The organism is Vibrio chanodichtyis, from assembly GCF_028863985.1.
GTDB lineage: Bacteria > Pseudomonadota > Gammaproteobacteria > Enterobacterales > Vibrionaceae > Vibrio > Vibrio chanodichtyis.
This window is the reverse complement of the sequence record NZ_JARBFT010000001.1, coordinates 57,672-501,443: the sequence shown is the minus strand read 5'-3', so window position 1 is coordinate 501,443 and position 443,772 is coordinate 57,672. Positions and strand designations below refer to the sequence as shown.

The following is a 443,772-nucleotide window of genomic DNA, read 5'->3' as shown; positions in this document are numbered from 1 at the left end:
GCCTGCTAGGGCGCTGCTGGTGAGAAAGCCTTATAGGCGCATATGAAAAACCTCCGGCTATGCCGGAGGATGTTTTTTACGGTTCTTTCCGCACATCAACGAAATAGTGCCACGCACCCGCTCCCTTACACTCCTCACTTATCACTTATCACTTAACGATTAATCAGTTATCTCAGTTTTTAATGGAGCTTAGTATCACATTTCATTATCATGCGCCGATTATCATACGTTAAGTCTACCGACTGTAGCGTTTAGCCTCTTTTGGCTTTTCCCCTTTGGAGAACTCTGTGCATCGCTACCAACAAGAAGCCTCAAATTTAATTAAACTTGCCACACCGGTGCTGATTGCATCAGTTGCTCAAACTGGAATGGGCTTTGTCGATACTGTCATGGCAGGCGGTGTCAGTGCGCTGGATATGGCAGCGGTTTCAATTGCTGCGAGTATTTGGCTCCCCTCAATTCTGTTTGGCGTTGGACTCCTGCTGGCATTAGTCCCGGTGGTAGCACAACTGAATGGTGCTGGGCGTCAACACAAGATCCCATTTGAAGTACAGCAAGGTTTAGCCCTCGCACTACTGATTTCGATCCCGATCATCGGTGTATTATTTCAAACGCAAGTGATCATTCAATTTATGAATGTGGAACCAGCGATGGCAAGCAAAACCGTGGGTTATATGCATGCGGTCATGTTTGCGGTGCCAGCCTATTTACTATTTCAAGCGCTGCGCAGTTTTACCGATGGTATGTCACTGACCAAGCCCGCCATGGTGATTGGATTTATTGGCTTGCTGCTCAATATTCCGCTGAACTGGATTTTTGTGTACGGCAAATTTGGTGCGCCATCATTAGGTGGGGTTGGCTGTGGGGTTGCTACTGCGATTGTGTACTGGATCATGCTGTTTTTGCTGCTGTTTTATATCATGACTTCTCAACGGCTGGCGCAGGTAAAAGTCTTTGCCAGTTGGCATAAGCCACAACCCAAAGAGCTGATCCGACTATTTCGCTTAGGCTTTCCGGTCGCGGCGGCACTGTTTTTTGAGGTGACCTTATTTGCGGTGGTGGCACTGATGGTGGCTCCGTTAGGTTCAACTGTCGTGGCGGCGCACCAAGTGGCACTCAACTTCTCTTCTTTGGTCTTTATGTTCCCGATGAGTATTGGCGCAGCGGTTTCAATCCGTGTTGGGCACAAATTGGGTGAGCAAGATAGCCAAGGTGCGGCGATTGCCGCCAATGTAGGTCTGCTGACTGGCTTAGCCACTGCATGTATCACCGCGTTACTCACGGTGCTATTTCGAGAGCAGATTGCTTTGCTGTATACCGAAAACCAAGTGGTGATCACTTTAGCCATGCAACTATTATTACTCGCTGCGATTTATCAATGTATGGATGCGGTACAAGTGGTTGCGGCTGGAGCACTACGCGGTTACAAAGATATGACGGCCATTTTCTATCGCACTTTTATCGCTTACTGGGTACTGGGCTTACCTATGGGTTATATTTTGGGCATGACCGATTGGCTAACTGAACAACCATTAGGGGCTAAAGGGTTTTGGCTCGGCTTTATCATTGGCCTTTCTGCCTCAGCCTTGATGTTAGGCCAACGGCTGCGTTGGATCCAAAAACAAACGATCAATACCCCACTCGCAGTCGGCCACTAGTTCAGCAAACTTTCATCAGGCCAGCACTCACCAGTTGGCCTGATAGAGTTCAAATTCTGTCATCTCTTGCCTAACTGGGCTAGGCCGCGAAAGCAGATTTAATGGTTTTCTCTGATCCGGACAAAGCGCGCAAATCTTGGCTTGCCCTCACTCGTTACCCCGTTATAACGATAAGTCACTAAACTACCCATTTCCGGTGGCGCAGCACGCTCCTGATCACTAAATCCGCTGCCGATATAAAACTCGATTCCATCGACGCCCCGCACCAAAATCGAGCCCATTTGACCATGATATTTACCCGTGCCTAAGCGATAACCGATCACGGTAGCTTCCGCATCTTGGTATTTTTTCAGTTTGAGCAAAGTATGACTACGTCCAACGTGATAGCGAGTATCAATTTTACGCAGCATCACGCCCTCCCCCGACTGCTCAAGAATCTCATCCAGATAAGCGGTGAGATCATGCTCTGATTGGATGGGCGTCTGCGTCACATATTGAATGTAGGGCTGATTAACATCGCGGACTAATGCCACCAAATGATCGTAGCGCTGCCGATAATCGCCGGCGGTTTGTGGCAAATCAAACAGCATAAACTGAATGCGTCGCCAAGCAGCTTCCGCTGGTTGCTTATCTAAAACGGTTTGTTGTACCAATGAAAAATTGCCACGGCCCGCCCACAATTCACCTTCCAATGCATAAGGGGGGAGTGATTGGGTAAACCATTGAGGAGCCGAGATCGGTTTGCCGCTACGGGTTATCAACTGCTGGCCGGTCCAAATCGCACGAATACCATCGAGTTTTTCACTCTTCCAGTAATCTTCAAGATTGATGCCGGGTTGATAATGTTTAGCAAAGGTGAGCGGGATAGCGGAGTGCGGCTCATCGTTAGCTGCAGTGTGCTGCGCCAGCAAGATTGCCGCAGCAATGAGTGTCAGTCGAATTAGCATGGTCATCTCCTTGATGAGTAAGCTAATTCATTCTGATCAGCCGAGGAGATGGGTAACAGTTCGATCCGCTCATGCTGCGAAGCAGTTCATTAAATCCCGCTATTGAGTCGCTGGCATGTTACATATCAGCTTGCTCAAACCAGCAATTCTATACACCACCTGCCATCAATTAAAAGGTTGCAACTATCGTTTTAAACATTTGATCTAGATTGCGCTTGCCGCAAGTGAGAGAGATATTTAATCCATTGTTTCGCACTGTCGGAAGCTTGCAGAGTGTCGGCGCGCTTAGCTTGCAGTAATGCAGCCTCTAACTGATTCAACTTATACAAAGCGCGGGTTTTTGCCAACGCCACTTGTGCTTGTTGATCAGGCTCCTTGACCAGCTCAAGCTCTGTTAATGCTTGCTGATAATGCCCTTCTTGCAATAACAACTGAGCGACTTGCCAATGATATTTCGCCTCTTGTTTGGCCGCTAAGCGCCAAGTGGCGATCGCTTTATCCCACTCTTTCGCTCTCTGCCAATAGATGGCGCGTTCAGTGATTAGTTGCTGATTACTGGCGGCATCCTCTAAGCTGTCTAACACTTGCGCGGCACGTTCCGGCACTCCATGCTGAGCGTAGAGTTGGGCCAGTAAACGCAAATCTTGCTGGGTCAGTTCTACTTGCTGTAGTTTCGCCAACGCGAGTGTGCTCAATGCATGTTTAGGCTGGCCGACACGTAATTCCAAACTGACTAATTGACGCCACCACTCGCTTTTTTGCGGTTCGAGCACCAATAATCGCTTTAAACTGCGGATTGCAGGCTGCCAGCGTTCTAAATTGAGTTCGGCACCCAATTGCAGCGAAAGCGGCAACACGGCATCTTGCGGTGCATACTGGGCAGAGTGTCCTACGGCTTTGAGCACCGCGGGCCACTCTTGCAACTGGAAATGTAACTGCGCAACTCGCAGCCAAAGATCTGCGCCATTTTGCTCACTTGGAATCGCTGCGGCCAGTTGATAATAATGTTGAAGCGCTGGACGATATTGCTGCTGGCTAGTTAACAAATCCGCCAGCATTTTACGCGTGGTCCACGCTTGCTGATCTTGCAACTCATCACTTTCAACCGCCAACTTGAGTGAGCTGATCGCGGCTGGGATCTGATCATTTTGCCAATAAAACACTCCCAACATCCGCGCTACATAGGCCCGATCATAACTACGGCTGATTTCAGTTTGCTTAAGAACTTGGATCGCATCATTGATCTTATTCTGCTGTGCCAACTGATTGGCTTGCATGACTCGATTGGCCGTGTAGGGACTTAATTCAGCGGCATAACTGGCGACTGAGAAGCAAGACAGCAATAAATAACTTAAAATTCGTCGTTTCATTGGTTTAGTTTAAACTCCAGTCGAACCGTCTGGCCTAATTGGCTAACCGCTTTACCATCAACCATTTTCGGTTGATATTTCCAGTTACGCAGTGCCATCATCGCTTCGCGCTCAAAATAGCGTTGTGGGTTAGCTTCCACCACTTCGATATCTCGCGTTTTACCCAGTTCATCAATACTAAAACGCAAAATCACATAACCTTCCACTCGACGTTGTAATGCTCTGGCTGGATAGTTTGGCTCGACCCGATGCAGCGGCATCACTTGCTGATTAACCGAAAACTCACCAAATTGTGGTGCGTTGACCGCCACGCCTTGGATAGCGGTACTAAGGTTTAAATTAACCTGTGGATTGAGCGATGAGATCGCTAACGCGGCTGTTTGTTGCGCTTTCGCGGGTGCTTGAGTGGGAATTTCAGGCACTGGCGGCGGTGGTGGGACACTGCGCTGTCTGCGTTGTGCATCTTGCTCTTGCTCAACCATCACCATCGCAAAGCTCAGTGCCGCCGTCGGCTTAGCAATACTTTTTCCGCCGTGATCAACCATCCAAGCCATCAAACTAAACAGAGCCAGCGTGACAGCAAGGGCGACCGGGCTCGCCAGCAGTAAGCGTCCCATTAAGATGGCTCCGCCGCTAACGCAATACTTTTCACCCCTGCACCTTTGGCGGCATCCATCACTTTAACCACCGTGCCATTAAACGCATGCTCATCCGCTTGGATCACTAAAGAGGCTTCTGGTTGATCAAGCAGTAAATGCTCTAACGTAGCTTGCACTCGTTCAACATCCACTTGACGTTTATCAATGTAGATATCGTTGGCAGCAGTAATCGCCACAAAAATCCCCGCTTGTTTTTGGCTAACCGCGTGGGCGGCGGTTGGGCGATTGACTTCCACTCCAGATTCACGCACAAAGGAGCTGGTAACAATAAAGAAAATTAACATGATAAAGACGATGTCGAGCATCGAAGTCAGATCGATCTGTGCTTCATCTTGCTTTGACGTTCTACGCCCGAGTCTCATGATTGGCTCCTTAACGCTTGTTCTAATTTCATTTCTAATCGACGACAGGTTTTACTTAAACGAGCGTGTACAAACAGTCCGGCTAATGCCGCGACCATACCGGCCATAGTCGGTAGAGTCGCTAGCGAAATTCCCGAAGCCATTAATTTCGGATCGCTACTGCCCTGAGTGGCCATCACATCAAACACCGAGATCATTCCCGTTACCGTACCTAGCAACCCCAACATCGGGCAGATGGCCACCAACACCTTAACCAAATTAAGGTTTTGATTTAAAGCGTTATGAGCCTCACCCAACCACTGTTGACGAATCGAATGGGCAAACCAACTGTGTTGATCCGCGCGCTGTTGCCATAACCCAACCCAGTGTTGACGCTGTTTTGGAAAGGTCAGGCTCAAAAACAGCAGCCGCTCAATCACCAACAACCAACACAGCAACACCACCGCCGCTAACCACCAAAGTACGGCCCCGCCTTGTGCCATAAATTCGGCCAACGGCTGCCAGTAATCCAACAGCCAAGAGAATGCTGAATTCATCACGCCCCCTTATGCGGCCGATCCAACTTGAACTGGCGATGAAGTCACACAATCGCGTTCAGCTTGTTGTGCAACTAGACCAATACCTTGTTTTTCCAAAATATTACGAATCGCCTCAGCTTGAGCACTGAGAATATTGTGGGCCAGCAACAGCGGAATAGCCGCAATCAGACCTTCAACCGTGGTGACCAGAGCCATCGAAATCCCGCCCGCCATCACTTTCGGATCGCCATTACCAAATTGAGTGATCACTTGGAAGGTTTCAATCATGCCTGTTACTGTACCAAGCAGACCCAACATTGGCGCTAAAGCCGCCAACAGTTTGAGCATTGATAAACCGGTTTCCAGGTGATTTTGTTCATCGACAACCGCTTCTAATAGGCGTAGTTCAAGCGCTTCGACACTGCGTTGCTGCTCTTTGTTGTAAACCGCTAAGATGCGACCGAGCGGGTTATTACCAGGCTCAGCAGGATTTTTTAGCTGTGCGGTGATTTTGTGGCGCAAAGTAAGCAGTACCATGCCACGATACAGGGCAATTATCAGTCCCACGCCGAGCAAGACTAAGATTACATTACCAATGACCCCGCCAGCTTGCAGACGCTGACTTAGTGTCGGCGTAAGAGCTAATTGTTCTAACAGTAAACCGCGTGTGGGGTCAACATTCATGGTGACAACGTCACCATCAACCAATGCTTGAATACGCTGTAAAGTTGGAAAATGGCTTGGCAGTTGTTGATAGCTCACTGCTTGTTGGCGTGCATTATCCCACTTGACATAACCTTGATCGGTGATCAGTCCAAATGAGCCTAAACGCAGTGCCGCGACAGATTGTGCTTGCCCTTGCCCAGTGAGCCAATTCAACTGAGTTGGCTGAACTTGACCACTGGCTTGGATTTCCGTGCTGAGCGCTTGCCATAAACTGCGCAGTTGGGTCATTGAAGGCAAGGTTTTCGCCGCCACCACTTCCTCGATGGTTTGCTGTTCGGCACGAGTGTGAACCCCAGTCACCGATTGAGCTAACTCGCTTTGTAGCTGCTTGGCATTTTGGCGCACGACACCAAACATTTCCCCTAAGCTGCCTGTTTCAAGACGCAACGTTTCTTCCAGTCGCGCCAAGCTATTTTCGTTAGTACTAAACTGAGCCGCTAATGCATCGGCCTCTTTTTGTAAGCGACTGCGCTGTGCATTCAATTCTGCTTTAGCAGCTTGTAACTGCTGCTCGGTTTGGGTAAAGCCCGCTTCGCGCTGCTGATTATGTTGCTGCTGCTGAGTTTTGCTCTGTGTGGCTTTCTGCACTAGGTTATCATTGGCGATAGCCGAGCTGATCCCCAGCATCAATGGCAAACTCAGGGCCAGCGCCAGTCTCGTGTGTTTCAACATCATTATTTTGTCTCCGCCACAGTCAAAGAGACCGGTAAATTCAATAAGGTAGGTGCAATTTGCTGTTGTGCCAGTTGGTAGGCGGCGGTCAAATCGCGCTTGTGCGCCTCTGACAATGACTGCCACTGCTGCGCTTTGGCATTCCAGTTCCAAAACTGTTCACCATCTAAACTGCGTGCCAACAGCACTAAACGGCCTAAATACAGCACATCAACTTGTACTTGTTGCCCTGACGGTAAGGTAATGGGTGCAGAATAGGTACCGAGCTTGTTACCGTAATCCAGCTCGATTTGGTACGCCTCTAGAATGCGGCGGTATTTTTCCGCATCACTCACATCGGCACGCGGCATCAGCGCTCGTAACGTTTCAATCCGTTGTTGACGAGCGGCGAGACGGATCGGTTTATCTTGTGCAACCCAATCTTCAAGTCCCTCAATCATGTCATACATCAAAGGAACTATGCCTTGGCGGGTACGCTTAATCTCTTCGGTCTGCAGTGCCAGGCTGGTCATCTCTTGTTGCTGATTAGCCACCAGAGATTGCAAATGATCGCGATACACCTGCAAATTTTTTACTTCTTCGTTTAACTGCTCAATTTCTGCGCGCAGCACTAGGCTCTTTTCCGCACTGCGGTCAATTTTTTGCTGACTGTGCGCCGCAGCTTGATGGGTACTAGTTTGGATCGCTTGCGCCTGATCGAGCGAAGCCGCGTGCACAGGCAAGCATGCCGAGGTACAAGCGATTAAGAGACATCTTTTCATGAGTTGAGCTTAGCCGTTTAAGGAATAGTCGTAATTCTATTGAGAAGCGCTCTCATTATCAACCAAACTTGATGCATTGTTGCGGTTTATTGACAAATTAACGCTACCATCCACTCCAGTGAACTGTGCGGGTTAGTTGCAGACAAAAGCCAATTAGAGCGCTATGCTCCGGTGGTCAGTGGTGAACTGCCGGAAATGGTTCGGCTGTTTATTGATCAAATAACGCCTATTTTTCAGCAGTTGGCAGTGTTGCACCACGTCGAACTTATTGAATCGTGATTTGAGCGTGATCCTCACTAAGGAAGCATAATGCCTTCTATCATCGTCGGCCACCGTGGAGTGGCCGGTAGCTATCCAGAAAATACCCGCGTCAGTGTACAAGCTGCAATCAACCTTGGCTTATCTTGGGTTGAAGTGGATGTGCAACCGACCAAAGATAATATACTTGTGGTGTGCCACGACCATACGCTTGACCGTTGTAGCAATGGCAAAGGTCGCGTTGATGAGTACACACTTGCTGAGTTACAGCAGTTTGATTTCGGTGCTTGGTTTGATCCCGGTTTTTCAGCAGAACCTATTATGACGCTGGAAGAGCTGCTTGAGCTGGCGGCTGAGCATGATTTAGGGCTAAATATTGAAGTCAAAGTCGATAGGCATGATGTGGCCAGCGTGGTGCAAAACCTGAAAGCCCAACTTGACCAAAGCCCACTGGTTGCCGACAAAATCTTACTGTCGAGCTTTAGTCACGAGATTATTTTGCAGCTACATCAGCACTGTCCGGGCTATAGATTAGGGATATTGAGCGAGCGGTTAACGCAGCGCGATCGGCAGGTACTCAAGCAGGTAAATGCGTTTAGCTGTAACCTTAACTACCGATGGATCACCGAAAAGCATATTCGGGATCTGAAAAATGGCGGTTACCAGATCTGGTGTTACACCCTCAATCAAGTGGATAAATTTCGTTATTTGGACAAAGTGGATGCGATTTTTTCTGACTTTCCAGAGCGCTTTATCAACTAGTTTTCCCGCTGAATGAATTTCAGCAAAACGCCCATACAAATGGGCGTTTTTCATGGTTTCACTTCGGTAACTCAACCTTTTTACTCAAAAAAAGCCTTATCCACCTTAATCACCACTTTACGTACCGGCTCACCCTCGCCTTCTACCGCTATCAATGGGCGATGCGGTTGACCGGGATAAAACACAATGAAATCCCCGGCCATCAAATCGACAAATCGCTCTTCGGCCAACTGTTCACTGAATGCCAGATCGCGGCTAGCTAATTGATCATCATCCAACCCATTAAATGGAGCCAGACTGTAACCAAAACGTTCGCGACCTTGCAGCACAATTTGTACATCCAAATAACGGGCATGGCATTCACTGCGACGCTGTGCCAATGGCTGAGTGTGATCTTCCATCACCAGAAAAAAGGCGGTATCACCTTGTAGCTCATACTTACCTGTCGCGAGCGGAGTCGCTACGCGCTGTATCACTTCGCTGATCAACGTTTGCAATTTGGGTGATAGTGCAGCGCAAAATTGGCGCTGAGAGATCTGACCAATAAACATCATGTTTTCCTTATACTGAATACGATTCGAAGTTATTGATACTGCGCGCCAGCGGCAGCAACAAAGGCCATCTCAACCCTATAGGCCGGATCCGCCAATTCTGCTTTAACACAGGCACGGCTTGGCGCGCAGCCGACCGGGAACCAAGCATCCCATATTTGGTTAAGCCGTGGCAATTCAGCAAAATCGGTGACATAAATCGTGACCGAGAGAATGCGTGTGCGATCACTGTCAATTTTGGCCAATTGGCGCTCTGCCTGCGCCAAAATCTGCTCGACTTGGCCTTGCATGTCTGCCGAACTGTCACTGTCCGCCACTTCGACAAAGTGAGCAATACCATTAAAGACAGTAATATCAGACCAACGTGGGCCAGGATTAATGCGGTGTATGGTCATCAGTAATAATATTCCGTTGTTTTGGTTGATATTTTATCTAAACTTAACCCGTTTACACACTGAGTGCTAATGTCGATTCACGGGAGATCAATTGCCCCTGATAGAGTCGATGCTGCGCGGGTTGTTGCTTCTTATTGGCAATTTCAATCGCCAGAGCCATCGCCTGTTCGGTTAAATCAACGATGGGCAAACTGACACTCGATAAACTTGGGATCGCGAAAGCGGCGGCAGGTTCGTTATCAATCCCGATGATACTCATCTGAGTGGGAACCGCGATATTGTGCTCATACATAGCACGTAGCGCACCAAGCGCCATATCATCGTTACAGGCAAACACCGCGCTGATCGTCAGCTTACGCTGTAACAATTGCTGCATCGCCTGATAACCCCCAAGCAAAGTGTTATCCCCTTCTACACTCCATGCTGAATTGAGGGTTATCTGATGTTCCGCCAATGTTTGTTGATAGATTTGATGGCGAATTTTGCCCGTTTCACTGTTCAATGGCGAACTAATACAGGCAATATGACGATGGCCTAAGCGTAATAAATGCTGCATCGCTAATTGAGCAATTTGTGCTTGATCAAGCGCAAAACTGTGCAGTTGAGGATGCGTTAAATGACGATTAAGAATAACTAATGCCGGAGAGTGCTGTTGCAATTCTAGCAACTGCGCCTCACTTAAGTGACGACTGTAGAGCAAAATCGCATCGCAGCGCTGGGCAGCTAATGTTGCCACCGCTTCTGCCTCACCTTGCGCACTGTTTTTGCTGTTTACCACCAGTAATTTTTTGGCTGCTTGCTGCGCACCATGCTCTGCTGCATATAAAATCGAACCAAAATAACTGCTTTCAAACTGTGGTAACACTAAACCAATCGAGTGGCTGATATTGGTGGCAAGCGCTTGAGCTAAACTATTTGGTTGATAATCAAGCTGCTGAATGGCACTTAATACCGCTTGACGTGTTTGTGCTTTCACTTGCCCGGTATCATTAAGTACTCGCGATACCGTCGCTTTAGATACCCCCGCCAATTTACACACATCATTTATGGTTGCCATCACAATCCTTAATCATTAACGGCGACCCTAAGGTCGCCGACACTGTTTAGTTAAAGCTTTTCACCGTTACTAGCAATCACTTGTTGATACCAATAAAAGCTCTTTTTCTTAGCGCGAGCCATCGTGCCACTGCCATCGTCATGTTTATCCACATAGATAAAGCCGTAACGTTTTTTATATTCACCGGTGGTGAAAGAGACACAATCGATACAGCCCCAAGGAGTGTACCCCATCACCTCAACCCCATCATAATCTATCGCTTGTTTGAGCGCAGTAATGTGTGCAGATAAGTAGTCAATCCGGTAATCATCGTTGATCGAACCATCCGCTTCCAGCTCATCTACTGCACCAAGGCCATTTTCTACCACAAAAATCGGCTTTTGATAACGCTCGTATAACTCGGAAAGCGCATAACGCAGGCCTTGAGGGTCAATCTGCCAGCCCCAATCCGAAGCAGGAAGGTACGGATTTAAGCGGCTAGCACCAAACATTGAGGTATTTTCACTCTGTTGCACTGGCTCGGCAGACACAATGTTGCTCATGTAATAGCTGATCGCTAAATAGTCGGCACAACCTTGGCGCAGGATCTGTTCATCGCCCGCTTGCATCGCAACCTCAATCCCTTTGCGTTGCCACTCTTTGCGTAGATAGCTGGGGTAAGCACCACGCACTTGCACATCACTAAACAGGTATTTCTCACGCATCAATTCTTGAGTTAACAGTACATCTTCAGGGTGTGACGTCGCCGGATAAAGCGGCATCATATGGATCATACTGCCAATCTTAAACTCCGGATTAATCTCATGCCCCAATTTTACCACTAACGCACTAGCAACAAATTGATGATGCAGTACTTGATACAACGCCTGCTCTGGATGAGCTTGCTCGGCATACAGCATCCCTGAATTGCAATAGCCAAAGATTGGCAATGCCCAGTTCCGCTGGTTATTGATTTCATTGAAGGTGATCCAGTATTTCACTTTGTGCTGATAACGCTGCATCACTACTTGGGCAAATTTTACAAACTGATCAACCAACTCACGATTGAGCCAACTGCCATACTGCTTGACCAGATGTAATGGCATCTCAAAATGTGACAGCGTAATGACAGGTTCAATCTGGTACTTCAGCAGTTCATCAAACAAATCATCGTAAAATTGTAGGCCGGCTTCATTCGGCTCAGCCTCATCGCCATTCGGGAAAATTCGCGTCCACGCAATTGAGGTACGGAAACATTTGAAACCCATTTCTGCAAACAGGGCAATATCTTGTTTATAGTGATGATAAAAATCGACGGCTTGATGATTAGGATATAACTCATCATTCATAATTCCATCGGTGATACGACGTGGAACTTGATGTGCGCCACACGTCAAGACATCGACAATACTGACGCCTTTGCCACCTTGATCCCATCCGCCTTCAACCTGATGCGCCGCCACCGCACCACCCCACAAAAAATCCTTATTAAATATAGATTTAATCATGAAAACCTCTTTCTTATAGCATCAGACATCGATCGTTAATCGGTTCAAATTATCAGCACTATATCGCAAAAAAACACAAAATGTAACCGGTTTCTGTAACCGGTTTCTGTAATAAATGATAGAAATATGAACAAGATCAATATCGCCTATCACAACTATCGACAATTCTAATTAGTGTTACCGTAAAATAACGTCTAGACTCAAAACGTTAACCAAAGGTTGGTATTTATTCGAATACCCTTCCATTTTACTTTTCGAATCAAACATTCAATAACGCTAAGCAAGGAGCAATAGAATGGATAACCATAAAACGGGTTCAAGCGGTCAATGTCCGGTGATGCATGGCGGCTTAACTTCGGCCAATCAGTCTAATATGGATTGGTGGCCACAAGCGCTCAACTTAGACATTCTTCACCAACACGATAGTAAAACCAATCCACTCGGAGCAGAGTTTAATTACCGTGAAGCACTGAAAACACTGGATGTCACCGCTCTAAAAAACGATCTCAAAGCTTTAATGACCAATAGCCAAGATTGGTGGCCAGCCGACTGGGGACATTATGGTGGCTTAATGATCCGTATGGCTTGGCACTCTGCTGGTACTTACCGTATTGCTGATGGTCGCGGTGGTGCAGGTACTGGTAACCAGCGTTTTGCACCACTCAATTCATGGCCTGATAACGCCAACTTAGATAAAGCACGTCGCTTGCTGTGGCCGATTAAACAGAAATATGGCAATAAAATCAGTTGGGCTGACCTGATGATCCTAGCCGGTAATATGGCTTATGAATCAATGGGGCTAAAAACCTTTGGTTTTGCTTTTGGCCGTGAAGATATTTGGCATCCAGAAAAAGATATTTACTGGGGTTCGGAAACCGAGTGGTTAGCCAAATCTGGTGGTGAAAATAGCCGTTACTCAGGCCAACGTGACTTAGAAAATCCGCTCGCGGCAGTGATGATGGGCTTAATCTACGTTAACCCAGAAGGGGTTGACGGTAATCCAGATCCACTCAAAACTGCGCAAGATATGCGCGTCACTTTTGCTCGTATGGCGATGAATGATGAAGAAACGGTTGCTTTGACTGCCGGTGGCCATACAGTGGGTAAAGCACATGGTAATGGTAAAGCGTCGAACCTAGGGCCCGATCCAGAAGCGGCCGATCTGCATGAGCAAGGTCTAGGTTGGAACAACCATACTAGCCGTGGTGTCGGTCGGAATACGGTCACCAGTGGTATTGAAGGCGCATGGACCACTCACCCAACCCAATGGGATAATGGCTTTTTCCATTTACTGTTGAGCTACGAATGGCAATTAACTAAGAGCCCAGCTGGTGCATGGCAGTGGGAGCCGATCAACATCAAAGAGCAAGATAAACCAGTTGATGTGGAAGATCCGAGCATTCGCCATAATCCAATGATGACCGATGCGGATATGGCTCTGAAAATGGATCCTGAATATCGCAAGATTAGCGAGCGCTTCCATAAGGATCCCGCTTACTTCTCTGACGTATTTGCCCGCGCGTGGTTTAAGCTGACTCACCGTGATATGGGGCCGAAAGCGCGTTACTTTGGTCCGGATGTGCCAGCTGAAGAGCTGATTTGGCAAGATCCCGTCCCTGCAGGTCGTAAAGATTATGATGTGCATGCCGTGAAAGCCCAAATTGCGGCTAGTGGTCTTAGCATCAGTGAAATGGTCAGTACCGCATGGGATAGCGCACGAACTTTCCGCGGTTCAGATAAACGCGGTGGCGCTAACGGTGCACGTATTCGCCTTTCACCACAAAAAGATTGGCAAGGTAATGAGCCTGTACGTCTAAACAAGGTGCTGAATGTACTGGAAAAAATTGCGGCACAATTTTCTATCAGTGTTGCCGATACGATTGTGTTGGCGGGTAACGTTGGGGTAGAACAAGCGGCTAAAGCGGCAGGTGTTAACATCAGCGTACCGTTTGCGCCAGGACGTGGTGATGCTACCCTCGCCCAAACCGATGTCGCCTCATTTGAAGTACTTGAGCCATTGGCAGATGGTTTCCGTAACTGGCAAAAACAACATTATGTGGTCAAACCGGAAGAGATGTTGCTCGATAGAGCACAATTGATGCGTCTCACCGCGCCAGAAATGACCGTGTTGATTGGTGGGATGCGCGTGCTTGGCACCAACTACGCGGGCAGCCTGCATGGCGTATTTACCGATCGCATCGGTACCTTGAGCAACGATTTCTTCGTTAACCTCACCGACATGCAATACACTTGGAAACCAACCGGTCGTAACTCTTACGATATTGTGGAACGAAAAAGTGGTAAAACTAAGTGGACCGCAACACGGGTTGACTTAGTGTTTGGTTCTAACTCGATCCTGCGAGCTTATGCAGAAATGTACGCTCAGGATGATCATCAAGAAAAATTTGTTAAAGACTTTGTCGCCGCTTGGAGCAAAGTAATGAATGCAGATCGCTTCGATCTCGTCTAACGATTTATCTTGATTGACTTAGCCTTGCGCAATACTGCGCAAGGCTATTCTTTAGCTAACTACCCTAACCTTACTTAATTGCTCTCTTATCCCACTACGCAAACTTACTGCGAAAGGCAAAATAAACCGCGCCTACTAGACAGAGTCCTGCCCATAAATAATCGAGTTTTAATGGCTCACGTAAATAGAACACTGAAAATGGGACAAACACCATCAAGGTGATCACTTCTTGCAAAATTTTTAGCTGGCCAACATTCAAAGCCGTATAACCAATTCGATTAGCTGGAACTTGCAGCAGGTATTCAAACAATGCGATGCCCCAACTCACCAGCGCCGCAATAATCCAAGGTTTGTTATTTAACTCTTTAAGATGCGCGTACCACGCAAAAGTCATAAAGACATTGCTGCACACCAGCAACCCAACACTGATCACTAAAGGATTCATGGCTTATTCTGTCCTATTTGGATAATTGATGAAAATCACTGCGTGGTCATCGACCAACCACAAGGTTATGGCGCTTTAGCTGGACGTTGGTCGGAGGCGGATAATTCGATACATGTAGCACACAACCAGCAGATTGATCAGTAGTGTGGTAAAACTCAACCACCCCGGTTCAGCCAACAGCGCATAGATTTCAAACGGTAGATAGATTGCCCCACTGAGCAAAGCAAACCACTCTGTCCACAATAGGCTATGCCACAGGCCATAAGCTTCAATCAAACGGATCATGCCATAAGCTAAAGCGCCAACGACCACCCAATTCAAATTTAAATGTGCAATAAGCCCAGCATCATGCATGACTTTTTCCGGCCAATAACTGGCTGGATTTAAATGTAAATGGATTAACAGCTTTGGCAGCAGTTGCTGCAGACTCTCCACTGCAAAATGATGCAATCCTAACCCTACACCAATAGAAATTAACCCTTTGCTAAATTCTAAAATGGCAACGCCTTTTAAACCTCGGTGTTTTGTCTGCATAGCCCTTTTACCATCGTCGTTTTCACCATACTCGTTGCACGAGTCTATTTCACTAACTGGTAGGTGATCATATAAAGCTGGTTGATATTGGGATAAATCTGTTCAATTAACGATTTCAGTTTAGGTAATTCAATCGCTTCCTGTTCGGCATGAAATTGATTGATATCATCAAATTTCAATGGCTCAACCGCAATGATCTCGATATCGCATACTTTACGATCGGTTTCTAGGGTAAACACTTCAACCCGGCTACCCGGTACGTAATGACTTTCCGCATAATCACGGATGGTAATGGTCTTTTGACCAGAAGCCACTAGCGGGGTCAAAAATTCAAAAAAGGTGATTTTGGTTGGAATTGAGCTTTGATACGCCATTACATTCTCTCAATACTATAAGAAAGTTAGAATTGGCGTTTATGACTGAACATCAGCTATACGTCAAGATAGAATGATCATGACTAAGAGAAAAATTGGGTTATCTCCTTAGTGAGAGAGACAACCAAACATAAAATTCAGAACTGTATCAGGCAAACATGACTGATTGAATCATGCTGCATACTAAGACTTAGCATACTATATTCGTACTATTTTTCACCACCTAATAGCTTTAACGTTTTGGATTGACCATACAATTCTGCAAATTCTTGGAGCGAAAGTCCCGCTTTATTACGTATATCTTCCGAGCATTCTGAGTTATACAACATTCGAGCAATTTGGATCTCACCTTTCAGCAAGGCCCCCATCAATGCCGTATTGCCCCTTTTATCTTGTAAACAAACATTTGCACCAGAATCTAGCAATAACTCGACGGTTGGCATTTGGCCTTGGTATACAGCAACCATTAATGCTGTATAGCTCTCGGAGTTCCTTTGATTAACGGGAAATCCCGCATCAAGAAACTCTTCCACCACCTCATTATTGCCTGTTCTTGCCGCGGCAAAAAATAACTGAATCAAAGTTTGATACTGCTCTTCAATAATAATGGATGTATCATCGGCAAAGCTAAAACATGAAATAAATAATCCTATCAAAATAAATTTTTGCCGCCATTGCATTTATTTTCTCCATAACTGATGAAAATGCCCCACAAGAGCCCTGTTTTTCGGGCAGAAAAGAGCAGACTTATCTCTTGTGGAGCAAAATTTATAGTTGTGATATAACTTTGCTACATTAAGCTTGCTGCTTTTTTCATTACTTGCTGTAAATCGCTATCCGTCGCTCTGGCTAAACGAGAACCGTAGTCTTTGTCTGCATTATAGAAATGACTCACCATAATAATTTTAATGTCATTATCATTAACTTTATTTAAATCTCCAGCCAGATTAGCGATCAAATCTTGCTTGTCTGTTTCACTCAAGCTACGATATAAAACTCCTGCTTGGTAAAAATCACGTGGATTACTAATCCCTTTCTGTTGCACAGTTCCGATTAATTTAGTTTGTACCGCTCGGCTATCATTTGCTTGAGCTAGCGGTAGTTTACGACTTGGTTCATAGTTAATATCTGAGTTGGTTTGAGAATTATTACTTGCTCCATCTTGATTGTGATTATTAACATTTACTAGTGGTCGATTAATCGGCAATTGAGATAAATTAGCCCCCAAGCGATATAATTGTGTATCTGCATAAGCAAATAAACGACCTTGTAATAAACGATCTTCCGAAGGTTCAATACCAGGAATTAAGTTTGATGGCGCTAATGCTGATTGCTCTGTTTCCAGGAAAAAATTATCTGGCACTCTATTTAAAATCATCGTCCCAACTTTTTTCTCTGGCACTCCTAACCAATCTTTAGTTGCATCTAACCCATTGTAATCCAATTTACTCAATTGCTCTGGAGTCAATACTTTCACGTAGAGATCCCATTTAGGATAATTACCTGCATTAATCTGAGTATAAAGATCGTTTGTTAAATGATTGAAATCTTGTCCTTGCACTCTAACTACATCATCTGGACGTAAGTTTTCAATCCCCTGCTGACTCTTCCATTGGAATTTTACATAATTAACATCACCTTTTTTATTGATCCATTTGTAAGCATGTACGCCAAAACCATCCATCGTTCGATAACTTGTCGGTGTACCTGAATTGCTGTAAACCCAAGTAAGCATATGGGTTGATCCAGGTTCATGGCTGAAGAAATCAAAAAATCGATTTGGATCTTGAACATTAGTGACCGGTGATGGTTTTAATGAATGGACCATGTCTGGGAACTTAATTGAATCACGAATAAAAAATACAGGTAAGTTGTTGCCAACTAAATCCCAGTTCCCCTGCTCTGTATAAAATTTAGTAGCAAAACCACGTGGATCACGCAAAGTTTCCGGAGAGCCTGTTGCATGAATAACGGTAGAAAAACGGACAAATACAGGAGTAACTTTACCTTTGCTAGTAAAAGGCGCAGAAATAGTTAGATCGCTAAAGTCATTTTCAGCAATAAATTCACCATGAGCACCAGTTCCCCTAGCATGCACTACACGCTCAGGTATACGTTCTCTTGCAAAGCGTTGTAATTTTTGAATCAAGTGTACATCTTGCAATAAAACACTACCATTTTCACCTGCGGTAATGGAGTTTTGATTATCACCAACTGGTGCACCATTATCTTGAGTCAGGATAGTCTGTGCCTGTACTGACATGGTGACTAATCCAATTGATATAATTAAAAAGCTTTTTGATATTTGCATGGTTGATCTCCAATGCTACCTAGCATTCTGACCGATAAAGCGGAGAATGTATAAATCAAAAGCTCTTTTCTGCCCAGAAAAAATATACCGTGAAACCTTAAAATAATTTAATGGAAAATAACGATAACACTAATAGAAAAAAACGATTAGAAACAGTCCAATCTAACGCAGGCTGTTTGAATTTACCGAACAATGAACATCTAAACTTACTAAAACTAAACTATGCTTTTATTTTTGATAGGATTCACCCATTTATACTATTAAAACCTAAACCACTAGACCGGCAATCAACTCAAACAACTAGAAGGTGTAAAACCATTTCATTAAACATATAGTGTTAATAAAATTGTCATAACAAACCACTATCTTTTGACACATCTAATACTTAAGTACCAATCAGCAACTATGCAAGTCGAACTCGATGATATCTTGCACCACCAACGTATTACACCGCTATTTCAGCCAATAGTCGATGTAGTACACCATCAGATTTTCGGTTATGAATCTTTGAGTCGAGGGCCACAACACAGTTCACTGTATGGTGCTGGACCACTGTTTGCAGCCGCTACCCAACATCAGCGTTTAGCAGAGCTTGAGCAACTCTGTGTGCAAAAAGCGCTGGCGGCATGGTCAACCTTTGAGCTTGAGGCGCAGTTATTCATCAATCTCAGTCCCAATATGTTGTTGGATACACAGCAAGAGCAATGGCAACTGTCGCAGTTAATGCAACGCCATCATTTATCGCCTCATCAGATCGTGTTTGAAATTTCCGAACGAACTCCGGTAGTGCAATTCAGCGCGCTGAAACAATCAATTCAGCATCTGCAAGCACAGGGATTTTCCATTGCACTCGATGATATGGGTTCTGGTTATTCAGGACTTAAACTTTGGTCTGAGTTGCAACCTGATTTTATCAAAATCGATCGCTACTTTATCCATAACATAGACACGAACCCAATCAAATTAAAGTTTGTACATAGCTTGGTTACGCTGGCACAACAGCTAGAGTGTCAACTAGTTGCTGAAGGTGTGGAAACTTATTCAGAGTTACAAGCCTGTATGGATGTGGGAGTTGAATTAATACAAGGTTTTTTCTTTGCACAACCACAAGCGATTCCACTCTCAATATCTCAGCAGCAACTTGCTTGCAAAATCGCGCCGAATGTTAACCATCATGCACCAAGCGTTGAACAGCCTCCTTTGCGTCAGCTTGCTCAAGGGTTTCGTTAAGCTTATGGAAACCGTTAACCGTTGGAAAATAGCGCTGCGCTCGATAAAGGGAGAATTGATCATCATCGGTATGATCATGGTCAGCATCGTGTTGATTAATACGCCCAAACTATTGTTTGAAGATAAGATCCGCACCTATGAAAAAGAGCAATTACTGCTGACTGTGGCTTTGCAACAAGCTCGGATTGATTACGCAAGCCTGATGTTAGAACATCTACAACTCAACGCCCCCACCGCCAGCCAGCAAGAGTTTATCGAACAATATCATGGCAATTTGTGTGTGATCGGCGCGACTGTCGCAGCAAAATGTCCACCCAGTATTATTAATGCCGTGCACAATGCTGCCTCAAATATGGAATTACCACCCGAGTCCAAGGTCAAAGTCGCTTTTGCAGAAGGCTCAACCCTATTTTTTAAACCCTATCACCAACAGATCCAAGTCTTGTGGTTTAACCATGCTTCATTTTGGCCGGCACCACAAAACAATATCAGCTTAGTCTTGGTTAGGGGCAATCGAGTCCAATTTCTTGATAACCCGATTACTCACTATAAACCTCTGCTCAACTACACCATTTTGAGTCATCGTAATAATTACGGTACGATTCAATTTGAAAATACCGAGATGAGCTTCTTACGTTGGAATATTAATAATCACCAACTGATCAGCGTATTTAGCGATAATGTTAGCCTATTCCATCTAATTTATTGGGTAATGTCTTTCTGCTTAACCATATTATTAGTATTAGCTTGGGTATTAACACGAATTAATTTGCAAAAATTAACGGCTCAGCGACGCGTTTATCTGGATAACTTAACTCGGCTACATAACCGCCATTATCTGAGTAAAATTAGTCACAAGTTTATTGAAGACCCACGCTCAGTGGCCGCGATGATTGATATTGATCACTTCAAAAAAATTAACGATAAATACGGCCATATCACTGGCGATCGGATCTTACAATCCGTCGCGGTCTGCCTACGTAAAAATGTCCGCGACACAGATGTGATCATTCGCTTTGGTGGCGAAGAGTTTTTAGTACTGTTTCAAGCCTCTTCCGTTAATGAAGCTTGGCACACCTTAGATAGGTTACGCCAACGAGTGAAAGACGATCACCAACTGTACGACACCAGTATTTCCATCGGCTTTAGCGCCATCAACGGTAGCTTATCCGCCGCCATTGCGCGCGCCGATAGCGCGCTTTATCAAGCCAAACAAGCTGGGCGTAACCAAGTCATTCATGCTCAGGAGCATGTCGCCGATTCAGCGAATGACTATTCGGTATCCTGCTAAACCCAAAGCTCGACCTCATCCAACATGAGAATTAAGAATTAAACGCATAATCATCAAGCTGAATCGTCGGCGCGCGCAACGCATTTAACGCGCCCAAGAAAGCCAAAATAGCAGCTACCGCAAAACCAATCTGAAAAGCCTGCAAAACTTCCTGTGCTGGCAAAGCCGCAATGGCTTGTAAATCACTGTGTGGCGACAACGCTGGCAGCAATGAATAAATCAATGTGCCGAAAAATGCGGTCCCAACCGATGCACCCAACGAACGGCTGAGTGATGCCATCGCGGTAATGCGTCCCAAATTAGCTTTACCCGCCAAGGTTTGGATCAATACTTGCGTTGAGGGCATCACCGTGCCTAATCCTAAGCCGCATAAGGCGGCGATCACACTCACAACGGGAGCCGACAAGGTAAACAATGCCAGTATCGCAAACGCAGCACTGCTTAAACTCATCCCAAACACGGGCAGAAATTTCGGGATCCCTGTTTTGGCAATCACTTTACCGGTAATGTAAGCCCCGACAATAATGCCACATGACAGTGGAATGAGCAGTAACCCCGATTGCGCCGCGTTCACACCTAAACCTAATTGCAAAAAAATCGGTAAAAAGAAGATCAACGCAAACAAGCAGGCTGCGAAAATAAAGGTTGAAAGCAGAGGAATATGAATTTCGCGGCGCGCTAACAAATGAAGTGGCAGAAATGATGCAGGAACGCGTTGTTGCTGCCACACCAACAGCAAGGCGGTGCCAGCAAATAGCCCAATTAATGTCAGACTGGTGCTCGATAGCCACGCAAAATAGTGTCCACCGGCCGAAAGCCAGTAGATGATCAACGTCATCATGCTAGGAAACAGGATCAACCCAAAGATATCAATGGACGCGGCAGATTTCGGTGAGCTTTGCTGCAATGGAAACCGCGCTAAGCGATACAAAGCGAAAGCGACTAACGGTAGATTAAACCAAAACAGCCATTGCCAAGAAAGATAAGTGACGATCCCACCACCTAGCACCGGCCCACCAATACTGGCAATCGCAAACAAAGAAGAAAAATAGCCTTGAAAACGAGCCCGCTCACGGGGAGGTACTAATTCACCAATCAGTGCTTGCGACAAGCTCATCAAACCACCACTGCCGAGCCCCTGTACAATGCGTCCCGCCACCAACCATTGCATACTGGCGGCAAAGGCACAGATCACCGAACCTAAAGCGAAAATAACCAGCGCAATCATCAACATCGGCTTACGGCCATACTGATCACCTAACCAGCCATAAATCGGTACACTTGCAGCACTAGCCAGCATGTAGCCAATCACAATCCAAGACGAGAGCTGTAGATTGCCAAGCTCGCCGACGATAGTCGGTGTCGCAGTCGCCAGTAGAGTTTGATCCACTGCAGCCAAAAACATTGGCAAAAACACCGTAAAAAAAATACCTAGAAAGGTTTTTCTATCCACTGGCTGTGACATACATTCTCCATTTAAGTCCTAATTCTGGCTCGTGATCGCATCTCAAAATAAGCAACAAATCATCACCCTATCCATTTCGCGTCACAGCTTACTCTTTAACTTTGCGCAACTAAACTAAAAAACACAACCAACCTAACGCTTTTCTGGCCTAGCACTAATTTGAGGTTAGAGCGATAATCCCGGCTTTCACGAGTGTAAGCCTCGAAGATAATCAACAGAAGTAGAATCACAGCAATGGCAAGTACATCGTCAGCGGTCATTATTGGACTGCATAACCCAAAAAGCCCAACCAATGTTGGCGCAGTCATGCGTGCGGCGGGCTGTTATAACGCGACTCAGGTGCGTTATAACGGTACTCGTTATAACCGCGCGGCAAAGTTTCAAACCGATACCCAGAATATCCATCAGCGAATTGAATTAGTCGAGATGGACTCGCTCACCGCAGGGCTTGATCACAAGGTAGAAATCGTATGTGTGGAATTGGTGGTTGGGGCGACTGCGCTACCGGATTTTGTTCACCCAGCGCAAGCGCTCTATCTTTTTGGCCCAGAGGATGGTTCATTACCGCAAGAGCTGGTCGATCAAGCCCAGCATGTGGTTTACGTGCCGACACACGGTTGTATGAACCTCGCCGCCACCGTTAATGTCGTGCTGTATGACCGTTTAGCGAAAACCTTAGGCCCGATAGATGATCAGCAGCAAGTGCTCGCCAATCGCGATAACAAAAATCGCTTAAAAGTAAAATCTGGCATATAAACCTTGCCGATAAAAAGTAGAGGGATAAATAGCAAAAGGGCCGTTAGGCCCTTTTAGTATGGAGATAGCATGCCTCTCGTCACTCAATTTTGGCTTGAGAGGTGAAGTACTGCTCATCGGTCACTTTTTCTTTCCAGATAACATTGTTACCCGCAGCTGAAGCGGTCACCACGAGGTGGGTCATCGCCGCATCTGGAGTGGCACCATGCCAATGATCAATCTCTGGTGGACACCAAACGCTCTCGCCGCGGTGAAAGTGAATGATTTTGCCATCGCGAGTTCCGGTTAATGCTTCACCTTGGGTAACAATCATATGCTGACCCGCCGGATGGCTGTGCCAAGCGGTTCTTGCCCCCGCTTGAAAGGTGACATAGGCAGCACTGTACTTAGCGACATCATTTTCTGGAAACAACATCTGTACGTTAACACGACCGGTAAAGAGATTTTCCGCTCCGTCAAATGAGGGTAAATCTGCGGCGCGATAAACCTGCTGACCACTGGCCGCGTCATCTGCGGCTTCAACCGAATGCAGCGCAACACTTCCGGCGACACTGGCGGCGAGTAACATCAGTGATGTGTTATTTTTCATAAGCTTAACTCCTAATAAAATGGCATAATGCCAATCCACCCACCTTGGATTACGGTTGGCTATGCAGAACTTGATCCAGTACTTGCTGAGCATTGGCAGCAATCGATGCGCCGCACTCATGGTGTAAAATTTGAATAAATTGCTTAAGTTCAGCCACCGAGATCTGATTATGCAGACTGATGTTGTAATGCGCGGCTAATTGGCTGTTTACACCACTGATGTTGGCTAACATGGCAATCGTCGCCAATTCACGCTGACGCCAGCTCAGCACATCGCGCGCAAAAATGTCACCAAATAAATGAGCTTTGAGGTATTGATCAATTTGCGGGGCAAAATCAAACAGTGCTCCAGTCACTGGCATGCCGACTAATTGCGTTTGATTGGCGGTTCCCAGTTGCAAAGCGGTTTTGTCGCTGGGTAACGGAGAGGACGATGCGCCCTGCACATCGTCAATCCCTTGCTGTTTACGCTCTTCTAGCACACCCATCAACGCAGCCAAACCATTCAAACTGCGCGGAAAGCCTGCATAAGCATACAATTGAACGAGTATCTCTTTTAGCTGATTGACGGTTAATCCAGCATCCAAGCCACGGTTAAGACTCACTTTTAAGCGCTCAATATCACCACTGGCAGCAAAAGCCGCGACCGGAATAATCGCGCGATCGGGCTGGCTTAATATTTCAGAGGCCAAACTGATCTTGGCACTGCCAAGTGCCGCCATGACCAATATCCCTATTGAAAACGGTTTTAAATAAGCCTTTAAGTTCAACATTCGAATTACCTTCGCTCAGTGAATAATATTTAAATTGGATCCATTGATTTACTTTACTCTGAACGTTGGCTATTTCGTTTGCCTATAATTTTCTATTTATTGCCTATTACTCCACGATAAGCGTTGATTCACACTGACTACGACTCTATGCATGGGATTGTGTTTTATAGGGTGAAAAATTACACTGGTTCATCCTTTACGTCACATATGGAGTGGTGATGACCGGTTCCGTTTCCATGGATCAAGCTCTTGCAACGTTTGCTCAACACATCAAAAAATGGACTCATAACACTCATCAATTTGAGAGTGCCATTCCAGGGGTACATTTGACCCACTGGAGAACACCCACCTCGCCAACCAGTTACACACATAAATCGAGTATTTGTTTGATTGCACAAGGCAAAAAGCGGGTATTACTCGGCGAAGAGAGTTTTGTATATGATGCAAACCACTTTTTGATCTCTTCCGTCGATTTGCCAATTATTGCCAATATTATCGAAGCCAGTGCCGAGCAACCTTACCTTGGTCTGATAATGGAGCTCGACTTGACTGAGCTTGCTCAATTGATCACCGATAGCCAGTTGGCATGGAATCCCCACCAAGCGGCGCAGAAAGGGATCGCGGTGGGGGAACTTTCCGAGCCATTATTAAACGCTTTTATTCGTTTGCTGGAATTACAAGAGGATCCGGCGAGTATTACGATCCTCGCCCCCGTGATTAAGCGTGAGATTTTCTACCGTTTGCTGGCCTCTGAACAAGGCGCGCGTTTACAGCAAATTGTGACGGCGGGTAGCCACAGCCATCAAATTGCTAAAGCGATCGATTGGTTAAAAAATAATTTTGTACAACCACTGAGTGTCAGCGAGTTAGCTTCCTCTACAGGAATGAGTAAATCGGCGTTTTATACCCATTTTCGTAACATGACCTCAATGACACCGCTGCAATTTCAAAAAAAGCTGCGCTTGAGTGAGGCGCGTCGCTTAATGCTGACGGAAAATCTGGATGCGTTGGCGACCACCTTTCGGGTCGGTTATGAAAGCCCATCGCAATTTAGCCGCGAATACAGCCGCCTGTTTGGTGCACCACCATTGAAAGATATTAAAGCGCTACGCGAAACGGATCTGGCTTAGTGATCTCGGCGTAATGACAGTCAAATCATGCCAGTTGACGCCAAGTGATGAAGATGCCATCGAACAAGGGAACAGAATAAGGAAATAGAAGAAGGGAATGGCCAAAATAGCGACGGCGAACAGACGCTATTTTGGCCTTTTCAATCACATGATTAATGAATGCTAATTCGATCTATTTTTAGCGGATCAGTTTCTGGCTTCGGATACTTCAATGCTTGCACTCGTTTTATCCCCGCATCGCTCACTCCACCTTCATAGTAGGGATTAGGATCGCCTGGGTATACAAACGCTCGGCTACCCGGATTCCAAGCTTGGAAAAACTCGCTTAAATCGGTTTGCGTTGCGTAAGAGGCGCACAACATCAACTGATCACTTTTACCTAACCCAGTTGGCTGACATAAATTTTCACCTTTTAGGTTGATTGCGTCATCTTGCTTATTCCGAGTCAAGCGATGCATCAGCTTAAATAAGTTCCAACCTTTCACCCCATCTCGCGCCGAGTAATAACTCGGTAGCTCATCGGCATACCAGTCGGTGATCTGAAAGTGCTCTTCTGCCCACTCCTTCAGTTGAGCAAACATCACTAAGCGCTCCCCTGCACCACCGGCAGCCCACGCATGGCCTTGTTCTCGTTGCACAAATTCTGGCGCAATTTGAATATCCTGCTCAACACGCGCCATTTTACCTAAATGGCGATCTTGCATATACAGCGCTAATAAGTTGTTAACCACCTCGGTCGCCCCTTCAACATTAAACGGGGCTTCTGCGGCGTTGTGCCCCACTTCATGCCACAGTAACCAACTGCTGAGTGGGTTGGTATTCAGTTTATTACTCGCAGCATTAAAGCTGGCATTCATCACCGGATAACCCGAGTGCGCCGCACCAATGCTAATCGCAATATCATTGACAAAATGGTGACGGTTATTCGGATTGCTGACACTGGTCGCTTGGCGATTCAGCTTCCCATCAATCCCTTCATCACGGGCGTAAAAATCGTTAAGATCTAAGGCAAACTGATCCAGATCTTGCGCAAATTGCGCAATGCCGCCTTCATAGCCATTGGCCTGCAAATTGGCTTTCGGTGCGGTAAAGATAAAGCTGTCTGACACCACTTCACCGATCGGGGCCGGCGCATTAAGTCCATTAATCCACTGCCCAGCTTGATATAACGGCGCATCAATCGTATCCGTGAAAGTCAGTGAAACTTGCTCGCTGTCACCACCTTGGGCATAAATCAAACCACCATAAGGAACCGTAAAACTCTGGCTACTGTTTTGCCCACCACCAATCACGAAAGATTTGGTCATGCGTGGTGGACGTTGCAGGCCCAGCTCATGTTTTTCACGCCCAGTCAGATCATCGGCTAGCGCAATCGTGATAGTCACGGGCTTGCTTTCGCCAGTTACGCTGACCTGAAAGGGTTGCTGAGCCACCGCCCATTGCCCCGTCGGCTGACGATTACCGGCAAACCAAGCGGTAGTTTGGTTGCGCATATCAAGCTGCACCGTTTTGCCATTCGACCCTTTGGCTTCACCGGGAAATTGACGTACATCGACTTTCACATCCAGATCCCAGAACGAGCGGCCGAGCATTAAACGCGTCAGAGGCTTTTCCATGTAGTTGAGCGGATAGCTCGGGTTCATTTGCCCAGCATACTCACCCTCGTCACTGCCATACACCATCTGCAGCTCCGTTAACTGCAATTGCAGATCCTCAGGGCAGACCGTATTACCGCCAGCAGCATTGCGGGTATAGCAGTTAAGAAACTCGGTAAAACGTTTAAAACCCAACTCATCGTCATAAGTAGATTCATAGCGATAATCGAGATCATTCCACAGCCATACCGTCATATTTTGATAGATGCGGTTGAGATCGACACTGCTTAAGCGCTCCCCCTGCTTACCTTTGGTACGGAAATAACGTTCATGCTGATACAGCGCTTCAATATTGGTGCCTAAGTTGGCCGCTTTAATCATCGCTTGGGCTTCATCGTTACCCAATTTGAGTTCGGTATAACGCGGGCGATACATTGACCCAGTCACGGGAATGCCGTTACCGGGACGATATTCCAAACAGTTAACTTCGTAATTGAACTGATCATCGCGACACTCTTGATACGCCAAACCCGTGGAGGTAGGAAACGCATTCAGAATGCGCTGCTTAGCCGCCGCTAAACTGGCCTGATTGACCACTTGTGAGCCATTTTCATCGATATGCCAATGATCAGCTTCATCAATAAAAGCGACCTGTCGACTTGCATTGCCGTCAGCATCCCTTTCCGTCCAAGTCGCCATTTCAAGGGTCGGTTTATCGTCCGGTTTGTTATTGGTGATGAAATGCCATTCAACACTACCGTCCTCGTTAATCGTGTAAGGTAGCATCGGTCCATTATCCCCATCCACCGCCGCATAACGCTCCAATACCCAGATGCCATGTTCACGTTGGTTGCGCACTCGATCAGGATAGCCGGCACTTGGGCCATTGCCATCGGCAACCACACTTGACCCCATACCAAAAGCAATCCCTGCACTATCAAGCAAACGATCAATCTCGCCCACGCTAGTACGATTCACCACGGTTTCCATCATTAAGACATTTCCGCCCCGAGTCACGTAGTCAATCAAGTCGCTAACGTCTTGTTGGCTCAGTTTAGGACGGCTGAGATCAGCGCTCAATGGTAGATCATAGGCACCCATCGCAGTATGGCCACGATATTCGTATGCGTTGATGATTACCACTGGCATGGTTACTGGATCTAAATAAGTAAAATCAGTGAGCTGGACAGTCTCCGCCGCAAAGCGCGAGTCGACGATAAATGGAGCAGAGCTACCCATGACTTGACCAGCACGCTTAAAATAAACCGACGGTATATTAGTGCCGATGGTAATTGATGAACCCATGCGAGTTTCACTTGATGCTGCATTTTCCGTTAAATAACGCAGCACATTAGTGAAGAAATTGGCCATATCATCGCTGTCACTACTCGCGGTACACTGGCCTTGCTGATCAACACTCCCACCCCAACTAAAACCATTCGGGCAAACTAAGATACTGTTATACCGCGCATTACCGAGCACCATCACTTTACCGAGGCCAAGCTCACCAAGACTGATAAACGGCAAGTTAAAGGTAGCCGTTTCGGCGGAAACCTTTTCCGGCTCGACTTGGGAAGGCGCTTCGGTAATAAAGGCTAGACCTTGAGCATCCCACGCTTTGGGTTTACCAAAATCAATCCAATAGTTGTTGTCATTGCGAGCCATCAGCACTGGAAAGGCCGAGTTGGCAATATTGACTGCCGCTTGTGCGCGCGCAGAGCCCGTACTGCCGTAAAAATTGGTGCTGTCATGGAACACATGGAACCGTTCAACTTTTTTCCAGCCCTCGAGCAAAACGGCACTGGTGCTACCCCAAAGTTTTTGAATATCGGCTTGAATACGGCTGGCTTCTTGATCAACCGCCGATCTGGGCATCGCTAATGATCTCGTTTGGTCATAGCTGGCCGGCTTTAAGGCTTGATCAATCTCTGCGGCAATCCCGTGTGAAAATTGCTGAGCAAATTCACCCGGCACAATTTGGGTTTGCTCTGCACCGATCTTTAATTCCACGTCCTCATTGCTCAGCGAGAGCGAAATAGCCTCATTCACCACATTCGGGTACTGGGCAAAAACTTGAATAACTCTATCACTAATCAACACGGTATCTTGGGTTTGCTCAGCATAACGCAGCACCAGCGCCTGTGCATTCTTACCCGCATTCTCACTGCCCAGTTCCGTCAATTGAAATGTGGTTTTGTTACCACGCAAATTACCAAGCTCAAAAGTATCGATGGCAAAGCTGATCGTATCTCCCCACGAGAACTCAAAACCGCCATCTTCCATCGCACGACCAGATTGAGAGACGCCAGTGACACCACGGCTATTATTACTAAAGTACGCAATTCCATTCACCGCACGACCAGCACTATCGAGTAGCCGACCTTGGCTCAAAATCACTTCCGTCGGTTGATACTGTAAACTCTCTTCTGCATTGGCGGAGACAAAACTGCTGTTTAAATCATTCGAGGTTCCAGTGGTTACCGAAGGGGTAATATCAGGCACATGGGTTGATGGCTGCTTATCAACTTGGTTATCGTTGCTGACTTTTTCAACAATCAGTTGCTGAAAATCAGCACTTGGCATATCTAAATGCTGAAGATAATTTTTAAAAGTTAATGCATCTCTGGATGAAGCAAAATTAAGCTCAATAGTTTTGCCCTGCACATTACCCATATTATTGATCAAGGTTTGGAGATTACTCTGGCGCAGTGCGGAATCTTTATATTCATCGGCATTGGTCAATTTCAACAATTCAAAGGAAGTCGCACGCTGATTAACATGCGTAGATGCACTCTGCTCACCCATAAAAGGCGTAGTAAAGGTAGCAAGAGTGTCTCCCTCAACAGTACAAATAACGCTGCTTTTTTGTTCCACCACAAATTGATTGGCCGGCAAATCATTACACAATACCGATCCACCAAACATTAGATTGCCATCTAAAGAGAGCTGAGCGGCGATAATCGGATCATCAACCCCAATATCCGGTAATTCGCCACCACCCACACTAGGATTTTCATTACCATCAATTTGCGGAATCTCCGGCTCGACGAATTCATGATTACAGCCCGCCAGAGCAAACAAGACCATAATCGAAATCAATTTCTTTTTTGTATTTATCATTTTAATTTATTATTTCTTAGCGAAAACACTAAGTGAAATAGTCATTTTTTAAATATTTCATGTCAACGTAAAAGCACGTAAGAATTACCCTACAGACGACGTATGTTTAGTAACTAAAGTGGCAGCATGAAATCAAATCATTAATGCTAATAATGGGAATGTGGTGATTTTTAATAACAAAATAAAATATCACTCCTCACACAATAATAAAAACAAATCACATATCACTCATAAGCAGTACAAGTAATTGGTTATTGGAGCGTACTGTAGCCCATTGCCAATTGGGATTGTTGTGTTGAGTTGATGTAGTGCAGGAGTAAGCAAGGAGAGAAAAACGAAGATGAGCGTAAGCGCTAGAAACAACAAAGCCCGCTAAAAATAGCGGGCTTTGTTTAAAATTTGGTGGGTCCGGGCGAACTCGAATCGCCGACCCCTACCATGTCAAGGTAGTACTCTAACCAACTGAGCTACGGACCCAAATTTTTGTTCTCGCATAACCATTCGATAAGGAATGGTGCGTCCGAGTGGACTCGAACCACCGACCCCCACCATGTCAAGGTGGTGCTCTAACCAACTGAGCCACGGACGCATCGCTTGAGAACGAGGTGGATATTAACGGCAGATTTTGTGGTGTGCAAGCTCAATTTCTTTGTTTTTGAATCAGTTGGCTTTTCTCTCATCAATTTGGTGTTTTTTTACCCTCACCACGGTGATTTACCATGGCTACCTTTAAGATCATTGGTTTTGCAGAAGTCGATCAAACTCTAATTTTGTGATACGCGTTCAAGAATGATATTGACCCCGCAAAGTAACACTGTAATATACACATCAATGCTTATATTTAGCCCCAGAGAGGGTCGTCGCATGGACGCTAGGTTATTCGATAATACACAAACGTTACGAGCTTCGGTGTTATGCGGCTTAAGTTTTTTTTGGGCATTAATTGCTCTATCCATGGCCTTATTAAATTTATGGCAATTTAAACAAATTGAACTTGCCTTACTCGAAATGATCTGCGCTTTGTCTTCTTTTTATATCTATCTACAGACCAAACGACGGATCCATACTTCAAGTCAAGTAAACCTTTATCTCCTGCTCCTTACTGGCACAACGCTATTTGCTACCTACATCAAACCATTAGCGATGGGAGTGTATGTTTGGAGCTGTTTTGTTCCGATCTTATTTTATATTTTTACCTCAACCCACTTTGCCTTTTTGACCTGTAGCGTGTTTTTTGTATTTCAAGGTGCGATTGTTTATTGGCAATCGAGGTTGGAACCATTGATTTATGGATCGGTTCTGCTGCATTTAACTTTTGCTTATATTGGTCTTTGGGTGGTCGCCCATGTCTATGAGCAAAACCGGCGCAAAATTGAAGATTCCCTACTCTATCTTGCCTCACGGGATCCTCTGACTGGCGCACATAATCGCCTGTCTCTGAACACCTCTTTCCAACATTTTGAGCAATTTAATCAGCAAACCTCGCTCTGTTTGCTGGTCATTGACTTAGATTTTTTTAAAGCGATCAATGATCAATATGGGCATGATACTGGCGATAAAGTCTTGGTCGAAACCTCGGATTTACTCGCCCAAATGGTGGGGGACAATAATCTGTATCGGATCGGCGGCGAAGAATTTTGTGTCACGCTATTTGATCAATCACTTGAGCAAGCTGAGCGAGTCAGTGAACGGCTGCGAGCTATGGTTAGCCTGCACTCGTTCGCTGCCGAGAGCCAACCGATACAAGTGACGATTAGTATTGGGGTGTGTGAATATCAGCTCGGCGATCAACTCAATGATCTGCTCAAATTAGCCGATATTGAGCTTTATCGAGCTAAACAGGCTGGTAGAAATCAGGTTCGGCTCTGTAAACCGATCACCGCTCATGCAGAGACAAACCATCCGCAAACTGAGGTCGCCCACCAACCGCTGCTGTGATTAGCGATTATCTGCTTGGCTTTCCTCTTCAAATTCATACACCACATTGTAGTTTTCTGTATAAGGGCAATGGGGTTGACGACTGCAGGTAAAAAACCGTCGCCCACGGTATTCACCTTGTGTGGCGACTTTAATCACCATTGGGCTGCCACAACGCTTACAAAATCGAACTTCTTGATCGGCTTGAATCAAGTCGATATGGGCGGCTAATAGACGGCGTAATTTGCTCACTTGATAGCTCATCCGAATATTAGTACCAATTAGTGGAATATTGGCGGATTTACAGACGTGCAGTAGCAATTTCTCCCGTTCAACTTTGCCCTTTTGTAGCTGTTTGCCATCATCCAGTTCAATCGCCACTCTTGGCTCTAACGTTCGAGCATCACACACTAAAAAATCAAAATAGTTTTTTGAGATTTTATGATAAGCAATGAACCAATGCTTCTTACTGGCAATATTATGTGGGGTGATAACATTGGCCATATTGACTTTTGCCAGCACCACGCCATGTTCCCCCACGGCGCTCACCAGCGCATTGTACAAAGCCCCCTCTTGCATATTGAGCAATGGCCCTTTCTTTTTATAAGCATACTCTTGGTGAGTATCTGCACGGATCACATACTTCTGGATAACCAAAAAAAACACGACGAGCAGTATGACAACGAGGAATATTTCAAACATAGGTCAGTTAAACCAGAATCAATATCGCGGGGATTGAGGTGGCAAAAGTAAAACAGAAAGGCGGAGCAACCCCGCCTTAACTGATTTACACACTAAAAATGTATTTATCCATCATTGATACCATACGGCCAATTTCCGGCTTAGTGATGGTGTCATTAGCGCCAAGAGATAATGCTTTGGCTCGGTTATCATCACTCATCAGCGATGAGAACATAATAATCGGCATCGAAAGATAGGTTTCGTCATCACGCAGCAGTTTCACTAAGTGCATGCCATCCATCCGTGGCATTTCAACGTCAGTAACCAGCGCATCGACCAGTTCCGTGATGGCGACATTTTCCGCTTTTGCTACCTGTTTGAGCTCCATCATCTTTTCAAATGCTTCACCACCATCTTTGCACGCAATAATGTTATAGCCCGCCGAGCTCAAAGTATCTTGGATTAGGCTGCGGATAAAAGCCGAGTCATCCACCACCATCACCGTTTTGGCATTACGTTTTGTCACCATACGCTGATTTAAGTCGACTTTTTTATCCAGCGTAACATCGTATTTTTCCATACTTAATTCTGGGTTAATGTCGGCAATGATTTTTTCGAAATCAAGGATCATGATCAATTTATGATCTTGACGTACGACGGCGACCACGCAGTCTTGCTCACCTGCTTCAAGGAACTGACTTGGTGATTCCACATCATTCCAAGAAATACGATGGATACGGCTAATACTGTCAATTAGGAAGCCATTGGTCATCCGGTTGAAGTCGGTGACGATAACGTATTTTTTACTGATATCGTCCGAGGTTGGTACGCCGAGCCATCCTGCTAAATCGACCAGCGGGGTTAAAATTTCGCGCGAAGAGAATACCCCGACCATATGCGGCTGAGCATTAGGATAATCGGTGGTGTCCGGCACTCGGATCACCTCGCGCACTTTGGCGACGTTGATCCCGTAGTAACAGGTTTTGGTGCGCCCGTCAGGAAATACTTTTTCTAAATGAAATTCAATGATTTCTAATTCGTTGGTACCGCTTTCGGTTAAAATTGTACTACTTGGGTTACTCATAATTTTCACATCTTCTCAGGATGGTTATTCATACTTGTCCAGTATGGCTTGATATCGATTTATGCCATTTTCATCAACACTGTTTTTGATCAGTTCAATGCCTTTTTGTAAATCATCCAATACTGACTGCTCGATATTTTTGTTAAATGCGTAATACAGTGAACCTTGCATTAAAATGTACACCGTTTCAAACTCTTCCAACGGATAGTTCTTTTGGCTCATCCACCAAAATGCGGTTCGCTCATCATAGGCCAGCAAATCAATGCGCTTTTTCAGTAATTGCTCGGCCAACGCGCTGACGGAAGTCCCTTCCACCATCGACTCTCTTGGCACTCCCAACTGAAGCAGTTGCTGCTCACCAATATCATCACGTAAAACACCAATCCGGTATTGACCTAGTTCCATCGGATCGTTGACTTTAATTTGACTCGATTTGCGTGCCAACACCGCTACTTTAATATCGGCAATCGGGCCGACCCAGTTGAATAAATTTTCACGATGAGCTGTGCGAGTGGTCGAAAAAAGTACACCGTCGGATTTTAACAACGATGTCCGATAAGATCGTGGCCAAGGTTGCACTAAAATTTGCTCAGCGCTGATCTGAGTATGCATGGCGACTGCCGCTTGTTGCAGCAATTCAACTGCAATCCCAGCGGGTTTATCACCCTGCACAAAATTCATCGGTGGATAATTTTCGGTGTAGTAGGTTAATGATTCTAAGCCTTGGGCTTGCGCGTTAACACCAAAATTGATCCCTAAAACCATACCGAACACAGCGACTAAACCAATATTCCACAGCATCTGTCGATCCTCATTCGCTAGCTATAATCGACTTAAACTTTAGATTGCATTATGCAATACGTCTAATAGATACTGAGATCACTGTTGATGGGTTTGGATTTTATTACACAACACCCAAATTAGGTCTGTAGATTTTGACGCTCACCGTACCATAACTCGGATCGGCATCCAATTATTTAGCATTAAGAATATGCGCCAGATAACCAAACGTATGAGTGAGAGCGATGGCTTTTTTAATTCATAGTTTTGCACGTTAGTACATCATACAATTGGCCGCGCTTGATTTTTCCACCTTACAAGATGGCCAGCAACCAACTGATAATAAACAACAAAATATGCAATAAACCATAAAAAAAACGTTTTATGGTGCCTGTCACAACAAATCTCCGCTTAGCGGCCACATTGGCACCATTTAGTGAGTATAATTAATCTACAATTCATAAAGTGTTACTTGGATACCATCATACCCAATCCCGAATGCCCCTTTGGTAGCCAATTTACCAACAACATGTGACAAGGAGTCGTAAGATGAAAAGAGATACTTTGGGAATTTGTCTATCTAAAGACATGTTAAGTGATCATCTACTCTCGACATTCACTCGGGTAAGAGCTTATGAAATGGAATCGAAAGCTCATGATGAAATGCGCGTGTTATTTGCTTTCCCTCAGATGCTAGGCAAAGACCTACTCACCACGATGCAGGGAAGCCGCAAATTAGTTTGGCGTGCTGATTACCATTGCCCTAACTACCCGTATTGTTAACGTTATTTCTCACCAAGCCACCATAAATTTAAAGGCTATTGCACAGAACTGTAGAGACTCTTTAAGTAGCAACTACAGTTAGAACCTAAGCGATGGTTAAGTCGGTTTTTCTAAGGTCGTGGTTAACTCTTTGTTTGACTTCGGCGACCAAAAAATAGAGCATTGGCTCTAAATTTATTCTGTCGAGCTCACCATGAAAGTGAAATTTCTTTCTCTAATGGTCTACTCCTTGCTGTGTATACCAACGGCCCAGGCGGCATCGCTCTCATTTCAAGAAGCTTGGGGAGTGCTGCAACAACAAAATAATTCACTCGCCGCGCAAAGAGCCAATGTTGAACGTTACACCCATTTAAAACAGGCGACCGACAATCTCAACTTACCGTCGCTCACGCTGGGAGCGAATCTGATACGCCTGGATCAAAATGTCACGCTTTCCGGCCAACAGTTGTTTGAGAGTACTGGGCATGCATTGCCACCCTCGCTGGCTAGCTTAGGCTCAATTAAGTCAACCATCACTGAGCGCGATATTTTTACTTCCTCAATTCGTGCCATTTGGCCGATTTTTACCGGTGGCCGGATCAGCGCAGCGCAAGATGCCGCAGCAGGTCGCGAGCATGAAGCACAAAGTCAATTAGCCATGGAAGTACAAGCGCGATATGAAGATTTAGCCAAATATTACTTCAGTGTGGTACTTGCTAAAGAAGTGTTAGCCACCCATAAAGCAGTAGAACAAGGGCTGGCCCAACATCGTGACAACGCATTAAAGCTTGAGCAGCAAGGACAAATTGCCCGTGTAGAACGGTTGCAAGCCGAGGCATCACTGGATAAAGCCAGTGTTGAGCGCAAAAAAGCTCAGAAAACATTAGCCATTGCACAAAGCGCCCTCACCCAAATTTTAGGGGCAGACCAAACCGTAGAGCCTAATCAGCAACTGTTTATTAACCCCCATCTACCACCGCTGCACGCGTTTATTGACCAGACACTCAATACCTACCCAGGTTTAGATTTGCTCGATGCCAAAGAGCAGCAAGCCAGTAGTCTAATTAAGGCCGAACAAGGCAAATACTATCCTGAAGTCTACCTATATGGCGATTACAGTTTGCATGAGAGCGATTCGCTCGCCAGCCAACTGAAACCCGATTGGCTAGTTGGCGTTGGAGTCAGCATTCCGCTGATTGAAAATACTGGCCGTAGTCAACAAGTTAAAGCCGCCAATAGTGCGCTCAATCAAGTACGCTATTTAAAAGCACAGGCGAGACAAGATCTTAGCGTGTTGGTGGAGAAAACCTATCTGCAAGCAGAACAAGCGCTTGAAGAAGTCGCTGGTCTCAACTCTAGTCTTAATTTGGCGCAAGAAAATCTGCGTTTACGCCAAACGGCATTCAAGCAAGGTTTATCCACTTCGCTAGAAGTGGTGGATGCTGAGCTTTATCTAGCCAGCATACGCACCCAGCAATCATGGGCCAGTTTTAACTACCTTATTTCACTCAACAAACTGTTAGCGCTCTCAAGCGAGATGGGCAGTTTTTCAACCTATCATCAATCGGCAGTTCCTATTACATCACTGCCACAACACGTCACTGCTAAGTAAAAGGAACCACCATGAAAACGGTCAAAACTACCTTAATCACCCTTAGTGCTGTCGTTGTTGTCGGTTGGGTTGGCTATCGCTTTTATCAGGCCTATCAACCACAACCGCTGATATTACAAGGTCAGATTGAATCTCAGCAGTACAGCATCTCCTCCAAAGTACCAGGACGAATTGATCAAGTGATGGTACGTAAAGGCGATCAAATCGAAAAAGGCCAATTGATTTTTACTCTGCTAAGCCCAGAAATTGATGCCAAATTAGAACAAGCGATCGCTGGGCAAAAAGCCGCTGGCGCACTGGCGCAAGAAGCGGAGAAAGGGTCACGCGGGCAGCAAATTCAAGCCGCGCACGATCAATGGCTAACCGCTAAAGCAGCCGCCGATTTAGCCGAAAAAACCTATTTACGGATCAATCGTCTTTACCAAGATGGCGTAGTAGCTGAGCAAAAACGGGATGAAGCACAGACCCAATCACAAGCAGCCAAATATACCGCCAGTGCTGCGTTACAGCTCTATCAACTGGCTCAAGAAGGGGCGCGAGAAGAAACCAAGCAAGCGGCGTTAGAAAAAGCGCGCATGGCTGCTGGAGCGGTCGCTGAAGTGCAAGCTTATGCAGCCGATACCACCATTCACAGTTGGTTTAGCGGTGAGGTAGCGCAAGTATTGATGCACAGCGGTGAGCTGGCTCCCCAAGGATTTCCTGTGGTTACCGTCATCGATACTCAGGACTCTTGGGCGGTGTTTAATGTACGTGAAGATCGGCTTAAACACTTCACGAAAGGGACTCAGTTTGATGCTTATCTACCTGCATTAGACATCAGCCTCCCTTTTAAAGTGACACATGTGGCGGTGATGGGTGATTTTGCAACTTGGCGCTCGACCGATGCCAGCCAAGGCTTTGATCTGCGCACTTTTGAAGTCGAAGCGCGCCCGCTGACCCCAAATAAAGATTTGCGCATGGGCATGAGCTTGGTGGTTAAGCTGTAGCATGAAAGCAATGATCCCCGCACAGTGGACGTTACTGCGTCACGATAAATGGCTACTCTCCTGCTTAACTTGGGTACCGCTGCTATTGGCAGCCTTGATTTGGTGGATTTTTTCACAAGGCATCGCCCGTGATTTACCCTTTGGGGTGGTGGATTTATCACACAGTCAACTGTCGCGCCAATTAATCCGAGAAGTGGATGCCACTGCAACACTGCAGGTATTTGACCATTATCCAAGCATCACTGAGGCCAGCCATGCGCTACGCAGTAGCCAAATCTATGGTTATATGGTGATCCCAGCACAATTCGACAAGTCGATTTATCGTCAGCAGCAGCCTGCCGTGACCACCTTTTACAATAGCCAAATGATCTTGGTCGGCAAGCTGGTCAATAGCGCCGTAGTACAAGCACAAAGCACTTTTAATGCGCAGGTGGAGGTGATGAAAAATCTCACCAGTCACAGCCAAACCACTCTCGCCGCAATGGGGCGCGCAGTGCCAATACGCACCCAAATCACGCCCCTATTTAACCAAAACAATCACTATGCACAATTCTTAGTCAGTGCGATTGTGCCCGCATTGTGGCAAATCTCAATCGTGGTCAGCACCATTTTGATTCTGGCGGCCAACTATCGCCATTACGGTTTGCAAAAATGGCTGGCAGATGCGCCGTTACGTCAGTTAAGTCGCACCCTATTACCCTACTTGCCCATTTTCCTGTTGCAGGGGGTGGGATTTTTGATCTGGTTTTATGATGTGCTCGACTGGCCAATGTTTGGCCATTTTGGCGTGTTATTGATTGCTCAAGCGATCACCGTTATGGCTTGTGTGATCATGGCAGCATTTTTTTACTTCCTAACTTTAGATCCCGCTCGCGCGATGAGCTTTGCCGGTGCATTCACCGCCCCCAGTTTCGCGTTTATGGGGATTACTTTTCCGGCTAGTGACATGAGTCCGTTTGCTCACCTGTGGCGCAATTTGTTGCCCATCAGTCATTACATTGAAGTACAGGTCAATCAAGTCAGTTATGGACTTGATGCGCTCACTTCGCTACAGCCGTTGAGCAATATGTGGGGATACCTTTTTCCTCTCGGGATAACCCTACTGCTGATCCGTAAACATTTAGCCCGTGAAACTGGAGCCGCATTATGACGCTATTTGAGCTGCTAAGAGCGGAGCTGAAAGCGCTATTAACCAACCCTGTGGTAGTGATCACCGTGTTTGGTGGTGTGGTGTTTTATTCATTCCTCTATCCGCTGCCTTACGCACAACAAGTCCCACGCGAGCAGAGTATCTCGGTGGTCAATCTTGATAAGAGTCAAACAAGTTACCAGTTTGAACGTATGGTTGATGCCACGCCACAGGTCAAGATTGTTCGCCGCGATCACACCATCACGCAAGCTAAACAAGCTTTTTTAGCCAAACAAGTGGCTGGCATACTGGTCATCCCTGAGCACTTTTACCGCGATCTATTACTCGGCAAAAGCCCAACTCTTGCCTATGCGGGAGATGCTTCCTACTTTTTGGTGTATGGCACGATTGTCGAAGGCTTAGCGCAGGCAGGTGGCACCTTAGCCGCGCACACCAAAGTCAGCCGTTTGCTGGTTGAAGGTGAACCCATGGCGTTTGTCAGCCAACATTTTTCACCCACCAGCACTAACCTAAAACCAACCTTTAACCCGCGGTTAGGTTATGTTGATTACGTGGTACCTGCCGTTTTTGTCTTGATCCTACAACAAACCTTGGTGATGGCCGCCGGTTTGATGGTCGGGAGTCAAAAACAAGGTCACGGTTACTGGAGCCGAGTCTCGACGGCAAAATTACTGTTGGTGCGTAGCTTAGTATTGGTCGCCATCTACTATTTACTGAGCCTGTACTACTTCGGAGCCAGTTTTGAACAACATGGCATCCATCGCTTCGCTGCGATCCCTGATCTCTTGAGTTTATTGTTGCCCTTTTTGCTCACCAGCAGTTTTGTCGGGATCGCATTAGGCGCGCTCACACCAAGACGTGAACTCGTCACCTTGGTGGTATTAATCAGCTCAATGCCGCTGATCTTTACCGCTGGTTTTATCTGGCCAGTAGAAATGATCCCCTCACCACTATTGTGGTTAGCTAACGGCTTTCCCAGCACTCCAGCGATCCAAGGCTTTCTCGGCTTAAACCAAATGGCGGCGAATTGGTCAACCATTGCACCGCAATGGACTCTATTATGGCTGCAAGCGGCATTATGGGGCGCTATCGCTTATTACCTACTGCAGCGCGATCGTCAGCCTAACACTCCTGTTGCACATTAATACAAGTTGCTAACGACAATACGGGAGCCTAACGACGGTCGGCTTATCCAACCGTCGTTACGGTAGTGTCTCACCGCTTTAAAACTTTCCATTCCGTTTCACTGATTTGGCTCACTGGATTAATTTCCTATCGACAATCATTTTTGACTGAGTTATAAGTCTAGATGTTTAGACGTCTAAAGCCACGCTTAGGGAGAAAGCCGTGCCGATTAAAATCCCCGACCAATTACCAGCCAGTGATGTATTACGTGCCGAAAACATTTTCGTGATGTCGGAATCACGGGCTGCGACACAAGAGATCCGTCCACTCAAAGTCTTACTGTTAAACTTGATGCCGAAAAAAATTGAGACGGAAACTCAGTTTTTACGCCTGTTGTCTAACTCGCCATTACAGATTGATATCGAGCTGCTGCGCATTGATGATCGGCCGAGTAAAAATACCCCAGAGCAACATCTCAATACTTTTTATCGCCAATTTGAACTGGTCAAAACACGCAATTTCGATGGATTGATCATTACGGGGGCGCCACTCGGTTTAGTGCAATTTGAAGATGTTGCTTATTGGGATCATCTGCAGCACATCATGAGTTGGGCAAAAAACCATGTCACCTCGACACTGTATATCTGCTGGGCAGCACAAGCAGGATTAAAGCTGCTGTATAACTTGCCAAAACGCACTCGTGAAGAGAAATTATCTGGCGTCTACTACCACACCACTCATCAACCCTTTCATTCACTACTACGTGGGTTTGATGATTGCTTTTTAGCACCCCACTCACGCTATGCCGACTTTGCCGCTGATTATTTAGCACAACATACTGACCTTGATATTCTTGCCTCCTCTGACGTGGCGGGCGTCTATCTGGCCGCTACCAAAGATAAGCGTAATGTGTTTGTGACTGGGCATCCGGAATATGATGCTTTGACGCTACACCATGAGTATGTGCGCGATTTAGGCGCGGGGCTCAGCCCAGCACTGCCAATCAACTACTACCCCAATGACAATCCAGATAATAAACCTTGTGCCAGTTGGCGTAGCCACGGCCATTTATTGTTTGCCAATTGGCTCAACTATTGCGTTTATCAGCAAACGCCATACGATCTCGAGCAATTTAGCGAAGCCAACTTCACCAAGGGTGAATAATCATGCTGGCCGCGCCATGCGGCCTTTTGCAGCGCGAAGCGCGTCTTCGGCTGCAAACAAATATGCCCCCGTACTTACCAGCTAGGCATCGCCTTTATTTGCCAACTGACTCGCAGACTTCATCCACATTGCTCGGCCTTGCAAGCGAATTGCCTATTATTGTGGCGTCCAAAGGAGGGGTGTATGAACAAAAGGTTACTATTTGGCGTGCTATTTGCGCTCAATGGCTGTGTGACAGTCACCGAAACCGCGCAGCCTACTCTACAAAGCGATCCTAGCGAAATGGCCGAAGCGCGCATCGCGCTCGGTCTAGGTTATTTAGACAATGGTAACATGCTCAAAGCGCGGGAAAACTTAGAAAAAGCACTACAACATGCGCCAAGCTACTACCGCGCGCAACTTTCGATGGCGCACTATTTTGAAGCGGTAGGAGAAAATGATGCGGCGCGAAAAATGTATCGTACGGCATTGAGCCAACACCCTAAAAATGGCAACGTGCTCAATAATTTTGGTACCTTTTCCTGCAAACAAGCCGAGTATGATGCGGCCGATGAATACTTTCGCCGCGCGGTCGAACAACCTTATTATTATCTGATCTCCGCCAGTTATGAAAATGCCGGATTGTGCGCCTTAAAAGCAGGCAAGCCTGAACAAGCGCGCGACTATTTTAAGCGGGCGATTGACCACGAACCCAGTCGACTGCGCTCTATCTTACAGCTGTCTAAAATGGAAATTGAAGCAGGTGATTATGCCCCTGCTCGCTTACGTTTAATGACCTTAAATCAACGTTATGGCTACCAAAAAGCCTCTCTTCGATTATTGATTGAACTGGAAAAGCGCGCCGGTAATCCTGCGTTAGAGCAGAAATACCAAGCACTACTGGCCTCGCTCTCTTAATCTTTACTTAATATTCATTACTTATTTAATATTGGTTGGCCGACCGCTACCTTTACGATCTCGATAAGGAGTACGGCGCAGGCGGCGAACCTTGCTTGCGCGCTGAATTTTTTGATATTCGCGGTAAATAATTCGAATAAAAAAACCGAGTCCAATCAACAGTAGCAGCGTAAACACGCTCATAAAAGGTACGCATAACCAATGTGGTTGGCAGGGCGCATAGAGTGGAACATCTTCGATTCTCATCTTGCCTCTCCTTCTGTTGAATCTTGGAACAGATTGAGTCTATGGCGGGCGGGCCCGATTTGGGTTACCAACAGTTTAGCACGTTGTTTGCCACCACAGCTTGCGTTGCTCAGCATTTTGAAAGCTCCACGCGATAAAGCGGCTGATTTTCTGGCCTTGTGCCATCTCGATGATCTGTATCGCCTGAGCGCCTAGTTTTTCAAGCTGTTTTTGCATACCGCGTACATTATCGCCTTTCGAGATCAAACAGCTAAACCACAGCACCTGCGAAGCAAAATCACGACTTTCCATGGCCATCTTGCCAATAAATGCCGCTTCGCCACCCGGACACCATAATTCTGCTTTTTGACCACCAAAGTTTAAGGTCGCGCTTGCTGTTCCATGTCCTTTTGCAATAGCAGCGCTGCCGATTGGCTGGCCTTTTTTGCGGCGATTGTTCTGTAAATTATGCTGTTTACGCCGCGTACCTTGCTCTGCTTGCGCCAATGAAGCATGAAATGGCGGATTACAAGTAGTCAGCGTATAGCGCTCACCGGTGCGGATCACACCCTCAAAAATACGTTGCGGATCCGTTTGTAGCCGACACTCAATGTTGCCGTGTAGTGATGGATTACTGCGGGCAATCACATTCGCCTGTTTAATCGAGACAGGATCAATATCGCTGCCAACCCAGCGCCAACCATATTCAGCCACACCGATAATTGGATAAATACAATTGGCACCCACCCCAATATCCAACGCGGTGACTTGGGCTGGCTTTAACTGCGGGTTGTCACGCTGTAATAAATCGGCAATGCGATGAATATAATCCGCTCGACCAGGGATCGGTGGGCACAAAAAGCCGGCTGGAATATCCCAATAAGTGACGCTGTAATGCAAAGCAAGTAACGCTTTATTCAGCCGTTTTACCGCCAGCGGATCAGCAAAATCAATAGTCCACTGACCATGGGGATTTTTGATCATGTGCGTCGTGAGCTCGGGTACCACTTTGCTCAAAGCTTGGAAATCATATTGACCACGGTGGCGATTACGTGGATGTAAGCCCGACTTCACTGGAGCGGCTGGTTGCTGGCTGGGTGGCGAAGGATGTTTAATTCGCTGTACCGTCGGCTGAGCCAATGAGCGTTTGGGGTGAGCGGATTTTTTCATAGTCATAGGGCTGCTTAACTTACTGTTATCGGTAGAGAGTAGATTTTTCGGCGCGCAAGAATACTCAGACTTTGCCAGCTTTCAGCTCGGTCACTATCATAAATAATCGAGCATCCAGTTCTAACTGGTGATAATTCGGCTCCATATGGCAACAAAGTTGATAAAACGCTTTATTGTGTTCTTTTTCTTTTAAGTGAGCCAATTCATGCACCACTAACATACGCAGTAATGGTTCAGGGGCTTGTTTAAACACACTGGCAATTCGGATCTCATTTTTCGCTTTAAGCTTACTGCCATGCAGCCGCGACACATAACTGTGTAGACCGAGCGCATTGTTGATCAGGTGTATTTTTCCGTCATACACCACTTTACTGAGCGGTGCTGTTTTCTTCATATACTGATTTTTGAGCGCCATAGTGAAATCAAACAGCGCTTTTTCACTCTGAATCACATGCCGCTCTGGGTAGCGCTGCTCGAACCAGGCCACCAATTTGCCACTTTCGATCAGTTGGGCAACTTGCTCTACCAGATGTGGTGGATAGCCTTGAATGTATTTTAATGCAGGATGAATACTCATTTCACGCGCTCAGTTTGACGATGGATCAAAAAGGTCGGCAAGTTTACTCAATTTCTGGCTAACAATCATCTTTAGCGGTGAACAGCGTATCTGCAAATCAGCTGAGATTTGCATCCGTAAGTAACTCTCGCTACACTTTGCGCCCTTTTGCTTGATGAGAGAGTTCAATGAAACGCGTGGTTTTGTACATTAAAGATAAATGCCCACACTGCAAAGATGCTCAGCGTTATTTAGACTCAAAAGGCATTGCATATCGCTTATGTAACGCCAAAATGGAGCGTGGCCGCAAAGAACTCGATGCGCTAGGCGCACGCAGTCTTCCGGTGCTGAAAATTGGTGATCGCTTGATGATCGGCTGGAATGCGACCAACTTTGATCGTATCTATCGCAGCAAAGATTAACCTTGCCAGAGTCACTAAACTCACTGTTGAGCAAAAACAACAACGGTTACCCTATCTGTTTCACCAATATCGTTAGCGGTGATGATCTGCAATGCGCAGAGAACGGTAACGATCAATCACCTTCTGCCCTGCATCATCCCCTCTGAGAGAGTCGTTCGCCGCGACACTCTCAATGACAGCACCATTCGCTGGCCCACAATATTCTCGTTCATCCTCTCCATCAAGTGCGTAATCAATCAACACACCCTCACCCAAAACACACCAAACATCACAATTACCATCAAACTTAATGCAACAATATTTACAAATTGGATCTTATAGCACTTTGGAATTACACTTTTACAACCAATTGATATTGTTTTGTTTACACCATAACAGCTATGCACATTTCACCAGAGACATCAGCCAACATCACGACTGGCGCGTTTTATTACCTGATGATGACTCTGAATTGAACGAAAAGCCGCTCAAAGTAGCGGCTAACATTGGGAGAGCGTTCTTTTGAAAGGATTACCATTAACAGTGATTGCACTGGCGATAGCCTTAAGCAGTTCGGTTGCTGCGCAAACATTAGAACAAGCCGTCGCCATCACCCTTGCCTCCAATCCGGAGTTAAAGGGATCATTTAATCAGTTTAAAAGTCGGTTATATGATGCCAAAGCCTCATCAGGTGCCTATCTTCCCAAACTGGATCTTGATGCGGGTATTGGCTACGAAGGCATTAATCCGGCGCAATCGAGTGGCAATAAAAGTACCGATTTAACGCGTAAAGACGCCTCCTTAACGCTGACTCAACTGATTTGGGATGGCGCAGCCACCCTCAATGATATGGATAGAACCGCTGCCGAAGCGGAAGCAGATCGATTCCAATTATTGGCCGATGCCTCAGACATGGCACTGGAAGTGACCAAAATTTATCTCGATGCCACTCAAGCCTATGAAATTTTGACGCTCTCGGAAAAAAATCTTGCGATTCATAAAGACATCTATCGGGATATTAAAAAACGCGCCGATGCTGGTATTGGTTCAACTGCCGATGTGACGCAAGTGGAAGCTCGTTTAGCCAAAGCGCACGGTAACTTACTGGCTGCACAAAATAACCTGTTTGATACTCATACCCAATTTCGCCGTATCGTCGGCCAAGAGCCTCTGGGGCTCGAATATCCACGGGCAGATGAAGATGCGCTCCCACTAACCTTAGAAAAAGGGTTACAGCATGCACAAGACAATCATCCCGTGATCAAAGTAGCACAGGCCGATACCGACGCGGCACGCTTCCAATACAAGCAATCGAGAGGCCCCTACTACCCAACCCTTTCCTTGGAAGCCGCTCAACGTTGGCGTAATGATGCCGATGGCATCACCGGCAGCAGCGATGAATTAACCGCCATGCTGCGCCTACGCTATAACCTCTATAACGGTGGTAGTGACAGCGATCGCAGCAAAAGCGCCGCTTATCAAATGAACCGCTCCAAAGACTTACGCGAAAAAACCTTTCGCATGGTGGAAGAAGGCTTCCGTTTAGCATGGAGTGCATTGGATCTCACTCTACAACAGAAAGAGTTTCTCGCCGACCATGTTGACTCTACCTCCAAAACGGTAGTGGCTTATCGTAAACAGTACCAAATCAGCCAGCGTACCTTGCTCGATCTACTTAACACCGAAAATGAACTGTTTGAAGCGCGCAAAGGTTATCTGGATGCCAAATACGCCGAGCAATACGCCAAATATCGTTTAATGAACGCAACCGGTAACTTACTGGATGCTTTGCGCGTTGATATTCCTCAGGAATGGACCGTTAAGGTGGAGTACTAATATGTCAATTACATCATCGCCCGTAACACAATTTGTCAGCACAGTTGCCCTAGTGCTGTCTTGTAGTGTGACAACGGCTGCATTTGCCAATCCAGATCTGCAAAATCAACAGGATGAGTTCGCTTATCTGCCCATTCCGCTCGCCAATCAAGTTGCCGATCTGCAAGATGATGACGATGATGGTGTCATTAATGCGCGCGATCGCTGTCCTGATACTCCAGAGGGCTCTGAGATCGATAATCATGGTTGTGGCAGCATGGTCAATACATCACACACCAAACAACTATATATTCTGTTTGCCAATAACTCTCCAGGCATCGAGGCGGTATTTTTAAGTCAGATACGCGAAATGGCGGATTTTTTGCAAGCCTACCCGACCACATCGATTGAACTGCAAGGCTATGCCAGTCAACTGGGTAGCCAAGCCCATAATTTAGCCTTATCTAAACAGCGAGCAGAAGCGGTGCGTGATCAGTTGATCAGTGATGGGGTTAGCACCAAGCGAATTAAAATCGTTGGCTACGGCAATAGTGTGTTAGCTGCTGAAGGTGACGATGAGGTGAGCCAAGCGCGTAACCGTCGCGTGGTTGCGACCGTGGTCGGTAATCAGGATGAACCACTGCTTGAGTGGACTATCTTCACCACGCTGGCTAAATAGTCGTAAGGGTATAGCACGATAAAATAGCCGTGATTCATCACGGCTATTGGCGAGTAAGCTGACCGATAATCACAGCAAGCCAGCCATAGCTCACTTGCCGATCTCTTTTCATCATCGACTAAGCGATTTAAATTAACCTATTTAATCGACCACAAAGATAAGGTGCGTTTGAAATCCTCATAACCAAACTGGTTAATTGGCTCAATCTCACCATTTTGGCGCTCACAATAAACCGCAGGCATTTTAAGCCCGTTGAACCAGTTGAGTTTAACCATGGTATAACCGGCACTATCCAGAATGTGCAGTTTCTGGCCAACGGTTAATGGTTGATCAAACTTAGCCACACAGAACTGATCACCGGCTAAACAAGAGCAAGAGCCGATCACATATTCATATTGACCTTGTTCACTGGCTTCCAGTACGGAGGCTGGCTCTTTATAAATCAGGGTATCTAAGCGGTGTGCTTCGGTCGCTGAATCCACGATCGCAGTTTGCATACCATTTTCAACAATATCCACCACGGTCACTACCAGATCGGTGGTCTTGGTGATCACTGCTTCACCCGGCTCCAAATACAGCTGTACCGCATGACGCTCTGCAAACGCTTTGAGTGCCGCGCCTAATTTATCCACATCGTAACCCGGCCAAGTAAAGAATACTCCGCCACCCAGGCTGACCCAATCTAACTTATCCAGGTAGTGACCAAAACGTTGTGAAATCGCATCCAGTAGCCCAATAAAGGCATCCACATCTTTGTTTTCACAATTCATGTGGAACATTACGCCATCAATGCTGGCAAATACATTTTCATCAATATGATCCGCTTGCACACCAAGGCGGGAAAACTGACGCGCTGGGTTGGCTAAATCTTGGCCTGCATAGCTCACTCCCGGATTGATACGTAAACCCAGTGATGCTTTACCTTCCACTAAATGGCGGTAAGCCGCCAGTTGAGATTGTGAGTTGAAGATCATCTTATCGCAGATATCAACCACTTCTTTAACATCATCTTCACTGTAACCCACTGAATAAGCATGGGTTTCACCACCAAATGTTTCATAGCCCAATTTCACTTCAAACGGGCCTGAGCTGGTGGTGCCATCAAGATAAGGTTTGATGATGTCAAACACCCCCCAAGTTGAAAAACACTTCAGCGCCAACACCATCTTCACACCAGAGATCTGCTTCAGATGCTTGGCGATTTCAAGGTTAGCGATCAGTTTGGCTTCATCAATCATGAAGTATGGGGTTTTTAATTGATTTTTTTGCATATCAGTTCCTATTTGCTACGCGATTTCCATCGCGGCTCAACGGTAGCCAAAATGGAAAAACAGCCATAACCATTATGGATATAGCTGTTGGAAGTTATAACTGTTTGGATATCGCTTATGGCAAAATTTGAATATCCGGCTGACCTGGTTCAAGTTCCATCACATTCCAGTTGAGACCAAGCGTAGGCATGGTTTCTAGGAAAGGATCCGGATTCAACTGCTCCATGTTAAAGACCCCAGGCTGTGCCCATTCGCCACGGAAAAACTGTAGCGCAGCGGTGATGGCAGGCACACCGGTGGTGTAAGCAATCGCTTGATGCTCGACATCCTGATAGGCCACTTGATGATCAGCATGGTTGTAGATAAATACGCTGCGTGCTTGACCATCTTTTTTGCCTTGCACCCAAGTACCAATACAAGTCAGGCCAGTATAGCCCGGAGCCAACGAAGTGGGATCGGGCAACATGGCTTTTAACACCTGTAACGGCTTAACCACCGTACCATCTTGCAAGGTCAGCGGCGCTGGATTTAACAAACCGATATCACGCATCACATTAAAATAATTGAGGTAGCGATCACCAAAACCCATCCAAAACTCAATACGCTTAGCCGGAATAAACTCTTTTAACGAGCGCAATTCGTCGTGCGACATTGAGTAAACTTTGAATTTGCCACATTTGGGAAAATCAAACTCCAGCATACGGGTGTGGCAAGCGGCACGCTGCCACTCACCTTGATCCCAATAGATGGAGTCACCCTGAATTTCCAACAAGTTGGTTTCAGGGTCAAAGTTGGTGGCGAATTTCTTGCCATGATCGCCCGCATTAATGTCTAACACATCAATGGTGTCGATTTCGTCAAACAAATATTTGGCCGCGTAGGCAGCAAATACGCTGACCACACCGGGATCAAATCCCGCACTTAAAATCGCGGTGATCCCTGCTTGCTTAAATTTGTCACGAAACGCCCATTGTGCGTCATACGCTTCAGGAACTTGCTGGCCTTCGGAGCATAAGTCGACCGAAACTGAAGTATCTAAATAGGATACTTTGGCTTGGTAGCACGCTTGCATAATCGCAACATTGACCCAAGGTGGCCCTGCATTGATGACTAAATCCGGCTTAACTTGATTAATCAGTTGCACCAATGATTCGATATCATCAACGTTAATCTGACGCGCTTCTAGTTTCTTGGTCGAGTCTTTAAGGTTATTTTTGCCTTTAATTGACTCAATGATTTTTTCACACTTCGCAATCGAGCGAGATGCAATCGTAATATCACCCAGCACGTCGTTGTTTTGTGCGGCTTTATGTGCCACTACCCAACCAACACCGCCTGCACCAATCTGTAGAATAGACATAATTGCTTTACCTTTATTACCTTTAGTTCGCTAGTTCAGCGGTTAGCGTTTCAATTTTCGCCAGTAGAGATTCGAAATCCGACATCTGCAAGCATGGGTTCAAGATGGTGAATTTTAAAGCGGTTTTGCCATCCACAATCGTTTCACCCAGCACGGCTACACCGCGTACTAATGCCTGTAGACGCACCACTTTATTAAGCTCATCCAGATCAGACGCCTTCTCACTGACCGCGCGGAACAATACCGTCGACAGTGAAGGTTCGGCTAACAGTTCAAAGCTTGGATGCTGACGCACCAATTCCGCCACCTCTAGCGTTTGAGCCAACAAATGATCATACATCGCGCCCAGTTGTTGCGGGCCGACGTTTTGCATGGTCATAAACACTTTTAGTGCATCAAAACGTTTGGTGGTTGAAATCGACTTATCCACCAAGTTTGGCAACGTATCATGCTCACGGTTTAAGTAGTCTGCATGGTGCAGCAGGTACTTAAAGTTATGCTTGTCTTTGAGTAACAACGCGCCACAGCTAATGGTTTGGAAAAACAGCTTATGGAAATCGACACTGATCGATTGCGCACGCTCAATCCCAGTTAGACGATCTTTATGGCTGCTAAGGATTAACGCACCACCATAAGCACTGTCAACATGCATCCATAGTGTGTGTTTTTCTGCAACATCCGCAATCGTCACTAAATCATCAATTGCACCGTGATCGGTCGTACCTGCGGTTCCCACAATTGCAAACGGAATGAGACCTTCCGCTTTTGCTTGTGTAACAACCGCTTCCAACTGAGCCACGTCCATCGTGCCGTTTGGCAATGCATCAACCGCCAGAATGGCTTTCTCGCCCAGCCCCATCCAAGATGCGGATTTTTGCACGGTGAAATGCGATTTCTTCGAGCACACAATACGCAGTTTATCCGCATAGTCAGGCAGACCCAATTTCTGAATTGAGTGGCCACTGAGGCGATCAGCAATCCAATCACGCGCCAGCATCAGACCCATTTGGTTACTCTGGGTGCCGCCACTGGTGAAGATACCATCCGCTTGTGCACCCTGCTGATATTTTTCACACATCCAATCAATCACTTTCTGCTCAACGAAGGTCGCAGCAGAAGATTGATCCCATGAGTCCATAGATTGGTTAAGTGAGGCAATCATCGCCTCCGCGACCACCGATGGCATCAGAGGTGGCGTGTGCAGATGGGCAATACAGTCAGGATGCTGCACCATGATCGAGTTTTTCGCCACCAGCTCCGCGGTTTCAGAAATCACGGCTTTTAAGGAAGCATTTTTATTATCCAGATCCACCGCGTAAATCGCTTCTTCCAGCGCTTTCGGGTCAATACCTGAATAAGGGGCTTTCACCTCTTCAAACACGGCTTTCATCGCTGCCGTGGTATGGTTCATCACTTGTGCGAACTCTTGACTACCCATATGGCCGGTATGAATGAAGTGTTTTTTCCACTCTTGGTTAGCCTGCTCAGGATCTTTTTTGCCACCACCAGCGGCCAACATTGCTTCTTCTAATACGCGTAGTGCAAAATCCAACTGCTCAAACGAGATAATGACCGGCGGAAGGAAACGGATCACCGAGCCATCACGCCCGCCTTTTTCAACCATCAAACCACGCTCAAGCGCTGCACGTTGAATAGCAAGGGTCAGTTGTGGCGCTGATTTTGGCTCGCCAAATTGGTTCAGTTCACCACTTGGATCTTTAATTTCCAGCCCCAGCATCAAGCCTTTACCACGCACTTCGGCGATACAGTTGACTCGGCTTTGGATTTTTTCCAGACCGGCACGCAGATATTGACCCGCAACGCGTGCATGCTCAACTAGGTTATCACGTTGAATAATTTCCAACGCTTTAGCACCCGAAACCATGGCTAATTGGTTGCCACGGAAAGTACCGGTGTGCTCGCCTGGACGCCATGTGTCATGCTTTTTGTTGATCACTAAGATCGACATTGGCAAACCGCCACCGATGGCTTTAGATAAACACAGGACATCTGGAATAATACCCGATTCTTCAAACGCGAAGTTGTGACCGGTTTTGCCAACACCACATTGAATTTCATCGAAAATCAGTAAAATGCCGTGATCATCACAGATACGACGTAGTTCACGCAACCAGAAAGCTGGCGCAGGGATCACCCCGCCTTCACCTTGTACTGGTTCAACAATGATCGCGGCCGGTTTCATGATCCCCGCTTCATCATCGTTTAGCAGACGCTCAATGTAGCGAATGCTGGCTTTTGCGCCTTCATCGTCACCTAAACCAAACGGGCAGCGTAAGCTGTATGGGAATGGCATAAAGTGCACATCCGACATCAACCCAGTACGACGTGCTTTGGTATTTAGGTTGCCCATCATACCCATAGTGCCGTTGGTCATCCCGTGGTATGCGCCGCGGAAAGCAAACATGGTGTTACGACCAGTGGTTTGCTTGGCCAGTTTAATCGCCGCTTCAACCGCATCGGCACCGGATGGACCACAGAACTGGATCACACAATCATCCGCTAAGGCTGATGGCAAAAAGCTTTTCACCGTTTTGATGAAATGGGTTTTGGCCTGTGTAGCAATATCCAGAGTCTGATATGGCAATCCCGAATCGAGCTGTGATTTCAGCGCCTGATTGATTTCTGGATGATTATAGCCAAGCACTAGTGTGCCCGCACCGGCTAAACAGTCCAAGAAAATCTGTCCACGAGTATCCTCAACTAAACAGCCGTAAGCTTGTTTAATCGCGATAGGAATGCGACGTGGGTATGAACGCACTTCCGATTCATGCGCAGCTTGATCCAGCAGCACTTGGTCAGGAGTGAGATCGTAAAGACCGTCTAATAACGGCACTTGAGTTGAAAACAGAGTTGCGATGTGGTTATCGACTTCAAAGGCTGTACTCATCTTGTTTCCCCTTGAGATGATTTATTTTCGCTTTTCTTGAGAAGGTGGTGGAAAAACGAATAGCAAAATTACCCGTGTTTGCTAAAGCAAACCGGAGTCTGGGTCATGATTGATATGACGAAGTTGTGCTAAATCAGGTGATCAAGGTTCTGTAATACTGCGATCCTGTTGAACAGGACAAAGAGGAAGTACAAAGCTGATTAGTATGCATAAGTTAAGTGAGTTCAATGTTGGGTTTCCCATGCACATGCTGCTTCGCAGCAAGAGTATCCCGTCTATCGACAAAAGGACTTGTCGATACCTACCCTACGTGATGTCACAATCAGCCTGAATGGTCATCACGCGTGTCCCCCAGAAGCTCAGTCTGAGATTGGCGCGAACATTAGCATAAAAGGAAAGTCAAGCGCAATCGTTTTTAATACTTATTCGCATCAGTTACAGGGTCTAATTGATACAAAAAGTTATAAGCCCGCACATGACTTATTTTGCTTAACTGGACTCAAGTTATCCACGTTCCGGTTGGCTATCATCAAAGACAATAAATTGTAGGATATTCAAAAAATCAGCCATAAAAATGCCCCCGCTTGGCGGAGGCTAGAGTTGTTAAATCGCGATAAGAATTACTGCGCAGCTTTCAGCGGTAATGAGAGACGCAATAGAGCGTAGCCCAATAATGCCGCAGTGGTAGAACCCATTAAGATCCCTAAGCGAGCGTAAGTATCATACGCTTGATTCGCTTCACCAAACGCCAACGATGAAATGAAAATCGACATCGTAAAGCCAATTCCACACAATACTGATACGGCAAAGATATGCTTAAAGTTGATCCCTTCTGGTAGCTTCGCCACACCCAGCTTGACCGCAGCCCAGCTAAAGCTAAAGATCCCAATCGGTTTACCTAAGAATAGTCCGCACGCGACTCCAAGCGGTAACATTGAAGTCAAGCCTGCGATAGAAACACCTTGTAGTGAGATTCCCGCATTGGCAAAGGCAAACACCGGCAGAATCGCGAACGCAACATACGGATGCAGCGCATGCTCAAGGTGTTTTAGCGGAGAATGACCGTCTTTAGCGCCTTTGAGTGGGATAGCAAAACCAATCACCACACCAGCCAATGTAGCATGCACACCGGATTTCAATACTGCGAACCACAAAATCAAACCCGCGATAATGTAAAAACTCAGTTTGGTCACGCCCTTAGCGTTGAAAATAAACAACAGACCGGTCATCAGCAAACCCACAGCCAGAGCAATGATGGATAAATCACTGCTGTAGAATAGGGCAATAATCACCACCACACCGAGATCATCAATAATCGCCAGCGCAAGCAGAAACACTTTTAAGCTAATCGGAACCCGTTTACCGAGTAGCGCCATAATACCGAGCGCAAAGGCAATATCGGTTGCCGCGGGGATCGCCCAACCTTGAATTGCTTCTGGATCATTAAAGTTGAACAGCACATAGATTAATGCGGGGGCGAGCATACCGCCGACCGCAGCAATCGCTGGGAAAATCGCCGTTTCACGGGATTTGAGCGCACCTTCTAACAACTCACGCTTTACTTCTAAACCAATCAACAAGAAAAATACGGCCATTAAACCATCGTTGATCCAATGCGATATTGACATACCCAGCACATAGGTATGTAGCAAGGCTTGGTATCCATCACCCATCGCTGAATTGGCAATCATCATGGCTATAGCAGCCGCAATCACAAGTAAAATGCCACCCGCAGATTCCATTTTGAAGAAATCTCGAATCATGTCAGGCATAAGTTTGTCCTTAAATTATGTTAATAATTGATTAACAACAGAAGCCCAAGAGTTTAGCTAGGCTTAGCTCGATGGAAAAATCGATTGTAATGAGGCATTAATTCGGTTTTTCCGAACAAACATTGATTTTAGCGTGAAATTTGACCGATATTATCGCAACACAATCCCTTGCCGTATTCACCACAAAAAATCGTTCACACGCTTTCAGCGCGAAATCCCATCACCGTGATGTATCCCAATCAGTAGCCGGATAACTGTATAAAACCGGTTTGCGTATGCGAGCCTAAAATTTTAATCCGCCCCTCCCAGTAAGGGATCAGAAACGAGTGCCAAGCCTCTTTATCCAGTGGTTCAATCGTCACATTGATTTGCAACTTAGGGATCACCAGCCGCCAACGCAGTGGCAGACGTTTACCATTACTGAGTACCGATACAGAAAGCGCTTCGAGTTGAATATCTTGATCAGTTAACACCACGCTGGGAGCATGGCGCGAATGAAACATACCATAAACATAATCCGCAACGCCTTGATGGCGGACACGGTTAACGGTTAACCACTGCTCATCACTGAGTGGGATCACCAAGCGATCACTACCGATCTGCGCGTTGGCAACCAAATCACTGCCCCACTCTTTACTCAACCATGCTCGGCCAGTGACACGCCGTGTCGGTTGCGTACCACTGAGGGCTAACTCTCCTTGCAGCACAATATTCGGTTGTTCAAATTGATAGCTGGCCAGCGCCAGTAAATCTTGCCGGACTTGATACCCCTGTTCACCCGCTAAGCGATAGGCCCCTTGAGCTAATAATTGTAGATTAAGGCTAAATTCATCCGTTACCAGTTGCAAATGTCCCGGAAACGGCCCAATACCGAGTGAGCGCCACGACCAATTATCAATCCACATCCGAAAAGGCTGCTTACCAATTCCAGCTTGGCCAATTCCACCACGAGCCATTTTTTGATCGCGCAACGCGATCTTTTGACCATTAATCACAATCGAAGAGAAATAAAGCTGCGGAGTCTGCCAGCCAACACTATTGCGATCATCTTGCGCTAAACGCAGAAAATTCCACTGTACACTCAGTGATTTACCTTGTTCATCTTCCAGCAAAGCATATAGCGTCCACCACTCTTGGGCAAATTCAGGGCGCGAAAAAAAATCTGCAGGTAAACGTACCGGATAATGAGGCAGTACAGGTTCAAATACCGCTTGAGAAGTAGCACGTTGAGCATGCGCAGTATTGTCTCCTTGGTTAAGATTTTCATCTTGCTCATAACCCACCCAGCAACTCACGGCCAAAAGTATCGCGAGCGCAATCCCGAGCCATTGATAACCACGTTTATGCAGACCAAGCATTTATAGCGCCTCTCGCAATGATTTCATCGGTGATTTGCGCGCCAAGCGAATGACCGGCAAGGCTCCTGCTAGCATCAAAGCCACCATCGCCCAGCCGATAGTATGCAGATACTCTCCGAGTACAATTTGCAATGGCATCGTCCAACCAAATGAGGGTTTAATTACCAAATCAATCACCAAGTGAGCCAGAGTCAGCCCCAGTGGCAATGCGATCAAAAATGAAATCGCGCCAAACACCAATAACTGCATGCCACCGATCAACACTAACTCTTTGCCAGAAACACCAAGACAACGCAGTAATGAGATATGCCGTAAACGAGACGTTTCACCGGCTAAAGTCGAGAAGAAGATCCCGCACACCGCAATCAACAAGGTAATGTTGCCGAGCGTACTTGCAATCGAAAAAGTACGATCAAACACGCGCATTGCATGACTATGTAGATGAATGTTATCGACCACCCGATCGGCGCTGAGCCTAAAAATAGCATTCAAACGTTGCTTAATTCTTTCACCGGCCGCCCCTTCACCCGCTGCCCCTTCGTTCAGCACCACGGCTAATACCACATTACCAGAGCCAGCAAACGCGTTGATCCAATTCTGATGCGAGACCATCACTTGATGGTAGGGATTTCCGTAATCGTAATAAACGCCGAGTACGGTCCAATTTGCCCCCATTGGCTCAGGCAGATCGATTGAATCGCCGGGACGAATACCGAGTTTAAGCGCCATTGATTCACTGACCATCACGCCACGGGAGTGATGTAAATGATACCAGTAGTTCATCACACCAAGTTTTACCGTCAATGAGTCTAATTCACCTTCTGAAGGGCCAGTACTGACAATTTGCACCGAGCTATGTTGCGAAGTGAAATCTTTTTGCCAGCGCTGCCATACCGAGTTCACCTCAGGTTGTATTTCCAACCAATCACTCATCAGCGCTGAAACACTATTACTAGGATAGAGATAGAGATCTGCCGCCAGCCGCTGGCTTAGCCAGCGATCAGTGGTATCTCGAAAACTACCGACCATGGTTTCCACGCCGATATTGGCCGCCAACGCCACCATAAAGGCCATCGTAGCGACGCCGCGATAACTCATACTCGCTGCCGCATCGGCAAAGAACCAACGAATTTTAACCCAGCGTAAAGTGTAAGAAAAACTGGTGAACAGCGTCCAAATTAGATATGGCGTAATCAGTGCCACGCTCAACAAAATTAAACCGATGATGATGAAACCGGATTGCTGAGTTTGCGAGACTTGATAAAGTGCTATCGCCACCATCACCAACACACAAGCCAACAACGCTTGTAACTTGAATTCCTTACCAGCAAAACGCACCAGTGAAAGGCGGGCGGATAAACGAATCGGTTGTGAGCGCAATAAACGCACTAAAGGCCAAGCGCAAGAAGCCACTGAGGCAAATAGCGCCATCAATAAACTGTAGCTACTCCACGACCAGTTCCAAGCAATCGCCAAATCTATATTCGCGTTATACAAATAGCCCAAACTGCTTGCCACTGCAGGGATTAACTGATTAGCCAACAGTAAACCGAATACGTTACCACATAGCCAGCACAGCAGAACTAGAAGCAATAATTCAACCAGCATTGCCTGCATGAGCTGCCAACCACTGACCCCTAGCTGTCTGAGCATTCCCACCAACGGCTGTCGTTGTACCATCGACAGTGACATCGCCTGATAAAAAATAAAGATGCCAACCAAAAAAGCCAACATTCCCATAGCGGTTAAATTGAGATGAAAAGCTTGGGTTAACGACTCTAATTCTGAACGGGTACTACGGGTTAAGGTTAAGCCATTGGGCAAATTTTGTTTCAGCCTATCCAGCTTGGCGGGCGGCATATCAGCACAGGCGATCACCGTCAGTCCTGAGCCTTTTTTCAATCTGCGCACCAAAGACAGATCAGCAATCACTCGCATCCCGGAGACTTGATTGCCGGCATCAATGGTGATCGGCCCAAGAGTTGAACCATCCTCCAAAGCAATGTGATCACCCTCTTTCCAGCCCTGTAATTTAGCCAGCTCTTGGCTGACCATCACCGGATAAGGCGGCTGCATCAGACGCAATCCTGTTTGCTGGTTTAAGGTCTTACCACTGTCAAGTGAGAGTAAAGCAACAGGATCGACCCCTTGGAGCATGATATCCAGTCCAGCGCGGGTACTGAGCCGATAATCATCAAAAGGCACACACTGCTCAAAGCCATCACGGCGCAATTGAATATAAAAACCTTGTGGAATTTTATTGGCGCTCAGTTTAGAGCGGATTCGATAAGGCAGAGGGTTCGCAAACAGTCTTTCGCCATGCTCATAGCTTTGTCTCGCATGGTGATTGATCGCGGTCACCCCAACCAATAACGAAACACCGAGTGTCAAGCCGAGCCAGACGAGAAAAATCTGTAATGGATAGCGTCGATAATGCCCCAGTAGTGCCTTAACTACGGGCCATAACATGCAGTTGTCCTCCTTGCAGGCGAATGCAGCCATCCATATGCTGCGCCACTGTCTCACTGTGCGTGACAAGCAGCAGCGCACAATTTAATTCACGGGTTAAGCTGGTTAATAAGCGCATCACCGCTTCGGCATTGCGCTCATCAAGACTACCGGTCGGCTCATCAGCGAGCAGGATCTTCGGCTCCATATACAAAGCCCGAGCAATCGCGGCGCGTTGTTGCTGACCACCAGACACTTCTTCTGGATAACGGCCAAGCAACGGCATTAAATCGAGTGCGGAAAGAATTTGTCGCCACAGTTCAGCATCTTCAGGCAACCCTTTAAGCTGGCGACAGAAACGAATGTTATCGGCAATATTCAAAGTCGGCAGCAAATTATATTGTTGGAAAATCTGCCCGATATTACCACGCCGAAAGGCGGTACGCTGGTGCTCAGAGGTGCTATGCATTGGAAATCCGGGAAACCAAATTTCCCCAGAATCGGCACTATCAAGACCAGCAATCAAATTGAGCAGTGTACTTTTACCTGAGCCGCTTTCGCCCATCAGTGCTAACTGCTCCCCGAGGTTCAGTCTCAACTCAGCGCCCTGCAAAACCGGATGAAATTCATCGCCGTCTACATAGCCTTTGCATAGGTCGATTAGTTGTAGCATCAAACCACTCATTGCCGATAATGGAACTGGAACCCGAATCTACACCAAAACCCTAAGTGGAGAAAGTATTTTGGCTAGCCGATCACACCTTATGCATTAATTTGCAAATATCCAACAATTAATCTTTAGTTTTCAATCAGATTTTTCATCCATCTCTTACTTTTCATGCGGTGCAATGAGCTACCCCATTTCACCAACTCTTCGGTAAGAAACAGCCAATAAATCCATTCTGGATCAACTTTCAGCACCAACGCGGCAAACGCCGCCAGTGGGATACCAATACACCACTGCGCCACCATATCTTGAGCGAGACAGTATTTCACATCCCCCCCAGCACGCAGTACACCGACAATCACCATCATCGGCAGTGAGCGCAGCACGATCCCGATACACATGATCACGATAAATTTCTCTGACAGCGCACGCGTCTCTGAACTCAACGCACTAAAGGCATCCAGTACTGGGGTTTGCACTGTATAAAGCGTGATCGCGACCAGAACTCCGACAATCACACTGCAGATTGTCACACCAATGGCTTGATAATAAACGGCTTGATAATTTTTTGCTCCCAGTTGATTGCCGACCAAAACCGAGGCAGCACTCGACATCCCAATCAATAAACTCAGTGAAATCGATTCAACCGGCGTCATCACCGATAATGCCGCGAGTCCCTGCACCCCAGTTTGTCCCATGATCGCATGGTAGGTAAATAAACCCGCAGCCCAAGCTAAAAAGTTAAAGGTGGTCGGCAGTGACAAGCGCAAAAAACGGCTAATTTTCGGCCAACCCAACACCGCTTTTATATCCAGCCAACCAAACGCCATTAAATGCTGTTTGCCATACAGATAACTGTACAAACAAGCAACTTCGATAGCACAGCTCAACAAAGTAGCAATTGCCGCGCCTTCAATCCCCATCGCAGGAAAGCCGCAATGACCAAAAATCAACATCCAGTTCAGCACTACGTTGGCCACAATACCAATACCGCTGAAAAAGGTGCTCACACCGGGTTTATGCATCGCCCGTAGCCCTACCGCCATACTGCTGACACATGCCACTGCAAACATGGTCAAAGCGGTGATGATCAGATACTGGCTACCCAGTGCATTCACCTGCTCAGACTCGGTGGTAAGTGACATAATTTGCTGCGGGAAAAATAAGAACAGCAATACGGTAAACAACGCGAAGAAATTGGCGACTAACCAAGTCAGCGCGGTACTTTCACGTACCCCTTTGCGATCGCCAGCCCCCCAATATTGCGCCGTTAATAATGCCCCACCAGTGGTGACCCCAACCAGCATAATGGTGGTCACGAAAGTGGCACGTGCGGCTACACCGACCGCAGCAATTTCTGCTTCACCCAACTGACCGAGCATCAAAACATCAACTAAACCACGGCTGGAGAACATGATATTTTGCAAGGTGATCGGCAGTGCTATCGCGATCAAACGGCGAAAAAAATCCCCTCGCATGTGGGATAAAACGTGAGAGACAACAGACACAAGATCACTCCAAAGCGTGATGCTCGTCCTTTTTTTAGGTTAGTGAAGGACATAGCAAGCAGAAAAAAACTGCGGCTATTATACTCATGTGAGCATAGTCACAACAAACGATTAAACAGGCGGGTAGATGAAAAAAGTCTTAGTACTGGGAGCATCCGGTTATGTGGGAGCACAACTGCTGCCACGACTGCTAGAAGCAGACTATCAAATCACTGCCGCTTCGCGCAGCATAGAAGATCTCAATGCCCGCTTACCCACTCATCCTAACCTGACACTTCTGCGTTTAGATCTCGCCGATCGCCAGCAAACACTCGCCACTCTTCCCCACTACGATTTAGTATTTTTCTTAGTGCACGGTATGGCGCACGGCGGTGATTTTGTCGATTACGAATTGTCATTGGCCCACAACGTCAAACAGGCTCTCGATGCTAGCCATAGTCGGGTACAACATGTCATTTACTTAAGTTCACTGCAGCCACAATCTCATCGTTCTCCCCATCTGCAAGCTCGTTATGAAACAGGACAAATTTTGCGTCAGTCTCATGTTCCAATCACTGAGCTTAGAGCCGGTGTGATTATTGGTGCCGGCTCCGCTGCCTTCGAAATCATGCGTGATTTTGTGTATAACCTGCCCATATTAATCACCCCCCAATCGATCGATGCGCAAGCCAATCCGATTGCACTGAGCAACCTGAATACCTATCTACTTAAGTTTGCACAAGAGCAACCTTCTACCGATCAAATCTTTGAGCTGGGTGGGCCGGAGATATTGAGTTATCGCGAACAATTTCGCCTACTATGCCAACTGACTGGCAAACCGTTTCGCCTGTGGTCAACCCGCTGGCTTACTCCTTATATCGCTTCACACTGGTTAGGGATAGTAACCTCAGTACCCAGCGCCATTGGTCGCTCTCTACTGGCCGGATTGACGCACGATTTCATCGCAGATAACCGCGCGATTATCGCACGCTATCCACAAACCTTGCTGTCTTATCGTGACGCCGTCACTCAAGCCATCAATAGTGAAGGGACTTTCGTACGCAGCCAAATTTGGGGATTTGATCCTAACGCCATTCAACGCTGGCAACCGGGCTTTGGTTATTACCCTAAGCGAGCGGGAGCTAGTATCAAAACCGAGTTAAGCAGTTACGCCTTGTGGCAAGTGATCCAAACGATTGGCCAGCGCGATCAAGGCTATTTCTTTGCCAATAGTCTGTGGCGAGTTCGTGAATGGTTAGATGTGCTGTTTGGTGGTGAGCCACCGATTCGGCATCACCCTGCTGGTGCACAATTAGTGGTGGGTGATTTTATTGATTCGTGGAAAGTGATCCGCTGCCAACCGCAGCAATTTTTGTCATTGTTATTTGGTATGAAAGGCCCAGGTTTAGGCCGTTTAGAATTTATGATTGAAGATCTCGGTACTCAACGACGCCTTAGCATCACTGCGTGGTGGCATCCACAAGGTTGGCTAGGCTTGCTGTATTGGTATGCCATGATGCCAGCGCACCTATTTATCTTTCGCGGTATGGTACGCGCCATCATCAAAAAATCCCGCCACCATCAGTAACGGGATCTAGGATACCAGAGGCACGAAAGCGTTATTCAACTCGAAAAGAGAGTGGAATTTCTGCCAGTTGGGTTCCATGGTTGGCCGGAAAAATCAGGTACTCGCCGTGATATTTAACATTCGATTTATAATCGGTCTGCTTATGTACCATAAATCCAGCCGCAAACGCTTTTTCGATAAAAGCCGCATGGTGACCACGTACAAACCAATTCATCGGTTTAGCCAACACTTCTCCATCAAAACACGCTTCACACTGCACAGAGCAGAGCGCCAGTGAATTTTGGCCATCAGTAAAAATCTGCACTTTCCCCGCATTGACCAACGGCTCAGAAGTCGAAACTTCCCAACCTGCTTGCTCCATCTCATCCAGAAAAGCTTCAATCTGCTGATCGGTGATCGGTTGATTGTCTTGTTCAGCAAAAAAATGCGCGTAATACGCCGAAATCCGTTGAAAGGTTGGCAACAGTTGCGACTGGTTGCCTTTCGAACGCCCCGCTTTTTGCCACTGAGTCAAATCATCGCCCACACAGCGGTCAAAACGCTGAGCTTTGAGCGCTTTGGTTACCCAATGCACTAAAAAATGGTTATTCGCCACCGGTGCGTTGGCCAGTTTGCCCGCTTTATGCTCCGCCGCGAGTTCCGCCAGTGCAGAATTGACCACATGTTGAATTTCTAAATAGTAATTTGCCATTATGCATTTTTTCCTAACATCCAATAGAAGGCACCCGATAACACCGAGCAGGCCGCCATCACTAAGATCATCGGCCAAGTTTGCGTACCGGGTAGCGCTGAGACCACCACCCCAATCACCGATCCGGTACCAAAACGCAGCGTGCCGGCTAACGATGAAGCGGTGCCCGCCATGCGTGGATATCGGCTCAGCAATAGCCCCATTGAATTACTGCCAATGGTCGAGATGGTGCCCACAAACAGCACCACAAACGGTACAATTCCCCACAAGCCCCAATCCAGTAACCAGCCAATAAACAGACCAATCCCAGCCAGCAGTTGGATCAACAGTGCAAAGCGCAGCATGTTGTGCGAGCCGACTTTTTTCACAAAGCGACCATTGAGGCTAGTCATCGCGATCATTGCGACAATATTGAGCCCAAACAGATATCCGAATTGATCAGGGCTAACACCATAAATATCAATATAAACAAACGCACCAGCGGTTAAGAAAGCGAACATGCCAGCAAACGAAAAAGCACCGGAGAAAATCAGCCCCATCGCGACCGGATTTTTGCACAGGTCAAAGTAGTTGCGCATGGTATTACGAAAACGTAGCGGTTGACGGTTCTCTGCGCTCAGCGTTTCAGGGATCTTCCACAGCACCATCGCAATCACTAGCACGGCAAACAGCGCTAACACCCAGAAAATCGAGCGCCAACCGAACCAGACCGCTAAATGACCGCCGATCATCGGCGCGGCTAACGGGGCCAGCGTGATCACTAAGGTGACAAACGACATCGCGCGGATAAAATCTTCGCGATCAAACATATCGCGTACCACGGCTTGGATCACCACCGCGGCAGCGGCACCGGCAAAACCTTGTGCGGCACGAATATAGGTTAATGCTTCGATACCATTAGTGGTGGCGCTGGCCACAGCACCAATCCCAAACAGAAAAATCCCGCATAGCATCACCGGACGACGACCAAAACTGTCGGCCAGTGGGCCATGCAGCAGTTGCCCGATGGCAAAACCGGCGGTATACGCGGTCAGGGTAATTTGTACTGCGCCAGCATTAACGCCAAAATCACGGGCAATGGTCGGCATCGCAGGTAAATACATATCGATCGCTAGTGGCGTCAAAGCACCAAGCGCACCGAGCACAATATAAAGTAACAAGCTCATTTGAGGTGCTTGTTGAGCGTTGAGAGTTGGGGCTGACATAATTCTCCGTCAAGCTAACTGGTGGTATTAAAAATCATGTTTTAACATGTGAATTATGGTCAAAAATATCGCCATTTACCCGTTTTAATTGAGCAATCATCGATTTCAAAAAGCAGTTTTTGTTGCCAAACTAGAGCGATTTTTCCTAACCAAAACTATTTCCAAACCGAAGCGATTTCAGATTCCGTTAAATAACGATACTCACCCGGCTCAAGCTGCTCATCCAAAAGAATGTGACCGATCCGCTCACGGTGCAGGCCGATCACTTTATTACCTAATGCTGCAAACATCCGTTTCACTTGGTGGTATTTGCCTTCGTGAATGGTGAGCAGAACCTCGGTGGCACTGATTATCTCTAACTGAGCGGGCAAGGTCAGTTCGCGTTCATTACGCAGTTCAATGCCTTGTGCAAATTGCTCGGCATAATCGGCTTGGATCGGATCAGCCAGCCACACACGATAAGTTTTTTCACATTTGTGTTTGGGCGATGTCACCCTGTGCGACCATTGACCATCATCAGTGATCAGCAGCAAACCTGTGGTATCAACATCCAAACGTCCAGCGAAGTGCAGATCGTGAATATTCACTTCATCGAGCAAGATAAAGGCGGTTTGATTAAACCCATCCTCGTGCGAGCACACCACCCCCTCAGGCTTGTGCATCATAATATAGCGCGGGCCCTGAACGCTGATTTCACGCGCTTGCCACTCAACCCGAAAGTTCGGTTTAAGCTTAAACGCACCACTTTTTTGCACCACTGCATCAACGGTTACTTCACCACTTTTGAGAAGCATCGTCGCTTCTTTACGCGTAGTACCGAGCGCATCACACAGGAATTTATCTAAACGCATGCTTACCTCATTGGCTGGAAGTCGGTTATTATACAGACCTGACAGCATAATTACCCAGCGCAATTGCTTGCGATGCACATCAAACGGTGCAAAACCCGCCAATTGCCAACCTAACCTCGGTACCCCCCTGCGGATGTATACGTTACGACCTTATCAAACAGACTCGGTTAAAGCCGTAGTGCACTATTTTCGCCAGCATTCGACGCCAGCAGTGATCGTACTACCGACCGGAGCCGGTAAAAGCTTAGTGATTGCGGAGTTAGCACGCCTTGCTCGGGGACGAGTCTTAGTGCTGGCGCATGTGAAAGAGTTAGTTGAGCAAAACCATGCCAAATATGAAGGCTATGGCTTAACTGGCGCGATTTTTTCCGCCGGTCTTGGCCGCAAAGAAACCGATCAATCGGTAGTGTTTGCTTCAGTGCAATCGGTGGTGCGTAACTTAGCGGAATTTACCGATCCGTTCTCTTTATTGGTGATTGATGAGTGTCATCGAGTGCCGGATGATAAAAACAGCAGCTACCAAAAAGTCATCCAGCATCTGCTTGAGCTCAATCCTAACATGAAAGTGCTAGGGCTGACTGCCACCCCTTATCGGCTCGGCATGGGCTGGATTTATCAATACCATACCCGAGGTTTAGTGCGCAGTACCGAAGCGCGTTTTTTTCGTGATTGCATTTTCGAACTACCGATTCATTATCTGCTCGATGAGGGCTTTCTCACTCCCGCCAAACTGATTGATACTCCGGTGATGAGTTACGATTTCTCGCAGTTGAAACCCGCCAACACCGGCCGCTATCGTGAATCTGAACTCGATCTAGTGATTGAACAATCACAGCGCGCAACCCCACAAATCATCGCACAGATCATTGAACTTGCTCACCATCGCCAAGGAGTAATGATTTTTGCTGCCACGGTGCGTCATGCTGAAGAAATTTATCGGTTACTCCCCGATCAGCAAGCCGCATTAGTGATTGGCGATACACCAACCCCAGAGCGCGATCGCATCATTCAAGCTTTTAAGCAGTGCCAAATAAAGTTTTTAGTCAATGTTTCGGTGCTTACCACCGGCTTTGATGCGCCACACGTGGATTTAATTGCAATTTTACGCCCGACCGAATCAGTCAGCTTGTATCAACAAATAGTCGGGCGAGGCTTACGGCTCGCCGAAGGAAAAACCGACTGTTTAGTGCTCGATTACGCCGGTAATCAATATGATTTGTATCAACCTGAAGTGGGCGATCCTAAGCCGGATTCAGACAGTGAGATTATCACTATCCCCTGTCCGGCTTGCGGTTTTAATAATAACTTTTGGGGCAAACTGGATGCTAACGGCTTTTTGCTTGAGCATTATGGTCGTCGCTGCCAAGGCTATTTCACTGATCCAGAGAGCGGTGAGCGCGAACATTGCGGCTATCGTTTCCGTGCCAAATACTGCAATCAGTGCGGAGCGGATAATGACATTGCCGCGCGCATCTGCCACGAATGCGATGCCACGCTAGTCGATCCGGATAAGAAACTCAAAGAAGCGCTGAATCTTAAAGATGCCTTGGTGTTTGAATGCCTTGAAATGAGCTTACACGTGCATAAAGACGCGCAGGGCAAGAGTCAGTTACAAGTCACTTATCACGGCGACAATGCGCTGCAAGTTCACCACTTTTGGCCATTAACCACAGCACGCCAAAAACAGCGATTTCGCGATCAATTTGTGCGTCCCCATTTGGCAGATAAGCATCGCCCTTTTGATGCGGCAACGCCAAGTAAAGTGGTGGATCATCAGCACCGCTTTCGTCCACCGTTATTTGTGATTGCCCGTAAATCCGGTCGGTTTTGGGCAATACGCGATCACGTGTTTGCCGATGAGTTTACTTCCGACATTGATCGCCCATTACGCTCAAATCTAACCGCTTAACCAAACAAGATTAGCATTGGCGTAGAACAGAGCGTAAAACAGGTTTTTTAGTTGCTCAATGGTTGGATGAATGCTAGTATCCGCGCTCGTTTCTAGCCCGTTCAAATGGGTTAGAAATTTGACGACATAGACAAGGTCGCATTGTCTTGTCACTCTGTTTTTTACTAATTTGAGAGTAAATACTATGAAATTCGAAGCAGTATTACGTACTGACCTAGGTAAAGGTGCGAGCCGCCGCCTACGTCACACTGGTTACTTCCCAGCGATCGTTTACGGTGGTGAAGCAGCTCCAGTGTCTATTTCACTGAACCACGATGACGTGATGAACCAAATGGACAAGCCTGAGTTTTACCAAGCTATCGTTCTGGTTATCGACGGCCAAGAAGTGAAAGTGAAACCACAAGATGTTCAACGTCACGCTTATAAGCCAAAAGTTGAGCACATGGACTTTATCCGTATCTAATTCCCTACCTAGGAATTAATCGGATCAAATCCAACCTTTTGCATAAATAAGATCATCGGTCTTACCAACCGAAAAGTCTAAAAATTCGAAACCCCGATAGCTACCAACTATCGGGGTTTCACCGTTTTTAGCTCTAACCTATAGGTATACTGCCAATATCTTACCTCAGCTTAGTTTAAATAATATTTGATAGCAGACTGAACTTTTTTAGCAAAAAAAGGACAAGGATAAACCTTGCCCCATATTGAAATTATTAGAGCACGTTAAAGCAAAAATTAATTCAATTACATTGTCTTAACTGTATTTATTTCACTTAACCATGCAATGATTTTTTCGCCAACCAGCTTTTCTTGCCCAGAAAACCAATGGTTAGTACCAGGTGCACATAATGCAAACTCACCTGTATCCATCGGCGATTTATCGACTGGTCCACTTATTGTTATCAGCGGTGCGTATATTTCCTTTTCTTTGGCATCAGCATAAAGTGTTGATGGACAGGCATCATTAACATGATGAACAAGCAAAGTGGGCTTATTTAATTTATCGAAATTAATCTCAGATAGGCCCTTACCTCCAGGTGCTTCCTGAGGTGCATCGACAGGTCTTGCTGACTCTTTATAGCGGGCCGCAAGCAAAACTGTTGCATCTACTTGACTATCCAAAGCTCGAGATACATGTCCAGCAGAAACAGACCCTCGACTATGTCCCATCAATATAACTTTACTGCTTGGAAAACGTTTTTTTAACTCCGACAACACTATTTTCATATCAACAAAATGCTCTTCAGATTGTCGAAATGATTCTCCAAGCCCATTACGATCCGAGGGAGTATCAATAATTGCTACTGCAAATTTAGATGGTTCAAATTCTTCACGTAAGTTTTGCAAAAGATAAAATCTTTCAGCGCCAACAACTCCGTCACGACTAGTTAATCCAATATTACCATTTGATGAAGGAAAAAAAACCACCAGAAACTCTGGCTCTTGATTTTTAGTTTCCCACAATAATACCGGCTGTGTGATACCAGCTCTAGTCTCTAATATGAGAAGCTCATCTGATTTAACCTGATAAGATAATATTAACATTAGTAATGGAATAAATTTCACTATATTTTTCATGGTTATATCCTTCTAATTATGCTGACTAAAAACTCATCGCGTTTAATTAAACGGAAGAGTCATTTAGCATCCTACTGAAAGCAATCAAATAAGACAACCACCTAAAAGTGAAGAAAAAATACATGTTTTTATATTTACTATCAAAGATAAATAGCTAACCCAACATTAATCAGCACTATATAAAACCAGCAATGTAATCCATTGTTCCTATATTTTACAAATAATTACAAACAAAGAGATTAATTTATTATACGAACCAGTTCATGGCCATTAGTTCAACAATATTTATATAATATAATTCCATATGTTATATTCTAAAGTTTATACAAATAATCCCATAGTTTATATCATTCGATTTTAGAGTCGCGATATGCTGTCCGAAAATTAATGGCCTTTCTGTATAGTTCACCATACTTGGCATTCTCCAACTCTTCTTCCGTCATTAACTGCTGAATCGTACGGTGGCAATTTTGCAATAATTCATCGGTTTCCACACTCGTCAGCTTAGTTGGCCAATAGCGGGATAAGATGGTAACTACTTTCATACAAACCGTGCGTAAGGTAGGGCAACGATTTAAAATTTCAATATAGATATCCAAAAGCGAATCAATCGTCTGTTGTTTACTGCATAACGCTTGATAACGCTGCTCCAGCCATTGCAATTTGTCTTGATTGGCTTGTTTCAATGCTTTACCTAATGCAATTTTGCTCTCAAGTAAAATACCACCCTCTTGATTAAGCAATGCTTCATTACACCAACCAATGCATTTGGCAAATTCAGAATCAAATCCCATCACATTCAGTAGCCAAGTAAAATGGTAACGATCTTCAAATAACTCAAACGGTTTGGCACGATAAATCTTATTTAAAATATCCACCGAAATCCCCAGTTCCCCCTCTTCCATCGCGAGATGAGCGGCAACCAATTCTAACTGAGGCATCAATTGTTCCTGTTGGCCTTTATCATACAGCCCTTTCAGTATCAATTTTGCTTGTGACAACCATTGAGCACGCAGGATAGGCTCTGCCTGACGCACGGCATACAATAAAATACGAATTAAATTAAGCTGCATGTGGTGGGTGTTGCGATAGGTTTCTTTATTGATCTCAGTATACAAGCGATAACGCTCCAATGCAGAGACCGTATCGCCCACTGAAAGACAAAGATTAGCCAACACCCATTCACGATCGGAGTGGCCTGGAACAATTTGGTTGGCAATCTGTAAATGATGAATCGCATCTGGAATGGAGTTATTACTTAAGCTGATACTGGCCGCCTCCACCCGAGCGCGCACATTATTGGGGGCACTGGCCAGTAGCTCTTGGATCACTTGCGTCGCTTCGACATGCCGCCCGGTTTGCTTGAGCGCATTCGCCAGCCCGATTTTCGCCCAATCAAAATCTTTATGCTCTAACGTTTCAAGATACACTTCACGTGCGCAATCAAAACGGCGCAACTGGGTTAAAAAATCGCCACGAAATTTTTGAATCACAAAATAGTAATCGCTGTTAAATGGCTCTAATTCATCACACAGACTCAATCCCAGCTCTGCCTCTCCGTCGGCCTCCGCTTTATATAACGCTTGCAGTGCGGTTTTACGTAAAATCGCGTTGGTCAGTCGATCCTGCAAGGTCAGAATATTAAACGGCTTAAGTATGTATTCATCGGGCTTAAGTTCTAAAATCGAGTGCACCACATAAGATGAGCTCTCGCCAGTCACGAGTATAAATACGGCTTCCTGTTTGAGCAGCTTATAGTGTTTCAGCTCTTCAAAAATTTGCTTGCCATTGAGTCCCTTACCGAAATTGTAATCACAAATAAAAATATCAAACTTTTGACGCCCGGCCATAAATACTGCCGCTCGTGGGCTTTTACTACATACAACATTCGGCTCTAAAAAACCCAACTTGAGCAACATACTGCGCAAACTGGTAAGTACGATGGGCGCATCGTCAATAACCAAAACTTTGAGTTCAGAAAAAGAAGGAATTGCCATATTTTTAAAAATCTATTTTATTGTTATAAATCGAACCAGCTCAACGGCTGATTTAATACCTAATTTAGTCATAACCCGAGTTTTATAGGTGCTGACGGTTTTTTGGTTAATATCCAGTTGCAGAGCAATTTGTTTGTTGGACTGCCCTTCGACGAGCATCTTAGCCACCGTTAGCTCTCGTTCTGAAAGCTGCTCGAGTCCATTTGGGGTACTGAGTAAGTGTGAATTACTGCGCTCGGCTTGCTGCAAAATACGATTGGCCGTTTCCGCTAAGGTGCTCGCTTTCACAATCGTTGCGATCCCCTCACAGGATAGATCCTCGATGACTAAGCTATCTTGTAACACCATAGACGCCCCTTGATAATCAAGGGCAAGGTAGTCACGAAATTCACTCGCTTCAAGCGCTGATAACAACTTACTTTCCACCACCAGCAGATTGATCGGTAAATCACGCAATATATGCTGAGCTTGTTCAACATCCTGCGCAATAAACACTTGGCTAACATTGACCGCTTTGCGCAAAATTTTTTGTAAGGCCTGTGCACTGGTCATTTGGCTGTCGACCAACAAAATTTGCCAACCATTATCCATGCTCTGACCATCAAGGTGCTGATGACGATTTTTGCTATACAGCTCACTCAGTTGTGCAATCGGCATCGGCTTAGCTGCGTAATAACCTTGGCAAGTATCCACCCCAAGATGGCGTAAGTATTGCCACGTTTCTTCAGTTTCAACCCCTTCTACCACACAATGTAAACCCAAAGATTGCGCCAACAAAAGACACATATTAGTCAATTGCTGATGTTTGTAATTGGTGGCTAGATCGTGCACAAAACTACGGTCAATTTTCAGCTCAGTAAACGGTAATTGCGCCAGTTGCGCTAATGAAGCGTAGCCAGTGCCAAAATCATCAATCGACAAACCGACACCATACATGCGCAGTCGAGCTAGATTGGCGAGCGAGGTCATAGTGCCGTTGTAAACTTCATGTTCGGTCAGCTCTAAAGTCAATTGGCTAGGCGCAAAATGGTGTTGTTCACAAATCGCAAGGATCGGATCGCAAATCGCTTGCTGCAAATTAGATTGGCTAATGTTGATCGAAAGCTGCAAATCGGCGCCAATACTTGCCAGTGCAGAAATCGACTTTTCAAGTACGGTTAAAAATAGCTGATCATGCAAACCACATTGCTCAATCAGCGGTAAAAACACCGCAGGGCTGAGCGTACCGTGCACTGGATGCTGATAACGCACCAACGCTTCGACCCCAACCATTGCCCCAGTGCGAAAATCAAACTGCGGTTGATAATAATTAAAAATATAATCATGCTCAAAAGCGTGTTTAATTTCATCCTTAGTTAAACTCAGCGTTGAGTAACGTTCACGCTCATCCTCCGCTTGAACTTGCTTATTGAAGCTGTCGATCACTCGCTGTAGCGAATCTAGGGCATAAGGTTTGGCTAAACAATCCACATAAGGAAAACCGGCCAAACTGCACATATTACGGGTCAACTCAAGAATGGCATCCTCAACCGCACTCACCACCACTACCCCTAAATTGGGCACTTGTTGACTCAGTTGTGATAACAAACTGATGCCATCCATTTGTGGCATGCGAATATCACAAAACATCAAATCAACGCTCACAGTGTTACATAAGGCTAGCGCGGCCATTCCATTTTCAGCCCAAATCACCTCATGCAACCCAAGTTGCCTTAATTTAAGTTTCAGACTAGTTGCCTGAATCCGATCATCTTCCACTATCAGTATTTTCATCACGTTATTCGCTCTGATGCTGATTAAGCCACTGCTGTGCCTGCTCGACGACTTCATACATGGCATTGATCAATTGCTGTTTATCTACCACCAGTTGTTGTGGTGAGTTTTGTTTTTCCACGGTTTTTGCGAGTTCTGCCAGTTGTGATAGTTGCAAAGCTCCCGCCGCGCCTTTAATCCGGTGCGCAAGCGCTTTAACATCACAGTCAGCTTGATTCAATAATGCTATGTCCTGAGTAAAAGAATCTACCACCACCGATGCCATCTCTTGCTGTTCATCCGGCTCATAGGCCTCTAACCACGCGCTAGCTACAACACCCACCACTTGAGTTGTCAAATAAAGGCTCAAGGTTTCTCTCAGAGTCATCAAGCTGTACGGCTTATAAATCACTTTATCCATACCCGACTGCTCAGCCTGCTCGGCCGCCAAACGCGAATCTTCCGCGGTACAACCAATCACAACCCCTTGGAATTGAGGGATCTCTTGTTTGACTTTGCGGGTCAAGCTAAAACCATCCAACTCTGGCATGTGGCAGTCAGTAATCAATAAATCATACTGCTCGGGGTGTGCGGCGAGCTTGTCGAATGCTTGGCGACCATCGCTGACTAAGGTTGCGCTAATGCCTAGTTGGCTTAACTGCTTTCTCATCAATAAACGGTTAATGGGATCATCATCGGCAACTAAAATGTGACCTTGTAGCTGAGTGGATTCAGATTGTTCACCGATCGAATTCATCGTGGCTCGAACCTTGTTAAGCAAGAGGTCTGGGTAAATATTATGGCTACTTTTTTCAACCCAATACTGACTACCTGCAACTCGAATACCTAATACTTGAGCCCACAACAGATAAGGTGAGCGGTGCGAGATTGCCAGAACTTGATGTTGGAATTCGTCACAGGGTGCAACGGGCACTGGCAAAGTGACTCGGATTTGAGTCCCTTGGCCTAATTGGCTATGAATCTCAATATTGCCCTGCATCAGTTCAATCAAGTTCGAGACTATCGACATCCCTAACCCTGTGCCGCCAAATCGGCGAGTAATTGTACTATCAGCCTGTACAAAGGGCACAAAAATTGACTCAATTTGAGCTTGGGTCATGCCACAACCAGTATCTTCTACCACTATACTAAGGTGTTGATCGGCCACCTCAACTTTGACCACTACCCGCCCTTGCTCGGTAAACTTGAGTGCATTAGAAAGTAGATTGGTTACAATTTGGTTAAAACGTAATGCATCGAAATTGACCAATAATAATGCACTAGGAGCCCAAATTACTTCAAACTCAACTTGTTTGATTTTAGCACTGGCTTCAAAGCCACGTAATAAAGGCCCAAGCTCATCAGCTAAATTGTATTGGGCAATATCGAGTTGTAATTGCTGTGCCTCAATTTTAGAAAAATCCAGAATATCATTGACGTGCGAATTTAATCGCTCAGCCGAGCTGATCGCATTAGTCAATAGTAATTGACTCTCACTATTTTTTAAGCGATCAGCAAGTAATTCCATCAAGCCAAGCATCGCCGCAATCGGGGTACGCAATTCATGGCTAATTACCGCCATAAAATGGTTACGTGCTTCTACTGCCTGCAACGCTTGTTGACTAGAATCACGCAGTGCCTGCTCAGTTTGTTTGAGTTCAGAAATATCGTTAAATAGGGTCAAATACACTTGCTGCTGACTGATCGGATGATAAATCGCCCGCCGCATGACATGAAAATGGCATCCACCGATGGAGCAGTTTGTCTCTGGTACTTGAATAACCATCGAATATTCAGCATCTACCTCTGGAGGTAAACCTATAAAAGCGCATTCTGGTCGTTGCTGTATACACGCATTATTACAGCAGGTTTGGTAACTGTTTCGGTAAGCTGCATTAGCTAATATCACTTCCCCTTTTTGATCGGAAATAAAAATCATATTCGGGATCGCATCAAGTAACACCATCAACCAGCGTAATTGACCGAATGATAATTGGGCTACTTGCTCTGAGCTACGTAATTTTATACGCATATGATAAAGAGAAATAGTTAGTATAAGACCGAAACTCAGCACAATACATAAAATCACCAAACCGGAAATTAGCACTTGCTGTTTGTCGTAACCCAAATGTACCGTCACACGATCGTAATTGGCTTTAAGTGCATTAATTTCTGCTTGACTAAAGGTCGCCAATAGCTTTTGCAGCATACTTTGTAAACCGTATGCATCCTTACCAACCAACATCGTAATATCGGCACTCAGATTTTGGCTAGAGGTCGGCGATACCAGTGTGAATGAATCTTGATTTCCATCAATCAACATCTGATTAATCAATACATTATTCAGTAAACCATGCGTCACTTGACCACTATTTAATGCCTGCTCTAATTCATTCAGTGTGCGGTAAATTTTAATATTCGCCAAATCCATTTGATTAGCGAGCTGGAGATTAAACTTTCCGGAGCGATCAAGAATACCCGTAATTTGTGTAGTATAAGGCTTGGTAGTTTTAATATAGCCAAATTCAATTTGGGTATATTTCCCCGTGTGAATAAAATCACGCGCATCGATATAGTCCATATTATAAAATGGCACTAAATCCACTTGACCAAGCCGCAACAGCTCATCGACATCTCGACCATAAGCAGGAACAAATTCAAATTTTAAGATACTTTTAGATTCCATCCTTTCTATTATATCGTGTATATAACCTTTGTATTTTTTCTCTTTTTCATCCCAATAGGATATCGGAAAAAAATCATCCTGAACGGTATAACGAACAATAGAATCCACTGTCTTATTACGTAAGATTTTTAAATTTTCTTGATCATTAAGAAAATAAATATCAGCCGAATTTAATTTATTCTGTGTCAATCCATTTTTATCTGCTTCTATCACTTTATTTATCGCAGAAAGCAATAATGGCTCATCAATATTAACTAACACACGATTAATTTGCGAACCTAATTCCGGTTCAAAAATAACCTTGCCTAAAGCAAAACTATTTTGGCTTAAAAAATGATTTAATGAAACGTAATTAGTAATCGTCGCATCGGCTACACCTTGGCGGATCATTTGTACTGAACTGGTGTAATTAGGCGCGATAATCGTATTCGGATAGCCGCGTTTTTTTAGCATTTCACAATACGACGTACCTTTAATACAAACCCATCTTAAACTTTCAAATGGTCTTTCTGCCATACTGTTTTCGCGTAACCAGATTACCAGTAAATTTTCATATAATGGTTCAGAAAATAAAAATTCACCTTCCCGCTCTGGTGTTTGTGCAAAACCTATCACCATGTCGGCATGGCCCATCTTCACCGCATTGAGTACGGCTTCTACGGAATTAAATTCTTTATAATCAATTGCAACCCCGAGCTTTTGGGCAAGAGCCGAGGCAAAATCATGTTCAATCCCTATCGGAGCTTGCACAGAACCACCCCAATAAGGCATCCATACGTCCGTCAGCGCCGCGATAGTAATTGTAGATTTATTTTTGAGATACTCGCGCTCACTAGGGTCTAGGTAGTCTGCAGCAACTGCAGTTGTCACAAAAAGACTTAACAACAATGTAAAGAAATATCGTTTCAACTATTACCAACCTATGGCAGGGATCACATTTATATCCAACATCATAATGTAATAGTCATAAAATGAGCAAATGGTATTATTTGAAAAGCTTGAAAGTAAATTGAATTAATTTAAGAATATAGAATGCCTTGCAAGAATTTTCCTACAAATAATAAAAACCAATAAATCGCAAAAAATGCATTAGCCAGCAATGCTAATTGTAATTAACAAGCTCATCTTGAATTTAAGCTATCTGGCGCTGCTTTTCTGTTATCGCTCTAACTCATCAGAACAATAATCACTAACGTAATCTTAATAAACCCAACCGGTAGAACAGTAAAGAGACTAATAAGAATCCACAGCCAAGCAACTTATTAAACGGCATGCTTTCATGATAAATCACCACACTCAGTACTAAAGTCCATACTGGCTCAAGCAGCATTAGTAGTGCGGCATTGGTTGGGTTCGCGCTTTTCTGGCCGATGGTTTGCAGTAAATAGCGCAAACTGGTCGCCAATAGCACACTCAGTGCAAACCATTGCCAAGTGATCATACTCACGGTTGTCGGCCAGCTCTCGGTGAACCAGGATAAAGTGATGCCTAAACATCCTGTAGTGAACAATTGTAGCGTGGTCAATAGCATTGGCGGCAGTTGGCTAGAGAAGCGGCTATTAAAATTAAAGTGCAGTGCCAAGCAACAAGAAGCGGCTAAAAACCATAGCTGATTCGCCGCAAATTGCCATGTACCATTCCAAGCTAATAGAAATAGCCCTATCACGGCAACGGGCAACGAAAGCCAAAACGCGCGGATCGGGCGCTGACCAAAAATAGGCCAAGCTAGCAATGGTACAAACAGCATCGACAGGCTCATAATAAATGCGCCTTCACCTAAGGTAGCGCTGAGCGAAATGGCATGGATCCAACAAAACAGTGAAATTGCCAGTAACAAGCCAACCCCGATCGATTGTAGACACGCCTGACGTGAAGCTTGTTTTAATGCTGAAAAACAAAATGGTAGCAAGCAAAGTGAGGCGGCAACAAAGCGCAAGCCAATAAAACCAAAAGGGGGAAGCTCTTGAATGGCTTGCTTGGAGAAAACCCAACCACCAGCGGCCAACAAGGTGGTAACAACTAGCAGTAGCTCAGCGGGAAAACGTGTACGCATTAATCGCTTATTCAATCGGTGAGTCGTGGGGCTGATTGTGCGCTAAATCGATGCTGCATACCAGTATCGATACCCTGTTTAGTCTCCTTACCCTAGTGTTTGTACAAAAACCAAGCAAACAATCAAACTTACTAAAAAATATGATTTTTTAGCATTAAAAACCAGAATCAAACCAAGAATAAAGAACAATTATCCAACTTTTGAAAATTTTCACAATTTGAAAACTAACAGCAAGACAAAATGGCAGTGCTTATCACCAGTATCACAAAATGATCATAACAACTAATAGGAGTAGGATCCGCCACATTATTATTTTTAGATAAGTGATTTTTTAGTGAAAGACTCTCAGGAAGTAACCCATTTTAGTGCTGAACAGACCGCACAATGGACCCAACACGACACCTATTGGCTGCTGAGCCTATTCGGTACCGCAGTCGGAGCCGGCATTTTATTCTTACCGATCAATATTGGTTTAGGCGGTTTTTGGCCTTTGGTTCTGATGGCGCTATTAGCGTTCCCAATGACCTATTTATCACACCGTGGGCTGGCGCGCTTTGTGCTTTCATCGCGACGTCCTAATGCCGATTTTACCGATGTGGTGGAAGAGCATTTTGGTCAAAATGCCGGACGTTTAATCTCGCTGCTCTATTTTCTATCGATTTTTCCGATTTTGCTGATCTATGGCGTTGGCTTGACCAACACTGTGGATAGCTTTTTAGTCAATCAAGCAGAAATGGTATCACCGCCACGCGCCCTACTGTCTGGGGTACTGGTATTTGCTTTAATCGCGATTATGCTCAGTGGTGAAAAAATTATGCTGCGCACTTTTGCGGTGATGGTCTACCCGCTCGCGGCGATTCTCGCGCTACTTTCGCTGTATTTAATTCCTTATTGGTCAATGCCAAGCTGGGATTTTCCGCCAACCAGTACATTTTTGCACACCGTGTGGCTGGCGATCCCGGTGGTAGTGTTCTCTTTCAGCCATGCCGCGGCCATTTCAAGCTTTGCCAATATTCAGCGCCGTCATTATGGTTCACAGGCTGAATACAAATCCGAACAAATTTTGCGTAACACCAGCGTGATATTGATTCTGTTTGTGCTGCTGTTTGTCATCTCTTGTGTGCTGGCATTGTCGCCACAAGCGCTGCAACAAGCCAAAGCACAAAATGTTTCAGTGCTGACTTATCTGGCCAACGTCACCGATAACCCATTTATCGCCACACTAGGCCCATTGGTCGCTTTTATTGCGATTACCTCATCTTTCTTAGGCCATTTCCTTGGTGCTCGTGAAAGCTTATCGGGGCTACTCACTAAAAACTGCCGCGTGTCACTGCGCTTGGCTGAGAGGATCACCATCGCCTTTCTGTTTATCACTATTTGGATTGCCGCCATCATCAACCCGAGCATTCTAGGGATGATGGAAGCGCTGTCTGGCCCGGTCATCGCGATGATTCTGTTTATCATGCCGATGATCGCGGTATTTAAAGTCCCAGCATTGCGCCAGTACCAAAAACATATCAGTACCTTGTTTGTCTTGTTGATTGGTCTACTGGCCGTATCTGCTCTGCTGTACAGCTTATTGGGTTAAAGTGTTTATTTCGCTCACTCATCGATTGAGCTAAACCCTCGCTTCGGCTCACTCAACGGCTCCCATCAGGGAGCCGAATTTTATCGCACCAGATTTTGATGGCATAAATCGAGCTCAATCGTTCACAAAGATCGATCACAAAGTTGCGCAAAATCCGAGCATAGTGCTTTTCACACCACCTACACTCAAGTTAATGATTAAAGAGTAGATGGTGAAACAATGAATCGATTTCTGACCATTACCACATTATGCCCGCTACTACTGCTAACAGCTTGCTCACCGGATACCCCACCCCAAGCGTTAGGCACCTTGGAACGTGATCGCATCACTTTTCGCGCCACCAGTAGTGAGTGGATCCGAGCGCAACCCTTAGCACAAGGTGCCCCTGTCAAAACCGGTGATATTTTGCTTAAGCTTGATAACCGTAGACAATCGATTTTGCTCAACCAAGCACTTGCTGAGCAAACAAAAGCCCAAGCTGCGCTCAATAAACTCATCCATGGTGAACGGCTAGAAGATATTGCCGCCGCCAAGGCTCGCGTCGCCAAGGCCCAAGCTTTCTATCAAGAGGCAGAAATTACCTTAACCCGCAAAACTGAATTACTCACTAAGCGCTCGATCAGTCAGTCTGAACTTGATAGTGCGCGCGCTGCCCGTGATTCAGCTCATGCCGAACGAGCTTCTGCCCACGAAGAGTTGAGCAAATTGACCGCAGGGGCTCGCATGGAAGATATTGAGCAAGCCACAGCCGAGCTAGCGGCGGCGCAAGCGAATGTCGCGCTGCAACAACACCTGCTGGAGGAATTAACCATCATCGCAACTCGTGATGGGATCCTTGATAGTTTGCCCTACCAGGTTGGTGAGCGGGTCAACAGTGATGCAGTAGTGGCAATAGTACAAGCAGATCGTACGCCTTATGCACGAGTCTATGTGCCACAAACTGCACTGGCACGATTTGCGGTCGGTCAGAGCGTAACGGTACATGTCGATGGGATCCACGAGGCGTTACAAGGCCAAGTGCGCTGGATTGCTAATGAGCCAAGCTTTACGCCCTATTACGCCCTAACCGAGCAAGAGCGCTCACGCTTAATGTTTCTCGCTGAAGTCGATTTACCAATCTCCGCCCACCAACTACCTTCCGGTCTAGCGGCACAAGTCGATTTACCCTAAGGAGCAATTTACGCTAAGGAGCCTTGATGAGCGATTACGCAATCTGCGCTGAACAGGTGGTTAAACGATTTGGCGCATTCACGGCGATAGATAACATTAATCTCAACGTTGAACGTGGTAGCATTTACGGTTTTTTAGGTCCCAATGGCTGTGGTAAATCAACCATGATCCGCGTGTTAACTGGTTTGCTGCAACCTACTTCGGGGCAAGTGAATGTGCTTGGATTATCGATTCCCAAACAATCTGAGCGGTTACGTCTAAAAATTGGCTACATGACCCAAAAGTTTTCACTGTATGACGATCTGACCATCGAAGAGAATTTGCAATTTATCGGCCAAATTTTCGGTATGAACCGCCTACAGCTTAAGCAGCGTACCCAAATCCAGCTCAAAACCTATGGATTAGATCAGCGCAGTAAACAGCGCGTATCGGGCATGAGTGGTGGACAAAAGCAGCGTTTGGCTCTGGCGGCGGCCACCATGCATCATCCTGAATTGTTGTTTCTGGATGAACCGACTTCAGCGGTTGATCCAGAAAACCGCCGAGAGTTTTGGGAACAGCTGTTTGATCTCTCAGCACTGGGTACCACCATTTTAGTGACGACGCACTATATGGATGAAGCGGAACGCTGCCATCGTTTAGCCATAATGGAAGCTGGTGAAATTCGCGCAGATGGTGAGCCAGAAAAATTGATGCAACAGATGGGCGTCAACGTGATCGAAATTAAAGCACCGGAACTTCGTCACTTAAAACAACACTTGCTGAGCTTAGCGCCGGTTCGTTCAGCCGCTCAATTGGGCATTCGCTTACGCGTCTTGATCGATCACCAAATCAGTGAGCCTATTGGATGGCTACGCAGCACTATCCCCTACTTAACCAACGCCGAGTTAACCCTAGCACGCCCGAGTCTAGAGGACGTGTTTGTCACCGTCACCGGTAAGGGGCGTCAATGAACAGCCTATTTCGGATTAAAGCTGTACTCCTCAAAGAATTTCGTCAACTCGCCCGCGATCGCCTGACTTTCGGCATGGTAGTGATGATCCCATTAATTCAGCTACTGCTGTTTGGATTTGCCATCAACACCGATGTGCGCAATATTCCGATTGGTATCGTCGATCAAAGCCATTCAACCTTTGGCCGTTGGTTGGTCGAATCGGTTAAAGTCACTCAAGTGGTGACCGTGAAACAGGCCTACCTCACGGTAACAGCAGCAGAACAAGCGATCGAAAGCGGTGAAATTCGCGCGGCTCTGATCTTGCCTAAAGATTTATCAACCCGTAGCCAACAGCAACGAGAACTCGGCCAATGGTTAGTTGATGGCTCAGATACCATGATCGCCAGTGCGTTATCTGGGTTAAAAAATATGCCGGTTAGCGACTCTGCGCGCATGTTAACATCACCAAGCACCCCCACTTTTCAAATGACCTTACTCTATAATCCTAGCCGCCGTTCCGCGGTTAATATTGTGCCTGGTCTGCTCGGGGTTATTTTAACCATGACCATGATTTTATTTACTAGCGCAGCGATTGTGCGCGAACGGGAGCGCGGTAATCTAGAGCTACTGATCACAACACCAGTACATTCTATTGAACTGATGATCGGTAAAATCGTACCTTACATTTTTATTGGGCTGATCCAAGTAGCGATAATTCTCGGCTTAGGACACATGATCTTTGCTGTGCCGATCAATGGTTCGTTAAGCCAGATTTTATTGGGCACTCTGCTGTTTATCTGTGCCAGCCTAACTCTAGGTTTAGTGATTTCAACCATCGCCATAACCCAATTGCAAGCCATGCAGATGACAGTGTTTATTTTACTGCCTTCGATTCTGCTTTCCGGATTTGTTTTTCCCTATGAAGGAATGCCTATTGCGGCGCAATGGATCGCCGAAATCTTACCAGCCACCCACTTTATGCGTTTGATCCGTGGAATTGTATTACGCGGCGCGGACTTAATCGATTTATGGCGCGATACCCTCTGGTTAGCGCTATTCACTTTGTTTGGATTAGTGATTGCATCATTACGCTTTAAAAAATCGCTCGATTAAGCCCCAAATTGGGCAAACTGCGTTATTGAACTGAATATTATGAAAGGGATAGCCTAATCACACGCTTAAATTCCATTAGAAAATGTACGGCAAATCATCATTGACGATAGAGCGAGTGAGTTCTAGGTTTTTAATTCGTCGATCAAAAAACGGAGGTTTGCCAATGAAACGCAGCAGTAAAAACTATCGTCTGAACATGATTAAACAAGTCGCCCTGCGTAAACAGCAAGTGGACAATTGCAGTGATCCGATGGCCCGTTATATCTATGAAGTGATGCATCAAGTTAAAAAGCCGAGTGCCAAGCAACCGCACAAATTTGCTGGCAATCACTACGATGATCACGTAGGTGGCTGGGTGAGTGATTCGTGGTCAGCGTAATCCAGTGAACACCGTTCAATAAAGCGACTAGGTTCAAATTTTCATAGACAACATCACCGGATACTGACAAGAACAGTGTTTTATTGATTATACTGTGCCAATTTCCAGCCTCGGAGTGAATATTATGAATTTTAGTTCCAAATCATTACTCGCCGCAATCACCCTGCCTGTGCTAATCAGTGCTTGTGCGAGCAACAATAATCATCAACAGATTACCGTTCAAGATCTTCAACATCACAATTGGCAACTGGTGCAAATTGATGGTAAAGATGTGACGAAAGATGAACAGCATCAAGCACCACGTTTAGAAATTGGCGAACAAATGATGGCCAGTGGTAATGCGGGCTGTAACAACTTCTTTGGCAAAGCCGAGCTCAAGGATAATCAATTTCGAATTGAGAAAATGGGCATGACCATGAAAATGTGTCTGCCTGAGATGATGGATACTGAGCAAATGGTATCAAAAACCTTAAGCGATTGGAGCACCATCACCTTAACCAACCAGACTTTGACGCTGAAAAATGATGTCCATACCCTGACATTTACCCTGCGTGATTGGGTGAACTGATTTTCGGTTGATGGCCATTTCTGGTATTGTGTATTCATATATTGATAGCTTTATGTTTAACGGCAGCCAATGGCTGCCGTTATTGTTTCTCCCGAGCCAAACCTCATACAAGCAAACTAAGGGTTGGATTTTATCGGGCAGATTTCAGCCTTAACGCGCGAGGAACCTAGTTTTAGCTCCGGCCAAGCTAAGTCCCATGGCGTTAACCATCCATCGAGTGTTTGACTCACTTCTGGCTGCTGCCATTTATCACCAAGATGTGCAAACTGACGCGGATCGCACAGCCATTGGTAAGCCTCACCTTGATAAGTAAAACGCAGTGCAAAGGCGTGTAGATAACCGCGATCAGCAGTCTGCCCAGCGTTATAAATCGGATCACCGACAATTGCGGAGCCAATCGATTTTAATGCTACCCGTATTTGGTGCGTTTTACCGGTATGAGGTTTACACAAAAATAGTCGCTCTCCCTGAGTGGCAGAGGCAGAAAAAAATTGGGTGACCGCCGGATTATGCTGAGAGTTGAGAAGCATCCAAGCTGAACGACGCGAACGCTGCATATCACCGCTAATCAAACCCTGTTTTTTCTTCGGCTTTTTACTGCCAATGGCGAGATAAAATTTTGCAACCTTACGCTGGGCGAAACCTTGTGCAAGCTCGCTTGCCGCGGCGGCATTACGTGCCAGCAATAAAATGCCGGAGGTCATTTTGTCTAACCGATGCACTAAGTACAGCTGGCGATCCCCGCTGCGCTCAGCCACCTCTTGCAGCAACATAGTATCGCCATCATCTTTATGCACTGACACATTAGGGTGTTTGTTGATCAACAAAAAATCGGGATGGGTAAACAGAATATCAAACATAAATACGCCTCACTTTACGGCGCGATTATACTGCAAAGCCTCGCTCCACCAACCAATAATCACACGCATCGACGTGGGTTTAACGATGGCAGTAAAAAGCCGCACAAAGGCGGCTTTATCTAACGTTGGTAGGGTGACTGATTAGGCAAAGAACACCATCAGCATCAAGATTGGGCATACTAAGCGCACATACCAAGGCCAAATCTTCCAAAACCAGCTGTTGGCTATCTCTGGGTAACCTTGCTGCAACTCAGAGAGGATCTGGTGACGATTCCAAATCCAGCCTGCGATTAAAGTGATCAGCAACGCAATGATTGGTTGTGAATAAACCGTCGTCAGCTCAATCACAAAGCCAAACATGCTCGAGAAATTCAGCACAATCCCCCCTGAAATGAGCATGACTAAGCTGCCAATCCACAGCACTGCGGTAGTACGTTTTTGCTGTAACTCTTCCACTGCGCAAGCGACTGGAACTTCCAACATCGAAATCGATGAAGTGAGCGCGGCGATAATCATCAATAAGAAGAAGATCATCCCGATCACACCACCGATAGCCCCCATGCTGTCAAACATAGCAGGCAGCACAGTAAAGACTAAAGTGTCAGAGTTAAGCAGCTCACCCGAGGCAGAAAAAATCTCAACGCCATTATTTTTGGCCACAAACATCGCCGGTAACACCATTAAACCGGCGATAAACGCCACACTGGTATCAATTAAGGCTACTTGCGCCGCAGTTTTCGGTATGTTGGTATTTTTATTCAGGTATGAGCCATAGGTGGTCATCACACAAACACCGAGTGACAAAGAGAAAAAGGCTTGCCCCATCGCATTGACCACTACGCCTGGCGTGAAGTGGCTAATATCCGGTACTAAGTACATTTTCAGTCCGTCAATAGCTCCGAGCTGAGTAAAAATGTACACCGTAAGTAAACCAAACAAAATAAACAACAGTGGCATTAAACGGGTCGACCATTTTTCAATACCATTGGCAACACCATTGCGCACCACAAACATGGTTAACGCCATAAATGCCACCATCAAAATCAGGTTTCGTTCAGTGCTAAAAGTGGTTAGCCATTGGCTGGCACTCTCTGCGCCAAGCAGAGTTAAACCACCGCCAAACAGTGAACCGACCAGCCAGCCAGCCACAATGGCATAAAAACTCAAAATCAGCGACACCACTATCATGCCCGCGATACCGAGTAAAATGGCACAAAATTTGCCCTTTGGCCATACGGCACGAAATGCTCGGATCGGGTTAGATTGCCCATAGCGACCAATGGTTAACTCCGCCACCAGCATTGGGTAAGCCAGTAAAAACACCATACATAGATAGACCAACAGAAATACGGCACCACCATTACTCGCGGCTTGGGTTGGAAATCCCCATACGTTACCTAGCCCCACCGCAGAACCTGCTGCGGCCATAATAAAACCGAATCGAGAGGTAAACTGACCTCTAGAACTACTTGCCATATTTGCTACCAATTAATTGTGTTTGTCTGAACAGTCACTAACAAGTGTAAAAATAAAATTACACCCAATCGCATATTCACTAAGCCTCGTGGGATGGCAAGTAAATCAGTTTAAGAATAAGATTGGAAGCCCAAACGGTCTATTTTGCTACTAGAAGTGTGCTTTTCTAGTGCATTTGTTTATTTCTTCACCAAAAGCCGTCATCTTACACTCTTCTCTTTCTTCTCCTATGCTTTGGCTTTACTATCAATGACTAAATTTTGCTTGATGATCGGATCCGCATGGACAAGGTTTATCACTTCCTGACACTGCTCAGCATTGCTGTCTACTGGTTACTCGTGGCAGGTGTCACAATACGTGTGGTTCTCAAACGACGCGCCGTCAGCGTATCACTGGCTTGGCTGATGGTGATCTATATCCTTCCCATCGTGGGCGTGTTTTGCTATTTCCTGTTTGGTGAACTCAATCTTGGCCGCAAAAGAGCAGAACGCGCCAAAGAGATGTTTGCCCCGTTTGGCGACTGGTTTCGCTCGCTAAATGATTGCCAAGCCCATGTTCACGAAGGTATGGGGGCGCATATCGCGCGAATTGATGATCTGTGCAATAACCGCATGGGTATTCCTGCATTAAGCGGCAATACCTTATCACTCCTCAATTCGCCGCATGAAATCCTCCATGCCGTGATTGATGATATTCAACGCGCCCAATTTCAAATTCGCATGGTGTTTTATATCTGGCACCCCGGTGGCTTAGCCGACGCAGTAGCGGAAGCATTAATTCAAGCGGCCAAACGTGGGGTGGATGTCAAGCTGTTACTCGACTCTGCGGGTAGCCCGCGTTTTTTCCGTAGTCCTTGGCTCGCCATCATGCGTGACGCTGGCATTGAAGTGGTACAAGCGTTAGAAGTCAGTCCTTGGCGGATTTTCCTGCGCCGCTTAGATTTGCGCCAACACCGTAAGATCATTGTGATTGATGATAAAATTGCCTACACCGGCTCAATGAATATGGTTGATCCGGCTTACTTCAAACAAAATTCCGGTGTCGGCCAATGGGTTGACATTATGGTGCGCATCACCGGTCCCACCGTCAATGTTCTCTCCGCGATTCATTGTTGGGATTGGGAAGTCGAAACCGGTTCACGTAAACTCCCCAACAGCCCAGAGTGTCCTATCGAGCCCCGCCAACCGGATCACCCAATCCAAGTGGTACCCTCAGGCCCCGGCATGCCAGAAAATTTAATTTCTCAGGTGCTCACCTTAGCTATCAACCAAGCGAATCAGTCGGTCTGTATTACTACTCCATATTTTGTGCCGAGTGCCGATTTGTTGGCGACCTTAAAAATGACTGCTCAACGCGGGATCAAGGTCGAGATTATCATTCCGAAAAAAAATGATTCACTGATGGTACAGTGGGCATCGCGAGCATTTTATAGTGAGTTACTCGAAGCTGGTGTGCTGATCTATGAATTTGATGGCGGCTTATTGCATACCAAATCGGTCGTGATTGATCAGCAATTTTGCTTAGTCGGTACCGTGAATTTAGATATGCGCAGCTTATGGCTGAATTTCGAACTGACTTTGGCGGTGGATGATATTGAATTTACACAACAAATGGATTGGCTACAGCAGCAATACATTAGCCAATCCGATTGTGTGATCAGCCCCGAGTGGCAACAACGCCCTTGGCACAACCGATTTTTCGAGCGTGTGTTTTATCTGTTTAATCCACTCCTATAATTTTGCAGCGCCTAGGCTTGCGATTCGATGGAACGAGCCTAATTTAAATTATCTTTGATAAAATCAGACAAGGACAGCCGATGTCACAAGGAAACAAAACCCGTCTCGTCAATGCGGGACGTAACAAAAAATGGACGCTTGGCGTGGTCAATCCTCCCGTACAACGCGCATCCACCGTGATCTTTGATAGTGTGGCGCACAAACATCAAGCCACTTTAGATCGTGCCAATCACAGCTTATTTTACGGCCGTCGGGGCACCACTACCCATTTTGCTTTTCAAGAAGCCATGGTTGAAATCGAAGGCGGTGTCGGTTGTGCACTCTACCCTTGTGGAGCCGCCGCGATCAGCAATGCGATTTTGTCGTTCGTTGCTCAAGGTGATCATATTTTGATGGTCGATACCTGTTACGAACCAACTCGCGACTTTTGCGAAAAAGTCCTCAAAAAACTAGGGGTCAGCACCACCTACTACCACCCGATGATTGGCGAAGCGATCCGTGAACTGATCCAACCCAATACCAAAGTGCTGTTTACTGAATCGCCGGGTTCATTGACCATGGAAGTACAAGATATTCCTACACTAGCGCGCATTGCTCACCAGCACGATATCGTGGTGATGCTAGATAACACTTGGGCAGCAGGTCTATTATTTTCGCCGTTTGAACATGGGGTGGATATTTCGATTCAAGCGGCGACCAAATACATTGTTGGCCACTCCGATGTGATGCTCGGCACGGCGGTCGCCAATCAGAAATGCTGGGCGCAATTGCGAGAACACAGTTATCTGATGGGACAATACGCCTCGCCAGATGATGTGTATATGGCGATGCGCGGCTTACGCACACTGGATGTGCGCATGCGTCAACATCAACAGAACAGCCTACAAATTGCCAAATGGTTACAAGCACAGCCAGCAGTGGATCATGTACGCCATCCGGCATTGACTACCTGTCCGGGACATGCGTTTTTTGAGCGAGATTTCCAAGGCAGTAACGGATTGTTCTCGTTTGTTTTAAAAACCACTCATCCGCAAGCGACCACGGCACTGCTCGATGGTATGCACCATTTTAGGATGGGCTTTTCGTGGGGCGGCTTCGAAAGCTTGATTTTAGCGCACGAACCCAGCGCTTTTGCCTCATTGCGCTCAGTGGCGGATCCACAACTGCCCGGCACCTTGATCCGTGTGCATATCGGACTCGAAGATCCCGAAGATTTGATCGCCGATTTGCAAGCAGGTTTGACTCGCTACCAGCAGATCCTGAATCAATAAACGAGCAATAATGCGGCTTAAATATCACTTAAGCCGCATCAGTGCTGATATTTTCACTCATAACACTTTCCACTAATAATACTTTCACTGACTGCCGCGGGATTGACGGTGGCTTACCCGCGTATGTTGCGGACAACTGACCAAATGGTCATTAACCAAGCCGCAAGCCTGCATAAAGGCATAGCAAATGGTTTCTCCGACAAACTTAAAACCACGTTGTTTGAGAAATTGACTCATGGCTTTGGATTGTGGGGTTGAAGTTGGCACTTCACGCATACTCTGCCAATGGTTGATGATTGGCTGGCCATCAACAAACTGCCATAACGCCGCATCGAGTGAGCCAAACTCTTGCTGCAAAGCTAATGCGGCTTGCGCATTGGAAAATACCGAGGCAATTTTGCCGCGATGTTTGATGACATCAAAATTGGCGATGATCGGGGCAACATCGCTCTCATCACACTGAGCCAAACACGATAAATCATAACCCGCAAAGGCTTGGCGATAACTGTCGCGCTTTTTCAAAACCGTCAGCCAACTGAGCCCTGCCTGTGCGCCTTCCAAGGTGAGAAACTCAAATAATTGCGTATCATCATGGACCGCAATCCCCCACTCGTGATCGTGATAAGCACGCTCTAACGGGTGGTGAATTGCCCATGCACAAATCGGTTCCGCACTACTCATCATCGCTCTCCATGATTAATCCTATTATTCGATGGATTTCACTGCTGACTTATCCGTCTAGAATCCACCACTCTTTGTGTTATCACTCAACAATACAACTTTACCGCTTAACCGCAGCGCGATATTGATTCATGCACTCTGCTCAGCTGAATTTAACCAAAGTCAGGCCGCACAATGGCCAGCTCTAAGCTATCATCAATGTCGAGGCGTGATCAGAAAACACTGGCTGAACAGCCGTGAAAATAACTGCCATACAATTGAGCAATCGGCAGCAAATGCGCCTTTTCAATTGGTTTCGCCCTAAAAACAATGGTAGATTAACCGGATTTTGAGGCTGACAGCGCTCGCCTCGCGACTGACTCCAATCACTATGAATGCATTTATACGATTTACCCTAGCACTGTGCAGCACCAGTTTGCTGGCTGGCTGTGGAGAAAACATCGATCACCGTGACATTCACAGTAGCGGTTTTGTCTATTGTGGTGAAAGTGCACCAAGCACCTTTAACCCACAATTGGTAGAAAACGATATTACCTCACACGCGCTCAGTCCGCAGTTGTATGATACCTTACTCACTATTGACCCCGATACGCATTTGCCAAAAGCCAGCTTGGCCAAGCAATGGACTGTAAATCCCAGCCATACTGAGTATATCTTTACGCTACGCCCAGATGTGACATTTCAAACCACAGCTTGGTTTACACCAACACGTCCCCTCAATGCCGATGATGTGGTGTTCAGTTTTAAGCGAATTATCGACCCTAGCCATCCTTACCACACGCTAGATCAAGTTCAGTATCCTTGGTTTCAACGCATTGATTTTCAAGATCTACTACTGGATGTTATTGCACTCGATGACCTAACGGTAAAGTTTGTTCTACGCCATGCTGATAATAGTTTTTTATCCAATATTGCCACCACCCATGCGGTGATCCTCTCCCAAGAATACGCTAACCAACTGCTCATTAATGATGAAAAAAACCAATTGGATACGCAACCCGTTGGTAGTGGTCCATTTTATCTAGCCGAATACCACGCCCGTGATTTGGTTCGTTTAAAACGCCATACAGGCTATTGGAATGGGGTTGCCAAACTTGAGCAAGTGGTGTTTGATATTTCACAGCGTGGCACTGGCATGCTGGCCAAACTGCTGCGCAATGAATGCGATGTGCTGCAAGCGCCGATTTCAAGCCATCTGCCTGCGATTGAAAAAAATCAAACCATCACCCTCACCACCACTCCGGCCATGAATGTGGCTTTTATTGCGGTCAAGACCCAACATCCAGCGCTACGTGATAGCCGAGTGCGTAAAGCACTGAATTTTGCCATCAATCGACAAAATATTTTAGATTCCGTCTACTACGGTACTGGCAGTATCGCTTTTACCATCTTGCCTCCCACCTCGTGGGCTTACCAGCAAGATGCAGTACAAATTCGTTACGATCGTAATTATGCGCTGGCGTTACTGCGCGAAGCCGGATTTGCGACTGGATTGGAGTTAACGCTACTCGTCCCACCGACGCCAAAAGCCTACAATCCGAGCCCGAGTAAAACGGCAGAGCTTATCCAAGCCAATTTGGCGGATATTGGTATCAAGCTGCGCTTAATCAATGAAGAGCGTTCGGAATATCAGGCATTAAGTGAACGGCCTAATATCGACCTGTTCTTAACCGGTTGGACAGCAGACAATGGCGATCCCGATAATTTTTTACGCCCTTTGCTCTCATGCGATTCCAATCAAGCTGGACTCAATGTGGCAATGTGGTGTAATGACGACTTCGATGAGCTACTAGACTTAGCTCGCGAAGCCAATAACCCGCGTTATCGCTTAAACCTTTATCATCAGGCGCAACATCTGCTCAACCAAGAGTTTCCGGTCATTCCGCTCACTCATGGCATACCGTTTATCGCCTATCATCAATCGCTCACAGGAGTACATTTGAGTCCCTTCAATGTACTGCCATTTAATACCGTTGAGAGGGTAACCGAATAATGTTCGTCTATACAGTACGAAAATTTAATCTGTTTATCATTACCTTGCTGATATTAACTCTAATCGGTTACCAGCTCGCCAGATTGGACCCTCAGTCACCTTGGAATTTGTTCCATTTTTGGCAAGGCTGGTCAATCTACTTGGTGCAGTTGATGGATCTCAATTTTGGGCTCAACAAATCCGGCGTGCCAATCATCAATGAACTCACCACAGTGTTCCCTGCAACCCTGGAACTGTGTAGCATCGCTTTTATTATGTCGCTGCTGATCGGTATTCCCGTCGGTACACTGGCAGGAGTGCGGCAAGGCAAATGGTTAGATACCATCATTTCATTCATTTCGATGGCCGGTTATTCAGCGCCGCTTGTCTGGCTAGCGCTGATGATGATCATGGTGTTTTCCCTTAATTTCCAAGTGTTGCCCGTGGCCGGACGCTATGACTTACTGTATCAAATCGAGCCGATCACTGGTTTTGCACTGATTGATGCCTTTTTGTCAAAATCGGCCTATCGCGGCCAAGCGCTACAAAGCGTGATTGAGCATTTGATCCTGCCCTGTTTAGTGTTGGCTCTGGCTCCGACCACCCAAGTCATCGGGCAAATGCGCGCCTCGGTGGCTGATGTGATCAGCCAAAACTACATCCGTGTAGCGAAAATTCGTGGCTTATCCAATTATAAAATCATCACCCAGCATGTATTACGTAATGCGATTCCTCCAATGATCCCTAAATTTGGTGTACAGCTTTCAAGTATGCTCACCTTAGCGATCATTACCGAATCAATTTTCAATTGGCCAGGGATTGGACGTTGGTTACTCGATGCGTTAGCCAATCGTGATTTTATGTCGATTCAAGCTGGTGTGATCGTCGTCGGTGTGTTGGTATTAACGGCAAATATTGTATCCGATTTGATTGGCGCCGTTGCTAACCCTTTGGTAAGGAAAGAGTGGTATGTCAAACGGTAATATCTATCAAGAAGAGCTCATTCCAACCCAGTTCGAGCGCTTTTGGCGCAGCTTTCGCGCTAACAATCTGGCGATGTTTGGCTTATGGTCACTGCTGTTAATCACCCTAGTCACAGTTTTGTCACCTTGGATTACCCCCTATGATCCGCAAATGCACTCCAACGTGTTGCTACTTCCCCCCTCATGGGAACCAAGTGGGACGGTGGATTATTTCCTCGGTACTGATGATCTCGGGCGTGATATTCTCTCGCGTTTGATCGACGGCTCACTACTCAGTATCGGTGCTGCGGTGCTGATCACTTTGCTTGCCACTCTGATTGGCGGCGGTATAGGCGCATTAGCGGGCATGACCAACGGTTTGCTGTCTAGCACACTCAATCATCTACTTGATACCGTCATGTCGATCCCTTCACTGTTATTGGCGATCATTTTTGTGGCTTTTCTCGGCGCTGGTGAATTCAATATCCTACTTGCGATTGGGCTTGCGCTGATCCCGCGTTTTATCCGTTCCGTGTATATTGCGGTGCACAATGAAATAGAGAAAGATTATGTGATGGCAGCACGCCTCGATGGTGCCAATGAATTTTATCTGCTCTGGCATTCGATTTTACCCAATGTGCTGCCTGTGATTGTCGCTGAAATTACCATGGCACTTTCGATTGCAATTCTGGATATTACCGCACTTGGCTTCCTCGGACTCGGTGCACAATCACCCAGTACCGAATGGGGAGCGATGCTCGGCGATTCGGCTGAACTGATCTATATCGCGCCGTGGACGGTCATGCTGCCAGGTTTAGCGATTATGTTTACGGTCATGATGATTAACCTAGTGGGTGATGGCATACGTCAAGCACTCAATGCCGGAGTCGAATAATGCCTATTCTTGATATTCGTCACCTGACGATTGAAATTGAGACGCCGCAAGGGCTGGTTAAAGCGGTGGATCGCATGAGCCTCACCATGAATGAAGGTGAGATTCGCGGTTTGGTCGGCGAGTCCGGATCAGGTAAAAGCTTAGTCGCCAAAGCCATTGTCGGTATTTGCAAAGAAAACTGGCGTATTACCGCCGACCGGATGCGACTGGGTAATATTGATTTGCTGCAACTGACGCCGCGTGAACGCCGCCGCGTGATTGCGCGAGACGTGGCGATGATTTTTCAAGAGCCGTCAGCCTGTCTCGATCCTTCCGAAGAAGTCGGTCACCAGTTAATTGAATCCATCCCCTTTCGCACTTTTGAAGGTCGTTGGTGGCAACGTTTTACTTGGCGCAAAAAACAGGCCATCGCCCTATTGCACAAAGTGGGGATTAAAGATCACAAAGACATTATGTCCAGTTACCCTTACGAGCTGACTGATGGTGAATGTCAAAAAGTGATGATTGCGATGGCAATTGCGGCTAAACCTAAATTGTTGATTGCCGATGAGCCAACCAACGACGTTGACCCCATCACCCAATCGCAAATTTTACGTTTATTGAGCCGCATGAATCAGGTTAACAGCACCTCGATTTTATTGATCGGCCATGACTTGACCACCATTACTCAATGGGCGGATCGCATTACAGTGATGTATTGCGGTCAATCAGTTGAATCAGCGGATACGCCCAAACTCGTCAGCGAACCCAAGCATCCTTATACTGCGGCGCTACTCAAAGCAATGCCCGATTTTAGTGATTGGATCCCTCATAAGCAGAAATTTCAGTCACTGCCCGGATCGATTCCACCACTGCAACACTTACCTATTGGTTGCCGTTTAGGGCCTCGTTGTCCTTACGCACAGCGTCAATGCGTCGAAGTTCCCCATTCGCGCTGGATAAAAAACCATAAGTTTTCTTGTCATTTCCCGCTCAATATGGAGTCACCACAATGAGTGCGCTGTTAGAAGTCATCGATCTGCATAAAGACTTTGTCACTCGCTTTGGCTTTTTACGCAAACAAATCCAGCACGCGGTGAAACCGGTCAGCTTTACGCTAGAAGCAGGACAAACCATTGGTTTTATTGGACAAAATGGTTCAGGAAAATCCACATTAGCCCGAATGTTAGCCGGCATGGTCGCGCCAAGCGGTGGCGAAATCCGCGTGAATGGCGAGCGATTAGAGCATAAAGATTACGCGACGCGCTGTAAGTTAATTCGGATGATTTTCCAAGATCCCAACACTTCACTCAATCCACGGCTACAAATTGGCGCAATTTTAGAAGGGCCGCTGAAACGTAACACCAATATGCCTCCTGAAGCACGTCAGCGTCGGGTAAAAGAGACCCTGCAACGAGTTGGTTTACTGCCTGAGCATGCCTATTTTTACCCGCAGATGCTCGCTACAGGGCAAAAACAGCGGATTTGTCTTGCCCGTGCGCTGATTTTGCAGCCATCGATTATTATTGCCGATGAGGCGTTAAACGGTTTGGATATGGCGATGCGTTCACAAATTCTCAATCTGTTTTTGGAACTACAAGAAGAGATGGGGGTGTCGTTTGTCTATGTGTCACAGCATATTGGCGTGATCAAACACATTACCGACAAAATTATCGTCATGCATGAAGGTGAAGTGGTTGAATCGGGCAATACCCACGAAGTGTTGGCTGATCCACAGCATCCGATCACCCAGCGCATGATTGAAAGCCACTTTACCAAAGCGCCAACGTTTAAGTATTAAGCAGAGAAGATTAAGCGGTGAATGATTAAATCGTTAACTGCTCAAAGTTAATCGTGAATTATGAGCGATGCGGCACGGCTGCCCACATCGCTCAAGTCTGCTAATCATTAGCGGCGATGAGCGCGTTTTTTTAGCTCAACATCAAACTCATCCGGGAATAAAATCACCCCTTCCTGATCATCATTAGGAAAGACGACCACTGACAAATCATCTTGCTCTAAACCTTGAGTCCAGCGGCTGAACCATTTATTGAGCCCTATCGCTTCTGGGCTACATTCCGCCCATTCACCGGTTGCCCAAGCTTGAGCAAACTCGCGCTGTGGCCATACCGGAACACAATCTTCTTCATCAGTATTGAGCATCACACAACCATGCTCATCTTTTAAAATCCACACTTGCTGATGAGCAACAATCTCTGTTAAGCAGTAATTAAAGCGCTGCTCTTGATCATATTGATTAATCAGCGCGATCTGCTCTGCGGTTAATGGATTAGACATTTGGTTTCCCCATGTAAATAAACCACTCTGGTGAGTGATAAAATGGCAGGCCAACACCTACCCCCAGCAATAAAAAACGCCCACATCAAACTGACGTGAGCGTGACTTTAGTAAAATGTTAACCGTGAAGCGAAGATCACGCCAGCTCTGTTTGCAGCCAAGGCCAACCTTGTTTTTTACGGCTGAGGGTGTTTTCCATCATCAGCACGCCATCTTGTTGGTGTTTAGTCAGCTTTTCAGCCCACTCACCTTTAAACAGCAAACGAGTTTGTGCGGTGGTGATATCGGTCAGCATCAATGCAGCTAACGCCAGTGACTCTTGCTCACAACGGCGTTGCAGATCCGCTTCTAGCGCATCAATCATATCCGCGACTTGCTCTAAGGTTGCCAGCTCAATTTGGCCCACCACCAGATCGCGGCCATTGAATGGGTAAGCTTTGAGATCTTTTTCAATCAGTTGTGCCGCGCTTAAACCATCTATATCGGTTTTGGCGATCAGCAGCGCTTTGATAAAGCCATCCAGATCCGTCACACCTGCCAAGACTGCCAATTCAGCAACTGCATCTTGGTCTTTTTGCGTACAAGTTGGAGAGGCAAAACCTACAGTATCAGACAAAATCGCTGACATCATCAGCAGTGCCAATGGACGGGTGATCGGCGTGTTTTCCATCTTGAATAAGTTGAACAAGATAGTGCTGGTACAACCTACCGGCCAAATCCACGCTTCCAGCGGATTGACAGTCATCACATCACCCAAACGATGGTGATCAACAATACCCAAGATCTCAGCTTGGTTAAGATCGTCAGGAGCTTGAGCCAAATCGCTGTAATCCACCAGCCATACCTGCTGACCAGCCACGCTAGTGCACAGCTCAGGCTGTTCAACGCCAGCCACATTTAAAATGTGCTGAGTTTCACGGTTAATCTCTCCTTGGCGTACCGCTTTAGCCGCCAAACCACGGGCTTTCAACAGCTCTGCGGCGACTAATGCGCTGCAAATGCTGTCACTATCTGGATTCTTATGACCTACAACTAAAATCATGTTATTACCTACTTTTTCTTTTTGTCGTTGCGCATAGCCTTACCGGTTGATGCCACAACAGAGTTAACCACCGCCAGATCTCGTTAGATTTATCAGGCGTCAATCGAGGGAGTTCGTGGGAGGATTTTATCACAAGCTTGACGAGCTAGCGCCCTAGCAACATGCATCTGCACAACTAATGTGCAAGATTTTTAAGATAATTTTGTTGATTCAGGTTACTCACGGCGTTTACCCCAAGTTATCCACAGAAAATGTGGATAACGCGAAACCATTCCGCTAGCACGATTCGCAAAATCGGCTTAAAAAAATCCCCAAGCCAAGCTCAGGGATTTGGGTGACAAAAGTCAGTTTATACCATCGATCAATCTTTCAGATAAATCAGCCAGTACCACAAACCAACAAACACGCCACCACCAACAATGTTGCCAAGTGTCACAGGCACCAAGTTGTTAATAATGAAATCAACAAAATTCAAATCTGCATAACTAGCAATATTGGCACCCGTCATCGCCCAAAAGCTTTCAGGCGCTAAGTATTTAATGCCAATCGCCATCGGCACCTGAAACATGTTAGCGATACAGTGTTCAAAACCTGACGATACAAACATCGCCACCGGCAGGATCATCACCATAACTTTATCGGTCAGTGAACGCGCACCAAACGTCATCCATACCGCTAAACAGACCAAAATGTTACACATCAGGCCCAATGCAAAAGCTTGTAAAAATGTGTGATGCAATTTGTGCTGAGCAATCGCCATGGTATTTAAACCAACTTGACCACCCGCTTCCATAAACTGACGAGTAGCGAGCATGATCATGACTAAGATCACCGCACCACACAGATTACCTAAATAGACGACTGTCCAGTTACGGGCCAGTTGCTTCCACGAGATTTTACCACTCGCTTTGGCCACTAAAATCAGCACTGAACTGGTGAACAGTTCACCGCCGGTCACCACCACCAAAATTAGCCCTAGGCTAAAAGCAAGCCCACCGAGTAATTTGGTGACACCGTAAGGCATATCGTATCCACCGGTTGTGACTAAGGTGTAAAACACGAATGCAATACCGATATGGATACCAGCAGCAATGGCTAGTAGAAAAGATTTATACGCAGGTTTTTTGGCTTTCTCGACACCGATATTGGCAGCACGCTCGGCCATTTGCGGAGGCAGAAAAGAATCGAATTGGCTATGGTTCATGGGACGATGATAATTTAACACAAACAAAAGAGGGTCGGGATAATCGCTCTATTTCCTTTTTAATTCAAGGGCTATTTACGATGTTCAATCAAAATCTTGCTTGGTTTAATTTTCTGCAATTCAAGCACAGTTGGTGACCAGCCATTCGGCTTATCTTAATGGCATGATGTAGCAAAGAAATGGCATCAGGTGCTGAAAAAAACGCCAGATCGGGTACAGCTAACAGTTCTGCTTACTCAATGTTGCAGCTTGCTGCTCGGCAACCTATTGTTGCGGCAATAATCGCTTAAAAAGGTAACGCTTATGAAATTTACTCCGCTGCATATCGATGAGCTTAATTTACTGCTGCAATTTGATTTAAGTAGTGCAGCAACAGGGATAAAAGTCCGCAACGATGCTTCTGAAGCGATGCAAACCGCAGTCGTACGTTTGTATAACAAAGGGTTATGCACTCAAATCGATGGTGGCTATCTAACTGACGAAGGGATCGAAATGGCCCAATACGCTGAACGAGTCCTACGCGTATTAAACGCTTAGTCTCTCGCTAATCCGTTTGTTAATGAGCGCTGAATGCGCTCATTGTGTTTGTTGCATCTGGTTGACGAGATAATCGACTATCCACTATCGTCGATTAGCACTTATTGCCCAGCTTGGAGGATAGAAGCCGTCATGCGTAAACCACTGTATCAGCAGATTGAAATCCTATGGCACTATTTGCAGCTGCATCAATCGATTGAGCCTGCCGATGTGATCGTTGTGCTGGGCAGTAATGATCTGCGCGTTGCCGAACATGCCGCCAAACTCTATCACCAAGGCCTAGCGCCATGTCTGCTGTTTTCCGGTGGCTATGGCCGCTTTACTCAAGGGGTATTCTCCGAACCAGAAGCGCAACTCTTTGCCGCGATAGCCAAAGATGCTGGCGTACCAGCGCATGCTATATTGCTGGAAACCCAATCTACGAACAGTGGTGAAAATATCCGTTTTAGCCATCAATTATTAGTCGAGCGATCACAGCCCGCCAAACGAATTTTATTGCTCCACAAGCCGTATATGGAAAGACGTGCTTATGCCACTTTTATGCAGCAATGGCCAGACCCGGTTGATAGTGTGCAGGTCAGCTCAAGCGCGACAAGCTTTTTTGACTATTTAACCCACGAACTGACCAGTGATGTGGTGCTAAGTGCCATGCTGGAGGATTTTGAGCGGATCCGTGACTATCCGGTCTTAGGTTTTCAAATCGAGCAGCCGATTTCGCCCCAAGTCATGCAAGCCTACCAAGCCCTGTTGCCATTTAAAATCAACGCTGAATAATCAAACTTGACCCTACCGCTTGAATGGCTGACATCTCAAGTAACCAATAGCCGTCAACAATGTTGACCAACACGTCGCATCACACGCCTATTTTGCTGAGGCTAAACTTTGGTTAGACTGTAGTTTCTCACCTAACTGGACGCTAGCTTCATGAAACAACTGCTTGATTTTATCCCGCTGATCATCTTCTTTGCCTTGTATAAGCTGTACGATATATATGCAGCCACGGCGGCTTTGATCATCGCCAGCGCACTGCAACTGCTGATCACCTATGCCATTTATAAGAAAGTTGAAAAAATCCAGTTGATCACCGGTGTCATGGTCGCGCTATTTGGTGGCATGACCTTAGCGCTGCACGATGACAACTTTATCAAATGGAAAGTCACCATTGTTTATGTGGTATTTGCCCTCGGTTTAACCATCAGCCATCTGATCGGCAAATCCGCAATCAAAACCATGCTTGGCCAAGAGCTTCGCTTACCAGACCGTGCATGGGCTACCATTAACTGGGCATGGGTAAGCTTTTTCAGTCTGTGCGCCGCCCTTAATTTATACATCGCTTACCAACTCCCGTTGGATGTATGGGTCAATTTTAAAGTGTTTGGCTTACTGATCGCCACTCTGCTGTTTACCCTGCTCACCGGGGGTTATATCTATAAACAGCTAGCCCAGCAGCCTGAGCAATAAACGCACGGCATAGAGAAGGTAAATGGTTTATTACAAATGGTGCTAAGGGGTACTTCCGCCTACAAATTATGGTTATAATCCCCTCTCACCCACAGCGACCTAATTCGGTCGTTGTTTGATTTGCAATGGATAACCAAATGGATCAAAGTGTGAACACCCCCAAAGGCCAGCTTTTGCTGCGCACTCTCGCCATGCCAGCCGACACCAACGCCAACGGTGACATTTTCGGTGGTTGGATCATGTCTCAGCTCGATTTGGCTGGAGGCATTTTGGCCAAAGAGATCTCCTGTGGCCGGATTGTGACGGTTTCGGTCTCCAGTATCACATTTAAAAAACCGGTCACCGTGGGTGATGTGGTATGTTGCTACGGTGACTGCATCAAAATTGGCCGCACCTCGATGACCATTAATCTTGAAGTTTGGGTAAAACCAGTTAAAGAAGATGGTATTGGCGAACGTTTCCAAGTTTGTGAAGCAACCTTCAACTACGTGGCGATCGATGCGAATGGCCGTCCCAGAGAAATAAGCCTTCATGGCGGATCACAGAAATCGTGTTAACCGGCTGTGTTTAGCAAAGCAGTTGCGTAAAATTGTGGTTTTGCGTTTGGCTTATCGATAAGGAATAACGAATTATGTGGTATGTGATTTTTGCACAGGATGTCGAGCATTCATTAGCAAAACGCCTTAGTGTGCGCCCACAACATCTGGCGCGTTTACAACAGTTGCAAGACGAAGGTCGCCTACTCACCGCAGGTCCGATGCCCGCGATTGATGCCCAAGACCCTGGTCAAGCAGGTTTTACTGGCTCGACCGTGATTGCAGAATTTGCGTCATTAGCCGCAGCGCAAGCTTGGGCGGATGCCGACCCTTATGTTACTGCAGGCGTTTACGCCCACGTGACGGTGAAACCTTTCAAAAAAGTATTCTGATATGAAAAAAATTGTTCTGTGCAGCGTGCTAGCATCGACGCTGATCCTCGCAGGTTGCAGCTCTGGTGCAGCCGATAAGCAACGTAACCTTGAACTACTGGCGGGCAATCGCGCGAGTTTACTCGCAACTAAGCTGCCGCTGGAAGCTGGCCCGCTGAATATTCTGCGCGCAACCGCTAAAGGCACCAGTATTGAATTGGTCATGGTCTACAATGATGACGCGATCGATGCTAAGCCGACCGAGCAAGTGTTAAACCACGCACTCAATCGCTTCTGTACCAATAACGACACCCGTTCCAACCTCGATGTCGGTCTTAGTTATCGTATTCAAATGCGCAACTCTCGTGGCCAGTTGATGGCCGATCAGTGGGTGACGAAAGAATTCTGTGCTAAGCGCTAACCGCCAGCATTAAGTCATCACGGGTTCGTCGACCGCAACAACTCGATTACCCTTTGCATCAAGGCCTCTGTACGAGGCCTTATTGATTGGTATAGGTGCTAGCGTTAAGCGACCCATTGCTCACGCAGCGCTTGTGCGGCGTTAACCATATTGCTCAGTGCCGCCTCAACTTCTGGCCAACTGCGCGTTTTCAAGCCGCAATCAGGGTTAACCCACAACCGCTCGACGGGAATTTTTTGCGCAGCCTTACCAAGTAACTGCTCAATCCACGCTTGGGTTGGAATATTCGGCGAGTGAATGTCATACACCCCAGGTCCAATCGCATTTGGGTAGTTAAACGCTTCAAACGCTTTAAGCAGTTCCATATTCGAACGCGAGGTTTCAATGGTGATCACGTCCGCATCCAACGCTGCTACCGATTCGATGATGTGATTGAACTCGCTATAGCACATATGGGTGTGGATTTGTGTTTCTGGACGCGCACTGCCTGCGGCAATCTTAAACGCTTGCACCGCCCAGTCTAAATACTGCTGATGATCGCGTTTTTTCAACGGTAGCCCTTCTCGGATCGCAGGTTCATCAATTTGGATAATATTGATCTGCGCATTTTGCAGATCACTCACTTCATCACGCAGCGCTAGCGCCAATTGCTGGGCAATGGTTTGGCGAGCAATATCTTCGCGTGGGAAAGTCCAGCACAGGATAGTGACCGGCCCAGTTAACATGCCTTTCATCTGTTTTGCCGTCAGTGATTGTGCATAACACGACCACTGCACCGTGATCGGTTGTTCACGCTCAATATCCGCCACCACAATCGCGGGTTTAACACAGCGTGAGCCGTAACTCTGCACCCAACCAAATTGTGTGGTTTGAAAGCCGGCCAGATGCTCAGCAAAATATTCCACCATATCATTGCGCTCCGCTTCGCCGTGTACCAGCACATCTAACCCAAGCGCTTCTTGACGTTGCACCGCATCAGCAATATGCCCCTGCAAGGCTTGCACATACTGCTCCTCACTCAATTTGCCTTGCCGATAGGCACTACGCTCAGTGCGGATCTGCGTGGTTTGTGGAAATGATCCGATGGTGGTGGTTGGTAACAGAGGCAAACCTAACACTTGAGCCTGATGATGCGCTCGTTGAGCATACGGTGCACTGCGCTCAGCCAAAGCGGCAGTGATGGTATTCAACCGAGCTTGTACCGAGGCTTTATGCACGGTTGGTGAAGATCGCCGCGCCACAATCGGCTGACTATAAGTCTCACACGCCAAAATGGCATCGGCATCACCTTGCAGCGCACGCCCAAGCAGCGCAACTTCGCTGACTTTTTGTTTGGCAAAGGCAAACCAGCTATGGGCTTCTGCGCTCAATTGCGTTTCTAACTGCAGATCAACCGGACTGTGTAACAGTGAGCAAGAACTGGCGATCCATAACCGCTCACCCAGTTGCGCTTGTACTGGCTGCAACCGCGCAAGGAGTGCGCTGAGATCGGCTCGCCATACATTACGCCCATTGATCACCCCAGCGGAAAGTACCCAATGCGCAGGCAAACACTGAACAATCTGATCGAGTTGATCTGGCGCAGCAGAAATATCAACATGTAAACCATCCACCGGCAAGGTCACAATCTTATCGAGCGTATCCAATACCGAATCAAAATAGGTGGTTAACAGCAGTTTGACTTCGCCACGCAGCACTTGATAAGCCAATTTAAACGCCTCTTGCCAGTGAGGCTTCAGCTCTAGTGCTAAAATCGGTTCATCAATCTGTACCCACGGCACTCCCTGTTTGGCCAATTTAGCCAAAATGGCTTGATAAGCACTCAAAAGGCGCGGTAGCAGTGTTAAGCGATCAAATCCCTCTTCGACTTCTTTACCCAAATACAGATAACTGATCGGGCCAAGCAGCACGGGCTTTACCTGATGCCCCGCTTGCTGAGCTTGATTGATCTCTTCAAACAGCTGTGGCCAACTGAGGTTAAAGCTGTCGTCGGCGCTGAATTCCGGCACAATATAGTGATAGTTAGTATTAAACCATTTGGTCATATCCGCCGCGGCACTGTTCGCGCTACAGCCACAAGCATGATGTGACTGGCCACGCCCGATCCGAAACAGAGTATCTAAATCGGGGAAACCGTGGCGGTGGCGCTTAGGCACATGGCCAAGCAATAAGCTGGTGGTTAGCACATGGTCATACCAAGCAAAATCACCGACGCTCACAAAATCCAGTCCGGCCTCTTTTTGCACTGCCCAGTTTTGTTGACGAATGTGGCTACCCACTTGCTGTAATGCGGCCTGATCAATCTCGCCACGCCAGTACTGCTCCAGCGCAAATTTCAGTTCACGGTGTGTGCCAATTCGCGGATAGCCAAGAATATGTGTCGTGGTCATAAAAAATCCTTCTCAATAATCAAGATCGTTCAAGTTCTATGGTTGATGGTTGATTCAGTACACCAAAAGATGTCTGGATGGCTAAAATATCAAATATTCAGCGCGACAGAACAAGGTCCATTTCTTCAAGTTCTTGATTAGAAATTTTCATGTTAAGCAGATTAATGATTAGTTTATCTTAAAATATTTAGCCATCTGGATGTTTACACCTCTATTTGATCAGCGTAACTTATACCTAAACAACTTGGAGTTGCAGGTAGGCGATAAGTGAGTCCCGATGAGCATAGGCAAACTATGTGATTGGGGTGAGCGAACGCAGCCAACACCGCTGCAACTTCAAGTAGCAAGGGTATTGCCAACATGCCCAATGAGCTTAGGGAACGATGAGAACGACTCATGATAGAGCTGAAACATTTAAAAACGCTGCTGACGTTACGTGAAACCGGATCGCTGACCGCGACAGCAACCGCGCTGCATCTCACCCAGTCTGCCCTCTCCCATCAAATTAAAGATTTGGAAGCGCGCATCGGTGGCCAACTGTTTTTACGTAAAACCCGCCCTGTACGCTTTACCGCGGAAGGGGAAATACTGCTGCGCTTAGCCGCTGATGTGCTACCCAAGATGACGCGTGCCGAGCATGATCTCGCCAGCCTGAAAGAGGATGTGCATGGTCGCCTACACATGGCGATTGAATGCCATTCGTGCTTTCAGTGGTTGATGCCAGCGCTGCGTGAATATCAGTCTCACTGGCCGAGTGTCGCGTTGGATTTTTCTTCCGGCTTCGGCTTTGAGCCACTGCCAGCATTGTTAAGCGGTGAGTTGGATTTGTTGATCACTTCCGATATTTTGCCGCGTTCTGAAATTCACTATGAGCCGTTGTTTGATTTTGAAATGCGCCTGATCACCGGCACTGCTCACCCGTTGGCTGATAAAGCGGTAATTGAGCCACAAGATTTGGCCAACCAAACCATGCTCACCTACCCAGTCCAAAAACAGCGCTTAGATGTGGTCAAACACTTTTTACAGCCAGCCGGAATTGAACCTGCACGTTGGAAGCAAGCGGACAACACCTTGATGCTAGTACAAATGGTTTCTGCCGGTTTAGGCGTCGCCGCCCTGCCTAATTGGGCGATCAGTGAGTTTTCACGCCAAGGTTTGATCACTAGTAAGCCGCTGGGTCGCGGCTTGTGGCGACGGTTATTTGCAGCAATTCGCCACAGTGAAAAAGACAAGCATTATCTACAAGCTTTTTTTGCCACTGCACGCCAGCAATGCAAAAGCCATCTTGAGGGGATCAAGATGGCTTGATAACAAATCTTGTGTATAGCAAGCCTCGTGTATAACCAGCCTAGTGCGGGTAGGATTTGAATTGATTAGACGATGGATCGTATTGGTAGCCAAGCCCGTCGAACTTGCCCACCAAATGTTGCATATCCATTTCATAAGTACTGATCAATTCATCCAAACTGGCACACTCTAAGCGCAGCTTTTCGTTGACGATGCCCAATAAAATCACACTATTAATATTGCGTAGGTTACTCAGATCCATCACATCACTCCTGATTGAATATTTTCACTCAGCGTTTCCGCCCCCCATTAAGCATAGTCGCTATTGGGACAACGGAAAGTGATCACACAAACCTACGCACGGCAGACGCTTAAACCAGAAAATAGAGCGCGTGCAAACCACTCGTCGCCTTCAACAGCAAACACAGTGCAGCAGCTAATTGCCATTTATTGGCGCTAGCCGCAGACAGTAAATGCCAGCACCACACTACACAACCGATGATCAATGCCGCTAAATTTAGCAAGATTGGCTGCACTAATCTGCCGATCTGGTTTTCATCTAACCCATGTATATACGGCAAAATACACAGTGCGATCAGCATGGCCGCGAGCACTCCAACCACAGGTAAAATACGCTGGAATGCTTGTAAGCGTGAACGAGCCAGGCTTAATAACAGATGGGCAAATAACGCTCCGAGCAAAGCAACCGATACTAATACCATCAGCGATGCAGACCAGACTGGCGCTTGACTCGCCAACATCAACACATAGACCAGCGCGAAACCATTGGTGAAATAAAGAACCCACAACGGGCCTTGTTCACGAGTTTTTTGCGTTTGTACTTGTGAATAAAAATAAAATAGCGTCAACGCCACCAATAAAGCGACAAGGTTGAGTGATGCCATCGCCAACCATAATGCGAGCAGCGCAGGCAACAATTTATGCAGCCGACCACGTTGACCGGGGCAAATTTCGCCCTTCACCAACACTAAAGTCATTATGATTTGAGCCCCCAACAGCATTGGGGCGAGTACGGAGAGTAAAGAATCAAGCATAGTAGGCCAATCAGACAGCGAAACAGGTCGCCGATAATAGCAAACCTATGCCAAGAACCCCAAGCATCGTTACCTATAGATACCCAAACAACTTGGAGTTGCAGGTAGACTGCAAGCGAGTTCATCCCCATGAGCATAGACAAATTATGTGCTTGAGGTGAACCAACGTAGTCAACACCGCTGCAGTCAACTGAGATAAAAACCTGGCTATTTGTATGGAGAATGTTGCGCTAGATAGTCAGCGGGCAAGCCGCTATAATGCCGCCCTCTTAATCTTGAGGCGGCCATATGCACAGCGAAATCACCCCTATCCACCACTACAAAAAATACTGGGCCGAATGCTTCGGCACCGCGCCATTCTTACCGACCAGTCGTGAGGAAATGGATCAGTTGGGCTGGGATAGCTGTGACATTATCATTGTAACCGGCGATGCTTATGTCGATCATCCTAGCTTTGGCATGGCGATTATCGGCCGTTTATTAGAAGCGCAAGGTTTTCGGGTTGGAATTATTGCTCAGCCACACTGGCAAACCAAAGACGCTTTTATGGCGCTCGGTAAACCGAATCTATTTTTCGGCGTTACGGCGGGCAATATGGACTCGATGATTAACCGCTATACCGCGGATAAAAAAATTCGCCATGACGATGCCTACACACCAAATAATAAAGGCGGTGTGCGCCCAGATCGTTGCTCGCTGGTGTATTCACAACGCTGCCGTGAAGCTTATAAAGATGTACCAATTGTTCTGGGTGGTATTGAAGCCAGTTTGCGCCGTGTCGCCCATTACGACTACTGGTCGGATAAAGTGCGCCGCTCGGTGCTGTTTGATGCTAAAGCCGATATTCTGCTGTTTGGTAACGCAGAACGTGCCTTGATCGAAGTGGCTCACCGGCTAGCCAATGGTGAAACTATTCAACAGATGACCAATGTCCGCGGTACCGCAGTCAATCTGGCTCAAGTGCCAGCCCATTTTAAAATTATCGACTCCACGCGTATTGATCAGCCAAACAAGCCGTTTGTCCCAACCAATCCGTACGAAGTGGAAACCCAATGTGCGACCAAAAATGATGATCAAGCCGCCCAACCGATCACAGTGCGCCCATCTCGCCACGATTGCAAAACCACCGCGGTGCGTCTGCCTTCGTTTGAAAAATTGGTCAATGATCGCATTTTGTACGCCCACGCTAGCCGAGTGCTACATTTAGAAACCAACCCGTATTCGGGACGCGCGCTGGTGCAGCGTCATGGTGACCGTGAACTGTGGGTCAACTCAGCACCGATCCCGCTCACCACCGAAGAGATGGATTACGTGTTTGGTCTGTACTACGCCCGTGTGCCACACCCGAAATATGGTGATGCCAAGATCCCGGCTTACGACATGATCAAAACCTCAGTCAACATTATGCGTGGCTGTTTTGGTGGCTGTTCATTCTGCTCGATCACTGAGCATGAAGGGCGGATTATTCAAAACCGCTCGCAAGAGTCGATCATCAATGAACTCAAAGAGATCCGCGATAAAGTGCCGGGCTTTACTGGGGTGATTTCCGATTTAGGTGGCCCTACGGCTAACATGTATCGCCTTGGCTGTTCGGATCCGAAAGCGGAAGCCAACTGTCGTCGTCCAAGCTGTGTATTCCCAGGCATCTGTCATAAGCTCAATACCGACCATCGACACACCATCGATCTGTATCGTGAAGCTCGTAACGTACAAGGGATTAAGAAAGTGGTGATCGCCTCTGGCGTGCGCTATGACTTAGCGATTGAATCACCGGAGTATGTGCGTGAATTGGTGACCCATCACGTGGGCGGCTATTTGAAGATTGCTCCAGAGCATACCGAGCAAGGCCCACTGAGCATGATGATGAAGCCGGGCATGGGTACCTATGATCGCTTTAAAGAACTGTTTGAAAAATACAGTGCCGAAGCGGGCAAAAAACAGTACCTGATCCCTTACTTCATCGCCGCTCACCCAGGTACCGAAGATGAAGACATGCTCAATTTGGCGCTGTGGCTAAAAGCCAACAACTATCGCTGCGATCAGGTACAAAACTTCTATCCATCGCCAATGTGTAATGCAACCGCAATGTACCATTCGGAAGTCAACCCGCTGAAACGGGTAAAATACAAGAAACCGGAAAAGGTGCCCGTTGCGAAAGGCGAAGCGCAGCGCCGCTTGCATAAAGCACTACTGCGCTACCATGATCCGGCTAACTGGCCACTGCTACGTGAAGCGTTGATTGCCATGGGTAAACGCCATCTGATTGGCGATCGTGCTGAGTGCCTGATCCCAGAAAAAGATAGCGAGCCGCTCACTCCAGCACAAAGCCGCAAATCGGGTCGTCATGGAACCAACCGTTTTGCGACCAAACATACTCAGAGCCAGCCGGGGTTTGATGCGCTACGCGGTAACAAATCCGCAGGCCAAGGTCGTCCAAACAGTGGTAATAAATCCCATCAGGGCAAACCGTCGGGCAATCAAGCCACTGGTAGCAGACCGACAGCGAATAAGCCTGCGGCAAGCAAACCGGCTCGTGGTGAACAAAACCGCGGCCAATCGGGTCAACGGGGTAACGCTACCGGTGGTAAGTCATCGGGTTCTGGTCGCCCTGCGAGTCGTGGCAATACGCAGCGCCAAGCTCCACGTGCTCGTTAGTGCTATTTCATTGCACCTTACCTATTTTACCCTCCCCCATCATGGGGGAGGTCTGTTCAGAACATCGGTACCACTGACAGCAGTAACAAACCCGCCATCGCACCATTAAACCAACGCACATAACGCGGATGATTCATCCAGTAGCTCAACTGCTTACCGGCCGCGGTCCAGAGGCTGACCGAAGGAATATTCACCAAAATAAACACCAGAGCGATCAATCCTAGCTGCAACCAACTCGCGCTTGGGTTAAACACACTGACCGCGGTCAGCGCCATTGACCAACCTTTAGGATTGACCCACTGAAACAACACCGCCGCCACAAATGACATCGGTTGATACTGCTGATCATGCTGACTCGGGCGACTGAGCGCAATTTTGATCGCCAAATAAACCAAATATACCGTACAAGCTACCTGCAACCCTTGTTGCATCAATGGGTAACGCTGAAACAGTTCGGTTAAGCCAACCCCAACCAGTATCACCATAAAACTAAAGCCGAATGTCACTCCGAGCATATGCGGCATGGTGCGCCAAAAGCCCACATTGGCACCAGAGGTCATTAGCATAATATTGTTCGGCCCTGGTGAAATGGTCGAAACCAAAGCAAACGCCACGAGCGGCGCAAATAAAGCGTGATCCATGGTTATCCGGTTAATCAAATTAATATCGAGAAATAATAATCGTATTTTGATGCAATATTGTGCTTATATAAGCAAATAAAATCTTCAACGCACAATAAAACATCATTATGGATCGATTTGACCAAAGAATATTGCACGAGCTACAACAAGATGGCCGTATCTCGAATGTCGAGTTAGCCGAACGGGTCGGGTTATCTCCATCAGCAACGCTAAGACGCGTACAAGATTTGGAACGCAAACAGGTTATTAAAGGTTATCGGGCGATATTGGATAAAACTCAGCTTGAGATCGGTTTTATCGCGTATGTTGCGATTGGTTTAAATAGCCATACCAAGCAATCACAGCTCAGCTTTGAGCAACATATCCGCTTTGCGCAAGAAGTGGTCGAATGCCACAATATCACGGGCAATAACGAATATTTACTGCGCGTCGAAAGCCAAGATTTGCCAGCTTATAAACGCTTTCACGCCGATGTGCTGGGCGAGTGTGCCGTGGTGAAATCGATCACCACTATGGTCGTGATGGATTCACCGAAAGATGAGCGACAATAGACCCTCATCCCTTAACCGCGTTAACTTGAAACAATCACCACCGCCCAAGACAATGGTTTAGAGCTGATAACTAAAACGCCTTCCATTGGGAAGGCGTTTTACTTTCAGTTACCGATCAGTATCGGCTATTCCATCAACTCGCCTGCCAATTGTGCGGCGAATGTCTGCTCAGCTGTTTTGGGCTTTTCAGTTGGTGCAAAACCGCGCAGCCCTACCACATGTACGTGTTCATGATCTTTAAACACTTTACGCACCAGTTTGTAGGTCGTCCCTCGCTCTGGGCTGATGTTCTCTGGCGCCGCAATCAGTAGCTGCATATCCAGCCGCTCACACAGCTCAAACAAGGTAGCGATTGATTTGCCATCCAGACGTGCGGCTTCATCGAGGAATAACAGACGACATGGCACAATATCTTTACTGCGCAAACGCCGTGACTCTTCTTCCCAACTCTGTACCACCATCAACAGAATCGATTGTCCCGTACCAATCGCCTCACCAGTCGACAAGGCGCCAGATTCGGCTTGCAGCCAACCATCCGCACCACGGTTCACTTCCACACTCAATTCGAGGTAATTGCGATAATCGAGCAGCTCTTCACCCAGTACTTGCGGTGAACGTTGCCCCATATCGATGTGTGGATTGACCCGTTGGAACAGTTTCGCCATCGCTTCAGAGAAGGTATAGCGGGCGCTTTCAAACAGATCTTTGTGCTGCGCTTGCTGTTCCGCCAAACCTGTCAGCAGAATTTGGTGACTCTCACGCACTTTCACGTTGAGACGCACCCCATTCACCTGGCCAAAGGCGATATTCGACAGGCCTTGGTTGAGCATGCGGATCCGATTTTGCTCACGCTGAATGGTTTTACGAATAATGCTAGCCACCGAATCAGAGCTGATCGCCAAGCGCTGCTCGCGCTGGGTCAGCTCTTCGGTTAAGCGAGCCAATTCCACTTCCATCTCTTCAATCGCTTCGACCGGATCGTCAGTACGAATGATGTCTTGGCGGATACGCTCACGCAGATGCTGATACACCGCAATGTAGAACAGCACTTTACGTTCAGGACGGCTATTATCTTCCGATAGACGCAGCGCATCACGCAGATCTTGGTTGTTGGCTACCGCCAGACGCAGCGCACCGAGTGATTTATCGGACATCGAGCGCAGCTCATCGGCGGATAAGTAAGCCAGCTCACGCTTATGCAAGCGACGCTCGACATCGTTATCGCGCGCCAAGCGCAAGACCGAGCACCAGCCTGCTTTAGCATTGACCACTAAAGTACGCAGCTCTTGATACTCTTTCTCGCCTTTTTTCATGCGCTTGACCAGCGCTTTCATCTCTAGCTCAGTGGCGGTCATCGTGCGTTCATATTCACTCTTACGGCCGCGCGCGGTGTGTAGCTGCTGTTGCAACTCATCACGGCGCAACTGGGCACGCTCAAGTGCGCGATCATCCGCAAGCACGCCAAACTCTTGCAGCTCTTGTTTGAACTCTTGCACCGTTTCTAATTTGGCTTGATGTGAACTTTTCAGTGATGCCAACAGTTGATGGTATTGACTGAGCTGAGCTTGGCGCTGTTTTAGCTCTTCACGGCTGCGAGTGCGCTGACTTTGTGCCTGAACCAACTTGGCTTTAAGCTGCTCACTCAGCTCACTGCTTTGGTTAAGCAGGGCGACCGAATCGGAATACGCAAAATGGTGGCGACGCTCCAGCAGATCCGCCAGCGCAAAAATTTGCGCTTTAAGCTGCTGCAACGCTTGATCCGCTTGCTGGTATTGTTGCTCCAGCGCATCAAACTGCTCAGGGTCAGCCTCGAGTACTGCCGCCACTTTTTCCAACTCACTGATGGTACGACCATGGGCCGCAATAAAGGCTTTCGCTTCACTCAGTTGTTGCAGTTTTTCTTCCAGCTCTTGATAACGCGCTTCCAGCGTCTGTTCATCAAGCAGACTCATTTGCGGCGCGAGTTGATCCAGCGCCGCTAACGCTTGTTTGCTCGCTTGCAATTGGCTACGTAGTTGTTGCTCTTGCGCATCAAACTCACTGATCGAACGCAGCCGCTGGTTACGCTGCTCACGCGCACTGAGCAAGGCTTGCTCAGGATCCGCATCAAACGCGACAGGCAAATGGGTAGCCACAAATTGGTTAAAGCTGGCGTACAGACGTTGCAGTTTTTGCGAATCAAACGCCGCTTTAGCATGCTCTTCCACCACTTGATCGCGCTCTTCACGCAGCAACTCTAAGCGTTGCTCGCGAGCGGCACGCCCAAACAGTGGGATAGCTGGTAGGCGGGAATAGCGAATTTGGCGCTGATTAAGCTGCACGCACACCGCGCCTTCCAGCTCTTGTGCGTTAAATGAACTGTCATCAAACGCATCCACATCACCTTCAATCAGGTACAGATCTTCTGGACAATCATCCAGCTCGATCAATTTTTCTTTGATGCCAGCCAGATCGGAGACCACAATCGCGTGCCGTGCAGGGCCGTACATGGCGCTGAAATACGGCGCATCATCAATCGCAATGTCATCGTAGATTTCTGACAGCAACACACCGCCTAGCGTATCCGCCAGCCCTTTCAGACGGGGATCGTTAGAGCCACCGGGAGAAGCTAAACGCTCAATTTCGTTATCCAGTTTAGTGCGCTGCTCGGCCAGCTTATCTTTGGCCTGTGATTGAACTTTTTCTCGCTCTAGCACTTGCTGCATATGCGCCATCACCGAGTGGCTATCGGCCAGTTCAGCGCCGGTTTGCTCACGCAATGTTTGTAGCGCATCACTGGCTTTGATCCACGCTGGGGCGATCGACTCACAACGGGCAATTTGTGTTTGCAATTCTTGCGCTTGATGGCGTAACTGGCCACGCTGTTCACGGCAGTTTTCCTGCGCACTTTCCAGCTCTTCCAACTGTGCCGTGTGGCGCTCACGCTCTAACTCAACGCTCGCGGCATCATCCAACGCCACGTGATGTTGCTGATGATATTGGCTAGCCAGAGTCAGCACGTTACGCTGCTGCTCAAGCTGACGCGCCACATCACGTTGCTGCGCTTGCCACTGGCTCTCGTTATGCAGCGTATGCTCGGCATCCCGTGCTTGACGTAGCAATTGTTGAGCTTGATTGGCAGCGTCACTGCGCGCCACCTCACCTTGCACACGCGTCACCAGTTCAAATGCATGGTTGAACTGCTGCGCCGCCGCCGCGGACATATCCAGCTTGTGTTTGAGTGCCAAGAGCTCGCTGGTGCGCGTTTCCTGCTCCGCTTTCAACTGAGCGGCTAACGCCTGTGCACTTTGCGCAGTCAGCTCTGGCTTGCCGAGTAAAGCGCGCGCTTTATCGAGCGCTTGCACGGCTTGTTGATATTGCAAAGCGCGCGTTTGCTGCACATCAAGCGCTTGCTGATAATCGGCCAGTTGTGATTTAAGGCTATCAACTTCCTCTTCGGTGATCGTGGCCTGCTCTTCTGCCATCATCACCTGTTGATCCGCCTCTTCGACCACCATCAATTGCTCTTCAAGGCGGAAGCTCAGCTCTTCAAGATCATCTTGATAACGCTCAATTTTTTCTTGCTGACGCAGGGCATTTTGCACCAACTGCAAGTGATCAGATGCGCCTTGGTGATCTTGCTCTAACGCGGTTTCTTGCTCCAGCAACAGAGCTAATTCTTGATGAACACGGTTCAGCAACTGGTTTTGTTCAATCAAGGTGCTCCGTGAAGCAAACAGTTCACTACGCAGTGCCAAAGTTTGCCCCACTTTATGGTGTCGATCATTGGCGTGGCGCATGTAGTCAGCGGCCACATAGTGGGTCGATTCAGTGATCAGGTGTTTGAACAGATCGCGATCCGCTTGCGTGGTTTTGATCGCTTCCAGCGTCATGCGGTTTTCACGTAGCGCCGATTCCATATCTTGGAAGGCTTTTTTCACGCCACCATTTTGCGGCAGCAGGTAATCTCGTAGTGAGCGAGTGATCGCACTGGAAATACCGCCATAAAGCGACGCTTCAATCAAACGGTAGAATTTTGAACGATCTGAGCTATTGCGCAGTTTTTTCGGGATCACGCCAAATTCAAACATCTGTGCGTGGTAGTCAACAATCGACGGGAAAGATTTGCAGTGCGCGCCTTCAATCTGGCTGACCGCCTCTTTCACTTCATTGATTTGACGAACCCGCGCGTGCTTATCCGACACGGTTTCAATCAAGATATCGGTCGGCTTGATATGGCTTGGCAAGCCTTGGATCAAGAACGGCTTGATATCGACTTTCTTATCACGTCCAGCCACTTGTTGTAGCTTGACCGCAAACAGTAGCCGTTGGTTACGTGAGTTGACCACATCCAGCGCAGCGTAACACGCGCCGGCTTGCAGTTTGCCGTACAAGCCTTTATCACGTGAGGCGTGTGAGCTACCCGCTTCGGTAGTGTTACGGAAATGGAGCAGGCTTTGGTCTGGGATCAAAGCGGTAATAAACGCCGCCATGGTGGTCGACTTACCGGCACCGTTACCACCCGATAAGGTGGTCACTAAATTATCAATGTCAAAAGTACGTGCAAAGAAGCCGTTCCAGTTGATCATGGTTAGCGATTGATATTTACCTCGTTCAATCATGCTTCATCTTCCCACTCGGTTTGCTCTTCATCGTACTCGCTGGCTGCATGGTACTCACTGGCTGAGTTGTACTCATTGACTGAATGATGCAGCAGGCTTTGTTGGCTCGGCTCTGGAGTATGCACCACCGCTTCACCATCACGGATCAGGCGCAGCTGCGCCTCACGCACATCACCACCCAAACGCACGTCTGCACCAAAACGAAATACTGCTTCAGTAATGCGAAATTTGGCCGTATCACCAATGGTGATCACCATGCCAAGGCGACGTAAACGACGCAGCGAAGTGCGCACTTTTTCAAATAATTTTTCACGGTCCAGATCTGAGCCGCTGGCACGGTTGGTGACCAGCTTCATTAATTTCTTCTCTTCCACCAGCGTCAACAGCTCATCGTACAACTCTTGGTTGGTGAAAATGCCTTCATGGGCCAAACGCTCGGGGCTCAAATACAGAAAACACAGCACTTTACCGACCAGCATATCCAGCTCAGACAGTACACTGCGGTTAATCAGCGAGCTTGAACGAGGACGCAGGTAGAAAAAGCCTTCTGGCGCGCGCACCAGTTCAGTGTGATAACGTTGGTAAAACAGCGCTAAATCCAGCTCAAAATCAGACAAAAATGCGTGATTATCCAGATCATCACTGGCCACATGCCGCCCCGCACGCAACAAACTATCGAGTGCTGGAAACAGCGGATTGGCGATCGCTTTGGCCAGATTCTCTGGCATGTATTGATTAATATCGGTCGATGACATTCGCTTGTACCTTTGCGCCAAAATCGTTAATCGCTGTCCAGTTCGGCTGGATAGCGCGGTAATCAGACTCGGAGTAACCGAGCCTCACCGCTTGGTCGACAACCATTCGGGCTAAATCAAAATGATGAGTGCGTGGATGACTGGCTAAGTAGTCGCGAAGTACCTGGGCTAAATCCAGCGCGCTGCCCTGCTCTTTATGCACTTTCAGCATATGGCTAATTCGCTCAGCCAATTCGTCATTCACTTGTTGCAGTGGTTGGTATTCCACCTCGGTAGGCACTTGGCCGGTGACTTCATCATCACGTAGCGCCAGAGTCTCATCACGCAGATCCGATAAACGTTCGGCCTCAGCGTAAGTGAGGTACCAAGGCTGTTCAAAATAGTCGCTCAACGATTGACGCAGGCGCTGGCTAAACGCCCGATTCTGATCCATGTCAATCGCGGTACGAATAAACTTATGCACGTGGCGGTCGTAGCCGATCCAAAGATCGATCGCCTGCTGTCCCCAACTGGTAATCCGATCGAGCTTCATCTGCAACGCAAACAGCGTCTCTTCGATAAAGTCCAATTCCAAATTGCCATACACGCACTCTTGGAGATCAAGAATTTGGGTTTGCAACTCATCGCCCGCCGCTTGCAGAGTATCTTGCAGCTCTCGCAACGTCGCCGAGGTTTCCGACAGCAAGGCTTCACAGTTGTTGATCGCATCGCGCCAATCTTTATTTAACAGCTCGGCGATCTGCTGTTTGACCGACTGTTGCTGCTCATCCATCACTCGCTGGTTGAGATCGATGCGGTCAAAAATTTCACTGACCGAATATTTGAGCACCCCAAACACGTTTTTGCGCCAGTGTGCCGCATTGCCGCCCTGCTGCGCCGATTGCAACGCTTTGGCCATTTCATCGGCCACCATCGAGAGCTGGATCGATAACTTGAGTTTGGAAAATTGACGATGCCGCACGTAGTAATCGGAGATACCGATCGCTAAAGGCGTTAACCGATACAGGCTCGCGCCTTCGGTCATTTCGCTGGTAAAGCGGCTCAGTAGTCGCTGCTTAACCAGATCATTAATCGCATTATTGGCTCGAAAAGCAGAAGCTTCGCCCGACTCTGCAAACATGCGTGTGACTATCGCAAATGCATCGTGCAGTTCCCCTTCGCCGAGCTCTTCATCAAATCTTTCGTTACCGAGCACCGCTATCGCCAGCAAAAATGCCAAGCGCTCAGTCGGTAGATTCAATGAGAAGTCATACTGTTTGACCCAACTGACCAATTCGTCGATCGGTTTTTGCACAGTATCCTGAGTAAACTCACTCATTGTATTTCCTGTTCTTGTTTTTTCTGAGCCCATACATGAATGTATCGGCCCAATGAGAGGTAAGGCTCCTGACGGCAGAATTTGCGCTCCAGTGCGAGCAAATCCTCATACTGATATTCGCCCATGTTTTTCATGTTGCCGATGTAATCACTGAAACAGCGAATACCGGATTTTCCGCAGATCTCAAACCCCGCCTGTTCGATCCATTGGTAGACCTCTTCAGGGCGTAAGCCTTGCTGCGGTTGTAATTTGAATCGTTTACGGTGTGGCATATCTTCTAGCACGTGTGGAATGTTGCCACACACCGCATTCTTGTAAACTAAACCGTGATAGTTGTAAAACATCACCGATGCCATACCACCGGGTTTAACTTGTGCCAACACGTTTTGTAACGCAGGCTTAGGATCGGCCAGCCACTCCATCACCGCATGAAATAACAACACATCAACCGGTTCGCTAAGATGCTGTTGAATGGTCTGCACCGATGAGTGAACCAACCGATACTGCTCACGCAGGCCTTGGTTGGCAATCTCTTGCTCAGCCAATTGCAACATTTGTGAAGAAAGATCACATAAAGTGACGTGATGACCAAGCCGAGCGATTTTTTGCGAAAGTTGCGCCAAGCCTCCCCCTGCATCCAATATGTGCAAAGGTGCATTTGATGCATTGAATTGAGCGAGTAATTGCTGCAAATCTTCCCAAACAATGACTTGGCGGATCTCGCCTTTGTCAGAGCCGTAAATATTTTTTGCAAATTTGTGGGCAATATTGTCGAAATTACGGTCTTCAGTCACAGTAGCTTGAGTTATGATAATCCATCGTGCCCGCTATTCTGTCACAGGAATAGCAGGAATAAAGAGGCTTCGACTCTTTTTATATTCAAGTGCTGTTTTTTCGGACTGTTTTCACTATGTTTGAGCTGAAAAAAATTTTTTCTTCGCTGTTGATGCCATTGCCAGCGCTGCTGATCCTTGGTTTTCTCGGCTTGATGCTGATCATGTTCACTGCCAAACGCAAAACTGGCTGTCTGGTGGTTTTATTCTCACTCTCTGGATTGTTTCTGGTCTCCTTTCAACCGGTTGCCACTCGTTTATTAATGCCACTTGAGCGCGCTTACACCGCCTTTTTACCGGTCGAAGGCTCGCTCGATTACATAATGGTGCTCGGCAATGGTCATGTTGTGGATGATGATATACCACCGACCTCGGAACTCACTCGCGCGGCATTAATGCGCTTAAGTGAAGGTATTCGTATTTACCGCATGTACCCAGGTTCCAAATTAATTCTCTCCGGCTATGCCGGCGGCAGTGAAGTCAGCCACGCGCGGATGATGGCGCGAGTCGCCCTCGCGCTTGGCGTACCCAAATCCGATATTATTTTGCTGGAAACCGCCAAAGATACCTGGGAAGAAGCGCGCCAAGCAGCGGCATTTGTGCAGCAAAAGCGTATGGTATTAGTAACATCGGCCAGCCACATGAAACGCGCCATGCGCGAATTTCAATCAGCAGGTCTAACCCCGATTGCGGCACCGACCAATTACTTAGGTCATCTGAATATTATTCAGCCTTGGGACAAGTACATTCCAAAATCACGCTATCTTGAACAAACTGAGCTATTTTGGTACGAAAGCTTAGGGCTACTGTGGCAAACGCTACGCGATAGCGTGGTGGGTGATGCCAGTCCTGCACCTGAAACGAAACCGGTCAATGTCACGCTGGCCGATTAACCACCGGTTATGCCTTAGTCTGTTCGACTCGCAACAGCGATAGTGCACATTCGCTATCCTGTTGCGATTGCGGATTGATTTAAGGTACAAGGTCAATAAGCTATCACTGCTAGACCTATCAATTCAGAAATAAGTTACCGTTTGATGAATGAATTTGATTGCAGTTGCTGGCGGCGCAGTCTAAAATTCACCCGCAAATGATAAAACCAATATGATTGTAAACCGCTGTTTTTCGGCGGTTTTTGTATTTTATTACTTTAGGCATCATGATTGTTACGCCCAAGATACGTTATGTGTGGTGACTCGCACTCCAAGTATCATAGCTTGCTCAATCTCGCCTTACCTGCTGATTTAATTCACCAATAACATTCGCTGACATCAGCAGTCATCGATAGGAACACTCTATGGCTACGATAAAAGATGTGGCGCGCCTTGCTGGTGTGTCAACCACCACCGTTTCCCACGTGATCAACAAAACTCGCTTTGTGGCAGAAACCACCCAAGAAAAAGTGATGGAAGCGGTGCAACAACTTAACTACGCACCAAGTGCTGTGGCACGCAGTTTAAAGTGTAATACCACACGCACGATCGGCATGTTAGTGACTCAATCGACCAATCTCTTCTTCTCTGAAGTGATCGATGGGGTGGAAAGCTACTGTTACCGCCAAGGTTATACCTTGATCCTATGTAACACTGGCGGCATTTATGAAAAACAGCGAGATTACATTCGGATGCTCGCCGAAAAGCGGGTCGATGGTATTTTGGTGATGTGCTCTGATCTCACCCAAGAACTACAAGCCATGCTGGATGTGCATAAAGACATTCCGAAAGTGATCATGGACTGGGGGCCTGAAACTTCCAATGCGGATAAGATCATTGATAACTCAGAAGAAGGTGGCTATCTGGCGACCAAGTATCTGATTGAGCACGGACACCGCGACATTGCTTGCTTAAGTGGTCATTTCATCAAGGCGGCCTGCCAAGAGCGTATTCAAGGTTTTCGCCGCGCAATGGCAGAGGCCAATTTACCCATCAATCAAGATTGGATTTTAGAAGGCAACTTTGAGTGTGATACTGCGGTGCTAGCGGCCGATAAGATCATCGCGATGGATAAACGCCCCAGTGCTGTATTTTGCTTTAATGACACGATGGCGTTAGGTCTCATCAGTCGCTTACAGCAAAAAGGGATCCGCGTGCCAGAAGATATGTCGGTGATTGGCTACGACAATATTGAATTGGCCGAGTATTTCTCGCCGCCATTAACCACGGTGCACCAACCGAAACGCCGCGTAGGTAAAAATGCGTTCGAAATCTTACTGGAACGGATTAAAGATAAAGAGCATGAACGGCGAATTTTTGAAATGCATCCTGAAATTGTCGAACGGGATACCGTAAAAGACTTGACAAAATCCTAACTTACTTGAAAATTCACACCATCTATATTTGAAAGCTTGTCACATAAATCTGACAAACCTCATATAGAAAGAGCAGGATTAGTTCCGCGCATTCTCATAATTGAAACATTAAACTGTGAGAATGCGCTAAGAATGACTGATTTTTATCAGGAAGAATGTCACGCACAGGGCAAACCATTTGAAAGAGTGGGACGCAAAGCCTCCGGCCTAAACCAACAACTTGGTAGGTAGCGGGGTTGCCGATGGCAAAAATGCATACAGGCTGTTGACTGATTATTGACACCTTGGCTGCATGTTTTTGCTAATTTTCTCGGGCCTGATTTGGTGGCGTAGGTAACAATACTCCGAGACTAACAGCATGGATAAACCAGTATTAAAAGATTCAATGCGGCTCTTTGAGCAGCTAGGACGTGTGAAATCTCGTTCAATGTTTGGTGGCTTTGGTATTTTTGTCGACGATACAATGTTTGCACTTGTGGTCAACGATACGCTGCACATCCGTGCCGATGAAGCCTCGATTGAAAAATTCAAACAACAAGGTTATGCCCCATACGTTTACAAAAAACGTGGCTTCCCTGTCGTGACCAAGTATTACGCTCTGCCTGACAATTGCTGGAGTGATCCGGCCTCAATTTTAACCGAAGCTCATACCGCGCTTGGCGTTGCCAAAGCAGAGCGTAAAATGCAAGCCCAAACCAAACCTGACCGTTTAAAAGATCTGCCTAACCTGCGTTTAGCGACCGAAAGAATGCTCAAGAAAGCCGGCATTGAAACGGTCGCCTCTCTCCAATCCAACGGCTCTGTCGCTGCCTATAAAGCCATTCAGCGTACTCATACTGCCGAGGTGAGCTTAGAGTTGCTGTGGGCCTTAGAAGGCGCAATTGAAGGTAAACACTGGTCGGTGATCCCACAGCAGCGCCGTGATGAGCTGTTAAGCCATCTCTAGATTAGTGTGATGATAACACTCACCGCGTCAAGCACAGAGTTCGCGACATAAATACCCAACCCGCGCCAATCATGGCGCGGGTTTTTTATTGCTCAATCACTCATCGGTATACCGGCCGCCGTTATCGTGATCAGCTAGGGCTAAATGCCGCGCTTAACGGATCTGACGCTGAATAAACTCGATTGAATGCTGATTGAACAGCTCCGGCTGCTCAACATTACACACATGCCCACAATTGGGGATCTCGTACAGCTCACTTTGTGTGTGCAGCGCCACCATCTCTTTAACCGGATGAATGAACATGTAATCTTTCTCACCCATCAGATATAAGGTGGGGATTGGCAATTCACGGTCACGGAAATAACGCATCAAAGGATTAACTTCAGCGGTTAAAGTGAACCAACGTTTAAACTCTTTTTGACACAGTTTTTGCGCTTCACGAATAAATAGATGACGTGACTCTTTTTGGCTACGCTGTGGCATCACAACGTAAGCAAACAGTCGATATAACCACATGTAAGGGATGATATGTTTGCTCCAATGCCCAAGCTTAACCAGCACTTGTGAACGAGTATTGAGCCGCGTGACTGCCCCACCCAGCACCATTGAGTTAACACGATGAGTGGCCAGCTCAGCCAGATTGCGCACTATGATGGTTCCGAGCGACATACCAACAAAATGCGCCGACTGAATTTTCAGGTGATCAAGCACGCGCAATACATCCAGTGTCACACTTTTGAAAGTGTAACGATTGGCAATCCAGCCTTTCAGTAAGGGATTCGATTTTCCGTGCCCACGCAAGTCAATCAACAATAAATTGAAATGCTGACGATAAGCTTTAATTTGCTTAAACCAGATCGCAGAGCTGCCCCCTGCGCCATGCACAAAAACCACCCACTCATGACTGGTAGGATGGTGATACGTTTTATGAAATAGCACTTTTTCGGCAATCGTCGTCATTGGCACCTCTTTATAATGCAGGCCAAGACTAGCATAATCTGCGAGCTGGGCATCAGGCGAGTTGTAAGAAACTGTTGTCTCAGCATAAAAAACTAAAGCATTAAAAAATCAAGGCACTAAACAGTGCCTTGGAAGGTAGTACCTTGCGAGTTTTCCAATTTCAGTTAACCAAATCGCGCTAACTGATACATCTTGATATAGTCTTGAGCTGATACTTGCCAACTGAAGTTTTGCAGCATCGCACGTTGTTGCACTTTGCTCATCTCTGCTGGTTGCTGCAAATAAAACAGCAATGCCCGCTGCATAGTAATTAGCAAAGCTTCCGCTGTCGGCTCTTGATAACTAAAACCAGTCGCCTGCTCTGGGAATTTATCGTAATCGTTGACCGTATCTTTTAACCCACCGACTTCTCGTACAATCGGCAGCGTGCCATAAGCCATACTGTAGATCTGATTCAGTCCACAAGCCTCAAACTCTGAAGGCATTAAGAAAAAATCAGAGCCAGCTTCAACCCAGTGCGCTAAACGTTCACTATAAGTTTCAACAAAAGCCAATTGATCTCGATGTTGATGCGCCAACTTACTCAGCCGAGCGGCAACCTCTGGCTCGCCAGTCCCAACGATGACCACTTGGACACGGTTACGCAAAAAAGGCTCTAAAATGGGTAACAGGTAGTGAAAGCCCTTTTGGTGGGTAAGTCGACACACCATACCAAATAGAGGCACATCGCTCACCGGTAAATGCAGCTCAGCTTGTAAGGCTTGTTTACACAAAGCCTTACCTTGGCGCATTGAATCAGGATCTTCACTATAAGTTACCGGTAGATAGTGATCGTTACGAGGGTTCCATTCACGATAATCGCAACCATTGACTATGCCATGTAAATCGCGCGCTCGGCGTACAAAATCATCCACTAATCCATGCGCTCCCAGCGAAGTTAACAACTCAGAGGCATAATTGGGGCTAACCGCATTAATCTTATCCGCAAAGGCAATTCCGGCACGCAGCATGCTGACGTGGTCATAGCCATATTGTAAAAACTCCATTCCCGATAAATTTAACTCAGGAATAATTTCCAACTGATGATAAGAAAAAATCCCTTTGAACATGGCATTGTGTATTGTCAGCACACTTTTGACCCGCTCAAAAAAGGGGTCATAGCGATAACGGGTTTTCAGCAAGAACGGAACTAAGCCGGTATGCCAATCATTAGCGTGAATAATATCCGGCTGGATGCCTAACTTAGGCAATACATCCAAACACGCGGCACAGAAAAAACCAAACCGTTCACCGTTATCGGCGTACGCCTGATTACTCTCCGCATACAACGCTGGGCGGTCAAAATAAGCGGGACAATCGAATAAATAGACCGGGATACCTTCCACATCACATTTCAGCACTCGATATTGAGTATGCGGCCAATGGGTGAGCTCAGTGTCCAGCACCAGCTCTGCATCTTCCCGGCCCGGCACTGCGCGATAAGCAGGCAGCGCAATGGCCACCTGCTGATGTAACGCTTTCAACGCCTGTGGTAATGCTTTCGCGACATCGGCCAAGCCACCACTTTTTACCAGCCCCTGTACTTCTGAAACGGTAAACCAAACGTTGAGCTGTTCCATTCTAAAATCCTACCTTACTGCCTTTTTCAATCACCACTATCCCCTCATCGGAAACGTGGAAGCGTTTTCTATCCAATTCCAAATCTTCACCAATAATGGTTCCGGGGGCAATTTCGACATTCTTATCGATAATCGCGCGCTTAATCATACATCCCGCGCCAATTTTTACATCACCCAAGATCACCGATTCACTAATCAAAGAGCCAGCGGCTATATTACAGCGAAAGCCGAGTACCGATTTGTAAATCGTCGCACCTTGGATATAGCAACCTCCCGAAAGCAAGCTGTCGGTTACTTTATTTTTCTTCTCGTTGACATCCACCAAGGTGACAGGCGGTAGTGGTGGATAATAAGTATGCAATGGCCAATGACGGTTATACAAAGAGAAAGAGGGATCTTTGTCGAGCAGATCCATATGCGCTGACCAATAAGACTCAATGGTACCCACATCACGCCAATAGGCCGACCCTTTCTCCCCTTTAATTTTGTTGGTGGTAAAATCGTACACGTACACTTGTCCACACGGGAACATTTTAGGGATGATATCTTTACCAAAATCATGACTCGAATGGGGATCCTCGGCATCATCACGCAATTCTTTACTTAAGGTATCCGCTTCAAAGATGTAGTTGCCCATTGAAACCAATGCCCACTCAGGCTCGCCTGGGATCGATTTCGGCTGGCTAGGTTTTTCCTCAAAGCCGATCATTTTGCCATTTTGATCAACTTCAATCACGCCAAACTGAGATGCTTGGCTGATTGGCATGCGCAGTGCGGAGACCGTCAGCTCAGCCCCCATCCGACGATGAAAATCGAGCATTTGGCGAATATCCATTTTGTAGATATGGTCTGAGCCAAAAATACAAACTTGATCCGGTGACACAATTTCCACAAAACGTAAGTTCTGATAAATCGCATCCGCCGTTCCTTCGTACCAACGTTTACCATCACGCATCTGCGCAGGAATAATATCGATAAAACGATCGGTGATCCCAGAGAGGTTCCAGCCTTTTTTCATATGAATGTAAAGAGATTGCGATTTAAACTGAGTTAATACATAAATCCGCATTAAATCCGCATTTACAAAATTGTTTAATGCAAAGTCAATTAAGCGATAGCTACCACCAAAAGGAACTGCCGGTTTGGTACGGGTTTCTGTCAACGGTTTCAACCGTGACCCTTCACCGCCCGCCAAAATCATGCCTAATACTCCAGCCATATGCCATTCTCCATTTTTATATTATTTACCGCACCACAAAATAATCTTTACTTTGGGGGGATGGTGCGGAGCTCCATGCTAACCAACTGTCAGTTAATCAGTACAACTATCAAGATATTGAACAACAATGCAATCGGTTGATTATAAGTTATCGAATTTATCGCCGAATACCAATCAATTTTTAATCATTTGCGTACTAAAAATGAGCAATAGCAACGATAAAAATCAAATTGAAAAATCTTTCACATTTGGGAGACCAAGCGTTGCGCAAAGTAACGCGATAACAGGTTAAATAACCTCAAATTGAGTCGTGTCTTTTATAGTAAGGAGCCGTTGCGTGTAAGACTAAATCTTAAGTCACACTCCCGTAAGTTAATTGCAAAAAGGTTAACGAAATGTGAACAACAACGAAGTAAATTAGCGGTGAGAATCAAAAACGAAGCAAGGCAGCTAAGCTGCCTTGTAATTAGAAAGAAAATATCTGTTAAATTTTTACAATTTAAAACTATTTGGAATTTTTACGCTTATCGGTAACCAACCATTTACCATCTTGGTAGACAGCCAACCAACCGGAGGGTTTACCATCCGTTTCAGTACGCACATAGTGCTCTTTCTCTTTACGGGAGAAACGCACGACCGCAGCTAAACCATCAGGATCATGAGTTGGAGCCGTGGTTAGATACTGATACTTTTCGGGTAAACGTTCAGCAAAACGTTTGAGCTCTTCGACTAATGGAGCGCGTGTTTCACGCGATTTCGGGAAATTGCTCGCGGCCAAAAATAGACCAGATGCGCCATCACGTAGCACAAAATAGGCATCCGAGTTAGCACATGGCAATTCAGGGAAATGCACCGGATCTTCTTTTGGTGGTGCCACTTCACCATTTTTCAGAATCTTGCGCGTATTTTTACACGTTTCGTTAGTACAACCCATGTACTTACCAAAACGACCATTTTTCAACACCATGTCTGAGCTGCACTTATCGCACTCAACCATTGGCCCTTCATAGCCTTTAACTTTGAACTCACCTTGCTCAACGATAAAACCTTCACAGTTGGGGTTGTTACCACAAACGTGCAGCTTACGCTTATCGTCAATCAGATAGCCATCCATCGCGGTTTCACAAATTGGGCAACGTTTTTTGGCACGCAGTGCCGCCGTTTCAACATCTTCTTCTAAGACATTGATAATACCCTCTTCATCACCCAAGTTGATGGTGGTTTTACAACGTTCTTTGGGCGGTAATGCATAACCTGAGCAACCTAAAAACACCCCTGTCGATGCAGTTCGGATCCCCATTGGCCGCGCACAGGTCGGGCACAAGATATTGGTCATCACAATATGATTCGGTTTCATACCACCGACATTTTCATCTTGCTCGGCCGTGGTTAAATCGCGACTGAAATCAGCAAAAAACTCATCCAATACCGCGGTCCAATTGACATCACCTTCGGCAATCTGGTCGAGTTTTTCTTCCATCCGCGCAGTAAAATCGTAGTTCATCAAATCATCAAAGCTTTCGTCTAAGCGATCGGTCACGATTTCGCCCATTTTCTCGGCGAAGAAACGACGCTGCTCAACTTTGACATAGCCACGATCTTGAATGGTGGAGATGATCGAAGCATAGGTTGATGGACGGCCAATGCCGCGCTTTTCAAGCTCTTTGACCAATGCCGCTTCAGTAAAACGTGCCGGTGGCTTAGTAAAGTGCTGTTTAGGATCGAGGCTGACTAATTGCAGGTGCTCACCCACTTTCACCGCCGGTAAAATCTGATCTTCGTTCTTGCCAAGTGGACGCTGCACACGCGTCCAACCATCAAATTTTAGAATTCGCCCTTTGGCTTTAAGCGTATATTCTGCCGCTTTCACACTCACAGTGGTTGAATCGTATTGTGCAGGGGTCATTTGACAAGCCACAAATTGATTCCAAATCAGAGCGTATAGCTTATGGGCATCGGCTTCCATCCCTTGCAGATGCTCGGCAGTCACCGTGACATCCGAAGGACGGATCGCTTCGTGTGCCTCTTGCGCATTTTGCTTGCTGCCATACACATTCGGCTGACTTGGTAAATAAGCTTCGCCATACTGTTGGGTGATGTAATCACGCAGGTTGGCGACCGCTTCTGCACTCAAATTGGTAGAGTCAGTACGCATATAAGTGATGTAGCCTGCTTCATACAAGCGCTGAGCGAGCATCATGGTTTTTTTCACCCCATAGCCCAAGCGCGTACTCGCGGCTTGCTGCAAGGTTGAGGTAATAAAAGGTGCGCTCGGTTTGCTTGAGGTTGGCTTGTCTTCACGCTTGCACACTTCAAACTGTGCTTGGCTAAGCGTGGCCACCGCAGCCAATGCTTCGCTTTGGTTAATCGGTTTAAACGCGAGATTATCTTTTTGTGCCACCAGCAGTCGGAAATCTTGCTGCTCACCGGTTAAAGTATCAGCGTTGATATCCCAAAACTCTTCTGGCACAAACGCTTTAATTTCACGTTCTCGCTCAACCAATAACTTTACCGCGACGGATTGAACCCGACCGGCAGAAAGACCTCTCGCCACTTTTTTCCACAGCAACGGCGAGACCATAAAGCCCACCACGCGGTCCATAAAGCGACGCGCTTGCTGAGCGTTAACTCCATCCATATTCAATTCGCCCGGCTGTTTAAACGCCTGTTGAATCGCATTTTGGGTGATTTCGTTAAACACGACCCGTTTGTATCGCTTCTCATCGCCACCGATGATCTCACGCAGGTGCCAAGCGATGGCTTCTCCTTCGCGGTCCAAGTCGGTTGCGAGGTAAACGCTGTCTGCGTCTTTGGCGAGTTTTTGCAGCTCAGCGACCACTTTCTCTTTGCCGGGCAGAATTTGATAGTTGGCATCCCATCCGTGATAGGGATCAATCCCCATCTTTTTGATCAGCGCTGAGCGTTCTTTGTCACGCTTTTGCTGCTCTTTATCCTCAGCGGTTGAGAGTTTTTTAGTCGAGCTAGCCGCTTTCGCGGTCGTAGTAGTTTGTCCAGCAGTAGGCAGATCACGTACGTGCCCCACACTGGATTTTACGATAAAGTCTTTACCAAGATACTTATTAATAGTTTTAGCCTTGGCTGGTGACTCGACGATAACGAGTGATTTACCCATATTGACTCAATTGTCCTTCATCATTGGGCGATATATAAATCGCATGACGTTCTAAAATGTAATTCTTTTTTTACTATCGAGCCAGATAACCAGAAGATCAACTGGTTTTTTCTAAAAGCTTTTTATTTGCTCGACAAATCGACGAAATGTTGTTCCGCGCGCAAAAACGCGTCCATACTAAAGTGAAGCTCACTGTGCCGCGACCCCTGTGCGGTTAACACCGCGAAAAAAACCGCGAACTATGCCATAACTCACACTTTGGTCGTCCAAGCTCAGTCTTTTTCGACTGACGATACCCCATCAGCCCTTTACTTTTATCCCTTAGCTTTTAATTCTTAGCCTTTAATACTTTACTTTTAACCCTTGCCCTTATGCCAGTATACTGGCGCTTTTTAAGCGTAAGGAACTATCACCATGAGCAATAAACAACCGATCACCGAATTTGACCTATTACTGATCGCCAATCACATAATTCAAAATCATGAACATTACCTTGACGGAATGCGTGCAACGCAAGTAGAGGAAAAAGAAGGCGTGTTAGTGTTTAAAGGCGAATATTTCCTCACTGACCAAGGTCTGCCCAGCGTGAAAACCACCGCGGTATTTAATATGTTCAAATACCTCGCCCATCAACTGTCGCCACAATTTACCTTGCAAAAATTGACCCAGCAAAAATGATCAAAGCCTCGTTATGAGGCTTTGATCATCATCGATGATATCGAGATCAGTGCAACGCTAGCTCTTGTGACTTAATTGCGCCAATTTTTCAAAATAATCTGGGAAGGTTTTAGAGGTGCATTTAGGATCATTAATCGTAACCGGTGTATCACTCAAGGCGAGCAGTGAGAAGCACATCGCCATTCGATGATCATCGTAAGTATCGATCGCCGCATGGGTTAACTTAGCCGGCGGCGTGATCACAATAAAATCGTCCCCCTCTTCAACCTGTGCGCCGACTTTACGCAGCTCAGTCGCCATCGCTGCTAGACGATCGGTCTCTTTGACTCGCCAGTTATACACATTGCGGATCGCCGTGGTACCTTTAGCAAACAGTGCGGTGGTCGCAATGGTCATCGCGGCATCCGGGATATGATTGAAATCAAGATCCACCGCATTAAGCTGCCCACGCCGTGCCATCACGTAATCTTCGCCCCACTCAATCTGCGCGCCCATTTGCTCTAACGCATCGGCAAATTGAATGTCACCCTGAATGCTGTTTTTACCAATCCCCGTTACCTTGACTTCACCACCTTTGATGGCTGCCGCAGCCAGGAAATAAGAGGCGGAAGAGGCATCCCCCTCCACTAAAAAGTCACCGGGCGCAACATAAGATTGCCCAGCGGGGATCACAAATTGTTGGTAATCATGGTTAATCACCTGCACCCCAAATTGCTCCATAATGTGCAGTGTAATGTCGATGTAAGGCTTAGACACCAACTCACCCATAATGTCGATAGTGACTTTGCCTTGCGCAAGCGGAGCGGCCATTAAAAATGCGGTCAAAAACTGGCTAGAGATGGAACCATCGATCGACACCGTACCGGCTTGCAAACCGGTACCCTGAATGCGCAGTGGCGGGAAATTTTCCTGCTCCAAATACTCAATTTGTGCTCCAGCCTGACGCAGCGCATCCACCAAATGGCCAATCGGGCGCTCCTTCATGCGAGGTTCACCAGTCAATACAAATTGACCTTGTCCCAAACAGAGCGCCGCAGCCAAAGGACGCATCGCAGTACCTGCATTGCCTAGAAACAGTTCTAATGGCTGAGCGCAAGTAAAGGCTTGACCCAAACCTTGAACTTCACAAGTGGTTTTATCAGCGGAAAGACGATAATTCACCCCTAGTTGAGTCAATGCATTAAGCATATGGCGAATATCATCGCTATCGAGCAAATTGGTCAAACGGGTGGTGCCAGAAGCTAATGCGGCCAGTAATAGCGCGCGATTTGACACGCTTTTCGAGCCGGGAAGATTCACTTCCCCAGAGATGAGAGGTATTGGTTGTAGAGTCAAGCTTTCCATTAGATGTTGTGTTTCCTTGCGTCGCTGAAAGTCCTGTAGCTGACCATCCTGTAATGGAAAGTCCTGTAGCTATGGGTTGCCGCGAAAATTTTTCGTCTCCGCAGACTAACCAAATTCCCGCGCCCGCGCTAGCCTTAATCTGATCCGGTGTGAATATTTATTTCCCTTTATGCATAAGATACTGTTACGTGGTGATGACCAAGCCAGCTGATTGGCAAATACCTTAAAAATCATTAAGATCGGCTGGTTATAAGCTCACATGTTCACATTACGGATTGGCTCCAGAGCACTGGTGCAGCCAATTTATTGCCAGCACTGATAAGGTAAACCCACACAATGGCTATTTATCTCGCTGAATTAAGCGCGGACGATTGGAGGTTTCCGTCTCCATTTGATGCTTTAGAAGATCCTAACGGACTGCTGGCGTTTGGCGGAGATCTCAATCCGCAGCGAATTTTAGCTGCCTATCATAATGGTATTTTTCCTTGGTACGGCCCTGAAGATCCTATTTTATGGTGGAGCCCTGCACCACGAGCGGTATTTAACCCTAGCCAGTTTCGTCCAGCCAAAAGCGTGCAGAAGTATCAACGCCAATTGCAATATCGAGTTAGCCTCAACCAAGCTACGCCGCAAGTGATCGAGCAGTGCGCGTTAACTCGTCCGGCCGATCAGCGCTGGCTGAATGCGCAGATGCGTGCCGCCTATACTGAGCTGGCACAGCAAGGTCACTGCCACTCGGTTGAAGTGTGGCAAGGTGAGCAACTAGTCGGCGGATTGTATGGAATTGCCGTTGGGCAACTGTTTTGTGGCGAATCGATGTTTAGCCTCGCGAGCAATGCTTCCAAAATTGCACTGTGGTATTTTTGCGACCATTTTTCACGCCACCAAGGACAACTGATTGATTGCCAAGTGATGAATCCACATTTGCAATCGCTAGGAGCGACGACCCTCACCCGTGACCAGTTTATTCAGACCTTACTTGAGGTTAGAGATCAGCCGCTTTGCTCAGGTTGCTTTACCCCACAGTGGCTCGCCTCTCCCATCTTACCGAGTACGGTTAAGGATTAATCGATGAGCTTAGATCTGCAATCCATTCGGATTGGCTTAACCAATAACCATCCTTGTAGCTATTTGAAAGATCAAATGGAACGCGTCGCGGTGGCCATCGATCTCCCCATACAATCAGCCGAGAATTATCAAATTTTACTGGCCAATGGCTTTCGGCGCAGTGGCGAGACCATTTATAAACCACATTGCGATCAGTGCCACGCTTGTCAAGCACTGCGGGTGGCGGTGGCCGATTTTGTGCCAAGTACAAGTCAACGCCGCTTGCTTAAACAGCTTAAGCAAACCTTGCACTGGCAACTGAAACCGGAATTGGATCCCAATTGGTATGATCTTTACCAGCGCTACATTTGCGCTCGTCATCGCCACGGTTCAATGTATCCACCCAATAAAGACGAATTTGCCCAGTTTGCGGGGGCAACTTGGCTTAATACGCAATATTTGCATCTCTACGCCGCCCAAAAGTTGGTGGCGATTGCGGTAACCGATCTGCTGCCCAACAGCGCCAGTGCCTTTTACACTTTCTATGACCCAGAAGTACCGCTTTCTTTGGGCACCTTAGCTGTGCTTTGTCAGTTGAGTTATTGCCAACAGACCGAAAAACAGTGGCTTTATTTGGGATATCAAATCGATGAATGTCCGGCTATGAACTACAAAGTCCGTTTCAATCCGCATCAAAGGCTAGTAAATCAACGTTGGCAAGGGTAGAATACGCCGCAACTTCCCATATTGAACGTTTAATGGCAGAATCCTGCGCCGTTAAAGATCGCCAAATTTCTAAAGAGGATTAAATGGCTAAAGAAGACGTAATTGAGATGCAAGGCACTGTCCTTGATACTCTTCCTAACACAATGTTCCGTGTAGAGCTTGAAAATGGTCACATTGTGATCGCTCACATCTCTGGCAAAATGCGCAAAAACTATATCCGCATTTTGACCGGTGACAAAGTCACTGTAGAGATGACTCCTTACGATTTGTCTAAAGGTCGCATCGTCTTCCGTGCTCGTTAATCACTGATTTCCGAACGCAACAAAAAGCGGAGCTTAAGCTCCGCTTTTTGTTGTGGCGAGAAACTACCGACGGATTATTAATTGAGCCTATTGAACGACTCTGACTGAACAGATTCACCCCGCTTCAACAATCCGCTTGATTACGAAAAAAGGCGCAAAACGCGCCTTTTTGACTATCAATAAACATAGTTTGCAGTAAATACAGTTTGTAATAAACAGCGTTTGATCAGAGATCAATGACCGCGAATTCAACCTCTGGATTAACATCTGCATCGTAATCGATGCCTTCAATGCCAAAACCAAATAGCTTGATGAACTCTTCTTTGTACATGTCGTAATCGGTCAACTGACGCAGGTTTTCAGTGGTAATTTGTGGCCACAACTCACGACAATGCTGCTGAATATCATCACGCAATTCCCAATCATCCAAACGCAGACGATTGTCTTCATCCACTTCAGCGGCCGAGCCATCTGGTTTGTATAAACGTTGGCTAAACATACGATAGATCTGCTCTATGCAGCCTTCGTGTACGCCCTGCTCACGCATTTTCTTGAACACCATAGCAATATACAGTGGCATCACAGGAATGGCTGAGCTGGCTTGTGTCACCACCGATTTCAGCACGGCCACATTGGCGCTACCGCCTTTGCTTGCCAACTGTTGGTTGAGGGCACTCGCGGCGCGGTCTAAATCCATCTTGGCACGGCCAAGCGCACCATCCCAATAGATTGGCCAAGTCAACTCGGTACCGATGTAGCTGTAAGCTACAGTTTTACAGCCTTCAGCCAGCACACCAGCTTGATCTAACGCTTGGATCCACAGTTCCCAATCTTGACCACCCATCACTGTCACGGTATCGGCAATCTCCTGCTCAGTCGCAGGCTCCACACTCGCTTCGATGATAACATCTTTATTAGTATCAACCGCAGTCGAGGTATAAGTTTCACCAATCGGTTTCAGTGCAGAGCGGATTAATTCACCACTTTCTGGCATTTTACGTACTGGTGAAGCCAGTGAGTAAACCACCAAATCAATTTGACCGAGATCTTGTTTAATCAGCTCAATCGCTTTTTGTTTGGCTTGGTTTGAGAAAGCATCACCGTTGAGGCTTTTCGCGTACAGACCGGCTTCATGGGCTAATTTGTCAAATGCCGCAGCATTGTAGAAACCCGCGGTACCTGGCTTTTTGTCGGTACCTGGCTTTTCAAAGAACACCCCTATGGTCGCTGCACCACCAGCAAATGCTGCAGTAATACGTGATGAGAGACCATAGCCGCTTGATGAACCCACCACTAACACACGCTTCGGCGCATTAGTGATCGGGCCTTGTGCTTGAGTGTAGGCAATTTGTTGTTTTACGTTCGCTTCACAACCGACCGGATGGGTTGTTGTACAGATGAATCCACGAATTTTAGGTTTGATGATCATATTCAACTTCCTTAAAAAATCGTCGTTAGAATAAAAGGTTCAGACACAAATCGCATCTAATTTCTCTTCATTTCGCCGAAAATGGTCAGTGGTTGGATCACTCAATAGCGCAAATTTTCGATTAATCTCACTCTATTCACTGTTAAAAATAATGAGGGCTTCTGTGCAGAAGCCCTAAATACTTTATGATTTGCAAAATTCACACGTTTGAACTTAACCTTGGCGGGTATGCACTTGCGAAAAATCATGGCTGAAATGGTCAACCTGAATCGCACGACTGCGTAATTTTTCGGCAGCGACAATCGACGCCACTTCATCAGCCGTTAAGATTGCCGCTTGTTGCGCTTGCGCTAAGCGATCGACCAATTGCCCCTTACGATCGACTTTGCCCTGTTTCACCGCGTGTTGTAGCTTACGCTCTAAGCCTTTAATGCTATACATGGCTAAAAACGCGTTTTCAATCAATCCGATACTATCATTGTCACTCTGACCGATATAACAAAGTTGGGTGAGGCGATCACGATGCGCTCCCGGCGTCATTAAGCTGTCGGCAATCTTCAACGCTAATTCATCACTCGGTGGCGCAAAGTGATTGCCAAGTGGGAACAATAGCCCTTTGAGCAATAAGCCAATACCTGAAATAGGATAATTGCGATACGCTTGATTGAGCGCTTTGGCTGCGTGGTACAAACAGTATTGCATCGCATAATGCACATAATCGAGATCTGTCTGGTGACGACCTTCATCTTCGTATTTTTTCAATACCGCTGAGCCCATATACAGATAACTTAACGCATCGCCAAAACGGGCAGAAATGAGTTCTTTACGCTTTAGCTCACCGCCTAGTGTTAACATCGCCATATCAGCACTCACCGCGAGTGCGCGGCTTAAACGAGTCATCTGTCGATAGTAATCCTGCGTAGCACCACTCAACTGAACGTGAATAAACCGCGATCCTGTCAACGCAGCAAACAGTGCCCCAAAACTATTTTTGGTCGCATGAGCAATATGTTTAAACAACAGTTGATCAAATTCCTGTGCCCCTTGTGGCTGATCTGGGTTGGCTTCTGCCGCCATCTCCTTAAGCACATAAGGGTGACAACGGGTTGCACCTTGCCCAAAAATCATCAGATTACGGGTTAAAATATTTGCCCCTTCTACGGTAATGGCTACCGGCACGCCTAAATAATGGGTGGCAAGATAGTTCATCGGCCCAGTTTGAATCGCACGCCCTGAATGGATATCCATCGCATCATTTAAAATCGTACGCGCGATTTCAGTCATGTGGTATTTGGCAATCGCCGTGATCACCCCAGGTTTTTCTTTCAGATCCAGTGCCGTGGTAGTTAACGTACGAGTGGCTTCCAGCAAATAGGTTAAGCCACCAATACGCCCCATCGCTTCGGCCACGCCTTCAAACTTACCGATCGACATGCCAAACTGCTTACGAACATAGCCATAAGCACCGGTAGTGCGCGCCGTCAAATGACCAATCGCCGCACCTAATGCCGGCAATGAAATCCCTCGTCCAGCCGAAAGGCATTCCACCAGCATCCGCCAGCCTTTGCCCGCGTATTCTGCACCACCAATTAGCCAATCGATCGGGATAAACACGTCATGGCCACGGGTGGGACCATTCATAAAAGCTAAGCCCAATGGATCATGACGCTCGCCCATTTCAACGCCGGGATGAGTCGCAGGGATCAGCGCGCAACTGATGCCAATCTCGGATTGCGTGCCGAGTAAATGGTCAGGATCATACAGTTTAAAGGCGAGTCCGAGCACCGTGGCGACCGGCGCTAGCGTAATGTAGCGTTTATTCCAGTTCAGCCGGATCCCAAGCACTTGTTGACCTTCATACTCGCCATAACAGACCACTCCTTGATCGGGAATGCTGCCCGCGTCCGATCCCGCCTCTGGCCCAGTCAGGGCGAAGCAAGGAATATCACGGCCATCGGCTAAACGCGGCAACCAGTAATCCTTTTGAGCTTGAGTACCATAGTGAGACAACAGTTCGGCAGGACCCAATGAATTAGGCACCATAACCGTCACAGCGGCACTGACACTGCGAGTCGCAATCCGTGCGACGATGGTCGAGTTAGCCAGTGCCGAGAACTGGCGTCCACCATACTGTTTGGATATATTCAAAGAAAAAAATCGCTGTTGGCGTAGGTAATCCCATACCTCTTGGGGTAAATCACGATCTTGTTTGACGATTTGATAATCATCCAGCATCCCAAGCAAAGTTTCCAACTCTCGGTTAATGAAAGCTTGTTCTGCGCTAGACAAGGTGGGCTTAGGATAATGATGTAGCTTAGTAAAATCGGGTTTACCAGAAAATAACTCACCATCCCACCATACACTGCCCGCTTCCATCGCTTCTTTCTCTGTGGGAGACAGCGGAGGCAACACTTGTTTAAAGAGTTTAAAAACGGGGTCACTAATCCATTTTCTGCGTAGAGAACTCATCTTCAGATCCTTTTGTTCACCAGTGATATTGTTATGGTGGGTGATTAATCGCACCTGGTTATACTTGATTATTGTTGACGACTTAGCGTACGGCAACTCTGACAACCAAGAATGGGATCCATAGTTCAATCACTAGCTTACCGTTGGTAAGCGTAGAGGTGAATGCGCATTGAATTGTGCCGCAAAAAAATTTCTATTTTTTTGCAAACACTCGGAACTCTTTAGCAAACCCCCAGTCTGAATAAAGGTGATTGACAGAGCTTTGAGAGTTTTACTGGCCGTCAAACTTGTATCTCGACTGACTGTCACCCATTACGCTGCTTTTTCCTTTTTATTAACTCCTATACTTGTGTACGCCCAAAACCAGTTTGTTTTGGGCGTTTTTTTTATGTGATGGATAATTATTAGCTTGATCAAGTCAATAAACTCTATCGCTTTCAAATGAAATACTGCCAGTGATGATCAATCTGTGGCTTGCTTTATCAGTCTCAAGGCGGTTTACTGGTGGCTCAACTCTATCGCCGAGCCAAGCACAAGCACAAGCACAAGCAAGAGATAATCGTCATAGGAGGCCAAATGCGTAGCACTATCGGAGCCCTGATTACACTATGTTACAGTGTCGCGTTAGCCGCCGCTCCGCAACCGATTCGACTACCACCTACTCAACCGGCCACGCCACTCCCGATTGTGATCGGCACCAATACCGTTCAGCGCCTCTGCTATTACCAAGATCAGGCCTATTCACTAGGTGCGGTAATTTTAATTGGTGAGATATATCTTTCTTGTCAGCCAGCTCATGAGTTTGAAACCCATGGAGCACTACAGTGGTTGCCGTTCAACCAACCACTAAATCCAATACCAAAATCTAAACTTATCCATCCCTAATGTGCGAAAGCCTTACTCATGCTTGAACGGTAAGCTTATCGATTTACTTTGCAGCGCATCTCAGAGTATCATCCGCCTCCGATGGCCTTCACGGATCAGAAACTATGGTTGTCAGCCTACTGATTAGGCATGTTTCTTCGTTTATTCCACGCGTTTTTGCTGGAAGTCCCCGACAACTTGGTTACCGATAGCGCGGGATAACACCGCTGAGCCCACTGCATGAAATTACCTAACTTACTAATATTCGCCCTGCTGACCCTCTCCTATACCGCTCATGCAGAAACATTTTCGTTACCGATTTGGAAAGATCAAGCACAAGCGTTGGGCTATGAATTACCCAAACCCATCGGTTTTAGCCTAAGCTATATGACCATGGAGCAAGGGATCAATGTAGATTCAATTGCTATCCAAGGGCTCGCAGGTTTACCACTGACATTAAACGCAGAACCTGGCCACCAATATACCGAAGTACTGACCTTACGTGCCGATGTGTGGCTGTTTCCCTTTCTCAATTTGTATGGCTTAGTCGGTAAGTTAGATGGCTACTCGACCACCGATGTTACTCTTAATTTGGGTAATAAATTTCCTGTCCCGATCAAAGACTTTCGTTTGGAGCTTGATGGTTACACCACCGGATTTGGTGTGGTGCTGGTGGGTGGCTATCAGAACTGGTTTGCGTTGGTCGACGCTAGCTTGACCCAAAGCCGCTTGACCGTGATTGATGGCAGTATTGATGCGCTAGTGATATCACCGCGCATTGGCTACGATTTTAATCAGCATGGGCAACCGCTCCGGATTTGGGCTGGCGCTATGTATCAAGATGTAGAGCAAACACTCCATGGCTCACTGGCCGATCTCGGCTTGCCTAGCCAACTGACCGGATTACTCCCCAAAGATGCCGGCTTTGAAGTCAAACAGCGTCTAAAAACCCCGTGGAATCCCCTTATCGGTATGCAGTATCAAATCAATGACAGTTGGTATCTACTCGGAGAGTTTGGCTTTGGTGATCGCCAAAGCCTGTTTTTCTCTCTCGATCGACGTTTTTAATCCTAAAGTGATGTGCACATTAACCACATCATTATACGGTCAGTAAACCTAGCCGTTATTGGCGGCTAGGTCTATTGCAGGTTAAACCATTGGCCGGTTCTCTAGCACCACAGAGGGCTGATCAACCAGATGTAAATGCACATCTTGTTGTGGAAACGGAATCGAAATACCTTCTTGATCAAAGCGCAATTTGACTTGCTTAGTCACATCCCAGTAAACATCCCAATAGTCTTCGGTTTTTACCCAAGGGCGCACAATAAAATCAATTGAAGATGTGTTGAGCGTATGCACCTTGATATTCGGTTCAGGAGAACGTAAAACCGCAGGGTGTGATTTAACAATATCGGTGAGTACAGCTTCCGCTTTGAGCAAATCGTCGCTATAGCCGATCCCAAACACCATATCTACCCGGCGAATTTTTTCATGAGTGACATTTTTAATTACATTACCCCAAATTTTGCTGTTCGGCACTATGATGATCTGGTTATCAAAAGTTCGGATCGTGGTATTGACTAAACTCATGTGACTTACTTTACCGTCAACTCCACCCGCATTAACAAAATCCCCCACATCAAACGGACGGTAGATCAATAACATCATGCCCGCAGCAAAGTTGGATAAGGTATCTTGCAAAGCAAAACCCATAATGACCCCAGCAATCCCAAAACCAGTTAATACTGGTGTAAGGTTTAAACCCAACTGCGATAGCCCAACCAGGATGCCAATCACCCAAACCGCTTTGCCAGACATCGAAACAAAAAAGTCCTGCATAAGATGGGAGAAATGGATATTTTTCGAACTAACCACAAAACGTACAATGCTACGTGTGATTTGCGCCGCCCCTTTGGCGACCAAAACAATTAATAAGAAGATCACTAACTGAAACAGATGCTGTACCGCATCACTGGTTAGCCAATTTAGCCCGGCATTCCACCAATGACGAACGATAGACACCATTACCTGAGTATTCAATACATCTTGAGTAATACTGCCTGTCACTTGAAAAATTTGCCGCTTATAATCGGCGGTTTCCATTGCTAGGCTATCGGCAATCTCGACGACTGAGCGCAAGCTTTTAGTGACAATATCTAACCGTTGCTGAGTAAAGAGCAACGTCAATTGTAAGTTGGCTTTTTCCGATTCGGGACTGGATTTGATCTGGCTATCAATCACGCTAATTTGCTGGTTTAGGTACTCCAACGAGGCGGATAGCAAGCGCAAACGCTGATTAACTCGCTCTGTTAACGTCTCTGTAATCTCGCGAGTATTGATACCCAATTGACTTAGCCAATGCATATTTTCCAAACTGGAATGGTAGGTCGCATCAAGGTATTGGTGTAAATCACGATAGGTCGCAATGTAAGATAGTTTTTCTTCATGTGACGCCTTGTCAAAATTACTGGTTAGCGAATTAAGCCGTTTTGAAATATAGCGTGTCGCCTCTTCAGTATAGCTCTGCTGGGTATTGACCAACTCAATCAGCTTCGGTTTGGCTACCTTTTGTTCGGCCACGGCTTTAGCCAAACTCTTTCTTAGCTCAGCATTTTTCTGAAACATTTGCAGTTGTAATGCATCACGCACATCACCGGTCGCTTGGTTGAGCGTTACCGAAAGTTCATTGATATAGCGCTTAGTCTGATCAATGTCGTGCTCGAGTTCAGAAATAGGCGTTTCCACAACCACATTATTTGCCTCAGCAAAAGATCCCACTTCAGGTGGGTTATTGGCCCAGACTTGGGTTGCTAGAAGCAACAAACAAGCAGCCCATCCCAAATGCGGCAACACCTTAGCGCCGATTTTTTCTATCATTATTACTTTCCTCTTAAAATCTTGGTCACGCTAGACATCACCGGATCATCACTCTTTCATTTGATAGTGATCATTCATCACCCAACGCAGAATCAAAATACGTAGTAGCTAAACTCGCTATCTTCAGCTATCACTTTATTATCAAGCATGTAGAATTGTTTCACGGCATATTAGCGACCAATGGCACCTATGACTACGGACAAAAACCAGCATAACTTGATTAGTTGTGATGAATGTGGACTCGTTACGCGTCTACCAAGCTTAGCTCAAGGACAAATCGCTCGCTGCCCACGTTGCCATCACCCACTGACTCAAAGCCATAAGCATCCCTATCAAACGGTCATTGCGTTGGCGTTAAGTTGTCTCTCATTGCTAGCACTCAGTCTGATGTTTCCTTTCCTGTCGTTTAGCATTCAGGGGCTAACCCAAGAAATTACCCTGTTGAATGCCGCAAAAATGCTCGGTGAATATCAGAATATCCTCTTGGCACTGCTACTTTTTACCACCGTCATCTTACTGCCAGCCCTATATCTACTACTTATCCTCACCGTGTATTACCAAGCGGCACAAACTCAGCGCCGCTCACTCTCTAAGCGCGAAGTGAAAATCGCAACGTATGGGTGCAGGTTGCTATTTAAAGTTCAGCCTTGGTTAATGGTCGATGTGTTTTTGATTGGGGTACTGGTGAGTCTGATCAAAATCGCTTCACTGGCAGAGGTGGCAATGGGCAACTCTTTTTGGGCATTTTGTCTATTTTCCGTTTTGCTGGTCAAAACCGTCTCTCTGATTGACCGTTACTGGCTATGGCAACATTTTATTGCGGCGCAACCAACTCATAATGTTCAGGCAGGAGAGACCCATTGCAGCGATAACCACACTAATTGCCATTGTTGTCAGCAAATTAATCCGCTGACCAGCGCAAAAAAACCACGCTGTGTACGCTGTGGCAGTCGGCTACACGCTTATCATCCACAGCTCAATCTACAATATGCTTGGGCATTGCTATTGGCTGCGGTGATTTTTTACATTCCGGCCAATCTTTATCCAATGATGTACACGGTTAGCCTAGGTAAATCAGAAGGTTCAACCATTATGCAAGGCGTGATTTTACTATGGCAGCTCGGCTCTTATCCGATTGCAATGGTGATTTTCATCGCCAGTATTTTTATTCCCATCGCCAAGATGTTCGCTTTGGGATGGCTATATTGGCAAGCGGGTCAGCTTAATATTTTTCCTGAACACCAGAATTTAAAACGCTTGAAGGTGTACCGTGTCACTGAGCTGATCGGCCGCTGGTCAATGATCGATATCTTCGTGGTGGCGATTTTAGTGGCTTTAGTACAACTGAATAATTTAATGGCGATCTATCCCGGTCCTGCTGCGCTCTCTTTTGCAGCCGTCGTGATCTTAACTATGCTGTCCGCGATGATTTTTGATTCAAAAATATTATGGCAGCAGCCTGCCCCTCATCAACCCAAATGCACTAAGAAGGCTTTCTATGAGTGACCAACGCCAAACTCACGCTGAAATTACGTCACAAAAGCAGTTATCTGCGATTTGGATTATCCCAATTCTGGCTCTAGCAATGGGCATGTGGATGCTGTTTCAGTACGTCAACAGTACTGGCCCCAAAGTCACCTTAATCCTCCCCACGGCCGATGGGCTTGAAGTGGGCAAAACTCAAATTAAGGCGCTCAATGTCAATGTCGGGGTGATCAGTGAAATTAAACTGAGCAAGCGTTACGATCACATTATCGCCACCGCACAAATGACCAAAGATGCCCAGCGTATGCTGCGCGAGGATTCGCTGTTTTGGGTGGTGAAGCCACGGATTGGCAGAGATGGAGTTTCTGGCCTCGATACCTTACTTTCCGGTGCTTATATTCAACTGCAACCCGGCCAATCGACTGCCGCGCAAGATCAATTCACCGTAATGGATTTACCCCCCATCGCTCCTCCCGATGCCAAAGGATTACGTTTAGTGCTGACCCATAAAGAAGCAGGAAAATTGAACGTTGGCGATCCGGTGATGTATGAAGGTTTTACGGTGGGACGTGTGGAAACCACTCAATTTGATGTCACCAGTAAAAGCGCACAATACCAACTATTTATCTTTGCCCCTTACGATAAGTTAGTCAGTAGCGGCTCTTTTTTCTGGCTCAATTCAGGGGTTAATCTACAACTTAATGCCGAAGGGCTGCAGTTCAGCTTAGGTTCGATTGAAAGCCTGCTCAAAGGTGGCGTGACATTTGGCCTACTGCAAGAAGACGATTTCGGTCAGCCAGTGACCGAACAGTTGACTGAGTTTCGGCTGTTTGATGATCTCAAACAGATCCACGAAGACATGTACGATGATTATATTGAATTTGTGATGATGTTTGATGAATCAGTACGTGGACTCAAAGCCTCCGCCCCAGTCGAATATCGTGGTTTACGTATCGGTACCGTCAGTAAAGTCCCTCTGCGTACCCGCCAATCGGATCTGGATATTAATAGCAATCGGATCCCTGTGTTAGTACGCATCGAATTAGGCCGTGTATACGATAATTTCAATAAAGTCGATCTGCCAACGCTTAAATCGCATATGCAGCAGGAGTTTAGTAAAGGACTCAAAGCCTCCTTAAAAACCGGCAACTTAGTCACTGGCGCTCTATATATTGATACCGACTATTTTCCTGAAGAGCCACTGGAGACATTGAAAGAGTTCGATGGCTACTCACTGTTTCCAACCAAACCCGGCGGCTTTGCTGAAGTACAAAAACAGGTCACCGATTTACTTCGCAAACTCAATGGATTACCGATGGATAAGACGCTTGAGTCACTCAATAGCACCTTGAAAACCTCGGAAAAATTGTTGGCTTCTGCGGAACGCTTGATCAATCAATCCACCACGCAAAATTTACCCGCCGATATCCGCACCAGTCTCAAACAGCTTGAGACAACCTTAGCTGGATTTGGCCCGCAATCGACCGTTTATCGGGAACTCGAAACCACATTAGATCAGCTCAACCAAGTCATGGCCGAATTTAAACCGGTAATACGCACCATTAATGAAAAACCCAATGCGCTGATTTTTGGTGACAATAACGCCGCAGACCCTATCCCAGCACAAGGAAAATAACCATGAAACAATGGCTATTGATGATGTTAATCAGCATCACATTGCTAGGCTGCAGTAGTGAGCCACAGCCTAAAGTAGATTTTTATCTGCTGCCGCAGCACCTCACGTCCAGTCCGGTCACGCCGACGACATCATTCACGGCATTAGCATCGACTTTACTCATCGTACAGCCTGTCGAATTGGCGCCGTATTTAGATACCGCAGGGATTATTTATCGCCAATCTGCAACGCAAGTGACTCAAGCCAAATACCATCAATGGGCACAACGTTTAAGCCCACAGTTGACCGAACGCATTATCGAACAATTGCGTCGAGATCAGCCGGTCAGCTATTGGCCGGAAGCGTTTAATGCTCACTATGCTCAACAAAAACATCACACACTACAAGTCAAATTCCAGCGATTTAACGGCGCTTATACTGGCAATGCCGAGCTAGCCGGCAGTTGGGAGTTGTTGAGTCCACAAGGAGTGCGCTTGCTTAGACAAGATTTCTCGTTTGATGTACCACTAACCGATGAAGGTTATCCCGCCTTAGTCGAGGCACTGTCATTAGGCTTAGAGCAACTCACCACTCAGATTAAGCAAACATTGTTACAACAATCCTTGCCTAATAATTGAGTCGGTCAAGGTATTCTATCGCAGAAAATGTGCACTGACTGGCAGAGTAGGCTAACAGGTTTAGCTTTTATTTTTACTCAACCTATGATGCGCAAACGGTTACTGGGTTTCATTACAACATAATCAGCAAACAACCCTAAGGTAAATGTTACTCCATTAAGCTAGGCCTTGATTGACCACGCAGATTGTATGCCCAAACCATTTACTAATAATAAAATTGAGGAGCACAACCCCATGAATCCGCCGGTTATCCGCCGTATGGTCGCCAAACGTACCGTTCTTAGTCTACTCATTTGTTCCACAGTACTGATAACGGCTTGTGGCGAAGCGCCACCGGTCAACACGCCAGCCCCTGTGGTTAAACCTGCCTTAGTCGAAATTGTCGCTAGCCAGCGCGCCTCCGACCTAACCTTTAACGGAGTCGTCAGAGCAGCTAAGCGTGCTGATCTCGCCTTTCGGATCAGTGGTCGTTTAAACAGCATAGAGGTAAAAGAAGGCGATCAAGTCAAACAGGGGCAATTGTTGGCCACGCTTGATGCGCGAGATGCGAAAACCACACTGGCGACGGCTCAATTAGAGCTAAAAAATACCGAGCAAGAATACCGCCGCGCTAAAGCGATTTATGAAAAAACCCAAGCTATTTCTAAAGCCGAGTTGGATAATGTCACCAATCGTTATGATCTGGCCAGAAACCGAGTGGAAGAAGCCAAGCGCAAACTAGAATACACGCAAATCACTGCACCGTTTGCTGGCATCATCAGTGAAAAGTTGCTTGAAAATTTTGCCCAAGTACAAGCGAATCAACTGATCATGACCCTACAAGATCTGAGTGATTTAGAAGTTGCGATTGAGATCCCGCATCGCGTCATGCTGTCCGGCGTTCGCAACACACGAGCCATCGCCGAGCTAAGCGCCATCCCCGGTCAGCAGTTCCCTCTTCAATTGCGTACCTACTCCACTCAAGCCAATACCGATTCACAAACCTATTCGGTGGTGCTTGGTTTTGAAGATTTACACGGGCTACGAGTCATGCCCGGCATGTCAGCCAAAGTGTTTCCCGTCGCCACAGATGCCGAGGATGAAAACCGCTTGATCACCTTACCCATCACCGCCTTAGTACCAGATAATCAAAGCCAACAATTTGTCTGGGTCGTCAATGCTCAAAACCAGGCCGAACAGCGCTATGTGGACATTGGCACCATTTATAAAGATCGCGTCGTGATCAAGCAGCACTTACAACCCGGCGAACAAGTGATTATCGCAGGCGTTTCTAGCGTGCGCGACCGTATGCCAGTTCGACCATACACGGATCATAACGGAGCTCAATAATGGATATTGCACGTTATACCATGGCTAAACGCACCAGCGTTTGGGTTTTGATCGCGCTGACCTTAATCGGCGGCTATATCAGCTACCTTAAGCTAGGCCGCTTTGAAGATCCTGAGTTTGTGATCCGCCAAGCGGTGATCGTCACCACTTATCCCGGAGCAACCGCACAAGAAGTGGCCGATGAAGTCACAGATGTGATTGAAGGTGCGGTACAGGCCCTACAAGAGCTCAAAGAGGTCAAATCGGTGTCAATGCAAGGCCGCTCCGAAGTGACGGTCGAGATCAAACTGGAATTTGCTAAATCGGCGGCACAATTACAGCAAGTGTGGGATAAATTACGCCGCAAAGTCACCGATGCCGAGCGTCAACTACCGCCCGGAGCCGGCACGCCAATAGTGAATGATGACTTTGCCGATGTCTACGCGCTGTTTTATGCCGTGACGGGTGAAGGCTTCAGCGACAAACAACTGCAAGATTATGTTGATGGTTTACGCCGAGAATTGGTGTTAGTACCAGGGGTTGCTAAAGCCGCTACCTTAGCCGAACAACAAGAGGCGATTTTCATTGAAATCTCGCGCGAACGAATGGCCGAATTTGGATTATCGGTTGAGCGCGTTTTGCAAGTGCTACAAAAACAGAATTTAGTCACTGTAGCGGGCAGTGTCGATGCCGAGCAGATGCGTATTCCGGTGATCCCAACGGCCAATATTAGCTCATTAGCCGATCTGCGTAATTTACAAGTCGCTGTGGGCAATAACAATGCAGTGGTACGTTTGGCCGATGTGGCTAACCTTACCCGTGGCTACACCGAACCTGCCTCAATGTTAATGCGCTACAATGGCCAGCGCGCCGTTGGTTTAGGGATCTCAAATGTCACAGGTGGCAATGTGGTCGAAATGGGCGATGCGGTTAAAACACGGCTAGCGGAATTAGACAGCCAACGCCCACTTGGCATGGAGTTACACACCATTTCCATGCAGTCTGACTCCGTGCGCGCGTCGGTGGCTAATTTTATTGATAATTTGATCGCGGCGGTGGCAATTGTCTTTGTGGTGTTACTGCTGTTTATGGGCGTTCGCTCTGGGATCATCATCGGTTTTGTCCTTCTACTGACGGTCGCCGGTACTCTGTGCATCATGCTGATCGATGACATCGCCATGCAGCGTATTTCTCTTGGCGCATTGATCATTGCACTCGGCATGTTAGTCGATAATGCGATCGTGGTTACCGATGGCATCTTAGTACGCCTGCAAAAAGAGCCGAATGCCGACAAATCACAAGTCGTCTCTGATGTGGTCAATGCCACTAAATGGCCACTGCTTGGCGGCACTGTGGTGGGCATTTGTGCCTTCAGCGCGATTGGCCTTTCGCCCTCCGATATGGGGGAATACGCCGGCTCACTATTTTGGGTGATCCTCTATTCGATGTTATTAAGCTGGGTATTGGCGATCACAATCACCCCAATGCTGTGTCATGATTTTTTAAAAGTTAAAGCACAACATCAGCACGCTAAACCTTCCGCACTGGTTGGCGGCTATAAACACGTATTGCAATGGGTACTTGGCCACCGCACACTAAGCTGCTTACTGTTATTCGGCACCCTAATCGCTGCCGTATGGGGCGCACAATTTATTCCTCCCGGCTTTATGCCTGAGTCACAACGTCCTCAGTTTGTGGTCGATATTTCTCTACCCCAAGGCTCGGACATTCGTCGTACTGAACAAATCGTCGCCAGTATTGAGCAACACGTTCGACCCAAAGCCGGCGTGACTAACATCACTAGTTTTATTGGTGGTGGTGGTTTACGTTTTATGCTGACTTATGTGCCTGAGCCGGGCAACCCAAGCTACGGTCAACTGCTGATTGATATTGATGACTACACCAAAATTGCCCCTCTGGTTGCCGAGTTGCAAGCTGAGCTGGACACCACATACCCTGATGCCTCGATCAAGGTGTGGAAATTCATGCTTGGCCGTGGTGGCGGTAAAAAAATCGAAGCTGGTTTCAAAGGCCCTGATAGCCGTGTACTGCGCCAATTAGCGGAACAAGCCAAAACCATCATGCACGATGACCCGAACCTTATCGCCGTACAAGATGATTGGCGTCAGCAAGTACCAGTATTGCAGCCAATCTATTCCACACAAGAAGCTCAGCGCCTTGGCTTAACCACCCAAGAGATCAGCAGTGCCATTGCACAAACGCTGAATGGACGCAGTGTTGGAGTCTATCGTGAAGGCAATGATTTGATCCCACTGATTGTTCGAGCACCGGAAAACGAACGTAACCATGAGCGATCGATTGAAAATAGCGCTGTGTTTAGCACCCAAACTGGCCGCTACATTCCGGTCAGTCAGTTGATCGACTCGGTCGATATCGTTTATCAAGATGCCCTATTACGCCGCATCAACCGTATGCCGACTATCTTGGTACAAGCCGATCCTGCGCCCGGCGTCATGACCAGCGATGCTTTTAACCAAGTCCGTGACAAAATCGAGCAAATTGAATTGCCTGCGGGTTACCAATTACTTTGGTATGGCGAACACAAATCCGCAAAAGATGCTAACCAAGGCTTGGTCATTTCGGCTCCGTATGGCTTTGCGGCGATGATTCTGGCGGTGGTCTTTATGTTTAACGCGCTGCGCCAACCTCTCGTAATTTGGATGACGGCACCCTTTGCGGTGGTCGGTGTCACGATTGGGCTTATCACCTTCCAAACGCCCTTTGAGTTTATGGCGATTTTAGGCTTTTTAAGCCTGATCGGTATGATGGTAAAAAATGCCATTGTGTTGGTTGACCAAGCCGATGTAGAAATTCGCGCCGGCAAAACCGCCTACCTCGCGATTATTGATGCTGCGATCAGCCGCGCGCGCCCAGTGTTACTCGGAGCCTTCACCACTATTTTAGGTGTGGCTCCGCTGCTGGTAGACCCATTCTTTAAGAGTATGGCTGTCACGATTATGTTTGGTTTGCTGTTTGCCACCATTCTAACCTTAGTCGTGATCCCGCTTTTCTATGCGGTACTGTTTAGAGTGAAAGTCACCACAGCCTAATCTGGCGGCCAATCTCAACCTTCCCAAACCCAACCCCCCAAAGCAATAAGGCTCCGAACGGAGCCTTATTATTATAGAAATCCCAACGCAATTGTTATGATTTTACCCACTCTAGTTACTTTGTAAGCAAACAGACTCAATGCGCGAGTTTTTTTCGACTTTGTGCTTGACCATCCACAATAGAATCATTAAATTAGCGCCTCGTTAGCCAAGCGGTTAACGATTCGGTGAGTTGTCCGAGTGGCTGAAGGAGCACGCCTGGAAAGTGTGTGTACGGCAACGTACCGAGAGTTCGAATCTCTCACTCACCGCCACATTCTAGAAAAAAGACGCCTTAGGGCGTCTTTTTTCTTATCTGAAATTCATAATAATCAAATGGTTACGATTCAGTGATATTCCACAGTGTGGCTGGTACTGGATATTTGCACTTAATGAAAACCTAAATAAGCGGCATATTGAAGAGGCAGCCAAAGGCTGCCTCCTGTTGCAGGAACTAAACAGTTGAAAATCATTTAGTCCATAAATTAGAGAGTGTTTCAGCCTGCTTCAAAATAAGCTCGACAGCTTCAGCGGCTTTGTCAGGTGGATATTTCCAGCGTTGTAAAGTGCGACGAACAAGAATTTTCAACTTAGCACGAACACTGTCACGAACTTGCCAATCAACCGTGGTCGATTTCCTGAGTTTGTCAGTAATCTCGACGGCAATCTTTTTAAGGATCTCATCACCAAGTTCACGCACTGCGCTTTCGTTGTTGGCTAGGGCATCATAAAACGCGATTTCATCTGGATTTAAGCCCAGTTCAGCCTCGCGCATCATTTCTTCCTGAAACTCTTTGGCCATTTGAATAAGTTCTTCAATAACCTGAGCCGTTTCAATCGCACGGTTATTGTACTTTCTAAGCGTTTCTTGCAAGCGTTCAGCGAATTTTTTCTCTTGCACCACGTTATTGCGTGTTTTGGCTTTAATATCATCCTTGAGTAGTTTTTCAAGTAACTCAACGGCTAAGTTGCGCTCTGGCATCTGTCGCACGTCTTCTAAAAACTCATCCGATAGCAAGCCAATATTGGGCTTGTCCAAGCCACAAAGTGCGAACACGTCAGCAACGCCTTCAGCGATCACAGCGTTATCTAGAATCTGTTTCAGTGCCGAGTTCTTTTCTTCCTGAGTACGCTTTTTATCTACGCTGGTAAACTTGCTGATAGCGGCCTTAATGGCTGAGTAAAACGCAATTTCTTTCCTTAACTCTTTAGCCTCATCCAAAGTACTGCATAGGGAATAAGATTTTGTCGCCGCTAACACTAAGTCTAGGAAACGCTTTTTACCATCCTCTAAGCCGAGTACGTAGTTAGCGGCTGGCACCAGTAGCTTGTGCGCTTGTGTTTCGTAGCCCGATATGTCCAAACCATCGGATTTTGGTGTTTTCCCAAACATGCCACGTATTGCATCTATTTTTTCTAAAAGAATTGAAAAAGCTTCTTCTGCATTGAGTGTTGGTTCGCCTTTACCTTTAGAGTCGGTATAGGTTTTCAGGGCTTGTTTGAGTTCATTAGCAATACCGATGTAATCAACCACTAAGCCGCCGGGCTTGTTTTTAAACACGCGGTTAACCCGAGCAATCGCCTGCATCAGGTTGTGGCCTTTCATTGGTTTATCAACATACATGGTGTGACAACAAGGCGCATCAAACCCCGTTAACCACATATCTCTGACAATGACCAACTTCAGTGGATCATTAATATCCTTAAAGCGCTTTTCTAAGCGTTTTTTGGTTTTTTTGTTATAGATATGGGGTTGCAGAAGTGGCTTATCCGAAGCAGACCCAGTCATAACAATCTTAATCGCCCCTTTTTCAGGGTCATCCGAATGCCATTCTGGGCGCAGTGCAATAATTTCATTGTAGAGGTGAGCACAGATATCACGGCTCATGGCAACAATCATGGCTTTACCATCCATGGTGGCATTGCGTGTCTCAAAGTGCTCTATCAAGTCAGCCGCAACTTGGCTTAACCTAGGAGTCGCGCCAACCAGCTTTTCAAGACGGCTCCATTCCCCTTTGGTTTTCTCACGGTTGCTTACATCCTCTTCGTCCTCGACCACTTCATCCACTTGATCGGACAACTCAGCGATTTCAGCGTGGTTCAAATCAAGCTTTGCCAAGCGCGATTCATAATAAATAGGCACGGTTGCACCATCATCTACTGCATCTTGAATGTCATAGATGGACACATAGCCACCGAATACAGCGCGGGTATCTTTGTCATCGATTGAAATGGGTGTACCAGTAAAGCCAATAAAAGAAGCAAACGGAATGGCATCGCGCATATGCTTGGCGTAACCAAACTTATATTGACCATCGGCACTTAAGGTGGCTTTAAGGCCATATTGGCTGCGGTGTGCTTCATCTGAGATAACAACTATGTTGTGACGATCATTGAGTATTGGATGATGTTTCTCGTCTTCAAGCAGAGCAAACTTTTGTACTGTGGTAAAAATGATACCGCCGGACTCTCTTTCAGCTAATAACTGTCTTAACGCATCTCGGTCAGATGCTTGAACAGGTGTTTGCTTCAAGAGCTCTACCGCGTTGCAGAAGGTGGCATAGAGCTGTCCATCGAGGTCATTGCGGTCAGTGACGACAATCAGCGTTGGGTTATTCATGGCCTTTTGCTGAAGCAGCATACCGGCATAACAACACATAGAAATACTTTTACCGCTGCCTTGAGTATGCCAAACCACACCGGCTTTTTTACTACCAGGTACAACCTCATCAGCATAAGTTGCCCGTTTCTCAGTTACGCCATCTACTTGCTGCGCCGCAATCACCGTGGCCTTTACCGCTTCACGCACGGCATGAAACTGGTGATAACCCGCAATCTTTTTAATGATCGTCTCACCGTCTGTTTCAAATAACACAAAAAATCGGATGTAATCCAGCAGCAATTCACGGTCAAAAAAGCCGCGCACCATGGTTTCTAGTTGCCACTCCAATAGTGGTTTATCATCTTCATTTTTAATGGTGCGCCAAGGCATAAAACGCTCTTGGTTGGCCGTGAGAGAGCCGACCCGAGCGGTATAACCATCACTGACGATTAACGCTTCATTGAAAACAAACAGGTCAGAAATTTCATCTTTATAGGTTTGCAGCTGATTAAAGGCATCCCAAATATCGGCGTTTTCATCGCTTGGGCTTTTCAGCTCAAGTACAGCCATCGGTAAGCCATTAATAAAGCAAATCACATCAGGCCGACGTGGCTGTTTAGTGCCAGTAATCGTGAACTGATTAACGACTGAAAAGGTGTTGTTGTTTAGGTTATCGAAATCAATGATAAAAGCATGGTCTGCAATTGGCTCGCCATGGTCATTTTTGTATTCAACCGGCACACCATCCAATAACAACCGATGAAATACGCGATTATTGGTGATTAAATCCAAGCTTTCAGGCTTTAAGACAATCGTTTTAAACTGCTCGAAACAATGATCTATCTGCGGTTCAGGTAAGTGCTTATTGATCGTTTCAAATGCTGCTCGCAACTGCCCATCCAATACCACTTGTGCGTGGTCATTACGCAGTGGGTTGTCGCTATCTGGGGCAATATCAGGGCCATGCAAAATTTCCCAGCCACCTTCTTGGAACCAATCTAAGCAGAGGTTTTCTAGTTGTTCTTCGTTCATTGATTTACTCCCTCTGTAAGTTTTTCCAGCAAGGCTTCTATCGATTCATCATGATCATCGGTATACCAAATAGGGTAAATGTTGGCTTGAGCTAATTGTTCAGCCTTTGAAATCCTCTCGCTTTCGTTACTAAGCTTTAAAAATGCATAATGTTTAGGTAAAGATCCCTGTTTTTCTTCTCTTACAATTTCAATCAGTGTCTGAATCGTTCTATCAATCCCTAAGCTACAACCGATAAACAACAGCGTTTTGGTAGAAATGGCCCTTATACACTTCTTAAGCTGGTCATTCTCTTTATAGTGTTCGTTGTACTCACTTCGAGTAAGAATTCTATTTCTACTGGAGTTTGATTTCCCATGAAGCTTTAAAAGTATATTTTTTTCTTCACCTAAAAGCTTAGGAAGTTCAACCGCTTCACTTCCAATAAGAGTATCGGAGAATGGCCTACCTACAGTTTCGTAGCACCTTTTTAACAGGTTATCGTAATTTGTTGTAATAACAGATCCTTTAAACACATATGGCAACAACCTTACTGAACCATTAATCGAATTATCATGACCAAACTCATTTTCAAGCTCTTCGTTGAATCTTGCCTCACTCATATTATCAAAAATATATTGAGCAGCCTCTTCGTATTGCCAAGACGAAATAAGTTGGTGAAACTGTGATTTATCGGCGGATGTTTCATCAATGAGTCTGTTTAAAAAATCTGTCCAGCCAGTATAGCCGCTTGGCATTGACATACCTGCGCCAATAAATGGAATAATAGCTCCGCTCACGAATCGCTCTTTCAGGACACGGAACCGTCTCTCATTTCCATACTTGGATAAGATATCGTTAGCTTTGTCTAACCGTTCTAACTTTTTGTTCTCACACCATTCGGTAAAAACTTCGTTGAATGTGGTTTCACTGATGTCCTGTAAAATTTGCTGCGGAGTAAACTCTGCAGCTTCAATTATTACTTTACCTGTTTGTTCATCAATTTCGGCTCTAAGCTGATCTAAAAACTCTTCCTTTAATAAATCCATTCTCTATTCGCCATCCTTAAAAACATCAGAAAGCTCATCTGATAATAATTTTGGCAGAAGCAAATCTCTTGAAATTGAAAGTGTTTCTGACTGAAGTGCATTGCTATGCACAAAGTTATAGATATCGGAAACTTGAACAGTAAAAGTATCGATAATGCTTTTGACTGGAACAATTACAGGTATTGGTTTGAAATTGGCTTTACTTATTTCAGCAAAGGTAGTTCCACTTGCTCTTTGCTTAATTTCTTCCATATTTTGTTCACACCAAAGCAATACATACTCAGGAGATAACCTCCCCTCACATTTCATGGCAATATAGCCTTGATTTATTGCCACAGGTATTTTTGCCAATGCTAAATAACCTACTGGGGCTCTTGATGACATTAATACTGTGTTTTCAGAAAGAAGACCTGAGCTGATTTTTTTTAATCCTGCTTCAGTAATCTTTCTATCCGTATTAGTTAGTACCTTGCAATTCAGACCGGACATATCTTTAGGCGTAGTCCAGTGTATAGTGCCGTCCTCCCAAAATTCAATATTTTTAGTTGATGGAGTTCCACCCCCAACCACAATGACTTCATTACCGATTTCTGAAACCTCCCACCCCTCCGGTATCTCACCAAGCTCAGAGTCTTGCATGGCCGCAGGAAACAGCGCGGCGGTTTGGGCGAGTTTTTTAAATGCCTCGGGATTGCTGGCTTTTAAACTGTTCAGTTCATCAACAGTTTTGGCAGAAATTACACTCATGGCAGCCAGTTCTGCATCATCAGCGCTACCACCCGCCGCCAAGGTTTCAATCTTGGCTTTGACCGGATCAAAATCGACAAACCAGCTTTTGAAGATAGCTTGCGCGATTTGTTCTAGGGTTTGGTTGGTTTGAGTGTTAAGTTCGATTTTTTTATCAAATTTTGCAACCCAATAACCAAGTAATTTTCTATCATTAGAGCTTTCTGGAATTCTAATAGTAAGTGCATGTGCATTATCTCGGTTAAGGCCTGGAACAGCACTATCAGAATTCATGTGCTCTAAGCCCAATGACTTCAATAAGTAATATGTAAAATACAATTCATCTATTGAATCTTTCTCGATATAAAATGAAGTATCGATTGGCCAAAACTCACTTTTAGAAAGATGTATCGCTCCAACGCTGCCTTTTCTTCCAATAATTATCCCACAACCTTTTACATGTGGAGTTTTGTGATAATCAACGATGCCATTTGATCCATAAACTGGCACATTGCCATTTTCTCTGTTCCTTTGTGGCAATGATTTTCCGTAAACAAATGGGCAATATTCACCGACTGTTGTATCAATCCATTTCATAACCAATCCCCGCTAGATTTTCCTTAATCGCCTTTTCTAACCGGTCTGACTCGGCAAACTGAGCTTTTAATTGCGCGGTTAATCGCTGCATTTTATCGGTGAAAGGCTCGCTGTCTTCCTCCACTTCTGCTGCGCCGACGTAGCGCCCTGGCGTTAATACATAATCGTGCTTTTGCATGTCTGCTAGTTTGGCGCTAAAGCAAAAGCCTTTTTCGTCTTCGTATCCTGTACCAGATTGCCAAGCGTGGAATGTATCCGCGATTCTTTTAATATCTTTTGGATCAAAATCACGTAATACACGATCTTTCATAAAACCGAGGTTGCGCGCATCAATAAACAAGGTTTCGCCACGGCGATCACGCTTGCCTTTCTGTGTTGGCGACGTACCGCCTTTTTTATTTTTGGTTAAAAACCAAATACAAGCAGGGATTTGCGTATTGGTGAATAGCTGCCCGGGTAAAGCAACCATGCATTCGATTAAGTCCCCCGGTACGCCATTTTCAGGATTGCCATTGATTAAGGCCTTACGAATTTCACCTTCGTTGTTGGTATTGGAGCTCATGGAACCATTAGCGAGTAATAAGCCCATTGAGCCGTTATCGTTAAGGTGGTGCAACATGTGTTGTATCCAGCCGTAGTTGGCATTGCCTTGCGGCGGTGTGCCATATTTCCAGCGAATATCGCCCTCTAATTTAGCATGCCACCAGTCTTTGATATTAAACGGTGGGTTGGCCATCACAAAATCAGCACGCAGGTCGGGGTGTTGGTCATCTAAGAAGGTATCAGCATTCTTTTTACCAAAGTTAAAGTCGATTCCACGAATAGCCATATTCATGGCAGCCAACTTCCAGGTAGTTGGGTTACTCTCTTGGCCATAAACGGAAATATGTTTGCGCTGCTCTGCTGCGTTGTAATGTTTATCAGCGGCATGAGCTTCGATGAACTTATCATTGCTCACAAAGAAGCCACCAGCCCCCATCGCAGGGTCATAGACTCGGCCTTGATAAGGCTGAAGCATTTCAACGATCAGCGTAACGATGCTTTTTGGCGTGTAATACTGGCCGCCTTGTTTACCTTCTGCTAAGGCAAATTGCCCTAAGAAGTACTCGTAGACATGGCCCAAAATATCTTTGCTGTGTAAATCTAACTTTTCGCCATTGTACTCGGGGTTACGGAAGCTGGTATCGGAGAACTTATTGATAAGCTCAGTTAAATTGTGGTTGTCTACTTCATAACGCCCAACACGAGGCAATACGCCTTTAAGCTTAGGGTTTGCCAGCTTGTCGTCGATTTTATACGTTTCGATGGCTTCTAAAGCATTGTCGATTAACTTGGATATAGAGGTAAGCTTGAAGGTTTCGCCATTCTCTAACTCAATGTCATCACCGATGGATCTTGCTGCGGTGCTTTTAAGAAACTCCCAGCGTGACTGTTTTGGCACCCAGAAAACGTTTTTCTCTTGGTAGTATTCGTGCAGTTCTAACTCTGCATTGACTGCATCGTTGTATTCTTCGTCAGAGTCGTAATCTTCACGAGGCATGAAGTAAATGTTGTCGTCACTATCGTCCTGAGTAAACAAGCGGCGTAACTCTTGTTGACGCTCTTCAAAGGCGTCTGACACATACTTTAAGAAGATGATGCCTAGCACCACATGCTTATAGTTGGCGGCATCGAGGTTGTTACGTAAGCGATCGGCTGCCGACCACAACTTCACATCGAGTTCATTTAGGAACTGCTGTTCTGAATTATTCATGTTGTTTCCTATGCTATACCGTCATCGAAACCAAACTCAAGGATGCCGACACCGTATAAATTTTTATAATTATCAACCAAAATTGCGTTTCAAAATCGTGGTTATCAATTTTACTGGATGAAAAACAAGCTAAATTTCCAATATGTTAGCTCTACACTATAACGTCGAAAAATGTCTTGATGAGAGAATATGAAAAAACAGATCCGTGGGCAATGTTCTAGGTATGGTTATGAGATTGTGCGCTTAATCTCTGGTCAAAAGCGCTGAATTTGTCGGAGGGTGATGCACTTTTCCACTCTCAATTACCAGCCCTGCGCAACCAGTGATGATGCGTAAACGCAGGTCTAAATAAAATTGATTGGCTACGGCGACAGCGTTTACATAAACTTGATTGAGTTCACATTGAAAACCCCGTATCCTGCGCGGCACCAAGGGGATCGGTCGTGCAACACCAATCGCCCTTTATACTATCGATACCCAACCGACTTAGCGTAGCAGTTGGCAACGCCAAATCGCCAAGCAATAACACCTAACCATCCTATTTCGAGCACCAGCCGATGAACCGCAAAAAGAAAATTAATCAAACTTTACAAAAACGCCTTAAAAAGCAACATGCAAAATTGCACCCGAGCAACAAGCCTCGTTATATTTCTAAAGCCGAGCGCGCTAAACTCGCCGCGGAACAAGAAGCGAATATCGATCTCGCTATCAGCGATTCAAACACTGATCAACCCTTGCAGAGCGATGGCGCATTACAGTAACAGGCTGTGCTCAATCGGGTAAAATTGACTGGCAGCATCGATTAAATGTTGTGCAGTCAGTTTCGGTACCCCATACACTTCCACCTTAACCTGAAAGCGTTGCTGAATTCGGGTCACCAAAGGCTCAAAGTCCCCATCCCCAGAAACGAGCACGACGGTATCCACCTGTTGGGCTAACTCATAACCATCCAGAGCAATACCGACATCCCAATCCCCTTTCGCGCTACCATCACTACGCTGGATAAACGGTTTCAGCATCACGGCAAAGCCAATCCCTCGTAAAATATGATGAAATTGCCGCTGCTGCGGATCTTTGCTGGCAATCGCATAGGCATTGGCTTGGACCACCGAACGATCTTGCGTCGCTTGTGACCAAAACTGATTGTAATCAAAGTGGCGACCATAGCGCTCACGGCAGGTGTAATACACGTTTTGTACATCCACCAAAATGGCAATTTTTTCCATTGTTTCCTACTTAGTAACGCTTGACTAAAGACCCGATGCCGAACCTATTCTACATCGTTATATCCAAACTGCTTGGCAAGAGTAAAATCGAGCGATCATGAATAAATTTGCCTGCATTTTGGTGGAAGTATTATTTACATCTTCTTCTGCCTGACTGCGAATGATAAAAATCATAGTCAACACTTAATTGATCATAGGACTTCTATAGTGACACTGCGTTATTTACAGTTTCAATCGATTGATTAGGCTATCTGTAAATATTTATGAGTTTGTACCGACAGACGCCAGTTATTTTTAATACAAGCCTCAATACACATTTCAGTCGCTCTTTGCTTTTGGCTGATTGGTTGCAGGGCAATAACTACCTCTTTACGCAATTCGAAATCAGCTATCAGACCATGTAAATTATCAATATCTTTTTGAGTACCAACAGGATGTTTTATTTCATTGGCACGATATAGCGCTTGTGGTCGCATCACTAAACCACCGCGCATATTCAATTTGGGAGAGACGGTTACCCAAGTAGATTCACTACACTGCACATCAAAAGTGCCGCTGGTTTCAATCTGTGTTGTAAAACCGGAGGCTGTAAGCAACTGGGTTAACGATTGCAAATCATACATACAAGGTTCTCCCCCGGTGATCACCACATGTCTGGCACTAAATGATTGTACACAATAAGCTATAATTTCTTGCGGCGATAGCGAACACCAAGCATCACTCTCTTGTTCTTTATTAACCACACGATCCAAAGAGGTTTCTTTTTCTAGGTCGATGAGCCAAGTCTGTTTGGTATCACACCAAGAACATTCCACTGGACAACCTTGTAGTCGAATAAATATCGCAGGCACTCCAGTAAAAAAACCTTCTCCCTGTATCGTTTCAAATACTTCATTAATTTTAAGCAATTAAAATACCCCTTGCTAAGCGGTCAAAAATTAAACCGAACACTTTATCGCTGAGAATTAAAAAATACTCATACTTATTTTTTAATTTTAAGTAGATTTATTATTAACATCACTACAGAGTACAAAAATCCAAGCTGTGCAGAAAACAACCATACTGCACAGCCTAAGCTTATTCGATTCTATAGTTAACTCTCGGTGTATATACACCCAGCGGTACAGGTCTCTTTGATTTCGACTTTAGATAACAAAGGCAAAATAGGTTTCATTTTGTGCCAGATCCATTGAGCTAATACCTCACTGGTTGGGTTTTCAAGCCCGGCAATATCATTGAGATAATGATGATCTAATTGCTCATAGGTCGGCTTGAATGCTTGCTTTACATCACCAAAATCGATGATCCAGCCAGTTTTAGGATCAACCTCTCCAGACAGGTATAACCTAACCAAGAAGGAGTGACCATGTAACCTGCCACATTTGTGACCCTCTGGAACATTTGGCAACTTATGGGCCGCCTCAAACATAAATTCTTTGTAAATTTCGGTCTTCATCATTTTTCACTTATTGACGTTCCGACTTAATGCCGAACTAGAACTCAAACCAACGACCGAGCATCATATAACAACTCAAACCATCGCAAAAGGCTAACTCAAGGATAGCGCTTCAACTTGATCATGAAGTAGATAACACTAAGTGAGCATCCCGTAATCTCAGTCTTCTAATCGCTTCAAAAACAATCACCTTGCTCATCACAACAGCGGTTTACTATTCAAGCTTCATCAAATCGGATTGCGAGCTAAATTGTATAAAATCGTTACGTATCCCATGCTAGGCAACAAATACCACAATAATCTCATGGCAGATCCAAGCAACACCATCCAAAACATTGATCTATGAACTATGGTTATTGAGATATGGTGAATAGACAAAAAGAACTGATCAAGCAAAGGAAAGATTGATGACAAAACAGCAAAAAATAGTGGGATTTTTGGTGTGGGTGGCGCTTTGTTTTGGCGCATCAGCGCTTGGCGCCGTGGCGTCAATACACGCCAAACCTTTTTATGCACAGTTAATTCGGCCTGATTGGGCGCCTCCCGGTTGGGTCTTTGGCCCTGTCTGGACACTATTGTTTGCCATGATAGCAATAGCAATATGGCGAGTTTGGAGTTTACTGCCTCCCAAACAATCACGTCTCGCTGTGGTGCTATTTATCTGTCAACTGGCCTTGAATGCACTGTGGAGCTGGCTATTTTTTGCTTGGCAAAGCGGTGGCTGGGCCTTGGTGGACATTATCCTATTATGGGGGCTGATCTTAAGTTGCGTGGTGGTATTTTGGCGCACCAGTAAACTGGCCGCATTGTTACTGGTTCCTTATCTGTTGTGGGTCAGCTTTGCTGGCGTGCTCAATTACACCCTGTGGCAGATGAACCCCAATATTTTAGCGCTGGGATGGTAATGATCTCTCATCAGGCAAGGCCGTTATGCCTCATTAAGCATGGATAACCAGTCGGTTCTAAGGCTGGTTGAAGGTGAGGTGTGCTAGATCTGAGTAAAATGATATGGAGTGTCTATGGCTATGTCTCGAGGTTTATTCCACCACCTTGGCTGGCTACTCTTATGGGGCTGGCTGGGTGTTTTCTCTTCACCACTGTTGGCCAATAATTATGCCGATCTCTCTGGGCGTCGCATCGCTGCTATCAATGTAGAATTTGATAATGATCAGCCCAATGAAACCTATCGTAGCGCGGTATTAAGAGCATTTGGTGCGTATCCCGGATCTCAGTTTGAACCGGTACGCAGCGATATCATGCTCAATCAGGTCAAACGGTTACAATTTGTCGAAAACGCAGAATATTTACCACAGTTGGACGGCTATGGTCAGGTGATCCTCACCTTGACGATTCGCTTAACCAGCAAAGCCAAACCGTTAGATGAAGCTCCAATCGGTGTTTTTACCGAGCGTGGAGTGCAGGATTTCCCCACCTTATTTGCTGATGATCAGCAGATTCTGCAAGCCAAGTTAGCCAACAAAAGTATGATCTATACCAACGATCGCGCTTTTTTCGGCCGACCAGACATTCTGACTGCGGGCAATCCACTCGCCACCTCTCCTTCTGGGGGCAAAGCCGGCCCCGATACGTGGCTGGAAAGTAGTGTAGAAGCGGGATTGTATGGTTTAAGCCGTTTATCTCCACGCCTATCTGGTTTCGCAGGCGTCAGTGCTATTGCGTCTGGATCTTGGGGGCCAGAATTATTCACTGACGAAACTCGTTTTCATCTCGCGGTGGAAGATGCCTATTTCGGTTTGATTGGCAGTAACACCACCGAATCCAGCGGGATCCGCCAAGTGAGTTTGCTGGCTGGACGCAAAGCATTTCAAGTCGATAATGGCATGATCCTTAGACTCGGATCTGCCAACGGTGGCGAGCGTGCAGCACTACAATCCAATCCTCGTTACGCGGCAGATCAGCTCTTATTGGCACAATTTGTTTACGATGCTCATAAGCTAGAGTTGTTTCGTTTCAATCCCGATGAACTGGAAGAATTGGACTCCTCAACCGTGATCCACGGCATCAATTATGAAGGGCGTTTTTGGTCTGGTTTGCGCTGGGGTGGTATGTACCTTGAAGTGCCAAAATCCAATTTTTCTTATTTCACTACCGAGTCAGTGCTACCCCGCGAAGGGCTGAGAGTCGTGGATGTACGCTTTGCCTATGAACCGACCACCAATCAATCGTCACCCTATCTGCAAGCAGAATTAGCACGCCAGACTCATCAAGATTTTGCCATGGATGCACGGGCTGGCTATTTAGAGCTGGGCTATCGCTTTTTTGATTGGCGCTGGCGTCCAACCTTAAGTTATCGGTTGTCCAAATTTAGCGGCGATGATCCCACCACTAAAACTTTTGAACGTTGGGACCCTCTGTTTGCTGGGGGCGGTGGTGATGAGTGGGTACAAGGATTAAATCAATATAAGGTGGTACAAACTTCCAACGTGGTCGCGCATCGACTGATGGCACGGTTAAATATTTCACCACAAATCGAGTTAACACCGCAATTTTGGGTATTCCAAGCCGATGAACGAAATAACCTAGGCGGTGCTCAAGCGTTGTCACAATTGGCCTCTAAAGATTTAGGGCAAGAAATTAATCTCACCGCACGCTATGTGGCTAATGCCAAACTTATTTTTGTTTTCTCAGCCGCCTATACCCGACCGGGCGAGGCAATTCGAGCCGCGCTCAATCAGGACTATGAGAATTGGGTCAGCGCTAGCGCGTTAATGATTGTGCGTTTTTAACTGTTATATCGGAGATAGATTATGCATACATTCAAAAAATTCCTGTTGACGAGTTGTTTATTAGCCAGCTTACAACCTGGGGTGGGATTGGCAGAAGCTTATAAAACGGTCGACATCAAACCACTTGATCCTGCTTACTTTACCCCTGCCCGTCATGAAGGTCGGACCTATTTCATCACTGGTGGTGCGCGCGGAATCGGAGCGGCGGTGGCCATTCGTCTCGCTAGAGAGGGCGCTAGCCTAATGATCTTTGATGTGTTGGACAAAGAAGGTGCAGCAACCGTGGCACAAATCCGCCAAGAAGGGGGCAAAGCGGAGTTTTTTAAAGGGGATGTGCGCAACAATCAAGATCTTCAGCAAGCGATCGCGCTAGCGGTTGAAAAATTTGGCCAGATTAATGGCGCAGTCAATTCAGCAGGCATTATGGCCGCCATGGCTCCCAATGCCGAACTGGATTATCCCAAACAAAAAGCGTTATTGCCCACTCCGGTGGCGGATGCTGGTGATGAATATTTTGATACCTTAATGGCCGTTAATGCCGCAGGGGTATTTAAATCGATGCGCGCTGAGCTGCAACCTATTCTCGCACAAGGTAAAGGCGGTGCAATTGTCAATATTTGTTCGATTGCCGGATTAACTGGCTTAGCAGGCAATTCCGCCTATGTAGCAAGTAAACATGCCTGCAGCGGTCTAACGCGCAGCGCGGCCATTGACTATGCGCCTTACGGCATTCGGGTCAATTCGGTCAATATGGCGGCCACCGAAACGGCGATGACTGATATGGCGATCAAGTTCGTTAAAGCCGCCAGCCAAGAAAATGCGGGCTCAAGCGTGCCCAATATGGGCCGGACCAAAACCTTAAGTTTACTTGCCTACGCGGACAGTAAGCAGCGTCAATCAACCGTGTGGGAACAAGCGGCGGTAATTTGCTTTCTACTTTCCGATGAAGCTTCAAACCTTACCGGTGGGTTGTTTGCCACTGACGGTGGCTGGACAGCTTACTAACCTGGCCAACTGACGCCACCGCATTCACACCAGCGAGTGACTGGCGCGATGATAATGGGGAGCAATTAGACGACTAAGGCTCCCCATACTACTTGGAGTGACAGCTTCAAGTAGCAAGAAAATATTTTACCCATTTGCATGTGACGCCTCGCCCGATTAAGGGCGGGGACAATTCAGTTGCTTCACTATCACAAACGTTTGTATATTCATTGCACCGAACATTTGCCTAATCATCAAGCATAATCCTCTCAATTTTAATTTATCTGAATGCAAGTCAATCAAATTGGCTAATATTCCCCCTTATGTTAGCGTGTCTATTTTCTAGCACAAATTTATCCGTGTATAAAAATCAACCTCATTAAGCCTGTAACTGATAATTTAAACAATTACATGATTGACATGCAGCCTAATCAAAGCGGTTCTACACTAGCATTGCAGGGCAATTATGCATATGCCATTATCTTATGCTACACTTGAGTTACTATTATAATTAAGATTCAATTATCAACGTCTATACAATGAAGATTATAAACAAGATTTTATTTACTACCTTGCATCGCCGAAATAATGTTACTCATGCATTAAGCAATAGTTTACGGTCTTATCTTACCGATCTCACTGCTTTAGCATTACTGCTACTGCCTTTAACATTACTCAACGGGTTAATTCTATTAGCTGGTCACATTTTAAACTTGTTCGGGCATACTTTAACCCAATCTCTGTTTGATGTTTCAAATATTATCATTAACTTATACCCAACCGCTTTTTGCTTAATTATCGGTTACTACTTATCACTGAAAGTAAATGTTTCTAGTGCTACATTTATTCTTCTTTGCTTGATCATGTTTTATTTTCTTTCTATCGAAACTGGCAGTTTATCAAATACCTTCCAGCTGCCCAATAGCCCAATCCTAGCGTTATTGAGTGCGTTAATGACCTTGATTTACTACGCCATATTTCCCATTCGGCTCTTAGTGCCACAAACTTTGGATTTTCCGCTCCAGCTTTTGAAACATGTCTTGCACGTTGCGTTGTTTATGCTTTTGGCTTTAGTCATCGCACACCTAATCACTATCAGTAGCTTTTCACTCGATGAACTATCACTCAATCCGATGACGCTCACTGGCGGATTGATTTATCAAACGATTCTTGGCTTATTAGGTGCAATTGGTATCAATGGCCATAACATGCTATTTTCAATTAAACAAAATATTTTTTCCATAACTCAAGCGAACCTGAGCAACTGGCAAGCTGGTACTGAACCGCTTAATGTGATCAGTCAAGGTTTTTATGATGCCTTCCTGTCTATGGGTGGCGCGGGAAATAGTATTAGTCTATTAATTTGCATTTTGCTTTTTTCCCAATCGCGTCATCATTTTTTACTTGCCCTAGCCGCAACACCACTGGTTATCTTCAACATAAATGAAGTGTTGCTATTTGGATTGCCGATTATTTTCAATCCATTATTAATTATTCCATTCATTACTGTGCCGTTAGTGAGCTTTTTCATCGCCTACCTTGCGATTGCCAGCAGCCTAGTCACACCGATTGAACAAATTGTAAACTGGATGACCCCACCACTGATTAGTGGCTATATTGCAACCGGCAATCAATTTAGCGGTGTGCTATTACAGTTAGTGATTATTGTAGTGGGCGTATTGATTTATCGACCTTTCTATTTAGCCTACTCTGGTCGATCTAACATGCAAAAAGAAAATCATCAGAATTTAACTGAACTGGTGACATCAACCTTTAAAATGCAGCTGAGCAAAGCCCAAGATTCAACCAGTACCCAACAAAAATTATCCACTGCTCAAAGCCGGGTGATGACGCTATTAAATGAGGGTGAACTGGTGATGCACTATCAAAAATTGCATTCTTGTCATGAGCAAAGTGATTTGTCTTGTGAAGCATTACTACGTTATATCGATAGGCGGGGCCAGGTGCATGGACCGACCTTTATTAGTGATTTCCAATTAATCGGTGCGATGCCTTACCTTGATAAAATCGTCATCGATAAAGTATTAAGCGACATGCAGCGACTGGCTTTATCACCCACTGACCGAATTGCAATCAATATCGCGGTCGCCTCTATTGAGCAAAAGAATTTTGCTGCTTATTTACTTGAGCGTTTAGAACATTATGCCATTTCACCGCATAATTTGATGCTTGAAATCACCGAAGAAGCCATTTTAAGTAATACCGACGTACTGCTCAAGACCATGCAAACACTTCAAGCACACGGCATTCATTTTGCGATGGATGACTTTGGCACCGGTTATGCTTCTTTCCCACATTTACTCAAGTTTCCATTTAATAAAATTAAGCTTGATCGCACTTTACTCTTAGATACGACTCAGCACAAAGGTAAGGAATTATATGCTTTGATCGCGAAACTTGGTCGCATTGCCAATTGCCAAGTGGTAGCCGAAGGCGTTGAAACACAGGACGAGTTGCATTTCGTGCAAACCTGTCAGGTCGATTGGGTGCAAGGTTATTGGTTTGCAAGGCCCGAGCCGCTAGAGAAGATCATCGCCCACCAGGTACAATAAGCCGCTTCTTTCACGTTTGAAATCCGCGCTAAAACCACGCTTAGCAGTGAAGTGAGTCTGTTACTTCACTGTGAGCGTAGCTTTTATTGGCGGAAAGCAGGCTATCACCAAACGAGCCCTCCGCGACTGCGTTAACTAAGAAGGGGGAAACCGTGCGAAGAGACTACGAATAACATCGTCTTTTCTATAAACTTGTTTTAGATCAAATTTATACTGCAAAATTTTAATTGTCTTAAAAGCATCACCTTTCCTTCATAAATCAGTTTTAGTTTTTACTTTAGTTAATTACTTAAGATTTATAGGGATATTTATGCAACCACTTAAAATTTCATGTCTTGCTTTATCGATGTTGGCAAGCAGTCTTGCTCATGCTCAAGCTGCACCCAAATACGTGTTTTATCTGATTGGCGATGGCATGGCGGCAACGCAAAGACAGGTCACCGAATATTATTTGCAGCAAAAAACCGGTGATCAAAACTTTCGCTTAACCATGAATAATATGCCGATTGCCGGAATCAATACTACTCACTCATTAGATTCACTGGTCACCGATTCCGCGGCATCGGGTACAGCATTAGCCACTGGGGTCAAGACGGATAACGGGATTGTCGGCATGACCAAAGATGGCAAAAAAACCATCTCTATTCTTGAGTCAGCACGTGATAAGGGGATGGCAACCGGCCTGATCACTACCACTCGCTTAACTCACGCGACACCATCCGCCTTTATTGCCAAAAACATGAGCCGCAATAATGAAAACGAGATCGCGGAAGATTATTTAGCCTCCAATATTGATTATCTCGCCGGCGGCGGTTATCGACATTTTGTGGCCAATGCTGAAACCCGCAGAACTGACAAACAAGATCTGAGTGCTAATTTTGCGCAAAAAGGTTACCAAACCTTTGTCGGGGTCGATACTAGCGTGTCATTTCGTGGCTATACCCCCAAAAAGGGCGACAAAGTTTTCGCAGCCTTTACCTCGTCACATTTGCCATACGAAATCGACCGCATGAAAACCGATGATACTCCGTCACTCAAAGAGATCACCGACAAAGCAATCCAATTACTGTCTACTCACGAGAAAGGATTTTTCTTGATGGTGGAAGGCGGTCGTATTGACCATGCGGCACATGCCAATGATATTGCCAGCGTAGTTTACGATACCTTAGCCTTCGATCAAGCGGTGCAATCTGCCGTCGATTTTTATCATAAGCATCCTAAAGAAACCTTAATCGTGGTAACAGGTGACCATGAAACCGGTGGCATGGGCTTAGGTTTTGGCACTAACTACTTCATGAATATAGACAAAATTATCGCAACGGGTAATTCCATCGAAGATAAACTGCAAAAAGTTTACCAAGGCGATCGTCAAGCGATGTTCGATCACATTGCCAAAGTGTATCAACTTAACGATTTAAACGCTGAAGAAACCGCCCTGATCAATCAAGCCATGGATGCATTCGATAAAGATGCCGCAGCCGCACAAAAAAATGCGGGGGGCTATGATCCGGTTGCGATTGCGGTAGCCCATGTGACATCAAAGCGTGCTGGTGTTTACTGGACATCTTTTGCTCATACGGCAACCCAACTTCCTCTTACCGCTATAGGTAATGGCGCAGAGCAATTCGGTGGGTTTAAAGATAACACTGAAGTTGCAAACGCATTTGCAGATGTTATGGGCCTCAAAATTGGCGTCGTTCAATAAGTAAAATCCATTTTATTAGTACAAACATAAGAGGGGCCAGCCCCTCTTTCTTCATTAAGGAATTATCCATGCGTGGAGTAATGCTCGCCCTAGCCGTAATGATCAGCTTTCTTGGATTCGGGTTACTCGACCGACCTGATCGACAAGATTCAATGGAAGCCAAAGGTACGGTTATCTCTGTTGATAACAGTCGAATGACCGTGATAGGTTCAAACCGTATTGGCGAACAGCGCGTGATGATCACCACTTCTGGTTTTGAACAACCGATCGAAGCAACTAACCACCTTTCTGGTTCACTAGAATATGACGAATATTATCAGCCAGGTGATAACGTTCTTTTTGTTTATCAAAGCAATTCTCAGGGCAAACCGATTCTGGCCAGAACGCTGGCACATTATCGTTTAGAAGTATTAATCGGCTTACTCTGCGTTTTTGCGCTGGGGTTAATGATTTATGCTCGGCGCGTCGGGGTTCGGGCACTGCTCTCGTTTGCCGGCTCACTCGCCATTATTTGGTATTGGTTAATCCCTACGCTATTAAGCGGTACTAATCCATTAATCGCCACGACATCCAGCGTTTGCCTACTCAGCGGCGTGATCATTTTCTCCGTGGCAGGTTTTACCACTAAAGGCATTTCAGCCTTTCTAGGCACTTTAACCGGTTTAGTGATCACCACTGGGCTGTGTATTGTGGTTTCCCGCTGGTTAAAACTCGATGGTATGACCCAACCCTTGGCACAAGTCGTACTGTTTGAAACCGGTATGCATTTAAATATGCTCAATATCTATTTCGCCGCCGTGATAATTGGTGCGAGTGGCGCGGCAATGGATGTCGCGATGGAGATGGCAGCAACCCTCGAAGAGCTAAAAGCCAATCGCCCAACACTACAGCAGGGTCAATTAATGGCTTCTGGGTTTAGAGTTGGTAGTGCAGTGATTGGCACCATGACCACGACGTTATTATTGGCGTATTCCGGCGGTTTTCTGACGATGCTGATGCTATTTATGAGCCGCGACGTCAGTATGTTACAAATCTTCAATATGAAGCTGGTGGCGGCAGAAATATCGAGAACGCTAGTAGGCAGTATTTCAATGTTATTGGTTGCCCCACTGACCGCTTGGATCGCCGCTTACCTACTCTGTCGTCGTTTTAATCAAGGCCACTTTGAGGTAACCAATAAATTGGAAATTTAGTCATGGGCTATCACACATCAAATCGATGCATTGAGTAGTAGTACTCTCGATCGCGGTCGTTGATTGGTCGCAAGACTCGGCATGGATTGCCTACTGCCACAACGTTACTGGGGATGCTGTGCTTCACTACACTGCCAGCGCCAATCACAGTATTTTCACCAATGGTAACACCGGGTAACACCACACAATTGGCCCCAAGCCACACATTGCGACCGATATGGATAGGAACATTAAATTGTGCCACCTTTTCTCGGTATTCAGGCGCAATAGGATGCCCAGCAGTGGCTAAGGTTACGTTCGGGCCGATCATGACACTATCGCCTATATAGATATGCGTATCATCGACTAGGGTCAAATTAAAATTGGCATACACATTGTGCCCCAAATGGGTATGCCGCCCCCAGTTGGCTCTCAGTGGCGGCTCGATGTAACAATTTTCACCCATCTCCGCCAAAAACCGGCCTAACAGTTGTTGCCTTTGTGCCAATTCGCTTGGACGTGTTTGGTTAAAGTCATAGAGTAACTCCAAACATTGTGTTTGCTCTTGAGCTAGAGCTTCATCGTTACAAAAGTACACCTGCTGATTATGCATTCTGTGCTTCACATCCATGTTACTTACTCCCTCTCTAAGGCTTACCCCAGCATGACGCTACGGCTCATTGACCAACTAGCCGCTTTGCATAACAACCAACGAATAACACAACCACCGGCAATCTTACCAGCATCGCACCCTCATTAACAAAAAATACTTCACTAACACAACAATTTAGATCATATTATGCAACGGCCAACTCCAGACTTGCATACACAAATCTCACAGAGCACCTATACGGTTGAATTTTTATCATCACATTACACAAAAGGCGTCAATTTATGTCCGATCTGATCAGCAAACTCAAATGGCGATACGCGACCAAAAAAATGAATCCAAACCAAGCTGTAGCACAAGAAAAGGTTGAGCGAATTTTGGAAGCAATCCGCCTTACCGCAACCTCCAGTGGCCTGCAGCCGTATGAAGTGATTGTGGTTACTAATCCCGATCTGCGCGCGCAAATCGTGCCCCATGCTTGGAATCAGGCGCAGATCACCGATGCATCCCATCTATTGGTGTTTGCCGCTTGGGACAATTACACCACCGAGCGCATCAATATGATGTTCGACTTAGTCAATGAAGTGCGAGGATTTCGCAATGAAGGCTGGGAAAATTACCGCCAGCAAATATTGGCAAATTACGTACCGCGTGACCCTGAAATCAATTACCAGCATGCCGCCCGCCAAGCTTATATTGGCCTAGGCACGGCGCTCATCGCCGCAGCGGAAGAAGGCGTAGACAGTACCCCAATGGAAGGCTTCGATCCGGCTAAGGTCGATGAAATTCTCCAACTGCGCGAACGCGGTTTACGCTCGGTCGTGTTACTGCCTCTTGGCTATCGCGCCGATGAAGGTGACTGGCTAGTTAATTTAGCTAAGGTGCGTCGCTCACGGGATAACTTCATTATTGACATGCCCTGATCTTAGAACCTCTAGCACCCAAGCCTTGTGCTTAAATCACCAAGGCTTGGGTACGGTATGGGGGATACCCGCATTATGATTTAGCCACCTTGCCACTGCCCACAGTGCTGCGCAGGGTTTTAACCAGCAGATTAACGCCGACCATCACCAGTACACTGGCGACTAAGGAACCTAGGCCAAATTCGCGGATTGCCCCCATCGCCTCAGCCCCTTGTACCAAGCCGTGACAGGCACTAAATGCCGCAATACTGATGATGGAAAGCCATTTGATGACACCGGTTTTTCGGTACGCATACAAAGCAAGCGGTAACGCCATTAAAGAGCCGGCGACCAAAAATTCAACTTGCTCGGCATTCGACCACTCAACGCCAATCAAAAAACCGCAGATTAACGCCGCTGAAAAACAGCCAATAATTTGCGCCGATTTTTTATAATCATAACCGGCGGCAAAAAAGCCGATCAGCAGCAAAGCGGCTAAATGATCCCATCCGGTCAGCGGGTGCCAAAACCCTGCCGAAAAACTGGCCTGCATGGCATGATCGACGTGTGCCAAGCTCGGAGTACTGATCACTAATGTGCTCATCGCTAGCACGATGTTGCGAAAAGAGTATTGCATATAAATTTCCTTATTTGATTAATGCGAGTGACTGATCACAGATTAACGGGGCGATCAGCCAACATACCTTGTTGAACAATAAAATCGATCACGGTTTTTAAACTATCACCGCGAATCAAATTGGTAAAGACAAAGGGTTTTTCACCGCGCATTTTTTTTGCATCGCGGTCCATCACCTCTAACGAGGCATTTACCATCGGTGCCAAATCGGTTTTGTTAATGATGAGCAAATCGGACTTGGTGATCCCTGGCCCGCCTTTGCGCGGAATTTTATCTCCCGCACAAACATCAATCACATACAAGGTCAAGTCGGAAAGCTCCGGACTAAACGTTGCACTTAAGTTGTCACCACCACTTTCCACCAGCACTAATTCCAACCCCTGATGTCGCTGATGCAACTCATCAATCGCGGCAAGATTCATCGACGCATCTTCTCGGATCGCCGTATGTGGGCAACCGCCCGTTTCCACCCCGATAATGCGGTCTTGATCCAGAGCCTGATGGCGCATCAAAAACTCGGCATCTTCTTTGGTGTAAATATCATTGGTCACTACCGCCAGATTGTAATTCTCACGCATGGCGCAACATAACTGACGCAGCAATGCCGTTTTACCCGACCCCACAGGGCCACCGACTCCTACTCGTAAACATTGTGTGCTCATATTAACTCCGAAATAATCTTGAATATTGCGTCTCATGCCATGCACTCACCATGGCAAAATTAGGTAGCGTCAGGCCAATCTTGTCATCACTGACCGTCAGCCCGACGGCGATCGCTTGTTCAATCAACGGCATCATCGCCAGCAGTACTTGCTGCGCCGCAGTCTGGCCAAGCGGTATGGTTTTACACGCCACCGTGACCTGATTTTCGAGCCAAGACCACAGCCAGCCCGTCGCCGCCATAGACAGCGGAACGTTAAAATGAACACACGCTTTGGCATATAGCGGCAGATAGCTTAAGTTTTGTGCCTGGCTACCCAGTTCAACCTTTAAACTCACCAATAAACGATGCAGGGTTTGCCCCAGTTTTTGCTCTTCCAGCACTAACTCTGCCGTTTCACGATTAGCCAGTAACACTTGTTGCCAATAAGCAATCTGCTCAACATCTTGCTGCTGCCAAGCCTGATAAAAACGCTTGAGCAACGGTAATTCTAAATGGGCTTGAGCGCTGTACAGCAAAGGGGCAAGCCACGCTTTTAAACTCTCGTGATCCACCACCCAGCCAAGCTCAACGGCGGCTTCCAAACCCTGGCTATACGCAAATGCGCCAATCGGCAAACTGGGACTACTAAGATGCAGCAAAGATAACAGCGCGCCAATTTGCATTAGTGATGATGTCCCCGCTCCTGCTGAGCATGTGATGAATGATGGGCATGATCCTGCTCATGGGAATGCGAGTGAGCATGCTCATGCACGGGGTGAAAATGGGGCTTGCTGCTGGTATGGTATGCACCATGTTCGGGGTTAAATTCAGCCATCTGCGCCTCACAAACCAGTCCCATCATGCAAACCATTTGCTGTAAAACATGATCGGGCTGAAAGCGCAACCACAGGTCGCCAATCGCCATCGGCACATGGCGATTACCCATGTGGTAACACACTTTGGCAAAGGTTTGCCAATCGTCACTTTTGGCAATAATGACCGGCTCTTGTTGTGCGACGACTTGCAAAACCTGACCACACTCGGTGTGCAAATAGTCACCTTGTTTTAGTACCGCACCACGCGCTAAAAACACCCCAACTTCCAGTCCTGATTGACTCACGGTTCGAAACCGGCCTTTTTGGCGCACAGCATAAGGTAGTACCAGCTTATCCAATACCGCGCCTTGGAAATGTTCGGAACGTCCTATCACTTTCAACATACAACTCTCCTTGGTTGAGTTAACTCAAATTTTGCTTGAGCAAACATCGGGATTTAAAACAGCCAATAACGTTGCGCTAAAGGCAGTTCAGTTGCCGGATCGCAGGTTAACGCTTGACCATCAGCCTTCACCTCGTAAGTCTGCGGATCGACACTGATCTGCGGCATGTAGTGGTTATGAATCATGTCGTGTTTGGTCACCTTGCGACAATTGCGACAAGCCACCAGTGGCCGTTTAAGTCCAAGCTTATGTGCCAAACCTGCGGCTAAGGCGGCTTGGCTGGTAAATGTGACTGAAGTTTGTGCCGCCGCGCTGCCATAAGCGGCGAACATGGCACGATAATGCACCGGTTGAGGCGTTGGGATGGAGGCATTGGCATCGCCCATCGGAGCGGCGGCAATAAAACCACCTTTGATGATCAACGCAGGTTTAACCCCAAAAAAAGCCGGTTTCCACAGTACAATATCCGCCAACTTTCCGACTTCCAATGAGCCCACCAGGTGGGATATGCCGTGGGCAAGCGCCGGATTAATCGTGTATTTGGCGATGTAGCGTTTGGCGCGAAAGTTATCGGCCTGGCGTGCTTCATCTTCGGGTAGCAAGCCGCGTTGTACTTTCATTTTGTGCGCGGTTTGCCAAGTGCGACAGATCACTTCACCGACGCGTCCCATCGCTTGTGAATCGGAAGAGATCATCGAAAATGCCCCCAAATCATGCAAAATATCTTCGGCAGCAATCGTCTCTTTGCGGATCCGCGAGTCAGCAAATGCCACATCTTCTGGGATATTGGGATCGAGATGGTGACACACCATTAACATGTCGAGATGCTCATCGACAGTATTCACCGTATAAGGGCGAGTTGGGTTAGTGGATGATGGCAACACGTTCGCTTGCCCACAAGCGATGATAATATCTGGCGCGTGTCCACCCCCGGCTCCTTCAGTGTGATAGGTATGGATGGTGCGTCCTTTAAAGGCGGCTAAGGTGTCTTCGACAAAACCTGATTCATTTAACGTATCGGTATGAATCGCCACTTGTACATCGTACTGTTCAGCGACCGCCAAACAGTTGTCTATTGATGCCGGCGTAGTGCCCCAATCTTCATGCAGTTTTAAGCCACAAGCACCCGCTTGTAACTGCTCCTCCAGTGCGGCGGGCAAGCTCGCGTTGCCCTTGCCCAAAAAACCAAAGTTCATTGGCATCAAATCGGTACTGCGCAGCATCTGTGCTAAGTACCATGCACCAGGAGTACAAGTGGTGGCATTGGTTCCGGTTGCAGGACCAGTACCACCACCTAACATGGTGGTAGTGCCCGCCATCAAGGCTTCTTCAATTTGTTGTGGGCAGATAAAATGAATATGTGCATCAATCGCCCCTGCGGTGACAATGTGCCCTTCCCCAGCAATGACCTCCGTACTAGCTCCAATATGGATGTTTATATGAGGCTGGATATCGGAGTTGCCCGCTTTGCCTATCGCGTGAATTTTGCCATCTTTGATTCCAATATCGGCTTTGACTATCCCCCAGTGATCCAAAATCAGCGCATTGGTGATCACACAATCAACCACCTCTGCACGACATTTTTGGCCTTGCCCCATGCCGTCACGGATCACCTTGCCGCCGCCAAATTTCACTTCATCCCCATAGGTGGTGTAATCGTCTTCGACCTGAATCCACAGTTCAGTATCGGCTAGGCGAACTTTGTCGCCCGTGGTTGGGCCATACATATCGGCGTAGGCCGCCCGCGAGATTTGTGCCATGTTATGCTCCTTACACCTTACCCATTACGGCGGCGCGAAACCCATACACCACTTGATCGCCAGCCAGTGCCACCAATTCGACATCACGGGTTTGCCCCGGCTCAAAACGAACCGCGGTCCCCGCCGCAATATTCAAACGCATACCTCGGGTTGCCGCGCGCTCAAAATCGAGGGCGGGATTGGTTTCAAAAAAATGGTAATGGCTACCAACTTGGATCGGCCGATCACCATGATTCACCACCGAAATGCGCAAGGTGTTACGCCCGACATTCAGTTCAATCGGTTCGGATTGCAATTGATACTCTCCCGGTTTCATCGCGCCTCCTACTGAATCGGATTGTGAACGGTGACCAGCTTGGTACCATCCGGAAAGGTGGCTTCAACTTGCACCTGATCCAACAGCTCAGCAATGCCGTCCATCACTAAGCTTTTGTTTAACCATGTGCGCCCTTCACTCATCAATTGCGCAACACTTTTGCCCTCGCGTGCCCCTTCCATAATCGCAGCGGCGATATAGGCACTCGCTTCTGGATAGTTGAGCTTGATGCCTTTGGCTAAGCGGCGTTCGGCCACTAAGGCTGCAGTAAACAGCAGCAGTTTATCCTTGTCTCTTGGTGATAATTCCATCGTATCCCTCTACAATCGCAGTAAATTAAGTATTCCAAATTCTCGGTGGGCAAGCCGGCTTTCCCATCAGTTGAGGCCGTAACTGCTGCCAGCACGCTCTTAATTGTTGCTGTGCCTGCTGACTACAATCACCCAAATAGCGCACCACAATCACCCCCAAACGATGTGTGACACTTAAGGTCATTGACTCAAATAGCGAGCTGAGCCTTAAACTGGCGACTGCGGCATCGGCGTTAACTATCCCAAACACCAGCAAGGTGCCTGACACCAGATGCTGATTAAAGCCACTCATGGCACGCAATAGCGGATCGTCGGCCGATAGATATTGCCGCTCGAGCAAGATCGGCTGGTCATGCAGATAAATGGCTAAACGTTGCTCAACACTGCCGCTCACAAAAGGCTGTAAACTTTTCGGGCGGCCAAGGCAAAACACATCAAGCCCGACGAATTTCGCCTCGCCATACAAATTGATCCGCGTGGAAAGCCGGCCATGTGCGCCATCAAACACAATGGTTTCCATGGGCAACCATTCACAATCTGCACTATCCACATTTATCTGCACATGCTGGCGCTGCGCTCCTCCTTGGCTATCAGCACGATAAATCTTACCCGCCGATGGCGTAGTCAACAGCACGTGGCTACCAGGCGCACAGGCGATGTCAATGCGCAGATCATCACCCGAAACCAGCCCGCCAGGTGGATGCAATAAATAAACGTGGCACACCTCCTGTTCAGGGTAAAAAGGGCGCTGGACACGTAGCGGCCCTTGGAAAGCCATCTGCGCCATGCGGGTTTGCTCACCATCGTGATCAAATCCCAAGCCGATCTTAGCCGGCCAATGGCGCTCGGGTTGTGTGCTGAGATCAAAGCGAGATCGTCTCATATCGCGCTAAACCGTGAGATATTGTTTGACCAGCTCTGGGCTGAGTGCGGCCATTTCACCGCTTGCCACTTGGCGGCCTCGGTCGAGCAGCGAGAAGCGATCCGCCACTTTTCGAGCAAAGGGTAACTTTTGCTCGACCAGCAATACCGTTAAGCCAATGTCTTGATTTAAGCGACGGATAATGTCACCAATTTCAGCCACCACATTGGGCTGAATGCCCTCGGTCGGCTCATCTAAAATCAACAGTTTGGGGTTAATCACCAAGGCGCGCCCGATCGCTAATTGTTGCTGCTGCCCACCGGATAAATCCCCGCCGCGGCGGTGCAGCATTTGCTGCAACACGGGAAACAGCTCATAGATAAAATCGGGAATGTTTTTGCACTTATCGCCGCGCACGGGTAGCCCAATCCGCAAATTTTCTTCAACGCTCAGTAAAGGAAAAATTTGCCGGCCTTGTGGCACATAGCCAATGCCCAACGGTGCTCGTTGCTCGGCGCTCAAGCGGGTAATGTCTTGGCCTTGGTATTCAATTTGCCCGCTTTGGGTTGCCAATAGCCCCATCACACATTGCAACAAGGTGGTTTTGCCCACCCCATTGCGCCCCATCAGGCAGGTGCATTGCCCCTCTGGCACTTCTAAATCCAAATCCCATAAGGTATGACTTTGCCCGTAGAACTGATTTAATCCTTTAATGCTTAACATGCGGCGTCTCCCAAATAGACTTCAACCACTTTGGGGTTGCTCTGTACTTGATCCATGCTGCCTTCAGCCAATACTGAACCTTGATGGAGCACCGTCACCTGCGAGGCAATGGAACGCACAAAATCCATATCATGCTCGACCAGAATAATCGTTCGCTCACCAGCCAGACTGGTCAGCAGCTCTGCTGTGCGATCCATCTCTTGATGGGTCATTCCCGCCACAGGTTCATCGACCAAGAGCAGCTTCGGGTTTTGCATCAGCAACATGCCGATTTCTAACCACTGCTTTTGTCCATGGGACAATGCCCCAGCCAACAAGCCGCGCTGAGCCACTAAGCCAATTTGTTTAAGCACATAATCGATATAATCGATGTCTGAAGCCGAGAGCTTGGCAAACAAACTGGCTCGTACGGTTTTGGCTCCCGCCATTGCCAGCTCAAGGTTATGAAATACCGTTTGCTGTTCAAATACGGTCGGTTTTTGAAATTTACGGCCAATCCCAGCTTGGGCGATTTGTGGCTCGCTCAATTCGAGTAAATCAATATTCTGCCCAAACCATGCGCTACCGCTATCTGGGCGCGTTTTGCCGGTAATGATGTCCATCATGGTGGTTTTACCGGCACCATTGGGGCCGATAATGCAGCGCAATTCACCCTCGTTGATGTACAAATTCAAATTATTGATCGCTTTAAAGCCATCAAAACTGACGGTTAATCCTTCCAGATACAGCAAGCAACCATGCCCAACCGTCAACATCGGATTGACTTTAGGCACCAAGAAATCATAAACCCGCTCTCTATCGGTGATGGATCGGCTCAATGCTCTTAAGCTCATGCGCGTACCTCCTTGGCTTTGAATAGCCCAACCACCCCTTGTGGTAAAAACAGCGTAACCAGCACAAATAGGCTTCCCAAGCTAAACAACCACACTTCGGGCAATACTGCGGTCAAATAGGTTTTGGCATAATTGACCGCCAAGGCACCGACCACCGCACCGTATAAGGTGGCTCGTCCACCTAACGCAACCCACACCACCAATTCAATTGAGTTGAGTGGTGAGAATTCTGAGGGGTTGATAATGCCCACTTGGGGTACATACAAGGCACCAGCAATACCGGCCAATACGGCTGAAAAGCCGAAAATCGCCAGTTTGAAATTTTCCACTTTATAACCCGTAAACCGCGTGCGCGATTCCGCATCTCGGATCGCCAGTGCCACTCGCCCTAAGCGGCTGACTACGATAAAACGGCACGCAATATAGCCAAGCCCCAGCGCAAGACCAGACAGCACAAATAAGCTGATCCGAGTGGCGTTGGCTTGTAAATCAAAGCCGAGCAGATCTTTAAAATCGGTTAAGCCGTTATTGCCACCCAGCCCCATCTCATTGCGAAAAAAGGCCAGCATTAGTGCATAAGTCAAAGCCTGAGTGATGATCGACAAATACACCCCTGTCACTCGTGAGCGAAAAGCTAACCAGCCAAACACTAAGGCCAGCACTCCTGGCACAGTGACAATCATCAGCGCCGCAAACCAGAACTGGTCAAATCCGTGCCAAAACCAAGGCAACTGTTGCCAGTTTAAAAACACCATAAAATCCGGCAGTTCTGGGTGGCCGTAAATGCCACGCTCACCAATTTGGCGCATTAAATACATGCCCATGGCGTAACCACCCAAAGCAAAAAATGCCGCGTGACCTAAGCTCAAAATGCCGAGATAGCCCCACACCAGATCCACCGCCACCGCCAGTAAGGCATAGGTCAAATATTTACCAATTAAGGTGATGGTGTAAGTAGAGATGTGTAGGACACTGTTTGAATCGACCAGCATATTCAATGCGGGAACCACACATAACGCGCTCGCCAAAACCAAGAGAAAGGTCATGGTCGAGCGATCCAATAACTTAGGTTGATAGACCATGCTTATCCCTCCGCGGAGCGCCCTTTTTGAGGAAACAGTCCTCGGGGCTTTTTCTGAATAAATAGAATGATGAACACCAGAACCAAGATCTTGGCCAATACCGCGCCCGCCCAAGGTTCTAAAATTTTGTTGGCAACCCCAAGCGACATTCCCGCCACCAGCGTGCCCCACAAATTGCCAACCCCGCCAAACACCACCACCATAAATGAGTCAATGATGTAAGCTTGACCTAAGTTGGGGCCAACGTTGGTTAACTGGCTTAACGCCACCCCAGCAATGCCGGCAATCCCCGAGCCTAAACCAAAGGTCATCGCATCGACCCACTCGGAACGCACGCCCATGGCACGAGCCATACTGCGATTTTGTGAGACTGCCCGCACCTCAATCCCTAAGCGGGTGTAGTTCAAAATCAGGTACAACAGGGCAAACACCATTAAACAAAATACAATGATGTATAATCGGTTTAACGTCAGACTAAGCAGCGGAGTGATTTCCAACACGCCTTGCATAAATTCGGGAGTGGCAACCGAGCGATTTAGTGGAGAAAACACACTGCGCACCGCTTGTTGCAAGATCAAACTGATCCCAAACGTGGCCAGTAGCGTTTCTAAAGGGCGACCATATAAAAACCGCATCACTCCTCGCTCAATCAGTACTCCGACTGCGGCGGAAACCACAAATGCCAATGGAATAGCAATCATGATGGATAATCCAATCTGCTCCGGCATTAGCGTTTGCACCACATAAGTGGTGTAGGCACCGAGCATGATCAGTTCACCATGCGCCATATTGATCACCCCCATTACCCCAAAGGTGATCGCCAGACCAATCGCGGCCAATACCAAAACTGATCCGAGGCTTAAACCAAAAAACAGCGTCTGCGCCAAATCCGCCACTTTTTCTCGTTGCTCAATCCGACTTAGCGCACCGCGTGCCGCATCATTCAAAGCGCTATCAGGATGTGCTTCAATAAACTGCTGCAAAGCATTGCGTGCCGCAGGCTGATAACTGGATTTCAGCGTATCCATCGCTTGCGCCAATCGTGTCGGATCACTGCTGTGCTGCAAATCGTAGATGGCTAACGCACTCAAGCCTAACGCTTTGACTTTGGGGTTGGTTTCTTGTGGCAAGTGACTTTGCACTAACGAGTAGCTGGCGTGATCCAGCGCGCCAATTAACTGGTTGAGCGCCTTAATTCGCCGCGCCGGATCAGGATGAGTAATACTCAACTGCGCAATCGCCGCTTTTAACTGACCGCGCAGACGGTTGTTGATCGCGACTTTTTTAATCGCGCTGCTCATCACCTGCCGCTCATCCGCGTCGCTGCCAAACAGTGGCTGAATGGTATAATCACTGCCTTGTTTAAGTTTAATCACGACCAAATCGGCGTTGGATTGCTCAACATACAATTCACCATTGAGCAGTTGGCTTAACACATCCACCGCACGTGGATCGCCACTGTGGAGCAGGCGATTGACCCCCGTTTCGATGTGATTAAATTTAAGCATCGCGATCGCTTGTAGCCCTTGCTCAAATTCAGAGCGGTTTTCAGCCTGAGCCAAACTGCTCATCAATAAAACAGTGATGCCGAGAACGCCCAAGCGAACCCCATCCCTGATGATGCGCGCGATAGCATAGATTCGCAAAATGAACACCATGAATAACCCTTTCTCACTCGGCTTATCTCTAAGCCTTATCGGTTCAATGTTGGCGGATGGTCACGGCGGAGAAGTGGGGCTTGCACCCCACTTATTGCCTTAACCACGCAACGAGGATTAATGACTCGATACCATTAATAACCCGCTAGTAGTTCTGCCCTGAGCATTTACCGGTTTTGACGTTGTAGTTACCGCAGCTCAGTGGCGCACGCCAATCTGAGATCAGGTCTTTGGAGCCGGGAAGATAGTCAGACCACTCATCGCCGACCACTAACCCTGTGGTTTCCCAAACGGTTTGCAACTGACCATCGGCTTGAATTTCACCGATCAGAACCGGTTTGGTGATGTGATGGTTTGGCATCATGGTTGAGTAACCACCAGAAAGGTTGGCCACCGATGTGCCGATCAGCGCATTTTGCACCGCGCTCGCCTCAGTAGTGCCTGCGGCTTCCACCGCTTTTACCCACATGTTGAAACCGATATAGGTGGCTTCCATCGGATCGTTGGTGACTCGTTTGTCATCCTTGATGAATTTACGCCAAGTTTGAATAAAGGTTTGGTTCGCTGGTGCCTCAACACTTTCAAAGTAGTTCCATGCCGCTAAGTGACCCACCAGAGGAGTGGTATCAATGCCTGACAGCTCTTCTTCACCCACCGAAAAAGCAATCACCGGAATGTGCTCGGCGCTAATCCCTTGGTTACCCAATTCTTTATAGAATGGGACGTTAGCATCACCATTAATGGTGGAAACCACTGCGGTCTTTTTACCGGCTGAGCCAAATTTCTTAATATCGGCGACGATTGACTGCCAATCCGAATGACCAAATGGCGTGTAGTTGATCATGATGTCGGAAGGCGCGACGCCTTGCTCCAGTAAATAGGCTTCTAAAATTTTATTGGTGGTACGCGGGTAAACATAGTCGGTACCAGCCAGCACCCAGCGTTGCACACCTTGATCAATTAAGTAATTGACTGCCGGAATCGCTTGTTGGTTTGGTGCAGCTCCGGTGTAAAACACGTTTTTCGATGACTCTTCGCCTTCGTATTGCACCGGGTAAAACAAAATACTGTTCAGCTCTTCAAATACCGGCAGAACCGATTTGCGCGAAACGGAAGTCCAACAACCAAAGACTGCGGCGACTTGCTCTTTGGCAATCAGCTCACGCGCTTTTTCCGCAAACAGCGGCCAGTTGGAGGCAGGATCCACCACCACTGGCTGTAATTTTTTACCCAGTAAACCGCCTTTTTTGTTTTGCTCATCGATCAGCATCAGCATGGTATCTTTAAGCGTGGTTTCACTGATCGCCATGGTGCCGGACAATGAGTGCAACACTCCGACTTTAATGGTATCAGCGGCGAGTGCCGACGTACTGAACAGTGCACTACTGAGTAATGAGGTACTGATTAGTGGCGCGGTCAATACCGCACTAGCGAGGAATTTCCGTATCATTTTTCACCTTCCCTTGACGAATAAATGGTCCGAACTTACACCTCCAATCGCCGCGAGCCTCGCGGGTATCAAAAGCAAGTTCGCCCCAAGTATCAGAGAAATAGCCCGGCAACGGTATGCGCACATTGCGCATCCGTCCTACGTCAAACAACGCATATTCGATGCAAAAAATTCGCGCTATACTCGCGCGGGCGTGTTAAACCGCATGCGATCGCCCCGGCCATCATTGCTCGCGGCGTCCAATGCTTGTGGTAACATAGCGAGCTCTGCAAGGAATGCAGAGCGCTGCATAAAGGATGAAGAGAAAGGCTATGCCGAAAGTTCCTATAACGCGCCGGCGTTATAACACCCTGGTGGGTAATGAGTTACTGGAAGATTTTGCCCTGCGTTTTACCGCCAAGCGCGCAAGAAAATGGTCGCTTGGCTGGGTCGCTAACACCGCCTTAGGCATTGTCTCGTTTCTGGTATTAGAAGCGCTCGGCGCAACCATCACCCTTAATTACGGTGTCACTAACTCACTATGGGCAATTGCTGGGGTCTCGCTGGTAGTGATCTTCAGCGGCGCTCCGATCTGTTATTACGCGGCCAAATATGGGGTGGATATTGATCTGCTCAGCCGCGGGGCGGGTTTTGGTTATATTGGTTCGACTATCGTCTCACTGATTTATGCCTCTTTTACGTTCATTTTTTTCGCACTCGAAGCGGCAATTATGGCTATGGCTCTCGAACTGCTGTTGGCGATCCCACTGTGGTGCGGCTACCTGATCAGCGCCGTGATCGTAATCCCGCTAGTAACTTTAGGCATTGCCAATATCGGCCGCTTGCAAATGTGGTCACAACCGCTGTGGCTGTTACTGCAACTGGCGCCACTATGGTTTGTCTTCAGCCACCCCAATACTCAGATTGACCAGTGGCTCGCTTACGGCGGCTTAGATCAACATGCTGCTCAATTTGACTGGTTACTGTTTGGGGCTGCCTCAGCGGTGTTACTGGCCGTGGTGGCACAAATTGGCGAACAGGTTGATTTTCTGAGGTTTTTACCAGAAAAAACCGCAGCAACATCCTCTCGCTGGTGGGCTGCAATGCTGATCGGGGGGCCCGGCTGGATGCTATTCGGTGCATTAAAAATAGCCCTCGGCAGTTTGTTAGCTTGGCTGGCGATCCAACAAGGTATCGCGCCCGATCTCGCCAAAGATCCCGCGCATATGTACGTGAATGTGTTTGGCTATATGACCGACAACACTCAATTAGCCCTGATTGGCGCAGGAGTGTTCGTGATCATTTCCCAACTAAAAATTAACCTTGCGAATGCCTACGCTGGTTCACTGGCTTGGTCGAATTTCTTCTCACGCCTGACTCACCACCACCCCGGACGCGTAGTGTGGATGCTGTTTAATGTTCTGATTGCGCTACTGCTGATGCAACTTGGGGTGTATCGCTTGATTGAACAAACCCTGCAAATCTATTCGGTGCTGGTATTGTCTTGGGTAGGCTGCCTAGTCGCTGATTTAGTGATTAACAAACCGTTGGGACTTAGCCCAGCGCATATTGAATTTAAACGATCCAAACTGTATGACCTCAACCCTGTCGGCCTCGGCTCAATGTTAATTGCCTCTCTATTTGGTTTATCAGCACATTTTGGGCTTTATAACGAAATGCTCAAAGCATTGGCTTCATACCTTGCTTTTGCGATCCCGCTACTCACAGCGCCACTGATTGCCCTCGCCACGCGTAGCCAATATTACTTAGTCGCCGACCACACGCCCGCCAAACCAAACGCCGAACAGCGCTGCGTGGTCTGTGAGCACGCCTTTGAAACGGAAGATATGGCACACTGTCCCGCCTATCAAGGCGATATCTGTTCACTTTGCTGCTCGCTTGATGTCCGTTGTCATGATCAATGCCGCCCGCAAGCCACACTCGGCACGCAGGTTAAACAGGCGTTAAAACCTTACTTGCCGATAACTTGGGTCAATCAGATCTCTTCCTCGCTAAGCCAATTTATCATCGTGATGACCATCATGAGCCTAGCGATTGGAATTATTTTAGCGCTAGCCTACAGTCAAGTACCGAGCTTAGATCCAACCAAAATGAATTCGCTCTCGCTCAGTTTATATAAAGCGTTCGCTTTACTGCTGATCCCGACCGGCATCATCAGCTGGCTGTTGGTGCTAGCCAAAAGCAACCGCCACCTTGCGATGCAAGAGCTGCAAACCCATAGCGAATTGCTATCGGATGAGATCAGCGCGCATCAGCAAACCTCACAACAGTTGGTACGCGCCAAGAAAAAGGCCGAACATGCCAATGATGCGAAAAGTCGCTATCTCGCCGGACTCAGCCATGAATTAAGAACACCATTGAACGTACTATTGGGCTATGCCCAGTTACTCAGCCACGATCCAGAACTCAGCCCACAAAAGCGTCAATATGCTGCAACACTGGAGAGAAATGGCAAGCATCTTGGCGATTTACTGGAAAGCTTGCTGGAGATTTCTAAAATTGAAGCCGGCCGCTTAGAGTTGCAGCGGGAGACCTTTAATCTCCACGTCTTGTTACAACAGTTGGTCGACATGTTTCGTTTGCAAGCCGAGCACAAAAAACTCCGTTTTCAATTCTATGCTGCCAGCCATCTGCCGGTGTTTATCAGTGGCGATCAACAGCGGCTAAGACAAATTTTGATCAATATGCTGACCAATGCAGTGAAATACACCGCTGAAGGATCAATCGATTTTTCCGTCACCTACCGCAATCAGGTGGCACGTTTTAGCGTCAAAGATACCGGTATTGGCATTAGCGCCCAAGATCAGTTGCTGATTTTCCGTCCTTTTGAGCGCATTCAATCCGAGCAAACCAAGCATGTGAGCGGTACCGGATTAGGGCTGACCATCTCTAATGCCTTAGCTGAGTTAATGGGCGGTGAAATTGAGTGCGTGAGTGAAATCGGCCAAGGCAGCAACTTCACCCTGAAAATGATGCTGTCTGAAGTGTATGACCACATCGAACCCGCCGAGTTAATCCATAGTGATGTCATCGGTTATCAGGGCGCGCGAAAAACACTGTTGGTGGTCGATGACCTCGCGGATCAGCGTACCTTAATCAGCCATATTTTAAGCCCACTTGGGTTTACTATTCTGCAAGCCGACTCAGCCGAAGCGGCATTAGCCGTTGCGGCCAAGCAGGCCATCGACCTATTTATGTTAGATATTTTTATGCCCAGAATGAATGGCTGGCAGTTAGCAATAAAGTTAAGACAGCAGCATTATCAGCAGCCGATCTTAATGCTCTCGGCCAATATTCAAGAGTTGGAAACTAATCATCAGCTCTGCCGCTATCACAATGGTTATCTGACCAAACCAGTAGCGTTACCGTTACTGCTTGGCAAACTGAGCCAGTTGCTGCAGATTAATTGGATTTATCAACCGCCAAGCGCAAGCTCTGCAGCGCAGCCCGATGTCCGCTATCCCGATCAAGCGGAGCTTCATCAACTGAAAAGCTACGCAGAGATTGGCTTTATGTCGGCGTTCAGTGAGCGACTTGACCACTTAGAGCGTAATGGTCATCAAGGCAGCCAATTTATCACCACAATGCGAGAGCAAGCACGCCAGTGCCGTTTTGCTCACATCGTCGAACAGATTAATGGATTAATCGATTCATGAACGGTTTCTTAGCAAAAAACATCATCGCCTTAGTGGTCGATGACTCACCAGAATCATTAGGCATGCTCAATGCTAGCCTGAATCAAGCTGGTCTTAGCGTACTGGTCGCACTCGATGGCTATCAAGCGCTGTCGATTATCGAAAAAATTCAGCCCGATATTATTTTGTTAGATGCGGTGATGCCAAAATTAGATGGTTTTGAGACTTGCTTGCGATTAAAGGAAAAACTGCCCGCCACACCGATCATTTTTATGACTGGCCTCAATGACTCCCAACATGTGATTAAAGGCTTTGAGGCTGGTGGGGTCGACTACATCACCAAACCTGTGGTGCCAGCGGAGGTACTCGCGCGCATTCGGGTACATAGCCACAACGCGCAAGTGGCAAAATCGGCACAAGCGGCGCTCGATTATGCCGGCCAATTTCTGTGCTGCGTCTCTTCGCATGGCGACTTAGCGTGGGCCACCCCACAGGCGCAAAAACTGTTGTGTGAGAATAATCACTGCGCTGACAGTGCCTACCATCTCACCGAAACTTGGGCATGCCTACAAACCGACATTGCGCAGTGGCTTAACCAGAGTGACAGCACAACACCACTGATACTGACTCAATTTGACTCGCCACTTGCTGCAAGCTTGGCCGGAAATTATGACCACAGCCATCAATTGATCCGGATCCAGTTGCCGAAACAAGCCGGGACGGCAGAAGATTTACGCGTGGAGTTTAATCTGACCAAACGTGAATCCGAAGTGCTGTATTGGATCTGTTTTGGCAAAACCAACTGGGAAATTGCCCAAATACTTGCGATGAGTCCACGCACCGTTAATAAGCATCTCGAACAGATCTATAAAAAGCTCGCGGTCGATAACCGCACCTCGGCCGCCAGCATGTCAGTACGCGTGTTAGAGAAAGCGTAACAATGAGTTAATAAATTAACTTCTACTTACGATTAGCTGCACAACACTCTCAAGTATCCGCTGTGACACATGCTCCCGTTTTTTGTCCCGATCACAGCGTTATGTGTCCTTTAAGCCACTTTTAGCGGCTGGTCAATCACTTAAAATAAGCACCACTGAACTCATCCTGTGCCTATTAGGAGCAATACTATGAAATTAACCACCTTACTCAGTTGTGTCGTTTTAACTTGTGCCACTTTCAGCATGTCAACATTTGCTGCTGACAGCTACCAACATCTACGTAGTGCCACAGGTAAGCTGCGCATTGCCAATAAAACTTTTTTAATTGACCCTATGCTAGCCAATAAAGGGGCATATCCTGGGTTTGAAGGCACACACAATAGTCAATTACGCAATCCATTAACAGAACTGCCTCTGACTGTTGAGAAAATTTATCATGATGTCGATGGTGTGATTGTAACCCATACCCACCTTGATCACTGGGATACCGCCGCCCAAGATAAGTTACCAAAAACAATGCTGATCATTACGCAGCATGAGCAAGATGCCCAGTTGATCCGCGCTCAAGGGTTTAACAACGTACAAATACTGAAAGATACTCTGCAAGTAGATAATGTGACATTGGTGAAAACGCACGGTGCACATGGCACTGCGGAAATGTACGCCACACCACTAGGAGAAATGTTAGGGGAAGCCATGGGCGTGGTTTTTAAAGCCGAAGGCCATCCGACAACTTATTTGGTAGGAGATACAGTATGGACCGCCGATGTTAATAAAGCGATCCTCAAACATCAGCCTCAGGTGCTAATTGTCAATACTGGTGATGCGCGCACGCTCGCGTTCCCAGATGATGGCATCATTATGAGCAAGCAAGATGTCCGCCGAGCTTACTCTATGCTGCCAGAGGCAAAAATTATCACAGTGCATATGGATGCTGTAAATCACATGACAGTGACCAGTGATGATATGCGTGCTTATGTCACTGAAAACAAACTAAGTGATCGCGTTCTTGTTCCTCAGCAAGGTGATATTATTAAGTTCTAACCCCACAAATTAACTACAGGGCTATATTCATTATTGCCCTGTTTTTTTGGATTTCATTATTATGTCTTTTATCACCGAGCACGCGCCCCCGCAGGTCAGCGTGGTGGTATTTAATCACTTTAGTCCCTTTCATATTTCGGTTCCAAGCTTAGTCTTTGGCCCAGAAACATTGAACCAAACCCTATTTAATCTGCAGTTGGTTGCTGGTGAAGAAGGGCCACTTCAATGCAATCTTGGTATTGAGATCCATACTCAAGCCACATTAGCCGCTCTTGAGCACAGCGACATCATCATTATTCCATATTGGCGAGCCGTTGATGAGCAGCCCAATCCAGCACTGCTAACTGCCTTACGCCGTGCACATGCTCGCGGAGCATTAGTGGCGGGCTTGTGCCTTGGCGGATATGTACTGGCTTATGCTGGACTATTAGCGGGTAAGCGTGCGGCGACGCATTGGGAATTGGAACAAGATTTTACCCAACGTTTTGCGGATACCAGACTTGATACCAATGCACTGTATGTAGAAGATGAAGGCGTAATCACTTCAGCAGGAACTGCGGCAAGTATTGATTGCTGCTTATACATTTTCCGTAAATATTACAGCAGCACCATCGCCAACCGCCTCGCCAGACGAATGGTAGTGGCTCCGTATCGAGCAGGGGGGCAAGCGCAGTTTATTGATCAGCCGATTCCGGTAACCACTTCAGATTCACGAATCAACCAATTAATGGAGACTATCCACTCTCAGCTTGATCAAAAATACAACTTAGATGAATTAGCTAATTCGATCGCGATGACTCGCCGTACCTTCACGCGCAAATTTCATAAGGCTACCGGCATGGCGTTTGGCGAGTGGCTGGCAAGCGAGCGGCTCAATTTAGCACAAGATCTGCTGGAATCGACCGACTTATCATTAGAACAAATTGTCGCCAAAACCGGCTTCAGCTCAGCCATGCTACTGCGCGAAAAATTTAAACAGCGCTATGACGTAACTCCCAATCAGTGGCGAAAATCATTTAATCAATCGAGTGAAGAGCTAAAGACAAGTAGCAAGCTCCACCGTTTACCTACCTCTTACTAACTCCTCGAGTGAAAGAAATTCTCCCACTCGAAGTGCAGCAGTGTTAGCGATCGTTAGCGACCTACAATTCCAGCAGTGACTAAGGGATATATCGCCAGACTCGCTCAGCCAACAGCATAAAGAAGCTTAAGTTCTAAAGCATTGCAAATACTGACTCAGTTCGGCGGACATATCGGTTAATTGACCGCAGGCTTGATAAGCCATTTTTTCATTTTGGCTCATATTGGCGACGATCTGATTCAGCTCGGTCATGGTGTCATTGACGGAACTGATCACTTGCGTTTGTTGAGTGACCAGATCTGAAACGCTCAAATTGTGGTTAAGGATATGGTCGATGGCTAAGGTCATCTCATCGAGCAGTGCGACCACGGTCGCCGAACTCGCTTCTGAGCTATGACAGTTGTGCTGGGTCGATGCCATTTTTTGATGGATCGTGCGAGTAGTCTGGGTAAATTGGGTTAACAGATCATCGATTTGAGTAGTACAAGAGCCGGTGCGGGCAGCAAGGGTTCTGACCTCTTCCGCTACGACCGCAAAACCGCGGCCGCTTTCCCCGGCCCGCGCCGCTTCAATCGCGGCATTTAACGCCAATAAGTTAGTTTGATCGGCAATTTGTTTAATGGTGTGCAAAATATCACTAATCGCTTGCGAATCTCGAGTAATTTGCTGCACTTGATCGGCCATGGCTTGTACATCTTGAGCAAGAGTATCCATACTACCGGATGCGGTGCGCCCAGCCTGCGCGGATTGATTCATCTGCTGTTTAACGCTCTGCACAAACTCCGCCGCTTGCACACTGCTGTGCTGCGCCTGATTAGACAGTAAAGTAACACTGTGCATGGCTTTAACAATATCCTGCGTTTGATCACTGTGTTGCTCAGCAGACAACATATTATTTTTTGCTTGATCATTTAATTGCACTATAAACGGTGCGATCTGCAAGTTAGTGCGTTTAATTTGGACAAATATCTCTTGAATTTGTCCCATAAAATGATTGATCGCTTGCGATATTTGCCCTAATTCATCTCGGCTATGCACCGTTAAACGTTGCGTTAAATCCGCTTCTCCAGCCGTTAAGCCTTGGACTAAATTTCTCAACCGTTCAACTGGACGCAATAATAATTGCAGTACGAGACTACTTAATAGCAACATAACTAGAGCACAACTCATTAAATAAATATTTATTTTTGTATTAATCCGTGTCGTTTGCTCAGCAATAAATTGTTGATCAATATAACTGATGAGTTGCCAACCCCGATTGCCGATGCTTAGGTTACGATGGGATTGCTGCAAATTTGCCACGGCGGGTTTATTACTATAAATCATCACGCCATTTTCTGCGATCAATTCAAAATAGGTTCCCTCGCGGGAAAATTTTTCAATTAAAGATCCGAGCGCATGCAGATCCAATACAAAAAAATCGACGATATTCTTTTTCTTACGCGACAAGGTTAAGCTCAATTGCTCGGCCTGCTGTACCACCTCTCCGACCTGCAACCCTTCTGGATGTGCATGAGCGAATTGAATGTATTGCTGCGCCTGTTCATCGGCCATACTGCCTTCATCACTCAGCGCCATTCTATTCATAACTTTAACCACACGAGCAAAATCCAGTTTATCTTTGGTCGATTTGATGTGCATAATTCCAAATTCAATACTATCCACCAAATTCAATTTGCCCTGTAGATATTCATTAATGTTATCTTCAATTAATGACACATCTTTCGCGATATCTTGCATTGATGATTGATAAATATAATCATTAATCACACTTTTAACGCTAATAAAAGACACCGCGATAGTGGCTACGATGGTTGTCATCATCAATATTAATATTTTATTTTTGAATGCAAATAGATTCATATATAACCTGTGGGCAGTTGAATTGTGGCAATGATGAAAAAAAATGTAAGCTAACTGAATAATGACATTAAATAGATGACAGGGTGATAATTATAAATAACGATCATTTAATTACGTGAAATTTTAAAAGGGCAGCAAATATGCTGCCCTAAAACATTGATTAGAACCAGGCTTCTATTTGTACGCCAAATTTAATATCGTCTTGATCACGACCATCATTAAATGACTTTTCTTCATTATCTTTTAGATAACTGGCATACAGACGCATCTCTGGGCGTACAAATAGGTACTCACCGGCACTCAACACTTGTGCCACAGTGAATTTTTGCCCACCCGATTTTTCTTCGACACCAGATTTCGATGTTCTGGTTTGTGTATAGTAGCCAAGCTCAAGCACGGTTTTATGATGCTTAGACCAGGCATACTGTGGACGAATCACCGCCGAGAACAGATCTTCATCTTTATAAATACGATGCTCCCAAATATCATTGCCTGCATCTACCCATACATCACCATGATTTTTTGCATAACCATAAGTCAGAACATGGTTAAAGGAGATTTTTTCACTAAGTGTAAAATCACCGGTATTGATGATGCGATAACCTTTGGCACTGTTGACATCACCAGTCCAAGCGTCGAACCAGCCGCCTCCTTGCGAGATCATATTCTGCGCCAGACCACTGTCAGCGTATTGCAATACGGTTTTGTTGTAACCACGGCTAAAGCTTTGGCTTAGCTCCGCAGTTAACATCAAGCCATTATCAAAATCTTTTCCGCTCTCTTTTTCACTATCGGTCGGGTTGGGTAACGCGTAATCAATACCAAACTCGGTCCAAGCGCCTTGCCATGGAGAAAAACCGGCATAACGAATATCCAAGTAATTAATATTCACATCTTGATCTCCGCGGATAATCGCGGCAGATAATGCACCTGAGCCAAGATTTAGCCCTTCGACACCAAAGCCATAGCCGGAAATATTCCAATATTTGGTATCAATAATGTGTAGATCGTGGCGTTGATAAAACCGCTTACCCGCCCAAATCGTGGCTTCTGGCGCGGCAGCAATAAAGCCTTTGGCCTGCAAATTGAGCTGCTTGATGGCAAAGTTAGCCGTATCTTTCGTTGTCTCTTCTGACTCTAAATTGCCATCAGCCGACATGGCAAACATGCTTTCAAAGTAAAAGCTTTTGCCCTCTTCTTGATACAGCTCTTGCCCTAAGCCGATTTCCGAATAGGTATCAAATTCATTACCTAAACGACCTAATTTGCTCTTAGCCAGCTCATCCCCACCTTTGACACCACCACCATTATTGGAGATGCCAAGACCGGAACGTACATAGCCAGTAAAGTCCACCGCCTGGACAGGTAGAGTCGATAAAGCAGCGAGAATAGCAGGAACCAGAGGTTTTAAGTTCATCTTCATCAATATGTCCTTAATTTTTCAGTTTTTATTGTTGTCGCCCAATACAGGCGCTTCCTTATGTTTCGCCGTTACTATAGCGAAGATCATTGTTCAGAAATTATAAATAGCTCACACTTGTGTAAACGTTACCACCAATAATTGAGAAGATGATGGTTCTGCTAAATTGATCACAAAATCATCACGGCATAAGCCCATGCTCAGCCAATAAAAAAGCCGACTCATTGCTGAGTCGGCCAGATGTTAATAAAAGCGATATGTCTAGCGCTGCAATACACAAACACCATACGCAGCTAGCGATAATACGTCATCCACTTTGCTACCTGATGCCATATTTATCAATACCTCACCATGTAAATTCACCTCAACCGGATACGGATTGAAATTCATCACAAACAGATATCGACCTTGCTGATTATGCCGCTCAGTGACCGAGACTCCGGATGGCAAATCCACATTCAAGCAAGGAGTGATTTGGTGACGCTGAGCAATAGCTCGGTAGAAATCCTGGTGGAAACGTAGATCATTTCTGGAGGCAATATAGTACGCAGAACCCGAACCATACTGATGCTGAGTCACCGCCGGCGTAGCAGCAAAAAAGTCACTGCCGTAACTGGCTAGTGCCTGAGCCGTTTCCAAGTGGATCCGCTCACATAGGTGATGAGCTTGATAAGTGCCGTGCAGACCAAACGCTGTCGAGTCATCCGCCACCACAGCGACTCGCTCTTCATCGTATAAAGAATCGATCTCTTCTGCCCAGATCCCAAGCGTTCGCCGCAGCGGGCTATTTTCACCACCTGGGAAACCGCCCAAGAAGCACAGATCGTGCTGATCAACAATCCCGCTCCAATAAGTAGCCACTAACACTCCACCTTGTTGCACAAACTGCTCCAAGCGCTCCGCGACACCGGGTTTAATCAAATACAGCATGGGAGCGACAATCACTTTATAAGGTGAAAAATCGCTCAACTGTTCGATAATGTCACAGTTAATACCCTGCTCCCAAAAACCACGATAATGTTGGTTCACGGTGTGCTCATAATTGAGCCCTTGGTTACGAGGGCCTTGCGCATCATCCATCGCCCAGCGACTTTCCCAATCAAAGATAATCGCCACTTGTGCTGCAGTGCGACTGCCGGCTAATGACGAGTGCTGTGCAAGCCATGCGCCAACTTGGGCCACCTCTTTGCCAACGCGCGTATCCACATGACCAACATGGTCAACCACAGCGCCGTGGAATTTTTCCGATGAGCCACGGCTTTTACGCCACTGAAAATATTGTACCGAATCCGAACCGTGCGCCACCGCCTGAATTGAGGAGAGCAGATGCATACCCGGCTTTTTCAACTTGGTGATCGGCTGCCAGTTCGTTTGGCTTGGGGTGGATTCCATCAATAAGAACGGTTGCTGTTTCAAGGTTCTCATCAAGTCGTGATACATTGCGGTATAACATGCCAAAGCTAAATCATCGGCTCCTTTGTGCCATAGCGGATAGCTATCCCAGGATGCAATATCAATCACTTTACTCAACTTCCAATAGTCGTAGTCGTAAAAGTATTCCATCAGATTTGCCGTGACCGGTAAGTGTGGATTCACCGCCTTAAGGGGCTTAATTTCTTGTAAGCAGAAATCGGTCACTTGCTCGGTGACAAAACGTTTCCAGTCTAAATTTTGCCCGTGAACCGCACTTTCCCCAATCGGTGATGGCGACTCTAACTGATCCCAATTTTGATAGGTGTGGCTCCAAAATTTACTCCACCATTTCTGATTCAGCTCATCTAAGCTGGTGTAGCGCTGTTGCAACCATTCACGAAAAGCGTGCTGGCAATCGGCACAGTGGCAATCGCCACCATATTCATTGGAGATATGCCAACCAATCACCGCTGGGTGGTTGGAATAACGCTCGGCTAATTGGGTATTGATAATTCGTACTTTTTCGCGATATTGCGGCGAGGTATAGCAGTGATTATGACGCCCGCCATGCAATTGTTTGACTCGCGCAGCATTAACTCGCAGCACGCTAGGATAGCGCTGTGATAACCAAGCAGGACGTGCGCCACTTGGGGTTGCCAGCAGCACATGAATGTGATTACGCGCTAGACGATCGAGTACATCATCAAGCCAAGCAAAATCAAACACGCCTTCTTGTGGCTCTAAGCTCGCCCAGCTAAAGATCCCAACCGACATCACATTACACTGGGTCTGGCGCATCAATTCGATATCTTTTTCCAGAATATCAGGACGATCCAACCACTGCTCAGGGTTATAATCCGCCCCATGCAGTAGTTGGCCAACTTTAGGCAAAATAGGTGCAAAATTTCCCATAACGACAACTCCTAACGTCATGCTTTACTGTTTTTTGAACACATTCATTGAAGGAAGCACATTGCCTTCAAAGTCAAACAGAGCTTGGTTATCCCAAGAGTTCCCTTCTTGCCAAATGTCATTGGTGTATTCCATACCGGCTTGAGTAGCCCAAGTAGCATGCTCTACCGGTAACCACGCTGGTTCCCAATAGAAAATGCCAATGCCTTTACCCTCTGGTGCGGCATTAACTAATTCCATCATATCTTTCAAAAACTGAGCTTGGCCAACCACACTCACCGGATAGCCTTCTGCTGGCTCAGCACCGGTATAAGCATTTTCTAAACTATCGCCATTGGCAGTGGTATAAGCGTAAGAGGTTTCAGCAATCACCACCGGTTTGCCATAACGGGCAATCACATCAGCAATGTTCTCTTTTACCTGCTGCATTGGACCGTGCCAGAATGGGTAATAAGACATACCAATAATGTCGAACTCGACGTTACGCTGAGTGATTTCATCAAACCACCAACGGAATGCACCATTGTCTCCAGCTTTGGCGAGATGCAGCATGATTTCCACCTGTTCATCTTCTTTATATGCCGCTTTCACCGCTTTAATGCCAGCTTTTAGAAGCTCAGCTAAGCGATCAAACTCACGGCCATCGCCACCCCAACTTTTACCTTCCGGCCACAGCATGCCACTATTGAGTTCATTGCCCACTTGCACCATCTCAGGCATCACTCCCGCATCACGGTGCGCTTGCATCACCTCGGCGGTGTAGCTACCTACTTCAGCAACCAACTGATCAAAGTTGAGTGTTTCCCACCCTTTCGGTTTGACCTGTTTACCGGGATCGGTCCAGAAATCACTGTAATGAATATCGAGCAAATATTTCATGCCGTGCTCATGGGCACGCTTACCCATGGCAATGGCTCGTTGCAATGTAGAATTACCACCACCGTAGGCAACGCCTGATTCACTTTCTGGATTCACCCACACACGCATTCTCAAATAGTTAATGCCATGTGCTTGCATGATCGCAATCGGATCTTGCTGCTGATGATCTTGATAATATTTTCCACCTAATGCTTCGACTTCAGGGATCATCGACACATCCATGCCTTTAATAAAATTATTGGCAACCTGAGCCGGAATAATCACCGAGGATGAACTATTGGTGTCTGATTCTACTTTACCAGACTGGCATCCAGCGATTAATAGTGAACTACTCAGGACGGCAGCTAATGTCATTTTGTAGGTTACATTCATTTTTTTATCCTTTTGTACTACCTGCGGTTAAACCAGAAACAAAATACTTTTGTAGTGATAGATAAAGTATTGCTACTGGAATAGAGATTAATACTGCACCAGCCGCGTAGGTGGTGTAACTCGCGCCCATTTTTTCGACAACCAAGTTATATAAACCAATCGGCAGTGTGTAATTTTCTGGCGTACGTAAAATCGTGGTAGCCAGAATAAAGTCGCCCAATGGGCCGGTGAATGAAAACAGAGCAACTACTGCGATGATCGGTTTTGAAATAGGCATGATGATTTCAATAAAAATTCGGAAATTACCGGCACCATCCATGCGGGCTGATTCATCGAGATCTTTAGGGATCGCATCTAAATAACCTTTCATTAAATAGGTATTCATCGGGATCATTCCTCCGACATATACCAAGACCAGTGCAATATGGCTATTAATCAAGCCGAGCATTTGCGCTAATACAAAAATCGCGATCAAAGCTGAGAACTGCGGCACCATCTGTAATAATAGAAATAGGATCAAGCTATTATTACGTCCCTTAAAACGAAAACGAGAGAAAGCATAACCAGTACAACAGACACTAATCAGTGTTAACACCATGGTCATCACACTAATTTTCAAACTATTCCAATACCAAGTTAAGTAAGAGACTTTATTGTTTTCAAACAAAGTTAAATAATGACTCCAAGTTGGATTATCCGGAAAAATCGAATCACCCATAATACTATTACCAGGATAGAATGAGGCACCAACCGTCCATAACAATGGATAGATAATAATGATACTAACAATAGCAATTAGTATATAACTAAGCGTTAGCCTGATAGCATTACTTCTTTTAATACTCATTTTCAGCGCCTCTAATTGGTATCTTTAAATGAATTGGTCATGCGGAATTGCCATAGTGCAATACCTACCACAAAGATTGAGAGTAACAAGGTTATGGCGGCCGCAATAGAATATTGTGATGAAGACATCGTTAACTTGTAAATCCAAGACACTAAGATATCAGTACCGCCAGCATTACTGCCGATCACCGCTGGCCCACCATTATTAAACAAATAGATAATATTAAAATTATTAAAGTTAAAGGTGTATTGAGTGATCAAAATCGGCGCAATCGAGAACAGCACCAATGGAATGGTAATGGTCTTCATTTGCTGAAATTTACTTGCGCCATCAATAGTCGCCGCTTCATACAGATCATTCGGGATCGCTTGTAACACCCCAGTGGTCATAGCAAATACAAATGGAAAACCTAACCAAGTTTGGATCAGGATTAATGCCGTCTTGGTCCAAAATGGGTCAGTGAGCCAAGGTTTAGGGTCAATACCAAAGAAATCTAATATGACGTTATTGATCACGCCAAACGTTTCATTAAACATTCCGGTAAAAATAAGGATCGTCACAAAGCCAGGAACGGCCCAAGGTAAAATAAAGATGGTTCTAATTAATGGTTTAAATTTTAAATCTTTCTGATTGACTAAAATCGCTAGCAGCACCCCGACTGTACACTGTAATGTGGTCGCCAGTAAGGTCCAGATCACCGTCCACTGTAATACATCAAAAAATGTATTACGCCATAAATTAATTTGAAAAATATTAATAAAGTTCTTCAAACCGACCCAATCGACCAGTTTGGCTGGGGGTGAGTTATATAAATTATAGTTAGTAAAACCAATCGCAAAACCAAATACGATCGGGAAAACCACCACAAACACCAACAAAATAAATGCCGGAGTCACCATTAAATAAGGAAAACCCGATTCGATGATGGTCCGATATTGACGACGAATAGAGTGTAACTCTCGACCTTGATCACGCAGTTTACCGTTAGTATAAGAATCGTATAACGATAAACTATAAACGCCAATACCAAACACCGATACAATAAGTGAGATGATACCTTCCGCTAGCAAGAACACGGAATTATCTTCAGGTAATGATTCACCCAAAGTAAATAAACCCCAGTAGCCCTCTTTTAAAAAGTCATAAAATACGCCATAAAAACTCAATAAAAAAACAAAAAACATGGCGGATTTAGCAAACTGTCGATTATAAAGCTGCCCTAACCCTGGAATGATCGATAACCATAACGCTATAACTCGGTGCTGAGTTTTATATTGGATATCACTTGGTGATATATCTGAAGATAAAATAGACATAATTCACATCCTGAACACAACGACAAATGCCAGCCCGAATACGGGCTGGCTAAAAAACTTACAATCCCATCATTGCGTGGTTAGCTTCGATTTGCATCTTAATTGCTTCCACTGCACTATCTAATGCTTGTTTTGGCGCTTGTTTGCCCGTTGCGATCAGCTGTAATGCACTATTAGCAGGCCCCCAGACTTCATTCATTTCTGGAATAGATGGCATCGGGGTAGCAAATTCTGCTTGCATAGCAACTGCGCGTGCACCTTCATTATTTTTAATGATTGGATCATCGATTAATGCTTTCACCGCAGGTACTTCACCGGTTAACTCAAAGCGCTGCTTGGAATTCTCATAATTATTGATGAATTCAATATACTTTTGCGCCAAATCTTTATTTTTTGAGTACGTTGAAATGCTGTAGCTTTTTACGCCCATAAATGATCCCATATGCTCTCCATTCGGTAATAGAGGCAAAGGCGCGACACCATAATTAATGCCGGCATCTTTATAAGGCTGGAATGACCATGGGCCGGTTTGTACAATCGCGGCTTTTTTGCTGGTAAATAGCGAGTCAATCGCATTCAAACCAGAATCACCCACAATCCCACTTGGGAACACCCCTTCTTTAAAGAATTTTTGTACGTATTCACCACCTTTGACCGCACCGTCAGTATTCAGCAAAATGGTTTTTGCGTCGTAGCTACCATCCGGATTTTTGGCAAATACATCACCGCCCATCGCTTTTAAGATGCCATAGGTGTAATAAATTTCATCCCATTTGGCGAGCAAACCGTAATTGCCTTGTGCGCGAGCTTGTAGAGAGGCTTGGTAGATCTCCTCCATGGTTTTAGGCAGCTCTGGCATTAAGTCTTTGTTATAGATCATCACCAAAGTTTCGACGGCTTTCGGTAAACCATACAGTTGGCCTTGATAAGTCAGTGCATCAACGGCTGATTCTGTAAACGTATCCAATACTGCTTTATCCACGCTCAGTGGCGTCAATAAGCCTTGTACCACCGCACTGCCAATTTGGTCATGCGGTAGGTTAATCACGTCGGGACCGGTTCCAGCAGGACCATCCATTCGTAGTGATTCGACTTGCCCGCCATAAGGCAATTCTTGCACAGTAATTTTCACATCATATTGTCGTTCAAACGCTTTGGTAGCCTGAGCATTACCCGCTGATTTTTGAATATCTTCCCAAATCAGCAACTTGCCTGCAGCAAGAGCATTGAGTGAAGAAAAAGTACAGCTAGCGATAAGAGCAGCATGGATTGCTTTGGTTAATGTACGTCTTTTCATAACGTCTCCTAGTTAATGTGTAGGTACAGCTTTGATGTTGTTCTCTGTTGCGTAGGTAAAACGATTACCCGGTTTAAAATAGGCGCTTCCCTTTGCCTTGACTATGATTTTTGCTCACAATCGTGACAGTTAACACAAAAAAAGCCCAAAAAATGGAATACGTTTACACTACGTTTTATAATCGCTAAAACAACGGCAGACCGCCTAGGCAATAAGCCGACAATTAGAAAATAAATCAATAACTTAAATCAAAGAATCATGAAGGATAAGCCCTATGGCCTCTATAAAACTATCGAATGTAATCAAGCGATTTGGTGATGTGCAAACCATTAGCAATGTAAACCTTTCCATAGATAATGGTGAGTTTGTTGTTTTTGTGGGTCCATCAGGCTGTGGTAAATCCACCCTGCTGCGCATGATCGCGGGGCTAGAAGAGATCTCGGAAGGAACCATTGCCATCAAAGATCGCATCGTCAATGATGTGCAACCTTCGCAACGTGGTGTTGCCATGGTTTTCCAATCCTATGCGTTATATCCACATATGACGGTGGGACAAAACATGGGTTATGCACTGAAAGTGAATAAAACTCCACCAGCGACCATTGAGCATAAAGTGTTAAAAGTGGCCAAAGCGTTACAATTAGACAGCTTGCTGGATCGCAAGCCGGCGCAATTATCCGGTGGTCAACGGCAACGGGTCGCGATTGGCCGGGCGATTGTGCGCAATCCAGATGTGTTTTTATTCGACGAACCATTGTCCAACTTAGATGCCGAATTACGGGTTGAAATGCGTCTACACATCGCAAAGCTGCATCAAGATTTACAGTCAACCATGGTTTACGTGACTCATGATCAAGTTGAAGCGATGACATTGGCCGATAAAATTGTGGTTCTGCGTCAAGGCTGTGTGGAACAAGTCGGTAGCCCGATGGATCTCTACTATCACCCAGCCAATAAGTTTGTAGCCGGTTTTATTGGTTCACCCAAAATGAACTTTATTAACGCAACCGTCGACCATTGGTCAGCTGACAGTTTAAGCGTTATTTTGGGCAATCAAACCAACGTAACAACTTTGCCGATTGTGACGCAACCGATGAAGAAAGGAGAGCAAATCACGGTTGGGATAAGACCAGAACACCTCAATAAAGATGCCGGTGATTTGAGCTTAACCTTCCACTCAGAAGTGGTTGAGCGTTTAGGCAGCAGCACTTATATCTTCGGTCAAAGCCTCGGCGTTGATGATTTTAAATTCTTAAATCCGGGTGATTTTTTCATCAAACCGTATACCAAAATGGCGCTGTATACTGATTTTGATGCGCTGCATTTATTTAATGCGGCAGGCGAAAATATCCGCATCCAGCCCGCCGCAGTCACCTTGGCACGTAGTGCCTGATCCGTTTTGCCTCTGCTCACTCAGCAGAGGCGACATTCCAGTGCTGATTTTATTGGCTGATTAATGTGAGATATTTATGGCTACGATTAAGGATGTGGCAAGAGAAGCGGGTGTCTCTGTGGCCACCGTTTCCCGAGTAATGAACAACTCTTCCCACGCCAGCGCGGCAACCAAATCCGTGGTACAACAAGCCATGCTGAAACTGGGTTATCGCCCCAATGCCAATGCTCGGGCATTAGTAAGCCAAACCACCAATACCATTGGCGTACTGATCGGCGATGTTTCCGATCCTTTTTACGGCAGCATGGTCAAAGCGATTGATTCCATTGCGATTCAAAATGGCAAACATCTGCTGATCGGGAATGGTTACCATAACGCGGATTTTGAACGAGAAGTGATTGAGCTGCTGATCAATAGTCGCTGTGAGTCACTGGTTATCCATAGTAAAGCGCTCAGTAACCAAGAGTTGATCCGCTTTGCGGAGGAAAAACCGACCATGGTTTTGATCAACCGTTATATTCCTGAAATTGCCGAGCGCTGTATTGCGCTGGATAACTTTCGTGGTTCGTATTTAGCGACCGAGCATTTGATCAAAATGGGCCATACTCAGATTGGTTATGTCTGTTCTAATCACGAGATAGAAGATACCGAACAGCGTAAAAATGGCTATTTATCGGCCCTGCAAGCTTACAATATTAAGGTCAATCCGGCTTATATTGAGTATGGTGCCCCCACCGAATTAGGCGGTGAAGAAGCCATGACTCACCTGCTGTCCAAAGATCTGCAATTAACTGCGATTGCTACCTACAACGATTATATGGCCGCTGGAGCGTTATCCATCCTCGATGAAAACGGTATTCAAGTTCCGCGCGATATCTCTTTGATCGGATTTGATGATGGGATTATCGCTAAATATCTGAGTCCAAAACTGACCACCATGCGTTATCCCATTCAAATGATGGCCGAAAAAGCGGTGCATTTAGCTTTTTTACTCGCCACAGGTCAACCGATCACTGATCCGATCCGTATTTTTGTACCGACCATGATCCGTCGTGCATCGGTGATTGCGCACTCCTGCTCCACCCGCTAGCTGGAAACGTTATCATCCCCCGAACACAACCAAGGATAATCTCACACACGGTTTAGCCTCGCTCACCAATCCGACCTGTCGCTCTGCCGTGAGGCAAAGATTGCTATGGGTAGTTGAAAAGTGTTTAATTCACCTTATGCATTGATAAAGGTTGAATTTGTATGGCTACTATTAAGGATGTCGCTAAGGCGGCGGGCGTTTCTGTTGCAACGGTATCACGCGTGATTAATCAATCACCGAAAGCCAGTAAAAGCGCCATTGAGTCGGTCAATAAAGCCATGCACGAATTAGGCTATCGACCCAATGCTGCTGCGCGCGCATTAGTCAGTCAAAGTACTCATACCATGGGCGTGTTAGTGGCGGATGTCTCCGATCCTTTTTTTGGCACACTGGTTAAAGCGGTGGATACGATTGCTCATCAACATGGTAAACATTTACTGGTCGGCAATGGTTATCATAGCGCCGAAGATGAGCGCCGAGCGATTGAGCTACTGATCAACAACCGCTGCGATGCCTTGGTGATTCACTCCAAAGCGTTATCTGATCAAGAGTTAATTGATTTTTCTAAAGAGACTAAAGGCATGGTGATCATCAACCGCCATATCCCGCAGTTAGCTGAACGCTGTATCTCACTCGATAACCATAAGGGCGCTTATTTGGCGACGGAATTTCTGATCCGCCAAGGGCATCAGCATATTGCCTGTATTGCCTCTAGCCACCCGATTGCCGATGCCGATGAGCGGATCGCTGGTTATCGTGCCGCATTAACGGCACACAATATTCAACTACCCGACTCTTATATTGAATATGGTGAGCCCAATAGTGAGGGCGGCGAATCAGCGATGACCAACTTGCTCACCAAAGCGATTGAGATGAGCGCAGTGGTCTCTTATAACGATTATATGGCGGCTGGTGCGTTGTCAGTGCTGGCCGAAAATGGCATTGCCACGCCAGAGCAGATATCGATAATTGGATTTGATGATGGCTTAATCGCGCGTTATGTTAAGCCTCGCTTAACCACTATCCGCTACCCGATCCAGATGATGGCAGAAAAAGCCGCCTTGCTGGCTTTGCAGTTATCTAAAGATGAAACGCTGATCGATGAGAGCCCAAAACGCTACTCACCGACTATGGTCAAGCGAGATTCTGTGACCACGGTTAATGCTCCGCGTTAAAAGATCAAAGCGTATGGCGAGTATTGTTAGCGTCAAGCCAACCTAAAAATCATGTTGGCGCATCGCTGATAATCGAGCTGGTGAGCGAACGGGTGAGTGACAACATTCGCCATAAAAAAACCTCATAGGCATTAGATGACAATTTATACAATCACTCCCCCAAGTCACTGTATAACCCAGCACGGAGCCTGCTCGTAGCAAGATCCGCTTACTGCACACCTAAGCCTAGAGGAAAAACCACTGACTCAACAGATACCCGCCCTACTTGAAGTTGTTTGGGTATAATCCGTGTCAAGCGAGTTATGGACAAATTGATTAAAATACAAACTGATAACAGGTTTGATGCTGGTAGCGCTCACCCGCTTTGAGTATTGCGGCCTGCCCATTCCACAGGCGCTGATTCGGCCCGTCAGGAAAATACTGGGTTTCTAACGCCACGCCATCATAAGCGGCATAGGTTTTCGAACGCCCAGGCGTACCGGCTAAAAAATTGCCTGAATAAAACTGCATCGCAGGTTTGGTAGTTTTCACCGTCATCTGCACATCCCCAGCCGGAGCAGTCAAGACCGCGGCCGCTTGTATGCCATCGGTCACCGGATCGCTAAACACCAAACAGTGATCATAGCCTTGGGCGATCTGCTGATCTTGATCGCTAAGTAGCTCCTCACCAATCAATTTGGCATGGTTAAAATCAAAGCTGGTACCCATCACCGACTTTAACTCTCCGGTTGGGATCAATCCGTTATCGGTAGGCAAATAGTGGGAAGCATGGATTTGTAACTTATGGGTAAGCGCATTGGCCACTGCGCCTTCTCCCGCTAAGTTAAAGTAAGCGTGATTGGTTAAATTCAGCGGTGATGCTTTATCGGTCTGAGCTTGATAAGCGATCAGCAATTGATTGTCATCACTCAGTGTATAGGTCACTTGCACGTCGAGATTACCCGGATAACCTTGGTCGCCATCGGCAGAGTGCAAGGTAAACCTCACCTGTTGTGCGCTTTGCTCAACGATCTGCCAGCGCCGTTTATCAAACCCTTGCCAACCACCGTGCAGAGCATTTTCCCCATTATTGATTGCCAGTTGATAACGCTCGCCATCAATTTCGAACTGCCCTTTAGCAATCCGGTTGGCAAAGCGACCAACAATCGCACCAAAATAAGCACCTTGCTTGAGGTGCTCTTCCATATTGGGAGAACGCAGCAACACTTCGCGCTCAGAACCATTGACTGGCAATGTGCAGCTTAACCACGTCGCCCCAATATCCATCAACACTACGCTCATACCTTGAGCATTCGTTAAATGAACAAATTTAGCTGGCTGCCCATCAAACGATGGGCTTTGGCCCATCGCTAAGGTCACTTGTTCAAAGTTTGACATTATTGCCCATCCTCAGCATCAATTAATTCACAACCAAGCCAGCACCTTGGGTAGATTGGCAAACATAAATTGCTGCGCTCAACCCTGTTGCCTGTTGATAATTAGCCTCAACCGTCGCGGTAACTTTATCAACAAGCATTCTAGGCACTAAAGCCACCACACAACCACCAAAACCACCACCGGTCATACGCACACCACCTTGTTCACCGATGACTTGCTTGACCATCTCAACCAAAATATCAATTTCTGGCACGGTGATTTCAAAATCATCGCGCATCGATGCGTGAGATTCAGCCATCAGCTCACCCATTCGGCGCAGATCATTCTCGCCGAGCGCGCTCGCCGCTTCTAAGGTTCGAAGATTCTCAGTAATCACATGACGAGCACGTTTCGCGACTGTGGCTTCTAATTGAGCTTCTTGAGCCACAAATTGCTCAAGGCTGACATCTCTGAGTGCTTTAACACCAAAAATACGCGCGGCGGCTTCACACTGCTGGCGACGAGTGTTGTATTCACTATCCACCAACCCACGCTTTTTATTGGAGTTGATGATCACTACCGCCATCTCTTCTGGCATTGGCACCGCTTGCGTTTCTAGGCTACGGCAGTCTAATAACATGGCATGATTAGCACGCGCTTGTGCTGAAATCATCTGATCCATAATTCCGCAGTTGCAGCCGACAAACTCGTTCTCGGCTTGCTGGCCATTTAACGCAATATCCGCTTGGCTGATCGCTAAGTTAAACAGCTCTTTAAAGGTTTGTCCGATCACCACTTCAAGCGCTGCCGACGAGCTTAATCCTGCTCCTTGCGGAACATTGCCACTCACCGCAAGATCAACCCCTGACAATGACTGACCACGAGCCAGCAAACATTTCACTACTCCACGAATATAGTTCGCCCACATTTTATCGGCTTGAAAAGTGATCTCTTGGCTAAGGTCAAATTCATCTAACGCATTGCCATAATCGATGGAGATCACTCGTACCAGATGATCGTCACGCTTAGCGGCTGCCACCACCGTTTGATAATTAATCGCACAAGGTAAAACAAAGCCATCATTATAATCGGTGTGTTCACCAATTAAATTAACACGCCCCGGAGCCTGAACAATGTGGCTTGGCGCATAGCCGAACTCTTGCTCAAAAGATGTTTGCACATTTTGGATTAAATCAGACATGTTCAATTCCTAATCTTATCAATTCATTTTAATAATTGGTTTGTTCTTTGTAATGCACGTCACTGAGTTCACGTAGGCGCTGCGCCGCTTGTTCCGCGGTCAAATCACGTTGGCTCTCGGCCAGCATTTCATAGCCGACCATAAACTTGCGCACGCTAGCACTGCGTAATAGCGGTGGATAAAACAACGCATGTAATTGCCAATGGTCAATATTGGTGCCTTGTTCAAAAAAGGGCGCATAGTGCCAACCCATCGAATAAGGGAAAGAGCACTGGAATAAGTTGTCGTAGCGGCTGGTCAATTTTTTGATGGCGAGCGCTAAATCATCCCGCTGGTGATCAGACAGTTCATTCATACGCCGAATGTGCTTCTTGGGTAACAACATGGTTTCAAAAGGCCAAGCCGCCCAGTACGGTACCAGCGCTACCCAATGTTCCGTTTCCACCACAATACGTGCCCCATCGGCGAGCTCAGCTTGCACATAGTCGACCAGCAAATTGCGACCATATTGTTGAAAATAAGCGGTTAAATGCTGATCTTTACGCTCAATCTCATTGGGTAAGAAACTGTTTGCCCAAATTTGTCCATGGGGATGTGGTTGTGAACACCCCATGGTTTCGCCTTTGTTCTCAAACGCTTGAACCCAAACATACTCTTTACCGAGCTGTTCAATTTGTTCATTCCAGGTATCAATCACCCCACGAATTTTTTCAACCGGCAGCTCAGGCAACGTTTGGCTGTGATCTGGCGAAAAACAGATCACTCGACTTAACCCACGTACCCCTTGCATTTGGAACAACGGATTATCGCTTGCCGGAGCATCCGGTGAATCGACCATTAACGCGGCAAAATCGTTATTGAAAACATAGGTGCCGGAATAATTCGGGTTAACATCCCCCGAGATCCGCGTATTGGTTGGGCATAAAAAACACTGTTGATCATAGCTTGGTAACTCAGCCAGCGCTGGCTTTTCATCGGCCCCACTCCATGGCCGTTTGGCACGGTGCGGAGAAACTAAAATCCACTGGCCTGTTAATGGGTTATAGCGACGGTGAGGGTGATCGACCGGATTAAATTTACTATTCGACATCTTTAATTACTCAACCTGCAAAGCGAAAATTAATAACCATTGGGGTTTTGAACCTGCCAATGCCAGGTATCTGCCGCCATTTGTGCAACGCTATATTGGGCTTTCCATCCCAGCTCACGCTCGGCTTTTTCAGTACTGGCCCAACACTGGGCAATATCGCCCGCTCGGCGTGGGCAAACTTGATACGGAATTGGCTTACCACATGCCGCGCTGAACGCCGCCACTATTTCGAGCACGCTAGAGCCGTTACCCGTACCTAGGTTATAAATGTGTAATCCTGCGCTTTGCCCTACTGCTTTGAGCGCAGCAAGGTGGCCATCCGCCAAGTCCATCACATGAATATAATCACGCACCCCAGTACCATCGGTGGTGGCATAGTCATCACCAAAAACCGATAGCTTTTCTCGTCGTCCGACTGCAACTTGCGCAATAAACGGCATTAAATTATTGGGAATACCCTGCGGATCTTCACCCATGGTGCCCGATGGATGGGCGCCGACCGGATTAAAATAGCGTAATAAGGTGATACTCCAGTCCGGTTCCGCCACCAACAAATCGCGCAAGCATTGTTCAACCATGTGTTTACTGGTGCCATACGGATTGGTGGTTGCGCCAGTCGGCGATGATTCGGTGATAGGAACCGTTTGTGGGTCGCCATATACCGTAGCGGATGAGCTAAACACCATCGACTTCACGCCTGCCTTACGCATACTACGCAGCAACACTAATGAACCATTAACATTATTGTCATAGTATTCCAGTGGCTTAATCACCGATTCACCCACCGCTTTTAGCCCGGCAAAATGAATCACCGCTTGGATGCGATGGGCAGCAAAAATCGAATCAAGCAGCGCTTCATCTCGCACATCACCTTGATAAAAAGTCGGTTTTTTACCCGTTAGTGCTTCAATACGATTTAACACTTCCGCTTTGGCATTACATAAATTATCCACGATGATCGGCTCAAGACCGGCCTCTATCATCTGTACACAAGTATGGCTACCTATGTACCCAATACCTCCAGTAATCAATACGCTCATAACTCACCCCTTGGCTCAGTTCAACACGATTGATTCTAGCAGCACCATTGCGCGTATTTCTGTGATAAAAACCCCAAAGTGGAAACGTTTACATGACAATTACCCAAGGTGAATACCTATATCATTCGCAATCATTGATAAGCAAACGCCAACCACCACACAAGTAATGAGTAACGTTTACATCAATAAGTGCGCAATCAATATAAAAAAATCGCGGCTCACAAGTCACTGCAAGCCGCGATTAAAGAGGTGATATTGATTAAACAGGCTGTGTAAGCAATAAAGGCCAATCCCTTACCTCTATTGCTGTACACTTCAACAAGCTTGTTTGCCCAAACGTTACCGAGCAAATATATGACTGATCATTCGGCTCAGTTGAGCGCGCCCCAGCCACACTCGTGTCAATGTGAGTAACAGGATAATACTCGCAACAGCTAGCATTCCCCACTCAGCATGCTGCAGATGGGTGGCGAGTGCCCCGATCATCAGCAAAGCTAAACCGATACTGCTCAAGCCAGCCAAGCGTTGTAGGAGCAAGCCTATTCCTCCCATCACTTCGAGCAGGCCAATCACATACATAAACCACAGTGCATAGCCCCAACGTGCAAATGCTGCCATTTCAAACTCTAAGCTCGCAAGCTTAGCGATTCCGGAAGCGAGAAAAATCAAGGATAATACTGCACTCAATGTATGGATTTTCATTGATAATTCCTTATAAAAAACCATTATCTATCGGTTAAAATTAAGCTGAAACAACGGATTATATGCCAATCGTCGCACTCAATTGTCTCATGCAGAAAGCTGGCTCACTGTGCCTAAATGGACGTCACCCAATCAGGTAACCAATCCAGCGCCCAAATCTCTAACTGTTTATCAAAACCAGTGAAAATCATGCTGCTGAGTAACAGCAATGCAATAGCTAATAAATATTTGCCATATTTTGCACTGTTACCAATTTTTTTAAGCTGTAAGCCTGAAGCATAGCCAATACTAACCAGCGGCAACGCGCAGCCTAATCCAAAAGCAAGCATAACAAAAAATGCCAGCAGCATATTTTGCCCGGTAGAGGCCAAGGCAATCGCCGTACCCAATGTCGGTCCAACACAAGGTAGCCATACCAGACCTAACGACATCCCCACTACCAGTTGAAAAACAGCACCAGAGCCTTGCACATTGGCACCGGGCATACGACTGACTAATAAAGAAAGCCCATAAGATATGCGATCATTCAGTGCTGGGATCAACAAAACCATCCCCATCAACAACATCAGCCCCGCTGAAAAATATCTCAATATGTCTGGAGAAATACCTAAGCTAAGCAGAATGAAAGTGATTAAGCTACCTGCAATCGCGAAAGTCACACTGATCCCGATCGCTAGCCAAACGAGACCAATACGGGAAGCCTGCATCGCCGAACTCGCCACCGCCGGTATCATAGGTAGTACACAGGGTGATAACAGGCTAAGTATGCCCGCCAAAAAGGCTAGAGGGATCGATGAGATATCCATTACAGACCGCTCTCAGCCGAGCTCAGAGCTTGAAAAATTTTATTACGGCGGGTTTCCGCTACACTAAACCACTGTTGTTGATCACCTTTATAAAGCAATAATGTCGATTGACGCGGTGCTTTAAAATAGGTCACCCACTCTTTTTGAGCATCAAAATCAATGATTAGCTGCTTAATTTTACTATGTGGGTTATCTTGAAAATAAGCATTAATAACTTTGTTTTGTGCTCGACAAGTTGGGCACCAATCCGCATGAACCACAATCAAAGTGATTTGATCCGCTTGCATTTGTGCCTCTTTCCAAGCTTGCTCAGTAAAGGGCATCTTGTAAGTATTCTCCATCGTGTTATTCATCGCATTGGTAGTACTCAACCACAGCGTTGCAACCAAGCTTATCATTGCCGTATATAGCGCTTTTTTCATTTTTCTATCCTTATTGAACATTATTTACCCACTGATCGATCTACCTTGCTGGTTACATAAATAGTATGCAGTGAGAAATTAAACCGACTCATGGCCATAAATTGGTGCTATGTTATTGATTAGCCAACTGCTCTCGAGACAGATTGCAGTAATGCCATACCACACCAAGGAAGACTAAGTCCTTAACCAGAAAGAAATTAGTGATCGGAACACCATCGGCCCATTTCCAAATTCCAGGAACGGTAAACAGGAAACTTAATGTGGCGATAAAAGTGATGATCGCCCCCCAGCTACTCCAATAAGCAAGGCGCGGCTGCCAAAGTCCTGCAATTAACCCTGCGGCGATGACAATCTCAACCAAACCGATCAGATTCGATACCCCCTGCTCAGAAAGAAAGGAGTACAGCCAGTTCATTAATGGATGACTCGCAACCCAAGGCCGAATCGCCGCCGCTTCAGTTGGCGTAAATTTGAAAATACCAATCCAAAGTAGGGTGAGTACGACACCAGCCAAAGCAACAAGGAAGCCAATCTCATAACGCTGCAAAAGGCTAAAGTGGCATTTCGCCGATTGAGAGGTGATGGAATTACAGCTCATAGTCATATCCTATATGTTAGTCAGAGTGAGATAGCAGTCTGGCGCACATCGTGATATGTTTTATAACTCATAGTCGCCAAATACTCACAATTCGTCTCAAATATGGATCCGCTTTCTATTTTACTGGCACATACTAACCCACGCGCTCAACTCTTTTTTGCGGGTAACCTCTGCTTAAATTCCGATAGCCAAGACTATCCCGCAGGGGGACATCTGCATCTACTGCGTAGTGGTGAACTGACTCTGCACTATGAGGGGGCGGAATCACGTTTACTGGCCGAGCAAACTTTGATTTTTTTTCCAAGCGGTCTGGCCCATCGCATGCAGCCACGCCAACTCGGTGGATGCGATCTTGTCTGCGCTTCTGTTTCATTCAGTCAAACCGCAACTTCACCACTGAAATTGGCGCTACCAGATGCTGTGATACTGCCATTACGTGAACTGCCCGCTCTAGAGCCATTGCTGACTCTGCTGTTTGATGAAGCATTTACTAGCCGCTATGGCCAACAACCCGTTCTCACTCGCTTACTGGAAACCTTACTGATTTTGCTATTGCGACATATGGTGGAAAATGGTCTGTGCCAGCAAGGTACTCTCGCTGGTTTATCCGATCCTCGCCTCGCAAAAGCGATAGCTGCCATACATTTACGTGCGGAAGAAAAATGGACCGTGGCCACATTAGCCAAACAAGCAGGGATGTCACGTGCACGGTTTGCGGCACATTTTCAAATGCACATCGGCATGCCGCCGTTAGCCTACCTAACCCAATGGCGAATGCTACTCGCTGGTCAACAATTGCTGATTGGTGAATCAATTATGCAAGTCGCTTTAAGCGCAGGCTACAGTGGTAGCATCGCGTTCAGTCGAGCCTTTGAACGTGAGTTTGGATTAAGCCCGGGTCGCTGGCTCAAAATGCAGCAAAGTGAAGTCAAAGACCCATCACTCAGTTAACTTCTCAAATCACTAAGCTGACTCTAAGCAAAACCAAACCGCATAGTCGCAACATCTCCTGCGTGTGAGCAAAGCCACCAACCTGTAATTTTATAACGATTGTTGAACTCATTAACCGATTTACAAGCACTTAAAGTCAAAAATTAGCCTTAGGCGCTATTTTTATTACATTTTTAGGTTATTGATTTACCATCCGTATAAAAAATAAAATTTAAAACCACTAACACTATGATTTAATAGTCTTATTAACTGGAAGTTGATCGTTATTACAGCTTCATATTTGGCTATCAAGCCAAATCTATAGTGATATATTTTACGGGTGGATATTAATGAAAGCGCGTGGACCGTTTTGCATTCGTCATGCAGCGGCAGATACTTTTGCCATGGTTGTATTTTGTTTTGTGACTGGAATGATGATTGAAGTGCTGATTTCTGGCATGACTTTACAACAATCGCTTGCCTCGCGTACCCTATCGATTCCGGTCAATATAGCGATCGCTTGGCCGTATGGCGTATTTCGCGACTATGTGTTGCGACAAGGTTATAAGCTTTCCAGCCACAGTGGGATGAAAAATCTGAGCGACTTGGTCGCTTACGTTCTCTTTCAATCCCCGGTCTATGCTGCCATTTTGTTCACGGTTGGTGCTTCTAGCGATCAAATCATCACCGCAGTGGGCACCAATGCATTAGTGTCATGTGCGATGGGCGTGTTATACGGTTATTTCCTCGACATGTGCCGTCGTTGGTTTAAAGTGCCCGGCTATACGGTTTCGGAAAGCTAAACCGAGTGAACGATAGTCAGCCGATTTTTAGCTGCACTTTTCATCGATGAGTAATGGCGTAACATCCACAACCGTTAACGTGACTGGTTGATTGAATGGCTCATGAGCCTATCAAAACAAGATTCGGCCAACAAGCGAGTGCTCTGCGCCCACTTTACCGCTAAACTAGCGCCCTGACTGACGATATCGAGCCCAAATACTCATGCAAAGCTTACAACAAATCCTGCAACAGCCAGAATTAGAACATAAACTGCTCAACCAAGCGAAAACGGTTGGTTTTGTCACCTCAATGGCCTGTTGCCCCAATGTTCTGCCGCCTGAAGAGTGGCTACCATTTCTATGGGGAGGCGAAGAAAACGCCCCATTTACCGATGCCACTCAATTAGAAACCTATCTTCAGCATATTATTCAACTTTGGAACACCTCCCGCCAGCAACTGCTCAGCGCTGAATGGCAGTGGCCAGCAGAGTATGCGCTAGATGAGCAAGAGATTGTCAATCAAGCTGTGCGTGATTTTTGTGAAGGGATGCTGCAAGGCTGGCAGTTGGCGCGTGATGATTGGGAAGTTCTGATGCCAGAACAAAGCTCCGATAATACATTGCTTGGCGGCGTGCTACTCTCGCTGAGCATGTTGTACGATCCGGAAACCTCCATCGCCACACTTTATGATCAAGGTGTTACCGGTTTAGAACAATTTGCCGAAATTTATGCGGCGATTCCCGCCATGCTAAGCGGCATCACCCAACGTGGTGTGGCACTAGCCGAAGCACAATAAGCCCCAATTAGCCGCCAAAAGCTGTTCAGAGCAAAATGCATGCAAAGCTGTGCGCAAAAAAATGCCCATCCACTAGGGGTTGGGCATTTTTAGTCTCAGCATCGATATCGGCTAGCCTATGCGTTACCTTTTACTCTCAGGTTCAGTTGCTGTGCAAACTCCAGCATTCGATTTAAGGGGATCAGCGATTTTTGTCTCAGCGCTTCATCAACAAAAATTTCGTGCTCTTCACCACCATCACGCAACGCTTTAGCAATCGCAGTTAAACCGTTCATCGCCATCCACGGACAATGGGCACAGCTACGACAAGTAGCACCCGCACCCGCCGTCGGAGCTTCAAACAGCTCTTTGTCTGGTACCATTTGTTGCATTTTAAAGAAGATGCCTTTATCGGTCGCCACAATCATTTTTTGTTGTGGTAAGGTTTGAGCCGCTTTGATCAATTGACTGGTTGAACCCACCGCGTCAGCTAATTCAACCACACTAGACGGCGATTCCGGATGTACCAAAACTGCCGCATCCGGATGCAGTGCTTTCATTTTGCGTAATGCACCAGCAGAAAACTCATCGTGAACCACACACTCACCTTGCCAAAGCAACATATCGGCACCGGTTTTATGGGCGATATAAGAGCCTAGATGGCGATCCGGAGCCCAAATAATCGACTTGCCTTGAGCATCTAGGTGTTCGACAATTTCTAACGCAATACTGGAGGTGACGACCCAATCAGCACGCGCTTTAACCGCAGCAGAAGTGTTGGCATACACTACAACGGTATGATCTGGATGCGCATCGCAAAACTCGGTGAACTTATCCGCTGGGCAACCTAAATCGAGTGAGCATTCGGCTTGTAAGGTTGGCATTAAAATCCGTTTTTCAGGGGTAAGGATCTTCGCCGATTCCCCCATAAAGCGCACACCAGCAATGATCAGCGTAGTTGCCGCATGATGATTGCCAAACTTGGCCATTTCTAGTGAATCACCCACAAAGCCACCGGTTGCTTCAGCCAGTGCCTGAATTTCCGGATCGGTATAATAATGGGCAATTAACACCGCATTTTTTTCAATCAATAGCTGTTTGATTTGGGCGATATAAGCTTGCTTCTCCTCACGAGTGAGCGGGATCGGCTTAGGAGGAAAAGGATAAACGGTATTGATAGTATCGAGTATGTGGCTCATGACTCTTGCTCTGCACAACTTTCATAGACCGCGCATTGTACACCTGAAATAAAGCTGTAAGCAAAAGTGAATCACACCAATTAGGAATATGCTTAAAAGGGCTGAATACTCAGCCCTTTTAATTTATTTTAAATTCTGTTTGGCAATTTCCGCCGAGGCACTGTCAGGGTATTCATCCATCGTTTGCTGATAAAACTTACGCGCTTGCTCAGCATTATTATTACGCTTAGCAATATCGCCCAATTTCACCAACGCATCGGCACGTTTATTTGAATCACGCTGAGAGACCACCGCCGCAAAACTCTTAGCTGCCGCTTGATCATCTTTGTTGGCAAAATAGAGTTGGCCTAACCAATAGTGGGCATTAGCCGATAAAGTCGAGTTGGGATAATCACTCTGAAACTGCTGAAACGCAGCAATCGCACCGGCGTAATCACGCTTTTTGAGGATCAGATCCACTGCATTTTGATAAGCCGCTTGCTCATTGGTATCACTACTGAATGTGCCTTGTGCAGCATCATTGCTGTTAGCGACTGAAGCAGCACTTGCTGCCGCGGGTGATTTAAGCTCACCACGCACTCGATCAAGTTCTACAAACAACTCACGTTGACGTTGCAACATTTGCTGCATGTCGTAGTTATTTTTTTCAATTTGGCCCCGTAGTTCATTGACCTCAAGTACCATGTCATCGAGCTGCTTTTGCATTTGCAACTGCACAAGATTACGGCTCTCAACTAAACGCTCAAGGCGTTCAAGGTCAGAATTCCGCGAACCACTCGCAGAACCAGCGGATACGTTGCGACTTAGGTCAGATACTGGAGCCGGTGCAGCGAGTACTTGACCCGCTGCACTAGCCAGTAACATCAGCATCACAACGTGCTTTAAGTTACTGAACATGAGGCATCACCTCAATTAGTAAACCAGAACTGCACGACGGTTTTTCGCGTACACATCTTCTGATTGACCAAGCATTAGCGGTTTCTCTTCGCCGTAGCTTACGATAGCGATTTGCTCAGTTTGCACGCCTAAAGCTTCTAGGTACTTAGCCACCGCTTGAGCACGACGCTCGCCCAGTGCAATGTTGTACTCTGGTGTACCACGCTCATCCGCATGACCTTCAACAGTCACTTTCAGGCTTGGGTTTTTAACCAAGTAAGTAGCATGTGCTGCTAACATGGTTTCGTAATCGCTGGCAATCGTTGCATTGTCGAATGCGAAGTAGATTGTTTGGTTTTGACGCAGTGCTTGTTGTTGCAGTTCTTGCTCAGTCAGTTGACCTTGCGCAGACAAAGCATTGCCATCAACATTAGAAACTTCAGATTGATTATTAGTTTGCGAACCTGAATTTGCTGCATCGTCACTTGAACTACAAGCAGTAACCGCTAAAACCGGTAGCGCAATCAATAGCCCTTTAAGAACTTTGTTAAGTTTCATTTTTTATTCCTTTCTATAAAACAGTTACTTGTTATAAAAACGGTGACCATGCTGGAGCGCGAACACGTCCATTGGTTGCCGGTAATCTTGCTTTAAAACGTCCATCAATGGAAACCATCGACAACACGTTGGCCTTATTGTAGATGGAGCTGTAAATCACCATACCACCATTGGGCGCAATACTTGGGGACTCATCTAACAGTGTTTTGGTTAGGATCTGCATTGCCCCGGTTTCTAAATCCTGCTTAGCGAGATTAAAGCCCGCATCACTACGATTGACCATCACCAAAAATTTACCATCTGGCGTGATTTGACCACCGAGGTTCTGGCTACCTTGCCAAGTTAAACGCTTAGTTTCACCGCTGGCTAAATTTACTTGATAAATCTGTGGTTTACCACCACGATCTGAGGTGAAAATTAACGATTTACCATCTGGATGCCAGAACGGCTCGGTGTTATTCGCACGACCAGTTGTGACCTCTTTTAAGCGTCGAGTGGCCAAGTCCATCGTGTAGACCTGTAAATTACCCGTTTTTGATAATACCAGCGCTAGAGTTTTACCATCTGGTGAGAATCTAGGCGCACCATTATGGCGTGGGAATGAGGTCAACTTTTCACGCTGGCCAGTATAGATGTTCATCATGTAAATTTCAGCTTGCCCGTTTTGAAAACTTACATAAGCAAGCATTTGACCATCTGGTGACCAAGCGGGTGACATCAAAGGTTGTTTAGATCGCAGCACTAGCCGTTCATTATAACCATCATAGTCCGCAATTCTCAGTTGATAAGGATAAGGGTCCTTATCATTGACCACCACATAAGCAATCCGAGTTAAAAATGCACCGCGTTCACCGGTGAGTTCTTCATATACTAAATCGGCAATCCGGTGAGCATACTCACGCAGCCGTGAAGCTGGTACTGTCGCTACTTTATTGAACAGCACATGATCTTTTGAAAGTACCAGTTGGCCATCCTGAGACAGTGATTTACTCTGCCCTTGCGTCAATTGACCACGAACAATGTCGATCAATTGATAATTGATCACATAATTACCCTCAGCATTCTGCGTGATGTTTCCGGTCAATAACGCATCGACCCCCATGGAGGTCCATTGGGTAAAATTCACTTGCTCATCGCTGTAGGGCGTTTGCGGCATATTATTGGTCGGTATAGGGCTAAACTTGCCACTGCGTTGTAAATCCGAAGCAATGACCGCCGAAACATCTTCCGGTAATTTGATCCCACCATCCCACTTGAAAGGGACAATCGCAATCGGACGTGCCGAATCAATACCGTCGGTGATCACCAGTTCTAATGCCGCATTAGCGACATGAACAGAGCTAGTACCGATGAGCATCAACATAAAAACTAATCGCTTAAACACAAGCCTTCCCTTCCTTATTCAGGTGCTACGGTTAAATTAATATTTCTTAGTTTTTCCACTACGTCAGGTTGATCCTTAGGTAGTGGAAAACTGTCCACTTGTGCCACGGCTCGTTGGGTTGCTGCGCACAAACGGCTATCACCATCAATCACGCTAAGGCTGCCCAGTAAAGCTCCTGTTCCGGTAGGGATCAGCCTTAAATTCACCCGGCACTGCTTACCTCTAAAACTCTCTTCCACTAATAAATTCTGGCGAATCAATTGGGTATAAATTGCACCGTAACGGCCAACTTCTGAAGTCACAAACTGTTGCCGCGCAGCATTATTTTGCTGATTTTCACTACTCAAACTGCCAAAAATGTCATTCAGTGCCGCTTCTTGTGCTTTACGCTCAGCCGCAGCTTTAGCGGCACGTTCTTTCTCTTGGCGCGCTTTCTCTGCCGCTTCTTTTGCCGCTTTTTCTTTGGCTAAACGTTCTTGCTCAGCTTTCGCGGCCAGCTCTTGCTCGCGTTTAGCTTTCTCTTGAGCTTGTTTGGCTTCCTGTTCCCGTTGGATGCGCTGCTGCTCAGCTTTGGCTGCCGCCGCTTCTTTGGCGACTCGCTCTTGTTCGGCTTTTCTCGCCGCATCTTCTTGAACTTTACGTTCAGCGGCGGCTTTAGCGGCACGCTGCTGTTCTTCACGCGCTTGTTGCTCGGCGGCAACACGCTGTTGCTCTTGCTGCTGGCGTAATTTTTCCGCTTCGCGGGCGGCCTTTGCGTCTTTGGCTTGCTGCTCTTTGAGCTGACGGATCCGCTCTTCTTCCGCTTGACGGTTTTTCTCAAGCAGCTCACTTTCTCGACGCAATTTATCTAATCGTTGCTGCTCTTTTTTAGCCGCTTCTTCGCGTTGATTACGAATTTGCTGGGCTTGTTGGCGCACCAATTGCGGATCAATCACCACCGCTTCAATCATTTGTCCTGTCGGTTCAGGCTCCGACATGCTGAAATCTGCGCCCCAGAATAAAATCACCACTAAAGCACCATGCATAGCCAGTGAAAGCGCGATTGATTTAGCATTACTACTGGTTCTGGACTTATTCTCTTTCATGCTCAATGTGAAACCTACTACTTAAGGTCGGTGAGTAACCCTACTTTGGGAATGCCGGCTCGACTCAACTCATCCAATACCAAAACAATCTCTGCATAAGGCGTAGCAGCATCCCCACCCACGGCAACTGGCGAATTAGGTTTAAGGCTCAATTCGGCTTTAACACGTACGATCACATCTTGCAGTGATAACCCGCGCTGTACATCCTCATCATTGACACTCAAGCCAACATTACCCTCTTTATCGACCTCAACAATAATAAAACTTGAATCGCTCTCTCCGGCCATATCGGCAGCTGATTTTGCCGAATGTGTTTTGGGTAATTCAACATCAACGCCTTGAGTGACAAATGGCGAAGTCACCATAAAGATAATCAACAGAACCAGCATAACGTCGATATAAGGCACCACGTTAATTTCTGCTTTCATCTCACGCTTTTTCGGTTGATAACCAGCCATAGCTACTCTCGACCCGCCATCGCTTGACGGTGCAAAATAGTATGGAACTCTTCAGAGAAAGTCGCATAGGTGTGCTCAAGCTTACTGACCTTATGGCTCAAACGGTTATACGCCATGACTGCAGGAATAGCGGCAAACAGGCCAATTGCAGTCGCAATCAGGGCTTCAGCAATCCCTGGCGCCACCATTGCCAGCGTGGCTTGCTTAACTTCACCAAGAGCAATAAAAGCATGCATAATGCCCCACACCGTGCCGAATAGACCGATATAAGGGCTGATAGAGCCAACCGTCGCCAAAAAAGGCAAACTGGTTTCTAAAGAATCCACTTCACGTGCTACCGCGACGCGCATCGCCCGTCCGGTGCCTTCCATCACAAAATCTGGGGCACTAGGATTGGTTTTACGTAAACGAGCAAACTCGGTAAAGCCAGCATAAAAGATCTCCTGAATACCATAGATCTCGTCTTTGCGTTTTTTTACATCTTGATAAAGAGCACCAAGATCAAGCCCAGACCAAAAACGGTCTTCAAATGCATCCGCTTCACGCTCCGCAGCGGCAATCACTCTACTGCGTTTGATAATGGCCGCCCAAGAAGCCACCGACATGCCTAGCAAGGTCAACATGACCATTTTTACCAAAAAACTGGCTTGTAAAAAAAGATCCAGAAATGAAATATCAGCGCTCACTACCGTTAAACTCCAAACTGATTAATTGAGGCAATGCCTTCGGCCTCATATTTTCATGATCAATACATGCTACCTTAACCTTCGCTTTAGACAATACAGCGCCGTCAGGATTAACCAGTTCCTGACAGAAGGTTAAAGAAGCTTTTCTTAATTCAGACACGTAAGTGATCACTTCAAGGTGGTCATCTAATTTTGCCCCTTTAAGAAAATCTATCTCCATGTGTCTGACCACAAAACCTGTATTTTGTTGCAGCAAACTTTGCTGATTAACGCCAAATGCTCGTAGCATTTCCGTACGAGCTCTTTCAAAGAATTTGAGATAATTGGCGTGATAAACGACACCACCAGCGTCAGTATCTTCGTAATACACTGTCACAGGCCAACGAAAAGTTTTCATGGTTTTGATAAAAATCTCATATACCTAGGATCGGCCGCTACTATAACGCAACTCTTCGATGATAGTACAAATGCGGATAAAGTTTTCTTAAGCGAATAATAAAAAATTGGCGCTATCTCAAAGAGACAGCGCCAATCTGCTTAAAAGCTCGTCAATTATTAACCCATCAGCTATACCCAAACAACTTGGAGTTGCAGGTAGGCGGCAAGTGAGTGAATCCCCATGAGCATAGGCAAACTATGTGATTGGGGTGAGCAAACGTAGCCAATACCGCTGCAACTTCAAGTAGGAAGAGGATAACCGATAAATGGCACCAAGGTCAGATAACTCAAGATCGTCAGTGAGATATAGGGACTAAACACCACCTGCCATAGCCAGTAACGCGGTTTAAACCCGATACCAAATATCATACTGGCACAGATAGCCCAGATCATCAGCGGAGCAAGCAGTGCGTTAAAGCCACCAATCCGAGCGGCATAACTGCTGGGATCCCACATCACCATTGCCGTATGGTAAAAACCTAACCCTAAAGATAAGGCCTGTAACCAGGCCTTATCTGTGATGCGGTGGAAAACGGCGATCTGTTCAGACCACGATTTCAACCGATTATTCACTATCTTTATCCATCATCTCAGAATGCTCTAGCCAAAGAGCATTGATGATACCGAATGAACAGGCCAGCAATACGCCCAAAATCCATGCGAAATACCACATAATAATTGCTCCTTAGTACAATGAATTTTTATTATTTTCGATGAATTGATCATCGAGACGGCCAAACATCTTGTAGTAACTCCAGATGGTATAACCCAAGATAATCGGTACCATCACCACGGCGACCATAGTCATTAATTCCAGGGTCAGCATGCTTGAGGTTGAATCCCACATGGTCAAGCTATGTGATGGATTGAGGCTAGAAGGCATCACAAATGGGAACATCGCAAAGCCAGCGGTCAAGATCACACCTGCGTTACCTAAGCTAGAAGCCAAGAACGCAAAACCACCTTTATTCAAGCGTGATGCAAGTACAGCCAGCAGCGGCATCAACACACCTAGAGCTGGGGCTAACCACAGTAGCGGCACTTGTTCAAAGTTACGCAGCCAAGCTCCCGCCTCACGAATCACTTCTTTATTCAACGGGTTCGAAGCGGCATTACCATCAACGACACCCACCCATAGATAACCTTCAATTTGCTGGATCCAGAAACCTGCGGCAACAAAACAAATTACGGTCAAAATACCCATCAGCTGGGCGACATTACGTGCACGTTGATGCACATGAGCCGTTGTTTTCATCTGTAGCCATGTCGAACCTTGCAGCAAGATCATAAACAAGCTAACCAAACCACACAGCAGTGCAAATGGATTAAGCAGACCAAAGAATGAGCCATGGTAGGTTGGCATCAAAAAGTCGCTCAATTGGAATGGTACGCCTTGCAGCAAATTGCCAAACGCAACCCCGAAAATCACCGGAGGAATGAAACCGGATGCTGAGATGGCTAAATCCCAATTATTGCGCCACTTGGTACTCTCAATTTTTGAGCGGTAATCAAGCCCGAGAGGACGCAGCCACAATGCGGCTAACGTCACCAGCATCGCGAGATAAAATCCAGAGAATGATGTCGCATACACTAATGGCCAAGCGGCAAACAGTGCGCCACCAGCGGTGATTAACCAAACTTGGTTACCATCCCAGTGTGGAGCGATCGAGTTGATCATCACGCGACGTTCATTATCGGTTTCACCAATCACAGGTACCAAGGCACCCACGCCCATATCAAAGCCATCGGTAATGGCGAAGCCGATCAGCAGCACACCAATCAGTACCCACCAGATAAGCCGTAAGATTTCGTAATCAAACATGGTTATTTCTCCTCGCCTTATGCTTCAACTTGACGATTAACTTGATCTTGAACAGACGCCGAGCCTTGTTCAAAGTGGTAACGCCCGGTTTTCAGGCTGCTTGGCCCAATCCGTGCGAACTTCACCATCAAATACACTTCAGCAATAAGGAAAATGGTATACAGCGCTAAAATAGCCAGCATGGAGATAATGATGTCTCCAGCATTAAGCGCAGAAGCGGCCACATTAACCGGTAAAATCTCACCGACCGCCCACGGCTGACGGCCAAATTCAGCCACAAACCAACCGGTTTCGACCGCGATCCAAGGTAGCGGAATACTGAATAATGCCGCTTTAAGTACCCATTTTTTCTGCTCAATTTTCTGACGACAGGTCTGGATAAAGGCAGCACCAAACACGATCAGCATAATAAAGCCACAAGCTACCATGATGCGGAATGACCAGAAAAGTGGCCATACGGTTGGAATTGAATCATCGGCAGCCGCTTGGATTTGCTCCTCGCTCGCATCGGTCACCTTGTCGGTGTAACGCTTAAGCAGAAGCCCGTAGCCCAGATCCTGTTTTACTTCATCAAAGGTTGCCATATTTTCTGGCGTTTTTTCACCAGCACGTAAACGCTCAAGTAGCTCATAGGCATACATACCATTACGGATCCGCTCTACGTGTTCAGCGCGCAGGTCACGCAAACCAATCACTTGTTCATCCAGTGAACGGGTTGCAATAATCCCCATCACGTAAGGAATTTTTATCGCATAGTCAGTATGCATGGTTTCTTGGTTTGGAATACCAAACAGAGTGAAAGCCGCAGGAGCAGGTTCGGTGTGCCATTCAGACTCAATCGCCGCCAATTTGACTCGCTGCACTTCACCCAGCTCATAGCCAGATTCATCGCCTAGTACGATAACCGACAGCACTGAAGCCATACCAAAAGAGGCCGCAATCGCAAAAGAACGGCGGGCAAACGCAACATCACGACCTTTCAATAAGTAGTAGGCGCTGATACCGAGAATAAACATCGCACCCGTGGTGTAACCTGCCGCGACAGTGTGGACAAATTTCACCTGTGCCACTGGGTTAAGCACTACTTCGGCAAAGCTCACCATCTCCATCCGCATGGTTTCAAAGTTAAACTCAGAACCGACTGGATTTTGCATCCAACCGTTAGCCACTAAGATCCACAATGCCGAGAAGTTAGAACCTAACGCCACCAACCAAGTTACGGTCAAGTGTTGGCGCTTAGATAGGCGATCCCAGCCAAAGAAGAATAAGCCGACAAAAGTAGATTCAAGGAAGAAAGCCACCAAGGCTTCAATCGCGAGAGGCGCGCCAAAAATATCGCCGACGTAGTGTGAATAGTAGGACCAGTTAGTACCAAACTGGAACTCCATGGTGAGGCCGGTGGCGACACCAAGCGCAAAGTTAATCCCAAATAACTTACCCCAGAACTTGGTCATGTCCTTGTAGATCTGTTTATCGGTCATAACATAGAGAGACTCCATAATGGCAAGTAAAAACGCCATACCTAGAGTCAGAGGAACAAACAGGAAGTGATACATCGCAGTCAGCGCAAACTGCAACCGCGATAAATCGACGACATCGATCATGATAACTCCTTTGTGTCGGCTGAATGACACGTTCGACATAGCACAACAATCACAAAACCAAACGTCAGTAAAATGCTGCGGTTGCGTTGCGATTTAGCACCAATATAATTAGTTAATTGTTAAGTCACAGCTGATATAAGCTAGCGCTAATACTAATGCCAAACAGAGCTTGTTTCAAAAGGTTTCTAGAAGAATTACGCTTTGATCTACATCAGTTTTACCCACAGAAAAGTGCGTAATAAATCATCATAATGATCTAAATCAAAATGGAAAAAGCCATGGAGTTATCAAGCGGTAAATGAAGTGATGCCACTCAAACAAAAAGCAACATAGCGCCAACAATTGATTAGTGATACCAACAATTGATTAGATGAAGTAAATGGTAGAAATGCGATCGTTATCAAACCAGTTGAACTCGCCCAATATACTGGGCGAGCAATACCACTATTATTTTTCAAGCCCAAAATGTAAGTAAGCGCGATCGGTGGCAATCCGACCACGCGGTGTACGTTGTAAATAACCTTGCTGGATCAAAAAAGGCTCTAACACATCTTCAATGGTATCTTTCTCTTCCCCAATTGCCGCAGCTAAGTTATCTAATCCCACTGGACCACCGGAAAATTTTTCCATAATCGCCAGCAACAATTTTCGGTCCATATAATCGAACCCTTGATGATCAACATCAAGCATATCGAGGGCTTTATCTGCCGTTTGCGCGCAAATATGCCCATCACCTTTGACTTCCGCATAATCTCGCACTCGGCGCAGCAAGCGGTTGGCAATCCGCGGGGTGCCGCGTGCCCGTCGTGCGACTTCTAATGCCCCATCACTGTCCATTGAAAGCCCTAAACAGTGGGCACTCCGCTGAACAATATTTTGTAAATCAGCCACTTGGTAATACTCCAAACGCTGGACTATCCCAAACCGATCACGCAGTGGTGAGGTTAAAGAGCCGGCACGAGTGGTCGCGCCGATTAAAGTAAAAGGAGGCAAATCAATTTTGATCGAGCGTGCCGCAGGCCCTTCACCAATCATAATATCCAGTTGGTAATCTTCCATCGCTGGATACAGCACTTCTTCGACCATCGGGCTTAAGCGATGAATCTCGTCGATAAACAGCACATCATTATGCTCAAGGTTGGTCAGCAGCGCCGCTAAATCACCGGCTTTTTCCAATACCGGGCCAGAAGTGGTACGAATATTCACCCCCATTTCATTGGCGACAATGTTGGCTAAGGTTGTTTTGCCCAGACCCGGCGGGCCAAAAATCAGCAGATGATCTAACGCCTCTTGGCGTTGTTGCGCGGCTTTAATGAAGATTTCCATTTGATCACGCACGTGATCTTGGCCTTGGTAATCGGCAAGCTGCTTAGGACGAATCGCGCGATCAATCACTTCTTCATCTTTAAAAGTGTGATTAACCGGAGCGATTAAACGATCGGCTTCTATCATATGTTCTCTATTGACTTAACGCTGAGTGGCAAATGGTGCATCAATCTCTGTGGCTACACCATAGATCGCAGAGCTTCGCGGATCAACGCTTCGCTGCTCATGCCCGGTTTGGCGACTTGGGTCACTGCTTTGGAAGCTTGAGGAGGCTTGTAGCCTAACGCCAACAACGCACTTATCGCTTCTTCTTGGGCGTTCTGCGCCATGGCAGGCATCGAATCCATCGGTGCGGCATCGGTCGCAGGAGTAAACAGATCACCCTCCCCCCAACCTTTTAAGCGATCTTTCATTTCGACCACCAGTCTTTCTGCTGTTTTTTTGCCCACACCAGGCAGTTTGATCAGGGTCGAAATATCTTCTTTTTCGACACAACGGACAAACTGAGTAGCGGTCATTCCCGATAAAATAGCCAGCCCCATTTTTGGCCCAACACCATTAGCTTTGATTACCTCACGAAATAGAGCTCGCTCATTAACGGTATTAAAGCCATACAGTAATTGCGCATCTTCACGCACCACAAAATGAGTATAAATGATCGCCTCTTCACCAAGGTTGGGCAGTTCATAAATACAGCTCATTGGCATCTGTACTTCATAGCCAATTCCGCCCACTTCAAGCAAAATTTGAGGTGGCAATTTTTCAATCAGCGTGCCGCGAAGACGTCCAATCACAGGAAATTCCTTATGGATGAGGGAAAAGTAAGATGGGCAAGATGATAATCAATAACTGGATGGATAGCCAGTAAAAACCAGCCTAAGTTTAATCCCCTCAACGATAGCGACCACGACGCGCACTGGTCGCCTGCCCCGCCAATGCCAATAACGTGTTATTGGTATTCGCATGACAAATCGCCACCCCTAATGCATCTGCGGCATCGGCTTGTGGTTTACCGGGCAGTTTTAACATTTGTTGTACCATATGTTGCACTTGGCTTTTGTCGGCAGCGCCAGTGCCGACGACAGCCTGCTTAATCAATCTGGCCGCATACTCATAAACCGGTAAATTAGCGTTTACCGCAGCGACAATCGCACTGCCTCTGGCTTGACCAAGCTTGAGGGCTGAATCGGCATTTTTGGCCATAAACACTTGTTCAATAGCAAAATCATCGGGCTGAAATTGAGTGATGATTTCACTCACTCCCGCATAAATTTGTTTTAGCCGCAGTGGTAATGCTTGCTCTGAAGTACGAATACAACCACTGCCAAGATAGATAAGTTGCCGCCCTTGCTGACGGATCACCCCATACCCCGTTACTCGTGATCCCGGGTCTATTCCTAAGATGATCGACATAACTCGCTTGCCTTGTTGATTGGAAACCGGCGCATAACACGCAAAAATACAAAACGCTTAAAAAATACAGAACCGTTAGCAAATATAAAACCGTTAGAAAAAGAGTGGGCCTAAGCCCACTCTTTGATTGGATGGTGGTTATTTACGACGCCAAGTCGTGCCGTTCGGGCCATCTTCCAGCACGATGCCCAACGCATTAAGCTGATCACGCGCCAGATCGGCATTCGCCCAATCTTTACTGGCACGCGAATCGTTACGCAGTTTGATTAACGCTTCAATTTGTTCTGCTTGTTCATCTTCAGCGCCACCTTGGAAAAACGCTTCTGGCTCTTGGTACAAAATACCAATCACATCCGCTAGCTCACGCATCAGGCTCGCCAATGCGCTGGCGTTGGTCACATCTTCACTTTTCAGGCGATTAATTTCACGCGCCATATCAAACAGCACCGAATACGCTTCTGGGGTATTGAAATCATCGTTCATCGCGGCAGTAAAACGAGAAACATACTCCTCACCACCAGCGGCAGGCACCGAGCGATCCAAACCACGTAGCGCGTTATACAATCTTTCTAACGAAGCGCGCGCTTGATTGAGGTTCTCTTCACTGTAATTTAACTGACTGCGGTAGTGGCCGGACATCAAGAAATAACGAATGGTTTCTGCATCGTAGTGACCAAGTACATCGCGGATAGTAAAAAAGTTGCCTAATGATTTAGACATCTTCTCTTTATCGACCATCACCATGCCACTGTGCATCCAAGTATTAACGTACTGGGTATCATGAGCGCAGCAAGATTGCGCAATTTCATTTTCATGGTGAGGAAATTGCAGATCCGAACCCCCACCGTGAATATCGAAATGATGACCTAAAATCGATGAGTTCATCGCAGAACATTCGATGTGCCAACCAGGGCGACCCGCTCCCCACGGTGATTGCCAAGTTGGCTCTCCCGGCTTTGACATTTTCCATAGCACAAAATCCAGCGGGCTACGTTTAGCGGCTTCAATGTCTACCCGAGCGCCAGCCTGCAATTGATCCAAATCTTGTTTAGATAACTTACCGTACTCACGGTATTGGCCCACTTCAAACATCACATCGCCGTTAGCCGCCACATAGGCGAAACCACGTTCAATCAAACGCTCAACCAGCGCAATAATCTCTTCAATGTAGGCCGTAGCGCGAGGTTCTACATCCGGACGCTTAATGTTTAATGCATCAAAATCGGCATACATTTCTTGAATCAAACGTTCGGTTAATGATTCGCAGCTTTCTTGGTTTTCTGTCGCACGTTTGATGATTTTGTCATCAATATCGGTAATGTTACGCACAAAGGTCAAATCATAGCCTAAGTAACGTAAGTAACGGGCGACCACATCGAAAGAGACGAAGGTCCGTCCGTGTCCAATATGACAGAGATCATAAATAGTGACACCACACACATACATGCCCACTTTACCAGCGGTGATGGGTTTAAATTCCTCTTTCTGTCGTGTAAGTGAGTTATAAATCTTCAACATGATCGCTATCTGATTACCAGCAAAATTATAAATGGCGGACAGTATAACAACTCAAAGATTGCCAGGTCATCCATTTGATGTTTTGAATGCACAAAAAGTTAAGCTAAACTCTGGCTCTCAATCGATAAATGCGAAGGTAAAACTCATGATCACCCTGCATACCAATTTTGGTGACATTAAAATTCAGCTCAACTTTGAACAAGCGCCAATCACTAGCGCGAACTTTGAGCAATATTGCCGTGAAGGTTTTTACGACAACACTTTGTTCCACCGCGTGATTGATGGTTTTATGATCCAAGGCGGCGGCATGACTTCTGGCCTGCGTGAAAAAGAGACACGCGACGCGATTCGCAATGAAGCCAACAATGGCCTGAGCAATAAAGTGGGTACTCTAGCGATGGCTCGTACCATGGATCCACATTCAGCCAGCTCGCAATTCTTTATTAACGTCAACAATAATACCTTCCTAGATTTTCGTGCCGAAAGCCGGGATGGATGGGGTTACTGCGTATTTGGCGAAGTGGTTGAAGGAATGGACATCGTCAATAAAATCAAGGCGGTTAGCACTGGATCTTATGGCATGCATCAAGATGTACCACTAGAAGAAGTGCTGATCACCAGCACCACTATTGAAGCTTAATTGGATGAGGAGCGCTTAGGCGCTCCTTTTGTTATAAAGATGCACACACTATTTATCTCTGATCTCCATCTCTCGGCTCACCAGCCTGAGATTACTGCCGCCTTTATCCAGTTTATGCGTGAACAGGCCACTCAAGCCGATGCACTCTATGTGCTTGGTGATCTGTTCGATTTTTGGGTGGGAGATGATGACCCAAGCGCCTTTGCTCAGCAGATCAAAGCCGAATTTCGCCAACTGACGCAACAAGGTGTCCCCTGCTATTTGATCAAAGGCAACCGTGATTTTCTACTCGGACCACAGTTTGCCAAACAGACCGGTGTACAATTGCTGGCGGATGAAGCGGTAGTTGATTTATATGGACAAACAGCCGTCTTGCTGCACGGTGATACCCTCTGCACCCAAGATACTCGCTATCTCGCTTTTCGTAACAAAGTTCACCAACCTTGGCTGCAGCGCTTGTTTGCATTATTGCCCTTTGCACTACGCCAGCGCATAGTAAGCAAGATTCAGTCTGATATTCGAGATCATAAACAGCACAAATCGATGCAGATCATGGATGTTACACCCAGTGAAGTGCTAAAGGTCATGCAACATCATCAGGTTGACTTAATGATCCACGGCCACACTCATCGCCCGGCGATTCACCAGATTGTGGCCGATCAAAATAAGCCAAAAACACGCATTGTATTAGGTGATTGGTATGAGCAAAGTTCAGTATTGGCCTATTCTAAACATATAGACTACCAATTATTGTCTAAACCACTTAGACATAACGGTTGATTGTATGCTAATAAAGGGACGTTTACGGGATAAAAGTCTTCGTATAATCAATAATGAATAATAAATGTAACAAGACTGAAGGATAGATGAACCTGTGAAATATTCATACGTAGCCAGACAACCGATTTTAGATCGCGATAAATGCACTATCGGCTATGAATTGCTGTTTCGGGATGGCCCCAAAAATACCTTTCCAGATATCGATCCTGAAGAAGCAACTAGCCGATTACTGTCCGACCACTTTTTGAGCGCGCATTACAAGACGCTTGGCGATCACCTTGGCTTTGTTAACTTTCCCTACCAAAGCCTGATCAATATGATCCCGACCCTATTTCCAGTTAAAAGTTTAGTGGTTGAGATCCTCGAAGACTGCCCTCCGAGTGATGAATTACTTAATGCAGTCAAAAAGATGGCTCAGTATGGTTACAAAATCGCGCTTGATGACTTTATTCCCAGCAATGAATGGAAAGCTTTTCTGCCTTATATTTCAATCATCAAGTTTGATATCCGTTTAGTCCCAATCCCGAAAGCGCGCCTGTTCATCAATAAACTGCGTGCGACCAAAATCCTGTTCTTGGCTGAAAAAGTAGAAAATTATCAAGAATTTGAAGAAGCTAAAGCCGCGGGATTTCACTACTTTCAAGGCTACTTTTTTAGTAAACCGGAAATTATTCAACGCAAAGCCCTGCAACCCTCTTTTCTTGCAGTGGTTAACTTACTGAGAGAAGTTTCCAAACCCGATGTCGATTTTAGAAAAATCGAAGCGATCGTCGCTCAAGATGTCTCGCTGTCGTATAAATTACTCAGTTTTGTTAACTCATCAACCACAGTGAGCACCAAAATTCAATCATTTCGCCAAGCCTTAGTCTATTTAGGGCTACAGAAATTACGTAAATTTATCGCATTAATGGCTGTTGCTTCGACCCAAGACTCAAAGCCAGAGTACTTATATGATCTGGCGATTTTACGCGCGCGTTTTTGTGAACGATTGTGTGAACAAGTCACGCCAGCCATCAATACGGAGGCTGGCTTTCTCACCGGAATGTTCTCATTACTGGATAGCTTACTCGACCAGCCTTTAGATTCGATTGTGCATGAAATACCCATCGAAGAAGAGATTAAAGTCGCATTAACCCAAGGTAGCGGTACGCTTGGACAGATCCTGAATTTAAACAAAGCGTATGAAATGGCCGACTGGGAACAAGTGCTAGCACTAACTAAAGCCCTCAATCTACCCAGTGATGCGCTCAACGAATGTTATATCGAAGCGATCAAATGGAGCGAAGATCTACTCGGCGCACAAGCTGGTAATTAAGCCCATCGATAGTTAAACTTGGCGGCTCGATCATCGGCTGAATATTGTTATGTCCTGTTATTGCGGAAATACCCCATCCTATGCCTTGTGCTGCCAACCGATCCATCATGATCCGTTGCAAGCCAAAACCCCAGAGCAACTGATGCGGGCACGCTTTAGTGCCCACATGCTGCAAGATGTTGATTTTGTAATCAAAACTTACCATCCATCTTGTCATGCCGAGGATGAACGCCAAGCGATCAGCGAATCGGTACACAGCCACTGGCAACGCCTCGAAGTGCTGACTGCCGAGCCTGGCACGACCAGCGAGGAAGGATTTGTAGAGTTTCGTGCCTATTTTGAGCAGCAAGGCAAAGAGCTGTGCCTTGCTGAGCGCTCGCGTTTTGTGCGTGAAAATGGGGCTTGGTACTATATTGATGGTGAATTTATTGATGGCGAATTTGCCGCCACACCGAAACAGGGGCGCAACGACCCTTGCGCCTGTGGTAGTGGCAAAAAATTTAAAAAGTGTTGTGGGTAAAAAATAAATAAAAAAGCCGATCAAATCGGCTTTTTTACATAGATAAGATCGATAACTAACTAGAAGTACCAGTAAGCTGCAGCAAATACCCAAGTCTCTTCTTGGTTAATACCTGCATCACCATTTTTGATGTCCTGTTTTACATCAAATTGGATGTCTACACCATTAAGATTGTAGAATCCTGATACGTTGATGTATGAAGCATCAACATCGGCGGAGCCTTTCTTTTCATCCGTTGTAGCAGAATAACCAAGCGCTAGAGTGAAATCATCTGTTAACTGATAAGCAGCACTGGTATAGAATCCTGTTGATTTCTTTTCATCTAAATTTTTACCAGTCAGATCACCCTTATCTCCATCATTAATCCACGCATTAAGACCGATTTGCAAAAGCCCGAATGTTGCGTTCCCTGATAGAGACATAACATCATATTTAGCCTCATCACGTGTTTCGTAACCAGCATAGATATTAAATAGATCAGATTCATAACCGATAAAACCATTTAGACCACTATCAGCTTCATCACGGTCATCACTGGTATCAAAGTAAGAGATACCATAAGCGATACTTGCAGTCTTACCACGGAATTGGAAAACATTGAACGCATCAGATGCATCGCCTGCACTATTACCAAACTCAGCTGTAAAATCACCAGCACCATCAACGACGTCAAGCGCTGTATCATTTTCCCAGCCCCAAGACAGAATGCCGTACCCTGTGTCAATACCAATCCAAGCTTTATCAATGTCAGTAGCAGGGCCATTTTGAATTGCACCTTCATATGGACTTACTTTACTTTCATTAGTATCAAAGTTCATCTCTAGATCAGCTTCTAGATAACCAACAATGTATCCATTTTTGTAGTGCACTTTCACTGTTGCTGCTGTAGCCCAATCATCGTATACAGAATTAGTATATGAGTCATAATAGCCACCAAGTCCAAGTTGGCCGCTCACTTTAAATTGATCAGCAGAAATAGCTTTCGGTGCTTCTGCAAATGCTTGCGTTGATAAAGTGGCTACTGCCACTGCTAATAATGTTTTTTTCATATTAATCCACTGCCTTTTCTTAAGTTGGGAATTCCCTATCCGGTTCCCTGTTTTGTGATGATGGTTTGCTAACTCTTTGTTTAGTCATAACCACCACTGTGCGTGACTAAGATTGCAAAAGAATATTCTGCATGTCAAATATCATAAAAAAAACCAACAAAAAAAATATAAAATGAAAAATATCATAGCGTTACACTTATTGCAGTGATTTTTTCGAGCGACTTCTGAACTAGAAGTCAGACAGGGTCGAAATGCTAATTGCAAGGCTAGATAGCACAAAACTCCAAGAAACAACCACAAAATATGAAAATATAGTTTTTAATAAAAACTTCATTACCTAGATCAAGGGATATATTTTTCACGCAACCAAGCAAACCCAGCACCTCAAAAGTTCATTTTTATTTCGTGATCCAGATCAAACTTTGAATCAAAACCATGGAATTTCGTGACCTAGGTATCACGGATTGAACTGTGCTACCATCACGGCAACGTACTTTGGGCCCCCTTATGCTGACAAAAAACATCCAAGACTCGATCCGCAACAGTTACCACAATCTACAACATCAACTGGATAACTTTATTCCACGACGCGCGCAAAATTTTCTGGTAGCTGAAATCGCGAAGACTCTGAGTGGCAACTATCACCCATCGAACCGAATCTTGGTGGCCGAAGCCGGAACCGGCATTGGTAAATCCCTCTCTTATTTAATGGCGGCGATCCCGGTTGCACTGGTCAATCGACGTAAAGTTGTGGTATCCACCGCGACGGTAGCACTGCAAGAGCAGCTGCTGAATAAAGATCTGCCGCTTTACCGGCGCATCAGTGATCAAAGCTTTTCCTTTATTCTGGCCAAGGGACGTCAACGTTATTGCTGTAGCGAGCGTTTAGCCGCCACTTGCACCGCCGATGATGCACAAATAGCCCTGTTCGAAAGCAAACCGAAACCGCAAGATACCGCATTGTTGAATGAGCTTTATAACGCGCTCAACCAAGGCAAATGGGATGGTGATCGCGACGCTTGGCCAACCCCGATTGCCGACCATTTATGGGCGATGATTGTCAGTGATAAACACAGTTGTAATGGCAGTTTTAGCGCTCATCGCCACTGTCCATTTCAAAAAGCACGTTCCGAGCTAGATAAAGCGGATGTGATTATTGCCAATCATAGTTTGGTGATGGCGGATGCTGATTTAGGTGGTGGGGTGATCCTGCCTGCGCCGGAAGAGACAATCTACGTATTTGATGAAGCGCATCATTTACCAACTGTCGCGCGCGAGCATGCCTCAGCGGCCGCCACATTAAAAGGCGCAGCCAGTTGGCTAGAAAAACTCAATCAATCATTAGCCAAATTTACCGCTTTGGGTGATGAGAAGCGTGCCGAGCGCTTTGCACAAGAAGCTCGCGAGGCAATGCAGTTTTTAATTCCCACGTTAGGTCAACTGCCTAAACAATTTGTCGCCCAGCAATTTGTCGAGGGTATCTACCGCTTTGAACATGGTGAGTTACCGGCGTGGCTGGCCGAAGAGTCGCAAGCACTAAGTAAGGCGGCGCAGAAAACCACACAAGCTATAGGCAAAATTACCGATTTAATTGCGGAAAAGGTCAAAGAGGGCGAATTGGCGGCCAGAATTGCCGAACCGGCATTAGGCGAACTCGGGTTTTATATTCAACGTTTAGAAAATCTCAGCCACGTTTGGCAACTGATGGCCAAACCCAATCAAGATAAAGGTGCGCCGCTGGCTCGTTGGTTAGAGATCAGTACCGAACGTGAAGGCGACTATTTAGTCAGCGTATCACCGCTAGAAATTGGTTGGCAGCTTGATAAGCAAATCTGGAGCCGCTGTATCGGCGCAGTGCTGGCCTCCGCCACGTTGAGAGCCTTAAATTCGTTTAGCTTTTTCTGCCGCCAAGCAGGGATCAGTGAAAAAGCCGAGGATGGGGTACAATTTTTGGCCCTCGCCTCACCATTTGATTATGCCACGCAAGGAGAATTGCTCATTCCTAACATGGCGCTTGAGCCACAATCGGCAGGTTATACCGCGTATTTAGCCGATAAAGTACTCTGCTACTTACAAGCAGATAAAGCCAATTTGGTGCTGTTTGCTTCCTATTGGCAAATGCGTGAAGTGGCAGAAATTTTACAAAAAGAGCTGACTAAGCGAGGTTGGGCATTGCAAATCCAAGGCGAAAAATCACGCCAAGAAATTCTAAATCAACATAAAAAACTAATAAAAAAGCAAAAAACCAGTATTTTATTTGGCACTGGCAGCTTTTCGGAAGGACTGGATCTGCCGGGCGATTTATTGGAGAACGTGATCATCACCAAAATCCCATTTGCGGTGCCAACTTCGCCCGTCGAGCAAGCTCATGCCGAGTATATTGAGCAATTCGGTGGCAATCCATTTATGCAGATCACCGTTCCACAAGCCAGTAAAAAACTCATCCAGTCGGTTGGCCGTTTACTGCGTAAAGAACGTGATTCTGGTAGAGTAGTCATCCTTGATCGGCGAGTCGTCTCTAAGCGTTACGGAAAAGCATTATTGGATGCCTTACCGCCGTTTAAACGTACCATCGAATACTAATTATAACGAATCATCGACTTAGGATGCGCTTTTGATGGAATGGATAGAACCCACCACTCTAGTGGTGCTGGCTCTGGTGGCTTTTATCGCCGGATTTATTGATGCGGTCGCCGGTGGCGGTGGCATGCTGACGGTGCCGGCTCTGCTGTCACTCGGTTTGCCTCCTCACCTTGCATTAGGCACCAACAAACTCGCAGCGACATTTGCCTCTTCAACCGCAGCGTGGGCTTACTATCGACAAAAATTGTTTGCTCCGGCTTGTTGGAAACGCGCTTTTATTGCCACTTTACTTGGCGCGATCATTGGCACTCTAACCGTTGATGCGATCAGCACCGAATGGCTCGCCAAAGTGCTACCATTACTGATCTTAGCCGCCGCTCTCTATACGGTATGGCATCGTCCGCAGTCCAATCGGCAAAGCACTACCCCACAACCTTGCCCCAAATTGCAGCGTAAACAAATTTTACAAGGTCTCGGGTTAGGTTTTTATGACGGTTTAGCGGGGCCAGGCACTGGCGCATTTTGGACGGTCAGTTCAATGGCGCTATACCGCTTTAATATTTTGTTCGCTTCAGGACTTGCTAAGGCGATGAACTTTACCAGTAACTTCTCCTCACTGGTGATATTTGCCCTGCTCGGCCATATTAACTGGTTACTCGGCCTGACCATGGGCATCTGCTTAATGGCGGGAGCATGGGTCGGAGCGCATTCCGCCATTCGTTTTGGCGCGCGTTTTATTCGGCCACTGTTTATTGTGCTGGTGACTTTGCTCGCCACAAAACTGGCTTACGATGCATGGTGGATAACATGATCGATAAATACACCAAACTGGATGAGGCGCTCAACGAGCTCAAATCTTCTGCGGCACATGTGGATCGCCAACGCGGTGAACACACCCAACCATTATTTGATGCGGTGCTGTTTCATTGTCATGGTAAGCTGTTGACACCTTGTGTTGCCGAAGCCTATGCCACTTTGCAAGCCTTGATCCGCGAAAAAGAGAGTGGCCGTTTGACCGCACTACGCGCTGAATATTTATCCGAACGTTTATTAGCACAAATCGCGGCGCTTAAGCGTGAGATTTCAACCCAAAATGTGCGCCGTAAAGAGCCGAAGCCCACCGGTTATTTTAAAAAGCCCATTAATGCGCTTTACCAAGAATTGGCGCAGCATCAGGATTGGGAACGTCGGCTGATGGAACTGGTGCGTGATAAAGAGCTATTGCTGGCGCAAGCGCCCCCAATCCAAAAAATGAACGCGCAACAAGCATTGCTGCTCGCCGAGCAGCGGCTAAACCGCTGCCAAGCGGCAAAAATCAAGCTTGAGCAACGCATCACCATGCAGGAGAGAAAAGCCTAAATGTCGCCGCAATCTACCCCTTTACAATCTATTCCATTAAATGAAGCCGCCGATGAGATCAAACTAGCGGTTGATCTGATCTATTTATTGGAATCTCATGCCATTGCACCACATATCGCACTGGCCGCGATTGAGATCGTCAAGCATGACTTAGAATCTAAATTAGCACCAAAACCACATTCGATTTAGCTAATATCACGCTTACGCAAGCGCTGGTGAGCTCTCAAATAGAGGTGATACCATCACCCTCCAGTCAATCAAAAGGAATCTCCATGAAAATCGTTAGCTTCAACATCAATGGTCTGCGAGCCAGATTGCATCAACTGCAAGCGTTGATCGATAAGCACCAGCCGGATGTGATTGGTTTGCAAGAAATTAAAGTTCATGATGAGGCGTTTCCTCGTCAAGCGGTGGAAGAGATGGGCTATCAAGTCTATTTCCATGGTCAAAAAGCCCATTATGGGGTAGCGATTTTATGCAAACAAACCCCGCTGGAAGTGATTAAAGGTTTCCCAACCGACAGCGAAGATCACCAAAAACGGATGATTATGGCGACATTTGCCGACCAAGCGGGTAATAAAACCACCATTCTTAACGGTTATTTCCCGCAAGGTGACAATATTGAGCATGAGACTAAGTTCCCTTATAAACGTCAGTTCTATCGTGATTTGATGGGCTACTTGCGCGAACAACGCAGCAATAGCGAACGTTTAGTGGTGATGGGCGATATCAACATCAGCCCTCTCGATCTGGATATCGGCATCGGTGAAGCTAACCGCAAGCGCTGGTTACAAACTGGTAAGTGTTCCTTCCAGCCACAAGAGCGTGAGTGGTTACAAACCTTATTAGATTGGGGTTTAGTCGATACCTTCCGTCAACTGCATCCAACGGTGGATGATCAATTCTCATGGTTTGACTACCGTTCACGTGGTTTTGAAGATAACCGCGGTCTACGTATTGATGTGATCCTTGCTACACCAGCGCTGGCAGAGACATGCCAAGAGGCTGGCATCGACTATGAGCTGCGCGCCATTGAGAAGCCATCAGATCACGCCCCGATTTGGGCCACTTTTAGTTAATAGCAACCCTTAGTCACTGCTTAACTCCCTTAATCACCGCTTAACCAACTGGCGATTCCCCTCCCCCTATTGAGCCATAATCAGGGGGAGATTCACCGCCTCGCATCGCGGTAGGCATATTGACCGATTGCAACCGAGCGAAGCAGAAATTATTCACCATACACATCGTAGGTGAAATATTTGGCTTGGATTTTCTGATAAATCCCCTTATCACGCAGCGCCTTGATCGCCGCGTTCAATTGCTGAGCTAAATCTTTATCTTGTTTACGTACGGCAATCCCAAACCCCTCACCAAACCATCTAGCATCGGTGAGAGCAGGGCCAACAAACTCATATCCATCGCCACCCACTTTATTGAGCACCGCCTCTAATACTGAAGCGTCGCCCAACAGCGTCACAATCCGTCCGCTAGCCAAATCTCGGTAAGCTTGCTCCGAAGATCCGTAGCGCACAATCTCTGCTACATCGCCATAATTATCGGTAAGATACTTATCGTGAGTGGTGGCTCGTTGCACCCCAATCTTCACCCCTTTTAAACCTTGTCGGCTAAACGATAGATTAGTGCCTTTTTTAGCAATAAACTTGTTCGGGATCAGCGCATATTTATCAGTAAAATCGACTTTCAATTTACGATCTTCGGTTATCGACATCGCGGCAATAATCGCGTCGTATTTGCGTGCGAGCAGCGCTGGAATGATCCCATCCCAATCTTGAGCAACGATTTTACACTCCACCTGCATTTCAGCGCACAGCGCATTCGCCATATCAACATCAAAGCCTTGTAGTGAACCATCAGCGGCAGTCCAACTAAAGGGAGGATACGCCCCTTCAATACCAAAGCGTAGCGTGGCCCATGGTTTTGCTTGGCTGACTCCACTCAGAGTCACCACCATTAATACGCTGGCAACTAACCATTTTTTCATATCGAGATTCCTGTGTTGGTGGTGATACTGTGTTACAGTGCGCGACTAGATAAAATACACTACTTTAAGTACACAAATAAAATCAAACTATCCTATTGATATTAATAATGATAATCAGGAATCATTCATTTACATAAGTAAAGTGATCAAGATCAATCGATACACAGAGTAAGCACGCTAAACTCGCCGCCAATCACAGACTTGCCTATAATGCTCAATCCTATAACCCTCGTAGTTAGGACACGAGCAATGAGTACGTATCTGGGGTGCAAAGTAGTACACCAACTGAGATGCGCAGGATGGATTTGATTGCTATGCTTGCTGTTAACTCGTGCTACAAGTCGACACTTGCAATCATCACCATTGATTATTGATGCCGATAGATAAACCGATCTTAGTGATACCAAATAAACTTTATTTTAATTTTTTAACTTTTATTGATTTAGTTTAAGGATTGCGATTTTTTTTTAGTGTAGAATAGCTGCGTTGCTGGAACTAATAGCAATATCCATATTCAAACTATGAAAGAGTGAATTTGGATATCGTTATTGAAGAGTGTACTGCGCCCTACGGGGATAGCTGACTCAACAGCGAAAACAGTACGTGTTTTTTCTACTAATAAAGGTAGGTATGTCATGGCAGAGCAATTTGCTAACGCTTGGGAAGGTTTTGCAGCAGGTGACTGGCAAAACGAAGTTAACGTTCGTGATTTTATTCAAAAGAACTACACACCGTATGAAGGCGACGAATCTTTCCTAGTTTCTGAAGGTACTGAAGCGACTAACAAGCTTTGGGAAAAAGTGATGGTTGGCATCAAACAGGAAAACTCAACTCACGCTCCTGTTGACTTCGACACTTCACTTATCTCTACCATCACCGCTCACGATGCTGGTTACATCAATAAAGACCTAGAAAAAATCGTTGGTCTACAAACTGATGCTCCTCTAAAACGCGCGATCATCCCTAACGGCGGCGTGCGTATGGTAGAAGGTTCATGCAAAGCCTACGGCCGTGAACTGGATCCACAAATTTCAAAAATCTACTCAGAATACCGTAAAACCCACAACGCGGGTGTTTTCGACATCTACACACCAGAAATTCTGGCTTGTCGTAAATCTGGCGTGCTGACTGGTCTGCCTGATGCATACGGTCGTGGTCGTATCATCGGTGACTACCGTCGTGTTGCACTGTACGGTATCGACTTCCTGATGAAAGACAAACTGGCTCAGTTCAAGTCTCTACAGGAAAGATTCGAAACTGGCGAAGATCTGCACATGACCATGCAACTGCGTGAAGAAATTGCAGAGCAACACCGTGCGCTAGGCCAAATGAAAGTCATGGCTCAGAAATATGGTTACGATATTTCTCGCCCTGCGGAAACTGCGCAAGAAGCGATCCAGTGGACTTACTTCGGCTACCTAGCTGCTGTTAAGTCTCAAAACGGTGCAGCGATGTCGCTTGGCCGTACTTCTACGTTCTTGGACGTGTACATTGAGCGCGACATCAAAGCCGGTAAGATCACCGAAGTTGATGCACAAGAAATGATCGACCACTTCGTAATGAAGCTGCGTATGGTTCGTTTCCTACGTACTCCTGAGTACGATGAGCTGTTCTCTGGCGACCCAATTTGGGCAACCGAATCTATGGGTGGTATGGGTCTGGATGGTCGTACGCTGGTAACACGTTCTAACTTCCGCTTCCTGAACTCACTGTACACTATGGGTCCATCTCCAGAGCCAAACATCACGGTTCTGTGGTCTGAAAAACTGCCTGAAGGCTTCAAGAAGTTCTGTGCGAAGGTATCGATCGATACATCTTCAATCCAGTACGAAAACGATGACTTGATGCGTCCAGACTTCGATAATGATGACTACGCGATCGCATGTTGTGTATCACCAATGGTGATTGGTAAACACATGCAATTCTTCGGTGCTCGTGCCAACTTGGCAAAAACTCTACTGTATGTAATCAACGGTGGTGTGGATGAGAAACTGAAAATCCAAGTCGGTCCAAAAATGCCTAAGATCATGGACGAAGTTCTTGACTTCAACGATGTATGGGACAAATTGGATCACTTCATGGATTGGCTGGCCACTCAATATGTCACTTCATTGAATGCTATCCATTTCATGCATGACAAGTACAGCTACGAAGCCGCTCTAATGGCGCTGCATGACCGTGATGTACGTCGTACTATGGCATGTGGTATCGCAGGTCTGTCTGTTGCAGCTGACTCGCTGTCTGCTATCAAGTACGCAAAAGTGAAACCAATTCGTGACGAAGATGGTGTAGCTATCGATTTCGCAATCGAAGGCGATTACCCTAAATTTGGTAACAACGATGCTCGCGTAGATGACATTGCTTGTGAATTGGTTGAGCGTTTCATGACCAAGATCCGTTCACTGAAAACTTACCGCAATGCGATTCCTACTCAGTCAATTCTGACTATCACATCAAACGTGGTATACGGTAAGAAAACAGGTAACACACCAGACGGTCGCCGTGCTGGCGCACCATTCGCACCAGGCGCAAACCCAATGCACGGCCGTGATGAAAAAGGTGCAGTAGCATCTTTGACTTCTGTTGGTAAACTGCCATTTGCTCATGCAAAAGACGGTATCTCTTATACTTTCTCTATCGTGCCAAATGCACTGGGTAAAGATGAGGGCGCACAACGTGCTAACCTAGCAGGTCTGATGGATGGTTACTTCCATCATGAAACTGGCATCGAAGGTGGTCAACACCTGAACGTTAACGTTCTAAACCGTGACACTCTGCTTGATGCTGTTAAGCACCCAGAAAAGTACCCACAACTGACTATCCGTGTATCAGGTTATGCAGTTCGCTTTAACTCTCTGACTGCAGAACAGCAGCAAGATGTTATCGCGCGTACTTTCACTGAGTCTCTGTAAGATTTAGCGAATTAAACTAAAGCCCCGTTGCAACGGGGCTTTTTGTTTTTCATCGTACGTAAAAAATTGTGTATCTGAGCGCACATTTGTGCTCTTCTCTACTAGGTTTATTACCCGCAATAGCTCATGATCCATCAGCTTTTGTTTTATTTTTCCAACACATAGTCCACTACATCATGAAATCGATTTGCTATTTGCCTTTGCTGCTGGTCAGCACTTATGCCGCCGCTGCACCTACGCCGACTTTTTCCCTCAGCATCGATAATGATGGTGTTTTTGGGATTGACCAAAACTATACCAATGGTTTTTTTCTCAGTTACACCTCAGGATCTATTAGCCCATATTGGTGGGCTCGCCCACTTAGCTTAAGCGTGTGGGGAGCGAGCAGCTTAGATAAATGGGAGTTCTCTCTCGGTCATAAAATGTGGACCCCCTCTGATATTGAGCTTATCGAACCACAACCGAATGAAAGACCTTATGCCGGTTATCTGCATACTGAATTTAATTATCTTAGCCTACATCCACAGCAAGCTCAGCGCTTCAACCTAACCTTAGGCTTAACTGGCGATGGCTCCTTATCCGAACAAGCCCAGAAAATCGTGCACAGTATTACCAACTCGGATAAACCGAATGGCTGGGAATACCAAGTCGAAGACAAATTTGTAGGCAGCTTAGGCTACCGATCGCATTTCAACTGGGGACGTTACCCAGCATTGGCAGGCACAACATTCGAGTTGGCTAACATCTCAGAAGTCAATGTGGGCAATTTTCGCAGTGATCTCTCTTCCGGCTTGATGCTGCGCTGGGGTAGCGATTTAGAAAACAACTTTGGTGCGGCACAAATCTCCTCTGAAAACCCATTTACCCCCGGTATGATTGGCGCATCCGACCAAGGTTGGTTTGTGTTTAGCGGCATCAAAGCACGTTACCGTTTTAACGATGTAACCATCGAGGGAAATCGACCACTGGATAATTTGGATCAGCCAGCTGAATACTATCAAGTGCATGTGAAACCATGGCAAACCACCGCTGTCGCAGGCTTTGCCATGTACGCTCGCAGTTTTGGCGCCAGCTTAACTCTCACCGCAAGTAGCCCTGAATATAAAGAGGATCAAAATTCGATCAGCGGTACTGGCAGCGTGACGCTGTATGCGTTTTTCTAATCTGAATGATCCACACCTGCCCGTGACTTAACCGGGCAGGCACTTTGCATCATATGTTGCGGTTCATATGCCGTGAACAGATTTGGCTTATCGAGCGAGAGCCCTTGCTACGGCTAGTAAAGCGAGCAACTCTCCGCGAGATAAGCCTATTTAATCCCTGCTATTTGTAATAAAATGCCGCTCAAATAACATAACTGAGAAGCGCTCATGTCTACCATTGGTCGAATCCACTCTTTCGAATCTTGTGGCACTGTTGATGGCCCAGGAATCCGCTTTATTGTATTCCTACAAGGGTGCTTATTTCGCTGTAAGTATTGCCATAACCGAGACACATGGGACACGCATAGTGGCAAAGAAGTCACGGTTGAGGAAATCATCCAAGAAGCCAAATCTTATCGCCATTTTATGAATGCCTCTGGTGGGGGTATTACTTGTTCCGGCGGCGAAGCGATGCTGCAACCGGAGTTTGTGCGTGATTTATTCCGCGCCGCCAAAGCCGAAGGTATTCACACTTGTTTAGATACCAATGGTCATATTCGTAAATTCACTCCGGTCATTGATGAAGTGCTGGAAGTCAGCGATTTGGTGATGCTCGATATCAAACAGATGAATGATGACATCCACCAAGATCTGATTGGCGTATCCAATAAACGCACTCTAGATTTTGCCCGCTATTTGCATCAGATTGGCCAAAAAACCTGGCTACGTTATGTCGTAGTTCCGGGTTATACCGATGATGCGGCATCAGCTCACCAGCTTGGCGAATTTATTAAAGATATGGAAAATATCGAGAAGATAGAGCTATTGCCTTACCACAAGCTGGGCGCTCATAAATGGGAAGCGATGGGTGAAGAATACCCGCTGGAAGGGGTCAATCCACCCAGCAAAGAAACAATGGATAGTATAGTCGCCATCCTTGAGCAGTATCACTCTAACGTCAAATACTGATCTCACATCACCTAAACTGTTCCAGCCATACCAACCGATCTGGTTGGTATTTTTTTGCCCGTCAGTAGTGAACAATTGGCTTTTTTTTACCCTTTCGCCCTCAAAAGTGTAGCCAGATCATATTTCACAATACACCAATCCTGTTAACCTTAATTCAGCAAAATAATAACTCTGATTTAAAGTGAGGCCTTATATGGAAATGACTAACGCTCAACGTTTGATCCTATCGAATCAATATTTCCTGATGTCACAGCTCGACCCAAGTAACGCCAATCAATACCAGCGATTACAAACTATTGTCGAACGTGGCTATGAACTGCAAATGCGCGAACTCAATCGTGAGTTCGGTTGCCTAGCAGAAAGCGAATGTCGTCAAATTATCGATATAATGGAAATGTATCATGCGATGCAGGAATCAAACCGCATGCTCGATGAAGCAGCACGCAAAGAAGTAGACCAGCGCCGCTTAACTTTCCTCGGTTTTGATTTGGCGAGCGAAGCGCAGCTCACCCACTACGTACGCTTTTTAGTCGACTCGGAAGGTTTATATCCTCAATTTGATAAAGGCGATCATCATTTCAACAGCCAAGTACCGATGCTGGCTAAATACCAACGTATGCTGACCACGTGGCGTGACTGCCCGCGTCAGTACCATCTCTCGGCCAATGAACTGCGGCAAATTATCAACGCTTAAGGCTAGCACTAAGCAATGGCTCATCGTTAACACCAAGCTCGTGAAATCCACTTTAAAGCTGGCCATAGTATGCCAGCTTTTTATTAGTCCAATTTTCAATCCCCTACTTTGCCTTTACTCACCCGTTTCATCCTGATCTCAATTGAAATTAATCAATGATTGATTAAGCAAAACCGTCAATCACTAACTAGGCTTAATACGTTAAGCATTGGTTTATGGCTGTGCTGTGTCGGGACGACATTTTCAAAGGGGAAACACAATGAGTATTTTTTCACACTTTCAGGCTCGCTATGAAGCCGCCAAAGATGAAGATCTGTCGATTCAAGATTTTCTGACCCTGTGTAAAGAAAACAAAAGTGCTTATGCCAATGCCGCCGAGCGCTTACTGATGGCCATTGGTGAGCCAATCATGGTCGATACCTCTAAACACCCGACCCTGAGCCGTATTTTCTCTAATCGAGTGATTGCACGTTATAAAACCTTCGAAAATTTCTATGGTATGGAAGAAGCGATCGAACAGATTGTGGCTTACCTGAAACATGCGGCACAAGGTTTAGAAGAGCGTAAACAAATCCTCTATTTGTTAGGCCCAGTCGGTGGCGGTAAATCTTCATTAGCCGAAAAGCTGAAAGCCTTGATGCAGCAAATGCCGATTTATGTGTTATCGGCCAATGGGCAGCGTAGCCCAGTCAACGATCACCCATTTAGTCTGTTTGATGTCAACGAAGATGGCGATCTACTCAAGCAAGAATACGGGATTGAACGCCGCTATTTGCACTCAATTATGTCGCCCTGGGCGGCAAAACGGCTGCACGAATTTGGTGGTGATATTACCCAGTTCAGAGTGGTGAAAGTACGCCCATCGATTTTGGATCAAATCGCGATTGCCAAAACCGAGCCGGGCGATGAAAACAACCAAGATATTTCGTCACTGGTTGGCAAAGTGGATATTCGCAAGCTGGAACATTTCTCACAAGATGATCCGGATGCTTATAGCTACTCCGGCGCACTGTGCCGCGCCAATCAAGGGTTAATGGAATTTGTGGAGATGTTCAAAGCGCCGATTAAAGTGCTGCATCCGCTCCTCACCGCAACTCAAGAAGGGAATTATAACGGCACTGAAGGGCTTTCCGCATTACCCTTTGATGGTATGATCCTCGCCCACTCCAACGAATCGGAATGGCAAACTTTCCGCCACAATAAAAACAACGAAGCATTCCTCGATCGGGTTTATATTGTCAAAGTGCCCTACTGCCTGCGTGTATCAGAAGAGGTGAAGATCTACCAAAAATTGCTCGATCACAGTGAGCTAGCTCAAGCACCTTGCGCGCCTAGCACGCTCGAACTACTGGCGCAATTTAGTGTACTGTCACGTCTGAAAGTCCCAGAAAACTCATCATTATTTTCCAAAATGCGGGTGTACGATGGTGAAACGCTAAAAGACACCGATCCCAAAGCCAAAAGCTATCAGGAATACCGTGATTATGCAGGGGTGGATGAAGGGATGGCCGGCCTTTCGACCCGCTTTGCGTTCAAAATTCTATCGCGCGTGTTTAACTTTGACCATTCCGAAGTCGCGGCCAACCCAGTGCATCTGTTCTATGTTATTGAGCAGCAAGTAGAGCGTGAACAGTTCGCGCCGGAAACGGCTGATCGCTATCATGAATTTCTCAAAGGGTATTTGATCCCGCGCTATGTCGAGTTTATCGGCAAAGAAATTCAAACTGCCTATTTGGAGTCCTACTCTGAATATGGGCAAAATATTTTTGATCGCTATGTCACCTATGCCGATTTCTGGATCCAAGATCAAGAGTATCGCGATCCGGAAACCGGTCAGCTATTTGAACGTTCAGCGCTGAACAGTGAATTAGAAAAAATTGAAAAAACCGCCGGGATCAGTAACCCGAAAGATTTTCGTAACGAAATCGTCAACTTCGTATTGCGCGCGCGCGCCAACCATAATGGTCAAAATCCACTGTGGACCAGCTACGAAAAATTGCGCACGGTGATCGAGAAAAAAATGTTCTCCAATACCGAAGATCTGCTGCCAGTGATTTCGTTTAATGCCAAAACCTCTTCTGATGATCAGAAAAAACACGATGATTTCGTGGCACGCATGATGGAAAAAGGCTACACCGAAAAACAAGTTCGCTTATTGTCTGAATGGTATTTACGAGTACGTAAATCATCATAAGTGCGATTGGCAGCTATGCTTGGCGTTCACCAAGCCAGCATAGTGGTTGCAAAAAATAGCAGATCGGAAATTGGCAACCACCAGATCGGCTCAATCTCTGTATTGAGCGGCGGTGATTAGGGAGCAGTGCATGGCGCAATTTATCGACAGAAGGCTAAACGGTAAGCACAAAAGTACCGTCAATCGGCAACGCTTTTTACGTCGCTATAAGCAGCAGATCAAAGAGTCAGTCGCGGATGCGGTTAACCGCCGCTCAATCACCAATACCGAAAGCGGTGAAGGCGTTGCCATACCAACTCGCGACATTAAAGAGCCGATGTTTCAGCAAGGCAAAGGTGGTGTGCGTGAGCAGGTGCATCCGGGTAATGACCAATTTATCCGCGGTGATAAAATCGAGCGTCCTAAAACCGGCCAAGGTAATAACGGTGCAGCGGAAGGCGATGCCAGTGCTGATGGCCAAGGCAGCGATGATTTCATTTTCCAGCTCTCCAGAGATGAATATCTTGATATTTTGTTTGAAGATTTAGCGCTACCCAACCTCAAAAAAAATCACGCTAATAAAATCGCCGAGTGGAAAACCCATCGCGCCGGTTTCAAAACCGCCGGTGTACCGTCTAACATTGCGGTGGTTCGTTCACTGCAACAATCATTAGCCCGTCGCACAGCGATGACTGCCAGCAAACGCCGTTTGCTTGATGAGTTACAACAACAATTAACCGAAATCCAGCGCCTTGAACCACCACAAATCATCGAACAGAGGCACATCAAACAACAGATTGAAGATCTGCGTAAAAAAATCGAGAGCGTGCCTTTTATCGATACCTTTGATTTGCGTTTTAAAAACTATGAGAAGCGGCCGATCCCATCCAGTCAAGCGGTCATGTTCTCGCTGATGGATGTCTCAGGCTCCATGGATCAAGCGACTAAAGAGATTGCTAAGCGCTTTTATGTACTGCTCTACTTATTTCTAACTCGCACTTATGACAATGTCGAGGTGGTGTTTATTCGTCACCATACCCAAGCCAAAGAGGTCAATGAACACGATTTTTTCTACTCACAAGAAACTGGCGGAACCATTGTTTCCAGTGCCTTGAAATTAATGAATGAGATCATTAAAGCGCGCTACCCACTTAACCAGTGGAATATTTATGGGGCACAAGCTTCGGATGGCGATAACTGGGCGGATGATTCGCCGCGCTGTAAAGAGCTACTGGCCAACCAATTGCTGCCTGATTGCCAATATTATGCCTATATCGAAATCACGCGCCGTTCACACCAAACGCTGTGGCACGAATATGAAAAATTGCAGCCCTCTTTCAGTCACTTTGCGATGAAACATATTCGTAGTGTCGATGATATTTTTCCGGTGTTTAGGGAGCTGTTTCAAAAGGAACACGAGTAGGGAGGGCGCAATATGACCATCCAAGCGACACTGCACCACCAACCACTGCCAGATGGCCCGGATTGGACATTTGAACTGCTGGAGCGCTATCACCAACAGATCAGCCGTGTAGCAGAGCTTTACCGTTTAGAGACTTACCCAAACCAGATTGAGATCATCACCTCAGAGCAGATGATGGATGCTTACTCCAGCATCGGTATGCCGATTAATTATCATCACTGGTCATTTGGTAAAAAATTCATCCAAACCGAGCAAAATTACCAACACGGTCAAATGGGCTTAGCCTACGAAATCGTGATCAACTCGGATCCGTGTATCGCCTATCTGATGGAAGAAAACACCATCACCATGCAAGCCTTGGTCATGGCACATGCCTGCTACGGGCATAACTCTTTTTTCAAAGGTAACTACCTGTTCCAAACTTGGACGGATGCCAGTTCGATTATCGATTATCTGCTGTTTGCCAAACATTACCTCGCCGAATGTGAACAAAAATTCGGGGTGGAGGAAGTTGAAACGCTACTCGATTCTTGTCATGCATTAATGAACTATGGGGTTGATCGCTATAAGCGGCCAGAAAAAATTTCCATCGCTGAAGAAAAAATACGCCAAGAAGAGCGCGAAAACTATCTGCAATCACAGGTTAATACACTGTGGCGTACCGTACCGAAAAAAAACGTGACCGCAGAACAACAGCACCGCTTCCCGGCTGAACCACAAGAAAACATTCTGTACTTTATTGAAAAACATGCCCCATTACTCGAACCTTGGCAGCGTGAAATTGTGCGTATCGTGCGTAAAATTAGCCAATATTTCTATCCGCAAAAACAAACCCAAGTCATGAATGAAGGTTGGGCGACCTTTTGGCACTATACCCTGCTCAATCATCTGTATGATGAAGGCTTACTCAGTGACCGCTTCATGCTCGAGTTTCTACATAGCCATACCAGTGTCGTCGCACAGCCACCTTATAACAGCCGTTATTTCAATGGGATTAACCCTTATGCACTTGGCTTTGCGATGTTTCGTGACATTAAACGCATCTGTGAAGAGCCAACCGAGGAGGATCAACGCTGGTTTCCCAAATTAGCCGGCAGCGATTGGTTAGAAGCGGTGCATTTTGCGATGCGTAACTTTAAAGATGAGAGCTTTATCAGCCAATACTTATCGCCCAAGCTGATCCGCGATTTTAAGCTGTTCGCGGTTTGTGATGACGATAGAAAGAATCAAATTGAAATCAGTGCCATTCATGATGAACTCGGCTATCAAGCGATCCGTGAAAAGCTCGCGGCACAATACAATCTGAGTAACTTAGAGCCGAATATTCAAGTGTATAGCGTCGATATTCGCGGTGATCGCTCCTTAACCTTACAATATGTGCCTCATAATCGCATCCCGTTAGAAGCCAACTATGAAGAGGTACTAAAACACTTGCACCGGCTGTGGGGCTTTGAGGTTAAGCTCGAAGAAGTTAAAGAGAGCGGGCGTCGAGATCTGCTGGCGACATGCCCGAAAAAGAGCCATTTTGAATGCCCGATTTAACCGCTTGGTGATTGGATGATCTGATGGTTTTGTAGTTGGTAGTTTTGTAGTCGATAGTTTGGTGATAATCAGTCAATCATTACTGACTATCACCAACGTATTATCGCGGATCAGGCGCTCAGTGAACTTGCTGAGCGACAATCTGCCGAACTAAAGCCAAATCTTCTGGGGTGTCAACGCCAGCCGGAGGCGCTTGTAAGGCCACTGCAACATGAATTTTCTCACCATGCCAAAGTACGCGCAGCTGCTCTAAGCTCTCAATTTTTTCCAATTGGCTAGGTTGCCACTGAAGGTAGGTGTGGATGAAACCCGCACGATAAGCATAAATGCCAATGTGGCGCAGCACTGGCTGTGCAATTGTTGGCTCTGGCGTGGCAAAATGATCGCGATCCCAAGGAATGGTCGCGCGACTAAAATACAGCGCATAACCGTGTTTATCAGTCACCACCTTAACCGCATTGGGATTAAACACTTCCGCTTGCTGCTCAATTTGCACAGCCAGAGTCGCCATGGGCGCATGGCAAGCAGCTAGGTTGTCCGCGACTTGACGGATAATCACTGGTGGGATCAAAGGCTCATCACCTTGCACATTAACCACAATGTGCTCAGCAGGGATCGCCATTTTTTCAACCACTTCCGCCAATCGCTCGGTACCTGATTGATGATCAGGCGAGGTCATACACACTACACCACCAAACGCTTGCACGACATCAGCCACCCGCTGATCGTCAGTGGCAATAATCACTCGCTCAGCTCCCGCTTGCATCGCTTGCTGGTACACCCATTGAATCATTGGCTTGCCACCAATATCGGCCAGCGGCTTACCCGGCAAACGGGTTGATTGATAGCGGGCTGGGATCACAACCGTAAATGACATTAGCGTCCCTCATCCATACTCATGCTACGAGCTTCTGACTCTAACAGCACCGGAATACCTTGTTTGATTTGATAAGCCAGACGATCCAGTTTACAAATCAATTCTTGGCGAGTTTTATCGTAACTCAGCTTACCCTTACACACTGGACAAGCGACTATTTCAAGCAGACGGTGATCCATATGAATCCATTACCTCTTTAATTTTGTCGACAATACGCAGCTCCATGTCTGGAGCGAATTGAGCCGAAACGGGCAAATACCACCAATTGGCTTGTGCAAATCCAGCACATTTAACCGCATCTTTTTCCGTCATGATCAGATGGTCACCCTGTTGTGCCAGTTGCTTTAACTGCGTGGCATCAAACGCGTGGTGATCCGCAAACCCTTGGCAAACCAACAAATCCGCATTCAGTGCCCGTAAAGTATTAAAAAATCGCGTTGGGTGACCAATTCCAGCCATAGCGCACACACGAGTCAATTGGTTGACTGGGCAACGCTCACCGGTGCGCAGGTTAACCGCCAAATCTGGCTGCAGGTGCATAGCGATTTCATTGGGCTGCGCACGACCGCCGTTGGTAATAATAAAATCCACTTGCTGTAACCGGCTAATCGGTTCACGCAGCGGCCCAAGCGGGATCAACTGCTGATTACCAAAACGGCGCACGCCATCAACCACGGCAATTTCAATATCGCGCTGCAAAGCATAATGCTGTAAACCATCATCACTGATGATGATATTCACTCCACATGCCACGAGTGCTTGTACCGCTTGGCTACGTACCGGATCCACCGCCACTGGTGCGCCGCTGCGTTGAAAGATCAGCTTTGGCTCATCACCACAATGCTCTGGCGGTGTGTGCTGATTAACCAGCAGTGGGTAACTCGGCGCTTTCGCCCCATAACCACGTGATACGACGCCCGGCCGATAACCCAGTTTTTGCAACGTTTCCACTAACCAAATCACCACTGGCGTTTTACCATTACCGCCAGCGGTAATATTACCCACCACCACCACAGGGATCGGAGCTCGGAAAGTGGCTTTACGGCCAGTTTGATAAGCGTTACGCCGTGCGCGGCTGATCGCAGCGAATATCAAGCTTAACGGCCACAACAGTGGCCATAATAAGTAACTCAGCAGATGGCGTTGAAACCAAATTTTTTCAATCACCGTTATTCACCAAACTGAATGCGGTGCAGTTGAGTATAGGCGCCGTCTTGAGCTAGCAACTCAGCATGACGACCACGCTCAATGATTTGCCCTTCATCAACCACCAAGATTTCATCCGCTTGTTCAATGGTCGATAAACGGTGGGCAATCACTAACACTGTTTTGTTTTTCTGTAGCTCATCGAGTGCCGCTTGAATGGCTCGCTCTGATTCCGTATCCAGCGCCGAAGTTGCTTCATCAAGGATCAGCACTGGTGCATCACGCAACAACGCCCGAGCAATAGCCACTCGCTGCCGCTGACCACCAGACAAACTGGTGCCATTTTCACCGATCACGGTATCCAAGCCTTGCGGCAGATTTTCGATAAACTCCATCGCATGGGCTTGACGTGCCGCTTGCTCAATCTGCTCTCGGGTGTATTCGCCTTCCGCAGCATAGGCAATATTGTTGGCGATGCTGTCATTAAATAGGTGTACGTTCTGTGATACCAATGCGAAATGGCGACGAAGATTGGTCAGCTTATAATCGCGCACATCGTGCTGATCTAAACGGATCGCGCCACTATCCACATCGTAAAAACGAGTAAAGAGGTTCGCGATGGTCGATTTGCCAGAGCCTGAGCGCCCCACCAATGCGACGGTTTTACCTTGCTCAATGGTGAACGACACATTGGATAACGCCGGCTTGTCTTTGCCTTGGTAAGTGAAAGTGACATCTTGCACCACCACCTCACCTTTCACACGATCCACCGCATATTTGCCATTATCACGCTCGGTTTCCAGATCCATCAAACCAAATAAGGTTTGACATGCGGCCATCCCGCGTTGGAAATCCGAAGTGACATTGGTTAACGCTTTCAGCGGACGCATTAAGCCAAACATGGCGGAAAACACCACAGTAAAGGTACCCGGGGTCAATTCGGCCCGAATAGAATCGACGCTCGCCAAAAACAACACCGCAAACAGTGCCAGGGAAGCAATCATCTGGATCACGGGATCCGCCGTCGCCTGTGCCGACACCAATTTCATGGTTTGCTGACGCATTCGGTTACTGACTTGGTCGAAACGCTTACGCTCCACCGCTTGCCCACCGTAACTGAGCACCACTTTATGCCCTTTGAGCATCTGCTCGGCAGACGAAGTGACGTGTCCCATCGTCGTCTGCATATTGCGGGAAATCTTGCGAAAACGCTTCGAGACAAAGCTAATTGCAAACGCCACCACTGGTGCAACCACAATCAAGACTAAAGAGAGCTGCCAACTGTTCCAAAACATCAGTACCAGCAAGCCAACAATACTGGCCCCTTCCCGCACAATGCTCACCAAAGCTCGGCTGGTGGCTCCAGCGACTTGCTCCGAATCATAAGTGATCCGCGACAAAAGTCCGCCCGTGGATTGTTGATCGAAAAAGCTCACTGGCATATGCATAAAATGGTTAAACAAACCACGGCGCATTTGCATCACCACGTTGCCAGATACCCAGCTCAAGCAGTAGGCAGAAGCAAAACTACTTAGTCCACGCACAAACATCAGACCTAAAATCATAAACGGTAGAATGCGCAAAAAAGTCGATTCAGCATCACCAAACCCTTCATCTAATAAGGGTTTAAGCAGTGAAATCATGTAGGTATCGGCAACCGCATTAATGATCAACGCGATGGTTGCCACCACCAGCCCCGCTTTATAGGTGCTGATATAAGTCCACAGACGTTTAAAGGTCTGCCAGTTAGATTCGTCAGAGTGAAGTGACATAGAAAGGCTTTTCTGATTACAAAATTGGCCTCATTCTACCCCTTTACGTAGCATCTGCCTATACCAAGGCTCCCAGTAGCGCCGCCGCTGAGCCAACCAATCAAGCTGATCCGGATAGAAAAATAGCGAAATCTGCCCCATTTGTCCGGTATCTAGCCACTGCACTTGTTGCTGCTGATAACGTGCAACCACCTGTGGATGAGGCAAGTTCCAGCGGTTATCTTTGGCCAGAGAAGCGATCGCCAACTGGGGTTGCACTTGGGCTATAAACTCGGCGGTCGATGAGGTTTTACTGCCATGATGCGGCACTAGCATCACATCACTTTGTAATACAACGCCATCTCGGGCGAGTAACCACTCACCCAGCGCGGTGACATCACCGGATAACAACACCGAATGCTGGGATTGTGTATCGCTGACGCGGATCACGCAGGAGTGCGGGTTATAAGCTCGGCTCACCCGTTGCGGCGGCCATAACACATTAAATTCAAGTGACTGCCACTGCCAACTCACACCTCGGACACAAGGCTCAAATTGCACACCGTGTTGACTACTACGGATCCAACGCGGCTGCCAGCGGCTAGCCAATCCTTGCCAATCTCCCGCATGATCATTATCCAGATGACTTAAAATCAGCCCATCTAATTGCTGAATCCCACGCTGCTGTAACAGCGGCTCAATCACGCTGTGAGCGTAGCTTCCAGTCGGCCAACTGCTGCCAGTATCGTAGATAATCGCCCGCTGATTCTGCTCAATCATGATCGCCAAGCCATGCCCAACATCCAGCACATCGATTCGCCAAAGCGGCTTGATGCCGGGAAACCACCACCATAACCCAATCATGATCAATATCAACGCGCACGCTTGGCGGCTAATGATTCGATACAACAAACTCACCGCCACAATTCCGATCACGATACCTTGTACCTGCTTGGGTACCACCAACCAACCGACTTCAGCAAATTGCAGCGCCCACTCCAGTGGCATAAAAGTCCAATCCACCCATGGCCAGTAGCCAGGTGCCCAACTCGGAAGCGCCACCATCAGTAGCAGACCGAAGAATAGCACCGGTACAATCACCAATGAAAACCACGGGATAAACAACAAATTGTACAGCACAGCCGTAATGCTCAATCCACCAAAAAAATACGCCGTGACCGGCGCCATTAAACAGACCAGAGAGATTTGCGCCCACAATAATCTCTGCCACTTGGCTTGACGTTGATTTTGGCTGGCGAGCTGATAAAGCACCACTGCAACCGCGAGAAATGACATCCAAAAGCTATTGGAGAGCGAAGCGAACGGCGACCAAAACAGCACCACCGCGAGGGTGAGTAAAATGCGCTGATACGCCGACAATGGCAAAGCCAATACCACCAACGCCACGTTGAGCAGACACATGATCAGCGCACGCTGAGTGGGTAGCGTGAATCCGGCCAACCAAGCATACAGCAGTGCTAATAAGCCACCGAGGATAAAAGGCGACCAGATCAGCTTGACATGCCAACGCATCAAACCCGCCCCCAGCACATAGCCTAAGCTGAATGCGATACCAATATGTAAGCCAGAAATAGCCACTAAATGAATCAAACCGCTGTTGCGCAGTGCTTGCCACTCGGATTCCTCGATCGCTTTACGCTCACCAAAGGTCAGCGCTAAGATCAAGCCTTGGAAGCGGCTAGCATCAGTCAATGCGGTCAATTGGGTTAGCCAAGCAGACCGGACATCTCCCCGCTGGATAATTTGGTAGCTGGTATTGGGTTTAACACTGGCGCGAGCTAAGACCGATTGCGCCATCGAATGCGCTTCTAAATCAAAACCGACTTGATTAAGTCGCCCAATCACCGGTTTCAAGGTTACGGAAAATTCGAATTGATCATTGGGCTGTAACGGTAATGGCGCGGTTAAACGCACGCGCGGTTGATGCCATCGGTGCAATCTTTGACCATTGACCTGATGAATTAAGATCAACCCCTCATAGGCGTAACGAGTTTGTGTAAAAAAGCTGTCAACTCGGCCTTTTATGCTAATATCCGGGCCTGCTTGATAGAGCAGGTTGGATTGATCTCGTATAAGATTGCCATGTAGCACTATGGTCAGGATGGCCAATCCTAAACCAAGCCATTGACGGCAAATTCGGTAATAGATGCACAGGCCACATATCATGAGGCAAAACCACGCCCAGCCCCACGTTGGCATCCATGGCCAATATGGTGCAGAGAGCATGGTGAGTGAAAATGCCATTAGCGACCAGTAATTCGACAAGAGAGTCATAATCCCGTATGCCAAAAAAATTTATTAAACGGTTTATGCCTGACCACGATGTGATCAAACGCCAAAAAGCCCTGCGCGTATTTGGAAATGTGTTATACAACCCAAACCTTTGGTGTCTTAATCGCCGCTCAGCGGCAGGGGCTTTTGCGGTTGGTCTATTTATGGCTTTTATCCCTCTACCCAGTCAGATGATCATGGCCGCAGGTGCAGCAATTGCTCTGGGGGTTAACTTACCGCTATCCGTTGCGTTAGTGTGGATCACCAACCCCATCACCATGCCAGTGATCTTCTATTGCACTTATAAAGTGGGCGCTTGGCTCATGGGCATCCCTCCCCAATCATTCCACTTAGAGTTGAGTTGGGAATTTCTGCTCAATCAAATGAACACCATCGGCCTGCCGTTTTTACTCGGCTCGGTAGTTTGCGCTGTGATAGCAGCATTAATCGGCTATTTTAGTATTCATGCCTTATGGCGTTATTCGGTGGTGCGCAGTTGGCAAAAACGCCGTCTTAATAGTCGAATTAATAAAAGCCGCGTCAATAACATGCCGGAGAATCGACCGTAATGCACCGCGGCCTCCCCCTGGGCCAAGTAAATTGTGAGTGATAAGCGAACTACCGATGCAAAGCGTGTCAAATTAAGATGAAAAAAGGACCATTCGGTCCTTTTTTGTTGATGTTGCCTGCAGTGGCCTCAGTTATCCCACATGGAGATTATTTACTACTGAGCACTTGGGCTGGATTTAATCGACTGGCGCGCCGCGCTGGGTACCAGGTCGCCAACAGGCTCAACACGATCGCAGTACCGGACACCAATAGCACATCCAAGGCTTCAACTTGTGAAGGCAAAAAATCGACAAAATAGATATCGCCAGATAAAAACTGATGGCCAATCAACTGCTCTAACCCGTTGACCAATCGGGTTAAATTGAATGCAATTAATACTCCCGCGATGCTGCCAGCCACACTGCCTAGCACACCAGAAAAGACCCCTTGCCAGACAAAGATACGCTTAATCAGGCCATCACTGGCCCCCATGGTACGTAAAATAGCAATCTCCGCCGCCCGATCTTTGACCGCCATCATCAAGGTAGAGACAATGTTAAAGCTCGCGACCCCGATCACCAATACCATTACTAAATACATAATGGTGCGCACCAGCTGAATATCACGGTATAAAAAGCCATATTTTTGCTGCCAGCTATTGAGATAAACATATTCGCTAAGCTGGTTGCCCACCTCACGTACGATCTGGGTCGCTTGCAGGACCTGATCAACTTTCACCGCCACCCCGGTGACACCATCACCTAAATTGGCGTAACGCTGGGCATCCTCAAGCGGTATTAGCGCCAAGCTGTGATCAATTTGCCCATTGAGCGCCAACAAGCCACTCACGGTGACTCGCACTCGCTTCGGAGCTTGTAATTTGTCACCACTGGCGGTACTGGGCAGTAGCAAAGTGATCATATCACCGATTTGCACACCCAGTTTTTCTGCCACCCCTTGGCCCAAAATCACCTGCTGCTGATCGGGGACAAAATTTTGCCACGCCTGCGCACTGATAAATTGTGCCAGACGCGATACCGTTTGCTCACGCTGTGGATCGACTCCACGTACTTCAAGCGCTTTTAGCTGAGTGCCGTTTTCTGCCAACGCCGTCATTTTTACATAAGGCGCCGCCGCAACAATTTGCCGATGTTCGGTCGCTTGTGCGATCAGCTCCGGCCAACGCTGCACCGGGCCACGCACCCCTTCAAACTCACCATGAGGGATCACCGACAACACCCGCGATTGCAACTCACGCTCAAAACCATTCATCGCCGACAGACCAATAATGATCACCGCCACTCCAACGGCAATCCCCAGCGTTGATGAGAGTGAAATAAACGACACCATCTTATTGCGTTGTTTGGCACGACTAAAACGCCCACCAATAAACAGAGCGAGAGAAATCAAGCGTTACGCCCCCGTAATCTCGGTTAATAATCCATCTTTCATCTGCATCTGCCGATCCATTTTCGCCGCCAGTTCACTATCATGGGTCACCACTAAAAACGCGGTGCCCGATTCGCGATTCAACTCACGCATCAAATCGTAAATCGACAGCGCCGTTTGATGATCAAGATTACCTGTCGGCTCATCGGCCAGTACCAAATCCGGTTTATTGACTAAGGCACGTGCAATCGCGACTCGTTGACGCTCCCCGCCAGATAACTCAGCGGGACGATGAGTTAAGCGGTGGGCTAAACCCACCCGCTCAAGCAAACGTTGTGCGGCTGCTTTGGCGGCCGCAACCGGATGACCACCGATCAACAGCGGCATGGCCACATTTTCTAACGCCGAAAAATCAGCTAACAAATGATGAAATTGATAGATAAACCCCAGATGCTGGTTGCGGATTTTCGCTTGCTGATTAGAACTGAGTTGCGACAAGGGTTGATCAAGAAACGCCACTTGGCCAGAGCTCGCGTCATCCAATGCGCCAAGAATATGCAGCAAGGTACTTTTGCCGGAGCCAGAGGAGCCAATAATCGACACCAACTCGCCATGTTTCAGTTCAAAACTTATCCCTTGCAGCACTTGGGTGTGTAGTTCGCCTTCTTGATAGGTTTTACACACCTGCGAACAACATAACAACTTATTCATAACGTAATGCCTCAGTGGGTTGAACAGAAGATGCGCGATAGGCAGGAAACAGTGTCGCCAATAGACTTAAAACCACCGCAAGAGCAATCACCAGCCCAATTTGCCATAGATTAATCACCACCGGTAACCCGCCACCCGCCGAAAATAGGGCTACGCCGAAGGTTTCCAACAAACGATTCAAGTTCGCCGCCAACAGCCCGCCAAGCAAACCACCACTAAGTGCGCCAAGCACGCCACTGCTCGCGCCTTGCACCATGAAAATGGCCAGCACTTGCTGCGCTTGCATACCTTGGGTTTTGAGTATCGCTACTTCCGCTTGCTTTTCCATTACCACCATGATCAACGCAGCAATAATATTAAACGCCGCCACGCCAACAATTAAACCCAGCATTAGGCCCATCATGTTCTTTTCCATACGTACCGCTTGAAACAGCTCGCCACGCTGCTCGCGCCAGTCGCTCCAACGCCAACCCTCTGGTAAAGAGCGTTGGGCATAATCACTCACCACAAAGGGATCATCAAAAAATAGCCGCCAGCCTGAAATGGTCTGCGCATCGTAACGCAGTAAGCGAGCGGCATCTTGGCGATGGGTGACCATGAGTTGGCCGTCAACATCCGAGCCGGTGTTAAATATCCCAGCCACGGTAAAATTACGCTGACTGGGTAAGCGACCTAGCGGGGTAAATTGGCTGGCTTCAGTGACCATAAGGCGCACCTTATCACCAAGCGTGACATTTAAATTGCGTGCCAATAGATGACCAAGCAGCAATTGATATTCGCCCACCTGTAAGGTCGAAACACTGCCAGCCATTAAATAGCCACTCAACGGATCGTTATGCTGCGGCTCAATGCCGATCAGCAGACCCGCCGCCAATTGCGCTGGGCTTTGTATTACCGCCTCACTGCGCACCAAAGGCTCAGCTGGGCGCGAAGGCGATAACGCTGCGATAAAACTTGGCGGAGTGGCCGTCAGAGTCGTTTTTCCCATCGCCTCACTGACCACCGCTTGTGGCAGTACCCCAAGAATGCGTGATTTAAGCTGCGCTTCAAAGCCATTCATCACCGATAACACGGTCACCAACGACATCACACCAATCGTGATCCCTGCTGTCGACATATACGAGACAAAACGGCTAAAACGATCGCCAGAACGACCGCGCAAATAACGCCAACCAATAAAAGCCGATACCGGATGAAACATAAATCCAACCTTAGAAATACCATGGCGCTACTGTAACGAGAATCCCTGTTCGGTTGTAGTTTTTCTTTCGCAAATCAATGCAACAAAGCATTTATTTCACACCGAGAACAAGGACATACCTTGATTAGTTACCGCTTATGACGATAATCAACATTGATGTGAGAAGGAACCCCCTATGACCAACCAAGAATTTTTTACTGTTCACCATGCACTGACTCTCAATGTCCAGCCGCTGGCTAGCGATTTTACCCTGCCTTCTCACCCCGTTTTTGAAGCCGAGATCCCCGCTCCATTTGTAGTGGCGAGCGAGTTTAGCCAGTTAGAGCAGCTTAGCGATAATGCGCGCAGCGAGCTCAAAAACAGCGATTTTCCAAGTGTATTGCAACTGCTCGAAGCACAGAACGCCAAACTCAATCTGCTGCTGACCTTTATGCTCGCCCAGCAAGATGATCCCGACTTACGCACCAGCACCACGAGCTTTGGTGCCAGCCAACTCACCTATTTGGCACCAGCCCCACTCCCTTTAGGCCAAAAAGTGCGGATCAAACTGTTTTTGGAATACCCCGCAGCGGCGATTTATGGCTACGCGAGCGTGACTGAATGCCTATTGCAACCTGAACATTGCTTAATCACGCTCAAATATGAACTGCTGCGTGATATGGATCAGGATCTGTTGATCAAAGCCGCCTTATACCAGCAGCAGCGCCTGCTGCGTCAACGCTCACTAGATCGAGAAAAAACAGCGTGACTATGACTAGAAACTCCCTACTCTCTCTGTTTGCGGCGCAAGGTGCCGGAGACAAAAAAGCCATCGGTAATTTACCGGGCGCCAGCTTAGCGCTGGCGATTGCCGAACTGGCGAATGCCCACCACAGCCATACCTTACTGGCAGTGCCGGATCCACAAACCGCGCTTAAACTGCTGCAGGAAATCGAGCAATTTAGCCAGTATGAGGTTGCGCTATTCCCAGATTGGGAAACGCTACCCTATGATAATTTTTCACCGCATCAAGACATTATTTCTGATCGGATTGCGCGGCTCTACCAGCTTCCGAGCCAAACTCACGGCATCACGATTGTGCCGATCAGCACCTTGCTGCAGCGCCAATCCCCACGTGAGTTTTTGCTGCAACACACTTTAATCGTTAAACGTGGTGATCATTGCTCGCTCGATAAACTGCGTTTGCAACTGACCAACAACGGCTATCGCCATGTGGATCAAGTATTTGGTCCCGGTGAGTATGCCAGTCGCGGCTCAATTCTCGATCTGTTCCCAATGGGTAGCAGTGACCCATTCCGGATCGATTTTTTCGATGATGAAATCGATACCATCCGCACATTCGATCCGGACAACCAACGCTCAATCGCAGAAATGGATGAAATTCGCCTACTACCGGCCCATGAATTTCCCACCAGTGCTGCGGCGATTGAAGAGTTCCGTAATCGATGGCGGCAGCGCTTTGAAGCGCGTCGTGAACCCGAATCTGTCTATAGTCAAGTCTCTAAAGGTACTTGGCCTGCGGGCATTGAATATTGGCAACCGCTATTTTTTGAACATTGCGAAACCTTATTTGATTACCTGCCCACCGACAGTCAACTGTTGGTGGTGGGTGAAATCGAACAATCCATCGACCAATTTTTAGCCGATGTGGCACATCGCTACGACCAACGCAATATTGATCCGCTGCGCCCACTGCTCGCACCCAATGAATTGTGGCTACGCAAAGATGAGCTATTCAGCCACTTTAAAGCTCTACCCCAGATCTTACTCTCGAACGAGCCGATTGAGCTGCGCGCCGGTCGCATCAATCCACCTTTGCAGGCGCTGCCGCCATTAGCGGTTGAGCATCAAAATAAAGATCCACTGGCGGCACTGCGGCAATTCAGTGAACAGTTCACCGGCAAGATCATTTTCTCGGTCGAATCGGAAGGTCGCCGTGAAGCGCTGCTGGAACTGCTGCAACGGATTAAGTTACGCCCAGTGAATCACCCTACGTTCAGCGCGGCGTGTCAGCAACCCGAGAAATTTTCGCTGATCTTAGGCGCAGCCGAACACGGATTTATCTTCACCGGTCATGATAATCCATCACCGATCGCACTAATTTGTGAGAGTGATTTACTTGGCGATCGCGTGCTGCAACGTCGTCGTAAAAAAGATCGCAAGACCACGACCAATAGCGATGCGGTGATCCGCAATCTGGCGGAGCTAAAACCAGGGCAACCGGTGGTGCATATCGATCACGGGATTGGTCGTTACTTAGGCTTACAAACGCTGAGTGCCGGCGGCATGATCAGCGAATACGTGATGCTTGAGTACCAAAATGAAGCCAAGCTGTATGTGCCCGTCTCTTCACTCAATTTGATCAGCCGTTATTCTGGCGGCGCAGAAGAGTCGGCCCAATTGCACAAGCTCGGTGGTGAAGCTTGGATTAAGGCCCGTCGCAAAGCGGCAGAAAAAGTGCGCGATGTGGCTGCCGAACTGCTCGATGTTTATGCCAAACGTGAAATCAAACCCGGCTTTAAATTCCAGCTTGATCGCGAACAATACGCGACCTTTAAAGCCACATTCCCGTTTGAAGAAACCGACGACCAAGCCATGGCGATCAACGCGGTACTGTCTGATATGTGCCAAGCCAAAGCAATGGATCGATTAGTGTGCGGCGATGTCGGTTTTGGTAAAACCGAGGTGGCGATGCGCGCTGCTTTCGTCGCCACCGATAACAATAAACAAGTCGCGGTATTAGTGCCAACCACTCTACTGGCTCAACAACATTTTGAGAATTTGCGCGACCGTTTTGCCAATTTGCCGATCCGCGTGGAAGTGTTATCGCGCTTTAAATCGGCCAAGGAGCAAAAACAGATCTTACAAGAGGTCGCCGAGGGTAAGGTTGATATTCTGGTCGGCACCCATAAATTATTATCGAGCGAGCTGCAATTCGCCGATCTTGGTTTATTGATTGTCGATGAAGAACACCGCTTTGGGGTGCGGCAAAAAGAGAAAGTCAAAGCGATGCGGGCCGATGTGGATATTTTGACCCTGACCGCCACGCCAATCCCACGGACTCTGAATATGGCGATGAGTGGTATGCGCGATCTCTCGATCATCGCTACGCCGCCAGCACGCCGGCTCGCCATCAAAACCTTTGTACGCCAAACCGAAGAGAGCGTGATCCGCGAAGCGGTGCTGCGTGAAATCATGCGCGGTGGCCAAGTTTATTTCTTGCACAATCAAGTCGAAAGTATCGATAAAGTTGCAGCAGATTTAGAAAAGCTGATCCCTGAAGCCCGAATCACCATTGCCCATGGCCAAATGCGTGAACGTGAGTTAGAAAAGGTGATGAACGATTTCTACCACCAGCGCTTTAACTTACTGGTGTGTACCACGATTATCGAAACCGGGATCGACGTCCCAACCGCGAATACGATTATTATTAATCGTGCGGACAACTTAGGCTTAGCTCAATTACATCAATTGCGTGGCCGAGTCGGTCGTTCGCATCATCAAGCGTATGCGTATTTACTCACGCCCCCACCTAAAGCCATCACCAAAGATGCGGTGAAACGTTTAGAAGCAATCGCCTCTTTAGAAGATTTGGGGGCGGGTTTCACCCTCGCGACTCACGATTTAGAGATCCGCGGCGCTGGTGAACTGCTAGGCGAAGAGCAAAGTGGCCAGATCCAATCGGTCGGCTTTACCTTATATATGGAGATGCTCGAACAAGCCGTTGAAGCGCTTAAATCAGGTAAAGAGCCAGCGCTGGATGATCTGCTGCGCGAGCAAACCGAAGTCGAAATGCGCCTGCCGGCCTTACTGCCTGAGGAGTATATCCCAGATATCAATACTCGCTTATCGATGTACAAACAGATCGCCAGCGTAGCAAATGAAGATGAGTTAGCCGAGCTTAAAGTCGAGTTGATTGATCGCTTTGGTAAATTGCCAGATGCCGCGTTAAACTTGCTGACCATTGCTGAGCTAAAACTGAATGCGATGCGGCTGAAAGTACGCAAAATTGAAGCCCATGAGCGGGGTGGCTATATTGAGTTCTATCCCAATGCTGACATTAATCCACTGTTTTTGGTTAAACTGCTGCAATCGCAGCCTAAGCAGTTTGCCATGGATGGACCTACTAAGTTCAAATTTACGTTACCTTTGCTTGAACGCAGTGCGCGGATCCAATTTGTCGCTGACATGTTGCATAATTTCCAGCAAAATGTGCTGCCTGCGCGTTAAGTTATCGGCAAGTGAGTGAGTCCCCATGAGCATAAGCAAACTGAGTGATTGGGGTGACCGAACCTAGCCAACACCGCTGTAGTTTCAAGTAGCAAGGCTATAGCAACGTCGGTGATTAACCAGCAATAATTGAACACCGATAGGCAATGCCTTGAGGTAATAACCCAGTGTTGAGCACTGAACGATGGAGTGACAATGAACCGATTGATCCCACTGCTGCTATTGCTGTTGGCTATGCCTAGCATGGCGGCTCGCCAGTTTGATATTGAAGTGATCATGTTTAAACGAGCGGTCGATGCAGAAAAAGTGAGTGAATCTTGGCCCAATAGCCTACCACCACTGAATTTTGCCCGCGCAGGCAGTTTTGCCGATGTCAGCTTTCGCCAAAGCAAAGGTGTCATTTTACTGCCCTCATCGGCCTATCAACTCAATGAGCAAGCTCAGAAATTAAGTAACCATGCCGGTTTCACGGTACTACTGCATACCGCTTGGCGACAAAATGATCAGGGACGCCAAGCGGCACCAGTATTTCATATCCAAGCTGGACAAGATTTCGCGGATCAATTTCAGGCGGACGGCAACCCAATCGGCAGCCGTACTAGCGATGCTCCGATTGATGGTGTCACCGAAATGAGCATTGCTAAACCACTTTATGAGCTAGATGGCACTTTGCAAATCTATGTACAACATTTTTTATTTGCCGAAGCACTATTGGATTTGAAAAAACCAGCCGTGCGTGAAGTGACACTGCAAGATGCCCCATTGCAACTGAGTCTAATGCCAGAGGAGCAAGATGCGACTGTACAAGCTGGGTTGCTTGAAGCGGTATCACCGCAAGTTCAAGAGCAACGCTTCCTCAAAAGCTATCGGCTTGATCAAAAGCGTCGGATGCGCAGTGGTGAAACCCACTATCTGGATCACCCATTGATGGGTGTGATCATTCAAGTCCGTCGAGTCGCCGAATAATCTCTCTTAGGGGTTTGAGCCGTGATAGCCATTGTGGCGGCAAACCCCTTTACCAACCCAGTTCCTGTCTACGGCCGCTGGCCAATTATAGTTAGCCCCACGACCATTCCCCCGAGGCATTTGTCTCATAAACCTTACGCTATCTCATTTATAACAATGAGATCTGTCTGTAACACAAGAACTCTCCTAAGTTGCAGTGTTGTTGGGTTGAATCATCCATGATCCAACACCGATAATCCTGTCACTATCAGTATATTTTCTTCATGTTTGCTTAGTGATCAGCCTCCATCCCTAACACCATCTAATGCTGCTTATAACACGAAGATACGATCTGGATATAAACGATAAGGACAGCCCATGAAACTTAACCTCCCCCTATGCACCCTTGGGGCCGTAGTACTCAGTAGCTGGGGGATTCAAGATCCTGCCCATGCTGCAGATGAGATCCTAACCCAACTGAAATGGTCTTGGTCAACCAGTGCTTTTCATCCTGAGTCTAACCAAGTGATGACGACCCCGATTGTGGTACAGCTCAATGACGATAATGGCGATGGAAAAATTGATCAGCATGATGTGGCTGACATTGTGATTGTGACTTTTGCCGGTAATCAATATTCCCAAGGTGGCTACCTTCGAGCACTAAGTGGCATTGATGGTTCAGAGCTTTGGGACTACAGCAATGGTGGAGTGATTGCCGATGCACGCTATGCTCCCGCTGCCGCAGATCTTGATGGCGATGGAATCGTCGAAATTGTCTCCACCAGCGGGCTAAGCCCCTATATCAATATTGTCGATCACCAAGGCAACCTCAAACAGCAATTGCTGAAATCAGCCTCTGGCTGGCGTTCTGTCGGCGATATTAGCCTTGCCGATCTTGATAACGATGGCCAGATTGATATTTTAGCGGCCGATGGCGTGTACAACTACCATTCGGGTCTACTGTTTAGCCATGACTGGGCTCCCAGTTCGCTGGCCTTTGATAGCGATGATGATGGCCAACGTGAAGTGTTTGCCAATGGCACCTTGTACCAAAATAGTGGTGCGTATTTATGGCAATATTCCGCCAACGATACTGTGTGGTTCTCTTCTGTCGCTAACCTCGATTCGGATCCACAACCTGAACTGATTGTTTCTGTTCCGGCGTCACTTAGCACCGCGCAAAACAGTACCATCGCGGTGCTTGAACACGATGGCAGTGTGAAATGGCAGGTCAATAACCCATCTAATCCTGGCGGTAGCGTACAAGCCGTTTCCAGTTTCTTGGCCAAACCGAGTCGGATCGCAACCACAGTCGATGCCGAATCTTTGGTGTACGGTTACTCCGAGTGGGGTGATCGCCAAAAGATCGTAGTCGAACCAGGCCAACCACTACTGATTCGCTCTGGTGCGGTAGTTGATGCAATAGGTGTAAATAGCCAAACCATGTTTGGGGGTAACGGTGGCTCAGTAAGCAGCATCGATACCAGTAAAGTCCGCGCCATTGAAGTGACTTATGGTAAGAATAAATATTGGTGGACTTACGGAATACTTGAAATGATCTTTACACTCGATAATGGCGAACAAGTCACTGTTGGGACTAAGGATTCAGCTTTTACTTATCCGAGTTTTGAATGGAAAACCAAAACCATCACTTACTTAGACTTTGAATGGCAAAGCAAAACGGTGTCTTATTGGTTATTTGGCTGGCACACCAAGCAAGTCTCCTACTTAGCACCGGTATGGAAAGAAAAAACCATTCCTTACCCAGTTCCAGTAATGCTGTCAAAATCGACGACAGTTCGTTATGAGGTCCCACAAGACTCACAACTGTTAGGGGTCAATGTGTGGAGTAAACCACCACATCAGATCAAGCAATTACAGCAGGTTAACGCGGTGCAATTTTTGACCGGTAAACTCAGTACCGACGCCTCACATATGGGCATCGTATATGCCGGATATTATGCGGTTGATATGTACGATGCGGCAGGTAACCAAGTCTGGTCTGTAGCAAATGATGATTTAAACAGCGGTAAGATTGGAGTGTCGGCCTACGATTTCACTGGTGATGGCATCGATGAAGTGCTCGTGCAAGATCGTTTAAGAATGCGCATTCTTGATGGTAAAACCGGTCAGGTATTAAGCACTATTGCCAACTCATCAGGCACACTGTGGGAATACCCTATCGTCGTCGATTTGGCCGGCGACAATAATGCAGCACTGATCATGGTGGCCAATGATTACGATCGCGACAGCAAAATCAACCATGGTGTATATGTGTATGAATCGGCAGACCCAAGTAAACCTTGGCAAAATGCCACTCGGACATGGGAGCAATATGCTTTCCATTTCTCAGCGGTGAATAATGACGACCCTAATCCGCCACTGCCAAGTTGGTTAAGCCATAACAGCTTCCGCTCGGCGACAGTTCGGGTTCCATTACAGTAGCTTTAAGTTCCACACCAAACAAACCAAGCGGCCATTGGCCGCTTGGTTTGTTTCGTTGGGAAGTCTTAGTGTAATTTAAGGTTGGGTCTAAGCACTCGGTTAATTCTACCGACTAACATCATCAGTCCGGTTTTAAACACACCATGCAAAGCCATTTGGTGCATACGATACAGCGAAATATAAACGACGCGCGCAATACGTCCTTCAACCATCATCGAACCACGAGTGAGGTTACCCATCAAACTACCGACGGTTGAGAAACGGCTGAGTGATACCAATGAACCATGATCTTTATACACGTAGTGTTTCAATTCGCGACCATACATTTTGGCCACGATATTACGAAATGCCAATGAAGCCATTTGATGGGCAGCTTGAGCGCGTGGTGGGACAAATTTACCATCGGCTTGCGTGCATTGTGCCAAATCACCAATCACAAAAATGTCATCGTCACGGGTCGTTTGTAGGGTATTTTTCACCACCAGTTGATTGATGCGGTTGGTTTCTAGACCGGCAATATCTTTGATAAAGTTAGGTGCTTTGATGCCAGCCGCCCATACCATAATCTGTGCCGCAATTTTTTCACCATCTTTGGTGGTTAAACCGTCTTGCTCCGCTTTAGTCACCATCGTCATGGTACGCACATTCACCCCAAGTTTGGTCAACTCTTGATGTGCAGCAGCAGAAATACGTGGGGGTAACGCAGGTAAAATACGCTCACCCGCTTCAATCAGATTAACATTCAATTTACTTGAATCAAGATCGCCAAAGCCATAAGTGTGCAGTTCTTTGACGGCATTGTGCAGTTCAGCAGACAGTTCAACCCCAGTCGCACCTGCACCCACAATCGCAATATCAACCGTACCCTGACCGTTTTTCGCGTGCAGCTTGAGGAACTCATTGTTCATCTCAGTACGGAAGCGATTAGCCTGCTCAGGACTATCTAGGAAAATACAGTGCTCTTTCACCCCTGGGGTATTGAAATCGTTCGAGGTTGAGCCAATCGCTAATACCAACATATCGTATGCTAAATCACGTTTAGGCATCAGCAGCTCACCGTGCTCATCTTTGAGCTCACTTAACGTGATGGTTTTATTGTCGCGGTCAATCGACTCCAAACTACCAAGCTGGAAATCAAAACGGTGATTCTTCGCATGTGCACGGTAACTGAGCGCATCTACCCCCTCATCCAATGAACCAGTGGCCACTTCATGCAGCAGTGGTTTCCACAAATGGCTTGAATTACGATCCACTAGCGTAATATTGGCTCGTCCCTTACGACCAAGAGTGCGACCCAGTTTGGTGACTAGCTCTAAACCGCCAGCGCCACCACCTACAACGATAATTCGTGTCACAGCAACAATCCTCAACTAAAGATTAATAATTATTATCCAGCTCGATCACTCGCGCTGAGAAAATGGGTTACCAGCAGCAACTTATTGGCTGACTGGCAGATTTGGGTGCGGGTGGATTACTCTCAGCAACACGTTATAAGGTAGCAAAAGCTTGCGTTAGCACAAGTTATTGGCAAGTTTATCACTCGCTCTCAATTTTTTTTGATATTTATCAATAAATTTTAGTGTGAGCCATTATATCGGCCTGATTGGATCCTGCAACTATAGATTGATGTGCTTTGATGAGGTTTCTGGTGGGTAACGATAAAATAAAACAGCCTCACGAAGAGACTGTTGCTGCATATCATCAGTTTGGACAATTAGGCGCTTTTAAAAGCCTTAATCGTTTGTAAATGGTGAGAAATCTTTTTGAATTTATGTGTCTGAGTTTCATCCCATCGGATTGGATAATAATCCTGCAACTCTTGCGCGCTGCACTGATTATCATGGATTTCATCCTGACGCGATAAGATCACTAAACAGCGGCCTTGGTTCTTGGCGCGAAATTTTGCTACGCATTTGGTCGCAATATCGTCATATTCTTCTGGGCGATCAATTCGACCAAGCATCGTACGTTCGGGATGCAAATTAGGATTAAACAGCACCTGTTTTATTCCACACAAGAAGCCAATCCGTTCTGACCAGTAACCACCAAGCCCAACACCACAAATTAACGGCTGCGGATCATCCGATTGATGGATCGCTTTATCCACTTCTTTCAACAAGTGTTGCATATCGTGTTTTGGATGTAAGGTGCTGTAATTAATAAAACGTACATCACTATCAATAAACTGCAATTGCAGCACTTTTTCATGGTTGCCCGGGCTGGTTGAATCAAATCCATGTAAATAAATAATCATAATATTTCCCCCGTTGCTTGAAACTTCACTCTATCACGAAGAATTTTAATCCACTACGAGCTGTAGGGTTAAATTACGGTGCTAACTCTAACTCGCCGCCAACAGAATTTTCTCTAAGCGCTGTGCCTGCAGCCGATAAAGCTCATCGCCCCACAACTGATAAGCAAGCAGATACCAAAGCATCGCTAACATTGTGGTACGCGGCTGCCACGCGAGTACCCCTTCCACCCAATCATCAATCGCGGATAATTGACGCAATTGGCAATAACGAAATACCGCCTCTTGCACAGGGTGATCGGCGACATCAATACTCAGTGCTAAATCAATCCTCGGATCCGCTAACGCGGCATATTCCCAATCAATCACTCGCGGCCCCTGTGCACTGCCAACCATGTTATAACCAGCCAGATCAAAGTGGCATAACGCTTGGCCAACATCCACCAAATTGGGGATGTTACGCCACTTGGCATACAGCGCTTTAATTGAGTCCGATTTCAACCCATCACCGATTTGCAACCAGTAATGATCGATTCGACCAAGATAATTAAATGGAGCAACTGGGATGCGATGAATCGCCAATTGATGGATGCGGGTTTGAGTTTTGAGTAACGAATCAAAGGTAAGATTATCGGTCAGAGATTCTCCGGCGATCCACTCAACCAACAAACCTTGTGGATTAATCAGTTCCGCTTTAGGACCAATCGCAGCATGCTCAATCGCTTTAAGTATTTGATATTCTTGAACGCGAGAAATTGAAAATGCTTTGGTGATCGCCGTCACCGGACGCCATACAAAAGCACGCTCACCAGCCACAATTTTCCAGCAACGATTGGTCAGACCTCCGGTTAAGGTCTGCGCATAATCCGGAGGCTGCGAGAAAAAGTGGTTCAATGACAACAAAGTAGGGTCGAGCGAACAAGCTTCTCGCCACGCAATCTTTGCCATCATGTCACTCCTTTCCTATCCATGCTTTAAAAAGCCATGCGTGAAAAACCTAGGTGTTAAAAACCCTATACGTTAAAAAACTACGCACTAAAAACCGAGCAGACTCTTCGATTGTTGTTTACGAATTTCTGTTTCGTCAGCCCACTCAATTAAGCCGGTTTGTAAATCCATCAAACGCATGGTCATCTTGTAATAGACATCTTTATCCTTACCAGCACTTTTGTTAATGCTCGAAAGGTTACCGTACAACATATATTGCGCGCCGACCATTTTACCAAACTGAATCGCCGTGCTTTGATTGACTAGCTCATCGTTATTTTGGAAGTTAAGCTGATTGCGTACCGCTTCCACCCGATCCATATCAACAAAACGGAACTTACCGGAATTGAGCATTTTGGTACTGATGGTATCGGTGATCGACTCAGTATCAATATGCTCACTGGTTTTGTTCTTAATCCGCTCAACAAAAACAATCGGACGGCTATCACGCGTTATCGCCGCCACCGAGCCTGACATCATCATACTATCAACCATTTCGGCCGCAATTTTCTGCAAATCGGTAGAGCCAAAATCGACCGTGACGGTTTCCACAGCTTGAGCATCACCGTAACTGACTTTATTTGAACATCCGCCTAAAATGACCGCTAAACCTAGCAGGGCAAAAATACTTTTTTTCATCATAATTCCTCTTAACACACTGATTCTTTATTGGTGACTTGCTTGTTGGTTGACTGTTTTTGTGTTTATTGATTGTTTTTTCGTTTATTGACTGTTTTCGCGGATCTGGACGCGAAACTGCTTGCCATTAGGATTCACGGAAATCTCACTCAGTGACACCGTCTCCATACCGCGCAAAATCACAATTTTCCAAGGACTTAACTTGGTGTTCACCTCAAGCCCATCATTGTCATACCAGTAAAACCGATACTGAATATTCAAGTCACTTTTCTTTTGATTGAGGATCTGCACTACCCCTCGGGTATGGCCATCAACCAGTGTGGTTGTGATGCCCTCAATCTTGAGATGGTTGCTCAAACTGCTGTCATTAAATAACACCTGTCGCGATGCACCATCAACGCGCAAGCCCGCAGTATTCGCACTGCATCCCACCAACAGTAACCCAGTTAGTACAGCGAATAGCCATGTTTTCATTAGCGTATCCCCAGTTGTTTATGCCAAATGGTCGCACTATTAGCTTGCTGTGATAGCCAAACTAATGCAGTGCCATTTTCTGGAACATGGAAGGTATAGCGAGTCCCTGCAATATCCAGCACTTGATCGCCTGCACTGACCACTTGAGTGGCAGTATTAACAGTCGCAGGCAAAGTTAACCAGCTGCGCGTATCGGGCTGCTCGGTTAAGGTATTCCAAATATTAAACACTAAATTCGCCACATCCTCATCTTTGGCAGCCTCTTTGCGCAGTTGGTCTTTCGCAATCACCCGCAGAGCTTGACGCAATACTAATGTCGGCATTTGCTCACTTAATGCGTTGGAGGCCATTAAGTTCACATCCATCACTGGCATTGATGTCAGTTGACGGCCATTGAGTAATAATGGCGAATTATTGGCTAACACTGATGACGGGTAATACGGCAGTGCAAGAGAATACAACGCGGTGTTACCACGACTGTCAAATAACGGTAAAGCAATGCGCCACCCTTGTTTGGCTTGCACAATGCCCTGCTCAGCCAGCACGATCACTCGGGCTTGCCCAGCCGCCAAACGTTGCGGTTCGCCGTATTGCTGCTTAAGTAATGCAAGATCTTGCGTCATCCCTAAGCGCGACGCGACCCTCAACGTACCGTCGATCACCGCGCGATTATTGGGTGCCACCGCCAGTGCTCGGCGATAGTCGACATAAGCTGAGTTCAAATCGTTATCGGCTTCATAAAGTAGCGCAGACAGGTAAAGCAGATAGCCATTTTGTACCGCTTGTAAACTTTTACCCGCATCTGGGTATTGAGCCAGCACACTCCCTAAATTTGGTGATAAGCCTTGGGCACGCATCTCTTGCTCAGCTTTCCCCAACTGCTGTTCTCGCTGCTGTTTAGCTTGCTCCTGCACTTGATTAGCCCGCCGAATTTCGACCAATGCGCTATTTAAATCATTGCTGCGTACATAGTTCAACGCTAAGTACAAATGTAAAAAGCCTAGCTCATAATCGCTAGGCTCATATTCATTTAAATTATCATTAACTGCCAGTGAACCAACGCTGGTTGCACTACTACTCAGTGAGATGATCGCGCGATCTTGCTGCTGCTGCACTGCTTGATCAGCGGCCGCTAAACTTTGTCGACTTTCGGCGTATTGTTGATTAAGAAAATAAACGCGACCTCTTTCAAGGTTATCGAGCACCTCGCCTGCCACATATTCCGGCAATAATTGTGTCGCTTGCTGATATTGCCCTGCGGCAACCGATTGGTGTAATCCACTGTTTTGTGCGCTGTAATGACTAAAAAGATTGCCCGCGGTGAGATTGCTACACCCCGCGAGCAGTAATGGTGTCAAAATCAGTGTAATGCGCGAGAAAAAACGTTGCATATATTGAATCACTTTAATTGGTCACCTTGGCACAACCTACTCTGGTTTAACCCATTAAGAGAGGACCTAAAGGACGGCCGCCGACTAAATGCATATGAATATGATAGACCTCTTGGCCGCCGTGTGAATTACAATTCATGATCAAACGGTAACCATCTTCGGCAATCCCTTCTTGTTGGGCGATTTTTTTGGCCACAGTGAACATCCGGCCTAGCGCTAATTCATCGGCCATTTCTACATCATTCACCGTTGGGATCAACTTATTCGGAATGATCAAAATATGGCTTGGCGCACGCGGATGAAGGTCGCGAAATGCAGTGACCAGATCATCTTGATAAAGAATATCGGCCGCAATTTCTCTGCGAACAATTTTACTGAAAATGGTTTCTTGCGCCATGAGTGACTCCATACAAAGCTTGGGATTGAAAAATTTCTGATTTGAGTATGCGTTAAGCAGTGCCAAAGCTCAATAAAAAACACTGTACAGTTAACAGAACCCGAGCCAGTTCACTGCTGAAAGAGTTTTTTTGCTGTCTCGGTCATAAAATGCGTTTCTCAACCTCAATACAATGCGGATCGTTTTGTTATTTTTTTAAGACACCTTTGTCTTTCATTTATTTTCATCAGAATGCGTCATTTTCGAGGGAGAGAACATATGCGGGGTTCCGTAATTAGACGTATGTATGCAGGTTTTGCACTCATTATTATTATGTTTATTGTTACCGTCACAATCGTATTGCGTGGCATGAGTCAGATCCACAGTAATTTTGAAAGCGTCTCTAACATCGCGCTACCTTTGGTTTCGTTGTCAAACCAAACCAGTGTTCAATTGTTATCGGCCGATAAATCGTTTAAAGATTTTTTGACCACGCAAAACACGGCACGCATGCAAGACATGCGTCAAGAATTTGTCGAATCAAAACGGCAATTTCAAACCGTTCTTGCGGCATTGAGTCAAGCAAGCCTAAATCATCCCAAACTTGAACAGCCACTTGCTGAACTAAAACAGCTCGAAGCACGTTATTTTAACGAAGCAGATTTAGCCATGAATAATTATCAGGCGATGTTTGCTGCGCAAGAGTCGGTGCAAAAATCAACCCGTGAGTTTCAACGCCTGCACTCAGAGTTAAGTATCGGTATGAAAGAGTTTGTCGACAATAACGACAGCATTTCAGTCAAGGTGATGGCGAAAAGTTATTTCATCAAATTGAAAGATGCCGAAGTGATCACCTCCGATGCATTAGCCAGTTCCGATGTGGTTTTTGTCGACAAAGCGGTTAATCAGAATCGGAAGGCGGTCACGCATCTGAATTATGCCTACCGTGGGCTGGCAACCCAAATGCCACAATTAAAAGATCGTTTTGATGAATTAGTCGAAAAATTTAGTCGAGATATTGGCCAAAAAGGTGGGGTACTCGATCAACATGATGAGTATTTACGAGCCAGAACCGCGCTGTATGACAACATCACCAATCTCGCTAATCAAGTCGATAATGCGATGATCATTTTAGACGCGTTTAACCACACCGCGACTGATGATCTCAATCAATCTCTTGCCGAAGCGGGTACGGTTTACCAGCAAGGCGTCATCAAAGCGTTGGTGATTAGCGTTGCGGTTATTTTGCTCGCCACGGCGATCGGCTATCACTTAGCACACAGTGTGCGCGAACCTGTCACCCGCATTCTAAAAGCATTAGAAAGCCTAACCCAAGGTAATATGACCCAACGGATTGAAATTAGCTCCAATAATGAATTTAGTCGCTTAAGTCGCCATATCAACACTCTCGCAGATAGCTTGCACGAGATTTTAGTCAAACTAAACAGCGCATCCGATGATTTAACCGCTACCGCAGCCAATAACCAAAACACCTCACTGAGTGCGCAAAGCCAGCTCAATAGCCAACGAGAGCAAACCTCAAATGTGGCGACTGCGATGACTGAAATGGCTCATTCGGTGCAAGAAGTTGCCAATAGTGCGCAAAATTCTCTGGCGATGGTCCAGCAAGTAGAAGCAGCTTCTGAATCTGGTCGCCATATTATGAGCACCAATATCAGCACCATTGGTCAGCTAGAAGCGCGTTTAATTGAGTCGGTCAAAGCCGTGGCGGATTTACGTAAGATGAGTAGCCAGATCGGCTCAATCCTTGATGTAATCCGCAACATTGCCGAACAAACCAACCTGTTGGCACTCAATGCCGCCATTGAAGCAGCACGTGCGGGTGAACAAGGGCGCGGTTTTGCGGTGGTCGCAGATGAAGTCCGTGTGCTGGCCCAGCGTACCACTCAATCAACTTCAGAAATCGAGTCAATGATCAGCAATCTGCAAGCTAGCTCTTCACTGGCCAATAATGTGATTGAAAGTTGTATGCAAGATATGGAACTGTCGGTTGAACAAGCTTCCCATGCCAACAGTGCGATGGAGGAAATTCAAGCTTTAATCATCGAAATTAGTCATATGAGTACCCATATTTCTCAAGCCGCGGGTGAACAAAATGAGACCACCAGCTCGATTGCACGCAGCATTGAAGATATCAACCATATCTCTGATGCAAGCTATCAAGCGATGTCGCAAATCGCGCAAACTAGCACCAACTTAACCACACTGGCCGAACAACAGAGTTCATTAGTACATCGATTTAAACTCTAACCCAACGGTTCACTACAACAGCTTAGTGTCAATTTTTCCTCAAAGAGCGACTTTTCACCGGAGTCGCTCTTGTTTTTTGGGCTCTTGACCGTTATATGACGGATAACACTTACCCAAGGTTTGCTTGATTTCGGCAAGCCACTGATGAGGATGGTTTATGGCAATTCACGTCGGGATTATTGACCAAGATCCGGTACGCTTAATCACACCGCTACTCGATAACCGAATGCTCAGCCGCCACATTATTTTCATTGGCGACCAAAGCCAGCAATTGATGTTCCAGCGCCTGAGTGCGGTATTACAACAACGCGCTATTGGCTCGGATTTTTTTGAGATCCCAGCAGGAGCCAATACTTCTGCCATCAAAAATGCGATTGGTCAGTTGGCTGCCACATTGCAAGCTCGGGGAGATGAGGTCAAATTTAATGCCAGTTGTGGCCTACGTCATCGCTTACTCTCTGCCTATGAAATTTTTCGTAGCTATCAGTGGCCGATCTTTGTGGTCGAGCCAAACAGTGATTGCCTGTGCTGGCTTTACCCTGATGGAAATCAGGACACTCAAGTGCAAGATCACATCACCATCGCCGATTATCTGACCATTTTTGGTGCGCGAGCTGAATTCAATCCATACCAAATTCCCCCACCATTAGACCAACGGCAGCACCAATTAGGCGAACGCTGGGCTGGAAAAGCGTTGGAATTCGGTCCCGGTCTAGCCACGTTGAATTATTTGGCCACTACTTGCCGCAAGGAACAACGACTCGATGTTGAGCTATCCGATAAACAACAAGGTTATCGTGAACTCAATTTATTAATAGCTGACTTGGTCGATGCCAATCTCGCCCATTATGCTAATGGCACCCTAACTTTCAGTAGTGAAGAAGCACGTCGATTTGCCAATGGTGAATGGCTAGAAGCGCTGGTGCATAACACCGTGAAGCAAATACAAGATGATCTGCCCACCATTCAAGATAGCTCGCTCAATGTTCAAGTTTATCGTCAAATCGGCGAACGTGAGGTACGTAACGAGTTGGATGTCGCCACGGTAGTCAATAACAAATTGCACATCATTGAATGCAAAACCAAAGGTATGCGCGATGATGGTGACGATACCTTGTACAAACTGGAATCGCTGCGTGATCTGCTTGGCGGTTTACAAGCCCGAGCGATGTTGGTTAGCTTCCGGCCATTACGCCACAATGATATTACTCGTGCCGCCGATCTGGGGCTAGCGCTGATCGGCCCTGACGAGTTAAGAGATCTAAAAACCCATTTGACGCAATGGTTCAAAGAGGCCGGAGGACATTAATCCTTATCCCGTTGGCTTGATGTGATAACCGCACTGCTTTGACTGCAAGCTGTGCGGTTTTGGAGTTTGGAGCCAAGACTCACTCAACTATCCTAACAATCATCTTCAGTAAAGTTCGATGGCAAGGTCATTTTCATCTCATTCCAGATGTGAGCACTGGCAATACCGTATTGACGGATCACATGAGGCAATTGCTCTCGTTCACCGCTTTGGCAAACCGCCAATAATTGGCGATAAAAATCCATCGCTAATTCACGCGCTTGCGGATTAGAGAAGTAGTAACAGCCGACCCGATCGTATAGCTTCTTTACCCCATTAAAAATCAAGCCATAAATCTGATTCCCAGAGTGGAACGCCAAGCGCTGAAACAGCATATAGTCATAGAAATTGAAGGTCTTCGCGATCAAGATCTCCTGCCGCTTCAACTCATCTTTTTCGCTATCCTCTTTGACCTGCTGCAAAATTTTTTCAGCATAAGGTGAAGTGGTAATAAACTCCGTCCAAGATGGGGCTTGAATTAGCGCCTCACACGATTCAATCACATTGAGTATGATGCGCTCAGCACTCTCTTTATTGAGTTTGAAAGTATTGCGCATAAAAATAGGGCTAATATTGGTTCTCGCCGACAGCAGATCTTCCACAATACTGGTGGCATTGTCGGCATCGAGTGTCATCAAGGTGTCCAAGATATGTAACCCGGAAGTTTCCATAAACTGATTCACTTTGGTTGGTTTACCGTGCTGGATTGTCAGCCAGCCATCACGCGCCAAACGCTGTAATACTTCTCGCAAAGTGGTACGCGTCACGCCGATCAATTCAGAAAGCTCACGCTCTGCAGGTAAAATCGAGCCAGGGGGAAAGCGACCATTCCAAATACTTTCAATAATGTACTTCTCAGCGAAACCTGCTGGGCTTTTTGCCTTAATGACCATTAATCAGTTATCCAATGCTTATTTTATTTGGGTCGAATGGCACTCATCATACCACTAGTTGCTCTTCGCCGAAAACCAAGCAGCACTATTCTTGTCACAAAGCTGAAATAGTGTAATTACTCTAATTTAACCTAACAGAACCAACTGGAGCCATTTGCTGCAAAAATAAGCTGAAATAAATTTGCATACACCGAACCACATAAATTACTTGGAATTAAATAGAGTTAGCTCACACTTTGATGAATCTTTTTAGCAAAATAAACTTACTCCAAAGAGGTATTTATTCCGAGTTAATATGTATTAAATTCCATTTTGCCTGACTGACCGCGACTAGGTGATTTTTTAGATGGTTTAATCCATGGCATACGCCACCTTGATCGCGTTTTTAACTAAAGCTAGCCAATTTTTTATCATCATCCTGTTGATTGTTGACTATTATTTAACGGTGCAATTTCGTTGTAAGTTCAATATCCACACGATTTGGAATGATGCGTTGGCGGCAGGCCAGCCAATCATTAACCGCAGATGCAAACTAAAGTCATCACCTATACCCAAACGACTTGGAGTTGCAGGTAGGCGGCAAGTAAGTGAGTCCCGATGAGCATAGGCAAACTATGTGATTGAGGTGAACGAACGTAGCCAACACCGCTGCAGCTTCAAGTAGGAAGGGGATAACAACTTAAGAGTAATCACCATGCCAATATCCCTCGGAAATGTGTTTATCAAAAATTTCCTTGGTAAAGCGCCTGATTGGTACAAAGTAGCCATCATCGCTTTTCTTATTATTAATCCTATCGTGTTCTTTTTTATCAATCCGTTCTTGGCCGGTTGGTTACTGGTGATTGAGTTTATTTTTACTCTCGCGATGGCTCTGAAGTGCTATCCGCTACAGCCTGGCGGATTACTGGCACTAGAAGCGATTGCGATTGGCATGACCAGCCCAGAACAAGTCAAACATGAACTGGTCGCCAATATTGAAGTGCTGCTGCTGCTGGTATTTATGGTCGCAGGCATCTACTTTATGAAACAGTTGCTACTGTTCATTTTTACCAAGATCCTGCTTGGTATTCGTTCTAAAATCCTCCTTTCGATTGCCTTTAGTGTCACCGCGGCCTTTTTGTCCGCCTTTCTCGATGCATTAACCGTGATTGCCGTGATCATCAGTGTCGCGGTAGGTTTTTATTCGATTTATCACAAAGTAGCCTCAGGTCAGCCCAGTTTGTCTGCAGCCGATGAAAAGGCCGATGAGCAAGACGATGATGATGGCGTATCGGAATTGACTCGTGATGACTTACAACGTTATCGCGCATTTTTACGCTCATTACTTATGCATGCTGGGGTGGGAACCGCATTGGGTGGCGTTACCACTATGGTTGGTGAGCCGCAAAACCTGATCATCGCCGATCAAGCAGGCTGGCAATTTGGTGAGTTTTTACTGCGTATGGCTCCGGTTACGGTACCGGTATTTATCGCTGGCATAATCACTTGCGCGCTGATCGAAAAATTCCAGCTGTTTGGTTATGGCGCACATTTGCCTACCAATGTGCGGCAAATTTTGCTCGATTTTGATGCAGAACAACGCCAAAATCTCACCAAGCAAGATATCGCCAAACTTTGGGTACAAGGCATGATCGCAGTATGGCTGATTGTGGGTTTAGCGCTCCATTTAGCAGCGGTCGGTCTAATCGGTTTATCGGTGATCATTCTCGCCACCGCATTTACTGGCATTATTGAAGAGCATTCACTCGGCAAGGCTTTCGAAGATGCACTACCTTTCACCGCGTTACTGACCGTGTTTTTCTCGATTGTCGCTGTCATTATCGACCAAGAGCTGTTTAAACCCTTGATTGATGCAGTACTTAATGTCGAAGATCATGGCACCCAACTTGCCTTATTTTATGTCGCCAATGGCTTGTTATCTATGGTGTCAGATAACGTGTTTGTCGGTACGGTCTACATCACAGAAGTAAAAACTGCACTAATTGAAGGGATGATTTCGCGCGATCAGTTTGATTTATTGGCGGTCGCCATCAATACCGGTACCAATTTACCTTCGGTTGCGACCCCGAACGGCCAAGCCGCCTTCCTGTTTTTATTAACCTCAGCACTCGCACCGCTGATCCGGCTCTCTTATGGGCGCATGGTCGTGATGGCGTTCCCTTATACCCTAGCGCTATCACTGATCGGTTTTATTAGCATCATGTTCTTGCTAGAGCCAATGACCGAGCTTTTCTATAGTTTGGGCTGGATCACTCATCACCCCGTGCCGACGGCAACGCTACTGCCCAATGGCCACTAAATTTGCGTTGCACCGGAAACTAATCCAAGCTAAAAAGCTCTGAGTTATTCAGAGCTTTTTTCAAAAGGATCTATCTGTGCGTTTACTCTGTTCACTGAACCGCTTTTCTCAATCACGGCTAGCTTGGCTATTGCTACTGGCTTTTGTGGTTTTCTTTACCTTATGTGCGCTGTATTTCCAACATATACTGCAGCTTGCGCCTTGCGTGATGTGCATCTACGAACGTATTGCGATGTTGGGTATCGGAGCTGCCGCGTTAATCGGTGCGGTGGCACCACAAAATCCAGTGGTGCGTTGGCTCGGTTTTGCCGCTTGGGGAGCCAGCAGCTATAAAGGTTTGAGCTTGGCGATTGAACATGTCAACTATCAGTTCAATCCATCACCTTTTGCCACCTGTGATCTGTTTGTTACCTTTCCGGCTTGGGCACCGCTGAATCAATGGGCTCCTAACCTGTTCGAAGCTTATGGCGATTGCAGTAAAATTGTCTGGCAATTTTTAACCCTTTCAATGCCGCAATGGCTAGTGATTATTTTTGCTGCCAATTTAATCGCGTTAGCGATTTTCGTGCTGGCACAGTTGGCTAAACTATTAAAAGCATAGCGTTTAGCTAACGCTCGAGCGCGACGGCTTACCCTCATCCATAATTGAAGGATTCAAATAACTAAGGCGCTTATAGCGCCTTAGTTATTTTTTAACCACGTAGTGATGCTTGATTAATCACGCATTGGCGCAGGGGCAAGCACATCGCGGTTACCATTATGGCCCGGAGAACTGACAATACCTTGTGCTTCAAGTTGCTCAACGATGCGTGCTGCTCGGTTATAGCCAATTTTAAAGCGGCGTTGAACACCTGAGACCGAGCCGCGGCGTGTTTCAACCACATGCTCAACCACTTGATCAAATAGCGGATCGAGATCCTCATCCGATTCTAACTGCTCACCCGGCAACATCGCTTCAGGGCCATGATCACCTTGAATGATTTCGCTGATGTAATTCGGTTTACCGCGCGCTTTCCAGTTATTAACGACCGCATGCACATCATCGTCCGAAGCAAAAGCACCATGTACCCGAATCGTGTGGCTTGAACCCGGTGGTAAATAGAGCATATCCCCCATACCGAGCAATGATTCCGCACCACTTTGATCCAAAATGGTTCGCGAATCCGTTTTGGTCGATACCGTAAAGGCGACCCGAGTTGGGATGTTGGCTTTAATCAGTCCGGTGATCACATCGACCGATGGACGCTGAGTGGCCAAAATCAGGTGAATACCAGCCGCACGAGCCTTTTGTGCCAAACGGGCGATCAACTCTTCAACTTTTTTACCGACCACCATCATCAGATCGGCAAATTCATCAACCACCACCACAATATAAGGCAATTTTTCCAACAGCGGTGGCTCGCTCTCCATACTATCACCCTCTTTCCAGAGCGGATCGTAGATCGGATGCCCCGCTTCTGCGGCCATGCGTAACTTATCATTAAAGCCTTTGATGTTACGCACCCCAAGCACGGACATCAGCTTATAACGTCGCTCCATTTCACCCACACACCAACGCAGAGCATTCGCCGCATCTTTCATATCGGTGACTACTTCAGCGAGCAAGTGAGGAATGCCTTCATAAACCGAAAGCTCAAGCATTTTAGGGTCAATCATGATGAAACGAACCTCTTCCGGAGACGCTTTATAAAGCATGCTCAGGATCATCACGTTGACGCCGACCGATTTACCGGAGCCCGTGGTACCAGCCACCAGCACATGTGGCATTTTAGCCAGATCTACCACTACTGCGTCGCCAGCAATATCTTGTCCAAGGACCACTGAGGTTGGTGATTTTGATTCTTTAAACTGGGCGCTGGCAATCACATCAGAAAGATACACCGTCTGACGTGACATATTGGGCAATTCCAGCCCCACATAGGGTTTACCTGGGATCACTTCCACAACCCGAACCGCCATCGCCGATAATGAGCGAGCTAAATCCATCGAAAGGCTAGAAATACGGCTAACTTTAACCCCAGGCGCTAAATCCAATTCAAAACGAGTAATCACTGGACCAGGGAAAATATCCACTACCTGAGCTTGGATTTTGTAATCGGCTAATTTGGCTTCCACCAAACGCGCGATCTCTTCTAGTGCTTCGCGGTCGATAAAGTTTTCACGCTTCTCTGGGTGATACAGCAGCTCTAAGGTCGGCATGGGCTCGGTCGGCTTAGGTAAATTGACCGCTTGCTGCACTAAAAATGGGTTCTGTTTGGCCGCCACACTGGCCTGTGCTTGCGCGACAATATTTTGAAATGCACTGACATCGCTATCCGCGAATTGATCATCATCTTGCGCATCCAACTCAGGTTCCATCGAAATCGCAGGTAACTCATCAAGCTCCTCTTCTGACCAATCCATATTTGAGATGCGCGGTTCACTCTCTTCATCGGCAATATCGACGTTAAAACTGTGGCTAAAAGGCTCATCACTCGTTTCATCGTCTGACGTGATAACCGGCGATACAGGGTTGTCAGCCAGATGAGTGATTGAGTTTTGCTCAGCCAATTCATCGGCATAATCATCTACCAAACGCGCTTGTTGATCGAGCTCTTCAATCGTGGCATCCCACTGCTGAGTACGAGTCGAAAACCTAGCTGGCTCAGCGATTATTACTTCTGGTGCTGGCGGTTCAGGTTGACGCAGCGACGATGGGTCAATCGGTGCGCTATCACGCGCTTCAGGCATATGAATATTAAAGCGCCGTGAGTTAAGTGTGGGTTCAACAAGGGCAACTTCGCTCGTAGCGGACAATGGTGGTTCCAACTCTGCAGAGAGCAATTCAGGTTGGTGCAGATCTGCGTTGACCAATTCTGGCTTAATTAACTCAGGGATCAGCCGTTCGCTTTTTTCACCACGTAGCCGACTCAATACGCGAATAAACGCACTAATACTGCGCTCACCAATCCACTCGACGATCCGCAACCAAGAGATCCCAGTCAGCAACGTAAAGCCAGCTCCCCATGAAAAAAGTAAAACTAACGTGGTGCCGAGTAAATTGAGCGTGGGCAGCGCTAAGCTGGTTAATACATCGCCAATCACACCGCCCGATGAGAAATACCAAATATCGTCAAAGTTGATGTCCGCCAAGCCACAACTGGTCAGTAAAAGGATGGTTAAGCCAAGTAGCTTGGTCGCCCAAAGGGTAAAATCAATCTGCTCATCTTGATCACGAGTGCGCAGCGTGACCCAAGCCATCGCCGCCACAATCACTGGCAATGGATAGGCCAAACAACCAAAAATGAAAAATAGCGTATCGGCGAGCCAAGCTCCGGCCAGACCACCGACATTATGAATATCACTGCCCCAAGCCGTTTGTGACCATGATGGATCGGCCGGATTAAAACTAAACAGTGCAATCGCCAGAAAAATAGCAAATAAAACAGCTAAAATCAGACTGCTTTCTTTCAGACGTTGTGAGCCATTGAGTCGAGAGGAAGGGAGCTCCTCACTCGTTTTAATAATGGTTTCGACTTTATTTTTGCGCTCTTTGAACATAAACCAACTTGAATACGATTAAGGCCACACTACGTAATACAATACGCAGCTTAATGGCGTGAAAACAGTCCGAGCGGCATACGCCGCTCGGTTTGTTGGGAGATTTAACCATATCAACAGCAAAAACCCAATTCGCGTAAGTCAGAATGTGGCAATATCTCCAACATTCGCTGTTGCTTAACGAGTTTTAATCACTAGCTGGTTGGTTTGTTTCACTTCTTCCATCACTACGTAGGTACGTGTGTCATTGACGCCAGGTAAACGCAGCAAGGTATCGCCAAGCAAACGACGATAAGCGCCCATGTCCGATACCCGAGTTTTAAGCAGATAATCAAAATCACCCGACACTAGATGACACTCTTGAATATCATCCAATTTTTGTACCGCGGTATTGAATTGTTCAAATACATCCGGCGCACCACGATTTAACGTAATTTCAACAAATACCAATAGTGACGCGTCCAGATACTGGGGATTTAATAACGCGGTGTAACCGGTAATAAATCCTTGACGTTCCAAACGTCGTACCCGCTCAAGACATGGTGTAGGTGAAAGCCCTACACGTTTTGATAATTCTACGTTTGAAATTCGACCATCTTTTTGCAATTCATTCAATATATTGCGATCAATACGGTCTAAGTCCTTAGACGGCTTCTTATAACTATCCACCATTTTTTATTCCACCTTATTACTTCCTTGCAAAAAAATACACTACAACTGCTTAATATTTGGCATCAAATTTTCTACACTAGTTACTATACTAGTCATAAACTCGACAGAACAAGCCTACATCTAGTCAATATAACCAAATCAATCTAAGGAGTCAGGATGATTATTGGTGTTCCAAAAGAAATCAAAAACCACGAATATCGAGTGGGTATGATTCCCGCTAGCGTGCGCGAACTTATCGCACACGGCCACCAAGTTAATGTAGAAACAAATGCCGGTTGTGGCATCGGCTTTTCAGACGATGATTACATCGCTGTAGGCGCATCCATTCTTCCTACCGCTGCAGACGTCTTCGCGAGCGCAGAGATGATTGTAAAGGTTAAAGAACCTCAAACTGCTGAGCGAGCAATGCTCAAAGAAGGGCAAATATTATTTACTTATCTGCACCTTGCTCCCGATTTTCCACAAACTACAGAGCTAATCAATAGCAAAGCCGTCTGCATCGCCTATGAGACTGTAACAGATAATATGGGTCGCTTACCACTGTTGGCTCCAATGTCTGAAGTTGCAGGGCGCATGTCAATCCAAGCTGGCGCACAAGCGTTAGAAAAATCACGCGGTGGCAGCGGGTTATTGCTCGGTGGTGTACCGGGAGTTGCGCCGGCTAAAGTGGTGATCCTTGGCGGTGGTGTGGTCGGTGCCAATGCCGCTCGTATGGCGATTGGGCTGCGCAGCGAAGTGACTGTTTTAGATCGCAATATTGATACGCTACGTAGACTCGATCAAGAGTTTCAAGGCCGAGCAAGATTAGTTTACTCAACGGCCGATGCCATCGAACAATACGTATTAGAGGCCGATCTCGTCATCGGTGCAGTGCTTATCCCAGGTGCTGCTGCACCTAAGCTGGTCACTAAACAGCTAATTCAACGCATGAAACCGGGCTCAGCGGTGGTCGATGTTGCTATCGATCAAGGCGGCTGTTTTGCTACCTCGCACCCGACTACCCATGCCGATCCGACTTATATCGTTGATCAGGTAGTACACTACTGTGTTGCTAATATGCCTGGTGCAGTAGCGCGAACTTCAACCTTTGCCCTTAATAACGCCACCCTGCCCTACATTGTAAAACTCGCCAATCAAGGTTACCAAAAAGCACTATTGCAAGATGGCGGATTTTTAAAAGGGCTCAACGTTATCCACGGTAAAGTCACCTGTAAGGAGGTGGCGGACAATTTTGGTCTCGATTATCTCGATCCTGCTCAAGCGATCGCGATGTTCAACGAATGATCAATATTCAACAAATAGTCGCCGAGAGCCGAAGCTATCGGCTCTGGCTGACAATACGCTGCGCATTCACCATCAGATTACGCGGCGTAGTTTGTCTGTCACAAAATTCGCCAATCGTGACTTGATAGCCTTGTTCTTGTAAATACAGCGCCTTATCTAACACTAACCACATTTCGAGTAAACGCCGAAACCCTTGCTGAACGAGACTGACTCGCTCCATCTGCCAAAAACGCTGTTCGCCTAATTGCTCGAAATAGGCTAGATCGTACTGTGTCACATCCAAATCAATATTTTTCTGGTGCAGCGCCCAATCACAAAACGCAGCAAAGCCTTGGTTTAAATTCGATTTTTGAATACTCGGTATCGGTATATAGGCGGTTTGGTTCAACTCATGGCTTAATAATGCATCCAAGCCTAAGCGGTAAACCATCTCCTGTTGACGCTGCCTACGCACTCTTTCGCCACCGGTTACCGTCTCCTGAAGTGGTAAACGTAGCTCTTGCTGAGTCAAGTGTAGTGCGGAATGCTGGGCTAAATTCGACATCGCTTGATAATGCGAATCGCGGATCAAATGATAGCAGCACGGCGAAAAACTGATCGCAGCCACTTGTGCAGCCGTTGCGTATTGCAACAGTTTGACGTGCAAATCGCCGCATGCATGCAGCGCAACCGCATGAGTATTCGCTTCAAATAACCTTGCCACCTCAGATTGAAATGCATCACCTTGTACAAAATTCATGGGTAAGTGCAGCAATTTGGCTTGTTGCTGACCCGCAGCACAAAGTTCAGCTTGATATTCAAAGCTAACCACCGGCTGCTGGCTAACACTGGCTAAAATCCGGCCCAGATAACCTTTACCTGCACACCATTCTAACCATTGTGTTCCTTGATGGTGAGCCAATAACACACTGCCCATTGCGACAATTTGTTGCCATTTACGCCCAGGGATCCCTTGGTCAAGATACTTTGGCAAGCTTAGTACGGTAGCGCGGGGAGCGAGCTTGATCGCAAGCATCGCCTTAATTTTAGCCAGTTGCGGAAAAAACTCACTCAAGATCGCACACAAATGCTCGGGGTTAAGTTTGTAATACTCAATCTGATCTTGCTCAAGCGCAGTCAGCCATGCACTAAGTTCCGGATGCTGATCACCCCATGGTAAGTCACTTCCACGACATGTGTGAAACGCCTCATAGCGCCAAAATGATTGCGATTGAGTTAAAAATAAATCGAGTAATTTAAACTGTGCGTGCATGCATCCTCCCGTGGGAGGAGCATTTTAGAAGCAAGCATGATGAAGTGGAAGTAAAAGCACGTTAGCGAACGGGTAAGTCGATATCTTTAAACATTTCGGCTATCTCAACGTTGGACTTTAATGAAATCGCTTGTTCAACCACCGGACGCGTAAGATGTGGCGCAAAGCGTTGCATAAAATCAAACATGTAAGAGCGCAAGAAAGTGCCTCGACGAAAGCCAATACTGGTGGTGCTGGCACTAAAAATATGACTGGCATCGATAGCAACCAGATCGGTGTCCTGTTTTTTATCGACCGCCATACTCGCAATCACCCCAACCCCAATCCCCATTCGTACATAGGTTTTGATCACATCAGCATCGGTAGCGGTGAACACTACTTTAGGGGTCATGCCGACACGATTAAACGCACTATCTAGCTCGGAACGCCCTGTAAATCCAAACACATAAGTCACCAATGGATACCCCGCAAGATCCTCTATCGTGACATGCTCTTTTTTGGTCAGTGGATGATCTTTCGGCACGACAATCGAACGATTCCAATGGTAACAAGGCAACATGATCGCATCTTGATACAAATGCAGCGCTTCGGTGGCAATGGCAAAATTGGCCGTACCTTTCGCAATCGCTTCTGACATTTGCGTTGGTGTACCCTGATGCATGTGTAACGAGACTCTAGGGTAACGTTTGGTAAAACCTTTGATCACTTCTGGCAACGCGTATCTGGCTTGGGTATGGGTAGTTGAGATATTCAAAGTGCCCATTTCAGGGTGGGTATGCTCGGCGGCTACCGCTTTAATACTTTCGACTCGGGATAAAATCTCAGTCGCGATGCGCACAATATGTTCACCCGCAGGTGTCACTTGAGTTAAATGCTTGCCGCTACGCTCAAAAATTTGAATGCCCAGCTCATCTTCTAATAGCCTGACCTGTTTACTGATCCCTGGTTGCGATGTATAAAGATTCTCGGCAGTGGCTGACACATTCAAATTGTAATTGACCACTTCCACTATGTACTTCAACTGCTGCAATTTCATTGTTGCGATAATCCCTTGTGGGGTTTGCCAGATAAACCCATATTCTATAATGATTAGTTATAACGCTTCAGCGTGATAATTCCTAGCCTTTAGCGCAAGAAGCGTGATTAGGCAATTTAGCCGTTTGCTTCATTCGGCAGAAAATTTACCATCTAACCCTCAAAACTATCGTAACATCGCTGTTTTTACTTGATAAAACAGCAATAATTAGCAGAGTAAATTGTCGGGATCACCATGAACGTGTATCCTTAATCGTTCGCCATTGAAACTGAAGATACGGATTTTATGAATACAGCTTTAATCATTGCTCTGGTGGCCATTTTGCTTGTCTTGGTCCTTGGCTACAACATTATGTTGCAATACCGAGTGAGGCTCGAAAGTGTTAAGAAACAAGAATCTTCACGTTATGTTGCGATTATTGATGCCACCGAAGATCTGATCGGTAATGCTCACCATCTACCATTTAGTAAAGAACTTTTAGTTTGCTTGAATAACCGTATTCTCGATGCGCTACAAAGTATGTATGACCTTGACCCCAAAAATAAGCAATTAGCTCAACGAATTGAAAATATGAAGGGGCAGATCGATCATCTTAAAAATAATCATTCCGGTAGTGAAAGTACCTCATTTAAAGTACCGAGCGGCGATAAACAAGCGATTGTTATGTTGAAATTGGTGAAACGCCTACGTGACACCATTCGTAGTGAGCACAACAAAGGTCGTTTTGAAACCCAAAGTTATGTGACTGAAAATGCCCGTTTAGAAACCATCCAGATCCGCATCAACATTGAAAACGTCATCAAACGGGCTAATGATTCCATTCTACGTGGCCAGCCTGGCACGGCCATCCAATTACTGCGTAAAGGGATTGATGTCTTAGCGTCAAAAAATGACAGTTACTCCAACCAAGCGCGTGAGAAACTGCAAACCATGTACGATGAACTTGAGCAAAAACGTCAGCATAAAAGTGCCGCTGACTTGCAGCAACTCGAAGAGAATGAACGTAAAAGTGATATGGACGTGCTATTTGGTGAGAAGAAAAAATGGTAATGCGCTACGCCATATTGCTTTAATTCATTCAGCACCAACAATAACGCCCTAGTAAGCTAGGGCGTTATGTTATTGAGCCATCCACACTAGAGATTAGATAAGGGAGCGATTGATAGCTTGCAGTACTAAGTCCGGTTGCTGCGCTTGGGTAATAGGACGGCCAATCACTAAATAGTCAGAGCCAGAAATCATAGCTTGGGCTGGCGTCATGATCCGGCGCTGATCGCCTTGCTCTGCCCCCTCAGGACGGATCCCTGGGGTAATTAGCTTAAACTCCGCGCCTAAATGCTGTTTCAATAGTGATGCTTCTTGCGCCGAGCAAACTACCCCATCCAAACCTGCATTTTTGGTTAATGTTGCCAAGCGCAATACATGATCCTGCGGAGCACACTCGATACCGATACCTTGTAAATCAGTTGCTTCCATACTGGTTAACACCGTTACACCAATCAATAACGGACGCTGTTTACCATAGGGCTCTAAGATCTCGCGCGCAGCAACCATCATACGTTCACCGCCACTGGCGTGCACATTGACCATCCATACCCCAAGCTCAGCCGCCGCCTTCACCGCTTTTGAGCAAGTATTCGGAATATCATGGAATTTCAAATCTAGAAACACTGAAAAACCACGCTTGTGCAATTCACGAACAAAATCTGGACCAAATAAAGTAAACATCTCTTTGCCTACTTTGAGTCGGCAGGTGTTTGGATCGATTTTATCTACAAACGCGAGCGCATCCGCGAGATTGTCATAGTCCAGTGCAACAATCACTTTTGGGTCGTTCATCGTTTCTCCTATCTGTACTGCATGTTTAAAAAAGCAGCGAAAGTCGCTGCATGGTAATCAAATGATGGGCTCATTCGCCATCCAAACCTCGGATCGGTTTAATCGATCCCCAACTTTTACACGACGGACAATGCCAATAAAGTGAATGGGTGGAAAAACCACACTTGCGACACCGATAATGAGGCTTCACTTTAAGTTGTTCACCAACCAAACGCTGTAAGGTTGATAAGCTCGCTTTGGCTCTGCCCTCTTCCGCTTCGGCAATATGAAAATCAATTAACCGATAGAAGCCTTTCATGGTCGGGTTTTTGACTAATTGGCGGGTTAAAATCTCTTGAGCGGATGCAATGCCCTCATGCTCAGCGACTAACTGAGCTAACATTAATTCAGCCGACACACCGGCTTTTTCCGCAATACAACGCCGTAAGAAAGCGATCAAATCTTGCTCACGGCCTAAATGATGGTAACACTCGGCCAAGATATTGAGCACTTCGCTGACAAAATCAATATCCTGTTCAAGTACCTTTTCTAAATAATCAATCGTATTCTGGTAATCTCGATTTTGCAGATAAAGCTTACCCAATGAAATGGAGGCACGCACACATTGAGCGTCTTCATGTAATGCTTTTTTAAACAATTGCATCGCTTTATGATCATGACCATCGGCTTTTTCAAGCATGGCCAACTCACAATAAAAATGGGCGATACTCACCTTCATGCGCTTACGCCCAAGCCTCACCAACGCGGATGCACATTCAATAGCTTTGTGCCATTCACGAGTTTGTTGGTAAATCGCGGTCAATTGCTGGAGCGCTGACTCACGATGCTCCGGTTCATCGATCAATTGCTCAAAAATTTTCTCCGCGCGGTCCAGAAAACCAGCCACCATGTAATCTTTCGCTAACTGCTGCAGAGCCAAATTCTTCTGATCTATGGTCAAGCCTGAGCGTGAAATAAGATTTTGGTGGATCCGGATCGCTCGATCGACTTCACCACGCGAGCGGAATAGATTACCTAACGCCAAGTGGGTATCGATCGTTTCATTATCCACTTGCAATAGTTCGATAAAGTGATCAACCGCTTTATCCGATTGATCAGAAAGCAACAGGTTCAAACCCGTGACGTATTGACGAGAAATTTGGTGTGATTGCTTCTGCTTGTCTTGCTGAGCACTGCGATGCCCCATATACCAGCCGTAAGCGGCGGCAATCGGCAATAACAAGAACAGTATTTCTAACATTGAAGCAGCCTTATCCGCTATGTACTGTGGTTGCTGGTGCTGATTGCTGATTAGTAACTAGTTTGAGTTGCTTAGTCAGCCTGCGGATCTTCAATTGTGATTTGAGATGCAAACCAGCGAAAAGCACACCAGCACAAGCAAAGCCAAGTACAAATACGCTACCCAGTAAGGTCGATAGATGAAACTCACCTTGCGCCAATAAGTAGTTAAACACCACCACCGATTGATTTTGAGAGCCTAAAGCTAATGCGATTAAGAAAAGAGCCAGCACCGCGACTATCTTTATAATTTTCATAAGTCATCACCTTTTCACAAAATGGCACACAGATTATGCAGGAAAACAGTACGACAAACCACGGCTAATCACCGCCCGCTATAAAAAAGCGGCACGCTAAATCAGCATGCCGCTCAGATGAACAAATTATACTCAATAACGCTTACAGGTTAACGCGCTCGCGCAGTTCCTTGCCAGGTTTAAAGTGTGGCACGTACTTACCTTCTAGCTCTACTTTATCGCCTGTTTTAGGATTGCGTCCAAAACGTGGCTCACGGTAGTGTAAAGAAAAACTACCAAAACCACGAATCTCGATTCGCTCACCAGCTTCTAGGGTCGCGGCCATCTGCTCAAGGATGTTTTTTACCGCATCTTCGATTTCTTTCGCAGACAAGTGTGTTTGTTCAGCACAGAGTCTTTCAATCAGTTCGGACTTAGTCATAGCTTCCCTCTTCGAGTGTTTACCGACTAATTATAGTCAGTAATATCAATTCCAACAAACATCTGATTTACATTGGATAAAAAGAATTTGATCGTGAACCGACTCTTATTCTAGATTCATCATTCAGCTTATTAACCGTGCGTATCATCATACGATTTCGCCACGTTTAGTCGTTATTCAGCTCTGTTCGCCAGCATGAGATGATAAGCACAAAAAAGGAGCCTTGCGGCTCCTTTTATCTATTTGCGTTAAGCTATTATTCGCCTTTCGCCGCTTTGAAAGCGTCAGCCATAGCATTACCGAACGCAGCTTCATCTTGCTTGTTCAGAGTTGCCATTACTTCTTGCTCTTCAGCTTCATCTTTTGCTTTGATAGACAGGTTGATTACGCGGTTTTTACGGTCAACACCAGTAAATTTCGCTTCAACTTTGTCACCAACGCTCAGGATCAGTGATGCATCTTCGATACGATCACGTGATACTTCAGAAGCACGGATGTAACCTTCAACGCCGTCTTCCAGCTCGATGGTTGCGCCTTTCGCGTCAACTGCAGTAACAGTACCGTTAACCAGAGCACCTTTCTTGTTGTCTGCTACATAAGCGTTGAATGGATCATTTTCCATTTGCTTGATGCCCAGAGAAATGCGCTCACGCTCAGCGTCTACTGCCAGAACTACTGCAGAGATTTCGTCGCCTTTCTTGAATTCACGAACTGCTTCTTCTCCAGGTACATTCCAAGAGATGTCAGACAGGTGAACCAGACCATCGATACCGCCGTCTAGACCGATGAAGATACCAAAGTCAGTGATAGACTTGATCTTACCCGTTACTTTGTCGCCTTTAGCTTGCGCTTCAGCGAAAGATTGCCATGGGTTAGCTTTACACTGTTTCAGGCCTAGAGAGATACGACGACGTTCTTCGTCGATATCCAGAACCATAACCTCAACTTCGTCGCCAACATTAACAACTTTAGATGGGTGGATGTTCTTGTTAGTCCAGTCCATTTCAGAAACGTGTACCAGACCTTCAACGCCTTCTTCGATTTCAACGAAGCAGCCGTAGTCAGTTAGGTTAGTTACACGACCTGACAGACGGTGACCTTCTGGGTAACGCTTAGCGATTGCTACCCATGGATCTTCGCCTAGCTGTTTCAGACCTAGCGATACGCGAGTACGATCACGATCGAACTTCAGTACTTTAACTAGGATTTCGTCACCAACGTTAACGATTTCTGATGGATGCTTAACGCGTTTCCAAGCCATGTCAGTGATGTGTAGCAGACCGTCAACACCGCCCAAATCAACGAATGCACCGTAGTCAGTCAGGTTCTTAACGATACCTTTAACTTCAGTACCTTCTTGCAGAGTTTCCAGCAGTTCATCACGCTCTACGCTGCTTTCAGATTCGATCACTGCACGACGAGAAACAACAACGTTGTTACGCTTCTGGTCTAGCTTGATAACTTTGAACTCTAGCTCTTTGTTTTCTAGGTGAGCAGTGTCACGGATTGGACGCACGTCAACCAGAGAACCTGGTAGGAACGCACGGATGCCGTTCAGTTCAACAGTGAAACCACCTTTAACTTTACCGTTAATGATACCGATAACAGTTGCAGCTTCTTCGTAAGCTTTTTCAAGTACGATCCAAGCTTCATGGCGCTTCGCTTTCTCACGAGAAAGTTGAGTTTCACCGAAACCATCTTCAACCGCGTCCAGAGCTACGTCTACTTCAGAACCAACTTGAACTTCTAGTTCGCCAGCAGCGTTCTTGAATTGTTCAGCAGGGATAGCAGACTCAGACTTCAGGCCAGCATCAACCAGAACGTAGCCGTTCTCGATCGCTACTACAGTACCTTTAACGATGGTACCTTGTTGGAATTGGGTCTCGTTCAGAAACTCTTCAAAGAGTTGAGCAAAAGATTCAGTCATTTATTTAATCTTCAATAAGTAAACGGCCACGGGTATCCTACCACATGGGGTTATTAGCTTCGCCGGTCATCATCCTTGCGACCAACGTTCTCACCTGACGTGATTAACTCACACCAGTTTAGATTCGATATATTGTAGCGCTTGTTCAACCACTTGATCGATAGTCAATGCGGTTGAATCTAGCACTAACGCGTCTTCAGCAGGACGTAAAGGAGCCACAGTACGATTTCTATCGCGATCGTCTCTTTGCTGAATTTCGCTTAAAAGGGCGTCAAATTTAACATCAAGCCCTTTGAGTTGCAACTGCTTGAAGCGTCTACGCGCTCTTTCTTCTGCGCTAGCATCAAGGAAGATTTTGGCTTCTGCCGTTGGGAAAACCACAGTTCCCATATCGCGCCCATCCGCGACTAAACCAATACCACTAGCAAATGCGCGTTGACGACGTAGCAACGCTTCACGAACACGTGGCAATGCGGCAACTTTTGATGCCGCCATACCCGTCTCTTCTTTGCGCAATTCACGAGAAACGTCTTCACCTTCGAGAATAACCTTGACCAAATCGCCTTCGGCAATAAATTGAACATCAAGGTGGGTCGCCAGAGGAACTAGCGCCGGTTCCGATTCAAGATCTACCCCATGATGAAGCGCCGCCAGTGCGAGTACGCGATAGATCGCTCCGGAGTCCAAAAGTTGAAAACCGAGTTGTTTAGCCAACAACATGCACAATGTGCCTTTACCTGCACCGCTAGGCCCATCAACGGTAACAATCGGCGTATGAGAAGACATGTTTTTCTCCACTTTTTGTTTTAGGCGGTCGAGAGCACGTCCGCATTTTCGGCGTAGAATTATAAGTGTAAAGGCGTCGAGGTGCTAGGTAAGAGTCCTGAGAATAGCCAGAAAAAGCCGATCCAGTTAAAAAAATCAACTCGGCCTAAGCCGAGTTTCACAATGAGTATTCGTGTTAAATCCGATCCACACACTGACAGTGCCAAATCATCAGCCAGTTTATAGCAAAATTCTTGCTGCATTTTGGCGCACGATAGACTCTCCAATTCCAGTCACTTGGGTAAGATCATCAGCACTCGCAAACGGGCCATTGGTTTGTCGATAATCCACAATCGCTTGTGCTTTCTTAATACCAACCCCTTTCAGTAAAGTAGCCAGCTCTTCTGCTGATGCGGTATTAATATTTACCGTGATCACTATCCCTTCTTCGATCGGTGCAACCGATGTCGCCTCTTGTGCACAAGTCAACATCGGAGCCGCAGGTAAACACAGTACAAGCAAGGCCGTCATCATTCTAGTTTTGAATTGCATAATAGACTCTCATATTGGGTTATGGAGTCCGCAGCATAGCGAGGTTAAATCGAGGCGAAAATTACAGTTTAATATAAATACAACGGGCTATTGCTATAGCCCGTTTATTTAAACATATCAATTACATCGTAACTGCTTATTCGGTCGCAATGTGATATTCAATCTTAGTACTTTGGCGTAATACACTAACCACACCAGTCAAATCTTGCTGTGCACCGATCCGTTGTAGTTGGCTAGCAATTTGCTCATGGTAAGCTGGGGTGGTTTTACTTTCTACCTTATTCAGTTCAATCACCACAATGTTGCCATCAAAATCTTTAGCTTGTGCGTACACTTGCTGTCCATCTTGCGGTTTAACCATCGCATAAACGGTATTGGCCAGTGGTGAGCTGCGATCAATCATTTGCGATTCACCAAACGCTAAGCCAGATTCGCTCAGTAGCGCACTATTACCCGCCGCTAAACCAGCAACCAGTTGGTTAGCCAACTCTAAGGCTTGCTGTTCACCTTTCATGCGAGACAATTGCTCAACCACTTGAGCCTTGACCTCAGCCAAAGGCAATAGGGTTTCAGGACGTGACTCCTCAACACGCACCACCACGACATGCTCTGGTGCTACTTCAATCAGTTCAGAGTTAAGGCCATCTTCTTTAACTTCTGCTGATTTGAGAACCTGTAGGACGGCAGGTATTGCCAGTGGATCGGGAAGTTGTGCGAATGAGACAAACTCAGTGTGCTCCACTCTAGCAGCAATGGCTTTAGCGGCGTCATCCAGAGAATCGGCATGCTCAAAAGCCAGCTTTTCCAACTCACTTTGTTTGGCATAGAAACTATCTAATGCTTGTTGATCGGCCAGTTCTAGTTTGATCGCTTGTTCAACCTCACTGTATGGCTTAACCACTGGGGCTTTCACTTCATCCAGACGAATGATGTGATAACCGAATTCCGATTTGACCAAACCTGAGACTTGGTTAGGTTCGGTAAGTGCAAATGCCGCCGCCTCAAAAGCCGGATCCATCGTATCACGCTCAATCCAGCCCAATGAGCCACCATCTTGCGCGCTACCTACATCTTGCGATTTTTGTTGGGCAAGAGTTGCAAAATCACCACCCGCCTTCAGTTGATCCAAAATGGCCTGTGCTGACTGCGCATCATCGCCCTCAATCAGGATATGACTTACCTTACGCTGCTCTGCCGTGGAGTATTTGTCCAGATGCTCTTGATAGAACTGCTGTGCAGCGTGATCATCAATGCTCAAAGTCGCTTTTAATCCATCGGCTGACAGCTCAATGTAAGAGACTTTGATCTGCTCTGGACGCGTGAAACGCTCAGTATTCGCTTGGTAATATTGCTCAATCTCTTCATCACTCAGAGTCACTTTTTGGGCAAAATCAGCCAAGGATAAAGCAATGGTGCGGATATTTCGTGTTTGTGAGATCAATTGATCTTGTAAATTCACTTCACCAGGCAAACTGAATTCACTGCCTTGCAATGCACTGATTAACTGGTTACGCACTAAATCGGTACGCAAATACTCAGCAAACATATCAGGCGAGAATCCTGCTCGGCGTAGCGCCGTTTGGTACAGTTCCTGATCAAATTGACCTTGTAGCTGAAACTGTGGCATCTCTAAAATCATTTGTCGCACTTGCTGATCACTGACACGCAAACCCAGTGAGGCGGCATATTGCTCAATCAACAAATCGTTGACCATACGATCAAGTACTGATTTACGGAAAGAAGCAACATAAGCCGGATCCGCCAGTAAATTGGAGAAATAATCCCCCAGTTGAGCTTGCATACGGTTACGTTCGTTTTGATAGGCTTGCTCAAAGTCACCACGACTGATTTCTGCATTGCCTACTTTAGCGGCCGCATTATTACCACCACTGATCAGGTAGTTACCTACACCAGCAAAAATGAAAGACAGGATAATTAATCCAAGGATAATTTTAACCGCGATGCTGTTCACGCCTTCGCGTAATCGATCCATCATAATGCTACTACTCTCCGGGGTTGATATCAGGCCTATAAGCCCAAAGTGAATGGCGCGATAATATCAGAAAAAGAAATGCGCATCAGTAGGATGCGCATAATTTCAAAAGGTTCGCAGAGATTTTGCAAAAAAACCGCAAAATCTTGATTCAAATTAGTTACAAGCGTCTTTTAGCGCTTTACCTGCTTTGAATGCAGGCACTTTTGCTTCAGCGATTTTGATCTCTTCACCGGTTTTTGGATTACGGCCAGTACGCGCGGCACGAGTACGTACGCTGAATGTACCAAAACCAACCAGTGCCACTTGGTCACCAGATTGAAGCGTATCGCTTACCGCTTCGATAAATGCATCAAGAGCGCGACCTGCAGAGGCTTTAGAAATGTCTGCATTAGCGGCAATTTGTTCTACTAGTTGTGTCTTATTCACTGTGATTCCCCTTTGGTCACCCTTTATTATTTTATCGGTGCCGATTTCGTTCCATTAAAGTTTAAAACTAGCCTAAAGCCTTGTTGCATCAGGGCTACAAGCTATAGCTCGTAACGTTAGCGCCCAAAAAAAACGCTGACAAGCCTTTTTAGGTCTATCAGCGTAAAGATTTACTTATTTTTGCTGCGCATCACTCTTTTTGCTCTCAAAGCTAACCCCGGTCGGGTCTTGCTCTAAGGCAACCTTGAGTACCTCATCGATCCACTGCACTGGTAGCACTTGCAGATCGGCAATCACATTGTCCGGAATATCTTCCAGATCACGCTCATTATCTTTCGGGATCAGCACGGTTTTAATCCCACCGCGGTGTGCTGCCAGCAACTTCTCTTTCAAACCACCAATCGGTAATACTTCACCACGTAAGGTAATTTCACCGGTCATCGCCACTTCGGCTTTGACTGGATTGCCAGTCAAGCTCGATACCAATGCTGTACACATCGCGATACCCGCACTTGGGCCATCTTTAGGCGTGGCACCTTCTGGCACATGCACGTGGATATCTTTTTTCTCGTAAAAATCGGGGTTGATGCCCAATTTTTCAGCGCGCGAGCGTACCACGGTCATCGCGGCTTGAATCGACTCTTGCATCACATCGCCAAGCGAACCGGTTTGAGTGAGCTTGCCTTTCCCAGGCATCGATTGGGTTTCAATGGTCAGCAGATCGCCGCCCACTTCGGTCCAAGCTAAACCGTTAACTTGGCCAATTCGGTTGCTCTCTTCCGCCTTGCCATAGTCAAAACGCTGAACCCCCAAAAACTCTTTTAAGTTTTGTTGGTTAATCACTACGGTTTTAACACTATTATCCAACAAAATTTTCTTCACCGCTTTGCGGCAAATTTTGGAAATTTCACGTTCTAGACCACGCACTCCAGCCTCACGGGTGTAGTAACGGATGATGCCAACAATCGCTGAGTCTTCGATAACAATTTCGCTAGCTTTCAGGCCATTGCGTTCAATTTGCTTATTGACCAGATGATCTTTGGCAATATTGAGTTTTTCATCTTCGGTGTAACCCGATAAGCGGATCACTTCCATCCGGTCGAGTAGTGGCCCCGGAATATTCATCGAATTGGATGTCGCGACGAACATCACATCAGAAAGATCGTAATCGACTTCCAGATAGTGGTCGTTAAACGAATTATTTTGCTCTGGATCGAGCACTTCTAGCAAGGCAGAAGCGGGATCGCCACGCATGTCAGAGGACATCTTGTCAATTTCATCGAGCAAGAACAGCGGGTTTTTAACCCCGACTTTCGCCATCTTTTGAATCAGCTTACCCGGCATAGAGCCAATGTAGGTACGGCGATGACCACGGATTTCTGCTTCATCGCGCACGCCACCCAGTGCCATACGTACATATTGGCGACCAGTAGCGGCAGCAATTGAACGGCCTAGTGAGGTTTTGCCCACCCCCGGCGGTCCAACTAAGCACAAGATCGGCCCTTTCAGCTTGTTAATTCGGCTTTGTACCGCGAGGTATTCTAGAATACGCTCTTTAACCCGCTCTAACCCATAATGATCGGCGTTGAGGATCTCCTCCGCTTTGGCGAGATCTTTTTTGACTTTGCTGCGCTTAGTCCACGGCACATTAATCATCCAATCAATGTAACTGCGCACTACGGTTGCTTCCGCTGACATCGGCGACATCATTTTCAGCTTGTGCAGCTCTTGCTCGGTTTTCTCGCGTGCCTCTTTAGGCATTTTCGAATCTTCGATTTTCTTTTGCAGCGTAGCAAATTCATCAGGTGTGTCTTCCATTTCACCCAACTCTTTTTGGATCGCTTTCATCTGCTCATTCAGATAGTACTCACGCTGCGATTTTTCCATCTGTTTTTTAACTCGAGTGCGAATACGCTTCTCGACTTGCAACAGCTCGATTTCGGACTCCATTTGTCCCATCAAAAACTCTAAACGTTCAGTCACGTCGAGCAATTCGAGCACTTTTTGTTTATCAACCAATTTGAGTGGCATATGCGCCGCAATGGTATCCGCTAGCCGCGCCGCTTCATCAATCCCGTTAAGTGAGGTTAACACTTCTGGCGGGATCTTTTTATTCAGTTTGATAAAGCCTTCAAATTGATTAATTGCGCTGCGTACCACCACCTCTTGCTCACGCTCATCCAGCTCAGGGGTGATCAGATACTGCGCATCCGCCAAAAGATACTCTTCTTCATAGAACTGGGTAATTTTGGCGCGTTGCTGCCCTTCAACCAGCACTTTTACCGTACCGTCAGGTAATTTCAGCAATTGTAGGATGGTGGCGATGGTCCCGACTTCAAATAAATCGGCCACTGTCGGCTCATCCGTTTCCGCTTTCTTTTGGGCGACCAACAGAACTTGCTTGTTGTGATCCATCGCTGCTTCTAAGCATTGGATCGATTTTTCGCGGCCAACAAACAGAGGGATGACCATATGTGGGTAGACAACCACGTCACGCAGGGGTAGTACGGGGATCTCGATACGCTCGGAACGCTCCAAGTTCATATTTTTCTCTCTTCCGCTTTGCATTTGTTACGCAGTATATGGGGGCTAACTGACTGGATTCAATGACAGAATAAAAAAAAGGAGGTATTGAATACCTCCTGATTATTTTTTGTTACTTGAGATTACTCTGCGCCTGCGGCTTGACTCTCATTGGCGCTGTAGATCAGCAGCGGAGCTGACTCACCGTTGATCACAGATTCATCAATCACCACTTTACTGACCTCATCCATTGAAGGCAGTTCGTACATGGTTTCTAGCAGTACCGCTTCAAGGATAGAACGTAGGCCACGTGCCCCGGTTTTACGCTTCATTGCTTTAGCCGCAATGGCTTTTAGCGCATCTTCACGAAACTCAAGGTCAACATTTTCTAATTCAAACAACGCCGCATATTGCTTAGTCAATGCGTTTTTCGGCTCACACAGAATTTGAATCAATGCCGCTTCGTCCAGCTCAGTCAGCGTTGCCGTAACAGGCAAACGACCGATAAATTCTGGGATCAAACCGTATTTCACCAAGTCTTCTGGTTCAACCTGAGTAAACAGTTCACTCAAGGTTTTGCTGTTATCTTTAGAGCGCACATCCGCACCAAAACCGATACCAGTGCCCGTTGCCACACGCTGTTCAATCACTTTATCTAGGCCAGCAAAAGCGCCACCACAGATAAATAAGATTTTTGAAGTGTCCACTTGCAGGAATTCCTGCTGCGGATGCTTACGTCCACCCTGTGGCGGCACAGAGGCTACCGTGCCTTCGATCAGTTTCAACAACGCTTGCTGAACCCCTTCACCCGAGACATCACGGGTAATCGATGGGTTTTCTGACTTACGAGAAATTTTGTCAATTTCATCGATATAGACAATACCACGCTCTGCTTTAGCGACATCGTAATCACATTTTTGCAGCAGCTTTTGAATAATATTTTCTACATCTTCACCCACGTAACCCGCTTCGGTCAGCGTGGTCGCATCGGCCATCGTAAATGGCACATCCAACAAACGCGCCAGTGTTTCTGCCAGCAGGGTTTTACCGCTACCGGTTGGGCCAATCAGCAAAATATTACTTTTGCCAAGTTCAACGCCATCCCCTGTCGTATCACCATTACGTAAACGCTTGTAGTGGTTATATACCGCAACCGCTAACACTTTTTTGGCGTGTTCTTGACCAATCACATAGTCGTCAAGATGTTCACGAATCTTTCTTGGCGTTGGTAACGCCGTCGATTCCTTTCGCGGTAGAACATCTTTTATCTCTTCACGAATGATGTCGTTGCATAAATCAACGCACTCATCACAAATGTATACCGACGGACCTGCGATCAGTTTGCGAACTTCGTGTTGGCTTTTGCCACAGAAAGAGCAGTACAGCAGTTTACTGCTACCGCCCTCTTTGCTTTTATCTGTCATTCGCTAACCTCTTAGCCTTTACTCATTTTGGTTTGAGTGTATAACAATTCCATCAGAAATGCGTTATACAATTACCCGCTTACCCAGCGCGATGTTTGAGCACCGCGTCCACCAAACCATACTCTACTGCTTGATCGGCCGACATGAAGTTATCACGGTCCGTGTCACGCTCAATCACTTCGAGTGGTTGACCGGTGTGCTCAGCCAGTAAGCGGTTCAGCTTATTCTTAATGGTCAAAATTTCTTGTGCATGGATTTGAATATCCGATGCTTGGCCTTGGAATCCGCCCAGTGGTTGATGGATCATCACGCGTGAATTCGGTAGCACATAACGCTTACCTGGCGCACCACCGGCAAGCAAGAAAGCACCCATTGAACAAGCTTGCCCCATACACACAGTGCTCACATTAGGCTTGATAAACTGCATGGTGTCGTAGATCGACATCCCTGCGGTCACACTGCCACCTGGCGAGTTGATGTAGAGGAAAATATCTTTATCAGGGTTTTCAGATTCTAAGAAAAGCAGTTGAGCCACAACAAGATTTGCCATGTGATCTTCTACTTGACCAGTTAAGAAAATCACCCGCTCTTTAAGTAGGCGAGAATAGATGTCGTAGGAACGCTCACCACGGGAGGTTTGTTCAACCACCATAGGCACTAGTGCGTCAACAATCGGCGACATTGCATTTTTTTCTTGATAGATCATAGCCTTATATCCCTAAAATAAATGGCCCGAATGATGGGTATCACACGGACCATTGTTAGCAGATGATTGCTTATTACGTCAACCTTCTACACGACAGTTTGCTGATTAAGCGGCAACTGGGTTCATCAGCTCGCTAAAGCTGATTGCTTTTTCAGTTACTTGTGCTTTCGCAATGATCGCATCTACCGCTTGCTCTTCAAGAGCAACGTTACGCATATTGTTCATCAACTGTTGGTTTTGCTCGTAGTAAGCCACAACTTCTGTTGGGTCTTCGTACGCCGTCGCCATTTCAGTGATCAGCGCTTGAACTTTTTCTTCGTCCGCTTTCAGATCATAAGTACGGATCACTTCACCCAGCAGCAGGCCAACCATAGCACGGCGTTTCGCTTGCTCTTCGAACAGTTCACTTGGCAGTTGAGCAGCGGCTTCAACATTACCACCAAAGCGTTGTGCTGCTTGCTGACGCAGCGCATTCACTTCTTGCTCGATCAGTGCCGCAGGAACTTGGATTTCGTTCTCTTTGACCAAACCTTCAATCGCTTGCTCTTTGATGCGCGCTTTGATGGCTTGATGCAGTTCACGTTGCATATTCTTACGCACTTCCGCTTTCAGAGCCTCAACGCCACCTTCAGCAACACCAAAACGAGCGACAAACTCATCGTTCAGCTCTGGCAGTTCACGCGCTTCAACTTTGTTCACTTTGATCGCGAACTGAGCAGCTTTACCTTTCAGGTTTTCTGCGTGGTACTCTTCTGGGAATGTCACGTCGATCACCAGTTCCATACCTTTAGTTTTGCCAACGATACCGTCTTCAAAACCAGGGATCATGCGACCAGCGCCCATTTCCAGAGGGAAGTTTTCCGCTTTACCGCCTTCAAACTCTTCACCATCAATCGAACCAACGAAATCGATAGAAACACGTTTGCCGTTATCTGCAGCTTCGTCAACTTCTTTCCAAGTCGCTTGTTGCTTACGCAGTGTTTCCAGCATTTCTGCCACATCCGCGTCAGTCACTTCAGCAGTTGGTTTTTCTACGTTGATGTTTTCTAGACCTTTCAGTTCAACTTCTGGGTACACTTCAAATGTTGCAGTGAAAACCAGATCTTTGCCTTCAGCAATTTCTACTGGAGCAAAAGTCGGAGTGCCCGCTGGATTGATTTTCTCTTTCACAATCGCTTCAATGAAATGACGGTGCATGACTTCGCCCAGCATATCTTGACGCACAGCTTTACCGTACATTTTTGCAACCATCGCCATTGGCACTTTGCCTTTACGGAAACCATCGAAACGACGATTCTTCGCGATATTGCGTAATTCTGATGTTACAGCGTCTTCAATGTTGGCAGCTGGAACAGTAATATTCAGACGGCGCTGTAGGCCTTCTAGGGTTTCAACAGTAACTTGCATTATTTCTAAACCTCAAAAACTGGCTCAGGATCTCTGAGCATCATGCGCCAACACCACAAGGTGAGACGGCATTGTTGTGTTGTGCCCGATTGAACACTGAAATGTAAATATTGAGCATCGGTTTTCAAGTACATGACCCGAAAACCAGACTAATGAGCGATATCTTTAACTAAAGGTATCTCCGATTAGTCTCAGGACAAAATTTCAGACGCGACATTCTAACGACCACAGCCTAAGCTGTCGAGTGAATCCCCGTCATAGTCAAGCCAATCTTCTGAAAACCCAATCAAGTGCTAAAAATTCCACCACAAGGGAACCTCTAACGATTCTAAAATGGGGACAATATAGGCTTTTTCAATGGAATCGAGGCTTTTTTTTATTGAAAAGCAGAAAAGGAGATCTTGCTCTTATTTTGCAAGCCGAGCTTTGAACTCGGCTTGGCGATTTTTATACCCAAACAGCTTGGAGTTGCAGGTAGGCGGCAAGTGAGTGAGTCCCCATGCGCATAGACAAACTATATGATTGGGGTGAACGAACGTAGCCAACACCGCGGCAGTTCAAGTAGGAAGCGGATTGTGCCATTACAGCAGGATGAAAGTGACTCCTAATGCCAGCAAGGAAAACACTAAAATACGACCCACAACACCTAGCACACTAGGTTGTACCATTTCAACGTGTTCCATAGTGAACCCCTTGAGCTTTATGTTTATGACACTGTAATGACAATATGGTTAAGTTTCAAAAAATCAGCAACGCATTGAAAAATTAATTTTTCGTGACATAAATGACTGCAGCTCGCAGCTCTTCTCGTGCGGCAATTTTTGTGAGCTTTCCCAGCAAAGTGAGTAAGCAAATAGAGCCGTGAGCGATAATTGACTTGGTTTTGTAGCAAGCCATCCCCATTGATGGCAGTAAAGCTGGTGAAAAAGTTGTGCTTTTCAATAAAGATTGACGTATCGCAATGCGTCATCGACCGCGCCAGATTCATTATTCGCTTCTGTTTCGAAGCACCACCGATAGGATTTGTAAGATGTCTGATGTTTCCACTACCGTCGAATTTGCTACCCAAACCGTTCAGCCTGTTGTTGAATCTAGCGGCTCAATCTGGGGATATGTGGTCGGCGGAATTGTACTGGTGATCGCGGCCGGGTATTTGGGGTTTAGAAAGATCAATAAACCTGCGTTTATGATCAAGCAATTGCGTAAACGCAACCAAAAAGAGATGAAAAAACAAGGGGTAGAAAGCGCCGAAGCGATGGGCGATCTCGACCTACTACTGGATGCGGTGGAAGTGTATGCTACCGAGAAAAAGATGAAAGGCACCGAAATGGTGAAACTGCTGGCACCACTGAATGATGCAAAAAAAGTTAAATCAGCCAGTGATTTTTATCATGCGATGTCGTTTATCGCCAAAGGGATTGATAATCCAACCCTCGCGAAAAATTTGCTGAACAAATCTAAGCAAGTGAAATCCAGCTCAGCACTGATGGCTGGATTACTCAAGCGCGCAGGCATTTAATCTCGCACTAGCCGATACAGTAAGAGCCACGTGAAGTGGCTCTTATACTATTTAACCTCATTAACCTCATTAACCTCATTAACCTCACCCAATGTTATTTCATCTCAGCCAACAAAGTTTGTGAATATTGATAAGGCGTTAATTGAAACTGCTGCTTAAAGCGCGCAGAAAAACGGGTCAGTGATTGATAGCCACAAGCCAGCGCTACCTCCATTAGAGGGCGTAACTCTTGCAACAAGGCGAGCGCATAGTTCATCCGTACTTCACTCAATACTTCACGAAAGCCACTCCCTTCTCCCGCTAAATGACGAGCCAAGGTTGCGCGACTCATCGCAAAGTGTGTGGCCACCGTTTCGATGCTGTGTTCATCACCCGGATTGACACTCAGATAACGTGCGACACGCTCACGCATCGAAGCATTCGCGCTTGGAAACAGCAAATGCAGCGCATTGGCCTCACGTAACTGGGCATACAAGCCGAGTACCAGTTGGCGCTGCGTCTCTGTCGCAAGTGACTGTTGATGCATTTGGTAAACCAGCTCAAAGCACCAAGCTAAAGCAGACGTCACTTTAATTTTCGGCGGCTGACTGAGCGCTGATTGGTTCGATTGTGCGATCCATTCTGCGGGAGGGGCTTGATATAAGGTTAAAGTACGCGAATAAAATTGTGCTTGCTGCGGCACATTCACAAAAGTCAGGTACTGATTGGCGGGTAACAGCAGCCAATCAGTAGCGTTAAAATTCAGCGTCGTATCATGCCACCAGAGCTGTTTATCGCCTTGCGTCACCCAGATGATCGTCGGCGCGTAAATCAACACATTATGCAGAGGTTGTTTACGTAAACCTTTAAACTGCCCAGTTTGGACGATAGCCTGACTCATTATTGCTCCTTATTACTCGCTCACATAAGTTGCGGTGAGTGTGGCTTGGCCGAGCGCATTAGCGCGCAGCATAAAACCGACTAAAGCATTCGAAGCGCCTTGCGGGATCTCCATTTTTTCGAAAGGAAGTGCCCATACGGTAAATTGATAACGATGCATACCATGACCTTGTGGAGGACAAGCACCACCAAAGCCGCTAAATCCGTAATCGTTGTTCAGTTCACGTACCCCTTTAAGCTGCTTTGCGGCACCACGAGCCACCGCTTGTTGATTTGGTGCAATATCTAATGCAACCCAATGCCACCAACCACTGCCAGTAGGCGCATCTGGATCATAGGCGGTGATCGCAAAACTTTTGGTACCTTGCGGCGCATTATTCCAGCTCAGTTGTGGCGACAAATTATCACCGCTGCAACCAAAACCATTGAAGGCAAAATGATTCGCCATGCGGCTGCCTTCTTGGATATCTTGACTGGTGATGGTCATCATTGAGCTACTCAGCGCAGGAAAAGTTACCGCTGCGGCGAGTACAGGTAAAACATAAAGTGCTTTCATAGATATTCTCCTAATTAAGTTGACCCAACTACTCTACCTTTTTTTACGCGGAGCGGGGCAACACAAAAACTCATAATAACCACCAAATAAATATCATTTGAGCATATCTGTATGCTTGCAGCAATATGACTCGTCTACTAAGTGATGGCGATCCTTTATAGGATATCGCAGACCTCACGCGCTAAGCTGATCATACACAGACAAAAAAGCCCAACTCGAAGGTTGGGCTTAGCTAAAAACTCAATTTAGCTTAGATTTTGCATACCGCTTTCCATGAGCCATCTGCCGCAGAAGGTGTACTGTTGGTCCACCAGTTGGCTTGCCATACTGAACCATTGTGGATCAGTTGATCACCGCCGGCTGCGTGATCGCCGCGTGGAAACTCAGGGTAAACTTTCAGTCCCGTTGGGTTAATACCAGCATCAGCACAAGATTGACTCGCACCACCTTCGCTACCATTGCCGCCATCGGTGGCACCTGCAAACGCTGGCAGAGTTGGGAACTCTTTCTTCAAGCCAACTGTTTCATTACCAACAATAAAGCGTACCCCGTTAGCCACACCTGAAACTGGCGTGTAGTACACCATATCGACACTGTATTCACCGCCAGCTGGGATCGTTTCCGTGGCACGTAGCGTTACCGCTACTTTGTGGAACAGTTTCTTCTCACCATTTACTGAGAAGTTAGTGCCAGTATGGCCACTTTCGATCACTTTAAGCCCTGCGCCACTCCAATCTTTAACGATGTCACCGGTTGAGGTTGGCATTAAGAACTCAATCGTAGAACCACCAGGGATGGCAACGTCTGAGTGGTTTTTAAACACTACCGTTGGGTTGATTGGGTAGTTGCTATCGCCTTCTGGCCAATCGGTGGTCGACACTGTGATATCAATCACCGAGTCAGGCTGTGGCAGATCGTTATGACGAATATCCATCGGATCTGCTGCTGCAAACACTTCATGAGCATAAGTGGTCATGTCTGAACCAATCACATATTCACGTTTCACCGCATCATACGAATAGTCGCCAGCCATTTCCCAAATCATCATGCCGCCTAAACCGTTATCGACGATGTAGTCCAGTTTTGGCTTAAGTGAGTCTTTATCTTCAATGCTTAGGAACACTTTTTTGGTGTCGTTCCACAGCCATGCAGCTTGCAGATCTTGGCTCCATACCCGTTCATACTTACCTTCAATCAGGTGTTTTGGATTGGTAGGATCCATGCCCCACGCAGGACCATAGCTTGGCATTCCATCAATGCCTAGTGCATCAGCGTGCATCAGGTTCATCGCATGCCACATTGGCACGACACCGGCTTTGATTTCATTGCCATTCTCATCCAGATCATGCCAGATGTTATCTGTACCTTCTGCGCCCCAGCCACAAATGCTGGTACCCGCAGGGCAAGTAGATTGGTTTGGCTCAACCGCACGGCCCCACAACCCTTTTTCACCGCCGCTCACACCTTGCCAGCCACGAGTGTAGTAAGGAATACCCATGTTGATTTGGCTTGGCTTGAATGCACCACGGAAGAAGTGATGTGTCCACGCTTGGTTCAGATAACCAACACCTTGATATTCAGCGGTGTTATAAACACCCCATTTGGCCAGCTCTGCATCTTTGCCATCATCAAACAACGCTGCTTGCGGGCCGACGAACTCGTTCCACGTACCGTGCAGGTCGTAAGACATGATGTTGACGTAATCCAGCACATCTTGCATCGCAAAATCTTGCATACCGCGCAGTAGGTAACCCGATGATGGTGCCGCGATAGTCAGCATGTAACGACGACCATCTTCTTCACCGGCTTTATCCAGTTCTTTACGCAGTTCAGTCATCATTACCATGTAGTTATCCCACAGTTGGCCACGACACTTGTTTGACTGCTCGAAATCAATTGGGTTACCGGAATCTTTCATCGATGATGGGTATTCATAGTCAATATCCACCCCATCAAAATCGTATTTACGGATGAAATCTACCGCTGACTGACTGAACGCCTTAATGCCTTCCATGTTGACGGAGCAAGACGCCAGATCAGTGGTCATTGGATAGAAGCCACCGGTTTCTGCCCAGCCACCAACCGAAATCAGTGTTTTAACATCAGGATACTGCTGCTTGAATTTGCTCAGCAAATTGAAATGACCTTGATATGGGAGAGCAGGATCCATCTCTGCACCCGGTACATTATCCCACGTCATTTGGGTTGCCGACTCATCCACTTGCATACTGAAATCAGCAGGATTGATGCTGGCAAACGCGTAGTTAATGTGAGTCAGTTTTTCCCACGGTAAATCGCCGGCTAAATAAGCTGGCAGGCCATTTTTACCAGTACGCCATGAGGTGTAGTAACCGATAATACGGCGTGGGTGATCATCACCCATACATTCAGTACCATCTTCACGATAAATTTGTTTGATGTCACAGCTTAGGTTACCGGTGCCCATCTCTTGGGCATTCACTGTGATGGTTGGCGTTGACGTTTGATGCCCAGCGGCATCATAAGCAATCGCTTCAATGGTGTATTGACCCAGCGCTGCTGGAGTCCAAGCCAGTTGATATGGGGCTTGAGCAACACGACCAATCAAACTGCCATTGACTAAAAACTCAACCGCCGTCAGATCGCCATTTTCATCACTCGCATTGGCCGCTAACGTGGTGGCTTTGCCTAAAAATACCGTTTGTCCGTTACGTGGATTGGTCAGTTCAATCTGTGGAGCAACTGGCACTTCTGGCTCTGGCTCAACCGGTGGATCAATTTCTTCGGCTTTTACGGTAATACGTACCGCTTGCTCTTTAAGCAGACCTGAAGTGTCTTCTACGATCGCTTTGATCGAGTGTGCACCCTCGCCCACCGCAATCCAGCTAGCTTGGAATGGTGCTTGTGTCAGCTCGGCAATTTGCTCACCGTCAACCAAGAAAGTTACGGCTTTCACCGTGGTATTGGTAGCGCTTACGTTAGCCAGCATCGCAACCACTTGACCTTCAATAAATTCAGCACCTTGAACTGGAGAAGCCAGCTCCAAAGAGAGTTCAGGTTGACCTGGCTCAACCTCACCATCTGTCTCCACAGTGATCGTACTTTGCAGCAGACTTAGGTCGAGAACGCCGCTCACGCCCAAAGTCATCTCGATGCTCGCACCTGGCAACAGTTGGCTATTAACCCAACTGCCTTGATCAAAGCCTAAGGTTAAGCGGTTATTAAATACCGAACCTTGCGCGGTGCTGCTAAAGCTCATGCTTGGGTATGAAATGCCGGTAGCTGACCAAGAAGGTGTCGTTAAAGAGAGGTTGCTATCAAACACAATACTGGCATCACGCAGTTCGACTGGATTATTGCCATTGTTAGTCAATGTGATTTTGTAGTTGTTCCACCATTCGCTCTCAGAACCAACGATAGAAGCATTACTGTTGATTGCCGCCTGCGCTGCAGGCATCGCCATTCCTACTGCTAACGCAAGAATGGTTGGCATTAAAGTTAATGTTGATTTTTTCATCGTTACCAGACTTATTTAATTGAACAAATTTTCTCTCCTATTATAAGAAGAAAACAATTTCATTCTGTTTCATCTGGATGTAAGCAAATGTAAACATCACTCGATAAATACAAACCATCGCACAGCACGCAATCAAATCAATCAAAAATGCAATCTCAAAAAAACATCTGAGATCACGGTTCAATAAAATAATTCCATCACAGCCATACTGCATAACAATCATCAATACCAAAACATAGAAATAAAACAAAAACTAATAGTAATGTCATGCTTCTATTACAATAGCGTTAGCCACCCCTTATTCACTTGAAACATTTAATTACACTTTGCACAACAAAACGGCAGAAATAATAAAATAATTAAGTCGTAACTAATCTGAACACCAATAAAGCATCACCCAGACAAATTCCAAAATATAAAAAAATAACAATAATCAATACCACAATAAGAATTAACCCACATTAATCCAAGTCCTTATTCTGAACGCCGTTCAATACAGTAACCCAATATGATATATTTGAACTCAGTCGATAATGCTATAGGACTATGGCGTACTCTTTATCGCAGATAATTATTCAAAATATAGAGGGAGTTATGAGCAAAATTTTTACTTTAAGCGTGCTGATATCTAGCCTTTTTTCGGTAGGCACTTTTGCTGAACCGTTAAAAGTGGCGGGGAAGCCTGATGATGACAAATTACACTTAACCTTAATTAAAGAAGTGATCAAACGGTCCGATCGCTTTGACAGTCTTGAATTTATTTACCGTCAAAATGGTGAGCCAGCCGCTTCGCGCATCATGGCCGATCTTGAGTCTGGGGCCCTCGATGTTATGTGGGTAGCAACCAGTACAGAAATGGAGCAACGTTTTACTGCGATACGCTTTCCGATTTATCGAGGCTTACTTGGGATGCGCATCGGTTTAATCCATCAAAAAGATCGTCAACTACTGGCCCATGTGCGCAACAAAGCCGATCTTCAGCAATATACCATTTGTTCAGGAAAAACCTGGCCTGACACTTTCATCCTTGATGCTAACGGCTTAAAAACCGCTAAATCACTAAAATACCCCAACATATTTGAAATGATGCTGGCAGGAAATCGCTGCCATTTCTTCTCTCGTGGCGTGATGGAACCTTTTGCCGAGGCGGAATCTCACCCTCAATTGCCTCTGGCGATAGATAGCCACATTATGCTGCGTTATCGAATGCCTTACATGCTATTCGTTAAAAAAGGCAATACGGAATTGCAGCAGCATTTATTTACCATTATCGATGAAATTTTTGCCGATGGTACCTACGAACAGATGTTCTTTGCCGATAGAGAAGTGAATATGGTGCTGTCGCTGGCTAAATTAGATCAACGCACCATCATCGATCTGGACAATCCATATTTGACCGAAGAAGCCAAAACCATACCTCAGAAATACTTTTTTGACCCGCTTGCAAACTGAGATTGAACCCCATGAATAAACTGACTAAAAAAATGATCCTGATGATTTCGGCAATCATGGTTATGGTTGCTGCCGTGACGCTGCCGACTCAATATATCATCACTAAAAATGCCGCTGAACGAGAAGCCAAACACAATGCGCTTGAAGTGGCAGCAGAACTTGAAGTGATCTTACAAGAGCCGGTGTATGTATACGATAAGCCTCTGGTACAAAATATCATCGATGCCTACGCGGCAAAAAATTCCATCGCTTTTATCTTGGTCGCCGATCAAAACGGTAAACCATTAGCTGAAGTAAAAGTTCGCCCTGCGGAAAACACTTCCGATGTTGCGATCACGTGGGATAACTTAGCGGTTGGTAAAGTCACCATCGGCTTTAACCAAGCGGCTATGCGCGAAAAATTAGCCGATACTATGACGATGTCCTCATTAATCATATTGTTGGTTTTTGTCGTCAACTTGCTATTAATTTCTCTAGTAGTAGATCGCAAAGTCGTCAATCCGATCAAACAGATGTCAGACAATATGCACGACATCGCAGCTGGTGGCGGTGATCTGACTTCGCGTGTTGCCGAGCAAGGCAACGATGAAATCACCGAACTTGCCGCCGCTTTCAACCAATTTGTCGCAACCGTGCAAAGCATTATCGTGGATACCGCAAACACCACCCAGCATCTCACTCATAACGGACATGCGATTGCACAATTACGCGATAAAATGAACGCACAAACTAGCCAGCAATCATTACTCACCCATGAAAGCCTAAGCAAAATTGAACAATTTGATCTGGCCACCAAAGAAATTGCTGCGCACACAGAAAACACCTTGCATCAATCTAATGATGCGCTGCAATTAAGTCATCGCAGTGGTGAAACAATTAAAGTCAACGCAAGCAACATCGATGAATTAGTGACTAGCCTAGAGAGTGCGGCAGACTGTGCCAACTCATTAAAAGTCAGCAGCGATGATATTGGTCGAGTGATTGTGGTGATCAAAGCGATTGCCGAGCAAACCAACTTACTGGCGCTCAACGCCGCGATTGAAGCAGCTCGAGCTGGTGAAAGCGGACGTGGTTTTGCAGTGGTTGCCGATGAGGTGCGGGCATTGGCATCAAAAACCCATGATTCCACTAACGAAATTGAAACCATCATTCAACGTCTACAAACCGAAGCTTCAGCATCCTTCAACGCTACCCAAAAATCCAAGCAACTGATTGAGCGCACCCAACAGAGCTCAGCTGAAATCCAACAAGCACTGAGCAGCATTATTCATTCCGTTTCGTCGATCAATACTATGGTCGATTCGGTAGCCTCGGCGTGTGAAGAGCAATCCAATGTCAGCTCAACCGTCACCGACGATATGCACCGCTTAAATTCAAGCGCCAGCCAAATGCAGGTGGTTAACGGAAACTTACAATCTCTCGCCGAAGACATCTTGGGCTATACCCAAGAGCTCTCCGGACAGATTGCACGCTTTAAATATTGAAATCCATCAGTTAACGACAGAAGAGGCGTCAGCGCCTCTTCTGTTTTATACAGAGAACCCCGCACAACTTAGCCGACATAAAAAATCCGAGTGTTTCACAACACTCGGATTTTGCTACCAGCTAAGGCTTCATTCTATGGCTGATCAAAATAATATTCAGCACATATACTCTTTTTTATTTCTCGTGGTTTCTCACTAGCCGTATAAGGTTAGAAAGATACATATCCTCCTCCCCAATATACCCAACAGAAAAGTCGACATAACTGTAATAGCTACGGTCTGCCGTACTTGTCCAATACCAAGCTGAACGAGTATTGGGGAATACAGAGAGTTCAACTGCGGGTTTAACACATCCCTCTTTACGTATGGAAGCCAACTCTTTAATAGTCGGAAGCCGCCATTTACGCTCAAGCATTGAATTAATTTTCCCCACTTTATCAAAAGCCTTGTGAATTTGAAAAGTTTCAATCATTCCAAGTTCACAATGATCACCGTAAAGACCGATAGAGCATTTCATCCACTCTAAATTAGTCAGCTTATCCAGAATTACGCCATGCTCGATTTCAACGTAGCGATCCAATTGCTCTCCTATCCCATCCTTACAGTATTGCGCCAAGCAATAGTTAGGTAACAAGGATAATAGGCAAATAGCTAACTTAATGGTTTTGATCATAAATTAATCCAACATCGCCTTAATCGCACGAAATACATCAGTATTATCTAAGTACGAACCATCAGTGTTGTGCTTAGTATGCAAAGAAAAGCCCTCATCTTGATCAATAATGAAATTATTTAATAGACTTGCTTTGTCCCCTTTGGCCCACAAACGCACTAATTCATTAGTATGTTGGTTAGACCAGAAACGGACATTAACGCCATCAATCGCTGAATTACCAGCACCAAAGTTTTCTGGAACTTCATAAGCATGATCTGGTAGATCAGAAAGAACACTCATTGGCATCGCGTTACCATGGTCAGTGGTAACAATGAGTACAGTCTCTTCCCAGTTACTATTTTCTTCAACCCAAGCCTTTACTGCTGCGACTGATTGGTTAAAGTCATAAGTCTCTTCAATCAGGTAGTTAACCTTGTGGTGACCCTGCTGGTGATCATGAGCAGCCCAATCTGTCGCCCCTCCCTCAACCATTAGGAAGAAGCCCGTATTTTTAGCTCCCAGATAATTAAGTGCGCCTTTGGTCATAGTTTCTAAACTTGGAACACTCTCCAATTGAGCCACACCACTAGGCCAACGAGGATCTTTCCCCATATCGGTAGAACGTGAAGCTTGTAGCGTGTTACGAACTTTAGGAATACCAACCAATGGCGCATCAAGGTCTAGATCCATATTACCAGAAGCGAGTAATTCAAATTCTCCCTTATCTGAAATCAAGCGGTTCGGTTTTTCGATACCATCACGATAAAGGGTACCTTTACGCAGAGATTCCCATGCACCCTCATCAATATTATTGAATCGGTTTTGACATGCCCAATGTGCGTTACACTCTTGCGGGTTTTCATGAGAAAGAAGAAGCATATTATTGCCCTCATCATCCCATTCTGGGTGACCTGTACCCATTAATAGATCGACATAACCGTTAGTTAACTGATCAATAGAAATCCCGGTCATATCACGACGAGTAGTGTTGTGTGCGGAAAAGGTGGCTGGTGTTGCATGAGAGATTTGAACAGAGGAAACAACACCTGTAGACATTCCTTTTTGCTTTGCAATCTGGGTAATGTTAGTTAGTGGCCGGTCGTAGTTATCATGACCTACTGCGTTATTGTAAGTTTTCACACCAGTCGCAAATGCAGTGCCAGAGGCCGCAGAATCTGTATAGTTTTCTCTTAGATATTGATAGCCTTTGATATAGGCCTCATAACCGTCTTTATCTTGTACCTCATCATTTAAAGAGGTTTGCCACGCTCGACTTTTATCATAATTAACCTGTGATTCATCATTGTGTGTGGGCGTACTCGATGTGTTTAATGGATATGTTGAGACACCAAGGCGTAATTTCATGTCGGAATAAACCGAAGAATCATTGGCTAGTTTACCTTCACTCCAGTAAGACGCCATATCCCAAGTGCCATAACTTGCACCATCGTTAATCATTAGAATGACATTTTTAACTTTTGTATCACTACTTTTAGTATCGTCACTTGAATTATTACAACCGGACATCAAAGTCACAATCGATAAACACAATAACGTTTTCTTGATAATCATAATGCTAATACCTCTCATTGTTATGTAAGCCAGTACGGTAACAATGCTAAGTGTCAGATTTATTAAGGATTTTTTATAATTACAAGGCTTAATTGTGTCACCAATTTAGTCAACTACACCTCAAGCGCAACCAGCTACGTAACAAGAATCAAAATTAAAACCCATAAACATCAACATGACTTATGCAACATAACCGATTTAGTTCCATCGAATTACGCAACAAAGCCTGCTTCGATTGCAAAAATTGAAATAAAGGGCAATCGATTACCAGATGCGGTACAAATTTACTCGGATGTCGAAGCGCCATTAAAATCATGAATGAACTATACGCAAACTACTTGGAGTTGCAGGTAGACGGCAAGTGTGAATGAGTCCCCATGAGCATTGGCAAACTATGTGATTGGGGTGAAGCAACGTAGCCAACACTGCTGCAGCTTCAAGTAATAAGCGGATATTTAACATATTATTATATTAATACGTTAATTCCGTCATCTTATGATTATTAAATCAGCATGGTTTAAGCCATGAAAATAACCAGTTAGATTGAGTTTTTATTGGCATGTGAAAATCAAAAATATTGACACAGCTCAATTTAGCAGGTTAGTTTCCAATTCAGATCAATAAAAATTTATTTAAATTTAAAGGTAACTAAGGTTTACACGTGAAAATTCTGTTTATTATTCTGGCAATTGCATTAGCCAGTGTTTATTTCTATATGAAACAACCCGCGTTGATCAACCCGATAGTTGAACCACAGCTTAACAGTGACCATTATTCGAACGGATATTTTAACAATCCGATTGAGAGTCCGGTCAGTACTAGCTCGGAAAGCTTTGCATCTAAACTCTATAAATTTGTGTTTGCTAAATATGAAGAGGCGACTCCAACACAGAGCATTCCATCTCGTAAAACAAATTTACATCAGTTGGATCCGAGTGAAAATATTATCGTGTGGATGGGGCATTCATCTTACTATATGCAATTAGAGGGAAAGAAATTCCTTATTGACCCAGTATTTAGTCAAAATGCCTCGCCAGTGCCGATGACCAACTTAGCTTTTGCTGGATCAAATATCTATCGTGCAGAGGACATCCCTGAAATTGACTACTTACTGATCACTCATGACCACTGGGATCATTTAGATTACCCAACCCTGAATGCACTGAGAGCCAAAATCGATCAGATTATTACCCCAATTGGGGTGGGATCATACCTAGTACAGTGGGGATTTGATGCCAATAAAATCTACCAAGGTGATTGGTTCACCACGTTTGAACAGCAAGATATCACCATTCATGTGTTACCTGCGCAACATTTTTCGGGGCGAATGCTAGAGCGTAATCGAACGTTGTGGGCATCATTTGCAATTGTGACCGCTAAACACACGATCTATTTTAGTGGCGATACCGGTTATAGCCCGCACTTCAAGCAAATTGCCGAGCAAATCGGTGATATTGATATTGCCGTGCTGGAAAATGGTCAATATAACGACGATTGGGCTTATATTCACATGACACCAGAGCAAGCGGTACAAGCGGCAAAAGATTTGGGCACCAAGGCTGTGTTACCTTCGCACAACAGCAAGTTTAAGCTTTCGCGTCATACTTGGTATGACCCGCTGCAACGAGTTTATAACGCGAGCCTAAACCAGCCTTTCAAGCTGATGACACCAATGATTGGTGAGATGGTCGAGATTGATAATGACCAACAAGCGTTCAGCATGTGGTGGCAAGAGATTAAATAGCCTTAGCGCTCACCGGTGCAAACCATCACCCACTATTGGCGATGGTTTATCAATCACAACAAGCCTATCAGTTCGAAACGGATAGGCTTTTTCAATACGGTAATGTGATTAATCAAACCTGATATTACTGATCGCGGCACATGGTTGTCGCTAATTCCATTAAAGATAGCAACGCACTATTACCTAAAAATAATTTACCCAAAAATAATGATCGCCTCACAGCCACCGTCTGGCGCATTTTGTATGGAAAATTGCCAATCATAGCGACGGCACAGATCTTCAACAATTAATAGACCTAGACCATGCCCATCTTGATTGGGAGTTTGATTGAGTCCTTGACCACTATCGCGAATGGTGAACGATAGCGCATCAACCTCAACCCTAACCCCACCATGATCGGTGGCTGCAATCGCATTTCTGAGCAAGTTACCGACCACCATATTCAGCACCGCAGGTGAGGCGTAGATCTGTGGCATCTGGTGAAAAATCAGTTCCACACTAATGTTTTTATCTTTGGCCTGAGCACTATTGTGCTCAATGATGGTTGCCAGTTCGGCTTGGCTAACCGAGCGCAATACGGTTTCCTCTTCGACCCGCTCGTAACGTACGAGCGCTAATAAAGCATCGACCATCACCGTCATTTGCAATGTGGCCTGATTGATACGTACGATCTGCCGCTGCTGAAAAGCGTTATGCACATTACGTTCTAATAGCTGGCTTGCCCCTTTCACAATTGTCAGCGGCGTTCTTAATTCATGGCTGGCATAACGAGCGAATGCTTGCTCACGTTTTAATAAACTATGAATATCATGTCGATATTGATTAAGTTGATCCGCTAAGATCTGAAATTCACTGGCACTGCCATTCGGGATCACAAATACGTGAGCCGCATTACCACTTTGCTCAGTTAATTGTTTGATCAAATAATTAATCGGTTTAATTAAACGTTGCGACAAGCGCCTTAATAGTATCGCAAAAATGAGTAACAATCCTGCAATACTCGTGATAACAATCAGGCTGGCATAGACAGTTTCATAATCAGCAAACTCAATTTGGTTAATATCAGAAATTAATATAACCGGCTTTTTCTCACCCTCTTTTAAGTAATAACCGAAATAGAGCATAACCGATTCGGTGCCATAGCCTACCTCACCGACAAAACTCTCTCTGCCCTTAAAATATTTATGATATTTTTTCGGAATCAACTGAATATCATCATAAGCATGAGTAAGAATATCAATCGTGATCTCACCAGACTCGCCATTAATAAATCTTTGAATAGCTTCATTTTTATCTATTTCAATGCGCCGCTCTCCAACTTTATCTTCAGACCAATGCAGCGCTGCAAAAAAAATTATATAGCTCACCACTCCCATGATAAGCGAGACAATGGTAAAAAAAATCGCCAACTGATTAGTTAGAGTTCGGGTACTGGCAAAACCAATACTTTTCATACCAATACTTTTCATATTGCTTTCTCCAACCGAAAACCAATTTTTGGCACAGTGATCAGCATAGATGAAGCAAAAGGCTTATCTAATTGACTACGTAATTGGTAAATATGGCTGCGCAATATATCATTATTAGGTTCATTATCTTGCCAAAGCATATTAGTAATATCATCACGGGTGACAATATCTGGAGCTCGTTGGCAAAGTAATTCTAAAATTGAATAAGTTGTGGGATTTAATAAAATCCGGATACCATCACGATAAGCTTGACGAGTTTTTTGATCAATGCGCAAACTACCAAATTGTAAAGATGCTTCTGTAACCGTGCGCCGGTAGCGTTTAATTAACGCTTGCAAGCGAGCATCTAATATTTCAAGGTCAAACGGTTTGGTTAAATAATCATCCGCACCGTAGTTGAAACCATTTAACATATCCTCGCGGCTATCAAGTGCGGTTAACATCAGTATCGGGGTCTCATTTCCTGCGGATCTAAGCTTTTCACACACGGTCAAGCCATCCATACGTGGCAGCATAAGGTCCAGAATAATCGCATCAAATGCAGTCTCTAATGCCAACTTGAGGCCTAACTCTCCATTATCGGCATAATCAAGCTCGACCTCTTCACTTAAAAAATAATCAAATAAAATCCCGGCGACTTCTCGATTATCTTCGACGATAAGCACTCTCTTCATATTATTTGCTGATAGCCTTATGCAACCACAAACCCTATTGTATTTAAAACGATATTGATGATTAAAAAGTGTTGATGGTTAAATATAATTTGTCCACACCACTACAAACCAAATCGTCAGCGAACAGATCATACTCAGTAATACGACTGCAGAGCCAATGTTCTTCGCCACACCCGATAGCGCATGATATTCCAACCCTACCCGATCGACCACCGCTTCAATCGCAGTGTTGACCATTTCCGCAAATAAAACAAATACCATTCCTAACATCACGAATAGGGTATGCATGGCGGGTAAATCCAGCCAAAAAGCAAACATTGTCAGCGGCACAAACAGCATCAATTCTTGCTGAAAGGCCGCTTCGTTTTTACACAGCCATTTAAACCCATTAAAACTATGTACAAAGGTATACATGATCCGCTGCATACCCACCCGCTTAATAATAATTTCCTGTTGCATATTCTCGGCTCTCTATTCATCAATTTATGACGCTAATCGGCAATTTTGGGTAATATCAAGTTCAAGATTTTGCACTTGTGATTGTACGCCATATAGGCCAAGCAAGCTGTGAAATAAATTATCATGTGACAAGCTATATTTATGTGCTTTCTCCTTAAGACACTGAGTACTGAAGCCTTTTTGCTGCGCATAAGGTTCTGGGATCCACATCAGCCATGGCACTTGAGTCTGTTGTTTAGGAGCAATGGCATAAGGGGTTCCGTGTAAATATAGCCCACTCTCGCCCAGTGATTCACCGTGGTCAGAAATGTAGGTCATCATCACGTTATAGTCATTTGCTACCTTTTTCAGCTCATCGATCACCAGTGCTAACACATAATCGGTGTATACCAATGTATTGTCGTAAACATTGACAATTTGTTGATCATTACAGTTTTCAATATCACTACGGTTACAGGCGGGTTGGAAAGGAGCCTGCGCATCGGGATAACGCTGCCAATAAGTTGGACCATGACTACCAATAGTGTGTAATACCAGTAGTTTATTATGGTGACCTTGGTCGATAAACTCTTGGGCATCTTTCAACATCGCGACATCAAAACAGGTAGAACCGTTACAGTCTTGATTTTTTAGTGAGGCATCAATGGCGATATAAGGTAACTGCTTCGCAACCCCTTTATCTCCACCATCATTATCAATCCACAAAATATCCACTCCGGCGTGTTGTAGTACATTCAACACATTATCCTGTGCGGCAGCGGCAGCTTTATTATAGCTATGACGCGTCATATTAGAAAACATACACGGCACTGATAAAGCGGTATAAGTGCCACATGCAGAAACATCTTGAAATGAAATTAAGCCCATATCTTGGGTATATGGATTGGTATTACGTGGGTAACCATTATAGGCAAAATTCATCGCCCTCGCCGTTTCACCGAGCACAACAACCATTAAGGTTGGTTTACCATTTTCCACAGCTAAAACTTTCGCATCACCGCCCAACTCTTGGTATGCAAGTTGCGTTTCAAAATAAGACTTTTTTAAATATTTAGCCCCATTGTAGATATGAGCTGGAATAATCATTTTATTCAGATAGCTATTATTTCGACCCACAGAGGCATAATCTTTGTAGCACATTTCAGCAATCAGACCGATCCCCACCACGGCGATTAACACTATCCCTAAACGAGCAGTCAGCGCATGTTGCCAACTGCGGTAGGGAGTGATGCGAACCAAGATCAAAAATAGGCAAGGCAACCCACCAAACACCAACAGATACAATAGTGTGGTAGGGTTCAAGTAGAATCGTATTTCTGATGAGTTGGTTTCAAACACACTTTCCATCATCGTCAAGTCAAACATGGCCTGAAAATTTATTGCGGCATACAGTACCCCTGCCGAGGTCAGCACCACAAACGCCATAAATGGCTTAAAAACATACGGCCAAGCAAATAATGAAAATAGAATAATAAAAGCACAAATCAGTAATATGGGTGCTGTGTAAGCAAATAGAGGATTAGAAACATTCTCGCTTAACTTAAAAATGGTTTTTAATATGGGATAATTCATCACTGTCCCAAAATAGACGGCACAACATAGAATTAGCGTGGTCATCGTCATTGGAATACGGTGTAAGGGGAATCGCGTTACTGTTCTCATCAATAATAACCTAGTCCTAGTTTGATATTATCGGGATATACAGTTGCAGAAATTTAGACGATCAATTCAAATCCATCGCTTAATTGTAAAAACATCCAATAATCAATACGATTTGGTGAATGCCCCATCATCCAAATATCTACAACACAAGAAGTATCGCAATGATGATGTGAAAAAAATGTCAATGATGGCGTCGGTAGAGCACGCCATATTGTTGATGAGTAGCAAGAATGTAATCGGTGATCAGATGACCAGCCACTAAGCCGTGAGATTTTTACAACCAGTGAAGGCTGCTGTTGAGAAACGCAGATAATAAACAACTATACCCAAACAACTTCGAGTTGCAGGTAGGCGGCAAGTGAGTGAGTCCCCATGCGCATAGGCAAACTATGTGATTGGGGTGAACGAAACCAACACCGCTGCAGCTTCAAGTGGGAAGGCTATATGACGGCTACAGCTTTTCCACTCGCACCGCAGCGACTTTAAACTCTGGGATCTTGGCATGAAGATCGGTTGCCGTAGTGGTCAGACGATTGACAGGCGATTCGACAAAATGGAATGGAATAAACACCACTCCAGCTTGCATTCGCTTGGTGACAAAGGCAGCGATTTCAATTTCACCACGACGGGTAGAAACTTTGAGCATATCACCGTTGCCAATTCCAAGCGTCTGCGCATCTTGCACACTGATCATCGCTCGTGGACCGGCAAGCTTGTTTAAACCTGGAGTTTTACGTGTCATGGTACCCGTGTGAAATTGCTCTAACACTCGCCCGGTGGTCAGCACCATTGGAAACTCTTGATCCGGCAGTTCAGCGGCATAGCGAAATGGGATCGCCTCCATCTGTCCTTTGCCACGTGTAAATTGGGTTTGATGCATGATGCGTGTTCCAGCAGGATTATTTTTACTACTCGGCCACTGTACGCCATCATAGGGAATATTGTCCCAATTGAGGCCAGCATATTGTGGCGTGACCCGCGAGATTTCATTGGTAATGTCAGCTACCGAACGATAGTGCCAATCACTACCCATCGCATTGGCAATGTCTTGAATAATGCGCCAATCCTCTTTCGCTTCACCCGGTGGATTCAGCGCAGGATAAATACGCTGAACACGACGCTCAGTATTGGTGAAATGACCGGATTTTTCAGCAAACGAATAGGAGGGCAACACCACATCCGCGTATTGCGCGGTTTCGGTGAGAAAAATATCTTGCACCACTAAGAAATCCAGCGCTTGTAAACCTGCAATCACATGTGCCTGATTAGGATCGCTCAGTACCGGATTTTCACCCATCACATACAACGCGCGCACTTCACGGCGACATGCGCCATCAATGATTTCGGTCAGGGTTAAACCGGGTTCCGCCGAGAGATGCGGTGCATTCCATGCACTGGCAAATTTTTCACGCACCAAGGGGTTATACACTTTTTGATAACCAGGGTAAGTATTAGGCAGCGCTCCCATATCACAAGCGCCCTGCACGTTAGACTGACCACGTAATGGATTGATACCTCCGCCTTCAATCCCGATATTGCCACACAGTAGTTGCAGATTGGCGATCGAGCGAACGTTATCATGTCCGGTAGTATGTTGCGTGATACCCATGGAGTAATATACGGCGGTGCGCTTTGCGGTGCCTATCATCCGCGCCATCGCAAAGATATCATCCGCTTTTACGCCCGTAACCAGCTCGACTTTATCTAAGGCATAAGCAGGCGACATTACCAATTGCAACATGGTATCAAAACCATCAACCCGCTCTTCAATATACTCGCTATCGTACCAACCATTTTTGATGATTTGCTGCATCACACCATTGATCAACATTACATCGGTACCCGGACGATGTGCCAAATAAAGTTCGGCATGATCGGCCATCGCGATACGTTTCGGATCTGCCACAATTAAACGCGCACCATGATGACGAACCGCTTGTTTGATGTGAGAGGCGATCACCGGATGCGCCGCTGAGGTATCAGAGCCAATGATAAAGATAACATCTGAGTGTTTGATGCTGGGAATATCGTTGGTCATCGCCCCACTACCGAGCGAGGCTTCTAATCCGGTAACGGTCGATGCGTGGCAAAGCCTAGCACAATGATCTACGTTATTGGTCCCCAACTCACGACGCATAAATTTTTGAAAAGCGTAGTTGTCCTCATTGGTGGTTTTCGCCGAAGAGAAACCAGCCAATGAGCGACCACCGAAATCTTGTTTGATAGTACGGAATTTATCCGCAATCAAGGTAATGGCTTGTTGCCAACTGGCCGGTTGCAACTCACCATCTTTGCGGATCAATGGGGTGGTAAGGCGCTCTTTGCTGGTGATAAAGTCAAAACCGTACCGGCCTTTCACACACAACATGCCTTGATTGACTGGCGAGTGTGCTCCTTCAACATAACGAATTCGGTTTGCCGCTTGGTCGACATGCATAGTCAACTTACACCCCACACCACAGTAAGTACAAATGGTCGTCACTTTCTTCAAAGGTGTTACGCGGCCTTGTGAGCGATCACGCGCATCGGTCATCGCCCCAACAGGGCATGCTTGTACACAAGCACCACATTGCACACAACGAGAATCGCCATCATCACCCCTTGACCACCAAAATTCGGACGGCAATCAGGGCGCAGCACAGGACGACCATGTTCAAGCTGCATAAAGCTCAGCACGCCTTGCACAGACTGCTCTTGACAGGCTTGAATGCATTGACCACAACTAATACAGCGGTTGGCGTCAAACACAATAAACTGTGAACTGCGATCGACAGCATATTTATGGCGCGGATCGCTGCGACGGAGCTCTTGCCATTCAGCATCACTGTTAATATTCACCGAATGGTCAAAGTGTTGCGTTGCACCATACTCTGTCGCGTAATCGCGCAAGTTACACGATGTATTGACTTGGCAGCCACACTCTAAGCAACGCGCCGCTTCGGCCATCGCTTGAGTATGATCAAAACCGAGCTCTACCTCTGCAAAGCACTGTTCACGCTGTACGGATGTGAGCTCTGGCATTATTGTGCGAGCCACTTTTTGAATATGGGCAAAATGGTAGGGATCAACCTGCTGCAGCTTCTTCTCTTTGCGAGAGTTAAAAGGCGTCACGGGAATGTTGTCCATATCACCGTCAAAGAAACGATCTATCGCTTGTGCAGCAAGACGACCATCAGCGACCGCTTCTACTGCGGTTGCCGGCCCACGACGAAAATCGCCAATGCTGAAAATATTACCGGTTCCGGTGTGCATGGTTTGTGGGTTGGCATCCGCCGTATTCCAACGCGTGAGTGGAATTGTTAATGCTTCACCTTGCATAAAACTCAAATCTGCTTGCTGAGAAACTGCGGCAATCACAGTATCAAACGATTCCGTGAAATATTCTCCCGTCGCTTCAGGACGGCGACGCCCTGAGGCATCCGCAGCACCAAGGGCCATTTTTTCCAACTTGACCGCGCTAACTCGCCCGTACTGATCGGCGATATTTTCTAGCGGGTTGGTTAAGAACAGAAACTTCACCCCTTCATGCTCAGCTTCTTCAATTTCATACTCTGCAGCAGGCATTTCAGCGCGGGTACGACGATAGATAAGAGTGGTGTCAGCCCCAGTGCGTACCGCGGTGCGTGCACAATCAATCGCCGTATTGCCGCCACCGATCACCGCAACTTTCTTACCCGTGGTAAACCGTTGCTCGGTGACAAAGTCTTTTAGATAATCTACCCCCAAATAACAACCGGCAAGATCACTGCCTGGGTAGTGCATGGCTACCGCTTGTGAGGCTCCGATGGCTAGGCATAACGCATCATAGTCGTGACTTAATTGCGATAACGTGATGTCTCGGCCAAGTTTTTTATCGGTATGAATCACCATACCGTTACGGCACATCAACGCGATCTCTTGATCAAGAATGCTTTTCGGTAACCTGTATTCTGGAATGCCGTAGCGCAGCCATCCGCCCGCTTGAGGCATCGCCTCAAATACATCCACTTGATAGCCTTCATTAGTCAGGTAATAACCGGCGGTTAAGCCGCTAGGGCCACTACCGACAATCGCGATGCGCTTGGATTTGTCGGCTTTTTTCTCTGGCGTGTAAGCCTGTTGCGCGGCAAGGTCGGCATCCGCAGCATGGCGCTTCAATTGGCGAATCGCCAGCGGATTATCCACCAGCGATCGGCGACATTCTGCTTCACAAAATGCAGGGCAGACGCGACCAATCGACAATGGCATCGGCAAGGTGCGTTTGATGACTTCAATCGCTTTTTGATGGTCGTTTTGCGAGATATGATAAAGATACGCTTGAATATCGACACCGGCAGGACACGCCGTTTTGCACGGCGCTTCACAGTCTGCATAGTGGTCACGCATAATGCGGTTAAGTGCCTGTTTACGCTGTAGCGAAAGGGCGGCAGATTGGGTTTTTACGCTGAGGCCATTGTAAACCTCAAGCTCACAAGCGCGGCGAATACCGCCACTTTCCACTTCAACCACACACAAATCACAGGCAATTTTCTCTGCTGAGCGATTCAGACCACACAGCGACGGGATCTCAACTCCACACACTTTGGCCGCTTGCAGAACGGTTTGCCCTGCCTCAACGATACGATATTTACCATCTATGACAATTTGGATCATACGTTACCCCTTCAGCCAGCGTGTTGCAGCAGATTTTGTAGCGCCAAAAGCAAGCGAGTGGCCTTACATCAAGCCATTGTTCCGCCATCTGAGCGACTTATTATCATTTCCCACATTAAACATAGGGGAATGTTGCGTGTAACATCATACTCAAGCGCTCTCACTTTCCTAAGCAAATGTCATGCAGAATGTGAAGCGGATATAAGCAAAATTCGCGGCGTGCTATACCCAAACAACTTGGAGTTGCAGGCAGACGGCAAGTGAGTGAGTCCCCATGCGCATAGGAAAACTATGTGATTGGGGTGAGCGAACATAGCCAACACCGCTGCAACTTCAAGTAGGAAGGGGATAAATAACGGAAGCATTGGGCATATCTTATCCCGCACTATATTTGACACTGACTACAACTCATCATCCTTACCACTCACATCAACACTCAAAAAACGTATCGCTTGCTTAAACGTCCTGTTATTATCCTTGGCAAATAGTCGGGGGGCCACGTGATAAACGTCGGCTGAGATCGAAATTCGAGACCCGTTGAACCTGATTCAGTTCGTACTGACGTAGGGAACTATAAGTACTTTGCCTTATGCCTCATTTCTCCGGCGGGGAAAGCCGATCCGAAATCTGATCGCTCTCAGCCAGCAAAGTCAGTTCCTATACGTCTTGCTATAGGAGCGACCATGACAGCACCATCACCGTTTTGTTCTCACCAGACCCGATCCTCAGCCATTCCTATTGTATTAACCATCGCAGGCTCAGACAGTGGTGGCGGGGCAGGCATTCAAGCCGACATAAAAGCCATCTCGGCGACGGGCAGTTTTGCATGCTCGGTGATTACCGCCATCACCTCACAAAATACCCAAGGCGTGTCAGCCATTTTTCCGATCCCGCTTGAACATGTAGCCAGTCAACTCGATGCTGTCTTTACCGATCTCAATATCGTGGCGGTAAAAATCGGTATGCTGGCGGATGCCAATATCATCAACGTTGTGGCGCATAAAATTCAACAATACCAACCTAAACATCTGGTGATTGACCCTGTTATGGTTGCCACCAGCGGTGATCTCTTACTGGAGCAATCCGCGATCAGCACATTGAAACAACGGCTCATCCCGCTTGCAGACATCATCACCCCCAATCTTGTTGAAGGCGCGACACTAACCGGAAAATCAGTACCGCAATCGGAAGCAGAAATGCAGGCGATGATGGATGACCTTCGCGCGCTTGGCGCTAAAGCGGTGTTGTTAAAAGGCGGCCATCTGGAGCACGATCAAAATAGTAATGATCTGCTGATCACGCCAAATAGTGCCGAACTGATCAGGGCACAACGTTACCCCACCAACAACACTCATGGTACAGGCTGTACCCTTTCGGCGGCGATGGCTTCTTATCTTGCACAAGGCCATCACCTTAGCCAAGCGGTTCATCTCGCTAAGCAATACATCTCTCAAGCGATCGCTCATGCCGATGAGCTGCAGGTGGGTAAAGGTCACGGCCCGGTACACCACTTCTTTGCAGGGCACCAGGATGTGCGTTAAAGCAATAGGGATTGAGCTTAGTGATGCCAGTCTGAGATACCAAGACAGCCAGACGGCGACATTAGCAAGAATGAGCATGACCATTCCTGCTGGTCAGTGGACGGTGTTATTGGGGCGCAGCGGCTGCGGAAAAACTACGCTGTTACGCTATCTGGCTGGCTTGTTAGATCAGCAGGTGGTTTGGCAAGGTCAGTTAACAACCAGCGACGGATTACCCCTGCGCGAGCGGATCGCCTATATGGCACAACAGGATTTGTTGTTGCCGTGGCTCAATGTACTGGACAACGTTCGCTTAAGTGCACGCTTTTCTGGCTCGCACTCCAATCCCGCAGCGGAAAAACAACCAGCGATTCACTTGCTTGAGCAAGTTGGCTTAGCGGACTATGCCGATGCCAAACCCGCCCAGCTTTCTGGAGGAATGCGGCAGCGCGTAGCACTGGCCCGCACTCTGATGCAAAACAAGCCTTTGGTTTTGATGGATGAGCCTTTCTCGGCACTCGATGCCGTAACGCGGCATAAGTTGCAAACCTTATCTGCCACGCTACTCAAAAATAAAACGGTGGTGCTGATCACTCATGATCCACAAGAAGCGGTGCGGCTGGCTGATCAGTTGTATGTACTGCAAGGCTCCCCCGCCCAAGCTAAGCCTCTAGCGCTGCCCGACACTCGCCCTCCTCGCTTGTTTGATGGTGCCTGCGCCACTTTACAACAGGCGATCTTAGATCAGTTGGAGCAAGATTATGCGTGATATAACTCAATACCCCGCAGCCTCGCTATCGATCACTCAACCACAGCCCGTCAGCGATCCAATTCTACGCCTAGTGATCACGACCGCAGTCATCTTAGGCCTGTGGCAACTGGTGGTCATGGCCTTCAATATACCGAGCTTTATTTTGCCAGCACCACTGGATGTGTTACAGCGGCTACTCGCTCGCTACCCCGTGTTACTTGCACACACTTGGGTCACCGCACAGGAAATCTTGCTCGGTCTAGGGCTCGGTTTGTCTATGGGATTGCTGTTCGCGCTACAAATGTTGCTGTACGAACCACTAAAACGTTGGCTACTGCCGATACTGATCGCCAGCCAAGCCATTCCGGTGTTTGCCATCGCGCCCATTCTGATGCTGTGGCTTGGCTATGGCATTGCCTCCAAAGTGGTGATGGCCGCGATCATCATCTTCTTTCCAGTGACCACCTGTTGTTATGACGGTTTACGCAATACCCCAACTGGATACCTCGATCTGGCCAAAACCATGGGCGCTTCGAAATGGCAACTACTGTGGCACATTCAATTACCGGCGGCACTACCCACCTTGGCCTCTGGCATTCGGGTTGCGGTGGTGATCGCTCCTATCGGTGCGGTCGTCGGAGAGTGGGTTGGATCCAGTGCTGGCTTGGGTTATCTGATGCTGCAAGCCAACGCACGGATGATGATCGACGAGATGTTTGCCGCGCTGTTTATCCTTGCCGTGCTCTCCATCGCACTCTATTTCATCACGGACAGATTATTGAAAAAAGCCATACCTTGGCAAAACCAATCAAGATAACGCAAAGGATCCCCTCTATGAACAGAAACAGACTTATTCGCGCTACGGCTCTGCTGGCTTCGCTTATCGCCACTCACACCCTCGCGGCACAAAAAGAGCTGACGTTGATGTTAGATTGGTTCGTGAACCCCAATCACGGCCCGATCATTGTGGCTCAGCAGCTTGGTTACTTCCAAGAGCAAGGTTTGAAGGTCAATATTCAAGAACCAGCCGATCCCAGTATGCCGCCTAAACTGGTCGCGGCAGGTAAAATTGATCTGGCGATATCATACCAGCCAAACCTGATCATTGACGTGGCCGCGGGCCTGCCATTGATCCGCTCCGCGACACTGATCGCGACACCACTCAATACCATGATGGTGCTCGACAACGGCAAAAATAACAGCCTTGCCGATCTCAAAGGCAAGAAAATTGGGATTGCGATCGCAAGCAATGAAGAAGCGACCATCGGCACTATGCTGGCCCAAGACAATATCAAGCTGTCCGAGGTGCAAATCATCAATGTCGGCTGGGCGCTCTCTTCATCTTTAGCCTCAGGCAAAGTGGATGCGATTTGGGGTGGACTGCGTAACTTCGAAATGAACCAACTCGCGTTAGAAGGTTACCAAGCCAAAGCGTTCTTCCCTGAAGAATATGGCGTACCGGCATATGATGAACTGGTGTTTGTCGCAAATGCCAAAACTTACGACAAGCAAGCGATCACCGCCTTCAACAAAGCGCTTGAACGAGCCACCATGTACATCATCAACCATCCGCAATCCTCTTGGGCCACATTTGTCGCTTACTCACCAGACACGCTCAACAACCCACTCAACCAACGTGCTTGGAATGACACCTTGACCCGTTTCGCACTTCGTCCAGCCGCGATTGATCTAAAACGCTATGACGAGTATGCCGAGTTCATGTACTCGCAAAACATCATTACAACACGCCCACAAGCGAAAGATTACCTACCTAATTTTGACTGATCCCGAGGTTATCCCCTATGCAATACCAAGATTTAATCAACGCATGCCGTCAAGATTGGCAGCAATATACCGAACACCTTTTCGTGCAACAATTAGCCCAAGCAACACTGGCTCAGCCCTGTTTTCTGCACTATCTCAAACAGGATTTCTTATTTCTCAAACAATATGCTCGCGCTTACGCGTTAGCGATTTATAAAGCTCGCACATTGCATGACATGCGCCGGGCATTGCCAAGTGTTCAGGCGCTGCTAGAGTCAGAAATTACTCATCACGTCACTTACTGTGCGCAGTGGGGACTCACCGAGTCCGATCTGGAACATGAGCCGGAAGATGTTGGCACCATCGCCTATACCCGCTATGTGTTGGATGCGGGCATGAGCGGTGATTTGCTTGACCTGTACACGGCATTAGCCCCTTGCTCTATCGGTTATGCGACTATCGGCAAAATGCTGATCAACGATAAAAATACCGTTATCGTCGGTAATCCTTATGCAAGTTGGATCACTCTCTATGGTGGAGCAGAATTCCAGGCTGGGGTTGAAAAAGGCACACAACACTTTAACCAGCTATTAGCGGAAATCGACCTCAATAGCCAACGCGGTCAAAATCTGATTGAGGTATTCAAAACCGCAACACGCATGGAAGTGGCTTTCTGGCAACAAGGCTTGAACGCGAAACAAGGCAAATAGGGAAAATCGACATGTTAATTGAACAAATCACTCAAACGTTAAACGCAGTACGCCAACAAAAACCGCTGGTGGTTAACATCACTAACTACGTGGTGATGAACAACACGGCCAACGCTCTGCTGGCAATCGGCGCATCGCCAATCATGGCCCACTCACAACAAGAGATGGCAGAAATGATCGCCTTGGCTGGAGCGCTCGTGATCAACATTGGCACGCTCGATAGTGTTTGGACACCACGCATGCGGTTCGCGGTACAACAAGCGAATGCCAAGCATAAAGTCGTCGTGCTTGATCCTGTCGGCTGTGGCGCTAGTGGCTTGAGAACCGAAACCTCGCGCCAGATTGCGCGCTTGGCGGATCGACTGATCATTCGTGGTAACGCCTCAGAAATTATTGCGCTCGCCGGTCAGCCAGCACACAGTAAAGGGGTCGATGCCCTAGACTGTAGTGATGCTGCCTTAGGAGCCGCTCAGTTCCTCGTCGCCAACTATGGCGCAAACGTAGTCATTTCTGGCGAGACCGATTACATCGTCACCCCATCTCGCATCGTAAGCCTGCACAATGGTCATCCGATGATGCCATACGTCACCGGAATGGGTTGTACCCTAACCGCACTCACGGGTGCCTTTGCGGCAGTGGGCGATCACACCGGTTTGGCTGCCGCCGCAGTACTGGGCGTAGCCGGTGAAATCGCCGCAGAGCAAGCACGTGGCCCCGGCAGCTTACAATTCACTTTACTTGACGAGTTATATCGACTTGATGACCAAACATTAACTAAGCGACTCAAGCTACAAATTATTGAAAATTCAAGTAATTAAAACCCAAAAAACGAGCAACTGAAAAATGCCCCAACTCATCGCAAGGGTTGGTGGCAGTGAGGAAATCCCATGAATGCCTATCGTCTGTATTTAGTCACCGATGACCAACAAGATTTAGACACCCTCAAGTGGGTGGTCAGCAAAGCGGTACAAGGAGGGGTCACTATGGTGCAAGTTCGAGAAAAACATGGTGATGTGCGTGCTTTTATCACGCGAGCCATCGCGGTAAAACAGATCCTCCAAGGCACCAATGTACCGATGATCATCAACGACCGAGTGGATGTCGCGCTGGCGGTCGATGCTGATGGCGTACACCTCGGCCAATCGGACATGCCAGCGCACATCGCACGTCAGCTGATTGGCCCCAATAAAATCCTAGGTTTATCGATTGAAAATGAACAACAGCTTGCACAAGCCGACGCCCTGCCGATTGATTACATCGGCTTAAGCGCCATCTATGCCACGCCAAGCAAAACCAATACTAAAAAACACTGGGGTATCAATGGATTGAAGATGGCGCTCAACACAACCACCCTCCCCATCGTCGCGATCGGTGGCATCAACCAAAGCAATATTCCAGCCCTAACTACAACCGGTGTACACGGCTTAGCACTGCTATCAGCAATCTGTCATGCAGACGATCCCAAAGCAGCGTGTGAATATTTGCTGAGTTTAATGAAATGAGGAGAGAGTTGACTATGTTGCTGATGGTTTTTGATGCCAAAGAGTGGACTGTATCATCGCCAATGCCCGTAGATAATCCTGTGCATTAGAAAATGGATGATCATACGTTTAATAAAGTTTTAGACAATTTCGTGTTAGTGCTTTTTCTAATTTAGCAAAATGGATTAACTTAAATATTGCGAATCTTCCAACTAATTGTTTAGTTTAACGAACGGCCAAAACGCTTCGTTTATAGGAACTCAATTCGATTTTTGACTTGATGTTGTAACGATGATATTCGACGGTTTTCACCGAAATACCGAGTTTTGACGCAACATCTTTGGAAGAAAAGCCGAATGCCAAGAGATCAAGGATTTCACACTCCCTTTCAGTGAGTTTGGATCTGCATTGCGCTAAGGAGACCAAACATTTGCTACGTTCGAGTGCAGCGGTGACTACCTTCGATAATGAGTCGCTATCCACAGGTTTTTCGAGGAAATCCATCGCCCCTTGTTTCAGGGCTTCAACCGCAACATGCACTTGTCCGTGTCCACTCAGAAAAATGATCGGCCAATGTGGCATCAATTCTTTCAGATGACGCTGTAACTCTAAACCACTCATCCCTCCCATCCGTAAGTCTAGAATGATGCAGGCAGGTAAAAAGTTAGGTCTTACTTGGTTCAGGAACGCTTCAGCAGATGAATAGCATTCTCCCTTTAAGTTATTGAGGGCAAACCAACGCGACATGGCTTTTCTAATTTGTAGGTCATCATCTACGACAAATACGGTCATTGGCCGGCCTCCACTTTAGGCAACGATATTCGGAACGTTGTGCCGGAATACTGAGAAGATTGCTTGTTATCATCAAGCAGTTCGATATGACCGCCAAACCCTTCCAGCATTGTTTTACAAATAGAGAGCCCTAAACCCATACCCTCTTTTTTGGTCGAGAAGAGTGTTTGGAAAATCTTGGCACGTACATCACTTTCAATCTGATCACCGTTGTTATGGATATCAATGACTACGTTATGAGCAGAACTAACAGTATGGAATGTGATATCTGTGGCGTTAGCTTGAATGGCATTCTTTATCAAATTAACCAATACCTGAGTAAGGGCAAGTTTGTCCACGTTGACAGACATGAGGCTCACATCAGGTTGCTCGAAGATTTGGACATTGTGTTTAATGATGGTTTCACTGAGTAGACGCTGTGCATCGTTAAGGCACTGGTGAACAGCAACAGTTTCGATGTGAAAAGATTTGCCTTCGCCAATACCTTTATAAATGCAGCGGTGGATTTGAACAGCTTTATTCAGTGCAAACTCGACATCTTGATTCAACTCAAGCAAAAGGCCACGGTTTATCTGTTGGTCACTTTGAAGCAATTGCATCGACATTTGACTGTTCATTAGTGCCGCTTGTAATGGAGAGGCCACCTCATGGGCAATGGTTGAGCTTAATTCGCTGAGCGATGACTTCTGCATTAGATTTGCCAACATCAATTGATTATCCCGCAATCGTTCATTCACGGCTATTTGATTATCGCGATACGAACCAAGTAAAAGCGTAATTAATGCCATAACGGCATAGAGCATTTGAATTTCAATAATGCTGTAAACCTGAGCATTAAAGAGATTATATATTGTAGCGGATAAAATATTGACAGAAAACGCAGAGAATATGCCCGCTTTTACGCCATGTTTAACTGAGACCAGTGCGATAGGGATGAGCACTAGATAATGGAAGTATGACCAATTGGGTTCAACGATGACCACAACAAAAATAGCCAAGCTCAACAGTGTCGCCAGAGTCACACTTGCTATCTGACTCGGAGTGATTTTCTTTAGGTGTTCTTTCGCTGTTTGAAGAGGGGTGGGGCTCTGAATTAGTTTCTCCAGCGCAAATGCAACAGGCGTGAACATGAGTAGCCCAGTTAAGTCTCCCACCATAAAAGAGATAAAGATATTGTGCAACCTGCTGAAAGGAGTGAAGCCAAACGTGTAGAACAAGGCTGAAGCAATAACGCCAGAACAAGCGGTTGCTAACAGCCCCATCACAATAAACCGCCAAACGGCATCAACATCGGAAAATTTCAGCTCAGATGCAGCAAGCAGCCTTTTTAGTCCATAACCAGCAAGAGCATATATCAGGGTCTGGCGTGTGATATGGAGCCAATTAAATAAGGTTAAATCCCATGGTGGCTTGTCTGAAAAACTAGCAAAGACGGCAGCGAGAAAAATGATCGGGAAAAACCGCAATCCTTGCGTAAAGGTTAACGCTACGATAAACGCTGGAGCAGGGAAAAATGCACTGATAGCTGCCACGTTGGGATTGAGCAGAAATAGTAGAGAAAACTCGTAAAGAATGAAAAAGGTAACAATACAGCGAAGGCTATTAAATAGTAAGCTTTGGTTCAATGTTTCAAATTCTCAATATTGCTAAAAGCACATGAATTCAGAGACTTTTCCTGCGGCGGCAGCTTAACAATAAAACGGGTCTTCGTACATCTTTTTTACTTTCCTTTCGTGTAGTGCATTCTTGGTTTGATTGATTGTTCTGCATTCAAAGAAGGGGGACTTCCCAGTATTTTTTACTGATTTCAAGTTTGGCGGATTCGTATAAGTTTAGTTTTTTATTCTGATAAGGAACAGGTATGCAATTTCCAAAGCGAACGGTAGCGGTAGCCATTATAGTAGGTTTACTTTCTGCGTGTGGTGGTTCAGAAGAATCTAGTCCGTTACCACCAAAAACACTAACGGCCATCGACGGCTATTTGATTGGAGCAGAGGTATATGTTGATCGCAACCAAAATGGCAAAGCAGATGCGGATGAAAAACTGGATCAGCTCAGTGGTGAAAAAGGCCAAATCGCTATTCCGAGCGCTGATGCAGAGTTCGATGTGATTGTGAAAGCCATCGCTGGTAAAACCCGAGATAGCGATAAAGGTGGCACAGTTGAGCAGAGTTTTGAATTGCTTGCAAAAAGCACCAGCTCAGTGGCATCTCCTTTCACAACCATAGCTTTTGCCCAGAACAAAACCATGGAAGCGTTGGCAGCTGAACTTGGCTATGATAGCAATACGCTAAGTCATGACTATGTGGCATTGAAAAACTCAGCAGAAGATGCCAAATCAGCGCACCTTTTTGCGAGAAGTATTGTTTCGTCACTGGATATGGATAAAAACAGTGATGATTTTGCGACCCGCATGAAATCAATTAACGATGAGATAGATAAACTTATTAACCAAGACAAAGAGTTGGATGACATAGTGATCTATCTGTCTGATACAGGTGTAGCTTCTGTATCTTCCATGCCGCCAACACTTACTGAATTTATGGACAAGCAGACGTATGTCTCATTTAGTATGAATGACTTCTGGCGTACCCGAGATAATGGTGATGAGGTCGCGTACTGGCAGTTTGATATCAACAACAATGCGGTTAAGTTAAATGAGATACCTCTCTCACTGGCATTTGATAAGTTGAACCCTAACTCTTTCTTTATGACTTGGTCGAAAGAGCCAAACGTTGAATGTGAATACCCTTATGGCTCAGTATGTCGATCAGAGATGCAAGATGATTTCATCTTCATGGAGAATGAATTTGCATTGGCTATTTCCGTTGATGGTGATATTCAGATCTACCTCAAGCCAAGGGAATCAGAGTCCATAGATCACACGTTGAACGGTGTGGACCAGTTCGACTTGACCAGCAGTTCAATCGAGCTAAATACTTATCATCACTTGGATGATAAATCGACAGACTGGTCGCCAAAACCTTCTCTGAGGGAGCTTTCTGGTGGAACAATTAAAATCATTTCAGCTGACAATGGAACAATTTCTTTCGGCGATTTGGAATACCAAGTGATACGCGGTAATGGACAGATTTACATAATAAAACGAGCCGATGGGCATCCTTCATTGTTGTTCCGCAATGAACAACTGGCGGATCTAATGAAGTCAAAATGGGAAAACCATAAATTGGAACAACCAGATGATTAGAAGTATTTATCAGTTTGAATCCTAGCTATTGCATATATTATTGGCCATATTAAGGATACAGTTTCAGCAACTGAAAATTATCTATAATGAAATATTGGTGAACCCCAGCGCTGCTGGGGTAACGCTCATATACTCTTACGGGTAACATTTGGTAGTTCGAGCTAGCATCAGGAAAATATGAACGATAATTTATTCTAACTTCCTTATTAGAGCAGAAACAATTCACGAAACAGGTTATTTTACAATTGGGCAATGGTTTGTTGCCCAATTAAATTTCATGATGGTTTAATTCCTTCTAAACACGTTTTGGGGCAAAAGTACGTTGCAGCTCTTAAATAACCAAAAAGTTGAGAGGTAAAACTTTTGATATTTAGGTGGTATTCGAGGTGAAAACAGAAATCGAACCCCAGAATGGAGAAAGTGCGAACAACTGTATCATTCTGCAAGCTCATAAACTTACAGCTTATGCTTTTAATTGGACACTTTATGCTTTCAGCGACAAGATGGGCGGAGGCCCCAGCCACATCCCGGCACACACGTCATCCGCTGTGGCTGCTTCCTTCCGGATCTGACCAGGTTCACGAACTAGTGTTGCGGGAGGACCAGGGCCCCCATCGATTTGAGTTTGGATTATCTCCAAAGCGGGGCGATTATTAAACATCGACCTAACCAATGCAAGCGATAATACTGATTTCGATCGATACACCAACCTAAACGCGCAGCATTTCACCATTTATTGGTCTTTTGCTATGGCTGAGATGCTTGCTCAGTGCTTTTCAACACATAATCAGTTATCCATGCTGTCGCTAAGATTGATATCCATACCACGAAAACGGGTTTGGGGATCTCGATACTCGGTGAGAGCACTAACGTAGCAAAGCTGACACAAGGTAGGCTCCACCCCAATAAATTGCTCCAATTGATCATAGAGGCAGATTTAGAGAGTAACTGCTCACCCGCGGCCAACATGCCAGTAAGCAGCAAAGCGATGGCGACGGCATCAAATTGCTCCGCAACCCACAGCGGCACAAGCAAGCCTAACACCCACCAATGGTGAGAAGGGCTTGGTTGCCAGCCGCGTGCCACCCACCATGTCAGCATCACCAGCAATAATTGTCCTAGCGTAATCAGCGGTGAACCTTCCAGTTTGCCGGCAGATTGAGTTACCATGATGCCAACGTATAAGGTGATGGCCATCAATGCGCATACCGCGACCACTCGCCAATTGCTGTGCGCAGAAAAGGCCACCATTAATAATGGGATCACTACCCATTGACTCACCGATAAAGCGATGGGTTGCAGTGGCAAAGTGGCGGCAAAAGCCCCCAGCGTGACCAGCAATACTAGGCTAGAAAAGCGTAAGGTTAACCATAAACTCGGGATCAAAAAGGCGATGATGGGGATTGCTCCGTCACTCACTCCCACCACATGTGCCGCAGCCATTGAACATAAGGCAGCGCTCAAAAATTGTAAGGCAGACAATAACATGCCAACTCCCTATACCTATCCTTGGTAAATCATTACGGGCTTTTGCATTATGAACCCATTTTTACAACAGATCTTTGTCGTGATTCACCAAATTCCATTTGGTCAGGTATCAACTTATGGCGCGGTGGCCAAAATGGCGGGTTATCCGGGTTATGCTCGTCAGGTGGGTAAAGCGCTCAGTCAACTACCAGCCGATAGCCAATTGCCGTGGTATCGGGTGATCAATAGCCAAGGAAAGATATCACTGCTAGGAGAGGATTTCGTTCGCCAACAGCAACATCTATTGGCAGAAGGCGTAGAGGTGAGCCCGACGGGGAAAATATCGTTACGCCACTATCAGTGGCAACCTTAACCCACAGTGGCAACTTTAACCAAGCAGGTGAAAACCACAAGGGCAGCCCCAATACCGCTGCCCTATTTTGCTGTCTTTGGATTGACTAAATGACGCATTGACTAAATGACGCTCGGCCATAAGGCCAACTCAGTGACTCTTTTACGGTTGACTATGAACGCCGACCAGCATCATATTCACTTGCTTGGTCGCATCAGCATCGGTGATCACCGCATAGTGACTATCGCTAATAAAACGTAGCGTACCATCAAGCTCAATTCGCGCACTGACACTGTAACGGTGGCTCGGATCGATCTTACTGCGGTCATAGCTCAAATTAAACGCCAGTGGTATCTGCGCTCCATTGGTAATAAAATTTTGCTTGGCAATCACGATTGCTGGGGCATCGGCCAATGAGACATCTTGTAGGTAAACCGTCACCAACGCATTATCGGGCAGCGCAATTCGCTCACGATAAGCGACTGTGCCAGTGATGGATTGCATTTTATCTTGCTCCTGACTGGATTCACTCAATTGGCATCCACTGAGCAGCGCCGTCAACAGCACTGAGAACAGAACCAAAAAAACCTTTTGCATAAAGCCTCACTACACTGGAAAAATATCGGAATTGGCAAACCAGCAAATTATATGCCATGGCGATATTTGTGTCATGGCAGCGCGAGATTATTGACAAATATCTGACTCGCATCCCAAGATCAGCGAAATAGACGAAAAGGATCGTAACTAATGAGTAAACCGTTAGATGAGCTGCTAAAGCTGCTGCAATTAGAAAAGCTAGAAGAGGGATTATATCGCGGCGCGAGTGAGCACATAGGGTTGCCGCAAGTGTACGGTGGTCAAGTGATCGGCCAAGCACTCTCTGCCGCTCGCTACACGGTGGAACCAGACCGTACTGTGCACTCTTTCCACAGCTACTTCTTGTATCCAGGCGATCCTGAAAAACCGATCATTTACGATGTAGAAAACCTGCGCGATGGTAAAAGTTTTAGTACCCGCCGAGTAAAAGCGATTCAAAATGGGCGGCCAATTTTCTACTTAACCGCCTCTTATCATGGGGAAGCGCCGGGATTTGAGCATCAAAAAAGTATGCCGGAAGTAGCAGGACCGGAAAATTTTGCCTCAGAAACCGAATTAGCTGCGCAGATTGCTCAATTCCTACCAGAAAAACTGCAAAAAACCTTGTGTAGCGAAAAACCGATTGAAATACGCCCAGTGACCGTGGTCAATCCGCTCAAGCCACAAAAAATTGAACCCAAGCAGTATTTGTGGATCCGTGCCAACGGCAACCTGCCACAGGATCAATTAATTCATCAATACCTACTCGGTTATGCTTCAGATTGGGGTTTTCTCACCACAGCATTACATCCGCATGGCGTTTCCTTGCTGACCCCTAAATTCCAAGTCGCGACTATCGATCACTCGATCTGGTTTCATCGCCCATTCAAAATGGACGATTGGTTGCTGTATGCGATCGAAAGTCCAACCGCCAGCAATACACGCGGCTTAGTGCGTGGAGAAATCTATGATCGACAAGGCAATTTGATCGCAACCGCGGTGCAAGAAGGCGTGATGCGCTTTTTGAACTAAAACACGCCCTTTATAACGGTAATTGAGTGGTGTATTTGAGTGACTCCATCGCAAAGGTGGAGGTCACTTTGTTCAATCCCTCAATGCTATTGACCAGTTTTTTATAAAACTGGTCAAAACAGGCCATATCTTTGACCAACACCTTCATCATATAGTCGTATTCACCGGCCATACGATAAAACTCCATCACCTCGGGAAACTCTTCCACCACACTGACAAAGCGGCAATACCATGCGTGAGAATGGTTATTGGTCGTCACCATCACAAAAGCGGTAAACGCAAGATCAAGCGCTTGCGCATCCAGCAGTGCGACGCGCTCCCGGATCACCCCACTCTCTTGCATTTTTTTTAAACGTTTCCAACAAGGTGTCGTGGTTAAGTTCACCGTCTGGGCTAACTCATTGAGCGATATGGTGCAATCTTGTTGCAAAATCGCCAAGATTTGCCGATCAACCTGATCCAATAACATAGTAACCTCGATGTAGAGAGAAAATTTTTCTCCAAAACTACAAAAACACAGCAAAAATGGCAAAGTTTTTCTCAGTGTGACTGGTTACACTAGATCGGTAACTCAATCAGGAAACTTTGCTATGTGTACTGACCATCAGTGGATCAATAGTGCGATCCGCAAAATAGAAGCCGACTATCAACGCTCTGCCGATACCCATTTAATCAAACTTGATCTGCCTTGCATCGCTGGGGTCGATATCTATTTGAAAGATGAAAGTACCCATCCAACCGGCTCACTCAAACATCGCTTAGCTCGTTCACTGTTTTTGTATGCCTTATGTAACGGCTGGATTGGGCCACAAACCACGATTATTGAATCCTCTTCTGGCAGCACGGCTGTTTCCGAAGCCTATTTTGCTCGCCTGCTTGGCCTGCCCTTTATTGCGGTGATGCCAAAATGCACCGCACGCAAAAAAATCGAACAAATTCAATTTTATGGTGGCAAAGCACACCTTGTGGATCGCTCGGATCAGATTTACGCAGAATCTCACCGCCTCGCCCAAGAGCTGCAAGGCCACTATATGGATCAGTTCACTTATGCTGAACGCGCCACCGATTGGCGCGGCAACAGCAACATCGCAGACAGTATTTTCAGCCAGATGCAGTTAGAGCAACACCCAGTGCCGAGTTGGATTGTGATGAGCCCGGGGACTGGCGGCACTTCGGCCACCATCGGACGCTTTATTCGCTACCAGCAGCACAACACCAAACTGTGCGTAGTTGACCCACAAAACTCGGTGTTTTATGACTACTACCGCACTCGCAATCCTGACTTGACTGGTGAGTGTGGCAGCAAAATTGAAGGGATTGGCCGCCCAAGAGTTGAGCCGAGCTTTATTGCTGATGTGGTGGATGAGATGCGCCAAGTCGCCGATGCAGCCAGCATTGCCACCATTTATTGGTTGGAGAACATTCTTGGCCGTAAGGCTGGAGCCTCAACCGGCACCAATCTGTATGGCGCGCTACAGCTGGCGTGTGAAATGAAGCGGCGTGGCGAGCAAGGCTCGATTGTCACTCTGTTATGCGATAGCGGTGAACGCTATCTGGATACCTATTACAACCCAGAGTGGGTCAAACACAATATTGGCGATTTGAGCGAGTACCTGCACAAATTGGAGACTTTCTCCGCCACTGGCTGCTTAGATTAAGCAACCTCACTGACCAAATACAAAAACGCGCTTAGAATTCACGCTAAGCGCGTTGGATTGGTGAGAGCGCTGACTAGCAAACCACTCCATAATGACCACTATATCAATGGTCGTTATATCAAGGGACGTTATATCAAGGGTCGTTATACTAGGGGACGTTGACCTCGGCTGATCAGTTTGAGTAGTACGTTGTCAGCCGCCTCTCCTGCCACACCGGCTAATTTATCGGCCAGCTTTTTCTTCTGCACATAATGCAGTTGCAATACCTTTTTGGTTTTGCACGCGGCACAGATCAAATCATCCGACGTTTGAATGTCATCGACTAATCCCAGCGCTTTGGCTTGAGTGCCAAACCAGTGCTCACCCGTCGCGACTTGATTAAGATCCAGCGCTGGACGGCGCTCAGCAATAAAGTCTTTAAACAGTTGATGCGTTTCTTCTAACTCTTGTTTGAATTTATCCCGCGCTTTATCGGTGTTTTCACCAAACATGGTTAGGGTGCGTTTGTATTCGCCCGCAGTCAGTTGCTCAAATTCGATATCATTTTTTTTCAGTAGCTTATGGAAGTTTGGCAACTGAGCCACCACCCCAATCGAGCCGACAATCGCAAATGGCGCACTGACAATTTTATCTGCGATACAGGCCATCATATAACCGCCACTGGCCGCCACTTTATCCACCGCAATGGTCAGTGGTAAGCCAGCCGCTTTAATGCGATCCAATTGTGATGATGCCAAGCCGTAACCATGCACCATACCGCCACCGGTTTCCAAACGCAGTAGCACTTCATCGCCACTTTGAGCAACCGCTAAGATCGCGCTCACCTCTTCACGCAGCGAAGCCACTTCTTTGGCATCAATGCTGCCATGAAAATCCAGCACAAACAGATGCGAGTCACGTTTGCTCGCTAGATCGCCTTGTTTCGCCGCTTGCTTAAGCGATTTTTCACGACTTTTCTGCTCCGCTTTCTCTTTTTTCTTATCCGCTTTATCGCGCGCTTTTAAAAACGCTTCGTCATGCAGATAAGCTTCTAAATGCTCAACCGTATGTTTATATTGCTCAGTTAGATCGGTGATTTCCAACTCACCTTTGCCCGCAGCACTGCGTGCGCCGAGTGATTTTACGATCACGAGCAGCGCCACCAATCCGACTAACACCGTCACTATCTTGGCCAAAAACAGACCATATTCTAATAAAAACGCCAAGTGATTCATCCTTCTTGAATACGAATTGGTGTATTGTAACCACCTTGTCACGCAGACTTAAAGCAAATCCTCTTCCGAGTTGACTAAGCTTGGATTTTTGACCCGCGCTAACCCGTGTTTGCCAGCCGGAAGAGCTAAAAAATAATAAGGAATAAGACGTGAATTATTCAGTCTCAACCGACGCTTTGAAAGAGAAAGTGATTTTAGTCACCGGAGCCAGCGATGGCATAGGCAAACAAGCGGCATTAAGCTTTGCCGCACATGGAGCGACGGTGATCCTACTCGGCCGTAATGTTGCAAAGCTCGCACAGACTTATGATGCGATTGAAGCGGCCGGCTACCCCACCCCAGTGATAATGCCTTTGGACATGCAAGGTGCCAGCAAACAAAACTATTTGGATATGGCCGACAGCATTACCGAGCAGTTTGGCCGTTTAGATGGTGTGCTACACAATGCGGGGTTGCTCGGCACGTTAGGCCCATTTGAACAAATTAGTGAAGCCTGTTTTGATCAAGTGATGCAAGTCAACGTCAAAGCACAGTTGCTGATGACCCAAGCATTGCTGCCACTGCTGCATCAATCCAGCGATGCTCGGATTGTGTTTACCAGCTCAACGGTCGGACATAGTGGACGCGCTTACTGGGGCAGCTACGCCATTTCAAAATTCGCCACCGAAGGCATGATGCAGATTTTGGCCGATGAACTGAGTGAAACGACCATTCGCGTTAACGCGATTAATCCAGGGGGAACTCGCACCGCAATGCGTGCCAAAGCCTACCCGGCAGAGGATGCTGAGCTGTTAAAAACTCCGCTCGATATTATGCCGCTCTATCTGTACTTAATGGCTCCTGAAGGGCGCGCGGTGCATGGTCAATGTATTGATGCGCAACCGAAGAAATAACGCGCTTTAGTTTTGGCTTGCGCAGGAAGACCAACGCCTTGCAAGTAGCAAGGCGTTTTGGGTTCTCTAACATCACTATCGATGAGGAAAGCGCTTAATCGCGGCTCATCAGCACAATATGATCTTCCCAATCAATCACATCCACTTCATACACCACTTTCCCGCGTACACTTTCATCCGCAGCATGCATCGCATCTTTCGATCCGGTTAACAGCGGGTGCCACTCAGGTAGTGTTTGACCACTGCCCAACAACCGGTAAGCACAAGTCTCAGGCAACCAGATAAATTCGGCAATTTTGTCACGAGTCAGTTTTAAACACTCTTCGCCAGAGCTAAAACGATTAGGGTAATCTTTACAAGAGCAGGTTTCGCTATTGAGCCAGCTACACGCCACATTGGTGTAGTAGATTTCATCGGTATCTTCATCCATGAGTTTGTGCAGGCAGCATTTGCCACAACCATCGCACAGCGATTCCCATTCCGTTTCGGTCATTTGGTCTAAAGTTTTGCTGTGCCAGAAGGGTGTACTCATTGCAGTGTCTTACGCTTAATCGATTGGGGCTCGATTTATACTCTTTGCGCTGCCAAAGTGCAACAAAAGAGCAAGTCAGTGCATCCAACGAGGCTTTCTGTTAGGATGGCCGCCCATTTTTCCCCGTGTAAAGAGAGCATGATGGATTGTCGATTAGGCTGCGGAGCGTGTTGTATCGCACCGAGTATTTCCTCCCCGATCCCGGGCATGCCACACGGCAAACCAGCTGGGGTGCGCTGCATTCAGCTCAATGAGCATAATTTGTGCAAGTTATTTGGCCGCCCTGAGCGCCCAAAAGTGTGCCACGATTTCAAAGCCTGCCCTGTCGTTTGTGGCAAAACTAATCAGCAAGCCCTCGCCAATTTAACCGAGCTTGAGCAATTAACTTGAAAAGTTACCCAAACAACTTGGAATTGCAGGTAGGCGGCAAGTGAGTGAGTCCCCATGAGCATAGACAGGCTATGTGATTGGGGTGAACGAACGTCGCCAACACCGCTGCAGCTTCAAGTAGGAAGGGTAACACTCGCTAAGGCAAGGCAATTTGCCGTATTGACCGTATTCACCACCAGATAAAACAATGCCGCTCATTGAGCGGCATTAGAATTGCTGAGGCTGAGTTAACACAGTTTATGCCGACCTAATAGCGAGTGCGATAAGGTCGTGCCATCCACCAACTCCAGCTCACCGCCCACAGGGACACCATGAGCAATACGGCTGGCCGTCACTTGGTGCTCACGACACAATTGGGCAATATATTGCGCAGTCGCTTCACCTTCCACGGTTGGATTGGTAGCTAAGATCACTTCACTGATGTCGCTGCGTTGTAAGCGATAATCGAGTGTATCGAGGCCGATATCGCTCGGCCCAATCCCATCCAGTGGCGACAGATGGCCCATCAACACAAAATAGCGCCCAGAAAACTGACCGGTGGCCTCAAGCGCAGCAATATCCGCCGGACTTTCCACCACACATAACTGACCATTTTCTTTACGCTTAGGATTGCTGCAGATATGACAAACATCCTGCTCAGTAAAGGTGCGGCACTCCTGACAATGGCCAATTTCCACCATCGCCTGACTGAGTGCCTCAGCCAGTTGTAAGCCGCCTTTACGATCGCGCTGTAATAGATGAAACGCCATGCGCTGTGCCGATTTAGGGCCAACGCCCGGCAAGCAACGCAAGGTTTCCATCAAATGTTCCAGCATATGACTGGTACGCATCAAGTTCGCTCAGATCAGAATGGCATTTTCATGCCCGGTGGCAATTGCATTCCACCAGTCACCGAGGCCATTTTCTCTTTTTGTGTCTCTTCGATACGACGAGCCGCGTCATTAAATGCCGCCGCAATCAAATCTTCCAACATCTCTTTATCGTCTTCCATTAGACTTTCATCGATGTTAACCCGGCGTACATTGTGACTACCAGTGACAGTCACTTTAACAAGACCAGCACCGGATTCACCGGTCACTTCCATGTTCGCAATCTCTTCTTGCAGCTTTTGCATACGTTCTTGCATTTGTTGGGCTTGCTTCATCAGGTTGCCCATTCCGCCTTTACCAAACATGTTTATCTCTCTGGTTATGGTTAAATGTTTTACATAAAGTGGGGGTGAGACACTTGGGTTTCAACCCCGGTTAAATGGGTTGTACGCTATCACTATCCAACTGCGCATTAAAACGGCGCTCAATAAATTGGACATGAGGATCGGTTTGTAAGCTGTGCAGCGCTGCGCTGCGCTTATTGAGATAGAGCCGCTCACGCAGTTCAAGCGGCGTTTCGCCACTGTCGCCAATTGAGATGTGCAAATGGCAAGCTTCACCAAGCACTTGATGCAACGCCTGCTCTAACTCTTGCTGCGCTTTGTCATGCTGCAAATGCGCATGGCTAGGACGCAGGGTCAGGGCTATCTGATCGCCTTGACGGCTAAACGCTGAATTGAGTGCCAACTGCTCGACCAATTTGGCGGTAGCTAGCTGCTGGATCAGGGCAGACCAAGCATCTTGCGCCACGGCTTCTTCAATCAACTTGGCCGCCATGGCTGGCGTTTTCTCATACTCTAACGCTTTTTTCAGTTGCGTAGGGGTGACCTCGCTTTTCACCACCACATCGACTGGCTGCATCGGACGCCATTGATAGATTTCCTCTTCCGGCTCCAACTCATCGTCATCACTATCGGGGGGCGACACCGGCACTTGCTGCGCGCGCAGCGCGATACGCTCTAGCGCGGAAGCGGGAGGTGCGGATGCCGCATCAGACTTTTTTGCATCTGACCCTTTATTTTGTACCTCTTGACGCTTAGAGCGCAGCTGATGGCGCAGCCCAGCTAAAGCGGGCATGCTCGCTGGAGTTGGCGTATCGGTATGGGTGACCACAGAGTCTGGTGTGCTGTGTATCGAGGGTTGCGGCTCTTCGCGCTGAGCGGCTCTTTCCAGCACAGATTCAGCAGCCATCGGCGGTGCCACAGAATGCGGCATCGTTTGTGATGCTGGTTGTACCACGCTAGGCTGCACAACCGATGCTGCTTGCGGTGCAGGCGTGGGCATTTGAGGCGCAGCGACCGTTGAAGCCACCACTGGCGTATTGGGAGGCATAATCACGCTCGCCAAAGAGACATTCGATGGACGAAACGCCAGCATACGCAGCAGCAGCATTTCAATCCCAATCCGCGCGCTCGGAGCGAGCGGCAGATCTTGCCGCCCTTTTAACGCAATTTGGTAGTAGAGCTGCACATCTTGTGGCGTTAACGCTTTGGCCAGCGATTCAATCCGCGCGACTTCAGGCAGGGATTTATCTAACGTGGCAGGCAAAGCTTGGTACATCGCAATCCGATGCAATTGGTTCGCCAGTTGCTGCAACAGGCCATCCCATTCCACGCCATTTTGCGCCAGCGTTTCAATACACTCCATCACCAACTGCGCAGTTTGTTGGCTGATGGCTTGCAGTAGATGCAGCGCGTGATCGGTATCTAACGTACCGAGCATGTGCGCCACTAAGTCACTTTTCACCTGTCCATTGCCCAGTGCAATCGCTTGGTCAGTGAGACTCAAAGCGTCGCGCATACTACCATCCGCAGCATGAGCTAACAGATTGAGCGCTTTGCTGTCGCTGGTGATCTGCTCCGCTTGCAACACTTTATCCAGTTGCTGCTGAATCTTTTCCACGCTGATTGGCTTTAGATGGAACTGTAAGCAGCGGGATAAAATGGTGACCGGCAATTTTTGCGGATCTGTGGTCGCCAGCAAAAACTTTACGTACTCCGGCGGCTCTTCGAGTGTTTTCAGCAGGGCATTAAAACTGTGGCGTGACAGCATATGCACTTCATCGATCAGGTAAACCTTGAAGCGGCCACGCGCTGGTTTGTACTGCACGTTATCAAGCAGTTCACGCGTATCTTCCACTTTGGTGCGCGATGCGGCATCAATCTCTAACAGATCGACAAAGCGGCCCTGATCAATCTCTTGGCAAGTGGCGCACTGGCCACATGGTGTCGCGGTGATACCGGTCTCGCAGTTGAGTCCTTTCGCAAATAGGCGACCAATCGTGGTCTTACCCACACCTCGCGTGCCACTAAACAGATACGCATGGTGCAAACGATTTTGCGCCAGTGCGTTCTCTAAAGCGGTTAAAACATGGGCTTGCCCAACCACTTCGTTAAAGCGTGTCGGACGCCATTTGCGTGCTAAAGCCAGATAACTCATTGCAATATCCGTTGTCGGTTAGTGACCTTCAAATTCACAGATGCTGTAAACCTGCAAGCCTAACCCTTCAAGACGCTTATCACCACCAATTTCTGGTAGGTTGATAACGAAAGCCGCGTGTTGCACTTCACCGCCTAATTGACGGATCAGTTTGGTGGTCGCTTCAATGGTTCCGCCAGTGGCAAGCAGATCATCAACCACTAACACTTTGTCGCCCGCTTCAATCGCATCGACATGAATTTCTAGCGTATCAGTGCCATATTCCAAATCATAAGATTGAGCAATGGTCGCGCGCGGCAATTTACCCGGTTTGCGCACTGGAACAAAGCCAACGCCCAGCTCTAATGCTAACGGTGCGCCAAACAGAAAACCACGCGCTTCGGTACCCACGACCTTGGTAAAACCCATCGCTTGGTATTTATCGACCAACAGTTGAATGGTGGCTTGATAAGCGGTGGCATCTTCCAGCAGGCTCGTGACATCACGAAATAAAATGCCTGGTTTTGGATAGTCTGGAATACTTTTAATGCTGGATTTGATCAGTGCAAGAGTTTCAGTTGTCATAATTACTTTTAGCTTTAGTGGCTTGGTCACCTAAATGGTCAACAAATAAGTGAGAACAAAACAATTTCAGTGCCGTTGGGTCCCTTTTACTTAGCGTAATCAGGGCGATACAGCACAGAAAAAACAAAGCCCACTCGAACAGTGGGCACACTTCTCGCTAATGCTAGTGATTTTCTTGTTGCTTAGCAACCAGCTCATAAGTTGGTAGGCGAATAAACCAAGTGATCAAAAGCACAAGCCCAATCAACAGTGCGACTTTAAGCCACCACCAAGGCACCATCCAAATCGACCACGCAAAACTCAGTAGCATAAAAAATATTGCGCGCTTTTTGGTCGTGTGACTGACCGCACCATATTGCTGCCAATGTTGGATCAGCGGCCCAAAGCTAGGATGCCGCAGCAACCAATCATGTATGCGAGGATGACTGCGCAAAAAACAAGCACTGGCGAGCAGAATAAATGGCGTGGTTGGTAATACCGGAACAAAGAGGCCGACGACGCCAAGAGATAAACTGGTTATTCCAATCACCGCAAATAACCAGCGTTGTAAAGATAAATACATTAAAAACTCGCGTAACCATTGACGATCCGAATCCAAGCCAAGATTGCGGGCAAAATGGGGATCAATAATACAGCCATAACACCGAAAAAATAATATACCCAAACCACTTGGCGTTGCAGGCAGGTGGCAAGTGAGTGAGTCCCTATGGGCATAGACAAACGATGTAATTGGGGTGAACGAACCTAGTCAGCCCCGCTGCAGATCCAAGCTCAAGCGATAAGCGCTCGGTTTATTGGCCATGATTTGACCCGCTGACCCGATGGGCAAATCTTTGGTAATAAAGTTACGCAAACAGTTTTCACCCAGCGTAATCCCGCCATGGATAGACTGTGGTAACAAACCATTTGACCACTGGCAATCCAATCCGGCTGGCAACAGCGAGAGTTTACCCTCGGTTAAATCCGCTACACCAAACAGTGCCGCCACCGGTCCGACACACTCGGCACAGCCAAGTCCTCGCTCGACAATTTCAGCCAGATCTTTGAGCTCAAGCCGAGCATTACCTAAATTGCGTATATAGTTATGAAATAGTACATAAAGCAGCAAAGTGGAAGCCGATCCCCACTGCTGATTACTCGCAGCATCAACCGCATAAAAGGCAAACTGACCATTATTAAGCCGAGCATAATCAAACACGAGCGGCATGGATTCGGTTGACTGCAATAAACGATAGCTGAATTTCCAAGCGCCGTGTTGGCCATCCGTCACTGGCAGTAATGCCGCCAGCAACTGTTTCGCCGCAGCGGGATCTTGCTGCAAATATTGCAAATGCCAATGCAGCTCTTTTTGCTCATTGAGACCGGCTTGATCATCAACCGCAAACCAACTGGCATAGTCACATTCTTGACTACTGCTGGCCAAGACATGCTCAATTGAACGGCTCAATTTATGGTAGTCAATAATCGGCTTGGCTAAAAAATCTTTGATCCCAATACGCAGCGCCTTAGCCACATCCGATATCTCTTCGGTCGCGGAAACCACAATTAAAGGCAGTGACGGATAGATAAGGCTAACCTCTTCGACAAACTCCATACCATTGAGGATCGGCATCGAGAGATCGCACAGTACCAAATCTGGTCGATTCTCACGCAACTGGCGTAAACCCTCTAAACCATTTTCAGCCTCTAGCACTTGATAACCTTGATGCTCAAGAAAATTTTTGATCATGCAGCGAAAAATCGCATCATCATCGACCAGTAAAATCAGTTTTTCTGTGCTAATTAGATTCTCTTCTCCACAACTCTCTGAGAAGTGAGATGGGTGCATAGACTTCGGCCTCATACTAAAACGGATAGCACAAATTATCGCTAATTTATGACTAACAACAGCAATTATTGATTAATTTAAAAATAGCCCCGAAACCCGCTTTGCACAAACCGTGGGGACTAAAATTTTTTCTATCACTAGATGTATGGGTTTTGCAAATCAGCACACAAGTTGACATGACGCAAAATTTCACCGCTTATATATGTATAGATTACTCAGTATTGCAACATAATGTGTCAAAAACGATGAAACTAGATGACCTAAACCTGTTTCGGCTGGTGGTTGAACATGGCAGTTACACCTCAACCTTTAAGAAAACCATGATCCCCGTCGCCACCATTACTCGGCGTATTCAAGCGTTAGAGGAGTCACTGAATCTTAGGTTGCTCAATCGTCATGCGCGTAAGCTAACCCTGACTGAAGCGGGTGAGCGATTTTATAACGAATGCTCACCGCTACTTGCCCGCCTAGCCTCAATGGCTGAAGAGATCACCGATGATTGCCGCGGTGCAGCAGGACGCATTCGAATTTCCGCACCGACCAATATCACGAAACGGATGATGATGCCGGTCTTCAATGCCTTTATGGCACGCTATCCTGAAATTGATATTGAATTGATGATGGATCACCAAGCGGATGAACTCGATCCCACTGAATGGGATGTCATTTTTCGGGTTGGCCCACAACGTGATTCCAGTCTGATTGCCCGCAAAATTGGTACGGTTAAAGATATCTTAGTCGCCAGTCCAGCTTACTTGGCCAACCATCCACAACCGATCCATGCCGAAGAGTTGCATCACCATCAACTGCTGAAAGGTTATCCGTTACTCAAGTGGCAACTGACCAATAGCCAAGGTGAAACCATCGTCAATGCGGATCATGGCCGCTTTCAAGCGAGCACGCTGAATGTGGTACGCAGTGCATGTTCTGACGGCTTGGGGATCACGCTAATGCCAGATGTGATGCTGCATGAATTTTTAGATGACGGTAGTTTAGTGCAAGTGTTGACCGATTGGAGTGCCAACCCACGCGATATTTATATGTTGTATAACCACAAAGATCACCAGCCGGAGAAAGTGCGACTGTTGATTGATTTTGTGATTAATTACCACTTGCAGTGAGTGAGACTCGATTAATCCGTCACATAGAAAGGGCGTTTCCGCCCTTTTTCTCTCAGCGACATTTTCATCTCGTCGATCGCATCGCAAATTATAGGTACTCGACAAACTGAGCTAAGCGACGCTCTGGCACTTTCCCAGCCGTGGTGGCCGGGGTACCAAGATACAAAAAGCCCACGATCTGATCCTCACCTTGTACATTAAATGCACGGCGCACTACCGGATGGAACATCCAATGGCCTGAGCGCCAAATCCCTTGGAAGCCTTGTGCCACCGCGGCCATTTGCATTGCGTGTACTGCGCAGCCCGCCGATAAATGCTGCTCAAAAGCGGGCACTTTGTCACTGTGGGTAACATTGGCAATCACGGTGATCACCATCGGTGCCCGAAACGGGGCTTGTTGAGCTTTATTGATCAAGGTTTGATCACTGCCGTTAGCGATCTCGGCTTGCTCTAAAATTGCCGCCAATTTTGCCAACCCCTCCCCCTGCGCGATCACAAAGCGCCATGGCGTTAATCCTCCATGATCTGGCGCACGCAAGCCCGCGTGTAAAATATTGTCTAATGCTTGCTGTTGTGGCGCAGGAGCCTCCAACTTAGCGATTGAGCGACGGTTGAGCAATAAGTCGAGTGCTTGCATATTCGATTCCTTGTGACAGCTTAATGTTTGGGTCGGTCCTAGCATAGCGGATAGAATGTTTCACCTAAGCCCGCTCTGGTCAACAAACCATCGCAGGGGGCAAATCTTTCACCGTATTGTTCAGTATGTTGATTCATCATTTCGACGACTTGGGCTAAACCGAGTGTGTCGAGATAGCGAAATGGGCCACCTAAGAATGGCGGAAAACCGATCCCAAAAATCGCTCCGATATCACCATCACGTGGGTTGCGAATAATGCCCTCATCCAAACAACGTACCGCCTCGTTAAGCATTGGCAGCACACAGCGCATCGCCAGCACTTTATCATTCAGTTTCGATTCAAGGCGTAATTTCAGCAGTTGATAGACCGTTTTATCGACCCGTTTTTTATTAGCGCCTGAATAAAGATAGAAACCTTTGCCGCTTTTACGGCCCTTACGTTGCTGGTTGAGCAGTGCAGTAAACACCTCAGGCCCTTGAAAGCGTGGCCCCAACTCACTGACGAGGATCGGCATGATTTTCGCGCCAATATCGATCCCCACTTCATCAATTAATGCGAGCGGCCCCACCGGAAAACCAAAATCGAGCAGCGCACGATCAATCTTGTCAATCGGCTCACCAGTCAACAAAATTTGCGCCGCTTCATTGAGATAAGGCGCTAGAATTCGGTTGACGTAAAAACCGGCACGGTCTTGAACCACAATCGGGGTTTTCCCCTGTTTACGCGCAAAATCAACCACAGTCGCAATGGTTTGTGGTGAGGTATGCCGATGTGGGATCACCTCCACCAGCGGCATTTTTTCCACCGGACTGAAATAATGCAAACCGACAATCTGCGCTGGGCGCGCAGCTTGGCTGGCAATTTGCTCAATCGGCAATGATGAGGTATTGGTGGCAAAAATAGTGGTTGGTTTCGCATGTTCTTCAATCTCTGCCACCATCTGCTGTTTGAGTTTGAGATCTTCAAACACGGCTTCAATCACCACATCGCAACGCTCAAAACCGACCCAGTCGGTTCCACCCGTCAACTGTGCCATCCGTGCTTTCAACTGTGCCTGACTTAATCGGTTACGCTGTTTTTGTTTATCAAATAATTGATAGTTGTAACGCAGTGCATGCAATACTCCATCATTGGTCACATCTTTAATCCGCACTGGCAGCTTAGCTTTCGCAAGTGTGACATGACTGATCCCAGCCCCCATCAAACCGCCGCCTAGTACCCCCACCGCACCAACCACTGCCGGCTCGGTACAAACACCAAACTCTTTCTTCATCTCACTGGTGGCTAAAAAAATCGAGCGCAGCGCTTTTGATTGCGGACTCATCACCAACTCACCAAAACGCTTGGCTTCGGCGGCTAAACCAGCTGACATGCCGTGTTCCAGTCCAAACTCGATCACCGCTAAGATCGCTGGTATCGCCGGATAATTGCCACGCGTTTTGAGCGCGGTTTTACGGCGCGCTTGCTCAAACACCAGTTTGCGCCCTAAGCCAGTTTTAGCGAGCATAGTCTGTTGGAGCGATAATCGGCGCGATGTACGCTTATGATGCTGGTTCTGCTCTAATAGGCGCACAGCAACCTCAAGCAATACCGAATGCGGGACACACGCATCCACTAAGCCGAGTTTTTTCGCTGACCGAGCACGCAGTGACTTACCGGTCAAAATCAGATCCAGTGCGGGTAATAAGCCAATCAAACGTGGCAGACGTTGTGTGCCGCCAGAGCCGGGTAGCAGCCCTAGCCTCACTTCAGGCAAACCAAGCTGAGTGATTGGCTCCTCACTACATACTCGATAATCACACGCTAAGGCTAATTCCAAGCCACCACCGAGGCACGGGCCATGAATCGCCGCCACCACCGGAAACGGTAAATCGGCCAGTTGCTGAAAGATTTGCTGCCCTTGTAACGCTAGCTCCTGTGCTTGCTGCGCCGATTGGCAAGCCTGCAGCATGCGAATATCTGCGCCGGCCATGAAATTATCAGGTTTTAACGAGTGAATGATCAGCCCTTTGATCGGCGCAGTGTGTTGTTGCAGTGCCGCAAATACCGCTTGCATCTCTTCGACAAACGCCGCTTGCAAGGTGTTGATTTTTTCATCTGGCACATCAATCGCTAACCAAGCATAATGCTGCGCATCGATCGAAAGCTGAAAGGCTTGCTTCGGTTTCATTATTCCACCTCCAGAATCATTGCCGCACCTAAACCTCCGGCAGCACAAGCGGTATTTAAACCTAAACCACCGCCACGGCGTTTTAATTCACGTAGGGTTTGAGTGATCATCCGGGTACCCGTCGCCGCAAATGGGTGACCATAAGCCAGTGAGCCGCCCAAGACATTAAATTGACTCATCTCGACTTCACCGATCGCCTGTGCTCGCCCAAGTTGCTGCTGCGCAAACTTATCACTGGCAAACATTTGCAGATTGACTAGCGTCTGCGCCGCGAATGCTTCGTGCATATCAATCAGGGTTAAATCACGTAACGTGATCCCTGCGCGATCCAGAGCCAGCGGTGTGGCATAAGCAGGCCCCATCAGCATATCTTGCGCAACACCACTGGCACTGAATGCGTAAGCGCGGATATAACCCATGATATCAAGACCCAGTTCTTTGGCCCGACCTTCACGCATCAGCATCACTGCTGCCGCACCGTCGGTTAATGGGGTCGAGTTGGCCGCCGTCACTGAGCCATATTGGCGATCAAACACTGGGCGCAGCTTTGCATAGCTATCTAAGCTTGAATCAAAACGAATATTGGTATCAGTATCTAGCCACTGTTGGTACGGCTCAGGAAAAGCAGTCATCACTTCAGCGCGTAGCTTACCTTCACGCCACGCTTGTGCTGCCAGACTATGTGAACGATGTGCCAAAGCATCTTGTTCAGCTCGGGAAATACGGTAACTTTTGGCCATTTGCTCTGCGGTTTGCCCCATGCTCAAACCTGTAGAGTATTCTGCCACCGCAGGGGGAACCGGCAGTGCATCACGCCAAGTGAGGCCGCGCAGTGCCGTGACTTTTTGGCGTAGGGTTTTGGCTTTACTCAAAGCTAATAATGCAGCGGCCATCGGCTTGGATACCCCAATCGGCAGCACAGAGCAAGAATCCGCGCCACCGGCAATACCAATATCGATAGTGCCCGCCATAATGCTTTCTGCCACATTGACCACCGCTTGAAAACCGGTTGCACAAGCACGAGTGACACTGTACGCATCGGTGTGGATCGACATGCCCGTACCGAGCACAATCTCGCGCGCAATATTGGGCGCTTCAGGCATCTGTACCACCTGACCAAACACCACTTGTTCAATCAATTTAGGGTCAAGCATAGTGCGCGCGATCAGCTCTTGGACCACCATTTTGCCCAGATCAACCGCAGCTAATTGGCTAAACTCGGAGCTTTGCCGCGTAAAAGGAGTGCGTAGCCCCGCGACTATCGCGATTCGCTCTCCACTACGGGTTTTGACTTGCTGTGTGCTCATCAGATGTCCTTCAAATAAGAAGTCGGATTAAACACATTGTAATAAAGATGTTAAACAGTGAACACTCGTTGTGTAAATAAGCGTGATTTAAACAAACTTTTAAACCGACTTTATAACTCAAAAGGTTCAGTGAAGAGGGTTGCTAGGATTTTGTTGCAGCAAAAAAAAAACCACACAAAACTGTGTGGTTGGAATGGGTAAAGCAATTAACTTGCGCCAATTGAAAAATCAGTTTCCTGATTAGGAGAAAGTAAAGTCAGCCTTCAAAAGGAAGTATCATCTTTGCTCAACAAAGTTAGTCGCAATGACTAACAAGATGACGAGGGTTACTATAACCACTTCAGGGCAAGATTTTTTGAATTAGATCAATTTTAAGGTGATTTATGCCCGTTCTGGCGCCACAAGGTACGATCTGCGAGGGCGATAAGTCGGCATATTGGCTCCGATCACGCCACTTTGTTATCCGAATTTTGCATACCAAGTACGCAACACCTCACTCCCTTGAATAAAACAAATAGAGTGAAAACTCTAACTTTTACCACTTTCACATCAATTACCGCCCAATCGCTACTATTTCAACAAATTTATCGCATAATTAGCCAATGGTCGGATTTGTATTTTTTATACTAGCAACTAGGATCAGCCACCACTGAGCCATAGCTGTCATCAGCCAATGCTCAAAAACGCCCATTAGAGGCGAAACAAAAAAGGAAAAGCCGAAATGAACACTATGCGTCTGTTTAAAAAATCCCTGCTTGCCGTAACGGTAACGCTCGCCACCCAACAAGCTTTTGCCGCGGGTTTCCAGCTCAACGCACAATCCGCCACCGGTCTTGGCCGTGCTTTCGCGGGTGATGCAGTAATTGCCGATAACGCTTCCGTGATGGCGCGTAACCCAGCCGCGATGGCACTGTTTGATAAAACCTCGCTGTCACTGGGTTTTGAAGCCATCACCACCATGATTGATGTCAAAGATGCCAAGTACAAAGGTGTATCAATTGCAGATACAGATGATGTTGGTGGCACTTCCATTGCACCCAATATCCATCTGATTGTACCGCTTGATGACCAGTTTGCAGTCGGTTTTAATGCCTACACCAACTTTGGTACCAAAACCGAATTTGCCGATGACTACGTTGCCTCTGAATATGGCGGTCTCACCGATGTGATGAGTGTTAACTTTGGTGTTGCGGGCTCCTATCGCATCAATGAGCAGCTCAGTTTAGGCGCAGGCTTAGATCTGATTTATGGGCAAGGCACCATGAAGCGCTCTCATAAACTCTTAGGCAATTTGGTAAACGTGGATAAAGCCGATGGTTGGGCACTTGGTTTTAATCTAGGTGCAGTCTACGAATTGGATAGCAATAACCGCTTTGGCGCGGCCTACCACTACAGCCCTAAATTTAAAGCCAAAGATGACGCTGGCCAGCAGATCACGCTACCGCTGCCGGATATTTTTGAATTCTCTGGCTACCATAAAATTGAAGACACCAAATTTGCGGTTCACTACTCTATCCAATACATCGGTTGGAGCTCATTTGATAAAATCGATTTTGAAAACCTAAGCCCAACTAAATCTCCAATTGCAGCTGGATTAGCTAAAGATGGTATTTATTCAAAACCATACGAGTGGCAAGATGGCTGGCACTACTCGATTGGTGGGACTTATTATCTAAACCGCGATTGGACCCTGCGTGCTGGCTATATGTATGACACCAGTGCGCAAGATAAGCTCACCTCGATTTCGGTCCCTGATTCGGATCGCCAATGGCTCTCAGCTGGTTTCACTTACCATCTTGACCAGCAATCGAATGTCGATTTTGGCTTTACCTACCTAATGGGTGATGATGTAAAAGTGTCGGAAGATCTAGGTTTGTCTTCGATCACAGCCACAACGCACGCGGATGCGATTATGCTTGGCTTACAGTATAGCCGTAGTTTCTAATCCACCGTTAAACCAGAACTTATGGTTAAGGGGCTGAAATTCAGCCCCTTTATTGATTTTGTTACCCATCAATCGCCCAATATCAGCGCACAAGCGTGCGATCAAACCCCGCAATAAACCTACATTTGTACGCCGAAAGCTTAAGCCACACAGGCATACCCCAGTTATATCATCCATATATTTCAGGTTTTTTAGTTTAAAGTTTTGAATACACCGCTTATTCTGATTTGAAGTTTTAAAGTAATCACTCTAACCGTAGACTTTGCCGACTTAATTTGGCGAATTTCAGCGAACAATTCCTATGTACACCAATAAAACTTTCCTTGCCTGCGCGGTAGCATTAAGCCTGAGCAGTGTGGCAACGTTCACCCAAGCGGCAGGCTTTCAACTGGCAGAGTATTCCGCCACTGGATTAGGCCGCGCTTACGCCGGTGAAGCGGCAATCGCTGATAATGCCAGCGCACAATGGCGTAACCCGGCACTGCTGACTTACCTAAGCGGCACGCAAATTTCAAGCGGCGCAATTTACGTTAATCCCAATATTGATGTGAATGGCACGGTAACCCGTAATGGTCAGTCAACTCATGCAATGTCAACTGACTTTGCCCATGATGCTGTGATCCCTAATTTCTATTTGTCGCACCAGATCAATGACCAAGTGGTACTCGGCTTTGCCCTGGGTACCAACTACGGTATGGAAACCGATCTGGGTACTGAATTTGCCGCCGCTCACTTTGGTAACCAAGCCAGCGTGATCAGCAAAGAGTTAAACTTAAATATCGCCTACCAAATTCAGCCACAGCTCAGCATCGGGGCAGGCGTGCGTTATGTGATCGGTGAAGGGCATTTTGGTGCCATCGCTCCTCCACAATTGACCTCCATCGCAGGTACAACCCTAAAATATATGGAAGGCGAAGATACCGCTTGGGGCTGGCAAGTCGGTTCAGTATGGCAAGTCAATTCCAATCACCGTTTAGGCTTAGCTTACAAATCGGCTGTGGTAATGGATTTTGACGGTCATGCTAAAGGCATTAGCTATGGTGAATATAAGCCGGGCATGATGTCACTAACCTTGCCTGCTACTGCTGAGCTAGCCAGTTTTCATCAGTTAAACCAACAGTGGGCAATTCACGCAAGCTTCAACTGGACCGATTGGAGCTCATTCAAGGAACTTACTGCCGTATTCCCTGAAAAATCTGATTTGATCAAACAGGAAAATTGGCGTGATAACTACCGCTTAGCGCTGGGTACCACCTATCAATATGATCCTAAGCTCGCGCTGCGTGCTGGTGTGGCTTACGATAGCGCGGCAGTGAATGATAAAAACCGCACTGCGACCATTCCAGAAACAGATCGCACTTGGCTAAGCCTTGGGGCGAGTTATGCAGCGACACCACAACTGACGCTAGATGCTGGCTTCACTTATATCTTGGCTAAAGATGCCACCATTGATGAGCCACGAGATCCTTCTGACTATTTAGCTACATTGATCGGCGGTGCATTTACCGGAGGTATCTCCGGTAATGTCTGGCTAATTGGCGTGCAAGCGAACTACCGCTTCTAATATTCCCCCTTGCTTGAGCAATGATAACCAAGGCCAGCGCTGTATGCTGGCCTGATTATTTTGTTGGCCAGCAATAAGTTGGGCTATGATAAACACCGCTCCCAAATGGAAAAAGGATTGTGTATGTCGAGTGATGACATCAAACACCAGCGCCACCAAGCACGCCAACAGAAAGTTAAACAGCAAGTCGATGCCAAAATTGCTGCGGCTCAGCAAGAAAAAGGCTTATTGCTGATCATCACGGGTAATGGTAAGGGCAAATCAACCTCCGGATTTGGCACCATTGCCCGCGCCGTCGGTCACGGTAAGCACTGTGCCGTCGCGCAATTTATTAAAGGGACTTGGGACAATGGCGAGCGTAACCTGTTAGAAAAGCTGGGCGTCGAATTCCAAGTGATGGCAACCGGCTTTACTTGGGATACTCAAAATCGCGCCAGTGATAGCGCAGCAGCACAGCAGGTATGGCAACACTGTAAACGGATGCTAAAAGATCCAACACTTGATGTTGTGCTGTTGGATGAACTGACTTATATGGTCAGCTACAGCTATATCGAGCTGGATGAAGTGCTGCAAGCGCTAGAGCAACGCCCTAGTATGCAATCGGTGATCATCACTGGGCGCGGCGCACACCGCAGTTTAATTGAGCTGGCGGATACCGTTTCGGAAGTGAAAAACATTAAGCACGCCTTTGAAGCCGGTGTCAAAGCCCTTAAAGGGGTGGATTGGTAACGATAGCCTTACTACTTGCCGTTAGCCCAATTGGTGAAGCACAAATAAACTTAAGGGCTGAATATCAGCCCTTATTGAACGCTCAACGACCTGAGAAATGAATGAGTTGAGAAATGCGATATACCCAAACCACTTGGAGTTGCAGGTAGGAAAGGGATCGCTATTTAAACAAGCCTTTCAGTAACCCATCGACCGCTTTTTTAGTCTGCTCGTCTTTGATTTTATCGGTTAACTTCTCGACCCCGCGATCGACCTCTTTTTTGGCCTTTTGCTTCAGCACTTCATCAAACACCAGCCGGAATTTAGGCGCACTCCAAGTACCAGAAATATTGATTGGGATCGTCACATCACGCAGCTCATCCAAGCTCTTACCGCCTTGGCCTTCCAGCGTGCCAACCACCGAAGTACGCACTAAAAAGTCGACCGTGTGCTGTAAATAGTTGGCTTGACCTTCACCATGAATACGCAGCAGTGGCGACTGGAGGCTAAGATCATTGGTGGTCACTTGGCCTCTATTCAGTTGCAACGTGGTTGTCATGGCACTGAAATCGGTTTGCTTAACCGTATCCGCTTCCTCGACACTTTGGCCTTTGATTTTGGCATAGTTAGTACGGATCAGGTGTGCAACGTTGATCCCTTTCACCGCACCATCAGCAAAATTAATCGCCACTGTGCCTTGCAGATTTTGCTGAATACCGGTTGGGGTTAAACTTTGACCTTGCAAGTTGAGATCGATATTACCGGTGCCAGCCAGCATTTGATTATTCAGCACATCATTAAGGAGGGGTTGAACCTGTACTCCTTTGAGCTGTGACTGCAAGGTGTAATTTGCCGGTGTTTTACGTGCATCCAAATGAGCCTTGGCTTGCAGTGAACCTTGGTAAAGCTTGGCCGTCAACGATTGTAAATCCACCACACCACGATTGAGCGCGAAATTGGCTTGCACGTTTTGCAAATGGGCATTACTGGCAGTGAATTTGTCGATGCGGATCTCACCCGCTACATCCAACGTTTTCAGGGCGGATAAGTCCGGCTCTACTTCTCTAGGCGCATTTGCCACGCTAGCGGACGATGAGGATGGCGCCGCTTCCTTGGCAGGTGCAGGTTGCGACTCTTGAGCTTTGGTGCCTAACAAGGCATCCACATCAATTTCAGGGCTGTGCAAGCTGAAACGCACCTTCGGAATATCTGCGAGGGTAACATCCACTTTGCCATCGAAACTCAGCGCATTGGCCGTCAGTTTGTTGAGCAGCACACTGAGATGGTTTTGGGTCAAATCGAAAGCAATTTGCGAGTCTAAACTTAACTTCATCGGGGATTGCGGTAACGCAGCCCCTTCCAATTCAGCTTGCAGTTTCAGTGCCTCCAAACCGACTTTGCTCATCGCTTGGTTAACCATCAGTGAGGCTGAACCTTGCGCATTGAGCTTCATCTCTGCTGCTTTACCCGCGACAGAGAAGGTCAAGGCATTGGCTTTATCAAACTCAAAGGTATCGAGTTTCAGCTTGGCAGAATCGATTTGGTTACTAGGATCACTAAAGCTGGCATCCAGATTAATATTGCGCAGCGCATACTGTTTAAAATCAGCGGCTAAACGCACTTCTGCTGTACCTTGCGCAGCAAATTTCTGCTGATCTTTATCGCCTTTGGCAGCAAAGGTCACGCTAGTCCAACGCTCGGGAGCAAATTCGGTCACCGCTAATTGCACGTCATACAACTTGGTTTGGCTGCCAGCTTGGTGATCAACAATTTGCAGCAGCGCATTGCGCACCGCAACGCCAGCCAAAGTTATATTCCACGCACTATTGGCCGATCCTGAACTTGCTTGCTCAGAAATAGTTTGAGGGGACGCTTGAGCGGTCTTAGCTGATTGTAGCGCTTGGGTTACCACATCAAGATTCGAGCGACCATCTTTGAGGGTTTCCAGATAAAACTCAGCTCCGTCTAAACGCAGTTGGCCAATATTAAGCTGTTTATCGAGCAGTGGCATCAGCTCAATCGCAATCCCTACGCTATCCACTTTAAACAGGTTAGGGGCTTGGAAACCGGCTGGATTTCTCAGCTCAGTTTTGCCTAATTCAAAGCCAATGGATGGGTAAAATTGCCAGCCGATATCGCCTTCCATCACCAGTTCTAATCCAGTCTGCTGCTTAGCTTGTTCCACAATCAGCGGTTTAAATTGATTAGGGTTGACCAATAAGACTAAGGCTAGCAGTGCAGCAACCAGCAGTACCACCACACCCAGAACGAAAAGAAAGAGTTTTTTCATCGGCATATCCTTGCTTGACGATAAAAAGAAAGTGGCACCTAACGTGCCACTTCTATTGGGAAAAATAAAGCAAACTGATGTAAAGCTGTGGTAAAAATTACGCTTTCAGCAGTTTGGCGATATGTGCTTTCAGCACATCAATCGCGATCCGGTTTTTACCCCCACGCGGCACAATAATGTCAGCGTATTGTTTCGATGGCTCAATAAATTGCATAAACATTGGGCGCACAGTCTGTTGATACTGCTTGAGTACCGACTCCATCGTACGGCCACGCTCTTGTACATCACGCTTAACACGGCGCAGTAAACAGATATCCAACGGGGTATCCATAAACACGGTCGCATGCATTAAGCTGCGCAGGCGAGGGTCGGTCAGCAGCAAAATACCTTCCAAAATGATCACTTTTTTCGGGGTCATCGTGGTGGTGCTTGCGGTGCGCGTATGCTCAGTATAGCTGTATTCTGGCACTTCAACCGCTTCACCACGGGCCAGCATTTCTAAATGTTGGCACAGTAAATCGTGATCTAAAGCATTCGGATGGTCGTAGTTGGTTTTAACCCGCTCTTCCATGCTCAGATGACTCTGATCTTTATAGTAGCAATCTTCCGTAATCACACCGATTTGATGGTCACCTACTTTGGCGCGCAGCTCGTTATAGATCGTGCTCGCAATGAGACTTTTACCAGAAGCAGAAGCGCCAGCAATACCGACGATGACACATTGATTATTTTCAGACATGGTTTTATGCACCCGAACATGGTTGTGAGGAATGAAGGTAAACCGCCTGATTATAGGGAAACTGTGACCTAGATACCAGTTTGCATTTAGCAAAAACCAGCCAGCCAAGCTTGGATGGATAAGTTTCAGTCAGTGCAACCGATTACATTGACACTGACCCAAATAACCGAGTTCGGCTTAGTTCATCCACTGGATCGCAATCGACTCCGGTTTGGGTTTACCTTGCCAATACAAGGTGGCACATACGCGCTGCGCCAGCGCTAAATAACGCTCAGTATGTTCACTGTCTGGGCGCGCGACCACAGTCGGCACACCGGCATCCAGATCGGCACGCAGATCAATATGCAGCGGGATTTGCGCTAACAGGGATAAACCAAATTCAGCGGCCAGAGTTTGCGCTCCACCAACCCCAAAAATAGACTCTTTTTCACCGCAGTGACTACAGATGTGATAACTCATGTTTTCCACCAGCCCAAGCACTGGCACAGCGACTTTGGCAAACATCGCCGCCCCTTTGCGCGCATCCGCTAGCGCTAAATCCTGCGGCGTGGTGACAATCACCGCGCCAGTGACTGGAATTTGCTGAGCAAGCGTAAGCTGAATATCACCGGTGCCTGGTGGCATATCGATCACCAGATAATCCAAATCTGGCCACTCAGTTTCATTAAGCAGTTGCCCCAGCGCTTTAGAAGCCATTGGCCCGCGCCAAATCGCCGCATCCGCCTCATCAACCAAATAACCAATCGAATGGGTGGCAATCCCGTGGGCGCAGATCGGCTGCATCCATTTATTATCACGCACTTGTGGTTTGGCTTGGGTTTTGCCGAACATCAGGGGTACCGATGGGCCATAAATATCCGCATCCAACAAGCCAACCTTGGCACCCGATTGCGCGATTGCCAATGCTAGGTTAGCGGCCGTGGTCGATTTACCCACCCCACCCTTGCCGGACGTCACTGCGATGATGTTTTTCACTCCGTTGACGGATGTACCAAGCGGGGTGACTAACGCTTTAGGTTGCACTTGAATCTCAAAGGTGATCGGCGCGATTGCTCCACTGGCTTGCTGTTTGAGCAGCCAAGCGTTCAATTGACTAACCAGATCATGCGCCGCAAACGGCAGTTGGATGATAAGTTGTTGATTAGGCGTCACCTTAACCAGCCCGGGAGCCAGCGCCCAGTCACTGATTAAATCAGGATGCGAAAATTGGCTCAGCCATAGGCAGAGATCGTGTTTGGATTGGATGGATAGCATAACTTCCCCTTTTTTACCCATGCTAGCACTGCTTGGCTGTCAACTGAACCCTGAAAAAGATAGGGGAATCAACTGCCGCGCGCCTTGGCGTGACTGCGTGCTTAGGGTAGTATTATCGCTTCAATTTAGTCCCTATCAACAAAAGCGAATATTAAGTATGGCAAACGATCCAAGAAAACTTCTGGTCACTTGTGCCCTGCCTTACGCGAACGGTTCAATCCACCTTGGCCATATGCTTGAGCATATCCAAGCTGACATTTGGGTTCGTTATCAGCGTCTGCGCGGCAATACAGTAAACTTTATCTGTGCCGATGATGCGCACGGTACACCTATCATGCTGAAAGCACAGCAAATGGGTATGACACCAGAAGCGATGATCGAGATGGTGAGCGAAGAGCACCAACGCGATTTTGCTGGCTTCGATATTAGCTTTGATAACTACCACAGCACCCATAGCGATGAAAACCGCGAGCTGGCGTCACACATCTATCTGCAATTGAAAAACAACGGCTTTATTTCTAGCCGCACCATTTCTCAATTGTTTGACCCTGAAAAACAGATGTTCCTACCGGATCGTTTCGTCAAAGGCACCTGCCCGAAATGTAAATCCGAAGATCAGTACGGGGATAACTGTGACGCGTGTGGTGAGACTTACAGCCCAACCGAGCTGATCAATCCTAAATCAGCAGTATCTGGCGCGACGCCAGTGATGAAAGATTCTGAGCACTTCTTCTTTGACCTGCCGCAGTTTGAAAGCATGCTTAAAGAGTGGACCCGCTCAGGATCGCTGCAATCAGAAACCGCCAACAAGATGCAAGAGTGGTTTGAAGGCGGCTTGCAACAGTGGGATATTTCCCGCGATGCACCTTACTTCGGCTTTGAAATTCCGGGCGAGAAAGACAAGTTCTTCTATGTATGGTTGGATGCGCCAATTGGTTACATGGGTTCATTTAAAAACCTGTGTGACAAGCGTGACGATCTCGACTTTAACGAATACTGGAATAAAGACAGCCAAACCGAGCTTTACCACTTCATCGGTAAAGACATCGTTTACTTCCATAGCTTGTTCTGGCCGGCGATGCTTGACGGCTCTGGTTTCCGTAAACCGACCAACGTGTTTGTACACGGTTATGTCACGGTGAATGGCGCGAAAATGTCCAAATCCAAAGGTACGTTTGTCAAAGCCAGCACCTACCTCAACCACTTGGATCCCGAGTGTCTGCGTTATTACTACGCGGCCAAACTCAACAATCGGATTGACGATCTCGATCTGAATCTTGAAGACTTCACCCAGCGCGTCAATGCTGACGTGGTCAACAAGATCGTTAACTTAGCGTCACGTAATGCAGGCTTTATCACCAAACGTTTCGATGGCAAATTGTCAGCTCAATTGGCGGAGCCAGAGCTGTACGCCGAATTTGCTGGCGCAGCCGATCGAATCGCTGCGCTGTTTGAAGCACGTGAGTTTGGTCGTGCCATTCGTGAAATCACCGCACTGGCCGATAAAGCTAACCAATATGTGGATGAAAAAGCCCCTTGGGTAGTGGCCAAGCAGGAAGGCCAAGATCAAGCGCTGCAAGATATTTGTACCATGGGGATTAACTTGTTCCGCGTACTAATGACCTACCTCAAGCCGGTAATGCCAGCGTTGGCACTGCGTACGGAAGCTTTCCTCAACCAAGAGTTAACTTGGGAAAATATCGCGACACCGCTGACCGATCACGCAGTGACCCCATTCAAAGCGCTGTTCAACCGGATCGATCCGAAACAGGTTGAAGCGATGATTGCCGCGTCGAAAGCTGAAGCCGAGGCAGAAAAAGCCGCAGCGGAAGCGGCAAAGCCAAAGAGCGCAGCAACCGAGCTAAGCAAAGATCCTCTCGCGGCAGAAATTGAGTTTGATGATTTCGCCAAAGTCGATCTGCGGATTGCTAAGATCCTTTCTTGTGAAGCGGTCGAAAAATCGGACAAGCTGCTCAAGTTTGAGCTCGATATCGGCGGTGAAACTCGCCAAGTCTTCTCTGGGATTAAATCAGCCTACCAACCAGAAGATTTGATTGGTAAATACACGGTGGTAGTGGCCAACCTTAAACCGCGTAAGATGAAGTTCGGCATGTCGGAAGGCATGATCCTCGCCGCTGGCCCTGGTGGTAGCGACTTGTGGTTGCTTGAACCGCATCAAGGTGCACAAGCAGGTATGCGTGTGATGTAAGCCTTAGGATACCGCTTGCAACATCGAGCGGTTCCGTCATAACCACTAAGCCTTTGCCAAATGCAAAGGCTTTTTTAATGCGGATTTTATAAGTTACGCTGGCAACCTCCTCAGCGATTAGCTATCCGTCCATCACCTGCTAAAACTGAACCTTGCTCACACTTTTTGCGCGTTCTGCACCATTAATGAGCAGCAAAAATCTCATCCAAAAAATAATTCATTGATTTTAAATCATAAAATTCTTGGCATTCAAACTGCACTACTCCATATGTCGCTATGTAATGACTACGTAGCAGATGATCGGCAACCGTGAAATACCGCTTCGGAGGTGACTATGTGGGGAACAATATCACTGCTGATTGGATTGGCGATGCTTGGTGCAATTTACCGCTACGCTCAACCCAAACACTCGGCGCAGCAACGCAAATTCGAGCTGCTGATTGGCCTGCGTGAAATGTTGGCGCTCTGTCGCCAGCATCGTAGCCTGACCCATCAAGCACTCAGTCAATCAGATCGCGATCAAGTCAATCTAAGCGATCTCTCCGCCCTACAACAACGTTGGCTTGCCAAATCGGAGCAACTGATCCAGATCGCTCATTTTGACAACAAGCCGTCGTATCGTATTTTGCAAAATTCACTGCAAGCCGTGCTCAACCAATGGTCACAAGCCACGGTAGGTAAAAACCAACGGCTACACGGCAAATTGATCCGCCACTGCATGTATTTAATGGATGATGTGAGTATGGCTTGGTTAGTGGATGCAGGGCGTGCAGAGCTGCGTGATCAATACCATATGAATTGGCAACAAATTTTTGATGCAATGGAAACCCTGACGCAACTACGTCTGTGTATTGAAGATCTGCCCAATACCGACCAACCAGCCCGAGTCGTGCATTATGGTCAGTTGATGCGACGTAAACTTGAGCAATTGGCGTTGATCAGCCCACTAACACTCAGTTCGCCAGTGGGTAGTGCGGCGATGTGCCAGCTTAACACCATCTGCGATAACGGCCTGTTATTGGACAGCAATGTATTGGATAGTGACGTATTGGATAGCGACGTATTGAATAGTGATGCGCTGTATCAATTAACCAGCGAGATCTCCGCGACCATCGCTCAGGTTTACGATGATATGCTCAATCAGTTAGTGAAAAGCTTATATCAACCTTTGCCACAATTAGTGCTGATTTAGCTATGTGGCTAACGGCGGTCAAAAAGGTAACCCAGCGCCATAACACGGCGCTGGTTTGGTCTCGATGGGAGTTTTAATGCTGAAACTCAGCCATTATTATTGCAGCAAGTGACGCGCTGCTTCGACCACTACTTTAATCGAACGCGCTTCCGTTTCTTTCAGCGTGGCGTGATCTGGGATTTCTTGTTGAGTGCGATTAATGATCACCCCGGCAACACAACCGGCTTGCAAACCTGAGCTGGCACACATGGTCAGCAGCGTCGCGGATTCCATTTCAAAGTTCAATACCCCCATCTGTTGCCACTCTTGCATTGAACCTTGGAAACGCCGCACCACTCGTCCAGTGAAAGTGTCATAACGCTCTTGACCTGGGTAGAAAGTATCAGAAGATGCGGTGATGCCCATATGCACAGCGGCACCACTGGCTTGCGCTGCCGCTTTCATCGCCGTGGCAACCTCAAAATCCGGCACCGCAGGAAATTCCATCGGTGCGAAATGCAAACTAGCACCATCCAAACGTACCGAGCCGGTGGTAACTATCATATCGCCCACGTTAACGTGCGGCTGGATCGCCCCGGTGGTACCGACGCGCAAGAAAGTACGCACGCCTAATTGCGCCAGCTCTTCCACCGCAATCGAGGTTGAAGGGCCACCGATCCCGGTTGAGCACACCACAACCGATTTTCCCGCTAGCTCAGCGCGATATACAGTATATTCACGATGGCTAGCCAGAAACACTGGGTTATCCATTAACTCGGCAATCTTCTGCACTCGAGCCGGATCCCCGGGAATAATCGCTAAGGTGGCCCCGTTTAAATCAGCGTCAGTGACGCCAAGGTGGAATACAGTTTTGGTCATAACAGGCTCCTGCTCTTGCATTTATTCAGCATATTGATCATTAGGGTACTCAGTCACTTTAGTCGATAGATGCCAGTAAATAAGCGAACTCAGTCATACTACGCAGGGCAATAATCAATTGGATTGCACGGTTAATCGATTTGCATCACACATGACTGTTCGTTATCGGAGGATTTCACCCAACACCATAACAAGCGATGAGACTCATCCTGCTAAGCATAGGTCAGCATCAGCTATCACCCACCATTATTATTTGCCCAATGATGGTGAGTGATTAATGCCCTGAGTACCAATAGAAATCCCTTCGCTACGCGCCCGATTTAAACCGAACGCTGACCAAATTTGAGCAGCCGTAACGCATTCAGTGTCACCAGTGCAGTGGCCCCACTGTCGGCCAATACTGCCATCCATAATCCCGTCATACCAATCAGGCTGGTCACTAAAAACACCGATTTTAGCCCTAGCGCTAAGATGACATTTTGCCGAATGATCGCCAGAGTGGCGCGTGATAGCTCAACCATGCCAGCCAGCTCCAGCAGCCGATTATGCGTCAGTGCCGCATCTGCCGTTTCCAGCGCCACATCCGTGCCACCACCCATCGCGATGCCGATACTGGCCTGTTTCATCGCGGGTGCATCGTTGATACCATCGCCAACCATCGCAACGCGCTGAGTTTGCGCTAATTGTTCGATATAACTAACTTTATCTTGCGGTAATAATCCGGCTCGAAAATCGATGTTCAGTTGCTGGCTGATCGCAGCAGCGCTGCGCTGATTATCCCCAGTCAGCATCAACGCTTTGATCCCGATCCGTTGCAACGCTTCAATCGCGGCGCGTGCATCATCACGTAAAATATCTTGCCAAGCGATCACGCCGACCACTTGCTGATTGTCCAGCATCACCACTACGGTTTTGCCTTGTGCTTCTAAACCGCTGACTTGCTCAGCAACCGCTGGCGGCAACTCAACCTCAACCCGATTAGGAGCGAGGATGTGATAAGTGATACCGGCAATCTCTCCACTGATCCCACGCCCAGCCAAGGCAGTTTTTTCATGCGCTTCGGGAAGTACGAGCTGCTCAGCTTGTGCTTTGGCGACTAATGATCTCGCCAGTGGATGATGTGAACCCATCTCGATCGCAGCCGCTCTCGCCAATAAGGTGAGTCCATCCCAACCTTGGTAGGGAATAAGGTCAGTGACTTGTGGTTTACCTTCAGTCAAGGTGCCGGTTTTATCAAAGGCTATAGTTTCAATTTTGCCTAACTGCTCTAATGCCGCGCCACCTTTGATCAAAGCACCTCGACGGGCTGCAGCGGCTAAGCCAGAAGTAATTGCTGCAGGAGTTGAAATCACTAATGCACACGGACAAGCGATCAGCAACAGCGCTAAGCCACGATAAATCCATGTTTGCCAATCCGCACCAAATGCTAATGGCGGGATGATGATCACTACGATTGCCACCATCATCATTAGTGGTGTGTACCAACGGCTGAATTTATCCAAGAAGCGTTCAAGCGGTGCTTTGCGTGATTCCGCTTGTTCAATCAGGTGTAGGATGCGATCGATGGCATTCTCACCTTGGCGAGAAATAATTTCGACCTGCACCACTTTATCGACCACCACACACCCAGCAGAAACGCGAGCGCCAACTGTAAGTTCTACGGGGAGAGATTCACCGGTCAGCGCACTATTATCCAAACTTGCTGCCGCCAGAAGTTGTCCGTCTGCGGGTAAGCGAGCTCCGGGTGCGACTTCAATCACATCGCCGGGCTGCAACTGCTCCGCAGGCACAGAGACACGTTGACCATTTTCAATTCTCAATGCGGTTTCAGGCACTAGCGCCATCAAAGCCTGCACGCCACTGCGTGCTCGTGACGCGGCATACGCTTCTAACCGTTCACCAATTAAAAACAGTAGCAGCACCATCGCCGCTTCTAAGGTTTCACCAAGATATAACGCGCCGATAGCCGCCACTGACATTAAGGTCTCAATCGAGAAAGGAGAACCCGATTTTGCCAAACGCCAAGCTTGTTGAATAATGGGCAGCAAACCCAAAAGACAGGTAATAGTGAAAATCCAACGGCTGATTTCAGCGGAATTGACTAACACACCCACAGCCATCAGGGCAGCAATGCCGATGATTCGTGCATTTTCACTTTGCCAGAAAGGAGATTGAGTCTGTTCGGAGTTAGAAGCCGCCGCACCCGATGAACTTAAAGTGAAGCCGCTATTGATAACCGCTTGTTCGATGCTTAACGCGGTTGTTTGTTGATTAAAGCCCACCACCAACTTCTGTGTGGCGAAGGTTACTTGCACCTGAGCAACATCACTCAGTTGTTTGACCGCTTTTTCAATTTTTTGTGCGCAGGAGGGACAATCCATCCCTGCGATATACCAACTCTGCTGATAACGCGATGCTGATTCTTCGCTTCGATGTTGCTCGGACTCATCTTCCAATGGTGAACCACCGCCGCTATCCACAGTGCTGCAACAGCCATCACCATCACACACCGCGGCTACTCCCGCAGCACGAATGGTCACGATTTTCGGGCTTCCCGAACAGCTAGTGTGATGAGTTGGCGTTGGTTGAGTTAACGATTTTGAACGACACGCATGGTGTTTAGCACACATATTTCATCTCCTTTTTATAGTCTGCTGTCAGCTTACACCTTGGAGTTAACTTTAAGGTCAAGCAGATTTTTCACTCTATTGATAAAATAATGCTCGCCAATCGCTGAAGCACGAGCTTTACGCGGCCATTTTTAACCGGATAAGAACATCACTCTTTGGTTTAGTGATTTATCGGTAAAAAGTCATGCTCACCCCGTATCGGGGCGCAGCAAAATCATCTATAAATAGAAGAATACCTATTCATTCAACAGGCATTAAGTTGATGACTTCTATTTTATCCACCATGATCATTGCCAATCCAAAAATCCTGCAGTTTATTTTCCAATCATTACCCGAGCCAATTTTTCTGTTGAATAGACAGGGCGTTTATCTGGAAGTGTATGGTGGATCAGACAGCAATCGTCACCACAATCCGGCTAACCTGATCGGCTTAAACCTGTATGATGTGCTACCAGTGGCGCAAGCGACTCAATTTTTGAGTGTGATTGAACAAGCGATTGATCAAAATTGTGCCAAAGAGCTAGAGTATGAAATCGATCCGACCCAACTGGCGTATTTTAATCTTGCCCTTGGCCCAATCGAAAAACAGTATTTTTCAGCCCTGATCATCCCATTACCCGGTACTGAAATGGTACTTTGGATCATCCGTAATATTTCCAATTACAAACGCTCAGTGGAAAAACTGGCTCAGCATCAATTAAAACTGGAACACTTGACCCATATCGATCACCTGACTCAAGTGTATAACCGCTACGCGATGGATTATTTACTGCCACAAGCACTGGATACCGCGCGCCAAGATAACCTGAGTGCTGCGCTGTTGATGATCGATATTGATTGTTTTAAAGAGTACAACGATGAATATGGCCATCTGCAAGGTGATGAGGTGCTACGCCAAATCAGCCAAACGCTACAACGTTGGAAATCGGAAGGTGAGCTTTGCTTTCGCTATGGTGGAGATGAATTTTTAATTTTTATGACCAATGTCAGTGCCGAGCAGTGTCAGCAGCGCACCAAACAGTTGATGCTGATGGTGACCGAGCTGAATATCAAACATTCAAGATCCAGAGTGTCAGATCATGTCACCATCACTATCGGCATCCGCCACAGTGATCAGTTAGAGCCAGATGTCACCACTGAAAAACTGGTGGCGGTCGCCGACCAAGCGCTGTTTTATGCCAAGCATCATCAACGCGGCACTGTGCACATTTTAAGCAGTGCTATCATTTGAGTAGCGCAATCATTTAACGCGGAGGCGTCGATACGTCACTTTCCCAACGCTGCATCGCTTGTTGATCACTCGCGCGCGAGTCAATCCAGCGACTCTGTTCGGTGGTCAACTCTTTTTTCCAAAATGGGGCCCGCGTTTTCAAATAATCCATGATGAATTCACACGCGGCAAAGGCGGCATTACGGTGGGCACTGGTGACCCCAACAAACACAATTTGGTCACCGCTGAGCATATCACCAATCCGATGGATAACGCGCACGCGCTGTAACGGCCAACGCGCTTGGGCTAAATCGCAAATCTCCAATAAGGCTTTTTCGGTCATGCCTGGATAGTGTTCAAGATGTAAACCAAGCACATTATCCCCTAAGTTCATATCCCGCACTTTACCGACAAACGTCACTACTGCACCGGCTTGAGTGCCCTGCGCCAACGCTTGGTATTCATCCGCTACCGAAAAATCTGCGCTTTGTACTGCAACCCGATTGTCCATGTTAACCTCCCGTCACCGGTGGGAAAAAAGCCACCTCATCGCCCGCGTGCAGCGGAGTGTCAAACGGCACTATCGCTTGATTGACTGCGGCCAATAGCTTACCCGGTTGTAACGCGATATCCCATTTGCCAGGTTGTTGCGCCAAATGCTGTCGCAACGCTTCGACGCTGGCGAATGGTTGCTCAACCAGCATACTCTCGCACGCCACCAACTCACGGGTTTGGGCAAAAAACAACACGGTAATCATGCATTCACCTTAAAGTGTCCAGACTTACCGCCCGATTTTTCCAGCAAACGCACCTGCTCAATCACAATATCTTTTTGTACCGCTTTACACATATCGTAAATGGTCAGCGCCGCCACTGATGCAGCGGTCAACGCTTCCATCTCTACCCCAGTTTTACCGCTCAGTTTACACAGCGCTTCAATACGCACACTGTTTTTTTCCGGCAGTGCTTCTAACTGTACTTCCACTTTGGACAGTAGCAGAGGGTGGCAGAGTGGGATCAGTTCCCATGTCCGTTTGGCGGCTTGAATGCCAGCGATGCGTGCGGTGGCAAACACATCACCTTTATGATGCTGACCGGACAGGATCAGTTGCAGCGTTGCAGGTGCCATGCGTACATACGCTTCGGCGCGCGCTTCGCGTACGCTATCAGCTTTGTTTGAGACATCGACCATATTGGCTTGGCCGGCCGCATTGATGTGAGTCAGTTGGCTCATTAAATCCCCTTACACCGTCAAGTGCGGCATAAAGTTACATGGACGGTGCGCAGCATCCAACTGCTGTTGAATAATCTTAGTCCAGCCAGTCCGGCACGCTCCAGTCGAACCGGGCATCGCAAAAATCACGGTATGGTTAGCAAAACCGGCCACTGCACGCGACTGGATGGTCGAAGTACCAATTTCTTCATAAGAGACCATGCGGAATAGCTCACCAAAACCTTCCACTTCTTTATCAAACAGTGGCTTAAGCGCTTCAGGCGTGCTATCGCGCGAAGTAAATCCGGTTCCACCCGTGATCAAAATCGCTTGAATCGTCGGCTCTGCAATCCACTGTGACACCACGGCGCGGATTTGGTACATATCGTCAATCACAATCTGTTTATCGGCCAGTTTATGCCCAGCCAGTTGTAACTGCTCGGCCAAATAACCGCCAGAAGTATCATTCTCTTCAGTACGCGTATCGGATACCGTCAGTACCGCAATATTTGCGGCTTGAAATTTGCTTACTGCATGGCCCATAAGTTCACCTTTTCGAAATAGTTAAGCCTCGCGCGCGAGGCTAAGTAATAATTAGCCGCTCAACCACCAATCGATGCCAAATGTGGCGTCATTCCCACTTTGCCATCTTGCAAAAAGTGGGTTTGGGCTTTGTTGTGCAACTGAGTTTGAATACGTTCAATTAATGCAACTTGCTGTTGATCGTGCTGCAGCAGATCGCGTAACTCAATGCCTTGTTCGCCAAATAGGCAAAGATGCAGCTTACCTTGCGCCGAAACACGCAAGCGATTACAACTGCTGCAGAAATCTTTCTCATAAGGCATGATCAAGCCGATTTCACCAAGATAATCCGCATGGATAAACACTTGCGCCGGACCATCGTTATCGGCGCGCACTTTACGCTGCCAACCGTTGTTGATCAGATAGTCGCGTATCGCGGCACCAGACAAATGATGACGGGCAAATAAGTCGTTCATCTCACCGGTTTGCATCAGCTCAATAAAACGCAGTTGAATCGCACGCGTTTTAATCCACGCCATAAATTTAGGCAGTTCAAGATGGTTAAGATCTTTCATCAGCACCACGTTAACTTTGACTTGTGCAAAGCCAACCTCAAAAGCGCGATCAATTCCCGCCATCACTTGTTGGAAACGGTTTTCACCAGTGATTTGCGCGAACATGCGTGGATCTAAACTGTCGACACTGACATTGAGTTGAGTAAGCCCAGCCTCTCGCCACTCGCCGATCTGTTTGGCTAAACGATAACCATTGGTGGTGGTGGCGACTTTTTTAATGCCGGGTGTAGCGGCGATGGTTTGGATGATTTGACTAAAATCTTTACGCAGCGATGGCTCACCACCAGTGATGCGGACTTTTGAAGTACCACACTCAGCAAAAGCATTCACCACCCGCTGGATTTCAGCGACACGCAAAAAAGAGTTAGCGTTACCCGCTGCTGGTCGGTAACCATCAGGTAAGCAATAGGTACATTTGAAATTACAAACGTCAGTGATCGAGAGACGTAAATAATAAAATTTACGTTGAAATCTGTCTTCGAATTGTTGCGCCACGGAACACCTTTCCAAATACGGGAGGCATCGTCATTTCTCACCATGCCCTTGTGACCTTCCGTCACTGGCTTATAACGCATATTTAAAAAACTTAGCGCGATAAGCTCGGAGTTACGGCCAAGCAGAGTGATGTTTCCAACCTCTTAGCTCTGGCTGCTGCGGGTAAAATACTCAATAATCTGCCGCGATGCTACCTCTCTCCCTAAAAAAGGGGCGCTAACAATAAATTTAGCCCTAAATGGGTATCTAATCTGGATCAACTTGGTTAAATTGCTGCTCAGCAGCCAAAATAAGCAGGATCCTATGTCTCTCTATCAAAGCAAAAAAGTAGTGGCCATCGGCGGTGGTCACGGTCTTGGCCGGATGCTAGCGGCACTGAAAGTGTTTGGCTCCAATGCCACCGGTATCGTCACCACCACCGATAATGGCGGCTCAACTGGCCGAATTCGTCACTGCCAAGGAGGAATTGCTTGGGGTGATACGCGTAACTGCATCAATCAGTTAATTACTGAGCCCTCGATCAGTTCGATGATGTTTGAGTATCGCTTTAAAGGCACAGGCGAGCTGAATGGGCATAATTTGGGCAATTTAATGCTCACCGCATTAGATAATCTCTCGGTGCGACCGCTGGATGCCATCAATCTGATCCGCAATATGCTTAAGGTTGATGTCAATATTTTACCAATGTCTGAGCACCCATCGGATCTGGCCGCGTTAGCACTAGATGGCAAATGGGTCACCGGTGAAACTAGCGTAGATGAAATGGCGCAAGATTTACGCCGCCTCGATTTAGCCCCAGAAGTGCCCGCTACCAAAGAGGCGATCTCTGCAATTCAACAAGCAGATTGTGTGATTTTAGGCCCGGGTAGCTTTTTAACCAGTGTGATGCCGCCGCTACTGCTTCCTGAGTTGGGTAAAGCAATTGCTCGTAATCCGGCGGCCACGGTCATTTTTGTCGAAAACTTGTCACCAGAACATGGTCCTGCGGGCAGAATGAGCCTAGAGCAAAAATTGGAATGGTGCGAAAGAGCCTGTCTAGGCCGCAAAATTGATGTGGTGTTGGGTCATCATCCTCATCCCGATTTACAACAGCGTTGGAATTTTGTGACCCGTGATTTGGCTTCTGCCAACCGTGACTGGCGTCATGATCGGCAAAAACTGAGACAAGCGATTGAAGAGCAATTAATCAACCAGTTGTAAATATCGTTGGTGGGTTTGGTCCAGCAGTTCCAGCATCTGTTCCACTTCATAGGCGAGATCAAACGTCAGATCAGTGTGAGCAAGGCGGTCTAATTCGATCGCCTTACCGCGTAAGCGCTCCGCGCCAAAACTGGCGGCGCTGCTTTTCAGCGCGTGGCTGATCTCTTGCAGGTATTCACGCTGATTCGCGTGCGGCTCACTACGCAGGCGGCGTTGATAGTCGTTTAATTCATCAACAAAAATGTTGAGTAACAGCGGAATATTTTCCGCACCGATCTCTTTGGCTAATACATCGATTTGACTTTGATTAATCCATTCTCTCATCACTTAGCGCTCCTGCTCTTTTGCGGTAACTTTATCTTTTACTGTGACTTTCTCTGTCGCTTGTTCATTCCAAGTTTGCAGCTTACGATAAATGGTCGATGGGCTGACGGCTAAATAACTGGCGGCGCGCGGAATATTACCATCACAAGCGGCAATCGCTTGCTCAATCGCTTGTTTTTCCGTGACCCATAACGGAAAAATTTCATGTACTGAGATTACATGCTGTTGATCTAGTTTAATTTCTTCACGTAAATGCGGTACCGAAGGGTGATTAAGCGGAGGAGGCAACATATTAAGGGTTATTTCACATCCCTCATTCAGCACCACCACATTGCGCAATACGTTTTGTAATTGGCGCACATTACCTGGCCATTCGTAGCGACGAAAACGCTCCACCACTTCGGCCGACAAACGCACAAAATCTTTGCCTTCCTCTTTGGACATAAAACCCAGCAAAGAATAGGCAATCTCAATCACATCATCACCGCGCTCACGCAGTGAGGGCAAATGCAGCGGGATCACGTATAAACGGTAGTATAAGTCTTCCCGAAAACGCCCAGCTTGCACTTCTTTCCAAGGATCGCGGTTGGTGGCGCACACAAAACGCACATCCACGCTTTTCATTTTTGACGAGCCAACTTTTTGGAATGTGCCAGTTTGAATAAAGCGCAGTAATTTGGTCTGCAACTCTAAATCCATTTCACACAGCTCATCCAAAAACAGCGTTCCACCATCAGCCGCTTCGGCGGCACCTTGCCGTTCGCTGGCTGCTCCAGTGAACGCGCCTTTTACGTGGCCAAATAGCTCACTTTCAATCAAATCTTTCGGGATCGCCGCACAGTTAATCGCTATAAACGGTTTTTCACCCCGTTTACTGGCAGCATGAATGGCTTCCGCACAAACCTCTTTACCGGTACCACTTTCACCGGTAATGAAAATGCTCGCTTTGCTACTCGCGGCGGAATCAATCGTGCGATACACCGCTTGCATTGTTTGGCTACTACCAATAAAACCTTGATAAGTATGATTGTTGTTATCAAGGTCGTTTTTAAGCTTTGAGGCTTTACGAATCGCGTTATTGACCGTGACCCGCAAGCGATCCGCTTCACAAGGTTTGATCAAAAAATCTTGCGCACCGTAGCGCATCGCTTCCACAGCGCTGTCAATCGAACCATGCGCGGTCATAAACACGATCGGTACATCAGGGGCTTTTTGCTTAACCGCATGCAACACATCCATGCCAGTCATATCCGGCAGACGTAAATCAAGCAGAATCAAGTCAGGCTCGCGGTGTGCAATGCTCGCAATCGCATCACGCCCAGTTCCCACAATATTGATATCGATATTTAGCGGTGCGAGAAAAGAGCGATACAGCGCCGCAATCGACGCGGTATCTTCGACCATTAATAGATACTTCACCGGCGGCAAAGAGGGGTTGTGTTGCATAGCCTAGCCATTATTGTTTTGCATTTTGCGGTAATATTGCATTTGCGCTTGCATTTTACAAATTTGAATTCATTTCACTCACTGGCTAGGCTAACTGTTGATGATAAATTGTTGACGTAGCTGATGAATTTCATCACGTTTCTGGGCGGCCAGCTCAAATTCCAAATTCTGCGCGTGTTGATACATTGCCGCTTCTAATTGGCTGATCTGTTTATCTAACTGCTGCGGAGTCAAGATTTGGTATCCGGCACTCTCTTCCGCCACTTTCGCCAATGGCACCACTTTGCTGTGCTTCGGTTTGCGCGATTTAGCAATATCGCCCAACTCCATAATATCTTTGATATTGCGTTTTAACGGCTGCGGAGTGATCCCGCGTTGCTGATTATACGCTTGCTGCTTAGCTCGGCGGCGCTCGGTTTCATCCATCGCTTTCCCCATCGATTTGGTGATGGTGTCTGCGTACAAAATCGCTTTACCATTGACGTTACGCGCCGCGCGGCCAATAGTCTGGATCAGTGAGCGCTCGGAACGTAAAAAGCCCTCTTTATCGGCATCCAAAATCGCCACTAACGCGACTTCTGGCATATCTAAACCTTCACGCAGTAAGTTGATCCCAACCAGCACATCAAAGACGCCTAAGCGTAAATCACGAATGATTTCAACACGTTCAACCGTATCAATATCAGAATGCAGATAGCGTACTTTCACCCCGTGCTCATGCAGATATTCGGTCAAATCTTCCGCCATCCGCTTGGTCAAGGTGGTGACTAAAATCCGCTCATCATTAGCGGCACGCACGCGAGCCTCGGAGAGCAGATCATCAACCTGAGTGGCCACAGGGCGCACTTCAATCAAGGGATCCAATAAACCGGTAGGACGTACCACTTGATCCGCCACTTCACCCGCCGATTTGTTTAACTCATATTCGCCTGGCGTAGCCGAGACAAAAATGGTTTGTGGTGCAAGCGCTTCAAATTCATCAAATTTCAATGGACGATTATCCAGCGCGGAAGGCAGCCGAAAGCCAAATTCGACTAAGGTTTCTTTGCGTGAGCGATCGCCTTTAAACATCGCGCCAATTTGTGGCACGGTGACATGAGATTCATCGATGATCAGCAAGCCATCGTGTGGTAAGTAGTCAAATAGTGTCGGAGGTGGCTCACCTTCGGCACGTCCACTGAGATAACGCGAGTAGTTTTCAATCCCAGAGCAAAAACCCAGCTCATTCATCATTTCAAGATCAAACTGAGTGCGTTGGGCAATCCGCTGCTCTTCCAGCAGTTTATTATTATCCAACAGATACTGACGTCGGCTATGCAGCTCATGTTTAATCTGTTCAATTGCGGCGAGGATCCGCTCACGCGGCGTCACATAGTGGGTTTTCGGGTAAATGGTGTAACGTGGCAAATCACGAGATAGGATCATGCCAGTCAATGGATCAAACAGACTGATGCACTCAATTTCATCGTCAAACATCTCTACCCGCACCGCCTGTTGATCCGATTCGGCTGGGAAAATATCAATCACCTCACCACGAACACGAAATTGGCCACGCTCAAACGCCAGATCATTGCGCGAATATTGTAATTCAGCCAAACGGCGTAGCATGTCGCGCTGATTAATCACATCGCCACGTCGCAAATGCAGCATCATTTTTAAATAAGAATCGGGATCACCCAAACCATAAATGGCCGAGACCGATGCGACGATCACCGCATCTTTGCGCTCCAATAAGGCTTTGGTGGCCGATAAACGCATTTGCTCAATATGCGCATTAATCGAGGCGTCTTTTTCAATGAACGTATCGGTGGTAGGCACATAGGCTTCAGGTTGGTAGTAATCGTAATAGGAGACGAAAAATTCCACCGCGTTGTTCGGGAAAAACGCTTTCATTTCGCCATACAGTTGCGCTGCGAGGGTTTTATTCGGCGCGAGCAAAATCGTTGGGCGTTGTAACTGGGCAATCACATTGGCCAAAGTGAAGGTTTTTCCTGAGCCCGTCACACCGAGCAGGGTTTGATGGGCTAATCCCGCTTGCAGACCATTCAACAACTGCTGGATCGCGCTGGGTTGATCACCGGCGGGTTGATAATCGGAAACCAGTTCAAATGCTTTACTCATGCCATCCTCATTACGCTTATCTGCTCGGCGCCATTGTTACTGGATGTACAGCCAGTGATCAAGTACTTCTTCCATCACGTATTCCCAAACCACTTGGCGTTGCAGGTCTATCCATCGCAGTGCGATGTCAGTAAAGTTTACTGCAATTAATCCTAGCGTTATCACTCCAGAGTTGCTAATCTTGCTGCCCCCATTTCGGCTTAACGCCGAACGCGAACATAAAAATAATCCACTAGTTTTCCCCAGATTTTGTTCTGCACGCCTTATCGAGCCGAAAAGGCCAGATTTCATCACTCAGCCACTCAAGAGTGACAAATTTCAAATAAACAATGAAAAATAAAGCGTTAAGCAAAAATAAAACTCCATTCAAAACCAGCGTTATACATCCTCAATACCGGCATTAAAGGTTAATCAAGATCCATTCACATACTTATCCACAAATTTAGTGGATAAGTGAACCCAGCTCAATAGCGGTAAGGGATACACAAAAGTAAACCCTTCACTGCATAAAAATGTGTTTTTTAATGTGAAATGGTTGACACTCATCGGCCCGCTCGCTAACATCCGACACGAAAATTATTCCTCCTTAGTTCAGTCGGTAGAACGGCGGACTGTTAATCCGTATGTCGCAGGTTCGAGCCCCGCAGGAGGAGCCAAATTCCATCAAAAAAGACGTCCTAGGACGTCTTTTTTGTATGTAAATGTCGCCATTTCAAGCAATTTTGCTCTTAATGTTTTTCTGACCGATGCCTATACATAAATGCTTGTTACAGCGGACGACAGCCAGTGTTACCATTCGGTGCGCTTGATGAGACCAGAAACGCTACATTGGCCAACGTAAATTGCAAATCAGCCATTGAATCCCAAACGCCTGAAATATAAGGTGTTCTAAATGCGGCATTTAAATAATCCGCACTAGGAGCTAAATCACTCACTAGAAGTTGACAACGATACCAATCGCCACCGGCAGGAACTTGTCCCACACCGATTTGATAATAATTATCATACTGTGGTGTGGCAGACTCAAGCCTGACTTGTATCTCATTAGACTCTCCGTAATTCTTCACCTTCAGATCAATAGTCATGACTCCCGCTGCATATAGTTCAGATAGATCTGTCACTTGACCAACAGCAGGCTCAAAGAAAATACCGCCATTACCTGGAAATAACACATCAATGACATCTTCGGTTAGTTCTCGCTCTGCACCGAAGGAATCAAATTTATGCTTATCACTCAGATCCGTCGCCAGTGAAAAGTCGCCGGAATAAAATACGGCGAAATCACCATTAGAGAGAGCTGGAGCACTATTGAATGCAGGACTATCTGGACTACCTGGATTAAAGTCAACATTAATATCGCGATCTTTTAAATTACAGCCACTTATTAAACCAATAAAAATCAATGTCACAAGACAATTAACATTATTTGCTTTCATGTTTACTCCTTAATTAAAAAATTGATAAATAAAAATTACATATTAATTCCATGGAATTTTTATTGTGGAATTAATGCATCTATTAGTTCTGAACGCCATTGATTAGAATTAAAATCATAAGCACCAAAATCTGAGCTGTATTCCCAGTAGTGCCAGCTAAAACTCCGTTTTTCTGCTTCTCTGGCAATATAAGCAGTCCATGCTTTTTGATCTTGTGGCTGAGAATATTTGCTATATACACCAAATTCACCAATGTTTATTTCAAATCCTCGTCCAGCCTGTTGATTCCAATCGGTAATAACATTGAGATAATCGGTTAAAACTTTCTGTTCATCTACTGTACCTAACCATCTGGTGCCTATCCAATTTTTTGCATTTTCAACCCAATCTGCACCTTGGTGAGTAAATTGGAACGGTTCATAGAAATGTACCGTTATAATAGTGTTCTGAGCGCTGACACTATCTGGCAAGACCAAATCGTTAAGCTTGGTAGGCCCGCCCCAATCAGCCGTACCAATCATAATTTTTCTTTGCCCTAAAGAATTATGTTGACTACTGGCATTATCCAGCCAAATAAGTTTAGTTAAATCTGCAACAAGAGCATTCCATTCCTTAACTCCGAGATTACCGTGTGGTTCATTGAGAAATTCAAATACTAACTGCTCTTCATCATATTCGCTCAACGGAAATCGCTGTGCGATTTGATTCCAAAATGAGAGTAAACGCTGACGATGTTGATCAAACTCGTTTTTGTTATAAAATAATTCATCAAAATGATGACTATTAATAATTACTTTTAATTGATTTTGAATAGCATAATCGACAACTTGTTGGACTCTAGCCATAAAAACTTCATCAATAACCTTGGGGTCACTTTGGGTATGAGCATTCCAACGTACAGGGATTCGAACACTAGCGAAACCAGCAGATTCAATATTTTCAAAATCAGAAGCCTGAATAATAAAATCATGGTTCCACTCACCTTCATAATTAGGTGACTCTAAATAATTACCAAGATTTATTCCACGACCAAGAAAACTGAAGTCTAAACCTTTACTAGAATTCCAATAATACAAATCAGTGTAGTATTGGTCAGATAATTTTGTTCCTTCATTATTTTCCGAGCGACAACCAATATTAAGAAACACCATAAAAAACACTAACAACCAAAATTTAACAAATCTAATTTCTCTCATGATAATAATTCTCACATACTCAATGTGGCATTGTTTTTAATTAATTACAATATAATCAGCATAAATCTATAACTGCATCAAAAGTTAGCACATTGCATTAAGCGGCACTATAATTAGCAATATCGAAGAAAAGAAATACATTTCGATTATAATTAACATCAACGGCAATACAGGCCATCGCTAGATATATAATGAAAATTTAAATATTATTTAGAATTTTAAAATTATTTCTTTCCAATGAATAAAACCATCACAATTATGATCATCTTATTACCGACAAATAAAAATACTACACGGTAATAAGATGATAATTTAAATTTAGTTTAGTTTCCCTTCATCTAAAGCAGATGTTAACCAAACCAGAGGTGCATTCCAGTTGATCGTAATCTCATTAAATGACCAGGCATTAATGTTATCGCGATAGCAAGTTTGACCCACACACTCACCTTTTAAGGTAGCCGCAACAGGGTCACTGTAACTCACCGAATTGGGACCACCAACCAAAGCACCAGGCGCAGGGGCTGGCGATTTTTCATCAGCGGCATGCGCCCAAAAGCGATGGTGAGGACGCTGAGCAGCATTAGGACCATAGCCAGTAATATATGAAAGGTTCATCGGGTTAGCACCTAGCAAGTAATCCATCGCATTGGCTGCGGCCTTGACATATTTGCTATCACCGGTGAAGTCATGAGCATAAATTAATAAAATACCTCTATTCACAAAGCTAGAGTTCGAGCCCCAAGGATATTCCTCAACGGTATAAGGAATATGGTAGCCTTCGTTCTTTATCTGATTAACAAAACTATCAGCCGTGGCTATGAGATTATTTCTTGCGGTATTAACTAGATCTTCGCCTAGATTATTAGGGACGATAGCTAAGCTCACAGTACCTAACGGTGCGGTGTAACCCCAGAACATTTCATCCTTAGCTTCAATATTACCTTTTGGCGTTTCTAGATAATGAGGTGACTTTTTCAGCACGGTAAGATATTTCGATTCACCAGTTGTGATATACAACTCGCTAGCAGCCCAATAAAACTCATCAGAAAGTTCGAGATCGTCATAAGGACCAGAACCAATAAAATTATCATAAGCAAAAATATTAGAGTGCTGATTTGCGGAGTCCCAAGCTTGTTGTGCGGCATTCAAACAGCGTCTTGAAAAATCCGGGTCGATTTCTTGCCAAATACGTGCACATTGAGCGCCAACAGCCGACAAATTTAAAGTTGCTGCTGTGGTTGGAGAACCGACATAACGTTTCTGAGTGTCCATATGAGGTGGCAGAGGCATTCCTGTCCACTCTTCGTCTGCAACTTTATGGAATGCCATTCCTTTCGCGTTGATCTGGCTTAATTTTAGCGTCTTGGAACCAGATTGATCACCCACTGGCACTGCGACTGGTTTATCGGTCTGGATCTGCATTGCCAGCATAAACTCAACATTCCACCGAGCCTCTGATAACAAAGGATTGACCCCATTGCCTGCCTCTGGAATGTTTACCTTTCCTTGTGCAAATGGAATTGATGCATTGGCAACCCATCGACCTCTTTCGTACAGGTTTAATAGTGTCCAAGTCGAAATTCCGCTGTTAACCGTATATTTACCATGGTCGCCGGCATCATACCAACCACCGGTGACATCTACCGTAAAATCACAGCCTGGCCAACTATTACCCCAACTGTCAGTTTTATCAAAGCAGGTGACCACATCACTCATATGCCCACCAGGACGAGCCAAGTTTTCTCTTTGCACCAATGACTGATCTATCTCAATACCACTGCGATTTTGGTAAAAATAAGACAATGCATCGTATTTCAACTGAGTATAAATATCGCTATTGATCCGAAATGGGAAACTTTGTTCATCACCCACTGTCACTTGCAAACCATCCATTGGCGCTTTGTATTTTGATAAATCAATCCGATGAAGATGTTCACCCGATGCTTTATTCAGACCAAAAACTTCTGTTTTCCCGGAATCTAAGCTGAGATTGCTACTGTTGGTCAACACCCACTTTAGCGGCTTTTTTGATTGATTAGAGACAAAAATTAATTTATCAGACTGAGGAAGATAACCTAATTGGTTAGCACGGACTGAGTTTATTTTTAACTCTTCCTTAAACTTATCACCAACAACCGAAACATTGCTAAAACATACGGTCGCCTTTTTTTGAGCACCCATTTGGAACTGGAATTCAGTTTTAGCATCACTTTCCACTTGGTGATTAAATTTAAATTTATAGCTTTTCTTTGTAGGTGATATTTTAGTTTCATCAACAAAATAATTGGTATATGGAGGTCCTTCATGCTGGATAAGCGTTTTGACTTGAGTGTCAGTAGTTGCATATGCATCAAATGAAAGCTGATAATCAGCATTATTAGATAGACCGATCCCTCCTTGACCTAATATGATATTCCAAGAATTTTCGCCAGGATTTCTAATCTCAACGCACGCTTCGCCGTCAATAACTTTTACATCTGCCCCGGCACTCCACCAACCATCTAAATTGCCGTTAAATTTTCCATTATTGATTTGTTCCTTGGCATATAGAGAACTCGAAGAAAGAATTAGAACTGTTAACAGTGATAGCCTCATCTTGTACATACTTACTCCTAGACATTGAATTTAATACACCACCAAATTAAGTGATATCGATGGTGAATAATTTGATGCCAGTGCACAAAAAAACAGACCTAATTGTATCAATTATTCCGTTCGTGATTTCGCTAACAATTGCTTCTAGGCCAATGAATCTGTTTCAAGAAACATTATCGATAAATAGACTTAGTAGACTGACGAACAATAAGATCTATCGGGGGTAATCTCGCTTCGTGACGCTCACCAGAAAGCAAATTCAACATTGATTTAGCACATAAGGAACCGATTTCTTCAATTGGCTGACGTAAAGTTGTCAAGGCTGGAGTGAAATATTTTGAAATGGGCAGATCATCAAATCCTATTACCGAGACATCTTGAGGGACATTCAGACCATGATCATTCAACGCCTTAATTGCGCCAAAAGCGGTTTGATCATTGGCCGCAAACAGCGCAGAGAAATGAACTTTAGATTCGATTAATTCAACGGTTTTTTGGTATCCAGTTTCAATACTAAAATCACCTTGCTTAATTAGCTTAGGATTGGGTTTGATATTTAATTCCTGTAATGCTTTTTTATAGCCTTTAAAACGTGCTCGAGAATCAGGCTGACTATCCAAACCTCGAATATGCGCAATGTTCATATGACCCAATTGTAATAAGTGCAACGTCGCCATATAGCCACCGAGCACATTATCCATGTTTAGTGTGCGAATATTTTCCCCTTCGATGTCATATCCGACCGCTACGACTGGAATCGACTCGGAGGTTTTTAAAATTAATTGGTCACTTAGGCAGCCGGTGATCAAAATTATGCCATCAACCGCACATTTGACTAAATACTCCAGTGCATGCATACCCATTTTATTCTGCCAATGGCCACTGGCGAGCACTAAAGAATAGCCCTGTTTCATAAGGACTCTTTCCATGTCATTGAGAATACTACTGGTGTACGGACTATCAGGATGCTGGACTAAGACGCCAATTTTCATTGAGCGACAACTTTTATCTTGTTGAGTTTGGAAATTCGGTTTGTAACCGAGTGTGGTAATGGCTTGTTCGATTTTATAGCTCTTATCTTCCGAGACATAAGTGGTTCGATTTAAAAATCGCGAAACTGAGCTTGGCGATACCCCTGCTAATTTAGCCACGTCATACACGGTTGGCTCTTTTTTCTTTTTATTGGCCATGGCGTTATTCTCCTTTTTATGCATAGTTTCATTAGAATAATCGAATATAGCGTGGGATTAATTATCATACTTAATCCCACGTTTCTAGCCTTTAACCAACTAACAAATTGATTGATAAAGATAAGCAAAAATCATCCCGGGTCGGAAATAGCGTCCAGCCGTGTATTTTAAACCGGTACTGAGCAGCCAAGTGTACAGTTCACCATCACTGACATTTGAGGGTAATTCAGCCAGACTCAACTTGAACAGGTCAACACTCTGAGTTAACGCAGGATTAACTCGGCCATCAGTAAGTAAATGTCCCTCGCTCTTTAACTGTGCTAACAACTTCATCGCTACTTCACCGCTTACGTTAAAGCGTTGTTCGATGTCCTTACCGCTGATGGTGACTGAGCAATTAAACCCTTCTGGTGCCGCAAAAGGAATTTTCGCCATATGGTAAAGTGCCTGATACACCGTATCCATCAGATCTTCGGCTTGTGCTTGTTTACCAGCAAGACGTAAGGCGGTTGCCACGCTAAACTGAACGCCAATCCACACATCTTGTGCCTGAAACGCGTCATGCGGTTGACCATTAGCCAGAGTCATATTGGCGACACCCAATGTCGGGCTATTAGTGATAAAGTTTGTTTGATAGATGTAATCTAAGGTGCGCTCAATGCGAGAGGAATCAAATAAACCCGGTAAATCAACCAGTTTTAAATAACTATCAGCTAACAAAGCATCGCCAAAACTGTTATCAGAATCTGTTTCTAATTGGGCGAATTCGGCGGTAAATGCCAGTGGTGCTAAATCCATCAAACGCTGCTTCTTAGCTAGGCGCTGTTCACGCTTACTGAATTCCCCGGTTAATTGGTAAGCATCTAAATAAGCATTCACTAGGGGAGCATCATGCAGCGGATTTCCGGTCAAGCTCAATCCAAGTGCTTCGAGCGCCTCGAAATGGCTGCCAGTCAGATGCTTGGCTTGTAGCGGGGTAATAAAAAAGTGGTAATAACCTTTTTGCTCATCCCACAAACCACGCTCTAGCGTTTCAAGGGCCTGCTTCGCCCTTTGTGTATAATCTTGTGCCAATTCGCTTTCACCAACCAATACTGCCAGTTCACTCGCAGCACGTAATCCGGCAACCCATAAACTAGCACAATAGATTGAAACACCATGTGAAGCCAAATTATCAAACGTGTCGTCGGTACCTCGAGTCAAAGGCAGGACATCTCCCGGTTCAATTAGTTGGATAAGATAATCCATACTCGCCTGAACAGAAGGCCAGCAAGTTTCGACGATGTCACGGTCTGCTGTTTTTTGCCAATGTCGATACACCATTAAAATAAATTTAGGGGCCAGATCTTTCCATTGTTTAACGTTATGCCAACTGTAAGCATCTGGCTCAATATCAAATGGACTGCCCAGATCGTGAATCACTGCACCTCGTTCAGCTCGAGTTCCTTGGTATTTTTCATCCACCAATTCTGCATAGGGCTTATCTTCATATTCCCAATAGCGACGCAGCCTATCATTACTATTCAAAATAGCTTTTGCAAAGTGCTTCATCACACAGCCATCCAGCTCTGGCAGCAGATAGAGCAATGAAAATGAACCATAGAAATACACATCTAATGAGTTAAAGAATGGGTAATCGACACACTCTTTCACCAACAAGATATTCTCTTTATCCCACACGGTAGACTCGGCTAAAAACGATAAACAGTTCATCGCCATGGTCGCATAACGCCGCGCACTGTCACGATCAACAAAATTTTGCTCTGCTTGAGCCAAAAAGTTTGATTGCTCAGCAATAATGCTTCGTTCAATCTGATCAAGTTTGGGTAACGTATATTCAAGTATCGATTGCGCTCGCAGATCCGATGAGAAGTAGCGGACATAGGCCTTTTCACTTTCCCAACCATCTAACAAAATTTTGCTGTGTTCCATCACTTGCGCAAAGCGAAGCGCAATCGTCTCTCCCGGCTCAAGCGTCACTTGCACACACACTAAAGCGCTTAATGACTCTCGACCACTGTATGTTCCACGATCAAAATGTTGATTGGTTCGTCCCGTATTTAATGCTCGCTCCACTTGCTGCTCAGTTTTACTGCTGTATAACTGTGGTTTAACCGTGACGGTGATCTTGCCGGCAGCTGCCGAATGCTGAGTATGCACGCCATACACCACCTCCCCTGAGATATCAGCGGCATAAGGTGAATGGGATGTCATACTCACGCCTTGAAACGTGTAGTTATCACCGGTGAACGTCACAGGTTGATGCTGCTGACCAATGGTATTTTGCACCAAATGACAACAGGAATCTTGTACCCCCTCGCGCGCTTTTTTATAGGTAGACCCAAGTAAATTACGCAGAGGCTGAACCAAGGTAACCAGTTGAATTCGATCACTGCGGTTACTGATCTCAAATTGGTTCCAGTGCATAGGTAAGCTGCAGAGAGTTTGGTCATCTTTCACCATTGGAGAAACAACCTGACGCGTCAGCGTGATAGCCCCAAGCCCTTGATACTCATATTCTGCGATTGGATATAGCGCACGGTAGTCGATTTGGCTTGCTTCAATTGATGCAATACTGGTCTTCTGATTGGCCGTCAATGACCAGGCACGCGCAGAACCATTGATGAGTAAACCATTAAAGAAATCAAGCGCGACCAGTAACTGCGTTTTCAGACTGAAGGGATCATTGACAATCGCTTGCTGAGTCTGGTTGGAAAATTCAATATGCCAACGTACAAAATTAGCTTGGTTAGTGGTATAAAATAACCCTGATTTTAAACAATTTTTTATTCCATCAAGAATATTAAGTTTATCGTCACAAGATTCAATAACAAATGAAAAATCTGCCGGATAAAATCTTAAGAACAGTAATAATTCATCAAGATTCGGAATCGCTAAATTATCTAGACTGTGCTCATCCATCACTGAACAATAAAAATCATTAAAATGAACATTTTCATGTTCACAATCAATAAACACACCGGGAATAAAACTAAAGTTAGGAGTATTACCTTGCGGTGTTAAGGTAAAGGTTGAGCCTATCCCACCAACCGCCATGCCAGTATTGGCAGGAGTTGTGGAGATAGGCGTATACCAAGGCTGAAGAAACTCGACGGCATTACCTTGGCTACATAACTGCCCTGCGGGCCCTAAGTATGATGTATATGGAATTTTATTTATCATGATTTCAAATCCAACATTGAATATTTAAATTCATCCTTTAATATATAAAAAAAGGAGTAAATCTATGTTTAAATTAATTAAAAATAATTTTGGTAAATTCAACGCAACAACCATATTGAATTCTGAACGAGGAATTCAAGTTGATATTATTCATGACTTCGGAGCGATAATTAATCAATATAGAATTAATCACAGTCCATTTTCATTTATTGTCGGATACCAAGACAGCCATGATCTAATTCAATCTCATCCGTTCTTTTCGCGCAGCGCAAAACTATTTCCTTTTCCCAATCGCCTAAAAGATGGTCATTACCGCTATAGACAACAAGACTACCAACTGACTGCCAACTTCCCATGGTCTGAGCACGCCGTGCACGGTTTACTGTATAACCAACCATTTCAACTAATTGCACATGAAACTACCCAAGAATACGCTCAAGCTACATTTCGTTTTGAAACCAATAAATTAGTTGATGGATATCCCTTTGCATTTCGGCTTGATGTTCAATACCACATCAATCATCAGGGCCGATTAAGCTGTACCACCACGATTACCAACCTAGGCACTGAACCTTTCCCGTTTGGGGATGCTTGGCACCCTTACTTCTCACTGGGTTGTGATCTCGACCAATGCCAGCTCATGATCGATCCACAGGCTGAAGTTCAACACCAAAACGACTTACCAACCGGCACCTTGCTCCCTAACAAACAGTTTTTAATTCCAACCTCATTAGAAGGGATAAGTCTTAACCATTGTTACCAATTCAGCTCAGCATCAGCGCAATCGATTAGACTGACTCGCAATGATCAACAAGCTGCATTGTCTTTCGAGCAAGGTAGCGGCTACTCCTTCGTACAACTCTACACTCCACCGTCAGAAGCCAGTATTGCCATTGAGCCAATGACTTGTCCTGCTGATGCGTTTAATAATCATATTGGTTTGCTCGAGTTGGCTCCCACGCAAAGCGTGCAATTAAATTGGCACTGCCAAGCTCAATGGGGGTAATCAGTTAAAGGGGAGCCAGAGCGCTCCCCACACCATTAGCCTAATCGCACCTCAATTTGATGCTCTCCCTGAGTAAACACTGGGACTTTATTCCCCGTAATACACTCACCGTTGACCCGCAACTCAGCCACCCCTTTACTCACTTTGTTAGGGTTGGTAACATGAATATGGTAGGTCGCTCCACGGAACTGGCGTTTTACACGAAACTCTGGCCAAGCGGATGGAATACAAGGATCCACAATTAAGCCGTCAATTTCTGGCCGAACCCCCAGAATCCATTGGGTACCGGCAATGTAGGTCCAGGACGAGGTTCCAGATAACCAAGCATTGCGGCCAAGCCCAAATTGCGGATGCTCATCACCAAGAATATTTTGTGGATAGCAGTAGGGCTCTGACTCAAAGGTATCGAGTACCTCATTTTTCGATGCAGGGTTGATTTGACGGTAATACTGGTAAGCGCGATCACCATGGCCCATTTTGGCTTCCGCAATCATCACCCAAGGGTTAGCGTGCAAGAAAATGCCACCATTTTCTTTGGCACCCGGTGGGTAAGTCGATACCCCGCCAAGATTAGGGTTAAAGCCATTGTAACCTGGCGTCGAAAGCTTGATTCCATTGGCGGTATTGAGTTTTTGATAGACAGACTCTAGCGCTTGGCTGGCTCGCTCTTGCTCGGCAAACCCAGCAATCACCGGCCAGCTTTGACCATTGGTATAAATTTGGCCTTGTTCGTTGGTGTGTGAGCCAACTGGCTGACCTTGTTCATCAAAATAGCGCACAAACCACTCACCATCCCAACCACATTGGTTAACAATCGCTTTCATTTGCTGGTATTGAGCCTGATACTGCTGCGCGCGTGCCTCTTCACCACGCAAATGACATAAATCCATCATATCGAGCAGAGCTTTACCGTACATGCTCGCCACCATTAGCGACTCCGCACCCGTGGGTAGATTGACCGTATCATTCCAATCAGCAAAGCCCAACAGCGGCAAACCATGTTGGCCGGTATTGCTACGTGTAAATTCAATCGCACGGCACAAGTGATCCCACACACTTGCCGATTCTAGCGCTTTACCTTGTTTATCTTTTTGATAAAACGGGATGATCTTATCGAGAAACGCAGCATTACCGGTTTCTTTCACATATTGGGTCACCGCGTAAACAATCCATAAATGATCATCACCGTAGTAATCAGGCCGATCTGCTTCTTCACGGGAATCCCCCGCATTGGCTTCCATCGTGGATGGGAAGAACTGATGCATAGCGGAACCATCGATGTTTTGTACCGACAGTAAACGCTCAATAAATGCACGTGCCTCTTCTGGCATGTGAGTGATCACGCCAAGCGTATCTTGGGAAGAGTCTCTAAAACCAATACCTCGTGCCCCATAACCAAGCTGATACAACGACAAATAACGTGACCAGTTTTTTGTCGTGTGACATTGGCGTGGGTTGTGAATATTAAGCATCGAGTTCATGGCCGGATCTGGGGTTTCAACTTGAATCGCCGCCAGATACTGGTCCCAGTGCTCAGCGAGATCAGCAAACGCTTGATCGACTTGTTGATGATCTCGATACCGAGCAAGCAAAGTTTCTGCCTGCTTTAAACTTGGCATTTGCGTTAATTGCACCACTGTGCGTTCTGATTGCTGAGGAGCCAACCAGCCTAAACGCAAATTTAACGCACCGATATTGTCGCCGCGTAAACACTCACTATTGCCAAGCTCTGCCGTAAATAGTTTCTCAGGTGCAGCCCAACTGCCATAACCCATATTGCCAAGAAACTTCTGACGATCACCATCAAAAGATGTCGCAGGGCGATCCGCAGTCATTAAATTTACCGCATAGTCACGCTTCATAAAGGCATACTGCTCAAGCACAGTATGGCCAGAAGCTTGTTGGTGAGACTTCAGTGTCATGGTTTGCGGTACCCAATCGGCATTCACCAATTGTTTTAATGCATCAAAATGAGTGAATTCAAAAACTGGCACGACATCGACATGCAGCTCTTCATCACTTAAGTTGGTCACCTTAATGTCTTCCAGCAACACCGGTGCATCTTTCGGCACAAACAGCGTCACCTCACAACGAACCCCATAGCCCTCTGCCACAATTTTGGTGTAAGAAAGGCCTGTATGATTCTCAAACTTATCGAGCGGTTTTAAAGTTGGGGTATAAAAAGGTGAAAAGACTTCTACTTGGCCTGCACGATTGGTCACTTTCAGATAAACCGTTGAACCTTTAAAATCTGAATTAGGTAATTGCGCAATATATTTGGTAATACGGTTTAATGCCGGATCACCTTTACACAACACCACACCACCATTGCTATCAACTAGACCGCCGAACTCGAGCGTACCGACATAGTTACACCACTTTATTGGTGTACATGGCGTGGTGGCGATATATTCTTTAGTACTATCGTCAAAATATCCGAATTTCATATCACTATCCTTAGCTCCCATCAATTGGGAGCTAACTATTAATTGGTATTATGGGTTTGAAATAAATGACTAGTGCGCCAATGATTTTTCACTGAATGCATCAAATAGATGAATGGCATCGAGATCTAAATACAGCGTGAGTGATTGGCTGTGCACTTCGGCGGCTTGAGTCTCTACCGTCAAGGGTTGCCCACCAACTTCAGTACGAAGCAGAATACTCGCTCCAAGTAACTCTTTGTCTTTAATTGTGACAGGAATTGGCAATACACGGTCGTGCTCCACTTGCTCGGCACGCAAGTGAATATCGGTTGGGCGAATACCAAAATGCAGGGCAAGATTTTTTGACGCATGAGCTTTAAAACGCTCAGGTAATGGAATTTTCACATCTCCTAGCATAATGAAAAACTCATTTTGATTATTGATCAACTTGGCATCTAACATGTTCATCGATGGGTTACCGATAAACTGCGCGACAAATTTGTTGGCTGGTCGTTTAAAAACTTCGGTTGGAGTACCAACTTGTGACACGTAGCCATCTTTTAAGATCACAATCCGATCAGCGAGTGTCATAGCTTCAATCTGATCATGGGTGACATAAATGGTGGTGGTCTTCAACTCACGGTGCAACTGTTTAATCTCTTCACGCATCACACCACGTAGCTTGGCATCAAGATTCGATAATGGCTCATCAAATAAAAACACTTTGGGAGTTCGAACCATTGCGCGTCCCATCGCCACACGCTGACGCTGTCCACCAGAAAGTTCCTTCGGCTTACGATCAAGCAGTGGCTCTAGCTCAAGCATTTTGGCCGCTTTACGCACTTCTACATCAATCTCAGCTTTTTTCATGCCCTTCAATTTGAGAGCAAAAGCAATGTTTTCATACACCGTCATATGGGGATACAACGCATAGCTTTGAAACACCATTGCCAAGTCACGATCTTTAGCGTCAATCTTGTTCATCAACTTACCATCAACATAGATTTCGCCCGACGAAATGTCTTCAAGTCCAGCTAACATACGCAAAGTCGTCGATTTTCCACAGCCAGAAGGACCAAGAAAAACTACAAATTCACCATCATTGACTGTGAAGTCAAAATGCTTAACCACATCGACATTACCAAATGACTTTTTAATATTACAAAATTCGACTTTAGCCATTACTTATTCTCCTCGGCACGCTCTAGCAACATATTGCGGTATGCAATAGCGCTCTGCTTCAATGTTCTTTGCTGTGTACTGTAATCAACATGGACAATTCCAAAGCGTTGCTTATAGCCAAATGCCCATTCAAAGTTGTCCATTAAACTCCATGCAAAGTAACCATCTACATGCACACCTGCTTTAATCGCCTTGTCCAATGCATCCAAATGAGACTGGAAGTAAGCTACTCGCTGGCTATCATTCACCGCTCCATCACAGAGCTGGTCATTACACGCCGCACCATTTTCGGTAATATAAATCGGGGGTAAATTGTCGTAGCGCTGTTTAAAACGCAGCAGAAGATCGGTCAATCCTTGAGGGTAAACCTCCCAACCAATGTAGGTATATTCCGCGCCTTCAGGTTTGATCTGCTCAATGTCACCATGTTGGTTGTAATGAGCTACCCCTCGGCTGTAATAGTTGATACCAATGTAATCAACGCTAGCACTGATAATTTCGAGATCGCCTTGAAGTACCATTGGCATGTTCTGCGCATGGCGCTCTGTAACCAGAGCTGGATATTCACCTTTGAGTACAGGATCGACAAACCAATGGTAGTTTTCTGCATCACAGTAATCGGCAGCGCTTTGATCTTTCTCGGTCAATGGGTAACTAGGCGAAGCATTAAACACGATGCCATGTAATGACTTGGGTGCATTGGCACGCAGAATGGGCATCGCCAAACCATGGCCCAGTAATAAGTGATGAGCCGCTAAAAACCCTTCTTTTTCACCTTCAATACCCGGAGCGTGGATTCCCCAGCGATAACCAAGGAATGCTGCGACAAAAGGCTCATTAAGCGTGGTATAAACATCAATTTTGTTACCAAAATGGCTACTGACCACTTGTGCATACTCAGCAAACTTGTAAGCAGTTTCACGGTTAAGCCAACCACCTTTGTCTTCCAAATATTGTGGAAGGTCCCAATGATAAAGCGTCACATAAACTTTCAAACCTCGCGCATGGCACTCATCAATGATCTGCTCATAAAATGCTAGCCCCTCCGGGTTAACCACACCATCTTGCGGCAAAATACGTGGCCATGCGATCGATAAACGGTAGGCATCGACCCCGAGATCAGCAATCATAGCAATATCCTGCAACCATCGATGGTAATGATCGCAGGCGATTGCACCTGAATCACCGTTATCAACCTTGCCAGGCAATTTACAAAACGTGTCCCAAATCGAAGCTGAACGGCCACCTGCATTTATGCCACCTTCAATTTGATAAGATGAGGTCGCCACACCAAACACAAAATCTTTACTGAGTAACTTCGAATCACTCGGAAATGTATATTTATCCATTTTTATACCTTTCTAACCTTTTACTGCACCTGAGGTTAAACCACTGATCATCTGTTTAGATGCAAAGAGATAGGTCACAACCAGCGGTAAAATTGAAATTGTGGTTCCCAACATCACTGCTCCCCATGGTGTATTGGGAATTCCTTGCACACTACGCAGAGCCTGGGTAATCACATAGTTTTCTGGAGTCATCAGCACCACAAGAGGTTGCATAAACATATTCCAGAAAAAGACAAACTGGACGATAGCCAAAGTAGCCAGGGCGGGTTTCATCAACGGTAATACCACACTCCAATACGTTCTAAATTCACCGGCACCATCGAGTTTAGCCGCTTCAAGCAACTCTCTAGGAATGGAAGCAACTACATGCTGACGCATCAGAAAAATCCCAAATGGCGTAGTGGTAAATGGCAGCCATACCGCAACGTGACTATCGAGTAAGCCTAAAAATTTCACGATCATGAAATAAGGGATAAGACTTAACACTGATGGGATCATCATTGACCCAACTAACATGCCAAACAAAATGCTTTTACCGCGAAATTTGAACACCGCAAATGCATAGCCACCCATGCTACAAAACAGCAGCGAAATAGACGTGCCTAAAAACGCAATATAAATCGAGTTAAACATCGCCTGCCAAAACGGCATAATTTCCTGCAATTTGGCATAGTTGATGGCTAAGCTGTCACCGATCGCAAAACTGATTCCTGTACTAAATATTTCCGTACGATCACGGGTTGATAACAAGGCGGACCAAATGAATGGGAATACAGTGACAATCGCAGAGATAATCAAAACAAAGCCAAGAACAACCATTAAAACCTTAGTCAGATTTTTAATTGCTCTATCGCTAGGCTTGATCGAAATCCATAACGACGAGTTTGATACAATTGAATGAGTCGCCATGTTATTGCTCCCCTAAACCTTTTTTACCGAAGAAGAAAAATTGAACCATGGTGCACATTGCGATTAAGGCAAACAGTAACCAAGAGATAGCCGAGGCGGTTCCCATTTCGAGCCATTCCCAGCCCACTTTGTAAAGGTACATTGAGATGGTCAAACCAGCTTGACCGGTACCACCGCCTCCACGAGTCAACACAAATGGCTCTTCAAACAATTGCAAGTTGCCAATAATGGTCATCGTTACTGCAAAGAAGACAAATGGGCGGATCATCGGCAGTGAAATATTCCAGAAGCGGCGGAAGGCATTGGCACCATCCATGCGTGCCGCTTCCAAAATATCTTTAGGAATGGTCATTAGCCCGGTGGTATACAACACAATGTTAAAACCGGTGTACTTCCAAAACACCATGATCGCGATGGATGGTTTAATCAAAGTTGCATCATCTAGCCAACGGATAGGTTGATATTGATTTACCCACGCAAATGCCCAGCCAAATAATGAACTATCAGCTAAGGCCATCAAGGTTTGGTTGATGATGCCGGTACTGGGTGAGTACATGTTGAAAAAGATCAGAGATGCAGCGACCGTCGAAGTAATATACGGTAGAAAATAGGCTGAAGTTAACCAATGACGGATCCGGTCTCCCATTGACACTAAAATATATGCTACGGGAATGGCAATTAAATGCTGAGCTAAACCTGAAGTAATTGCCAGCCAAAAGGTATTTTGTAATGAACGCCACAACCATGGATCAGTCAATGCAATATGATAGTTTTCAAGTCCTACATATTCCATTGCCCCAATCCCCTCGACGGGATTCCATGAATGAAATGATAAAAAAACCGAAAAAAGTAATGGAAATATTCCAAATACAGAAAAGATAATTAAAAACGGTAGCAGAAACGAATACGGTGTAAGCGCTTTCAAATTTAGACGAGAAAAAAAACTTCCCGTGTTTAATGTTTGTGCTGAGTCAGATAATAATCGGCTCATAATAACAACCCCTTACCTAAGGAGGCGTATCAACGCCTCCCAAATTTAAATCCAGTTTGGCTTACAGATTGCGAGTACGGCGCTTGATCAAGCGGTCAGCTTCTTCAAGCGCAGTCTTAATATCTTTACCTTCATCCAACACTTCCATCAGCGCATTTTCCAACACGATAGAACGCGCCACATGGTCACCTTTAGCAGGCGCAACAGGCTTGATATTTTTGGCCACTTCAGCAAACAGCAACCGTGCTTTTTGGCCACCTAGGAAGGCCATCTCTTGTGAAAATAGCGCGTCATCGTAAGTGGTCACATTGGCTGGGAACGCAGCGATAGTTTCAAAATGCTTAAGCTGTACATCACGACGAGTGGTCATATATTCAATCAGCTTCCATGCATCATCTTGCTTGGCAGATTGGGTTGGAATAGAAAGGAAAGATCCGCCCCAGCTACCATAAATACCATCAGGTAAGTGTGAAACACCCCATTTACCTGCTGTATCTGGCGCAATCCAGTTGTTCAAGTGACCAAGCAACCAAGCGCCCGATAGCTGTGTAGCAAAGGTGCCCTTACGAAAACCTTCATACCATTCGTTAGACCAAGCTAAGATTTTGCCATCTAAGCCTTTATCACGAATTTTCTTAGCAACTTCAAATGCATGCACAAAGCGCTCAGAGGTCACAACTGGGTTGCCATCTTTATCAAAATACAAGCCTTCACCTTCAGGGACTGTGGTGAAAATGATGGCTTGCGCTACATCTGCAGCAGAAGCAATCAATTGGATATTTTTCGCTTTAAGCTTTTCACCGGCTTGAATGTAAGAGTCCCAGTCTTTTATCGCTTCATTAACGTCAATCCCGACACTTTCAAAGATATCGGTGCGGTAATACATCACGCCTGGACCAAGATCGACCGGAATACCATAAACATTGCCATCAGGGCCCTTACCTTGTGCCCAAGCATACGGTGCAAAACGGTCTGCATATTTATCAGCACCATATTTTTCTGACAAATTAACTAAGCCACCAGACACCACAAACGGGCCAATTTTTTCTACATCAACCACAATCACATCACCAGCACCGGAGCCGGTTGCAAGGTTGGTGGTTAATTTCGTGTGATGGTCACCATGGTTATTCATCAGATAGTCAACCTTGATACCCGTCTCTTTCTCAAAGTCTGGTAACAGGGCTTTCAAACTGCTATCAAAATCGGGAAAACCATCAAAACGGATCTGGCTATTTGCTGCAGTTGCTGGTGCAGCAAGTCCGAGCGAAATCGCACTCAGCAGTGCTAATGTCTTAAATTTCATCCTTTATCCTTAATGTAGTTAGGGTACTTGTTATATCCATGACTGAATCTCGCACTACTAACGCAGGGTTGAGTTTGAAATTCACATCTTGCTTATTTTTGTTTAGCTTCTGTAAAGTGAGCTGAACGGCCTCAAGGCTCATTTTTTCAATTGGAAAATTAATCGTGGTTAAAGAAGGGGTTAGATAACGAGCAAAAATGTTATCGTCAAAACCGACGAGTGATACATCTTTCGGAATCGAATAGCCAGCCTCGCGTAACACTTCAAACGCACCAAAAGCCATGTGATCATTGCAGGCAAAAATAGCCGTAAATCGACAATCTCTTCTGAGTAGTTTGCGAGTAGCAATAGCGCCAGTCTCTTCAGTAAAACCGGCCTCAGAAACTAGTGCTTCATTGTAGCCCACCCCCGCTTGTTCCAAAGCTTTGCGATAACCCTGCAAGCGTTCTCTAGCATCAGATTTTTCCAACGGCCCAGTAATACATGCAATTTCAGTGTGGCCATGTTGCAACAGATATTGTGTCGCGAGTTTGCCCCCCAACTCGTTATCAATATCAATGCAACTGCGGTGCATCTCTGGAATAAAACGATTCACCAGCACTACCGGCACGCCCTGCTCTTCCAAGGCGATCAAGTAATCATCACTCAAATGTTGAACATGGAGGATCAATGCATCGACTCGGCGTCCTAAAAGAAACTCAATCGATTCACGTTGCTCCCGCTCATTATTGGAGCCAGCCGTTACCACTGCGTGGTAACCAAAGCGACGTAGATTCCCTTCTAAACAATGGAGAATGCCTGAATAAAAAGGTCCGCCAAGCTCTGGAACCACAATACCCACGCTGCCAGTACGGCTTGATGCCAAAGCTTGAGCGATCGAATTAGGACGATAGCCCAACTCTTTAATCGCTTTTTCTACTTTAAGCTTCTTATCGTGACTGACCCGACTAGTACCATTGATCACTCTTGATACTGTTGCCTGAGATACCCCCGCATGCTCAGAAACGTGTTTAATTGTTGCCACCGATACCTCAATACTGCTGCTATGGTTGAAAACGCTTACAAGGTAGGCACAGTATTCCGAATATAGAGTGTGGAATGAGTGAGTGTAGTCACACTAATTTTTAAGAAAAAAACGCTCTTTAATAAAGATTGAGAGCCACTACAATTCCTAATTGCTCCATGAAACAGTTTCATGAAATACATTAAACCCCTATCGGACACATAAATTTTACCCACCATTAAGGTGGGCAAATATAATGTAACAGTTTGAAAATTAATTAAAAATCAAACGGCACTATTATTTTGTTGCAAAATAAAACTATCGGTAAGTTCAAATTGGATTTCAGCAAGCTGCTCTAATTTTTCACCATGCAGAGCCACTTGTGAGGCACGCTGTAAATTTTGCTCAGATAACATATGAATATGGTTTATATTCTTACTGACTTCACCGGCAACAGATTGATGCATGATCGTAGCCTCGGCAATCTGATGGCTGCGTTCTGAAACTTGGTTGAGCAACTGATGCAAGCTGACAAATCGCCCATTGACTTGCTTGGCTTGCTGCATGCTTTGTGTCATTCCTGATAAACAATTAGAAATCTGCTTGGCAGCCAGATCTGTTTTGAGTTGCAAGCGCTCAATTTTGCTCTGAATTTCCTGAGCACTGTGGGTGGTTTGCGCTGCAAGGTTACGCACTTCATCGGCTACTACCGAAAATCCTCGCCCATGCTCTCCAGCACGAGCCGATTCAATCGCAGCATTCAATGCTAGTAGATTGGTCTGCTCTGAGATGCCCGCAATCGTGTCAAGGATCGATGCGATACTAACGCTTTCCTGCCCGAGCTCCTGATTAGTCTGTGTCACTTGATTGAGCTCCAACGAGAGTTGCTCTAACATCACGACATTGGCCGTCATGTCGGTCTGAGCCTTATCTGAGTGCTCCACAGATTGTGTCACAAGGTTCAGTGTATGCTCGGTAGACTGAGCAATCTCACGCACTGAAGATTCAATTTCTTCCATTGCAGAGGACAATGAAACCGTTTGTGAAGTTTGTTCATCAATTGCCCTATTGAGTTCAGTGCTAATTGTCTGATTAGTTAATGAGGCATGGTTAAGCTCTGCACTCGAGTGACGAATACGTTCAATGATGACGGAAAGATGGCGAACGACTAAATTGACCTTTTCAGCCACCTGCCCAAATTCATTGTTGGCCAAATATTCAACTTCGGAAGTCAAATCTTTAGCAGCAATTTTATTTAACGAATTGAGTAATAATTGGGTAGCTTTGCGCACCATATGAGTAAAACTCAACACCATACTCGCCGTAACCAAAATAGAGGCTAATGAAATGGCTATAAATAGAGTTCTGGTTTCATTCGAGGCTTGCCTCGCTTGGTTATACAGCTGATTAGAGATTTGGTTAGCATAGCGAGAAAGGCGATCAACATTAGCCAGCTGAACATCGATTTTTTGCTCTAATAAATCACGTAACTCAACAAGACTCTGTGCTCGTTCAACCACGTCAATATGCATCTTCACCGCCCCTGATGCTGCAAATGCATGTTGCTTGAGTGAGGCTATCTGAGCTTCAAGCGATGCATACAGTGCCGGGTTGTCTTTAATAAATAATTGCTCACTCTCCTCAAGATAACGTTGACGATTGGTTAACTGGCGAGCCACCGAACGAAGCTCGATCATATCCTGCTGCCTAAACACCGCCTCCGCTTCGTGCTTCAATAAACTAAGTTGGCTGGCCAATCCATCTAACGTTTTTAAGGCCACTTCAGATTCTGTACGACTACGATTTCGCTGTAGTGTATTAGCCAACTGGCTATTTAAGGACTGAAACTGCGACTGTAGAAGATAGCTTTGATCTAAGTGATCTAAATATACTGTGTGAGCATCAATCACCGAGGTGATCAAGCCTAATGTCTGTTCACCTTGCATAGTGATGGGATCGACATAATCAAGCAAGTCAGGACGCAGATCGCTCTGAGTAACAAACCAAACCAACTGATCATTATATGTATCGATATGGGTGTTAATGATCTGGCGTAAAGATGGCAATTCATCTAAATATTGTGTAGCCAAATATGGGGTAAGGCTGCGGTTAATATTTAGAAAATCAATAGTTAACTGAGCTGAACGTAGCATCAGCGGCGTCGCATTTTGGGTAATCGATTCCATCTTAGCCGTAACACTCTGGTTACTACTGATCGAAAGCCATGCACATCCCAACATAATGACAATTAAACACACACAACCAAAATAAAGACGAGAAACTAACGTTTGAAAGGGCATCGTCCAACGACTCATAAACAATTCGCCTTATATCGCTCTTAGAAAGAGAAAAAAGGGCACATAAGTGCCCAACTTGGGAGTTAATTTGATAAATAAACCTGGCCCAGAATTCTCTACCTTTGGGCCAGTAATGGACACTATGAACGATGAATAACTTACCACCACGCTTCAAACATTGCGCCAACCGCAAGCGTATCGGCAGTGGTTGAGTTAGATGCACCTGCAGCGGTGGTTTCAACATCACCCACAGTGGTATAGAAGCGTAGCATTGGGCGACTACCCGGTAGACCGCCTAGTGAAACGTTTTGTGATAGGGTTACTTTCCAACCGTTAACCTCTTTACCGCTTTGCCAATCTTCAATACCATAACCGGCTTCGAGCCAAGTGGAGTGCACTTCATTCCATTGATATTGAGGGCGCACAATACCGGCATATTCGCTCACTTTACCATCAGCTGCATCTGCACTTGAGATTTCTTTGTAAGAGACTAAGTAATCGATAATAAATTGCTCAGATGCTTGGAAATTACCATCTAAACTTAGGTAGACAACTTGCTTGTCACCTGCCAAGTCAAAAGCTGAGTTATCCGCCCCGTCAGCGTACTTCATCACCAATTTATTTGAACTACCCAAGCCTAATACCGCGCCCACTTGCCATGAAGTTTCATCTTCTTTGTCAACACCCGCTTCTTTAGAAGCAAAACCGTAGTTGGCATATAGGTCAAGATTACCAATACCCACATTAATACCATGTAGTTTTGATGTGATAGCATAAATGCCGGTATCGTTATTTAAGCTTCCACCCTCAGCATCGACCTTACCCACAAAACCCATATCGAGTTTCGCGACACCAAGATTTAAGTTATTAAAACCCGCCCCCTGACCATCGTGGGTCATCATGAAATAGTCATTCAATGATTGTGAGACACGCCCATGAAAATCACGTCCTGCCCACATATACAACTCAGGCTGACTTTCAAAAACATTAGTTACCCCAGCGTACATTTTTTTCAAGCTCACACCGCCATCAGAGTCCCAATCACGATGAGCCCACTCATCAATCATTAACACTAGATCCCACTTGGGACCGTTATTAGTTTGGATAGACTTACCAAACTGAAACTCACCACCGTTGCCTTCATTACCCAATCGACCTACAGAGCGACCAGTACTACCAACGTTGACATAGCGACTATCACCATCAGAGTAATGCGCACCGTAGCGAGCATAACCAGAAAAGGTAATACCAAGCGGATCTGCGGCCATTAAAGACGCAGACGATAAAATAGATGCCACAGCTAAAGTTATTGGTAAAATTTTTACATTTTTCATGTTATTTCCCTATTCATTTTAGAATTGTTCTAATTCAAGAAAATAATAAGCCATGAAACTTTTGAAAATATTTGCCGACTTCACACCGACTTATTGAAATAAAACGCGTGAAACAACACGTAAAAAAAACAATAAAAGAAAGAGAAGGCAACTCTTCGCTTTAGATAAAAAATAGCCTCCATGAGGAGAATGAAATCGCTTTCATTTCATAAAAATTTGAGGGACTCGGTCACAAAAAAAAACGACGGAGGGTAGTTGAAAAAAATACCGCCAATGAAAAATTTCATAATCATGAAAACTTTCATAAGCAGCAATAGCCGGCAATTTACCACATTTGTCACCACATACTTTTTGTATCTTGAGTTCTCGCTTAAAAACGATCCCCATTGGATCACAGCCCCCAAAATGGCCACATAATCCACTATTTTTCGCGATTCTTTGAGCAAAATCATAGTGAAACAATTGCATCCGCGACTTTTTAAGAGCGATAATCGCCCTCGTTTTTTGCTAGCCAAACTTTTTACTATTCAATTCAGTAAGCCATTCTGAACACATCAGAAATGGCATAAGCAGCAAGTGCATGCATGGCAACAAATCAACAACACTATGCTTACACATCATAACTACCACCATAATATCGCTGCTTTACAGTAGAAAGGGATCGCTGTTTAGATTCGCTTATCAGATAACCCCAAGGATATGTATGTTCAAAAACTTGTCATTGAAAAATAAATTAGCCATCTCGGCTAGCCTCGCGATTGTGATCGGCGGCCTACTCGTTGAGGCGGTCTCCTTCAAAGCAGCACTGACCCGCTTGGATGTGGAAGTTGAACAGCGCTTGCAAAGTGCGACCGCATCTTACAACCAATATGTGACAGATTGGTTAATCTCCAAAGAACGGGCATTGACTGCGCTAAGTGCGGAAGTGAAACCAGAAGCCATCGTGACTCACCTCAAACAGGTCAAGCATTCTGGTTCATTCGATAATGTGTTTTTGGCCTATCCGGATGGCAGTCAGCAAAATGCCAATGGCGTTGTATTACCTTCCAACAATAATGACCCGCGCAAATGGGGATGGTATATCAATGCCAAAGCGAATCCCCAAGCAGTGTTTATGGATAACCCGACCGTTGCGGCAGCAACTGGGGCCAATGTGGTATCACTCGGTAAGATGATCAGACTGCACGGCCAAGATTTAGTCCTCGGCAGTGATGTGGAAATTACCGATATCATTAATAGTATGAAACAGGTGATCTTACCTGGCTCGGGATATATGTTTATTGCCAATCAGCAAGGCAATATTTTTACTCATACCAACACCCAATTGCTTAATAAAAATGTCGCCGAGTTGGGCTTACGTTTCAATGATATTCAAACCGCACAACGCTTAGGCCAATACATTAACAGTGATGTGAATGGGCAAGAGAGTGTGCTGTTTGCCAGCGCGATTGCCGGCACCCAATTAATCAGTGTGATTGTGATTGATAAAGATTCTTTGGTTGCACCACTATTTTCTGCCCTGTGGGGACAATTGCTGGTCACACTGATTGTGGTGGTGATTTGTACGGTACTGTTTAATTTACTGTGTAATATGTTATTCCTGCCACTGAATAATGTCTCACGAGCGCTGGCACAAATTGCCAATGGTAGCGGTGATCTAACCCAACGGATCAAGGTGGAAAATAACGATGAAGTAGGCAAATTAGCCAACAGCTTCAATACCTTTGTCGCCAGTTTACAACAATTAATTGCCCATGTTCGTAACCAATCTGAGCAGTTAACCTCACAATCAGAGCACAGTGCGCAACGCTCGAATCTCTCCGTGTCAGAGCTCGGCTTACAGCAGCAAGAAGTGACCATGGTCGCCACCGCGGTCACCGAAATGGCCAGTGCGACCCAAGAGATTGCCTACAATGCTGAGCAAACCGCGCAAGCGGCGCAAAATTCGACCAACAGCACTGAACATGGACGGACCTTGGTACTCAATACCAAAGCCTCGATTCATAATTTAGCGCAAGAGATCAACCAAGCGAATGAGGTGATTTCCGCACTGAATCAGTACGCTCAAGAAATCAATACGGTGTTGGCGACTATTCAAGGTATTGCTGAGCAAACCAATTTACTGGCTCTCAATGCGGCGATTGAAGCGGCTCGTGCTGGTGAACAAGGTCGTGGTTTTGCGGTAGTAGCCGACGAAGTTCGTGTGTTATCACAGCGTACCCATACTTCAACTGAAGAGATCAAGGCCACCATCGATACCTTGCAAGAAACCACTAAACGCGCCGTTAGCCTGATGCAAACCAGCTCTAGTTTAGCGGCGAATTCGGTCGACGATGCGGATAAAGCCACCAATGCGTTAGAGGAAATTAATGCCGCTGTCGAGGTGATCAGCAATATGGCCACCCAAATTGCCACCGCAGCAGAGGAACAAACCCATGTCACTCAAGAGATCACTCAAAACATCACTGCGATCAAAGATGTGACCGAGCAACTGGTCGATGGCGCGCAAGATAGCCTCAGCCAATCGAATCAGCTCAAACAACAAGCCGATGATCTGCGCACCAAAGTCGCCACCTTTAAGGTATAACCCTGCGCGACCTCTCACCCACCGTAGTGGTTAACGCCGCAAACTAATCCAAACGGGCCTCAGCTAATGAGGCCCATTTTTTATTGAAGAATCAACCAAAACTGACTTTTTAGCGGAATAGCGCAACAAAATGCCGTTATTGCATATAATTTATTCAACTCTCTAAAACCTTAACTTTCCTTGGTTGTTATTGCGTTAGCAAAGCAGGATAATGCCGGGATCGGAAGCAAAAATTGATATAACTATGACCGAATATGTTTTGTTGTTAATCGGCACAGTGCTGGTTAACAACTTTGTACTGGTAAAGTTTTTGGGGTTATGCCCTTTTATGGGCGTATCGAAAAAACTGGAAACCGCGATTGGCATGGGGCTAGCAACCACCTTTGTGTTAACCCTCGCCTCCGTTTGCGCTTATCTGATGGAAAGCTATGTACTGCGTCCACTCGGGATTGAATATCTGCGCACCATGAGTTTTATTCTAGTGATCGCAGTCGTAGTACAGTTCACTGAAATGATCGTGCATAAAACCAGTCCAACCCTTTATCGCTTGCTGGGGATTTTCTTACCGCTGATCACCACCAACTGCGCAGTATTAGGGGTGGCACTGCTCAACATCAATCAAAATCATAACTTCGTTCAATCGATCATTTACGGCTTTGGTGCGGCAGTCGGCTTCTCACTGGTGTTGATTTTATTTGCTGCGATGCGCGAACGGATCCAAGTGGCTGATGTGCCAACGCCTTTTAAAGGTGCGTCGATTGCCATGATCACCGCAGGTTTAATGTCGTTAGCCTTTATGGGCTTTACCGGTTTGGTGAAACTGTAATGAGTGCCATCATCATCGCGATTCTTGTTCTAGCCGGATTAGCCGCACTGTTTGGGGCACTCCTCGGTTTTGCTTCAATCCGTTTCAAGGTCGAAGCCGACCCGATAGTGGAACAAATTGACGCTCTGTTGCCGCAAACTCAATGTGGCCAATGTGGCTATCCCGGATGTCGGCCGTATGCCGAGGCCATCGCCAATGGCGATATCATCACTAAGTGCCCTCCCGGCGGCCAAGCCACGATAGAAAAACTCGCGGATTTGATGGGTGTTGAAGTACAAGACTCCGCCCACGATCTGGATAATAAAGTCAAAATGGTTGCCTTTATCCATGAAGATATGTGTATCGGCTGCACCAAATGTATTCAAGCCTGTCCGGTCGATGCCATCGTCGGCGGTAACAAAGCAGTACATACCGTAATTAAAAACGAGTGTACGGGTTGCGATTTGTGTGTCGCGCCCTGCCCAACCGACTGTATTGAAATGATCCCACGAGCAACCACACCAGAAACTTGGAAGTGGCAACTTAACGCCATCCCTGTACGCAACGTGACCGCTGCAGCGCCTAGTGCGCCGCAACGGATGAATTAAGGATGGTTATGCTGTCATTAATCGAACAAATTAAATCCGGTAAACTTTGGGATTTTCCCGGAGGCATCCATCCGATTGAAAATAAACATCAATCTACTCATCAACCGCTCACCAATGCCACTATTGCGGCACAATTGATACTGCCGCTCAAACAACATATTGGTCAAGCGGGCGATCTGTTAGTCAAGGTCGGTGAACGTGTGCTTAAAGGCCAGTGCCTGACACAAGCGAGCTCTGACTTGATGCTGCCGATCCATGCTCCTACTTCGGGAGTGATCAGCGCGATTGAGCCACGTACGGTGGCACACCCTTCCGGCTTGAGTGAGCTATGTATCGTGCTGACGCCGGATCAGCAAGATGAGTGGCTAGCGTTACAACCACAACCAGACTACCAGCAGTTGTCTCCAGACACCTTGCTCGACCTGATCAGCCAAGCAGGTATCTCAGGCATGGGCGGGGCGGGTTTTCCCACCGCTAACAAACTGCAAACCGGACTATCGCGCACGGAAATATTAGTGATTAACGCTGCAGAGTGTGAACCTTATATCACTGCAGATGATGCGTTAATGCGCCAATATGCCGATGAAATTGTGCAAGGAATTGACATTGTTGAGCACATCTTACAGCCGAAACTGACCATTATCGGGATTGAAGATAACAAACCGCAAGCGATCGCCGCATTGCAGCAAGCCGCACAACATAAACCGCTGGTGATCCGCGTCATCCCCACCAAATACCCGTCCGGTGGCGAGAAGCAGTTGATCAAAATCCTCACCAATTTGGAGGTGCCACAAGGCGGCATTCCGGCTGATATTGGCCTGATGGTGCAAAACGTTGGCACACTACAGGCGATTGCGCGGGCTATTTTGCATGGTGAACCGCTGATCCGCCGCGTCGTGACCCTCACCGGAGAGTGTTTCCGCACACCACGTAATGTATGGGCACTGCTCGGCACACCTGTACAAGCCTTACTGGATGAGTTTGGTTACCAAGCTGACCGCAAACAGCCGCGCCTGATCATGGGTGGCCCGATGATGGGCTTTACCCTCGCGCATGCTCAAGTGCCGATCACCAAAATTGCCAACTGTATTTTGGCTCCCAAACGTCATGAGTTAACCGGCAGTGAACAGGAAATGGCCTGTATCCGCTGCGGTCAATGTGCCGAGGCCTGTCCGGTGTCATTACTACCTCAACAGTTGCATTGGCATGCCAAAGCGCAAGAGTTCGACAAATGTACCGAGCTGCACCTTAAAGATTGTATTGAGTGTGGAGCTTGTGCCTATGTCTGTCCTAGTGAAATTCCACTGGTACACTATTATCGTCAAGCCAAAGCTGAAATTCGCACCCGCAGTTTAGAAGCTGAAGCCGCCGAACGGGCGAAAGCACGCTTTGAAGAGAAAAAAGCACGCATCGAACGCGAGAAAGCTGAACGCGAAAATCGCTTCCAACAAGCCGCCCAAGAGCGGCGTAAAGAGCTGCAGCAACAAGGTGGAGCAGATGCAATTGCCGCGGCGATTGAACGTGTTAAAGCCCAAAAAGCTCAGCTTGAACCAACCGAAAGTAGCGTAAAACCGGCGATTGCCGCAGCGATTGCACGCGCCAAAGCCAAACAGGCAGAAGCAGCGCAAAATGGAGCTAGCGAGCCAGACAACAGTGAAATGGCCAAGTTACGTGAAGAACGTAAACGCCAAGCTCGTGAGCGCAAGGCGAAAAAGAGCGAAGTCACACACACACAGCACACAGCAATGGCAACGCCAGCCCCGGTCGAAGCTCCATCGACAGGCACGGCACCAAGCGTTGAACCAACTGACGCCAAAAAAGCCGCAGTGGCTGCAGCGATTGCGCGGGCCAAAGCACGTAAAGCGGAGCCGAACATCGACGTTTCAGCACTAGGGGCAAACCAATCGTCATCAACCAGCGCAGCACCAACGGTTGAGCCAACTGACCCTAAAAAAGCTGCAGTGGCCGCGGCGATTGCGCGAGCTAAAGCACGTAAAGCGGAATCGAACACCGATGAGTCAGCACCAGAGGCAAACCAAGCGCCATCAACCAGCGCAGCACCAACCGTTGAACCGGCTGATGATAAAAAAGCTGCAGTGGCCGCGGCGATTGCGCGAGCTAAAGCTCGTAAAGCTGAGTCAAACACCGACGTGTCAGCACCAGAGGCAAACCAACCGCCATCAACCAGCGCCGTGCCAACCGTTGAGCCAACTGACCCTAAAAAAGCCGCTGTAGCCGCAGCGATTGCACGGGCTAAAGCACGTAAAGCGGCGACACCATTAACCGATCCAAACGCTGAGGAAAATAACTAGTGGCCTTTTTTATTGCTAGCTCGCCGTACTTACGCCGCAAACGTAAAACAGCCGATGTGATGCGCTGGGTATTGCTGTGCGCAGTACCTGGTTTGATTGCGCAAAGTTATTTTTTTGGTTACGGCACGCTGATCCAATTACTGCTCGCGATCACGGTCGCTGTGGTGCTGGAAGCTGGCGTGATGCTGCTGAGAAAACGCTCACCAATCTCCGCTCTGCGTGATTACAGCGCGATTGTCACCGCTTGGTTATTAGCGGTCGCCATTCCACCATTGTCACCTTGGTGGCTGGTGGTGATCGGTTTGATCTTTGCGATTGTGATTGCCAAACAACTTTACGGTGGATTAGGGCAAAACCCGTTTAATCCGGCGATGATCGCTTACGTGGTACTACTGATCTCATTTCCTGTGCAAATGACCAGTTGGATGGCACCCACTCCACTGACCGTCGAGCCAAGCTCACTGCACGACTCAATCTCTTTGATTTTCAGTGGATTTAATAGCGATGGTTTATCACTACAGCAAATTCGTACCGGGATTGATGGGGTAACAACCGCCACCCCATTAGACGCCATCAAAACCTCACTCAAAGCGGGACACACGATGAGCGAAACCTTAGCTCAATCTCAATTTAGTGGCCTAGCTGGGATTGGTTGGGAGTGGGTGAATCTTGCCTATCTGATCGGTGGCCTAATGCTGCTCAAATTACGCATCATCCGCTGGCATATTCCGCTGGCGATGTTAACAGGCTTAATGGTTACTTCACTGCTGGCGCAGTTTTTAGCACCAGCAACCACCGCCTCGCCGATCGTGCATCTATTATCTGGGGCAACTATGCTTGGTGCATTTTTCATTGCGACCGATCCGGTCAGCGCCAGCACCACCGATAAGGGGCGCTTGATTTATGGTTTCTTTATCGGAGCTATGGTGTTTATCATCCGCAGTTGGGGGGGATTTCCTGATGGGGTTGCCTTTTCAGTGCTACTCGCCAACTTATGTGTACCACTGATTGATTACTACACTAAACCGAGAACTTACGGACACTAAGAGCGCGATTTATGCTGACAGCAATTCGAAACCATGGCTTAACCCTCGCGGTGTTTGCCTGTATTGCCACCGGTTTGGTGGCGCTGACTTATACTTTGACCGCCGAGCGAATCCATCAGCAGCAGCAACAACAGTTGTTACAAGTGCTCAACCAGGTGATCCCGCACCACTATTACGATAACGCATTGGTGCAAGCCTGCACTTTGGTCAACGATACTGCACTCGGCACCCAGCAAACCATGCACGCCTATTTGGCTAAGCGCAATGGGCAGCCCAGCGCAATCGCAATTGAAACCATCGCGCCCGATGGCTATAACGGCGATATCAAACTGATCATTGGCATTGCCGATAATGGTGCTGTACTGGGTGTGCGGGTACTGGCTCATCACGAAACCCCAGGGTTAGGCGATAAAATTGATTTACGGATCAGCAATTGGATATTAAGTTTTAATGGCCAACGAGTCAGCAGTGAAAATCAAGATGAGTGGCAAGTGCGTAAAGATGGCGGACAGTTTGATCAGTTTACCGGCGCGACGATTACCCCACGAGCGGTGGTACAAGCCGTGAAAAAAGCGGTAATCTATGTCAATCAACATCAACAGCAGCTGCATAGCCAGCTCAATCCTTGTGAGGCTTAATGACATGAGTGATAACAAAATGCTGATGTTAAATGGCATGTGGAATAACAACCCTGCCTTAGTTCAATTGCTGGGTTTATGCCCACTTTTAGCAGTCTCTTCAACACTGACTAATGCGCTCGGTTTGGGTATCGCTACCTTAGTGGTATTAGTGGCTTCCAATGTCGTGATCTCATTAATCCGCGACTACGTACCCAAAGATGTACGTATTCCCGTCTTCGTGATGATCATCGCGGCACTGGTCACTTGTGTGCAGTTACTGATGAATGCATTCGCTTACGGTCTGTATCTCTCACTTGGTATTTTTATCGCGCTGATTGTGACCAATTGCATCATCATCGGCCGTGCTGAAGCCTTTGCCTCTAAAAATGCGGTACTGCCCGCCGCCTTAGATGGTTTATGGATGGGACTTGGCATGACCTCAGTGCTAGTCGTGCTCGGTTCACTGCGTGAAATCATCGGCAATGGGACTCTGTTTGATGGTGCTGACCTGCTGCTTGGCGAGTGGGCTAGCGTTCTACGCATTGAAGTGTTTCATTTCGAAAGCAAATTTTTGCTGGCGCTACTGCCTCCCGGTGCCTTTATTGGGGTAGGCTTTTTGATTGCAGCGAAAAGTGTCATCGATAAACAGCTTGCAACCCACCAACCCAAGCCAACCACACCAACCATTGAGCGGGCTCGAGTCACCAATTCGTAACCATCAAGGAAGCTTATCTGTCGTATGAATAACGCCAAACGGATTGAAATATTACAGCGCCTACAAGCGAATAACCCGAAGCCAGAGACGGAATTAAACTGGAGCTCACCTTTTGAGTTGTTGATTGCGGTACTCCTCTCTGCGCAAGCGACCGACGTCAGTGTCAACAAAGCCACCGATAAACTGTATGCGGTGGCCAATACGCCACAAGCGATATTCGATCTCGGCGTTGCTGGCCTAAAAAGCTACATCAAGACCATCGGCTTATTTAATACTAAAGCTGAAAATGTGATCAAAACCTGCCAGATTTTACTGGAGCAGCATCAAGGCCAAGTGCCAGAAGATCGCGCCGCACTAGAAGCACTACCAGGCGTTGGACGCAAAACTGCCAATGTGGTACTCAATACCGCCTTTGGTTGGCCGACCATTGCGGTCGATACTCATATTTTCCGCGTCGCGAACCGTACTCAATTTGCCGTGGGGAAAAATGTCGATCAAGTCGAGCAGAAACTGCTTAAAGTGGTACCAACGGAATTTAAACTCGATGTGCACCACTGGTTGATTTTGCATGGCCGCTACACCTGCATTGCCCGTAAACCCCGTTGTGGTAGCTGTATTATTGAAGATCTGTGTGAGTTCAAAGACAAGGTTTACCCAGACAACTGATCATGCCCAGGCAGATCATCGATCAGGCCAATTAACTAACACAAATTAACCAAAACGAATTCACTCACAACGATACCCATACCACTGAGACCCACACCACTGATAGTGGCCAGTCGGTAGGGATCATAACTTATTAAAAGCAAGGAGCCTTTATGTCGAACCATCGTATTTTGCACACCATGCTACGCGTCGGTAATTTAGATCAATCGATCGAGTTTTATACTCAAGTGATGGGCATGAATCTGCTGCGCAAAAATGATAATCCCGAGTACCAATATACGCTGGCCTTTTTAGGCTACGGCGATGAATCACAAGGCGCGGTGATTGAACTGACCTACAACTGGGGTGTCACTGAATATGACAAAGGCAACGCCTATGGTCATATCGCGATTGGTGCCGATGATATTTATGCCACTTGTGATGCGATCAAAGCTGCCGGTGGAATTGTGACCCGCGAACCGGGGCCAGTGAAAGGCGGCACCACGCAGATTGCGTTTGTGAAAGATCCTGATGGTTACCTGATTGAATTAATTCAAAACAAACAAGCCAATGCTGGGTTAGTCGGTTAAGTCGCTATTCGCCTAATCATTCAAGCTTTCAGGTGTGAGTCTGCTCACACCTGAGTACGACCAAACGAGATCACCACGCGGCGGTTTTTATCCTTACCGATTGGTGAGGCATTATCCGCAATCGGCCGACGTCGGCCATACCCTTGCACTTGAATACGATCTTCTGGCAAACCAATCGATTGAAAGTATTCGCGTAACACTTGCGCCCGCTGCTCAGACAGATTTTGGCTGTGGCTGTTACTCTCACTCGAATCGGTATAGGTCGACACGAGCACTAAATCAATATCTTGGTTGTAGCGTATATATTCGGCAATTTGCGCTAAACGCTTTTGTGAAGCTTTATTCAGCTCAACGCTATTCCCTTGATCGTAATGCAAAATCGTAAATGAAATATCTTCAAAACTGTACGGCAGCAACTTAGCAATACAATCACTGAATTGGTTGTAAGAGGGTTGAAACAGCACGGCTGAAAGTGCCACTTCAATCCGCTGATCCCGGCTTTGCCAATCCTGATAACTGAACGTGGGATAACGACCTTTTTCTAATTCACTGAGCAGGGACCACGCCGTCTGGCCGCCAATATAACCATCAAACTGTTTAAAAAATTGCAAGTTAGTGATGCGATCCGCCGCTTCACCAGGACGCCAGATCGGTGGCAGCGACACCAAACTGACATTGCGTGTCTCCCCCATCGGACGACGCATTTTCAACTCAAAATCGAGATTGATTTGCTTACTCGCGCGCGAAGAAAATTCGGCATTGCCATAATTAGGGATTGGGTGCACCAAGCGGCACTCCAACGGTGTATCGGCCACCATTTGCCAGCTTGACTGCTGCGGTGTCGCCGCATAACGCACCTCTAACGCCAACGCAACTGGCGCAGCTAACGTGCCTAAGGCAAACACGCTTGTGATAACCCATTTATTCATAAATACTTTTTCTCACCACTGCTCGCGGATGCTCAGGAGATAATTTGCCGCCTGTGAAACTCTGAACGATTAGATGCAAAAATCTAGCCAGATGATCCACTCCCATAGCGTGTAACACGACCATTCACTCGACACACGAGACTCTATCCTCTTCACATTGCTCAATTAATTAGCGCAAATAAAGGCCGCTAGGTTTTGCTCCTGCGCAGAATCTGCAATAATGCTCCTCTTATTAGCCCCAATTAGAACCCGCATGACTGATAAAAATGACGCGCTGACCCTAAAAAAACGCTTTCGTGGCTATTTTCCGGTAGTTATCGATGTAGAAACCGCAGGATTCAACGCGCAAACCGATGCACTATTAGAAATTTGTGCGGTCACTTTGAGTATGGATCACAATGGCGACTTGCACCCAGCGAGTACCATCCATTTTCATGTTGAACCGTTTGCAGGCGCGAATATTGAAAAAGCCGCACTGGAATTTACTGGCATTTATGACCCTTTTAGCCCACTGCGCGGAGCCGTCAGTGAAGAACATGCGTTAAAAGAGATTTATAAGCTGGTGCGCAAAGAGCAAAAGGCGGCCAATTGTAGTCGCGCGATCATTGTGGCCCACAACGCCAATTTTGATCATAGTTTTGTGATGGCCGCCAGCGAACGCGGCAAATTGAAACGAGTCCCTTTCCATCCCTTTGCCACCTTTGATACGGCAACACTGAGCGGCCTTGCCTTTGGCCAAACCGTGTTGGCCAAAGCATGTGCGACGGCAGGGTTGGAGTTTGACAATCGTGAAGCGCATTCAGCGCTGTACGATACCCAAAAAACCGCAGAGCTGTTCTGCACCATTGTCAACCAGTGGAAGGCATTAGGTGGCTGGCCACTGGCCACTGATAATGAGGACAATAACAATGATGCCGAGTTAGCTTGAAGCGCACAATCATCGATGATTAACCTCAATCGATAGCTCACTTCAACCGATAAGGCAAAACCCTGTGCACTTGCAAGATCAGGTCAGCAGGGGAAACACAACATCTCGAGAAAAAAATATGAATCCAGTAGTCATTTCCGTCTGTGTCATGCTGCTGCTAGCCCTGATGCGAGTAAACGTCGTGGTTGCCTTGACGTTCAGCGCAATAGTTGGTGGTTTAGTTGCAGGTATGAGTCTCAATGAAACTGTGGCCGCTTTTGAAAGCGGTTTGGGTGGTGGTGCGACGATCGCCCTCAGTTACGCTATGCTTGGTACTTTTGCGGTAGCGATTTCTAAATCTGGCATCACTGACCTGTTGGCGCAGAACGTGATCCGGCGTATTCATGGTCAAGAAAACCATATCGCTTCAACTGGCTTAAAATACGTTGTGCTGATCTCACTGCTGCTGATGGCAATGGCATCGCAAAACGTGATCCCAGTCCATATCGCATTTATTCCGATTTTGATCCCACCACTACTGAGTGTGTTTGCCAAACTCAAACTCGACCGCCGCGTAGTGGCCTGTGTACTCACTTTTGGTTTGATCACCCCTTACATGGTACTGCCGGTCGGTTTTGGTGGCATTTTCCTCAATAATATTCTGCTCAAAAATCTGCATGATAACGGGCTAGAAACGATCACCGCGAGCCAAGTTCCGACCGCGATGTTGCTGCCCGCCACTGGCATGATCTGCGGTCTGCTGATCGCCGTATTATTCAGCTATCGCAAACCGCGCGAATACAAAACCAGTGAACTGACCGTAACACAGTCCACCTGTACCACGATTAATACTAAGCATATCGCAATTGCCGGCGTAGGCATTGTGGTGGCACTTGCCGTGCAATTAACCACAGGCTCAATGATTATCGGTGCGCTGGCTGGCTTTATGGTATTTATTTTTGGTGGTGTGATTGCTTGGAAACAGACTCATGATGTGTTCACCAAAGGCGTGCACATGATGGCGATGATTGGCTTTATCATGATTTCAGCCGCTGGTTTTGCTGCGGTAATGAAAGCCACTGGCGGAGTAGAAACGCTGGTCACTTCCCTTTCGACCAGTATTGGCGATAACAAAGCGCTCGCGGCGTTACTGATGTTAGTAGTTGGCTTACTGGTGACGATGGGGATTGGCTCATCATTCTCGACCATTCCGATCATTGCCACCATTTATGTGCCACTGTGCCTCTCTTTTGGCTTTTCACCGATGGCAACCGTCGCGCTGATTGGTACTGCAGCTGCATTAGGCGATGCTGGTTCACCCGCTTCAGATTCAACCTTAGGCCCAACTTCTGGCCTTAATGCCGATGGACAACATGAGCATGTGTGGGAAACCGTGGTCCCGACCTTTATCCACTATAACCTGCCACTGATCATCTTTGGTTGGATTGCAGCATTGGTGCTATAACTCGCCCTTTATCATCCAGCACACATCAAAGCAAAAAGGCTTCCCGAGGGAAGCCTTTTTATCACCAAGCCGTTAATCATCGAATGGTTGGTGATCAAATGGTGGCTGAGGTCACTCAACCCCCCTCTCTATCTGAGCTTAAGCACCTTCGTTGTGCAGCTCTAAGTTGGCGAGATCTTGCTGAATTTCCCGCTGCACTTTGACATCATCGCTACGCATCGATTCCAGAAAATCCAAATACTGCTGATCGATATCCCCAGTTACGTATTCACCGTTAAATACCGAAGCTTCAAACTTAGCAATATCCGGATTACCGCAGCCGACTGCATCCACCAGATCGTCTAGGGTTTGGAAAATCAGCGCATCGGCTCCAATCTGTTTACAAATCGCATCATTATCGCGGCCATGGGCCACCAACTCGTTCGCGCTTGGCATATCAATACCATAAACGTTCGGGAAGCGAATTTCCGGAGCCGCCGAAACGATGTAAACCTTTTTCGCACCAGAATCACGCGCCATTTCGATGATCTGCTCTGAGGTTGTGCCACGCACAATCGAATCATCGACTAACAACACGTTCTTGTCTTTAAATTCTGAGCGGATCGCATTGAGTTTACGGCGCACCGATTTCTTACGCTGCTGCTGACCCGGCATGATAAAAGTGCGGCCGACATAGCGGTTTTTGACAAAACCTTGCCGATACGGTTTATCAATTGCTTGCGCGATGCGCAGCGCGATATCGCATGATGTTTCCGGGATGGGGATCACCACATCAATATCCAGCTCGCTGTAGTCATCTTTGATGCGCTGACCTAAGCGTTTGCCCATCTCAACCCGAGCGCTGTATACCGAAATCTTATCGATGAAAGAATCGGGACGCGCAAAGTAAACAAATTCAAAAATACAAGGATTGAGCGCCGGATGATCCGCGCATTGTTGAGTGAAAAGCTCACCATCGAAAGTGATATAAATCGCTTCACCCGGAGCGACATCGCGTACAAAGTCAAAACCGACGGCATCCAAGGCCACCGATTCCGATGCGACCATGTACTCATGCTGACCATTCACTTCACGCTTGCCTAAGCAGAGTGGACGAATTCCGTGTGGGTCACGAAATGCCACCATGCCGTGGCCAATAATCATCGCGGTGACCGCATAAGCGCCACGGATGGTACGGTGTACATTGCTGATTGCGCGAAACACATCATCAGCGGTGACATTGCCTTTGACCGTGTCGATTTCATGGGCAAGTACATTGAGTAGCACTTCTGAATCCGAGGTGGTATTGACGTGACGGCGGTCTTTTTCAAACAATTTTTGTCGCACTTGATTGGCATTGGTTAAATTACCGTTGTGCGCCAGCGTGATACCAAAAGGAGAGTTAACATAGAAAGGTTGTGCTTCTGAGGCGCTGGAACTGCCCGCGGTTGGGTAGCGCACATGGCCGACACCCACATTGCCTTGTAGGCGCTGCATGTGTTTGGCTTCAAACACATCTTTGACTAATCCATTGGCCTTACGCAGACGGAAACGATTGCTTTCTATGGTACAAATACCCGCAGCATCTTGGCCACGATGCTGCAACACCGTCAATGCATCATAAATTGACTGGTTTACAGGCGTTGTACCCACGATTCCAACAATACCACACATGTCCTAATCCTCGATTTCGACCGTCTCCGGCGCTAAATTGCGCCAGAGAGAAAACTTGATGTTGCTTTTAGGTGTTCAAAGAACGGAGCAATAATGCGACTAAATTCAGGCACTAACTGCGAACTCTTCCACCACTCTGTGTTTGGAAATGCGGTAAACGCATCCATAAAGAACAGACCTGCCGCGACAATCAACACCCCACGCAGTGCACCAAACACTACTCCGAGAATTCTGTCGGTTCCTGATAATCCTGTTTTTTCCACCAGTTGAGCAATCACATAGTTCACGATCGCTCCAACGATTAACGTCGCCACAAACAGCGCCGCGATAGCAGCCCCATTGCGAAACATATCGTCTTGAATGTTGGTAAAGTACACCGCTAATTTACGGTAGTACTGTGAGGCAATATAAAACGCCCCAAACCAGATCACTAAAGACAAGGCTTCTTTAGCAAAGCCGCGGACAAGACTGATCAGCGCAGACAAGCCGATCACACTTAAAATGACAATATCTAACCAGTTCATGAGCTCTTACATCTTAAGTTGGCGCGCATTTTAACAGAAAAAATCGCGACGCAAACGTTTTCTTATGGGTTTAACGGTTTAAATTTAAGCAATTGACCTTTAGCACTGGTAATTTTTTCTAATTCCAGTAACTGGGTTTCGAGCTTAGATTTCGAAACATCCGGGCCAATAATCACTCGTGTAAAATCGTTTTCTTGTTTGATATGCGCTTGATAACCACGTTTTTGCAAATCCGCCACCAAGTTGCGCGCGTTGTCAGCATTTTTCAGCGCCACTAACTGAATGATCCACGCAGAGTCTTGGTAATCATTGCTTGTTGCGGTGCTGATGGTCACTGGCAAACTCTGCTCCACCAAGCTGTTGGCTGACGAAGCGGAGGTCTGCGGTGCATTACTCGCAATAGCTGTTGTCTGAGCACTCGCTTGATTGCTTGTTTGCGTGACCGTAACCGGCGTGGCTGGCAAAGCGAGCGTATCTTGCACCGGATCAAGTACCACAAATTTTTCAACCTCACCTTGTGACTGTGGCTTAAGCGGAATACTCGCCACTTGCTCTTTAAAATGGGTTTTCTTGCCATCCAACACATCGGGCAATACGATGACGCCGAGCGCCACCAACACTATGGTGCCGACTAAACGACTTTGAAATTTACTGGCCATCTACTGCCCTCTCTTTTTCGCCTCTCTTTTGCCAATCTTCCAGTACTTCACCCACAGTATGAAAAGAGCCGGCCACCACAATAACATCTTGTGGCTCAGCCTGTGTCAGTGCGGCTTTAAATGCGGCTACCGGATCCACATAGTGAGTTGTGTCAGCGGGTAAATACTGGCAGAGTTGCGCCGCGGTCGCCGCCCGTGGGCCAGACAACGAGGCCGGATACCAATGATTCACCAGCGGCATTAATTCGGCCACGGTCGCAGCGATATCTTTGTCGTGCAACATGCCCAGTACCAAATGGAGCGTTTGCTGTGGGTAGCGCTGTTTAAGCTGCTGAGCTAAATAGTGTGCCGAGTGCGGATTGTGTGCGACATCGAGCACTATGGTTGGTGCGCTGCTGATCTGCTGCATGCGGCCAGCGAGCTGAGCGCTGGCCAAACCGGCCACAATATCCAGATCGCTAATCTCCAACCCTGAGCAACCCAGCGCCATTAACGCGGTTGCCGCATTAGGTAATGGCAAGGCCGGGATCGGCAAATCAGTTAATGCAAAGCGACCACTGTGCCAATCCCATGTCGTGGATGAAGTGGTTTGATAAGTAAATTGAATGCCAACTTGGTGCAACTTGGCACCGATATCATCCGCATGACCGGCCACACTGGCCGGCGGTTTAGGCTGGCCACACACTGCCGGTTTACCAGCGCGGAAAATCCCCGCTTTTTCATAACCGATCACGCCCAGATCATCGCCTAGCCAATCAATATGATCGAGCGCCAAACTGGTGATCACACTGACATCATGATCCACCACATTGGTCGCATCTAACCGGCCGCCTAAGCCAACTTCAAGTAGCAATACATCGACTTTTTGTTGCTCAAACAGATACAGCGCTGCCAGTGTGCCAAATTCAAACAGGCTCAGGCTGATATCACCGCGCTGTTGCTCGATATGCGCAAAAGCTTGAGTGTGCATCTCATCGGCAAGATCTTGGCCGTTAATGCGTACTCGCTCATTGTAGCGGATCAGATGTGGCGAACTGTACACCCCAACCGAATAGCCAGCGTGCAGCAAAATGGCTTCCATTAAGGCACAGGTTGAGCCTTTACCATTGGTACCGGCAACGGTGATCACGATTGGCGCAGGTTTGGTGAGTTTGGCGGTTTGGGCAACGGCTTGAACGCGTTCTAAGCCGAGATCAATCGCAGAGGTATGAATATGGGCTAAATAATCAAGCCACACCGCGAGTGACGATGTGGCTTGGGGAATAGGCTTTTGAGTCATCTAACGTACAACCATAGAATCTGTTGGTTTAGTTAGCGCTTACTTTACCCTTTTTTATTGGCTTCTGGTACCGCATAAGGCACTTCATTTGGCGCGTCGTTCACAGAAACCACCAGCGGCGAGGCCTGCCCGGTGAGTTTGGCCAGTAAACTAGAGACCCGCTGACGCATTTCTCGGCGATCCACAATCATATCAATCGCGCCATGCTCAAGTAGGAACTCACTGCGTTGGAAACCTTCTGGCAAATCTTCACGTACGGTTTGCTCAATCACGCGGCGACCAGCAAAACCAATCAGTGCTTTAGGCTCACCGATATTAATATCACCGAGCATCGCTAAACTGGCCGAAACACCACCCATGGTTGGGTCAGTCATCACCGAAATAAACGGCAAACCTTTATTTGAGAGACGTTCGAGTGCAGCACTGGTTTTCGCCATCTGCATCAGCGACATCAAAGCCTCTTGCATACGTGCACCGCCACTGGCTGAGAAACAGATCAAGCCGCAATTGTGCTCCATCGCCGCTTCAACCGCACGCACAAAACGTGCGCCAACCACTGAACCCATCGAGCCACCCATGAAGGAAAACTCAAAAGCACACGCCACGACAGGCACACCGTGCACCGCGCCTTTCATGACCACTAGCGCATCTTTTTCACCACTGGCTTTTTGCGCCGCAGCGAGACGCTCTTTGTAGCGCTTGGAATCTTTAAATTTCAGCTTATCTTGTGGCTCTAGCTCTTCACCCAGTTCAAAACGCTCGTCTTGATCAAGAAACGTTTCCAAACGGCGACGCGCTTTCATGCGCATATGGTGATCACACTTAGGGCAAACTTCTAAGTTACGCTCCAATTCCGCGTAATACAGCACTTGTTCACACGAGGTGCACTTAGTCCAAACACCTTCAGGAATAGAAGCTTTGCGTGAACTGACAATGTTGCTTTTCTCTAAAATTTTTTCGAGCCAACTCATGGAAGACCTTTTACTCTCAATCCCCCACCATCAGCAGGGAAGATAAATTCGACAAAAACGCGTGAGGATTAAAGCACAGAAAATGCCAACTGTAGACAAAAAACTGGTTGTACCTATTTCTACAACTGGACCACCGCACAATATTGTTTATTTTTGAGTCAATGACTCGCAATTAGTTCAAATTATCCGCTAAGAAAAGTGGCCCGATCGGCATGGTGGGCAAACCAAAATGGCTCGGATAATCAACGCTAACTAGATATAAACCTTCCGCTTTAGCGGTCGCCGCGGCTAAGGTGCGATTTTTTTGTGCCAACAGCCACGCGATCCATTCTGGTGGCTGCTCCCCACGCCCAACTGCAATTAAGCTACCGGTAATATTGCGCACCATATGATGTACAAAAGCATTGGCTTTAATATCAATCACCACATAATTGCCGTGGCGAGTCACATTTAAGTGCATCACATTACGCCAAGGGCTACGCGATTGGCAATGGACGGCGCGAAATGAGGTGAAATCATTTTCCCCAAGCAGGTACTGACCTGCTTGCTGCATTTTTTCGACACCCAATTCGCCGTGATAATGACTGACCCCTGAACTCAAAATGCCAGGCCGGTAAGCATGGTTATAAATCACATAGCGGTAACGCCGCGCAGTCGCGCTAAAGCGTGCATGAAACTCATCCGACACCACACAAGCCCAGCGGACGGCAATATCTTTGGGTAAATTGGCGTTGCAACCCATAGTCCAGCCAGCCATCTGCCGCTCAGCCGTGGTATCAAAATGCACCACTTGACCGGTGCCGTGCACCCCAGCATCAGTTCGACCGGCACACTGCACTTCAACCGGATGATTGGCAATCTTACTCAATGCGGTCTCTAACGCTTGTTGGACGCTTTTAACGTCTCTTTGGCGCTGCCAACCATAGTAGTGAGTCCCGTCATACTCGATACCTAACGCGATTCTCATGCTGTTTGTCTCTATAAAAATGGGGCGGGCAGTATAAACAGTTTGCGAGCAAATTTCTAACCAGGATCAAAAAGTGAGGCCGCTAAGCGGCCTCTCGTTTAGGATCATACTCGACCATTAATTCGGTCAATCAATCGTTTAGCTTGCTGGCGGATCTCATCATCACCATCAACAATTGCCTCTTCGAGCAATTTAACTGCCCCTTTTTCATCATTCATTTCGATGTAGATTTTAGCTAAATCGAGCTTACCGGCCGCCTCTGCTCCACTATCGACATCAATCGCGTGCACATCGCCAATCACATCAGGAAACTCATCCAAACCAACATTAAGCTTTAGCTCTTGCTGATCGGGGTCCAACTCCTGCTCTTGCGATTCAACTTGTGCCATCAGTTGGTCAATGGTCATGTAACCATCACGCCGTGGGTCGAAGTCTAATTGTTCCTCTTGCACACCCCAATCTTCTGACTTAACTTGAGGCTCTGGAGTATTGGCAGCCCAAATATCCTGCTCTTCTGCGGGAACCTCATCAGGCAGTTGCGCTTGCTGATCTGGCGTGAGGTGGAAACCATTCCAATCCTCGCCGCCCATTTGCAGCATGGCATCAATATCCATTCCAGCACTATCGATGGTTTGTGCATCCAACGGCTGTTCGAAGCGCAGAGGCTGATCAACCGGATTGGGTTCACTGAGTAAATCATGTAACGCCTGCTCATCAAACGCGGGGTCGGCAATCGCTGGTGCTGGCGCACTGGTTTGCACAATGGCATCGGCAACGGGCTCTGGTTCACTCACCGTCGGCAACGCCAACTCGGCAAAATTTAAGAAATCATTCTCTTCTTGATCAATTTCTGCAAAGTCGGCCAATACATCCTCTTCGGTGCTAACCTCGGGCAATGTACTATTCGGCACGTCAAGCACTGTATGCTGCGGATCCGATTCTGGCTGCACATTCAATGCTCGATCGGGTTCACTTTGTAGCGCATCGGCCAAAGCCTCGGCTTCGGTGTATTCGGGTAATTCCCACTCATCGAATTCAGCGACTGTGCCCGGCTGCTCGATATTTTCTGGCTCAGCTGCCAATACCGGATCAGGCGCACTTTGCAGTGCATCGGCCAAAGCCTCTGCTTCGGTATATTCAGGTAATTCCCACTCATCGAATTCAGCAACGGTGCTCAACTGCTCGATATTTTGTGGCTCCGCAGCCAATGCCGACTCAGGTGCACTTTGTAGCGCATCGGCCAAAGCCTCTGCTTCGGTATATTCAGGTAATTCCCACTCATCGAATTCAGCAACTGTGCTCAGCTGCTCGATATTTTGTGGCTCAGCAGCCAATGCTGGCTCAGGTGCGCTTTGTAGTGCATCGGCCAAAGCCTCGGCTTCGGTGTATTCGGGTAGCTCAGCATCCGTCATCGCCGTGAGCGTCGAGGCTTGGCTGGCTGATGGCGTCATATCGAGCGGTGGCTCGGATCCCGCGCCAGCCTGCTCCAGCCAATCGTCATCTTGTGGAATACCAAATTCATTGGCGGGCAAGGGATTAGAAACCGGCATAGGTGCTGCACTGACTTCGATTTCCGGTTGGATGACCGGCTCATCGGCTAACCCTACTGATTGATGCTGCTCCTGCGGCTCTAACAGAGGATCTTGCGCGGGTGCTGAGGTAAGTAAATCGTCAATAAAGGTATCGCGATTAAACTCATCGCTTATCACTGGTTGCGATGGCTGTGCCTGCTGTTCAATGTCTAATAGTTCATCAAACAGTTCGGTACCATCTTCGACGCTCAGGGTTGCTGGCTCAGTCGCATCATCGGCGAGATCGAAATCCGCCAACAGTTCATCCAGTAGCTCAGTGCTATTCGCATCAATATCAAACTGAGCCAGCTCGTCACTCACCGCGGACTCACCGAGCACTTCATCCAACAATTGAGTGCTATTTTGATCTAATTCAACCAGCTCAGGCTCTAACTGATCAAGGTTTGAACTGCGTAGGCCCAATTCATCGGTTTCAGGAGCATCGAATTCAGCTAATAATTCTTCCAGTAGCTCTGTACTATCCTGAGCAATCGGAGTGTCTTGTGCAGCAAGAATTTCATCCAGCAGTGCAGTTTGATCAGCTAGCTCAACCGGTTCAAAATCGGCCTGCGGTTGAAGGGTGGCAAACTCCGGCTTAGGATCTAACTCAGTGTCCGCTATTGTGGCATCACTCAGTTCAAAATCATCATCCGTCGAGAGTGAATCCAACTCTTGATTAAGCAGCCCCTGTAGTGTTGCGCTATCTTGCAAGGCTGGTTCAGGGTCAAGCGCATCCAACTCGCTGGCTAATAACTCATCCAGCAATGACTGTTCGACCTTCCCCTCCAGCAACAGATCATTTTCATCACCCGCTAATAGCGATTCGATATCATCATCGGAAAGGTGATTTTGATCGGCTAAGTCAAACGAGTCTGCCGCCATCATAGGAGCATCGGCTTGACTCGCTTCATCCAGCGCGCGCACCATTTCGTCTAAACCGAGGGCTTTATCCTCTTCGTTGACTGAGATGCCATTGGCGCTGGTCCCCAAAATATCAAACTCGGTATCCAAATCACCGTCATCATCGATGCCGACAAATAGCTCTTCACTGTCTGGTCGATTCAGATTGAAGTCGAGATCTGCTTCATCTAAATCAGCAAACACATCATCATCAGCAAAAGCTTGTTCAACATCATCCAGTGGTTTTTCATCACTGCTACTGAATAAGTCATCATCCAGCAGTAAATCATCACCAATATCTTCGATCTGATCCGCAGCTAACCCCATAGGGGCCGCCATGGCTAGATCCCCAGCGATGCTGGATGATGGCTTCGCCATTTGTTGCTGATCCGTCGAGCGACGATTGATCAGCAGCAGTATCACAATGGCAAGCAATAACCCGGGGATCAAAGCCAGCGCGGCCACTAACCAACCATTGGCGAGTAAATTATCTAAAGCAGAAGGTGCCAGGCGCTGCGCTTCTTGTGCTTTAATGCGTTCTTCTTCAAGCAGTTTCTCAACTTCGCTACGGATGCGGTTTTCATCACCCAATTCTTGCTTGAGCGTGCTCATTTCTAATTGCACTTGTGACAGCATGACCCGCAAACTGTGATTTTTCTCCTCTAGCGCCATCACTTCCGCTTCTGCCGCTCGATTAATATCCGCCGCACGGTTTGCCTCAAGTTGAGCATTATTGGCAACATTAGCGTTGATTGTCTCCGCTTGTACTTGGGCTACCACTTCAGTTTTAGGGCTGGCCACTGGCACAGGTGCGCTACGAACTGGCGCCGGACGCACCCGTGGTGGGGTAACTGGAGAGGCGGTTAATTTCGCTTGATGAGCCGCCATAATATCAACCGCTTGTTGATTAGTATTCGCGCTAATCTGTGCCAATGAGGGAATACGCAACGTGCTACCGGGGATCAACGTATGAATATTCTGCCCCTCAAACGCTTGTGGGTTGAGTTGATAAATCGCCAACAAGGTTTGCTGTACCGAAACACTCGCTGATGGGCGGAATTGACTCGCAATCGACCATAAAGTTTGATCGGCGCTGGTCGGTCCAAAAAATCGAGCTGGCTCGGTATTAACCACCGATGGACGCACAGTGTTATCACTGTATTGTGGTGCAGATTGTACTTGGCCATTAGGACCAACCAAACGAATGCTTTCTGCACTGACAAAAGAAATCTGAGTCACAACCACAGTGGTTATCGACAGCAGCAGTCGTTGAAAAAATCGACGCATAAAAGGCTCAATATGTGCTTTGAATTTTGAAGTACGGAGATTGATTAAATATATCGGATCCACTTAGCAAAACTATAGACTGGCAGGCAAAAAATGTGTCATGACCGGAATAATCGCAGCAATCTCACACAAATTTCAGCGCTAACCTCAACCAAATTTATTTTCACCGTAAAAAATAAGCCAGCACTGTGGCTGGCTTAGCGAACAAAACTAACCGTTTTGATTACTGTTCATCGATTTTTGCAAAGCTATCGCGTAAACCGACCGTGCGATTGAACACCAATCTTTGTGGCGTAGAATCTTGGTTATCGGCACAGAAATACCCCATCCGCTCAAATTGATAACCGCACTCCGGTTGGGCGGCAAGCAAACTTGGCTCAACATAACCTTGCACTTTGCTTAATGATTGTGGGTTAATCGTAGCCGCAAAGTCATCGGCAGCGGCCGGATTTGGCACAGTGAACAGAGGCTGGTACAGACAAAATTCAGCAGCGACACCCTGTTCTGCAGATACCCAGTGGATCACCCCTTTCACTTTACGTCCATCGGCTGGATTTTTACCCAAAGTTTGTGGATCGTAAGAGCAGAAAATAGTGGTGATATTGCCTTGTGCATCTTTTTCGATACGCTCAGCTTTGATCACATAAGCACCACGCAGGCGAACTTCTTTGCCTAACACCAAACGCTTGTATTTCTTGTTGCCTTCTTCACGGAAATCTTCGCGCTCAATCCACAATTCGCGCGTAAATGGCACTTCGCGCTCACCCATCTCCGGTTTATTGGGATGATTGGCTAAAGTTAGGGTTTCTACACTTTCCGCGGCGAAGTTCTCAATCACCACTTTAACTGGATCCAGCACCGCCATCGCACGCGGGGCATTTTCATTCAGGTCGTCACGAATGCATGATTCTAACGCACTGTATTCAATCATATTTTCTTGTTTAGTCACCCCAATCCGTTTACAAAACTCTCGAATCGCACTTGGGGTAAAACCACGGCGACGTAAACCGGAAATGGTTGGCATGCGCGGATCATTCCAGCCAGTAACCAGTTTTTCAGTCACTAGTTGGTTGAGTTTACGCTTAGACATCACCGTATATTCAAGGTTTAAGCGGCTGAATTCATACTGGCGTGGTTGGCAAGCAATCGTAATATTATCCAGAACCCAGTCATACAAACGGCGGTTATCTTGGAACTCAAGAGTACAGATTGAGTGAGTGATCCCTTCTAGCGCATCGGAAATGCAGTGAGTAAAGTCGTACATCGGGTAGATACACCACTTATCACCGGTTTGATGGTGAGTGGCAAAGCGCACGCGATACAACACAGGATCACGCATCACAATGAAAGAGGAAGCCATGTCGATTTTGGCGCGTAAACACGCTTGGCCTTCAGCAAATTCACCGGCACGCATTTTTTCAAACAAGGCCAGGTTTTCCGCCACGCTACGATCGCGGTATGGGCTGTGCTTACCTGGCGCAGTTAAGGTGCCACGGTATTCACGAATTTGTTCAGGTGTCAGCTCATCAACATACGCCAAGCCTTTTTCAATCAGCTCAATCGCATACTTATACAACTGGTCAAAATAATCCGATGAGTAACAAACCTCACCTGACCACTCAAAGCCAAGCCAAGTCACATCTTTCTTGATTGACTCAACGTATTCGAGGTTTTCTTTTTCTGGGTTGGTATCATCAAAACGCAGATTACACTGGCCCTGATAATCCTGAGCAATACCAAAATTCAGACAGATTGATTTCGCGTGACCGATATGCAGGTAACCATTCGGCTCCGGCGGGAAACGAGTATGCACGGTGGTGTGTTTACCATCCGCAAGATCTTTATCGATAATTTGGCGGATAAAGTTCGATGGACGAGCCTCAGCTTCACTCATCTATAGCACCTCAAAATTCATTTAGTATTGTCAGAAAGCGTTTCTGTCTCTTGCGCGGCAAAAATTTGCGTAGCGTAGCATAGGCTAGAAAACAGAAAATATTGCCGCTAATCATCCACAATTCTTAGCGTTGGCACAATAAAAAGTATGGATTTGTTGTGATTATTTCTATGGTTTGCTGGTTATATCGTCGCTCACTCATCAAATGACGGGTAGCGGTCACCGGTTGTCGCTTGGCAAGCGGTAACGAAAAAGCCTCCGCTTTCGCGAAGGCTTGAAGTATCTCTAAAATTGATCAACGACTATGGCAGTTTTACAGCTGAGAGATCATCGTTTGGGTTGATATTTTTCATTTCACCCGCCACGATTTCGGCTAGAGGGCCAAGGATCACTTGCAGGTTATTGGTACCCAATTTCACCACACCCATTGCACCCAATGCTTTTAAAGTTTTCTCATCAATTACGCTCATATCGTTAACCGATAGGCGTAGACGAGTGATACACGCATCAATGCTTGACAAGTTAGCATGGCCACCCAGAGCTTTCAGGTACTGTTTTGCTAGCTCAGAAGACTCTTTTGCGCCAGAGATTTGATTGTCGCTGTCATCATCTTCACGACCTGGTGTTTTCAGACCGAATTTTAAAATTGCAGTGCGGAAAATCACATAGTACAGAGCAAAGAATACCAGACCTTGTGCAATCAGCATGTACCAGTTAACGGCTAGAGGGTTGCGAGATGACAACACCATATCGACCAGACCGGCTGAGAAACCAAAACCTGCAATCCACTGCATTGAAGCGGCGATGAACACTGACAGACCAGTTAACGCTGCGTGCAGTACATACAGCGCTGGAGCTAGGAACATGAATGAGAATTCAAGTGGTTCGGTTACACCAGTAAAGAATGAAGCAAAGCCTGCTGCGATCATGATCGAAGCCACTTTTTCTTTATTCTTAGCTGTAGAGGTGTGATAGATAGCCAGTGCCGCACCTGGTAAACCAAACATCATGATTGGGAAGAAGCCCGCTTGGTACATACCGGTAATACCTGGGATACCCGTACCTTCAGCGATAGATTTTGCACCACCTAAGAAGTTAGGAATATCGTTGATACCCGCAACATCAAACCAGAATACTGAGTTAAGTGCGTGGTGTAAGCCAACAGGGATTAATAAACGGTTAAAGAAGGCATAGATACCCGCACCAGCAGAGCCTAAATCTTGGATAGACTCACCAAATGTCACCAGACCGCCATACACATGTGGCCATACGTACATCAGGATAAAGGCAATGAAGATACCCGCGAAAGAGGTCAAGATTGGTACCAAACGTTTACCAGAGAAGAACGCCAACGCTTTGTGCAGCTCAACACTTGAGAAACGGTTATAGATTTCCGCCGAAACAATACCGACTAAGATACCCACAAACTGGTTGTTAATTTTGCCAAACGCAGCAGGCACAGCACTTAGATCAATACCTTGAATTTGTGCAACCGCTCCTGGCGACAGTAGGGTTGTCACCACTAAGAAGCCAACAAAACCCGATAGTGCCGCTGCACCATCTTTATCTTTAGACATACCGTACGCGACACCGACCGCAAACAGTACTGACATATTGTCGATAATCGCAGCACCCGCCTTGATCAAGAAAGCAGCTAATGCACTGTTTGCACCCCAACCATTAGGGTCGATCCAGTAACCGATGCCCATGAGTATTGCAGCGGCAGGCAGGGTGGCAACCGGTACCATCAACGCCTTACCTACTTTCTGGAAGTATCCGAGAATATTCACCTTAAGTTCCCCCTATAGGATTTTTATATAGTATTAGAAGACTTTTTTTAGCCTCCCAATTTAGTCCAAGTCAGTTTATGACATTAATTTTGCTCCGCAAATTAAAACCTCATCATTTGTGATCCTAATCACCAGACGCGGGCACAATACAAGGATTTTGCTAGCCAGATCATAAAACTTATTTTAAGATACAAAAAAACAGCCTTGATACACTAGTATCATAGCGTTTGTTGGTCAGACCTCCATCGTGTTACACTACTAAATATCGCTTTACGCACTTAATTAACCAGGTAAATCTCGATAAAAAATAGCCAGACCAGCACTTATTTTTAGCCGCAGTTACTGTCGGCTTCAGCAAAAAAGATAATTCGCGTCTTGATTAAAGTTCGCTAACTAAGTGAAAGTTACCCAAACTCCTTGGAGTTGCAGGTAAGCGGCAAGTGATTGAGCCCCCATGAGCATAGGCAAACTATGTGATTGGGGTGAGCAAGCGTAGCCAACACCGCTGCAGCTTCAAGCAGAAAGGGGATACACGTTTTAGTGGCGTCATCTTGTCAAGTCGCTATGCCCAAACCTCTTGGTGTTGCAGCTAAGCAGCAGATCCGTCCCCATGAGCATAGCAACAGGCTACGACTGGGTGAGCGAAGGTAGCTCGACAATGTCAACGAGTAAGGGAAGACACTGAATCTAAAAATATTGACAAGAGGATTAGCTGATCATGTACGCGCTAACTAACTGCAAAATCTATACCGGCAATGATGTACTAATAAACCACGCGGTGGTTATCCAACACCAACAAATCGAAGCGGTTTGCCCAGTCGCGTCTTTGCCTGCGGATATTAAAGTGATTGACCTACAAGGTGCGAATCTTAGCCCTGGTTTTATCGATTTACAGCTCAACGGCTGTGGTGGAGTGATGCTCAATGATGAGATCACGGCAAAAACCATCGATATCATGCACCAAGCCAATTTGAAATCTGGCTGTACTAGCTTCTTACCGACCCTGATCACCTCTTCTGATCAAGATATGCGTCAAGCGATTGCAGCAGCTCGTGAGTATCAAAACCAATATCCGAATCAATCGCTCGGTTTGCATTTAGAAGGCCCTTACCTCAATGTGATGAAAAAAGGCATTCACAGTGTCGATTTTATCCGCCCTTCTGATGACGAAATGATTGAAACCATGTGTGCCAATCGCGATGTGATCGCCAAAGTGACTCTAGCGCCGGAAAATAACCGACCTGAGCACATCGAAAAACTGGTTAAAGCCGGGATTGTAGTTTCTATCGGCCACACCAACGCAACTTATGCCGAAGCACGCCAAAGCTTTGAATCTGGCATCACTTTCGCCACTCATTTATTTAATGCGATGACGCCAATGGTGGGTCGTGAACCCGGCGTAGTCGGCGCAATTTATGATACGCCAGAAGTGTATGCGGGGATCATCGCCGATGGCTTCCATGTTGATTACGCCAACATCCGAATTGCTCATAAAATCAAGGGCGATAAGCTAGTATTAGTGACCGATGCCACAGCTCCTGCAGGCGCAGAGATGGATCACTTTATTTTTGTTGGTAAGAAAGTATATTACCGAGACGGCAAATGTATTGATGAAAATGGTACACTTGGCGGCTCAGCCCTAACCATGATTGAAGCAGTTCAAAATACGGTTGAGCATGTAGGGATCGCTTTAGATGAAGCGCTGCGAATGGCGACTTTGTATCCAGCCAAAGCAATCGGTGTTGATGATAAATTAGGTCGTATCAAAAAAGGTATGATCGCCAACCTGACTGTTTTTGACCGCGACTTCAATGTTAAAGCGACAGTAGTTAACGGACAATACGAGCACAATTAATAATGAATGGCGGACAAATTGGTAACGTAGATTTAGTTAAACAACTAAATAGTGCAGCGGTTTACCGCTTGATTGACCAACAAGGACCGATCAGTCGAATCCAAGTGGCTGATATCAGTCAGTTGGCTCCCGCCAGTGTTACTAAAATTACCCGACAACTGCTTGAGCGCGGCCTGATTAAAGAGGTCGCCCAACAAGCTTCGACGGGTGGTCGACGAGCGATTTCGTTAACCACCGAAGTACAACCCTTTCACTCTATCGCGGTCCGTATCGGCCGCGACTATATCCAGCTCAGTCTGTATGACTTGGGCGGAAACTCGCTGGTTGATGAGCACCATGAGTTTCACTACCACAACCAAGAGGTGTTGCTGGCCAACCTTATCAAACGCATCCAACAATTTGTGCAACAACATAACGCTCTGATTGAACAATTAATTGCGATTGGTGTTGCACTACCTGGTTTGATTAATCCAGAAACTGGCGTAGTGGAATACATGCCCAATGTTGAGATCAATCAACTGCCGCTTGGTGCTGCCATTCGTGAACAGTTTGCGGTGGAATGTTTTGTCGGTAACGATGTACGCGGTATGGCTCTGGCCGAACATTATTTCGGAGCCAGCCAAGACTGCCAAGACTCGATCTTAGTTAGCGTGCACCGCGGTACTGGGGCAGGGATCATCGTTAACGGCCAAGTATTTTTAGGCTATAACCGCAACGTTGGTGAAATTGGCCATATTCAAATTGATCCACTCGGTGAACAGTGCCAGTGCGGCAATTTTGGGTGCCTAGAAACTGTCGCCACCAATCCAGCGATTGTTTCACGAGTTAAAAAATTGATCGCACAAGGCTATGAATCATCACTGGCTAATTTATCCAGCATCACGATTGATGAAGTTTGCCAACATGCCAATGCAGGTGATGAACTGGCTAAACAAGCGCTGGTGCGAGTCGGCAATCAACTCGGTAAAGCGATTGCCATTACCGTCAACCTGTTTAACCCACAGAAAATTGTGATTGCCGGACAAATCACCGCCACCAAAGAGATCGTGTTTCCTGCCATTCAACGTAATGTCGAAAATCAATCACTGAAAACGTTCCACCAACATTTGCCGATTGTCGCTTCACAACTCGATAAGCAACCAACCATAGGTGCTTTTGCAATGATCAAGCGCGCGATGTTAAATGGCGTTTTGTTACAAAAATTGTTGGAAGACTAAGCTTTTTAGTTAAATTTGAGCAACAGATTAACCTATAATGGCGGTGGTATGTAATACCACCGTTTTTTTATTATTAAATTAAGAACATAGCTCATGGATTTGATACTTCTTTCTGCGGCTTTTCTAGCCGGATTTATCGCTTTAAAGTGCCATTTACCCCCACTGGTCGGCTTTTTGATCGCCGGATTTGCCCTCAATGCTTATGGATTTACAAGCAATGCGACCCTTTCGACCTTGGCGGATTTAGGGGTCACTCTGCTTCTGTTTACCATCGGCTTAAAGCTGGAGGTCAAAACTCTGCTCGCGAAAGAGATCTGGGCCGGTGCGACCATCCACAATTTGCTCTCGACCGCACTATTCACGATTTTATTGTTGATCTTCAAACAACTAGGACTCACCAGTCTGGCCGAGCTCTCGTTGGATAAACTGCTTTTGGTCGGTTTTGCCCTGTCATTCTCTAGTACGGTTTTTGCGGTAAAATCGCTACAAGAAAAAGGTGAAATGAATGCCACCTACGGCACGCTGGCGATTGGTATTCTGGTCATGCAGGATATTTTTGCAGTAGTGTTCCTCACCGCCTCCACTGGCAAACTGCCAGAGTGGTACGCCATTGGCCTATTCATTCTGCCGTTACTACGCCCACTGTTTTATGAACTATTAGATTGGGTCGGCCATGGTGAAATGCTGGTCCTATTTGGCATTTTCTTTGCGCTAGTCGTTGGCGCAGGCAGCTTCCAACTGGTTGGTATGAAACCCGATCTTGGCGCACTGATTTTAGGCATGATGCTCGCCAGCCATCATAAAGCCTCGGAATTATCCAAAGCCCTATTCAATCTCAAAGAAGTATTCTTAGTCTGCTTCTTTCTCAATATCGGACTGTCCGCCCAACCGACCAGCACCGGGATCATGCTTGCGCTGCTGTTACTGCTGCTGCTGCCAATCAAAGGGGTTCTGTATTTTTGGGTCATCCATCAATTCCATTTCCGGGTGCGCACCTCATTGCTTGCGTCATTCTCACTGTTTAACTTCAGTGAATTTGGGCTGATTGTCGGTGGACTGGCGTTCAAAATGGGCTGGATCAACAGTGATATTCTGGTCGCCCTAGCGGTTTCGGTGCCTTTATCGTTTATTTTAGCCGCGCCAATTGAACGTAAAGGTCATGCCATATACCAGCGTTCAGCCAGATGGCTGAAAGAGTGTGCCGCCGAGTCACTGCATACCCGTGATCGGCTGATTGATCCTGGTACAGCACAAGTGCTGATTTTAGGCATGGGCAGGATCGGCCGTGGCGCTTATGAAGAGCTCACCTCACGGCATGGCGAGATCTGTCTCGGGGTCGAAATTCGTGAAGATGCCGCAATTAGCCATCGTGAACAGGGACGCAATGTGATCTCTGGTGATGCAACCGACCCTGATTTTTGGGAGCGCATTTTTGACACCGGAAAAGTCAAACTGGTGTTACTGGCGATGCCCCACCATCAAGCTAACCAAGTGGCACTTGAACAATTACACAAACGCCATTACCAAGGACAAATTGCCGCGATAGCAGAGTATCCAGATCAGATCGAGAGCCTGCTTGAGCAAGGAGCTCACGCGGCATTCAACATTTACAGTGAGGCGGGTACTGGTTTTGCACGCCATGTATCGGAGCAACTCAAGCCAAACTTTACCAAACGCTAGTCAGGCATAGGGCGAATTTCGCCCTATCGTCTATTTTCCCATCAATTATTAAACCGCATCTAACCAAACCAACAAATAAATAGAAAAAATTTAATCAAAATCTTTTTATTCAAAATAAAACCTAAGCAAGGGTTGCGATTTTTAATCAGAATGGCAAATTAATGCCAACAGATTAAAAAACATTTAAAAGGAATTGATATGTGTTCTATTTTTGGCATCTTAGACATTAAAACCGATGCAGCGGCATTACGACCAGTGGCACTGGAAATGTCGAAAAAACTGCGCCATCGTGGCCCTGACTGGTCTGGGATCTACGCCTGCGACAAAGCCATTCTGGCTCATGAACGTCTGGCAATTGTCGGTCTGAGCAGCGGTGCGCAACCCCTGTATAGCCCAGATCGTAAGCTGATCTTAGCGGTCAATGGTGAAATCTATAACCACAAAGAGATCCGTGAGCGTTACCAAGGCCAATATCAATTCCAAACTGACTCTGATTGTGAGGTGATCTTAGCTCTATACCGTGATAAAGGGGTTGAGCTATTAGAAGAACTCAACGGCATTTTCGCCTTCGTCCTCTACGATGAAGAAAAAGACCAGTACCTGATCGGCCGTGACCATATTGGCATCATCCCGCTTTATCAGGGCCATGATGAACACGGTAACTTATATGTCGCTTCGGAAATGAAAGCACTGGTTCCGGTGTGTAAAACCTTGAGTGAATTTCCTCCTGGTAGCTATTTAAGCTCACAAGATAAAACCGCGACGCGCTACTACGTGCGAGACTGGAACCACTATGATGCAGTAAAAGACAACGTCAGCAGCAAGCAAGAACTCACCCAAGCGTTAGAAGCCGCAGTAAAACGTCAACTGATGACCGATGTGCCTTATGGGGTACTGCTGTCTGGTGGACTCGACTCATCAATTACCTCAGCGATTGCGAAACGTTTTGCCGCCATGCGAATTGAAGATGATGAGAAAACCGCCGCTTGGTGGCCACAATTGCACTCATTCGCGATTGGTTTAGAAGGCGCGCCAGATCTCAAAGCGGCGCGTGAAGTGGCAGAGCAAATTGGCACCGTTCACCATGAAATGATCTATACCCTGCAAGAAGGATTAGACGCGATCCGTGATGTGATTTATCACATTGAGACTTATGACGTCACAACGATTCGAGCCTCAACCCCGATGTTCTTAATGGGCAGAAAAATCAAAGCGATGGGGATTAAAATGGTGCTTTCTGGCGAAGGGGCAGATGAAATCTTTGGTGGCTATCTCTATTTCCACAAAGCCCCCAACGCGCAAGAATTCCATGAAGAAACGGTTCGCAAACTGCTAGCACTCAACCTATTTGACTGTGCTCGCGCGAACAAATCACTGGCGGCTTGGGGTGTAGAAGGCCGTGTTCCCTTCCTCGATAAAGAGTTTATTGATGTCGCGATGCGCCTCAACCCACAAGATAAAATGTGTGGCAACGGTAAGATGGAAAAACACATTCTACGCGAATGCTTTGAGGATTATCTGCCGGCGTCGATTGCATGGCGTCAAAAAGAGCAGTTTTCTGACGGCGTCGGTTACGGCTGGATTGATACTCTGAAAGCCACCGCGGAAGCCAAAGTCACCGATCAACAGATGGAGAGCGCGTCATTCCGCTTCCCTTACAACACGCCGACCACCAAAGAAGGCTACGTGTATCGAGAAATTTTTGAAGAGCTGTTCCCACTAGAATCGGCAGCACGCTGCGTACCGGGAGGCCCATCCGTCGCTTGCTCTTCCGCGAAAGCCATTGAGTGGGATGAATCGTTTAAAAACTGCATCGATCCATCCGGTCGTGCGGTGAAAGCGGTGCACAAACAGGCTTACTAAGTTTTAATGCGTTCACAGCAAACTCAAATAGAACGCAGATAACAAAAAAGCCAGAGCCGATCCGATCGCTCTGGCTTTTTTATCGTGTGCAGCGCAAAAAACTCACTCAGCGTTAGGTGATTTCCCAATCCGTATTTTCAATACTGATCGGTACTTGCTGACTGATCATGTTAACCAGCATAATCGAGCGAGTTTCGCCATCCGGTTGCTGATAAATAGCATCAATCCCAGCAAACTGGCCTCGGGCAACGTGTACCGTTTGTCCTTGCTCTGGCAACTGATTAACCACTTGGCGCGATTTTTCAGCATCAAGCTGCTTTAATTGATCAATCAGTTCTGCTGGCACTTCATGTGGGATGAGCCCCAAGCGTACAAAATCCACCACTCCTCGCGTTGAACGCACAGTGGTAAAGCAAGGACCCAATTCAAAATCAAAGCGCACAAAGAGATAGGATGGAAACAGTGGTTCCAAGCGCTTTTGCTGCTTACCTTTGTGAATTTTCTCCACCCATATTTTCGGGTAGAAACACTCGACACTCTGATTGTTCAAGTGCAGCTGCGCGCGCTGCTGTTCACCGCGCTTACAGTAAAGTAGATACCAACGTTTCATATTTATTTTTATCAGCCAACTTTTTTGGGGCATGCTATCACACCCAACTGACAAAGGTGAAATCAGCCATTAAGCGCCATTGCACTAGATTGCCATACCAGCACACCAAGGGAGATTTTCTAATACTCCATGATTGGCTTGCCAATATTCGTATTGACCAGATCCGCCATCAGCGCAATATGCGGCGAGCTATCGTTTAAACAAGCAATGTAATGGAAAGCTTCACCACCATGGTGCAGGAAAATGTGCCGATTCTGCTCAGCGATCTCTTCTAACGTTTCTAAACAATCGACCGAAAAGGCAGGACAAATCACATCCAGCTTTTTCACCCCCTGATTGGGCAAGGCTTGCATGGTTTGGTCAGTATAAGGCTGCAGCCATACTTCCTTACCAAACTGCGACTGGTAACTCATCATCACCTTATCCGCCGCTAACCCTAACGCCTCAGCCAGTAAGCGAGTGGTGGTTTGGCACTGTAGGGGATAAATATCACCATGATCGGCATAGCGCTGCGGAATACCATGGTAAGAGCAAAGTAACAGATCACCTTGTCCATGTTGCTGCCATGAATCGCGAACAGTTTGCGCGAGCGCTTGGATATACAGCGGGTGATCATGATAATCGGGAATAAATTGCAACTGAGGGACCACTGGTAATTGGCGCAACGCTCGTGCTAGACCATCAAATACCGCCGCCGTCGTCGTAGCCGAATATTGCGGATAGAGCGGTAGTACAACAATCTGCTCTACGCCTTGCTGCTGCAACTTACGTACACCGTCCAATAAGCTCGGCTGGCCATAAGTCATACCCAGCTCGACTGGAGATTGAGTTAGCTGTGCCAGTTTTGCCCGTTGACTGAGCGAATAAACCATCAGTGGCGAGCCTTGCTCCATCCAAATCGACTGATACAGCTTGGCCACTTTCGGTGCGCGAGTCGGCAAAATAATCCCATGCAGCAATGGACACCATAACCAGCGATTCATATCCACCACCCGCTGATCATGTAAAAACTGGCTCAAGAACGCTTTCACCGCTTGCGTAGTTGGCGCATTAGGCGTACCCAAATTGGCCAGCAAAATACCGACTTTTTTATGCTGATTCATCGCTTCCTTCAATAAGCACAAGGCTAAGATTATCGTTCTACGGATTAAAGTGTATAAAAAAAGCGGCATCACTGCCGCTTTATTTGACCTATCAATCCAATCAGATAATCGGAAGAATTATTACGCCAAAGCGTGAGCGATGTCAGCACTCACTTCGCTCACTGGTTTAGTACCATCAAACTTAAGATATTGAGTATGACCAGCCGCCGCTTCTTTACCGTAGTAATCAATCAGCGGCGCAGTTTGGGTGTGATAAACTTGCAGACGTGCGCGAACGGTCTCTTCTTTATCATCTTCGCGGATCACTAAATCTTCACCAGTCACATCATCTTTACCCGCCACTTGCGGTGGATTGTAAACTACGTGGTAAGTACGACCTGAAGCAATGTGTGCACGACGACCGGCCATGCGCTCAACAATCACATCATCAGCCACATCAAACTCAATCACATAATCGACATTGATACCCATCGCTTTTAAGCCATCCGCCTGTGGGATAGTGCGTGGGAAGCCATCAAGTAGGAAACCTTTCTCACAATCCGCTTGAGCAATACGCTCTTTGATCAGACCTAAAATGATCTCATCTGAGACCAATTGCCCAGCATCGATTACCGCTTTCGCTTGCTGACCAAGCTCAGTGCCCGCCTTGATGGCTGCACGCAGCATGTCACCAGTCGAAATTTGTGGGATCGCAAATTTGTCCATGATGAATTGAGCCTGTGTGCCTTTACCTGCACCCGGAGCGCCGAGAAGAATGATGCGCATGTTTTATCCTCATACTAATTAATTTTTATACCGAAGCTCACTGCATAAACCAAACTAACGGTAAGTTTCGGTATAACCGATAGCAATCTCGCCAAACGATCACTTAACTTTAGAAAAATTCACCACCAAGGCTCACTTACTAAGGTTCGCTTGCCAAGTCGGCGTGCAAAAATACACGCGTTAATGACCACATTCAAGTGCGGAATTCTACCACACAAATTTGCCCGCATAGCGGCCACAGCAAAAGAATGTGATAACCCAAACCCGCATCCGTCAGCTTGCTGCAACAACCACTCTAAAAACGCCAACTTCAGCAACTAAAAAGCCCGCCGAAGCGGGCTAAGAAACCGAAGATCACACCAGTAAGCTTTAGTGTGTAGAGGTTAATAGTTGGTTAATCGCCGTTAAAAATTGGCTTGGATCTTCCATCGAACCGCGTTCGGCCAACATGGCTTGTCCCAGTAATACCTCAACCCAGCGGCCAAAAATTTGTTCATCCGCTTGATCAGCCATGCTTTTCACCAACGCATGCTCTGGGTTAATTTCAAGGATGTACTTCACTTCAGGTGCAGGCTGACCCGCTGCGGCCAATAGTTTCGCCATTTGGGTACCCATTTCATAATCATCGGTCACCACTACTGCAGGTGTGTTAGCCAGTTTGAACGTGGTACGAACCTCTTTCACTCGGCTACCTAAATAGCCTTTGATACGTTCAACCACAGACTTAAATTGCTCTTCCGTCTCTTTATGTTTCTCTTTTTCGGCTTCATCTTCGAACTGGCTGAGATCCAAGCCGGCTTTGGTGATGGACTGGAACGCTTTACCCTCAAACTCTGGCAAATAATTCATCAACCATTCGTCAATGCGATCAAACATCAGAATGACTTCAATCCCTTTTGACTTAAACTGCTCCAAGTGTGGGCTGTTTTTCGCAGCGGTATAGCTGTCTGCCGTCAGATAGTAGATCTTGTCTTGACCTTCTTTCATGCGCTCAACATAAGCGGCAAGACCGATGGTTTGCTCTGCCGAATCGACATGAGTAGAAGCAAAACGTAGCAAGCTAGCAATTTGATCACGGTGGGCAAAATCTTCGGCTGGGCCTTCTTTAAGTACCAAACCAAACTCTTTCCAGAATTTTTGATAGTTTTCGGCATCATTGCTCGCCATACGCTCCAGCATGGTCAGCACGCGTTTGGTACAGGCTTGACGCAGCGATTGGGTCACCTTGTTATCTTGCAGAATTTCGCGTGACACGTTGAGCGGCAGATCGTTGGAGTCAATCAAACCACGCACAAAACGCAGGTAAGAAGGCATAAACTGCGCCGCATCATCCATAATAAACACGCGTTGCACATACAGCTTCAAGCCATGTTTATGATCGCGGTTGTAGAGATCCCACGGCGCTTTGGCTGGAATATACAGCAAGCTGGTGTAATCATTTTTACCTTCAACCTTGTTATGGCTCCATAACAAAGGATCGCTAAAATCATGCGACACATGCTTATAAAATTCTTTATATTCTTCATCGCTCACCTCTGATTTAGAACGAGTCCACAACGCTTGTGCCTTATTGACCTGTTCCCATTTAGTGACAGAGGTTGCTTGACCTTGTTCATCCAACTCTGCAGTTTGGATATAAACCGGAATACCAATGTGATCAGAATATTTACCAATCACATCGCGCAGACGCCACTCGGACAGAAATTCTTGGCCATCTTCGCGCAAATGTAGAATGATTTCGGTACCACGCGAGGCTTTATTAATGGTTTCAACCGTGTACTCACCTTCCCCTTGCGAATGCCACTGTACCGCATCGGCCGCCGCGCTTCCCGCAGCACGGGTGCGCACGGTCACCGCATCGGCAACAATAAAGGCCGAATAGAAACCGACCCCAAATTGACCAATCAATTGTGAGTTTTTCGACTGCTGATCGGAAAGTTTGGAGAAAAACTCCGCGGTCCCCGATTTCGCAATGGTGCCAAGGTTTTCGATCACTTCATCACGACTCATACCGATACCATTATCGGCAATGGTCAACGTCTGCTGATCTTTATCAAACGATAGCTTGACCGCTAACTCGGCATCCCCCTGATACAGTTCAGGGTTTGAGAGAGCTTGAAAACGCAACTTATCCGCTGCATCAGAAGCATTAGAAATCAATTCACGTAAAAAAATCTCTTTGTTGGAATACAAAGAGTGAATCATCAGGTGCAGTAGTTGCTTAACTTCCGATTGAAAACCACGGGTTTCTTTATTAGTGGTTACTGTATCGCTCATAATCGCTCCGTTTACTTCTGTTTCAAACTGTTGATCCATCGAGAGACAATGGAATGACCTTGATCTGTCAGAGAGATATGGACAAAAAATGTAAATTCAAGGTCAAAAGTCATAAAAACACTGTTTTTTGTTGGCGATTGGATTATCCTAGCCACATATTTTTATCAAAAAAGATAAAAAACCAGTAAAGTCTGCCTATTGGGACAAGGAAATACTGGGATAGCCGATGTTCATACTAGGACGCAACTCAAAAGAAGATATCGATGGGTAATATTGGTACTAAATTCATTGTTGCTGAAAGATTCACCTTTGATCCCTTAAGCAATGCGCTGATTGATAAAGACAATGATCAAGAGTTAATCCGGCTCGGCAGTAACGAAAGCCGCATTCTATGGTTACTGGCCCAGCGTCCCAATGATGTGGTGTCTCGCCATGATTTACATGCTTTTGTCTGGCGCGAACAAGGATTTGAGGTCGATGACTCCAGTCTGACCCAAGCCATTTCAACCTTGCGCAAAACGCTGAAAGATTCCACTAAACTGCCACAATACATTAAAACCGTGCCCAAACGTGGTTATCAACTCATCGCGCGGGTGGAAATTGTTGAACAAACCATTCAGCGCGACAGCGAATTATTAAGCACCGAGTTTGCCGAAACTGACAAGATGTCGTCTGAAGTGCTCGAAGAGTGTACTGCCCCCAAAATCAGCCACTCTCAACCCTCAACTAGCGCAACGCCAGTCAAAACTAAGCCCGACTGGCTCACTCGGCTAATGTTTTTGGTCGCGATTGTGATGCCATGTTTAGTGTTGCTCACCAACCCAAGCCAAGCCAATTTCAAACCGTTAACCACGGTAGATGGGATTGCGGTCAATACCCCGATTAACCATCCGGATCTGTCACCTTGGCTAATTCCGATCAAATTATGCATCCAAAAATATAATCAACAACATACGGATCAATTAAAGCCACTGATGGTGATTGCCACCGGTGGGCAAAATAACCAACTCACGCTCAACTATATTCATAGCACTGCAGCCTCTAACAGCAATATCAGTTTACGCATTGTGGCCAATCCCAGCGATGCAATTAAAGTGTGCGAATAGGACTTTTCGATGAAATATAGATATATCGCGATTGGCAGCTTATTGTTTAGCCTGTTACTCACCGCCAAGCTGTACTGGGGCAGTGATTTTAAGCTGGAGCAAGTGTTAACTTCGCGTGAATGGCAATCCAAAATGGTTTCGCTGATCACCAGCCAAAATAACAGCCCAGCCATGGGCGAGTTACGCCGTGTCGAAGTTAATTCGAATGTGAAATATTTGCCCAACGGTACTTATTCGCGGGTTTCGATTGTTAAACTGTTTGCCGAAGATCATACATCTGAGAGTTCAATTAATATCTCCGAATCCGGAGAATGGGATATCAGTGATAATTATCTGCTGGTCACCCCAAACGAATTTAAAGATATCTCATCCAGCCACAATAACGATTTTAATCCAGAACAGCTTCAGCTCATCACTCAACTGTTCAAAATGGAAGCACAACAGAGTCGCCGGATCGATATTGTCAATCCCAGAACGCTGCTGTTTACTAGCCTCAATCATGGTTCGGCTATATTGTTTAGTAATGAGTAAAGCCTAGGTTCTCGGATCTATACCCAAACAACGTGAAGTTGCAGGTAAGCGGCAAGTAAATGAGTCCCCATGAACATCGACAAACTATGTGATTGGAGTGAGCCAACGTCGCCAACACCGCTGCAGCTTCAAGTAGTAAGGGGATAAACATCACTCGCGACAAGGAGTCATCATGCGCATATTGATCACTGGTGGTAGTGGCTTTATTGGTAGCCAACTGATAAAGATGCTGAGTGGGCATCAACTGCTGGTGCTGACTCGCGACATAACCAAAGCTCACGCGCATTTTAGCGCGCTCGGGGTATTGCCAAAGGCACGCGCAAATCTGACCTTGCTCGACTCACTGGATTCGCTAGCCGATTTCAATCAAATTGATGCGGTAATCAACCTGGCTGGTGAGCCGATTGCCGATCGGCGCTGGACGACCGCGCAAAAGCAGCGCATTACCGACAGTCGCTTAAACATCACTGAACAGTTGGTCGCAAAAATTCATGCCAGCACCCAACCGCCACGAGTATTACTCAGTGGTTCAGCGGTCGGTTGGTATGGCGATCAGCAACAGCACGCGTTTGATGAGCAGTTACACGTACATAGCCAACATTTCTCGCATCAAGTTTGCCAGCAATGGGAACAGCTCGCTTTGAAAGCCCAATCAAACCAAACTCGTGTTTGCCTACTGCGCACAGGTATTGTGCTCGCCCGCCATGGCGGTGCGCTCAAAAAAATGCTACCCGCTTACCGACTCGGTCTCGGTGGACCGATTGCCGATGGTCAGCAATATCTGCCGTGGATTCATATGCAAGATATGCTGCGCGCGATACTGTTTTTGCTCGAAACCGAACACGCCCAAGGTGCGTATAATCTCTGTGCACCCCATCCAGTACCCAATGCGCAATTTAGCCTTACCCTTGCTAACACCTTACAGCGCCCACATTTATTGACCATTCCACGCTGGCTGATACAACTGTTAATGGGTGAAGCCAGCGAGCTACTGCTCGATAGCCAACGAGCCAAACCGAAAAAACTGACTGATTTAGGCTTTCAATTTAACTACTGCCGAATTGAAAGCGCACTCCAACAACTATACCCAAACAACTTGGAGTTACAGGTAGGCGGTAAGTGAGTGAATCCCCATGAGCATAGGCAAACTATGTGATTGGGGTGAGCGAACGTAGCCAACACCGCTGCAACTTCAAGTAGGAAGGGTATATTAAGCCCAACTTCACCCCCAATTTAAATGGGATATTGTGCCACTAAGGATCGACCATGCCAGCCAGCACTATGATTGATATTACTGAATATAATTTCCAGCAGGTACTTGAACACTCTAGCCTTACGCCAGTGCTGTTTTATTTTTGGGCAGAAGCCAGCCCAGAGAGCGTGCAACTACTACCGGCATTGGAGCAACTGGTTGAACGTTATCAAGGCGCAGTGGTATTGGCTCGTTTAAATTGTCAGCAGCAACAAGCGATTGCCGCACAATTTGGCATCCAGGCAATCCCAACCATTGCCCTATTTATTCAAGGTCAGCCCGTCGATGGTTTAGGTGGCGCGCAACCGATCAGTGCGATTGAAGAGATGCTTGAACGCCATTTACCCAATGCGGAACAGCGTTTAATTCAGCAAGCGCTTGAGTTGGTCACACAAGGCGAATACCAACCCGCGCTAACGCTATTATCCGGTTTAACAGAACCGTGGTGTAGTCAAGGCGAAGTCAAACTCGCTTTAGCCACTTGTTATCTCGAAACCGGCGCGTTCGATGCCGCCGAGGCGATGCTGGCCAGCATTCCACTCGCCTACCAACAAGGCGATTACCGAACCCTATTGGCCAAGCTTGAATTGCATCAGCAGGCCGCAAATAGCCCTGAGTTAATCGCGCTTGAACAGCAGTGGCAAGCCGATCCCAAAAATCCAAGCCTAGCTCTGGAACTGGCACGCCAATACCATCAAGTTAAACGGGATGAAGAAGCGTTGAGTTTACTGTGGTCTTGGCTCAGTCATGATCTCAATACGCTTGAGGGGGAAATGAAAAAAACCTTGATCGATATGCTCACCGCACTCGGCCAAGGCAATCCGCTCGCTACCCAATATCGCAAACAGCTTTACTCGCGACTGTATTAATTTAACCTGAATCGATAAATTGCCACCAGATCGCAATCTTAGCGATGGGTGGCACTCTCTAACCAGTAAGTGCGTATACTTTTTACTTCGGCGTATACCACTTGGCGCTGCCGCCAACACGGCATCACAACCACACGCTTCACTCAACAACAAGGAAAGATTATGGCTATTGATTCATTGATCACCATTGCAATATTGGTCGGCGCGGTGGTGATTTTTCTCTCATCGGCGGTCAAAACCGTACCACAAGGACACAACTGGACGGTAGAGCGCTTTGGTCGTTATACCCAAACCTTAAAACCGGGGCTGAATCTGATCATTCCGTTTATTGATCGGGTTGGGCAAAAAATTAACATGATGGAGCAAGTGTTAGATATTCCCGCCCAAGAAGTGATTTCTAAAGACAACGCCAATGTGGTGATTGATGCGGTGTGCTTCGTGCAAGTGATTGATGCCGCTAAAGCGGCTTATGAAGTCAGCCAACTGCAACATGCGATCCGTAATCTGACCTTAACCAATATGCGTACCGTATTAGGATCGATGGAGCTGGATGAAATGCTCAGTCAACGTGATATGATCAACACTAAACTGCTGTCGATTGTTGACCATGCCACTAGCCCATGGGGTGTGAAAGTCACCCGGATTGAAATTAAAGATGTGCAACCACCGGCGGACTTAACCGCAGCCATGAATGCGCAGATGAAAGCCGAACGTAATAAACGCGCTGAAGTCCTTGAAGCAGAAGGGGTGCGCCAAGCGCAAATCTTACGCGCAGAAGGGCAAAAGCAATCCGAAATTCTTAAGGCCGAAGGGGAAAAGCAAGCGGCGATTTTACAAGCGGAAGCGCGTGAGCGTGCCGCAGAAGCCGAAGCGAAGGCCACTACTATGGTGTCGGAAGCCATCGCCAAAGGCGATATGCAAGCGGTCAATTACTTTATTGCCCAAGGCTATACCGAAGCGCTCAAAGCGATTGGTCAGGCAGAGAATGGTAAGATCATCATGCTACCACTGGAAGCTACCGGTCTGATGGGCTCAATCGCTGGCATCGCTGAAATGTTTCAATCCTCTCAAGCTAAGCAATAGGTAAGGTAATCTTGTGATCGCGCTGCTCTCGCAATTGAATGTTTGGCACTGGCTAACTTTAGGCTTGCTACTGCTCGCCGTCGAACTGCTCGGTACCGCAGGTTATTTCCTGTGGCTAGGGCTTTCCGCGTTATTGGTCGGAGCGCTACTGCTGGTGCTACCTTTAGGTTGGCAATTACAATGGTTGGCGTTTGCCAGCTTCGCTCTCGTCACCACTTGGCTGTGGTGGCGACGCCAATTTAGCCAAGATAAACAGCAAGATGCCACGCGCGATCTGAACCAAAAAGAGAAGCAACTGATTGGGCGGATGATCCCGATTGCGCAAGATACCGCCGCCGGAGAGTTTCAAGTCGCGCTGGGTGATACACGCTGGACTGCGCGCTGCGCTACCCCGCTGGCCGCAGGTACTGTGGTCAGTGTGATTGCGTTGGATGGCATTATTCTGCTTGTTGAGCCAATTTAGCCGACACTCTCGCTAACCCGCTTGATATATCCAAACAACTTGGCGTTGCAGGTAGGCGGGTTCAAACTTTGATCGTGGATTGATTGCAACACTCGCCTTGTTTGAGCTGATCAATGATCGGGCATTCGCTGCCCTCATCGCCGGGGCAACTGGCTACCCAGCTCTCTAGCTGCTGCTTGATCAGGCTTAGCTCGGCCAGTTGGCTTGAGACTTGTTGCAGCTTGTGTTGCGCACGGGCACGAACGGCGGCGCGGGTGCGCTCTGGGTTATTGGCCAGCGCCAGCATGGCTTGGCACTCATCTAAACTAAACCCTACCCGCCGACAGCGTGCGATCAGCAGTAAATCATCCACATGCCGCTGCGTATAAGTGCGATAACCACTGGCGGAGCGCAATGGCGGGGTAATGAGACCTTTCTCTTCGTATAGGCGAATCGACTTAGCGGTAAGCTCGGTCAGTTTGGCGATTTGGCTAATATTCATATACCCTTCCTACTTGAAGTTGCAGCGGTGTTGGCTACGTTCGCTCACCCCAATCACATAGTTTGCCTATGCTCATGGGGATTCACTCACTTGCCGCCTACCTGTAACTCCAAGTTGTTTGGGTATAGGCTCCCCCATCCCAAACAAAAAATAAACACAACGATAAAAAACTACCAAGGCATGGGGGTTAACCATGCCTTGGTAGGATTAAAAATGCAATTCAATACCGTGGGCGCGAAAAATAGCCGCCAACAACTTGGTATTACAGATAAGCTGAGTAAACGCTTACTCTTGGCTAATCAGCCAAGCCAGAATCGCCGCTTTATCGGCTTTGTCAGCTTTTTGGTACCAATCCGCCATCATAGTCACCAGCTTATTGTGGCTGACCAGCGGCTCACTCACTGTAGCTCGGTTGGCAAACGCCCAGTTAGCAAATTCTTGTTGTTCAGCGCTAGTGGCTTCGCTATACAGATATTGCACCATGGTTAACGTAGTGGGTGTACTGGCTTGAGTCGCTACCGTTGCAGCTGCAGTTGTAGCTTGTGCCGCTGGCAAAGTCACAGTTTGTGCCACCGGCATTAAATTATGCTGTTTATTGTAGGCATTGAGTTCTTTCACATAGTCGCGGGAAATGCCTTGTAATCTAGGTAACTCAGCTTGCAATACATCAATCGTTTTACCGCTGCTGATTTCAGTTAAGCTTAGCTGCGGCGCGGCATCAAACGCTTGCGCTTGCGCAGCCGTGGTGATCGGCTTGCCGATATCTAATGCAAGACGCTGATTAGTCGCGCTGAAAGTTAGTACCAATGGGTTGGAGTTAAATTTTTCATAGCCACCTTGTGAAGAGACCAATTTGGAGACGCGCACTACTAGCTGTTGAGTACCATCATTAAGCGTGAGTTCGGAAAGCTTATTGATGCGAAAACCGCTCTCTTCACCATCGACCACAATCGCACTAATATCGTCAGCCAGCTTCACCTCGACCGCAGCAGTCGCGCAAAGGGGTAAACATGCAACAACCGCTAACCACAAATTCGGCCAATTTTTCATCGCTTATTCTCCTTAAACACAGTGAGCACCCTAAGGTGCCCACTGATTAGATTGTGACTTGCGATACCACTAATTAGAAGTAGTATTCTGCACCGACTAGGATATTCATATCAAAGCCATCAGCAGCATTCATCTTATAGTTACGTGAATCGATGAATAGGTAAGTGCTTGGCAGTAGGTAGCCTAAACGAGCAGTTAATGCTAGGTCAGAAGTATCTGCTTGCTTTTTGCCATCAAATTTAGCATCGTTGGTACCAGCGATACCAACTTTATATACCCATTGATTATTCATAACGTATTGTGCTGTTGCAGAATACGCCATTTGCTCACCGTCATTGACGCCATTTTCCATAAGTTTAACAGCACCAGTTAAGGTAAACGCATCAAGCCCTAAAGTCGCACCAACGATGGAGTAACTTTGATCGCCAGCAGCACCATTAGCATCTGTATAAGAACCTTGGGTGTAATAACCACCATGTAGATTAACAGGACCCATCTGGTAAGATGCACCGATACTTGTTACTAATGCATCAGTAGTGCTCCCCATTCCACTCAGAGTCAATTGGACATTAAAACCACCGAAATTGACCGAATCAAAACGCAACACGTTATTTGCACGATCTTCAAAAGAAGCACCGATGTCTTGGTTCCAGTCAAACACATTACCCAAACCTGGGTTTGAATGTGGCCAGTCAACGTAATTATAAGCAGCAACCAACTGA

The 443,772-nt window shown here is 46.6% G+C and carries 367 protein-coding genes, 4 tRNA genes, 1 other RNA gene, 7 pseudogenes and 3 riboswitches (1 of these 382 cut by a window edge); of the genes and pseudogenes, 153 read left to right on the top strand and 226 right to left on the bottom strand.

Annotated elements, in window-relative coordinates; all coding sequences use genetic code 11:
- The first annotated feature begins 287 nt into the window (after positions 1–287).
- Positions 288–1,658 (top strand): MATE family efflux transporter, encoded by a 1,371-nt coding sequence (locus tag PUN32_RS02120; RefSeq protein WP_274721545.1) that lies wholly within the window; start codon positions 288–290, stop codon positions 1,656–1,658.
- A 98-nt stretch (positions 1,659–1,756) separates the two neighbouring features.
- Here PUN32_RS02120 and PUN32_RS02115 read toward each other — a convergent pair whose 3' ends face one another.
- The 7 genes from PUN32_RS02115 to PUN32_RS02085 form a co-directional block, all read right to left on the bottom strand.
- Positions 1,757–2,605, bottom strand: coding sequence for a DNA ligase (locus PUN32_RS02115; RefSeq protein ID WP_274721544.1), 849 nt, complete (start codon positions 2,603–2,605; stop codon positions 1,757–1,759).
- A 191-nt stretch (positions 2,606–2,796) separates the two neighbouring features.
- Positions 2,797–3,975 carry a tetratricopeptide repeat protein gene (locus PUN32_RS02110; protein WP_274721543.1) on the bottom strand — a complete coding sequence of 393 codons (1,179 nt, stop codon included), beginning with the start codon at positions 3,973–3,975 and terminating at the stop codon, positions 2,797–2,799.
- Positions 3,972–4,592 carry an energy transducer TonB gene (locus tag PUN32_RS02105; protein WP_274721542.1) on the bottom strand — a complete coding sequence of 207 codons (621 nt, stop codon included), beginning with the start codon at positions 4,590–4,592 and terminating at the stop codon, positions 3,972–3,974. The genes PUN32_RS02110 and PUN32_RS02105 overlap by 4 nt, the downstream gene beginning before the upstream one ends.
- Positions 4,592–4,996, bottom strand: coding sequence for an ExbD/TolR family protein (locus PUN32_RS02100; protein WP_274721541.1), 405 nt, complete (start codon positions 4,994–4,996; stop codon positions 4,592–4,594). Before PUN32_RS02100 ends, PUN32_RS02105 begins: the two co-directional genes overlap by 1 nt.
- On the bottom strand, positions 4,993–5,532 hold the full coding sequence (locus PUN32_RS02095) for a MotA/TolQ/ExbB proton channel family protein (protein ID WP_274721540.1): 540 nt from the start codon (positions 5,530–5,532) through the stop codon (positions 4,993–4,995). Before PUN32_RS02095 ends, PUN32_RS02100 begins: the two co-directional genes overlap by 4 nt.
- 9 nt (positions 5,533–5,541) lie before the next feature.
- A complete protein-coding gene (locus tag PUN32_RS02090; RefSeq protein ID WP_274721539.1) occupies positions 5,542–6,915 on the bottom strand; it encodes a MotA/TolQ/ExbB proton channel family protein in 1,374 nt (457 codons plus the stop codon).
- Positions 6,915–7,673, bottom strand: coding sequence for a DUF3450 domain-containing protein (locus PUN32_RS02085; RefSeq protein WP_274721538.1), 759 nt, complete (start codon positions 7,671–7,673; stop codon positions 6,915–6,917). The genes PUN32_RS02090 and PUN32_RS02085 overlap by 1 nt, the downstream gene beginning before the upstream one ends.
- Before the next feature lie 102 nt (positions 7,674–7,775).
- Here PUN32_RS02085 and PUN32_RS02080 point away from each other — a divergent pair.
- Positions 7,776–7,952 (top strand): annotated as a pseudogene (locus PUN32_RS02080) (DeoR/GlpR family DNA-binding transcription regulator); the annotation flags it as partial.
- Positions 7,953–7,982: 30 nt separating this feature from the next.
- Positions 7,983–8,693, top strand: coding sequence for a glycerophosphoryl diester phosphodiesterase (locus PUN32_RS02075; protein WP_274721537.1), 711 nt, complete (start codon positions 7,983–7,985; stop codon positions 8,691–8,693).
- An 80-nt stretch (positions 8,694–8,773) separates the two neighbouring features.
- Here PUN32_RS02075 and PUN32_RS02070 read toward each other — a convergent pair whose 3' ends face one another.
- Genes PUN32_RS02070 through PUN32_RS02055 form a run of 4 tightly spaced genes read right to left on the bottom strand, consistent with a single transcriptional unit; the run spans position 8,774 to position 12,183 of the window.
- Positions 8,774–9,244: a YhcH/YjgK/YiaL family protein gene (locus PUN32_RS02070; RefSeq protein ID WP_274721561.1), complete on the bottom strand. Its 471-nt coding sequence runs from the start codon at positions 9,242–9,244 to the stop codon at positions 8,774–8,776.
- Positions 9,245–9,276: 32 nt separating this feature from the next.
- Positions 9,277–9,639, bottom strand: coding sequence for a RidA family protein (locus PUN32_RS02065; RefSeq protein ID WP_274721536.1), 363 nt, complete (start codon positions 9,637–9,639; stop codon positions 9,277–9,279).
- A gap of 52 nt (positions 9,640–9,691) precedes the next feature.
- Entirely contained in the window at positions 9,692–10,696 is a 1,005-nt protein-coding gene (locus tag PUN32_RS02060) for a LacI family DNA-binding transcriptional regulator (protein WP_274721535.1), read from the bottom strand.
- 50 nt (positions 10,697–10,746) lie between these two features.
- The gene (locus PUN32_RS02055) at positions 10,747–12,183 is read right to left on the bottom strand and encodes a 6-phospho-beta-glucosidase (protein WP_274721534.1); all 1,437 of its coding nucleotides are present in this window, start codon (positions 12,181–12,183) and stop codon (positions 10,747–10,749) included.
- Positions 12,184–12,478: 295 nt separating this feature from the next.
- On the opposite strand from PUN32_RS02055, the gene katG reads away from it, so the two are divergent.
- A complete protein-coding gene (gene katG, locus PUN32_RS02050) occupies positions 12,479–14,653 on the top strand; it encodes a catalase/peroxidase HPI (protein ID WP_274721533.1) in 2,175 nt (724 codons plus the stop codon).
- A 94-nt stretch (positions 14,654–14,747) separates the two neighbouring features.
- Here the strand turns inward: katG and PUN32_RS02045 are convergent, their stop codons facing one another.
- From PUN32_RS02045 to PUN32_RS02025, 5 genes are all read right to left on the bottom strand, one after another.
- Positions 14,748–15,098 carry a DMT family protein gene (locus PUN32_RS02045; protein ID WP_274721532.1) on the bottom strand — a complete coding sequence of 117 codons (351 nt, stop codon included), beginning with the start codon at positions 15,096–15,098 and terminating at the stop codon, positions 14,748–14,750.
- 75 nt (positions 15,099–15,173) lie between these two features.
- Positions 15,174–15,632, bottom strand: a complete 459-nt coding sequence (locus PUN32_RS02040; RefSeq protein ID WP_274721531.1) for a DUF2127 domain-containing protein — start codon at positions 15,630–15,632, stop codon at positions 15,174–15,176.
- Between the two features lie 44 nt (positions 15,633–15,676).
- Entirely contained in the window at positions 15,677–16,006 is a 330-nt protein-coding gene (yqfB, locus tag PUN32_RS02035) for a N(4)-acetylcytidine aminohydrolase (RefSeq protein WP_274721530.1), read from the bottom strand.
- Between the two features lie 209 nt (positions 16,007–16,215).
- On the bottom strand, positions 16,216–16,686 hold the full coding sequence (locus PUN32_RS02030; RefSeq protein ID WP_274721529.1) for an ankyrin repeat domain-containing protein: 471 nt from the start codon (positions 16,684–16,686) through the stop codon (positions 16,216–16,218).
- 110 nt (positions 16,687–16,796) lie between these two features.
- Positions 16,797–18,317: a catalase gene (locus PUN32_RS02025; RefSeq protein ID WP_274721528.1), complete on the bottom strand. Its 1,521-nt coding sequence runs from the start codon at positions 18,315–18,317 to the stop codon at positions 16,797–16,799.
- A gap of 405 nt (positions 18,318–18,722) precedes the next feature.
- Between PUN32_RS02025 and PUN32_RS02020 the strand changes: the two genes are divergently transcribed.
- On the top strand, positions 18,723–19,547 hold the full coding sequence (locus PUN32_RS02020; protein ID WP_319946296.1) for an EAL domain-containing protein: 825 nt from the start codon (positions 18,723–18,725) through the stop codon (positions 19,545–19,547).
- Between the two features lie 70 nt (positions 19,548–19,617).
- Entirely contained in the window at positions 19,618–20,838 is a 1,221-nt protein-coding gene (locus PUN32_RS02015; RefSeq protein ID WP_274721560.1) for a GGDEF domain-containing protein, read from the top strand.
- 31 nt (positions 20,839–20,869) lie between these two features.
- Here the strand turns inward: PUN32_RS02015 and PUN32_RS02010 are convergent, their stop codons facing one another.
- Positions 20,870–22,303 carry an MDR family MFS transporter gene (locus tag PUN32_RS02010; RefSeq protein WP_274721527.1) on the bottom strand — a complete coding sequence of 478 codons (1,434 nt, stop codon included), beginning with the start codon at positions 22,301–22,303 and terminating at the stop codon, positions 20,870–20,872.
- Between the two features lie 234 nt (positions 22,304–22,537).
- Here PUN32_RS02010 and PUN32_RS02005 point away from each other — a divergent pair, with 234 nt between their 5' ends.
- Positions 22,538–23,059 (top strand): RNA methyltransferase, encoded by a 522-nt coding sequence (locus tag PUN32_RS02005; RefSeq protein ID WP_274721526.1) that lies wholly within the window; start codon positions 22,538–22,540, stop codon positions 23,057–23,059.
- A 79-nt stretch (positions 23,060–23,138) separates the two neighbouring features.
- Here PUN32_RS02005 and PUN32_RS02000 read toward each other — a convergent pair whose 3' ends face one another.
- Both PUN32_RS02000 and PUN32_RS01995 read right to left on the bottom strand, forming a co-directional pair.
- Positions 23,139–23,648 carry a (R)-mandelonitrile lyase gene (locus tag PUN32_RS02000; protein WP_274721525.1) on the bottom strand — a complete coding sequence of 170 codons (510 nt, stop codon included), beginning with the start codon at positions 23,646–23,648 and terminating at the stop codon, positions 23,139–23,141.
- A gap of 49 nt (positions 23,649–23,697) precedes the next feature.
- Positions 23,698–24,420: a carboxymuconolactone decarboxylase family protein gene (locus PUN32_RS01995; protein ID WP_406707933.1), complete on the bottom strand. Its 723-nt coding sequence runs from the start codon at positions 24,418–24,420 to the stop codon at positions 23,698–23,700.
- A gap of 218 nt (positions 24,421–24,638) precedes the next feature.
- Between PUN32_RS01995 and PUN32_RS01990 the strand changes: the two genes are divergently transcribed.
- Complete coding sequence (locus PUN32_RS01990; protein ID WP_274721524.1) at positions 24,639–25,550, top strand: AraC family transcriptional regulator; 912 nt, start codon at positions 24,639–24,641, stop codon at positions 25,548–25,550.
- A 152-nt stretch (positions 25,551–25,702) separates the two neighbouring features.
- Here PUN32_RS01990 and PUN32_RS01985 read toward each other — a convergent pair whose 3' ends face one another.
- The 3 genes from PUN32_RS01985 to PUN32_RS01975 all read right to left on the bottom strand — a co-directional run bounded on the left by PUN32_RS01985 (position 25,703) and on the right by PUN32_RS01975 (position 30,854).
- Positions 25,703–30,232 (bottom strand): SslE/AcfD family lipoprotein zinc metalloprotease, encoded by a 4,530-nt coding sequence (locus PUN32_RS01985; protein ID WP_274721523.1) that lies wholly within the window; start codon positions 30,230–30,232, stop codon positions 25,703–25,705.
- 433 nt (positions 30,233–30,665) lie between these two features.
- A tRNA-Val gene (locus PUN32_RS01980) sits at positions 30,666–30,742 on the bottom strand.
- A 35-nt stretch (positions 30,743–30,777) separates the two neighbouring features.
- Positions 30,778–30,854 (bottom strand) — tRNA-Val (locus PUN32_RS01975).
- Positions 30,855–31,129: 275 nt separating this feature from the next.
- On the opposite strand from PUN32_RS01975, the gene PUN32_RS01970 reads away from it, so the two are divergent.
- Positions 31,130–32,203 carry a GGDEF domain-containing protein gene (locus PUN32_RS01970; RefSeq protein ID WP_274721522.1) on the top strand — a complete coding sequence of 358 codons (1,074 nt, stop codon included), beginning with the start codon at positions 31,130–31,132 and terminating at the stop codon, positions 32,201–32,203.
- Here the strand turns inward: PUN32_RS01970 and PUN32_RS01965 are convergent, their stop codons facing one another.
- The 3 genes from PUN32_RS01965 to PUN32_RS01955 all read right to left on the bottom strand — a co-directional run bounded on the left by PUN32_RS01965 (position 32,204) and on the right by PUN32_RS01955 (position 34,748).
- The gene (locus tag PUN32_RS01965) at positions 32,204–32,884 is read right to left on the bottom strand and encodes a DUF2726 domain-containing protein (RefSeq protein WP_274721521.1); all 681 of its coding nucleotides are present in this window, start codon (positions 32,882–32,884) and stop codon (positions 32,204–32,206) included. It abuts the gene before it with no gap.
- Between the two features lie 85 nt (positions 32,885–32,969).
- Positions 32,970–33,947 (bottom strand): chemotaxis protein, encoded by a 978-nt coding sequence (locus PUN32_RS01960; RefSeq protein WP_274721520.1) that lies wholly within the window; start codon positions 33,945–33,947, stop codon positions 32,970–32,972.
- Between the two features lie 24 nt (positions 33,948–33,971).
- The gene (locus PUN32_RS01955) at positions 33,972–34,748 is read right to left on the bottom strand and encodes a substrate-binding periplasmic protein (protein ID WP_274721519.1); all 777 of its coding nucleotides are present in this window, start codon (positions 34,746–34,748) and stop codon (positions 33,972–33,974) included.
- 528 nt (positions 34,749–35,276) lie between these two features.
- Between PUN32_RS01955 and PUN32_RS01950 the strand changes: the two genes are divergently transcribed.
- From PUN32_RS01950 to pilW, 7 genes are all read left to right on the top strand, one after another.
- Complete coding sequence (locus PUN32_RS01950; protein ID WP_274721518.1) at positions 35,277–35,510, top strand: hypothetical protein; 234 nt, start codon at positions 35,277–35,279, stop codon at positions 35,508–35,510.
- A 193-nt stretch (positions 35,511–35,703) separates the two neighbouring features.
- Entirely contained in the window at positions 35,704–37,101 is a 1,398-nt protein-coding gene (locus PUN32_RS01945; protein ID WP_274721517.1) for a TolC family protein, read from the top strand.
- Between the two features lie 11 nt (positions 37,102–37,112).
- Complete coding sequence (locus PUN32_RS01940) at positions 37,113–38,087, top strand: HlyD family secretion protein (protein ID WP_274721516.1); 975 nt, start codon at positions 37,113–37,115, stop codon at positions 38,085–38,087.
- Position 38,088: 1 nt separating this feature from the next.
- Positions 38,089–39,237 carry an ABC transporter permease gene (locus PUN32_RS01935; RefSeq protein ID WP_274721515.1) on the top strand — a complete coding sequence of 383 codons (1,149 nt, stop codon included), beginning with the start codon at positions 38,089–38,091 and terminating at the stop codon, positions 39,235–39,237.
- Complete coding sequence (locus PUN32_RS01930) at positions 39,234–40,382, top strand: ABC transporter permease (RefSeq protein WP_274721514.1); 1,149 nt, start codon at positions 39,234–39,236, stop codon at positions 40,380–40,382. The genes PUN32_RS01935 and PUN32_RS01930 overlap by 4 nt, the downstream gene beginning before the upstream one ends.
- Before the next feature lie 202 nt (positions 40,383–40,584).
- A complete protein-coding gene (gene metA, locus PUN32_RS01925; protein ID WP_274721513.1) occupies positions 40,585–41,526 on the top strand; it encodes a homoserine O-acetyltransferase MetA in 942 nt (313 codons plus the stop codon).
- A 183-nt stretch (positions 41,527–41,709) separates the two neighbouring features.
- Positions 41,710–42,423, top strand: coding sequence for a type IV pilus biogenesis/stability protein PilW (pilW, locus tag PUN32_RS01920; RefSeq protein ID WP_274721512.1), 714 nt, complete (start codon positions 41,710–41,712; stop codon positions 42,421–42,423).
- 21 nt (positions 42,424–42,444) lie between these two features.
- Here pilW and PUN32_RS01915 read toward each other — a convergent pair whose 3' ends face one another.
- From PUN32_RS01915 to PUN32_RS01905, 3 genes are all read right to left on the bottom strand, one after another.
- Positions 42,445–42,669, bottom strand: a complete 225-nt coding sequence (locus tag PUN32_RS01915) for a hypothetical protein (protein WP_166014903.1) — start codon at positions 42,667–42,669, stop codon at positions 42,445–42,447.
- A 75-nt stretch (positions 42,670–42,744) separates the two neighbouring features.
- Positions 42,745–43,818: a 23S rRNA (adenine(1618)-N(6))-methyltransferase RlmF gene (rlmF, locus tag PUN32_RS01910; protein WP_406707938.1), complete on the bottom strand. Its 1,074-nt coding sequence runs from the start codon at positions 43,816–43,818 to the stop codon at positions 42,745–42,747.
- 64 nt (positions 43,819–43,882) lie between these two features.
- A complete protein-coding gene (locus PUN32_RS01905; RefSeq protein ID WP_274721558.1) occupies positions 43,883–44,389 on the bottom strand; it encodes a M48 metallopeptidase family protein in 507 nt (168 codons plus the stop codon).
- 173 nt (positions 44,390–44,562) lie between these two features.
- On the opposite strand from PUN32_RS01905, the gene PUN32_RS01900 reads away from it, so the two are divergent.
- From PUN32_RS01900 to PUN32_RS01890, 3 genes are all read left to right on the top strand, one after another.
- Complete coding sequence (locus PUN32_RS01900) at positions 44,563–44,796, top strand: glutaredoxin family protein (protein WP_274721510.1); 234 nt, start codon at positions 44,563–44,565, stop codon at positions 44,794–44,796.
- 501 nt (positions 44,797–45,297) lie between these two features.
- Entirely contained in the window at positions 45,298–46,611 is a 1,314-nt protein-coding gene (locus PUN32_RS01895) for a TolC family outer membrane protein (RefSeq protein ID WP_274721509.1), read from the top strand.
- A 1-nt stretch (position 46,612) separates the two neighbouring features.
- Positions 46,613–47,269, top strand: a complete 657-nt coding sequence (locus PUN32_RS01890) for an OmpA family protein (protein ID WP_274721508.1) — start codon at positions 46,613–46,615, stop codon at positions 47,267–47,269.
- Between the two features lie 137 nt (positions 47,270–47,406).
- On the opposite strand, the gene nspC is transcribed toward PUN32_RS01890, so the two are convergent.
- From nspC to PUN32_RS01850, 8 genes are all read right to left on the bottom strand, one after another.
- On the bottom strand, positions 47,407–48,540 hold the full coding sequence (gene nspC / locus PUN32_RS01885; protein WP_274721507.1) for a carboxynorspermidine decarboxylase: 1,134 nt from the start codon (positions 48,538–48,540) through the stop codon (positions 47,407–47,409).
- A 115-nt stretch (positions 48,541–48,655) separates the two neighbouring features.
- A complete protein-coding gene (locus tag PUN32_RS01880; protein ID WP_274721506.1) occupies positions 48,656–49,900 on the bottom strand; it encodes a carboxynorspermidine synthase in 1,245 nt (414 codons plus the stop codon).
- 22 nt (positions 49,901–49,922) lie between these two features.
- Positions 49,923–52,808 (bottom strand): pyridoxal phosphate-dependent class III aminotransferase, encoded by a 2,886-nt coding sequence (locus PUN32_RS01875; RefSeq protein WP_274721505.1) that lies wholly within the window; start codon positions 52,806–52,808, stop codon positions 49,923–49,925.
- Positions 52,809–53,428: 620 nt separating this feature from the next.
- Positions 53,429–54,580: a Na+/H+ antiporter NhaA gene (gene nhaA / locus PUN32_RS01870; RefSeq protein WP_166014895.1), complete on the bottom strand. Its 1,152-nt coding sequence runs from the start codon at positions 54,578–54,580 to the stop codon at positions 53,429–53,431.
- 239 nt (positions 54,581–54,819) lie between these two features.
- Complete coding sequence (locus PUN32_RS01865) at positions 54,820–55,938, bottom strand: lipocalin-like domain-containing protein (RefSeq protein ID WP_274721504.1); 1,119 nt, start codon at positions 55,936–55,938, stop codon at positions 54,820–54,822.
- Positions 55,939–58,407 carry an ABC transporter permease gene (locus PUN32_RS01860; protein ID WP_274721503.1) on the bottom strand — a complete coding sequence of 823 codons (2,469 nt, stop codon included), beginning with the start codon at positions 58,405–58,407 and terminating at the stop codon, positions 55,939–55,941.
- Positions 58,388–59,059, bottom strand: coding sequence for an ABC transporter ATP-binding protein (locus PUN32_RS01855; protein WP_274721502.1), 672 nt, complete (start codon positions 59,057–59,059; stop codon positions 58,388–58,390). Before PUN32_RS01855 ends, PUN32_RS01860 begins: the two co-directional genes overlap by 20 nt.
- A gap of 125 nt (positions 59,060–59,184) precedes the next feature.
- On the bottom strand, positions 59,185–60,531 hold the full coding sequence (locus PUN32_RS01850; protein WP_406707937.1) for an MATE family efflux transporter: 1,347 nt from the start codon (positions 60,529–60,531) through the stop codon (positions 59,185–59,187).
- Positions 60,532–60,688: 157 nt separating this feature from the next.
- Here PUN32_RS01850 and PUN32_RS01845 point away from each other — a divergent pair, with 157 nt between their 5' ends.
- Positions 60,689–62,128 carry a DUF2867 domain-containing protein gene (locus PUN32_RS01845; RefSeq protein WP_274721500.1) on the top strand — a complete coding sequence of 480 codons (1,440 nt, stop codon included), beginning with the start codon at positions 60,689–60,691 and terminating at the stop codon, positions 62,126–62,128.
- A gap of 31 nt (positions 62,129–62,159) precedes the next feature.
- On the opposite strand, the gene PUN32_RS01840 is transcribed toward PUN32_RS01845, so the two are convergent.
- The 3 genes from PUN32_RS01840 to rsuA form a co-directional block, all read right to left on the bottom strand.
- Complete coding sequence (locus PUN32_RS01840) at positions 62,160–62,819, bottom strand: DUF2913 family protein (RefSeq protein ID WP_274721499.1); 660 nt, start codon at positions 62,817–62,819, stop codon at positions 62,160–62,162.
- Positions 62,819–64,024 carry a Bcr/CflA family multidrug efflux MFS transporter gene (locus PUN32_RS01835; protein WP_274721498.1) on the bottom strand — a complete coding sequence of 402 codons (1,206 nt, stop codon included), beginning with the start codon at positions 64,022–64,024 and terminating at the stop codon, positions 62,819–62,821. Before PUN32_RS01835 ends, PUN32_RS01840 begins: the two co-directional genes overlap by 1 nt.
- Positions 64,025–64,179: 155 nt before the next feature.
- A complete protein-coding gene (gene rsuA / locus PUN32_RS01830) occupies positions 64,180–64,875 on the bottom strand; it encodes a 16S rRNA pseudouridine(516) synthase RsuA (protein ID WP_274721497.1) in 696 nt (231 codons plus the stop codon).
- 133 nt (positions 64,876–65,008) lie between these two features.
- On the opposite strand from rsuA, the gene PUN32_RS01825 reads away from it, so the two are divergent.
- The gene (locus PUN32_RS01825; protein ID WP_274721496.1) at positions 65,009–66,784 is read left to right on the top strand and encodes a DEAD/DEAH box helicase; all 1,776 of its coding nucleotides are present in this window, start codon (positions 65,009–65,011) and stop codon (positions 66,782–66,784) included.
- Between the two features lie 184 nt (positions 66,785–66,968).
- Positions 66,969–67,247 (top strand): 50S ribosomal protein L25, encoded by a 279-nt coding sequence (rplY, locus tag PUN32_RS01820; RefSeq protein ID WP_274721495.1) that lies wholly within the window; start codon positions 66,969–66,971, stop codon positions 67,245–67,247.
- A gap of 284 nt (positions 67,248–67,531) precedes the next feature.
- Here rplY and PUN32_RS01815 read toward each other — a convergent pair whose 3' ends face one another.
- The 5 genes from PUN32_RS01815 to PUN32_RS01795 form a co-directional block, all read right to left on the bottom strand.
- Positions 67,532–68,365: an alpha/beta fold hydrolase gene (locus tag PUN32_RS01815; protein WP_274721494.1), complete on the bottom strand. Its 834-nt coding sequence runs from the start codon at positions 68,363–68,365 to the stop codon at positions 67,532–67,534.
- A 347-nt stretch (positions 68,366–68,712) separates the two neighbouring features.
- The gene (locus PUN32_RS01810) at positions 68,713–70,362 is read right to left on the bottom strand and encodes a tetratricopeptide repeat-containing response regulator (RefSeq protein WP_274721493.1); all 1,650 of its coding nucleotides are present in this window, start codon (positions 70,360–70,362) and stop codon (positions 68,713–68,715) included.
- 12 nt (positions 70,363–70,374) lie between these two features.
- Positions 70,375–72,126: an EAL domain-containing protein gene (locus PUN32_RS01805; RefSeq protein WP_274721557.1), complete on the bottom strand. Its 1,752-nt coding sequence runs from the start codon at positions 72,124–72,126 to the stop codon at positions 70,375–70,377.
- 13 nt (positions 72,127–72,139) lie between these two features.
- Positions 72,140–75,571 carry an ATP-binding protein gene (locus PUN32_RS01800; protein ID WP_274721555.1) on the bottom strand — a complete coding sequence of 1,144 codons (3,432 nt, stop codon included), beginning with the start codon at positions 75,569–75,571 and terminating at the stop codon, positions 72,140–72,142.
- Positions 75,572–75,989: 418 nt separating this feature from the next.
- Positions 75,990–76,853, bottom strand: a complete 864-nt coding sequence (locus tag PUN32_RS01795; protein ID WP_274721492.1) for a DMT family transporter — start codon at positions 76,851–76,853, stop codon at positions 75,990–75,992.
- 334 nt (positions 76,854–77,187) lie between these two features.
- Here PUN32_RS01795 and PUN32_RS01790 point away from each other — a divergent pair, with 334 nt between their 5' ends.
- From PUN32_RS01790 to PUN32_RS01765, 6 genes are all read left to right on the top strand, one after another.
- Positions 77,188–78,441 (top strand): aromatic amino acid transport family protein, encoded by a 1,254-nt coding sequence (locus PUN32_RS01790; RefSeq protein ID WP_274721491.1) that lies wholly within the window; start codon positions 77,188–77,190, stop codon positions 78,439–78,441.
- Positions 78,442–78,660: 219 nt separating this feature from the next.
- Entirely contained in the window at positions 78,661–79,611 is a 951-nt protein-coding gene (locus PUN32_RS01785; protein ID WP_274721490.1) for an HlyD family secretion protein, read from the top strand.
- Positions 79,612–79,637: 26 nt separating this feature from the next.
- On the top strand, positions 79,638–80,564 hold the full coding sequence (locus tag PUN32_RS01780) for an ABC transporter ATP-binding protein (protein ID WP_274721489.1): 927 nt from the start codon (positions 79,638–79,640) through the stop codon (positions 80,562–80,564).
- Positions 80,561–81,658: an ABC transporter permease gene (locus PUN32_RS01775; RefSeq protein WP_274721488.1), complete on the top strand. Its 1,098-nt coding sequence runs from the start codon at positions 80,561–80,563 to the stop codon at positions 81,656–81,658. Before PUN32_RS01780 ends, PUN32_RS01775 begins: the two co-directional genes overlap by 4 nt.
- A 163-nt stretch (positions 81,659–81,821) precedes the next feature.
- Positions 81,822–82,037: a hypothetical protein gene (locus PUN32_RS01770; protein ID WP_274721487.1), complete on the top strand. Its 216-nt coding sequence runs from the start codon at positions 81,822–81,824 to the stop codon at positions 82,035–82,037.
- A gap of 124 nt (positions 82,038–82,161) precedes the next feature.
- Positions 82,162–82,605: an META domain-containing protein gene (locus PUN32_RS01765; protein WP_274721486.1), complete on the top strand. Its 444-nt coding sequence runs from the start codon at positions 82,162–82,164 to the stop codon at positions 82,603–82,605.
- Positions 82,606–82,721: 116 nt separating this feature from the next.
- Here the strand turns inward: PUN32_RS01765 and PUN32_RS01760 are convergent, their stop codons facing one another.
- Together PUN32_RS01760 and PUN32_RS01755 are read right to left on the bottom strand one after the other, a co-directional pair.
- Complete coding sequence (locus PUN32_RS01760; RefSeq protein ID WP_274721485.1) at positions 82,722–83,465, bottom strand: TIGR01621 family pseudouridine synthase; 744 nt, start codon at positions 83,463–83,465, stop codon at positions 82,722–82,724.
- A gap of 141 nt (positions 83,466–83,606) precedes the next feature.
- A complete protein-coding gene (locus tag PUN32_RS01755) occupies positions 83,607–84,941 on the bottom strand; it encodes a sodium-dependent transporter (RefSeq protein WP_274721484.1) in 1,335 nt (444 codons plus the stop codon).
- Positions 84,942–85,222: 281 nt separating this feature from the next.
- On the opposite strand from PUN32_RS01755, the gene cls reads away from it, so the two are divergent.
- Entirely contained in the window at positions 85,223–86,677 is a 1,455-nt protein-coding gene (gene cls / locus PUN32_RS01750; RefSeq protein ID WP_274721483.1) for a cardiolipin synthase, read from the top strand.
- Between the two features lie 80 nt (positions 86,678–86,757).
- Positions 86,758–87,948, top strand: coding sequence for a cystathionine beta-lyase (locus tag PUN32_RS01745; RefSeq protein ID WP_274721482.1), 1,191 nt, complete (start codon positions 86,758–86,760; stop codon positions 87,946–87,948).
- An 84-nt stretch (positions 87,949–88,032) separates the two neighbouring features.
- Here the strand turns inward: PUN32_RS01745 and PUN32_RS01740 are convergent, their stop codons facing one another.
- Positions 88,033–88,629 (bottom strand): DNA-3-methyladenine glycosylase I, encoded by a 597-nt coding sequence (locus PUN32_RS01740; RefSeq protein WP_406707936.1) that lies wholly within the window; start codon positions 88,627–88,629, stop codon positions 88,033–88,035.
- A gap of 370 nt (positions 88,630–88,999) precedes the next feature.
- On the opposite strand from PUN32_RS01740, the gene PUN32_RS01735 reads away from it, so the two are divergent.
- From PUN32_RS01735 to PUN32_RS01715, 5 genes are read left to right on the top strand one after another with little or no spacing between them, the layout of a single operon-like run.
- Entirely contained in the window at positions 89,000–90,622 is a 1,623-nt protein-coding gene (locus tag PUN32_RS01735) for an ABC transporter substrate-binding protein (RefSeq protein ID WP_274721480.1), read from the top strand.
- Positions 90,622–91,584, top strand: a complete 963-nt coding sequence (locus PUN32_RS01730) for an ABC transporter permease (protein WP_274721479.1) — start codon at positions 90,622–90,624, stop codon at positions 91,582–91,584. The genes PUN32_RS01735 and PUN32_RS01730 overlap by 1 nt, the downstream gene beginning before the upstream one ends.
- Positions 91,571–92,458 (top strand): putrescine export ABC transporter permease SapC, encoded by an 888-nt coding sequence (gene sapC / locus PUN32_RS01725; RefSeq protein ID WP_274721478.1) that lies wholly within the window; start codon positions 91,571–91,573, stop codon positions 92,456–92,458. Before PUN32_RS01730 ends, sapC begins: the two co-directional genes overlap by 14 nt.
- Positions 92,458–93,453, top strand: a complete 996-nt coding sequence (locus PUN32_RS01720; RefSeq protein ID WP_274721477.1) for a peptide ABC transporter ATP-binding protein — start codon at positions 92,458–92,460, stop codon at positions 93,451–93,453. The genes sapC and PUN32_RS01720 overlap by 1 nt, the downstream gene beginning before the upstream one ends.
- On the top strand, positions 93,450–94,238 hold the full coding sequence (locus PUN32_RS01715; RefSeq protein WP_166014866.1) for a peptide ABC transporter ATP-binding protein: 789 nt from the start codon (positions 93,450–93,452) through the stop codon (positions 94,236–94,238). The genes PUN32_RS01720 and PUN32_RS01715 overlap by 4 nt, the downstream gene beginning before the upstream one ends.
- Before the next feature lie 107 nt (positions 94,239–94,345).
- Here the strand turns inward: PUN32_RS01715 and PUN32_RS01710 are convergent, their stop codons facing one another.
- The 3 genes from PUN32_RS01710 to focA all read right to left on the bottom strand — a co-directional run bounded on the left by PUN32_RS01710 (position 94,346) and on the right by focA (position 96,981).
- Entirely contained in the window at positions 94,346–94,735 is a 390-nt protein-coding gene (locus tag PUN32_RS01710; RefSeq protein WP_166014865.1) for a DUF2750 domain-containing protein, read from the bottom strand.
- A 136-nt stretch (positions 94,736–94,871) separates the two neighbouring features.
- Entirely contained in the window at positions 94,872–95,777 is a 906-nt protein-coding gene (locus PUN32_RS01705) for a manganese-dependent inorganic pyrophosphatase (protein ID WP_274721476.1), read from the bottom strand.
- Positions 95,778–96,138: 361 nt separating this feature from the next.
- Positions 96,139–96,981 (bottom strand): formate transporter FocA, encoded by an 843-nt coding sequence (gene focA, locus PUN32_RS01700; RefSeq protein ID WP_274721475.1) that lies wholly within the window; start codon positions 96,979–96,981, stop codon positions 96,139–96,141.
- A 303-nt stretch (positions 96,982–97,284) separates the two neighbouring features.
- On the opposite strand from focA, the gene PUN32_RS01695 reads away from it, so the two are divergent.
- The 6 genes from PUN32_RS01695 (at position 97,285) to gspS2 (ending at position 100,307) form a co-directional block, all read left to right on the top strand.
- Positions 97,285–97,518: a TIGR02647 family protein gene (locus PUN32_RS01695; RefSeq protein ID WP_274721474.1), complete on the top strand. Its 234-nt coding sequence runs from the start codon at positions 97,285–97,287 to the stop codon at positions 97,516–97,518.
- A gap of 132 nt (positions 97,519–97,650) precedes the next feature.
- Positions 97,651–98,292: a YdcF family protein gene (locus PUN32_RS01690; protein ID WP_274721473.1), complete on the top strand. Its 642-nt coding sequence runs from the start codon at positions 97,651–97,653 to the stop codon at positions 98,290–98,292.
- A 150-nt stretch (positions 98,293–98,442) separates the two neighbouring features.
- Positions 98,443–98,979: a septation protein A gene (locus PUN32_RS01685; RefSeq protein WP_274721472.1), complete on the top strand. Its 537-nt coding sequence runs from the start codon at positions 98,443–98,445 to the stop codon at positions 98,977–98,979.
- Between the two features lie 137 nt (positions 98,980–99,116).
- The gene (yciA, locus tag PUN32_RS01680) at positions 99,117–99,536 is read left to right on the top strand and encodes an acyl-CoA thioester hydrolase YciA (protein ID WP_274721471.1); all 420 of its coding nucleotides are present in this window, start codon (positions 99,117–99,119) and stop codon (positions 99,534–99,536) included.
- A 74-nt stretch (positions 99,537–99,610) separates the two neighbouring features.
- On the top strand, positions 99,611–99,907 hold the full coding sequence (locus tag PUN32_RS01675; protein ID WP_166014858.1) for a YciI family protein: 297 nt from the start codon (positions 99,611–99,613) through the stop codon (positions 99,905–99,907).
- Between the two features lies 1 nt (position 99,908).
- The gene (gene gspS2 / locus PUN32_RS01670) at positions 99,909–100,307 is read left to right on the top strand and encodes a GspS/AspS pilotin family protein (protein WP_166014857.1); all 399 of its coding nucleotides are present in this window, start codon (positions 99,909–99,911) and stop codon (positions 100,305–100,307) included.
- A gap of 104 nt (positions 100,308–100,411) precedes the next feature.
- Here gspS2 and metE read toward each other — a convergent pair whose 3' ends face one another.
- Entirely contained in the window at positions 100,412–102,697 is a 2,286-nt protein-coding gene (metE, locus tag PUN32_RS01665) for a 5-methyltetrahydropteroyltriglutamate--homocysteine S-methyltransferase (protein WP_274721470.1), read from the bottom strand.
- A gap of 396 nt (positions 102,698–103,093) precedes the next feature.
- Between metE and metR the strand changes: the two genes are divergently transcribed.
- Positions 103,094–104,005 carry an HTH-type transcriptional regulator MetR gene (metR, locus tag PUN32_RS01660; RefSeq protein ID WP_274721469.1) on the top strand — a complete coding sequence of 304 codons (912 nt, stop codon included), beginning with the start codon at positions 103,094–103,096 and terminating at the stop codon, positions 104,003–104,005.
- Between the two features lie 40 nt (positions 104,006–104,045).
- Here metR and PUN32_RS01655 read toward each other — a convergent pair whose 3' ends face one another.
- Positions 104,046–104,246 (bottom strand): DUF4250 domain-containing protein, encoded by a 201-nt coding sequence (locus PUN32_RS01655; protein ID WP_274721468.1) that lies wholly within the window; start codon positions 104,244–104,246, stop codon positions 104,046–104,048.
- Positions 104,247–104,355: 109 nt separating this feature from the next.
- Positions 104,356–105,039 (bottom strand): hypothetical protein, encoded by a 684-nt coding sequence (locus PUN32_RS01650; RefSeq protein WP_274721467.1) that lies wholly within the window; start codon positions 105,037–105,039, stop codon positions 104,356–104,358.
- A 288-nt stretch (positions 105,040–105,327) separates the two neighbouring features.
- On the opposite strand from PUN32_RS01650, the gene PUN32_RS01645 reads away from it, so the two are divergent.
- Positions 105,328–107,694: a YgiQ family radical SAM protein gene (locus PUN32_RS01645; protein ID WP_274721466.1), complete on the top strand. Its 2,367-nt coding sequence runs from the start codon at positions 105,328–105,330 to the stop codon at positions 107,692–107,694.
- 56 nt (positions 107,695–107,750) lie between these two features.
- On the opposite strand, the gene PUN32_RS01640 is transcribed toward PUN32_RS01645, so the two are convergent.
- Positions 107,751–108,335, bottom strand: coding sequence for a LysE family translocator (locus PUN32_RS01640; protein WP_274721465.1), 585 nt, complete (start codon positions 108,333–108,335; stop codon positions 107,751–107,753).
- Positions 108,336–108,442: 107 nt separating this feature from the next.
- On the opposite strand from PUN32_RS01640, the gene PUN32_RS01635 reads away from it, so the two are divergent.
- Complete coding sequence (locus PUN32_RS01635) at positions 108,443–108,886, top strand: Lrp/AsnC family transcriptional regulator (RefSeq protein WP_274721464.1); 444 nt, start codon at positions 108,443–108,445, stop codon at positions 108,884–108,886.
- A 125-nt stretch (positions 108,887–109,011) separates the two neighbouring features.
- On the opposite strand, the gene mukB is transcribed toward PUN32_RS01635, so the two are convergent.
- From mukB to cmoM, 4 genes are read right to left on the bottom strand one after another with little or no spacing between them, the layout of a single operon-like run.
- The gene (mukB, locus tag PUN32_RS01630; protein WP_274721463.1) at positions 109,012–113,487 is read right to left on the bottom strand and encodes a chromosome partition protein MukB; all 4,476 of its coding nucleotides are present in this window, start codon (positions 113,485–113,487) and stop codon (positions 109,012–109,014) included.
- Entirely contained in the window at positions 113,484–114,242 is a 759-nt protein-coding gene (gene mukE, locus PUN32_RS01625) for a chromosome partition protein MukE (protein WP_274721462.1), read from the bottom strand. The genes mukB and mukE overlap by 4 nt, the downstream gene beginning before the upstream one ends.
- Positions 114,223–115,560: a chromosome partition protein MukF gene (mukF, locus tag PUN32_RS01620; protein ID WP_274721461.1), complete on the bottom strand. Its 1,338-nt coding sequence runs from the start codon at positions 115,558–115,560 to the stop codon at positions 114,223–114,225. Before mukF ends, mukE begins: the two co-directional genes overlap by 20 nt.
- Positions 115,557–116,354, bottom strand: coding sequence for a tRNA uridine 5-oxyacetic acid(34) methyltransferase CmoM (gene cmoM, locus PUN32_RS01615; RefSeq protein WP_274721460.1), 798 nt, complete (start codon positions 116,352–116,354; stop codon positions 115,557–115,559). The genes mukF and cmoM overlap by 4 nt, the downstream gene beginning before the upstream one ends.
- A gap of 116 nt (positions 116,355–116,470) precedes the next feature.
- Here cmoM and elyC point away from each other — a divergent pair, with 116 nt between their 5' ends.
- From elyC to PUN32_RS01600, 3 genes are all read left to right on the top strand, one after another.
- On the top strand, positions 116,471–117,286 hold the full coding sequence (gene elyC / locus PUN32_RS01610; protein WP_274721459.1) for an envelope biogenesis factor ElyC: 816 nt from the start codon (positions 116,471–116,473) through the stop codon (positions 117,284–117,286).
- 404 nt (positions 117,287–117,690) lie between these two features.
- Entirely contained in the window at positions 117,691–118,701 is a 1,011-nt protein-coding gene (gene purR / locus PUN32_RS01605) for an HTH-type transcriptional repressor PurR (protein ID WP_166014846.1), read from the top strand.
- A gap of 158 nt (positions 118,702–118,859) precedes the next feature.
- Positions 118,860–118,945, top strand: a riboswitch (cyclic di-GMP riboswitch).
- Between the two features lie 114 nt (positions 118,946–119,059).
- Positions 119,060–119,647 (top strand): TfoX/Sxy family DNA transformation protein, encoded by a 588-nt coding sequence (locus PUN32_RS01600; protein WP_274721458.1) that lies wholly within the window; start codon positions 119,060–119,062, stop codon positions 119,645–119,647.
- A gap of 153 nt (positions 119,648–119,800) precedes the next feature.
- Here the strand turns inward: PUN32_RS01600 and PUN32_RS01595 are convergent, their stop codons facing one another.
- The 4 genes from PUN32_RS01595 to topA all read right to left on the bottom strand — a co-directional run bounded on the left by PUN32_RS01595 (position 119,801) and on the right by topA (position 126,578).
- Positions 119,801–120,607, bottom strand: a complete 807-nt coding sequence (locus PUN32_RS01595; RefSeq protein ID WP_274721457.1) for an alpha/beta fold hydrolase — start codon at positions 120,605–120,607, stop codon at positions 119,801–119,803.
- A gap of 164 nt (positions 120,608–120,771) precedes the next feature.
- Positions 120,772–122,226, bottom strand: a complete 1,455-nt coding sequence (gene glgA / locus PUN32_RS01590; RefSeq protein WP_274721456.1) for a glycogen synthase GlgA — start codon at positions 122,224–122,226, stop codon at positions 120,772–120,774.
- 1 nt (position 122,227) lies between these two features.
- The gene (gene glgC, locus PUN32_RS01585) at positions 122,228–123,445 is read right to left on the bottom strand and encodes a glucose-1-phosphate adenylyltransferase (RefSeq protein ID WP_274721455.1); all 1,218 of its coding nucleotides are present in this window, start codon (positions 123,443–123,445) and stop codon (positions 122,228–122,230) included.
- 505 nt (positions 123,446–123,950) lie between these two features.
- The gene (topA, locus tag PUN32_RS01580) at positions 123,951–126,578 is read right to left on the bottom strand and encodes a type I DNA topoisomerase (protein ID WP_274721454.1); all 2,628 of its coding nucleotides are present in this window, start codon (positions 126,576–126,578) and stop codon (positions 123,951–123,953) included.
- 414 nt (positions 126,579–126,992) lie between these two features.
- Between topA and PUN32_RS01575 the strand changes: the two genes are divergently transcribed.
- The gene (locus PUN32_RS01575) at positions 126,993–127,256 is read left to right on the top strand and encodes a YciN family protein (RefSeq protein ID WP_274721453.1); all 264 of its coding nucleotides are present in this window, start codon (positions 126,993–126,995) and stop codon (positions 127,254–127,256) included.
- A gap of 57 nt (positions 127,257–127,313) precedes the next feature.
- On the opposite strand, the gene aroA is transcribed toward PUN32_RS01575, so the two are convergent.
- Positions 127,314–128,600 carry a 3-phosphoshikimate 1-carboxyvinyltransferase gene (gene aroA / locus PUN32_RS01570; protein WP_274721452.1) on the bottom strand — a complete coding sequence of 429 codons (1,287 nt, stop codon included), beginning with the start codon at positions 128,598–128,600 and terminating at the stop codon, positions 127,314–127,316.
- A gap of 336 nt (positions 128,601–128,936) precedes the next feature.
- On the opposite strand from aroA, the gene aat reads away from it, so the two are divergent.
- From aat to infA, 3 genes are all read left to right on the top strand, one after another.
- Positions 128,937–129,668 (top strand): leucyl/phenylalanyl-tRNA--protein transferase, encoded by a 732-nt coding sequence (gene aat, locus PUN32_RS01565; protein WP_274721451.1) that lies wholly within the window; start codon positions 128,937–128,939, stop codon positions 129,666–129,668.
- A 3-nt stretch (positions 129,669–129,671) separates the two neighbouring features.
- Entirely contained in the window at positions 129,672–130,373 is a 702-nt protein-coding gene (locus PUN32_RS01560; protein ID WP_274721450.1) for an arginyltransferase, read from the top strand.
- Between the two features lie 83 nt (positions 130,374–130,456).
- The gene (gene infA / locus PUN32_RS01555) at positions 130,457–130,675 is read left to right on the top strand and encodes a translation initiation factor IF-1 (RefSeq protein WP_166014837.1); all 219 of its coding nucleotides are present in this window, start codon (positions 130,457–130,459) and stop codon (positions 130,673–130,675) included.
- A 226-nt stretch (positions 130,676–130,901) separates the two neighbouring features.
- Here infA and fabV read toward each other — a convergent pair whose 3' ends face one another.
- Positions 130,902–132,104: an enoyl-ACP reductase FabV gene (gene fabV / locus PUN32_RS01550; protein ID WP_274721449.1), complete on the bottom strand. Its 1,203-nt coding sequence runs from the start codon at positions 132,102–132,104 to the stop codon at positions 130,902–130,904.
- Positions 132,105–132,317: 213 nt separating this feature from the next.
- Positions 132,318–134,573, bottom strand: coding sequence for an acyl-CoA dehydrogenase (locus tag PUN32_RS01545; RefSeq protein ID WP_274721448.1), 2,256 nt, complete (start codon positions 134,571–134,573; stop codon positions 132,318–132,320).
- Positions 134,574–135,149: 576 nt separating this feature from the next.
- On the opposite strand from PUN32_RS01545, the gene PUN32_RS01540 reads away from it, so the two are divergent.
- Together PUN32_RS01540 and PUN32_RS01535 are read left to right on the top strand one after the other, a co-directional pair.
- Positions 135,150–135,458 carry a DUF1496 domain-containing protein gene (locus tag PUN32_RS01540; RefSeq protein WP_274721447.1) on the top strand — a complete coding sequence of 103 codons (309 nt, stop codon included), beginning with the start codon at positions 135,150–135,152 and terminating at the stop codon, positions 135,456–135,458.
- A 219-nt stretch (positions 135,459–135,677) separates the two neighbouring features.
- On the top strand, positions 135,678–136,505 hold the full coding sequence (locus PUN32_RS01535; RefSeq protein WP_274721446.1) for a TonB-dependent receptor: 828 nt from the start codon (positions 135,678–135,680) through the stop codon (positions 136,503–136,505).
- A gap of 81 nt (positions 136,506–136,586) precedes the next feature.
- Here the strand turns inward: PUN32_RS01535 and PUN32_RS01530 are convergent, their stop codons facing one another.
- Complete coding sequence (locus tag PUN32_RS01530; RefSeq protein WP_274721445.1) at positions 136,587–138,314, bottom strand: mechanosensitive ion channel family protein; 1,728 nt, start codon at positions 138,312–138,314, stop codon at positions 136,587–136,589.
- Between the two features lie 189 nt (positions 138,315–138,503).
- On the opposite strand from PUN32_RS01530, the gene PUN32_RS01525 reads away from it, so the two are divergent.
- The 6 genes from PUN32_RS01525 (at position 138,504) to PUN32_RS01500 (ending at position 146,745) form a co-directional block, all read left to right on the top strand.
- On the top strand, positions 138,504–139,820 hold the full coding sequence (locus PUN32_RS01525; RefSeq protein ID WP_274721444.1) for a paraquat-inducible protein A: 1,317 nt from the start codon (positions 138,504–138,506) through the stop codon (positions 139,818–139,820).
- A complete protein-coding gene (pqiB, locus tag PUN32_RS01520; RefSeq protein WP_274721443.1) occupies positions 139,813–141,435 on the top strand; it encodes an intermembrane transport protein PqiB in 1,623 nt (540 codons plus the stop codon). The genes PUN32_RS01525 and pqiB overlap by 8 nt, the downstream gene beginning before the upstream one ends.
- Positions 141,436–141,437: 2 nt before the next feature.
- On the top strand, positions 141,438–142,052 hold the full coding sequence (locus PUN32_RS01515; protein WP_274721442.1) for a PqiC family protein: 615 nt from the start codon (positions 141,438–141,440) through the stop codon (positions 142,050–142,052).
- A gap of 234 nt (positions 142,053–142,286) precedes the next feature.
- Positions 142,287–143,381 carry an efflux RND transporter periplasmic adaptor subunit gene (locus PUN32_RS01510; protein WP_274721441.1) on the top strand — a complete coding sequence of 365 codons (1,095 nt, stop codon included), beginning with the start codon at positions 142,287–142,289 and terminating at the stop codon, positions 143,379–143,381.
- Positions 143,381–146,431, top strand: a complete 3,051-nt coding sequence (locus PUN32_RS01505; protein WP_274721440.1) for an efflux RND transporter permease subunit — start codon at positions 143,381–143,383, stop codon at positions 146,429–146,431. The genes PUN32_RS01510 and PUN32_RS01505 overlap by 1 nt, the downstream gene beginning before the upstream one ends.
- Positions 146,432–146,657: 226 nt before the next feature.
- Positions 146,658–146,745 (top strand) — tRNA-Ser (locus PUN32_RS01500).
- A 194-nt stretch (positions 146,746–146,939) separates the two neighbouring features.
- Here the strand turns inward: PUN32_RS01500 and PUN32_RS01495 are convergent.
- The 4 genes from PUN32_RS01495 to PUN32_RS01480 are packed head-to-tail and all read right to left on the bottom strand — an operon-like array spanning position 146,940 to position 154,208.
- The gene (locus PUN32_RS01495) at positions 146,940–150,104 is read right to left on the bottom strand and encodes a type I restriction endonuclease subunit R (RefSeq protein WP_274721439.1); all 3,165 of its coding nucleotides are present in this window, start codon (positions 150,102–150,104) and stop codon (positions 146,940–146,942) included.
- The gene (locus tag PUN32_RS01490; protein WP_274721438.1) at positions 150,101–151,132 is read right to left on the bottom strand and encodes an SIR2 family protein; all 1,032 of its coding nucleotides are present in this window, start codon (positions 151,130–151,132) and stop codon (positions 150,101–150,103) included. The genes PUN32_RS01495 and PUN32_RS01490 overlap by 4 nt, the downstream gene beginning before the upstream one ends.
- Before the next feature lie 3 nt (positions 151,133–151,135).
- Positions 151,136–152,455, bottom strand: coding sequence for a restriction endonuclease subunit S (locus tag PUN32_RS01485; RefSeq protein ID WP_274721437.1), 1,320 nt, complete (start codon positions 152,453–152,455; stop codon positions 151,136–151,138).
- Complete coding sequence (locus PUN32_RS01480; protein WP_274721436.1) at positions 152,442–154,208, bottom strand: type I restriction-modification system subunit M; 1,767 nt, start codon at positions 154,206–154,208, stop codon at positions 152,442–152,444. Before PUN32_RS01480 ends, PUN32_RS01485 begins: the two co-directional genes overlap by 14 nt.
- Before the next feature lie 557 nt (positions 154,209–154,765).
- On the opposite strand from PUN32_RS01480, the gene PUN32_RS01475 reads away from it, so the two are divergent.
- Positions 154,766–154,969, top strand: a complete 204-nt coding sequence (locus PUN32_RS01475) for a DUF2986 domain-containing protein (RefSeq protein WP_274721435.1) — start codon at positions 154,766–154,768, stop codon at positions 154,967–154,969.
- Here the strand turns inward: PUN32_RS01475 and PUN32_RS01470 are convergent.
- The 3 genes from PUN32_RS01470 to queD form a co-directional block, all read right to left on the bottom strand.
- Positions 154,961–155,434 carry a LabA-like NYN domain-containing protein gene (locus PUN32_RS01470; protein ID WP_274721434.1) on the bottom strand — a complete coding sequence of 158 codons (474 nt, stop codon included), beginning with the start codon at positions 155,432–155,434 and terminating at the stop codon, positions 154,961–154,963. The genes PUN32_RS01475 and PUN32_RS01470 overlap by 9 nt on opposite strands.
- A gap of 242 nt (positions 155,435–155,676) precedes the next feature.
- Entirely contained in the window at positions 155,677–156,342 is a 666-nt protein-coding gene (queE, locus tag PUN32_RS01465; protein WP_274721433.1) for a 7-carboxy-7-deazaguanine synthase QueE, read from the bottom strand.
- Between the two features lie 185 nt (positions 156,343–156,527).
- Positions 156,528–156,890 carry a 6-carboxytetrahydropterin synthase QueD gene (gene queD, locus PUN32_RS01460; RefSeq protein WP_166015049.1) on the bottom strand — a complete coding sequence of 121 codons (363 nt, stop codon included), beginning with the start codon at positions 156,888–156,890 and terminating at the stop codon, positions 156,528–156,530.
- A 407-nt stretch (positions 156,891–157,297) separates the two neighbouring features.
- Here queD and PUN32_RS01455 point away from each other — a divergent pair, with 407 nt between their 5' ends.
- The 6 genes from PUN32_RS01455 (at position 157,298) to PUN32_RS01430 (ending at position 166,092) form a co-directional block, all read left to right on the top strand.
- Positions 157,298–157,795, top strand: coding sequence for a TspO/MBR family protein (locus tag PUN32_RS01455; protein WP_274721432.1), 498 nt, complete (start codon positions 157,298–157,300; stop codon positions 157,793–157,795).
- Positions 157,796–157,909: 114 nt separating this feature from the next.
- On the top strand, positions 157,910–159,637 hold the full coding sequence (locus tag PUN32_RS01450) for an alginate export family protein (RefSeq protein ID WP_274721431.1): 1,728 nt from the start codon (positions 157,910–157,912) through the stop codon (positions 159,635–159,637).
- Positions 159,638–159,658: 21 nt separating this feature from the next.
- Positions 159,659–160,642 (top strand): SDR family NAD(P)-dependent oxidoreductase, encoded by a 984-nt coding sequence (locus PUN32_RS01445; RefSeq protein ID WP_274721430.1) that lies wholly within the window; start codon positions 159,659–159,661, stop codon positions 160,640–160,642.
- Positions 160,643–161,160: 518 nt separating this feature from the next.
- A complete protein-coding gene (locus PUN32_RS01440) occupies positions 161,161–163,194 on the top strand; it encodes an EAL domain-containing protein (protein WP_274721429.1) in 2,034 nt (677 codons plus the stop codon).
- A 310-nt stretch (positions 163,195–163,504) separates the two neighbouring features.
- Complete coding sequence (locus tag PUN32_RS01435; RefSeq protein WP_274721428.1) at positions 163,505–164,899, top strand: alkaline phosphatase; 1,395 nt, start codon at positions 163,505–163,507, stop codon at positions 164,897–164,899.
- Positions 164,900–164,967: 68 nt separating this feature from the next.
- Entirely contained in the window at positions 164,968–166,092 is a 1,125-nt protein-coding gene (locus PUN32_RS01430) for a YibE/F family protein (RefSeq protein ID WP_274721427.1), read from the top strand.
- Positions 166,093–166,102: 10 nt separating this feature from the next.
- Here the strand turns inward: PUN32_RS01430 and PUN32_RS01425 are convergent, their stop codons facing one another.
- The gene (locus tag PUN32_RS01425) at positions 166,103–166,702 is read right to left on the bottom strand and encodes a sugar O-acetyltransferase (protein WP_274721426.1); all 600 of its coding nucleotides are present in this window, start codon (positions 166,700–166,702) and stop codon (positions 166,103–166,105) included.
- A gap of 263 nt (positions 166,703–166,965) precedes the next feature.
- On the opposite strand from PUN32_RS01425, the gene PUN32_RS01420 reads away from it, so the two are divergent.
- Complete coding sequence (locus tag PUN32_RS01420) at positions 166,966–167,604, top strand: NAD(P)H-dependent oxidoreductase (RefSeq protein WP_274721425.1); 639 nt, start codon at positions 166,966–166,968, stop codon at positions 167,602–167,604.
- A 73-nt stretch (positions 167,605–167,677) separates the two neighbouring features.
- Here PUN32_RS01420 and PUN32_RS01415 read toward each other — a convergent pair whose 3' ends face one another.
- From PUN32_RS01415 to urtA, 13 genes are all read right to left on the bottom strand, one after another.
- On the bottom strand, positions 167,678–168,220 hold the full coding sequence (locus PUN32_RS01415) for a HupE/UreJ family protein (RefSeq protein ID WP_274721424.1): 543 nt from the start codon (positions 168,218–168,220) through the stop codon (positions 167,678–167,680).
- A 35-nt stretch (positions 168,221–168,255) separates the two neighbouring features.
- The gene (gene ureG, locus PUN32_RS01410) at positions 168,256–168,882 is read right to left on the bottom strand and encodes an urease accessory protein UreG (protein WP_274721423.1); all 627 of its coding nucleotides are present in this window, start codon (positions 168,880–168,882) and stop codon (positions 168,256–168,258) included.
- A 1-nt stretch (position 168,883) separates the two neighbouring features.
- Positions 168,884–169,546 carry an urease accessory protein UreF gene (locus PUN32_RS01405; protein ID WP_274721422.1) on the bottom strand — a complete coding sequence of 221 codons (663 nt, stop codon included), beginning with the start codon at positions 169,544–169,546 and terminating at the stop codon, positions 168,884–168,886.
- Entirely contained in the window at positions 169,546–170,082 is a 537-nt protein-coding gene (gene ureE, locus PUN32_RS01400) for an urease accessory protein UreE (protein ID WP_274721421.1), read from the bottom strand. Before ureE ends, PUN32_RS01405 begins: the two co-directional genes overlap by 1 nt.
- 53 nt (positions 170,083–170,135) lie before the next feature.
- On the bottom strand, positions 170,136–171,842 hold the full coding sequence (gene ureC, locus PUN32_RS01395; protein WP_274721420.1) for an urease subunit alpha: 1,707 nt from the start codon (positions 171,840–171,842) through the stop codon (positions 170,136–170,138).
- Between the two features lie 10 nt (positions 171,843–171,852).
- Positions 171,853–172,158, bottom strand: a complete 306-nt coding sequence (locus PUN32_RS01390; RefSeq protein ID WP_274721419.1) for an urease subunit beta — start codon at positions 172,156–172,158, stop codon at positions 171,853–171,855.
- 8 nt (positions 172,159–172,166) lie between these two features.
- Positions 172,167–172,469, bottom strand: a complete 303-nt coding sequence (gene ureA, locus PUN32_RS01385; protein WP_166014799.1) for an urease subunit gamma — start codon at positions 172,467–172,469, stop codon at positions 172,167–172,169.
- A gap of 25 nt (positions 172,470–172,494) precedes the next feature.
- On the bottom strand, positions 172,495–173,352 hold the full coding sequence (locus PUN32_RS01380) for an urease accessory protein UreD (protein WP_274721418.1): 858 nt from the start codon (positions 173,350–173,352) through the stop codon (positions 172,495–172,497).
- A gap of 6 nt (positions 173,353–173,358) precedes the next feature.
- Positions 173,359–174,054, bottom strand: coding sequence for an urea ABC transporter ATP-binding subunit UrtE (gene urtE, locus PUN32_RS01375; RefSeq protein ID WP_274721417.1), 696 nt, complete (start codon positions 174,052–174,054; stop codon positions 173,359–173,361).
- Positions 174,048–174,887 carry an urea ABC transporter ATP-binding protein UrtD gene (gene urtD / locus PUN32_RS01370; RefSeq protein ID WP_274721416.1) on the bottom strand — a complete coding sequence of 280 codons (840 nt, stop codon included), beginning with the start codon at positions 174,885–174,887 and terminating at the stop codon, positions 174,048–174,050. Before urtD ends, urtE begins: the two co-directional genes overlap by 7 nt.
- A complete protein-coding gene (gene urtC / locus PUN32_RS01365) occupies positions 174,884–175,969 on the bottom strand; it encodes an urea ABC transporter permease subunit UrtC (protein WP_274721415.1) in 1,086 nt (361 codons plus the stop codon). Before urtC ends, urtD begins: the two co-directional genes overlap by 4 nt.
- 2 nt (positions 175,970–175,971) lie before the next feature.
- A complete protein-coding gene (gene urtB / locus PUN32_RS01360) occupies positions 175,972–177,540 on the bottom strand; it encodes an urea ABC transporter permease subunit UrtB (RefSeq protein WP_274721414.1) in 1,569 nt (522 codons plus the stop codon).
- Between the two features lie 232 nt (positions 177,541–177,772).
- Complete coding sequence (urtA, locus tag PUN32_RS01355) at positions 177,773–179,077, bottom strand: urea ABC transporter substrate-binding protein (protein ID WP_274721413.1); 1,305 nt, start codon at positions 179,075–179,077, stop codon at positions 177,773–177,775.
- Positions 179,078–179,388: 311 nt separating this feature from the next.
- Between urtA and PUN32_RS01350 the strand changes: the two genes are divergently transcribed.
- The 4 genes from PUN32_RS01350 (at position 179,389) to PUN32_RS01335 (ending at position 185,775) form a co-directional block, all read left to right on the top strand.
- Positions 179,389–182,733 (top strand): hybrid sensor histidine kinase/response regulator, encoded by a 3,345-nt coding sequence (locus PUN32_RS01350; protein ID WP_274721412.1) that lies wholly within the window; start codon positions 179,389–179,391, stop codon positions 182,731–182,733.
- Positions 182,730–183,650, top strand: coding sequence for a response regulator transcription factor (locus tag PUN32_RS01345; protein ID WP_274721411.1), 921 nt, complete (start codon positions 182,730–182,732; stop codon positions 183,648–183,650). The genes PUN32_RS01350 and PUN32_RS01345 overlap by 4 nt, the downstream gene beginning before the upstream one ends.
- A 189-nt stretch (positions 183,651–183,839) precedes the next feature.
- Positions 183,840–184,694, top strand: coding sequence for an MBL fold metallo-hydrolase (locus PUN32_RS01340; protein ID WP_274721410.1), 855 nt, complete (start codon positions 183,840–183,842; stop codon positions 184,692–184,694).
- A gap of 61 nt (positions 184,695–184,755) precedes the next feature.
- Positions 184,756–185,775: a GlxA family transcriptional regulator gene (locus tag PUN32_RS01335; RefSeq protein WP_274721409.1), complete on the top strand. Its 1,020-nt coding sequence runs from the start codon at positions 184,756–184,758 to the stop codon at positions 185,773–185,775.
- A gap of 126 nt (positions 185,776–185,901) precedes the next feature.
- Here the strand turns inward: PUN32_RS01335 and PUN32_RS01330 are convergent, their stop codons facing one another.
- The 7 genes from PUN32_RS01330 to PUN32_RS01300 form a co-directional block, all read right to left on the bottom strand.
- The gene (locus tag PUN32_RS01330; RefSeq protein ID WP_274721408.1) at positions 185,902–187,599 is read right to left on the bottom strand and encodes a methyl-accepting chemotaxis protein; all 1,698 of its coding nucleotides are present in this window, start codon (positions 187,597–187,599) and stop codon (positions 185,902–185,904) included.
- Between the two features lie 199 nt (positions 187,600–187,798).
- Positions 187,799–189,061 (bottom strand): maltoporin, encoded by a 1,263-nt coding sequence (locus PUN32_RS01325; protein WP_274721407.1) that lies wholly within the window; start codon positions 189,059–189,061, stop codon positions 187,799–187,801.
- Positions 189,062–189,319: 258 nt separating this feature from the next.
- Positions 189,320–191,383, bottom strand: coding sequence for a beta-galactosidase (locus PUN32_RS01320; RefSeq protein ID WP_274721406.1), 2,064 nt, complete (start codon positions 191,381–191,383; stop codon positions 189,320–189,322).
- A gap of 24 nt (positions 191,384–191,407) precedes the next feature.
- Positions 191,408–192,634: a glycoside hydrolase family 53 protein gene (locus tag PUN32_RS01315; RefSeq protein ID WP_274721405.1), complete on the bottom strand. Its 1,227-nt coding sequence runs from the start codon at positions 192,632–192,634 to the stop codon at positions 191,408–191,410.
- Between the two features lie 4 nt (positions 192,635–192,638).
- Positions 192,639–193,352 carry a sugar ABC transporter permease gene (locus tag PUN32_RS01310; protein ID WP_274721404.1) on the bottom strand — a complete coding sequence of 238 codons (714 nt, stop codon included), beginning with the start codon at positions 193,350–193,352 and terminating at the stop codon, positions 192,639–192,641.
- 140 nt (positions 193,353–193,492) lie between these two features.
- Positions 193,493–194,797: a sugar ABC transporter permease gene (locus PUN32_RS01305; protein WP_274721403.1), complete on the bottom strand. Its 1,305-nt coding sequence runs from the start codon at positions 194,795–194,797 to the stop codon at positions 193,493–193,495.
- A gap of 58 nt (positions 194,798–194,855) precedes the next feature.
- Positions 194,856–196,094, bottom strand: coding sequence for an extracellular solute-binding protein (locus PUN32_RS01300; RefSeq protein ID WP_274721402.1), 1,239 nt, complete (start codon positions 196,092–196,094; stop codon positions 194,856–194,858).
- Between the two features lie 274 nt (positions 196,095–196,368).
- Here PUN32_RS01300 and PUN32_RS01295 point away from each other — a divergent pair, with 274 nt between their 5' ends.
- From PUN32_RS01295 to PUN32_RS01285, 3 genes are all read left to right on the top strand, one after another.
- Complete coding sequence (locus PUN32_RS01295; protein WP_274721401.1) at positions 196,369–197,487, top strand: ABC transporter ATP-binding protein; 1,119 nt, start codon at positions 196,369–196,371, stop codon at positions 197,485–197,487.
- Between the two features lie 76 nt (positions 197,488–197,563).
- A complete protein-coding gene (locus PUN32_RS01290; protein WP_274721400.1) occupies positions 197,564–198,577 on the top strand; it encodes a substrate-binding domain-containing protein in 1,014 nt (337 codons plus the stop codon).
- Between the two features lie 161 nt (positions 198,578–198,738).
- Positions 198,739–199,752: a substrate-binding domain-containing protein gene (locus tag PUN32_RS01285; protein WP_274721399.1), complete on the top strand. Its 1,014-nt coding sequence runs from the start codon at positions 198,739–198,741 to the stop codon at positions 199,750–199,752.
- Between the two features lie 315 nt (positions 199,753–200,067).
- On the opposite strand, the gene galM is transcribed toward PUN32_RS01285, so the two are convergent.
- The 8 genes from galM to PUN32_RS01245 all read right to left on the bottom strand — a co-directional run bounded on the left by galM (position 200,068) and on the right by PUN32_RS01245 (position 206,973).
- Positions 200,068–201,129, bottom strand: coding sequence for a galactose-1-epimerase (galM, locus tag PUN32_RS01280; protein WP_406707928.1), 1,062 nt, complete (start codon positions 201,127–201,129; stop codon positions 200,068–200,070).
- A 22-nt stretch (positions 201,130–201,151) separates the two neighbouring features.
- Complete coding sequence (gene galK, locus PUN32_RS01275; protein WP_274721398.1) at positions 201,152–202,309, bottom strand: galactokinase; 1,158 nt, start codon at positions 202,307–202,309, stop codon at positions 201,152–201,154.
- 28 nt (positions 202,310–202,337) lie between these two features.
- Positions 202,338–203,399: a UDP-glucose--hexose-1-phosphate uridylyltransferase gene (locus PUN32_RS01270; RefSeq protein WP_274721397.1), complete on the bottom strand. Its 1,062-nt coding sequence runs from the start codon at positions 203,397–203,399 to the stop codon at positions 202,338–202,340.
- Between the two features lie 29 nt (positions 203,400–203,428).
- On the bottom strand, positions 203,429–204,439 hold the full coding sequence (galE, locus tag PUN32_RS01265; RefSeq protein ID WP_274721396.1) for a UDP-glucose 4-epimerase GalE: 1,011 nt from the start codon (positions 204,437–204,439) through the stop codon (positions 203,429–203,431).
- Between the two features lie 339 nt (positions 204,440–204,778).
- On the bottom strand, positions 204,779–205,141 hold the full coding sequence (locus PUN32_RS01260) for a DoxX family protein (protein ID WP_274721395.1): 363 nt from the start codon (positions 205,139–205,141) through the stop codon (positions 204,779–204,781).
- Positions 205,142–205,254: 113 nt separating this feature from the next.
- The gene (locus PUN32_RS01255) at positions 205,255–205,947 is read right to left on the bottom strand and encodes a cytochrome c biogenesis CcdA family protein (RefSeq protein ID WP_274721394.1); all 693 of its coding nucleotides are present in this window, start codon (positions 205,945–205,947) and stop codon (positions 205,255–205,257) included.
- On the bottom strand, positions 205,947–206,369 hold the full coding sequence (locus PUN32_RS01250) for a thioredoxin family protein (protein ID WP_274721393.1): 423 nt from the start codon (positions 206,367–206,369) through the stop codon (positions 205,947–205,949). The genes PUN32_RS01255 and PUN32_RS01250 overlap by 1 nt, the downstream gene beginning before the upstream one ends.
- A gap of 112 nt (positions 206,370–206,481) precedes the next feature.
- Complete coding sequence (locus tag PUN32_RS01245; RefSeq protein ID WP_406707927.1) at positions 206,482–206,973, bottom strand: DUF417 family protein; 492 nt, start codon at positions 206,971–206,973, stop codon at positions 206,482–206,484.
- A gap of 96 nt (positions 206,974–207,069) precedes the next feature.
- Here PUN32_RS01245 and PUN32_RS01240 point away from each other — a divergent pair, with 96 nt between their 5' ends.
- From PUN32_RS01240 to PUN32_RS01230, 3 genes are all read left to right on the top strand, one after another.
- Complete coding sequence (locus PUN32_RS01240; RefSeq protein WP_274721391.1) at positions 207,070–207,918, top strand: AraC family transcriptional regulator; 849 nt, start codon at positions 207,070–207,072, stop codon at positions 207,916–207,918.
- A 329-nt stretch (positions 207,919–208,247) separates the two neighbouring features.
- Positions 208,248–208,700 carry an L-alanine exporter AlaE gene (locus PUN32_RS01235; RefSeq protein WP_274721390.1) on the top strand — a complete coding sequence of 151 codons (453 nt, stop codon included), beginning with the start codon at positions 208,248–208,250 and terminating at the stop codon, positions 208,698–208,700.
- 202 nt (positions 208,701–208,902) lie between these two features.
- Positions 208,903–209,475, top strand: a complete 573-nt coding sequence (locus tag PUN32_RS01230; protein WP_274721389.1) for a YecA family protein — start codon at positions 208,903–208,905, stop codon at positions 209,473–209,475.
- A gap of 116 nt (positions 209,476–209,591) precedes the next feature.
- Here PUN32_RS01230 and nadA read toward each other — a convergent pair whose 3' ends face one another.
- From nadA to cysS, 16 genes are all read right to left on the bottom strand, one after another.
- Positions 209,592–210,653, bottom strand: coding sequence for a quinolinate synthase NadA (gene nadA, locus PUN32_RS01225; protein WP_274721388.1), 1,062 nt, complete (start codon positions 210,651–210,653; stop codon positions 209,592–209,594).
- Positions 210,654–210,776: 123 nt separating this feature from the next.
- Positions 210,777–211,550: a tol-pal system protein YbgF gene (ybgF, locus tag PUN32_RS01220; protein WP_274721387.1), complete on the bottom strand. Its 774-nt coding sequence runs from the start codon at positions 211,548–211,550 to the stop codon at positions 210,777–210,779.
- Between the two features lie 15 nt (positions 211,551–211,565).
- Positions 211,566–212,087 (bottom strand): peptidoglycan-associated lipoprotein Pal, encoded by a 522-nt coding sequence (gene pal / locus PUN32_RS01215; RefSeq protein WP_274721386.1) that lies wholly within the window; start codon positions 212,085–212,087, stop codon positions 211,566–211,568.
- Between the two features lie 31 nt (positions 212,088–212,118).
- The gene (gene tolB, locus PUN32_RS01210; protein WP_274721385.1) at positions 212,119–213,471 is read right to left on the bottom strand and encodes a Tol-Pal system beta propeller repeat protein TolB; all 1,353 of its coding nucleotides are present in this window, start codon (positions 213,469–213,471) and stop codon (positions 212,119–212,121) included.
- Between the two features lie 14 nt (positions 213,472–213,485).
- Positions 213,486–214,556, bottom strand: a complete 1,071-nt coding sequence (gene tolA / locus PUN32_RS01205) for a cell envelope integrity protein TolA (protein ID WP_274721384.1) — start codon at positions 214,554–214,556, stop codon at positions 213,486–213,488.
- A gap of 17 nt (positions 214,557–214,573) precedes the next feature.
- Entirely contained in the window at positions 214,574–215,014 is a 441-nt protein-coding gene (gene tolR, locus PUN32_RS01200) for a protein TolR (RefSeq protein WP_274721383.1), read from the bottom strand.
- Positions 215,015–215,016: 2 nt separating this feature from the next.
- Positions 215,017–215,700 (bottom strand): protein TolQ, encoded by a 684-nt coding sequence (tolQ, locus tag PUN32_RS01195; RefSeq protein ID WP_274721382.1) that lies wholly within the window; start codon positions 215,698–215,700, stop codon positions 215,017–215,019.
- Entirely contained in the window at positions 215,690–216,097 is a 408-nt protein-coding gene (gene ybgC, locus PUN32_RS01190) for a tol-pal system-associated acyl-CoA thioesterase (RefSeq protein ID WP_166014766.1), read from the bottom strand. The genes tolQ and ybgC overlap by 11 nt, the downstream gene beginning before the upstream one ends.
- A 281-nt stretch (positions 216,098–216,378) precedes the next feature.
- Positions 216,379–216,699 carry a cyd operon protein YbgE gene (gene ybgE / locus PUN32_RS01185; RefSeq protein ID WP_274721553.1) on the bottom strand — a complete coding sequence of 107 codons (321 nt, stop codon included), beginning with the start codon at positions 216,697–216,699 and terminating at the stop codon, positions 216,379–216,381.
- A gap of 4 nt (positions 216,700–216,703) precedes the next feature.
- Positions 216,704–216,811: a cytochrome bd-I oxidase subunit CydX gene (cydX, locus tag PUN32_RS01180; protein ID WP_087479513.1), complete on the bottom strand. Its 108-nt coding sequence runs from the start codon at positions 216,809–216,811 to the stop codon at positions 216,704–216,706.
- Between the two features lie 12 nt (positions 216,812–216,823).
- On the bottom strand, positions 216,824–217,960 hold the full coding sequence (gene cydB / locus PUN32_RS01175; RefSeq protein WP_274721381.1) for a cytochrome d ubiquinol oxidase subunit II: 1,137 nt from the start codon (positions 217,958–217,960) through the stop codon (positions 216,824–216,826).
- A 17-nt stretch (positions 217,961–217,977) separates the two neighbouring features.
- The gene (gene cydA, locus PUN32_RS01170; RefSeq protein ID WP_274721380.1) at positions 217,978–219,564 is read right to left on the bottom strand and encodes a cytochrome ubiquinol oxidase subunit I; all 1,587 of its coding nucleotides are present in this window, start codon (positions 219,562–219,564) and stop codon (positions 217,978–217,980) included.
- 447 nt (positions 219,565–220,011) lie between these two features.
- Entirely contained in the window at positions 220,012–221,016 is a 1,005-nt protein-coding gene (ruvB, locus tag PUN32_RS01165) for a Holliday junction branch migration DNA helicase RuvB (RefSeq protein WP_274721379.1), read from the bottom strand.
- Between the two features lie 53 nt (positions 221,017–221,069).
- Entirely contained in the window at positions 221,070–221,684 is a 615-nt protein-coding gene (gene ruvA / locus PUN32_RS01160) for a Holliday junction branch migration protein RuvA (RefSeq protein ID WP_274721378.1), read from the bottom strand.
- A 97-nt stretch (positions 221,685–221,781) separates the two neighbouring features.
- Entirely contained in the window at positions 221,782–222,303 is a 522-nt protein-coding gene (ruvC, locus tag PUN32_RS01155) for a crossover junction endodeoxyribonuclease RuvC (RefSeq protein WP_274721377.1), read from the bottom strand.
- 138 nt (positions 222,304–222,441) lie between these two features.
- Positions 222,442–223,821, bottom strand: coding sequence for a cysteine--tRNA ligase (gene cysS / locus PUN32_RS01150; RefSeq protein ID WP_274721376.1), 1,380 nt, complete (start codon positions 223,819–223,821; stop codon positions 222,442–222,444).
- A gap of 145 nt (positions 223,822–223,966) precedes the next feature.
- On the opposite strand from cysS, the gene PUN32_RS01145 reads away from it, so the two are divergent.
- The 4 genes from PUN32_RS01145 (at position 223,967) to PUN32_RS01130 (ending at position 227,076) form a co-directional block, all read left to right on the top strand.
- The gene (locus PUN32_RS01145) at positions 223,967–224,461 is read left to right on the top strand and encodes a peptidylprolyl isomerase (RefSeq protein ID WP_274721375.1); all 495 of its coding nucleotides are present in this window, start codon (positions 223,967–223,969) and stop codon (positions 224,459–224,461) included.
- Between the two features lie 39 nt (positions 224,462–224,500).
- Positions 224,501–225,241, top strand: coding sequence for a UDP-2,3-diacylglucosamine diphosphatase (gene lpxH, locus PUN32_RS01140; protein ID WP_274721374.1), 741 nt, complete (start codon positions 224,501–224,503; stop codon positions 225,239–225,241).
- 94 nt (positions 225,242–225,335) lie between these two features.
- The gene (locus PUN32_RS01135) at positions 225,336–226,556 is read left to right on the top strand and encodes an EAL and HDOD domain-containing protein (RefSeq protein ID WP_274721373.1); all 1,221 of its coding nucleotides are present in this window, start codon (positions 225,336–225,338) and stop codon (positions 226,554–226,556) included.
- Between the two features lie 49 nt (positions 226,557–226,605).
- Positions 226,606–227,076 carry a YchJ family metal-binding protein gene (locus PUN32_RS01130; protein ID WP_274721372.1) on the top strand — a complete coding sequence of 157 codons (471 nt, stop codon included), beginning with the start codon at positions 226,606–226,608 and terminating at the stop codon, positions 227,074–227,076.
- Positions 227,077–227,135: 59 nt separating this feature from the next.
- On the opposite strand, the gene PUN32_RS01125 is transcribed toward PUN32_RS01130, so the two are convergent.
- On the bottom strand, positions 227,136–228,125 hold the full coding sequence (locus PUN32_RS01125; RefSeq protein ID WP_274721371.1) for a porin family protein: 990 nt from the start codon (positions 228,123–228,125) through the stop codon (positions 227,136–227,138).
- Positions 228,126–228,632: 507 nt separating this feature from the next.
- Between PUN32_RS01125 and dinG the strand changes: the two genes are divergently transcribed.
- From dinG to xthA, 5 genes are all read left to right on the top strand, one after another.
- A complete protein-coding gene (gene dinG / locus PUN32_RS01120; protein ID WP_274721370.1) occupies positions 228,633–230,708 on the top strand; it encodes an ATP-dependent DNA helicase DinG in 2,076 nt (691 codons plus the stop codon).
- Positions 230,709–230,742: 34 nt separating this feature from the next.
- Positions 230,743–231,519, top strand: a complete 777-nt coding sequence (locus PUN32_RS01115; RefSeq protein ID WP_274721369.1) for a sulfite exporter TauE/SafE family protein — start codon at positions 230,743–230,745, stop codon at positions 231,517–231,519.
- A complete protein-coding gene (locus PUN32_RS01110; protein ID WP_406707926.1) occupies positions 231,516–232,067 on the top strand; it encodes a primosomal replication protein in 552 nt (183 codons plus the stop codon). The genes PUN32_RS01115 and PUN32_RS01110 overlap by 4 nt, the downstream gene beginning before the upstream one ends.
- A complete protein-coding gene (gene rsmS, locus PUN32_RS01105; protein WP_274721367.1) occupies positions 232,068–232,256 on the top strand; it encodes a pleiotropic regulatory protein RsmS in 189 nt (62 codons plus the stop codon).
- 83 nt (positions 232,257–232,339) lie between these two features.
- On the top strand, positions 232,340–233,146 hold the full coding sequence (gene xthA, locus PUN32_RS01100; RefSeq protein WP_274721366.1) for an exodeoxyribonuclease III: 807 nt from the start codon (positions 232,340–232,342) through the stop codon (positions 233,144–233,146).
- Between the two features lie 149 nt (positions 233,147–233,295).
- Here xthA and PUN32_RS01095 read toward each other — a convergent pair whose 3' ends face one another.
- A complete protein-coding gene (locus PUN32_RS01095) occupies positions 233,296–234,069 on the bottom strand; it encodes an ABC transporter substrate-binding protein (RefSeq protein WP_274721365.1) in 774 nt (257 codons plus the stop codon).
- A gap of 635 nt (positions 234,070–234,704) precedes the next feature.
- On the opposite strand from PUN32_RS01095, the gene pflB reads away from it, so the two are divergent.
- From pflB to PUN32_RS01060, 7 genes are all read left to right on the top strand, one after another.
- A complete protein-coding gene (gene pflB / locus PUN32_RS01090; protein ID WP_274721364.1) occupies positions 234,705–236,981 on the top strand; it encodes a formate C-acetyltransferase in 2,277 nt (758 codons plus the stop codon).
- Between the two features lie 176 nt (positions 236,982–237,157).
- The gene (locus PUN32_RS01085; protein ID WP_274721363.1) at positions 237,158–238,144 is read left to right on the top strand and encodes a lipid A deacylase LpxR family protein; all 987 of its coding nucleotides are present in this window, start codon (positions 237,158–237,160) and stop codon (positions 238,142–238,144) included.
- A gap of 207 nt (positions 238,145–238,351) precedes the next feature.
- Positions 238,352–239,092: a pyruvate formate lyase 1-activating protein gene (gene pflA, locus PUN32_RS01080; RefSeq protein ID WP_274721362.1), complete on the top strand. Its 741-nt coding sequence runs from the start codon at positions 238,352–238,354 to the stop codon at positions 239,090–239,092.
- A 193-nt stretch (positions 239,093–239,285) separates the two neighbouring features.
- On the top strand, positions 239,286–239,786 hold the full coding sequence (locus PUN32_RS01075) for a YfbU family protein (RefSeq protein ID WP_274721361.1): 501 nt from the start codon (positions 239,286–239,288) through the stop codon (positions 239,784–239,786).
- A gap of 259 nt (positions 239,787–240,045) precedes the next feature.
- Positions 240,046–241,980: a PrkA family serine protein kinase gene (locus tag PUN32_RS01070; protein ID WP_274721360.1), complete on the top strand. Its 1,935-nt coding sequence runs from the start codon at positions 240,046–240,048 to the stop codon at positions 241,978–241,980.
- A 130-nt stretch (positions 241,981–242,110) separates the two neighbouring features.
- Entirely contained in the window at positions 242,111–243,382 is a 1,272-nt protein-coding gene (locus tag PUN32_RS01065; protein ID WP_274721359.1) for a YeaH/YhbH family protein, read from the top strand.
- A 12-nt stretch (positions 243,383–243,394) separates the two neighbouring features.
- Entirely contained in the window at positions 243,395–244,924 is a 1,530-nt protein-coding gene (locus PUN32_RS01060) for a SpoVR family protein (RefSeq protein ID WP_274721358.1), read from the top strand.
- A gap of 118 nt (positions 244,925–245,042) precedes the next feature.
- Here PUN32_RS01060 and kdsB read toward each other — a convergent pair whose 3' ends face one another.
- From kdsB to PUN32_RS01035, 5 genes are read right to left on the bottom strand one after another with little or no spacing between them, the layout of a single operon-like run.
- Positions 245,043–245,801, bottom strand: a complete 759-nt coding sequence (gene kdsB / locus PUN32_RS01055) for a 3-deoxy-manno-octulosonate cytidylyltransferase (RefSeq protein WP_274721357.1) — start codon at positions 245,799–245,801, stop codon at positions 245,043–245,045.
- Entirely contained in the window at positions 245,801–245,980 is a 180-nt protein-coding gene (locus PUN32_RS01050) for a Trm112 family protein (protein ID WP_274721356.1), read from the bottom strand. Before PUN32_RS01050 ends, kdsB begins: the two co-directional genes overlap by 1 nt.
- Positions 245,961–246,968 carry a tetraacyldisaccharide 4'-kinase gene (lpxK, locus tag PUN32_RS01045; RefSeq protein WP_274721355.1) on the bottom strand — a complete coding sequence of 336 codons (1,008 nt, stop codon included), beginning with the start codon at positions 246,966–246,968 and terminating at the stop codon, positions 245,961–245,963. Before lpxK ends, PUN32_RS01050 begins: the two co-directional genes overlap by 20 nt.
- 2 nt (positions 246,969–246,970) lie before the next feature.
- Positions 246,971–248,719, bottom strand: coding sequence for a lipid A ABC transporter ATP-binding protein/permease MsbA (msbA, locus tag PUN32_RS01040; protein WP_274721354.1), 1,749 nt, complete (start codon positions 248,717–248,719; stop codon positions 246,971–246,973).
- Positions 248,720–248,749: 30 nt separating this feature from the next.
- Complete coding sequence (locus tag PUN32_RS01035) at positions 248,750–250,993, bottom strand: DNA internalization-related competence protein ComEC/Rec2 (RefSeq protein ID WP_406707925.1); 2,244 nt, start codon at positions 250,991–250,993, stop codon at positions 248,750–248,752.
- 8 nt (positions 250,994–251,001) lie between these two features.
- Here PUN32_RS01035 and PUN32_RS01030 point away from each other — a divergent pair, with 8 nt between their 5' ends.
- The gene (locus PUN32_RS01030) at positions 251,002–251,559 is read left to right on the top strand and encodes a DUF2062 domain-containing protein (protein WP_274721353.1); all 558 of its coding nucleotides are present in this window, start codon (positions 251,002–251,004) and stop codon (positions 251,557–251,559) included.
- A 148-nt stretch (positions 251,560–251,707) separates the two neighbouring features.
- On the opposite strand, the gene lolE is transcribed toward PUN32_RS01030, so the two are convergent.
- The 3 genes from lolE to lolC are packed head-to-tail and all read right to left on the bottom strand — an operon-like array spanning position 251,708 to position 254,840.
- A complete protein-coding gene (gene lolE, locus PUN32_RS01025) occupies positions 251,708–252,949 on the bottom strand; it encodes a lipoprotein-releasing ABC transporter permease subunit LolE (RefSeq protein ID WP_274721352.1) in 1,242 nt (413 codons plus the stop codon).
- Positions 252,950–252,952: 3 nt separating this feature from the next.
- Positions 252,953–253,639, bottom strand: coding sequence for a lipoprotein-releasing ABC transporter ATP-binding protein LolD (gene lolD, locus PUN32_RS01020; protein WP_274721351.1), 687 nt, complete (start codon positions 253,637–253,639; stop codon positions 252,953–252,955).
- Positions 253,632–254,840, bottom strand: a complete 1,209-nt coding sequence (lolC, locus tag PUN32_RS01015; RefSeq protein ID WP_274721350.1) for a lipoprotein-releasing ABC transporter permease subunit LolC — start codon at positions 254,838–254,840, stop codon at positions 253,632–253,634. The genes lolD and lolC overlap by 8 nt, the downstream gene beginning before the upstream one ends.
- A 175-nt stretch (positions 254,841–255,015) precedes the next feature.
- On the opposite strand from lolC, the gene PUN32_RS01010 reads away from it, so the two are divergent.
- From PUN32_RS01010 to PUN32_RS00995, 4 genes are all read left to right on the top strand, one after another.
- Complete coding sequence (locus tag PUN32_RS01010) at positions 255,016–255,588, top strand: PilZ domain-containing protein (RefSeq protein ID WP_274721349.1); 573 nt, start codon at positions 255,016–255,018, stop codon at positions 255,586–255,588.
- A 2-nt stretch (positions 255,589–255,590) separates the two neighbouring features.
- The gene (mfd, locus tag PUN32_RS01005) at positions 255,591–259,070 is read left to right on the top strand and encodes a transcription-repair coupling factor (protein ID WP_274721348.1); all 3,480 of its coding nucleotides are present in this window, start codon (positions 255,591–255,593) and stop codon (positions 259,068–259,070) included.
- Positions 259,071–259,265: 195 nt separating this feature from the next.
- Positions 259,266–260,036 (top strand): peptidoglycan binding protein CsiV, encoded by a 771-nt coding sequence (locus PUN32_RS01000; protein WP_274721347.1) that lies wholly within the window; start codon positions 259,266–259,268, stop codon positions 260,034–260,036.
- A gap of 357 nt (positions 260,037–260,393) precedes the next feature.
- Complete coding sequence (locus PUN32_RS00995) at positions 260,394–262,460, top strand: beta-prism lectin domain-containing protein (RefSeq protein ID WP_274721346.1); 2,067 nt, start codon at positions 260,394–260,396, stop codon at positions 262,458–262,460.
- A 65-nt stretch (positions 262,461–262,525) separates the two neighbouring features.
- Here the strand turns inward: PUN32_RS00995 and PUN32_RS00990 are convergent, their stop codons facing one another.
- The 7 genes from PUN32_RS00990 to hinT all read right to left on the bottom strand — a co-directional run bounded on the left by PUN32_RS00990 (position 262,526) and on the right by hinT (position 268,599).
- Positions 262,526–263,815, bottom strand: coding sequence for an NAD(P)/FAD-dependent oxidoreductase (locus PUN32_RS00990; RefSeq protein WP_274721345.1), 1,290 nt, complete (start codon positions 263,813–263,815; stop codon positions 262,526–262,528).
- A 359-nt stretch (positions 263,816–264,174) separates the two neighbouring features.
- Positions 264,175–264,714: an alpha/beta hydrolase YcfP gene (gene ycfP / locus PUN32_RS00985; protein WP_274721344.1), complete on the bottom strand. Its 540-nt coding sequence runs from the start codon at positions 264,712–264,714 to the stop codon at positions 264,175–264,177.
- 87 nt (positions 264,715–264,801) lie between these two features.
- Positions 264,802–265,659 carry a phosphotransferase gene (locus PUN32_RS00980; RefSeq protein WP_274721343.1) on the bottom strand — a complete coding sequence of 286 codons (858 nt, stop codon included), beginning with the start codon at positions 265,657–265,659 and terminating at the stop codon, positions 264,802–264,804.
- 87 nt (positions 265,660–265,746) lie between these two features.
- The gene (gene lpoB, locus PUN32_RS00975; RefSeq protein WP_274721551.1) at positions 265,747–266,337 is read right to left on the bottom strand and encodes a penicillin-binding protein activator LpoB; all 591 of its coding nucleotides are present in this window, start codon (positions 266,335–266,337) and stop codon (positions 265,747–265,749) included.
- Positions 266,338–266,421: 84 nt separating this feature from the next.
- A complete protein-coding gene (locus PUN32_RS00970; protein ID WP_274721342.1) occupies positions 266,422–266,811 on the bottom strand; it encodes a YcfL family protein in 390 nt (129 codons plus the stop codon).
- Complete coding sequence (locus tag PUN32_RS00965; RefSeq protein WP_274721341.1) at positions 266,811–268,202, bottom strand: COG3014 family protein; 1,392 nt, start codon at positions 268,200–268,202, stop codon at positions 266,811–266,813. The genes PUN32_RS00970 and PUN32_RS00965 overlap by 1 nt, the downstream gene beginning before the upstream one ends.
- A 46-nt stretch (positions 268,203–268,248) precedes the next feature.
- Positions 268,249–268,599 (bottom strand): purine nucleoside phosphoramidase, encoded by a 351-nt coding sequence (gene hinT / locus PUN32_RS00960; protein ID WP_166014725.1) that lies wholly within the window; start codon positions 268,597–268,599, stop codon positions 268,249–268,251.
- Positions 268,600–268,857: 258 nt separating this feature from the next.
- Here hinT and PUN32_RS00955 point away from each other — a divergent pair, with 258 nt between their 5' ends.
- Both PUN32_RS00955 and PUN32_RS00950 read left to right on the top strand, forming a co-directional pair.
- Complete coding sequence (locus PUN32_RS00955) at positions 268,858–270,849, top strand: methyl-accepting chemotaxis protein (RefSeq protein ID WP_274721340.1); 1,992 nt, start codon at positions 268,858–268,860, stop codon at positions 270,847–270,849.
- Between the two features lie 157 nt (positions 270,850–271,006).
- On the top strand, positions 271,007–272,158 hold the full coding sequence (locus PUN32_RS00950; protein ID WP_274721339.1) for a DUF1887 family protein: 1,152 nt from the start codon (positions 271,007–271,009) through the stop codon (positions 272,156–272,158).
- A gap of 92 nt (positions 272,159–272,250) precedes the next feature.
- Here the strand turns inward: PUN32_RS00950 and fadR are convergent, their stop codons facing one another.
- Positions 272,251–273,090: a fatty acid metabolism transcriptional regulator FadR gene (gene fadR / locus PUN32_RS00945; protein WP_274721338.1), complete on the bottom strand. Its 840-nt coding sequence runs from the start codon at positions 273,088–273,090 to the stop codon at positions 272,251–272,253.
- A 694-nt stretch (positions 273,091–273,784) separates the two neighbouring features.
- On the opposite strand from fadR, the gene nhaB reads away from it, so the two are divergent.
- Together nhaB and dsbB are read left to right on the top strand one after the other, a co-directional pair.
- Positions 273,785–275,389, top strand: coding sequence for a Na(+)/H(+) antiporter NhaB (nhaB, locus tag PUN32_RS00940; protein ID WP_274721337.1), 1,605 nt, complete (start codon positions 273,785–273,787; stop codon positions 275,387–275,389).
- A 76-nt stretch (positions 275,390–275,465) separates the two neighbouring features.
- Entirely contained in the window at positions 275,466–275,990 is a 525-nt protein-coding gene (gene dsbB, locus PUN32_RS00935; RefSeq protein ID WP_274721336.1) for a disulfide bond formation protein DsbB, read from the top strand.
- Between the two features lie 113 nt (positions 275,991–276,103).
- On the opposite strand, the gene PUN32_RS00930 is transcribed toward dsbB, so the two are convergent.
- Positions 276,104–278,929, bottom strand: coding sequence for a DNA translocase FtsK (locus PUN32_RS00930; protein ID WP_274721335.1), 2,826 nt, complete (start codon positions 278,927–278,929; stop codon positions 276,104–276,106).
- Between the two features lie 177 nt (positions 278,930–279,106).
- Entirely contained in the window at positions 279,107–279,601 is a 495-nt protein-coding gene (gene lrp, locus PUN32_RS00925) for a leucine-responsive transcriptional regulator Lrp (RefSeq protein WP_000228498.1), read from the bottom strand.
- Between the two features lie 156 nt (positions 279,602–279,757).
- Between lrp and ald the strand changes: the two genes are divergently transcribed.
- On the top strand, positions 279,758–280,885 hold the full coding sequence (ald, locus tag PUN32_RS00920; protein WP_274721334.1) for an alanine dehydrogenase: 1,128 nt from the start codon (positions 279,758–279,760) through the stop codon (positions 280,883–280,885).
- 34 nt (positions 280,886–280,919) lie between these two features.
- Here the strand turns inward: ald and PUN32_RS00915 are convergent, their stop codons facing one another.
- Together PUN32_RS00915 and cysB are read right to left on the bottom strand one after the other, a co-directional pair.
- On the bottom strand, positions 280,920–282,137 hold the full coding sequence (locus PUN32_RS00915) for a methyltransferase (RefSeq protein WP_274721333.1): 1,218 nt from the start codon (positions 282,135–282,137) through the stop codon (positions 280,920–280,922).
- Positions 282,138–282,198: 61 nt separating this feature from the next.
- The gene (gene cysB, locus PUN32_RS00910) at positions 282,199–283,173 is read right to left on the bottom strand and encodes an HTH-type transcriptional regulator CysB (protein ID WP_274721332.1); all 975 of its coding nucleotides are present in this window, start codon (positions 283,171–283,173) and stop codon (positions 282,199–282,201) included.
- 285 nt (positions 283,174–283,458) lie between these two features.
- On the opposite strand from cysB, the gene PUN32_RS00905 reads away from it, so the two are divergent.
- Positions 283,459–284,223 carry a DNA repair protein gene (locus PUN32_RS00905; RefSeq protein ID WP_274721331.1) on the top strand — a complete coding sequence of 255 codons (765 nt, stop codon included), beginning with the start codon at positions 283,459–283,461 and terminating at the stop codon, positions 284,221–284,223.
- 93 nt (positions 284,224–284,316) lie between these two features.
- On the opposite strand, the gene pyrF is transcribed toward PUN32_RS00905, so the two are convergent.
- The 14 genes and pseudogenes from pyrF to PUN32_RS14095 all read right to left on the bottom strand — a co-directional run.
- Positions 284,317–285,012, bottom strand: a complete 696-nt coding sequence (pyrF, locus tag PUN32_RS00900; protein WP_274721330.1) for an orotidine-5'-phosphate decarboxylase — start codon at positions 285,010–285,012, stop codon at positions 284,317–284,319.
- A 70-nt stretch (positions 285,013–285,082) separates the two neighbouring features.
- On the bottom strand, positions 285,083–286,252 hold the full coding sequence (gene lapB, locus PUN32_RS00895; protein ID WP_274721329.1) for a lipopolysaccharide assembly protein LapB: 1,170 nt from the start codon (positions 286,250–286,252) through the stop codon (positions 285,083–285,085).
- Positions 286,253–286,262: 10 nt separating this feature from the next.
- A complete protein-coding gene (locus PUN32_RS00890; RefSeq protein ID WP_274721328.1) occupies positions 286,263–286,547 on the bottom strand; it encodes a LapA family protein in 285 nt (94 codons plus the stop codon).
- Positions 286,548–286,689: 142 nt separating this feature from the next.
- A complete protein-coding gene (gene ihfB, locus PUN32_RS00885) occupies positions 286,690–286,968 on the bottom strand; it encodes an integration host factor subunit beta (RefSeq protein ID WP_166014712.1) in 279 nt (92 codons plus the stop codon).
- A 256-nt stretch (positions 286,969–287,224) separates the two neighbouring features.
- Positions 287,225–288,895, bottom strand: coding sequence for a 30S ribosomal protein S1 (gene rpsA / locus PUN32_RS00880; RefSeq protein WP_166014711.1), 1,671 nt, complete (start codon positions 288,893–288,895; stop codon positions 287,225–287,227).
- Positions 288,896–289,003: 108 nt separating this feature from the next.
- Positions 289,004–289,681 carry a (d)CMP kinase gene (gene cmk / locus PUN32_RS00875; protein ID WP_274721327.1) on the bottom strand — a complete coding sequence of 226 codons (678 nt, stop codon included), beginning with the start codon at positions 289,679–289,681 and terminating at the stop codon, positions 289,004–289,006.
- Between the two features lie 219 nt (positions 289,682–289,900).
- Complete coding sequence (locus tag PUN32_RS00870) at positions 289,901–290,212, bottom strand: ComEA family DNA-binding protein (protein WP_166014709.1); 312 nt, start codon at positions 290,210–290,212, stop codon at positions 289,901–289,903.
- 136 nt (positions 290,213–290,348) lie between these two features.
- On the bottom strand, positions 290,349–292,208 hold the full coding sequence (ppiD, locus tag PUN32_RS00865) for a peptidylprolyl isomerase (protein WP_274721326.1): 1,860 nt from the start codon (positions 292,206–292,208) through the stop codon (positions 290,349–290,351).
- Positions 292,209–292,361: 153 nt separating this feature from the next.
- The gene (locus tag PUN32_RS00860; RefSeq protein ID WP_166014707.1) at positions 292,362–292,634 is read right to left on the bottom strand and encodes an HU family DNA-binding protein; all 273 of its coding nucleotides are present in this window, start codon (positions 292,632–292,634) and stop codon (positions 292,362–292,364) included.
- Between the two features lie 174 nt (positions 292,635–292,808).
- Positions 292,809–295,178 (bottom strand): endopeptidase La, encoded by a 2,370-nt coding sequence (gene lon, locus PUN32_RS00855; protein WP_274721325.1) that lies wholly within the window; start codon positions 295,176–295,178, stop codon positions 292,809–292,811.
- Positions 295,179–295,300: 122 nt separating this feature from the next.
- Positions 295,301–296,581 carry an ATP-dependent protease ATP-binding subunit ClpX gene (clpX, locus tag PUN32_RS00850; protein WP_166014705.1) on the bottom strand — a complete coding sequence of 427 codons (1,281 nt, stop codon included), beginning with the start codon at positions 296,579–296,581 and terminating at the stop codon, positions 295,301–295,303.
- 79 nt (positions 296,582–296,660) lie between these two features.
- Complete coding sequence (gene clpP / locus PUN32_RS00845) at positions 296,661–297,287, bottom strand: ATP-dependent Clp endopeptidase proteolytic subunit ClpP (RefSeq protein ID WP_166014704.1); 627 nt, start codon at positions 297,285–297,287, stop codon at positions 296,661–296,663.
- 105 nt (positions 297,288–297,392) lie between these two features.
- Entirely contained in the window at positions 297,393–298,694 is a 1,302-nt protein-coding gene (gene tig / locus PUN32_RS00840) for a trigger factor (RefSeq protein WP_274721324.1), read from the bottom strand.
- Positions 298,695–298,987: 293 nt separating this feature from the next.
- A pseudogene (locus PUN32_RS14095) lies at positions 298,988–299,101 on the bottom strand (TolB protein); the annotation flags it as partial.
- 623 nt (positions 299,102–299,724) lie between these two features.
- On the opposite strand from PUN32_RS14095, the gene PUN32_RS00835 reads away from it, so the two are divergent.
- Complete coding sequence (locus PUN32_RS00835) at positions 299,725–300,213, top strand: hypothetical protein (protein WP_166014702.1); 489 nt, start codon at positions 299,725–299,727, stop codon at positions 300,211–300,213.
- 94 nt (positions 300,214–300,307) lie between these two features.
- Here PUN32_RS00835 and PUN32_RS00830 read toward each other — a convergent pair whose 3' ends face one another.
- From PUN32_RS00830 to PUN32_RS00820, 3 genes are all read right to left on the bottom strand, one after another.
- Positions 300,308–301,093: a helix-turn-helix domain-containing protein gene (locus PUN32_RS00830; RefSeq protein ID WP_274721323.1), complete on the bottom strand. Its 786-nt coding sequence runs from the start codon at positions 301,091–301,093 to the stop codon at positions 300,308–300,310.
- A gap of 12 nt (positions 301,094–301,105) precedes the next feature.
- Positions 301,106–301,648 (bottom strand): YbhB/YbcL family Raf kinase inhibitor-like protein, encoded by a 543-nt coding sequence (locus PUN32_RS00825; protein WP_274721322.1) that lies wholly within the window; start codon positions 301,646–301,648, stop codon positions 301,106–301,108.
- 250 nt (positions 301,649–301,898) lie between these two features.
- Complete coding sequence (locus PUN32_RS00820) at positions 301,899–305,120, bottom strand: glycosyl hydrolase family 18 protein (protein ID WP_274721550.1); 3,222 nt, start codon at positions 305,118–305,120, stop codon at positions 301,899–301,901.
- 618 nt (positions 305,121–305,738) lie between these two features.
- Between PUN32_RS00820 and PUN32_RS00815 the strand changes: the two genes are divergently transcribed.
- Positions 305,739–306,596, top strand: coding sequence for an ABC transporter substrate-binding protein (locus tag PUN32_RS00815; protein WP_274721321.1), 858 nt, complete (start codon positions 305,739–305,741; stop codon positions 306,594–306,596).
- Between the two features lie 11 nt (positions 306,597–306,607).
- Positions 306,608–308,080: a methyl-accepting chemotaxis protein gene (locus tag PUN32_RS00810; RefSeq protein WP_274721320.1), complete on the top strand. Its 1,473-nt coding sequence runs from the start codon at positions 306,608–306,610 to the stop codon at positions 308,078–308,080.
- 175 nt (positions 308,081–308,255) lie between these two features.
- Here PUN32_RS00810 and PUN32_RS00805 read toward each other — a convergent pair whose 3' ends face one another.
- Positions 308,256–308,753 (bottom strand): Lcl C-terminal domain-containing protein, encoded by a 498-nt coding sequence (locus tag PUN32_RS00805; RefSeq protein WP_274721319.1) that lies wholly within the window; start codon positions 308,751–308,753, stop codon positions 308,256–308,258.
- Between the two features lie 3 nt (positions 308,754–308,756).
- On the bottom strand, positions 308,757–310,307 hold the full coding sequence (locus PUN32_RS00800) for an alkaline phosphatase (protein WP_274721318.1): 1,551 nt from the start codon (positions 310,305–310,307) through the stop codon (positions 308,757–308,759).
- A 661-nt stretch (positions 310,308–310,968) separates the two neighbouring features.
- On the opposite strand from PUN32_RS00800, the gene PUN32_RS00795 reads away from it, so the two are divergent.
- Positions 310,969–312,051 carry an MBL fold metallo-hydrolase gene (locus PUN32_RS00795; protein ID WP_274721317.1) on the top strand — a complete coding sequence of 361 codons (1,083 nt, stop codon included), beginning with the start codon at positions 310,969–310,971 and terminating at the stop codon, positions 312,049–312,051.
- Positions 312,052–312,245: 194 nt separating this feature from the next.
- Here the strand turns inward: PUN32_RS00795 and PUN32_RS00790 are convergent, their stop codons facing one another.
- The 5 genes and pseudogenes from PUN32_RS00790 to fdhF all read right to left on the bottom strand — a co-directional run bounded on the left by PUN32_RS00790 (position 312,246) and on the right by fdhF (position 320,947).
- Positions 312,246–313,505: a sensor histidine kinase gene (locus PUN32_RS00790; protein ID WP_406707935.1), complete on the bottom strand. Its 1,260-nt coding sequence runs from the start codon at positions 313,503–313,505 to the stop codon at positions 312,246–312,248.
- Positions 313,506–313,516: 11 nt separating this feature from the next.
- Positions 313,517–314,194 (bottom strand): response regulator transcription factor, encoded by a 678-nt coding sequence (locus tag PUN32_RS00785; protein WP_274721315.1) that lies wholly within the window; start codon positions 314,192–314,194, stop codon positions 313,517–313,519.
- A gap of 78 nt (positions 314,195–314,272) precedes the next feature.
- Entirely contained in the window at positions 314,273–314,653 is a 381-nt protein-coding gene (locus tag PUN32_RS00780; RefSeq protein ID WP_274721314.1) for a diacylglycerol kinase, read from the bottom strand.
- Positions 314,654–314,677: 24 nt separating this feature from the next.
- On the bottom strand, positions 314,678–316,270 hold the full coding sequence (locus tag PUN32_RS00775; RefSeq protein ID WP_274721549.1) for a phosphoethanolamine transferase: 1,593 nt from the start codon (positions 316,268–316,270) through the stop codon (positions 314,678–314,680).
- 496 nt (positions 316,271–316,766) lie between these two features.
- Positions 316,767–320,947 (bottom strand): annotated as a pseudogene (gene fdhF, locus PUN32_RS00770) (formate dehydrogenase subunit alpha).
- A gap of 479 nt (positions 320,948–321,426) precedes the next feature.
- Positions 321,427–321,534: riboswitch (TPP riboswitch) on the top strand.
- Between the two features lie 96 nt (positions 321,535–321,630).
- On the opposite strand from fdhF, the gene thiD reads away from it, so the two are divergent.
- The 7 genes from thiD to thiE all read left to right on the top strand — a co-directional run bounded on the left by thiD (position 321,631) and on the right by thiE (position 327,194).
- Positions 321,631–322,488 carry a bifunctional hydroxymethylpyrimidine kinase/phosphomethylpyrimidine kinase gene (thiD, locus tag PUN32_RS00765; protein ID WP_274721313.1) on the top strand — a complete coding sequence of 286 codons (858 nt, stop codon included), beginning with the start codon at positions 321,631–321,633 and terminating at the stop codon, positions 322,486–322,488.
- Complete coding sequence (locus tag PUN32_RS00760; RefSeq protein ID WP_274721312.1) at positions 322,478–323,236, top strand: ABC transporter ATP-binding protein; 759 nt, start codon at positions 322,478–322,480, stop codon at positions 323,234–323,236. The genes thiD and PUN32_RS00760 overlap by 11 nt, the downstream gene beginning before the upstream one ends.
- The gene (locus tag PUN32_RS00755) at positions 323,229–324,035 is read left to right on the top strand and encodes an ABC transporter permease (RefSeq protein ID WP_274721311.1); all 807 of its coding nucleotides are present in this window, start codon (positions 323,229–323,231) and stop codon (positions 324,033–324,035) included. Before PUN32_RS00760 ends, PUN32_RS00755 begins: the two co-directional genes overlap by 8 nt.
- Before the next feature lie 17 nt (positions 324,036–324,052).
- Complete coding sequence (locus PUN32_RS00750) at positions 324,053–325,003, top strand: ABC transporter substrate-binding protein (protein WP_274721310.1); 951 nt, start codon at positions 324,053–324,055, stop codon at positions 325,001–325,003.
- A 17-nt stretch (positions 325,004–325,020) separates the two neighbouring features.
- Positions 325,021–325,692 (top strand): TenA family protein, encoded by a 672-nt coding sequence (locus PUN32_RS00745; RefSeq protein ID WP_274721309.1) that lies wholly within the window; start codon positions 325,021–325,023, stop codon positions 325,690–325,692.
- Positions 325,693–325,703: 11 nt separating this feature from the next.
- On the top strand, positions 325,704–326,510 hold the full coding sequence (thiM, locus tag PUN32_RS00740; protein WP_274721308.1) for a hydroxyethylthiazole kinase: 807 nt from the start codon (positions 325,704–325,706) through the stop codon (positions 326,508–326,510).
- A 69-nt stretch (positions 326,511–326,579) separates the two neighbouring features.
- Positions 326,580–327,194: a thiamine phosphate synthase gene (gene thiE, locus PUN32_RS00735; RefSeq protein WP_274721307.1), complete on the top strand. Its 615-nt coding sequence runs from the start codon at positions 326,580–326,582 to the stop codon at positions 327,192–327,194.
- Positions 327,195–327,398: 204 nt separating this feature from the next.
- Here the strand turns inward: thiE and PUN32_RS00730 are convergent, their stop codons facing one another.
- Entirely contained in the window at positions 327,399–327,965 is a 567-nt protein-coding gene (locus PUN32_RS00730) for a response regulator transcription factor (RefSeq protein ID WP_274721306.1), read from the bottom strand.
- Complete coding sequence (locus PUN32_RS00725; RefSeq protein ID WP_274721305.1) at positions 327,962–329,590, bottom strand: ATP-binding protein; 1,629 nt, start codon at positions 329,588–329,590, stop codon at positions 327,962–327,964. The genes PUN32_RS00730 and PUN32_RS00725 overlap by 4 nt, the downstream gene beginning before the upstream one ends.
- 236 nt (positions 329,591–329,826) lie before the next feature.
- Between PUN32_RS00725 and PUN32_RS00720 the strand changes: the two genes are divergently transcribed.
- Complete coding sequence (locus PUN32_RS00720) at positions 329,827–331,173, top strand: hypothetical protein (protein WP_274721304.1); 1,347 nt, start codon at positions 329,827–329,829, stop codon at positions 331,171–331,173.
- 511 nt (positions 331,174–331,684) lie between these two features.
- Here PUN32_RS00720 and ffs read toward each other — a convergent pair.
- Both ffs and PUN32_RS00710 read right to left on the bottom strand, forming a co-directional pair.
- An RNA gene (gene ffs, locus PUN32_RS00715) (signal recognition particle sRNA small type) lies at positions 331,685–331,781 on the bottom strand.
- A 139-nt stretch (positions 331,782–331,920) separates the two neighbouring features.
- A complete protein-coding gene (locus tag PUN32_RS00710) occupies positions 331,921–332,661 on the bottom strand; it encodes a VP0952 family biofilm-associated protein (RefSeq protein WP_274721303.1) in 741 nt (246 codons plus the stop codon).
- A gap of 49 nt (positions 332,662–332,710) precedes the next feature.
- Here PUN32_RS00710 and PUN32_RS00705 point away from each other — a divergent pair, with 49 nt between their 5' ends.
- Entirely contained in the window at positions 332,711–333,013 is a 303-nt protein-coding gene (locus PUN32_RS00705; RefSeq protein ID WP_274721302.1) for an MGMT family protein, read from the top strand.
- Positions 333,014–333,154: 141 nt separating this feature from the next.
- Here the strand turns inward: PUN32_RS00705 and PUN32_RS00700 are convergent, their stop codons facing one another.
- Positions 333,155–333,589 (bottom strand): YbaY family lipoprotein, encoded by a 435-nt coding sequence (locus PUN32_RS00700; protein WP_274721301.1) that lies wholly within the window; start codon positions 333,587–333,589, stop codon positions 333,155–333,157.
- A 150-nt stretch (positions 333,590–333,739) separates the two neighbouring features.
- Between PUN32_RS00700 and tesB the strand changes: the two genes are divergently transcribed.
- Positions 333,740–334,600 (top strand): acyl-CoA thioesterase II, encoded by an 861-nt coding sequence (gene tesB, locus PUN32_RS00695; RefSeq protein ID WP_274721300.1) that lies wholly within the window; start codon positions 333,740–333,742, stop codon positions 334,598–334,600.
- Between the two features lie 10 nt (positions 334,601–334,610).
- Here the strand turns inward: tesB and PUN32_RS00690 are convergent, their stop codons facing one another.
- On the bottom strand, positions 334,611–335,069 hold the full coding sequence (locus PUN32_RS00690; protein ID WP_274721299.1) for an Lrp/AsnC family transcriptional regulator: 459 nt from the start codon (positions 335,067–335,069) through the stop codon (positions 334,611–334,613).
- Between the two features lie 121 nt (positions 335,070–335,190).
- On the opposite strand from PUN32_RS00690, the gene PUN32_RS00685 reads away from it, so the two are divergent.
- Complete coding sequence (locus PUN32_RS00685) at positions 335,191–336,258, top strand: PLP-dependent cysteine synthase family protein (RefSeq protein ID WP_274721298.1); 1,068 nt, start codon at positions 335,191–335,193, stop codon at positions 336,256–336,258.
- Between the two features lie 143 nt (positions 336,259–336,401).
- Here PUN32_RS00685 and sohB read toward each other — a convergent pair whose 3' ends face one another.
- Positions 336,402–337,463: a protease SohB gene (gene sohB, locus PUN32_RS00680; protein ID WP_274721297.1), complete on the bottom strand. Its 1,062-nt coding sequence runs from the start codon at positions 337,461–337,463 to the stop codon at positions 336,402–336,404.
- Between the two features lie 158 nt (positions 337,464–337,621).
- On the opposite strand from sohB, the gene PUN32_RS00675 reads away from it, so the two are divergent.
- Positions 337,622–338,365, top strand: a complete 744-nt coding sequence (locus tag PUN32_RS00675) for a YciK family oxidoreductase (protein WP_274721296.1) — start codon at positions 337,622–337,624, stop codon at positions 338,363–338,365.
- A 94-nt stretch (positions 338,366–338,459) separates the two neighbouring features.
- On the opposite strand, the gene PUN32_RS00670 is transcribed toward PUN32_RS00675, so the two are convergent.
- Positions 338,460–338,897, bottom strand: a complete 438-nt coding sequence (locus PUN32_RS00670) for a YcgN family cysteine cluster protein (protein WP_274721295.1) — start codon at positions 338,895–338,897, stop codon at positions 338,460–338,462.
- A gap of 141 nt (positions 338,898–339,038) precedes the next feature.
- Here PUN32_RS00670 and PUN32_RS00665 point away from each other — a divergent pair, with 141 nt between their 5' ends.
- Positions 339,039–339,287, top strand: coding sequence for a YkgJ family cysteine cluster protein (locus tag PUN32_RS00665; protein WP_274721294.1), 249 nt, complete (start codon positions 339,039–339,041; stop codon positions 339,285–339,287).
- A 227-nt stretch (positions 339,288–339,514) separates the two neighbouring features.
- On the opposite strand, the gene recR is transcribed toward PUN32_RS00665, so the two are convergent.
- From recR to PUN32_RS00635, 6 genes are all read right to left on the bottom strand, one after another.
- On the bottom strand, positions 339,515–340,117 hold the full coding sequence (gene recR, locus PUN32_RS00660) for a recombination mediator RecR (protein WP_274721293.1): 603 nt from the start codon (positions 340,115–340,117) through the stop codon (positions 339,515–339,517).
- 14 nt (positions 340,118–340,131) lie between these two features.
- Positions 340,132–340,461: a YbaB/EbfC family nucleoid-associated protein gene (locus PUN32_RS00655; protein WP_274721292.1), complete on the bottom strand. Its 330-nt coding sequence runs from the start codon at positions 340,459–340,461 to the stop codon at positions 340,132–340,134.
- A 70-nt stretch (positions 340,462–340,531) separates the two neighbouring features.
- Complete coding sequence (dnaX, locus tag PUN32_RS00650; protein WP_274721291.1) at positions 340,532–342,595, bottom strand: DNA polymerase III subunit gamma/tau; 2,064 nt, start codon at positions 342,593–342,595, stop codon at positions 340,532–340,534.
- An 18-nt stretch (positions 342,596–342,613) separates the two neighbouring features.
- A complete protein-coding gene (apt, locus tag PUN32_RS00645; protein WP_274721290.1) occupies positions 342,614–343,159 on the bottom strand; it encodes an adenine phosphoribosyltransferase in 546 nt (181 codons plus the stop codon).
- Positions 343,160–343,322: 163 nt separating this feature from the next.
- The gene (locus PUN32_RS00640) at positions 343,323–343,721 is read right to left on the bottom strand and encodes a YbaN family protein (protein WP_274721289.1); all 399 of its coding nucleotides are present in this window, start codon (positions 343,719–343,721) and stop codon (positions 343,323–343,325) included.
- A 186-nt stretch (positions 343,722–343,907) separates the two neighbouring features.
- A complete protein-coding gene (locus PUN32_RS00635) occupies positions 343,908–344,987 on the bottom strand; it encodes a response regulator (RefSeq protein WP_274721288.1) in 1,080 nt (359 codons plus the stop codon).
- A gap of 245 nt (positions 344,988–345,232) precedes the next feature.
- Between PUN32_RS00635 and PUN32_RS00630 the strand changes: the two genes are divergently transcribed.
- Positions 345,233–346,108, top strand: a complete 876-nt coding sequence (locus tag PUN32_RS00630) for a LysR family transcriptional regulator (RefSeq protein WP_274721287.1) — start codon at positions 345,233–345,235, stop codon at positions 346,106–346,108.
- A gap of 88 nt (positions 346,109–346,196) precedes the next feature.
- Here the strand turns inward: PUN32_RS00630 and PUN32_RS00625 are convergent, their stop codons facing one another.
- Genes PUN32_RS00625 through fadI form a run of 3 tightly spaced genes read right to left on the bottom strand, consistent with a single transcriptional unit; the run spans position 346,197 to position 350,223 of the window.
- A complete protein-coding gene (locus PUN32_RS00625) occupies positions 346,197–346,745 on the bottom strand; it encodes an NAD(P)H nitroreductase (RefSeq protein WP_274721286.1) in 549 nt (182 codons plus the stop codon).
- Between the two features lie 38 nt (positions 346,746–346,783).
- A complete protein-coding gene (fadJ, locus tag PUN32_RS00620; RefSeq protein WP_274721285.1) occupies positions 346,784–348,916 on the bottom strand; it encodes a fatty acid oxidation complex subunit alpha FadJ in 2,133 nt (710 codons plus the stop codon).
- On the bottom strand, positions 348,916–350,223 hold the full coding sequence (fadI, locus tag PUN32_RS00615) for an acetyl-CoA C-acyltransferase FadI (RefSeq protein ID WP_274721284.1): 1,308 nt from the start codon (positions 350,221–350,223) through the stop codon (positions 348,916–348,918). The genes fadJ and fadI overlap by 1 nt, the downstream gene beginning before the upstream one ends.
- Before the next feature lie 721 nt (positions 350,224–350,944).
- On the opposite strand from fadI, the gene PUN32_RS00610 reads away from it, so the two are divergent.
- The 3 genes from PUN32_RS00610 (at position 350,945) to cobO (ending at position 354,461) form a co-directional block, all read left to right on the top strand.
- Complete coding sequence (locus tag PUN32_RS00610) at positions 350,945–352,168, top strand: outer membrane protein transport protein (protein WP_274721283.1); 1,224 nt, start codon at positions 350,945–350,947, stop codon at positions 352,166–352,168.
- 301 nt (positions 352,169–352,469) lie between these two features.
- The gene (locus PUN32_RS00605; RefSeq protein WP_274721282.1) at positions 352,470–353,732 is read left to right on the top strand and encodes an outer membrane protein transport protein; all 1,263 of its coding nucleotides are present in this window, start codon (positions 352,470–352,472) and stop codon (positions 353,730–353,732) included.
- Between the two features lie 123 nt (positions 353,733–353,855).
- On the top strand, positions 353,856–354,461 hold the full coding sequence (gene cobO / locus PUN32_RS00600; protein ID WP_274721281.1) for a cob(I)yrinic acid a,c-diamide adenosyltransferase: 606 nt from the start codon (positions 353,856–353,858) through the stop codon (positions 354,459–354,461).
- Positions 354,462–354,621: 160 nt separating this feature from the next.
- Here the strand turns inward: cobO and PUN32_RS00595 are convergent, their stop codons facing one another.
- The 3 genes from PUN32_RS00595 to apbC form a co-directional block, all read right to left on the bottom strand.
- Entirely contained in the window at positions 354,622–356,730 is a 2,109-nt protein-coding gene (locus tag PUN32_RS00595) for an AsmA family protein (RefSeq protein WP_274721280.1), read from the bottom strand.
- A gap of 97 nt (positions 356,731–356,827) precedes the next feature.
- The gene (udk, locus tag PUN32_RS00590; protein ID WP_274721279.1) at positions 356,828–357,469 is read right to left on the bottom strand and encodes a uridine kinase; all 642 of its coding nucleotides are present in this window, start codon (positions 357,467–357,469) and stop codon (positions 356,828–356,830) included.
- A gap of 177 nt (positions 357,470–357,646) precedes the next feature.
- Positions 357,647–358,723 carry an iron-sulfur cluster carrier protein ApbC gene (gene apbC / locus PUN32_RS00585; RefSeq protein WP_274721548.1) on the bottom strand — a complete coding sequence of 359 codons (1,077 nt, stop codon included), beginning with the start codon at positions 358,721–358,723 and terminating at the stop codon, positions 357,647–357,649.
- Between the two features lie 157 nt (positions 358,724–358,880).
- Between apbC and metG the strand changes: the two genes are divergently transcribed.
- Both metG and PUN32_RS00575 read left to right on the top strand, forming a co-directional pair.
- Positions 358,881–360,932: a methionine--tRNA ligase gene (gene metG, locus PUN32_RS00580; RefSeq protein ID WP_274721278.1), complete on the top strand. Its 2,052-nt coding sequence runs from the start codon at positions 358,881–358,883 to the stop codon at positions 360,930–360,932.
- Between the two features lie 334 nt (positions 360,933–361,266).
- Complete coding sequence (locus tag PUN32_RS00575) at positions 361,267–362,124, top strand: hypothetical protein (protein WP_274721277.1); 858 nt, start codon at positions 361,267–361,269, stop codon at positions 362,122–362,124.
- A gap of 96 nt (positions 362,125–362,220) precedes the next feature.
- Here PUN32_RS00575 and udp read toward each other — a convergent pair whose 3' ends face one another.
- Together udp and PUN32_RS00565 are read right to left on the bottom strand one after the other, a co-directional pair.
- Positions 362,221–362,982: a uridine phosphorylase gene (udp, locus tag PUN32_RS00570; RefSeq protein ID WP_274721276.1), complete on the bottom strand. Its 762-nt coding sequence runs from the start codon at positions 362,980–362,982 to the stop codon at positions 362,221–362,223.
- A 320-nt stretch (positions 362,983–363,302) separates the two neighbouring features.
- Entirely contained in the window at positions 363,303–365,612 is a 2,310-nt protein-coding gene (locus PUN32_RS00565) for a zinc/cadmium/mercury/lead-transporting ATPase (RefSeq protein ID WP_274721275.1), read from the bottom strand.
- 262 nt (positions 365,613–365,874) lie between these two features.
- Between PUN32_RS00565 and PUN32_RS00560 the strand changes: the two genes are divergently transcribed.
- Entirely contained in the window at positions 365,875–366,843 is a 969-nt protein-coding gene (locus PUN32_RS00560; protein WP_274721274.1) for a GGDEF domain-containing protein, read from the top strand.
- Positions 366,844–366,856: 13 nt separating this feature from the next.
- Here the strand turns inward: PUN32_RS00560 and moaE are convergent, their stop codons facing one another.
- The 5 genes from moaE to moaA form a co-directional block, all read right to left on the bottom strand.
- The gene (moaE, locus tag PUN32_RS00555; RefSeq protein ID WP_274721273.1) at positions 366,857–367,333 is read right to left on the bottom strand and encodes a molybdopterin synthase catalytic subunit MoaE; all 477 of its coding nucleotides are present in this window, start codon (positions 367,331–367,333) and stop codon (positions 366,857–366,859) included.
- A gap of 1 nt (position 367,334) precedes the next feature.
- Entirely contained in the window at positions 367,335–367,580 is a 246-nt protein-coding gene (gene moaD / locus PUN32_RS00550; protein WP_274721272.1) for a molybdopterin synthase sulfur carrier subunit, read from the bottom strand.
- Complete coding sequence (gene moaC / locus PUN32_RS00545) at positions 367,577–368,056, bottom strand: cyclic pyranopterin monophosphate synthase MoaC (RefSeq protein ID WP_274721271.1); 480 nt, start codon at positions 368,054–368,056, stop codon at positions 367,577–367,579. Before moaC ends, moaD begins: the two co-directional genes overlap by 4 nt.
- 9 nt (positions 368,057–368,065) lie before the next feature.
- Positions 368,066–368,578 carry a molybdenum cofactor biosynthesis protein B gene (gene moaB / locus PUN32_RS00540; RefSeq protein WP_166014654.1) on the bottom strand — a complete coding sequence of 171 codons (513 nt, stop codon included), beginning with the start codon at positions 368,576–368,578 and terminating at the stop codon, positions 368,066–368,068.
- A gap of 59 nt (positions 368,579–368,637) precedes the next feature.
- Positions 368,638–369,627: a GTP 3',8-cyclase MoaA gene (gene moaA / locus PUN32_RS00535; RefSeq protein ID WP_274721270.1), complete on the bottom strand. Its 990-nt coding sequence runs from the start codon at positions 369,625–369,627 to the stop codon at positions 368,638–368,640.
- Positions 369,616–369,750, bottom strand: a riboswitch (molybdenum cofactor riboswitch). Its footprint overlaps the gene before it by 12 nt.
- A gap of 180 nt (positions 369,751–369,930) precedes the next feature.
- Here moaA and PUN32_RS00530 point away from each other — a divergent pair.
- Positions 369,931–370,827, top strand: coding sequence for a YvcK family protein (locus PUN32_RS00530; protein ID WP_274721269.1), 897 nt, complete (start codon positions 369,931–369,933; stop codon positions 370,825–370,827).
- Here PUN32_RS00530 and luxU read toward each other — a convergent pair.
- The 3 genes from luxU to uvrB all read right to left on the bottom strand — a co-directional run bounded on the left by luxU (position 370,810) and on the right by uvrB (position 374,718).
- Complete coding sequence (luxU, locus tag PUN32_RS00525; RefSeq protein WP_274721268.1) at positions 370,810–371,151, bottom strand: quorum-sensing phosphorelay protein LuxU; 342 nt, start codon at positions 371,149–371,151, stop codon at positions 370,810–370,812. The two genes, PUN32_RS00530 and luxU, sit on opposite strands and share 18 nt — an antisense overlap.
- A gap of 3 nt (positions 371,152–371,154) precedes the next feature.
- Positions 371,155–372,597, bottom strand: coding sequence for a quorum-sensing sigma-54 dependent transcriptional regulator LuxO (gene luxO, locus PUN32_RS00520; RefSeq protein WP_454892505.1), 1,443 nt, complete (start codon positions 372,595–372,597; stop codon positions 371,155–371,157).
- Positions 372,598–372,687: 90 nt separating this feature from the next.
- Positions 372,688–374,718 carry an excinuclease ABC subunit UvrB gene (uvrB, locus tag PUN32_RS00515; protein ID WP_274721267.1) on the bottom strand — a complete coding sequence of 677 codons (2,031 nt, stop codon included), beginning with the start codon at positions 374,716–374,718 and terminating at the stop codon, positions 372,688–372,690.
- Positions 374,719–375,298: 580 nt separating this feature from the next.
- Here uvrB and PUN32_RS00510 point away from each other — a divergent pair.
- A tRNA-Asn gene (locus PUN32_RS00510) sits at positions 375,299–375,374 on the top strand.
- Between the two features lie 111 nt (positions 375,375–375,485).
- Here PUN32_RS00510 and PUN32_RS00505 read toward each other — a convergent pair.
- From PUN32_RS00505 to PUN32_RS00485, 5 genes are all read right to left on the bottom strand, one after another.
- Complete coding sequence (locus PUN32_RS00505) at positions 375,486–376,154, bottom strand: hypothetical protein (RefSeq protein WP_274721266.1); 669 nt, start codon at positions 376,152–376,154, stop codon at positions 375,486–375,488.
- 59 nt (positions 376,155–376,213) lie between these two features.
- Entirely contained in the window at positions 376,214–377,350 is a 1,137-nt protein-coding gene (locus PUN32_RS00500; RefSeq protein WP_274721265.1) for a glycoside hydrolase family 5 protein, read from the bottom strand.
- A 318-nt stretch (positions 377,351–377,668) separates the two neighbouring features.
- Positions 377,669–379,954 carry a glycoside hydrolase family 9 protein gene (locus tag PUN32_RS00495; RefSeq protein ID WP_274721264.1) on the bottom strand — a complete coding sequence of 762 codons (2,286 nt, stop codon included), beginning with the start codon at positions 379,952–379,954 and terminating at the stop codon, positions 377,669–377,671.
- Between the two features lie 164 nt (positions 379,955–380,118).
- Positions 380,119–381,135 carry a LacI family DNA-binding transcriptional regulator gene (locus PUN32_RS00490; RefSeq protein ID WP_274721263.1) on the bottom strand — a complete coding sequence of 339 codons (1,017 nt, stop codon included), beginning with the start codon at positions 381,133–381,135 and terminating at the stop codon, positions 380,119–380,121.
- A 99-nt stretch (positions 381,136–381,234) separates the two neighbouring features.
- Positions 381,235–384,318, bottom strand: a complete 3,084-nt coding sequence (locus tag PUN32_RS00485; RefSeq protein WP_274721262.1) for a GH116 family glycosyl hydrolase — start codon at positions 384,316–384,318, stop codon at positions 381,235–381,237.
- A 64-nt stretch (positions 384,319–384,382) separates the two neighbouring features.
- Between PUN32_RS00485 and PUN32_RS00480 the strand changes: the two genes are divergently transcribed.
- Positions 384,383–385,324, top strand: a complete 942-nt coding sequence (locus PUN32_RS00480) for an aldose 1-epimerase (RefSeq protein ID WP_274721261.1) — start codon at positions 384,383–384,385, stop codon at positions 385,322–385,324.
- Positions 385,325–385,359: 35 nt separating this feature from the next.
- Here the strand turns inward: PUN32_RS00480 and PUN32_RS00475 are convergent, their stop codons facing one another.
- From PUN32_RS00475 to PUN32_RS00435, 9 genes are all read right to left on the bottom strand, one after another.
- Positions 385,360–387,771 carry a GH36-type glycosyl hydrolase domain-containing protein gene (locus tag PUN32_RS00475; protein WP_274721260.1) on the bottom strand — a complete coding sequence of 804 codons (2,412 nt, stop codon included), beginning with the start codon at positions 387,769–387,771 and terminating at the stop codon, positions 385,360–385,362.
- A 69-nt stretch (positions 387,772–387,840) separates the two neighbouring features.
- The gene (locus PUN32_RS00470) at positions 387,841–388,932 is read right to left on the bottom strand and encodes an ABC transporter ATP-binding protein (RefSeq protein ID WP_274721259.1); all 1,092 of its coding nucleotides are present in this window, start codon (positions 388,930–388,932) and stop codon (positions 387,841–387,843) included.
- A complete protein-coding gene (locus PUN32_RS00465) occupies positions 388,932–390,281 on the bottom strand; it encodes a GH1 family beta-glucosidase (RefSeq protein ID WP_274721258.1) in 1,350 nt (449 codons plus the stop codon). The genes PUN32_RS00470 and PUN32_RS00465 overlap by 1 nt, the downstream gene beginning before the upstream one ends.
- Before the next feature lie 12 nt (positions 390,282–390,293).
- A complete protein-coding gene (locus PUN32_RS00460) occupies positions 390,294–391,190 on the bottom strand; it encodes a carbohydrate ABC transporter permease (RefSeq protein WP_274721257.1) in 897 nt (298 codons plus the stop codon).
- A gap of 1 nt (position 391,191) precedes the next feature.
- A complete protein-coding gene (locus PUN32_RS00455; protein WP_274721256.1) occupies positions 391,192–392,181 on the bottom strand; it encodes a carbohydrate ABC transporter permease in 990 nt (329 codons plus the stop codon).
- 61 nt (positions 392,182–392,242) lie between these two features.
- Positions 392,243–393,487 carry an ABC transporter substrate-binding protein gene (locus PUN32_RS00450; protein ID WP_274721255.1) on the bottom strand — a complete coding sequence of 415 codons (1,245 nt, stop codon included), beginning with the start codon at positions 393,485–393,487 and terminating at the stop codon, positions 392,243–392,245.
- Complete coding sequence (locus tag PUN32_RS00445; protein WP_274721254.1) at positions 393,477–394,511, bottom strand: LacI family DNA-binding transcriptional regulator; 1,035 nt, start codon at positions 394,509–394,511, stop codon at positions 393,477–393,479. Before PUN32_RS00445 ends, PUN32_RS00450 begins: the two co-directional genes overlap by 11 nt.
- A gap of 263 nt (positions 394,512–394,774) precedes the next feature.
- A complete protein-coding gene (locus PUN32_RS00440) occupies positions 394,775–396,805 on the bottom strand; it encodes a methyl-accepting chemotaxis protein (protein WP_274721253.1) in 2,031 nt (676 codons plus the stop codon).
- A gap of 140 nt (positions 396,806–396,945) precedes the next feature.
- Complete coding sequence (locus PUN32_RS00435; protein WP_274721252.1) at positions 396,946–398,121, bottom strand: carbohydrate porin; 1,176 nt, start codon at positions 398,119–398,121, stop codon at positions 396,946–396,948.
- Between the two features lie 703 nt (positions 398,122–398,824).
- On the opposite strand from PUN32_RS00435, the gene PUN32_RS00430 reads away from it, so the two are divergent.
- The 10 genes and pseudogenes from PUN32_RS00430 (at position 398,825) to gloA (ending at position 408,049) form a co-directional block, all read left to right on the top strand.
- Positions 398,825–400,708, top strand: coding sequence for a methyl-accepting chemotaxis protein (locus PUN32_RS00430; protein WP_274721251.1), 1,884 nt, complete (start codon positions 398,825–398,827; stop codon positions 400,706–400,708).
- 244 nt (positions 400,709–400,952) lie between these two features.
- Positions 400,953–401,534 (top strand): electron transport complex subunit RsxA, encoded by a 582-nt coding sequence (gene rsxA, locus PUN32_RS00425; RefSeq protein WP_274721250.1) that lies wholly within the window; start codon positions 400,953–400,955, stop codon positions 401,532–401,534.
- On the top strand, positions 401,534–402,121 hold the full coding sequence (rsxB, locus tag PUN32_RS00420) for an electron transport complex subunit RsxB (protein ID WP_274721249.1): 588 nt from the start codon (positions 401,534–401,536) through the stop codon (positions 402,119–402,121). Before rsxA ends, rsxB begins: the two co-directional genes overlap by 1 nt.
- Positions 402,122–402,129: 8 nt before the next feature.
- Positions 402,130–403,993 (top strand): annotated as a pseudogene (gene rsxC, locus PUN32_RS00415) (electron transport complex subunit RsxC); the annotation flags it as partial.
- Positions 403,994–404,196: 203 nt separating this feature from the next.
- A pseudogene (locus PUN32_RS14090) lies at positions 404,197–404,433 on the top strand (4Fe-4S binding protein); the annotation flags it as partial.
- Entirely contained in the window at positions 404,433–405,479 is a 1,047-nt protein-coding gene (gene rsxD / locus PUN32_RS00410) for an electron transport complex subunit RsxD (RefSeq protein ID WP_274721247.1), read from the top strand. The pseudogene PUN32_RS14090 and the gene rsxD, both read left to right, overlap by 1 nt.
- An 11-nt stretch (positions 405,480–405,490) precedes the next feature.
- Entirely contained in the window at positions 405,491–406,117 is a 627-nt protein-coding gene (rsxG, locus tag PUN32_RS00405; RefSeq protein WP_274721246.1) for an electron transport complex subunit RsxG, read from the top strand.
- Between the two features lie 4 nt (positions 406,118–406,121).
- Positions 406,122–406,814: an electron transport complex subunit E gene (locus tag PUN32_RS00400; protein ID WP_166014645.1), complete on the top strand. Its 693-nt coding sequence runs from the start codon at positions 406,122–406,124 to the stop codon at positions 406,812–406,814.
- A gap of 24 nt (positions 406,815–406,838) precedes the next feature.
- Positions 406,839–407,480 carry an endonuclease III gene (gene nth / locus PUN32_RS00395; protein WP_274721245.1) on the top strand — a complete coding sequence of 214 codons (642 nt, stop codon included), beginning with the start codon at positions 406,839–406,841 and terminating at the stop codon, positions 407,478–407,480.
- Positions 407,481–407,632: 152 nt separating this feature from the next.
- Positions 407,633–408,049, top strand: coding sequence for a lactoylglutathione lyase (gene gloA, locus PUN32_RS00390; protein ID WP_274721244.1), 417 nt, complete (start codon positions 407,633–407,635; stop codon positions 408,047–408,049).
- Between the two features lie 44 nt (positions 408,050–408,093).
- Here gloA and motY read toward each other — a convergent pair whose 3' ends face one another.
- Positions 408,094–408,978, bottom strand: a complete 885-nt coding sequence (motY, locus tag PUN32_RS00385; protein WP_166014642.1) for a flagellar protein MotY — start codon at positions 408,976–408,978, stop codon at positions 408,094–408,096.
- Positions 408,979–409,231: 253 nt separating this feature from the next.
- Between motY and rnt the strand changes: the two genes are divergently transcribed.
- Both rnt and PUN32_RS00375 read left to right on the top strand, forming a co-directional pair.
- Complete coding sequence (gene rnt, locus PUN32_RS00380; RefSeq protein WP_166014641.1) at positions 409,232–409,906, top strand: ribonuclease T; 675 nt, start codon at positions 409,232–409,234, stop codon at positions 409,904–409,906.
- A 118-nt stretch (positions 409,907–410,024) separates the two neighbouring features.
- Positions 410,025–411,350, top strand: a complete 1,326-nt coding sequence (locus PUN32_RS00375) for a Na+/H+ antiporter family protein (protein WP_274721243.1) — start codon at positions 410,025–410,027, stop codon at positions 411,348–411,350.
- A gap of 138 nt (positions 411,351–411,488) precedes the next feature.
- Here PUN32_RS00375 and purF read toward each other — a convergent pair whose 3' ends face one another.
- From purF to nagE, 10 genes and pseudogenes are all read right to left on the bottom strand, one after another.
- Positions 411,489–413,003 (bottom strand): amidophosphoribosyltransferase, encoded by a 1,515-nt coding sequence (gene purF / locus PUN32_RS00370; protein ID WP_274721242.1) that lies wholly within the window; start codon positions 413,001–413,003, stop codon positions 411,489–411,491.
- A 32-nt stretch (positions 413,004–413,035) separates the two neighbouring features.
- A complete protein-coding gene (locus PUN32_RS00365) occupies positions 413,036–413,527 on the bottom strand; it encodes a CvpA family protein (protein WP_166014638.1) in 492 nt (163 codons plus the stop codon).
- A gap of 62 nt (positions 413,528–413,589) precedes the next feature.
- A pseudogene (locus PUN32_RS14085) lies at positions 413,590–413,877 on the bottom strand (SPOR domain-containing protein); the annotation flags it as partial.
- 77 nt (positions 413,878–413,954) lie between these two features.
- Positions 413,955–414,186, bottom strand: a pseudogene (locus PUN32_RS14080) (cell division protein DedD); the annotation flags it as partial.
- The gene (folC, locus tag PUN32_RS00355; protein ID WP_274721240.1) at positions 414,176–415,465 is read right to left on the bottom strand and encodes a bifunctional tetrahydrofolate synthase/dihydrofolate synthase; all 1,290 of its coding nucleotides are present in this window, start codon (positions 415,463–415,465) and stop codon (positions 414,176–414,178) included. The pseudogene PUN32_RS14080 and the gene folC, both read right to left, overlap by 11 nt.
- Before the next feature lie 44 nt (positions 415,466–415,509).
- Positions 415,510–416,436 (bottom strand): acetyl-CoA carboxylase, carboxyltransferase subunit beta, encoded by a 927-nt coding sequence (gene accD / locus PUN32_RS00350; protein ID WP_274721239.1) that lies wholly within the window; start codon positions 416,434–416,436, stop codon positions 415,510–415,512.
- A 172-nt stretch (positions 416,437–416,608) separates the two neighbouring features.
- Positions 416,609–417,403, bottom strand: a complete 795-nt coding sequence (gene truA / locus PUN32_RS00345) for a tRNA pseudouridine(38-40) synthase TruA (RefSeq protein WP_274721238.1) — start codon at positions 417,401–417,403, stop codon at positions 416,609–416,611.
- A 104-nt stretch (positions 417,404–417,507) separates the two neighbouring features.
- Positions 417,508–421,161: a FimV/HubP family polar landmark protein gene (locus PUN32_RS00340; protein ID WP_274721237.1), complete on the bottom strand. Its 3,654-nt coding sequence runs from the start codon at positions 421,159–421,161 to the stop codon at positions 417,508–417,510.
- Positions 421,162–421,384: 223 nt separating this feature from the next.
- Entirely contained in the window at positions 421,385–423,055 is a 1,671-nt protein-coding gene (gene glnS, locus PUN32_RS00335; RefSeq protein ID WP_274721236.1) for a glutamine--tRNA ligase, read from the bottom strand.
- Positions 423,056–423,357: 302 nt separating this feature from the next.
- Positions 423,358–424,845, bottom strand: coding sequence for an N-acetylglucosamine-specific PTS transporter subunit IIBC (gene nagE / locus PUN32_RS00330; protein ID WP_274721235.1), 1,488 nt, complete (start codon positions 424,843–424,845; stop codon positions 423,358–423,360).
- 718 nt (positions 424,846–425,563) lie between these two features.
- On the opposite strand from nagE, the gene nagA reads away from it, so the two are divergent.
- The 4 genes from nagA (at position 425,564) to asnB (ending at position 431,460) form a co-directional block, all read left to right on the top strand.
- Complete coding sequence (gene nagA, locus PUN32_RS00325) at positions 425,564–426,700, top strand: N-acetylglucosamine-6-phosphate deacetylase (RefSeq protein WP_166014630.1); 1,137 nt, start codon at positions 425,564–425,566, stop codon at positions 426,698–426,700.
- A gap of 2 nt (positions 426,701–426,702) precedes the next feature.
- Entirely contained in the window at positions 426,703–427,917 is a 1,215-nt protein-coding gene (gene nagC, locus PUN32_RS00320; protein ID WP_274721234.1) for a DNA-binding transcriptional regulator NagC, read from the top strand.
- A 93-nt stretch (positions 427,918–428,010) separates the two neighbouring features.
- Positions 428,011–429,597 carry a cation:proton antiporter family protein gene (locus PUN32_RS00315; RefSeq protein ID WP_166014628.1) on the top strand — a complete coding sequence of 529 codons (1,587 nt, stop codon included), beginning with the start codon at positions 428,011–428,013 and terminating at the stop codon, positions 429,595–429,597.
- A 198-nt stretch (positions 429,598–429,795) separates the two neighbouring features.
- Entirely contained in the window at positions 429,796–431,460 is a 1,665-nt protein-coding gene (gene asnB, locus PUN32_RS00310; protein ID WP_166014627.1) for an asparagine synthase B, read from the top strand.
- Between the two features lie 112 nt (positions 431,461–431,572).
- Here the strand turns inward: asnB and rfaH are convergent, their stop codons facing one another.
- The 4 genes from rfaH to htpG all read right to left on the bottom strand — a co-directional run bounded on the left by rfaH (position 431,573) and on the right by htpG (position 436,215).
- Complete coding sequence (rfaH, locus tag PUN32_RS00305; RefSeq protein ID WP_274721233.1) at positions 431,573–432,070, bottom strand: transcription/translation regulatory transformer protein RfaH; 498 nt, start codon at positions 432,068–432,070, stop codon at positions 431,573–431,575.
- Between the two features lie 119 nt (positions 432,071–432,189).
- Positions 432,190–433,173 carry a ferrochelatase gene (gene hemH / locus PUN32_RS00300; RefSeq protein WP_274721232.1) on the bottom strand — a complete coding sequence of 328 codons (984 nt, stop codon included), beginning with the start codon at positions 433,171–433,173 and terminating at the stop codon, positions 432,190–432,192.
- Between the two features lie 120 nt (positions 433,174–433,293).
- Positions 433,294–433,938 (bottom strand): adenylate kinase, encoded by a 645-nt coding sequence (gene adk, locus PUN32_RS00295; RefSeq protein ID WP_166014624.1) that lies wholly within the window; start codon positions 433,936–433,938, stop codon positions 433,294–433,296.
- Positions 433,939–434,307: 369 nt separating this feature from the next.
- Positions 434,308–436,215, bottom strand: coding sequence for a molecular chaperone HtpG (htpG, locus tag PUN32_RS00290; protein ID WP_274721231.1), 1,908 nt, complete (start codon positions 436,213–436,215; stop codon positions 434,308–434,310).
- Between the two features lie 263 nt (positions 436,216–436,478).
- On the opposite strand from htpG, the gene PUN32_RS00285 reads away from it, so the two are divergent.
- From PUN32_RS00285 to PUN32_RS00260, 6 genes are all read left to right on the top strand, one after another.
- On the top strand, positions 436,479–437,321 hold the full coding sequence (locus PUN32_RS00285; RefSeq protein ID WP_166014622.1) for a winged helix-turn-helix domain-containing protein: 843 nt from the start codon (positions 436,479–436,481) through the stop codon (positions 437,319–437,321).
- A 9-nt stretch (positions 437,322–437,330) separates the two neighbouring features.
- Positions 437,331–437,852: a regulatory protein ToxS gene (locus PUN32_RS00280; protein WP_166014621.1), complete on the top strand. Its 522-nt coding sequence runs from the start codon at positions 437,331–437,333 to the stop codon at positions 437,850–437,852.
- Between the two features lie 172 nt (positions 437,853–438,024).
- Entirely contained in the window at positions 438,025–438,975 is a 951-nt protein-coding gene (locus PUN32_RS00275; RefSeq protein ID WP_166014620.1) for a TIGR01777 family oxidoreductase, read from the top strand.
- 143 nt (positions 438,976–439,118) lie between these two features.
- Entirely contained in the window at positions 439,119–439,973 is an 855-nt protein-coding gene (locus PUN32_RS00270; RefSeq protein ID WP_274721230.1) for a thioredoxin family protein, read from the top strand.
- Between the two features lie 162 nt (positions 439,974–440,135).
- Complete coding sequence (locus PUN32_RS00265) at positions 440,136–441,056, top strand: SPFH domain-containing protein (RefSeq protein ID WP_274721229.1); 921 nt, start codon at positions 440,136–440,138, stop codon at positions 441,054–441,056.
- 13 nt (positions 441,057–441,069) lie between these two features.
- Positions 441,070–441,519, top strand: a complete 450-nt coding sequence (locus PUN32_RS00260; RefSeq protein WP_274721228.1) for an NfeD family protein — start codon at positions 441,070–441,072, stop codon at positions 441,517–441,519.
- 61 nt (positions 441,520–441,580) lie between these two features.
- Here PUN32_RS00260 and cueR read toward each other — a convergent pair whose 3' ends face one another.
- The 3 genes from cueR to PUN32_RS00245 all read right to left on the bottom strand — a co-directional run.
- Positions 441,581–442,000, bottom strand: coding sequence for a Cu(I)-responsive transcriptional regulator (gene cueR, locus PUN32_RS00255; RefSeq protein WP_274721227.1), 420 nt, complete (start codon positions 441,998–442,000; stop codon positions 441,581–441,583).
- 285 nt (positions 442,001–442,285) lie between these two features.
- Positions 442,286–443,050 carry a DUF2057 family protein gene (locus PUN32_RS00250; protein ID WP_274721226.1) on the bottom strand — a complete coding sequence of 255 codons (765 nt, stop codon included), beginning with the start codon at positions 443,048–443,050 and terminating at the stop codon, positions 442,286–442,288.
- A gap of 73 nt (positions 443,051–443,123) precedes the next feature.
- Positions 443,124–443,772, bottom strand: partial view of a porin gene (locus PUN32_RS00245; protein ID WP_274721225.1) — the 3' portion only. The gene runs 383 nt beyond the window's last position; the window shows 649 of its 1,032 coding nt (coding positions 384–1,032); its start codon lies beyond the right edge, outside the window; it ends in the stop codon at positions 443,124–443,126.

What these genes read in the sequence shown, in the direction of transcription:
- ald (WP_274721334.1), top strand. Translation starts at nt 279,758, where the DNA reads ATGATTATTGGTGTTCCAAAAGAAATCAAAAACCACGAATATCGAGTG.
- PUN32_RS01290 (WP_274721400.1), top strand. Translation starts at nt 197,564, where the DNA reads ATGGCTACGATTAAGGATGTGGCAAGAGAAGCGGGTGTCTCTGTGGCC.
- PUN32_RS00995 (WP_274721346.1), top strand. Translation starts at nt 260,394, where the DNA reads ATGAAACTTAACCTCCCCCTATGCACCCTTGGGGCCGTAGTACTCAGT.
- PUN32_RS00690 (WP_274721299.1), bottom strand. Translation starts at nt 335,069, where the DNA reads ATGTTATTGGATCAGGTTGATCGGCAAATCTTGGCGATTTTGCAACAA.
- ureE (WP_274721421.1), bottom strand. Translation starts at nt 170,082, where the DNA reads ATGTTGAAAGTGATAGGACGTTCCGAACATTTCCAAGGCGCGGTATTG.
- mukE (WP_274721462.1), bottom strand. Translation starts at nt 114,242, where the DNA reads ATGTCATCGACCGATATTAATCAATACATGCCAGAGAATCTGGCCAAA.
- urtD (WP_274721416.1), bottom strand. Translation starts at nt 174,887, where the DNA reads ATGAGCTTAAGAGCATTGAGCCGATCCATCACCGATAGAGAGCGGGTT.
- PUN32_RS01880 (WP_274721506.1), bottom strand. Translation starts at nt 49,900, where the DNA reads ATGTCTATTCTACAGATTGGTGCAGGCGGTGTTGGTTGGGTAGTGGCA.
- PUN32_RS01890 (WP_274721508.1), top strand. Translation starts at nt 46,613, where the DNA reads ATGTCAATTACATCATCGCCCGTAACACAATTTGTCAGCACAGTTGCC.
- rpsA (WP_166014711.1), bottom strand. Translation starts at nt 288,895, where the DNA reads ATGACTGAATCTTTTGCTCAACTCTTTGAAGAGTTTCTGAACGAGACC.
- PUN32_RS01635 (WP_274721464.1), top strand. Translation starts at nt 108,443, where the DNA reads ATGGATCGATTTGACCAAAGAATATTGCACGAGCTACAACAAGATGGC.
- pflA (WP_274721362.1), top strand. Translation starts at nt 238,352, where the DNA reads ATGTCTACCATTGGTCGAATCCACTCTTTCGAATCTTGTGGCACTGTT.
- katG (WP_274721533.1), top strand. Translation starts at nt 12,479, where the DNA reads ATGGATAACCATAAAACGGGTTCAAGCGGTCAATGTCCGGTGATGCAT.
- PUN32_RS01845 (WP_274721500.1), top strand. Translation starts at nt 60,689, where the DNA reads ATGAAAAAAGTCTTAGTACTGGGAGCATCCGGTTATGTGGGAGCACAA.
- PUN32_RS00685 (WP_274721298.1), top strand. Translation starts at nt 335,191, where the DNA reads ATGTGTACTGACCATCAGTGGATCAATAGTGCGATCCGCAAAATAGAA.
- aat (WP_274721451.1), top strand. Translation starts at nt 128,937, where the DNA reads ATGGCTATTTATCTCGCTGAATTAAGCGCGGACGATTGGAGGTTTCCG.
- PUN32_RS01825 (WP_274721496.1), top strand. Translation starts at nt 65,009, where the DNA reads ATGTATACGTTACGACCTTATCAAACAGACTCGGTTAAAGCCGTAGTG.
- PUN32_RS02085 (WP_274721538.1), bottom strand. Translation starts at nt 7,673, where the DNA reads ATGAAAAGATGTCTCTTAATCGCTTGTACCTCGGCATGCTTGCCTGTG.
- PUN32_RS01935 (WP_274721515.1), top strand. Translation starts at nt 38,089, where the DNA reads ATGAAAGCAATGATCCCCGCACAGTGGACGTTACTGCGTCACGATAAA.
- PUN32_RS00500 (WP_274721265.1), bottom strand. Translation starts at nt 377,350, where the DNA reads ATGAGAGAAATTAGATTTGTTAAATTTTGGTTGTTAGTGTTTTTTATG.
- tig (WP_274721324.1), bottom strand. Translation starts at nt 298,694, where the DNA reads ATGCAAGTTACTGTTGAAACCCTAGAAGGCCTACAGCGCCGTCTGAAT.
- PUN32_RS01815 (WP_274721494.1), bottom strand. Translation starts at nt 68,365, where the DNA reads ATGAAAAATATAGTGAAATTTATTCCATTACTAATGTTAATATTATCT.
- tesB (WP_274721300.1), top strand. Translation starts at nt 333,740, where the DNA reads ATGAGTAAACCGTTAGATGAGCTGCTAAAGCTGCTGCAATTAGAAAAG.
- PUN32_RS00870 (WP_166014709.1), bottom strand. Translation starts at nt 290,212, where the DNA reads ATGCAATTCAAAACTAGAATGATGACGGCCTTGCTTGTACTGTGTTTA.
- clpX (WP_166014705.1), bottom strand. Translation starts at nt 296,581, where the DNA reads ATGACAGATAAAAGCAAAGAGGGCGGTAGCAGTAAACTGCTGTACTGC.
- PUN32_RS01850 (WP_406707937.1), bottom strand. Translation starts at nt 60,531, where the DNA reads ATGCGAGGGGATTTTTTTCGCCGTTTGATCGCGATAGCACTGCCGATC.
- PUN32_RS01785 (WP_274721490.1), top strand. Translation starts at nt 78,661, where the DNA reads ATGAATCGATTTCTGACCATTACCACATTATGCCCGCTACTACTGCTA.
- PUN32_RS01075 (WP_274721361.1), top strand. Translation starts at nt 239,286, where the DNA reads ATGGAAATGACTAACGCTCAACGTTTGATCCTATCGAATCAATATTTC.
- PUN32_RS00745 (WP_274721309.1), top strand. Translation starts at nt 325,021, where the DNA reads ATGCAATACCAAGATTTAATCAACGCATGCCGTCAAGATTGGCAGCAA.
- PUN32_RS01600 (WP_274721458.1), top strand. Translation starts at nt 119,060, where the DNA reads ATGGATAAACCAGTATTAAAAGATTCAATGCGGCTCTTTGAGCAGCTA.
- PUN32_RS01540 (WP_274721447.1), top strand. Translation starts at nt 135,150, where the DNA reads ATGCGTAGCACTATCGGAGCCCTGATTACACTATGTTACAGTGTCGCG.
- hinT (WP_166014725.1), bottom strand. Translation starts at nt 268,599, where the DNA reads ATGGCGCAAGAAACCATTTTCAGTAAAATTGTTCGCAGAGAAATTGCG.
- recR (WP_274721293.1), bottom strand. Translation starts at nt 340,117, where the DNA reads ATGCGTACCAGTCATATGCTGGAACATTTGATGGAAACCTTGCGTTGC.
- PUN32_RS01435 (WP_274721428.1), top strand. Translation starts at nt 163,505, where the DNA reads ATGCAACCACTTAAAATTTCATGTCTTGCTTTATCGATGTTGGCAAGC.
- PUN32_RS00955 (WP_274721340.1), top strand. Translation starts at nt 268,858, where the DNA reads ATGCGGGGTTCCGTAATTAGACGTATGTATGCAGGTTTTGCACTCATT.
- PUN32_RS00915 (WP_274721333.1), bottom strand. Translation starts at nt 282,137, where the DNA reads ATGCACGCACAGTTTAAATTACTCGATTTATTTTTAACTCAATCGCAA.
- PUN32_RS00490 (WP_274721263.1), bottom strand. Translation starts at nt 381,135, where the DNA reads ATGGCCAATAAAAAGAAAAAAGAGCCAACCGTGTATGACGTGGCTAAA.
- PUN32_RS00470 (WP_274721259.1), bottom strand. Translation starts at nt 388,932, where the DNA reads ATGGCTAAAGTCGAATTTTGTAATATTAAAAAGTCATTTGGTAATGTC.
- ruvC (WP_274721377.1), bottom strand. Translation starts at nt 222,303, where the DNA reads ATGTCGATCATCTTAGGAATAGACCCGGGATCACGAGTAACGGGGTAT.
- cmk (WP_274721327.1), bottom strand. Translation starts at nt 289,681, where the DNA reads ATGTCTTCTCATACGCCGATTGTTACCGTTGATGGGCCTAGCGGTGCA.
- PUN32_RS01030 (WP_274721353.1), top strand. Translation starts at nt 251,002, where the DNA reads ATGCCAAAAAAATTTATTAAACGGTTTATGCCTGACCACGATGTGATC.
- rsmS (WP_274721367.1), top strand. Translation starts at nt 232,068, where the DNA reads ATGTCGCCGCAATCTACCCCTTTACAATCTATTCCATTAAATGAAGCC.
- PUN32_RS01990 (WP_274721524.1), top strand. Translation starts at nt 24,639, where the DNA reads ATGACCGGTTCCGTTTCCATGGATCAAGCTCTTGCAACGTTTGCTCAA.
- PUN32_RS01250 (WP_274721393.1), bottom strand. Translation starts at nt 206,369, where the DNA reads ATGAAAAAAGCGCTATATACGGCAATGATAAGCTTGGTTGCAACGCTG.
- PUN32_RS02115 (WP_274721544.1), bottom strand. Translation starts at nt 2,605, where the DNA reads ATGCTAATTCGACTGACACTCATTGCTGCGGCAATCTTGCTGGCGCAG.
- PUN32_RS00505 (WP_274721266.1), bottom strand. Translation starts at nt 376,154, where the DNA reads ATGAAAGCAAATAATGTTAATTGTCTTGTGACATTGATTTTTATTGGT.
- moaE (WP_274721273.1), bottom strand. Translation starts at nt 367,333, where the DNA reads ATGGACAATCGGGTTGCAGTACAAAGCGCAGATTTTTCGGTAGCGGAT.
- PUN32_RS02100 (WP_274721541.1), bottom strand. Translation starts at nt 4,996, where the DNA reads ATGAGACTCGGGCGTAGAACGTCAAAGCAAGATGAAGCACAGATCGAT.
- PUN32_RS00665 (WP_274721294.1), top strand. Translation starts at nt 339,039, where the DNA reads ATGGATTGTCGATTAGGCTGCGGAGCGTGTTGTATCGCACCGAGTATT.
- PUN32_RS00610 (WP_274721283.1), top strand. Translation starts at nt 350,945, where the DNA reads ATGAACACTATGCGTCTGTTTAAAAAATCCCTGCTTGCCGTAACGGTA.
- PUN32_RS01230 (WP_274721389.1), top strand. Translation starts at nt 208,903, where the DNA reads ATGCAAAGCTTACAACAAATCCTGCAACAGCCAGAATTAGAACATAAA.
- lapB (WP_274721329.1), bottom strand. Translation starts at nt 286,252, where the DNA reads ATGTTAGAAATACTGTTCTTGTTATTGCCGATTGCCGCCGCTTACGGC.
- dnaX (WP_274721291.1), bottom strand. Translation starts at nt 342,595, where the DNA reads ATGAGTTATCTGGCTTTAGCACGCAAATGGCGTCCGACACGCTTTAAC.
- PUN32_RS01480 (WP_274721436.1), bottom strand. Translation starts at nt 154,208, where the DNA reads ATGAATAATTCAGAACAGCAGTTCCTAAATGAACTCGATGTGAAGTTG.
- mukB (WP_274721463.1), bottom strand. Translation starts at nt 113,487, where the DNA reads ATGATTGAACGAGGTAAATATCAATCGCTAACCATGATCAACTGGAAC.
- lpxH (WP_274721374.1), top strand. Translation starts at nt 224,501, where the DNA reads ATGCACACACTATTTATCTCTGATCTCCATCTCTCGGCTCACCAGCCT.
- fadI (WP_274721284.1), bottom strand. Translation starts at nt 350,223, where the DNA reads ATGAGCACACAGCAAGTCAAAACCCGTAGTGGAGAGCGAATCGCGATA.
- rsxB (WP_274721249.1), top strand. Translation starts at nt 401,534, where the DNA reads ATGAGTGCCATCATCATCGCGATTCTTGTTCTAGCCGGATTAGCCGCA.
- PUN32_RS01855 (WP_274721502.1), bottom strand. Translation starts at nt 59,059, where the DNA reads ATGCTACAACTAATCGACCTATGCAAAGGCTATGTAGACGGCGATGAA.
- PUN32_RS01730 (WP_274721479.1), top strand. Translation starts at nt 90,622, where the DNA reads ATGTTCGTCTATACAGTACGAAAATTTAATCTGTTTATCATTACCTTG.
- moaC (WP_274721271.1), bottom strand. Translation starts at nt 368,056, where the DNA reads ATGAGCCAACTGACTCACATCAATGCGGCCGGCCAAGCCAATATGGTC.
- PUN32_RS01770 (WP_274721487.1), top strand. Translation starts at nt 81,822, where the DNA reads ATGAAACGCAGCAGTAAAAACTATCGTCTGAACATGATTAAACAAGTC.
- glgC (WP_274721455.1), bottom strand. Translation starts at nt 123,445, where the DNA reads ATGGCTGGAGTATTAGGCATGATTTTGGCGGGCGGTGAAGGGTCACGG.
- PUN32_RS01325 (WP_274721407.1), bottom strand. Translation starts at nt 189,061, where the DNA reads ATGAAGATGAACTTAAAACCTCTGGTTCCTGCTATTCTCGCTGCTTTA.
- udk (WP_274721279.1), bottom strand. Translation starts at nt 357,469, where the DNA reads ATGTCTGAAAATAATCAATGTGTCATCGTCGGTATTGCTGGCGCTTCT.
- PUN32_RS01345 (WP_274721411.1), top strand. Translation starts at nt 182,730, where the DNA reads ATGAACGGTTTCTTAGCAAAAAACATCATCGCCTTAGTGGTCGATGAC.
- PUN32_RS00475 (WP_274721260.1), bottom strand. Translation starts at nt 387,771, where the DNA reads ATGAAATTCGGATATTTTGACGATAGTACTAAAGAATATATCGCCACC.
- yqfB (WP_274721530.1), bottom strand. Translation starts at nt 16,006, where the DNA reads ATGGCGTATCAAAGCTCAATTCCAACCAAAATCACCTTTTTTGAATTT.
- PUN32_RS01720 (WP_274721477.1), top strand. Translation starts at nt 92,458, where the DNA reads ATGCCTATTCTTGATATTCGTCACCTGACGATTGAAATTGAGACGCCG.
- urtC (WP_274721415.1), bottom strand. Translation starts at nt 175,969, where the DNA reads ATGGTCTATCAACCTAAGTTATTGGATCGCTCGACCATGACCTTTCTC.
- PUN32_RS00285 (WP_166014622.1), top strand. Translation starts at nt 436,479, where the DNA reads ATGGGTAATATTGGTACTAAATTCATTGTTGCTGAAAGATTCACCTTT.
- pqiB (WP_274721443.1), top strand. Translation starts at nt 139,813, where the DNA reads ATGAGTGACCAACGCCAAACTCACGCTGAAATTACGTCACAAAAGCAG.
- PUN32_RS01560 (WP_274721450.1), top strand. Translation starts at nt 129,672, where the DNA reads ATGAGCTTAGATCTGCAATCCATTCGGATTGGCTTAACCAATAACCAT.
- thiD (WP_274721313.1), top strand. Translation starts at nt 321,631, where the DNA reads ATGACAGCACCATCACCGTTTTGTTCTCACCAGACCCGATCCTCAGCC.
- PUN32_RS00810 (WP_274721320.1), top strand. Translation starts at nt 306,608, where the DNA reads ATGAATAAACTGACTAAAAAAATGATCCTGATGATTTCGGCAATCATG.
- rplY (WP_274721495.1), top strand. Translation starts at nt 66,969, where the DNA reads ATGAAATTCGAAGCAGTATTACGTACTGACCTAGGTAAAGGTGCGAGC.
- nagA (WP_166014630.1), top strand. Translation starts at nt 425,564, where the DNA reads ATGTACGCGCTAACTAACTGCAAAATCTATACCGGCAATGATGTACTA.
- PUN32_RS01495 (WP_274721439.1), bottom strand. Translation starts at nt 150,104, where the DNA reads ATGAACGAAGAACAACTAGAAAACCTCTGCTTAGATTGGTTCCAAGAA.
- PUN32_RS01305 (WP_274721403.1), bottom strand. Translation starts at nt 194,797, where the DNA reads ATGTCTATTTTATCTTCAGATATATCACCAAGTGATATCCAATATAAA.
- lon (WP_274721325.1), bottom strand. Translation starts at nt 295,178, where the DNA reads ATGAACTTGGAGCGTTCCGAGCGTATCGAGATCCCCGTACTACCCCTG.
- ppiD (WP_274721326.1), bottom strand. Translation starts at nt 292,208, where the DNA reads ATGATGGATCGATTACGCGAAGGCGTGAACAGCATCGCGGTTAAAATT.
- PUN32_RS01130 (WP_274721372.1), top strand. Translation starts at nt 226,606, where the DNA reads ATGTCCTGTTATTGCGGAAATACCCCATCCTATGCCTTGTGCTGCCAA.
- PUN32_RS02055 (WP_274721534.1), bottom strand. Translation starts at nt 12,183, where the DNA reads ATGATTAAATCTATATTTAATAAGGATTTTTTGTGGGGTGGTGCGGTG.
- PUN32_RS00730 (WP_274721306.1), bottom strand. Translation starts at nt 327,965, where the DNA reads ATGACCGTATTTGTCGTAGATGATGACCTACAAATTAGAAAAGCCATG.
- galM (WP_406707928.1), bottom strand. Translation starts at nt 201,129, where the DNA reads ATGTCAAACTTTGAACAAGTGACCTTAGCGATGGGCCAAAGCCCATCG.
- PUN32_RS01835 (WP_274721498.1), bottom strand. Translation starts at nt 64,024, where the DNA reads ATGTCAGCCCCAACTCTCAACGCTCAACAAGCACCTCAAATGAGCTTG.
- PUN32_RS01515 (WP_274721442.1), top strand. Translation starts at nt 141,438, where the DNA reads ATGAAACAATGGCTATTGATGATGTTAATCAGCATCACATTGCTAGGC.
- pal (WP_274721386.1), bottom strand. Translation starts at nt 212,087, where the DNA reads ATGAAACTTAACAAAGTTCTTAAAGGGCTATTGATTGCGCTACCGGTT.
- yciA (WP_274721471.1), top strand. Translation starts at nt 99,117, where the DNA reads ATGGATCAAAGTGTGAACACCCCCAAAGGCCAGCTTTTGCTGCGCACT.
- PUN32_RS01315 (WP_274721405.1), bottom strand. Translation starts at nt 192,634, where the DNA reads ATGAATGTAACCTACAAAATGACATTAGCTGCCGTCCTGAGTAGTTCA.
- galK (WP_274721398.1), bottom strand. Translation starts at nt 202,309, where the DNA reads ATGTCTGATTTAATCCAAAATGTGCAAACATCTTTTGAGCAAGAGTTC.
- PUN32_RS00830 (WP_274721323.1), bottom strand. Translation starts at nt 301,093, where the DNA reads ATGAGTCAGGCTATCGTCCAAACTGGGCAGTTTAAAGGTTTACGTAAA.
- PUN32_RS01945 (WP_274721517.1), top strand. Translation starts at nt 35,704, where the DNA reads ATGAAAGTGAAATTTCTTTCTCTAATGGTCTACTCCTTGCTGTGTATA.
- rsxA (WP_274721250.1), top strand. Translation starts at nt 400,953, where the DNA reads ATGACCGAATATGTTTTGTTGTTAATCGGCACAGTGCTGGTTAACAAC.
- queD (WP_166015049.1), bottom strand. Translation starts at nt 156,890, where the DNA reads ATGAAGACCGAAATTTACAAAGAATTTATGTTTGAGGCGGCCCATAAG.
- tolR (WP_274721383.1), bottom strand. Translation starts at nt 215,014, where the DNA reads ATGGCTGGTTATCAACCGAAAAAGCGTGAGATGAAAGCAGAAATTAAC.
- PUN32_RS01535 (WP_274721446.1), top strand. Translation starts at nt 135,678, where the DNA reads ATGAAATTACCTAACTTACTAATATTCGCCCTGCTGACCCTCTCCTAT.
- thiE (WP_274721307.1), top strand. Translation starts at nt 326,580, where the DNA reads ATGAATGCCTATCGTCTGTATTTAGTCACCGATGACCAACAAGATTTA.
- PUN32_RS00755 (WP_274721311.1), top strand. Translation starts at nt 323,229, where the DNA reads ATGCGTGATATAACTCAATACCCCGCAGCCTCGCTATCGATCACTCAA.
- PUN32_RS01705 (WP_274721476.1), bottom strand. Translation starts at nt 95,777, where the DNA reads ATGATTTTAGTTGTAGGTCATAAGAATCCAGATAGTGACAGCATTTGC.
- lrp (WP_000228498.1), bottom strand. Translation starts at nt 279,601, where the DNA reads ATGGTGGATAGTTATAAGAAGCCGTCTAAGGACTTAGACCGTATTGAT.
- apt (WP_274721290.1), bottom strand. Translation starts at nt 343,159, where the DNA reads ATGACAACTGAAACTCTTGCACTGATCAAATCCAGCATTAAAAGTATT.
- PUN32_RS01425 (WP_274721426.1), bottom strand. Translation starts at nt 166,702, where the DNA reads ATGGATGTGAAGCACAGAATGCATAATCAGCAGGTGTACTTTTGTAAC.
- PUN32_RS00705 (WP_274721302.1), top strand. Translation starts at nt 332,711, where the DNA reads ATGAACCCATTTTTACAACAGATCTTTGTCGTGATTCACCAAATTCCA.
- PUN32_RS01505 (WP_274721440.1), top strand. Translation starts at nt 143,381, where the DNA reads ATGGATATTGCACGTTATACCATGGCTAAACGCACCAGCGTTTGGGTT.
- ruvB (WP_274721379.1), bottom strand. Translation starts at nt 221,016, where the DNA reads ATGATAGAAGCCGATCGTTTAATCGCTCCGGTTAATCACACTTTTAAA.
- PUN32_RS02070 (WP_274721561.1), bottom strand. Translation starts at nt 9,244, where the DNA reads ATGTTTATTGGTCAGATCTCTCAGCGCCAATTTTGCGCTGCACTATCA.
- PUN32_RS01065 (WP_274721359.1), top strand. Translation starts at nt 242,111, where the DNA reads ATGGCGCAATTTATCGACAGAAGGCTAAACGGTAAGCACAAAAGTACC.
- PUN32_RS01970 (WP_274721522.1), top strand. Translation starts at nt 31,130, where the DNA reads ATGGACGCTAGGTTATTCGATAATACACAAACGTTACGAGCTTCGGTG.
- PUN32_RS00440 (WP_274721253.1), bottom strand. Translation starts at nt 396,805, where the DNA reads ATGAGTCGTTGGACGATGCCCTTTCAAACGTTAGTTTCTCGTCTTTAT.
- PUN32_RS00930 (WP_274721335.1), bottom strand. Translation starts at nt 278,929, where the DNA reads ATGTTCAAAGAGCGCAAAAATAAAGTCGAAACCATTATTAAAACGAGT.
- PUN32_RS01390 (WP_274721419.1), bottom strand. Translation starts at nt 172,158, where the DNA reads ATGAAACCGGGAGAGTATCAATTGCAATCCGAACCGATTGAACTGAAT.
- urtE (WP_274721417.1), bottom strand. Translation starts at nt 174,054, where the DNA reads ATGTTAAGCATTAAAGGATTAAATCAGTTCTACGGGCAAAGTCATACC.
- ybgF (WP_274721387.1), bottom strand. Translation starts at nt 211,550, where the DNA reads ATGTTCAGTAACTTAAAGCACGTTGTGATGCTGATGTTACTGGCTAGT.
- PUN32_RS00790 (WP_406707935.1), bottom strand. Translation starts at nt 313,505, where the DNA reads ATGAAAAGTATTGGTTTTGCCAGTACCCGAACTCTAACTAATCAGTTG.
- clpP (WP_166014704.1), bottom strand. Translation starts at nt 297,287, where the DNA reads ATGATCTATCAAGAAAAAAATGCAATGTCGCCGATTGTTGACGCACTA.
- PUN32_RS00315 (WP_166014628.1), top strand. Translation starts at nt 428,011, where the DNA reads ATGGATTTGATACTTCTTTCTGCGGCTTTTCTAGCCGGATTTATCGCT.
- PUN32_RS01740 (WP_406707936.1), bottom strand. Translation starts at nt 88,629, where the DNA reads ATGAGTAGTGCGGAACCGATTTGTGCATGGGCAATTCACCACCCGTTA.
- PUN32_RS00640 (WP_274721289.1), bottom strand. Translation starts at nt 343,721, where the DNA reads ATGTATTTATCTTTACAACGCTGGTTATTTGCGGTGATTGGAATAACC.
- PUN32_RS01125 (WP_274721371.1), bottom strand. Translation starts at nt 228,125, where the DNA reads ATGAAAAAAACATTATTAGCAGTGGCAGTAGCCACTTTATCAACGCAA.
- PUN32_RS00700 (WP_274721301.1), bottom strand. Translation starts at nt 333,589, where the DNA reads ATGCAAAAGGTTTTTTTGGTTCTGTTCTCAGTGCTGTTGACGGCGCTG.
- hemH (WP_274721232.1), bottom strand. Translation starts at nt 433,173, where the DNA reads ATGAATCAGCATAAAAAAGTCGGTATTTTGCTGGCCAATTTGGGTACG.
- PUN32_RS01310 (WP_274721404.1), bottom strand. Translation starts at nt 193,352, where the DNA reads ATGGGTGATTCGATTTTTCCGGATAATCCAACTTGGAGTCATTATTTA.
- PUN32_RS01810 (WP_274721493.1), bottom strand. Translation starts at nt 70,362, where the DNA reads ATGGCAATTCCTTCTTTTTCTGAACTCAAAGTTTTGGTTATTGACGAT.
- PUN32_RS01755 (WP_274721484.1), bottom strand. Translation starts at nt 84,941, where the DNA reads ATGGCAAGTAGTTCTAGAGGTCAGTTTACCTCTCGATTCGGTTTTATT.
- thiM (WP_274721308.1), top strand. Translation starts at nt 325,704, where the DNA reads ATGTTAATTGAACAAATCACTCAAACGTTAAACGCAGTACGCCAACAA.
- PUN32_RS02060 (WP_274721535.1), bottom strand. Translation starts at nt 10,696, where the DNA reads ATGGCAACCATAAATGATGTGTGTAAATTGGCGGGGGTATCTAAAGCG.
- cysB (WP_274721332.1), bottom strand. Translation starts at nt 283,173, where the DNA reads ATGAAATTGCAGCAGTTGAAGTACATAGTGGAAGTGGTCAATTACAAT.
- PUN32_RS00635 (WP_274721288.1), bottom strand. Translation starts at nt 344,987, where the DNA reads ATGCACCCATCTCACTTCTCAGAGAGTTGTGGAGAAGAGAATCTAATT.
- PUN32_RS02015 (WP_274721560.1), top strand. Translation starts at nt 19,618, where the DNA reads ATGATCATGGTCAGCATCGTGTTGATTAATACGCCCAAACTATTGTTT.
- PUN32_RS00905 (WP_274721331.1), top strand. Translation starts at nt 283,459, where the DNA reads ATGAATACAGCTTTAATCATTGCTCTGGTGGCCATTTTGCTTGTCTTG.
- PUN32_RS01795 (WP_274721492.1), bottom strand. Translation starts at nt 76,853, where the DNA reads ATGCGTACACGTTTTCCCGCTGAGCTACTGCTAGTTGTTACCACCTTG.
- PUN32_RS00890 (WP_274721328.1), bottom strand. Translation starts at nt 286,547, where the DNA reads ATGAAAATTATAAAGATAGTCGCGGTGCTGGCTCTTTTCTTAATCGCA.
- PUN32_RS01645 (WP_274721466.1), top strand. Translation starts at nt 105,328, where the DNA reads ATGCACAGCGAAATCACCCCTATCCACCACTACAAAAAATACTGGGCC.
- aroA (WP_274721452.1), bottom strand. Translation starts at nt 128,600, where the DNA reads ATGGAAAGCTTGACTCTACAACCAATACCTCTCATCTCTGGGGAAGTG.
- PUN32_RS00280 (WP_166014621.1), top strand. Translation starts at nt 437,331, where the DNA reads ATGAAATATAGATATATCGCGATTGGCAGCTTATTGTTTAGCCTGTTA.
- PUN32_RS01780 (WP_274721489.1), top strand. Translation starts at nt 79,638, where the DNA reads ATGAGCGATTACGCAATCTGCGCTGAACAGGTGGTTAAACGATTTGGC.
- PUN32_RS00450 (WP_274721255.1), bottom strand. Translation starts at nt 393,487, where the DNA reads ATGAAATTTAAGACATTAGCACTGCTGAGTGCGATTTCGCTCGGACTT.
- PUN32_RS00365 (WP_166014638.1), bottom strand. Translation starts at nt 413,527, where the DNA reads ATGAACTGGTTAGATATTGTCATTTTAAGTGTGATCGGCTTGTCTGCG.
- PUN32_RS00575 (WP_274721277.1), top strand. Translation starts at nt 361,267, where the DNA reads ATGTGGGGAACAATATCACTGCTGATTGGATTGGCGATGCTTGGTGCA.
- ureG (WP_274721423.1), bottom strand. Translation starts at nt 168,882, where the DNA reads ATGAGCACACAATGTTTACGAGTAGGAGTCGGTGGCCCTGTGGGGTCG.
- PUN32_RS01595 (WP_274721457.1), bottom strand. Translation starts at nt 120,607, where the DNA reads ATGACGACGATTGCCGAAAAAGTGCTATTTCATAAAACGTATCACCAT.
- PUN32_RS01950 (WP_274721518.1), top strand. Translation starts at nt 35,277, where the DNA reads ATGAAAAGAGATACTTTGGGAATTTGTCTATCTAAAGACATGTTAAGT.
- PUN32_RS01335 (WP_274721409.1), top strand. Translation starts at nt 184,756, where the DNA reads ATGTCTTTTATCACCGAGCACGCGCCCCCGCAGGTCAGCGTGGTGGTA.
- PUN32_RS02020 (WP_319946296.1), top strand. Translation starts at nt 18,723, where the DNA reads ATGCAAGTCGAACTCGATGATATCTTGCACCACCAACGTATTACACCG.
- PUN32_RS00595 (WP_274721280.1), bottom strand. Translation starts at nt 356,730, where the DNA reads ATGAAAAAACTCTTTCTTTTCGTTCTGGGTGTGGTGGTACTGCTGGTT.
- PUN32_RS02090 (WP_274721539.1), bottom strand. Translation starts at nt 6,915, where the DNA reads ATGATGTTGAAACACACGAGACTGGCGCTGGCCCTGAGTTTGCCATTG.
- cls (WP_274721483.1), top strand. Translation starts at nt 85,223, where the DNA reads ATGGACAAGGTTTATCACTTCCTGACACTGCTCAGCATTGCTGTCTAC.
- cysS (WP_274721376.1), bottom strand. Translation starts at nt 223,821, where the DNA reads ATGTTGAAGATTTATAACTCACTTACACGACAGAAAGAGGAATTTAAA.
- focA (WP_274721475.1), bottom strand. Translation starts at nt 96,981, where the DNA reads ATGAACCATAGCCAATTCGATTCTTTTCTGCCTCCGCAAATGGCCGAG.
- PUN32_RS01470 (WP_274721434.1), bottom strand. Translation starts at nt 155,434, where the DNA reads ATGGAAAAAATTGCCATTTTGGTGGATGTACAAAACGTGTATTACACC.
- PUN32_RS01860 (WP_274721503.1), bottom strand. Translation starts at nt 58,407, where the DNA reads ATGTTATGGCCCGTAGTTAAGGCACTACTGGGGCATTATCGACGCTAT.
- PUN32_RS02105 (WP_274721542.1), bottom strand. Translation starts at nt 4,592, where the DNA reads ATGGGACGCTTACTGCTGGCGAGCCCGGTCGCCCTTGCTGTCACGCTG.
- PUN32_RS01915 (WP_166014903.1), bottom strand. Translation starts at nt 42,669, where the DNA reads ATGAGAATCGAAGATGTTCCACTCTATGCGCCCTGCCAACCACATTGG.
- PUN32_RS01010 (WP_274721349.1), top strand. Translation starts at nt 255,016, where the DNA reads ATGACCAACCAAGAATTTTTTACTGTTCACCATGCACTGACTCTCAAT.
- apbC (WP_274721548.1), bottom strand. Translation starts at nt 358,723, where the DNA reads ATGCTATCCATCCAATCCAAACACGATCTCTGCCTATGGCTGAGCCAA.
- PUN32_RS00670 (WP_274721295.1), bottom strand. Translation starts at nt 338,897, where the DNA reads ATGAGTACACCCTTCTGGCACAGCAAAACTTTAGACCAAATGACCGAA.
- metR (WP_274721469.1), top strand. Translation starts at nt 103,094, where the DNA reads ATGATAGAGCTGAAACATTTAAAAACGCTGCTGACGTTACGTGAAACC.
- PUN32_RS00815 (WP_274721321.1), top strand. Translation starts at nt 305,739, where the DNA reads ATGAGCAAAATTTTTACTTTAAGCGTGCTGATATCTAGCCTTTTTTCG.
- PUN32_RS01255 (WP_274721394.1), bottom strand. Translation starts at nt 205,947, where the DNA reads ATGGATATCTCATCGATCCCTCTAGCCTTTTTGGCGGGCATACTTAGC.
- pilW (WP_274721512.1), top strand. Translation starts at nt 41,710, where the DNA reads ATGAACAAAAGGTTACTATTTGGCGTGCTATTTGCGCTCAATGGCTGT.
- fadJ (WP_274721285.1), bottom strand. Translation starts at nt 348,916, where the DNA reads ATGAAACCGAAGCAAGCCTTTCAGCTTTCGATCGATGCGCAGCATTAT.
- PUN32_RS01940 (WP_274721516.1), top strand. Translation starts at nt 37,113, where the DNA reads ATGAAAACGGTCAAAACTACCTTAATCACCCTTAGTGCTGTCGTTGTT.
- rnt (WP_166014641.1), top strand. Translation starts at nt 409,232, where the DNA reads ATGACTGATAAAAATGACGCGCTGACCCTAAAAAAACGCTTTCGTGGC.
- fadR (WP_274721338.1), bottom strand. Translation starts at nt 273,090, where the DNA reads ATGGTCATTAAGGCAAAAAGCCCAGCAGGTTTCGCTGAGAAGTACATT.
- PUN32_RS01320 (WP_274721406.1), bottom strand. Translation starts at nt 191,383, where the DNA reads ATGGGAAATTTTGCACCTATTTTGCCTAAAGTTGGCCAACTACTGCAT.
- PUN32_RS00430 (WP_274721251.1), top strand. Translation starts at nt 398,825, where the DNA reads ATGTTCAAAAACTTGTCATTGAAAAATAAATTAGCCATCTCGGCTAGC.
- accD (WP_274721239.1), bottom strand. Translation starts at nt 416,436, where the DNA reads ATGAGTTGGCTCGAAAAAATTTTAGAGAAAAGCAACATTGTCAGTTCA.
- fabV (WP_274721449.1), bottom strand. Translation starts at nt 132,104, where the DNA reads ATGATCATCAAACCTAAAATTCGTGGATTCATCTGTACAACAACCCAT.
- motY (WP_166014642.1), bottom strand. Translation starts at nt 408,978, where the DNA reads ATGAATAAATGGGTTATCACAAGCGTGTTTGCCTTAGGCACGTTAGCT.
- PUN32_RS00455 (WP_274721256.1), bottom strand. Translation starts at nt 392,181, where the DNA reads ATGAGCCGATTATTATCTGACTCAGCACAAACATTAAACACGGGAAGT.
- PUN32_RS01300 (WP_274721402.1), bottom strand. Translation starts at nt 196,094, where the DNA reads ATGAAAAGACGTACATTAACCAAAGCAATCCATGCTGCTCTTATCGCT.
- PUN32_RS01640 (WP_274721465.1), bottom strand. Translation starts at nt 108,335, where the DNA reads ATGGATCACGCTTTATTTGCGCCGCTCGTGGCGTTTGCTTTGGTTTCG.
- PUN32_RS01930 (WP_274721514.1), top strand. Translation starts at nt 39,234, where the DNA reads ATGACGCTATTTGAGCTGCTAAGAGCGGAGCTGAAAGCGCTATTAACC.
- PUN32_RS01340 (WP_274721410.1), top strand. Translation starts at nt 183,840, where the DNA reads ATGAAATTAACCACCTTACTCAGTTGTGTCGTTTTAACTTGTGCCACT.
- cydA (WP_274721380.1), bottom strand. Translation starts at nt 219,564, where the DNA reads ATGATCGATGTCGTCGATTTATCGCGGTTGCAGTTTGCGCTGACTGCG.
- PUN32_RS00605 (WP_274721282.1), top strand. Translation starts at nt 352,470, where the DNA reads ATGTACACCAATAAAACTTTCCTTGCCTGCGCGGTAGCATTAAGCCTG.
- PUN32_RS01655 (WP_274721468.1), bottom strand. Translation starts at nt 104,246, where the DNA reads ATGGATCTGAGTAACCTACGCAATATTAATAGTGTGATTTTATTGGGC.
- cobO (WP_274721281.1), top strand. Translation starts at nt 353,856, where the DNA reads ATGTCGAGTGATGACATCAAACACCAGCGCCACCAAGCACGCCAACAG.
- PUN32_RS02065 (WP_274721536.1), bottom strand. Translation starts at nt 9,639, where the DNA reads ATGACCATACACCGCATTAATCCTGGCCCACGTTGGTCTGATATTACT.
- PUN32_RS00980 (WP_274721343.1), bottom strand. Translation starts at nt 265,659, where the DNA reads ATGGCAAAGATTGCGTGGCGAGAAGCTTGTTCGCTCGACCCTACTTTG.
- PUN32_RS00465 (WP_274721258.1), bottom strand. Translation starts at nt 390,281, where the DNA reads ATGGATAAATATACATTTCCGAGTGATTCGAAGTTACTCAGTAAAGAT.
- elyC (WP_274721459.1), top strand. Translation starts at nt 116,471, where the DNA reads ATGTTTGAGCTGAAAAAAATTTTTTCTTCGCTGTTGATGCCATTGCCA.
- PUN32_RS01715 (WP_166014866.1), top strand. Translation starts at nt 93,450, where the DNA reads ATGAGTGCGCTGTTAGAAGTCATCGATCTGCATAAAGACTTTGTCACT.
- purF (WP_274721242.1), bottom strand. Translation starts at nt 413,003, where the DNA reads ATGTGTGGTATTGTTGGAATCGTGGGTACAACGCCTGTAAACCAGTCA.
- PUN32_RS00265 (WP_274721229.1), top strand. Translation starts at nt 440,136, where the DNA reads ATGGCTATTGATTCATTGATCACCATTGCAATATTGGTCGGCGCGGTG.
- adk (WP_166014624.1), bottom strand. Translation starts at nt 433,938, where the DNA reads ATGCGCATCATTCTTCTCGGCGCTCCGGGTGCAGGTAAAGGCACACAG.
- PUN32_RS01575 (WP_274721453.1), top strand. Translation starts at nt 126,993, where the DNA reads ATGAGCAATAAACAACCGATCACCGAATTTGACCTATTACTGATCGCC.
- nth (WP_274721245.1), top strand. Translation starts at nt 406,839, where the DNA reads ATGAATAACGCCAAACGGATTGAAATATTACAGCGCCTACAAGCGAAT.
- mfd (WP_274721348.1), top strand. Translation starts at nt 255,591, where the DNA reads ATGACTAGAAACTCCCTACTCTCTCTGTTTGCGGCGCAAGGTGCCGGA.
- PUN32_RS01760 (WP_274721485.1), bottom strand. Translation starts at nt 83,465, where the DNA reads ATGTTTGATATTCTGTTTACCCATCCCGATTTTTTGTTGATCAACAAA.
- PUN32_RS01295 (WP_274721401.1), top strand. Translation starts at nt 196,369, where the DNA reads ATGGCCTCTATAAAACTATCGAATGTAATCAAGCGATTTGGTGATGTG.
- glgA (WP_274721456.1), bottom strand. Translation starts at nt 122,226, where the DNA reads ATGGAACAGCTCAACGTTTGGTTTACCGTTTCAGAAGTACAGGGGCTG.
- PUN32_RS01525 (WP_274721444.1), top strand. Translation starts at nt 138,504, where the DNA reads ATGACTACGGACAAAAACCAGCATAACTTGATTAGTTGTGATGAATGT.
- rsxG (WP_274721246.1), top strand. Translation starts at nt 405,491, where the DNA reads ATGCTGACAGCAATTCGAAACCATGGCTTAACCCTCGCGGTGTTTGCC.
- PUN32_RS00805 (WP_274721319.1), bottom strand. Translation starts at nt 308,753, where the DNA reads ATGATCAAAACCATTAAGTTAGCTATTTGCCTATTATCCTTGTTACCT.
- PUN32_RS00560 (WP_274721274.1), top strand. Translation starts at nt 365,875, where the DNA reads ATGACTTCTATTTTATCCACCATGATCATTGCCAATCCAAAAATCCTG.
- PUN32_RS01455 (WP_274721432.1), top strand. Translation starts at nt 157,298, where the DNA reads ATGACAAAACAGCAAAAAATAGTGGGATTTTTGGTGTGGGTGGCGCTT.
- cydB (WP_274721381.1), bottom strand. Translation starts at nt 217,960, where the DNA reads ATGTTTGATTACGAAATCTTACGGCTTATCTGGTGGGTACTGATTGGT.
- PUN32_RS01035 (WP_406707925.1), bottom strand. Translation starts at nt 250,993, where the DNA reads ATGACTCTCTTGTCGAATTACTGGTCGCTAATGGCATTTTCACTCACC.
- metE (WP_274721470.1), bottom strand. Translation starts at nt 102,697, where the DNA reads ATGACCACGACACATATTCTTGGCTATCCGCGAATTGGCACACACCGT.
- cueR (WP_274721227.1), bottom strand. Translation starts at nt 442,000, where the DNA reads ATGAATATTAGCCAAATCGCCAAACTGACCGAGCTTACCGCTAAGTCG.
- rlmF (WP_406707938.1), bottom strand. Translation starts at nt 43,818, where the DNA reads ATGAAAAAATCCGCTCACCCCAAACGCTCATTGGCTCAGCCGACGGTA.
- PUN32_RS01735 (WP_274721480.1), top strand. Translation starts at nt 89,000, where the DNA reads ATGAATGCATTTATACGATTTACCCTAGCACTGTGCAGCACCAGTTTG.
- PUN32_RS00435 (WP_274721252.1), bottom strand. Translation starts at nt 398,121, where the DNA reads ATGAAAAATGTAAAAATTTTACCAATAACTTTAGCTGTGGCATCTATT.
- kdsB (WP_274721357.1), bottom strand. Translation starts at nt 245,801, where the DNA reads ATGTCATTTACGGTTGTGATCCCAGCCCGCTATCAATCAACCCGTTTG.
- PUN32_RS00275 (WP_166014620.1), top strand. Translation starts at nt 438,025, where the DNA reads ATGCGCATATTGATCACTGGTGGTAGTGGCTTTATTGGTAGCCAACTG.
- PUN32_RS01415 (WP_274721424.1), bottom strand. Translation starts at nt 168,220, where the DNA reads ATGCAATACTCTTTTCGCAACATCGTGCTAGCGATGAGCACATTAGTG.
- PUN32_RS01765 (WP_274721486.1), top strand. Translation starts at nt 82,162, where the DNA reads ATGAATTTTAGTTCCAAATCATTACTCGCCGCAATCACCCTGCCTGTG.
- PUN32_RS01070 (WP_274721360.1), top strand. Translation starts at nt 240,046, where the DNA reads ATGAGTATTTTTTCACACTTTCAGGCTCGCTATGAAGCCGCCAAAGAT.
- nhaA (WP_166014895.1), bottom strand. Translation starts at nt 54,580, where the DNA reads ATGCCTGACATGATTCGAGATTTCTTCAAAATGGAATCTGCGGGTGGC.
- folC (WP_274721240.1), bottom strand. Translation starts at nt 415,465, where the DNA reads ATGACTCAAAAGCCTATTCCCCAAGCCACATCGTCACTCGCGGTGTGG.
- PUN32_RS01545 (WP_274721448.1), bottom strand. Translation starts at nt 134,573, where the DNA reads ATGAGTTCTCTACGCAGAAAATGGATTAGTGACCCCGTTTTTAAACTC.
- PUN32_RS00760 (WP_274721312.1), top strand. Translation starts at nt 322,478, where the DNA reads ATGTGCGTTAAAGCAATAGGGATTGAGCTTAGTGATGCCAGTCTGAGA.
- dinG (WP_274721370.1), top strand. Translation starts at nt 228,633, where the DNA reads ATGCTGACAAAAAACATCCAAGACTCGATCCGCAACAGTTACCACAAT.
- PUN32_RS01450 (WP_274721431.1), top strand. Translation starts at nt 157,910, where the DNA reads ATGGCTATGTCTCGAGGTTTATTCCACCACCTTGGCTGGCTACTCTTA.
- PUN32_RS01745 (WP_274721482.1), top strand. Translation starts at nt 86,758, where the DNA reads ATGTCACAAGGAAACAAAACCCGTCTCGTCAATGCGGGACGTAACAAA.
- PUN32_RS02045 (WP_274721532.1), bottom strand. Translation starts at nt 15,098, where the DNA reads ATGAATCCTTTAGTGATCAGTGTTGGGTTGCTGGTGTGCAGCAATGTC.
- PUN32_RS01865 (WP_274721504.1), bottom strand. Translation starts at nt 55,938, where the DNA reads ATGCTTGGTCTGCATAAACGTGGTTATCAATGGCTCGGGATTGCGCTC.
- sapC (WP_274721478.1), top strand. Translation starts at nt 91,571, where the DNA reads ATGTCAAACGGTAATATCTATCAAGAAGAGCTCATTCCAACCCAGTTC.
- PUN32_RS01475 (WP_274721435.1), top strand. Translation starts at nt 154,766, where the DNA reads ATGAACCGCAAAAAGAAAATTAATCAAACTTTACAAAAACGCCTTAAA.
- glnS (WP_274721236.1), bottom strand. Translation starts at nt 423,055, where the DNA reads ATGAGTGAAGCTGAGGCTCGTCCATCGAACTTTATCCGCCAAATTATC.
- PUN32_RS01270 (WP_274721397.1), bottom strand. Translation starts at nt 203,399, where the DNA reads ATGTCGAATAGTAAATTTAATCCGGTCGATCACCCTCACCGTCGCTAT.
- PUN32_RS00835 (WP_166014702.1), top strand. Translation starts at nt 299,725, where the DNA reads ATGTCTGATGTTTCCACTACCGTCGAATTTGCTACCCAAACCGTTCAG.
- urtA (WP_274721413.1), bottom strand. Translation starts at nt 179,077, where the DNA reads ATGATACGGAAATTCCTCGCTAGTGCGGTATTGACCGCGCCACTAATC.
- PUN32_RS00630 (WP_274721287.1), top strand. Translation starts at nt 345,233, where the DNA reads ATGAAACTAGATGACCTAAACCTGTTTCGGCTGGTGGTTGAACATGGC.
- PUN32_RS01350 (WP_274721412.1), top strand. Translation starts at nt 179,389, where the DNA reads ATGCCGAAAGTTCCTATAACGCGCCGGCGTTATAACACCCTGGTGGGT.
- pflB (WP_274721364.1), top strand. Translation starts at nt 234,705, where the DNA reads ATGGCAGAGCAATTTGCTAACGCTTGGGAAGGTTTTGCAGCAGGTGAC.
- PUN32_RS01330 (WP_274721408.1), bottom strand. Translation starts at nt 187,599, where the DNA reads ATGATGACAACCATCGTAGCCACTATCGCGGTGTCTTTTATTAGCGTT.
- nhaB (WP_274721337.1), top strand. Translation starts at nt 273,785, where the DNA reads ATGCCAATATCCCTCGGAAATGTGTTTATCAAAAATTTCCTTGGTAAA.
- PUN32_RS00655 (WP_274721292.1), bottom strand. Translation starts at nt 340,461, where the DNA reads ATGTTTGGTAAAGGCGGAATGGGCAACCTGATGAAGCAAGCCCAACAA.
- uvrB (WP_274721267.1), bottom strand. Translation starts at nt 374,718, where the DNA reads ATGAGTAAAGCATTTGAACTGGTTTCCGATTATCAACCCGCCGGTGAT.
- PUN32_RS00965 (WP_274721341.1), bottom strand. Translation starts at nt 268,202, where the DNA reads ATGCAACGTTTTTTCTCGCGCATTACACTGATTTTGACACCATTACTG.
- PUN32_RS01695 (WP_274721474.1), top strand. Translation starts at nt 97,285, where the DNA reads ATGAAATTTACTCCGCTGCATATCGATGAGCTTAATTTACTGCTGCAA.
- PUN32_RS01245 (WP_406707927.1), bottom strand. Translation starts at nt 206,973, where the DNA reads ATGACTATGAGCTGTAATTCCATCACCTCTCAATCGGCGAAATGCCAC.
- PUN32_RS00460 (WP_274721257.1), bottom strand. Translation starts at nt 391,190, where the DNA reads ATGGCGACTCATTCAATTGTATCAAACTCGTCGTTATGGATTTCGATC.
- luxO (WP_454892505.1), bottom strand. Translation starts at nt 372,597, where the DNA reads ATGCAACACAACCCCTCTTTGCCGCCGGTGAAGTATCTATTAATGGTC.
- urtB (WP_274721414.1), bottom strand. Translation starts at nt 177,540, where the DNA reads ATGAGCAGTTTGGCTCAGGCTGAAAACCGCTCTGAATTTGAGCAAGGG.
- PUN32_RS02005 (WP_274721526.1), top strand. Translation starts at nt 22,538, where the DNA reads ATGGCAAGTACATCGTCAGCGGTCATTATTGGACTGCATAACCCAAAA.
- PUN32_RS01405 (WP_274721422.1), bottom strand. Translation starts at nt 169,546, where the DNA reads ATGCAAATTGGCGCGCTGTTATCTTTGCTGCATCTTAGTAGTCCCAGT.
- ycfP (WP_274721344.1), bottom strand. Translation starts at nt 264,714, where the DNA reads ATGATTATTTATTTACATGGATTTGATTCAACCAGCCCGGGCAACCAT.
- xthA (WP_274721366.1), top strand. Translation starts at nt 232,340, where the DNA reads ATGAAAATCGTTAGCTTCAACATCAATGGTCTGCGAGCCAGATTGCAT.
- lolD (WP_274721351.1), bottom strand. Translation starts at nt 253,639, where the DNA reads ATGAATAAGTTGTTATGTTGTTCGCAGGTGTGTAAAACCTATCAAGAA.
- PUN32_RS01060 (WP_274721358.1), top strand. Translation starts at nt 243,395, where the DNA reads ATGACCATCCAAGCGACACTGCACCACCAACCACTGCCAGATGGCCCG.
- PUN32_RS02010 (WP_274721527.1), bottom strand. Translation starts at nt 22,303, where the DNA reads ATGTCACAGCCAGTGGATAGAAAAACCTTTCTAGGTATTTTTTTTACG.
- gspS2 (WP_166014857.1), top strand. Translation starts at nt 99,909, where the DNA reads ATGAAAAAAATTGTTCTGTGCAGCGTGCTAGCATCGACGCTGATCCTC.
- ihfB (WP_166014712.1), bottom strand. Translation starts at nt 286,968, where the DNA reads ATGACTAAGTCCGAACTGATTGAAAGACTCTGTGCTGAACAAACACAC.
- PUN32_RS00720 (WP_274721304.1), top strand. Translation starts at nt 329,827, where the DNA reads ATGCAATTTCCAAAGCGAACGGTAGCGGTAGCCATTATAGTAGGTTTA.
- PUN32_RS01285 (WP_274721399.1), top strand. Translation starts at nt 198,739, where the DNA reads ATGGCTACTATTAAGGATGTCGCTAAGGCGGCGGGCGTTTCTGTTGCA.
- mukF (WP_274721461.1), bottom strand. Translation starts at nt 115,560, where the DNA reads ATGAGTGAGTTTACTCAGGATACTGTGCAAAAACCGATCGACGAATTG.
- truA (WP_274721238.1), bottom strand. Translation starts at nt 417,403, where the DNA reads ATGAGAATCGCGTTAGGTATCGAGTATGACGGGACTCACTACTATGGT.
- PUN32_RS00785 (WP_274721315.1), bottom strand. Translation starts at nt 314,194, where the DNA reads ATGAAGAGAGTGCTTATCGTCGAAGATAATCGAGAAGTCGCCGGGATT.
- PUN32_RS01840 (WP_274721499.1), bottom strand. Translation starts at nt 62,819, where the DNA reads ATGGCAAATTACTATTTAGAAATTCAACATGTGGTCAATTCTGCACTG.
- PUN32_RS01530 (WP_274721445.1), bottom strand. Translation starts at nt 138,314, where the DNA reads ATGATAGAAAAAATCGGCGCTAAGGTGTTGCCGCATTTGGGATGGGCT.
- lpoB (WP_274721551.1), bottom strand. Translation starts at nt 266,337, where the DNA reads ATGAAAAAAAGTATTTTTGCCCTGCTAGGTTTAGCGGTCATTTTAGGC.
- PUN32_RS01000 (WP_274721347.1), top strand. Translation starts at nt 259,266, where the DNA reads ATGAACCGATTGATCCCACTGCTGCTATTGCTGTTGGCTATGCCTAGC.
- PUN32_RS00950 (WP_274721339.1), top strand. Translation starts at nt 271,007, where the DNA reads ATGGCAATTCACGTCGGGATTATTGACCAAGATCCGGTACGCTTAATC.
- rfaH (WP_274721233.1), bottom strand. Translation starts at nt 432,070, where the DNA reads ATGAAACGTTGGTATCTACTTTACTGTAAGCGCGGTGAACAGCAGCGC.
- PUN32_RS01955 (WP_274721519.1), bottom strand. Translation starts at nt 34,748, where the DNA reads ATGCTGTGGAATATTGGTTTAGTCGCTGTGTTCGGTATGGTTTTAGGG.
- PUN32_RS01800 (WP_274721555.1), bottom strand. Translation starts at nt 75,571, where the DNA reads ATGCCTTATTGGGGTGGTTCTGTGCAAGCTCCGATAGGGATTGAACAT.
- PUN32_RS01995 (WP_406707933.1), bottom strand. Translation starts at nt 24,420, where the DNA reads ATGTTGAACTTAAAGGCTTATTTAAAACCGTTTTCAATAGGGATATTG.
- PUN32_RS01685 (WP_274721472.1), top strand. Translation starts at nt 98,443, where the DNA reads ATGAAACAACTGCTTGATTTTATCCCGCTGATCATCTTCTTTGCCTTG.
- PUN32_RS00480 (WP_274721261.1), top strand. Translation starts at nt 384,383, where the DNA reads ATGTTTAAATTAATTAAAAATAATTTTGGTAAATTCAACGCAACAACC.
- rsuA (WP_274721497.1), bottom strand. Translation starts at nt 64,875, where the DNA reads ATGCGTTTAGATAAATTCCTGTGTGATGCGCTCGGTACTACGCGTAAA.
- infA (WP_166014837.1), top strand. Translation starts at nt 130,457, where the DNA reads ATGGCTAAAGAAGACGTAATTGAGATGCAAGGCACTGTCCTTGATACT.
- PUN32_RS00565 (WP_274721275.1), bottom strand. Translation starts at nt 365,612, where the DNA reads ATGTGTGCTAAACACCATGCGTGTCGTTCAAAATCGTTAACTCAACCA.
- PUN32_RS01775 (WP_274721488.1), top strand. Translation starts at nt 80,561, where the DNA reads ATGAACAGCCTATTTCGGATTAAAGCTGTACTCCTCAAAGAATTTCGT.
- nagC (WP_274721234.1), top strand. Translation starts at nt 426,703, where the DNA reads ATGAATGGCGGACAAATTGGTAACGTAGATTTAGTTAAACAACTAAAT.
- PUN32_RS01485 (WP_274721437.1), bottom strand. Translation starts at nt 152,455, where the DNA reads ATGAAATGGATTGATACAACAGTCGGTGAATATTGCCCATTTGTTTAC.
- luxU (WP_274721268.1), bottom strand. Translation starts at nt 371,151, where the DNA reads ATGAGAGAATGGATTAATCAAAGTCAAATCGATGTATTAGCCAAAGAG.
- PUN32_RS01510 (WP_274721441.1), top strand. Translation starts at nt 142,287, where the DNA reads ATGAATCCGCCGGTTATCCGCCGTATGGTCGCCAAACGTACCGTTCTT.
- PUN32_RS01430 (WP_274721427.1), top strand. Translation starts at nt 164,968, where the DNA reads ATGCGTGGAGTAATGCTCGCCCTAGCCGTAATGATCAGCTTTCTTGGA.
- PUN32_RS00775 (WP_274721549.1), bottom strand. Translation starts at nt 316,270, where the DNA reads ATGACCACGCTAATTCTATGTTGTGCCGTCTATTTTGGGACAGTGATG.
- PUN32_RS01710 (WP_166014865.1), bottom strand. Translation starts at nt 94,735, where the DNA reads ATGTCTAATCCATTAACCGCAGAGCAGATCGCGCTGATTAATCAATAT.
- tolA (WP_274721384.1), bottom strand. Translation starts at nt 214,556, where the DNA reads ATGAAAGAGAATAAGTCCAGAACCAGTAGTAATGCTAAATCAATCGCG.
- PUN32_RS01675 (WP_166014858.1), top strand. Translation starts at nt 99,611, where the DNA reads ATGTGGTATGTGATTTTTGCACAGGATGTCGAGCATTCATTAGCAAAA.
- asnB (WP_166014627.1), top strand. Translation starts at nt 429,796, where the DNA reads ATGTGTTCTATTTTTGGCATCTTAGACATTAAAACCGATGCAGCGGCA.
- lolC (WP_274721350.1), bottom strand. Translation starts at nt 254,840, where the DNA reads ATGTTTCATCCGGTATCGGCTTTTATTGGTTGGCGTTATTTGCGCGGT.
- PUN32_RS00485 (WP_274721262.1), bottom strand. Translation starts at nt 384,318, where the DNA reads ATGATAAATAAAATTCCATATACATCATACTTAGGGCCCGCAGGGCAG.
- PUN32_RS00270 (WP_274721230.1), top strand. Translation starts at nt 439,119, where the DNA reads ATGCCAGCCAGCACTATGATTGATATTACTGAATATAATTTCCAGCAG.
- PUN32_RS01260 (WP_274721395.1), bottom strand. Translation starts at nt 205,141, where the DNA reads ATGAAAATCCATACATTGAGTGCAGTATTATCCTTGATTTTTCTCGCT.
- htpG (WP_274721231.1), bottom strand. Translation starts at nt 436,215, where the DNA reads ATGAGCGATACAGTAACCACTAATAAAGAAACCCGTGGTTTTCAATCG.
- PUN32_RS01115 (WP_274721369.1), top strand. Translation starts at nt 230,743, where the DNA reads ATGGAATGGATAGAACCCACCACTCTAGTGGTGCTGGCTCTGGTGGCT.
- ureC (WP_274721420.1), bottom strand. Translation starts at nt 171,842, where the DNA reads ATGGCACAAATCTCGCGGGCGGCCTACGCCGATATGTATGGCCCAACC.
- PUN32_RS01690 (WP_274721473.1), top strand. Translation starts at nt 97,651, where the DNA reads ATGCGTAAACCACTGTATCAGCAGATTGAAATCCTATGGCACTATTTG.
- cydX (WP_087479513.1), bottom strand. Translation starts at nt 216,811, where the DNA reads ATGTGGTATTTCGCATGGATTTTGGGCGTATTGCTGGCCTGTTCATTC.
- PUN32_RS01085 (WP_274721363.1), top strand. Translation starts at nt 237,158, where the DNA reads ATGAAATCGATTTGCTATTTGCCTTTGCTGCTGGTCAGCACTTATGCC.
- PUN32_RS00780 (WP_274721314.1), bottom strand. Translation starts at nt 314,653, where the DNA reads ATGCAACAGGAAATTATTATTAAGCGGGTGGGTATGCAGCGGATCATG.
- ureA (WP_166014799.1), bottom strand. Translation starts at nt 172,469, where the DNA reads ATGGAATTATCACCAAGAGACAAGGATAAACTGCTGCTGTTTACTGCA.
- PUN32_RS01875 (WP_274721505.1), bottom strand. Translation starts at nt 52,808, where the DNA reads ATGAGTACAGCCTTTGAAGTCGATAACCACATCGCAACTCTGTTTTCA.
- nadA (WP_274721388.1), bottom strand. Translation starts at nt 210,653, where the DNA reads ATGAGCCACATACTCGATACTATCAATACCGTTTATCCTTTTCCTCCT.
- PUN32_RS02110 (WP_274721543.1), bottom strand. Translation starts at nt 3,975, where the DNA reads ATGAAACGACGAATTTTAAGTTATTTATTGCTGTCTTGCTTCTCAGTC.
- PUN32_RS01985 (WP_274721523.1), bottom strand. Translation starts at nt 30,232, where the DNA reads ATGGTCTTGTTTGCTCTGGCGGGCTGTAATCATGAATTCGTCGAGCCG.
- PUN32_RS01240 (WP_274721391.1), top strand. Translation starts at nt 207,070, where the DNA reads ATGGATCCGCTTTCTATTTTACTGGCACATACTAACCCACGCGCTCAA.
- PUN32_RS01960 (WP_274721520.1), bottom strand. Translation starts at nt 33,947, where the DNA reads ATGAGTAACCCAAGTAGTACAATTTTAACCGAAAGCGGTACCAACGAA.
- PUN32_RS02075 (WP_274721537.1), top strand. Translation starts at nt 7,983, where the DNA reads ATGCCTTCTATCATCGTCGGCCACCGTGGAGTGGCCGGTAGCTATCCA.
- moaD (WP_274721272.1), bottom strand. Translation starts at nt 367,580, where the DNA reads ATGATTACCGTGTTGTTTTTTGCCCAAACCCGTGAGTTGGTGGCGTGC.
- PUN32_RS00400 (WP_166014645.1), top strand. Translation starts at nt 406,122, where the DNA reads ATGAGTGATAACAAAATGCTGATGTTAAATGGCATGTGGAATAACAAC.
- PUN32_RS01490 (WP_274721438.1), bottom strand. Translation starts at nt 151,132, where the DNA reads ATGGATTTATTAAAGGAAGAGTTTTTAGATCAGCTTAGAGCCGAAATT.
- PUN32_RS00750 (WP_274721310.1), top strand. Translation starts at nt 324,053, where the DNA reads ATGAACAGAAACAGACTTATTCGCGCTACGGCTCTGCTGGCTTCGCTT.
- PUN32_RS01110 (WP_406707926.1), top strand. Translation starts at nt 231,516, where the DNA reads ATGATCGATAAATACACCAAACTGGATGAGGCGCTCAACGAGCTCAAA.
- PUN32_RS00625 (WP_274721286.1), bottom strand. Translation starts at nt 346,745, where the DNA reads ATGCAAGCACTCGACTTATTGCTCAACCGTCGCTCAATCGCTAAGTTG.
- PUN32_RS00820 (WP_274721550.1), bottom strand. Translation starts at nt 305,120, where the DNA reads ATGCCAACCATTCTTGCGTTAGCAGTAGGAATGGCGATGCCTGCAGCG.
- PUN32_RS00495 (WP_274721264.1), bottom strand. Translation starts at nt 379,954, where the DNA reads ATGTACAAGATGAGGCTATCACTGTTAACAGTTCTAATTCTTTCTTCG.
- PUN32_RS01050 (WP_274721356.1), bottom strand. Translation starts at nt 245,980, where the DNA reads ATGGATCACCGTCTGCTTGAAATAGTCGCTTGTCCAGTGTGTAAGGGT.
- PUN32_RS00340 (WP_274721237.1), bottom strand. Translation starts at nt 421,161, where the DNA reads ATGCGTCGATTTTTTCAACGACTGCTGCTGTCGATAACCACTGTGGTT.
- PUN32_RS01235 (WP_274721390.1), top strand. Translation starts at nt 208,248, where the DNA reads ATGAAAGCGCGTGGACCGTTTTGCATTCGTCATGCAGCGGCAGATACT.
- nspC (WP_274721507.1), bottom strand. Translation starts at nt 48,540, where the DNA reads ATGCAAAAAAATCAATTAAAAACCCCATACTTCATGATTGATGAAGCC.
- msbA (WP_274721354.1), bottom strand. Translation starts at nt 248,719, where the DNA reads ATGTCACTTCACTCTGACGAATCTAACTGGCAGACCTTTAAACGTCTG.
- PUN32_RS00970 (WP_274721342.1), bottom strand. Translation starts at nt 266,811, where the DNA reads ATGAAAACATGGCTATTCGCTGTACTAACTGGGTTACTGTTGGTGGGA.
- PUN32_RS01650 (WP_274721467.1), bottom strand. Translation starts at nt 105,039, where the DNA reads ATGCTTGATTCTTTACTCTCCGTACTCGCCCCAATGCTGTTGGGGGCT.
- galE (WP_274721396.1), bottom strand. Translation starts at nt 204,439, where the DNA reads ATGAGCGTATTGATTACTGGAGGTATTGGGTACATAGGTAGCCATACT.
- PUN32_RS02030 (WP_274721529.1), bottom strand. Translation starts at nt 16,686, where the DNA reads ATGCAATGGCGGCAAAAATTTATTTTGATAGGATTATTTATTTCATGT.
- purR (WP_166014846.1), top strand. Translation starts at nt 117,691, where the DNA reads ATGGCTACGATAAAAGATGTGGCGCGCCTTGCTGGTGTGTCAACCACC.
- PUN32_RS01965 (WP_274721521.1), bottom strand. Translation starts at nt 32,884, where the DNA reads ATGTTTGAAATATTCCTCGTTGTCATACTGCTCGTCGTGTTTTTTTTG.
- PUN32_RS02040 (WP_274721531.1), bottom strand. Translation starts at nt 15,632, where the DNA reads ATGCAGACAAAACACCGAGGTTTAAAAGGCGTTGCCATTTTAGAATTT.
- pyrF (WP_274721330.1), bottom strand. Translation starts at nt 285,012, where the DNA reads ATGAACGACCCAAAAGTGATTGTTGCACTGGACTATGACAATCTCGCG.
- PUN32_RS02025 (WP_274721528.1), bottom strand. Translation starts at nt 18,317, where the DNA reads ATGCAAATATCAAAAAGCTTTTTAATTATATCAATTGGATTAGTCACC.
- gloA (WP_274721244.1), top strand. Translation starts at nt 407,633, where the DNA reads ATGTCGAACCATCGTATTTTGCACACCATGCTACGCGTCGGTAATTTA.
- PUN32_RS00250 (WP_274721226.1), bottom strand. Translation starts at nt 443,050, where the DNA reads ATGAAAAATTGGCCGAATTTGTGGTTAGCGGTTGTTGCATGTTTACCC.
- PUN32_RS01440 (WP_274721429.1), top strand. Translation starts at nt 161,161, where the DNA reads ATGAAGATTATAAACAAGATTTTATTTACTACCTTGCATCGCCGAAAT.
- udp (WP_274721276.1), bottom strand. Translation starts at nt 362,982, where the DNA reads ATGACCAAAACTGTATTCCACCTTGGCGTCACTGACGCTGATTTAAAC.
- PUN32_RS00825 (WP_274721322.1), bottom strand. Translation starts at nt 301,648, where the DNA reads ATGAAAGCACTTTATGTTTTACCTGTACTCGCCGCAGCGGTAACTTTT.
- PUN32_RS02095 (WP_274721540.1), bottom strand. Translation starts at nt 5,532, where the DNA reads ATGAATTCAGCATTCTCTTGGCTGTTGGATTACTGGCAGCCGTTGGCC.
- topA (WP_274721454.1), bottom strand. Translation starts at nt 126,578, where the DNA reads ATGGGTAAATCACTCGTTATCGTCGAGTCACCAGCCAAGGCTAAAACT.
- PUN32_RS00800 (WP_274721318.1), bottom strand. Translation starts at nt 310,307, where the DNA reads ATGATTATCAAGAAAACGTTATTGTGTTTATCGATTGTGACTTTGATG.
- moaB (WP_166014654.1), bottom strand. Translation starts at nt 368,578, where the DNA reads ATGGGCCATGCAGTAAGCAAATTTCAAGCCGCAAATATTGCGGTACTG.
- PUN32_RS01900 (WP_274721510.1), top strand. Translation starts at nt 44,563, where the DNA reads ATGAAACGCGTGGTTTTGTACATTAAAGATAAATGCCCACACTGCAAA.
- PUN32_RS00375 (WP_274721243.1), top strand. Translation starts at nt 410,025, where the DNA reads ATGAATCCAGTAGTCATTTCCGTCTGTGTCATGCTGCTGCTAGCCCTG.
- PUN32_RS01145 (WP_274721375.1), top strand. Translation starts at nt 223,967, where the DNA reads ATGATCACCCTGCATACCAATTTTGGTGACATTAAAATTCAGCTCAAC.
- PUN32_RS01445 (WP_274721430.1), top strand. Translation starts at nt 159,659, where the DNA reads ATGCATACATTCAAAAAATTCCTGTTGACGAGTTGTTTATTAGCCAGC.
- PUN32_RS01095 (WP_274721365.1), bottom strand. Translation starts at nt 234,069, where the DNA reads ATGAAAAAATGGTTAGTTGCCAGCGTATTAATGGTGGTGACTCTGAGT.
- ybgC (WP_166014766.1), bottom strand. Translation starts at nt 216,097, where the DNA reads ATGAAAACTTTTCGTTGGCCTGTGACAGTGTATTACGAAGATACTGAC.
- PUN32_RS00710 (WP_274721303.1), bottom strand. Translation starts at nt 332,661, where the DNA reads ATGTTATTGTCTGCCTTACAATTTTTGAGCGCTGCCTTATGTTCAATG.
- metG (WP_274721278.1), top strand. Translation starts at nt 358,881, where the DNA reads ATGGCAAACGATCCAAGAAAACTTCTGGTCACTTGTGCCCTGCCTTAC.
- PUN32_RS00530 (WP_274721269.1), top strand. Translation starts at nt 369,931, where the DNA reads ATGTCTCTCTATCAAAGCAAAAAAGTAGTGGCCATCGGCGGTGGTCAC.
- PUN32_RS01380 (WP_274721418.1), bottom strand. Translation starts at nt 173,352, where the DNA reads ATGAGACGATCTCGCTTTGATCTCAGCACACAACCCGAGCGCCATTGG.
- PUN32_RS02000 (WP_274721525.1), bottom strand. Translation starts at nt 23,648, where the DNA reads ATGAAAAATAACACATCACTGATGTTACTCGCCGCCAGTGTCGCCGGA.
- PUN32_RS01420 (WP_274721425.1), top strand. Translation starts at nt 166,966, where the DNA reads ATGTCCGATCTGATCAGCAAACTCAAATGGCGATACGCGACCAAAAAA.